Source organism: Ferrimonas marina (assembly GCF_900129905.1).
Lineage (GTDB): Bacteria > Pseudomonadota > Gammaproteobacteria > Enterobacterales > Shewanellaceae > Ferrimonas > Ferrimonas marina.
Window position 1 is genome coordinate 1 of the sequence record NZ_FQXG01000002.1, and the last position, 461,373, is coordinate 461,373.

A 461,373-nucleotide genomic window follows, 5' to 3' on the forward strand; every position below is an offset into this window, starting at 1 on the left:
TGGTGGGTCGTGAAGGATTCGAACCTTCGACCAATTGGTTAAAAGCCAACTGCTCTACCAACTGAGCTAACGACCCACTCTGTACGCCTCCAGTGTCAGCCTTGACGGCCTCCCCTGTCGACGGGCGGCTATAATACCAAGTTCGTTTTGCCTTGCAACCGGAAATTGAAATATTAAGACCGCCTGCGCACAAAAGCGCCTAAACGGTCAAAAAACGCAATTTCCCTCGAACAAATAAGCCCTTAGCCCCAATTAATTCAGGTGCTTCTGGGCCATCTTGGCAGCACTGCTACCGGCATATTGATCAACAACCTCGGTAAAAAACCGCTTTGCCGCGGTCTTGTCACCCTGGCGGTCGGCGATCAAGCCCTGCTTGAGGATGGAATCGGCCCGTTTGCCCGACTTGGGATAGTCGTTGCTGACGGTGGCAAACATCTGAGCAGCCTCGCCCAGTTCCCCTTTGTTGTAGAGCAGCTGGCCCAGCCAGTAATACGCATTTGGAGTATAGCTGGACTGCGGATACTGCTCGATGAAGGAGCGGAAGGCGGGAATGGCGTCGTCAAAACGGCGCTCTTTGGTGGCCAGGTTGAGGGCCATCTGATAGCTGTCGGCTTCAGACAGGGAGCCCACGCTGCGACTGGCAGTTGCCGGGGCCGCCGCTGCCGGTGCCCGAGCGCTGCTTTGCAGCTTGTTGATCTCCTGGTACAGCTGACGCTGGCGCTGCAGCATCTGCTCCAACTGGTAGCTCTGGCTTTCGCTTTGACCACGCAGTTGACCGATCTCGCGCTGCATCTGGTCGACGATCTGTTCCAGGCGCAACTGCGATTGACTGTTGGCGCGCAGCAACTGCTCAAGACGATCAACCCGGGAGTTGATGTCCCCACTGTTGCTGGCAGTGGCGCGTGTCACCTCTACAACGGGAGCGGGCGCAGCCATAGACTGCGCCCCCCAGCTGAGAAGTGCCGCAACAATAACGGCTCTTTTCATGGTGCGTTTTTCCGATTAGTAAACCAGAACCGCGCGACGGTTTTTGGCGTGGGCGGCTTCATTGGCTGCGGTGTCCAGCAGCTTCTCTTCGCCGTAGGGTACCACTTCCATCTGGCTGGACAGAACACCCAGGCTCTGCAGGTAACGCTGTACCGCTTTGCCACGACGCTCGCTCAGGGCGATGTTGTATTCCGGGGTACCACGCTCGTCGGCGTGACCTTCGATCACCACCTGGGTGCGCGGGTTTTCTACCAGGAAGGCCGCGTGGGCTTCCAGCATCTCACCAAACTCAGGACGGATGTCGCTGCGGTCAAAGTCGAAGTACAGGATGTGCTCTTTACGCAGCTCAGCGTACTTCTGGCGCTGCATCTCTTCAGGAGATTGCACCTGCTCCAGGCCGCCCACCTGCGGGCCACCCTGCTGCTCTTGAGCAGTTTGGTTGTTCAGGGCTTCCGCGTCCGCATCCACGCTGGAGGTAGAGGAACAGGCGGTCAGGGCCAGGGCCGGAATGGCGAACATCAATCCTTTAGCAAGTTGCTTCAGTTTCATTGGGAAACATCCTTTATTGTTGGTTTAAATCGTTCGGTTAAAGAAAAGGTGACCAGGCCGGGGCTTTCACATTGCCCACGTCCATCGGCAGTCGGGCCTTAAAGCGCCCGTCCACCGACACGGCTGCCAACACTTGGCTGCCGTTGTGGCTGGTACCGTAAATGATCATTGTGCCGTTGGGAGCGACGCTGGGAGACTCGTCCAGGTAGGTTTCGGTCAACACGTCGATGTGGCCGGTGCTCAGCTCCATCCGGGCGATGTTGTAGCGCCCGTTGGTGCGGTTCACCATCACCAGGTAGCGTCCATCCGGTGTGATGGAGCCACCCAGGTTCCACTCTCCCTGGAAGGTCAGGCGCTGAATGCGCTTGCTGTCCAGGTAGACACGGTAGATCTGTGGGCGTCCACCCCGCTCCGAGGTGAACACCAGTGATTTGCCATCCGGGGCCCAGCTCGGTTCGGTATCGATGGCGTAGTGATTGGTGACGCGCTCCAGATTACGGGTCGCCAAGTCCATCACGTACACCTCGGTACTGCCATCCTTACTCAGGGTCATTGCCAGCTTGGTGCCGTCCGGTGACCACTTCGGCGAGCCGTTGATGCCGGGGAAGTCAGTGACGCGTTCACGCTGCTGGGTATAGAGATCCTGAATGTAGATTTCCGAGCGTCGATTCTCGAACGAGACATAGGCCAGCTTGCGACCGTCCGGTGACCAGGAAGGGGACATCAGCGGTTCGCGGGAGCGCAGCAGGACTGTCTCGTTGTACCCGTCATAGTCGGCAACACGCAGCTGGAACTTAAACGGCGCGTCCTTCTCATCCACGGTGACGTAGGCGATCTTGGTCAAAAAGGCGCCTTTGGTGCCGGTCAGCGCCTCGTACACCAGATCGGAGATACGGTGGCCAAAGCGACGGAACTGGGATGCGGGGATCACCGAGGTACGCCCCTCAATGATGTAGTCCTTGTTGATGAACGGGCCATCGGCGTCTTCGCTGGAGGCCTGAGCCCGCAGCAGATCCACCAGTTCAAAGCTGACCTCGTAGCGATCGTTGGGGGCCGGCTTGATGCTGCCCACCACCACCGCTTCAACGCCGGTGGCGATCCAGGCCTCCAGGTCCATCTCGGTTTCGTTGCTCAGGGCTCGCTGGGGCAAGTCTGACAAGGCCAGCGGGTTGAAGGCACCGGAGCGACGCAGGTCGGAAGTGACCACGTCAGCGATCTGGCTGGGTAATGCACCGGGGCCTTCCCAGCCAAAGGGCACCACCGCCACCGGACGGGCGGCATTGATCCCTTCGGTAATGACGATCTCCAAGGTCGCTCGAGCTGGCATGGACGCCAACAGCACGAGGGCCAGAGCACCCTGAAGGGTTCTGCGAATCCAGTTGTTTCTCATGTCCTTACACATCCGGTATAAAAGTGATGGTCAAATCTTTCATCTGTTGATACACGTCCGGCTCCTGGGAGACCGGCAGATTGCCGGCGGCGTTGATGGCCGCCTCGGTAGCCCGGCACACCTGGGGATCGCCACTCACCACCCGCTGGTTGATAACGAAACCGTCCGGGGCCAGGGTGAGCCGTATCCGGCACTCCTTGCCGCGCATGTTGGGATCGGTGCGCAGGTTGCGTCGGATGGCCTGTTGGATCAGTACCGAGTAGCGATCCACCTCAGACAGCACCTGTTGCTGACGGGCCTGGCTCAGCTCCGCCTGCTCCGCCGCCATCAGTGCCGCAAGCTCTTCCTCAGCCTGCTTGCGCGCGGCCTCCTCCGCCTCACGACGTTTGCGCTCTTCCTCCTTGCGCTTGCGCTCGGCTTCCGCCTTGCGGGCCGCTTCCTCTTCGGCCCGGCGCTTCTCTTCTGCCGCCTGGCGCGCCGCCTCTTCCTGGCGACGCTGCTCAGCGGCGGCCTTGGCCTGGGCTTCTTCCTGTTGCTGCTTGAGTCGCGCTGCCTTGGCGGCCTCCTCGGCACGCAGGGCTTCGGCCTGGCGGGCCTTACGCTGCTCTTCCAGCTTGCGGATCTGCTCCTGCTCCTGCTGACGCTTGCGCTCAGCCTCACGGGCCTGACGCTCACGCTCGGCCTGGCGCTGACGCTCCTGCTCCTGCTTGGCCGCTTCGGCCGCGCGGATCCGCTCGACGTGCTGCTGCACCTCGGCCTGGTCCACCATGGAGGCTTGCACCACCGGGGCACTGGCCTGGGGCTGCGGCGGCTTCTGGGCACTGAAGTCCACCGACACTGCCAGCAGGCCCAGCAGGCCGGCGTGCAGCACGATGGATACCGTCAGTGGCACCGCTAAGGGTTGCTTCATCCGTTACTCCCCCGGCTCCGTCATCAGACCCACCGAGGGGGCACCGGCCCGCTGCAGGCTGACCATCAGCTGAATGATGGTGTCGTAGGGCACCAGGCGATCGCCGTTGACCACCACCGGGCGGTCCGGGTTCACCGTCAGCTCCGCCGCCACCAGGGCCTGGATCTCATCCAGCTGTAGCGGGCTGTTCTCATCCACCGAACCGTTATCCAGGAAGTACTGGCCCTCGACGTTGACCGAGGCCACCAGCGGCGGCTTGGATTCGGCATCGAGCGGCTCGGAGGCAGCCTGGGGCAGGTCGACCTTGACCCCCTGGGTAACCAGGGGAGCGGTGGCCATAAAGATGATCAGCAGCACCAGCATCACGTCGATGTAGGGTACGACGTTGATCTCCGCGACCTTGCGGCGCCGCTTGCGCTGATAGGTTTGCATCACTGACCGTTCTCCTGGCTATGGGCCTGGCGGTGCAGGATGGAGGAGAACTCATCCATAAAGTTGGCGTAGCTGTTCTCCAGCTTCTCTACCCGGGTGGAGAAGCGGTTGTAGAAGATCACCGCGGGGATGGCGGCAAACAGGCCCATGGCGGTGGCGATCAACGCCTCTGCGATACCGGGGGCCACCATGTTCAAGGTGGCGTGCTGCACGCTGCCCAGGGCGATAAAGGAGTTCATGATCCCCCACACGGTGCCGAACAGGCCGATGTAGGGGCTGGTGGAACCGATGGAGGCCAGCATCGGCAGGTGTTGCTCCAGCTTGTCCACCTCGCGGGACAGGGCCACGCGCATGGCGCGGTAGCTGCCGTCCATCACCGCATCGGCGCTGCGGGAAGACTTGCTGAGGCGAACGTACTCACGGAAACCATTGGTGAACATCAGCTCCAGGCCGGTATTACGATCGCCGCGGGCGGACAGCTCCTGATACAGGCGATTAAGGTCAACGCCGGACCAGAACTTGTCTTCAAAGCGCTGGGCTTGCTGTTGGGCCTGCTTCAACGCCTTTTGACGCTGGAAGATCACCGTCCAGGCGGCCACCGACAGCACCATCAAGAAAATCATCACCAGCTTGACCAATAAGCTGGCTTCCAAAAACAGTCCAATAAAAGAGATCTCAGCCGACACGCGCTAACTCCTGCTTGATGGCTTGTGGGATCCGGGTGGGTTGGAAGTGCTGAGCACTGATGCAACCGATCTTCACATCGGCCTGGCAGTAGATGTCGCCATCAGCGTCCTGCAATCGCTGCTGAAACAGCAGGGTCGCTGCACCGGCTTTCACCAGCTCAGTGACCACCACCAACGATTGGTTGAATCGGGCCGGACGGACAAAATCCAGGCTCATGTGGCGCACCACAAAAACCAGGTCCTGGGCTAACAGGGTGTCCTGCTCGAAACCCGCTTTTCGCAACATTTCAGTACGTGCATGTTCGAAAAAGTTCAAATAATTGGCGTGGTAGACCACACCGCCGGCATCCGTGTCGGAGTAATAGACACGCACTGGCCACTGAAACGTCGGAGTTCCCACAAGCAGTAAACTTGGTAAATTCGTTGTTTAGCTACTATACCGGAGGGTTTCCCGTCTGGGGAGGGGCTTTCTCTTACGTTTTTGGCCAATTAATCGCCACCCGGAACGCCCTCGGGCAGGCAACTGCTCACTTGACCATCAAATGTTAAAAAAGCGGCCCGTTGGCCGCTTTCTTCATTTCGGGTCAAAGCTGCTTTGGCAGCGGCTCATCAAAGCTCGCCATCAGGAAAGCAAAGATGTCCCGGTACTCGGCAATCCGCATCGCCGTCGGTTTTCCGGCGCCATGACCGGCCTTGGATTCGATCCGTGCGATCACCGGTTTGTCACCCTGCTGCACCGCCTGCATTGCGGCGGTAAATTTGAAGCTGTGGGAGGGCACCACCCGGTCATCGTGATCGGCGGTCATCACCATGGTGGCGGGGAAGGCCCGCTCAGTCAGGTTATGGTAAGGCGAGTAGGCCAGCAGGTAGGGGAACTGCTCCGGGTTATCGGCACTGCCGTACTCCGGTACCCAGGCCCAGCCAATGGTGAACTTCTGGTAGCGCAACATGTCCAGTACCCCTACCGCCGGCAGCACCGCGGCGAACAGCTCCGGGCGCTGAGTCAGCGCCGCGCCCATCAGCAAACCACCGTTGGAGCGGCCATAGGCGCCCATCTTCTCCGGCCGGGTGTAGTTGTTGTCGATCAGGTACTCCGCCGCCGCGTAGTAATCGTCAAACACGTTCTGCTTCTGCTCCAGGCGCCCGCCATAGTGCCAGGCCTGGCCGTACTCACCGCCGCCACGCAGGTTGGGCACGGCGTAGATCCCGCCCAGATCCATCCAGGCGATGTTGGCCGGCGAGAAGCGCGGGGTCAGGGAGATGTTGAAGCCACCGTAGGCGTACAGGAGAGTCGGATTGTTGCCGTCCAGCTTCAGCCCCTTTTTGTAGGAGATCATCATCGGAACCCGGGTACCGTCCTTACTGGTGTAGAACACCTGCTCGGAGACGTAGTCCGCCGGGTTGAACGCCACCTCGGGCAAACGATGAGGGGTAACCTGGTTGCGGTCGAAGTCGTAGCGATAGACCGCGGTAGGCTGGATGTAAGAGTTGAAATCGAAGAACAGGGTGCTGTCGGTGCGTCGGCCCTGAAGGCCAATCACCCGCCCTGCCCCGGGCAACACCAGGTTGTGTTCCAGTTGGCCTTGCAGTGAGTAGACGCTTACATCCGCCAGGACGTCTTTGAGCTTCACCATCACCAGGCGGTTATTGACGATCTTGACCTGGTCGATGGGCTCCGCCTGCTGCGGAATGATCTCACGCCATTGGCTCGGCTCCGGCTTGTCTTTGTGGATCGCCACGATGCGGCCGCGGGGGGCATCGGCGTCGGTTTCAAACAGCAGCCAGTCCCCCTCGCTGCCCAGGTAATTGAAGGAGGCGTAGAGATCCGCAATCAGCATGCGGGTGTCGCCGCTGGTCAGATCCTTCATCGCTACCCGGTTGCGTCGGTCGGTGCCCTGGGAGATGGTGATCAACAGCAGCTTACCGTCGTCGGCCAGCTTGGCGCCAAAGCCCCACTCTTTCTGATCGGGACGTTCGTACACCAGGGTATCTTTGCTTTGCGGTGTATCCAGTTGATGGAAGTAAAGCTTGTGGTAGTAGTTCACCGCTTCCATCTTGTTCTCACCAGTGGGCTCATCGTAGCGGGCGTACCAGACGCCGCTGCTGTCTTCGGCCCACTCGGCGCGGGAGAACTTGACCCACTCGAGCCGCTCCGGCAGCAGTGCGCCATTGGCCACGTTCAGAAACTGCCACTGCTGCCAATCAGAGCCGGATTGTGAGGTGCCGTAGGCCAGCCAGTTGCCATCCGGGCTGACCACCGCCCCGCTCAGCGCCACGGTGCCGTCCTCGGACAGGGTGTTGGGATCCAGCAGTACCCGGGCAGCCTGCCCCTCCTCTTCCACGTAAAGCACCGACTGGCTCTGCAGACCGTCGTTGGCATAGTAGAAGGTGCGATCGCCGCGCTGGAACGGCGCACTGACCCGCTCGTAGTTCCACAGTTCGGTGATCCGCTCGGTCACCACCTCACGGTTGGGGATCTGGGCCAGGTAGTTGTCGCCATAGGCCTGTTGGGCTGCCACCCAGGCTTGGGTTTCGCTGCTGTCGAGCTGTTCCAGGTAACGGTAGGGATCGGACACCGCCTCACCGTGGATCTGCTCCACCAAGGGCACCACCTTGCTGGCCGGCGGCGGGGGTGGGGTCGATATTGAGGTGCTTTGACAGCCGATAAGAGCAATTGAAGCAGCGCCGAACAGCGCGAGGGTACTGCGTTTCATCCACGTCTCCCTATGGATGTTGAATAGGTTGACAGCACTTTACCCAGCGGGCCACCGCAGACGCAAGCGAAGGGACCGGATGGGACAAGACACTCCGTACAGCATTTCTCAATACAAAAAAAGATTACTTATTGTGCAAACGGAATGTAACAATGGCGCAAAATCACCATGACTGCCCTACACCCCGCGCCAGCGAACAACCTAGAGCTATTATTCGCCAGCAAGCCAGAATAGCCACAACGCCGTGCAAGGATAAGTTTTTCTAATCCTACTTCAGAATTTTTCTCGGTTGAGACAAGCCGGGCAGGTTCCTAGAATAGCACCTGTTTTCGGAGCAACGGATGCCCAGCATCAGTGAATTCCGACGCGGCGGGTCATGAGCAATCCCGACGCGTTCCCTGGTTCTTTTGCTTAACTTCCTTCTTAGATTGTTGATTAGATTCAATCTGACCCGCTGAATTTCGGCGGGTTTTTTTTTGCCTTTTTGAAACTGACCCAGCTCAAGACGCAGGCCCCCAGGCAACAAAAAACGCCTCCCGAGGGAGGCGTTGTTAAGCCGTTAGCCGTGGCTAGCGAAAAAAGACCTGGAAGCCAAACAGCACACCGGCCATGACACAGGCAAAGGTGACTGGATAAAGCAGGTAACCATCGGAGGCCCGGCGGGCTCGGAAAAAGCAGAGCTTTACCAGCAGCGCGTTGTAAAGCAGCAGCATGACGCATACCACTATGCCGTAGCTGAAGCTTAATCGCTCCAGAAAATACCATCCCAGGGCCAGCAACACCCAATCGATGACGATAAGGTAGAGAAAGTACTTCTGCAGCCGGTCGGGTCCGTGTCGAGTAAAGTCGGTCATAGTGCGTCCTGCTAAGCTCCTTTCAGGCGACTGATCTCGGCAAACAGCGCCACCAGTTGGGCGGTGTCTTCGTAACGCCAGCGTACCCCGTAAAAGCGCAGTGCCCCTTGGATGGGCTGTTCGCGCAGTACCTCGCAATCGATACGAAAGCCATTCAGCTCAAGAATTAAGGTTTCATTCAATGGCAACTGGGATGCGGTGATAAAGCCCGCGCCCCCCTTGCTGACGTCCTTAAGGGAAGCCAGGGCGATCTCCTTATCGCGCCAGAATCCTCGCTTGGAGATCCGCACTGATACCCCGTCACACGCCAGGGTCAGTGGGGTTTCCGGGTCATCCCTCAAGGTGAAGCGGGTGTGTTCCCGCCGGTTGTCGTCTTGTTGTTCTTCAAACATCATTACTCGTCGCCCAGGTAACGTCCTCTGGGTTGATTGCGCTGAGCGGCCTCTGCCGCTTCCGGCACCGCCTGCCCGGTTTGGCTGCCGAACAGGTTACGCAGCTCCTGCTGGGCCGCTTCGGTCAGCACCATCAACTCGATGCGTCGGTTAGCGGAGGAGCGCGGATCATCGGTCACCAGCGGGACCTGATCCGCCATTCCAACTACTTGAATAAACTGGCCTAAACCGACGCCACCATACTGTAGCGCCCGTCGTGCTTCCAGCGCACGTTGGCTGGAAAGCTCCCAGTTGGTGGTGTTTTGACTGCGGAAGGTGGTGGAGTCGGTGTGGCCGGAGACCATCAGCGGGTTTTCCACCCGCGACAGTACCGGGGCCAGGGCCAGCAGCAGATCCTCAAAGTAGGGGGTCATGCGCGCACTGCCACGGGCAAACATGAACTGCTTGAGGTTGTCGCGGATCAGGATCTTCAGCCCCTGGGGCACCACCTCGATGGTGACGTTGTCCGCCAGATCGGCGCCGGCGATGGCGTCTTCCACCAGCTCACCGAGCACCGCCAATTGGGCCTGGCTCTGGAACGAGCCGGGCACCAGGCTATCGAGGTAATCCCCCTGCCCTGCCGCCGCGCCACGCTCACCTCGTGGGATGTGGTTAACGGTGGCCGGGCCGGCATGGCCACTGCCGGTGCCGCGGGAGGGTGAAACCGAGTCGACCAGCACGGTGGAGCCTTCCAGATCGATGATGTGGGGCCGGCTGCTGTCATGGATGGAGCCATCCTTGCCTTCCAGGATGTTCTCACCGTGCAGGGCGTTGACGATGGCCGCCCGCTCCTGCTGATCCGCCACCTGGACCAACCACAACACCAGAAACAGCGCCATCATCGCCAAGGCGAAGTCGGCGAAGGCTACCTTCCAGGCGCCCCCCGCCTTGGGCTGTACCTTGGCCCCGCGCTTGATCTGGATGATAACGGGTTCGCCAGCCATTAGCGCTGCTCCTCACTGACGAAACGCTCAAGCTCAAAGAAGGAGGGACGGTTCTCTTCCTGGATCATGCGGCGACCGCCATCCAGCGCCAGCAACGGCGTTTTGCCGGCCAACTGAGCGGCGATGATCGCCTTGGCACAGTGCAGCTGGGCCATCTTCTGGTCTACCTGGTGATGCAAGGCGGAGCTGAGCGGCTCCAGGATGCAGTAACAGGAGAACACCCCCATAAAGGTCCCCACCAGGGCCGCCGCCACGTGGTAACCGATCATGGTCAGCGGGCCGTCAATGGCACCCATGGTGATGATGATCCCCAGTACCGCCGCCAGGATGCCGAAGCCAGGCAGGGCCTCACCGGTGCGGTGCAGGGAGTTGGCGGGACGCATCCGGTCCTCCTGCAGACGGTGGATCTCCTCCTCCATCAGGTGCTGCAGCTCGTGAGGGGTCATCTTGCCCATCGACTGCAGGCGCAGGTTGTCCACCAGGAAGCCCAGCAGCAGCGGCTGACGCAGCACCGCCGGGTAGGTCAAGAACAGCGAGCTCTCGAACGGCTTCTCGATGTGATCATCCAGAACCTTGAGTCCGTGGGTCTGCACCTGCAGCATCAGGCTGTTCATCAGGCCAAACAGCTGCGGATACAGCTCCGGGTCCTCTTTTTCGCGGGCGATCAGCTCACGGGTCTGAGACAGGGTGTCGCGCAACACGCTGCCCGGGTTGCCCAGTACGTGGGCACCCAGGGCTGCACCGATAACGATGACCACTTCTGCCGGTTGCCACAGGGTCGCCAGGTTGCCGTCCGCCAGGACATAGCCACCAAACACGGACGCGATGGCCACCACTAGGCCGAGTATTTTGATCATGATGCTTCCTTAATGCTCAAGGCCCCAGTCCTGGTATACCGCCTTGAGCTGCTTCACCGCCTGCTTGTGCAGCTGGCAGATGCGCGACTCGGTCAGGCCCAGGGTGAGAGCGATCTCTTTGAGATTCAGTTCGTGTTGGTAATAGAGGGAGAGGACGATCTGCTCACGCTTGTTGAGCTGAGCCAGGGCAGACTCCAGGGTTTTCTTCTGGGTGAACTTGGCCACATCACTGCCTTCGTGTTCGAAGTTGTGGCCTGCCCCCAGCATGTCGTCGAGGCTTTGCAGGCTCTCCGCCTGGGAGGCGTAGAGACGCTCGCGGTATTGCTCCAGGCTCAGCGACAGGGCGTCGGCGGTCTCCTGGTCGGTGGGGACCCGCCCCAGCTCCCGGGTCAAACGACGAACGGTGTCATTAAGCTCATGGGTTTGCTGGCGCAGCTGACGGGGGCGCCAGTCCTGCCGGCGCAGCTCATCCAGGATAGCCCCGCGGATCCGCAAGCTGGAGAAAGCGATAAAACCGTTGTCCGGCTCGCCGGGGTAACGGCGCAGCGAGTCCAGCAGCGCCATCAGCCCGATCTGCTCCATGTCCTCCAGTGCCATCACAGCACCGCAGTGACTGCGCAGCTGATTGACGGCCCGCTTGACCAGGGGCAGATACTGGTTCAGATAGTGCGACTCGTCGTGGGCCCTGGCGGCTTTGCTCGAGTCGGATGTCTGGTAGGCCTGCTCTGATTGCAACATAGCGTGCTCCTACTGCACCACCAGACGGGTGAACAGCACCTCGTCCAGCTCTGCGGTATAGCGGTTGGCCGCCAGGGTTTGGCTCAGCGCCTGCTTCACCTCGTTCTGCAGCCCACCCAAGTCACGCAGTTGGGACAGCTCTTCATAGGTCTTATTCGAGAACAGATGCATCAGGGCGTTGCGCACCAGCGGTTCGGCCTCCTCCAGCACCACATCAAAATTGGAGGTGCGGCTCTTCAGCGCCAGTTCCAGCTGAACATAGTGCTGGAACTTGTCGCCGGGTACGCTGATAACGAAGCGCTCCAGGGTATGGAACTTGGCCTGATCCATGAGGTGGCCCTGGGTCGGTTGCTCCTGCCAGTAATCGGCGGTTTGGGTACCGCCCCAGTAGCTGATGAGGCAGGCCAGGATCAGGACCAGGCTATTGCGAAGGAAAGTGGGTCGAAGGTTGCCATTGGCGTTCATGCTGTTCTCCTGGCTTAAACCCGTGCATCAATGGCAAAGGGTTGTTCTTGTTGTTCTGGTGTCTGGGCAACGTCCATCGCGGCAGCGACCTGTTGGCCTTGGGCCTCGGCTTGCTCACGCTGGTCGCTGTGCTCACCCACGTCCACATCGATGCTGCCACCGTGCTGTTGGGCCAAGTCTTCCCGCAGGCGCTCGGCGTTGTGCTGCAGGGCCTCGCGTACGCTGGGGTTGGCGGCATTGAGCTGCACCTGCATTCGGTCCCCATCCATCCGAACGTTAAGCTCGATCTTGCCCAGGTCTGGCGGATCCAGGCGCAGCTCGGCGGTCTTTATCTGCTGGAAGGATTGAAAGCGCAGGTGGTCACTCAGCGGCGCCATCAGTTCACGGGCCCAGTGCTGATTGTTGGCCGGTAGGGCCACCGGGGCCCACTGCATGGTGGGGCGAGCATTGCTGGCTTGATTGGCCGGGTTGGCGGCATTGGGAGCCAGCTCTGCGACGGCCACATCCAGTGGTGCAGCGCTGGTCAGACTGGTGGGCAGGGTCAGCGGGGCCTGGCCGGCTTTGGGCAGTGTCGTCATCAGCGCCCGATCCAGGTTCAGCGGTCGCTCAACCCGAGCACTGCGCTCCTCCATCATCGGATGGGCTTCCAGCTTCCGGGCGTCCATCGAAGTGGGCAGACGTTCGGTCAGGGCCTGACTGCCGTCGACCGGGCGTCCCTCTCGCACTTGCTCGGCTTTGGCCAGGCGGCTCAGTGCGCCGGCTTCTGTCGCCGGCACCACAGCTTCACCGCGGCCGCGCACCGGCTGTTCCGGGTCCGCCAGGCGCTGCAGCTCGGCCAGTCGGCCCGCGGTGGGCTTGGCCTCGCCCTCTTCCGCCTCTTCGGCACCCTGCTCCAACCGGGCCAGGGCCTGCATCTCTTCCTCGCTCAGCGGCGGCTGGAACACCTGGCCGAAGCCACGGGCCCCCTCAGCCCCTTCAGCACTTTGACGATGACCGCCAAAGCCTTCAGGGCTGCTCGGCTGAGCAAGCAGGTTTGCTATCATCATCCACGTTCTCCGCTGGCTACGGTCAGCTCGTAGGCACTCAGGCCCTCTTTGGTTTCCCGCATCTCCACCAGTTTCCTTTCCAGTTTCACTCGTTCGGCTTCCACCACCTTGCGCAGGCGGTTGTGGACACGTTCCAGTTGTTGCCTTGCTTGTCGTTCGCTGTCGTCCAGGGGACGACCGGATTGTTCCAATGCCTTGCGCATCGCCAGGTCCAGCTGTGCCAATCGAGGCCAGTCTTTACCCTGGGCCGCGTCGGTCATCGCCTTAGCCAGCTTTTGCCACTGGTGTGCCCGGGCTTGCGCCCCGGCCTCAGGCAAGGTTTTGCCAGCCTTCACGGACATCGGTGATCACCTTAACCACAGGGCCCAGCAGCTGGGCATCGTTCTTCAGGCTGGCTTGAAACAGCTGGCCGGAGCAGTACTCGTACAGACGGTGCAGGTTATTGGCTACCTCGCCGCCCTGCTCCAGATCCAGCGCACTGTCCAGGCCATGGATGATGTCGATGCACTTACCGATGCTGGCCCCTTTTTCCTCGAGCCGTTTGGCATTGAGGTGGCCCTCGGCCCGGGCGAGCTCCTCCAGCAAACCGTCGAGCAGCATCCGCACCAACTCGTGCTGGTTGGCGGCCGCCGCTCGGGCATTCACATTGGTGTGCTTGTAAGCGTCAAAAGGGTTGTTATCGGTAAGCATGTTGGTCTCTTTGCTGCTTCGGAGTTAGTAGAAGAACATGCTGGACTGCTGCATCTGCAGGGTCAGCTGTTCAACTCGAACAAATTGGGCCAGGTAACGGTTGTAGGCCTGCTCCATGCGCATATCGTGCTGCTCCACCCGGTCTTCCACCCGGCGGATGTTGCTGTCCATGGAGTCCTGGCGGTTTTTCAGGTAGCCATCGTTGTCGATGAGTGACGCCATGGTGTTGTCGAGGCGATCGAACAGGCCGTTCTCTTCGGTGAAGAAGTCCTGCACCTTGGAGCCGTGGGTATCCAGGGCGGAGTGCAGTTTGTCTTCATCCAGGGTCAACTTGCCGTTGCGATCCACCTCGATGCCCAGGTCATACAGGCGCAGGCTGTCGGAGGACTCGCCGTAGAGTTCGTTGCGCATCTTCTGGGAAAGGGCACGCAGGGCCGGGTCGCCGTTGAGGACACCCACCTCGTCTTCACCGGGCTTGGGAACCGAGTTGTCTTTGTCCTCGTCGTCATCGTCGTCATCGTCACCGCCGGTGTCGATCGCCTTGCCAAAGGTGTAGTGACCCAGCTCGTCGATCAGGCGGTTGTACTCGTCGATGAAGGACTGCACCGACTCGGTGATCCCCTCTTTGTCCTGGCCGACGGTAACCCGCAGCGGCTCATTGGCCGGGGTGGTCTGCTTCAGCTCGATGGTGAGGCCATCGATGACGTTGTCCAGGGTGTTGGAGGCGGATTCGATCACCAGCGGGTTGGCACCATCCCCCATGTGAACGATGGCGTTCTTTGCTTCCGACAGCACCTGGCCGGTCAGCGGGTCACCAGGACGGTCGATCACCATCTGGTTTTCCTCACCGGTTTCATCGGAGGTCAAGACCAGCTTGACGTCGCCGTCGGTGCGCACCAGGGTTGCCTGTACACCGGGGTTCTCATCGGAGTCATTGATGTAATCGCGCAGCTCTTCCATGCTGCCGATCTCATCCATCTTGATGACCATGGTCTCGCCACCGACGTCGATGGTGAAATCGGAGCCGTTACCGGTGAAATCAAACTCACTGGCGGAGAAGGCCATCTGGTGGGCCTGGGCCAGCTGTTTAACGTGGAAGGTGTAATCCCCGGCCGCGGCGCTGGAGTCGGCGGTGATGTTGGCGATGTCCTCGTTGGAGATGGTTACCCCCATCTTGGCGAAGTCATCATCGGCAATCCGGCCCATGCTGGAGCTGAAGCTGTTCAGACGGCTTTCGACCGCCTTGTAGGCGGCCAACTGGGCCTCATACTGGGCCTTCTGAATGCTGTACAGCTGATCTTTGGACGCACGCTCGGCCTGAACCAACATGGACGCCATCTGGGCAGGATTAATACCTGAACTCATCATCGCTAAAATCTCCTCACTACTGCGCCAAGAATGCAATTGGTGTGCCAGCGAAAAAACCACTTTTATATCTTATGGTTAAGCTCTACTGGGCGATAAATTTGCCCTGTGAGCTTCCGCTGTGCCGTACCGGGGGAAGCAAAATTTCCCGTGCTTTCCTGGCCTGATAATTCACAACAACTGCCAGATTAGGGCGGCGTGGAAGAGGGGAAACTTAAGCGGAATGAATTGCTTGCTCAGCAATCCACCGCCTCGGTCAATGCGCTTAAGGTGGGTGTGGTCTGGGTCAGCAGAAATTCGGCAAACTGGAAGTCCAGCAGGGTATCAATGTCCACCGAAGCTCGATTGTCCATCACCAGGGCATGGCTGCCGGGACCGTAGAGGCTGGACAGGGGCAAGGTGCGCTCAAACAGGTATATCGCCCCGTTCAGGCGAAACCAAGGACCCAGGTCCTGGCTGCGCTGCTGGGCGTTTCGGCTGAGAAAGCCATCCAGGCTGGCATCCGGCCCCAACTGGTTGCTCCACTGGGGCGGGTGCTCACAGGGGGTCACCGACACCACCGCTCGGGCCTGATGACGTTGCATCTGCTCCCAGGCTGCGTCGATATGCTCGGCACCTCGCAACGGCGAGGTGGGTTGCAACAGGGCAACATGGCTGATGCCCGGCGTCGCCCAATGGCTCAGGGCATGGGCCACCACCTCGGCGCTGCCCGCCTCATCGCTGGCCAGCTTCGCCGGACGCAGTCCCGGCACCTCGGCGCCGTATTGGCGTGCCACCTGGGCTATCTGCGGGCAGTCGGTGGAGACCACCACCTGATCGATACAGGCGGCAGCCCGCGCCGCTTCAATGGTGTGGGCAATCATCGGCTTGCCTGCCAAAGGCCGCAGGTTCTTGCCGGGTAACCGTTTACTGCCACCGCGAGCAGGGATCAGCGCCATCACGCCACCCATGCAAACAACCCCTTGATGTCCCGTTGAGCCCGCTCGAAGTCCGCCATCTGGCCGATGTCGAGCCAATAGTCATGCAGGGTGTAGGTGCTCACCTCTTCGCCCTGCTCCAGTCGCTGCTCCAGCAAGGTCGGCATATCGACCCTTTGCCCCTTCACCACGCTGCGCACCAGCGCGTCACTGAGCACGTAGATCCCGGCGTTGACCTGGTAGCGTTCCACCGGCTTCTCCTGCATCTCCACCACGTTGCCCTTGCGGCTGTTGATCACGCCGTAGGGGATCTGGTACTCGAACTCCCGGACGCACAGGGTGGCATCCGCCCCCACCGCGTTGTGATGCTCCACCAGCTTGTCGAACTTGAGATTGGTGAGGATGTCGCCATTGATCATCACCACCGGTAGAGCGGGTCGCTCCTCCGGCAGCAGAGCCAGGGCACCGCCAGTGCCCAGTGGTGCCTGCTCATGGACGTAGGTGATGGATACCCCCCACTGGCTGCCATCGCCAAAGTGCGACTGGATCACCTCCGGTAGGTAATGGGTGGAGATATAGAAGTTGGTAAAACCCCGCTCGATAAAGCTGCGCAGCAAGGTCTCCAACAAGGGGCGGTCCCCCACCTTGAGCATGGGCTTGGGGCAGTGTTCGGTCAGTGGTCGCAGCCGTGTGCCAAAGCCACCGGCCATGATAAACACCGGATTGCCATAGTGGGGCTGCTCCAGCAGCTCATGCAGGGCGTGTACGCCCAACAGGATCCCCTCCTCGACGATGGGCAGGGCAAGTAACCACTTCTGTTCCATCAATCGCACCGCCTGCTCACGGCTGCAATCGGCACTGACGGTGACCGGCTGGCGGTGGACTACCTCGTCAATGGCGCACTCCAGGGTCATGCCAGCCAGCAGGCCCCGCCGTATATCGCCATCGGAAACCGTGCCAATCAAGCGCCCCTGGGTGGCCACCAGGGCCATGCGGATGGCTCCCTGGTCGATCACCTTGAGGGCCTGGCGCAATGTTGCACCCGGTGCCAGCACCAGGTTTTGCCAGGTTCTAACCATGGCCACCTCCGGTCATGTTCAAGCTCCATCTTGTTTGAGCGGCCAGGTCCTGTTTCAGCAAACTGGCAGCGCCAACGATCGCCTCCGAACCGATAGTGAGGCCCTGGATCACCGTGGCATTGGCACCGACAAAGGCGCCCTCACCGATCTGCACCTGGCCACACAGGCGGGCCCCTGGTGCGATATGCACATGGGCCGCCAGACGGCAGTCGTGATCGACACTGGCGGCGGTGTTGATCAGGCTGTTGGCTCCGATCTCAGCGCCGGCCTGGACAATGGCGCCACTGAGCACCTGGCTGCCCGGTGCCAGGCGAGCAAAGCGGGAGACCCGCGCACTGTCACACACCAGGGTGGCAAAGCCATATCCCAGTGCGCTGAAGCGCTCGAACACCCGCTGGCGCAGACTGTCCCCGGGTAGCATGCCGATGCCGTTGACCAGCTCAACCTGTTGCGGCGTCCACTGCTGTTGCAGCTGCGCTTCGCTGAGCAGCGGCAGGGCTGCCAGCGCTTCACGCCCGGCGGGACGCTCCGGTGCCACCAGCGCCAGCGGGGCGCGCCCCTGCTCCGTCAGCAGGTCCACCAGCACCGCGGCATGGCCGCCGGCTCCAAGCACAACGACGGGCTTACTCATCGATCAGCTCCCCCACCCGGTAAGCACGGCGGGCCGGCTGCCCCAGCAGTGCCCAGTAATGGCTCGGTGACATGCCGGTGCCGGGGCGCTTGCAGCAGAGATCCGCCGTAGTGAAGCGCTGACCAACCTCCATAGCCCGGGCTGCCACCAGGCTCTTGCGGGCGATGGGGCGATTGGGCAGCTCCGACGCTGTCGGCGCCTTAACCCGGCTACCCAGCGCCAGTGAGACCGCCCGCACCGCAGTGACCATCTCAGTCAGGGCATCCGGTTCCAGCGAGGCTTTGTGATCCGGCCCCTCCATCTGACAATCCAGGGTAAAGTGCTTCTCGATCACCACGGCGCCACGGGCAGCGGCGGCCACCGGAACGGTGATGCCGGCGCTGTGATCCGAGTACCCCACCGGCAGGTCAAAGGCGCAGGCCAAGGTGTCCATGGCGCGCAGGTTGATCTCCGCCATCGGCGCTGGATATTCGGTGGTGCAGTGCAGCAGCGTCACCTTCTGCTGCAGGGCGCGCTGCCCCTCGGTGCTGACAAAGGCCTGTTGAAAGGCCTCCAAGCTCGGCTCGCTGTCGGCGGAGGTGACCAAACCAAAGGCGATCACCGACAGCGCCGCCTCCACCTCTGCCAGGGTGGCCATGCCGGTGGAGACGATCAGATCGCAACCGGTGCGTGCGTGCTCCAGCACAAAAGGCAGGTTGGTCAACTCGCCGGAGGGCAACTTGAGGGTTTTCAGGCCGAGATCGCCCACCAGAAAGCGCAGGCTGTCGCTGTCAAAGGCGGTACTGAGAAACTCGATACCCCGTTTTTCGCAGTGGGCCACCAGCGCCTTATGGGTGGGGAAGTCCAGCTCAAGCCGGCTGAGCATCGCCAGCTGCGACTCGCTTACGCCGGTATTGCGGCTCTGGTACTGCGCTTGCTGAGCCTCAGCGGTGACCAGTTCACTGGCCTTAAAGGTTTGAAACTTCACCACGTCGGCACCCGCTGCATGGGCGGCATCCACCAAGGCAAAGGCCAGCTCTGCACTGCCGTTGTGGTTCACGCCGGCCTCGGCGATGATCCGGGTCATGCGCTCTCCTTCTGGGGCAAGTCGTAGAATTCGGAGGCCGGCTTGGCCGGCATGGATTTGAGCAGTTCGACCACCTGTCCACTGGCGTCACCGCCGCCGTAGGGCAGATAGCGAGCCCGTTGCCCCGACTCACGCCAGGCCAGGGCTTGTGCCATCGCTTGGGCAATGGCGGTGCGATTGGCGGCGCAATGAAACACACTGTCGGCGGCCAGGCGCCCAAGCTGGCGCTGGCCAATGTTGACGGTGGGGCGCGCCAACGCGGGCACTTCGATCAGGCCACTGGAGGAGTTGCCGATCACCATCTCCGCCTCGGCGACGGCGCTGAGGTAGCGCTTCTGACCCAGCGAAGGGATCGCCAGCACCCGCTCTGGCCTTTGTTGGGCATAGGCCTCCAGGGCGGGGATCAGGCTGCGCCCCTGCTCGTCGGCATTGGGGTAGGTCAGGATCACCTTAAGCTCGGGGTAATCATCCAGTGCCGCCAGCATGGCCTCAAAGCTGGCCTTGGCGGGCTCATCCGCCAGTGTCACGGGATGGTAGGTAGCCACCACAAAGGGGCCGGAGAGATCCCAGTTGAGCGAGCGGGACAACGCGTGGCGGTCCATCCGGCTGGACCGGGTCAGGTGATCCAAGCCGATGGCACCGACATTGAACACCCGTTGGGGCGACTCCCCCATCTGGATCACCCGCTGCCGATAGGGCTCAGCAGCGGTGCAGTGCAGGGTACTGAGCTTGGTGATGGCGTGCCGCATGGCGTCATCGTTGGCGCCCTCACTGATCTCGCCGCCATGCAGATGCAGCACCGGCACCGACAGCAGCAAAGCAGCTTGAGCGGCGGCCAATGCCTCATACCGATCCCCCAGGATCACCAGGACATCGGGCTGCAGCTTTGCCAACGCCTCGGCCACCCCGGTCACCGCGCGGCCCATGCTTGCGGCAATGGCCACCGGAGTGTCCAGCTCGGAAAGGATCGGTACCTGGGCATCAACACCAAAGCCATCGTCCAGGATCCCTTGCAGGGTGTAGCCCAGCTCTTCACTCAGGTGAGAGCCACTGACCACTAGTTGCAATCGCAACGCTGGGTCGGCCTCTATGTCTTTGAGCAACCAGTAGAGCAGGCCGTAATCGGCCCGGGTACCGGTGAAGACCGCCACGGTTTTAGTCATGCTCGCCCCCGGTCCGGGTTGCTTGCACCAGCGCTGAGCTGGGCAGGTTGACCACCCGCGCCTCGGCCCATTCGGCGTTGGGCAGCGGGCCACGCTGGGCACTTTGGTACATCGGCAGTCGATGCATCAGCTGCCACACCGGTCGGGTCATCACCCCTGCGGCGTTGGTCTGCTCCAACAGCTGATCCCGCGCAGCGCGATCCGGGCAGATCACCCCATTGAGCCAGAAATTTGAGTGGGCGTAGTCCGGCTCATCGATGAAGCGGTAATCGGAACCGGCAAAGAACTGGCGATACTGCTCCGCCACCTGCCGCTTGCTGTGCAGCAGTCGGTCAAGCTGCTCCATCTGGCCGCAGCCCAGGGCCGCGTTGAGGTTGGGCATACGGTAGTTGAAGCCCGCTTCGTCATGCAGATACTCGAAGGCGTGGGGCAGCTTGGCGGTGGTGGTGAGGTGTTTGGCACGGGCCCCCAGGGTCGAGCTCTGGCACAGCACCATGCCGCCCCCGCCGGTGGTGATCACCTTGTTGCCATTGAAGCTCAGCGCGGCGGTCAGGCCGATGCTGCCGGCGGGCCGCCCCCGGTAGAGTGAACCCAGGGCTTCTGCCGCATCCTCCACCAACGCCAGGTTCCAGCGCTTGGCCACGGCGCTAAGTTCGGTCAGCTGCACCGGATGGCCAAAGGAGTGCATCGGCAGGATGGCGCGGATCGGCGCCTTGCTGGCCCGGTGACGGCACTGCCCTTCCCCGTCCAACTCCGCTTGTTCGCACAGCCAGGCCTCGGTCGCCTCGGGGCAAAGACCTAAGCTGACCGGGCTGACATCCAGCAACACCGGTTCCGCGCCCATATGCTTCAACGCATTGCAGGTGGCCACGAAGGTCAGTGCCTGGGTCAACACCAGGTCACCGGCCTGGACGCCAGCCAGGTGCAGCGCGGTATGCAGCGCCGCGGTACCATTAACCGTGGCCACCGCGGCCCCGGCACCGGTGGCCTTGATGATCTGCTGCTCAAACCGATCGACGTAAGCGCCAACGCTGGAGACAAAGGTGCTGTCCAAGGTGTCGTTGACGTAGGCGCGTTCGGCTCCGTCAAAGCGGGGGGCATGCAGGGGGATAAATTCGTCGGTGCGGTAGATCTCCCGCACCTTGTGGATCAGTCGCTGCTCCATCGACTACATCTTCCCATCCAGGTACTTGCCATTGTCCTCATGACCAAACTCCGGCAACAGCTGGCGGAACAGGCTGACCATCTGGGGCTTGTCCCACTGGCGTCGGTGCTGCATCAACAGGACTTGCGCCTCGAAACTGTCCAGCTGTCGACCATCAAACTGAGGTTCATTCTGGATCACCCCAAGTTGGGCAAAGCGTTCCATGTCCAGGGTTTCGGTGCCGGTATAAAACTCCTCGAACGGCTTCTCCCCTGTGGTGTCGCTGCCGGTGAACAGGCAGGGCCAGCAGAGGTTGCCCGGCGCCATCCCTGCGGCACGTTCACGCGCCTGCTGCTCCGAGTCACACAGCCAGGGGGTGTAACCCCGTTGTGTCAGGTAGCGCTGAGCGATATCGGCAAAGGAGACCAGGTGCTGTTCGCTGTCGAGCTTGGGAAAGAAGATGTCACGGTTCTCCCCCAGCAGGCAGGACATCAGGCAAAGCTCTCCCGCTTCCTGGGGGGTGACGAAGTAGCGGGTGATGTCATTAGGGGCGACGATGGGCTGGCGCTTCTCCAGACGCTGGTTAAATCCATGCAGCAGGGAACCGTCGGAGAAGGCGACGTTAGCAAAGCGCGCAGTGGAGATCTCGATCTCCAGGCTTCGTCGCATCAGGAACATCTCCATGATCCGCTTGGAAGCCCCCATCATGTTGACCGGGTTGGCCGCCTTATCGGTGGAAACGCAGAAGTACTTCTTCACCCCCGCCTTGATGGATTGGGCCAGGGTCTTATCGGTGTTGAGGATGTTGACCTCAACCATCCGCATCAGGGTGTAGGGGTCTTTCTCACTGCGGACATGCTTCAGCGCCGACAGATTGAGGACGTAATCGTACTGGCCATCGGCCTCGATAAAGGCGTCGTACTGCCAACTGCCGATATCAAGCGCAAAGGTCTGGAAGTCGCCATCGATGTAACCAAAGCCGCTGCGGATATCCCGCACCAGCTCCACCAGGTTGTTCTCGCTGATATCCACCACGTGCAGCTTTTGCGGCTGGCGCTTGAAGATCTCCTTGGTCACCGCCTGGCCGATGGACCCGGCACCGCCAAGTACCAGGAAGCGGCTGCCGCGGACCTTGTCCTGCAGCTGCGCATCCCAGTGTTGAATGTCCTGGTCAAGCAGAGGGGTCGAGCGACCGATAAGGTCGAGCATGGCGTGCATCTGTGTCTCGCAAAGGGCCCCGACGGGCCCGTTCTGTCTATGTCTGTTTGGGGCAACCGCTCAGATGGCGGGGGTTAGCTGAACAGCTCCACCAACTCGTACTCGAAGTAATCCGCCAGGCCGAGGTAGTCACTGCGCTCCATACAGGCGCTCAGCTCTGGAAACAGCAGCTTGGCCTGCTCCAGCCTCTCCACTTCCAGCTTGGGAAACTGCTTAACGATGTGGGGCATCAGCTCCTTGATCTCAGCGTTGGCCGCCAGGGTCTGGCCAGTGCGCAGTTGGCCTGCCACCCGCTTGAGCTCTTTCAATAACTGGTGGCGTTTCATGCGACCTCCTCCAGGGACACGGTGCCCTTAATCAGGGCACCAATGGTGCCGGTGTTGATAAAGCGCACCTGGGGACGGTTAGCGATGTAGCTCTCCATAAAGTAGAGCGCCCGGGCAAAGGGCCCTTCGGTGGGCAGACGCTCACCGTTTTGACCCAGTACGGTAAAGGTGGCGTTCTTGTGGTATGCGTTCAGCTCGCCCTCTTCATAGCCGGTATGGGTTCGACCATCGACGTAAGCAAAGTCACAGCCGTACAGCTCCACCTCCTCGGCCCCCATCTGCACCGCCAGATCCAGCGCTGAGTGGGTCACTACCCCGCCGTTAACCAGCACGCCGCAATCCGCTTTGCGGGCAAACTTCTTGTACAGCTCGCTGTTGCCGGCCGCCAGGTAGCGCGGGCCGTTCCAGCTCTCCAGCACCTTGGTGTCCAGACGCGGCAAATGCACCAGCGGCACCCCTTGGATACGGTCAGTCTGCAGGTGATGTTCGTTGATGGTGGGGTCAATGGTGACCACGTAATCCGGGGTGATACCGGCATCAAGCAGTGCCTTCAGGCCTGTATCTACGCTGATCAAGGTGGTGCTGGCGCGCTGCTGCTTGATCCGCTCCAGTCCGTACTGCAACGATGGGCCGGCAGCCACCACCATCGCCCGTTTATTGCGACCCGCCAGTTGATGCGCTTCGCTGTCAAACAGGTTGAACAGAGACTTCACCTCGCCCTGCTTCGCTTTCAGATGCTCGCGGAAACGTGCCTCAATGGCCGCATCGCCGACCTTGTGCAGCTGGTTGATGTAATCGATGTTGAGATGACCGTGCAGCTGGTTGCAGGCATCTTCAAAGCGCTCATCCGCCAGCATCAGCTCCGAGGTGATCGCCGCTAGGGGCTTAGCCAGGCGCACGTTATCGCCGTAGCGCAGCTGGGTGCGCTCATCCGCCAACCAGGGCAGCTGATCGGAGTTGGCCAGCACGTAGTTAAACAGGCCGGGGTTGAGGATCAGCACATCCAGGGTTTCAAGTCCATCACGGCGCAATAGCAGCTGCTGCAGATCCCCCAGGCCGGTACCACACACCATGGCGTAAGGCGCGCCTTTAGGCACACTATGGGCCTGCTTGGTGGCCTCGGCGATGCGGTTATGACGGCTGGTCAACTGTACGCCACGTTGGGCTACGGTCACCTGCAGCCCCTGTACCAGGGTGATCTCGGCACTGATATCCGGTTCGGAGGCCAAACGCTCGGCCACCTCGGGCCAACGGCGGCGGATAACCGTCAGGTTGGCATCAAGAAATTGGGTCATCGCTATTCACTTCTTCGTTAGTGGGCCGGGCGGATGCAGCCGTCCGTGCCATCTCTGAAACCAGGCGCAATCAGCAGGATCGCCTTATTGCTTTGCCGCCAGCTCTGCAAACAGCGTGCCACTGGCTTAATCGTCCGGTTTTTCCGCGCTGTGAGGGTAAAACCGCAGCGCCGTACGCGACACTCTTGCCAGCAGGCGTCATTGTGGGGAAACGCTACTTCCGCCCCTTTTCCGCCTCAGTGAAACAGCCATAAAAAAAGGGAGCCGATGGCTCCCCTTCTCCTTTTCCAGGTCTGGCTTACAGCAGGCCCATCACCAGGCCGCCCATCTGGTTGGACTGGGCCAGGATGTTGGTGCCGGCCTGAACCAGCAGTTGATTCTTGGTCATGTTGGCGGTTTCAATGGCAAAGTCCGCGTCCATAATGCGACCCTTGGCCGCCTCGGTGTTTTCTACGATGTTGGTCAGGTTGTTGATGGTGTGATCAACCCGGTTGATGTTGGCACCGAAGGTGGCGCGAGCACCGTTGACGGTATCCAGCATCGCCATGGCGTCGCTGATCGCCTGATCGATATCGGCACCGGCGGAGCTGCCGATATCACCCCCCAGAGACAGGCTGGAGATCCCATCCACGCCCACGGTCAGTTTGTCGTTCGGATCGGTAGAAGCACCGATCTGGAAGGTGACACCGGTGGCGGCGCCGGAGCTTTCAAACGCATCGAACACGTTGCGGCCAGCGAATTCGGTGGTGGAGATGATGCGATCGATCTCGGTAGACAGTTCCTGGAACTCGGCGTTCAGGGCATCCAGTTCGGCAGAGCCGTTGGTGCCGTTGGCGGCCTGGGTAGCCAGGTCTTTCATGCGGTAGGAGATGTTGGTGATCTCATCCAGGGCACCCTCAGCCACCTGCATCATACCGATGGCGTCTTGACCGTTGCGCATCGCAACCTGCATGCCACGGGAGTTGGCCTCCATACGGTTGGCGATCTGCAGGCCAGCGGCGTCGTCTTTGGCGGAGTTAATGCGCAAGCCGGTGGACAGACGCTCCATGGCGACGCCCATGGCGGAGTTGGAACGGCCCAGGGAGTTTTGCGCAACCAGGGAGTTGTAGTTGGTTTGGATAGACAGCATGGTGTTCTCCACTTATCCAGTGTGTTTATGTACCAACCCCACAGACGACAAGGTTTTGCTCGGCCTTAAACATAAAGCGTCAATTTCACCGCGAATGCCGTTTTCCTGACCATTACCTCCACCCCGGAATCCTTTGCTTGGGTGTTTACTGTTCAAGCTGGCTGTATTTTCTGCTGCAGCGTTTTTATAGCCAAAAACAAAAAAGGGAGCCCGAAGGCTCCCTTTACGGTCAGCTTCAACCGACTTACAGCAAACCCATTACCAGGCCGCCCATCTGGTTGGACTGGGCCAGGATGTTGGTGCCGGCCTGAACCAGCAGCTGGTTCTTGGTCATGTTGGCGGTTTCGATAGCGAAATCGGTATCCATGATACGACCCTTGGCCGCTTCGGTGTTCTCAACGATGTTGGACAGGTTGTTGATGGTGTGTTCAACACGGTTGATGTTGGCACCGAAGGTGGCGCGGTGGCCGTTAACTTCGTCCAGCAGACCCATGGCTGCATCGATAGCGTTATCGATTGCAGTGGCGTCGGAGGTCAGGTTGTGACCGCTCATGCTGATGCCGGAAATGCCGTTCATACCCACGGTCAGCTTGTCGCCGGCGTTGGTGGAGGCACCAATCTGGAAGGTCACACCGCTGCCACCACCAGAAGTTTCGAACGCCTGGAACACGTTACGGCCAGCGAACTCGGTAGTATCAATGATACGGTCGATTTCAGAGGACAGCTCCTGGAACTCGGCGTCCAGAGCGGCCAGCTCAGCGGTACCGTTGGTGCCGTTAGCAGCCTGGGTAGCCAGGTCCTTCATGCGGTAGGCGATGTTGGTGATCTCATCCAGGGCACCTTCAGCAACCTGCATCATGCCGATAGCATCTTGACCGTTACGCTGAGCCACCTGCATGCCGCGGGAGTTGGCTTCCATACGGTTGGCGATCTGCAGGCCAGCAGCATCATCCTTGGCGGAGTTGATGCGGAAGCCAGTGGACAGACGCTCCATGGCAACGCCCATGGCGGAGTTGGAACGACCCAGGGAGTTTTGAGCAACCAGGGAGTTGTAGTTAGTTTGGATAGACAGCATGGAAGACTCCATTTATTCCGTTGTTTAGGTTCAATAGCTAGAAACGACCCTGTTGGCCAAAGACCTAAAACCCTCTGTCCACTTTTACCAGGCAGCAACACCCCAAAACCACAACCACAACACTTGCAACACCACACAAACAAAAAAGGGAGCCCGAAGGCTCCCATCGCATTGCGTGACAGATAACGTCTTACAGCAGACCCATTACCAGGCCGCCCATCTGGTTGGACTGGGCCAGGATGTTGGTACCGGCCTGAACCAGCAGCTGGTTCTTGGTCATGTTGGCCGTTTCCACTGCAAAGTCGGTGTCCATGATACGACCCTTGGCCGCTTCGGTGTTCTCAACGATGTTGGACAGGTTGTTGATGGTGTGTTCAACGCGGTTGATGTTGGCACCGAAGTTGGCACGGAAGCCGTTAACGGTATCCAGCAGTGCCATGGAGTCACTGATGGCGTTGTCGATGGCACCGGAGGTGCTGATGTCGCCGGTCAGGGACAGAGTGGAGATGCCAGTGGCGCTCACGTTCAGCTTGTCGCCTGCGGCGGTGGTAGCACCAATCTGGAAGGTTACGCCACCTTCGAACGCGGTAAACACGTTGCGGCCGGCGAACTCGGTGGTGCCGATGATACGGTCGATCTCAGAGGACAGCTCCTGGAATTCGGCGTCCAGTGCAGACAGCTCAGCAGAACCGTTGGTGCCGTTAGCAGCCTGGGTCGCCAGGTCCTTCATGCGGTAGGCGATGTTGGTGATCTCATCCAGGGCACCTTCAGCAACCTGCATCATACCGATGGCATCTTGACCGTTGCGCTGGGCTACCTGCATGCCGCGGGAGTTGGCTTCCATGCGGTTAGCAATCTGCAGGCCAGCAGCATCGTCCTTGGCGGAGTTGATGCGGAAACCGGTGGACAGACGCTCCATGGCAACACCCATGGAAGAGTTGGAACGACCCAGGGAGTTTTGCGCTACCAGGGAGTTGTAGTTGGTTTGAATCGACAGCATGGAAATTCCTCCGTTGACGTGCTGTGTTGTCTCTCAATTACCTAAGACGCCCAGAGCGCAACGTCTCTTTAACCACCACACAATCAAACGCAGCAAAAAACACAAACCACCAACAACCAGAACCAAAAGCAGCAAAATGGGCCAAACAAATCAACAAAGGCAATAGAAGAGACCGGGGTTAATCCAGATAACAGTGGTGAGATTAGGCTCCCCCTCATTCCAATAGAGATGACCTGCCACTCAAACCGGTGTTTTGACGGCGTAACAGCTCAGATCACGAGATGAAACTGCTATCTACTCGCCCTACTGTTATTGCTCTAAACCACAATGCCCGAACCACAATGCCCAAAACGACAACGCCCCGCTCAAGGCGGGGCGGTTTAAATCAAGGCCAAAACATCAGACCTTGCGCTGCTGCGCTCCAGTGGGCCGCGCCGGCAGCAACCCCATCCCTGTCACCCCTGTTTTAAGCCAACGAGTGAGCAGGCGTTCTCCATAACGGGCAATAAGGTAGGCCACCAACACCTGTAGCGCGATTACTGGCAATGGCAGGAACCAGGCGGGCAACGGCAGTCCCAGGCTCCCCAGTTTCACCAAGGAGGCGATCAGAGTGCTCTCATGGAAGAGATAAAGGGGGTAGCTGACAAACCCGAGCAGTAGCAACACCGGATTTTGCAGCCATTGCTGTACCCGGGGCAGGATCAAGGAGGCCGCAAACAGCGCACTGACCAACACGGCCGCCAAGGCCGGCCCGGCTGACAGGTGCCGGACCATCACCGCACACACTGCGGCAAACAGAACGCCTACGCCGTACCAACGCCAATCCCAGTTTTTGAAAAACAGGTAAAAGGCAGCGCCAGCAGCAAACCAACCAAAGTGCTTAAAGGAGAGCGCCGTGACGATATCCGCCAGGCCTTGCCATACCGGCGTCGGGTAGTTGTACTCCAGTGACAGCACCACAGTGCCAAACACGTAGGCCAGGGCACAGCCAAACACCACCGCCTTGGCCCCGCGCCAGAAAAACAGCAGCCCGGCAATAACGTAGAACTTGAACTCTACATAGAGTGACCAATACGTCCCCTCGATCTCTCCGACCGGACGGTCCAGGATCGATTGCCACCAACCCGGCTCGATAAAGGTCAGGCCTGGCAACAGATCCACCGCCTGCGGCAGGCCGTTAGGGCGCTCTGCAAACCACTCAGCGGTGAAAAACACCAGCAAAGAGCAGATCAGCATACCGGGAAACAGACGAAGCCAGCGGCGAGAGAAGTATTCAGAGAAGCTTTGGCAGCGTTCCAGGGTCATCAAAATGACAAAACCCGAGATCAAAAAAAACAGCTGGACGCCAACCCAACCGTACTTGAACATGGCCACGTCGGCCAACGACTCGCCGGTCGGCACCATCTCGGCCCACCGGGTGAAGGCGTGGTAAAAAACCACCAGCAGTATGGCCAAACCACGCAATCCATCGAGGTACCCAATCCTGCTACTCATTGCACCCGCCTTGGACGGCATACCATTGCCATCGAAAAAGGTGGAGAAACGTTTGGCCCATTCCCTGTTTCCTGTGTGCAGCGTGCCCTCCTGACCCGCCGAACTGAACCTAGGCAAACCCCGTTACCGCATTGGCTAAGGGTAGACCTCCCCCGCCGCTTCGTGTCAAAAAATCCCCACCCCAAGGTGGAAATCACCAAGCGTCAGCATCTTGCCCACACAATCAACCATTTGCCACTTGCTTTTCGAGAACCTGCTTCAGGCTCTGGCAGTAACCCAGGCGATCTCGGATATCCGTTTCTAGAACAAAGAGAATCTTTTCTCTCCCACTGAGCGAAACCAGAGCAGCTTGACTATATTTGTCCCCAATAGAGCGACCGCCGACCGTATGGCGAGCCGAGAAAGGATGAGGAAGCCGTAACTCCTCTTATGGGAACAGGCTGAATACCTAAGGATGGATCCCCATGGCCACTGCCTATCCAGTGAGTAGTAATGCGAGCCCGCAGCCGGAACGGGACGAAACGCCAATCCCTCTGTGCGTTGACCTCGACGGCACACTGGTCAAATCCGACTTGCTGTTTGAGCAGCTGGTTCGATTGATCCGAAAATCCCCTCTGAGCGTCTTCACACTGCTGTTTATTGTCCTGCGCCGTGGCATCGCCAACGGCAAACGCTGGCTGGCCGAGCACGTTCAGGTGGACATCAGTACCCTGCCCTACCACGCCCCCTTACTGGCCTACCTTGAGCACGAGGCGCAAAAACGCCCCATCTGGCTCTGTACCGGCAGCGATCAGGTGATCGCCCGCCAGATTGCGGACCATATTGGCCTGTTTACCGGGGTACTGGCCTCAGATGGCACCACCAACCGCACCGGCAAACGCAAATCCGATCTGCTTTGTCAGCGTTTTGGTGACGGTGGCTTCGACTATGTGGGCAACGAGGCCCAGGATTTTGAGGTGTGGCCGCAGGCACGCCATGCCCTGGTGGTAAGCCGCTCTGCTCCCTTCCTCGAGCGAGTCAGGGCCCGCTTCGATGTGGTTAAGACCTTTCCGCTACCGCCGCTGCGTCTGGCCGACCTGGTCAAGTCGATCCGGGCCCATCAGTGGACCAAAAATGCGCTGATCCTGCTGCCAATCCTGCTGGCCCATGGCGCGCCCAACCCAACCCTGATCAGCCAATGCTTGCTGGCGTTCTTCAGCTTCAGCCTGATGGCGTCGGCGACTTACATCCTCAACGACCTGGTGGACCTGGAATCAGACCGGCAGAATCACAACAAACGCCACCGCCCCTATGCCTCAGGCCAGATCGCCATCGCCCTGGGGCTGATCCTGATCCCGCTGCTGGGCCTGTCCAGCATCGCCCTGGCGTCCCAGCTGCCGCTGAGCTTCGCCCTGCTGCTGCTGGCCTATACCGTCACCACCCTGCTCTACACCTTCAAGTTCAAAGGCGTCCCTATGCTGGACGTCACCCTGCTCTCTTTGCTCTACACCCTGCGGGTGGTGGTGGGCATGGTATTGGTGGGTGAAGCCTGGTCTTTCTGGCTGCTGGCCTTCTCCCTGTTCTTCTTCTTCAGCCTGGCCCTGGCCAAACGGGTTACCGAGATCACCAACAAGCTCAAACGCCAACCGGAGGTGCAATCCATCCGTGGCTACCATCCGCGGGATCTGAGCCTGTTGATCAACCTGGGGGGCTGCTCCGGCCTGCTATCAGTGCTGGTGATCGCCATGTACGTCAATGGTGAGAAGGTGCAGGAACTCTATCAGTATCCCCAACTGCTCTGGCTTATCTGCCCCATCATGCTGTTCTGGGTGGCCCGTTTCTGGCTCATCACCATTCGTGGTGGGCTGCATGAGGACCCGATCCTGTTTGCCGTGCGCGACAAGATGAGCCTGGTGATGATGTGCATCTGTATCAGCATTGTGCTGTCCGCTGCTTACGGGGGGAGCCTCTATGCCGTCCTGTTCTGACTATCGCGCCTGGGGCCTGATCCCTGACCGGGATCAGCGGGCTCTGCGCAACCTGGATCCAAAGCAGCTGGAGCAGCATCGCGGTAAGGTACTGCCCTTTGGCCGCGGTCGCAGCTATGGCGACAGCTGTCTGAACTCCGACGGTGCCCTGCTGGACACCCGGGACTGCGACCACCTGATGGCCTTTGATGCTGAGCGGGGTCTGCTGCGCTGCGAAAGCGGCGTCACCTTCGAGGAGCTGGTGCGGCTGTTCCTGCCCAAAGGCTGGTTCCTGCCGGTTACCCCGGGCACCATGGAGATCACCTTAGGTGGCGCTATTGCCAACGATATCCATGGCAAGAACCACCACGGCGGCGGCACCTTCGGCTGCTACCTGACCCAGATTGCCCTTTGGCGCAGTGATGAAGGGGTAGTGATCTGCTCGCCGGACAACCGCACCGAGCTGTTCAATGCCACCATCGGTGGCCTGGGGTTAACCGGCCTCATTCTGTGGGCGGAGTTCCAGATGAAGGCGGTACCCGGTAATGCCATCGAGGTGGAGACCCACCCCTTCCAGACGCTGCAGGAGTTTGTTGAGTTATCCGAACAGGCCAACGACAAGTTTGAATACACCGTGGCCTGGCTGGACTGTTTCTCAGCCCAGAATGGGCAATGCAAAGGTCTGTTCTACCAAGGTAACCACAGCGAAAAGCCGCTGAAGGACATAGCCTCGGGCTGGCGTCCGTCGATTCCCTTTAACCTGCCCGGCTGGCTGCTCAATCGCTGGAGCATCAGCGCCTTTAACGCCCTCTATTACTGGCAGGGACAGCGTAAGCGCCACCAGCTACAGCACTGCATCCCCTTTTTCTACCCACTGGATGGGATCCGCAACTGGAACCGACTTTACGGTAAGCGGGGCTTCTACCAATACCAGTGCGTACTGCCCCTGACGGAACTGGACAAGATGCAATCCCTGCTGGAGCAGCTGGCAGCGGCTGGCACCGGCTCCTTCCTCGGAGTGCTGAAGCTGTTCTCCGATCATCCTTCACCCGGCCAGCTCTCCTTCCCACAACCGGGGATCTGCCTGGCCCTGGATATCCCCAACCGGGGAGAAAAGACCCGCACATTGCTGGACCGACTGGATCAGCAACTGCTCGCCGCCGGTGGCCGGCTCTACCCTGCCAAGGACGCGCGCATGTCCGCCAGCGCCTTCCACCACTTCTACCCCCAGGCCAAGGATTTTGCCAAGCATTGCGACCCCAAGTTCCAGTCTGACTTCTGGGCCCGCGTCAACAGGGAGCCGACGCCATGAACATCGTGATCTTTGGAGCCACCTCGGCGGTGGCCAAGCACCTGGCCAGGCAGCATGCCGAACGGGGTGACCACCTGACCTTGATAGGGCGCAATAGCCAGAAGTTGGGGGTGTTGGCCGCCGACCTGGCGGTACGCGGCGCCGAGGATGTTCGGGTTAGGGTCCAGGACCTGGCCGAGCTGGACGGCTGTGAGCCTTTGATCAACGACCTTTGGCAACAGGGCCCGGAACCGGATGTGGCCTATTTTTTCCAAGGGGTGCTGCCCGACCAGCAAGCGTGCCAGCAGAGCATGGAGACCACCCTGTCCGCGCTGCAGATCAATACCCTGGGGATCATGGCTCTGCTCACCCCCCTGGCTAACCGCTTTGAACAGCGCGGAGCCGGCGCCCTGGTTGTGGTGAGCTCAGTGGCAGGTGATCGCGGCCGGCAAAGCAATTACGTCTACGGCACCTCCAAGGCCGCCCTCAACACCTTCCTGCAAGGCCTGCGCAACCGCTTAAGCAAAAGTGGCGTTCGGGTGCTCACCATTAAACCGGGCTTCATCGATACTCCGATGACCGCCGAGATGAAAAAGGGGCCGCTATGGGCAGAACCACAAACGATCGCCAGCGGGATCCTGAAGAGCCTGGAGCACAACCGCAACGAGGTGTACCTGCCCTGGTTCTGGCAGGGGATCATGACGGTAATCAAGCTGATCCCCGAGCCCCTGTTCAAGCGCATGAGTCTTTAGGGAGAGTCTTAGTGTCTGCATACATTCCGGTGATCCTGTTCACCATCTTTACCAACTTTCTGTCGCAGATCATGCTGAAGAAAGGGATGACCAGTATCGCGCCGGTGGTGCTCTCGCCCGGTGGCGTGCGCTCTTCCGGGGTGGACATCCTGACCAATGGCTACGTCATCGGCGGCCTGATGGTGATGGTGATCAGCATGGCCTCCCACCTCTATGTTCTGTCTAAAGTGGAGTTAAGTTACGCCTACCCCTTCCTCGGCCTATCCTTTGTGCTAACCACCGCCTACGGCTACTGGGTGCTGTCGGAGAGCGTCAACGGCTGGCGGGTGCTGGGGGTGTTGTTGATCTGCAGCGGTGTCGCCATCGTGGCAAAAAGCTAGGGAGAAAGCATTATGAGACACGTGATTCTCGGCGGGGATGGATTCCTCGGCACCGAACTCTGTAAGAAGTTGATCGCCCGCAACCAGACCGTAGTGATCGCCGATCTGAAGCAAACCCCGGAGTCGGAGATCTACCTCAGTCCCCAGGTCAGCTACCAGCCCATCGACGTCACCCGGGCCGAGACCCTGGAGTCGCTGGAGGTGACGCCGGAAGACGTGGTCTACCACTTTGCCGCCCGCTTGCTGGTGCCTATCCTGCCCCGGGCGGAGCGCAAGGATTACTTCTGGCAGGCACTGTACGTCGGCACCAATAACGTACTGGAGTACCTGACCCGTCAGGGCAACCATCGCCTGGTCTACTTCACCACCGACATGGTGTACGGTCACACCAAAGAGAACCCCCGCACCGAAAGCCATCCCCGCGAGCCACTGGGCCCCTACGGCGACGCCAAATACCAGACCGAGCTGCTGTGCGAAGAGTATCGTCGCCGCGGTTTTAACATCACGGTGTTCCGACCTCGCCTGATCATTGGTCCCGGCCGTCTGGGGATCCTGGAGAAACTGTTCAAGCTGATCGACGCCAATCTGCCGGTGCCTACCATCGGCAGTGGCCGCAACCACTACCAGTTCATTTCGGTCAGCGACTGCGCCGAGGCCTGCCTGGCGGCGGTCGATGCAGGCTTCCCCAATGCCTTCTACAATTTAGGTTCCTGTAATCCGCCAACCGTGAACGCACTGTTGAAGGGGCTGATAGATGCTGCAGGAAGTCGGTCGGTGTTGATCCCGACCCCGGCCTTTGCAGTTAAAGGCACTTTGGCACTGATGGATTGGGTGGGCGCGCCGTTGATGGATCCGGAGCAATACCTGATTGCCGATGAGACCTGTGTACTGGACGTCTCCGCGGCCGAGCGAGACTTAGGCTGGGTGCCAAAAGATAACGATGCCGATATGCTTTGGTCCGCTTACCACAGCTACCGCCAGAGCCGGCAACAGGATGTGCCAGTGGAGCAGGCCTGAACAGGCGATCAAGAGACGGGACAATGGAAAAAGGGATCCAGGCGGAAAAGGTCAAGGAGGGGCTGCAGGCTATCGAGCCTGCCCCAACCGTGGCCCGCGGCAGCCAGGCCCGGGCGCAAAGCTGGGGCAGCCTGGGTTTCTGGCTGTGCCTGCCCCTGTTTGCCATCGCCTACACCCAGGCCCCGTTTTTCTCCTCAAATCAGCACCACTACTTCCTTCGCGGCATCGCCCAAAGCGGTGAGGGCTACCTGACCCAGGATTGGCTGGCCAACACCGTTGATACCTCGCCACTGTTTACCGCGCTTATCCAAGTCACCGAGTCGGCCTTTGCTGGCTACTCGGTGCTGGCCTACGCCTTCTACTACATCGTACTCAGCATGGTGTTTCTTTACGCCAGTGTGGGCATCGCCGTACGCACCTGGAAGATGGAGCAGCAAAGCAGTGCCATTTGGGCCCTGGCGCTGGCCCTCACCATTTTGCTGTCTTACCCCTTCGAGATGCTCAGTAAGACGGTGATTGGGATGGACATCGGCTACCACCTTGAAGAGGGGGTCGCCAAACAGTACCTGCTGGATGGGCTGCTTCAGCCCTCCACCTTCGGGGTGTTCCTGCTGCTGTCGGTGTACTTCACCCTGAGCCACAAGTGGGCGGGGGCCGTATTGGCCGGCGCCTTTGCTGCCATCGTTCACCCCAGCTACCTGCTGCCGGCGGCTGTACTCACCCTGTTTTCGATGATCCAGGCCCTGCGCCATACCCGCTCACTGAGCTTCACCTTCTGGCTCGGCACCCTCAGCCTGGTGCTGGTGCTACCCGTGGTGCTCTATAACCTCAGCACCTTCTCCGCCACCTCGGAATCGATAAAAAGCGAAGCCTACCGCATCCTGGTCACCGACCGACTGGCTCACCATGCGATGATCACCACCTGGCTCAACAAGACCGTGGTGATCAAGGTTGGCCTGGTGTGCCTGGCGCTGTACCTGACCCGCCACCGCCCGGTTTGCCTGGTGCTGGCGCTGGGGTTCGGCTGGGCCGTGGTAGGCACCGCCGCCCAGTATGTGACAGGCAGCCACTTCCTCGCCCTGCTGTTCCCCTGGCGTATCTCGGTGGCGCTGGTTCCGCTGGCATCGGTATTGATCATTGGTGCCGCCATCGCCTGGCTGGAACGCAGCCGGGTCTGGGTGCCCCAAGCCGGTCAGGTACTGAAGACCACCGCCATGGTGGCCATGGTCACCCTGCTTTTCAGTGGCACCTATTTCCAGCTGGCCAGGCTCACCGCCCACGAGATGGACGACGTTCAGGGCATCATCAAACACGCTAAATCGATTCGCTCGCCAGGCCAGCTCTACGTGGTGCCAAGACAGGTGGAGGGGCTGCGACTGGGGGCCGGGGTACCGGTGTGGGCAGATTACAAATCCCTGCCCTACAAGGACATCGACGTCATCACCTGGAACACCCGGTTAAAGCAGAGTGAGGCCTTGTATCGCTCCACCCCGGAAAACGCCTGTGACAACCTCAAGCAGGTGTTGGCCACCACCCCGGTGACCCACGTCATCCTGCCTGCGGCGGACAGCTGGCAACAATGCCCGGGCACTGAGCTGTTGTACCAGGACAGCTACTACATGCTGGTGCAGGACAGCAGCAAATCGCTGGGACTGGTGACCGCCAACTGACGCCCTCTCTCAAATCCCGCCTCGAGCGCCTCGCGTTAACACCCGATAGTCTAGGCCCTTCAGCCCCGTCCAATCACCTTTGTCCAATCACCCTTGCCCGTTCAACCCTGCTTAGAGGTCAGCAATGCCTTGCGCTCTGACGAACTAAGGAACGCTGCCTCAACGCCATTGCGCTGCAACTGGCGGATCTGCTCAGCGCTGAGGCCCGCCTTGGGTGCCTGCACCTGGTACTCGTAGCCCAGTTCAATCCCCTCCACCGCAGGATCATCGGTGTTCAGGGTCGCCAGCACACCCGCCTCCAGGAACGCCTTAACCGGATGCTGATCAAGCGAGGCCACGGTACTGGTTTGCAGATTGGAAGTCAGGCAGCTCTCCACCACGATGCGGTGCTTGGCCATGTACTCCAGCAGAGACGGGTCTTCAATGGCCTTCACGCCATGGCCAATACGCTGGGCGCCCAATGCCTCGATGGCATGCCAGACGTTTTGCGCGCCACCGGCCTCGCCGGCGTGCACGGTGATCTGCAGGCCCGCATCCCGGGCCTGGGCAAAGTGAGACTCAAACAGATGGCCCGGTTGACCCAACTCATCGCCGGCCAGGTCCAGCGCCACCAGTCGCTGGCGAAACGCCAGGCAGGCCTCCAGCTCCCGTTGGCAGGCCTCAACCCCAAAGGTGCGGCTGAGGATCCCGATCAGGTTGGCCTTGACCGGCAGGTTGCGCTGGCCACGCTCCACCCCGTCGATCACCGCCTCAATCACCCCTTCCATCGGCAGGCCATGGCTCATTGCCATGTAGTGCGGCGAGAAGCGCAACTCGGCGTAATCGATGCCGGCACGGGCCAAATCTTCCATGTTTTCATAGGCCACCCGGTTCACCGCATCCAGATCCCCCAGCACCTTGATGCCCCAATCCAGCTTGGCCAGGAACTGCATCAGGTCCGGCTCATTGCCGGTGATCTGAACATGGGGGGTTAACCCAACCAGGTCTGCGGCGGGTAGCGCAACATTATGGCGTCGTGCCAGCTCCAGGATCGTTTGTGCCCGAACGTTACCATCGAGATGACGATGGAGGTCCACCAGGGGCAAAGTGGCGTCGATCATGTCTCGCTCCTTGTCGCTGTTGTTGCTCTGATTTGGGGCCGCAAGCATACGCCTAAGTTTCTCAGAGTAAAGGGCTAATAAGTCATTTCACCGACTCATTGGCGGTTCGTTGCTCAGTTGTCCCCTCGGCGATCAGCTGCAGCTCCGCCAGTTCACGATAGAGGGGGTCTTGTTGCAGCAACTGCTGGTGGTTGCCGATGGCACGGATCTGCCCTCGCTCCATCATCACCAGCCGGTCGGCATTAGCCACCGTGGCCAGGCGATGGGCGATGATCAAACAGGTACGCCCCGCCATCAACTGCTCCAGCGCCTGCTGCACCTTAACCTCATTGGCGGCATCCAGCGCCGAGGTGGCCTCATCCAAAAGCAGTACAGGTCGGTCTGCCAGCAGTGCCCGGGCAATGGCGATGCGCTGCTTCTGCCCGCCGGAGAGGCGTACGCCCCGCTCCCCCAGCTCGCTGTCCCAGCCTTGGGGCAACTGATCGATAAACTCACTGACCTGGGCGGCATCGCAGGCGGCGGCTACCTCGGCATCACTGGCTCCGGGCCGGCCGCACCGCACGTTGTCTCGCAGGGTGCCGGCGAAGATCACCGGCTCCTGGGCAACCCAGGCAAACTGCTGACGCCAGACCTTGGGGTCACATAGCGCAGCATCGACGCCGTCCAGCCGCAACTGGCCCTGCTGTGGCAGGTAAAAACGCTTAAGCAGCTGAAACAGCGTGCTCTTTCCTGCACCACTGGGCCCCACCAGTGCCACCCGTTCACCGGGTTCAATCGCCAGGTTAAATTCGCTCAGCACCGGTCGCTTGGGCGCGCTGGGATAGGCAAAGGTGATGGCATCAAAGCTGAGGGCACCACGCAGTGGCTGGGGCAGCGGCACCGGCTGTGCCGGTACCGGGATCTCAGTGCGCTCCGCCATCAGCTCCCGCAGCCGTTCACTGGCCCCGGCGGCTTTCTGGATCTCGCCGATCACCTCGCTGATGGTGGCCACCGCACCGGCCACCAGCACCGCGTAAAACAGGAAGGCGGTCAGCTCGCCGGCGCTGATCCGGCCAGCCATCACATCCAGGGCGCCGGCCCAGCTGACCAGGGTGATGGCACTGACCGACAGGATCATCACCGCCGCAATCAGGCCCGAGCGATAGCGGATACGGCGCTGGGCAGCGCTCATCACCGCCTCAACCCGATCGCCGAAGCGGTCGTTATTCTGGCCTTCCAGGCCATAGGCCTGAACAGTCTGGATCTCGTGCAGGGTCTCGTCGATGTCGGCGCCCATGTCCGCCACCCGGTCCTGGCTGGTGCGGGCCAGCCGACGCACCCGGCGGCCAAAGAAGAAAATGGGGCCCAGCACCACCGGCACCGCCAGCAGTACCCAGGCGGTCAGCTTAACGCTGGTAAAGGCCATCATCAGGATCCCGCCTATCAGGGTCAGGCCGGAGCGCAGTGCCATGGACAGGCTCATCCCCACCACGGTCTGCAACACCGTGGTATCGGCGGTGAAGCGGGAGATCACCTCGCCGGTGCGGCTGGTGTCGTAGAAGGTGGGCGACAGGGTAAGCAAATGTTCGAACACCTGGGTGCGGATATCGGCGCTGACCCGCTCACCCAGCCAGGTCATCAGGTAGAAGCGGAAGAACACCGCGACGCCGCCGACCAGATTGATCCACAAAACCAGGATCATGGCCCGGTTCAGCGCCGCCACCTCACCGCTGAGAAAACCCTGGTCCACCAGCAGGCGTACCCCCTGCCCTAGCAAAAGCCAGGCACCAGAGCCCACCGCCAGGGCGGTTAGGGCGGCCAATACCCGCCAACGATAGGGCCTGAGAAACCCCCACAACCAGGGGATAACCCCTTTTTCCCGTCCCTGCATTCCTCGCCTTTACTGGGCTTCGCGTTTCCCTCCAAGCTGGCGTAAAGACCGGGCAAATGCAAGGCAGAAAAAAGGCGGCCCTAAGGCCGCCTCAGTCTCTACTGGAGGGCTTTAGAAGTTGTAACGCAGCCCCAGCTTGATCTGCCAGGCAGACTCGCTGACGTTGTAGGTGTTCCAGTTATCCGTCTCCAGTCCATCCTGGCCAAAGGGCACGGCGTAGGTGTACTGCTCAGTCTCCACGTCGTAGTCGTAATCCACCAGGATCTTGGAGTTGAAGCTCTGGGTGCGTACCTGACCCCAGTCCTCGTTCAGCAGGTTAAGCACGTTCTTGATGTCCAGATAGGCCAGGAAGCGATGCTCCTTGGCAAAGCCCGGCAGCTCCTGGGTAAAGCGGAAGTCCAGCTGGGAAACCCAGGGCTGGGTACCTGTCCCCTTGGCACCGTAGCCACCGGCATAGCCGGCCAGACCCGCGGCGTTAACCGCCTCCATCAGCGCGTCATAGGTCAGACCGTCGGCGTAAGCCACGGCCGGGTCATCGGCGCCGGTGGGGATGTAGGGCAGGTAGTAGTCGGAATCATCCAGGTCCGGTTGGTCGCCCAGATCGCCATCCCGGAACGCCCCCAGGGTGTAGGTGATAGGCTGACCACTGCGACGCTCCCAGAACAGGTTGAAGGTGGAGGCGTAGCCGTCAACAAACTCGGTCTCGTAGCCCAGGGTCAGCACCCAGCGGTGCTCCACCTCGTAGTGGCCACGGCCGAGGGTATCGGCGTTGCGATCCAGCCCCACTGGGGTGAACTGGTAGTTGGAGATCGCCCGGCTGGAGGTGGCCTGGTTGCCCTCTTCGATGTCGGTGTTGGTGTAGGAGGTGCTGAAACGGAATCCGCTCTCCCATTCCTTGGACATAGTGAAGGACCACACTTTGTTACTGCCGGTGTCGTCGGCGTTGGTCATCAACAGATCGTAGCGATCGGTGCCCACCTCACCGGTGAGGTAGTCCACGGTCTGGTAGACGGTACGGCCACCGGGGGTGGTGCCGATGGGCTCCCGTGCCAGCTCGCGCCAGGCAACGGCATTCTCCTGGTCGATGTAGAGGTACTCGGTACCGAAGTACCAGTCTTCACCCAGGTAGGGCAGATCGGTGATGTAATCCAACGCCAGGTTGTAACGCCAGTCCGAGGGCAGCTCGAAGTTGGGGTCCAGCGCATCCACGTTGCCATCGCCGGGCACCAGGCTGTCCATCACCTCTTGCGGTACCACGGTGGGGTTGGCACCGGAGAGGAACTCATCGGTGTTACGAGCCGAGACCAGGGTCACGCCATCGTTGGTGAAGCTGTTACCCAGCCAGACGTTGGGCTTGCCACCGGAGAAGCGCCCTACCCCACCACGCAGCTGCAGGCTGGGGGTCAGTTGCCACTTAAAGCCCACCCGGGGCAGCCAGATATCCAGGCCGTCCAGGGTGGCGTCGTTGCCAAAGCCGTAGCGCTGAACAAAGTTGTCGTTCAGGGTGGGCTTGTCGCTGCTGTCGAAGCGTTCATAGCGTACCCCGGCCATCAGTTCGATATCGGGGGTGACAGTCCAGACATCTTCCAGGAAAAACGCGTTGGTCTGGGTGTTGTAATCCGCTGCCGCGTCCGCCGGAACATTGGTGTAGGCGTTGCGGTAGTTGAAGCGGGCCGCTTCGCCATTGGCGAAATCGTCAATGGAATCGAACTCCCAGGTGCCCAGGGAGCTTTCCACAAACAGGTTAAACACATCCAGGTCGTTGTACTGCCAACCAAAGCCGATCTGGTGATCCCCAAGCAGGTAGGTCCCCGCCAGGCGCACCTCCAGATTCTGGTTCTCCAGCTCGTTGGCATGGCGGAACTGCTCGGTACCCAAACGAACCTCACCACCGTCGGTGCGCACGTACACCTGGCCCATGCCGGACGGTGTGGTGGGAGCCACGGTGGAGGTCACGTCCTTGTAGGAGATCCGCGCCTCGGTGGAGAAGTCGTCGTTCCAGTCACTGAAGAACTGCAGGGAGTAGCCCTTGAGGGTCTCCTTTTTGTCGTACCAGTAGCTGGACAGCGGCAGACGGTCATCGCGGCCGTTCTCGTTGCGGGTGTCGTTGGACTCGGCGAACTGGTAGGTAAAGGCCGCCCGGTGGGCGTCGCTGATGTTCCAATCCAGCTTGGCCAGCACCTTCTCATCCTTCTCCTCCAGCCCCGTGCCCCAGGTGCCGGCGTTGGCGCCGTACACCTCGTTAGCAATGCGGATGATCTCGTTGGCATCGTCCAGGGTGACGTTAGACTCGTTGGCCAGGCCCGAGCCCGCGGGGCCCCAGGTGGCATTACGGGGTGACTCGAAGTTCTCGTAGGAGCCGAAGAAGAACAGCTTGTCCTTCACCAGCGGGAAGCCGATGCTACCGCCGTAGCTGGTCTCCTCGAAATCCTGCTCAATCTTGCTGCCATCGATGGGGTCTTTGCCATCGCCGGCCAGGTTGTCACCGGTGTACTCGTAGAATACCGAGCCGGTGAGATCGTTGGTGCCGGACTTGGTCACCGCGTTGATCTGGGCGCCGGAGAAGCCGCCGTAGCGGGGCGAGAACGGGGTGGTGTTCAGCGCCACCTGCTCAATCGCCTCCAGCGAAATGGGGCTGCGCTGGGTGGGGTAGCCGTTGCCGTTGAGGCCAAAGTCATCGTTCTGGCCAATGCCGTCCACCAGCAGAGTGTTGAACTTGGGATTGAGGCCGGCCACCGTAAAGGAGCCGACGTCGTCGTTGAGCAGCACCGCAAAGGGGTTTTGCCGCACGATCTCCTTGATGTCGCGATTGATGGCGGCAGTCTGGGCGATGTCGCGCTCGCCGTACTCGCTGTTGGAGCCGGCCTGACGGAAGGCGGAGCGGCTGCCGTACACGGTGATCCGCTCCAGTGCCTGCTGGCTTTGCAGCTGGGAGCTGAAGCGCAGGGTTTCACCCAGGTTGAGGTAGATCCCCTCGCGGTAGTCATCAGCGTACTGGTCGGAATCCACCACCACGGTGTAGGGACCGCCGACGCGCAGACCACGGGCAACGAAGGCGCCCTTATCGTTGACGTTCAGCTCGGTCACGGTACCGGAGGGCTGGTGAATGATGGTGATGCTGGCGTCGGTGACCGGCTGGCCATCCGGACCAACAATGCTGCCGCGCAGGCTCGAGGTGGTTTCGTTGGCGATGGCTGACCCGGCCATCCCCAGCGACAAAGCCAGTGCCACGGCAACGCGGCTCGGCTTCAGGTTGTTAACGTTCATTAGGATTTCCCTTTCAAAAGCGAACTTTTTGTTCTGTGTGCGCTCATACGTCGCGCGCATAGAGTAGAAACCCCCGGTTACACCATTGTTTCACATATGATTTTTTATCCCTGCCGTGTAAAGTTGGCGACACGCCCGAAACCAGAGACACAAAAAAGCCGACCCCTCGGGGTCGGCTTTTTAATTAATGCTGTGCTTAGAAGCGGTAGCGAACACCCAACTTCATCTGCCAGCGTGAGGAGTTCACATCGATGGTATCGTAATCACGGGTATCCATGATTACCCCATCCGGGTTCGGGAAGGCCGGGCGGTAGGTCAACACGTCGTTTGCGGCATCGTAGGAGAAGTCCACCAGTTCCTTGGTACCGTAATTTACGTACTTATCCAGGCCCCAGTCGCTGTTGAGCAGGTTCAGCACGTTCACAATATCAAAGTACAGCTCACCACGGTGGCCCTTCATGAAGCCCGGGATCTGCTGAGTAAAGCGCAGGTCCAGGGTGTGTACCCAGGGGCTTTCAGCCGCACCTTTCTCAGCATAACCTCCGGCGTACTTGCCCAGCCCCAGTTCGTCGATCGCGTCGAAGAACTCATCCGCCGTCAAGCCACCGTCAAAGACCACACGACCGGCATCCACATCTTCCTGAGTCGGAATGTAGGCCAGGTAGGAGTTGGCGCTTTGGAAGCGAGACTGATCGCCGTACTCACCGTTTCGGTAGGAGCTATAGACATAGCTGTATGGGTTGCCGCTGCGACCTTCGTAGAACAGGTTCACACCGGTGTTGTAGCCGGAGAACAGTTCAACGTCATAACCGAAGTTGACCACGATACGGTGCGGAACGGAGTAGTGGCTCGGACCACGAACCGGGCTGTTACGATCTTCCGCTACCATGGGGTACATGTAGCTGGAGTGCGGGGTGCTGGAGGTACCGCTGTTGACGTTCTGCACATCAGAGTAGGTGTAGGAGGAGGAGAAGCGGATGCCGTTATCCCACTCTTTGCTCAGACCCAGGGTCACATTGTGGCTGTAACCATCGATATCGGAGTTGGTCAGCATGATATCGTAGTGATCGCCATAGGGCAGGTCGTAGATGATACGACCGGTGAAATCCCGCTTGCCGGTATCTTCACGGGCCAGGTCGACCCAGTGAACGCCATCCACGGTGCGGATGTAGATGTACTCCGCACCGAAGTACCAGTCATCACCCAGAGAACCGAAGTCCAAAGAGGTATCCACACCGATGCTGGCACGCCAGTCGGAGGGCAGATCGAAGTCCGGGTCCAGAGACGCGGTTACGCCGTTGGGCTCCTGGCCTTCAATCAGGTCACGGGCCTGATCCGGCACGGACATGTCAAAGTTCCAGCTGTCATCCCAGCTGTAGACGTTGCCGTTGGCCACACCGGAGTTCTGGTAGCTGTTGGCGATCCACACGTTGGGCTGACCACCGCTGTATCGGCCGATACCACCCTTTAGGGTCACATCATCAGTCAGGGTGTAAGTCGCACCGATACGCGGCAGCACAATAACGTTGCCGTCCAGAGTTTCGGTGTTGTAGTAACCGTAGCGCTGGTAGAAGTTGTCGTTGGGCGTAATTGCACCGTCGACGCTGATGTGCTCAACACGAACACCGGCGGTCAAGCGCAGGTCGGCGGTTACATCCCACATGTCTTCCACGAAGAAGGCGGTGGTGTTCAGGTCAAAGTCGGCGACGTTGTCGTACAGGTTGCCAGTTGGCGAAGCGGCGAAGGTGAAGGAACCGACATTGCCCTGCTCAAAGTCAGCCACACTGTCGAAGCTCCAGTGGCCCAGCACGTCCTGGAAGTAGGCGTTGAACACGCTCAGTTTGTTGTACTGGATACCGGCAGTGATGTTGTGATCGCCAATTAGGTAATCGGCAACGAAACGCACCTCGAGGTTATCGGTTTCCAGCTCGTTCAGCTGACGAGAGCGCTCGGTACCAAAGTTCAGGTAGTCACCACTGTCAGTGCGAACGGAGAAAGAGCCGATGTTCAACCGGTTGTAAGGGTTGGACCCTTTAAAAGTGTTCTTGTGAGACACCTTAAGATCGGTGGAGAACTCGTTGCTCCAGTCAGAGTACAGGCTCACAGCGTGGGCAGTCAGTTCCTGCACCTCATCGTAGGTGTAGGAAGAGAACGCAATGCCGCTGCTGTTGTTGGTGGCCTTGGTGACGTTACCCTTGGTTTGCTGGAAGGTATAGCTGGCACGGTGATCGTCGGAGATGTTCCAGTCCAGCTTGGCCAGGATCTTCTCATCCTCTTCTACCGGCGCCACACCGACACCACCAATGTCCAGGCCACTGTAGCCCATGGCCGCAGCGTGCACGCGGTCGATATCTTCCTGGGTTACTCCAATCTCAATCGGCGCACCGGAGCCCTGGTGACCGTAGTCTGAGCTGGTGTCTGCTTCCCACTTCTCGTAGGAGCCGAAGAAGAACAGCTTGTCCTTGATCAGCGGCATCCCCAGGGTGAAGCCGTAGGTGTCTTCGCTAAACGGAGGGTTGCTCTTTTCACCGCTTTCCGGGTCTTTGAAGTCACCGGACAGGGAGTCACTGGTGGTCTCAAAGAACAGGGAGCCGGTCACTTCATTGGTACCGGACTTGGTGACCGCATTGAGCTGAGCACCGGAGAAGCCACCGTAACGGGCGGAGAAGGGGTTGATATTGACCTGCAACTGCTCAACCGCATCAATGGAGATGGGGGAGCGCAGGGTCGGATAACCGTTATTGTTCAGACCAAAGTCATCGTTCTGCTGAATGCCGTCGACTACCAGGGAGTTGAACTTGGGGTTGGTACCAGCTACCACCATGGCGCCATCATTGCGGATGGTGACCAAAGGATTCTGACGAGCGACGTCCTTCAGGTCACGGTTGATGCCTGGAGCGTTGGCGATGTCCTGCTCGGAGAACTCGCTATTGGAGCCCACGGTGCGGTACGGCAGGGCAGAACCGGTCACCACGATGCGTTCCACATCGGAAGGGCTGCGCAGCTGCGAGCGCAGGTTGAAGGTCTCACCCAGGTTCAGCTGGATCCCTTCCTGGTAATCGTCCTGGTAGATCTCAGAATCGACGATCACGGTGTAAGGACCACCAACACGCAGACCACGAGCAACGAACGCGCCTGATTCGTTCACTGCTACCTCGGTTACGGTACCGGTAGGTTGGTGCAGGATGGTGATCTTGGCGTCGGTGACCGGCTGGCCATTGGGGCCCAGGATGGTACCGCGCATGGAGGAGGAGGTTTCGCTTGCTACCGCTTGTCCGGCCAGACCCATGGCCACAGTGAGAGCAAGTGCCAAGCGGTTAGGCTTGAACATGGTGTTAGGATTCATAGACTTCATTCCCTTATGAACGTCATCCGAAAAAGGTTGTAATATTTTTGTAATCACCCCTAGGTGGGCAGCGCCATATTATGCCGTCAATATTTCATTTTTGTTCCGAATGTTAGCGACGTTATTTGCTTTCACACTTCAATAATGTCGTTCAGCGGGGATTAACAAAACATTTACCAAGACTGGGTCAGCCCGGAAGGGAAATTCCACTATGTTTGAATCATTAAAACGAACCATAAGCCTATTTGTGATCCTGATCACATTGTCAGCATGTCACTCAAATATGAAGATTTATCAACCAGATACCCTGAAAATTGCGACATTTAACGTCAGTATGGAAGCAGGAAACTACCTGGCATCGCGACAGGATCCGCTGCAGCCTGACGCCCTGTTTACCCACCTGGCTTCCGGTAATAACGATCAAATTAAAAACGTTGCCGAGATTATCCAGCGCACCAGACCGGACATTATTCTGCTCAATGAATTTGATTACACCGATAACCCCGAGTTGGGGGTTGAAGCCTTTGTTAAAAACTACTTACAGGTGAGTCAAAATGGGGCTGATTCTATTAATTATCCCTATTACTATTTAGCTCCGGTCAACACCGGGGTCCCCAGCCCCTTCGACATTGACGGCGATGGCAAGGCCAGCGGCACCGGCGGCGATGCCTGGGGCTACGGCCAGTACCCGGGTCAGTACGGCATGGTGGTGCTATCGCGCTTTCCCATCGATAACGACAAGGTACGCAGCTTCCAGCTGTTCCCCTGGCATCAGATGCCCAATGCCCAGCCTATCCTCAATGCCGATGGCACCCCGTTCTACGACGAAACCACCTGGCAGGGGCTGCGACTCTCCTCCAAGTCTCACTGGGTAGTGCCGGTGACCGTGGGTCAACGCAGGGTTGAGATCCTGGCTGCCCACCCGACCCCGCCGGTGTTTGACGGCCCGGAGGATCGCAATGGCGCACGCAACTTCGATGAGATCCGCCTGTGGGCAGACTACCTGGACAATCGCGACTACCTGGTGGATGACCAGGGGCAACAAGGTGGGATGGATGAATCTCGGCGATTTGTGATCTTGGGGGATTACAACGCCTCACCGGTAGAGGGGGACAGCCGCCCAGGTGCCATCGATCAGTTGCTCAGCCATAGCAAGGTTAACGGCGACTATATCCCCACCAGTGAGGGCGGCGCCGCCCACAGCCCGGAGAATCCTCATGGCGCCAGCCACACCGCCGGTTGGCGCGCCCGGGTGGACTATGTGCTGCCCTCCCGTCAAGGCTTTGAGATTGTCGATGGCGGTGTGTTCTGGCCCGCCGCCGGCGAGCCTCTGCACCGCCTGGTGGCCAATCGCCAGGCCTCTTCCGATCACCGCATGGTGTGGCTGGAGCTGAAGCTCACCGACTAACGGGCGGTCCAGCCCAGATCCATGGTCAAACTGGCGCCGGTGATGCTGCGGGCATTATCGGTGGCCAGGTAAGCCACCATCTGGCCAATCTCCTCAGGCTCAATCAACCGCTTGATGGCGGCGGGGGCCAGCATGATCTCCGCCACTACCTGCTCCGGTTCCAGGTTATTGTGCGCCGCCTGATCCTGGATCTGTTTGTCCACCAAGGGGGTGCGCACGTACGCCGGACAGACCGCATTGACGGTGATGCCACACTCGCCCCCCTCCAATGCCGTGGTCTTGGTCAGGCCGATCAGACCATGCTTGGCGGCGATGTAGGCCGATTTAAAGGGCGAGGCCACCAGGCCATGCACCGAGGCCAGGTTGATCACCCTGCCCCATTGCTGCGCTTTCATATGGGGCCAGCAATGTTTAGTCAGCAAAAACGGCGCGGTCAGCATCACCGAGAGGATGCCATTCCAGGCGCTCTCATCGAAGGTTTCTATCGGCGAAACATGCTGGAAACCGGCGTTGTTGACCAGGATATCGATTCCCTGCCCCGATGCCGTGAACTCCGCTATCAACGCCCGACAGGCTTCGCCATCCGCCAGATCCACCTGGCGAGCCACGCCGCCCAGTTGCGCCGCCAGCGCGGTGATCCCGTCCGGGTCCCGATCCACCAGCACCACCTTGTGCCCCGCTTCGGCCAGCGCCTGCGCGACTGCCGCACCAATGCCGGAACCTGCCCCGGTGATCAGGGCCGTACGTTGTGTTGCCATCTGTTCTCTCCTTAGCCGATGTCCCCACATTGTTGGCCTAATAGGGCCGCACACACATAGTACTATGGTACGAGTTCACAAATGTTAAACCGCTGTTAGGTTTGGGAATGTCTTAACCAATAAGGATTTTGGCTATGCAACGGCAACCCCATACCCTCAGCGCCTGCACCCTGGCAGTGCTGGCCGCTCTGTCCCATCAGGCCCAGGCGGAAGAGGCCGCCAGCTCCGAGGCGCAATACGAAGGCCTGGAGCGGATCGAAGTGACCGCCCGTCGTCAGGTGGAAACCCTGCAGGAGGTGCCGGTTGCCGTCACCTCGGTGTCCGATACCGAGATTGAAGCCGCCGGCATCGAGGTGCTCACCGAGATCCAGAAGATCTCCCCCAACACCACGCTGCAGGTTAGCCGGGGCACCAACACCACTCTGACCGCCTTTATCCGCGGCATCGGCCAGCAGGACCCGCTGTGGGGCTTCGAGCCCGGGGTGGGGATCTACGTCGATGATGTCTACATCGCCCGGCCCCAGGGTGCCGTACTCAACGTGTTTGATGTCAGCCGGGTCGAGGTGCTGCGTGGCCCCCAGGGCACCCTGTATGGCAAGAACACCATCGGTGGTGCGGTGAAGTATGTCTCCCGCGAGATGCACGGTGACACCGCCTTTGACGTCAAGGCCAGCTACGGCTCTTACAACCAGATGGACCTTAAGTTCAACGGCCAGACCCCCATCGTCCAGGACCGCTTCTACCTGGGGCTGGGCCTGGCCCGTCTCACCCGGGACGGTTTTGGCGAGTTTCTCGGCCCGCTCAATGCCGGTGATGAGAACTACAACAAGGACATCTGGGCCGGACGTGTCTCCGCCGAGTGGTACGCCACCGATGACCTTAAGTTCCGCTTAAGCTACGACCAGACCCAGGATGACTCCAACGCCAAGGGCGGGCACCGCCTGCTGGAGGGCCCGGCCGGTGAGCCGGTACTGGATGACGTGTACGACTCCCGTGCCGGCGAACCCACCTTTAACGAGGTCAAGGCTAAAGGTGTGGCCTTCACCGCCAGTTGGGACGCCAGCGCCAACTGGACCGGCAAATACATCTACTCCTGGCGGGATAACGAAAGCGACACCAACATCGATTTCGACAGCCTTCAGCCCCAATACTTTGACGTACCGGCGGTGTACGACGACTCGCAGCAGACTCACGAACTGCAGGCCAGCTACGCCGGAGACCGTATCAAGGGCGTGATGGGGCTGTACTACTTTGACGGCGACGCGTGCGGGGCCTACCACGTGATCCTGTCGGATCTGCTGGGCGTGCCCTTCGATAAGCAGACCGCCGGCTGTACCGATACCCAAAGCTACGCGGCTTACGCCCAGGGTACCTACTACGTGACCGACGCCCTCTCCTTCACCCTGGGTGGACGCTACACCAAGGATGAGAAGACCGGCGGTACCACGGTGGATACCAACCAATTCATTGTCTCTGAGTGGGAAAACAGCGCCGACTGGACCCAGTTCTCGCCCCGGGCTGGCGTCGAGTACCGCTTCACCAGCGATCTGATGACCTACGCCAGCTACAGCCAGGGCTTCAAGAGCGGCGGCTTTGACCCCCGTGGCGATCTGTCGGTCAACCCCCAGGCGGACCGCCCCTTCGACCCGGAGATCGTCGATACCTACGAGATCGGGGTGAAGAGCGAGTGGCTGGATAACCGCCTGCGCACCAACCTGGCCTGGTTCTACAACGACTACCAGGATATGCAGATCATCGTGGCCTACAGCATCGACACCGATAGCGATGGCGTCGACGACACCCCGGTGAACGGGGTCGATAACGCCGGTAAGGCCAGCGCCTGGGGCCTGGAGCTGGAGTCCACCTTGTTGATCACCGAAGGGCTGACCGCGGATCTCATCATCGGCTACCTGGATGCGGAGATCGACGAGTGGATCGACGGTGGCGTGGATGTCTCTGACGACCGGGTGGTGTCCAACACCCCGGACTGGACCGGCCGTTTTGCCCTCAACTACACCCGTAATTTCAGCTTCGGCGACATGGTGTTCACCGGCAGTGCCAACTACCGCGGCGACACCACCATGTTCGAGGTACCGGCGCCGCTGCTGGACCAGGAAGCCTACACCCTGGTGGATGTGGGTATCACCTGGTACAGCAACAACGGTCACTGGTCGCTGGGGGCCTACGGTAAGAACCTGACCGACGAACAGGCCCGGGTGGCTGGCTACAACTTCGAGAACCTGGGCAACACCCTGACCTCCTTCCATATCGATCCCAGAACCTTTACCCTGACCTTGGGTTACAGCTTCTAATCCCGGTGTGAGGACCTTGGGCCGGTGCCTGGCACCGGCCTCTTTTAGTGACAAGGAGAGTCCGATGGATCCCATGCGCGTCGCCATCGCCGACGATCACCCGCTGTTTCGCAGCGCCCTGCTGCAGGCCCTCAAGCAATGCCTGCCCCACTCCCAACTGCACGAAAACGACTCCCTCGCCCAGCTGCTGGACTGCGCCGGTCAGTATGACGATCTGGAACTGGTGTTTCTGGATCTGCACATGCCCGGCAGTGAGGGGTTCAGTGGCCTGGTCCAGCTGCTCAACAGCTACCCGGACCTGGTGGTGATCATGGTTTCATCCGAGGATGACCCAGCCATCATGCGCCGGGCCCTGAGCTTTGGTGCCAGCGCCTTTGTGCCCAAGAGTGCCGACGTTAAAACCATGGCCAGCGCCATCGATACCGTGCTCAACGGCGACAGCTGGCTACCGGAGGGAGCAGCCCAGCAAGGCGAGCCGGACCAAAGCGACACCCTGGCCAGCCAACTGGCGCGACTGACGCCGCAACAGCTCAAGGTGCTGTCGATGATCGCCGACGGTCAGCTCAACAAGCAGATTGCCTACGATCTGAGTATCCAGGAGACCACGGTCAAGCAGCACGTTTCTGCCATCCTGGGTAAGCTTGGGGTCAACAACCGCACCCAGGCTGGCCTGCTCTATCAGCAGGTGCGCCAATACCAATCGCCTCAGCCCACCGGCTGAGGCTGCTCACTCAAGCGCCGGATCTGACGCTTCAGCGCCGGCGCCTTCACCGGCTTGCGCATAAACACCCCATCCAGCTCACTGGTAGCCTGACGTACCGACTCCGACGGATCCGCTGACAACACAATGGCCGGCACGGGCTGGCCAAAGGCCTGGCGCAGCTGGGCGATCAGATCCGTCCCTGTGCCCTGGTCCAGGTGGTAATCCACCACCAGCAAGTCCGGGCACCAGTGCGGTTGTGCCGCCAACTGCTCAAACAGGCTGTCGCCGTCCGATGCCAGCATAAGATCACAGCCCCAGCTGGACAGCAGCGCCTGCAGTGCCGATAGCACCAGGGGGTCGTTGTCCACCACCACCAGGCGACGGGTCACCGGCTCCTCGCTGCGGGGGGCCCGGCTCGGCTCCGGACTGTGTTGTGACTGCTGCTTGGGCACCGACAGCTCAAACAGGGTACCGCGACCGGGCTCGGACCAAAGCTGCAGCGGGCAGGCGATCAGCGCCGAGATGCGCTGGACAATGGCCAGGCCCAGGCCGAGCCCCTCACCGCCCTGGCCCAGCTGTTCAAACTCCTCGAATACCAGCTCCTGCTTGTCCTTGGGGATCCCCGGGCCGTTATCCCAGATCTGGATGCCTAGCCGCTCACCCCGGCGTCGTACCCCCAGCAGTACCTTGCCCCCTGCCGGGGTATAGCGCACCGCATTGGCCAGCAGGTTCTGCACCGCACGGCGCAGCATCGCCGCATCGCTGTAGGTCCAGGCCTGAGTCGGCACATAGTGGATCTGCACCTGCCGGGCTTGCCCCTGCAGGCGGAACTCCTCCACCAGGGGCGACAGCATGCTGTCCAGCGAGAATGCCTTGGGCTGGATCGCCTCTTTGCGCGCATCCAGACGGGAGATCGCCACCAGATCCGCCAGCAACGACTCCACCGCCTCCAGCGAACGCGACATCTGATCCGCCATCTTGGCCAGCTCCGTGCCCTTGGCCTGCTGGCGCATCAGCGAGGTGAGCAGGGTCAGGGCACTGAACGGCTGCATCAGATCATGACTGGCGGCGGCCAAAAACCGGGTCTTACTGCGGTTGGCAAGCTCCGCCTCGTGGCGGGCCAACTCCAGCTCCCGGGTGCGCGCCGCCACCCGCTGCTCCAGCTCCTCCTGCTGCTGCACCGCGTGGGTTACATCGGTGTAGGTGGTGACGTAGCCGCCGCCGGGCATCGGATTGCCCGACAGCTGTAGCACCCGGCCGCTGCGGGTGTGGTGGCGGTGCTGGTAGGGGTGGCCTTGGCGCATCTTGGCCATACGGCGGCGGATCAGCCCCTCAGGATCGGCCCCGGTCAGCACCCCACGCGCGACATTGAAGCGCAGCAGCGATTCCACTGGCAGGCCCGCCCGGATCAGTCCCTCGGGGTAATCCAGCAGCTTGAGGTACTGTCGGTTCCAGCACACCAGCTCCAGCTCGGCATTGACCACCGCCAGGCCCTGGTCGATGGTATCCACCGCACCGTGCAGTAACTCCCGGTTAAAGGAGAGCATCTGCTGGGCCTCATCCACCAGGTCAACCACCGATGCCAGCACCGACTCCTGCTGCCGTGCCGCCTCCATCACCATTCGGGTAGAGGCGGCGCCCAGCACACCGGACAGGCGGTGAACACTGGCTTGAACCAGTGCCTCAGGCGCCGTCTGCTCCGCTTTCAAACCGGCGTATTGCGGCAGCGCAAACAGCGCCTCGGCACTGGCGTCGCCAACAAATCGCGCCACCAGCGCCCGTAACTGGCCCACGGAAAAGCGCCGTTCACCGCCTGCCCCCTCCGGTCGGTTACCGACAAAGCGTTGGGCCTGCTGGCTTTGCGCTGGCGAGGGTGGGGATAACCAGGAGGCCAGCCAGAACCCCACCAGGTTGGCACTAAGAGAGAGCACAATAGCCCGGCTGACCGGGTCCCAATCCTGGCCCCAACCCCAAGGCCAGACCGACCAGGGGGTCAGTGCCGGCATCAGCAGCAGTGCCGTCAGACAACCGCAGATCAACGCGGTGATGGCGGCAACGGCGCTGCCACCGCGCCAATACAGCCCCAGCAGCACCAAGGGGCCGAGCTGAGCCAGCAGCACGAAGGCCAGCATCCCCAGTCCACCCAAGGTTTCCTGCTCACCGATACCGCGGTGAAACAGGTAGGCCAGCAACAGCAACAGCACAATGCCGCCCTGGCGCCAGCGCTGCAGCAGTGAGCGGAACCGGCCATCCTCCAGCCCCACCCGACGAAACAGCCAGGGCACCACCCATTCGTTGGTGAACATGGTGCTCAGTACGATGGAGCCCAGGATCAGCATCCCCGCCGCCGCCGCCAAGCCACCGAGGAAGGCCAACAGGGCCAGGCCCGGTGCATCCAGTGCCAGCGGCAGAGCCAGGGCGTAGAGATCGGCATTAACCGAGCCCTGGGCAAACAGGGTCTGGCCCCACAGGGCGATGGGCAGAACGAAGAGATTGATCAGGATGAGATACAGCGGCAGTTGCCAGCGGGCGGAGCACAACCCATTGGCCGGCTGTGGCCCCACCGCCAGGACATGAAACTGACGAGGCAGACAGAACAGGGTCAAGGCGCCGATCAGGATCTGGCTGAACACCACGGCCATGGGCACCGGCTGCGTCTGTTGCCACTGCTGCTGCAGCGCCTCCCAACCTACCGGCTGTTTCAGCATCAGGGTTAAGCCCACCCCCAACACCAGCATCGCCAACAGCTTAAAGCCGCTGCTGAACGCCACCGCCAGCAACAAGGCCGGGTTGTGCTCGGTGGCCGACAGCTTGCGGGTGCCGACCAGCACCGCAAAGCCACCCATCAGCAGGGCTACCCCCAGCACGGTATCCCAGGCGCCACTGCTGCCGGTGAGCACATCGAAGGTGTGGCCCACCGAGCGCAGCTGCAATGCCATGTAGGGGATCCCCCCCAGCAGACAGACACCGGTGACCACCCCCGCCAGCGGGGCCGAGCGGCCGTAGCGGCCCGCCAGGAAATCCGCCACCGAGGTGACGTTTTGCTGTCGACTGATGCGCGCCATCTTGACCAGCACCGGGTAGCCCAACACCATCATCAGCATGGTGCCCCAGTACAGCGGCGCGATGGGCCACCCGGTCTGGCTGGCCTGGCCAACGATGCCGTAGAAGGCCCAGCTGGTGCAGCACACCGCCAGGCACAGGCTGTAGATCCCCGGTCGCTCACTCCAGTTGGGGAAACGCTGCGCCAGGTAGGCCACTACGAAAAACAGGGCCAGGAAGGCGGCCACCGCCAGTGCCACCCATCCCGGTGACAGCTGCGCCTCAGTCAGCATCGAAAACCCCTCCTTGGGATTGCTGAAACGCCGCGGACGAATGCCCGATCTGCGGCGATAGCACTAAGGTACTAGGTCAATCCGCGGCGATGTGAATTAGCTTATTTCACTATGATTTGTCTTTAAAAGTTCAACCTAACACGCATGCGACTTGAGAATAAATACGCCATCGAAGCCGTGCTGTTTCTCAGCTACGTGCTGTTTGCCATGGCCTGGGTGGGCGGCACCTTCTACATGGAGCCGATCATGGCCCAGGCGGGCATCGACAGCTACGCCAACGCCAGCCTGCTGAGCGGCTCGGTCACCTTCGCCAAGATCGTCGGCACCTTTGCCGCAGCCGCCTTAGCCGCCAAGGTGGGGCTGAAATGGGCCTTCTTCGCCGCCGCGGTGATGGTGGTCGCCGGCTGGGCCACCCCCTACGCCCAACAGTTTGACTGGCTGCTCGCCAGCCGCTTCCTGATGGGGCTGGGTGGCGCCCTGATGGTGGTCTACTTCAACCCCTACGTGCTGCGCTACTTTCCCCCGAGCCAACGGCCGGTGGTCAACGGCCTCAACGCCGTTGCCTTCAATGTCGGCACCGCCCTGGTGTTGTGGCTGATGCCCACCCTGACCCAGTGGAGCGGCCACTGGCAGACCACCCTGAGCCTGCTGTCCGCCGCCAGTGCCTTGTTGGCGCTGCTGTGGTTGCTGGCACCGGAGCCGGAGCAAAGCGCCGGCGCGCAGCAGAAAGCCGCGCCCTACCCCTATCGCACCGGCCTGGCCGACCCGTTCAACTGGGCCTACGCCCTGACCTACTCCGGCTTGCTGGCCTTCTACATCTGCCTGTTCACCTTCTATCCCCAGGCCGGCTTCAGCGCCACCAAATGGGTCATCGGCTTTGGCATCCTCGGCACCATTGCCGGCACCTATTACAGCCAGCGCGTCAGCAAACGCCGGCCGGTGATCCGCTTCAGCGGTCTGGTGATTACCCTCAGCGCCGCCTGGATGACCTTTGCCGCACCCGAGGCCTGGCAACCTGTGGCCGCCGCCGTATTGGGCTTTGCCATCTTCTTCCCCATCAGTGCCCTGGTCACCCTGCCCCAGGAGCTGCCAGGCATGACGCCCAGCCGGATCACCGTGGTCTTCAGTCTGTTCTGGTCCATCAGCTATCTGGTGGCCACCGTGGTACTTTGGGTCTTCGGGCTGATGGTGGATGCCAACCAGGGTGACTTTACCTGGGCGCTGGTGATGATCACCGCGGTCAGCCTCACCTTCTTCCTCGGTAGTTTTGCGCTGCCGGAACCAAGCCAACAAGCCGTTGAGGCCAAGGAGTGTCCCGATGCTGCATCCTGAACTGCGTCCCCTGTTTGCCCAGTTCAATGAGTTGATCGCCCATGCTCGGGCCGAAGGACTCAGCTACACCCCCGAGGCCACCCGTGCCGCGCTGGATGGGCTGCGCCAGTTCTACAGCGATGGTCCGCAACTGGCCAAGGTAGAGGATGGGACGCTGGCAGGTGTGCCGGCACGACTGTATCACCCACAACCGGAGCAGGCGCTGCCGGTGGTGCTCTATCTGCACGGCGGCGGCCACATGTGCGGCTCGGTGGAACTGTACGATCCCATGTGTCGCAAGCTGGCCGAAGCCGCACAGTGTGCGGTGGTCTCGGTGGAGTATCGGCGGTCGCCGGAGGCGCCCTATCCTTTGGGCCTTGACGACTGCGATGCCGCTCTGCAGGCGCTGGATAACGGTTGGGATGGGGTCGCCCTGGGCTCAGAACGAATGGTGGCCGGCGACAGCGCCGGTGGGGCCTTGTGCGCTTCGCTGGTACAGCGGGACCGACAACGGGGTGATGGGCGGATCCGCCGTCAGATGTTGATCTACCCCAGCCTGGACTACACCCAGAGCCTGCCCTCGTGCCATCAGTTCGGACGCGGCTACCTGCTGGAGGCGGAGAAGATCGCCTGGTACTTCGACCAATATTTTCAGCAGCAGGAAGACCGTGTTGCCTGCTCCCCCCTGTTTGATACCTTCACCGCCACCTACCCGCAAACCCTGGTGATCACCGCCGGACTCGATCCCTTACAGGATGAGGGGATGCATTACCACCGTCAGCTGGTCCGGGCCGGGGCCCTCAGCGAGCATCATCACTTTGCCGATATGCCCCACGCCTTTATGAACCTGGAGCAGTTTATCCCGGAGCGTTGCGAGCAGCTCTATACCCTGCTCGCCCGCTTTATTCAGGGGGATTCGCCAAACCAGTGCGCCGCGATCAATCCGGTCAAATCCCACTGCGACGCCACCACGTAATCCCCGACCTGGCCACGCTTTTGCTGATCGATAGGCCAGGCGTGGCCCACCCCCTCCAACTCAATCAAGGTCACTGAGCCACCATCCTGCTGCCAGTGGGCCTGCCACCACTGGCTGTTACTGAACGCCACCAGGGGATCCGCCGGATCGTGGGCCAGCACCACGGGGATGTCCGCCCCGATCCGGTCACGCTCAGGTGCCGTGCGTTGTCCCTGCATGCAGGTCAGTGCCTGGGTCAGGTTGCTGGCGCAGCCGGCGGGGATCCCGGCCACCAACGCCAGGCCGGCAAAGCGCTGCGGCTCACTGAGGTAAAGTCGCTCCGCCATCGCCGCGCCGGCGGACAGGCCCGCCAGGTAGACCGGCTGGTCAGCTGGCAGCTGGTCGATGGCTTGGCGTAGCGAGGTGAGTTCGGCGTCGGAGGGCAGGAACCAGTTGAAACAGCGCTTGGCATTGTTCTCCGGCTCCTGCTGGGGCAGCAACAGCGCCAGCCCCTGGCTTTGGGCCAAATCACGCCAGCCGCTGTCGCGGGCAAAGGATTGAGCCTGTTGGCCACAGCCGTGCAGCACCACCACGGTGGCCTTGGCTTGGGTGGGCTGATAATGGTGAAAGGAGAGGTTACCGGGATTACTGGGTTCGGCACTGACGACGGCGCTGGTCGCCAGCCAGAGAAGGGGGATGCATCGCATCGGGTGGGACTCCTTGGCAGAGGGTAAAGGCTAAACCTCGCGCCTTTTTTTCCCTTTTGCCATAGTCCTTTCGCACCAAATGACTACTTTTTGTCTTTGTCCTGGGCACCAAAGAAGCTACTGAACACGTTGGCCGGGTTGAACTCCTGCATCCGCTTCAGCTCCTGCTGCCAGCGCTGCTGCTGGGACAGCAGGCTGACCATCGACTGCTCCAGCCACTGGCCGGCCATGCCGGTCATCTGGCTGTCGTACAGACGGATGATCTCCTCCAGGAACTTGTCGGTCAGCACCGACGCGTGCCCTTCGCTCTCCATCTCCGCCAACACCTGCAGCAGCACCGCCCGGGTGATCTCATCACCGGTCTTCGAGTCCACCACCGAGAAGGGTTCGTAGTTCTTAATGTAACCACGGACATCCATCAGGGTGATATAGCCTTTGAGCTCAGTGTCATACAGACGACGATTGGGATAGCGCTTGATCAGTTTCATCATGCAGTGCCGAAAAGTGTTTGGACCAGTGTAGAGGGTTTATCCCTTCACTCCCAGTGTTTTCGCTGGCTGGACAGGCCGATAAGGCCATTTATGAAACTTTTGTGCAGTGCACAAAAAAACTTGACCCCGGGACAAATTGGGCATAAATTAACCATCAAGTTGTGCGGTGCACAATGACTCTCAAACCTTCAAGGAGCCTTGCCATGTTGAACGATATGAAACAGCAGTTTGAAGACGGCCTGCAGCGCACCATCGATAACCAGGTGAAGCTGAGCGAAATGAACATCAAGTTCGCCACTGAAGCCGCCAGCCGTAACAGCGATTACCTGACTGACATCGTCAAGTCCAGCACCGAAGCCAGCAAATCCCTGGCCGAGTGCAAGACTCCGATGCAGTTGCTGGACAAGCAAACCGAGCTGGCCACCGAGCTGCGCACCAAAGCCGAAGCCTACGTTAAGGCTAACGTTGACGCCCTGACCAGCTTCACTCAGTCCCTGTCCGACCTGAGCACTGCAGCTTGGCAGGTTCCGGCTGCACCGGCTGCTCCCCGTCGCAAGACTAAAGGCGCCGAGTAACTCCCCGTCGTAACTATTGAGCCCACCTTAAGGTGGGCTTTTTTTATGCCTTTTGTTCGTTTGCCGAACTGAGCAGCTACATTCGCAATTGATACATTTGTAATCTCATTGCCGGGTTGCCGGCAGCAACCAATGGGGCGTTCCGCCCCCTTGGAACCCCCGTCAGCCTCCGGTCGTCGCTTACCCTCACTCTCATGGCCAAAGTCTGCGGCTCTTGCTCGAGTCTACTTCCCTGTCTCCGCGAGCAACTCAGGCCATCCTGGCCTTCAACCTTAACTTTTGCCACTTCGTTTGGGCGACTCCAAGTCGGCGAAGAGCTGGTGGGTCACAACAATCGGCTCAATATATTGGTACGTGCGGGTATCAATAGAAATCAATGCGGGGCTTCTTGAGACCTTATGGCGGTGCTTAGGCCGCCTGCTCTTTGCTGGCGCTGCGCTTGGCTGGCCGGGCGGCAGTGACCTTGGCTGCGCCGGCTTTAGCCTTCACCGGCTTCTTGCCCTTGAGCACGGTGTTCAGGCTGTCCTTGTTCTTGGCCAGGTAGAGCGACACCTCTTCCAGCTTCGCCTCCTCAAGCAGGCCGGACTCGGCCAGGAACTCCGACAGGTTTTCTGCCAGGTCGAGCATCTTGTCGTAGGCGTCTGCCTCGGACTTACTGGAGAAGGTCATCACTTCCTCACCCTTTCGTTCTACGACGTACTTGACGACAACCGCCATGTCCGTTTCTCCGTCAGCTATGGATTCTTGTCTGATGCTAACAAAGGTTACTGTATAAATAAACAGTCATGCGGATAGGTTCCACGGGTGGCGATTCAGCCCAGATACAGGCACTTGTCCTTGCGGGTGTGGCACAATAGGTTAACGTTGAAACCCATCATATCGAGGATGCTCTCCATGCAGATCCTGGTCATCGAAGACGATCCGCTCCTGTGTCACCACCTCAAGGTGCGCTTGACCGAACTGGGCAATCAGGTTCAAGCCAGCCAAACCGCCTCCGAAGGCGAGTACCTGGCCAACAACTATCCGCTGGACGTGGCGGTGATCGATCTGGGTCTGCCGGATGAGAGTGGCCTCAGCCTGATCAAGCGCCTGCGTGAGCAGGGCAAGTCCTTCCCCATCCTGATCCTGACCGCGCGAGACAGCTGGCAGGATAAGGTCGAGGGGCTCAACGCCGGTGCCGACGATTACCTGGTCAAGCCGTTCCGTATCGAGGAGCTGGAAGCCCGGATGAACGCCCTGGTGCGCCGCAGCGCCGGCTTTGTGAAGCCGGAGATCACCTGCGACAACCTGCGCCTCGACCTGTCCGGCCGCCGTGTCACCCTGGCGGATGAACTGCTGGAGCTGACCGCCTTTGAGTACCAGATCCTGGAGTACCTGATGCGCCACCATCAACAGGTGGTGTCCAAGCAGCGCCTGCTGGATGTGCTGTACGAGGATCGGGAAGGGGATCCGAACACCGTTGAGGTGATGATCTCGCGCCTGCGCAAGAAGCTGGTCAGTGGCGGCATGGACAACCCCATCGCCACCATCCGTGGACAGGGCTACCGGTTTAACCTGGCATGCGCCTGATCGACCGGCTCAACCCGCGGCGGCGCCCTACCCTGTTCCGCCGCATCATCGGCACCTCGATGCTGCTGATCACCCTGGCGCTACTGGCCCTGGGTGCCAGTCAGCGCTATGACAACGCCCGCGAGATGTACGGCCAGTATGGCCACAACTTCGTGCCCCAGCTCAGTGCCATCGGTGAGGAGCTGCGCCTTGAAGGGGTCAATCGCGACCTCGGTGACATCCCAACCCAGGAGCAGTTCAGCCCGGGGCTGAACCTGTTTGCCCTCTGTACCAACGACAGCACCGCGTATTTCGTTTCCCGCGCCCTGCGCAAGCTGGGTGTGGCCGAGCCCTGTAGCTACCTCAGTCAGTTTGAGACCGAATGGCTGACCGAGCCACTGGAGCTCAGACCAGGCCAACACTTCTACCTCTACCCGCTGGAGATCGAGGGTCCGCAAAATCAGCACACCTTGCTGATCCTGCGGGATGCCAACGAGGCCAAGAAGGCGCTGGATGAGAAAAACCATTGGGTCACCCTCAAGCTGGCGATGCTGCTGCCCACCATCATGTTGCTGCTGGTCAGTGGTGCGGTGTGGGGGATGAAGCCACTGCGTCAATTGCAGGCCCAGCTGGGGGAGATCACCGGCGGCGATCGACAGCGCCTGGATGAACCCCAGGCCAGCGAGCTGGTGGGGCTCACCGATGCCCTCAATGAACTGCTGGCCCAGAGCGAGCACCGCAACGAGATCTACCAGAACGCCATGAAGGATCTGGCCCACAGCCTCAAGACCCGATTGGCCGCGACCCAGGCGATCCTTGGTGACAACCCGGACACACCGGAGTCGCTGCGCACCGAGCTGTATGACCAACTAGGTCAGATGGACCAGATGGTGCAATACCAGCTGCGTAAAGCGGTGATGGGCCGACAGGGCCTGACCCAGGCCCAGGCCGAAGTCGAGCCGGTGGCGCAGTCGCTGAAACAGATGCTGGCCAAGGTCTACCGGGATAAAGAGGTGGATTTCAGCCTCGAGTTGCAACCAGGCCTGAAGTTTCCCGGCAGCGCCGATGACCTGATGGAGATGCTGGGCAACCTGCTGGACAACGCCCATCGCTTCGCCATCGACAAGGTGGTGTTAACCACGCGCCGGGAGCAGGACACCTTCGTCATGACGGTAGACGACGATGGCCCGGGTATCGAGCCGGAGCTGCGCCAGAGCGTCATTGGCCGCGGGGTTCGGGCGGATGAACGCCACCCGGGGCAAGGTATTGGCCTGGCGGTGTGCCATGAGCTGAGCCGGACCTACCAGGGCGATCTGACCATCACCGAATCGCCGTTGGGCGGTGCGCGCATCCTGGTGCAACTGCCACTGAAAAAAAACCTGCACTGACTTGAACAAAAATGCTCCTTGGGCCGTTCCTATTGAGAGAACCAAGAGTCCAAGGAGCATTTCCATGAAAGCACTTATCCCCCTGGCCCTGCTGTTTGCTGGATCTGCCTCGGCAGGTTCCCTGGCCCTCGACAACAACGTTCGCATCCTCACCCTCAACGGCGAGCCGGTGGAATCCTACTCCCGCCAGTTCAACCTGGGCGAAGGTACCCAGGTCATCTCGGTACGCTACGATGCCCTGTTTGAAACCTCCTCCGAGCATCACGATTTTGTTCGCTCAGGCATCCAGGTGATCAAGTTCGAGGCCGAGTCCGGCCAGCAGTACATGATCTCCGCGCCCAAGCTGCGCTGGGAGCAGGCACGGGACTACGCTGAGGATCCCAGCTTCAACCTGACCAACTCCCGTGGCGAAAACATCGATCACCGCATGTGGAGCCGTGACGAGCTGCTGGTAGAGTTGTTGGGCCGCCAGTAACCAATACCGCCAGCAGCAAAGCGCAACTACAAGCCAATCCATCGGGCCGGTCGGCAGTGTCGGCCGGCCTGACATCAAAGCGTTATATAGCCGTCAACCGGCTGTCATCGCCCTCCCCGAGGTTTAGAAAAAACCACGGAGAGACAAGCCCATGCACACTCCCCTCCTGCACTGTCGTACCCTGTTTCTGTCCGATCTTCATCTTGGTAGCAAAGCCTGTCAGGCGGAAAAGGTATTGGCTCTGCTACAACACAGCCAGTGCGAATCCCTCTATCTGATCGGCGACATCGTCGACTTCTGGGCCCAGAAAAAACAGCGCTTCTGGCCGGCCTCCCATCACCAGGTGATCCGGCAACTGGCCAAGATGGCCGCCAACGGGGTCAGCATCACCTACCTGCCCGGTAACCATGACGGCGTGCTGCGGGAGTTTTGCCACGGCGAGTTGCTGGGGATAAGGATGCGCCGACGCCACATCCACCGTACCGCCAACGGCAAACGCTATCTGCTGACCCACGGCGACGAGTTTGACCATGCGGTGTTACTGAGCCGCTTCCAGGCGGTGCTGGGGGATCATGGCTACGAATGGCTGTTGTGGCTTAACCGGGTCTACAACCGGGTGCGCAGCTGGCAGGGCAAGGGCTACTACTCACTGGCAACCCAGGTAAAAAGCCGCATCAAGGGCGCCAATGAGGCGGTGAAACGCTATCGTCAGGCCGCCCTGGACGAGGCTAAGCGTCAGGGGCTGGATGGCATCATCTGCGGTCACATCCACTGCCCGGAGCAGATGGAACAGGACCAGGTGGAATACCTCAATACCGGTGACTGGCTGGAGAGCTTCAGCGCCGTCGCCGAGGACCACCAGGGTCGTTTGCAACTGCTGACCCAGGCCCAGTGGCAGCCGGTACAGCAGGCGAAAGTCGCCTGATCTTCTTGCCAAAACCGTGATTTCCCACTTTGCTTAAGGGACGAACTCGCCGTCTCGAACGGCATCGTGGGGGAACCCTAATGGTACGTCTGCCCGACTTCGATACCCTGGCCAAACTGGCCAAGCAGGACCCACAGCGGCTGGCGAGGCTGCAGCGAGGCTGGGTCCGACGCAGCATCGCCGAGGCCCGCCCGGAGAATCGGGCGCGTTTGCGCGCGATGCAAAGCAACCTGGAGCTGCGCCTGAGCCGCTGTCACAACCCCTACCACCGGATGATCACCGCATCCGCCTTGATGCAGAGCCAGCTGCAGCGTCTGGCTGAGGCATTGAACGGGCCACCAGCGCCGCCGAGCCCCGCCAAGATCATCCCCTGGCGTCGCCCCGCCCCTGACGACCCGAGCGAGTAAAGGTCCAGCTGAGCAACGGCTGCTGTACCAGGATCTCAAACAGGATCACCCCCACCCCGATCGCCTGGATGGTCCACCACCCCTCCAGCTCCACCGGCAACGCCATGATCAATGCCAGGGTGACCGGCCCATGCACCGGCACCCAAGGCCACAGGTACCGTGAGCTGCGGGACCAGCGCCGCTGCACTGAGACCCAGGGCAGCAATAACAGGCTTCGTAACAGCACCGCAGCCGCGATCCCCCACAACATCGCCAGGTAGCGCTCGCTGAACATCTCCCAGACGATGGCGAAGCCAAACAGCAGCAACAGGGCGTCGGTCCAGAACGGCCAGGCCGCGTGGGCCGGTGGAGCCCTGTCCTCGTGCCTCAGCGCCGCCACGGTTAACAACAGCACCAACACCCCGGAGCCGCCCAATACCCCCTCGGTCAAGGCAAAGACCCAGAGACTCCAAAGCACCCAATCCATCTGCTGCCATTGCGGCTGCACCCGGCGCCAAAGCCAATGCAGACTCCAGGCCACCGCAACGCCCAGCAGGGTCCCCAGCGCCAGCCGCAACCAGGGAAACCAGCCCCCCTGGGCGCCCTCGGCGAAGCTGAACAGCATCAGCAGCGCCGTCACGCTAAGTGGGTCCATCAGCGCACTCTCCCCCTCCAGCCACTGGCGCAGGGTACGAAACCCCTCGGGAAACCGGGGCAGCCAACAGACATCGACGACCGCCAGCAACAGGGCACACACCAAAGCGGACTGCCAGGGGAAGCCAGGATGACCAATCACCAGGTAGAGCACGGTGGCAAACAACAGGGTAAAACCGACAAGACTCCAGAGCCCCTGGCCGAGCATGCGCACACCATATTGGCGAAACATCGAGGCCGGCAGGTTGGCCGCCACATTGAGCAGCAACGGTGGCAGCAGGATGTAGAGGATAATGTTACGAACCTGTGTCGCGTTGATGCCGGTCTGCCAGCCAAATTGCTCCACGGCCACCCCCAACACCACCCCGGTGAGCAACCAGATCAGGGTTCTGACGGTGTGTGCGGCCCGCGCTACAACCCGCTGTAAAGTCAGTATCAGCAACAAACCGACGACGATGGCCAAGGCGATTTTCCTCCCACGAGAGAGGGCAAAGGATAGCTATTACCAAAAGATATATCGCAATTGCGATCTTAACTAACTGATAACAACTGACATCTTAGCGCCCAATTTCGGCAACATTTTAGCAATATTCAAACCCTATCGTTTCCGCAACCAATAAAGCCGGGCATCGCCCAAAGTCCGATCGTCGGAGACAAAAAATGAAACTCAATCAGCTATTTCCTTTGAGCGTGATCGCTTCCGCTCTGATGCTTTCTGCCTGTGGTGGCGACATCAACATCAATGCCGGGGAGAGCAACGTAAACCCGCCTGAGACCTCCACCCCCACCACCCCGCCGCCGACCGAAGAAGAAGAGACCGATTTTGACGCCAAGTACCCCTTCTCCACCGACGCCGGTTACAGCGTGGGTGGCAAGAACGTGCGTCGCATCGTTGGGGTACAGACTGCCGACATCCGCCTGGAGAACGATGTGGTTTGGGAACTGGCCGGTGCGGTTCAGATTGGCGGTGACAACACCGACAGCGCCACCATCACCATCGATGCCGGCACCCTGGTGCTGGGCGACAGCGAAGGCTACCTGGTGATCAGCCGCGGCTCCATGATTGAAGCCGCCGGTACCGCGGAAGAGCCGATTGTCTTTACCTCCGTGGAAGCGGGCCTGGGCCAGGCAACCGCCCGAGGTCAGTGGGGCGGCCTGGTGCTGCTGGGCAACGCCAAGGTCAACACCTGTGCCGACCACACCGTCTGTGACGTACCGTTTGAGGTGGGCGATCACCCCTACGGCGGCGACAACGACGACGACAACTCCGGTACCCTGCGCTACGTTCGCGTCGAGAACGGTGGCTTCAAGGTGAATGACACCCAGGAGATGAACGGCATCAGCTTTGCTGCGGTCGGCCGCGGTACCACCGTGGAGTACATCCAGATCGACAACAACGATGATGATGGCATCGAATTCTGGGGCGGCACCGTCAACGTCAAGTACGTGGTTCTGACCAACAACAACGACGACTCGCTGGATTGGACCCACGGCTGGACTGGCCACGGCCAGTACTTCTACATCGCCACCGAAGACGATAACGCCAACCGCGGTATCGAAGCGGACAGCTCCAAGACCGATCCGCTGGGCACCCCGACCTCCATGCCCTACCTGGCCAACCTGACCCTTAACCTGGGCGGTGGCACCAACGGTGGCGGCGACGACGCCGAAGGCATCCTGTTCCGGGTCGACACCGGTGCTCACCTGTACAACGCCCTGGTCAAAGGTGGCCCCACCACCGGCGAATGCCTGGAGGTGAACGACGCCACCACCGTGGCCCGCGCCAACGCCAACGAACTGACCATGAGCTACAGCCTGATCGACTGTGTCGAGCCCTTCAAGAGCCCGAAGGACGACATGGACAACGTGCTGCTGGACGTGGAAGCCTGGTTTATGGCCCAGGATGGCAACCTGGCTGAGCCCTCCTACCTGGAAGGTTACCAGCCGATGGCCAACTCCCCGGCCCTGGGTGGCGGTCACCCCAACCTGGCCGGTGAAAGCGCCTTCTTTGAAGACAACAACTACATCGGTGCCTTTGACGGCAACCCGGACAACGACTGGACCCTGGGCTGGACCATCGGTATCCACGATGCCCCGGCCGCTCCGGCTGAGCTGGTCGCCCTGGAAGCCTGTCCGGAAGGCACCACCAACAGCGAGGCCGACGCAGGACTGATCGCCGGTACCGACCTGGTGTGCTCCGTTAACACCCCGCTGACCAGCAACACCGTACTGCAGGCCGGCACCAACGTCTGGTACAAGCTGGATGGCGCCGTGGTCGTCGGCGGCGACAAGGTCGACTCCGCCACCCTGGCCATCGAACCTGGCGTAAAGGTATTCGGTGAGGACAACGGTTACCTGGTGATCAGCCGCGGCTCCAAGATTGCCGCCGCCGGTACCGCTGAGATGCCCATCGTCTTCACCTCCCGCGACCACGCCCTGGGTGAGCCGACCTTCGCCGGCCAATGGGGCGGCCTGGTACTGCTGGGCAACGCCCAGGTCAACACCTGTGTCGACAAGAACGTCTGTGACATCCCGTTCGAGGTGGGCGCCCACAACTACGGCGGTAACAACGACGAAGACTCCAGCGGTGAGCTGAGCTACGTCCAGGTGCTGTTCGGTGGCTTCAAGGTCAACGACACCCAGGAGATGAACGGCGTCTCCTTCGCTGGCGTTGGTAGCGGCACCAAGGTCAACAACATCCACGTTCACATGAACGATGACGATGGCGTTGAGTTCTGGGGCGGCACCGTCAACATCCGCAACATCTACCTGACCGGCAACAACGATGACTCCCTGGACTGGACCCACGGCTGGCGTGGTAAGGGCCAGAACATCTACATCAGCCAGGTGGATAACGGCGCCAACCGTGGCATCGAAGCGGACAGCTCCAAGTCCGACCCGCTGGGCCTGCCCTACTCCGACCCCTGGCTGTCCAACGTCACCATCGAGGTGGCCGGTGGCACCAACGGTGGCGGTGACGACGCCGAAGGGATCCTGTTCCGCGTAGCCACCCGTGCCCGTCTGCACAACGCCATCGTCAAGGGCACCGACACTTCCGGTGAGTGCCTGGAGATCAACAACGACGGCACCGTCGACAACGCCGTGGACGGCACCCTGGTGATGACCCACTCGCTTATCGATTGCGTTGAGCCGGTCAAAGACACCCCGGCCACCGACAGCGACGGCAACCCGCAGAAGGCGCACGACACCAACGCCTGGTTCCTGGCCCAAGAAGGTAACCAGATCCTCGAGTTCGGCGCCCTGGCCCTGACCGCCGGTCAGCCCGCCGCCGACTCCGTGGCCCTGGGCGCCGGTCTGGACCTGAGCAGTGAAGACGCCTTCTTCGAGTCCACCAACTACATCGGTGCCTTCGACGGCACCAACGACTGGACTGCCGGCTGGAGCTACCAGAGCGAGCAATAAGTCCTGAGGGGGGCGAGTCTGCCGCCCCCCGACTTTCGATCTACCAGCACCAAGTTCCAAGGGTTGCCGGTTTTACAGGCAGCCCTTTTCCATAGGGAAACAGGATTAAAACAATGAAAACCACACGCCGCTTCAACATCAACAAGGTTGGCATCGCCATCACCCAGGCTCTCTCGCTGGCAGCCTTGATGCAGGGCGTTGCCGTTGCCGAAGAGCAAGCCGGCGCCAACGACAGCGTCGAGCGCATCGCCGTAGTGGGCCGCTTGCAACGGGTGGCCTCCGAGGTGATCGAAGAGCGTCGCGAACTGCCCTACGTGGCAGACCTGATGGGGGCCGATCAGATCGGTCGCACCGGCGACAGCGACGCGGCCGCAGCCCTGCGCCGGGTCACCGGCCTGACCTTGCGGGACGGCAAGTACATTTACGTTCGCGGCCTTGGCGAACGCTACTCCAGCACCTCACTCAACGGCGCCCAGGTACCCTCACCGGACCCGACCCGCAGTGTCATTCCGCTGGATCTCTTCCCCTCCTCCATCATCGAGTCCCTGTCGGTGCAGAAGGCCGCCTCCGCGGCCAAGCCCGCCTCCTTCGGTGGTGGTCACGTGGATATCCGCACCAAGACCATCCCTAACGAATTCTTCTTCAACCTCTCCGTTGGCGGCCAGTACAACAGCAACAACAGCGACGACAACCTGGTCTACAACGGTGGGGGTGAAGACTGGCTGGGCAAGGACGACGGCGCCCGCGCCCTGCCGATGGACCCCAGCAACGGCCTGGAGTTCAACCGCGACATGACGGTGTTTGGCGAAAGTGCCTCTCCAGGCTTTCGCGGCAGCCTCAGCACCGGTACCCAATTCAGCCTGAACGACGCTGGCGACTGGGCCCTGGGCTTTGTCCTGGGTGCCGCCTACAAGAACCAGACCGATAACTACGAGCAGGAGAAATACCGCCTGCAGACCACCGCCGGTGCGCTGGATACCAGCGACATCATTGTCGGCAGCGAGAAAGAGATTAAGGCCTCCGGCATGTTCAACGTCGGCCTGCAGATGACCGACGATCATAAGATAGAGACCTTCACCACCTACCTGGGTGACACCAGCGACGAGGTGGAACGCTCGATCCGCAACACCGAGAACACCATCGCCGATCCCAACCGGGACAACGAGCACTACAGCATCACCTACCAGGAGCGCAGCCTGATCGCCAACCAGATCCGCGGCGAACACTTCTTCTCCTACCTATGGGATCTGGAGCTCAACTGGCACTACACCGACGCCCGCGCCCGCCGCAAGGCACCCAATGAGCTGAGCTACGAGTACATCCGCCGCTTCGAAGACGATGGCAGCCTCAACCTGCGCCGGCTGGTCAGCGGCCAGGACTCGGCTCAGTACGCCTTCCGTGACCTGGTGGACGATACCGAGAACACCGGCTTTGACCTGGGCAGGGTTTGGGAGCTGGACAACATGGAGATCACCGTTCGAGGGGGCTACGACTACTTCGAGCGGATCCGGGACGCCAGTGGCGAGCGCTACAACTTTGACAACCGTGGCTTCCCCGCCGAGGTGCTAACCGGCGATTACGACGAGATCTTCAGCGACGCCAACGTCGCTAACCCGGACTACGGCTTCCGCACCGTTAAGCAATCGGTCGAAACCGACGACTACAACGCGGTGCAGACCATCGACGCCGGCTTCGGTGAGATAGACCTGCATTGGTATGAGCAGTTCCGTATCACTGCCGGGCTGCGTTACGAGGAGTTCCGCCAGACCGTGCTGGCCTTCAACGAGGACGGCTCCATCTACGACGGTGGCGGTCGCTACGGCCTGGAAGACTTCGTAGTGCTGGAGGACGACTGGTTCCCCTCCCTGTCCGCCACCTGGTTTATCAATGACGAGATGCAGCTTCGAGCCGCCGTCTCCCAGACCGTGGTTCGTCCGGACATGCGGGAGGTCGCCCCGGTGCGGTTCGAAGACCCGCTTACCGGCATCTCCATGATCGGTGATCCGGACCTGACCAGCTCCGATATCCTCAACCTGGACGTGCGCTGGGAGTGGTACATGGAGTCCGGCTCCAACCTCTCCGTCGGTGCCTTCTACAAGGATCTGGAGGCCCCCATCGAGGCGGTGGACAAGACCACCGAAACCGATCGGATCCTGACCTTCAAGAACGCCGAAGAGGGGGTGGTGTACGGGGTGGAGCTGGAGTTCCACCAGAACTTTGGCTTTATCGACCAGGGCTCTGACATCTGGAACGGCTTGTTTATCGCCGGTAACCTGACCCTGTCCGATTCCGAGATCACCATCGCCGACGCAGGTGACATCAACCTGACCAATCCGACCCGTCGGATGATGGGTCACTCCGAGTGGGTCGCCAACCTGCAGCTGAGCTACGACTCGCCGGACGATGTCCACAGCGCCACCCTGGTCTACAACGTGTTTGGCGACCGCATCGCCTACGCCGGTACCCAGGGCTTCGACGACGCCATCGAGCAGCCGTTCCACTCACTGGACTTCACCTACACCGTCTACCCGCTGGAGTGGATGAACGTGAAGTTCAAGGCCAAGAACATCCTCGATGAAGCCACCGAATACCTGCAAAACGACGAGCGGGTGTTCTGGAACAAACCGGGCACCGAATACACCCTGGAACTGGGCTTTAAGTTCTAAACCCACTGGCGGACCCATCAGGGTCCGCCACACTTACCCTATTCCCGTCACTGCTGGCGACGTGCAGGTAAGCCTTTCCTTGTTGGCAAACCTGCTCTTCAGTCGGGGTTCACTTTGGCGGGAATATTCTTTCTGTTAACGCTGTCCATGCCATCTGGCACATCGCTACGCTACCGGGCTGACGCCTTTTCCTTGTTTACGTCGGCTACGCAACGATGTCTGGGTTCACCGTGGCATGGATGGCCTCTTCTCCTCATCCAAATCAGAGATTCACCCACCAACCCTTTCAACTGCTAATGGAACGCAGCGCCCCGCCAGCGCTTCGCCGACTTTGAGTCGCCCGAATGAAATGACCAGAGGCCAGGTCGAAGGCCAGGTTGGCCTGAGTGGCTTGCGGAGATAGGGGGGAAAGTCGCCAGACTTGAACGCGTAGGCAGGGAGGCCGAAGCCGGGCTTTGACGCGAAGCAGGGACTGCGCAGCGACGAAGGCGACTCAAGCCAGAGCCGCAGACTTTGGTCATGAAAGTGAGGGATGGCGACGACTGGAGGCAAACGGGGGTTACAAGCGGGGCGCGCAGCCGGGGCGGAACGCCCCTTTGGTTGCGGCCGGCAACCCGGCAAATACCATTACCGTACTCGGCGACGCCGAGAAACACTGGCGTGCAGCGCCGTTCCCTCTACCACTTCACGGGGCTCGCAGCCGAAGTAATCGGCAAAGCCGTCCACCAAGGGCATCACCGACTCGCTGTCCTCTTCATTGAGCTGGGCATAAAGTGCCGCATCCAGCTCCAGCCCCTGCTGCTCCGACAGCGTCGCCAGGCAATGCAGTGCCGAATCCGCCAGGTTGCCCGGCAGCAGGCCAACGCCACCCAGATCATCATGGTTGCCGCTGAACCAAAGCTGCTCGGTCTCCACCTTGGAAGACCACAGGCAGGGGACAAAATCGCCACGCACCTCGTCCAGCGCCAGCGCCTGTACCGCACGATCAACACACTTGGGCAGGTGGCAATCCTGGAACAGCCCCCACTCCCGTACGCTGCTGAGGCTGCGCGCCGGCACCCCGTGTTGCCCCACGGTGTCCACCGCGGCCAACAAACGCACCCGGCACTCATCGGTCAGGGCATAGTGGGCGCGGAACTGACGGGATTCCATATCCTCCTCCCGCAGCCTGGGCTGGTAGAACAGGCGAAGTGCCTCCTCACTCTTGTCCAGGTGCAGACGCTGCATCACCCCACAGACATCCAGCATGGCGGCAAAGCGGCGCACCAGGTAGGCTCCATAGCTGAAGCCATAAAGAAACAGTTGGTCCCCCGCCTCGTAGTTCTGCGCCACAAAGCGGTAGCACTGCAACAGGTCCCGATCGATGGCCGCCTGATCCAGTGCCCCTTCCGGTTGCAGCAACAGCACCACCTGGGCCTGACCCTCCGCATCGCTGGGTAGGATCCCCCGGGCCAGTCGGGCCATGGCGCTGTGCTGACTGGGGGGCAAAGGTGCGCCCCACACCCCGTCAATGCAGATCACCAGCTTCTTCATCGGTCATACCTCTTAGCTAAAGACCGGAAAATTCTAATATAAAATTATGAATTTTCTATAGTTATCCTCGTGAACCCCGTTTCCTCCCAAAGCAAAAGATGGCAACTACACTCTGTGTGTCACTGAGGTTGGGGGACGCATAGATGCAATGGCGTGGGCGTAAACAGAGTCAAAACGTGCAGGATCGTCGCGGCAGTGGCCGTCGGGTGACGGCGGGGAAAGGGGGGCTGATCGGCATCCTCATCCTGCTGGCCGGGTGGTACTTCGGTATTGATCCCGCCGTGCTGTTTGGCGTCGCCAATCTCACCGGTGTCGGCGAGTCTGCACCAACCGCATCGGCCCCGCCGGCAGACGATGAAGCGGCCCAGTTCACCTCGGTGGTGCTGGCGGATACGGAAGTGTTCTGGGGTAACCAGTTTCGCCAATCCGGACGCCAGTACCAGGAGCCCAAGCTGGTGCTGTACCGGGGCCAGACCCAGACCTATTGCGGCACCGGCCAGTCCGCCATGGGTCCGTTCTACTGCCCGGCGGACGCCACCATCTACATCGACCTGAGTTTCTACGACGAGCTCAAACAAAAGTTGGGGGCGCCGGGGGATTTTGCCCAGGCCTACGTGGTGGCGCACGAGGTGGGACACCACGTGCAGAACCTGCTGGGGATCAGCAACGCCGTGCATCAACGTCAGCAGCAGATGAGCAAGACCGAGGGCAACCAGGAATCGGTCAAGCTGGAGCTGCAGGCGGATTGCTTTGCCGGCGTCTGGGCCAGCTACATCGAGTCGCAGCAGTGGCTGGAGCAGGGAGACCTGGCGGAGGCGATCCAGGCGGCGGAGGCGATTGGCGATGATCGCCTACAGCAGCAGTCACGGGGACGGGTGGTGCCCGACAGCTTTACCCACGGCACCTCCGCCCAGCGCATGTTCTGGTTCCAAACCGGTTTTGATTCCGGGGACCCGACCCAATGCGATACCTTCAGCCACCCCTCTTTGTGAATCCATTGAGCGCTTTATCCCATTGAGGCTGGCCATCCAGCGGGCTTCACAGTAGCATGCCCGCTATCGCCCAACACTGCCCTGCCCCATGTCCAAGCCCTGGTGGATCTACCTGATCCGAACCCGTCACAACCTGCTCTATACCGGCATTACCACCGACGTTGAACGGCGCTTCAAGGAGCACAGCGAGGGCAAGCGTGGCGCCCGCGCCCTCAAAGGTAAGGGCCCACTGACCCTGGAGTTCCAGGCTGAGTTGGCCAGTCGCAGCGAGGCGCTAAGGTTGGAGTACCAGGTTAAGCAGTGGCCTAAGAGCCGCAAAGAGCGACTGATCCAGGGCAAGGAGTCGCTGCCAGGTCTTGACTGAACATCAAGCTGGCACACCACTGCCCCTCTAACTTGAGGCTATCGGCAAAGCGCTCCAGGCAACGAAAGCCCGCCCGTTTGAGGCTGCGCTGACAGGCAAGGTTGGCCTCAGCGCACAGTGCCACCGCCCGCTCTATCCCCAGCGGCTGCCAATGACTCAGGCGGATCGCCGCCAAGCTGCGCTGCACCAGCCCCAACCCCTCGAATCCCGGAAGCAGCATAAAGCCCAGCTCCACCGTGGCCTCACTCATCGGCAACTGACGCCAGCCGATGATCCCCGCCGGCTCACCTTGATGCAGGATCACCTGGCTACACCAGTGGCTGTCCCCCCAGCACCAGGGCTGTAGCCGTTCCGCCAGCAGTTGCCGGATCTGCGCGTCGGTCATAACACGGTCGATGTGGCGCATCCGGTCCGGATCGCCGTAGAGGCGGGTTAACAGGGGGAGATCGTCGGATGACAGCGGGCGTAGCATGGTGGAGACTCCTGGGGTTTCCCTCAAGCTAAGCGACACAGCGGGGCCAGGGCTGAAGCCCTGGCCCCGCTGTGCAGGCCGTTTGATTACCAACTTACTGCCGGTTGGCGTGGCTCAATAATGCTGGGATCAACAGGGCTTGAGCTAACTCAGTACAGTTTGGGCTCGCCAAGCGGCCGGCTTTTCAGGATCTTCAAAAACCACATGTATTGATCCGGGTGACGGCCAATCAGTCGTTCCATCTGTTGATTGAGCAGGCGCGCCTCCTCGTCCTTATCCAGCTTGGCCAGCGGCAATGGCGCATCCAACTGGATCCGGGCACGGCCGTCGGTACCGACAAAACCAACACTGAGCGGCACCACCACGGCATCGGAGCAGCGGGCGATGCGGCTGATCACCGGCAATGTCGCCTTCTGACAGGAGAAGAAGGGGGCGAACACGCTGCAGTGCTCTCCGTGGTCCTGGTCCGGCAGGTAGAACAGGCTGTTGCCCTGTTTAAGCTGGCGCACAATAGTGGGCATGCCGGCGTCGCGGTGGAACAGCTCGCCACCAAAGCGCAGACGCTGGCGATAAGCGGCCCAGTTCAGCACCGGGCTGCGATGGTGCTTAATCATGCCGATCATTGGCAAACCGGTCATCGCTAAGCCTGCCGCGGCGTACTCCAGGGCAAACATATGAGGCACCAGGAACACCACCGCCTTGCCTTCAGCTCGGGCAGCCTCCAGGTGAGCCAGGCCATCAATCTCGATCCGTTTGCTGAGAAAGCTTTTGCGTCGCAACGCCAGCTCGCCCAATCCCAGGCCGGTGCAGACAAAGGTTACCAGCAGTTGGTTGATCAGGCGCTCGCGCTTGGCTGCGCTCCAGTGCGGATAGCAGCTGGCCAGGTTCTTGCGCGCCACCGCCACCGGCTTGCGGCAGAGAGGCTTGAGCAGGCGAGCCAGGGGGTAAGCCAGCAAACGACGCAGTGAGGGTGGAACAAAGGCAAACAGGGCAAGCAGGCCAACGGCCAGCCAGTCGAGCCAATACCTGGGGTGCAGCATGCGGGGGTGAAAGGGTACGCGGTAGGGTCCTTGCGCAGTGTGGGCGTCCATCTTATGCCTTCCTGGCCTTATTGTTGTTTTTCGCCACCTTAACCCAAGCTGAACCTACCAACAACAAGGATCACAAAAAAGCCCACGACAACGTGGGCTTTAATAAGGCAAATCAGGGTTTTTGATAAGGCTCAGGCGCCCCATCCGGGCGGCTTCTCAGCAGCTTGAGGATCCACATGTACTGTTCAGGGTGCGGCGCGATCATCTGCTCCAGCTCCTGGCTCAGGGCCAGGGCATCCTGGTGTGGGTCATTGGGGTCCAGACCGGTCATAGCCGGTCGGATGTGGCCCTCAAACACCCCCTGCTTGGGATCATAGGTGGCGTACATCGGGATCACCTTGGCTCCGGTGGCCTCCACCATCCGCCCCAGTGCCGGCAAGGTAGCTTTATCGGTGGCAAAGAAGGGCACAAACTCGCTGCGGCTGGGGCCGTGGTCCTGGTCCGGCAGGTAGTAGGCGATGTGCTCATGACGCACCGCATTGAGCAGCGCCTTGATGCCATGCTTGCGGGTAAACAGCTTGCCCTGGAAGCGATTGCGGCCCAGCAGCATCATCCAGTCCAGCATCGGGTTCTTGTTGGGGTTCATCATGGTGGTCCAGCGATGGCCCCGGGAGGCCAGCAGCACCCCGGGGAACTCGATGGCCCAGCTGTGGGGCACCATCAGGATCACCGGCTCGCCAGCATCCAGCACCGCCGACAGGTGCTCCTCGCCGCGCAGTTTGATCACCTTCTGCAGGTAGCGCGGGCTGCGTACCGCCAGGATCCCGGTGGCAAACATCACCTGGGAAGCCCGCTCGAACATCTCATCCAGCACCTGTTCAGTCTGTTCAGGCGACCATTGCGGAAAACACAGGTTCAGGTTGACCCGAGCGCGGTGGCGAGCGCCCTTGGCAACGCGGCCGACCGAGCGGCCCAGCGCCCCCGCCAGGGCATCACGCAGTTTACGAGGCCAGAATGCCATGAATAAGCCCAACAGCAGCGCCGCCCAAAGCCCCCAGTTCTTGGGGTGGAGGAAACGCCACTGAAAGTGGGGGCGATGATGATCATCAAACGCAGAAGACAATGCCTTCTCCCTATATTCTTTATAAGCCACACGCCTGTGGGTAAACCGCCGTATATTAGTAGTTCCCTGCCCCAGTGCAAGGACTCAGTGCAGAAAATCCAAACACGGTACAGTGTTCGTTAAAACAACAACTTGCCCATCGATAGCCTGGAATCACAGCATGTCACCAGCTAGCCCTTCAGCGTCATCAACTCCATCCTGCCACCCCAAGGTGGGGATTGGGGTCATCCTGGTTCGACAGGACGGTCACATTTTGGTGGGCAAACGCACCACCGCCCATGCCCCATTCTGGTCGATTCCCGGTGGCCACCTGGAGATGGGGGAGCAGTTCGAACAAACCGCGATGCGAGAGATGCAGGAGGAGACCGGACTGATCATCAGCGAACCCAAGGTGATTGCCGTCACCAACAACCTGCGCACCTACGCCCTGGAAGGGGTGCACACCATCTCGGTCTGTCTGGTGGCCCAACACCAAGGTGGCGAGCCCCAGCGGCTGGAGCCGGACAAATGCGCGGAGTGGCGCTGGGTCGACCCGACAGATCTGCCACAACCCCACTTCGACGCCAGCGAGCAATCCGTCGCCTGCTACCTGGAGCAACGCTTCTACCAGGCCCCTTAATGCGACAAACCGTGACTGACCACAGAGCATGACGCTGACGGGGTAACCAGGAATTGAGCGGCGAACAGCAGTAGACGCGGATGGGTCGATAGCAAGTCAGTGGCAGGTCAATGACCTTGGCGACGCTCGACGCGTCCCCTGCCCTTTAGCGGTCGATGACGTAGTCAAACTCGCTGTTGGGATAGGGCTCATCTTTGAGGGTGAAATGCCACCACTCCTCCGGATAGTGCTCAAACCCTACCTGCTCCATCAACAATCTCAACAGCAAGCGGTTGCGCCGGGCCTCGGCGGAAACCTGGGCCGCTTCACTGTGGGAGCGTGGGTCAAAGCAATCGTAACTGCTGCCCATGTTCAGGCTTGGGTAAGGGCCCACTTCGGCCAAAGGCAGGCGACAATCGGCATTGAAGGCGGAGACGATCTGGGTGGGCGGCATCACCTCCACCAGGGTGACGTCCACAGCACTGCCGCGAGTGTGGCTGGAGCGCTCGGCGATGTACCCCAGCTGGAACAGGTCTTTCTTGTCGAATTGCGGGTAAAACCTGGGCTGGGTGTCGTTGTCACCACGATCCTCGCTCCAACGGACAAAGTGCTGCACTGCCTGCTTGGGTCGGTAGCAATCGTATACCTTGAGGCTCATGCCATAACGGTTAGCCAACCGCTGTGCCCGCTCCAACGCCAGGGCTGCGGGTTCGCTCAACCAGCAGCGCCCCACCTCATAGCCATCCACTTCGCGTCCGATGAAATTATCGCCGCCGGCATAGCGCATCTCCTGCACGATGTCCGGCGCGTAGCGATCCAGCGGAACCAGGTAGGTTTGACTGGTAATGGAGGCGAGCAGCAGCCAGGGGGCCACAATCAGAGCCTCATGGCGTACCAGCGATCACAGCCGGTGTGACCACTGCTGCCCCAGGGGGCATCGAGTTCGCGAAACCCCAGGCTCTCATACAGCTGTTGGGCCTGGGTCATCGGCCCATAGGTTTCCAGGTAGCAATAGTTGTAGCCGGCCCGACGTGCGTACTGGATAAGACGGGCCACCAACGAGCGGCCGGCCCCCAACCCGCGGGCCCCCGGGGAGAGATACATCTTTTGCAGCTCACACACCCCCTTGAGATGGCATTGGTAGGGTGCCAATCCGGCCCCACCGAGTATCTCTCCGCGCTTTTCCACCACCAGGTAACGGCTTCCCTCACCACTGTAGACCTGGCATAGGGAGTCCAACTCTGGATCGGCCCAGGCAAACCCTGGCTGATTAGCGCCAAACTCCGTTAACGCTGCACGGATGATCTCAGCAATCCGTGCATTATCCCGAGGTTCTATTGGCCGTAGCTCAAAACTCATTCAGGCTCCCTACCGTTGATTTGGCCGCCTCGCGGCGCTCAGCTTTCAATCGCTTTCGAATACTTATTATCAAACACAGCTCACAAAGCCAACAACCCCGATCTTGCGTTTGGAGAAGTTTCGTTCACAATGCCACTCACATTTTTTCCGTCAAATGAAAGAAATACTGTCATTGGACGGCCAGTTAACCGAGTAGGAGGAAGTATGGACTACGACATCGAGTTTCTGACCTTCATCCTGGCCATGGTAGTGCCGGTAAAGGTATTGCCCTGGGTCTTCATTGCCGCCTTGGGCTACAAGGGTCTGTTGGCGCGCAAAGCGCAACGTGACGAACGGGAACGCCAACGCCGTATGGCCAGATTGGCGGAACTGCGCAAGCCTAAGCAGGAACCGGAGCCAACCCTTAGCCCCGGCAGCCGAGCTCCGATCAGCGCCGATCACCTGCAATCTATGCTGATCCGCCGCGGCTAACCGCGATCTACCCCAGGCCCACGCCCTGCCCTGCTGCAGGGCGTTTGTCCTACTGCCCCACCGACTAACCCGTGACCCCCTGCCACTGCTGTGTCTGAGCCAGACGCTGCAAACGCTGTGTCTGGGCCAGCGCATGCTCACCAATCCAGCGCTGCAGCGCCACCACCTCCTGGCGCGGCGAAAAAACGTAACTGTAGTAGCGCCAGGCACTGTGACTGATGGGCGTATGCCGGGGACAACACAGGTAGCCCTGCTCCAGTTCATCCAGTACCAGCAGCAGATCGGTTACCGTGGCGCCGTGGCCCGCCAGGCTGGCGCTCAGTGCCATATCCAGGGTGGTAAAGGTGGTCTGGCGCACACCCTTTCCCGGATCCTCCCCATACACGGCCAACCAGGCCTTCCAGTCGTGGTGGCCGAGGGTGGAATGTATCCGGGGCTGTCTCAGCAAACTGGCCAGATCGGCCGCATCACCGTCGGGACGGTTGGCACACACCGGCCCCATGTACTCTTCACGGACAAAGCGCAGCCGCTCGCTGTCGGGATAAAGCCCATGCTGACGGCTGTTGAAGATGTGCAGATCGCAATCCGTTGCCGCCCGGTCCAGCTCGGTTTCCTCCATGGTGGGCACCACCACGATCTCGTAGTCAGAGAAGTGCGCATTGAGCTCGGGGATCAGCGGCATCAGTGAGCGCATGGCGTAGCTGACGGCGGCCTTGATGACGATCCGCTGCGGCTGGACACCTCGCCAACTGCTGATCAGGCTCTCCAGCTCTCCATAGTGCTGACGCAGGCGTTCATACAGATCCTGGCCCTGAGGGGTCAGCCGGATGCGGCGATGCTCCCGAAGAATAAGTGATGCATTGAGATCATGCTCCAGCTGCTTCACCTGACGGCTCACTGCGCTCTGAGTGACGTGCAGCTCCTTCGCGGCCTGGGTAAAGCTAAGATGCCTGGCAACAGCCTCGTAGACTTTAAATGCGGTGTGGGAATGGGGTAGCGCCGGATAGGGCTTCATAAGCATTTGGCATGACTTGAGGGAATGCGTAAAGCCCATATTACTCAATTGAGCGGACGAGGGAAGCAACGTAAGGTGTCGCCATCTTTATTAGGTGGTAGCCATGAACGCATTAATCCGACTCTCTCTCCCCCTGGTCCTGTCCCAGCTCGTTACCATGGCGCTGGTGATGACCGACGTCTGGATGATGTCACTGCTGGGCACCACCGAACTGGCCGCCGGCGGCCTTGGCGCATCGGTGTACACCTTTGTCTTCCTGCTGGCCGGCAGCACGGTAGGCTGCGCCGCCAACCTTATCGCCATCGCCTATGGTGAGCGTCAGCATTCTCCTGAGGCTGGCGATCGCAAGATCCGGGAAACCATCAAGGGCGGGCTGATGCTCTCGCTGCTGCTCTCGGTGCTACTGACCCTGAGCTTTTCTCTGGCCCCTGACGCACTGGCACTGGCGGCACAACCGCAAGCAGCAATTGAACTGGCGATGATCTACCTCGACCCGCTTAAGTGGGCCATGCTCCCGGCCCTGCTGTTGCTGGTCTTGCGTGGATTGACCAGTGCCTTCGGTGATACCCGTTCAGTGCTGCTGATGTCGCTGGCCACGGTCTTCCTTAACGTGCCGATAAGCTTCGTGCTCGCTTTTGGTCTGGACTGGGGTCTGGCCGGCCTGGGCGCCGGAACCGCCCTGTCCACCTGGCTGGTACTGACAGGCTATGCCCTGTGGGTGTTTGCCCGGCCCCGCTACCGCCTCTATGGCCCCTGGCGCCATTGGAACGAATATCGACCGGCTGCCATGCTGCCGTTGCTGGCCATGGGCCTACCAATTGCCCTGGCAGCGGCACTGGAGCTGAGCCTGATCTACGGTGGCACCCTGATGGCGGGCACCATCAGCATCGCCGCCCTGGCTCTGCACCAGATCCTGCTGCAGTGCCTTTCCTTTACCTGGAATATCAGCTTTGGTATCAGCCAGGCGGCAGCCATCCTGGTGGGCCGCGACCACGGGGCCGGACACCGGCCGGGGATCCTCGCCTGGTCTCGCCACAGCCTGGTGCTGATCAGCGCCGTCAGTGCCCTATTAGCACTGTTGTTCGTGGCCTGGCCCGAAGGGATTGCGGCGCTGTTCAACCTGGACGATGGCCAGGGTGGCTCGCTGACCCCACTATTGGCCTCGGTCATTTGGGTGGCCGCCCTCTGCTTCGTGGTGGATGCCTGGCAGCTGCTGGCCATCAACCTGTTGCGGGGCATGAAGATCGTCAACAGCCCAACGGTGCTGACCGCCATCGGTTACTGGTGCGTTGGCCTGCCCGTTGCCTGGCTGCTGTTGCCCAGCCTTGAGCTGGTGGGGATCTGGTTGGGGATCGCCGCAGGCCTGGGGGCCACGGCTCTACTGCTGTTGATGCAACTGCTTTGGGTGCTATCTCGCCGGCACCCCTCAAGCCCAGTCACACCGGCCCTGGCCTAAGTGATCCCTTCGACCCTCATCGGGGTACAAATGGCAGTTGGACATCGAGTCCTTCCGCCATCTTACTGGCCATTGAGTAGACGAGGGGGTTGCCGTGGATATTGATATGGAGCTGATTCTGGTACTGGCAATGGTGGTACCCGCCAAGGCTCTGCCTTGGATCCTCATCGCCTATGTAGCCTACAAGGGCCTGCAGATGCAGCCTCGAGTTGCCAGGGTCCGCGCGACACCAAAGTACTGATGCAATGCGGTGGCATCATAGTGGCGGCTAAAGTGGCTTTGCTTCACTTAGGCCAGTGGGTTACCAGAAACTCCCCCACCACTACGAACAAGAACATCAGAATTGCTGCCGACACTGCCCCATACAGCATGACCAGTGCCGTAACCAAAGCTCTGCGGCACCTTCTTTTCAGGTTTTGCCAATTGGCCTGGTAGTCTGTTGGGCTCGGGGCATTTTGTTTCCTTCGCAACGGGCGCTGCAAATCGCAATTTTCCGGTCTTACTACAGCAGCGCGACGATGCCCTCGCCACTGCTCTTGCTGACGAACAACACCCTCCGTCACCCTTCTATCGTATGCCGCTCTCCTCCCGGCATCTGACAGCGTCGCATAGGCCTCATTTACTGCCTGCATAACTCGATTTGCCTCAGCCTTGTTACCGGTGAATCGATCTGGGTGGTACTTCTTGCAGAGCGTTCGATATGCAGCCTTGATTACTGCGGCATCAGCATTAGGGCTAAGGCCCAGAACGGAGTAGTAATTCGTCTGCACCCTTCACCTCACTAAATTCCTCGCCATCAATGAAATATAGAAGTGGCCCCATTAATCAGGTCGCTCAAGAGCTATCGGAGTGATAGCAAAGCAAAGATAGTACGGCGGCTACGCAACGGCAGGTTGGGACAATGCTGAGGCAAAATGAAGCTGTATTAAGGCTTACTTCGCTGGAGCCTCAATGCTTGAGGCTTGATGCAAGGAGGGTAGGCATTAAGCGAGGCAATGCTCTGCCAAGAGATAGGTACTCAAACTCCAGATACAAAAAAACCAGCTCGATGGCTGGCTTGTTGTCACTACTACTGAATTGGCTTAGTAGTAATGGTACCCGAGGCCGGACTTGAACCGGCACGCTCTAAGAGCGAGGGATTTTAAATCCCTTGTGTCTACCAATTCCACCACTCGGGCAGGGTAAGAATGGAGGCGCGTCCCGGAGTCGAACCGAGGTCCACGGATTTGCAATCCGCTGCATAGCCACTCTGCCAACGCGCCATATTCTGTGTTCAATCCCGCTATCGCGCGATTGAAAATTTGGAGCGGCACACGAGGTTCCCGATCTTCATCGAGAGTGTGACCTCAACCTTTGTTCAAGGTTGGGCTCTACCAACTGAGCCACTCTGTGCCCCGGCCTGAGCCGAAGCGGATAATTTGGAGCGGCACACGAGGTTCGAACTCGTGACCTCAACCTTGGCAAGGTTGCGCTCTACCAACTGAGCTAGTGCCGCTTATTGTTGCCGCATCCAATCCTGTGGGCCTTTAAGGCAGCGGTTCCGCTACTCTCTCCAACCGCACTGAACAAGTGCCGCTTAGTCTCTTTGGGGCTGTCCCCTGAAGACGAGACGTATTCTACGTAATTCCGAAGACAGGTCAACGCCGAGTTGGCCCTTACTGAACCGTTTGCCGCCTTTTCAACCAGGGTGGTCAATGGGGCGGCGAAACGGGTCCACTCCTTAACCGTGCCGGGTCAAATCTCCCCAGGCGGCGCGGATGTAAGAGAACATCGACCAGATGGTGAGGAAGGTTGCCACGTACAACAGGTAGAAAGAGATCTCGATAGCCAGCGGATTAAACTGGGCAATCAGGCCGGTGATGGCAATCATCTGGGCAGCCGTTTTGAACTTACCCAGCCAGGACACCGCGACGATACCGCGCTTACCCATCTCTGCCATCCACTCTCGCAGCGCAGAGATCACGATCTCACGGCCAATCATCACGATGGCAGCAAAGGTCAGCAGGCCATCGTCATAGTCCGCTACCAGCACCACCAGAGCAGTAGCCACCATCAGCTTATCCACCACCGGGTCCAGGAAGGCGCCAAAGGGAGTGGACTGGTTCAGGCGACGGGCCAGGTATCCATCCAGGGCGTCGGTCAGGGAGGCGATCACAAACAGGGTGGCCGCCGCCAGGAAGGACCACTTCCAGGGCAGATAGTAGAGACCAACAAACACCGGGATCATGACCAGACGCAAGAGGGTGAGAATATTGGGGATATTAAGCTTCATAAAGGTCCCGGTGACGCATTGTGGCGCCAATCATGCCGTATCTTGCCCTAGTGACGCAATGCGTCATGGATCTTTTGCGCCAGCTGTTGGCTGATCCCAGGCACTTTCGCGATCTCCGCCACACTGGCGCGCTTGAGCTCCTGCATTCCGCCCATGAACTTGAGCAATTGTTGACGCCGCTTGGCGCCGATACCGGGGATCCCTTCCAGCACTGATTCCCGCCGGGCCTTGCCCCGGGCGGCACGGTGGCCGCTGATGGCAAAGCGGTGGGCCTCATCCCGAATATGCTGGATAAGATGCAGCGCCGGGGCATCGGCAGGCAGATCGATCACCTCCCGACTGAAGCCCAGGATCAGGGTCTCCAAGCCGGGCTTGCGGCTCTCGCCTTTGGCCACCCCCACCAGCAGCGGCGCTTCCAGGCCGGTGTCCGCCAGGGCCTGTTCCATCACCTCTTCGGCCTGGGTCAGCTGGCCTTTACCGCCATCAATAAACAGGATTTCCGGCAAATTCTCCTGCTCCTGACTGCCCTGGTAGCGCCGGGTCAGGGCCTGGCCCATCGCCGCGTAGTCATCCCCGGGGGTAATACCGGCGATGTTGTAGCGGCGATACTCCTGCTTGGCCGGGCCTTCGCCATTGAACACCACGCAGGAGGCCACGGTCTTCTCCCCCATGGTGTGGCTGATATCGAAACACTCCATCCGGGTGATCGGCCGCTCCATCTCCAGCGTTTCCGACAGCTGACGGAAGCGCTCGGCCACCGTGGTCTTGTGGGCCAGCTTGGACACCAGGGCACTGCGCGCATTGGTTTGGGCCAGACGCTGGAACTGGGCCCGCTCGGCACGCACCCGGGTCTTGATCTGCACCTTACTCTGGTTGCGCACGCTGAGCGCCTCGGCGATGGCGGTCAGCTCCTCGCTCTCCTCTTCGGTCTGCTGCGACAGCACGATCTCTTTGGGGATCTGACGGTCTTCCCCGCCCCCCAGGTAGAACTGCAGCAGGAAGGACTCCAGCACCTCCTGCGGCTCGGTATTGCTAGGCAGCTTAGGGAAGTAGGAGCGGCTGCCGACGATCTTGCCCTTGCGCACGAACAGCAGGTGACAACAGGCCATGCCCCCCTCCAGCGCCACACCAATGACATCCAGTTCGCCCTGCTCGCGTCCCTGAACCCCCTGTTGCTCCTGCACCTTGCGCAGGGCCTGCAGTTGGTCACGGATGCGGGCGGCTTTTTCAAACTCCAGCGCCATGCTGGCCTGTTCCATCTGCTTAACCAGGGTTCCCAGCACCTGCTGGCTCTGCCCCTGCAGGAACAGCTTGAGCAGGCCCACCTGCTCACGGTAGGCATCGTCCTCAATCATGCCGGCACAGGGGCCAGAGCAGCGATTGAGCTGGTATTGCAAGCAGGGACGGCTGCGATTGCGGTAGAAGGCATCTTCGCATTGGCGCACCGGGAACAGCTTCTGCATCAGGTGCAGGCTTTCGCGCACCGCACCGCCATTGGGATAGGGGCCGAAATAGTGGCCCTTGGCTCGCCGGGGCCCACGGTGAAACGCCAGCCGGGGGTGCTTGTGATCGGACAGAAACAGGTAGGGGTAGGACTTATCATCCCGCAGCAGCACGTTGTAGCGTGGCATGTACTGCTTGATGTAGTCGTGCTCCAGGATCAGCGCATCGGTTTCGGTGTGGGTCACCGTCACTTCTATGTGCTGAATTTGCGCCACCAGGGCGCGGGTCTTCACACTGGGAACGTTGGTGCGGAAGTAGGAGCTGAGACGCTTCTTGAGGTCTTTGGCCTTGCCCACGTAGAGGACAGTGCCCCCCGGCGCGTCGTACATACGGTACACACCGGGTTGATTGGTCACCGAGCGCAGGAAGGCCCGGTGGTCAAAGCTGGAGGTCATGGATTCACGCAGTTTAGATCTTGGCTGCGTCTAACATACCATAGCGGATGGCCAATCGAGTGAGTTCCACGTCACCGCTGATCTTGAGCTTTTCAAACAGGCGGTAGCGATAAGCATTGACCGTTTTCGGGCTGATGTTCAGCTGCTCGGCGATGTCGGACACCTTCTGGCCGTTGGTCACCATCATGGTGATCTGCAGCTCGCGGTCGGACAGGTCGTCAAACGGATTCTTTTCCGGGTTGAAGGGGCGCAGCGCCATCTGCTGGGCAATCACCGGATCAATGTAACGCTGGCCTGAGGCCACTGCACGGATCGCCTGCACCATGTTGGCCGGCGGCGCATTCTTGGTGAGGAAACCGGCGGCACCGGCGGACATCACCCGGGAAGGGATCGGCTCCTCGGTGTGCACCGTCAGGATGATCACCTTGGCGTCCGGATTGAAGTGCAGGATCTTTCGGGTGGCCTCGAGCCCACCGATCCCCGGCATGCTCATGTCCATCACCACCACGTCCACCAAGTTCTTGCGACACCAACTAACCGCTTGATCGCCATCCTCAGCTTCACCGACAACCTTAATCCCTCGCTCATCCTCCAGGATCCGACGGATCCCGGTGCGAACCAGCGCATGGTCATCGACCAAAAACACATTGATCACTCTTTGCACTCTCCAAAACTAGAGGTTAACCCAAACCTCTTTTTTGTCAGGTCGATAATACCCTGCCTGAACAGGGGATCAATAAGACATGTGTCGTAATCCCGGTTATCGGCTAATACATGTGGCATAACGTGATCGCATTTGCAGCATAGGTGCCTGTTTCCATAACCAATCACAGCATTCTTGATGGCTTGAACCGGCTCACAAAACCGATTACGCCAATGCCCCATTTCACTCCGAAAGACGGCAAAAACTGAATAAATATGTCGGGAACAAATCAATGGCAGGGACGCGTATTTCCCTCACTGAAATTAGGAGTTTGCCAATTAAAGATAAAAAAAAGCGGCCCGAAGGCCGCATCTCAGTTGGGAGTTGGGTTAGCTAGCCACGCAGCAGGTCAGTGACCTGGGTGCGGGACAGGTTAGCCTGAGCCAGCAGGGAGCTGACCTGGGCTCGAAACGGCGCCTGGTTCATCGCCTGCTGCAGTTGCTGGCTGGCCTCAGCCACCTGTTGGGCACTGGCCTGGCTATTGCGATTGACCTTGGCCAGTCGACTGGCGACATTGTGTTGCACCGACTCCAGCTGGGCCAGCTGAGCATCCACCTTATCCAGGGTTTTGCGTAGCTTGGCCTGGCTTTGTCGTAGCTGGGCCTGGTTGTCGAACTGCCACTCACGGGGGTCCTGCCAGGGCATCGCCTCCTCGGTCTTGATGGCAATCGCCTGACCGGCCGGCAGTCGGGCCCCCTGCCCGCTCATCCACAAGCCACCATCGAGCAGCTGGGCTTGCTGCTCGTTGAGCATCAGCATCACCTGACCGTCCTGGCCAAGACGCGCGCCCAAACCGATGCCCGAAAGGCCATCGTTGAGGATCTGTGCCAGCTTGGCCCGGTCGACCCCGGCGGGTAGCTCCAGCTGGGTCTTTTCCTTACCCAGTTGCAGCGACACCTGCTCGGCCTGCTCTTTGGTGGCGGCCAGGTCAACCCCTTTGAGCTGGAACTGACGGGGTGCCTGAGCGTTGGGGCGGGTCACCAGGTTCATCTGCCGGTCCAGCAGCGGTTGGCCCCGGTAACTGGCGTTCTGCTCGACGACACGGTCACGCTTAGCGGCCATGCTCTGGGGGTTGCCGTTGCCACGGCGCAGGGCGGTGTTGACCTCCCGCTGCAGGCTCTCCAGTTGCCCCTTGGCCTGACGCAGCGCCTGGGCACCGGTCTGGGCAGCGGCGACCTGGTGCTGGCCCTGGCCTACCTGGGCCCAGCGACGGTAGCTTTCCAGCCGCCACTGGGGCAGTGCAACGCCCTTCCCTTTGCCCTTCTTGCTGGCGGCCAACGCCCCCTGGCCCTGGCTGGGCGCCGTGGGCTGGGAGGTGTTGCGTTGCTGTATCGATAAGGGATCGGAAACCGCGGCGACCATCAGGCTCTCCTCAGATGTGGTTAAACAGGCTCATCTGATTGATCTGAGCGTAGCTTTGCTGAGTGGCTTGGAGCGCCAGCAGATAGGTGGTGAGCTCCAAACTGGCCTCGGCGTAGTCCAGATCCTCTACCAAACCGATCAGCTCCTGGTTGAACAGGCCAACATCTTGGTGGGCTGTTTCCATCAGATCCATGGCGTTTTGACGGCCACCGATGTCGGTCATCAGCCCGCCGATGGAGGCCATGGTCTGATCGATGCTGTCCAGGGTCTCATCAAACAGGGCGTGGAAGGCCGGATCGTTCGGGTCCAGGGTCGGATCCTCCAGCATGGTGATCCACTCCTCCATCTTGTTAAAGATGTCGGCTGCGCCGCTGAAGAAGATCTGGTTGGCGGTGTCGTTGCCCTGAACGTAGTTGCCGTCCCCTACCGGGATATCACGGATGCCATCATCGCCCTGGTAGACGTAGTTTCCGTTGGCGTCGATGCCGATCGGCGGGGTGTCTACCTCGTGACCGGCGTAGATGTACTTACCCTGTTCGTCCTTGGCGTTGGCGTAATCCACCAGGGAGTCACGCAGCACCCGCAGCTCGGCGGCGATGCCGGCACGCTCTTCCGGGCCATTGCTGCCGTTGAACGCCTGCAGGGTCAGGTCGCGCATCCGGTACATGACGTTGTTCATGTTATCCAGGTTGGACTCTGAGCGGGCCAGGCTCATCCGCAGGCTGCTGATGTTGTCGATGTACTGGCTCAGGGAGGCCTGCTCGCGCTTCAGACTCAGGGTCTGTACCGCACCGAGCGGGTCATCCGAGGCGACGTTGATGCGCTTACCGGTGGACATCTGCTGCAGCACCTTGCCGTAGTTGGTGGCATTTTGCTGCATGCTGATCATGTTGGTTCGGTGCATCTGTTGACTGCTTACACGCATGATTTTTCTCCGATTACCACATGGTCAAGGCGGTGGTGAACAACTGGTCTGCCAGGGAGATCACCTTGGCATTGGCCTGGTACTGCTGCTGGTAAACGATCAGGCTAACCGCCTCTTCGTCCAGGTTAACGGCGCTGACGCTGTCACGCTCGTTGAGGGAGCGGATCAGCTCGCCGGTGGCGGTCTCCGCCTCCATCTGTGCCTGACGGCTCTCGATGCCCAGCTGACCCAGCTTACTGGCGTAGGCCTCGTTGAGGGTGGCGTCAGAACCCAGGCTGGCGAACGGCAGCTTCTTGTTCTGTAGTTCGATCAGCTCCAACAGGTTGGAGTTGTCGCCGGGGGCACCGTTCTTACCAAAGGCCAGCATGTCGGCGGTAAAGCCGTCGGTCACCTTGAGGGTGGCTGCCGGGTTATCCGGGTCATAGGTGAACAGGTCCAGCGCCGGAGCGTTACCGTTCAGATCGGTACCTCCAGCCAACACGGCGTTGAACTCGTCCGCCAGGTGCACGGCCAGCTCATCCAGGAAGTCCTTGCTGTCCTGCCAGCTGTTGTCGCGGTAGTCGAACAGTGCGCCCAGCTTACCGCCGGTGCTGGCACCGTCGAGCTGGTAGTCGGTGTTGCCAACGCTCAGGCTCAGGGTGGAGAACTGGGGGTTGTTCGGATCCGGGGTCAGCTTGAACTCACCGGCGCTGTTACCCAGTACCAGTGGTTGGCCCATCGGCAGGGTGACGTTGATGGTGCCATCGCTGTTCTCGGTAGTACGGATATCCACCATCTCGGCCAGTTCACCCACTGCCAGGTCACGGGCGTCCAGCAGCGCCGGCGGGATATCGCCGGTAGCGCTGTGACGCTGGATCTCAGCGTTGAGGTTGGCGATGTTCTCCATCCGCGTGTTGATCTCGGAAACCGAGGCATCCAGCTGGGATTCGATCTGCTTCAGCTGGCTGTCCAGGCCCTGGCTCAGGGTGGAGAAGCGGCTGGTCAGCGCCCGGGTCTCGTTCAGCACCGCCTGACGGGTGGCGATGTCATTGGGGCTCTCGGTGGCTGCGTTCAGCGCCGCGTAGAGGCTGTCCAGACCCGCAGAGATGTTGGCGCCTTCGCTGCCAAACAGCTCCTCGGTCTTACCCAGGTAGGTGGCCTTGGTGCTGGAGAAACCCGCCTGGGTGGTGCTGCTCCACACCGCCGCGGTCAGGTATTGGTCGGAAACCCGGCGAACGCCATCGACGTTAACCCCGGTACCGGCGCCGTAGAAGCCACCGGGGCGGGCGCTCAGCATGATCTGCTGGCGGCTGTAGCCCGGGGTGGCGGCGTTGGCGATGTTGTTGGAAGCCACATTCAGCGCCATCTGCGAGGCGTGGATCCCCGACAGGCCGGTATGTAGAAACGAACTCATTAGGACTCCTTAACGGGCAAAGGCACAACCAGTGCCGGCTGCATTGCCCGGCTGTTCGCCAGTGCATCTTGAGACTGGCGGATGTCGGTATCTGTAGCTTGAAGGGCGACCGCAGCGCTGTCGGGCTTTAACCCTTCACCGCCCAACTGGCGCACCATCACATCGGCCAGACCCACGCCCTGCTTGCGACTGAGGGCCTGGGCCAGCTCAGCGTCGTAGAAGTCGTGGAACACGCCACGCTTCTCGCTCAGAGCACCATCTTCATCTTTCAGCGCGTCGGTGGCGCTGCGCATCTGCTTTAGCACGGTCTGCAGGAACTGGGCCTCAAACTGTTGTGCCACTTCGCGCAGGGCACCCTCTTCGCCGTGTTGAGCGCGGATGTCCGCCGCGCTCTGGGTTTGACTGGCCAGGTAACCGGCCGCTTGGGTCTGTTTCATCGCATCCATCAGATCACCACCAGTTCCGCTTCCAGCGCGCCGGCTTCGTCCAGCGCCTGCAGGATTGCCATCAGATCGGTCGGGGCCGCGCCCAGGCTGTTCACCGCCCGGACGATCTCGTCCAGGGTGGTGCCTTCCGGCCAGATGAACATCCCGGCATCGCCCATGTCGATGTCCACCGCCGAGTCCTGGATCACCTGGGTGTTACCACCGGACAGGGCGCCTGGCTGGCTCACCATCTGTTGCTCGGTGATGGTCACCGTCAGGTTGCCGTGACTGACCGCCGCCTGCTGAACCCGCACCTCACGACCGATCACCACGGTGCCGGTGCGGCTGTTGAACACCACCCGGGGACGCTGACGCCCCAGTTCAATGGGCAGCTCCTCCAGCATCGACATAAAGGTCACCCGCTGACGGGGTTCGATAGGCGCCTGCACCATTACCTTGGCGTGGTCCTGGGCCCGGGCCACGTCGGGGCCGAAGATCTCATTGATGGTCAGCTCGATGTTACGGGCGGTCTGGAAGCTGGGCAGGCGCAGGTTGAGCACCACGTCCGGGGTGTCATTGAAGTTGGAGGGGATCTCCGCCTCCATGATCGCTCCAGAGGGGATCAGCCCCACCGTGGGTGTGTTAATGGTCACTGACGTGCCATTACGCCCCTCGGCGGAGATCCCGCCCACCACCAGGTTGCCCTGGGCCACGGCATAGACCTCGCCGTCGATGCCGTGCAACGGCGTCATCAGCAGGGTGCCGCCGCGCAGGCTTTTGGCATCGCCGATGGAGGAGACGGTGACATTGAGGGTCTGACCCGGGCTGGCCAGCGGCGAAACGGTGGCATGTACTGCCACCGCGGCAACGTTTTTCAGCTTGGGATCAGTCCGGTCATCCAGTTGGACACCAAACTGCTTGAGCATGTTGACCACCGACTGACTGGTGAAACGCACCTGAGTCTTGTCACCGGTGCCGTCCAGGCCAACCACCAGGCCGTAGCCCACCAGTTGGTTCTCCCGAACACCCTGGACATCAACGATGTCCATCAGTAGCCGCTCCGAGGCGGCTTGCGCGAATACCGGCAACAGGGCCAGTGCAATCAGAAACTTGCGCATGAATACCCCTTAGAACGGGAAGACTGGATCGTTGAAGAAGCGGGTACCCCAACCCGGCGCATTGACGTCGGCCAGGGTGCCCCGGCCGCCGTAGCTGATGCGCGCGTCGGCGATGCGCTGAGAGGAGATGCGGTTTTGCTGGTCGATATCCTCGGTGCGAACCAGACCCACCAGGCGGATGAACTCATCCCCCTGGTTCAGTCGCAGCCACTTCTCGCCGCGGATGATCAACACCCCATTGGGCAAGACATCCGCCACGGTCACGGTGATGGCACCGGAAAGCTGGTTCTGCTGAGACGAGGAACCGTTACCGGAAAAATCCCTTCCGCCCCCCAGACCAAAGGCACCGGAGCCGGAGCTGTTACCACCAAAGGAGTAGGAGCCGGAGGCGTCCATGTTGCTGTCCTTGGAGGTGGAGGTGCCCGCCTTCTTACTGGCCTGAGTCTTCTCGTCCAGCTCCACGGTGAGGATGTCACCGATACGGTAAGCTCGACGATCCTGGTACAGCGCCATGGTGTAGCCGCGGCGGTAGAGGCTGCCGGCCTTGGCGGTCGGCAGCACCATCTCCAGCGCTGGCGGCGCGTACTCCGGCGCGTTGGGCGCCTGCTGTTCCGGGATGTAGGGTGTGGCACAACCGGTAAGCAGCAGTGCCAGCAGCAAAGACCAGACTCTCAGCACGTTAGGCTCCTTACAACACCTGGTTGAGGTACTTGAGCATGTCGTCGGAGGAGGACACCACCTTGGCGTTCATCTCGTAGGCACGCTGGGTGGAGATCATCTCGACCATCTCCTCAACCACGTTGACGTTGGAGCCCTCCAGCACGCCCTGGCGGATGGTGCCCAGGGCTGCATCGCCCGGGATCCCCTCCAGCGCAGCGCCGGAGCCGGCGGTCTCGCGGTATAGGTTGTTGCCCATCGCTTCTAGACCCGCCGGGTTGGTGAAGTTCACCAGGGTGATCTGACCCAGCTCCTGCGGCTCGGCGTCACCGGCCATCTGGGCGCTGACGATACCGTCGGTACCGATGGTGACAGTCAGCGCTTCTTCCGGGATCTCGATGGCAGGCACCATCGGCATGCCCTCGGAGGTGACCATCAGGCCATCGGCATTGCGGTAGAACTGGCCGTCACGGGTGTAGGCAAAGTCGCCATTGGCCTGCTCCACCTGGAAGAAACCGTTACCCAGGATCGCCATATCCAGCGGCTGGTCGGTGGTCACCAGTTCGCCCACGGAGAACACCTTCTGGGTGCCGGCAACGTTCACACCGGTGCCCAGCTGCAGGCCGGAGGGCAGTTCGTTCTGCTGGTCCGCCATGGCACCGGGCTGACGGTGCGTCTGGTAGAACAGATCGTTGAAGTTTACCCGGTCGCGCTTGAAGCCGGTGGTGTTCACGTTCGCCAGGTTGTTGGCGATGGTGGTCATCTTGGTGTCCTGGGCGGACAGACCGGTTTTACTGATCCACAAAGCAGATTGCATCTTCTTATCCTTTTAATCGGGCCAGGGCCCTTAGCTACCGCGAACCAGGCGGTTACCCGCCTGGGCCAGGGTCTCGGCGTTCTTCATCAGCTTGACCTGAACCTCGAACTGGCGGCCCAGGTTCATGGAGGCCAGCAGCTCCTCGATGGCGTGCACGTTGCTGCCCTCAAGATGGCCATTGGTGACCTGGACCTCTTCGTCCTGGGGGGCCACCAGGCCATCGTCGAAGCGCATCAGGCCATCGGTGGCCTTGGTCATCAACGCCGCATCCGGGTTGACCAGTTTCAGCCGCCCTACCTCGTCAATCAGGCCGCCGTCCGCCGGCAGCACACTGACGGTGCCGTCGTTGCCGATATCCAGCTCACGGTATTCCGGCAGCTGGATGGGGCCATCGACCCCCACCACCGGACGACCGTCCAGTTGCAGCTCACCCTCGGCATTGAGGGTAAAGCCGCCGGCGCGGGTGTAGGCCTCGCCATCCTCGGTCTGAACCGCGAACCAGCCCTCGCCCTGGATGGCGATGTCCAGGTCACGACCGGTGGCCATCATGGCGCCGGCGCGCTGTAGGGTACCGGCGCTCTGGGTCTGGGCCAGCACTCGGGTACCATGGCCGGCGCCCTGCAGCTGGTGCTGTTGCACCCGCTCCAGATCGGCGCGGAAGCCGGCGGTGTTGGCGTTGGCCAGGTTGTTGGCACGGATCGCCTGGGCTTCCAGGGTCCGGGTAGCGCCACTGACGGCGGTGTAGAGCAGCTTATCCATGGGTCAACGCTCCGTTAGATCGCCTGGAACAACGCCTGGGTCAGCTGGTTCTGGGTGCTGATCACCTTGGAGTTGGACTGGTAGTTGCGCTGGGCGGTCATCAGGTTGACCAGCTCACCGGTCAGGTCGACGTTGGAGCCCTCAATGCCACCGGAGTAGAGGCTACCCAGGGTGCCGGTACCCGCCGCACCCATCACCGGCTGGCCGGAGCTGAAGGTAGCGGTCCAGGCGGTGTTGTTGGTCTGTTGCAGGCCGTTGGGGTTGGGGAAGTTGGCCATCACAACCTGGCCCTGCAGTTGGTCCTGACCGTTGGTGTAGACGCCGTAGACCATGCCGTTGTCATCAACGCGGATACCGGAAAGCTCACCGGCGGTGTAGCCATCCTGGGTCATGGAGGCGACAGCAAACTCGGAACCGAACTGGGTGGCGTTGCTCATGTCCAGGTCCATCGCCAGGTTGGCGGCGCCATTGAAGATGGAGTTGCCATCGGCATCGGTCAGGGTGTTGGGGATGTCGAAAGACGGGTTGCCGCCGGAGGTCATGCTGCCGTTGGAGTCAAAGGTGATGGTGTGGCCGGCACCGCCGTTGACGTAAGGAGAGATATCCACACCGTCCAGCTCGTACTTCACCTCCCAGGTGTTGTCGGCGGTCTTGATGTAGTACTGGGTCAGGTTGTGCTCGTTACCCAGGGAGTCGTACACCTTGGTGGAGTTCAGCGCGTGGTAGCTTTCCGGATCGGTCGGATCGAAGTCTGCTGCAATCAGGTCTTCGTTGCGGGAGTCCAGGTTCAGGCCCATGCGGATGTTCTCGGTGGCACTGGCCGGCAGCGCGCCGTTATCGATGCGCAGGCCGCCGGTGGAGCCGGTCAGCAGTTGGCCGTTGGCCCCCACCGGGTAGCCCTGCAGCACACCGCCGTAGGCATCAACGATGTAGCCGTCCTTGTCCATCTGGAACATGCCGGCACGGCTGTAGCTCATGGAGCCGCCATTTTCAGTCACGAAGAAACCGTTGCCGGAGATCGCCATGTCCAACTGACGACCGGTGTACATGATGTCACCCTCGGCGTCGAAGTTCTGGGACACGTTGGCCATGGTCACACCGCCCGGTTGGCCGCCGGCGTAAACCGCGGAGAACTCACTGCGCGCACCACGGAAACCCGGGGTGGAGACGTTGGCGATGTTGTGGGAGATGGTGTTCAGATCCTGGCTGGTAGTGCGCAGGCCGCTCAGAGCAATATTAAAAGACATTGTGATGGTTCCTTATCGGCCTTAAGCCATTTCTCGAATATCAAACAGGGACACTGCGCCGATGCCGTTATCAAGCTCCAGCATCATGTAGCCGGTGGTGGAGGCGATGTGGACGCGCTCAACCGTGGCGGCCACCAGCACGGTGGCATCGGTGGACTCACCTTCGGCGGTACTCTTGGCGTTGAGCTCATACTCGCCCGGGGGCAGGCCCAGCTCTTCCGGGTCCAGCTCCCAATCGATGGCGCCAGCGGATTGCTGACCCAGGTCGATGGTCGCCACCACGTCACCAGCTTCGTCGGTAACCTCCAGCAGCAGGGTCTCTACCGCATGGTCCAGCTCGATCTGACCGCTAACGGCGTCTTCACCAATGGTGATGCTGTCCGCCGGGGCCATCACGGTGCGGCCCAGCATGTTGGTGGTGCCCAGCACCTGCAGGTTCTCCGCCAGGATTGCCATGTTCTGTTGGCCCATGCGCAGGTGCTCCAGACTCTCCACCTGGGAGAACTGGGCCAACTGGGTCACGTACTCGGCGCCGTCCATCGGGTTGAGCGGATCCTGGTTCTGGATCTGCGCCACCATCAGGGTCAAAAACTCGTTACGCAAGCCAGCGGCACTGTTGGGGTCCTGCCAGCCACCACCGGGTTCACCGCTGCTGGTGGTTGCCGGATCCGCGCTGTTAGTGGCCGGGGTCGGCTGGGCTGCCGCGGCGGCGCTGGGCAACTCCTGGGAGTTGTACTGTCCAATCTGCATCATCACATGCCTCCCAGTTTCAGCAGGTTCTGTTGCATGGAGCTGACCCGCGCCATGACGTCGGTGGAGGTCTCGAAGGCACGGGTGGCGGCCATCATGTCCGCCATCTCCTGCACGCTGTTGACGTTTGAGTAGAAGACGTAGCCGGTGTCATCCGCCATCGGATGGTCCGGCTCGTAGCGCTTTTCCAGCGCCGCATCGGATTGCACCACACCCGCCATGTTGACGTTGGCACTGACACCGCCGGTCTGAGTCTGCTGGTAGATGGTCTGGAACACCGGTTTGAGCGCGCGGTAGGCGGTCTCTTCGCTGCTGGCCGCCGCGTCGACGTTGGCCAGGTTAGAAGCCACGGTGTTCAACCGCTGGCTCTGGGCGTTCATCGCCGAACCGGCGATGGTGTAGATCTCACTGAAAGACATGGTTAACGACCCTCAATGGCCTTTTGCAGGCCTTGGATTTTCATGTTCAGAAACGTCAGGCTGGTTTGGAAGTCCATGGCGTTCTGGGAGAACCGCGCCTGCTCCTGACCCAGCTCGACGGTGTTACCGTCGGCAGAGGGCTGGTGGGGCACCCGGTAGGCCAGCTGGTAATCGCGGTTGACGCCCATGGCCGGGTCCAACTGCTGCATCAACTGGGAGAAATCCAGATCACGGGCCTTATACCCTGGGGTTTCCGCGTTGGCTAAATTGCCGGACAATACCCGGGCACGCTCGACCCGGAAATCCAGCGTGTTAGCATGAACGCCCAGAGCGGCATCCAGATTGATCGCCATGTCGACTCCTTTTGATTCAGTTCTGTCTTAAGGCTGAACCCTATAAACAAGAGTCGTGCCACTTTTTTAAAATGAATAAAAACAAATACTTAGGTGACGTCCGTGGGCATTAAGGGAAGGGCCATTTCCGCTTTTTTCGCCGCCACCTTCCTGCTGCTTCCCCTGCAGGGACAAGCGGAAACCGAGGGCGCTAAAGCGCAGATTGAGCAGGCGATGATGGCCCAGCTCAAACAGGAACTGGCTACCTGGCAGCGCCGCAGTGGCGCCGAACTGATGGACGAAGGGATCAGCCTTCGATTACCCAGTTCGGTGGCGCAGTTGGCCCCCTGCCCTACCCCATTGGAGGTGGAGGCCGGTCGCAACGCACCGCTGGGCCACCAACAGCGCCAGATCCGCTGCGAGGCAGAGGGCTGGCGCCTGTTTGTCCGGGCCCGGGTGGAAGCCAAGGTAACGGTGCCGGTAACGGTACGCCGGCTCGGTCGGGGCCACCGCATTGAGCGGACTGATCTGGTGATGGAGCCCCGGGTGTTGGGGCTGTCGGATCAGGACCTGGTGTTTGCCCAGAGCGATCTGGTAGGCCAGAGCGTGCGGCGCTCGCTGCGGCCCGGCCAGCCGGTACGGCTCAGTCAGATCAGCCCCCCCTACCTGGTGGCCATGGGCGATGAGGTGGTGATCCAGGCCGGCACCGAGGGCTTTGCCGCCACCATGACCGGCACCGCGCTGGACAACGGCAGCGAAGGCCAGGCGGTACGGGTACGCAATAACAGCAGCGGCCAGGTGATCACCGCCTACCCGGTGCGCAAGGGCGTGGTGGCGACCCGTTATTGAAAATTATTTTTGACCTGCGTTTAAGAATTGACGGCGCACAGTCGCTTTTTTGACAGCGTAACCAAGAACGCTTTGAATTAATGGATGTAAACTATGGAAATCAACAAGTTATCATCAAACTTCCCGGTTGATTTGAAATCCGCAAGCCAACCGGCAAGCGCTAAGCCGGCCCCGGCCAGCCAAAAACCGGCCAATAAAGAAGCGATCAGCGAAGACTGGCAGCTGCTGGATCAGGCCAATCGTGAACTGGCGGAAATGGCCGATGTTGATCTGGAAAAGGTCAACGCCCTGCGCACTCAGCTGAAGAACGGCACCTTTGATCTGGACCTGTCCGATCTGGCCGGCAGCATGATGGAGCAACACGGCTAATATGGTCAGCAAACGGGAACGGCTGCAGATCCTGGTGCGTGAGATCCGCCAGGACATCGAGGACTACAAGCAACTGCGCAGCCTACTGCGTCATCAGCGTGAGTTGCTGCAGCGCCGCGACAGCCAGGCGCTGGAGCAACACAACCCGCGCCAAAACGCCTTGTGTCAAACCCTGGCTCGCCGCGCCAAGCGTCGTGGTGAGATCCTGGAGAGCCTGGGCGTGTCAGCCGACAACGGTGGTATGGATCGACTGATCAAGGCCCTGGCGGCACAAAGCCAGAAGCCGCTGCTGGCGCTGTGGCAGCAACTGGGCAGCCTGGTGAAGGAGTGTCAGTTGGAGAATGAGGTCAATGGTAAGCTGTTGGCCAACCAGAAGGCGTTATTGGACCGGGTCCTTAACGTCGAGCAAGCCAATCAACTGGACTACGGTCAGCCGGCGTAAGTCGGCGCCGTTGCTAAAGACGAGGCCGGGTTAGCGACTGCGAACCCGGCGCTGTGCAAACTCGTCCATCTGCTTCTGTTCCCGCCTCTGTGCCCGCTGCTGTTCGCTGCGGGCATTTTCTTGTTCCAGCCACACCAAGCCCTGACGACGGCCTAACTGCTTCTGCCACTGGCCATCGATCTGGCTGAGATCCTGCTGTGCTACTGCCTGCTGGCGCAGGCACTGCTCCACCATCGGCCGTAACTGCTGATTCATCTGGCTACGGTTGCTCATCAGCAGCGCACTGGCGTGATTGCCACTGCCGCTGTACTCCTCGATCAGCCCCTCCAACTGGGCCTGGCGCTGGGTCAGGTTGGCCAAGCGCTGTTGTCGCGCCTGGCGCTGTTTGCCCAAATCGAGCAGCCGCTTCTCCTGCTGCTCACGCAGCAGGACGATGGGATCAGCCATGGTTAAATCCTTCTACCAAATGGTGCAATTGCGCCAGGCTGTCCTGACGGGATTGGCCCTCATCCATGCCCTGGGACAGGAAGGCCTTGATCTGGGGCTGTACCTGAACCGCCAGGTCCAGCTGTTGGTCTTGCCCAGGCTGGTAACCGCCCAGAGGGATCAATGCCTTCACCTCGTTGTAGCGGGCATTGAGCTGGCGTACCTGCTGCATCGCCTGCAGCGTTTCCGGCTCGCTCAACTGGGCCGCCAGGCGGGAGGCCGAGGCATTAACATCGATGGCGGGGTACTGGCCCTGTTCGGCCAGCTCCCGGGTCAGCACGATATGACCATCGAGGATGGCCCGGGCGGCGTCCGCCACCGGGTCGTTCTGGTCGTCCCCCTCCACCAATACGGTATAGAGGGCGGTCAGGCTGCCGCGGGTAGACTCGCCGTTGCCGGCCAGCTCCACCAGGGAAGGCAATTGGGTAAAGGCGGAAGGCGGGTAGCCCTTGGTGGCGGGCGGTTCACCCAGACTCAGGGCAATCTCACGTTGGGCCTGGGCATAGCGGGTCAGGGAGTCGACCAGCAGCAGTACGTTGTGGCCCTGGTCGCGGTAGCCAGCGGCGATGCGGTGACACAGGCGCATCGCCCGCAACCGCATCAGCGCAGTGGCATCGGCCGGCGCCACTACCACTACGGCCCGTTGACGGCCCGCCTCACCGAGGGAGTGCTCGATGAACTCACGGACCTCACGGCCCCGCTCACCCACCAGCCCCACCACCACGATGTCAGCCTCGGTAAAGCGGGTCATCATCCCCAACAGCACCGATTTACCCACACCGGAGCCAGCAAACAGGCCCAGGCGTTGGCCCCGGCCGACGGGCAGCATGGAATTGATGGCACGCACGCCCACATCCAGGGGCTGGTCGATGGGCCGGCGCAGCAGCGGGTTAGGGGCTGTGATCCGCTCGCGGCACTGACGTACGCCGGTGAGCGGGCCCTTACCATCCAGCGGCTCGCCGCAACCATCCACGACCCGGCCCAGCAGGCCGGGGCCCACCGGTGCCGGAGAGACGCCGGAGAGGGGGCGCACCCGGGCACCAGGCACCAGGCCGTCGGTGGCGGTGATCGGCATCAGGCAGAGCAGATCCCGATCGAAGCCGACCACCTCCGCTTCCACCATGCTGCCATCCTGGCGCTCGACCAGGCAGCGTTCACCGGTGCCCAGTTCACAGCCAACCGCTTCCAGCAACAGACCATTGACTCGCACCAGGCGGCCGTAGATCTGGGCCACCGGCACAGAGAGCCAATCAGCGTTGCTCACCATCGGACTCCATGCTGTCGAGGCGCTTGCGCACCTGCTCCATGCAGGCATCGAGGCGGGACTCTACCGAGGCATCGGCGTCCAGGTTATCGGACACCACGCGGCAGCCACCGGGGCTGATGCTGGGATCCGGCACCAGGGTCCACTGCTTAGCACGCTCCGGCGCCAGCTCGCGGATCCGCTCACAGGCGCTGGGCTCCAGGTGGATCTTCAGGTCATCCTGGCCATCCGGCAGGGCCTGCAGGGTCTCCTCCACCAGGTTGAGCACCTGTTGCGGCTGCAAGGTCAGCTCACAGCGGATCACCTGCTGGGCGACCCGCTGGACCAACTCCAGGATCAGCTCCTGCTGCTGGCGAACCTGGCTCTGGTAGCCCTCCTCCAGCAGCTCTTTCATTGCGGCCAGCGGCACGATGGCGCTTTGCAGCTCCTCACGGGCCTGCCCCTGACCGGCTTCTAAACCTTCCTGGCGACCGTTGGCAAAGCCCTGTTGGTGGCCGGACTCTTCGCCCTGGCGCTGACCATCGGCAAAGCCCGCTTCGTGGCCCTGCTGCAGGCCTTCCTGGTAACCTTTGTCAAAGCCCTCCTGGTAGCCCTGCCAGTTGTCGCCTTCGCCACTTTCGGTTGCCAGCCCCTCCTGGGGCAGCGGGGTGAAACGGTATAGCCGGGCACGACTGCCATCCAGTCGCCAGCGTTTGTCTTGCGCCATCATTCCACCACTTGCTCTTCGTACAGTTGCAGCTCGAACTCACCCGCTTCCATCATCTGGCGGGCAATCTGCATCACCTCGGTTCGGGCCGACTCAGCGCGGGACAGGGGCACCTGCCCCAGGGCCATCACCTGGGTCTCCAGGGATTGCGCCATACGCTTGGGCAGCGCCTCCATCAGCTTGCGCTTAAGCTCCAGGTCAACACCTTTCAGTGCCAGTGCCAGGGTCTCTTGCGGCACTTCCTGCAGCAGCGACTGCAGCACCTCGTCGCTTTGACGACCGAGGATGATGAAGTCGAACATGTTCAGCTCCACCTCGGCCGCCAGGCGGTCGTCATGCAGCTTCAACATCTCCATCAGCTGACCACGGTCACCCTCGAAACGGTTGAGGATCCCGGCCACCTGGGACACCCCGGTCACCCGGGTGTGGGAGCGTTCGTTGGCCACCAGCAGGCAGCGATCCACCAGCTGTTTCAGCTCTTCGATCACGCCGCGGTCCAGCTCGCTGAGCTGGGCGATGCGCACCAGCAGTTCGTCGTGGCTGGCCACCGGCAGGCGCTGCAGTACCTGGGAGGCCGCTTCCGGCGGCAGCAGACCCAGCAGCACAGCCTGCAGCTGGGGATGCTCCGGCGCAATCTGACGAGCCAGCAGCTGCGGCTCGACCCACTCCAGGCGCTGCACCAGGGTCTTGACCTCGTCGCCGTAGATGGAGTCCAGCAGGCCCTTGGCCAGCTGGTCGCCCAGGGCACTGTCCAGGGTGCGCTGCAGGTAACTGCGGCTGGCGCGGGCGATGCCCGCCTGGCTGCGGTAGTCCTCAAACAGGCGCTGCAGCACCAGCTCGGCGTCCTCCTGCTTGACGTTGGACAGACGCGCCATCACCTGGCTGACGTGCTGCACGTGCTGGCTGTTCATATGGGCCAGCACCTTGGCCGCCCCTTCGGAGCCCATGCTGACCAGCAGCATGGCCGACTGCTCTAGGCCGCTGAGATCGGACATCTTGGCTAACTCATTCGCGCTCATTGTTGCTCATCCATTGGGTCAGTACCTCGGCGACACGCGCCGGTTCTTCGTTGGCCAGCAGGCTCAGGTGCTCAAGCTGGACAGACAGGGCGGAGCCCGGCGGCGGCAGCTCCGGCAGATCGCTCTTGATCGGCTCCATCATCGGCAGGTTGGCCGCTTGCTCGGCTTCCTCCAGCGCCTTCTCCGCCTCAACGGTGCGGGTCAGGTGTTTCACCAGCGGGCGCAGCACGAACAGCATCAGGCCCAGGGCCAGCAGGGTGCCAATGATGTAACGCAGGTAGACCTGGTACTCCTGGCTCTGCCACCACGGCAGCGGCTCCATCTCCGGCATCAACTGGGTAGCAAACGGGAACTGGGTCAGCGACAGGGTGTCACCTCGGGCCATATCCAGGCCGATGGCGTCGGTTACCATCTGCTCCAGCTGGGCGTTCTGGGCAGCATCAAAGGCCACCACTTCGCTGTTGAGCAGCACCGAGACCGACAGGCGCTCCAGTTGCGCTTGCTGGAAGCGGGTGTGGCGTACCGCGCGGCTGGTGTCGAACTGACGATCCGCCTGGTTGGAGATGTTGCGGCTGTTGCCCGGCTCGGCCTCTTCGTTGTCGGTGGCCGGCGGTTGGTTGGCCAGCGCACCGGGGATACCGATGGCCAGATCCGCGTTGCGATCCTCGGTGCGGGTGGACTCGCGCAGCACCACGGTGGACTCCGGATCCACCTGTTCGCGGGTCTCCTCCACCTGGTCAAAATTCATTCTTGCGGCGATCTGCACCCGGTAGTTGCCGTAGCCCAACACCGGCAGCAGCATCTCGTTGACCCGCTGGGTCAGGGTCTGCTCCAGCTGGCTGGTGTAACCCAGTTGACGATCGGAGGCGCGGCTCATGTCCTGGGCCAACTCCAGATCGGCCGTGAGCAGGCGACCGGACTGGTCCACCACCGACACACCGGTAGGGCTCATGCCGCTGACGGCACCGGACACCAGGTTAACAATGGACTCCACCTGGTCCGGCTTGAGGTTGGCGCCGGCGTAGAGCTCCAGCATCACGGACGCACTGGGCTTCTCCGGTTGCTGGCGGATAAACAGGGTCCGCTTGGGGATGGCCAGGTGCACCCGGGCACTGCGCACCGCCTTCATCGCCATGATGGTGCGCGACAGCTCACCCTCCAGGCCATGACGGTAACGGGCCTCTTCCAGGAACTGGCTGCTGCCCAGGGCACCGGCCTTGTCCAGCAGTTCCATCCCTTCCGGCATCTTGGCGCGGATGCCACGGCCGGCCAGGATCATCCGGGCACGGCCCAGCTGATCTTCCAGCACCAGGATCTGGCCGGTGTCGGCCTGCATCCGGTAGGCGATCTTCTCGGACTCCAGCACCTCGATCACCTCGGCGCTATCGAAGCCCTCCTGGATGCCATACAACGGGCGGTATCCGCGGCTGGCGGTCCACAGCATCAGCACAATCACGGTGGCCACCACGGTGGCCATCACCGCGATCAGCAGCACCTGGCGGTCACTGCGGCTGGCGCTTTGCCAGCGTCCGACCACGGCTTTCATTTGGTTGAGGATACCCCCCTGAGGGGCTATCGGCTCGGCGGTTGCGGTTGTCATGCTTTAACTGTCCTTACAACGGCATCTTCATCACGTCGTCAAACGCGGCGACAAGCTTGTTGCGCACCTGAACCAGGGCACTGAAACTGAGGCTGGCTTTCTGTGAGGCCACCATGGCCCCCACCAGATCCTCGCTACGACCCAGGTCCACGTCGGTCCGGATCTGGTCGGCGTGGATCTGGTCGGCATTGATGGCGTTCACCTTCTGATTCATCAGTTGGCTGAACTTGGGCGCGGAGACCCCGGCAAAGGGTTGATCCAGCCCATTGGGGCGAATGGTGATGGCCCCTTGGGCCAACTCTTTATTGAGCTGGAGCTTCTCCAGCATGCTGTGTTGACTCAAGGCGATAGAGGAAGACATCAAGTTCTCCGGTTCAGCTTATGCGGCGTGCGTCGCGGCCAGCGCGGCATCGACATCGATACCGGCTTCACGCATCTGCGCCATCTTGTAACGTAGGGAGCGGGTGGTCATGCTCAGGGCTTCCGCGGTCTTGCTGCGGTTGCCGCCATGACGGCGCAGGGTATCCAGCACGTACTGGAACTCGGCTTGGCGCTTGGAGGCCTTCAGCCCGCTTTCACTCTCCACCGGCATCACGGCGACGCTGGCACAACTGGCCTGGGGCAGCCCCAGATCCGCCAGTTGCAGGGTTTGACCACGGCGCAGCACCAGGGCGCGCTGCACGGTGTTTTCCAGTTCACGCACGTTGCCGGGCCAATCGTGGGCCATCAGCGCCATGCGGGCGGGTTCACTGAAATGACAACCATCCGGGCCGGTCAGCTCTTTGAAGCGGGTGAGGAAGAACTCCGCCAGGGGCAGAATATCTTCACGCCGCTCGCGCAGCGGCAGCAGCTTCAGCGGCAGCACGTCCAGACGGTAAAACAGGTCTTCACGGAAGCGGCCCTCGGCGACGGCCTTGGCCAAATCCTGATTAGTGGCGGCGATCACCCGGATATCCAGGGGGATGGTCTTGTGGCTGCCCAGCCGCTCCACCGAACGCTCCTGCAGCACCCGCAGCAGCTTGGCCTGCAGCATCAGCGGCATCTCGGCGATCTCATCCAGCAGCAAAGTGCCGCCGTTGGCGGCCTCAAAGGTGCCGGCCTTATCGGCGTGGGCGCCGGTGAAGGCACCTTTGACGTGGCCAAACAGCAGAGACTCAAGCATGGATTCGGGGATGGCGGCGCAGTTAACGGCGATGAAGGGGCCACCACTGCGGGGGGATTGGCGATGGATAAAGCGGGAGACCTGCTCCTTGCCGGTACCGGACTCACCGGTGAGCAGCACCGAGGCATCGGTCTGGGCGGCGCGCTGGGCCAGCATCAGGGTCTGGCGAGATTTGGCGGACACCGCCACCATGGCGTTCTGATCCTGCTCAAGGCTCACCAGCCGCTTCAGCAGGTTGACCAGCTGGTCACCGTCCAGCGGCAGCAGCAGGTAGTCCTGGGCGCCGAGCTCCATCGCGGCGCTGGCGATCTCGGACTGCTCCGGCTCGACCAGGGCGATGCGGTGGCGGCACTGGCACGCGGCCAGACGCTGGGCAATCTCACTGGCGCTGCAGTGGCTCAGGTCCACCAGACCTACCCAACCTTGGGCACTGTCGGTCAGTTGGTAGCCCTGCAGCTCCAGTTGCGACACCAACAGGGTGGGCAGCTGGCAGCATGCCAGCGAGATGGGGTTAGTGGTCGGCATGGGCACTCTCCTTGGCCAGCACCAGCCGCACTTCCACGCGGCGATTCTTGTTGCGGCCAGAGGCAGTGGCGTTGCTTACCAGCGGGTAACGCTGGCCATGGCCGCGGACCTCGATCATCGACTCCGGCACGCCCTGCTCCACCAGCATGGCGGACAGCTCATCGGCCCGCTGACGTGACAGCACCAGGTTGGCCAGGTGATCGCCAACGTTGTCGCTGTGGCCATCAATCAACACCTCCGCCACCCGGCGATCGGCATCCACGTAGGCAGCAATGGCATTGACCAGCTGCGCCTTGGTCGCCGCCGGCAGCATCTGCCCCGGGGCGTATTGGAAGGTGACATGGCGTACCACCGAATAGGGCTGCGGTACCACCTGGCCGGCACAGGCACGAAACTCCCGCAACGGGCGCTTCACCGAGACCGGCTCAATCTCCAGCTGGTAATCACGACCATCCGCCAGACTCAGGGTCATGCCGATCCCCCAGCCCTGCTCCAGGGCATCGAGGTAGCCGGTGCTACCGGCCTCCAGGCGACCGTGCTGCCCTTGCCACTGCCAGTCCCGGCTCAAGCTCTGGCCCGGCTGCTGATGCAGCCACACCGGCGAGCGCAGGTTACTGCGAGTGGCCTTGGGCTGCTCAGCGAGCCAGTCGGCCTGCAGCGTCATCACCATCGGCTGGCCCGGCTGGCGACTCATCGCCAGGGTGCCAAAACCGTCCACGGCGTGGGTCAGCTGACAACCAAAGCGATCGCCTTGGAAATGCCAGTCGACGCCATCAATGGCGGTGGCGTATTGCGCGGGAGCCCGTTCCTTGGCTACGGCACCCAGCGCCATACATCCGCAAACAACTGCAATTAACCCTTTTCTCTTTTTATTCATGGTCCGCGTTGCCTAACCTTGGCGATTGCACCCTCAAAATACGAGGATCTTTAAATTCAGGGACATAAGTTAATATCTAACGGAATCAAAAAGCAATATTGAAATCCAGTTTTTATAACTGCTATGGTATCGCCTCAAACCCAGAGCCGATGCGGGTTTGCGGGATTTTTAAGCGCCATCAAAATGACACTGACAACATTTTGTTGACACGTCAGAATCCCGACGGAGCACAGAATTTTGACGGCATATTATTTGGATTAATTCCAAGTTGTATTTTGTCTAAATAGATAATAAAACGGTCATCTGTTGCCTATATATATGCGTTCAAAAACTCAGATCGATAATTGTTTTTGAGCACGCTCACATAAAGCGACAAATAGCCAATACCCGACACATTTAGGGATGTAGATGATGAAGACCACCGCCAAAGCGATGGTGTTGCCCGCGGCCAGCAATACCGCCTACCGACCTGTTGCCCTGGTGCAAGAGCGGTTGGCCCGAAGCCGGCTGCTGATGGAGTTGGAAAAACGTCATCGTGCCGTATTGGACGCGGTGACCCAGGTGCTTGCCCCCGGTGCCGCCCTGGCCCAGTCTCCCATCCGCGATGCCCAGGTACAGCGGGACGCAGAGTCCGCCGTCCTGGACCCGGCCCTGGCCTGGTTCCAGTTGAGCCTGGAGCGTCAGCCGATGGCTTGGTGGGGGATCGATCGCTGCAGCCTGGATCAGCTGGCCAGCAGCTACTACGGTGGCAGCAGCCCGAGTCTGGTGACCCCGCTGCGCGCCCCCAGCCAGTCGGAGCTGCGCCTGATTAAGCGACTGATGATCGGCGCCCTGGACAGCCTGCGTGCCGAAGGTCTGGAGCTGGACCCCAACCAGCTGGAGCTGGAACCCATTGGCCATGATCAGCCGGTGCCGGCCCCATTGAGCTGGCAGTTCGACTGGCAGCGGGAAGAGCCGCTGCCGCCGATGCGCTGGCTGCTCAGCGACGCCGCCCTGGCCCGACTGACCATTGCCCCCAGCCGCCCTGAAGTGGCCAAGGACCTGTCTGCCCAACTCAAGCGCAAGCTGCATCAACTGCCGCTGCGCCTGTCGCTGGACCTGGCACGCCAGTCACTGCCGGCGATGGCGATCGACTCGCTGCAGCCCGGCGAGATCCTGCCGGTTAACCTGCTGCATCGCACCCCGGTGTCCGTCGGTGGACGCCCCATTTTCCACGCCAGCGTGCACACCCAACAGGGTCAGCTGGTGGCCAAGCTTACCCAAGAATTACATCAACACGAGGATTCATGATGTCCGAGGATACCCTGCTGCTCGACGACGATCTGTTGTTGGACGACGACCTGTTTGGTGGCGAAACCGAGACCGTTGCCAGCCCCGCCGAGACGCAAGCCAAGCCGGTTCGCGACATGCAGTTCTTTTCTCACCTGCCGGTGCAGGTGTCGCTGGAACTGGCCAGTGCTGAGCTGAGCCTGGGCGAGCTGATGGCCATGGGCGAAGGGGACATCGTTGCCCTGGACCGCATGGTGGGCGAACCGCTGGACCTGCGCGTCAACGGCACCCTGCTGGGCCGCGGTGAAGTGGTGGAAGTGAACGGCCGCTATGGCGTGCGTTTGCTGGAAGTGGAAGCCTCCAAGCTGAGCACCGCAGGTAACTGACGTAATGAAACACTGGTGGTGGGGGTTGTTGCTGCTCAGCCCGAGCGTGTTCGCCAACACAGATCTGACCCTGTTTACCCTGAGTGACGGTGAGGCCAGCCAGGACTTGAGCGTGAAGCTGGAGATCCTGGCGCTGATGACGGCGCTCTCCCTGCTGCCGGCCATGCTGCTGATGATGACCAGCTTTACCCGCATCATCATCGTCTTGGCGGTGCTGCGACAGGCACTGGGTCTGCAGCAAAGTCCCCCCAACAAGTTGTTGGTGGGGATAGCCCTGACCCTCACCCTGTTCATCATGCGCCCGGTGTGGCAAGAGATCACCACCAGTGCCTATATCCCCTACGACGCCGGCGAGATCGATCTGCGTGAAGCGGTCGCCATCGCCGAGGTGCCGCTGCGGGAGTTTATGCTGGGACAGACCCGGGAGACCGATCTGGAGAAGATGCTCAAGATCGCCGGCGAGCCCATCGACACCCCGCTGGCGGAGATCGACTTCACCATCCTGATGCCCGCCTTTGTGCTCAGTGAGCTCAAGACCGCGTTCCAGATAGGCTTCTTGCTGTTCCTGCCCTTCCTGGTGATCGATCTGGTGGTGGCTTCAGTGCTGATGTCCATGGGTATGATGATGCTCTCCCCCTTGATCATCTCCCTGCCCTTTAAGCTGATGGTGTTTGTCCTGGTGGACGGCTGGGCCATGACCGTCGGTACCCTCTCCAACAGTTTCGGGATGGGCTAGCGATGGAACCCAGTCAAATTACCACCATCTTTGCCGATGCCATCTTCCTGGTGGTGTCTGCGGTGGGCGTGCTGATCCTGCCGGGCATGGCCATCGGCCTGGTGATCGCCGTATTCCAGGCCGCCACCTCGGTCAATGAACAGACCCTTTCTTTTCTGCCCAAGCTGATCATCACCCTGCTGATGGTGGTGTTTGCCGGCAACTGGTTGCTGATCAAGCTGGGTGATCTGTTCGCCCGGCTGTTTCACGACATCCCCCTGCTCATCGGTTAAGCCATGCTGGAGCTGACCGCACTGCAGATCCATAGCCTGATCGGCCAGTTCTGGTGGCCGTTCTGTCGCATCATGGGCGCCTTTACCCTGATGCCGATGTTCTCCAACGGCCATGTGCCGGTGCAGGTACGGGTGCTGCTGGCGCTGTGCATCGCCATCCTGGCCGGGCCGCTGCTGCCGGCTCCGCCGCCGGTGGATCCCCTCTCTGTCGCCGCCGCCCTGCTCAGTGCCGAGCAGCTGGCCATCGGTGCGCTGATGGGGCTGATCCTCTCCATCCTGATCCATGTGCTCAGCCTGCTAGGTCAGATGCTGTCGATGCAGATGGGTCTGGCGATGTCGGTGATGAACGATCCCGCCAACGGGGTGAACCACGCTCTGCTCGGCCAGTTGATGGTGATGTACGGCACCTTGCTGTTCCTCGCCCTGGATGGCCACCTGGTCTCCCTGGCGATCCTGATCGACAGCTTCTACCTGTGGCCAGTGGGCAATGGGGTACTCGATCTGCCGCTGATGATGGTGGTGATGAAGTTCGGCTGGACCTTTGCCATGGCCTTGATGATGGCCATTCCGGCGGTGATGGCGATGCTGATGGTGAACATCACCTTCGGTGTGCTCAACAAGGCCGCCCCCAGCCTTAACGTTTACTCCCTTGGCTTCCCATTGGCGATGCTGCTGGGCCTGTTCAGTATCCTGATCTCCTTCTCCGGTTTGCCGGATCGCTACAGTGAGATCTGCATCGACGCGCTGTCGGCGATGCACCAGTTTGTCGGAGGGCAGCCATGAGCCAGCAGCCCGCCGGAGATAAGACAGAAAAGGCGACACCCCAGCAACTTAAAAAGGCCCGCGAAAAGGGCCAGGTACCCCGATCGAAAGACCTGGCCACCGCCGCCCTGTTCATCGGCGCCAGCCTGATGATGCTGGCCAGTGCCGACTGGTTCGCCCGCCACGCCGCCGAGGTGATGCGCTTCAACATGGAGGTCAGCTACGACGACCTGATGCGCGACGACGTGATGATGTCGCACCTGGGCGCAAGCCTGCTCCATCTGATGAGCATGGTGGGCCCGCTGTTCCTGCTGCTGGCGGTACTGGCGATGGTGTCCGGCTCTATGCCCGGCGGCTTCAACTTTGCGGTCGACAGCATCAAGTTTAAGGGCAGCCGCATCAGTCCATTGCAGGGCTTCAAGCGGATGTTCTCTTTGAAGTCGCTGGTGGAGCTGGTCAAATCCATTCTCAAGATCTCGCTGCTGCTGGGCACCCTGTACTGGCTGCTGCGCGGTCGCCTGGCCGGCTTGCTTGGCCTCTACCAGCTGCCGATGGACCAGGCCATCGCCGAAGGGGTGAGCTTCCTCGCCTCCGGCGTGCTGGCACTGGGGGTGATGCTGCTGTTCATCGCCCTGATTGACGTGCCCTGGCAGATGTTCGACCACCAGAAGCAGCTGAAGATGACCCGCCAGCAGGTCAAGGACGAGCACAAGCAGATGGAGGGTAAGCCCGAAGTCAAAGCGCGCATCCGCCAGATCCAGCAAAAGATGGCACGCTCCCGGGCCGACACCGCGGTGCCCAAGGCCGACGTGGTGCTGATCAACCCCAGTCACTTTTCCGTCGCGCTGCAGTACGACCCGCAGCGGGCCGACGCCCCCTTTGTCATCGCCAAGGGCGAAGATGAGCTGGCGCTGCACATCCGCCAGCTGGCCAAGACCCACGGGGTCGAGGTGGTCTCCTCGCCGCCGCTGGCCCGGGCGGTGTACTACTCCACCCAGGTGGAGCAACAGATCCCCCAGGCGCTGTTTGTCGCTGTGGCACAGGTGCTGTCCTACGTGCTGCAGCTGAAGGCCTACCGCCAGGGCAAACAGGCCAAGCCTGACGCCCTGCCCAGTTTCCATATTCCCAAGTCGTTGCGACATTAACCCAAGGACTCAACCATGAAGTTCAACCTGCCCTCCGGCCTGAACATCTCCAACAGCTTTATCGGCGTGCCGATCCTGCTGCTGGCCGTTCTTGCCATGGTGATCCTGCCGCTGCCGCCCTGGCTGCTGGACATGCTGTTCACCTTCAACATTGTGCTGGCGATCCTGGTGATGCTGGTGGCGGTCTCTGCCCAGCGTCCGCTGGAGTTCTCGGTGTTCCCCACCGTGCTGCTGATCGCCACCCTGATGCGGCTGACCCTGAACGTTGCCTCTACCCGGGTGGTACTGCTTGAGGGCCACAACGGCGGGGATGCTGCCGGTAAGGTGATCCAGGCCTTCGGTGAGGTGGTGATCGGCGGCGATTACGTCGTCGGTATGGTGGTGTTCCTGATCCTGATGATCATCAACTTCGTGGTGATCACCAAAGGTGGCGAGCGGATCTCCGAGGTGAGCGCCCGCTTTACCCTGGACTCCCTACCCGGTAAACAGATGGCCATCGACGCCGATCTCAACGCCGGTGCCCTCAGTCAGGACCAGGCCAAGGCACGCCGGGCCGAGGTGGCCCGCGAGGCGGACTTCTACGGCTCGATGGACGGTGCCTCCAAGTTCGTCCGCGGTGACGCCATCGCCGGGATCCTGATCCTCTTTATCAACATCATCGGTGGTGTCGCCATCGGTGTATTCCAGCACGACATGGCCGCCGGGGATGCGTTCCGCACCTTCTCCCTGCTGACCATCGGTGACGGCCTGGTCGCCCAGATCCCGTCCCTGCTGCTGGCCACCGCCGCCGCCATCATCGTCACCCGGGTGTCCGACGCCCAGCAGATGCCGGACCAGATCAACAACCAGTTGCTGGCCAACCCCGCGGTGCTGGGCACCGCCGCCGGTGTCATGGCAATCATCGCGCTGGTACCGGGCATGCCCGCCCTGGCCTTCGGCACCTTCGCCTTTGTGCTCGGTTTTGCCGCCTGGCAGCAGTACCGCTTTACCCCGGCAACACCATTGGAGAAGGTAGAAGAGAAGGTCGAGCAGGTCCGCTCTGAAACCCAAGCACCGAGCTGGGAAGGGCTGCCCTACACCGACGTGTTCGAGGTGGGGCTGGGCTACCGCCTGGTGCACCTGGTGGATCGCAGCAAGGGCGCCGAGCTGCTCAACCGCCTGACCGGGATCCGTCGTACCCTGTCCGAACAAGCAGGCTTCCTGCTGCCGGAGGTGCGGGTGCGTGATAACCTGACCCTGCCGCCCACCGGCTACCAGGTACTGTTCATGGGGATCCCCGTCGCCGAAGGCGAGCTGCAGCCTGAGCAGCTGCTGGCGATCCGCAGCGGCGAGGTGTACGGCGAGATCGACGGCATCCTGACCAAGGATCCGGCCTACGGCATGGACGCGGTGTGGATTGACCAGGACAACAAGGCCCGCGCGCTGAACCTGGCCTACTCGGTGGTGGACAACGCCACCATCATCGCCACCCACGTCAGCAAGTTGATGCGGGAGAAGCTGTCGGATCTGATCCAGCACGACGACATCACCGCCATGACCGACCGCCTCAGTGCCCAGGCCCCGCGTCTGGCCGAGTCCCTCAACGCGGCCCTGACCCCGATCCAGCAGCTCAAGATCTACCGTCTGCTGCTGCGTGAGCAGGTCTCCCTCAAGGACATCCGCACCATCGCCACCACCCTGCTGGAGAGCGTCGACAACACCAAGGACCCGATCCTGCTGGCGGCGGACGTGCGTTGTGCCCTCAAGGAAACCATCCTGCACCAGGTCGCCGGCCAGCGCACCAAGCTGGAGGTGGCGACCCTGGCACCGGAGCTGGAACAAACCCTGATGAGCGCTATGAACCAGGCCCAGCAGGGTGGCAACGTACCGCTGGACAGCTTTGCCATCGAGCCGCAACTGCTGGCCCAGCTGCAAAGCAAGATGCCCAGTCTGCTCAGCCTGATGCAGCAGCAGGGCCATCCGCCGATCCTGCTGGTGGCACCGCAGCTGCGCCCCATCCTGGCCCGCTACGCCCGCGCCTTCGCCAAGGGCCTCAACGTGCTCTCCTACAACGAGATGCCCGAGGACCGCGAGCTCTCCGTTGGCGCCAACCTGGGCTGATACCCAGCCCACCAACGCGACAGATACAACAAAGCCCCGCATCTGCGGGGCTTTTTGTTTTCTGTGGTCAACCCAAGCGCTTACTGCTCGGCGATGGCGCCCACTTTCTTAACGAACTGGGACTTGAGGCCCATCGGGCCAAAACCCGGTACCTTGGCGTCGATGTCGTGGTCGCCGTCCACCAGGCGGATGTTCTGCACCTTGGTGCCAACCTTAACCACACTGTTGGAGCCTTTGATCTTCAGATCCTTGGCGATGGTCACGGTGTCGCCATCCTGCAGGATGTTACCCACCGCATCGCGTACGATCTTCACCTCTTCCTCTTCGCTGCTGTCAGCACCGTCTTTGGACCACTCGTGAGCGCACTCAGGGCACACCAGCAAAGTGCCATCTTCGTAGGTGTATTCAGAGTCACATTTGGGGCAGTTCGGCAAGCCGCTCATATCAATACCTTCAATTACATACACTACGCCGGGCATGAGCCCGGCGAAATAAAGGCGGGATCATGCCAGAGTCCCGCAAGTATTGTCTATTTTGCCACTTTGTGAGGGTCGATTCCCTGCGCAAGGGCGCAGAATCCGGCTCCGGGGCCTTGCCTCAGGCCCGGCTCCCCAAGCCGGTGTCAAACTCGATTGCGGCTCAGCGGTAGGTGATCACCCGTGCGACGTAGTGCACCGCGCCGGTCTGCTGCTCAAAGTTGCGGTGCAGGTCGACCGAGAAGTACTCCGGTTGCTGGGCATTTACCCGCTGTTCCAGCGCCTGGATCAGCTCTTCCAGGTCATCATCGGCGTACAGGTAAAACTTGTCGGTCTTCTCCAGCTTCAGCGCCTTGGCCTCTTTACGGGTCACGTAGATCTCGGACATCCGCTCACTGACGTACACCAGCCCATCCACCACCTGGTAGCCCGGGTGCAGCTCCACCAGGCCAAACGCATCCTCTGTGATCACCACGTCGCCACGGATCATCTGGCTCATCGCCTCGTTCACCTTGTGCTTATCGATATCCTGTTGGGATTCGGCCGAAGCCTGGGACACCATCAGCACCAACATGGCCGCACCGATCTGACTCTTCATTCCACTTCTCCATAGAGGCTGTTTTGGGTTCTGTTCCGCCCCCGGCGTCGACAGAAAGCAAAATCTTCCAGCCTGCCCGGGGCTTGCACAGAGTAGGGAGCCACTACCCTCGGCACCACTCGCGTTTGAATGACCCAAACCGTCAAGCGACTTCCGGCGGAAGCCGGACGGACGGCATCCATCAAACACGATTCTTAGAGCGAACTGGGCTGACGTAATCTGCCCGGGCTGTCCCCAGGAGGTGCCACCTTGCGCTGATATCCGGCAAGGGACCGCGTTTATTAATCCGTGCTTTCCGATTACAGCGAGGAACCTTCATGTCAGCACTGACCGTGGCCGATTACCTGGTCCAACGCCTGGCCCAACTGGGCATCACCGACTTTTTTGGTCTGCCGGGCGATTTCAATCTCAACCTCTGTACCGCCATCGAGGCGAACGCGGAGGTACAGTGGGTGGGCTGCGCCAGTGAACTCAATGCCGGCTACGCCGCCGACGGCTATGCCCGGATAAAGGGCTTTGCTGCCCTGGTCACCAGCTTTGGTGTGGGCGAACTGGCCGCGGCCAATGCCATCGCCGGTTCCTACGCAGAGCATGTCCCGGTGTTTCATATCGTCGGCTCACCGGCCCGACCGGTACAGGACAGCCACGCCATCCTTCACCACAGCCTGGGTGACGGCGAGTTCGGTGTGTTCGAACGCATGGCGGTGCCGATCACCGCCGCCCAAACCCATCTGACCGCCGACAATGCCATGGCAGAGATCGAGCGGATGATCGATGCTGCCATAAACCAGCGTCGACCGGTGTACATCAACCTGCCGGCGGACGTGTGCCAGCAACCGATCCACCACACTCCGATTCAGTCGCAGCGGCAAACCAGCAGCACCGAGGCCCTGCTGGCGGCGAAACAGCGCATTGTCGAGCTGTACAACGCCGCCCAGTCGCCGGTGATCATCGGGGATGCCACCGTGATGCGCTACGGTTTGGCCCAGGCCTTTACCGAGCTGGTGGAGCAAAGCCACCTGCCCTGCACTACCCTGGCGATGGGCAAATCGCTGATCGATGAGAGCCACCCAAACTTCATCGGCACCCTGGCCGGTGACTTCTCACACCCCGAGGTGAAGCAGCAGGTAGAGGACGCCGATCTGGTGATCGCCATCGGCACCCTGATGGGCGATCAGAACAGCGATGGCTTTGCCTTCCAGCTGGATCACAGCAAGACCATCGAGATTCAGCCGCAGTTCACCCAGATCCTGACCCAGCATTATGCTGAGGTGACCATGGCCGATCTGCTCCAGGCACTGGTCCTGAGCCTGGAACCCAAGACCGCCGAGATCCGTAAGCCCAAGCCGCTGCTGCCGGTTGCCAAGCCAGCAGGCAAAAGCAAGCAGACCCTGACCAACGTCAACCTGCACGGCCCGCTGCAGGCCTTTATCCAACCCGGCGACATCCTGGTATGTGAGACCGGAACCCTGGCCGACGGCTTGCTGGGCTACCGCTTACCCAGCGACGTGCTGATGACCAGTCAGCTGCTGTGGATGTCCATCGGCTGGGCCACTCCCGCCGCCTTCGGTGCCGCCATTGCCGCTCCGGAGCGCCGGGTGGTGCTGCTGACCGGTGACGGTTCCCACCAGCTCACCGCTTTGGAGCTGGGTCAGATGGTGCGTTACAACTGTGACCCCATTGTCTGTGTACTCAACAGCGATGGCTTCGCGGTGGAGCGCTACCAGGGGGATGACCAGGCCAATCACCTCAATGAGATTACCGTCTGGGACTACACCCTGCTGCCCCAGGCACTGGGGGCCGAACGCGCCCTGGTGCGCCAGGTGGATACCATCGCCGATCTGACCAAGGCCCTGACCCAGGCGCGCAAGGCGCGGGGTCGTCTGAGCTACATCGAGGCGCTGATCTTTACCCCGCAAAGCCAGGTTGATCTCAAGGCCGTGCGCCCAGGCCGGGCGGCGATCATCAACGACCACTGTTGATGATGGATTTCCTGCCCCCCAAGGGGGCGGGGTTTCTTTAAGCCTTGCCGGGTTGCCGGCAACAACCAAAGGGGCTTCGCCCCGGCTGCGCGCCCCGCTTGTCCCCCCTTTGCCTCCCATCGGCGCTAATCTTCACTCTCATGCCCAAAGTCTGCGGCCCTGGCTTGAGTCGACTTTGTCGCTGCGCAGTCCCTGCTTCGCGCCAAAGCCCGGCTTCGGCATCCTTGCCTACGCGTTCAAACCTGCGGTTTTCACCCATGTCTCCGCTGGTCACTCGAGCCTTTGCCGTTGCGCAGTCCCTGCTTCACGTCAAAGTCCGGCTACGTCATCCCTGACTTCGCGTTCAAACCTGCGGTTTTCACCCTGGCCCTCTGCCTTGCCGATGACGCCTTTACTCGGGCACCTCAGAGTCGGCACCGGAGCGGTGGGTCACCACGCCTAAGAGGACAAATCTTATCGAGCTGTTGAGACTTCACCTCGTGGTGCCTTGGCAATTGGTCAAACCAGCTGCCCAACAATGACGCTCCCCCCTCCCCATCGCAGTGCACAATGGTTGATCAGCCCCACACCAAAACCATTAAGCCAATGTTATTTAATGACTTTTCAAAACTGGCATGGTTTGAGCTTTTACCTGCTTGCTTCTCACCCTGAAGTACTTTGCAGGCCGGTCTGAGTATGCGGTCCAGACCGGCATTTTTTTCTGCCCAGACAACAAGAGGAGATCCTCATGATCCCCCGTCTCAACCGCATTTCGTTGCGCCATTGGATGGCCACTGCCCTGCTCAGCCTACTGCCTACCCTGTCCCTGGCCGCCGACAAACTCGGCTATCCGGAGAAGGAGGAGCTCACCTTTGGCTTCATCAAGCTGACCGACATGGCGCCCCTGGCCGTTGCTTACGAGAAGGGGTTCTTCGAGGATGAGGGTCTCTACGTCACCCTGGAAGCCCAGGCCAACTGGAAGGTGCTGCTGGACGGGGTAATCGACGGTCAGCTCGACGGTGCCCATATGCTGGCAGGTCAGCCCCTGGCCGCCACCATGGGGCTGGGTACCCAGGCCCACATCATCACCCCCTTCTCGATGGATCTGAATGGCAACGGCATCACCGTCTCCAACGCCATCTGGGACAAGATGAAACCGCACCTGGCGATGCAGCCGGACGGCAAACCGGTCCACCCCATCAAGGCGGATGCATTGAAGCCGGTGGTGGACGAGTACCGTGCCGAGGGTAAGCCCTTCAACATGGGCATGGTGTTCCCGGTGTCCACCCACAACTACGAGCTGCGCTACTGGCTCGCCGCCGGCGGCATCCACCCGGGCTTTTACGCCCCGCACAAGGGCGACAGTTCCGGCCAGATCGATGCCGAGGCCCTGCTCTCGGTCACCCCGCCACCACAGATGCCCGCCACCATGGAAGCCGGCACCATCTATGGCTACTGCGTCGGCGAGCCCTGGAACCAGCAGGCGGTGTTCAAGGGCATTGGCGTACCGGTGGTCACCGACTACGAGATCTGGAAGAACAACCCGGAGAAGGTGTTTGGACTTACCGCCGAGTTTGCTGAGAAATACCCCAACACCACCGTCCGCCTGACCCGGGCACTGATCCGAGCGGCCCAGTGGCTGGATGCCAACGACAACGCCAATCGACCGGAAGCGGTGAAGATCCTGGCTAAGTCCCAATACGTTGGCGCCGATTACGAGGTGATCGCCAACTCCATGACCGGCACTTTCGAGTACGAGAAGGGCGACAAGCGGTCGGTTCCGGATTTCAACGTGTTCTTCCGCTACTACGCCACCTACCCCTACTACTCCGACGCCATCTGGTACCTGACCCAGATGCGTCGCTGGGGCCAGATCAGCGACGATAAGCCGGACCAGTGGTACTTCGACCTGGCCAAGCAGGTCTACCGCCCGGACATCTACGCCCAGGCAGCGCAATCGCTGATCGCCGAAGGCACGGTCCAGGCCGCGGACTTCCCCGATTTCGCCAACGAAAAGGGCTTCCGCGCCCCGCAGACCCACTTCATCGACGACAAGGTGTACGACGGTACCCAGCCCAACGCCTACATCAACCAGTTTGCTATCGGCTTAAAGCAGGGCGATAAGCTCTAAGGAGAGGCCATGATCGCCACATTGAAACGGGTTACCCCCTCACCGGCTCTGGCGGGAAAACGCCTAACCGCCTTGCTATTGCCGATGGTCGGCTGCCTGCTGTTCCTGATGTTCTGGCACCTGGGCGCGGCCCAGGTCCAGACCTCGCTGGGCCAGCTGCCGGGCCCGGTCCAGGTGGGCCAGCAGATGTCGACCCTGGTACAAGAGCATCAAGAGGAGCGGGACAAGGAAACCGCCTTCTATGAACGCCAGGAAGCCCGCAATGAGGCCCGGTTGGCAGAGGATCCCGACTACGTCGCCAAGATCCGTCCCTACACCGGCAAGCCCACCTTCTTTGACCAGATCGGCACCAGCTTAGTCACCGTGATGAGCGGCTTCGCCCTGGCGGCCATGGTGGCGATCCCCCTGGGCATTGCCCTGGGTCTGAACCAGGCCCTGAACCAGGCGATCAATCCGCTTATCCAGCTGTTCAAGCCGGTCTCCCCACTGGCCTGGTTGCCACTGGTCACCATGGTGGTCAGTGCGCTCTACACCAGCTCCGAGCCTGTGGTGGCCAAGTCCTTCATCAACTCCATGGTCACCGTCACCCTGTGCTGCCTCTGGCCCATGGTGATCAACACCGCGGTGGGGGTAGCGGCCATCGATAAGGACCTGGTCAACGTCAGTCAGGTGCTGCGCCTGTCGCCGCTGTCCCATGTTCGCCAGATTGTGCTGCCGGCCTCGGTGCCGGCGATCTTCACCGGCATGCGGCTGTCGCTGGCAGTGGCCTGGATGGTGCTGATCGCCGCCGAGATGCTGTCGCAGAATCCGGGCCTGGGCAAGTTTGTCTGGGACGAGTTCCAAAACGGCAGCAGCCAGTCGCTGTCCCGCATCATGGTGGCGGTGCTGGTGATCGGCTTTATCGGCTTTCTGCTCGACCGCACCATGCTGCAGCTGCAGCGTTTTGTCAGCTGGGACAAATCCCAGATCCTGCGATAGGAGATCCCAACATGACTCATCAACTGGAGATCAGCGGTGTCGACATGGTGTTCGACACCCCCCAGGGCCCCTTCACCGCCCTCAAAGGGGTGGATCTGAAGATCAGCAAGGGAGAGTTTGTCTCCCTGATCGGCCATTCCGGCTGCGGCAAGTCCACCGTGCTCAACATCGTTGCCGGGCTGTACCAGGCCAGCAAAGGTGGCGTGATCCTCTCCGGAAAGGAGGTGCGTGAGCCCGGCCCGGAGCGGGCCGTGGTGTTCCAGAACCATTCACTGTTGCCCTGGCTGACCGCCTACAAGAACGTGGAGCTGGCGGTGAAACAGGTGTTTGGCAAACGGATGACCAAAGAGGAGATCGCCGAGTGGGTGGAGCACAACCTGGCACTGGTGCAGATGACCCACGCCATGCACAAACGGCCGGATGAAATCTCCGGCGGCATGAAGCAGCGGGTTGGGATTGCCCGGGCCCTGGCGATGCAGCCCCAGGTGTTGCTGATGGACGAGCCTTTCGGTGCGCTGGACGCCCTGACCCGCGCCCATATGCAGGACTCACTGATGGCGATCCAGCAGGAGCTGGGCAACACCGTCATCATGATCACCCACGACGTCGACGAAGCAGTGCTGCTGTCCGATCGCATCGTAATGATGACCAACGGACCGGAAGCGACCGTCGGTGAGATCCTGCCGGTCGCCCTGGAACGGCCCCGAAGCCGGCTGGAGCTGGCCCAGGATCCCGAGTACAACCGCCTGCGCTCCGCCGTGCTCACCTTCCTCTACGACAAGCAGCGCAAGGTGGAACCCATTAGAACGCCAATAAAAAGTCCAAGACCTGCTCAAAAAACCGCCTAAAGGCGGCCCGTCGAATCAACACCCGTCGCATTCATTGATCTGAACCATTAAAGGGGCATTTATTTTACCCCTTTAATGGTTATCAGATTGTTACTATCAGCACGCCTTCTGAGGCGGTGCCGACTTGGTTACACCTGTTGGCGTCGCAGCAAACCGGTTCACCCGTGTTTATTTATCGTTTCAAGGAAAAGAAGCATGAGACCTACCCTTGTCGCTCTGAGCCTGCTAGCTGGCCTGGCTCCCGTTGCCCACGCTGAGGTTTCCACCCTGTCCGACGCCTTTACCCAAGGCAGTACCAAACTCGACTTTAACCTGCGCTACGAGTACGTAGAGCAAGACAACATCCTCAAAGACGCCGACGCCTTTACCCTGCGCACCCGCCTCACCTATAGTACCGCCCCGCTGCACGGCCTCTCTGGCCTGGTGGAGTTCGAGGATTCCCGTAACGTGTTTGGCGTCGACGACTACAACGATGGCAATGGCAGCCGACCGGGATACTCGGTGATCGCCGATCCCAACACCACCGAGCTTGACCAGTTCCTGCTGCGCTACCAACGTGACACCGGACCGGTCAAACTGGATATCAAAGGCGGCCGCCAGGTCATCGTGTTCGACAATCAGCGCTTTGTTGGCCATGTGGGCTGGCGTCAGGACCGCCAGACCTTTGATGGCGTCACCCTGATGGTGTCGCCGTTGGATGGCCTGGATCTGAATTACGGCTACATCAGTCAGCGCAACCGGATCTTTGCCGAGGCCAAGGACGTCAATGCCAACGATCACCTGATCAACGCCGGCTACAAGCTGCCTTTTGGCAAACTGAGCGGCTATGGCTATCTGCTGGACGACGAAGATATGGATGACCAGATCGACACCTGGGGTCTGCGCTTCGCCGGTGACACCGCTTTGGGCGAGAGCAAGCTCTCCTATCAGCTGGAGTGGGCCACCCAGGAGAAAGACACCGCCGCCGGCATGAGCTTCGATGCCGACTACTACCTGCTCGAGGCGGGCTACTCCATCTTCGGCCTGACCGCCAAACTGGGCTATGAAGTGCTGGGTTCCGACAGCGGCCAATACGGCTTCAGCACGCCGCTGGCGACCCTGCACAAGTTCAACGGCTGGGCCGATCAGTTCCTGACCACCCCCAATGAGGGCCTGGCGGATCTCTACCTGTCCGTGGGCGGCAAACTGCTCAGCGGCAGCTGGGCGGTGATCTACCACGACTTCGAGGCGGATGAGTCCAGCGACGGCATCTCGGATCTGGGCAGCGAGTGGGATCTCTCCTATAGCACCAAGCTGGCCAAGCACTACACCCTGGGAGCCAAGTACGCCGCCTACGACGCCGGTGACACCAAGGTGGATACCGACAAGTTCTGGCTCTGGGCCAGCGCCGCGTTCTAGCCCCAACGCACTGCCAACAACAATCCACGAAAAATCCACGCAAAATCCACGCAAGGGGCCAGTCTTTCGACTGGCCCTTTTTTTGCGCTCACACTGCGCTCCGGCGCAGCTTTACTCCGCTTTACCCTGGGGCCGTTGCCCCCAGGCCCCTCAATCATTAGCGTGGCAGACAGATAACCTCACCCTTCGGAGTGCCGATGTTTCGCCTCGTTATTCGCCCCCTGGCTGCCTTGCTGCTCACTGTTGCCGCTCTATCGGCTCAGGCCAGCACCCTGACCGTCTACACCTCGCGTCAGCCGCACCTGGTGGCGCCGATACTGGACCAGTTCAGTGAGCAAACTGGCATCAAGACCGAGCTGCGCTTCATTGCCCCCGCCAAGCTGGATGATCAGCTGCAGGCTGAAGGAGCGGGATCTGCGGCGGACCTGGTGTTGGTCAATAACCTGGCAAGACTGGCCAGCCTGGTCGACAGAAACCTGACCCAACCGGTGGACGAGCCGGCCCTACAGCAGCGGATCCCCGAGGGGTTCCGCGACCCTGACCAGCACTGGTTTGCCCTGACCTGGCGTACCCGCAACATCTTCACCTCAGCGCCGCACCCGGCCGACTCGGCACCCAGCCACGAAGCCCTGAGCTACGAGGCACTGGCTCAGCCGCAATACCGTGGCAGGGTGTGCATGCGCTCCATCGACAGCCCCTTCAACCAGGGCCTGGTGGCCTGGATGATCGCCCGGCACGGTGAGGCAGAGACACGGCAATGGCTAGAGGGGCTCAAGGCCAACCTGGCGCGCCAGCCGGAAGGCACAGACCGAATGCAGATCCGTGCGGTCGCCCGGGGTGAGTGCGACTACGCCGTGGCCAACAGCTACTACCTGGGGGACATGCTGCAGGACCCACGCTTTGCCGAAGACGCAGCCGGTGCTCAGATCCACTTCCCCAACCAGGACAGCGGTGGCACCCACCTGAACGTCTCCGGCATGGTGATGGCCCGTCACGCCTCCAACCCACAAGCCGCCCGCCAATTGATGGCCTTCCTGGCCTCTAAGCCAGTACAACAGGCCTATGCCGCTGCCAACTGGGAGTACCCGGTTAACCCGGAGGCGAGTCCCTCCGAGACACTGGCGCAATGGGACAGCTTCAAGGCCGACAACGGCGCGCTGCACCTGCTACTGCCGTTTTATCCTGCGGCACAGCGGCTTAGCGACGAAGTGGCGTTCGACCAGTAAGCTCTGGCCGGTTAACGGAAGCGATACAGCAGGGTCGCGTTGGCGGCAAACACCCGGGTGTCGTAGAAATCGATGTCCGAGTCGGACTCATACCAGGCCAGGCCCAGCAGCACGTCCCAACGCTTCCAACCAGCCACATCGTGCAGGATCACCGTGCCCGACACACCGTACTCATCGGCATCGGCCTTGCGGTCGTACACCGGATTATCGCTGTCGTAGTTGCGCACGGCATACGCCGCGGTCGCCACCAGGGTATGACCCTGGCCACGGCGCGAGTAGGTCAGCTGCGCCCCATAGCCATCACCGGCATTGGCCTCGCCGTCCAGATCCCGCTCGACATAGAACAGCTGGGGTGCCAGCAACTGCCGCTCCCCCGCTTCGAACAGCGCCAGTAACTCGTAGCGATGCTGAGTGCCACTGCGTCGAAGCGCGGACTGCTCAGATTGATCCAACCGTCCTTGTGCTAACAGCGACTGACCCGCTCGCTCATCATCGATGTCGATGTCACGCTGGGTGTAGGTAAACCCCAGCGGACTGTCACCGATGTTGTCCCAACCGAGGCGAAAGCCATTGGAGTCGCGGTCAGTGGTGGCGCGGGGCTCACCGGTGAGGAAGGGATCGGCATACACCTCGGTGGGGACGCTGGAGAACACGTAGCTCAATGAGGGTGTGCCCCAGCCATCAAGCTTGTGGCGAAAGCCGATCTGCTGGGTCAGATCCAGGCGCACCAAATCCTGCAGGGCGTTACCGATGAACCACTGGCTGCGTTGGTTACTCAGGGTGTAGCGAAGGTCGATCTGAAAAGTAGGCGACCAGGCGGATTCGCTGCCCGGCGCCGCTTGGAGATCATCGACGGTTTCGTTGTCCAGTGACACCAAACGGTTGCCGGTAATGAAGTTGGACTCCACCGAGAAGTAAGTCACCCCCAACCCCAGGTTACCGCTGAGCCCAGGCTCCTCAGGAATCGGATTGAGCTCCGCTGACCAGGCGTTGCCGGTCGTTACCAGGGCCAAAGCCCACGCTACCCTTCTCATCCTGCCCCCTTGCTGCACGCCAACCGCAGGCCTGACATCGGCAAACTGCGAAACTCTTTACCAGCCAAACTCTTTCTCATCCAAAAAAGGCTCATGGGCTTGAGCATAGGCTGGCTCAAGGTGTATCGCTGCTTTTGCGGCTACGGGGCTCTTCAGGCACTAAAAAGCCGAGCACACCGGTGCTCGGCTTTTAGGATTCAGAACCTGACGCAGGTTATTGCGGCATGATGACGGTATCGATCACGTGGATCACGCCATTGCTGGCCGCCACGTCGGTGGCAATCACCTGGGCGTTATCCACCTTCACCGCGCCATTTTGCACCATGATGTCGATGCTATCGCCCTGCACCGTCTTGGCTTCGCTGAGCGTCACCACGTCATTGGCGGTCACCTTACCGGGCACCACATGATAGGTGAGGATTGCCACCAGCTGGTCCTTGTTCTCGGGCAGCAGCAGGCTCTCCACCGTACCTTCCGGCAGCTTGGCAAAGGCCTCGTTGGTGGGGGCAAACACGGTGAACGGGCCGCTGCCTTGCAGCGTCTCCACCAGGCCCGCCGCCTGCACTGCCGCTACCAGGGTGGAGAAGTCGTCATTACCGGCGACCACGGCCACGATATCCTGCTGTTTTTTGTATCCACCCGCTATAGCGGAGGCAACCAGGAACACGGAGGCGAGGACAGCAATCATCAGGGTGGGAAGGGGCTTAGCGGTAGGCTGAGACATGGTTTCATCCTTAGGTTAAGAGCGACGGCGTCGCAGGTGTTGCTGATTACGCCCCCTGTTTCAGAGAGGATCGCCCCTATTGGGTGCAAACCCAGCTGCAACAGGTTAGTGCACTGTCTTCTCAGTGCTTTTTCCCCTCAAATTTTTACTGCTAAGGCAAAAACCCAGGTTACGCCCCGCCATTTCGCTTGACCTGTCTAAGGCTTTACACTTTATCCTGCTGCCGCACGCTACCCCAGGAGGCTCACATGTACCGTATCTCCGAGCTGGCCCAACTAACCGGTTTAGCCCGATCCACCCTGCTCTACTACGAAAAGCTCGGGCTGCTGAAAGGACGTCGGCTGGACAACGGCTACCGCCAGTACGACGACGGCGATCTGCAGCGGCTTCGACTGCTGCAGGCATTGCATCGCGGCGGCCTCAGCCTCAAAGAGTGCCTGCAGGTGCTCAACGAGGGGATCGACCGGCCTTTGCTGCAGCAGCGCCTGGCCGAACTGACCGAGGCGATCAGCGAAAAGCAGCAGGCCCAACGTCTGCTCCAGGCCCTGCTGGGACAGGCACCCGACGCACTACGAGAGTTTCACATTGAGATGGCCCAGCAGGCACCCGAAGCCCAGACCCAATGGCTGATGGCCCAGGGCCTGGATGAGACCGGTGCACTGCAGCTTCGCTGGCTATCCAAAGACCTTCATCAACACGAGCAATACATGAACGACTTTCTCCACATCTTTGCCCCGCTGGACCACCACGGACCAGGCACCGAACAGGACAGCCTGTGGGCGCTGTCCCAGCTCCCCCAAGCCCCTCGCCGAGTCCTCGACATCGGCTGTGGCCCGGGTAACGCCACTTTGTTGTTAGCCAATCACAGCCCGGCTGAGGTCATCGGGTTGGATAACGTTGCGCAGAGCCTGGAGCGCCTTGAACAGCGCGCTCAGCAACAGGGGCTGGCAGATCGAGTCCAGAGCTGCAACGCCAGCATGACCGACATCCCCTTTGCCCCCGCCAGCTTTGACCTGCTGTGGTGTGAAAACAGCGCCTATGTGATGGGGTTTGAGGCAACACTGCGCCAGTGGCGATCGCTGCTGGCCGAGGACGGCTACCTGGTGATCAGCGATCTGGTGTGGCTGACTCCGGATCCAGAGCCAGATCTGAGTGCATTTTGGCAGCGGGAATACCCGGACATGCAGCAAGAGCAGCATCGTTTTGCCCAGTGCCAGGCCGAAGGCTATCAACTGGTGGCCAGTCGGCGCCTGGGCCGGGCCGCTTGGCAGGCCTACACCCAGCCGCTGGCCGAGCGACTGGAGCAGGTCGAGGCCGAACTGCCACACTCCCGTGCCGTGGCGGAGCTAAAACAGGAACTGCCCGTGCTGGAGCGTTTCGAGGGTCAGTTCAGCTACGTCATCATGGTACTCAAGCCCATCTGAATCTCCCTTCTCTACTTCTCTTCCTGACTTCCCTCCCTGACTTTCCTTCCTGAGGCGCTCAAGGAGAGAGCCGATCTGGCTTGCTGGAGCGAAGCGCCATCAAGATACCGACCGGTCGTTCAAAAATATATTGAACGACCGGTCGGTATGCCCTATAGTTAGCCTGTCCAAAACCTCAGGTGACTCAAATGAACCTCAAAACTCAGGCTGCTGAGCAGACCCGACAAAAGATCATCGATACCGCCACCGAGATCCTCGGCACCGAGGGCTACCAGGCCCTGACCGTAGGCAAACTCAGCAAGCAGGCGGAGATCAGCAAGGGCGCGCTTTATCACCACTTTGCCAGCCTGCAGGAGGTGCACCTGGCGGTGCTGCAACACGTCATCGATACCTACTGCTCCTCCCTGCACTTTGAGGGCTGCCAGAGCCTGGAAGAGTTCTTCGCCCGCTCCGGCGAGATGCTGTTCCATCGCCTGGAAAACAACCCTGTGCAGATCCGCGCCATGCACACCTTCATCAATCAGTCGATGTATGAACCCGAAGCCCAGGCGCCGCTGTTGGCGATGTGGGAAGACAACCTGTGCAAGTACTGGGACATCGCCACCGCGGTCGCACCGGAGGTGAGCAAGGAGGACATGGACCAGGCCTTTATGATGCTGGATACCTATTTCATCGGCCTGGTGAACCAGTGGTTCCTGATCCAAGACCCGGACGCCACCAAGAAAAACTGGCAGAACTTCTCGTGCATGCTGCTGCATGCCCTGCGCAAAAACAGTGACAAGGCATAAGGAGATCCCCATGTCACGCAACTGGTTCTATGCCGCACAGCCCTACCTGGAGATCCTGCTGTGCTGTTACCTGCTGCTATTTGCCGGCCAGAAGGCCGCCACTGCAGTACACCACTTCAAGCTGCAACACAGCCCAACCTCTGTTTCGGCACAAGAGGATGTCGCCACCCTGGTGACTGGCTGGCTCGACCCACGCCTGACTGCGCTATTCAACTCGCTCAGCCAGGCGGACGACAAAGCCGTCCCCTGACGACCTTTAATCCCTAATTTTTATCGGTTTCATCGAAGCAGTGTGCTCATCCCACTGCTTTGGCCCCCTATGACCTGAAGACATCTAATCGCTCATGACTACTTCCGCACTCACCCAATTGATCCGGCCCGCCGCCACTGCGGCCGTGGCACTGACCCTGCTGGCCGGCTGCGCCGAGCCGCCGGCCGACACCACCACAGTGGTACGCCCGGTGCCGCTGTTCACCATCACCGACCAGGCCACCCACCAGCTGCGTACCTTCCCGGCCCGCATCGAGGCCCGGGAGGAGACCCAGCTCTCCTTCCGCGTTCCCGGCGAGCTGGAACAGCTCAACGTGCTGGCCGGTCAGGCCGTGGCCGCCGGCGCCCTGCTGGCCCTGCTGGATGACCGCGACTACCGCAGCGAGCTGGCCGCCCGCCAGGCCGACTTCGATCTGGCGGACGCGGACTTTCGCCGCCTCAAGACCCTGCGGGAGCGCCAGGTGGTGTCCCAGGCGGATTTCGACAACGCCCAGGCCCGCCTGAGTGCCGCCCAGGTGGCGCTGCAGATGGCCAAGGATCGCCTGGCAGATACCCGCCTTGAGGCGCCGTACGATGGCCGTATCGCTCAGCGTCTGGTGCAGAACCACCAGTCGGTACAAGCGATGCAGCCGGTGCTGGTAATGCAAGACAACGTCAACCTGGATGTGATTATCCAGGTGCCGGAGGCGCTGCTCAGTCGCATCCAGGAGGAGCAGGTCAGCACCGAGTACCAGCCGGAAGTGCGCTTTGCCGCTGCCCCGAGCCAGAGCTACCCGGTCAGCTTCAAGGAGCTGTCCACCCAGATCACCCCCGGCTCCCAGTCCTTCGAGGTGCGCTTTGCCCTGACCAACCCGGCCCAGCTGACCGTGCTGCCGGGCATGGCCGCCACCCTGGAGCTGGACCTGGCGCAACTGCAGCCCAGCACCTTTGGTGCCGGTGAGATCACCGTCCCTGTGACCGCCGTCATTGCCGACAACACCACCGGCCAGGACCAGGTCTGGGTCTACCAGCCGGACAACGGCACCGTCCGTCCTGTCGCCGTCACCCTCGGCGCCATCAGCCAGGATGGGGTAACCGTGCAAGGTCCGCTGACCCCGGGCGATCAGATCGTCTCCGCCGGCGTCGCCAGCCTGCGTGATGGCATGGCAGTGAAGCCGCTGGTGCGTGAGCGAGGGATCTGAGCATGCGCATTACCGATTACAGCCTGCGCAACAAGGTGATCAGCTGGACCGTGGTCCTGCTGTTACTGGTGGGCGGTTCCTTGTCGTTCACCAACCTGGGGCAGCTGGAGTTCCCGGAATTCCCCATCCCCCAGGCCCTGGTCAATACCCCCTACCCCGGCGCCTCGCCGGAACAGGTGGAGGAGGAGGTGACCCTGCCGTTGGAGCGGGCGCTGCAACGGTTGGAGTACATCAAGCACGTCACCAGCATCTCCAGTGCCGGTTTGTCGCAAATCATGGTGGAGCTGAAGGACGATTACAGTGCCGATCAGCAGCCGCAGATCTGGGATGAGCTGCGCCGCAAGGTGAATGATGCCCAGGCCAGCTTGCCGCCGGGGGTCTACCCCTCGGAGGTCAACGACGACTTCTCCGATGTGTACGGCATCCTGTTCAACGTCAGTGGCGCCGACTACAGCTACCGCGAACTGGAGGACTACGCCAAGATCCTTCACCGGGAGCTGAGCCTGGTGGAGGGGGTGAAGAACGTCAATATTGCCGGCACCGTGCAGCAGCAGGTGGTACTGGAGATCGCCCAGGATAAGCTCACCGCGCTGGGTCTGGACCCGTCCTGGATCTACGGCCTGATCCAGACCCAGAACCAGGTCTCCAACGCCGGTAACATGCTGATCCAGGGTCAGTCCGTGCGTATCCACCCCACCGGCGAGTTCGCCTCTGTGGAGGAGCTGGCACAGCTGATCGTGAGCCCGCCGGGCAGCAGCGAACTGGTCTACCTGGGGGACATCGCCGAGATCTCCACCGCCTTTGAGGAGACCCCGTTCAACCTCTACCGCAGCAACGGCGTACCAGCCATCTCCCTGGGAGTTTCCTTCGCCAAGGGGGTTAACGTGGTGGACGTAGGTGCCGCCATCGACGCCCGCCTGGCCGAGCTGGAGAACCAGCGCCCACTAGGGATGGACCTGACCAAGGTCAACGATCAGGCCAAGGTGGTTAGCAAGGCGGTATCGGAGTTCCTGGTGAGTCTCGCTATGGCCATCGCCATCGTCATCCTGGTGCTGCTGGTAACCATGGGGCTGCGCTCCGGCATCCTGATGGGCGCCATCTTGCTGCTCACCATCCTCGGCACCTTTATCGGCATGAACATGCTCAACATCGAGCTGGAGCTGATCTCCCTCGGTGCCCTGATCATTGCCCTGGGGATGCTGGTGGATAACGCCATCGTGGTTACCGAAGGGGTGCTGGTAGGTCTTCAGCGCGGCCAAAGCCGACTGACCGCCATCAAGAACGTGGTCAACCAGCAGGCGATGCCGCTGCTGGGCGCTACGGTGATCGCCATCCTGGCGTTTGCCCCCATCGGTCTGTCCAGCGACGCCACCGGTGACTTTATGCGCTCGCTGTTCCTGGTGCTGCTGATCTCCTTGTCACTGAGCTGGTTCTTGGCCATCACCCTGACCCCGTTCTTCTGCAACCTGATGTTCAAGGAGCAGGCAGTAACAGAGGGCGAACAACAGGACCCGTACAAAGGGGTGCTGTTCCGACTCTACCGGGCCAGCCTGATGCTGGCACTGCGCCACCGGATGATCTCCCTGGTGCTGATCATCGCCACCCTGTTCGGTGCCCTGGCGGCGTTTGGCCAGGTGAAGCAGCAGTTCTTCCCGCCCTCGACCACGCCGGTGTTCTTCGTCGACGTGTGGATGCGCGAAGGCACCGACATGCGCCAGAACGAGCAGAACATGATCAAGCTGGAGCAGGAGCTGCTGGCCTTCGAGGAGGTGAAGAACGTCACCACGGTGATGGGCATGGGTGCCCAGCGCTTCGTGCTGACCTACGCCCCGGAGATGGCCTACAGCAGCTACGCCCAGCTGATCGTGGAAACCGACAGCCTCGCCACCATCGAGCGGATGCTGCCGGAGGTGCGCAGCCGATTGAGCGAGAACCATCCTGAGTTTGAGTACAAGTTCAAACTGATGGAGAACGGCCCAGCCCCGGCGGCTCGCATCGAGGCGCGTTTCTACGGTGCCGATCCGGACGTGCTGCGTCAGCTCGCAGCCCAGGCCATCGCTGCGATGGAGCAGGTCCCCGGTGCGGTGGACATCCGCAACAACTGGCGTGAGCCCGCCCCCATTGTCCGGCCCCAACTGGATGAGGCCGCGGCCCGTCGCAGCGGGATCTCCAAGCAGGCGCTGGACCAGGCCCTGCTGGTGAACTTCACCGGCCTGACCGTCGGCCTCTACCGTGACGGCAGCTACCTGATGCCCATCGTCGCCCGGGCACCGGAGTCGGAGCGCTTCAACGCCGACCGGGTGCAGGATCTGCAGGTCTGGAGCCAGGAGCGCAACGCCTTTGTGCCCATCAGCCAGGCGGTGAGCGGCTTCACCACCGAGATGGAAGATCCCATCATCATGCGCCGCAACAACAAGCGGGTGCTGACGGTGCTGGCCGACGTGGCGCCCTTCGCTGACGACACTCCGGAGTCGATGCGACAGAAACTGCGTGCTGGCGTCGAAGCCATCGAGCTGCCGCCGGGTTACACCTTCGAGTGGGGTGGCGAGTTCGAGATGGCCAACGAAGCCAACGAGGCGGTGTTTGCCAGTGTGCCCATGGGCTACCTGGCGATGTTCCTGATCACCATGCTGCTGTTCGGCACCCTGCGTCAGCCGCTGGCGATCTGGACCACGGTACCGCTGTCGCTGATCGGCATCGCCACCGGTCTGCTGCTGCTGGATGTGCCCTTCTCCTTCACCGCCCTGCTGGGGATGCTGAGCCTGTCCGGCATGGTGGTAAAAAACGGCATCGTGCTGGTGGAGCAGATCAACATCGAGGCGAGCAAGGAGGGCAACCCGATCCAGACCGCCATCGTCGACGCCTCGGTCAGCCGGGTCCGCCCGGTGTGCATGGCGGCGCTGACCACCATGCTGGGGATGATCCCTCTGCTGGCGGACGCCTTCTTCCAGTCCATGGCGGTGACCATCATCTTCGGTCTGGGCTTTGCCACCGTGCTGACCCTGGTGGTACTGCCGGTGATCTACTCACTGCTGCACCGCATCCGCTTCGACCAGCCCCTGGCCGCGTAAGCCTTCTGCAGCGGGTGTTGATGGCATAAGCCAAACGAGTATGGCCTCCGCCCAAAACAAAAGCGCCCGCATATAGCGGGCGCTTTTTTGTTGCTCAGGGCAGCTGCTCAGCCCACAAGGTGTTTTGCACCGCCTTGTTGTAGCCGTAGTCGTACAGTGCCTGCATGTAGTCCTGATCGAACATCGCCTTGGTGGTCTTCTTGCCATCAAAGTCGTCGTCGATGAAGGTGAAGGACAGCGACAGGTCAGACACCTCACTGAAGTACATCATCCGGTACAGATCGCCACGGGATTGCTGGATGGTCAGGCTCTTCAGGCTGCGGTTGAGCAGCGCCATCCCTTTGTCCTTGGTGGGGCTGTAAGGCATTTTCAGCATGCCGTTACGGATCACGTGCACCTGGGGCGTCTCGGTCAGGCCCTGGGCTTCGCTGATCTTGCGGTAATCGACGTTGGCCGGCTGGAAGAACATCTGCTCAGACAAGCCCCCGTCCACGTGCAGCTCCTCCATCACCGCGCCATTGGCCATAACGTTGATGAACTGCGGCGGAAACACACCGGGAATGGAGGAACTGGCCGCCAGCACCTGGTGGATAAGGGCATCACGGTTGGCAAGGTCACTGTTGGCGATCTGCCCCAGGTTCCACACCACCAGCTGACCGGAATCAAACTGGGTGGTGCCGATCAGCAGACGACGGCCAGCACGATGCTGTTCAGCGATCTGCTCGATCATCTTCGGGCTGTATACCTCGGCGATGAACTCGTACATGTTCTTGCCGTTGGTGAAGGCATCCTTAAGCAGCGCATTAAAGAAGTTGCGCTTGCCCAGCACCATCTTGTCGTCGATGCCCAGCATCACCTCCTGCAGCTGGTGGATCTGCTCTCCCCCGACAAACACAAAGGGGGCAATCAGGGAACCGGCGCTGATCCCGGTAACCACTGAGTAATCGGCCAACTGGCCGCTGTCATACAGGCCATTGATCACACCAGCACCAAAGGCACCGTTGGCACCCCCACCGGACAGGGCGAGGATGCTCATGCGGTCGCCGTCGACGCGCACCGGTGTGGTACCGCTTTCGGCGTCGTAAAACAGCTCAACGTCGTCGTCCGCCCAGACTCGCAGCGGCTCCTGCTTAGCGATGGGAGAGGTGTGCGCGACCTTAGCGTCGCGGTAATTATCCTGGTCGACGCGAACGTCCAGGCCATGGGTAGAACTACAGCCACTGACCGCTATAACGACCGCGACCAGGGCAAACAGGGATCGGGATTGTTTCATGCTCGTACTCAACTCTTCTGCTTCACCCCCTTGGTGAAGGTGAGTGAACTGGCAGGGGGCTACCGGGATGGCAGCTCGGAACGCGGCAGAGTCTAGGGGGTTCACAGGATCGCAACCAATCGCATTTGAAGGATGCAATCCGTCCAGCAAAGGAGGAGCACTCGGCAGCCAAAACAGGCCAGGAAACCGTACGTTGGACGGATGAGATCCGGCAAACACGAGGCGGAATTGAGGCCCTTCAGCGCTAAGCTGGCGCTCCAGATTTTAGCAACCCAGGAACCCTGCTCATGCACCATCAACTGCGATCCTTGCGCCCACTGACCTTTCTCTCCCTGGCCTCACTGGCTCTGCTCTCCCTCTCAGCCCAGGCCAACGTCATTGTCGACACTCAAGGGGTGGATATGGAGCGCTATCACGCCGACCGCTATGAGTGCGAGCAGCTCAGCCAACAGGTCGAGCACCAGCAAACCGACTCGCTCGGCCACGACGCCCTGCGCTCCACCGGCAAAGGGGCACTGCTGGGAGCCGCCGGCGGGGCCATCGCCGGTGGCAGCGGCAGCAAGGGCGCCAAGATTGGCGCCGGAGTGGGCCTGGTCAGCGGTGCCCTGCACCACAGTGCCGAAAAGCGAGAGGCGCAGCAGGAGTACTCTTTCGAGCAGCAACAGGTGGTGCGTAACTGCCTGATCAACCGCGGCTACCAGGTACTGAACTAACACGGAGCGTTACGACAAGGCGCAGAGAAAGGCTCACTGGATCACAAAGTTGGTGACCGAACCCGGTTTTGGCACATCCAGGGGCAAATGTCTCACCCGCAATCATCGCAAAGGGATTAATCTCGGCACATCCAAGCCTCTGACTGTAACGAGCATGCCGGTGTAATATACGACGCCGACCCAAGCCCAAACTGAGTCAAGCTGAGTCACCCGACATGTTGAGTCTGCCGAAATGATGCCATCCCGTGCCCTGCCCTTTTCCCTACCGCGCGCCGCTGTGCTGAGTGCCGCTGTGCTGGCCCTGTCCGCTTGTAGTGGCGAGCGTCCCGGTACCGTCAGTGAAAACTGGCAACCGGCCTTTCCTGACCAGTACGACAGCTGGGCCAGCAGCATCGAGACCGACCAGAAGATTGACCTGCTGGCCAAACGGCCGGCAATGGTGGTGCTCTGGGCCGGCTACCCCTTTGCCCGGGACTACAAGAGCGCTCGCGGCCACCAGTTTGCCGTCACCGACGTCACCAACACCCTGCGTACCGGCGGCCCCATGGGCGTGGAGGGCGAGCATGACCTGCCCGCCAGTTGCTGGAGCTGCAAAACCCCGGATGCGCCCCGGCTGATGGAGGAGTACGGCGAACTGGGCTTTGCCGCCAAGAAATTCAGCGAAGTGGGCCATGAGATCACCTCTGGCTCCATTGGCTGCAGCGACTGCCACGAGGATGGCAAGGCCGATCTGCGCCTGAGTCGTCCCCACGCCCAGCATGCCATGGAGAAGATCAAGCAGCCGTTTGAGCAGCAAAGTGCTTCCCTCCAGGCAGCCCAGACCTGCGGCCAGTGCCACGTGGAGTACTACTTCCAGCCAGAGCAGGAGAACCGGGTCAACATCCCCTGGATCTTCGGCAACACCGCCGACGAGATTGAGCGCTACTACGACACCCGCCGCTTCCACGACTGGGTTCACCCCCTGTCCGGCGCTCCCATGCTCAAGGCCCAGCACCCGGAGTACGAAACCTGGGGCCGCAGCGTCCATGCCGAACACGACGTTACCTGCGTCAGCTGCCATATGCCCAGCAAGCAGAACGCGCAGGGCCAGCACTACACCGAGCACAACGTCACCGGAGCGATGGACAACTACGAGTTAGCCTGCGCCCAGTGCCACGACAGCGAAGCCGAGCTGCGCCAAAGCCTGGCCAGCAGTAAGGCCGCCATCGATGAAGCCCGCACCAAGCTGGAAGCCACCCTGGTTAAGGCCCACATCGAGGCCCGTGCGGCCTGGGACAGTGGCGCCAAGTGGCACCAGATGGAATCGCCACTGATGGACATCCGTCACGGCCAGTGGCGCTGGGACTTCGCCATCGCCTCCCACGGCATCCATGCCCACAACCCGGAAGAGGCCCTGACCCTGTTGGCAGTAGGACAGCGCCAGGCCAACATGGCCCGGGCCAAGCTGGCCGCGGTACTGGAGGAGCTGGGCGCTGAGCAAGTGCGCTACCCAGAGCTGGCTGACAAGGCCAGCGCCCAGGCCTTCGTCGGCCTGGACATGGCAGCACTGGAAGCTGAAAAGCAGCGCTTCCTCGAGCAGGTCACCCAGCATTGGTCTGACGCCACCCGCCGATAACCTGCCCCCTCGATAACCGGCAAAAGGCCGCGGTGCGCATAGCACCGCGGCCTTTTTAATGCACTGGTATTAATGACACTGGTAATAACGGCTCTGACACAAAGGGCGCTAACACAGAAGGCACTGACAGGCACAAGCGGCTCTGGCACGCCTCTGACCCAATCATGCCTTTGCTCCAGTCATGCCTTTGCTCCAAACAGGGCTTCAGCGCGTAGTAATGGCACACCAATTGATTCAAGCCGTTGCATGCCCTTTTCCCGTTCCGCCAATCGCCCACCGCCACGCCCCCGGCCGCCCAATGACGCCGAAACACGGTTCTATAGTGCGGTGTTCGCCAAGCTTCGTGCCCAGCCCGAGCTGCAACAGCAGCTTCGCACTAACCTGGCGCAGTTCCAGGCCCGGCAGTTCCTTAGCAAAAGTCAGCGCCGCGCCCTGGTGGACTTTGGTTGGATCCTGGCGGCCAATCTCAGTCTGGATGAGCTTGAGCAACGGTTGATGGCGGACGATCGCAACGGCCAGCGTCTTCGTCGCTTCCCCCAGCTGTTTCATGGCGTGCTCAGCCCAGAGGAGCTGGAACGACTGCACCACTCGGGCTGAGAGTGCCCTTTGAGGTCCGAGCGAGTTTCAATCCACTCTGACCCCATTGGTCTACACATTGTTATCCAGGCCCATTATCTCCATGGCCCTCAGATATTTAATGTGTTTCTCAGAGCCATGAACAATCCGTTCGTTGTAGGTAGACATTAATTCTTTGAAAGAAAGCCCTGCGCATGATGTAACTTCAACCGATGCTCCATTCTCATATAAATAAACTACAGCATCAAAACGACCCACCTGGGCAGCCATATACATTACTGTAACACAACCTCTATTGACATGTTCTATATTGGCACCAGCGTCAACCAAGAAAATCATCGCACTTGGAACTTCTTCATTAAATGGATCTATGGTGCTGAATATAGGTGTGGCACGAAAGTCGTCCTCTATCTCAATGTTGCCAGAGAAAATGATTAATTCACTAAGCAAAGATACAAATTCATTCTCTGCTGTCAGATGCAACAAAGTAGTTCCATTGAATTTGACATTAGGGTCCGCTCCTAACCTAAGAAGTTCTCTGAACATTTCTACATCATCAAGAGCACAGAGTAATAGCGGTGAACCGTCCCCCACCTTAAAATTTATATCACTCCCTTGGGCCACCAATTCATTGAGAAGTAAAAAGTCACGTTCCCTGACAGCGCTGAATACTTGCAGATTATTTTCTGAAACCTCATCAAATTTACACGAGTAAGAAACAAAATAGCTAGGACTAGGTTTCGCGGAAAGAAAGTCTGCGGAAGTAAAGATCGCGGAACATGCCTGCATTAACAATGTTGAAATCAATACTAAGACTTTTAACCTAAGCTCTTGCATACGCCTCCAACGGTTAAATAAATGGCTAGTGATAACAGAGCCCATCGACTTGCTGGCAAACTCAAGCTCTCGTTAAGAGCTCTGTTCCTCCACAAATATTCCAGATATTTTTTGGCCTCGGTTTCGATTGCACCACCATTTATAAAATGGATAACCAAATAAAGCATTCAACAATCCATAAAACCCACCAGTCAACGGAAGAATAACTGAACCTAGAAATACGTCTGCGCCTGATTCATAAGGCTGAAAAAACATACCTGCAAACAAAGAAATAATCATTAGAATCACTCCTGTTCCAAAACCACACACTCCAAGGACCTTCATAAGGCTCTTAATGTCGAGTTCAGAACGAAACTCCTTATTCATTATTACTCCCCTCCACTGGGATTCCTTACAGCCAATTATCTTGAATTATCATTTCTGAAGGATCATGTTGACACTACATCATGCCTGTCAATGGTAACCACGCTACCAAGTGAAACGTTTTCAATCAATGGGTTAGGTTACGGAGTAGCTCTGTTACCTGGTGAAACGGAGAAGACGCCATTGAAAACCTCCAACGCGACAGCTCGGCCTTTTCTACCTACTCTGTTGGCTCACGGGAAGGAACCGCAGTACTTGTCGTTCGTTTCAATCCACTCTGACCCTATTGGTTGGCTGACCCCCTTAGTTCCTGCGTTATTGTCTTTGCTTTTGCATTTACGAGAGAACGGCGTCATGGTCATAGAATCCTTACCATCCTCGGAGCCGTCTCGTTGAAATACCAAGAGGTGTACCCCAGCGCCCCTGCCGTCGACAGCAACGAGCTCGACTCGGAGCGGGCCGCCGAACTGCTCACCCTGGAGTACTTCGAGGCGGAACCGAACCGTATGCCCACCGAGGCATTCAGCCAGCACCACATCCTGCTTAACCTCAACCCCGATCCTCACCGGGTGGAGAACTGGCGCCAGGGGGTGCATCGGGACTTTACCTTCCACCAGGGCGATGTGGTGATCACCCCGGCCGAGACCGAAAGCGGCTGGCGCTGGCACGCCCGCTCCCAGGTGATCGTGATAACCCTGGCACCGGAGAAGCTGCAACGCTTCGCCGCCCAGGAGCTGCAACTGGTGCTCGCCCCGGGCCAGTTAAAGGACGTTCCTTGCCAGCCAGATCCCGAGTTGGTGGCCTGCGGCCAGCAGCTCATTACTGCCATGGGCCAACGCCTCGGCAGTGAGCTGATGTTTGAGAGCCTGGCGCGGGTGTTTCTCACCCAACTGCTCGACCGCTATGGTCGGGTGCTGCAGCGCGGCGAACAGCGCCACTTCAGCCAGGCCCAGCTGCAGCGAGTACTGAACTTCCTGCAGCAGCACTATGCCGACAAGATCACCGTGGAGCAAATGGCCCAACAAGCCGCCTTCAGCACCTACCACTTTGCCCGGGCCTTCAAGCGGGTAATGGGCCTCTCCCCCTACCTCTACCTGCAGCAGCTGCGCATCGAACAGGCCAAGCAGAAGCTGCTAACCCAATCCGACAGCCTGCTGGTGATCGCCCAGGCCTGCGGCTTCGCCAACCAGGCTCACTTCTCCCGGGTGTTCAAACAGCTCACCGGAGAGAGCCCCTCCCGCTGGCAACAGCAGCAAAGAGCAAGATCAGACAAAAACTGAGCAGCATCCCTCAATCCCTTTCATCGCTGTCCCGATAGGCTTAATTCAACCGCTGGCCACTGCGCTGTACACACTGCTTACGGTGGCCCGGCTCAAGTCATAACGGAGAGGACAAAGGATGAAAACGTCAGTGGAATTTTGGAGTCACGGTGACCGCCTGGTGGGCACCCTGTACCTGCCGGAGCAAGGCACCGGCCCCTTCCCCGGCCTGGTGATCACCGGCGCCTGGACCACGGTCAAGGAGCAGATGCCCAGCCTGTACGCCCAGCAGATGGCCGAGCGCGGCTTTGCTGCCCTGGTGTTTGATTTTCGCGGCTGGGGCGCCTCCGACGGCGAGCCTCGCTACCTGGAGCACCCCGAACGCAAAAGCCGCGACATCGAGGCGGCGGTTGCCTTCCTGGCCGAGCGGCCGGAGGTGGACAGCAATCGCCTTGGAGGGCTGGGGATCTGCGCCTCCTCCGGTTACATGAGCGATGCCGCCACCCATAGTCCCCTCATTCGCAGCTACGCACTGGTGGCCCCCTGGCTGCACACCCCGGAGATCGCCGAAGCGGTGTACGGCGGTGCCGAGGCGGTACAAGGGCTGATCGCCCAAGGCCGCAGCGCCGAGCAAGCGGACACACCGCAATACATCGAGGCGGCCAGCACCACTAATGAACAGGCCCTGATGTACCAGGCTCCCTACTACACCGAACCGGAGCGCGGCCTGATCGCAGAATACGACAACCTGTTTAACCTGGCGTCCTGGGAGCCCTGGCTGCGCTACGACAGCCACCGCAACGCCAACAACGGCAAGCCTGCCCTGCTGGTGCACTCTGAGGCGGCGGTGATCCCGAACGGAGCTCGGCAGTACCTTGAGCGCAAGGGCAGCGACGGCAAGATGCTGTGGCTGGACAACGTCACCCAGTTCGACTTCTACGACCAGCCCGAGCCGGTGCGTCTGGCCTGCGACGCGGTTGCCGCGCATTTTCGTTCGACCCTCAACTGAAGGAGCCGACCGCAATGAAGAGCCGACTTACCACCCTGTTGATAAGGACCATGGCGCTTGCGGCCATCCCCTTTGAGTTAACAGCAGAGAGCCAAGAGACCATGAACAGCACCCAATACACTCAAGAGCACGCCGCGGTCCGCGCCGTTATCCAAGCGGTGGGCAACCTGGCGGACAGACACCAGTTTGAGGATCTGCAGCAGCTCTATGCCGATCAGGTACTGCTGGACTACCAGTCCCTCAGTGGCGAAGCCCCACAACGCATTGAGGCGCAGACGCTGATGACCCAGTGGGCCTCGGTACTGCCCGGGTTCGACCAGACCTACCACGACCTTGGCACTATCCAGATAGAGCTTGATGGCCAATCCGCCATCGCCACCGCCCCAGTACGGGCCCAGCATCACCTGGATGGCGAGCTTTGGCAGGTGAGCGGTCACTACCGCTACGCCCTGGCCCAGCAGCAAGGCCGCTGGCGTATCACCGAGCATCAGTTTGTGCTGGAGCAGGAACAGGGGGATCGGGCACTGCTGTCCGAGGCCGTGACTCGAGCCGCTCAGCAGCCGGTCGCCTACCTGCAGCGCCAGCAAACCGTGGCGGCGGTGCGCGACTTCCTGTCAGCACTGGAGCGCAAGGCGATGGACGACTTTGCCGAGGTATGGAACGAGGATGCAGTCCAGCACATGCCCTATGCCCCGGAGGGCTTCCCCAAGCGGGTGGAGGGTAAAGAAGCGCTGATCGCCCACTACGCGGGCTGGCCGGATAACGCCGGCAAGGCGGACTTCCTGTCCCAGTTCAGGGTGTACCCCATGGTGGACCCGCAGTGGGTGTTCGTGGAGTTTGTTGGCGAGGCGGAGATCCGACCCACCGGTCGCACCTACCACCAAAACTATGGCGGTCTGTTCCACGTGGTTGGCGGCAAGATCTCGCTGTTTCGAGAGTACTTCGACCCAGCCCCGTTCAAGTACGCCTTTGGCCTGGAGGAAGGCGGCAGCTTTCACCCCGAGTAGGGCTTATCTTCAGGGACGCCCATACTCAATATCACTGGGCGCTGGATACTAGGCGCTAGGCACTGGGCACTTGGCACTTGGCACTTGGCACTTGGCATTAAGCATTAGGCACCGAGGAGCGATTGCCCGGTGCCCTGTGCTTCTAAAAGAAAAACAGTCCGGCAAAGCCATTAATGTCAAACCAACGGGGGCTCATCGATGAACCTGTTCAACCCTGCACCACGTTCGCTCTGGATTCTTCCCGTACTGGCCATCGGGCTCTTCACTTCCAGCGTTATGGCCAATGAGGGAGTCACAAGCGGGGAGGTTGAGAGTTCAGCGCAGGCGCAGGCGCAGGCCCAGCCCCAGACCACGTCCCAAATCCCTGCGTTGGACACGTTAAGCCCCAACTACGATGCCAAGGCTCGCGCCGAGTTCAGCCACAATGACGTGGCGGCCTTCGTCTACCAGTGGTTTGCCGGCTTCGACCACCAACGTGAAGCGCGCTTCTTCTTAGAGCGCATCGCAGAACCGGTCGCTCTTCACTACCCCGACGCGCCACTGCGCTCCGTGGACGACTTCCTCGGCTGGTACCAGGGCGTCATCGACAACATCGCCTGGAATGCTCACGAGCTGAGCGAACTTTCAATTCAAGGCAATCAACAACAGGGTTGGCAGGTCAGCTACCTGGTGCGCTGGCAGGCGAGGGATTACAGCGGACAAAACCTGGAGATGGACGTAGCCCAGCAGCTGGTGATTGTGCGAGAAGGGGAAGCACTGAAAATCGCGCAACTGAGGGCGAAGCTTCATGGGTAACTAATTTAAAAGGACCGAGTTTGGCTAGGTCCCGCCCACACTGAATAGATTTTTATAGCCTGTCATAGTTCTTTGCCACGGTCTCATTAATCTCGTCGGCAAGTACCTGAGCCTCTCGCATGGTTTCTTGAACAAGTTCCCAGTTTCTCCAGTGCTGCTCCCATTTATCCTTCCCGACCACGAACTCGAAATCTACTTTGGTAGGGGCTTCAGCACTTTCATAGCGCTCAAGACTTTCCATTCTTTGCTTGATATCTTGCACACCTTTAGTTTTGGGCGACAACGCAGCATCACTCAACATCCAGGCACGCCAATCCTTATTCCCTTTCGACTGATTACATTTCCCACACGCTGGAACTAAATTTTTTATTTCAGATACATACCCTGTGGGCCTCTTGTTCATTACTAGTGGGCGAAGATGATCCCATTCGGTTGCTTCGGAACCACAATATGAACACTGAAACGAATTTAGGTCCATGCCAAGCATATGAAGTGCATGCTTCACTTCATCTTCTGTAGGCTCAATCACTGGAATAATTGAGTTAATGAATGAATTCGTGATACTTGACGACCTGCCCGTTATTTTCATCGGCCTTGGCATTTTAAAAAGCGACAAATAGATCATAACAACCTTGATTTAGATCTGTTTCAACCCATAGAAATCATTTAACTTTTAGCAGCATACTTTTAATGGATATAATGGCCATATAGAAACTGCATGCATTGATTAAAATAACCAACGTTGATATAAGAAACAGCCAGGCGAGCTTAAATTGTTCCAACCCATCAATTAGCCATACGTAGATGCAAACAATGGAAAAAACAACTGCAATTAAGATCCCGATATTAAAGTGACACTTTAGCTTCCAGTAATCTGGCCATTCATGAAGAAACTTATCAAGCTTTTCATTCGGGAAAATAACAACCTTTCCTTCTTTAAAGGTCCACCCGACAATGCCAAGAGGTAACATCAATAGCCATTTGCGTGCATCCTCATTAATGCTCAAAGACTCGAAAGCCTCTTTCAATTCTGGCTCAAAAGAAAAATACAAAAAAACACCACTCAAAAAGACAAGCATCTCAAAACTTATAAAAATGATTCGGAGATAGTAAATTGACTTCATCAATGCTTCATATCTCTTTCTTTTGTAACTCGACTAAAATGTGTATTAGAAACCTTAGCTAGGTCATAAGGAGCTGGTTCCTTTGGAAATAGGAAGCTTTTTTGTGTATCGCTAGTTTTAACCACAACCTCCTCTCCACCTTCTAGTCCAACAACCTTACCTCTGCCATAACCATCTGCTGCCATTAGTATTGCAGCATCGCCAATATCCGGGATTTTTTCAGGCTCAAACTCAGAATCTTCTAGGATTCTGTCCATCAATTCAACAATATTAGACTTTAAACCATCAGTCTTAGATGTTTGCTCCTTTACTGTAATCTCTGAAGCATTTCTCTCAGAAATATAAGTATTTAGACTAGACCAAAGCCTTCCAAATAAAGGGTTAGGCGGGAATACAGTCGCTGAGAATTCAGTATAATGGCTTAACTTTTTCAACCTGGATGTGAATTTTCTATAGTCAGATACTGGATCTATATCGCAGGAAATAAAGAAATTATCATATGCCTTCTCGATAATTGACTTGAAGCGCCTAGGGAAAACTTCCTCTTGAATGCCATTCCAAACATGTAAGTAAGCTATTCCAGAGCACTCAGGAAGGTATACGAACGGTGAACTTGCTTCCACGAGATTTGGTACGTCAGTATTTACTTGATTTCGTTTTCCTTCATCAATTACGGTAGCATGACCGTTTTTCGCATATTTAGACAGCTTACCGAACACAAATGGCAATTCAGAATCTCTATTGTCTACAATATCAGTAATTGTCCAGTCGAACTTTCCGACTGTAACAATTGGAGGGTTAGAAATTGCATCCATAATTTGCTCTTGACTTAAGTTTATTTTTACAACTCGCCCTAGGAAATATCGGCCTCTTTTCATCACATCCTCAATTATTTACGAAGTCCAATCGCATATTTCATTCAAATTAATTTTGTGCCGGATAATATTACCGCAACATTATCTCTCGCAGCGGTGTCAAGAAACTATCAAGTGAATGGGAGTCAAGCAATGCGTTAGATGCAGCAATTTCGCCGTGCAGGTGGCAAGACAAAGAAGATGTCACATGCAGACCTAAACGCGACAGGCCGCCCCGTCATGCAATGACGGGGCGGCCTGTACGATTCTCTACCTGCTGGTTTCTAAGAGCTTGCCAGTTGGGCCTACTGAAAGGGGTCGCTGTACTTCTCGTCGGCGAGCATCGTTTCATCGGTGAGGGTGTGGAGAAAGGCCACTAGGGCATCTTTTTCTTCTTGAGTGAAGTCAAAGCGGGCGGGTTCGCCGTCGGAGGTTATCAGTGGTGCCATCAGGTTGGGGTGAGGCTGGATACCACTGCTGTAGTGTTCAATCACCTCCTCCAGCGTCGCGAAGCGGCCATCGTGCATATAGGGCGGTCGCGCGCCGATGTTGCGCAGTGAGGGAACCTTGAACTTACCGATGTCATTTGGATTGCCAGTGGTTTCGTAGACGCCGAGATCGTCGGTGGAGTCCGCATCCAGTCCATTGTTGGTGGCGGTGGTGGAGCCACGCACGGCGTTGGGCACCGGACCGATAAAGGCCTCACTGACGTGGCAGCCGGCGCAGTTGGCCCGGTCACCATTGGCCAGTGTGATGGGCTGCAGGAACAGCCGCTTGCCCTGGTTCTCCTGGTCGGTAAAGCCAGGGAAGTTGTCGGTGGCGGACTCCACCTCGGCCCGGGCGATATCGTACTTGGCCGTGGTGCTCACCATGCTGCGAACGAACTGGGCCAGGGCACGGGCGATGCGATCGCTATTGATCGTCTCATCGCCAAAGGCGTTGGCGAACAGTGCCGGGTAGTAGGTTTGCTCCGCGACAATCTGCTCCAGTTCATCTAGCGTCAGTCCCATTTCCACAGGATCCTGGAACGGCATCAACACCTGCTCCTCCAGGGTGTCTGCCCGCTCGTCCCAGAAGAACTTGCCGCTGTCGTAGAAGCGGGCGTTGGTCAGCCCCATCGAGTGGCGCCGGGTCAGCTCGTCGTCAAAGCCACGGCTGAGCACCTCGGGATCGGAGAAGCCATGCTCCGCCTGATGGCAAGACGCACAGGAGATGGTGCCATTAGCGCTGAGCTTGATGTCGTAGAACAGCACCCGTCCCAGGGTGGCGCCATGGTCGGTGATGGGGTTGTCGTCCGGGGTGTTGTCCTGATCAATCGCGGCATGCTGAAACAGCGCCTGATCGTTAAAGCTGTTGCTGGTGTAGTGCTCCGGCAGTTCAATGTTGGCGTAGTTGTAGGGCTGTTCTGGCAGTGTTGGCACCTGCCCTTGCGGGCTTTCAGGATCGGTATCGTCACCGGGCGTAGTGTCATCGCCAGGAGCAGCTTCCTCCTCCGGTGGGGTTTCGTCCTCACCAGGTTCAGTACCGGAGTCATCACCCGGCGTGCTTTCTTCAGGATCAGCACCCGATTCCTCGCCGTCGCTGCCTTGTGCCGGTTGCTCTTCACTGGGGGGTTCAAGGGTGGCCGGTGCGCTGTCATCGCCGCCGGAGCAGCCGCTTAGTGCCAGAAGGCTGGCGATCATCAGGCTGTGTTTGAGGGTGTGAGGGATGTCCATATCGTTCGGCTCCTTGCCCGGACGCCTGGCCTTTACCTCCTTGGACTATGCCCCAAGGCCAGGTGCGGTGAATTGCTCTTATTGGCCAGCCCGTCGACACAGCGACGGGGCAGCAAACGCGACATCCTCATAGTGCGTCAGGCCACGCCCCCTTTCTGTAATGCTTTGTATCAAAGTTGTTAAATGCGCCGGATTGCCGGAAGCAAAAAGGCTGGCGATTGCCAGCCTTGTCGCTTTAGTGCGTCATGTCGTCGAGGTAATTTAACGGGTGCCGTACTTCTCCATCAGCTGTTGGCGCAGCTGCAAACGCTCTTCCATCTCCTCATCCCACTGGCCCCGGGCGGCGCCTTCCCAGACCCGCTGGAATACCCGCATCTTGTTGCCGCCGTAGATCTTGGCCAATTGAGCGTCGGTATAGCCGCGCTGCCAGAGATCATCAGTAATAGCCGGCAGGATCCGCGCCAGCATCGCCGCATCATCCGCCCCTTGGTTAAAGGCGTTGATCATGTAGCCGCCATCGTTGTACATCGCGGCGTTCTTCTTGGCGAAGGCCACCACCAGCGAGACATCGTACATGTCGTCGGTGGCCAGTCCGACGTGGTCCTCCCCCAACAGCTTGACGTAATAGTCAATCATATCCGCCGCCTGCTTGGGGGTAATGTCATCCGGCCAGATCCCATCCAGCATCCACTCGGTAAAGGTGGGCGAGACGTAGCCGCCGGACTTCACCACCCGCAGCGCCTCCTCGTCGGTAATGTTGCGATAGCAGCCCTTGGGCGTGGCCATGGGCTCGTCCTTGTACAGCCCCGCCGGGATAGAATGGGTAAAGACGTAGGGCACGTCGGGGTAGTGCTCATCCATGTGGTCCATGGCGTCCATCGCCGTTTGCTTGCCGGTGTGGCTGAGATCCAGCAGGATGCCCCAGCGCACCATCTCATCAATCACCGCCCTGCCCCAGGTCGTCAGGCCATCGTCCATGCCGTTGTAGGCGGTCAGTGAGCCTGAGCCGGTGCGGAAGCGATCGTTGTAGGCCAGGATCATCGAGTTGATGCCCATCTCCTTGAGCATCGGCATGCGGGAGAGATCTTCCTCGAGGATGGTGGCGGTTTGAGAGTTCCAGATCACCGCGGTCTGGCCCTTAAGGTGGGCGGATTCAATATCCCGGATGGAGCGGACAAAGACGTAGTTTTCCGGCTCTTTGGCCATGGCGGCGCGAAAGGCCCGATGCTGGCGCATCAGCTCATCCCAGTTGTGGGAGGCGGCGGTGAGGGTGAGTTCGTGGCCGGTGATCCCCGCCTCGCGGGACTCCCGGTAGTAGCTGAGCAGTTGCTCATCCTCGGTCCAGCCGGTGCCATGGGGGCTGGCCATCATACCGATGACGATGTTGTCTTTGACGAACTGCTTGGCTTTGTCGGAGGCGGGCCAGGTCTTGGCCTTGAGGCTGGCATGGGCGCTGACGGGCATCAGCAGCAGGGCCGCCGACATAACTAAGGTCACAACTTTAGCCATGCCCGTTGCCCATCGCCTGGCAGTGAGTTCGGTGGCCGATTGATTGCAGCTGATCCTTCCCTGGTCCATTGTTGCGCTCCCATCTCAGTCATGGCGGCCCCCAGAGTCTTTTCCGAGGGCCGAGGATACTGAAAATGTAGACCTTAAATGACAGATGGCAGTTGTAATGTCAGCTGAGGTGCAAGGTGCGATACCCGGTGCGATTGCAGGGATGACGCGGCCTCAGCCCTGGGGACACTGGCCCTGCAGGGCAATGCCCTTGGCGGTGGGGCGCTGCTCCAGGATCTCATAGCCCTCCAGGCAGAGACCCCGCTGGTCCAGCTCCGACTCCAGCAGGGGGATCAGCTTGGCACTGCTGCGTTCGGCGGCCATCTCGGCATGCTGTTCGGGATCCATTGCATCGCGATCCCCTCGGCTTCCGCCTGGGCCACCTCTCTCACCACCGCGGCCGCCACGACCACCGCCTTTGCCACGCCCCTCTCTCGACTTGGCGTCACCACCGCGGCGCTCATCGTCGTTGCCGAAGTAGCTCAGGGTAAACAGCACGGTGCCCTCATCGGTGAGTTGATGACGAAAGGCATGGTCAGCGGGTTCCGGTTTGCTGCTGCAACCGGCAATAAACAGAAGGGGAAGGAGGCGGTATAGCTTCATGGCAACAGGGCTCTCATGGCAGCATGGAATCAAGGCTTATGCCGCTGACCTCCCTCCAATCGGGGAGGCCAACGAACCGATGCCATTACACCACCCTGGCGGTCACCAGGTTTCCCCAGCCTGCCGCAAGCTGTCGCAGTGTGTAACAAGGCCAACGTCCCTTTGCCGCTAGGGCTGCTTTTGCTCCCGGCGCTGCCGTCTCAGGCAGTGCGCCCGGCTCAGGCGGTGGCCGGCACCGCCTTGGGTGCCACAGGCTCCATCAACTTGACGAAGAAGTTGACGATGAACAACAGCAGCCAGACAAACAGCACCATCATCAAAGGCTGCACCACGCCGATGCTGGGGCTTAGCTGCATCACACCTGTAGTCATGATCACCAGCATCTGCGCCCCCATCATCCGCAGCAGCACCTGCTCCGGCTTGGGGAACACACGCCAGATGAAGAACACGTTGGCAAAGTAGAACAGTCCCAGCTGCCAACCCTCGGTCAGGTGCGGCAGGATCAATACCATCTGCAGCACCGCCGGAACCGAGAACAGGGTTACCCCCCAGAACGCCAGCTTCAGTGCCTGGCGAGGGAAACCCACCAGCACGCTGCTCAGCGACACCAGCACCACCGGGAACAGCACCCCGCCAGGGATCGGCAGGTAAACCCAAATCGCCATCGCAGACGCAACAATGAGCATCAGGGTCAATGCCTGATGCAGCCGCTCTGAGCCATTGAGGGCCCATTGATACTTCACCCAGGGGACTCGCTTGGGTGGATTGAGACTGGGGTCCAGCCCCAGGGCAATGCGAAACTCCGAGGCACTCTGCAGCAGCTGCTGTTGCAGCTTTGCCACCGCCCCCTCCCCTTGCTGGGTCAGGGTTACCGGCTCAAGGTGGCTGCGACGATGGGGCTGACGCGCCATGGCTTCCAGCTGGGCCAGTACGCTATCCAGCTCCGCCAGGGCAATACTCTGGCCGGCGGTCAGGTCAGAGGGGGCTTTTGCCAGTTCAGCAAAGCTATCGACACTGGACTCCAGCGCCACCAACAGCTGCTGCCAATGGGCGGTGCGGTAGCGCAGGGTAAAACTGCTGCCCAGGGGCATCCGCAACTGCAGGTGCAATGGCTTGAGTCGCGCCTGAATTGACTGCGCTAAATCCGGCTCCACGCTCTCACCCTGGGCCAAACGGCGGATGGCACTGCGCAGCTGAGCCACCGAGCCTTGGGTCTCCTGGAAGAACTGGTCCTGGGCGGTTTCCGGCCACAGGCAATGCCAAACCAGGGAGAACACCACCAGGCCCAGCACGTTTTCCTGTACCCGGGTGATGGCCATATGGAAGGTGTTGGCCCCGTCCAGCGCCCCCATGCCTCCTACCACGGCACAAATAGTCAGTGCCATCTGGAAGGTGTAGCCGTAGTAAGGGCAGCCGGTCATGTAGCGCAACAGCCCCGCCAGCAGGGTCAATGCGGTAATAAACAGCAGCGGCTGCTGGGCAAAGTTGGCCACCAGCAGAAAGGCCAGAATGATGCCCAGCACGGTGCCGGCCATGCGGTTAATCCCCTTGTGGTGGGACTCGCTCAGTGACTCCGAGGTGGCCAGAACCAGGATAACGATGGCGGCCCAGTAGGGCTTTTCCCAACCCAGGCTCAGGGCAATCAGGATGCTGATGGCGATGGAGAGCGCCACCTTGATCGCGGTCTTTGTGGCGGTTGCCAACATGGTTACACCCCGCCCGGTACCGATTTGCTCAACTGGACACTGGCGGTGGTGCCCACACGAAGCTGGATCTCCTGCGGCAGGCTATCCAGGGTCACCTTCACCGGCACCCGCTGGGCCAGACGGATCCACTGGAAGTTGGGGTTCACATTGGGCAGCAGGAAGGCACCGGTGCTGCCGTCGCTCTGGGCGATACCGTAGCCGATGCTGGTCACCTCACCGGTCAGGGTGTGGTCGCTGTACCCCATCAGAGTGACTTCAGCGCGGTCGCCTACTGCCACGCCGTTGAGATCGGTCTCCTTAAAGAAGCCATCCACCCAGAAGCTGTTCTGATCAATAAGCGCCACCATCGGCTGGTTGGCCACCACCTGGGTGCCCTCGTGCAGGTTCAGGTTGGTGATAAAGCCATCCGCCGCAGCGTAGATCTTGGTGTACTCCAGGTTCAGCTGGGCCTCACGAACGCCGGCCTCGGCGGCCTTAACGTTGGCTTCGGCCACGTCCACCGCGTTCTGGTAGTTGTTCAGCTGCAAGGTGGAGATGGAGTTAGGCTCGCGCTGTTCCAGCCGCTTGGAGCGGTTGTTCTCGTTCACCGCCTTCTCCAGCGCCGCCTTAGCCTGCAGCAGGCCGGCCTCGGCCTTGGCCAGGGCGGTCTCGTAGGGTACCGGGTCCACCTCAAACAGCAGCTGACCTTCGGCCACCTGGCTGTTGTCCTCGATGTGGACGCGCTTGAGCGGACCGGTAACCCGCGGGGTCACCTGGATGATGTGGGCACGCACCAGGCCATCCCGGGTCCAGGGGTTATCAAGGTGATGGTGATAACGTTGGCCCACCAGGGCGACCGCCAGGGCGATGATGCAGCCGGTTACGAGAAAGCGGATCATGATGAGACTCCCAGGGTTAAGAAGGAATGACGTAGGTAGCCAACAGGACGGCGTAGATGGCAGTGAGGCTCAGCTCAAACAGCGCGGGCATCGCCACAAAGCGTTGCAGGCCGCTTTTCACCAGGCCGTAGGAGGTCGCCAGCGTCGCCAGGTAGGCGATCACCATCACCAGCAACAGCGGTGGGAAAAACACGTCGGCCAGGGCCAGCTCTTTGGGGGCTGCAATCATCGTCTTGTTGTCCTGATGGGGTCATCCGAAACGGCGCCGGGGTTAAGCCCGGCAAACGGTGCCAAGTGTGTGGCAGCGCTGCCAAGTCTCGGCTCTCAATCCAGCCAACCCGGTAGCGCAACGGCGGTACCGAAGTGTTCGTCTCGGTACCAATGGAGCGGCATTGTAGGGGGTTGGGACAGACTGCCCGACTCCTATTTGAAGGATTCAACCCATCAAAGGAAAACCTCAGTTCAGCCAGACACTTTGCCCAGTGCTAAAGCCACAAAGCAGAACGACAAAAAGATGGCCGGGGCCATCTTTTCTGTCTGCTTGCTGCTGTCTTGGTTCAGCGCGCGGTCTGCGGCCTCGGAGCGTGAGGCGGCGGGCACTCCGGCCCGCGCGGCTTAGAGGTGTTGCTGCAGGTGAGCCTGGAAGCGAACCAGGTCCTGCTCGATCTGGGGGTTCTTCATCACGTCGTAGGCGGCAAAGGTGGGCAGCCCGGTCAAACCGAAGAAGCGGAAGTTCATGTGCTGCGGGTAGAGCAGATCGTCCACGCCCTTACCCTCGAACAGCCACTGCTTAGGATCGTCGAACGCCTCCTGCGGCGCGTTGAAGGTCAGCGACATCAGGTACTGCTTGCCCTCCAGTTTGCCACCGGTGCCGTACTGCTTGCTGGGGTCCTGGCGGGTACGACCGTCACCATCACACAGCTCGCCCATCATGCCGGCGGTGTAAACGTCATCCATGTACTTCTTGAACGACCAAGGCACCCCCATCCAGTTCACCGGGATCTGCAGTACCACGCGGTCGGCCCACAGGTGCTTTTCGATCTCCTCGGCCACCTCGTAGCCTTCCGCGACCTGGGTGATACGCACCTTGTGGCCCTTGGCTTGCGCCACCTCGGCGGCCAAGTCCACCATTGCCTGGCTGAGCTTGCCTTCAGAGAAGGGGTAAGGCTGGTGGGTGTTGATGATCAGAATGTTCATTGCTTGGCCTCCATCGGGCACGCTGTTTGTGTCTGTGGGGCCGAGTTTGCTACCATCAGTTACCACAATCAACCAGTATACTTTTTGTAACCACCAAAAAGTGTCGCCTCGGGCACGCAGCCCAATAAAGTGAAAGGAGCCCCATGACCCCGTCAGAACGAATTCAACAAAATGCCCAGGGGCAGAAGAGCGTGATCGCCCCCTGCCTGGAGCCCTGCCCGATTGAGCGCGGCATGCGCATCATCGGTGGCAAGTGGAAAGGCTCCATCCTGTGGCACCTCAAGGATGGCCCGGTGCGCTTCAACGACCTGGCACGGATGCTCGGCGGTGCCAGCAAGAAGATGGTGAATCAGCGGCTCAAGGAGATGGAGGAGCAGGGCCTGCTGACCCGTACCGTGATCAACGACCGCCCCATCGCAGTCTGCTACGAGATCACCGAGTTTGGTTGCTCCTCGCTGTCGATTCTGGAGCAACTGAAAGACTGGGCCGAATTGCACGAGATCTAGCAATCCCTGCGTCAGCCCGGACCACGGCCTCAGTTAGCCAGGGCCTGCTGTAACCGCTCACGCAGCCAGACCAGGCCGGCCTGTTCACTGCTGCTGCGGCGCCAGTAAAGGCCAATAGGCAAGGGCGAGCAATCAAATGGCAGCGGCCTGACCTCCAGCCCCAGCAGCGATGCCAAATGGGTTCCGTAGGTGGCGGGCATGGTCAGCAGCAGCTGGGTGTGGGCCACCACCTGGGCCGCGGCAAAGTAGGTTTCACAATGTAGCCGTACCCGGCGCTCGCCCTGCAGGCCGGTCATGCGCTGATCAACAAAGGCGCGCTCCTCCGCCTGCAGGGTCACCAGCACATGGTGGCTGGCCTGGTAATCCGCCTGGCTAAAGCTCTCTTGGCCAAAGGCCGGATGCTTGGGCCCCAGCAGCAAGACCAGCGGCTCGTCCCGCAGGTGGCAGCTTTCGATCCCCGCCGCCACCGGCCGCTCCAGATCCACCGCCACATCCAGCTCTCCCGCCAATAATCGCTGTGCCATCTGATTGCCCCGTACCCGGCTGCTGGTAAAGCTCAGCGGCGAACCCATCTGCTCCAGCTCCTGCATCCAGCGGGGCAACACCATAGCCTCCAGGATGTCGCGAAACCCCAACCTAAAGGTGAGATCGCTGTGGCGGGGGTCAAACCCCTCCCCCTGGCCCATGCAGCCCTGCAGCTGGGTCAGTGCCTGTTGCACCTTGGGCAGGATGGCCCGGCCATGGGGGGTCAACACCAGGTGTCGCCCCTGCCGTACCAGCACCGGTTCGCCCAGCTGCTGACGCAACCGGCCCAGGGCGTGGGATACCGCCGACTGGGTCAGGTGCAGCTCCTCCGCCGCCGCACCGGTGGAGCCGCGCTGCGCCACGGTGACGAAGATGCGGAACAGGTTCAGATCCACCCGGGCCAAACTATGAGATTCATTCATAGATAAGACTGAAAAACCGTCATTGGATTATTAGGTCAGGCTGACTTAGGGTGTGATCTGTGTCAAGTTTTTTGCAGCGGAGACCCTATGTTGCACAAGAACATCCAACAATGGCTCGATGCCTACGGTGTCAGCCACCAGAACCCCACCAACAAGCTGATCCACTGGATCTGCGTGCCGGTGATCATGTGGACGGTACTGGCCCTGCTGTGGCCATTGGCCCTGCCCGGCCAACCCTACCTCAACGGTGCGACCCTGCTGATGGTGGTTAGTCTGGCGTTCTACTTCAAGCTGTCGCCCAAACTGGCGCTGGGCATGATCGGCGTGACGGCGGTGAATATCGCCCTGATCCTATGGCACCAAGCCAATGTCGCTCACCCACTGTGGATAACCGCGCTGACCCTGTTCGTAGTGGCGTGGATCTTCCAGTTCGTCGGCCACAAGATTGAGGGTGCCAAGCCCAGCTTCTTTGAGGATGTGCAGTTTCTGCTGATCGGCCCCATCTGGCTGCTCAGCTTCCTCTACCGCAAGTGGGGCATCGACTACCAGCCCAGCCGCAACCAGCCGGCCTGATCCCGGCCCCCTGAAAGGGGGAGGCAAGTCAAAAATGGGGCGGAGATTCCGCCCTTTGCTTTACCTCGTTGCTTTTTCACAAACTGCCTTCTAAGGTCGGTCCAATCCGTTTGTGAAAAGGACCCTTCTCCATGCAGTTCACCTACCACAACCCCACCCGCCTGCACTTTGGTCGCAACCAGTTTGGCCAGATCGGCCGTGAGATCCCCAAGGACGCCAAGGTATTGGTGCTGTTTGGCGGCGGCTCCATTCAGCGCAATGGCGTCTACGACCAGGTCAGCCAGGCCCTCAGTGCTCATCAATGGCTGGATTTTGGTGGTATCGAGCCCAACCCCTCCATCGAGACCCTGGATGGCGCGGTTAAAAAGGTACAGGAGGAGCAGATCGACTATCTGCTGGCGGTAGGCGGTGGCTCGGTGATAGACGGCGCCAAGTACATTGCCGCGGCGGCCTGCTATTCAGGCTACGGCTGGGATATCCTCGATGGCAGTCATAAGGTGCGTAAAGCACTGCCTGTCGGCGCGGTATTGACCCTGCCGGCCACCGGCTCCGAGTCCAACGGCGCTGCGGTGATCACCCGCACCGCCACCCATGAGAAGCGCTCCTTCCTGTCGCCGCTGGTGCAACCGGCCTTTGCCATCCTTGATCCCACCGTGATGCGCTCGCTGCCGGATCGCCAGCTCTCCAATGGCATCATCGATGCCTTCGTTCACATCTGCGAGCAATACCTGACCGAGCCCACCGAGGCGGTGGTGCAGGAAGGGTACGCCGAGGTGCTGCTGCGCAACCTGGTGGCTCTGGCGCGAAGCTATGATCACCGCGCCGAGGATGGCTGGCAGGAGAACCTGATGTGGACTGCCAACCAGTCGCTCAATGGCCTGATTGGGGCTGGGGTGCCGCAGGATTGGTCCACCCACGCCATCGGCCATGAGCTGACCGCGGTGTTCGGCATGGACCACGCCCAGACCCTGGCGGTGGTGTTGCCGGCGCTGCTGGAGGAGATGATCATCAACAAGCGAGCCAAGCTGACTCAGATGGGGGAGCGGGTATTCGGTTTGAGCGGCGAGGCGGTGGCAGAGCAAACCATTGTGGCGATCGAGGACCTGTTCCGCAGCATCGGGGCCGCCACCCGGCTGAATCAACACCACATCAGTCGCAATGATGTGGCCACCGAGCTGCTGCCGGCGCTGCAGGCCCACGCCCGTTGGCCGCTGGGAGAGAAGCGGGACATCGATTTGGCCCGCTGCGAGGCGATCCTGATGCGGGCGGTGGGGTAATCCGCCCACGAATCGCCCCGCTTCAAACGCAAACAGGCGCGACCTTAGGTCGCGCCTGACGGTTACCCGGCCTTAGGCCGCGGTGCTCAGCTTGGCTTTCTCAAAGGCCACACCGGCCATGGCGGCCAGCACGTGGCGCTTGTGCACCACACCCGCCAGCACTTCCCCTTCCATCACCAGCACCAGGCCGTTGCTGTTGGGGGCCGCCAGTTGGGCCCGACGGGCCAGGCTCAAGTCTGAGTAGCGGGTCAGGTAGCCGGCGTCGGAGATCGGGTAGAGTTTCTCCCGGTCCACCGCCAGACGATCCGCCAGCTTCACCAGGGGCTCATCCACGGTCGCTACGAACGGTAGCGGCTGCATCAGCTCAGCGATGGCCATCTCGCCCTCTTGATCTGCCAGGTAGTAGCCACGCAGCAGGTCCTGCTCGTCGAGCTGGCCTACCGGCTTGCCCTGGTCAACCACCAGCACGGCGTTGGCGCCGCTGCCCAGCAGGGCGATGGCCGCCTCGCGGGTGCCGGTTTCCGGGCTCAGGGTCAGAGGTTGACGGTCAATGAGATCGCCTGCAGTCAGTTTGGTTGCATCGTGAGACATGATGGAGTTCCCCTTGGGTAACAATGCGTTTGAATGTGGTTGTCGGTCATGTTGACGACCGTGAATCCACCAGTGGCTAAGGCCGACAAACAGGGCGCCCCCCAGAATGTTGCCCAAGGTCACCGGCAGCAGATTGGCCTGCAGGAAGTGGCTCCAGGTCAGATCGGCGTATTGCGCCGGTGACGTGCCCACTGCCTGCCAGAAACTGGCGTCGGCGAACTGATGGATTGCGATCCCCATGGGAATCAAGAACAAGTTGGCGATGCTGTGCTCAAACCCGGCGCTGACAAACATCGCCACCGGCAGAACCAGCAGGGCGGCTTTGCCCATCGGATCCTTGGCGCTGAAGCTCATCCAGATACCGAGACACACCAGCAGGTTACACAGTGCCCCCAGGACAACTGCCTGGCCGAAGTCGTAGTGCAGCTTGGCCTTGGCCACGCTCATCAGCTTCAATCCCCACTGGCCTCCGGCCTGACCATGTTGGCCAGCCAGCCAGAGCAACCCCACCAACAGCAACGCACCGAGGGCATTGCCGCAGAACACCAAAGTCCAGTGCCGCAGCATCGGTCCGGTTCGCACCAGGCCCTTGGCCCAGGGGATCACCGTCAGCACCGTACTGGTAAACAGTTCGGCACCGCACACCACCACCAGGATCAGACCAAGGCTGAACACCAGGCCTCCCATCAGGCGGGACAGGCCCCAAGGCAGTGCATCAGCACCGGTCAGTACCGTGACGTAGAAGGTGAAGGCCAGGCCGATGTAGATGCCCGCCAGTACCGACAGCGCCAACCGGCGCCCAGTGCTGCGGGACAGCTTGGCCAAACCGCTCTTCAGCGCCGCGGTCAGGATGGGATCTTGAGAGGGTTTATTCGAAACCAAGGTCAGCACCCGAAACTCCCCCGCTCTCTCTTCCCGTAGTTCGTCATACACACCTCCATAGCGTGGATCGCCACGACCCCATGCCGTGACAAAAAACAGATTAAGAGCCATTTTCACACATTAAAAATTGAATATTTTTACTCACCGCATCAGAATTACTGATAATGTGAAAAGGCTCCAAAATCGGAACCGATTTCGAGTGATAATTTCGTTTTATGCTGAGTTTTAACCAATCGAATTAGAGTCTGTGGGAGTTCTCCATGCGCTATACCCTCAAGCAACTCGCGGTATTCGACGCCATCGCCAGCCGTGGCAGCGTCAGCCTGGCGGCAGAGCAGTTGTCCCTGACCCAGTCCGCCACCAGCATGTCCCTGTCTCAGCTTGAGAAAATGCTGGGAAAACCGTTATTTGAGCGTGTTGGTAAACGCATGGTGCTGACCCATTGGGGGCAGTGGCTGCGGCCCAAGGCGAAGGGCCTGTTGGGCCAGGCGGAGCAGATCCAGTTGGGCTTCAGTGGCCAGCACCTGGTCAGTGGCAACATCAGTGTCGGGGCCAGTCAGACCTCAGCCCACCACCTGGTACCGGACCTAATCAGCAAGACTGATAAAGACTTCCCAGAGGTGCGGATCCAGCTTGAGGTGGAGAACACCGAGCACGTGATTGAGGGGGTGCTGGATCACCGTTACCAGCTGGGGATCATCGAGGGACGTTGCGACGACAGTCGCCTGCTGCAGCAAACCTGGTGTAACGACCAACTGGCGGTGGTGGCGGGGCCTCACCACCCCTATGCACGGCTAAAGAGCGTCAGTCTGGGCCAGCTGGAACAGGCGGAATGGGTGCTGCGGGAACAGGGCGCCGGCACCCGTGCCATCTTCGATGCCGCCATCCATGGCCACATCGACAACCTCAATGTCCGCCATGAATATGAGCAGATCAGTATCCTAAAAACCCTTGTACAACAAGGGCCTTATCTTAGCTGCTTGCCGGTATTGGATGTTGAACGCGCGATCGAGCGGGACGAACTGGTGGCATTGAAGGTACCGGAGCTGAACATGACCCGACGCCTCTCCTTCATCTGGCGACGGGAGAGCGCCGACAACCCGGTACGTAACTGCTTGCTGACCGAGGGTAAGCGGCTCGAGCGGGTTCGGGCACTGCAGTAGTCACCAAGGACTGGCAGGCTTGCCAACGCCATGGCCAGGTCATTGTCGCCTTGTTGTGGCCCTGGAATTAATCAGTCAGTTTTACTGATGGAAGATATCAGGTGCATTCTTCGAACCTGATTTATGCACCAAGCTCACACTCCTCGCCCTTATCGCCAGATTACAGGGCGTTACCCATACACTCGTGAATGGGTAACGCCGTTAGATCGGCATTCGAACCGGCAATCGCACCTGAAAATTCATCAGTTTCTCTGATTTACCGTATCAGGCGGTTTTTGCAGGCTTTTCACTGAGCCACAACCGGATGGTACCGGTCACCACCTCGGTATTGTCCTTGTCGTAGGCCACCACCGGGACGTTCATGTCGCCGGGCTGCCAATCCTCCGGAGCCACCTTGGCCACGCAGCGAATATCACTGCCCGCCTTGGCGGTGTAATCAACGCTCATCCCCTTGGGGATCCAGCGCAGGTGTTTGGGGATGGAGGCCTCTGCCATCACGCCCATCGCCAGTTCCAGGCCATTGCACACCGCAATCACGTGCACAGTGCCGATGTGGTTTTGCACCGCCTTACGCTTGGGCACCAGGCACTCGCAGTGGTGCGGCTCCAGGTGCAGCAGGCGGGCCTTGAGGGTACGGAAATAGGGGGCGCGGGCGGCTATGATCGCCACCAGCAGGCGATCGCCCCAGGGCCATTTTTTTAATTTTTCTTGCAGATTCAGTACGTAGTTCCCTGACATATGACTTCCTTGGTCAACTGGTCTGACTTCTGGGCAGGATACTGCAAGACGTGATCTAAATCACCCTTTGCGCTGATTCAGAAACGCCGCCCAACCGAGAAGAACAGCGATTCCCGTTCGCCAAAGCCGCCCTCGAGGATGAACTCCCACTGCTGATCCAGCACGTACATCATCCCCACCATGGTGTTCCAGGGGTCTGACAGGTGCTGGGTGACCTCGAACTTGCCGTCAGGGACCAGGGCCACCAGTTGGTCGCTCAGGCCGATGTCACTGATGTTGCCGCGAAACACCTGGTCGATGTCCTGGTACATGGCCCCGGCCCAAACCCGCACCTCATGTCGTCCCATCGGCCAGCGATAGCCCACTCGAGGGGTTGCGGTCATGGCGCGGATGTCACCGTCCAGCACGTTCAGATCGGTATAGGTGTAGTTGATGTCCACCAGGGCAAAGACGTTGCCTATGCCGCCGGCCAGGGTGGCACCGGCGCCGTAACTGGGGCCCTGGAAGTCCAGCGCGAAGTCGGTCTCAACGGAAGGAATAAAGGGCAGGTTGATGTTGGCGACGATGGGGGCGACCGAGTCCCCCTTGGTGTAACCGAGGATGCCGTAGACATTCAGGAAGGGGAACAGCCAGAGATCGCCGCGCAGGGTATAGGTGGTGGAGTCCTGGGAGGCGATGTTGGCGTCGATGCTCACCAACTGGTCCAGTGGCAGGTTAGGGTTGCCGCTGTCCAGCACAATGCTGTCGATCACCAGCGGCTGCTCCATGGTCATCACGCTTAGGGTCAGACCATAGGGTCGGGGCAGCTCGTAGCCTCGGGCCCGGGCTTCCTCCCCCCAGATGGGGAACATCGACTGGGCCATCGCTGGGGCCAATGCCCACAGCCACAGCCCGAAACCACCGACAAAGAACCGCTTTTGATACCGCATCGCTCTCCCCTCCTGGTGCACCTGTAACCTTAGTGCCATTCGCACTTTCAGCGAATCGGATGCCGCGCTTGGGCTGCCCGGATCCTGGGGGATTTTCAAAAGTCGCTGCTTTTGCTTAACAAAATGTCACATTCGTGCACAGGCTCACAATTATCCTGGGGCACCCTGCCTACAATCCATATCGAGCTTGTCCTTCCCAATCTGACCTTGTTGGTTAACCGCGGCGTCCCCTAGTGTGACGCCGCTTTTTTGCCTTTAATCTGAGCAGTCGCCGTCCTTGGCATCGCATTCCCCGCGGGATCTGGGTATAACAACGCCCTTTACCTGGCCAAGACGATGAATCGCACTCAACTCATTCGCCAGATGGCGCAGCGCAGTGAACTGACCCAAGCGGATTGCAAACGCATCCTGGCGGTGCTGGAAGCCAAGATCACCCAGGCACTGTACGAGGGTGAAACCCTCTACCTTCCCCCCCTGGGCGTCTTCGAGATCCGCTATCACCTGCCCCGCAGCGGTCAGAACCCGCAGACCGGTGCCGCGATGGAGATCCCGCTGAAGACCGTGGTGGCATTTAAGCCGTCATCAGCACTGAAACAAGCCGTCAACCAATCGTAACCCTGCTTTCCCCTGACTCTCGGGTATACTTGCCCGACCACTGACCGCAACACATGACCTTGATGAAAAACACCGCTTTGAAGCTACTGCTTCTCTCCTCCACCCTGCTCGCCGGCTGTAGCGGCGCCCCCGAGGCTCCGCAAGTGGAGGTCCGTCTGCTGCAGACTACGGATCTGCACGCCAACATGATGGGCTTCGATTACTACCGTAACGCCCCTACCGAGAAATACGGTCTCAGCTACGTCGCACCGCTGATCCATCAGGCACGGGAAGAGCATCAAAACGTGATGCTGTTCGACAACGGTGACCTGATCCAGGGCAGCCCAGTGGGCGACTACGTGTTTCACCGCCAGCAGCAGGACGATTACCTGGCCGGTGAGGCGCACCCGGTATTCAAGGCGATGAACCTGTTGGATTACGATGCCGCCAACATCGGCAATCACGAGTTCAACTACGGCCTGCCGTTCCTGCAGAAGACCCTGGCGACCGCGAACTTCCCCTATGTGAACGCCAACGTGCTGTACAAAGCCGCCCAGGACGAGCGCCCCTACGGTGAGTACGAGCAACAGGCCCATGTGTTTAACCCTTACCTGCTGCTGGAGCGCGAGTTTGCCGACAGCCAGGGCAAGACCCACGCCCTCACCATCGGCGTGCTGGGCCTGACCCCGCCGCAGATCATGAACTGGGACAAGCGCCACCTCTACGGTCGGGTCGAGACCCTGGACATGCTGGAGATGGCGGAGCACTACGTGCCGCTGATGCGTGAGAAGGGCGCCGACCTGGTTGTGGTGATCGCCCACTCCGGCATCACCACCACCGAGCCGGAGCCGCTGATGGAGAACGCCGGCTACCATCTGGCCGGTGTTGAAGGGGTCGATGTGCTGATGCTGGGCCATTCCCATCGTCGCTTCCCCGGCGACTACGCCGGCATCGAAGGGATCGACAACGACCAGGGCCTGATCCAGGGCACTCCCACGGTGATGCCCGGTGTTTGGGGCAACCACCTAGGCCTGATCGATCTGACCCTGGAGCAGCACGATAGCCAGTGGCAGGTGGTGGAGCAGCAGGCCTTCCTGCGCGCCATCAAGCCGGAAGAGGGTGAAGACAAGGAGATCCTGGCGGTGATCAAGCCGGACCACCAGGGCACCAACACCTGGCTGGACCAGGCCCTGGTGCCGATCAGTGCCCCGATCCACAGCTTCTTCGCCCTGATGCAGGATGACCCGTCCGTGCAGCTGGTGACCGATGCCCAGCAGTGGCATGCCGAAGCGCTTATCGCCCAGGGCGACCTGCCGGATCTGCCGGTGCTCTCTGCGGCAGCCCCCTTCCGTGGTGGCCGCAACGGTGTGCACGACTACACCTTTATCGAACAGGGCAACCTGGCACTGCGCAGCATCTCCGATCTCTACGTTTACCCCAACACCCTGCAGGTGGTGAAGGTGGACGGTGCCGGAGTGAAGGAGTGGCTGGAGATGGCCGCGGGCCAGTTCCACCACATCCAGGCCGACAGTGCCGAGGTACAGGCGCTGATCAACCCTGCCTTCGCCAGCTACAACTTCGATGTTATCGATGGGGTTGAGTACCGCATCGACCTGAGCCAGGCCCCCAAGTACGATCCCCAGGGTGAGCTGGCCAACCCGGACAGCAGCCGCATCATCGACCTGACCTACCAGGGCAAGCCGCTGGATCCGAACCAGACCTTCCTGGTGGTGACCAACAACTACCGCGGCAGCGGCGGTGGCAACTTCCCCAACCTGGGCCCGGATGCGGTGGTGTGGGATGACCCGGAAGAGACCCGCAACATCCTCTCCGCCTACCTGCAGCAGCTGGCCTCCGATGGCAAAGCGCTGGACCCGAGCGCCGACGGTAACTGGTCTCTGTACCTGCCCGGCGGCAACGTGGAGTTCACCTCCTCGCCCAACGAGCACGCCCAGGCGGTGGCCGCCCAGTCCCCCGCGTTCGAGTTCGTCACCATCGTTGAGGACCCGGAAGACAGCCGCAACGGCTTCGCCCGTTACCGCCTGACTCCCCAGTAATCTTCAGTGATTAAAAAGCCGCCTTCGGGCGGCTTTTTTTGTGCCAAATCCAAAAAAGGACTAGTCCGATTAATCTGTTTATTTTGCAATCACTTGCGATAGTATATATTGAGTTCTACACTCTGATTCCCCGCAGGGCTGCGCCAAAGATGTGAAATGGACTAGGCCATTGCGCCCAAGGACAATGCAAAGGAAAGCGACATGATCATATTGGTCGGCGGTGAGAAAGGCGGCAGCGGCAAGAGCTGCCTGGCACAAAACCTGGCGGTCTACCTGGCATCGGAGTGCCAGTTGACAGTGATGCTGGTGGATTGCGATCCGCAACGCACCACGGCCAACTGGGTCCAGGCTCGCAATGAGCGCCCGGAGCTCACCAAGCTCCACTGCGTGCAGATGTTCGGCAAGATCCGCGACGATCTCAGCAGCCTGGCCAACCACTACGAGGCGGTGGTGGTGGACTGTGGCGGTCAGGATACCCTGGCCCAGCGCGCCGCCATGTCGGTGGCCAACTTCGCCTTGCTGCCGCTGCGCCCCAAGCGCCGCGACCTGCAAACCGTTCCCCACATCGACGAACTGCTCAACACCAGCCTGATGTTCAATCCGGACCTCAACGCTGCCTTTGTCATGACCCAGTGCCCCAGCCTGCCTAACCAGGCCAAGCGGATCCTCGAGGCCAAGTCGGTGTGCCAGTCCTGGGAGATCCGGGTGCTCGATGCCTTAACCTATCAACGCAACATCTACGACGATTCGGAGGAGGCCGGCAGCTCGGTGATGGAGATGGAGCCCAATGGCAAGGCCGCCTCCGAGCTGCGGGCAATCTTCAATGAGTTGCTGGGTGAAGCCAATGCCCGCACCCTTGAGCTGCGCTACGCCCGCAGTGTGCAGCTGGTTGAGCGTGAGGAGATGCAATATGGCATTGGCTGATCTTAAACGGGGCCAGGGCCACTCCGGTCAGCACTGCCTCAACCTGACGGTGGACCAGTTCATCAGCCGCGCCGAGCATTACGCCGCGGGTGAGCCCACCATCAAGGCCAAGAGCGCACCGCTGCGGCTGGTTTCAACCAAACCCAAGCCGCTGCGCAAGGCCAGCTACACCATCAGTGAGCAGACCCGCGCCAGCTTGAACCAGTTGGCTGAGAGGACCGGCTACTCCCGCTCCCGCATCATCCGCATCCTGGTGCATCATATCGCCACCCTGCCCCGCCAGGAGCAGTTGCGGCTACTGGCCCGCTTCCAGGTCCGCTAGCTGGAGGTCACCGGGGTGCGGCGCCAGCGGCGCAGCTGGGCCTGCCACCAGGGTTTTCTTAGCAGCAACAGGGCCAGGAAGCCGGCAAAGTAGAGCGCCGGCTCCCAGTTGCCGGATTTGACCGACCACCAGAAATGGATGGGCCCGAGCAGCGCCACCAGGTAGACCCAGCGGTGCAGCGACTGCCAGCGACGCCCCAGGCGCCGCTGCATTGCCATCGGCGAAGTCAGCGCCAACGCCAACAACACCACAAAGGCCACCATCCCCACCAGGATGTAGGGCCGCTTCACTATCTCTGACAGCAGCAATTGCCAGTCAAACAGCAGGTCAAAGGCGGCGAAGGCCGCCAGGTGCAGTGCCGCATAGGTGAAGCACCATAACCCCAGAAGCCGACGCACCCGCATCAGCCAGCCCCAACGAAAACGACGCGCCACCGGCGACACCAGCAATGTCAGTGCCAGGGTGTGGAGGATCCCCATGCCGAGGAAGTGGATGATGTACTGCACCGGATCGCCACCGGCGGCACCGGACTGTACCGCCAGGAACAGCCAGACCAGCGGCAGGCCACAGGCCAGGTGCAATCCCGCCTTGGTCAGCCACACCCGGTCCATCAGTAATCCCTCCGCAGGTCCTGCCCCTGGTAGAGATCCGCCACGAACTCGCCATAACCGTTGAACGGCTCGGTGGCGATCCGCTTGGCCGACAGCAGACCCCCTTCACCGATGCGCCGCTCACTGGCCTGAGACCAGCGCGGGTGATGCACAGCGGGGTTCACATTGGCGTAGAAGCCGTATTCGTGGGGCGCCAACTGATTCCAGGTGGTGGGCGGCTGCTGTTCGGTCAGATGGATGCGGACAATGGACTTAATCCCCTTGAAGCCGTACTTCCAGGGCACCACCAGGCGCACCGGGGCGCCATTTTGCGGTGGCAGTGTCTTGCCGTAGAGGCCCAGGCTCAGAATGGTCAGTGGGTGCATCGCCTCGTCCATCCGCAGCCCTTCGACATAGGGAAAGTTGATGCCGCCACCGACGCGACCGGAGCGCTGGCCGCGCATTTGCTCTGGGTCGTACAGGGTCTCGAAGGCGACGTAGCGGGCCTTGCTATTAGGCTGCGCCTTCTCCAGCAGCTGCGACAGCGGGAAGCCCAGCCAGGGGATCACCATCGACCAGGCCTCGACGCAGCGCATTCGGTAGATGCGCTCCTCCAGCGGATACTGGTTAATCAGTTCGGCGATGGAGTAGCTACCGGGCTTGTCCACCTCGCCGTCCACCACCAGCTGCCAGGGCTCGGTTTTGAACTCCTGGGCATAGTGCAGCGGGTCGGTCTTGCCGGTGCCAAACTCGTAGAAGTTGTTGTGGGAGATCACCTTGTCTTCCGGGGTCAGCGCATCCTCGATGCCGTAGCGCTGGCTGCCCTGGTAGTGCAACGGTGCCCGGGGTGCCGTCTCCGGTGCCTTGCCCAGCCAGTCCAGCAGGCCCGCCTGCACCCCCAAGGGCACACTTGCGCCGATGGCGGACAGGCCCAGGGCCTGAACAATCTGGCGGCGCTGACGAAACACCGCCTCCGGGGTCACGCTGTCCTGGCGTCGCTGCCAATATGAGCCCTTCTTCATCCCGCTTTCCTCCCAATCTGCTTTGCCGGTTCGAGTGGCGGTGGTGATAGCGTCCCAAACGGGTCGGTTGCCGTCTGGGGTCGGGCACCGGGTCCAGCCTACCCTCCCCTTACAGGACAGGGTCAGAACGCTATCGCTTTCACCGCTCAGGCTTTATTCGAACGACACCCCGCCCCTTGCCCCCATCCTGCAGGGATGACAAGCTCAGGGATAAGCTCTTCATTGAAATCAATACTATGACCGACCCCGTTTGGATCGCCGCCGGCTGCGCGGCCCTGCTTGGCAGCCTCTGCCTGGCGCTGTTGTTTGCCCTGGCACGGGCGCGTCAGCACATCGCCTACCTGAGCCAACAGCAAGAGCAGGAGACACAGCAGCGGGATGAGCTGCTGGGCAAGCTGTCCGCCAAAGAGGTGGAGCTCAACCGGTTGCACGCCGGGCTGGGTCAGCTGCGCAGCCAGGAGCAGCAGCTGCGCGCCCAGCTAAGCCAGCAGCAGGACCAGGAGCAGCGCCTCAGTGAGCGCTTCGAGAACCTGGCCAACCGCATCTTTGAGCAGAAACAGCAGAGCTTTCTCAGCCGCAGCCACAAGGACATGGACGCCGTTCTGGCCCCGCTGAAACAGCAGATGGAGCAGTTTCGTCAGCAGGTGGCTCACAGCCACACCGAGGAGGCCAAGCAGCGCCACGCGCTGGAGCAGCAACTGCGGGATCTGAAGCAGCTCAACGTGCAGATGAGCGAAGACGCCCTCAACCTGACCCGGGCGCTGAAGGGCGATAACAAGATCCAGGGCAACTGGGGTGAGGTGGTGCTAACCCGGCTGCTGGAGCAAAGCGGCCTGAAGGCGGGGCGGGAGTATGAGATCCAGGCCAGCTTGCAGCAGGAGGACGGCAAGCGCTACCAGCCGGATGTGATCATCCACCTGCCGGACGGCAAGGACGTGGTGGTGGATGCCAAGATGTCGCTCAACGCCTACGAGCGCTATTACAGCAGCGACGATCCGGCAGAGCGTGAGCGGGCACTGGATGAGCATGTCGCCTCGGTCCGCGGCCACATCAAGGGGCTGGGCCAGAAGGATTACCACAAGCTCAAGGGGCTGCGCAGCCTCGACTACGTGCTGATGTTCATCCCGGTGGAACCCGCCTTCCTGGCCGCCATCGACCGGGATCCCAGCCTGATCAGCGACGCGCTGTCCGCCAACATCCTGTTGATCAGCCCCACCAACCTCTTGGTGGCGCTGCGCACCATCCAGAACCTGTGGCGGTTTGAGCACCAGAATCAGAACGCCGTGACCATCGCCCAGCAAGCCGGCAAGCTGTACGACAAGCTGGTGGGTTTCTCCGAGGACCTGCAAAAGCTGGGACGGGCCCTGGATACCGCCCAGGGCAGCTACCAGAACGCCATGAACAAATTTTCCGAAGGGCGCGGAAATCTGCTTCGCCAGGGTGAACAATTGCGCCAGCTTGGGGTCGAAAGCAGCAAGCAGCCTGACGCGGCGCTGCTCAAGCAGGCACTGGAAGCTGAGGAATAGCTCACTGAAAACCGGCTTTTATTTGCCGGTTTTTTCTGCCACAAACTACGCTTAGCAGCAGCCGTATCGGACAGGGCATAACGACACATCCGGGTGTCGTTTCCTGTTCTCAGACGTACCAAAACCGCACACTCGGCAACCCAGTCCGTTTAAGGGCACCAGTATAAAGGCGCCTGCGAGGCCACCGCCTCGCCCCCACGGACTAAGGAGCGATCATTTTGGCTTGGGGAAGAACCGTATCTCGACTGCTCGCGGCCATCGCCGCCTTAACCACTGTCCAGCTCGCTGCCAGCGAGGTGGATGGCCAGCTTAAGGCCCAGCGCGAGCAGTACCAACAGGCGCGCACCGCCTTGAAGCAGGGCAAGCTGCCCAGCTATCGAACCCTGCGACAACAACTCGACGACTACCCGCTCGCGCCCTACTTGGACTACCACTACGAGCGGGCCAAGCTTCCGCACGTCTCACCGGAGCACGCCCAGCAGGTGCTGGATGCCCTGGCCCAGACGCCACTGCAAACCCAGTACAAGCACTACTACCTGCTGGCCCGGGGCCAGCGCCGCGACTGGCCTGAGTTTCTCGCCATCAGCCCGGAGCCACCGCGCTCCGAAGCGCTGCGCTGTTACTACTATCGGGCCCAGTTGAGCCAGGGCCAAGACAGCCTGGCCTGGCAAGGTGCCGAGGAGCTGTGGCTGACCGGCAAGAGCCGCGATAAGGCCTGTGACCCCTTGTTCAAGGCGTGGCACAAGGCCGGTGGTCGCGATGATGAGATGATCTGGCAGCGCATGATCCTGGCCCACGAAGCCCGCCAGGGTAAACTGCTGCGCTACCTCAACAGCCTGCTCAGTGAGCGCTATCGCGCCCAGGGCGACCTGCTGCTGCGCCTCTACAGCCACCCCCATGAGCTGCGCCACCGTGCCCCCTACACCCGCAGTGATGCCGGCCGCCAGATTGCCGCCCTCACCATCGGCCGTCAGGCCCGCAAGTCGCCCCGCAAGGCCTGGAAGCAATGGCAGGCCTGGGATGAGGATCTGGGGCCTTACCAGACCGACGCCGCGCATAGCCTGATCTACTACAGCCTGCTGGATAACGAATGGAATCCCGGCCTGGAGAAACTGCTGGCGCAGTTCCCCCGGGACGACCTGCTGGTGCTGCGGATCCGCCGCGCCATCTTCCAGGCCGACTGGCACGGCAGCCAGCGCTGGCTGCAGGACCTGACCCAGACCACCCAAAGCAAGAGCGAGTGGCAGTTCTGGCTGGGCTACAGCGCACAGAAGCTGGGCGACGAACAACAGGCCAAGGGCTACTGGCAGCCGCTGGCCCAGAATCGCAACTTCTATGGCTTCCTGGCGGCGCAGCAATTGGGCATGCCCTACAGCCTGCAAAACCAGTTGCCGGAGTTCACCAGCCAGGACCGCAGCACCGTCAGTCAGCTGCCGGCCACCGCCCGACTGGCGGAGCTGATGTGGCTGGAGAAGACCCGCGACGCCCGGGCCGAGATCCGCTGGCAGATGCCGCAGCTGAGTCGGCCCCAACAGGCGGCGCTGCTGGAGTACACCCATCAGCAGCAGTGGGCCTTCCTGACGGTGGAGGGCACCATCCAGGCCAAGATGTGGGATGCCCTGCCCTGGCGCTTCCCGCCGGCCTACCAGGAGCATTTCGCCCAGTACGCCGAGATGCGCGAGCTGGATGAGGCGCTGTTGCAGGCGGTGGCCCGTCGCGAGAGCGCGCTCTACCCCCGTGCCCGCTCCAGCGCCAATGCCTATGGCTTGATGCAGCTGCTGCCCAGCACCGCCAAGGGCACCGCCCGCAAGATCGGCGCCGCCTACCGGGGCCAGCAGGACCTCTACCAGCCCCGCCGCAATATCCAGTTGGGCTCCGCTTACCTGCAGCAGCTTTACACCCAGTACGAGGGCAACCGTCTGCTGGCCAGTGCTGCCTACAATGCCGGACCTCACCGGGTTTCCCGCTGGCTCAAGCGCTCCGATGGCGAGCTGGACGCCCCGCGCTTTATCGCCACCATCCCGTTCCGCGAGACCCGGGAATACGTCGAGGCGATCCTCAGTTACCAGCTGATCTACGCCAGCCTGGACGACCGTGCCCTGCCGCTGATGACCGAATCGGAACAGCAGCGCCGCTACTGAGCCAGGCAACATTAAGGTAATCCCAACAGAGGCCGAGTTCGGAAGAACTCGGCCTCTTTCGTTGCTGTTCCACGCCACTGACTCGGCCAGTGAACAATCTTTGTCCGCAGCTGGTATACAGTTAAGAGAACGGGGTCCATCAGGAGGACCAATGCGCTACCTGCTGCTTTGCCTAATGTTATGGATGCCACTGGGTTGGGCCCAGGTGTGGGTGGTGCCGATCAAAGGGGTGATCGGTCCCGCCAGCTCCGAGCTGCTGATCAAGGAGCTGAGCCTGGCCCAGCAACAATCCGTCTCCCTGTTCGTCATTAAACTCGACACCCCCGGCGGGCTGGACACCGCCATGCGCGACATGATCCAGGCCATCACTCAAAGTTCGGTGCCCGTGGTCACCTACGTCACCCCCACCGGCGCTCGCGCCGCCAGCGCCGGCACCTACCTGCTATTGGCCAGCCACGTGGCAGCGATGGCACCGGGTACCAACCTCGGCGCCGCCTCGCCGGTAGCGGTGGGTATGCCCAGTCAACCCGGCCCGGGCTCGCGTCCCAGTGACGACGACCCCGAGGGGGATGAAGAGGGAGCCAATGAGGAAGAGGATAAGGCGGACAACAAGGTCAAGGCCGGCACCACCATGGAGAAGAAGGTGCTGAACGATGCCATCGCCTACATCCGCGCCCTGGCGGAGCTGCATGGCCGTAACGCCGACTGGGCCGAGACCGCGGTCAGTGAAGCCGCCAGCCTGGCCGCCAACGACGCGCTGGAGCAGGGGGTGATCGATATCGTCGCCCCCAACCTTAATGAGCTGCTGCAGCAGATCCAGGGCCGCGAGGTGCTGATCAACGGTCAACCCTTCGCCCTCAGCTTCAGCGGCGAGCCACAACTGCGTGAACCGGGCTGGCGTCACCGCTTCCTGTCGGTCATTACCAATCCCAATGTCGCCTACATCCTGATGCTGGTGGGGATCTACGGCCTGATCCTGGAGTTTTATAACCCCGGTGTTGGCCTGCCCGGCGTGCTCGGCGGGATCAGCCTGCTGGTGGCGATGTATGCCCTGCAGATGCTGCCCATCAACTACGCAGGCCTGGGGCTGATGCTGCTGGGAATACTGCTGATGATCGCCGAGGCGTTCAGTCCCACCTTTGGCCTGTTTGGCATTGGCGGGGTGATCGCCTTTGCCCTGGGCTCCACCATGTTGATGGACTCGGACTTGCCCGGCTACCAGATCGCCCTGCCGCTGATCCTCGGCCTGTCGGTCACCTCGCTGGCGGTGTTCAGCCTGATCCTCTCCATGGTGCTGCGGATCCGGCGACGACCAGCCACCACCGGCGATCCCCAGATGATCGGCGCCACCGCCACCGTGGTGGATGGCTTCCCCGGCGAGGGCCGGGTGCGCTACGCCGGCGAGATCTGGCAAGCCTACAGCGAACAGATCCTCACCCCCCATCAACCCGTGGCCATCACCGGGCGGCAAGGCATGACGCTGCTGGTTGGCCAGGACAAGGAGGCCTCATGATCCCCCAATACACCGCCCTGACCGTCCTGATTCTGCTGGTCGCCCTGCTGGTGACCATGTTCCGGATCCTGCGGGAATACGAGCGTGCCGTGGTGTTCTTTCTCGGTCGTTTTCAGACCGTGAAGGGCCCGGGCCTGATCATCATCATCCCCATCGTGCAACAGATGGTGCGGGTCGATCTGCGTACCATCGTGCTGGATGTGCCGACCCAGGATTTGATCACCCGGGATAACGTCTCGGTGCGGGTCAATGCCGTGGTCTACTTCCGGGTGCTGGACCCGGAGATGGCGATCAACAACGTGGAAAACTACCTTGAGGCCACCAGCCAACTGGCCCAGACCACCCTGCGTTCGGTGCTGGGGCAACACGAGCTGGACGAGTTGCTGGCGGACCGGGAAACCCTCAATCAGGACCTGCAAGGCATCCTCGATCAGCACACCGACAACTGGGGCATCAAGATCGCCAACGTGGAGATCAAGCACGTCGACATCTCCGAGTCGATGGTCCGTGCCATGGCCCGCCAGGCGGAAGCCGAGCGGATGCGTCGGGCCAAGGTGATCCACGCCACCGGTGAGATGGAAGCCTCGAAGAAGCTATCAGAGGCCGCCGCGGTGCTGGCCGATCAACCCAATTCGCTGCAGCTGCGCTACCTGCAGACCCTGACCGAGGTGGCCACCGACCGCACCAACACCCTGATATTCCCGGTACCCATGGATCTTATTGACCGATTCCGTGCAGCCACGGAACAAACTGGCGAATCCAAGGAACCTGACCAATAGTTGGGCCTGTATCTGAAGGAAAAACTAGGGTTAAAGAATGGAATCCGAACTTCGGCTGGCGCTGAGTCAGCTGGAACAAGTGTTACTGGACAAGCCTAAGGCGGTGCGGCTGTCGATGGCGTGCCTGTTGGCCGGGGGCCACCTGCTTATCGAGGACCTGCCCGGGATGGGCAAGACCACCCTTAGCACCGCCCTGGCCAGCACCCTGGGGCTGTCCTATCGACGGGTCCAGTTTACCGCGGACATGTTGCCAGCGGATCTGTTGGGGGTGAACATCTTCAACCAGGCCACCGCGCAGTTCGAGTTTCACCAGGGGCCGCTGTTCTGCCAGGTGCTGCTGGCGGATGAGATCAACCGGGCCAGCCCGAAAACTCAGAGTGCCCTGCTAGAAGCGATGGCAGAGAAGCAGATCAGCCTCGATGGCACCACCCACCCGCTGCCCGCCCCCTTTTTCGTTATCGCCACCCAGAATCCCACTGAGCAAAGTGGCACCTTCCCCCTGCCCGAATCCCAGGTCGACCGCTTCATGATGCGCCTGAGCCTGGGCTACCCCGGTGAAGCGGCAGAGCGCCGCCTGCTCAAAGGGGACCACCGTGCCGATGACCCGGCGGGACTCAGCCCGGTACTGACCCCGGAGCGTCTGCATCAGCTGGGCCAGGCGGTGTCCGCTATACGGGTCAGCGATGCGGTGCTGGACTACCTGCTGGCGCTGGTGAACTACTCCAGGCAGTGCGAGCGGGCGCTGCACCCGCTCTCGCCCCGGGCCAGCCAGGCCCTGTTGGCCGCTGCCAAGGCCTGGGCCCTGCTGGCGGGCCGGGCCTTCCTGGTACCGGAGGACATCATGGCGGTCTTTGCGCCGGTGACCCAACACCGCTTATGCCCGCAAAGCGCCGATCAGGGCCAGCTGCACGCCGAACATATCCTCAGTCAGGTTGCCCCGGCATGAAGCCAGGCACGCTGGGCCAACGGTGGTGGCTTGGCTGGCTGCGGCGACGCTGCCCGGCGCAGTCAAGTCAAGGGCTGTCACATCGCAGCGTGTTTGTGCTGCCCACCGGCAATGGCGTCTATTTCCTGGCGATGTGCCTGGTGCTGTTCCTGCTAGGCACCAACTACCAGAACAACCTGGTGCTGGTCCTCTCCTTTTTGCTGTTCAGCCTGTTCATCTCCGCCCTATTTATCGGCTTTCGTAACCTGGCGGGGCTGCAGATCGCCGCCACCGAGGTCAGCCCCTGCCATGCCGGTGCCCTGGCCCGGTTTGAGCTGAGCCTGAGCAGCCAGGTTAAGCGCTACGACCTGCACCTGGCCTACCCCTTGGGCCAACCGCGCCACATAGCGGTTTTGGATCAGGCCATGCTGCGCTGTGCCATGACCGTCCCTACCGCACAACGTGGCCACTTTCAGCCCGGCCGCCTCAAACTGCAAAGCCTCTATCCCCTCGGCCTGTGCCGATTCTGGTCGCAGCTGGATCTGGACCAGCATTGCTGGATCTGGCCCCAGCCCATTCCAGGGCCGGTTAAGCGGCTAAGCACTGGCAGCGGTGGCCTCGCCGCCCAGGGCGAGCTGGACGGTACTCTGGAGCGTTGGCAACCGGGCCATGGCCTGGGCCGGGTCGCCTGGAAGCAGCTGGCCCAATCAGGCCGCTGGCACGCCAAAACCCTGGCCCAGCCCAGCGATGGCGGCCAGCTCACTTTGGAACCCACATTGCCTTTGGAATCGGCCCTCAGTCACCTGTGCCATGCCCTACTAGCCCACCACCAGCGGGGGGAGTCGTTGCAATTGGTGCTGGGTCAACGCAGCTGGCCAGGCAGCGAACCGCACCAGCTGCAAGACTGCCTCAACCGACTGGCCCACTACCCTGCAGAGCCCGGGCCATGACCCTGACCCGCTCCGCCCAGTGGTGGCAACTGGTCAGCCAGGTAGGCCTGCTGCTGCCGCTGGCCGCCCAGGCGACGCCGGCGGTGATTGCCCTCTACCTGCTGGGCCTGCTTTGGCGCCTGGGCCTGCTGCTGGGCCGGGTCAGCAGCCCGCCTCGCTGGCTGGTGGGAACCCTGGGACTGGCTGCCACCCTGACCCTGGCCCTGCTATCGGACCAGCTGGGCGTGATGTCGGCACTGACCAACCTGCTGCTGCTGGCCTATGCCCTCAAGTCGCTGGAGTGTAAAAACGTCAGCGATCTCACCGTAGTGGTGCTGACCGGCTACTTCCTTATCGGCCTGCACCTGCTGGAGCGCTTCTCACCGATGGTGGCTGCCCACCTGTTGCTGCTGGCAGCCCTTAACACCGTACCCCTGCTGGCCTGCTACCGACCGGGTAGCGTGCTGAGCCAGCTGGGCCACACCAGTCGCCTGTTGGCACTGAGCCTGCCCCTGGCCCTGTTGCTGTTTGTGCTGGTCCCCCGCCTGCCGCCAATCTGGCACATGAACCAGCCGGGCCTGGCACGCACCGGCTTGAGCGACTCCATGGCGCTGGGGCAGATCGCCCAACTGACCCGTTCCGATGAACTGGTGATGCGAGCGGCGTTCGAGCACGGCCTGCCGACGCCACCGCAACGCTATTGGCGCGCGCTGATCCTGGATCAGTTCGACGGTCAGCGCTGGCACGGTAGCAGCGCCCGGATCAGCGAGCCGCCCCATTGGCCCGGCCCCAGTCAGGACTATCAGCTGCTGGTGGAGGCCACAGGTCAGCCCTGGTTGGCGGCGCTGCAATACAGCCGCAGCTCCGATCCCCAGGTCCAGCCGCTGGACCAGAACCGGCTTCGCTGGGCCCGACCGCTGACCCAGCGTCGGGTCATCACCATGGAACGGCCCCTGCTGTCACCACCGCCGGTGCCCTTGTCTGAAGCAGAGCGGCGACGCAACCTTGCCCTGCCCCACCATGGCAACCCCCGCAGTCGCGATTGGGCCTGGTCGTTGATGCGACGCTACCCCGAACCGCGGGACCGGCTGCAGGCGATCCTGACCGAGTTTCGCCAATCCCCCTTCCACTACACCCTGAAGCCACCCGCGCTGGGCCGGGATCAGATCGACAGCTTCCTGTTTGATACCCAGGCAGGATTCTGCGGCCACTACGCCTCCGCCTTTGTCTTCGTGGCGCGCGCCGCACAGCTGCCGGCACGGATGGTCACCGGCTACCAGGGCGGCGAGGCCAGCCCAGATGGCAAGCTGCTGTCGGTGTACCAGTACAACGCCCACGCTTGGGCGGAGGTGTGGCTCCCCGGCAGCGGCTGGACCCGATACGACCCCACGTCGGCCGTCGCCCCCGAGCGCATTGAGCAGGGCCCAACCGCCAGCCTGGGCCATGAGCCCTCCTTTCTGGCGGATGCCAACTCTCCCTGGCTTCGCTTTGGCCAGCACAGCCTGCTGTGGCCGATAAAGGGGTGGTGGAACCAGGTGGATTACCAGTGGAGTCGGTGGGTGATGGGATTTGACCGCCAGCAGCAGCGCCAGTTTTGGCAGACCGGGTGGCAGCCGCTGCTGCAGGGGCCCCTGCTGGGCATCATGTTGGGATTGCTGATGTTGCTGCTGTGGCGCGTACGCAGCACCCTGAGCGCGCTCACCGAGCCCGCCGGCGTGGCCCGACGGCTCTATCTGCGTGGCCAGCGCCTGCTTTCTCCCGGTCAGTTACAGGCGAGGGACAACGAGCCCCCGCTGGAGCACCTGCAGCGGCTGCAGAAGCAACAGCCAGCACTGGCGCACCTCTTCGCCCCGGTGTGCCACAGCTACCTGCGGCTGCGTTACGATCCTGACTGTCCGCCCGAGGAACTGGCACAGCTGAAACAGGCTCTGCAACGGCTACGCCAGCAGGTCAGGAGCGATCCTGCACGCTATGGGCGTCCTGCCAACGCTGACGGATCGTCGACCTAGCCTCCTGCTCCGCCAACACCCGCTTGTAGGACACAAAGTAGCGATACACGTTGGCCACGTAGTTCACGGTTTCGCCGCCGATCTGCGCCGCCACCAGATCCTCCACGTTGTTAAACCAGACATTGGGATCCAATCCCCGGGCCTCGGCTTCCCGCCGCAGTCGATTGATCCGGTTCGGTCCGGCGTTGTAGGCCGCCATGGCAAAGATCATCCGGTTGAATTCTGACAGCTCGCCGTCATCAAAGTAGCTGCGCCGCAGCAGGTCCAGGTACTTGGTGCCGGCGTGGATGTTGTTCTCGGTCAGGTGGATATCGGCGATATCGATGCGTCGATCCTTGGCGGTGGACGGCATCACCTGCATCACCCCAACCGCGCCCACCGGGCTCTTGGCGCCGGGATTGAAGCGGGACTCCTGGTAGGCAAACGCCATCAGCAGCACCCAGTCAAAGTCGTAGATCTGACCGTACTTCTCAAACAGGGGGATCAGCTCCTGGGCACCGGCAAAGGGCTGCTGCTGCCGCGCCTCCTGCAGCCAGGCATCCCCCCGCAGGTAGCGGCCGGTCACTATGTTGTAGAGCTTACTGCCCATCGGATGGGTCTGGACGTAGCTGTCCACCAACGCCTGCATCTTGGGGCTGTCCGGTCGCATCGCCCAGGCCACCTGGCCACCATCGCGCACCACCAGTTGCCCCTGCACCACCAGCTCCGGTAAGGCCCGCTGCCAAGGTGGCAGCTTATGATCGCCAATCACCGTGGCCGCCAGCTGGCCCAGCGCCACCATCTCCAGCAGGTCTTCATCCTCGAGGCGGGGATCGGCGAACTGCACCGTCAATTCCGGCAAACCGCGCTGAAACCGCAGTTGGTTCTGCTGCTGCAGGCTGTCATGGTAACTGCTGTCACGGCGGACGGTGATGGGACGGTCGTCCCAGTGATCCAGGCTGGACAGGGGCTGACTGTCAGGGCCGCTGACCACCAGCTCCCGCACCGGCTCAATCACCGGGATGGAGAAGCGTACCTGCTCGGACAGATCCGGGGTGATGGTAAGGTTGGCGAAGATGACGTCGCCCAGTCCCTGCAGCAGGTAGGGCACCAGCTGGTCGGTACGCACCGGGATCACCGTCACCTTAAGCCCCTCGGCCTCGGGACCGAGGTACTCCTCTAGGTGTTGCTCAAACAGACGGGTCAGCTCAAAGATCAGGCCGCTGGGCTGACCCTGCTCGATGTAGTACCAGCCCAGGGTAAAGCTGGTCAGCACCCGGATCTCACCACGCTGCAGCATGGCGTCCAGATCCCCCTGCCCCGGTTGCGCCAGTACCGGCCAGACGTCACTCAACTGGGCGGGACGGGTCCTTACCGGTGCCACCGCGCTGTCCGCAGGGGCAAACAGCTGCTCAAACTGAAGCCATTGGGGTGAACAGACCAACAGGCCTGCCACCAGCACAAGAATGCCAATCCGCATCGTTGCTCCGGTTCCAGCCCCATCTCGCCCATCCCTGGTCACTGCGGGGTCAATGATTGCAAGGGGTCCCCAGAGGATTGATCACATCGAATCCGGGCCTAGCCGCTGCCAGCGCACATCGCCTCGTACTCCTGTTGCCAAAAGAACTGCGCCTCGCCAAAGGCGGGCTTGAGATCGTCCAGCCAATAGGCCTGGGTATCGTACCGGGCAAAGAAGGGCCGGTAGGTCCAGGCCGGGTTGCGCGCCTGCAAAAAGCGCAGCACAAACACCTTCTCCCCGGCCACCTCGCAGATCCCCTGGATCTCGACCTTGCCCGGGCCGGCGCTCATGCTCGGCCCCCGCGCGGTGCGGGCCAGGCCGGAGACCTGACTGATGGCATCCCGGTAGATCTCATAGGCCCGATGCAGCGGCACCTCAAAGTAGTGCTTCGGCCCGGTATCCCGTTCGATGAAGAAATAGTAGGGTACGATCCCCAATTGAACCTGGCGACGCCACATCTGGGCCCAATCCTCGGCACTGTCGTTGATGTTGGCCAGCAGCGGGCCTTGCGAGCGGATGTTGGCGCCAGTGGCGCGGATCCGCCGCACCGCCTCCTCAAAGATCGGGGTCTCCATCTCGCGCCAGTGATTCAGATGGGCCATCACGGTGACGTGCTTGCCCGCTCGCACCAGCCGCTCGAAAAGGCGCAACAACTCATCGGCATCCTCATCGGTGACAAAGCGGTAGGGCCAGTAGGTCAGCGCCTTGGTACCGAAACGGACACTGCGCACATGGGCCAGCGATGGGGAGTCCAACAAGGGCGTCAGGTACTGGGCCAGCTTCTCGGTGCGCATCACCATGGGGTCGCCACCGGTCATCAGCAGATCGGTGATCTCCGGATGAGACGAAAGATACCCATGCAGCGCCGCCACATCATTGGAGTTAAAGCGCAGGGAGCGGCCGACAAACTGGGCCCAACGGAAGCAAAAGGTGCAGTAGCTATGGCAATACTGTCCCTGGGAGGGGAAGAACAGCAGGGTTTCCTTGTACTTGTGCTGCATCCCATCCAGCGACTCCCCCTGCTGCTTGGGCACGTTCAGGCTCATCTGGCCGGCGGGGTGGGGATTCATCTGCGCCCGGATCTGGGCGGCCAGTTGCTGGACCTGCTCGTTGCTGGGCCCGGAACGCAGCAGCTGCGCCATCCGTTCAAAGGCCGCGGGCCGCAGCATCTTGGCTTGGGGAAAGGTCAATCGAAAGATGGGGTCCTCTGGCACCCGCTGCCAATCGATCAGGTCATTGATCACATACTCATTAACCCGAAACGGCAGCACGCTGGCGACCACCCTCATGGCGAATCGCAGCGACTCGGGCAGCCCCTGCACCGGGGCGATCTTGTCCAGTTGACGATGTTGGTACACCTTGAAGCGGCGCTGCGGGTAGATCTGCAACGTCTCCAAATCCGTGGATTGATTCATTGGGTGACCTCAGTTAGTTAGCTTTGATTTGAATCTCACGTCATCCAGGCAGTGCAAAATGTTAACAAGTCTAGTCAGTGCAAACCGGGCGTGCCGGGCCAAAGCGCCGGTTTTACCAGCGTATAAGCCGGCTCTGGGTGCCTGAGTGCCTGAACCAACGGCGTTTTCTGATACACTGACATTTTTGCTCAGACCCGGATGCCGATGCGCCAAGACCAAACCCTGCTGTGGCACGATTACGAGACCTGGGGTGCCGAACCCAGCGTCGACCGGCCCGCTCAATTCGCCGCCATTCGTACCGATCTCGACCTCAACCCTATTGAGGATCCGGTGGAGATCTTCTGCCGCCTGCCCACCGACTACCTGCCCCAGCCTGAGGCACTGTTTGTCACCGGCATCACCCCGCAAAAGGCCAACCGGGTCGGTTTGGTGGAGGCGGAGTTCATCCGTAAGGTGCACGAGCAGATGGCCCGCCCCGGCACTTGTACCCTGGGTTACAACTCCATCCGCTTTGACGATGAGGTCACCCGCTACACCCTCTACCGCAACTTCTTTGACCCCTACGGCCGCGAGTGGCAAAACGGCAACAGCCGCTGGGATCTGATCGATCTGGTTCGCGCTTGCTATGCCCTGCGTCCCGAGGGGATCGAGTGGCCGGAGCGGAAGCCCGGCGTCCCCAGCTTCAAGCTGGAGCACCTGACCGCCGCCAATGGCCTCGACCATGGCAACGCCCACGATGCGGTCTCCGATGTGAAGGCCACCATTGCCCTGGCCAAGCTGATCAAGGAGAAGCAGCCCAAGCTGTACCAATGGGCCTTCTCGCTGCGGCGTAAGCAGGCGGTGGCGCAGCAGATCGACATCCTCAACCTCAAACCGCTGCTGCACGTCAGCTCCCGCTTCCCGGCGGCCCAAGGCTGTGCCGCCCTGGTGCTGCCGATGGCCTGGCATCCGGACAACAAGAATGCGGTGGCCTGCGTCGACCTGACCCAGGACCCGACGCCGCTGCTGGAGTGGGACATCGAGACCCTGCGGGAGAAGCTCTACCTTAAAGCGGAGCAGCGCCCGGAGGGGGAGCCGCGGGTACCGGTCAAGCTGGTTCACCTCAATCGCAGCCCCTTCATTGCCCCGGCTTCCACCCTGGACGATGGCAATGCCGAGCGGCTGGGACTGGACAAGGCCCGCTGCCGCGAGCACTACCGTAAGCTGCGGGAGCAGCACAAGCTGGTGCGGGAAAAGCTGCATGGCCTGTTCCTGGACTCGGCGCCGCCGCAAAGCGACGACAAGCCGGCGGAACAGAAGCTCTATGAGGGCTTTTTCAGCGACAGCGACCGGGCCCAGATGGAGCTGGTGCGGGATACCGCGCCACAGAACCTGTCCGCGCTGGAGCCGCAGTTCAGCGACCCGCGTCTGGCGCCACTGTTCTTCCGCTACCGCGCCCGCAACTACCCGGAAACCCTGTCGGAGCAGGAACTGCAGCGCTGGCATGAGCATTGTCACCAGGCACTGAACAATCCCGAGTACCTGTACCGGCTAGAACGTCTGTTCGAGCAGCACGGCAGTGACGAGGAGAAAACCCGGCTGCTGACCGCGTTGGGCCACTACCTGCGCAGCCTCTGATTGAGTTGCCCTCGTGAGCTGGCGCACACTAATGTGAGGCGCTTCACACTACACTATCGTCAGGTTCTGTTAGGAAGTTGACGATGACCCAACCCTTTTCTGAGGCGTTAGCCAGCCTGCCCGCCCCCCTCGCCCAGGCACTGGTCGAGGTGGTGGAGCAGCCCTTCACTGGTTACCTCAATCACACACAGCGCCAGGCGCTGGAGCAGCGCAGTGGCCTCAGCGGTAATGAGCTGCTGCTGGCGTTGCTGCCCTTGGCGGCAGACCTGGCCCAGGCACCGGTTTCCCACTTCAAGGTGGGGGCCATCGCCGTTGGCCACTCGGATGATCTCTACTTTGGCGCCAACCTGGAGCTGCAGGGACAAACCCTGTTCCACTCGGTCCACGCCGAGCAGGCCGCCATCAGCCACGCCTGGCTGGCCGGTGAGCCTGAGCTGAAGGCGATCGTGATCAACGCCTCCCCCTGTGGCCACTGCCGTCAGTTTATGAACGAGCTGCAGCACGCCAGCGCCTTGCAGGTGGTATTGCCTGAACAGGGCAGCCAGGATCTGCACCACTACCTGCCCTACGCATTTGGTCCTGCGGATCTGGGGGTGGAAACCGGACTGATGGCAGACCGGGTCAAGCCGCTGCAGATCCAGGGCGGCGACGCCGTGGTTCAGCTCGCCTGTGAACAGGCCGCTGCCAGTTACGCCCCCTACTCCCTCAGCCCCGCCGCTGTAGTGCTGCAGACCCGGGATGGACGCCAGTTTGCCGGCCGTTACGCCGAGAACGCCGCCTTCAACCCCAGCCTGCCGCCGATGCAGATGGCCCTCAGTGCCATGGCTCTGGCCAAGGTGCCGTTCAGCGAGATCCAGCGTGCGGTGCTGCTGCAGCTGGAAGGAGCACAGATCGATCAGAGCCACGCCGCCACCGCGGCCCTTTCAGCAGTCAGCGAGGTTGCCCTGGAGGTGGCCCTGGCCCGACCGGCCTGATGCCAGATCAACAACACCGCCCTCGGGCGGCGTTTTTATTGCTCTAGTAGCTACCGAGTCGGATGCTTACCGGCTCAGGCTTTATCCGAGCGGGTCAGGCGTGCCATCAGTGACGAGGTATCCCAGCGCTGGCCACCCATGTTCTGCACCTCGGCGTAGAACTGATCCACCAGGGCGGTCAGCGGCAGCTGAGAGCCGTTGCGCCGCGCCTCGGACAGGGCGATATCCAGATCCTTGCGCATCCAGTCCACCGCGAAGCCAAAGTCGTACTCGCCCTTGAGCATGGTGTGGGAGCGGTTCTCCATCTGCCAGGATTGGGCCGCGCCCTTGCTGATGACATCCACCACCGCCTCGCCATCCAGTCCCGCCTGCTGGGCAAAGTGCAGCCCCTCGGCCAGGCCCTGGACCACCCCGGCAATGCAGATCTGGTTAACCATCTTGCACAGTTGACCGCTGCCCACCGGGCCTAAACGCACCGCACTGCGGGCATAGGCATCCATCACCGGGGCTGACCGGTCAAAGGCGGCTTGCTCGCCGCCGACCATGATGGTCAACACGCCGTTTTCTGCCCCGGCCTGACCGCCGGAGACCGGCGCATCCAGGAAGGCCACCTGCTGCTTATCAGCCACCGCAGCCAGCTCGCGGGCCACGTCCGCCGACGCGGTGGTGTGATCCACCAGCACGCTGCCCGCCGCCATGCCCGCCAGGGCGCCGTCCGGCCCCAGCACCACCGAGCGCAGGTCGTCATCGTTGCCCACGCAGAGCATTACCAACTCGGCATCCCCCGCCGCTTCCGCCGGGGTCAGTCCCAGCTCACCACCGTGCTCAGAGACCCACTGCTGGGCCTTGCTCTGGGTTCGGTTATACACCCGCACCTGGTGCCCCGCGGCCACCAGATGCCCGGCCATGGGGTACCCCATCACGCCCAATCCAATGAAGGCTACCTTCGCCATCTTGCTTCCTCGCTGTCCTGATTTGGCTGCCGCGCACAATGACTTAGCGCTCGTGCTGGCGCGGCGACAGGCCATTGTTGGCCATTGCCCGACAATATACAAACCTCAACCAGCCTAACGAGCCTTGGCGGCCTGTCCGTGACCCGCGCCGTGAGCGGGATTTCTGCCGTGCCATAAGCCAAAAAAAACGGCTCCCCTTGGGGAGCCGTTTTCATCAAGCCTGAGACCTTAAGCGCGCTTAAACAGCAGCGAGCCGTTGGTGCCACCAAAGCCGAAGGAGTTACACAGGGCGTACTCCAGCTCAACCTTACGGGCCCCTTGCGGGTTGAAGTCCAGATCACAACCTTCGCTGGGGTTTTCCAGGTTGATGGTCGGCGGGACTTCCTGGTTGTGCAGCGCCAGGATGGTGAAGATCGACTCCACCGCACCGGCGGCACCCAGCAGGTGACCGGTCATGGACTTGGTGGAGCCCATGATCAGCTGGTAAGCGTGCTCGCCAAACAGCTGCTTCACGCCGTTCACCTCGGCGATGTCGCCGGCCGGGGTGGAGGTGCCGTGGGCATTGATGTAACCCACCGCGTCCGGGGCCACATCGGCGTCGTTAAGGGCATTGCGCATGGCCGCCGCACCGCCGCGACCGTCTTCCGGCGGCGACGTCATGTGGTGGGCGTCGCCGCTCATGCCAAAGCCGCTCAGCTCGGCGTAGATCTTGGCGCCACGGGCCTTGGCGTGCTCGTACTCTTCCAGTACCACCATGCCGGCACCGTCGCCGATAACGAAGCCGTCGCGGTCCTTATCCCAGGGACGAGAAGCCTTCTGCGGGTCGTCGTTGCGGGTAGACAGCGCCTTGGCGGAGGCGAAACCGCCCACACCCAGTTCAGTGGTGGCCATCTCGGCACCGCCGGCAATCATCACGTCGGCATCGCCGTAGGCGATCATCCGCGCCGCGTGGCCGATGTTGTGCACACCGGTGGTACAGGCGGTGGTGATGGCGATGTTCGGGCCGGTAAAGCCATACATGATCGACAGGTGACCGGCGATCATGTTGATGATGGTGGACGGCACGAAGAAGGGGGAGATCCGGCGCGGGCCGGACTTGCGCAGCTGGTCGTGGTTGTTCTCGATCAGCTCCAGGCCACCCATGCCGGCACCGATGGCGGCACCAATGCGATGGGCGTTGCTCTCATCGATGGTCAGGCCAGAGTCTTTCAGTGCCTGGATGGACGCCGCCATGCCGTACTGGATGAACAGGTCCATCTTTCGGGCGTCTTTCTTGCTCAGGTAGGCCTCAACGTCAAAATCTTTGACGGAAGCGGAGAAGCGGACGGCAAAATCGGTGGCATCAAACTGGCGGATGGGGGCAACACCACTTTGACCAGCCAGCAGGTTTTTCCAGGTAGTTTCTACATCGTTACCAACGGGCGTCACCGCCCCAAGGCCAGTAACGACAATACGACGTTTGGTCACAGGAACCTCCAAAACGCAAACAGGCGGCCGTAGCCGCCTGTTTCAAAAATTCGTTAGGCTTACTGGTTAGCCTGAACGTAGTCGATCGCAGCCTGAACGGTAGTGATCTTCTCAGCTTCTTCGTCCGGGATCTCGGTGTCGAACTCTTCTTCCAGAGCCATTACCAGCTCAACGGTGTCCAGGGAATCGGCACCCAGATCATCTACAAAAGAAGCCTCAGCTTTAACGTCTTCTTCCTTTACGCCCAGCTGTTCAACGATGATCTTCTTTACGCGTTCTTCGATGTTGCTCATGATTATTACTTTCCTGTTCAAGTACGCAGATGCGTCGATTTGCGGTTAGTGTATTCGATTCCAGAGACATTGCAAGCATTTAGCAGCGTGGTCAAACCACGAAAATGCAACCAATATCACGACTTATCGAACCCATTTCACCGCCTTTAGCCACACTGGCCGTTAGGCCATCACCATGCCGCCGTTGACGTGCAAAGTTTCACCAGTAATGTACCCTGCCCGATCGGATGCCAGGAACAGAACCGCGTCCGCGATCTCCTGCGCCTGACCCAATCGCCCTGCCGGTACCTGGCCCATAATAGCGGCTTTCTGGTCTTCGGTCAGTTCGTCGGTCATGTCGGTTTGAATGAAGCCCGGGGCCACAGCGTTCACCGTGATACCACGGCTGGCCACTTCCTTTGCCAGGGACTTAGTAAAGCCCAGCAGGCCGGCCTTGGCCGCCGCGTAGTTGGCCTGACCCGGGTTACCCATGGTACCGACCACGGAGCCGATGTTGATGATACGACCATGACGTTTTTTCATCATCGCCCGCAGTACCGCCTTGGAGGTACGGAATACCGAGGTCAGGTTGGTGTCGAGAATGTCGCACCACTCGTCCTCTTTCATCCGCATCATCAGGTTGTCGCGGGTGATCCCGGCGTTGTTCACCAGGATGTCGATGTCGCCATACTCGGCCTTGATACGCTCAAACAGGCCGTCGATGGACGCCTGTTCGGTCACGTTCAACACCATGCCGTTGCCGTGTTCGCCCAGGTATTCAGCGATGGCGGCGGCGCCGCGCTCACTGGTGGCGGTGCCAATCACCTTGGCGCCGGCGGCCACCAGCTGCAAGGCGATCGCCTTGCCGATACCACGGCTGGCACCGGTGACCAGCGCCACCTTGCCAGACAGGTCCAGGGTTAAACCCATAACGTCTCTCTCCCTTTTGTTGTTCTTAGGCTGACGGCAGATCCGCGGGGCCGTTAAGCGCCGCAGCCGTCAGGGATTTATCAATACGCTTAGTCAGTCCGGCCAACACCTTGCCCGGACCACATTCGAACAGTTGGCTCACCCCTTGCTCTGCCATCTTCTGAACCGTCTCGGTCCAGCGTACCGGGCAGTAGAGCTGGCGTACCAGGGCGTCCTTAATCGCCGCCACGTCGCTGGCCTCGGCCACGTCAACGTTGTTGATCACCGGGATGCTCGGTGCGGAGAACTCGATAGACTCCAGCGCCACCGCCAGTTTCTCCGCCGCCGGCTTCATCAGCTCGCAGTGGGAAGGCACGCTGACCGGTAGCGGCAGCGCGCGCTTGGCACCGGCGGCCTTACAGGCAGCACCGGCACGCTCAACCGCGGCCTTATGACCGGCGATCACCACCTGACCCGGGCTGTTGTAGTTGACCGGAGCCACCACCTCGCCCTCGGCGCTGTCGGCGCAGGCCTTGGCGATGGATTCGTCGCCCAGACCAATGATGGCGGACATGGCACCAACACCGGCCGGCACCGCCTGCTGCATCAGATCACCGCGCAACGCCACCAGTTTGACCGCTTCGGCGAAAGGGATCACCCCAGCACACACCAAAGCGGAGTACTCACCCAGGCTGTGGCCAGCCAACAGAGCCGGCGCCTCGCCACCGGCAGCCTGGTAGGCGCGCCAGGTGGCCACCGACGCGGTCAGCAGCGCCGGCTGGGTGTTCTGGGTCTGGTTCAGCTGTTCGGCCGGGCCGTCCTGCACCAGTTGCCACAGGTCAAAACCCAGGGCTTCAGACGCTTCAGCGAAGGTCTCGGTGACCACCGGGTGGGCTTCGGCCAGCTCGGCCAGCATGCCAACGCTTTGGCTGCCCTGACCGGGAAAGACAAATGCGGTTTTACTCATTGGGAATATCCTTAGTACTTAATCACGGCGGCGCCCCAGGCAAAGCCGGCACCGAACGCTTCCAATAACAGGGTCTGACCACGCTGAATGCGGCCGTCACGCACCGCCATATCCAGGGCGATGGGCACCGAAGCCGCAGAGGTGTTGCCATGGTGCTCCAGAGTCAATACCACCTGGTCCATCGACAGGCTCAGCTTCTTGGCGGTGGCCTTGAGGATGCGGTAGTTGGCGTTATGGGGCACCAACCAGTCGATGTCACTCTTGACCATCTGGTTGGCATCCAGCGCCTCTTCCACCACCTGCGCCAAACGGGTCACCGCATGGCGGAACACCTCGTTACCCTTCATCACCAGGTAATCGTCCTGGCGCTGCTGGGCTGCCTTGCTGCGGCTGGGGTTGGCGGTCTTGAGCAGCTCGGCCTGGCTGCCGTCGCTGTGGATGTGGGTTGAGAGGATGCCGGGAGCTTCGCTGGCCCCGACAACCGCAGCACCGGCACCGTCACCGAACAGGATGATGGTGGTGCGATCGTCCGGATCACACTGGCTGGACAGGGCATCGGCACCGATCACCAGCACCTTGCGGCACTGGCCGCTTTTAACAAACTGGTCAGCCACCGACAGGGCAAACAGGAAGCCACTGCAGGCTGCGGAGACATCAAAGGCCGGGCAGCCGGTTAGCCCTAAGCTGGCCTGGATCTCACAGGCGGCAGCGGGGAACGCGTTTTCAGCGCTGGTGGTGCCACAGACGATCATATCGATCTCGCTGGCATCGATGCCGGCGGCCTCGATCGCCTTGAGGCTGGCCTGGTAGCCCATGGTCGCCACGGTTTCACCGTTGGCGGCAATGCGGCGCTCCCGGATCCCGGTGCGTTCCAGGATCCACTCGTCGCTGGTGTCCACCATGCGCTCGAGATCGGCGTTAGTGCGCACCTGTGCGGGCAGGTAACTGCCGGTGCCCAAAATTTTTGTATGCATAAGGAGGCTTAAGATTTATCCAGTAGAACCGACTCGAGCCGGTCTTTGATCCGTCCCGGAACCTGCCGCTCGACCTCCACCATCGCTTCTTCGATGGCGCGCAGGAAGGCGGTTTGATCAGCGTTTCCGTGACTCTTGACCACGATACCGCGCAATCCTAACAGACTGGCACCGTTATACTGGTCGGGGTTCATTTGTTGATTCAGCTTGCGCAGCCGGCCTTTGAGTAACCAGGCCAAACATTGCGCTAATACGCTGCCTTTCACGCTCTGCCGCAGCTGGTCAAGCAGCAGGCGGGCGATCCCTTCCGTGGTCTTCAGGGTGACGTTGCCGACGAAGCCGTCGCAGACGATCACATCCACCTCACCGGTGAAGATGCCGTCACCCTCGATAAATCCTGTGTAGTTCAATTGCGGTGTCGCCTGCAGCAACTGGGCTGCCTGCTGCACCTGGTCGTTGCCCTTGATCTCTTCCGAGCCGACATTGAGCAGCGCCAGCTTGGGACGCTTGCGCCGGCCCACCCGCTCTGCCAGAACCGAGCCCATCACCGCAAACTGGAACAGGGTTTCGGAGTCACACACCACGTTGGCGCCCAGGTCCAGCAGGTAGACAGGTCGATTATTGGTGGTGGGCAGGGTGGCCACCAGGGCGGGACGATCAATGCCCGGCAGGGTGCGCAGCACCACTTTGGCCATGGCCATCAGCGCCCCGGTGTTGCCGGCGGAGACACAGGCATCGGCCTGGCCATCCCGAACCAGATCGAGGGCTAAACGCATGGAGCTTTGTCGCCGGGTACGCAGAGCCTGGACCGGACGCTCGGTCATGGGCACCACTTGTTCGGCGTGGAGAAGTTGCAGACGGGGAGATTCGGTGGCGTTGTGGCGTCGCAGTTGCTCGCCAACGGCGATGCGATCGCCCACTAGAACAATATTTAGGTGGGGATAATGCGACAGTGCCTGCAAAGCTGCAGGCACTGTGACATGGGGGCCGAAATCGCCCCCCATTGCATCTAACGCTAGGGTTAGATTGGACAAGCTGGTATCACCTTACAGGTTGATAACCTTCTTGCCACGGTAGAAACCGTCAGCAGTTACGTGGTGACGCAGGTGCTTCTCACCGGAAGTCGCGTCAACAGACAGCTGAGCAGTGGTCAGTGCATCGTGGGAACGACGCATGCCACGACGGGAACGGGTTACCTTGCTTTTTTGTACGGCCATAGCCCCAATCTCCTAGATTAATTTCGCTTAAGAGTTTCTAACACCGCGAACGGGTTCTTCGGTTGCTTATCAGCAGGCTTCGGTTCATTAACTCTGCCGACAACCACATCTCTGGACGCCATCTTGCAGCCCTCGCCATCGTGGCTGGCCACGATGGGGAAGCCCAACAGGACCTCATCCTCAATCAGTTGTTGCAGATGCACCTCGCCATTTTCGTCGAGTTCGACTGGCTCATAAGCATCCGGGAGCTCATCAATCTGTGATTCATCAGTCACAGGGCTGAATGCGAATTCAACCGCGACAGGATGTTTCATCGGTTCCATGCAGCGTTGACAGATCAGAGTGAGCTCCGTCACAGCCTTCCCCTTGAGGTAGACTATCCCCTGAACATCGACACCACATTCCACGGAAACGTCAACATCCGTGCAGTCGCCGGCGCTGGCCCCGTTAACACGCTTAAGCACCTTCGCCGGAAGGAGACCTTCGTAGCGTAGTTGCCGCTGAGCGCATCGGGCCGGATTCAGCGTTACCGGTATTCGTACTTTCTGCATAGGCCGCGGAGTTTATAGATAGAGCCCATCTGAGTCAAAACTATTTTAGCGGTTTTAGCCCCAGCTGGCGTAGCTTTATCCAGACCTGGAGCCTAGCAAAAAGACGTCATCGCAGGGCGGGGTTTTTACGTCTTTGCCTTGGTGCTGTCAATCCGCTTTGATAACCTTTGTTGACCGCTTCAACCGATTCTTTTTCTTCATGATGAACAAACAACTGGTGCTCGGCTCCACCTCCCCCTTCCGCCGCGAAATCCTCGACAAGCTGGGGCTGCCCTTTCTGTGTGACAAGCCGGAGGTGGATGAGACCCCACTGGCCGGGGAGAGCGCCCAACAGCTGGTGGGCCGCCTGGCCCAGGCCAAAGCAGAGGCGGTGGCGGCGCGCCACGCCAATGCGCTGGTGATCGGCTCCGACCAGGTGGCAGTGATCGACGGCCAGATCCTCGGCAAGCCGCACACCCACGACAAGGCGGTGGCCCAGCTCAGTGCGGCCAGTGGCAAAACCGTCACCTTTTATACTGGCCTGGCACTGGTGGACAGCGACAACGGCCGTGCCCAGATGGCGGTCGAGCCCTTCCACGTCCATTTCCGCAAGCTCAGTGCCGCCCAGATTGAAGGCTATCTGCAGGCGGAGCAGCCTTATAACTGCGCCGGCAGCTTCAAGAGCGAAGGGCTGGGGATCCTGCTGTTTGATAAACTGGAGGGACGCGACCCCAACACCCTGATCGGCTTGCCTCTGATCGCGCTCAGTGAGATGTTGGCAAACGAAGGGGTGGATGTGCTGACGCAACAGCGCTGAGGGACCGCCCGCTCAACTCAAGCTAAGGAGCGCAGCGTGGCCAAGCCGTTTAACCGATACAGCGAGTTCTACCTTTATTACCTCAGTGAACACCAGGACCCCCGATGTCGAGCCCTGCACTACATCGGCTCGTTCCTGGTGCTTGGGGAGTTGGCCTGGCTGACAGTCAGCGGCCTATGGGGTTACTGGTGGATACTGCCGCTGACCGGCTACGGCTTCGCCTGGCTTGGCCATTTCCGTTTCGAGCACAACAAGCCCGCCACCTTTAAATACCCGGTGTACAGCCTGATCAGCGATTGGGTGATGCTCAAGGACTGGCTCACCGGCCAGCTGCCCGCCAAGCTTGAGCGGGCAGCGAGCCTCAGCTCAGCCGGCCAGCAAGGCTAGCCTGCTCAGGATTCTTGTCTTAGAGGTGGTCTAGCAGTGCCAGCGGGCGATCAATGATGGCCAGTGGCTCGGCCTTGAGCAGGCTGGCCACCTCCCCTGCCCCGTAACTGACGCCTACCCGCTCGGCCCCCGCCCGGCGGGCCATCTCCATATCAAACCAGGCATCTCCCACCACCACACTGCGTTGCGGCGATACGCCCGCTTCCTGACACAGCTCCAGCACCATCTGCGGATGGGGCTTGGAGGCGGTATCAGAGGCGCTGCGGGTGTGGGAAAAGAAGTGGCGCAACTGGCTGCTGTCCAGCACCCGCTCCAAGCCATGGCGAGCCTTACCGGTGGCCACCGCCAGCGTTTGCCCACGGCCGGCCAGGGTTTCCAGCAACTCCGGTATGCCCTCAAACAGCGGTGACGGGGTCTGCTCCGCGTCCAGGTATTGCGCCCGGTAGTGATCGCGAAAGGCGGTGCGCTGGGTGTTATCCAGCTGCGGCGCCACCTGTTCGATGCAGGCCTCCATCGACAGGCCTATCATCCCCTTAATGGCGGAGGGAGCCGGCACCGGCAGCCCCATTGCCTGACTGGCCCCCTGCCAGCAGTGAACGATGCGATCGACGGTATCCATCACGGTCCCGTCCCAATCAAAGATCACCAGATCGAATCGGTTCATCGGCGCAGATTCTCCAGCAGGCGCTCCAGTTTGGGCTCCAACGGTGCTTCCACCACCAGTTCGTTCTCCTCCACCGGATGGCGGAAGGTCAGTCGGAAGGCGTGCAGGAACAAGCGGTTCAGCCCTTTGTTAGCCATCTGCTGGTCAAACTGGGCATCACCATAGCGCTCATCGCAGGCAATAGGGTGGCCGGCGTGCTGGGTATGCACCCGGATCTGGTGGGTACGGCCGGTGATCGGGCTGGCCTCCACCAGTGTGGCGCGCTCAAACGCCTCGGCGATACGAAAACGGGTTTCCGACGGCTTGCCCTTGTCGGAGACGATCACCGCCCGGATGCCGGTGGTCTGGGGCAGCTTCAGCAACGGCGCCTGCACCGCGCGGCGCTTGGGCGACCAACGCCCCTTCACCAAGGCCAGGTACTGCTTGCGCATGGTCTTGGCCCGCAGCTGGTCCTGCAGATGACGCAGGGCGGAGCGCCGCTTGGCCACCATCAGCAAGCCGGAGGTAGCGCGGTCGAGCCGGTGCACCAGTTCCAGATTGCGCTCCTTGGGGCGCAGCGCCCGCAGCGCCTCGATCACCCCGAAATTGACCCCACTGCCGCCGTGCACCGCAATGCCGGAGGGCTTGTTGATCACCAGCATCACCTTATCTTCGTAGACAATGTGCTGCTCCAGCGACGCCACCTTCTCCAGCTTGGCGGAAGGCAGGGCATCGGGCTTGGGCTCGGCCATACGGATGGGGGCGATACGGATCTGATCGCCATAGGCCAATTTGTATTCGGGTTTAATGCGCTTTTTATTCACCCGCACCTCCCCTTTGCGCAAAAGTCGATAAATCAGACTCTTTGGCACGCCTTTTAGGAAGGTAATCAGGAAGTTATCGATTCTTTGACCGGCATGGTCTTCGTCAATATCCAGCCATTGCACGGCGCTGGACTTGGGGGCATTAGTCTCTGTCATGGAAGATATTGTACCCGTTTCGTCGCAACGCCCCAAATGAGCGATGTTCTTCATTGCCCGTAAATTACAGAATTGCTATTCTTGTCGCACCGATGGTTGTTGCTGACTCAAACATAGTCGCCCAATCTCGGCCGGAACTGGAAGCGCATCGGGTGTCACGCAGTAATACGACCCCGTCAATTCGCCAGGTTGATAAGCCCGCATCAATACCCTTTTGCGGCCCAATCCAGGCCCATTTGCCATTGGCGACGCCCCACTCCACCGAATGAATTATTAAAGGTAAATCGTTACCGCTTCAGGTTTAGCCGGCCAACTCCGGCAATAGAGAATTTTTCCCAGGCGCTGGCAAGATTGGCGACTGGTGAGTGCTTCGGCACTGGACAACGGGGCCTAACAGGCGATTCGAACATCCGTGGCTGGCCCACGGCCGCCTGCTCTTGGTTACGGCGTGACTGCCGTCTGCCCCCTCCCCCAACCAGCCGTGAGGCTGCAACATCTTTGCCATTGGGGTGCCGGATGCGCCCGATGCTTAACCTGAACGGTGACTCTAAATGGACTCAGTCACCTAATGAAAAGAATGCTGATCAATGCAACTCAATCTGAAGAGTTGCGTGTGGCACTGGTCGATGGCCAGCGCCTGTACGATCTGGACATCGAAAGTCCCGGTCATGAGCAGAAAAAAGCTAACATCTACAAAGGTAAAATCACCCGCGTAGAACCCTCCCTGGAAGCTGCCTTCGTCGATTATGGCGCTGAGCGTCACGGTTTCCTGCCCCTCAAAGAGATTGCCCGCGAGTACTTCTCCGAATCCGCCTCCAAGGGTCGCCCCAGCATTAAGGAAGCGATCAAGGAAGGTCAGGAAGTGATCGTCCAGGTGGACAAAGAGGAGCGTGGTACCAAGGGCGCCGCCCTGACCACCTTCATCAGCCTGGCCGGTTCCTACTTGGTTCTGATGCCCAACAACCCCCGTGCCGGTGGTATCTCCCGCCGCATCGAGGGCGATGAGCGCTCCGAGCTGAAAGAGGCGCTGTCCAAGCTGACCGTGCCGGAAGGGATGGGCCTGATTGTTCGCACTGCCGGTGTGGGCAAAGCCGCTGAAGAGCTGGGCGAGGATCTCAACGTGCTGCTGCACCACTGGGATGCCATCACCCAGGCTGCCGGTGCCCGTCCGGCGCCGTTCCTGATCCACCAGGAAAGCAACGTCATCGTTCGCGCTATTCGTGATTACCTGCGCAGCGACATCGGCGAGATCCTGATTGACCATCAGCGCATCTTCGAGCAAGCCAAGGAGCACATCTCCCTGGTGCGCCCCGACGCCGTCAGCAAGCTCAAGCTGTACCAGAGCGAAGTGCCGCTGTTCACCCACTACCAGATCGAAAGTCAGATCGAATCCGCCTTCCAGCGTGAGGTTCGCCTGCCTTCCGGTGGTTCCATCGTTATCGATCCCACCGAAGCTCTGACCGCCATCGACATCAACTCCGCTCGCGCCACCAAAGGCGGCGACATTGAAGAGACCGCGCTACAGACCAACCTGGAAGCCGCCGATGAGATCGCTCGCCAGTTACGCCTGCGTGACCTGGGCGGCCTGGTGGTCATCGATTACATCGATATGGGCCCGGTTCGTCACCAGCGTGAAGTGGAAAACCGTCTGCGTGACGCGGTACGCCAAGACCGTGCCCGCGTACAGATCGGCCGTATCTCCCGCTTCGGTCTGCTGGAGATGTCCCGTCAGCGTCTGCGTCCTTCCCTGGGCGAATCCGCTGCACACCTGTGCCCGCGCTGTAACGGTCAGGGTAGCATCCGTGGCACCGAGTCCCTGGCGCTGTCCATCCTGCGCCTGATGGAAGAGGAAGCGATCAAGGAGAACACCTCCCAGATCGAAGCCCAGGTGCCCACCGATGTGGCCGCCTACCTGCTCAACGAGAAGCGCAAAGCGATCCGCATCATCGAGCAACGCCACAAGGTGGAGGTGTACGTCATCCCCCACCCGCACATGGAGACCCCGGCCTACAAGGTGGTACGTCACCGTAAGGACGACACCATCGCCGAAGCCAGCTACACCCTGGTGGAGCGTCCGGAGGCAAAACTGTACGAGCCGCGTAAGCTGGAGCGTCAGCAAGGCGACAAGCCGGCCCTGAGCGGTCTGGCCACCCCGGCGGCCCCGGCCGCAGCAGCCGCTGCCGCACAGCCGAAGGCCAAAGAGGAGCAGCCCAAGCGCGAAGAGCGCAAGCCGAAGAAAGCCAAGCCCCAGCCGAAGGCCAAGAAGGAAGAGGCCAAGCCCTCCTTGTTCGGTCGTCTGGCAGCGGCAGTCAAAGGCCTGTTCGGTGCCGAAGAGGAAGAGGCCAAGCCGGAGCCTAAGGGCCGTCGCGGTAACCAGCAGCGTCGTCGTGGCGAGCGCCAGGAGCGCGGTGAGCGTGGCGATCGCAACCGTCGCAACCGTCAGCGCAGCGGCGAGAAGCGTGAAGACAAAGAGCAGAGCCTGGAGGCCAACAAGGAGCGCCGTCGCAACCGTCGTGACCGTCGCGAGCGCACCGATGAGCCGCGTCAGGAGCAGCGTGCTGACAACCGTCGCAAAGACCGTGACGATCGTCGCCGCAGCGAGCGACCGGAGCAGCAGAACGAAGAGCGTAAAGCCAGCCGTGAGCGCCGCCGTAAGGAGGAGAAGCCGCAGGTTGAGCAGGTTGAGAAGGTAGAAGCCGCTCAGGTCGAGAAGAGCGAAGCGCCGGCGCAGAAGCGCGAGCGTCGCCAGCGTCGCAAGATGGACCGCTCCGTCCGCTTGGACAGCCGCAACACTGCCGCCCAGCCGGTCCAGGAAGTGGCCCAGCAAGCGGAAGTGGTTGCCGAGCGCGCCCCGACCAAGCCGGTTGACGCCGTTGAGCCTATCGCACCGGTACAAACCGGTGAGGCGATTGAAGCCGGCCAGGTTGAAGGCGGTGAAACCGAACTGACCCTGACCGATAACGAGCGCCAGGCACACCGTCGCTCCCGTCGCAGCCCGCGTCACCTGCGTGCCGCCGGTCAACGTCGTCGTCGCAGCCATCGCGACGAGGAGAAGGGCACTGATGCGGTAGCGGATGCCGAAAGCCTGCAGCAGGATCCGGTAGATGCACGCTACCCGGAAGAGCAACCGGCCGAGCAACAGCTGCAGATGCCGCTGGAGCAAGCCGAAGCCCCGGTAGAAGTCAAACCTGAAGCCCCCGCAGAGACCAAGGTTGAAGCCCCGGTAGAAGCCAAAGCCGAAGCCCCGGTAGAAACCAAAGCCGAAGCCCCGGTAGAAACCAAAGCGGAAGCCCCGGTAGAAGCCAAGACCGAAGCCCCGGTAGAAGCCAAAGCGAAAGCCCCGGTAGAAGCCAAAGCGGAAGCCCCGGTCGAAGCCAAAGCGGAAGCCCCGGTCGAAGCCAAGGCGGAAGCCCCGGTAGAAGCCAAGGCGGAAGCCCCGGTAGAGGCCAAAGTGGAAGCCCCGGTACAAGCCAAGGCGGAAGCCCCGGTAGAAGTCAAAGCGGAAGCCCCGGTTGAAGCCAAGGTTGAAGCCCCGGTAGAAGCCAAGGCAGAAGCTCCGGTTGAAGCTAAAGCCGAAGCGCCGGTAGAAACCAAGGCTGAAGCCCCGGTTGAAGCCAAAGCGGAAGCGCCGGTCGAAGCTAAAGCAGAAGCGCCGGTAGAAGCCAAAGCGGAAGCGCCGGTTGAAGCCAAGCCGGTCAAGCTGGACCTGAGCCGCGGCACTCAAGCTGAGATGGCCCGTCCTAGCAAAGAAGCGCCAGAGATGCCGCTGGTGGACGTTGCCGTTCCGGAGTTTGAGGCAAAGCCCAATGACTTCGCCAAGAACCGCTACGGCAAGATGGTCAACTCCAACATGACCCGCCCGGAGTAAATCCCGGACAAACAAAAAGCCACCCAAATGGGTGGCTTTTTTGTGCCTGTTTGAAACCCCTCGGAGTCAGCGCTGGCGGCGTATCGCCTCCATCAGCGGCTCCGCTGCGTCCTCCAGCAGGTCCAGCACCAACTCAAAGCCCCGCTCACCGCCGTAATAGGGGTCCGGCACCTCGCGCTCGGCCCCCGTGCCCCAATCCAGGATCAGGGCGACCTTATCCTGCTGATGGGGCTGAGCCAGGGCGCGGATGTCCCTCAGGTTTTGCTGATCCGCCGCCAGGATAAGGTCAAAGCGCTCCAGGTCCACCGTGGTGATGGCCCGGGCCCGCATACCAGAGAAGTCGTAGCCACGACGCTCTCCGGCCTCCTGAGAGCGGGGATCCGGTTTCTCGCCGGCGTGGTAGGCGATGGTGCCGGCGGAGTCGATCTCCAACTCCAATCCATATTGCTCGGCCTTGGCCCGGAACACCGCCTCGGCAGTGGGTGAACGGCAGATGTTGCCCATACAGACCAGGAGCACAGATGTGACCGGGTGGGTAAGCTTTGCCATGCAATAACTCCCTGATTGCTGTTGCTAAAAACTCATCCTAACAAGCCCAACCAACAGCAACCAGCACCCTACTCCGGTTGGATCCTGTCCGCGTATTTGGCAGCCAGCTTGGCCAGCTTAGGGCCTATGTTCCAGGCGCAATAGGGCTGGGCTGGGTTGCGGTTGAAGTAGTTGTGATGCTCCGGCTCCGCCGGATAGAACGGCGCCGCCTCTCGCAGCTCGGTGACAATGGGCGAGGAGAAGTATCGCGCCTGGGTCAACCGCTCAATGTGCTGCTCGGCGGCCTCACGCTGCGCTGCATCCTGGCAGAAGATCACGCCACGGTATTGGCTGCCCTTATCCGCTCCCTGCTGATCCCAACTGGTGGGATCGTGGCAGTCAAAGAACAGCTCCAGCAGTTGGTCATAGCTGACCTCTGCCGGGTCAAACTGCAACGAGATCACCTCGATATGGCCACTGTTGCCACTGCAGACCTGACGATAGTGGGCGCTGTCCGCGTCGCCGCCGCTGTAGCCGCTGGTGACCTGGGTGACACCAATGATCCGCTGAAACAGCGCCTCCAGGCACCAGAAACAGCCTCCGCCAAACACCGCGGTCTGGCTACCCGATGTGCTTTGCTGCGGGGTAAAGCTCAGCGCCAGGGCATTCACGCAGTGGCGCAGGTTCTTGTCGGTCAGTCGCTCTCCGCTGAACACATGCCCCAGGTGGCCACCACACTGGGCGCAGAGGATCTCGGTACGGCGACCGTCGGCATCCACCTCCCGGCGCACCGCGCCGGGCAACTCGTCGTCAAACGAGGGCCAACCGCAGCCTGCGTCGAACTTGCTGTCCGACTGGTAGAGGGGCGCCTGACAGCGGCGACAGCAATAGACACCGGGGCTGTCCAGGTAGAGAAAGCGGCCACTGAAGGGATGCTCCGTGCCCTTCTCTTCCAATACACGGCGTTCTTGTTCAGTCAGGGGCAACTCGGGCATGGCAGACCTCTCAGGTTGGCTTTATCGGCATGGGACAGGTTGCCCCAAGATAGCAAAGTGGACCGGCAGAGTGTGTGGTTGCTTTCGGTTACGGCTTTGCTGGCCTGAATGGACCACTGCAATAGTTGATCCACGTTGAGAGACTCGCCAGGGTTAGCTTCCTGGCTGGAGCACAATAGAAAAAGGGGGCCAGTGGCCCCCTTTTCAAAATTCTGCAGCAACGCTTACTTAGCCTGCTGACTCCAGCCAAACTGGCCCATGCACTCTTCGAAGCGCCCTTGGAAGTTGGCTTGAGCCGGATCGATACGACGGGTGCAAAACTCCCGGTCCGCCAGGAAGCCTTGATTGTCTTTGCTGGGGTGGGTCCAGACCGCTTCCGGTCCACCACATCCGACTAAGGTCAAAGCGGCCAAGGCCAGTAGGGTTTTCTTCACTCTTTTTCTCCTGTGATTGCACGGCGCCATAGACAGTGCATTTCTACCGGATCCCTCGGTAGGGAACCAGTCGATAATGAACGTTGCTTTTCGAAAGTATAACCGAGCAAAACAGCGATTTACCAACTAAGATGCCGAGTTCCCAGTTCGCCTGTGGTCCAGCTCCCGTTTCTACGTTGAGCTGCGCCCTCGCGACCACCGATATCGACGTTACAGCGTCCATTGCGCCTACCGGTTGCCGCCACTTCTCAGGCAGCCGGCGACAACCACAGATCAAATTTTGTGAACTCAGTCGATCTGCAGGTACTTGTGGACCTGGGCGGAGAGGCGCCAGTTGTTGGCGATGCACTGCTCGATGCAAAGCTTGGTGGCGCGGGGGCGCTGGCTGATGGGCTGCAGTGCCACCACCGGGGTCGCCCCATCAGGCAGGGTAGCCAACAGGGCTTTGAGGTTATCGATGTGCTGCTCGGTGGCCACCGGGTACTTGATCTCGTTGGCTCGGGTCAGCGCTTGCGGCTGGATCGCCAAGCCGCCCTTCATCCCCTCTTTGGGGGAGACGGTCACCCAGGTGTTGGCATCACAACGCACCTGGAAGCAGCCGGAGGTCTCGATCTGGCACTGCCAGCCCGCCTCGCTCATCGCCTCGGTCAACGGCGTCAGGTCGTAGAGGCAGGGCTCACCACCGGTGATCACCAATTGGCGTGCCGTGTATTGTCCCGACGTCAGGTGGGCTACCAAGGCTGACAACGGCCACTGGCTCCAGTGTCCCTTGTCGCCGGACACGCCGATCACCTGCTCGGCATCCACCTTCAGCTCGGGATCACAGTGCCAGGTGTGCTTGGTATCGCACCAGGCACAACCAACAGGGCACCCCTGCAAGCGCAAAAACACCGCGGGAACGCCAGTGTAGAACCCCTCCCCCTGGAGGGTTTCGAAGATTTCATTAACCGGGTATTGCATCGCCCCTCCTCAATCGAGGCGCTATGGTATCACTTCCGGGCCGCAGCGCGTTGCTCAGACCGGGTTCCTTTGCCACTTCGTTGCACGGTACTTGGGCGCACAAACAAAAAACGCCGGCAGATGCCGGCGTTTTGAACTGTAAGTCGATGCCCGATTAGTGGCAGGACTCGCAGGTCGCGTTCGCGTCAGCGGCGCTTTCGTGGTCGTGGGTCACGTGGCAGTCGCTGCAGTTCAGCATGCCATCGTGCTCCTCGTGCGGGCTACCCAGGTCAGCCATGTCGCCGTGACAAGCAACACACTGCTCCATCTCGTGGGCCATGTCAGCGGACGGAGCACCGTCAGCGTGGCAGGACTCACAACCACCCATGTCAGCGTGGTTGTCAGCGATGGAAGCGGCAGCGCCAAACGCCATACCGATGCCGAATACGGCAACCAGCAACTTCTTAAACATAATCTCATCCTCACAAAGTGTTGGCCAAGGCAAAGGGCCACTCACCAGCCCTGACGTCACCGTCGAGCCTTGGCTCGGGGCAAACTCTACCAAGTTGAGACTGGCTAAACCGTTGATCGGATCGCAAAAATTGCCAATAACCTCGGAAAAGGAATGGCTTTATCGCCGGTGTCCAGGCAGCGCAATAGCGGTTTTGAGGATAAAAAAAGCGCCGGCCATTGCCGACGCTCAGTTCAAGTGGAGAACCCGACTACTTGTCGTCGTGACAATCCGCACAAGCTCCGCTGGCGTCTGCGGCAGCGGTGTGCTCATGCACCGCGTGACAGTCAGAGCAGACCAGCATGCCATCGTGGGCCGCGTGCTGATCACCTTCAATCTCAGTCATGCCACCGTGGCATCCCACGCAGGTCTCGTTCTCATAGGCACCGTCGCTGGAGGGTTCACCATCGGCATGGCAGGACTCACAACCTGCCATGTCGGCGTGAATATCGGCCAGCACATCCGCCGCTTGCGCGCCCGCCGCCATACCCAGGCCCAGTAACAACACCATCAGCCATCGCTTCATCATCGCATTCTCCTTGGGGGCCGCAGCCCATTTGCTCACAATTAATCAAAACTAGCGCAACATGCTAGCTATAACAAATTGAACTGTCGAGTATAAGGCGCTGATGAATCTACCATTTGATTCAAAACAAAAAAAAGCGGCCGAAGCCGCTTTTGTTTTTTTCACCGAGATTCAGGCGCCGCGACGCAGGGCATCGATGCGCTGTTCCAGCGGCGGGTGGGTCATCAGCAGCTCAGACATGGTCTTCTTACCGCTGATACCGAAGGCCGCCATGTTGGCGGGCATGGTGCTTTCATGACCGTGGCGCAGACGCTCCAGCGCTGCAATCATCTTCTCTCGGCCGGCCAGGGCGGCACCGCCGCTGTCGGCGCGGAACTCACGCTGACGGGAGAAGTACATCACGATCAGCGAGGCCAGCATGCCGAACACGATCTGCAGGATCAGGTCGACCACGAAGAAGGTCATGCCGCCACCCTGCTCGCCCTCTTCATCGTTGCTCAGGGCACCGCTCACCACACCGGCGATCATCTTGGCGATGAAGATAACAAAGGTGTTTACCACGCCCTGCACCAGCGCCATGGTCACCATGTCGCCATTGGCTACGTGGCTGACCTCGTGGGCCAGTACCGCCTCCACCTCATCGCGGTTCATGCCGTACATGAGGCCAGTGGACACCGCCACCAGGGAGTTGTTCTTGCTCGGGCCGGTGGCGAAGGCGTTCATCTCCGGGGCGGAGTAGACCGCCACTTCCGGCATCTTGATGCCCGCTTGCTGGGCTTGACGGGCTACGGTGTCCATCAGCCAGGCTTCGTTCTCGTCACGGGGCTGGTCGATAACCTGCAGGCCCATGGTTTTCTTGGCCATCATCTTGGACATCTGCAGCGAGATCAGGGATCCGCTCATGCCGAAGACCACCGCCACCATGGCGTAGCCGGCGACGCTGTGGTAGTCGATGCCCAGCACCGAGAACAGAATGGAAAGTACCACCGAGAACACCAGCATAACCGCCAGGTTGGTCAGCAGAAACAATACGATACGCTTCATTATTACTCCTAGTTAAGCCGCGGCGCCGCAACGCCGCCATGACAGAGATAATTGGGTCAGGGCGCGGCAAATTCAAGGCAGGAATCGTAAAGATTTGGTTTCCGTTCAGGGACGAAAAGCCGCCCTGGGGAGGCGGCTTTGATGGGCTTGGTACTGGGAATACCAAACAACGCGTAAATCCAGTATATGCAGCTAAAGTTTTGCTTCAACCACCATATCTAGTATTTAGGGATCTTTTATTTATATACAAATGACTAAAAGTCATAAGTTTTTTGACTTCGCTTGCTTGAACGAAAGTGCAATCTTTGTCCATGGCAATTGCCGACACCACCGTCTCAGCTGACTTAACCGCCGTGAAAATGTGTCGTTCCACATACACAGTTACACTTATCAACCCACTGTAAACAGTCGCGCTTTGCCCTATTCACTGGCCGGTATCGTCAGGCACACCTTGTCTGCCAACGAGAACGCGTTGTGAGTGTTGTAGTAGGCGGCTTCATTGATAAAGTGCGGATAGCCGCTCTCAGTCCCATCAAAGAGCACCTCTTCCCCGCTAAACAGCTGATAAACAGGCTGACCCGGTTTGAGTTCAGTAAAGTCTTTGCCATCGATATTGGCATGTACCATGCCCAGCGGCTGACCCTGTTGATCCAAAGGCAGACGCAGGGTGTCGCGATAGCGAAAGGCCTCCACCTCCGCCGGCAGCTCGGGCAGATCGCCAAGGTGTGCCAGGCTAGCGTAATCCAGCACCAGCTCGGTCAGGGTGGCCATCTGCTCCAGGATCTCCGGACGCAACACCGACTGGGGCTGCGGACCAACCTCAACCATGACGCCCCGCTTGCCCAGGGTGCAGAGGTAACCCCACTGCTGCGCCGGTTTGATGTCCTCCAGCAGGATGACCGCTTCCGGCATCCGAGCCTTAACGAACCCGGCCAGGCGACGATGCCAGGGATCGCTCTCCAGCAAAATCAGAGTGGGACCCATGTTGGAGGTCGTGTTATGCAAGTCGATCACCAGATCGGTCTTGCTGGCGCCCTTGGGGCCTATTTGGGCGTTGAGAGACTTGGCCAGCAGTGGCTCGTAGTCCCGTGCTTCGCCGTCGGCCAGCTTATCGAGCTCAAACTGGCGATTGAGATCCTGCTCCAGATAGCGTCGATTCTGCTGATGCGCTTTGGGGTTTGACCAAAGGGTCTGGATCGACAGCCCCTCGCGCTGCAGCGGTTGGCGGCGCCAGCGCTTAACCAGTTCAATACCGGAAAACTCGTTGCCGTGGGTTCCCCCCACCACAACCACAGAAAGCGGTTCCATATTTACCCCTGTCTCTATCTATTCAGTCACGAAGAATGACTTTTTAAGCACCCAAAGCACAAGAGCCAGGGGTTGCAAGTGACGAATATTAAATCAATCTTTGCGTTTTTTCGATTTTATGCTTACCCACAAAATCTGGGATTAAGTCTGTGGATAACTAGGAAAGGTCCGATCCCGCGGGCCTTTGGGCGCTGTCGCTTTTTTCACCAGCCTGGAAAGAAAGCCCAGGCTAGACCCCTGCGCCACCATGCGTCAGGATAATCCCTACGCAATTCGCACTGGGGCTACAGGGTGTATACCGCACGCTTTGAAAATGGGATCGACGCCATCCCGCCTGACCACTGGAATGGGCTGTTCAACACGGACTACCCCTTTATCCAACACCGCTTTCTGCAGGCGTTGGAAACCCACCAGTGCGTGGGCAAAGAGAGTGGCTGGCTGCCTCAGCACCTGATCATTGAGCAGGACGGTTCGCTGGTGGCTGCCCTGCCCTGCTACGTAAAGCTGCACTCCTACGGTGAATACCTGTTCGATTGGAGTTGGGCCGACGCCTACCACCGTCATGGCCTGGCCTACTACCCCAAGCTGGTCAGCGCCATCCCCTTTACCCCCAGCTATGGCCCCCGTATTGGCCTGGCAACGAACAGCGACCCCACCACCCTGTACGCGGTGATCGGCGAGGCCCTGTCGCGGCGGGCCGAGCAACTGGACGCTTCCGGCTATCAGCTGCTGTTTGCTGATGAGCACACCAGCCAGGCCCTGACCGAGCAGGGCTGGTTGCAGCGGCAGGACCTGCAATACCACTGGCTTAACCCCGGCGACCAGGACTTCGAGCAGTACCTGACCCGGTTTACCGCCCGCAAGCGCAAGAATATCCGTAAGGAGCGTCAGGGGGTTGCGGCCAGTGCATTGGCGCTGAATCAGCACTACGGCCACGAGATGAGTGAAACCCAGTGGCAGCAGTTCTACCGCTGCTATCAGGCCACCTACCTGAAGCGCTCCGGCCATGGTGGCTACCTGAGCCTGGCTCTGTTTCAAGCGCTGGGGCGGGAGATGGGGGAGCAGATGGTGTTGTTCACGGCGGAGCAGCAGGGGCAGATCCAGGCCGCGGCGCTGTGCTTCTTTGACTCAGGCTGCCTCTACGGTCGCTACTGGGGCAGCCTGATTGACCTGCCGGGACTACACTTTGAGCTTTGCTACTATCAGGGCATTGAGTTTTGCCTGCGCCAGGGGCTGCAACGGTTCGACCCGGGTGCCCAGGGGCAACACAAGATCAGTCGTGGCTTTGAACCGGTGACGGTGTGGGGCAACTGCGTGTTGATGCAACCGGCGTTTCAGCAGGCCATCGAGGCATTTTGCCAGGAGGAGGAGGAGGCGGTCAGGGAGTTGCGTCAGGCGCTGCGTGAACAGCTGCCCTTTCGCCAGGGCTAGCCCCGTTGCCAGCAGAGGATCTGGTTGTTGGCTGGCATGGGGTGGCGCGCCTGCATAGACAGCCCCGCCTGCTGCGCCAGTCGGTCCACGGCTTGCCAGTCGCGTATGCCCATACTCGGGTCGCGCTGCTTTAGCCAGAGATCGAACTGGGCATTGGATTCCGCGGTGAAGCGGCCATCGTCGTTAAAGGGGCCATAGAGGCACAAGGTGGCCTGCTCAGACAGGTAACGCGGCAGGTGGGCAAACATCAACTCCACCACCGCCCAGGGCATGATGTGGCAGGTATTGGCGCTGAACACCCCATCCGCAGGCATCAGCGACCACTCGGGTTGCGCCACGTCCACGGCCTGAGGCGGCGCCAGATTGGCGCTGGGGTGGGCCTGATGCCACAGGCTGATGTCGCTCAAACGCTCGGGCAGGTCCGTGGCCTGCCAGGTCAGCCACGGCATCTTCGGTGCCAGGTAGACACTATGCTGACCGGTACCCGCCCCCAACTCCAGCACCCGGCTGCAATCGGCAAAGGCTGGCACCAGCACCTCGGCGATGGCGGCCCGGTTGTTCTCGCAGGCCTGGGAGAATGGCAGGGTCAAGATTGGGCCTGCTGTGGGTCAGCGTCCTGGGTCTGGCCGGCATAACGCTCCAGCCCCCACACCAGCAGAACGCCCAAGGCCATCGCCGCAATCGCCAGCAACAGCTGTGGATCCTGGCCGGTTACCGACTCATAGCCCCAGGGGGTCAATGCCCGCTCGGTCACCGCCACCTCTTCGCCACTGGAGTTGATTCGAGTGCTCAGTGCCACCTTCCAGGGCCAGACCTTATTGAGAGTGCCCAGCATCAAGCCACATAGGAAAGAGAGGGTGTGGCTGCGAAAGCGTTTTAACAGGTAGGAGAGCAGGTGGGAGAAAGTGAGTAGTCCCAACACACAGCCACAGGCAAACAGCGCCAGGGTGCCGATCTCCAACCCTTTGATGGCGCCGATCACCGGGGTATAGAGCCCCAGCAATAACAGGATGAAGCTGCCGGAGATCCCCGGCAGTATCATGGCGCAGATGGCCAGCATGCCACCCAGTACCAGGTTCCAGCCGCTGGCATCCAGGGTCAGGGGGTGACTGACGGTGAGCAACCAGGCCAGCAGGAACCCCACCAGCGCTGAACTGGCACTGGCCAGGTTGTGCTGCGGCACCTGCTTGGCGATGTGTACCAGCGAGATGGTGATCAAGCCGAAGAAGAAGCTCCACAGAGGCACCGGGTGGGCCACCAGCAGGTAGGAGATCAGCTTGGCCAAGGAGAGAATGCTGACGGCGATGCCGCCAAACAGCGTAAGCAGAAAGGCGCCATCGATGTGTTGCCAGGCGGCGCGCGCTCCCTGCTTGCGGGCCAGACCAATCAGGCTGGGATTGATACGACGGATACTTTCCAGCAGCCGGTCGTAGATGCCACTGATAAAGGCGATGGTGCCACCGGAGACACCAGGCACCACGTCCGCAGCGCCCATGGCCATGCCTTTGAAAAAGGTCGAAAGCTCAATTTTCATCTTTCGAATTCAAATCCCTAAGTAGTATTGCCGGCAGTATAACGGGTTTGATGGGGGTTCACACGGACGAGCAGGGCCCCGGTTGTGACCCTCATCACGCTGGCGCGGACGAACGGTGAGAGACTGCACAGTTTCACCTGTGCGTCTAACAAATCACAGGACAGCGACCCGGGCAATGAGTAATCTATAGCCATTCGCCATCGAGCCGACTCTTTTAGGGGAAGGGGGCGGTAAAACGACAACAAGGGCGAAATCCTACTCGGCCGCTGAACTTCAGTTTAGCGGCCTTTTTGTTGCCTGGCCGCCGGGTCTGTGATCGCCACGATGTTCCTGGCCAGCTTGTTGGCAGGCTCACACCCCGCCCCAGCCACAGTGAAGTCGACCACAAAAGCACCATCATGAAAAAGAATCATCGGACTTTTGCCGCCAAATTGGATAGTCTGTTCCCATTCGCCCCACCGGCTTCTTTTAGGGGAAAGAGACGGTACAACCCATAACTAAGGCGAAAGCACACTTGGCCGCTGACCATTAGGTACAGCGGCCGTTTTGTTTTTACACTTTGGGTTTCCGCTCTTGTTGAGGCGACATCATGGCCTACCTGGTGTTGATTGCCCTGGCATTGATCCCCTACCTATTGGCGGGCCTGGGGGGCTGGTACAAGCTTCGCCACCTGGGCAACATCGATACCCGCCACCCCCGTCAGCAGGATGCGCAACTCAGTGGTACCGCGCATCGAATCACATCGGCCCAACGCAATGCCTGGGAAGCCTTGGGCTTCTTCTCCGCCGGCCTGCTGGCCAGTCAACTGCGTGGTGCCCCACTAGAAGCCCTGGCGCTGCCGTCGCTGCTGTTCCTGCTGACCCGACTGGCACATCCGCTGTTTTACATCGGCGACCGGCCGACGCTGCGCTCTGCCACCGTGGTGTTTGGCCTCTTTGTTGGCCTCTACCTGGCCCTACTGGCTGGTTGAGTTGGTCTTGAGCTGAGCCCGGATCGCCGTTTCCCCCTGGGCCAGCCAGTCGAGGGCATCGACTTTGCGATCAAACAACTGAACCTTCTTGTCGGGGTAGCGCATCAGGTTAAGCGCCACCGCCGAGTCATGGGCGAAACGACTGGCGGCGTTGGGGGTATAGATGGCAACGCGTTCCTGCAAGGCGGGATCGCCAATCTCCATGCTGGCCTCGAAACTGTAGGAGAAGGGCTGCTCGCAGTTGACCAGCAACACGTAGGGCTGCTCCCTCAGCGCCGGCCAGAAGGCGTTGACCTCCCGGCACTGCTCGGCGCTGATCTCCAGCCCCTCGTCCACCAAAAGCTCAAAGCGGAAATCGCTCCACTGCAGGATGTTGCAAAACGACAGCCGAAACTGACGCAGGGGGAATTCAGCGTCCATGCCTACTCTCACTTCACCTTTCAACTCATCCAATGTAGCGCAACGTTCTGAGAAGAAACAGCTTTTAACTCAATCCCAGGCGTTGGGTCAGACCACTGGTCCTGTGGGTCTGTCGGCTAACCGCCTCCGCCAGCAGGCTGGGCTGGGGCGCCACCAGGGTAAACCAGTCCCGGGCCCGGGTGATGCCGGTATACACCAGTTCCCGGGTCAGCACCGGACTGCCGTGCTCCGGCAACACCATCACGGTGTGGGCAAACTCACTGCCCTGGGATTTGTGCACTGTCATGGCGTAGACGGTCTCCACCGCGGTCAGGCGGGAAGGCAGCACCCGCTTCAGACTGCCATCGGCCAGCGGGAACACCACCCTCAGCAGTGATTGCCCCTCCACCTCGAACGGCAGACAGAGGCCGATATCGCCGTTCATCAGGCCCAGGCTGTAATCGTTGCGCATCATCATCACCGGGCGGCCGGCATACCATCCCTCGGTGCTGTCGATCAGCCCCGCCTGGGCCAGCCACTGGGCCACCTGAGTGTTAAGGCCAGACACGCCCCAGTCACCGTCACGCAGGGCACAGAGCAACTGAAAGCGGCCAAAGGCATCAAGCACCTTGCGGCACCAGGCGTCGCTGTCCTGACCGGCCCCGGCCTTAACCAGCTCAAGATAGCCCCGATAGCCCCAGGGTTGAGTCTGCGCCTCCCCTTTGGCCTGCAGGTGGCACTGCTGGCCATCCAGCACCAGCGCCTTAAGCGCTTGGTCGCTGCGCTGCTTGGGTTGCAGCCAGCCGATGTCACCAAAGCCCTGTCGCCATACCTGACGTACCCGGCCCATGTCGCCGGCATTGACCGCGAAGGCCAGCTGGCCGATACCGGACTGGGCATCAAAGCGATGGCTCTTGGCCAGCATCACGATCTGTTGCTCCAGGTCGCTGCCAGGGCCCTGGTACGCCTCCGGGTCGAAGCCGGTGGCACGATAGATAAAACCACGAGTATCCGCCTGGTAACGGGGCTGGCCCGCGTGCAGGCAGAGATCCCCCAGCACCGCCCCCGCCTCGACCGAGGCCAGCTGGTCCTTGTCTCCCAGCAGGATCAAGCGGGCATGGGCCGGCACCGCCTCCAGCAGGGCGGTCATCATCTCGAGATCGACCATGGAGGCTTCATCCACCACCAGCAGATCCAGGTGTAGCGGGTTGCCAGCGTGATGGCGGAAATGGCGGGTATCGGGCCGGGCGCCGAGCAACCTGTGCAGGGTGCCCGCTTCGGCGGGGATCAGCGCCCCCACCTCCGCCGGGATCTCCGCTACGGTACCGGCACGAATGCCCGCCAGGGTGCCGGCCAAAGACTCCGACAACCGCGCCGCGGCCTTACCCGTGGGGGCGGCCAGTTCAATGCGCAGGCCCCGTTCGTTACCGGACTCCAGCGCCAGTGACTGCAGCAGCGCCAGCAGGCGCACCACGGTGGTGGTTTTGCCGGTGCCGGGCCCACCGGAGATCACGGTCACGCCACTGCGGGCCGCCAGGGCCGCAGCGATGCTCTGCCAATGCGGGGTTCTGCCGGCGCGCTCCTCCGCATCCTTGAGTGGATCAAACAGGGTGGCCAAGCGCTGAGGCAGATCTTCCGGCAGCGTGAACTCCTGCGCCACCTTGAGGGCGAGGATATCGGCAATGCGTCCCTCGTACTGGTAATAGCGTCGCAGGTAGAGGCGCTCGCCGGACAGCACCAGTGGCGCGCTGCCCTCGCCGTCGGCATCCACCACGGCGCTCGCCGCCAGCTGTGCCTTCAGCTCTTCCAGGTGCCAGGCTGACAGCCACTGGCCCGGCCGGCTTGGTGCCTCCCACTCCCGGCCCGGGGGTGGCAGCGCCAGCAGCGGCTCAGGCTCGGCCAGCAGGCCAGCCAGATCCAGACAGATATGGCCACGGCCCAGTTGATGACTAGCCAGGGCCGCGCACAGCAGCACCGGCTGCGGGGTGTCCGGCGCCTCGGTTTGCAGCAACTGGGCGAAGGCCAGATCCAGCGCCCGCAGCCAGCGAAGCTCAACGTATTGTTCCAGTTGCGCCAGTGGCGAGGTCATCTCAGCCTGCATCCTTTACCTCTCGAAACAGTGTGTCCAGCGCCTCAATCAAGGCTCTGTCCGGCGCCAGGGCAAGTACGCCATTGCCTGGGCGCGCCGGGCTCATGCCGCGCAGGAACAGGTAGAGTGCGCCACCGACGTGGCGGTCAAAATCGTAGTCCGGCAAACGGGCGCTGAGCAGCCGATGCAGCGCCAGGGCGTAGAGGGCGGCCTGCAGGTCATAGCGGTGGCTCAACATAGCTGCCTTCATCGCCTGCGGGGTGTAGGCCTGCTCATCCGGGCCGAGGAAGTTGGACTTGTAATCGGCCACGTAGTAGCGCTCTCCCAGCCGGAAGGTCAAATCGATAAAGCCCTTGAGCATGCCGTTGAGTTGCGCGCTTTGCAGCGCCGGGCGCGGCTCACCGGGCCAGAGGGCCTCGGTCACCAGCTTGTCCACCTGCTGGGTATCCACCCGGTGGCTGGCCAGCCAGAACTCCATCTCCGCCTGTACCTGGTCCAGCTGGGTCAGGCTTGGCTGTGTCGAAACGGCGGGGTCCGCACCCGGCAGGGGCAAGGATACGGTCAGCGCCTGTTCAAACCAGGGCAGCAGCATCTGGGCCTGATCGCCGTAGCCATAGCGGTCGCAGCGCTCGTTGATCTCCTGGGCCATCAGACCAGGCTCGATGTCGGCAAAGCCGGCGCCCCAGCGGGCCCGGCCCTGCTCCGCCGCCCACTCAAACAGGTCGTGGAGGAAGGTACCGGGGGCCGCCCCCTTGGGAAAGGCGTGGATGGTGCCCGCCAGCGGCTCGCTCTGCCCCTCGGCCAGCGGCGCTGCCACCGCCATCTCCGCCAGCTGATCGCCGTGGGGATCGGCGGCAGGGTCGCTGCCATGGCCCATGCCCCTCAACATCGCCGAATAGGAGGCGATCCACCAATGGGGAGGCTGGCTGGCCGGTGGCGGTAACGCCGGCAACAGGGGCTGCTCGCTGTGACCGGGTTGGTAACGCGCATCCCGCGGCGTCGGCAGGGTCTCCAGGCTGATCCCGGACTGCTGTGCCAGCCCCTGCAGCGCCGTTAGTAGCGCGTCGCTATCCTGTGCCGCGCCGCCGCCCAGCAGGCAGCCCAACGCCCCCAGGTGGGTGTTGGGCTGGTCGCGCTTGCCACGCTGACCCAGCTTGACCGGAGCCAGCCCCAGGTAACAGGCGAAACTGGGGCGGGTCATGGCGACGTAGAGCAGGCGGATGTCCTCCGCCAAACGCTCGTAATCCGCCAGCTCCAATGCCTCGTCATCGGCGTCAAAGGTGAGGGTGTTGTGGCCCTGGGCATCGCGATAGAACAGCACCTTGTCCTGGGCGCTGGCCTGACGGTAGCCGAGGATAAAGGGCAGGAACACCACCGGGTATTCCAGCCCCTTGGATTTGTGGATGGTCACTACCTTGACCAGCTCCGAGTCACTCTCCAGTCGCAGGATCTGATCATCCCCCAGCTCGCCGCCGGACTGGCACTGCTCAGCCAGATAGCGGATCAGCGCCAGCTCGCCATCGAAGCGGCTGGAGACCGATTGCAGCAGCTCCGCCAGGTGCAGCAAATTGGTGAGGCTACGCTCGTCACCGCTGTCCTGCTCTGCACCGGGCGCTGCCAAGGCCCGCCCCGCCACGTCAAACTGCTCCAGCACTGCCCGGATCATCGGCAACACGCCCTGCTGCTGCCAGCACAGCCGCAGTTGACGAAACTGCTCCAGCAAGGCCTCCCAGGCCAGCTCATCGTTGTTGAGGGCATCGATACGGGCCCAGTCCCAGCCAAGGCTGCGGGTGGCCAGGGCGGCCTTGACCGCGCTCTCCCGCTCAGGCTGAGCCACCGCCTCCAGCAGGAACACCAGATCCTGGGCCTGTTCGCTGGCAAACACCGAGTCCTTGTCCGACAGGTAGACCGAGCGCACGCCGCAGCCGGCCAGGGCCTGGCGCACCGCCCGGGCTTCGGTAAAGTCCCGTACCAGGATGGCGATGTCCGAGGGCTGCAACGCCTGGCACTGCCCCTCCCCATCAACAAAGCCGGTGGTGCCCGCCTCGGCGCCATTGAGCAGTTCGGTGATGCGATCGGCACAGCCCTTGGCCTGACGCGCCAGGTAGCTTTGCTTGTTCCACACCCCCTCCTCACAAGGGTCCCACCATAGGGTCAGCGCCGGATGCGATTCGCCCTGGTGGCTCAGCTGACGCCCCTTACCGTTGGCCTTCACAGGCTCAAAGGGGATCGACTCACCATAGAGAAAGGTGTTGCGGGGATGGTGGTGGCCCAGGGTAAACAGGGCGTTCGCCGCTGAGACCATCGCCTGGGTCGAACGGTAGTTGGTGTCCAGGGTGTAGTGACGCCCGGCGGTGTCCTCCCGAGCCTGCAGGTAGGTGTGGATATCAGCGCCACGGAAGGCGTAGATCGCCTGCTTGGGATCGCCAATCATCAGCAACGCGGTGCCAGGCTGATTGAGGTAGAGCTTCTGGAAGATGCCGTATTGGGTGGGGTCAGTGTCCTGGAACTCGTCAATCAGGGCCACCGGAAACTGGGTGCGGATCAACGCTGCCAGCCGGTCACCCTGCTCCGGCCGCTTCAGTGCTGCACCCAGGTGTTGGATCAGATCATCAAAATCCAGCTGCGCCAGGCGCTGCTTTGCCTGGGCCACCCGCTGTTGCACCCAGACGGCGGCGTCGGTGAGCAGCGCCGGCTTAAGATCCAGTTTCTCCAGTTCGCGAATGAGGGATTCCAGTGCCGACAGCAGCGGAGAATCGGCGACGGTGCCCTCGTGCTTCTTGCCCGCGGCAGTGAGCGCCGCCTGCATCTTCTCCGGGGTAAAGCGGTCCAGCAGCTTGTTGCGACCATCCAGCGGCAGTGGCTGTTCCCCCTCCAGCCACTGTTGCAGCCGGTTTAACTGCTCCGGCTTGACCAGGTTTTTCTTGACCCAGCCCTGGGCCAGGGCCTGTTCGAACTGTTCGCAAAACTGAGGCCACTCCCGCTGCCAGAGCGATTTGCAGCGGGCTACCGCCTGTTGGCGCTGAGCCACCAGCGCGAAGGGATCGCCCTGGGCTGGCAGCGCCCCCTGGCTGGCCAAGCCCAGCAGCGGCCTGACCGCCTTTTGCAGCGCCTCGGGGCTGCCATACAGCTGACGCACCGCCTGCAGGGTGTCGCGGTCGCGGGGGTAAAACTGGGTGCGCCAGTAATCGCGTACCGCTTCGTCCAGCAAGGCGCTGCTGTCGGTTTCCATTTCTGTTTCGAACAGCGCGCCGGAATCGAAGGCGTGTTCCCGCAGCATCCGCTGGCACCAGCCGTGGATGGTGTGGATGGCGGCGTTGTCCATCAGCTGCGCCGCCAGATCCAGCTGCAGGGCGCAGCGGGCATGCTCGGCGGGGTCAAAATCAGCCTTGAGCGCCTTCAGATAGGGATCGCCATCCACCAGCCCGCGGAAACAGGCTGCCCCCTCCACCAGACGGTGGCGGATGCGGTCTTTCAGCTCTTCGGTGGCGGCCTTGGTGAAGGTCACCACCAGGATCTCCTCCGGGCTGAGCGGACGGGGCGTTTGCTGGTCATGGCCCAGCACCAGCCGCAGGTAGAGCGCGGCGATGGTGTAGGTCTTGCCCGTGCCGGCGCTGGCTTCGATCAGCCGGGTACCCGCCAGGGGAAAGGTCAATGGCTCAAGCTTCTGAGCGGGCGGCTGCCCGGAAGGTGCGGATGTCACCGTTGTCTCCGTCATGCATCGGCCCTCTGCAGTGCGCTGAGCAAGGGGCCATAGAGTTGGTCGGCCAGTTCGATAAAGCGAGCCTCATCTAGTTGAGAGAAATCACTGAACTGGCGGGCGATGTAGGGACTGCGGTCGCGATCTCCAAAGCTGAATCCGCCGCCTTCGAAGGCACCACGGGGGTCTTGCTGAGCCAGCTGAGCCAGGGCCGCGCGGGGGCCGATGGGCAGCGGCTCGCTCATCGCCTGACGGTACAAGTCCAGGAAGCGATCCAGCAGCGCACCGGCCTCGCTAGCCGAGATGGGCTCGATCTGCCACAGGCTGTCACTGCCGGCGTAATAGCTGGTCAGACTCAGGCCCTGGTTACAGGCGGCCAGGTGCGCCAGGTAGAGCCCCACCAGCGCCAGCGGATTCTTGAGCTGGCCCCGGCTGTCGAGCAGCGCCTTGGGTTCGCACTCCAGACGCAAGACCCCGTTGAGCTGGGCCGACTGGCGCAGATCCGTCAGCCAGGCCTCCAGCTCCAGCGCACCGGTTTTGTGGTAGCACTCCAGCGCGTCCATCATCTCGCTGTCCGCCAGCAGGCTTTGCGCCCGCTCGAAGGCCGCCAGGGCTGGCTGAGCCAGGTGGTCGCTGGCCAGCTCGGCAAAGGCCCCCATGGGCAACTGACCCCGGCCGCGCAGCCGGGCTACCCGCTGGGCCAGCACCGCTTCTCGCTGTTCCGGCTCGCTGTCGTTGAGTACCGCCATCAACTCGGTGCGGATCTGATAGGCCTCCAGACCATCCAGGGCAAAGGGCTCCAGATCATCCGCCGCCTCCGACTCGCTGTGCAGCCATACCCCCAATCGGCGGGTGATCAGCAGCCGTACCGGATCGCGAAACAGCGCCGCCAATTCTGCCAAACCGATGGGGGCCTCCGGTTGCCACAGCGACAGCGGCTCGGCTGCACTCCCCTCTCGGGCCTGGTGCACCGCACGCCACTCCTGGGAGTGGGTGCGCAGGCGCGGATCGCTGCCATCGAAGTAACGACGGCTAAAGGGTTGCAGCGGGTGGTCCAGGGTCAGGTGTGCCAGCAGGGCGCGCTCATCGGCGTCGGGGCCGTCCAATCGGTAGCCCTGGCGCAGGTGATCCTGCAACTGCCCCACCAGCACTGACGGCGGCCGTTCACTGTTATCCCGGGCATTGCGGCCCAGGTAGCTGATGTAGAGGTGGTCGCGGGCCGCCAGCAGGGCCTCGAGAAACAGGTAGCGGTCGTCCTCGCGGCGGGAGCGATCACCCGGACGGTACTGGCTGCCCAGGCTGCGATCCGCCATCAGGTCGAAGTCCATCGGTGGTCGACTTCTGGGGTAATCCTCGTCGTTCATCCCCAGCAGGCAGACCTGGCGGAAGGGGATCGCCCGCATCGGCATCAGGGTGCCGAAGTTAATGCGGCCAGCCAGGAATTTCTGGCTGACGCCGCCCTCGCTGAAGGGGGCCATGCAGATGGGTTTCACCACGGTGAGCGGCAACGGCTGCGCCAGCGCCGACTGCTCACAGCTTTGTTGCCACTGCACCAGAGCCTCATCCAGGCGCAGCAGCAGCTGTTGTTCATGTTCATCCTGGGGCGCAAACAGGCTCTGGTAGGCGCTGCGGATCTGCTCCACCCACTGGGCCGGGGTGCGGGGCTGCTGCAGCGCTCGCCACAAGCCGCCCAAGTGAGTCAGCAGGCGTGACAGACTGCCCACCAGCGCTGCATCCAGGCCGCCAATCTCATCAAAAGGCTCGATGCCGGCCCAGGGCTCGCCTCGGCCGACGGCGTAGCCCAGCAGCATCCGCTGCAGGCCAAAGTGCCAGGTGTTCTGTTCCAGGTCTTCCGGCAACGCCAGGCTGCGACGCTGCTGGGCATCCAGGCCCCAGCGTACCCCGGCCTGCTCGACCCAGCGCTGCAGCAGCGGCAACTGGGCTTCCTCAATCGCAAACCTAGCCCTCAGCGCCGGCACCGCCAGCAAGTCCAGCAGTTCGGATACCGCAAAGCGGGACTCGGTCAGACTCAGCAGGCTTTCCAGCGCCAACACCAGTGGCTCGAAGCCACGCTCCGGCCGGTCGGCAATGGCAAAGGGGAGGTAGCGGGGATCGCGCCGGTCCAGTTGGCCAAACACCGCCTCGATATGCGGGGCATAGGCAGTGACGTCCGGCATCATCACGATGACGTCGGTGGGGCGCAGGCTGGGATCGGCGGCAAAGCGACGCAGCAGTTCATCCTGCAGCGCCTCCACCTCGCGCTGACGGCTATGGGCCAGGGCAAAGCGTATCGAGTCATCCTCCGGTGATACCGGGGCTGGCGGTTGCGGTACCGGATCGAGCTCGAAGATCCCCGCCTGCAGCTGACTCAACAGGCTCGGTTCGCCCTCCAGCAGCGGCGAGCTGAACAGGTCGATACGTTCAAACGCGCCCTGGTACTGCTCCGGCTGATCGTACTCATAGAGCATGCCGATGTAGTCCCGGCCCTGTTTGCCCCAGGCGGCGAGCAGCGGGTTCACCAGGGGATGCTGGCTGGCCTCGTCCATCACCTCCGGTAGCCCGGGCTTGCGCTGATGGCGGGGCGCGAGCAACTGACGCTTGAGCAGCTCCTTGTGCTCGATGATGTCACCCCAATAGTGCTGGCAGGGGTTCTGCACGCACAGCAGGATCTGGCAGTAGGGTGCCAGCGCCGCCAGCACCTCGATGCTTTGCTGCGGCAAGGCGCTGAGGCCAAACACGATAACCCGACGCGGCAGCGCATGGGCCCAGCGTTCCGGATCCATTTCGTCGGCGATGCGTTGCAGGAAGCGTTGGTGCAAGGTGGCGCGGCTGTTGACCCGCTCCTGCGGGCCCAGATCGGCCAGAATGGCGCGCCATAGCTTGGGCTGCCAAGCCTGCTCATTGGGCACCGGGGTCTCAAACCCGGTGGCGCTGATAACCACATCGCGCCCCTCGCCCCAGGCCGCCAGCCAATCGGCGCGGTACACCTGGTATTGGTCAAACAGGTCCGCCAGCTGCTCAGACAGTTGGTCGCGCTTGCGCAGATCGGTGTCGTCCGCCAAGAAGCGTTTGAGCGGAGCAAAGTGGGGATCGGCCAACAACTCGGGCAGCAGGCGCAGCAAGCGCCAACGCAACTGGGGCTTATCAAAGGGCGAGTCCTTGGGGACCGCCGCTTCGCCCAGCACGGTTCGATAGATCTGCCAGATAAAGCGTGACGGCATCTGCAGCGACATGGCGGCGGCAATGCCCAGGCCATCGTCGGCGGCCATCGCCAGCTTGAGCCACTGGGCCATGCCGTTGGACTGAACCAGGAAGGTCTCCGGTTCCAGCGGTGCCAGCGGGTGGCCCTTGAGCCATTGCACCACCAGCTCGCGCAGATCCTCCATGCGGTTGCTGTGCAGCATCATCAAGCCCGGCGTCAGGGCCGGCCCCTGGTTAAACGCGTTATCTGGCTGCCTATCTTCCGGCTTATCTGCCTGTTTGGTCATCACTTTTGCCCAGTATTGCTGTCCCGCCATCATACCCAATTTAGGCCCGGCTCGATTGTCTTTTCACGCTGTCGCTGTCAGCATGAGGGTATCTTGAGCGCCACGGAAAGGAATGGGTATGAAGGCACTGCTGATCATCGACATGCAACAGGATTTTGTCTCGCCGGATGGGGCGGCCTGCGTCGCGGGTGCCCTGCCTTCGGTGCCCACCCTGGCGCTGGCGCTGCAGCAAGCGCGGCTCAATGGCGTGCCGGTGATCCATATCCAGCGTCATCATAAGGCGGACGGCTCAGACTCTGAACCCTTTCGCCGCCACGCCCCCGTGTGCATCGAGCAGACCTGGGGCGCCGAGCCCATTGCCGAGCTGGCCCCCACCGAGGGGGAGACCATCGTGGTTAAAACCCGGTTCAGTGCTTTCTACCGAACCGAGCTGGACAGTGTCTTGTCTGAGCTGGATTGCCGCGAGCTGGTGGTGTGTGGCACCCAATGGCCCAACTGCATCCGCGGTACCGTGATGGATGCGCTCTATCGTGACCACCAGGTGACCGTACTCACCGACGCCTGCTCCGGCCAAAGCGATGCAGTGGCACAGGCGAACCAGGAGGATCTGCACAACATGGGTGTGATCTGCCAGACTACCGAACAGTGGGTCGCTCAATTGGCAGAGAGGTAATCATGGAGAAGTGGGAACTTTGGTTGCTGATCGCCCTGGTGCTTGGGGTGGTGGTCAGCAACCTGATGGTGTTGAAGTACACCGCCAAGGTGAAACTGCCCCCCTTTATCGGCGGTAAGCCGTTAAGCCCGGAACAGAAAGCCACCGCCGAGCGACGCCGCAAAGAAGCCGAGCAGTGGGATGATGACAGTTGGGACAAAGACGACTGGGGCCAGGACGCCAAGCCCACCCAGTCCAGCAAGCCAGACACCAACACCTCAACGGACGAGAAATCGAAAGACTGACCCTGGCGCCGGCACCCGCGGTCGGCGCACCGCAACAGGCTCTTTGTGATTAGCTTTCAGCTCTTTGCTCTTAGTACCTAGCACCCAGCACCTAGAGCCCTGCTCTTAACTCCTAGCACCCAGCACCGAGAGCCTTGCTCTTAACGCCTAGCTCCTAAAAGACCCGCCCTAACCCCCTGCTGCTCCGACCTTTCCGCGATCCATACATTTATTACAACTTTGTGTCGCTTTAATTAAATGTGCGTCCGCCCGGTTGCGGCCTCTAGCAGGCTTTTGTTACAGTTAAATGGCAATCATAACCAATGAGGCAACTTTTATCGCATATCTTCAGAACAAGGAGTACTTATGACTTGCATGCACCGCGTAAAAATCTCTTCAAAGATCATCGAGGCCCCTACTGGCCGTTCCATGTTCACCCCTAACATCCGTCCTGAAGCCGATCCGCTACACGATACCCACGGGATGAAAGACCACGGCCGCACCCACCTGTTGTGTGAACTGCTGCACTGTCCCTACGACCACGCTACGCTGATCCCCTCGAAATAATCCAAACCCTGAAACGACAAAGCCCCGTTTCATCACGGGGCTTTGTGCTTTCTGTCCCTCAGAACCCCAGGCCATAACATCAGGATGGCTCCGCCCCCCCTTCCCTGCTCAGAGCTGCCACATCCTTTGCTCTGCATGATGACCTAGAAAAACTAATCTGAAGAACCAGTATATGTCATTGTTTTTTGGTGACTCTTCAAGGCTATTATTTGTACGCACCCAACGTAACAAACTGATGAGTGGAGGAGATATGGCACAGTCAGTGGGGCTCAACAGCCTGGAAATTGCGGTTTCTGAACCCAAGCGCACTTACTCAGTCAGCCTCAAAGGGCTGATGGCACACCTGATGGATGTGTTGACCGCCAAGCCTCAGGCCCGCTCCGTTACCCTGGATGCCCACAGCTTGCCGGCGCACCTGCAGCGCGATATCGGCCTGCTTCGCTAAGGTTTCGCGCACACCGGCTCATCCCCTGCCGGTGCCGCAAAAAAGCCCTGTCTGATGACAGGGCTTTTGTCTTTCTTTGCCTTGGGTTAGCTGCCGCTGGGGCTATCCGCGGACTGGCACTGCACCGTCGCTGTTTTCGGCGTCCAGAGCAAACCAAGGTAAGGGATCACTGCCGTTGGCAGCCCATTGAGGAAAGTGGTTTCGGTGGTGACGCTGTCCCAACCGTTGTTGCCACAGGCCTGCTCCAGGTTGACAGGCTGGCTAACCTCCACCAGTGACAGCGCCATGTTGTGATGCCACTGGGACTGGCTTACTGCCTGGTTGGTCGCTACGGGCTGATCATGGTCGAAGTGAATGGTGTGACAACCGGACAGCAGAACCAGCGCCGCCACCGCTACAAGACTCTTTTTCATACCGCCTCCTGGTTCAGAGCTTTATCTGAACACCACACCTTCACCGAATGGGGAGAGTAGATCCCCAGGGTCAAGGTGCTGAGCAGGCCGTTAAGAAAGGTTGCCTGGCTTTGCATCTGGGCAGCGCCCTGTTCGCCACACACCTCTTTGACGTTAACCCGCTCTTCGCCGGCGAGTCCCCACATGAAGAAATGGCGGGTTTCTTCGTAGCTAGGCAGGTTCGATACCGTGACGTTCGGGTCCGGCTTGATGGTCACCGTCGAACAGGCCGACAGGCAAAGCGTCAACGACGCCGCCAGAAAGAGTTGCTTCATTACCACATTCCTTTTGGTGATTAATGTTGAGCCCATGCTCGCTCAACACACTAGCAAAGCGGTAAGAAGCGAACTATGACGCCAATCACGGCGCCATAGTTTTTAACCCCTTGAGTTACCCGTGTTTTTTGAACAGTACCGTGTTCTCTTCGGCCAGCTGGGCATCCAGCTTGCGGCTGACAAACTCCGGGCTCTGGGTGTGACGGGCCAGCATGTGGTAAACCGACGGGATCACCAGCAGGGTGAACAGGGTCGCCACGGTAATGCCGGTGAGCACCACCACACCAATCACCAGGCGGGTCTCCGCCCCGGCACCTGTGGCCAGCACCAAAGGAATGGCCCCGGCCGCGGTGGTGATGCCGGTCATCAGGATCGGGCGAAGACGTGCCAGCGACGCCTCGATGATGGCGTCATCAAACTCTTTGCCCTGGTCCCTCAGCTGGTTGGCAAACTCCACAATCAGGATGCCGTTCTTGGCCGCCAATCCCACCAGCATGATCATGCCGATCTGCGAGTAGATATTGAGACTCTGACCAGTGAAGTAGAGCCCCAACAGCGCACCAAAGGTGGCCAAAGGCACCGTCAGCATGATCACCATGGGGTGGACGTAGCTTTCAAACTGAGCCGCCAGCACCAGGAACACCACCACCAATGCCAGGGCAAAGATGAAGGTCACGGCACTGCCAGACTCCTGGAAGTCCCGAGAGGCCCCCTTGTAGCTGACAGACGCCTCCTCCGGCAGGTAGGTCTCTACCAAGCCATTGAGGTAGGTCAGTGCCTCACCCAGGGTGTAGCCGCCGGCCAGGTTGGCCTCGATGGTGATGGCCCGCAACCGGTTGAAGCGGTTCAGGCTCTTGGCATCGGCGTACTCCTCCACCCGGACCAAGTTGGAGAGCGGGATAAGCTCGCCGCTGCGCTCGGCCTTCACATAAAGGGCGGACATATCGGCGGCGGTGTTCTGCCGGTCACGCTCCCCTTCGATGATCACGTCGTACTCTTCCCCTCGCTGGGCAAAGGTGGTGACCAGGCGGGAACCCAGCATCGATTCCAGGGTACGGCTGATGGCCCGCACCGACACGCCCAGATCGCCGGCCCGGTCGAGATCGATCACCACCCGCAGCTGCGGCTTGGTTTCCTTGTAGTCGTGGTCCAGCCCCGCCAGGCCCGGATTCTCTGCGGCCTTCTCCATGATGGTGTCACGCCACTGGGCCAGCTCCTCGAAGCTGCCACCGCCGATGACGAACTGCACCGGCTTCCCTACCCCGCGGCCAAAGGCCTGGCGCATGATGGGGAAGGCCTGAACCCCGGACAGGTCGCTCAAGCGGCCACGGATGTCGTTGACGATCTCAAAGGCGCTGCGACGGACTGCCCAGTCCTCCAGCACGATGATGGCCATGCCACCGGAGTAGTCCTCAGTGCGGCCAAAGGCGCGGGGCGCCCGGATCAGCAGTCGCTTCACCTCGCCAGCCTCCACCAAGGGCATCAGCCGGTCTTCGATCTCCAGCATGTAGCGCTGCATAAACTCGTAGGTGCTGCCCTCCGGGCCATTGACGATCAGGAACATGGAGCCGCGGTCCTCCTTGGGGGAGAACTCCGAGGGCAGCTTGGTCAGCAGCCAGCCGCTGCCCACCAGGGCCACAACAATCACCGAGATCACCAGGTAGGGCTTGTGTACCCAGCGCCCCAGGGCATTGCGGTAGTGGCCCTTGAGCCAGTCGACGCCGTTGTCGATGCGACGCACCAGCGCCGGGGTCTGCTCCACCGGCTGCAGGATCTTGGAGCCCATCATCGGGCTCAGGGTCAGGGCCACCAAAGAGGAGAGGATCACCGCCGCACTGATGGCGATGGAGAACTCACGGAACAGCTTGCCCAGATCCCCTTCAAGGAAGCCGATGGGCAGGAACACCGCGATCAATACCAGGGTGGTGGCGACGATGGCAAAGCCCACCTGGCGCGCCCCCAGGAAGGCGGCCTTCAGTGGCGGCTCACCCTCCTCGATGCGACGGTGGATGTTCTCCAGCATCACGATGGCATCGTCCACCACCATGCCGATGGCCAAAATCAGCGCCAGCAGGGTCAGCAGGTTCAGGGAGAAGCCCAGTGCATAGAGAATAATAAACGTACCGATCAGCGATACCGGCACGGTCACCGCCGGGATCAGCATCGCCCGCACGCTGCCAAGGAACAGATAGATCACCAAAATCACCAGCCCCATGGCAATAAACAGGGTGCGGTACACCTCATCCACCGAGGATTGAATAAATACCGAGGAGTCGTAGGAGCGCTTGATCTCCATCCCCTCCGGCAGAGTGGGATTGAGCCGGTCTACCAGGGCGTTGACCTCCCGCGCCACCTCCAGGGTGTTGGCGGTGGACTGGCGGGTGATGCCGATCCCCAGCATGTCCATGGTGTTGCCGCGGAACATCAACCGCTCTTCGTCGGAGCCCAGCTCGACCTTGGCCACGTCCGCCAGGCGAATTAGGTAACCATCCTGGCCGGCGCCGAGCACCAGCTTGGCGAAATCCTCCGGTTCCCGGAAGCTGCGCTGCACCCGCACCGAGAACAGGCGGGTGTCGGACTCGATGTAACCGGCGGGCAGTTCCACGTTGTCAGAGCGCAGGGCGTTCTCCACGTCCTCCACCGACAGGCCACGGGCCGCCAGCTTCTGCCGGTCGAGCCAGATCCTTACGGCATAGGTCTGGGCACCGCCCAGGTACACGTTGGCCACGCCATCGAGCACCGAGAACTGGTCTTGCAGGTAGCGCTTGGCGTAATCGCTCAGCTCCATGGTGTTGAGGCGGTCCGACACCAGGTTGAGCCACATGATCACCTCGCTGCTGCCGGACGCCTTGGCGATACGCGGCGCCTCAGCCTCGTCGGGCAGTTCGCGGATCAGCTGAGACAAACGATCACGCACGTCATTAGCGGCGGCATCGATATCGCGGCTGATCTCAAACTCCATGGTGACCTGGGAGCGGCCATCCTGGCTGCTGGAGATGATGTCGCGGATCCCCTCCACCCCGGAGACCCGGTCCTCGATCAGGCGGGTGATGCGATTCTCCACCACCGCTGCGGAGGCGCCGCGATACTCGGTCTGGATGTCGATCACCGGCGGGTCGATGCTGGGATACTCTCGCAGTGGCAGCTTCTCAAACGCCACCAGGCCAAAGGCCAGCAGCAACAAACTGATGACCGAGGCAAAGACTGGCCTGCGGACGGAGACATCGGTTAACAACATCAGACCGCCCTCTCACCGGTGAAGCTCTCTTCCTTTTCGGTCTGCACCTGTTGGCCGGGGCGGACCCGGTTGGTGCCCAAGGTGATCACTTTCTCGCCGGTTTGCAGCCCTTCGACAATCTCGACGCTACCGCGCTTACGCATCCCCAGCACCACCTGGCGTTGCACCACCTTGTTGTCGGCGTCCACCACGAAAACGTATTGGTTCTGCTGACGCGGCACCAAAGCTGCCTCCGGCACCACCACACCCTGACGCTGCTCCACAATCAGTTGCAGCGACATCAGCATACCCGGGCGCAGTTGCAGCTCGGCGTTATTGATCTCCGCCCGTACCACCACGGCGCGGGTGGTGGGGTCGACGCGACTGTCGATGCCGGTAACCCGGCCTTCGAAGGTTTGATTAGGGTAGGCGGCGGCGCGGGCCAGTACCTGTTTGCCCGGGCGGATCTCCGCCAGGAAGCGTTCGGGCACGGGGAAATCCAGCTTGACCACGGAGAGGTCATCCAGGGTGGTGAGCTCACGCTCCGGGGTCACCAAAGCACCAGGACTGACCGCACGAAAGCCGAGTAAGCCGCTGAATGGGGCACGAATATAACGGGCATCGAGCTCGGCTTGGTACTGGGCCAGGGTGGCCTTGGCCACGTCGATGTCGGTGAGGATCTTATCCAGTTCGTTGCTGGCAATGGTCTTGGCTTTAACCAGCCCTTCGATGCGACGGTACTCCCGCTCCTGCTCGGTCAGGTTCGCCTGGGCCGCTTGCAGCTTGGCTTGCTGTTCGCCATCGCGCAGGGTCACCAACAGCTGTCCCTGCTCCACCACGTCGCCGTCCTCAAAGTGAACCTGCTCCACCTTCTCGGTGATCTTGGCAGAGAGCACCACGGACTCCCGGGCGCGCACAGTGCCCAGCGCTTCTACCTCCCGCGCCATCGGCTCCATGCGAGCCTCCGCCACCACCACTCTGGGCGCTGGTCGCTCACCCACCTGGGCCTGGGTCTGGGTGGCTTGCCACTCTTTGTAGGCTACTGCCCCGGCCAATAATGCCAGCCCAACAATGGCTGCCGTCCCGCTCGTCCGCATGGTCACACCTTCTTCTCCTTGAGGGTTTGGTTCAGTCTAGCGCCCAACCTTTTTGAAACAATGCATATCACATTCCGTTACAAAAGGTTGTTCAGCGCCCTCTGGTCAAGGTGCGGTGGTTACGGGCAGGGCTTACGGGTCGATCACCCGGTTGAGTGAAATGACAAAAGGTAGGGTGTAAAAAGAAACCCCGACGCGATGGCCGGGGTTTCTGTTTATGCAGCCTTGCGGTGCTCTGGGTCCGCCAGCTGCTGCTCCAAAATCCGGGTAACGAACTCCGGGCTGTTGGTCCGCTTGGCCAGCATGTGGTAGACCACAGGGATCACCAGCAGGGTGAACAAGGTGGCGATCACCACCCCAAACAGCACTACCACGCCAATCACGAAGCGGGTCTCGGCACCGGCGCCACTGGCCATCACCAGCGGGATGGCGCCGGCGGCGGTGGTGATGCCGGTCATGATGATGGGGCGCAGTCGGGCCAGCGCCGCTTCGACAATGGCATCGTCAAAGGCCACGCCCTGGTCCCGCAGCTGGTTGGCAAACTCCACAATCAAGATACCGTTTTTGGCCGCCAAACCAATGAGCATGATCATGCCAATCTGCGAATAGAGGTTGATGCTCTGATCGGTAAAGTAGAGCCCCACCAACGCGCCAAAGGCCGCCAGCGGCACCGTCAGCATGATCACAAAGGGGTGAACGTAGCTCTCAAACTGCCCCGCCAGCACCAGGAACACCACCAGCAGCGCCAGGGCGAAGACAAACACCACCGACGAGCCGGACTCGAAGTGGTCCTGCGATGGGCCCTTGTAGCTGATCATGGCATCGGAGGGCAGCAGGTCTTTTACCAGGCCGTTGAGGTAATCCAGCGCCTCCCCCAGGCTGTAGCCGTCGTTGAGATTGGCGGTAATGGTCACCGCCCGCATCCGCTTGTGGCGGTTGAGGCGGTTGGCGTCGGCAAACTCCTCCACCTGTACCAGGTTAGACAGCGGGATCAGCGCCCGGGTGCGGTTGGAGCGCACGTAGATGCTGGCCAGATCCTCGGCGGTATTCTGTCGCTCCCGCAGCCCTTCGAGGATGATGTCGTAGTCTTCACCCCGCTGCTCCATGGTGGTCACCACCCGGGAGCCGAGCATGGTTTCCAGGGTTCGGCCGATGTCCCGCACCGACACGCCCAGGTCATTGGCCCGCTCTTGGTCAATCACCACCCGCAGCTGGGCCTTGGTCTCGTGGTAGTCGTGGTCGAGGTTGCGCAGGCCCGGGTTGTTCTCCGCCTCCTCCAGGATCAGATCCCGCCACTGGGCCAGCTCCTCGTAGCTGCCGCCACCAATGACAAACTGCACCGGTGAACCGACGCCACGACCAAAGGGCTGCGGCGTCCCGGCGCCAACGCGCACCCCGGCCAGATCGCGGAACTCTTCGCGCAGCTCATCGACGATGTCGAAGGCGTTGCGTCGCTCGCTCCAGTCCGCCAGGCGCATGATGGCCACGCCGTTGTTGAAGTCCTGCACCCGGCCCCAACCGCGGGGTGAGCGCATCGACAGGCTGATCGCCTCACCGCTTTCGATGTAAGGCATCAAGCGATGCTCAATCTCATCGACGTAGGGGCGCATGTATTCGTAGGTGGCACCCTGGGGCCCGTGGAAGCCCACGTGGATGGAGCCACGGTCCTCGCGGGGGGCAAACTCGCTGGGCAGCTTGTTGGCAAAGTAGGCGCTGCCGACAATGGCAAAGCCCACCAATCCCATCACCAGGCCCGGGTGCTTGCTCCACACCTTCAACAGAGCGCGGTAACGCACCTTCAATTTATCCAAAGCGCCATCCACCTTGACGACGATCCAGGGGGTGTGGCTGTTGGCTTTGAGCACCTTGGAGGCCATCATCGGGCTGAGGGTCAGGGCGATCAGGCTGGAGAAGATCACCGCCGCACACATCGCCACCGAGAACTCCCGGAACAGGCGGCCCAGATCGCCGTCCATAAAGCCGATGGGCAGGAACACCGCCACCAGCACCAAGGTGGTGGCAACAATGGCAAAGCCCACCTGGCGGGCGCCGAGGAAGGCGGCCTTCAACGGCGGCTCGCCCTCTTCGACCCGGCGCTGGATGTTCTCCAGCATCACGATGGCGTCATCCACTACCATGCCGATGGCGAGGATCATCGCCAGCAGGGTAATCAGGTTGATGGTGTAGCCCAGGGCATAGAGCACCATAAAGCTGGCGATCAGCGACACCGGCACCGTGATGGCGGGAATGAGTACCGCCCGCACGCTGCCCAAAAACAGGTAGATCACCAGCACCACCAGTGCCATGGTCACCAGCAAAGTGGAATACACCTCATCGATGGAGGCCTGGATGAACACCGAGGTGTCGTAATCCGGGCTCAGCGCCATGCCGTCCGGCAGGGTGCGATTGATCTGCTCAATGGTGTGGTGCACATCAGTGGCCACATCCAGGGTACTGGCGGTGGACTGGCGGGTGATCCCCAAACCAATCATATCCTGGCCATTGGTGCGGAAGGTGCGGCGGTCCTCATCGGCGGTGAGCTCCACCCGGGCGACGTCCGACAGCCGCACCAGGTAGCCATCGCGACCGTTGCCGATCACCATCCGGCCGAAATCCTCCGCCGAGCGGTAGCTGCGCTGTACCCGCAGCGAGTACTGCATGCTCTTGGACTCCAGCGAGCCGGCGGGCAGCTCAACGTTCTCGCTGCGCAGGGCGTTCTCGATGTCGGTGACCGTCAGGCCCCGGGCCGCCAGCTTCTCGTTGTCGATCCAGACCCGTACCGCGTAGGAGCGCGCGCCGGCGATGTGCACCTCGGCCACGCCGTCGACCACGGCAAAGCGATCCAGCAGGTAGCGGTTGGCGTAGTCGGTGAGTTCCAGGTTGCCCATGCGATCCGAGGTCAGGTTGACCCACATGATCACCTCGGAGTTGCCCTCGGCCTTGGTCACCCGGGGCTGGTCTGCCTCCTGGGGCAGGCCGATGCGGGAGACCTTGTCGCGCACGTCGTTGGCCGCCACATCAATGTCGCGGCTGGAGCTGAATTCGATGTTGACCGAGGCTCGACCATCGCGGCTGAAGGCGGTGATGTTGCGGATCCCTTCGATGCCGGAGACCCGGCTCTCGATCAACTGGGTAATGCGGCTGTCCACCACCGCCGCCGAGGCGCCCCGGTAGCCGACGCTGATGTTGATCACCGGCGAGTCGATGTTGGGGTATTCCCGCAGCGGCAGCTTGCCAAAGGCCACCAGGCCAAAGGCGATCAGCAGCAGGCTCAGAACCGAGGCAAAAACCGGGCGCTTAACCGAGACGTCTGTCAGCAGCATCAGCGGGCTCCCAGGTGGGTAAAGCGTTCCGCCCGCTGCGGGTCAACGGTATAGCCGGCGCGGATGCGGTCACGGCCGCGGATCACCACCGACTCACCCTCGTCCAGACCCGCCAGTACCTCCACCTTACCGCGGGTGCGCCAGCCCAGGCGGACACGGCGGCGCTCAACGGTGTTGTCCTCGCCAACGATGTAGACGTAGTGGTCCTGCCGCTGGGCCAGGATCGCCTCCTCCGGGATGACGATGCCTTCGCGTTCGTCGGTGATCATCCGCAGGGTCATCAGCATGCCGGGGCGCAGCTTGAGATCACGGTTGTTGATCTCAGCGCGGATCATCACCGAACGGGTGGTAGGATCCACCCGGCTGTCCACGTGCAGCACGGTGCCAAAGAAGCGCTCCTCCGGGAAGGCCGCCACCTGTCCCACCACCGGCTTACCGGCGCGGATGCTGGCCATATGGCGCTCCGGCACATTGAAATCCAGGTGGACAGTTTCCAGGTCATCCAGGGTAGTGATAGGGGTGCTGGGGGTCACCAGTGCGCCGACACTCACCTCGCGCAGGCCCAGCACGCCGTCGAAGGGGGCGAAGATCTTGCGGGTCTTCAGCTCAGCGTTGTAGCGGGCCACCTCCGCCTGGGCCACCTCAATCTTGGTGGCCAGTTGGTCCAATTGGCTCTGGGCGATGGTGTGCTGCTTTACCAGCTCCTCGATGCGGCCATATTCACGCTGGTGCTCCTCCAGCCGAGCCTGGGCCTCCCGCACCCTGGCCTGCTGCACTCCGGCTTCCAGCGTCACCAGCAGATCACCCTCGCTGACCCGCTGGCCGCTGTCGAAGTGGATTCCGTCGATCACCTCGTTGACCTTGGAGCCGATCTCCACCGACTCCCGGGCACGGATGTCGCCCAGCGCCTCGACCTGTCGGGTCACCGAGGAGTACTTCGCGTCTTCCACCACCACACGCACAGTGCGGTCGCGATTCTGACGTTCAATGCGCTGTTGATCCCAGTGATCTTTGAGCCAGACGCCCGAAGCCAGGAAAAGGACCATGATAAAACCGGTAATGAGGGAGTTTTTCATCGTTTTTATGTGCTGCTACAACCGCCAGACTGCAGTTTAGCCAAGGCCTAAGGCGAGACAATGGCATTTACGTTGCATTACCCAGAAATTCGTTACCAAACTTGTATTTTTACAAGCTTGCAACCTGAGGCATTGGCCAAGGATGGACTCGCTAAGGGAAGTCGCTTCCCCTAGACTGTCGCGGTCAAATCCTTCAACAAGAGCCCTGTATGAGCATTGAACGTATGGAAACCGGCGCCCGCATGAGCCGGATCGTGAAACACAACGACACCGTCTACCTCTGTGGCCAGGTCTGCAAAGACGCCGACGCCGACATCACCGAGCAAACCCAGACCATGCTGGACAAGGTCGACGCCCTGCTGGAACAGGCTGGCAGCGATCGCGAGCACATGCTCTCCGCCACCATCTACTTGAGCACCATGGATGACTTTGCCGCCATGAATGCCGTCTGGGATGCTTGGGTGCCCGCCGGCCATGCCCCGGCCCGCGCCTGCGTCGAAGCGGCCATGGCTCGCCCTGCGCTTAAAGTCGAGATCTCCGTGGTGGCCGCGGTAAAACGCTGAGCCTCTGCCTGAGCTTGAAACGAAAAAGCGCGATGACCGTTCGACGACCATCGCGCTTTTTAGATGCTTTTAACTGCATCTTTGCTTCCGTTATCAGCCCTTATCCATTCGAGAGCTGGGCACGCCTCCCATGGCGACAACGTACTCTTTGATCTCCTCCACCAAGAGCTTTTTGATGCCGGACACCTGCTCAGAAAAAGGCGACCACACCGCCAATGGGAAAGCGACCTCCCGCAACACCTCATCCGCCTGCACCGCCACCAATCGCTCCTTCACGTACTCGGTCTCGATCAGCGCCCGCGGCAGCAAACTCCAGCCCACCCCCTGTTCCACCAGCTTTATTGCCAAGGACAATTGATCAACCCGCTCATAGTTGGCGGAGAGGATCACCTTCTCAGACAGCTCATCCTCAATCATCGAGCTGAGCACCAACTGGCGTTCGGTCTTTAATGCCGTGAAGACCTGATCGGAGGGCATCTTGGCCAATGGGCTGTCTTTGGCAACGTAAGCGCCAAAGGTGAGATAACCCAGGAAGGTGGCATCCATGCTGTGGATGACGCTGCGCTGCTCGATATTGACAATGCCGATGTGAACCCGGCCCTCGTTGAGCGCACTTTTGGTCTCATTCTTGGTGAGGGCGATAAAGTTCACCGCCATGCTGGGGTACTTCTCCGCCAAACGCAGCCGGATTGCAGCCAACAGGCCGTGGGGCAGGATGGTGGTATAGCCCAGGTTGAGGGTTTCGAGCTGGTTGAAAGAGAGACTCAGGGCAAACTTATCAAAGGCGCGAGCCTGCTCAATCACCTGCTTGCCGTAGTGGTAAAGCTTCTCCCCTTCGATGGTGGGATTGACCGACCGGCCCACCCGCTCAAACAGCTCCACCCCCACCAGGTCTTCCAGGTTGCCGATCACCTGGGCCACCGTGGTACGGTGCTTCTCCAACTTGGCGGCGGCCTTACTGAAGCTGCCGTACTCGTACACGGTGACAAAGGCACTGAGCTGTTCAAGGCTGAAAAGCATCTGGATTCCCTCACTATTTTGCCATAATCCTGGGCGACTCATTCTCACGGGCGCAAAAGTCTAACCATTCTCACCTTGCCCGTTTCTGAACAGATGATCGAGTTCAATTGTAGGATTTCGTCCGTCAAGTGCGATTGTTCCGTTGCAATCCTCGTCGCTAGTATGCGCCCCCACAGCCGATGGGAGCCAATACAGCGGGTAACCCCTGCATCAACAACAGTGCCTCTCTCATCGCCTGATGCGCCCTCCTCGGGCAACTCGATACGATCTGAACAAGGGAGTTCGGATCCGACGATGATCCGACCCCTTCCATAGCTTTGGCGGGTCGCTATCTGGAATGCACATCATGAGTTACCAAGAACAGTTCTCGCCCTACCAAGTTGCTCTGTCGTCCGCCAAGTGGATGACCCTGTTTGTTGGCCTGTCCATTGGCGCTGATGCCATGGCGGAGCAAACCGAAGAGGAGTTCGTCGCCTCTGCCGGTAAGCCCAATGTGTTTGAACAGCACGGCCTGCCCGCCAACCTGCCGAAGCTGGGCCTAAGCTCCCTGAGCCAGAGCGAGCACCTGCTGGAGCTGGCCACCCGTCGCTACGAGACCGAGGATGGCGTTGAAGAATCCCAGGCCTTTTTGGTGCAGACCACTGACACCAAGGGCAACATCGACTTGCGCATTAAGTACAACCCCTCTGAGCTGGACGAGCATGAAGACCTGGTGGATCGCATCGAGACCCTGACCCGCTCCCAGTACCGCCTGAAGAAGTACGCCCAGAGCTACGACCGCTCCTCAGTGCAGGTGGATGAGCAGGACAACGGTCAGCTGGTGATCAGCTTTAACTACTCCAAGTTTGGCCTGCCCCAGGACATCGCCTACTTCCGCCACATGCAGGTGGAAGTGGTGGCACAAGACGGCGAGGTCGAGACCATGACCGTCACCAACCGCGAGCCCTTTGATCTGGATGGCTACCGCATCAATGAGTACCGCCAAACCCTGAACTTCCGCACCCTGGAGAATGGCCGGGTGCTGATGGCGCAAAAGGTGCTGGACGCCAAGGGCACCCGCAAGGGCAAGCCGGTATCCCTGCACCTGGAAGTCACCCCGGTTGCGGTGTACGACGACGAGCTGGGCACCGTGGTGCTGGATGATCCGCTGCTGCAGAAGGCCTCTGATCCGCGTCTGCGTGAGCAAACCGTTAAGCTGCATCGCGTGTTCCCGCTGATGGGCGATATGGTGCGCCGACAGGGCATCGACCTGCCCCTGCCCTTTGGTGTGTCCGTCTCCTACCGCAACCAGAACATGGACGTCGGCTTTAACGACTTCGACATCATGGGCGCCATCCTCAACGACGTTATCGATCCTGAGGCCACCTTCGGCGATGTAAATGCGGAGATCCTGACCGTCCGTGGCGACGTGAACATCCTGCCTTTCTGGAACGTGTTCGGTCATGTTGGCAAGCTCAACGTCACCGCCGACGTAGACGCCCAATACACCGGTCTGCTGGGTGACGTGCTGGAAGACAACCTGGGTACCATCGGTGGGCCGATGGCCTGTAACTACCTGGAAGGACAACTGGGGGCCAACCTCTGTGACCCGACCCGCTTTAACGTGCCGCTGGATCTGAACTACACCATCGCCGGTGTGGGTACCACCCTGTCAGTCGGCTACAAGCAGTTCTTCGCCTCGGTGACCGCCAGCTTCACCAAGACCCTGTTTGAGAACAGCGATCACTGGGGTGATGGCGTACTGACCGTACAGCCAATGCTGGGTTACCAGTTTGCTGACGCCCGCGCCCAGGTGTTTATCGGTGCTGAATACCAGGACCTGGACCCGCGCATGACCGGCAACCTGGGCTACATCGACGCCCTGGGCCGCGACTTCACCTACGACGTGGGGGTAGAGCTGAACAAGTGGGCTGGCCTGATTGGCTTCAACAAGCAGATTGGCAAGAACTTCAACCTCACCGCACTGTACAACCTGGGTGAGACCCGTGACTCCTTCACCCTGAACCTGGGCTACCGGTTCTGATTTGACCCTCGGCCACCAGCCGGACTGGAAACAGCGCTGGTGGCCCGACTATTGTGATACCTAAGATGAAGAAAAACAGAACCCTAGCAGCGGCAGCCATGGCACTGGCCGCGCCCCAGGCACTGGCCGCCATCGACTTTAGCGATCCAGTCGATGGCCGCTTCGACATGGGCAACTACCTGGCGGAGAACGCCTACGGCTTCTTGCCGGTGCCGATCATCGTCACTGAGCCCGCCGTGGGCTACGGTTTTGGTGTTGCTGGCCTGTTCCTGCACGAGTCCGAGGCGGACAAGCAGGCCCGCAAAGAGCAGGCACTCACCAGCTTTGACGGCGGCGCTTCCCTGCTGCCGCCGGCGGCGACCGTGGTCGGTGCCCTAGGCACCGAGAACGGTTCCTGGTTTGCCCTGGCAGGCCACCGCCACACCTGGGGTGAAGATAAGATCCGCTACCTCGGTGGCGTGGGGATGGGTCAGATCACCCTGGATCTCTACTCAGACCTCGGCGGCCTGCTACCCAACGATCAGCGCATGAGCTTCAACACTGAGACCGAGGCCGTAGCGGTACTGCAGGAAGTGCAGGCTAGAGTGGGCGACACCCCGTTGCTGCTCGGGGTGAAACAGTTCTATGCCAAGACCACCCTCTCCTCCTCCAGCGACATCGTCGATGGCATCTTCCGCCTGACCGGATTGGACGACAGCACCATCTCAGGCCTGGGTTTGGTGGCGGAGTACGACACCCGCAACAACCTGTTCTACCCGACCGAAGGCTACGAGGTGAGAGTCGATTACATGGTGTACGACGACGCCATCGGCTCTGACTACGACTACCAGAACCTCACCGTCACCGGTGAAGCCTACTTCCCATTGGCAGAGAAATGGGCCGTGGCTGTAGCTGGTCGCTACGAGGCGCAGTACAGCGATGAGTCCGTGTTGCCGCCCACCATGCAGCCCTACATTCAGCTGCGCGGTATTTCGGCCTTCCGCTACCAGGGCGATGAAGTCGGCGCGGTACAGGCCCAGCTGAGCTACAAGATCGACAACCGCTGGACCCTGCTGGGCTTCTACGGCGTCGGTCAGACCCGTCAGGACAGCCTGACCAGTGGTCAGGAGAGCCGCACCGCCGACGCCTACGGTACCGGCTTCCGTTACAAGATCGCCCGACGCTACGGCATCCACATGGGGGTGGACGTCGCCTTCAGTGACGAAGACCAGGCGTTCTACATCACCATGGGCACCGGCTTCTAACCCAAGCCCATCCCAGACCCTCAAACAAAAAGTACCGGACGGCCCCACGAGGCCGTCCGGGTATGGCTGTGCTCCATCGACGGATCACGCCCATCAAAAGCGATTGGAGACGATGGCGCTCAATTTTTATCCTGTGCGCCATCGTTCATACCAGCTCCTATAAAGGTGGAAAACAACATGACCCGACGTTTTGCCCTGCCCCTGCTCACCCTGGCCCTGGCCGCCTGCAGCAGCGATGACAGCACCCGCACCCCGGCCTACCCGGAAACCCAGATCCCGGACGCCGAGCACGTAGCCCCGCTTCGCCCCGGCCTCTACATGAGCGCCCAAGGCTTTGCCAACTGCGGCATCGAGGGCGTTCGTTACGCCTTTCAGGATGCCGAAGGCACCGTGGTGGGCGAGGTGATGACCAGCGACGCCCAGGGCTTCATTGACCTGGCCGCGGCACCCGAAGGTGCCAAGTACGTCAGCTACGCCTACACCCCGGACCCGCAGCTGATCCGCTGGGACAGCAGCACCTTCGAGCTGGCGATGTTCGACGGCGATGAGCAGTCCTACCGTGTTGAGATCGCCAACGTCGAGCCGCAGCATGTGACGCCGTGCAGCGCCATCCAGGGCAAGAGCAAGGTGATCTACCTGCAGGACCAAAGCGAGTGGGCCGATGCCGAGATCCAGGCCGTGGGTGATGGGGTACTGGACTACAACGGTGGCACCCTGGTATTGGCCAACGACACCGAGGTACAGTTGCTGGCGTACCAGAACGGCCAGCTGGTGGGCAGCGAGCAGATCAACAGCGCAGACTACGACGACGGTGACGAACTGCCGGTGACCCTGGCGGATGCCCCCGCGTCTCTGCTGGTGGAAGATCTGATGGAGCAGGAGTGGAGCGAGCAATACCTGGGCTTGCGCAGCTCTCGTGCGCCGATGACTCAGTCTATCCTGGGCCAACTGCAGGATGGCGTGGTCGCCCTGCTGGGCCAGAGCGATGAAGAGTTCAGCCACAGCGCTAGCTTTGAATATAAGCAGGACGATGTACTGAGCCTTCAACGCATCGACGCCCAGGACAACCTGTTGGCCGCTCAGCCGATGGCCTTTGGCCTGGCGACCGACGTGCCCTTTGTCTCCAGCAGCATCGACTTTCCCTTTATGCTCAGCGACACCCTGTGTGATTCCCTGGGCGGCTTGAGCTACAGCGATCTGGTGGCCTTTTTTGACGATTTGCGGGAGAAGTACCCGGCCATCGGCATTCCGGAGTTGCCCAACCTGCCCATCGACCCGGAGTTTATCCCCAACTGTGAACTGAACCAGTTGGCCTATCGCCTGGGCAATGAGAAGGACCTGGAAACCGGCCGCTTCGCCGCCCGCTACAGCGCCACCTACTTTACCGGTGCCAGCACCGAGGACGGCCTGTGCAGCAGCACCGAAAGCGACTGCCGCCTGATCAACCGCAACGTCTACGCCATGGCGGAGCACGAACAGAAAGAGAGCCAAATCTGGCCGCCGGTCATCGGCTACAGCCGCGGCAACTTCTTTGTGCCGGATCTGCCGGTGGAGCTGACCTTCCAGACCATCGGCGGCATGATTGCCCGTCAGGCCTTCGTGGTTAGCGACCAGCAGGGCCCGCAGTTCCTCCACGCCCTGGCCAACGGCGAAGCCGGCCAGCTGGTGGACAACAGTGGCGACCACGAAACGCCGATCCGTAAGGCCCGCCTCAAGCGCATCGGCCAGGCCGACCTGCCGCTGGAGCAGGACCAGTTCGACGCCCGCTACCGCAGCAGCTACCAGGCCGTCGGTAAGGTGAACTAAGGTTCCACCCACGAAAAAGCCCCGCTCTCTAGCAATAGAGGCGGGGCTTTTTGCTGGCCGCTTTATCTTTCCACTACCCGTCAGCCTGTCCAACCTCACCCTGCGATCTCGCAATAGAAGTCAAAGCGAAAAGCTCTGACATTTAAGCTCCCTTAAGCCAGTCGCTACTGCTAAGTGGCTGGCTTATCTGTTTCATCTAGAGGTTACTAAAGTTCCGTATCCAGCCCATTGATTGAGCTGAATTCGCTTGGTAGCTTGGAGTCACTTTCGCTAGGAGAATGAAGTAGACCAATGTGTCGATGACAGCGGGATTCCGCTTAATACCACTGTTATGTGTTCAACTCGAATCAAGGAGGATTCGATGGATAAAGACCAATACGAAGCATGGACGGCTACTCGCTCAAAAGGATGCCTCCGATACTGCGTGATAGATGGACTCTTAACCTGGGGAGTTCCAATGTTCATTGCTATGGCGTTTATGAGCCGACCGTTTTCTGAAGGCTTTCTGTCTAAAGCCGCGATAGTTCATTACATAGTGTGGCCAGTCGCTGGGCTTTTATATGGTTTAATAATGTGGCTCGTAAATGATCGTAAGTACAAAAAGTATTCCGTGGCCAACGAAACAAACACATAGCAATCCCAATCAGAATTGCGCACTCCGTGCAGGGGAGCTCGCTACGATCCGCCCCTTTTAGTGGCATAAAGGCGACTAGTTAGATGAAGGAACCCGGTTGCATCATCATTGCTATAACGACCCTCTTTGGTAGTTTGCATTTCCATGGGGAACATTTTTTTGGTGGATAAAATACAATTATTCCATTATGACGATTTTGTTTTTCTCACTTTTCCTGTAGTGACCGTACTAAAGATATAAGGAAATTAATAAGTATGAAGCTAATTGGCTATGTCTTTCTCACAGCACTTGTTCTCGCAGGTTGTGGAGGTGGCAGCGACTCAGAAAGAACAGATACTCCAACGCCGGATATCCCGGAAGTACCCGAATCTCCGGATGAGGAAAATCCTGAGGAGGATGACTCCGAGGAAGAAACGGATGGAGGTGAAACTCCTGGGGAAGATACCCCTCCAGAGCCAGCAGAGCCTGTTGTGACACTGGATGTTGAGACTCCGACAGTGCAATTGCTAGGCAGTGTGGGCGATGCTTTACCAATTTCTGTTGAGGGGGCATGGTCTGCGACCGATTTGGGGGACCATAGCTTGTATGTTCGTCTAGTCGATGAGGACGGACGCCTTGTTAAAACCGCCATTGCAGAGGTTTCAGAAGTCGACCGATTTACCCTCGAAACCGAGTTGCAGCCGACCTTGGCTGTCGGCACACACACGGGAATGATGACGGTGGACGCATGTAAGGATGAGGCCTGTGAGGGTATCTACTCAGATTCATCGGTTTCCTTGACTCTTCAAGTTGAACTTCAACCTGTTCCTGAATGGCAGACTCACCAAGCAAATGCATCCCACAACGGTTACGTTCCTATTTGGATTAATCACTCGGAGTTCACAAAGTTGTGGGAATGGCAACGCTCTGAGTCTTCTGAGCCTATTGGCGGTATCAATGCACCAGTCGCCGGGAGTGGCCAGGTATACATCTCAACTGACGTCTATAACGGTGATGCTGCTGCCATTGCATTGGATGAATTAACCGGTGAAGAGACTTGGCGGCTGTCATTTGGTAGTATGCCTGCACTTAATCCACCAGCCATCAATAACAGCACGTTATTTGTTTCCACATCGGGACATCAGGATACCAAGGTTTGGGCAATTAGCCGGACCGATGGAAGATTGCAATTTCAGACAAAATTCTCTTCTCAATGGGGCAATTACCTAGCCCCCACAGTCTATGAAGAGCTCGTTTATCAGACTGGAGGCTATTACGGTGGACAGACCTATGCCTTCGATATCAATAATGGTGCAGAACTATGGAGTCAAGGCCCGGGTACTTCCTGGGGAATGGATTCGGCGGCTGTGGATAGCAGGCATGTATACGTTCATAGTGGAAATAAGCTAACCATCTTTGGCAAAGATAATGGTGAATTGATTGGGACCATTGATGATCCGTTCGGGAATAACAATTACGATTACCACGGTTCTCCAGTAATTGGTTCAAACAACAATGTTATTGCCTTCAGCGGCGGGGCCTTTAGCGGTCTAGCAAGCAGTAATGCTGAGCATTTCGATAACCGTGTGATCTCAAATTTTGATATTGAGGAGCAGGCGTACCTTTGGACCAGCCGCTTTACTTACAGGACCTTTTTTGCAGCAGCGAAAGGGGTTATTTATGCAGGAAAGGAAAGTCCAGTAGCTCTGGATGCTATTGATGAGTTGACCGGTGAGGTTCTTTGGAGCTGGGTTTCGCCTTCGACGGAAGACACGTCGTTTCACAGAAATGTTGTTTTGACTGACAACCTCTTGTTTGTCAGCACAAACAAGAATATCTATGCCATTGACTTAGAGACTCAGGAGTCGGTTTGGTCCTATGGTGAGCCCGGTATGATGTCCATTTCAGACAATCGGATCTTGTTCCTGGCGCCAGGGGCGAGGCGAAGCGATGGCAGGCTGGTGGCTTTTGATCTTCGCTCTAAGTAGTGCATGCAGGGCAACCAAGAGCTACCAAGCCGTCGGTAAAGTGAACTAAGGTTTCAGCCACGAAAAAGCCCCGTTCTCTAGCAATAGAGGCGGGGCTTTTTGCTGGCCGCAAAACCGTCTGCCCCCGTCGTCTAGCCTCGCCTACCCTGGCCTACCCAGCCGCAGCTCAGTCCTCTCGAAGCGTTAGCTACAACGAGCCTCAGCGGCTCTCCAACCTCGTAAAAGCCGGTTATTCTCCCTTCAACCCTTGGGTCGACTGTCTCCCTCAACGAACAGTGTCCCATCGTATCCAACTCATTGATTGAGCATGATTCGCTTGTTAGCGTGATGCCACTTTCACCAGGGTTATGAAGTCGCTCTATGTGCCGCTGGAAGCGGACATTCCGCTTAATAACACTGTTTTATTGTTTGAGGGAACATGTCAGCTTTCTTGCTTTCTCAAGTTTTAGTATCAATAGCGATAGTCTTCGATTTACTGTCATTTCAATTGAAAGACAGACGTAAGATTGTTGGCTGCTTGTGTATGGCAGGAGTGCTAATTTCAAGCCACTTCGCTTTGCTTGAGCAGTGGACCGCCGCAGGTTTAATGGCTATCGCGACTGTAAGGTACTTCATCAGCATATTCTCTACGAAAGGGATACTTAAATGGGGGTTTGTTTGTACCTCAATTGGTTTGTCTTTGGTCACTTATTCTGGAATAGCTAGTGTGCTGAGCTGCTTTGGTTCCTGCCTTCAGACTATCGGGGCCTTTCAGGCCAACGATAGGAGGCTAAGAGAGTTTATGCAAGTCGGCACAAGCTTTTGGCTAGTGCACAATTACATAGTCGGCTCACCAACCGCCGTGGTCATGGAGCTCCTGTTTATCCTAAGCAATCTGATTGGATACTTTAGGTATTACGTAAAGTCCAGGGCGACCATCGGATAAAGAACTATGGACCAATCAAGGGTGCTCCCAATGGTCACGGGGCTCACTCTGCTTGCCGCTTGTTGGGGCCCAAAGAGATCTCAAGGAGGAGAGGTTGTTGAGGAAGGTTGTTTCATCGATGCTGAAGCTACTTGAGCTTCACCTCTATGGATTGGGTTATTTGATGGTGGCCCTGCTGTACCTACAGATTGTCGTTGCGCCAGCAGGGATCCTGGTGCTGCTGAGCGCAGTCAGCTTTGCCTTCTTCTCTGTGGAAGTGGCAATCTACATAGTTGGTGCATCCGGTCTCATTGGATTGGGGCTCGGTGTTGTTTGGGCTGAGAGAGTCCGAAGAACACACGGCATTCTGACTTTTCACGCCTATCTGCTCTCCACACCAGAGATTGATGGCTGGCGAGATAGAAACGGAATAGTTGTAAAAAGGTGACTTGAGCCAGTGTTTTATTTCATCGAAAAAGGAGTATTGATGAAGCCTTACAAAAACATAAAATCTGAAAACCTCGGCTTGCTACTATTGCTCGCCAGAGTGACCGCAGTTTTTGGCATCTTCCTCAGTTTTCTAACGCTGATATTATTCATCGTTAATGCGCTGTCTTCCGGCCCCTTGGCCATCACCACGAGCGTTGTTTATATCCCTGTATGCATTACAACGTTGTTTCTTTCAGGCTTGATGGCGGCAACCGTTGCGATTGAAGAGAACTATCGAGTCAGAACCGTGCACCTTGTCAGCCAAGGCAAAACCTAACAAGATGCAGTAGCTAGTAGCTGGGCCATCTGGCCACAATGCGCTGTGACTCAATGGATTATGAGCCAGTAGCAAAGGAACAACTTGGAGGAAAAGACCTTGGTAAAGGATTACGGACCTGAGGAAATCAAAGCCTTCTGCAGTCACTGCAAGAAGATTACCCTGCACCGGTATCAAAGCTTCTCTCAGGCAGGGGCAGAGGAAGCGCCCACCTCCGGGATAAAGGCGCTGTTCACTGGATTGCTTGAGGCGATCACCACGGTCGCGATGGAAGGAGAACCCAACCGGGATTACCAATGTCAGGTGTGTGGGACGAACCTGACGACACCGGATCATTTGGACTGCGCTCCAATTGGCCAAGTGCACCATTCAGATGACACTTCAGGGCATGGGGTTTAACGGATTCAAGCAATGGCAAAGCTACTGGTATACCTAACGGCACTCTTCTTCGTTGTCTACGGCGCGCTGTTTATCGTGCTCCCTGCTGACATGGCGCTATGGGTAACAGGTTCAGCACCTGCGGCCTCCTCCGCCAGCATCGATTTTAGGGCCACCTATGGTGGGGCTCAGTTGGCCATAGGCGTGGTGTTTCTTTTGGTGGTGAAGCTTAGAAACGATGTGGACCTGGCTCTGCTTATTGTCGGCTTGGTCTTGTTGCTGATGGCGCTGGGCCGCACGGTCGGTATCCTGATGGACGGTCAACCCAACGCCCTGATGTGGGTATACCTGATTGCAGAACTGGTCTTCGGGACCTTGGCGCTGTACCTAAGGCCGGCAACTGCCTCAAAGTAAGCAGCGCCGCGAAAAAGAGCCAAGAAACAGAACCCCTAAGCAGAAGTAAAGACAGAAGTACAAAAACAGAGAGAAAGGGTTGGAAGGCAGAGTGAATATCGAAGTATCAGACCAGGACAATCCCGACGTGTTCGAGGCATTGGCAACCGGTGTCCGGGCGTTTAATGCGAAGCACCTGGGCAACGAAAAGTCCCGCCCCCTGTTGGCCTTTGCCAAGGACGAAGCGGGCAAAGTGATTGCCGGGGTAGCTGGACGCACCATCTACAACCAGTTCCTGATTGAGGTGCTGTGGGTCGACGAGAGCACCCGAGGTGAAGGGCTGGGTCGCAAGGTGATGATGCAGGCCGAGAACGAAGCCAAGGCTCGGGGCTGTGTGGCGGCCCAAGTGGACACCTTGGGTTTTCAGGCGCCGGACTTTTACCAGAAGCTGGGCTTTGAGGTGGTTGGCAAGGTAACCGGTATCCCCAACAGTCCAGAGCGTGTTTTCCTGGTAAAGCGCTACGACTCGGTTTAACCAACAGCCCCCAGTTCCTGTCACGGATAGCAACGAGAGTCAGTCGGTGTAGAGAAACGGATTTCAGATGAAGATAAGAAAGGCCAGCAAGGCCGATATCGATGCGCTGTTTGCGCTAAACACGCAGATCAACGATCTGCACCATGAGCGCGCCCCCAACGTGTTTGCCGAATCCTCTGATGCTGGCAGAGACTTTCTTCTCAATGCGCTGGACGACACCGAGCGCCTTTTCCTGGTTGCTACCTTAAGCGACAAGGTGGTCGGCTTCTTGACCGCCAACGTCAGCCAAAACGACACCATCCCTTTCTTTGTCACGGTGCCCATCTGCCGAGTTGGCACCATCGTCATCGACCAAGCGCACCAGTCCTCCGGGATAGGCCAGGCGCTGATGCAGGCATGTCGAGAATGGGCAGAGAGCGCAGGCGCCGCCGAGATGCGGCTGGAGGTGATGGAGTTCAACGCAAAAGCCCAAGCGTTCTACACCAAGCTCGGCTTCACCACCCAGTCACGCACCCTGTCGCAAACGCTCAATGGCTGAGGGTGCCGTCCAATATGGTTCAACCAACGCACGACAGTGCCCCTGCCCCTGCCCCAGCCCCAGCCCCAGCCCCTATCCCTGCAAGAAAGGCCATGACGGTTGAGATTAATCCGGTCTCTGGCGCAGATCTCGACGCCATCCTCGAACTGGGTGAGCGAACCAATGAAGCTCAGGTCATCCCTCATCTGAACGCGGAAGGACAAGACACCATGCGGGCGGCAAGACGCAGTGACATCACATCGATTGCCGATACGCAGACCTACCGCGCCCTGAAAGCCACACTGGGTTCAAAGCTGGTGGGTTACATCGCCTGGCGAGAGGGTAACTACGTGGCGCAGCTCTACGTCTGCCCGCAGCATCAGAGGCTGGGCATTGGCCGACGCTTGATAGAGGCGGTCAAGGCTCAGACAAGCAGCCAAAGCCTCGAATTGAAAGCCTCTGTCAATGCCATTGGGTTTTACCGGCGTTGTGGCTTTATCAAGACCGACGGTGAGCAGGTGGTGAAAGGGATCCGTTACGTACCCATGGTGCTCAAGCTGGAGCCTTGAGCTCCGCCAATAGGACCAAGACAGGGTGCCAAGCCGAATCTACGCCGCACACACGGGAATGTAACAGGGAGATAGGAAAAGAGAGATGGAGATCCGACTGGCCAAACATGGCGACATTGAAGCGATCGTGCCCTTGATGAATCAACTGGGTTACTCCGTTACGGTCGCCTTGATTCAGGAGAAGCTGAGAAGTCTGAGTGACTCCCCCTTCGACCGGGTTTTCGTGGCGGTGTATGACGGTCAGATTGTTGGTGTCGTCTCCTGCCATCTCACCAACCTGCTCCATCAAGCAGGCTACTGTGGCCGAATCACCAGCCTGGTGATTGATGAGAACCACCGAGGGCTGGGCACCGGCAAGGCGCTGCTGCAGGCGGCGGAGTCGTACTTTGTCGAGTCGGGCTGTTATAAGGTGGAAGTCACCAGCAGCGAGCACCGCAATGCAGCCCACGAATTTTACCGTGCCTGTGGCTATCAAGTTCACGGGCTTCGATTTTTAAAGGTCTGGGACACACAGGCCGAGTCTATGCAGGGCATACGATGAAGTTTTGGAAGATTCTGTTCTGGTTCTTGGCTCTATCCACCTTTTTGGAGGTGACTCGGGTCCCTTTCTCGAACTCAGTCAGTCCAGGCGATCTCATCGGCCTGGCACTCAGTGCCCTCATGCTGATCCCTTACTATGGGTTTGCTTACGAGGTAAACATCGGTTGGAAAAGATTGTGGCAAGGGTTCTTTATCTTGTACGCCCCCACAAGCATTGTCCTTAGCGGCATTGCCACTTACCAGGCAGTTCCTTTTCTAATGCGCCAGGCCGACATGCTCAGCTGGCTGTTCTTAGCCTTCAGGATAGTACTGACCTTTGTGCTTCTTTACCCGCCATACCGCTACGCCTTTCATTCAGAGGGCATTTGGTCCAACAACTCCAATAACAGGGATAACCATGTCGATAGAACAAGAACTGTATAACCGCGCTGTTGAGCTGATTAAGCAGCGCTACCCCACCGGCTTTGGTGGTGCCGCCGCCGTACGCACCGAGTCGGGGCGGATCCTCACCAGTGTCGGGCCGGACGTGAAGAATGATGCGCTGTCGCTGTGCATGGAGGTAGGAGCCTACCTGGAGGCCCACAAGCTGGACGAGGCGGTAACCCATTCGCTCTGTCTGTGCCGCGAGGATGAACACGGCAAGTTTCTGATCCTGTCCCCCTGCGGCATCTGCCAGGAGCGGCTGGTGCATTGGGGTGGCGACGTGCAAGCCGCTATCTCTACCCCGGACAACACGCTGGTGTTCAAATCGTTGCGCGAGCTTATGCCGCACCACTGGTCTTTGGTCAACGGCGAAAAGCTCTAGCCTGCTGTAACTAGGCTAAGTCAGATACTCCCTACCCAAGGCCGGAATCACCTTAAGCAGATGTTGGATAACCGGGTTGCCCTCAACCCCGAGATCATAAAACAGCGCCACACTGGCCTGGTATGATCCCGACATCTGCTCCAGCTTTATCTCTTTCAATCGTTCCTGTGCCAAATAGGGCTGTGCATCCTTGCAGTTCAACAGGCTCCATCCTCGCTGCGCCAGCATATCCACCAGCAGATCGATATTGCTGACGATATGCTGGGTACTCGACACATTCAGCGTCTTCAGGCTGGACTGCAACGAGTTCTCCACCACCCACTGCAACTCGCTGGTCAGCTCATTGAGGGAGATGGGCTTGGGTCGGCATAAGTTGGAGCTGGGGTGGGCATAGGGACGAAACTCGGCACTGCCCAAATTGAGCATACCCACCTGCTCCGGGGCGTAGGTGCCACCGGCGGTCATCACAAAAGCCAGTTGGGCCTGGCTTTGCTCCAAAGCCCGGGTGCTCTCATCACGATTCCGGTGCAGAAAATGGGTTCTCAGATAAGGGAATGTCTCGGCGATGGTGCTACCCATTGACGCGATCAGGCCCCGAGGCACCTGGGCGTCGTAACAGATGGTCAATTCTGCCAATTCGCTTTGCTGGATCGACAGCGCCGAATGCATGAACTCAAAGGCGTGTTTGTGCAACAGGCTGGCACGGGGGAAAAGGTAGTGGCCCAGCTCGGTAGGCACGGCCTTCTTTCCCTCAATCTCAAAGACGGAGGCGTTGAGCGTGTCCTCCAACGCCAGTATGTGCTCCCGGACCGTGGTCCGGTCTTTGTTGAGCTGACGTGCGGCGGCGCTGTAGCTGCCCTGTTGATAGACAGCTTGGAAGCAGGTGATTTGTTCGAGGGTAATCATGGGGCCGGGAATAGATGAACGTGATACCCCAGCATAATGCGTGTGAACGATAATTTGTATCCCGTTAGTCTCGCCGGGAACTCTTTTCGTAACCGAGAGATATAACAATGAAACGTTCTTTGATTGCAGCGCTGGTGCTGATGGGTATTGGCTCAGGTTCTGCCTTGGCGGCGATGGACACCATTCCCGCGGCTGCTGAAGCACAGGCCACTAAAGCCAACTGGACCTTGCAGCCGTTCAACAAATGGACCTTCCGCAACGTGGGGATGCACCCAAGCGTGATGGTTCCCCGTGACGGTGACATCGTGGCCATCCCCGAAGCGCTGAACCCAAAGATCGCCGAGCTGGAGTTTGATTACCAAGGTAAGACTTACACCGTAAATGACGCCATGATCGGCGATGACACCGACGGCTACATCGTTATTCACAACGGTAAGATCCTGCACGAAGAGTACTTCGGTGACTTCACTGCAAAAGACCACCACCTATGGGCCTCCAGCACCAAATCTCTGACCGGTCAGGCCCTGGGCCTGCTGGTTGACCAGGGTAAGGTGGACGTGAACGCCAAGGTAGAGAGCTACATCGAAGAGCTCAAGGGCACGCACTTCGGTCAGCGCACGGTGCGCGAAGTGTTGAACATGGTCACCGCTTTGAACTACTCCGAAGACTACGTCAACATGACACCGGGCGAGGTCAGCACCGAGTACTTCCGTCGTCTGGGCTTTATCCCGGCGTTCGATCTGAACGCCATTGACCCGACCAAAGACGACACCCCCCGTGGTCTGTTGGAATTTGCCCCGATGTTCACTCAGAACCCGGACCTGGAGCCGTCCTACAAGTACGAGTACCACTCCCCCAATGTTGACGTGATCGGCTGGATCATCAGCCGTGTTTCCGGCCAGCCGCTGCAGACCTTCATCGCGGAGAACATCTGGAGCAAGCTGGGCACCGAGCACGATGCCTTCATGATGGCGGACATGACCTTTGTCGCCATCGCCACCGGTGGCATGAACACCACCCTGCGTGACTTTGCCCGTGTCGGCATGGCGATGGCCAACAACGGCAAATACAACGGCGAGCAGGTGTTCTCCGAAGCCTGGGTTAAGGACACCTTTGCCCTGACCGAAGAGGAGAAACTGCATACCGCACGCAGTATCTACCGTGACGAGAACGGCCCGGTGTACGACCAGTGGCTGCAAGGCTACAAGAACTACCTCTGGGTACATGACAGCGAAAAAGGCATCGGTACCTTCCGCGGTGTGTTCGGTCAGAACCTCTACATCAATCAGGAGAAGAACCTGGTGATCGCTACCTTTGCTTCGACAGCCAGCGCCTCCAACTCTGCGCGAGTGACCAACCGCCCTCGCATGGCGTCGTTTGAAGCGATTGCTGACAGCCTGAAGTAAACGCCACTCTCATCAGCCAAAGCCGGAGGCCTGCCGCCTCCGGCCCCCTCCTTGAGCCAACAATAAGACATTCACTATGAAAAAAGTGTGTATACCGGCCCTGCTGGCCGCCTTTGCTGTGCCTGCGATTGCTGAAGAGGCGGTGATCGACCCGTCCGATCTGACCCGGGTCTATACCCAAGCCGCGGTGTTCATCACCTCGGATGCCGACATTCGAACCTCCGCCATGTTCACCGGTGCGTGGAGCGAAGAGATACAGTTTGCCGGCTTTGTCGAGGCCAACTGGGGCGATCGTGGTGCTGAGGATGGCGACAGCTTCGGCATCGATTACCGAAGTGCCCGTGCTCAGTACTTTCAGGTCCATGCCATTGGCGAAGGGGACGGGATCTTCCCTCGAGTCGGTGCCAGTGTGGATCTCATCCACCAGGACGTGGTCGGTGGCGATGATGCCTACCTGTTCTCAGTCGGCACCATCGGCCTTCTCAACCCCAAGTACACTAGGGGCAAGGCGATGCTGTTCCCCAACGTGGCCTACGCCACCGGCGAGATTGCCGGTGAGAGCGTGGATGGCTTCATGCTGAACCTGTTTGCCACCATCCCCTTCGGTGACAGCGGTGCCTTTATCCAGGCCTGGCCGGAGTACTTCAGTGTCTCCGGTGACACCATTGAACTGAACTCCACCACCTGGAACTTTATGGTCAACGCCCCGCTGCGCTCCGATCGCACCCACTGGCTGATGACCAAGCTGGAGTACAACAGCACCGATGGGGTGGTCGACGGCATTGCTTTCAAGGGCGATGGCGACCTGAAAGCCGAGATCGGCATGAAGTGGTTCTTCTAGGCTAAACCCACAAAACAAAGGCGCCCCGTTTTAGGGGCGCTTCTTTTTCATTGATTTGCGCTATGCCAAAGCAGCGACTCGCCTAGCTCAGGCGGTGCCCGACGCCGCGCCAGCCGGATGCTTGGCCTGACTCCACTGCTTGGGCGATTGGCCATAGAGGCGCTTAAATTCGCGGCTGAATTGCGACGAGCTGACATAGCCCACCTCCAACGCCGCCAGGTTGACGTTCATGCCACCGGCTATCTTCATCGCCGCGCTGTTCAGCCGCATCGATTTCACAAACTGGATCGGTGACAAGGTGGTGGCCTGCTTGAACTTTCGATGGAACACCGCACGGCTCATCCCCACTTGGGAGGCCAGTTCATCGATGGTGACGGCCTGGTCCAGCCGGGTCGACAGGAAGTTAATTGCCCGGGCAATCTCATTACCCAGCCCATAGGCACGCCGGGCCGACTCCCCGGCAGCGCCCTTAAGCACGGCGTAATAGAACTCGCGCAAGCGCCCCTCACCCAGAACGGCAATATCGGTCGGGTTCTCCCCCACCTTCAGCAGCCGCTCCAGTGCCTCGGTGAAGTCGTTATCCCAGCGGGCCAGGGTCAGCCCCTGGGGCACCGTGCCACTTCTGGGTTTGCGCACGGCCCCCATGGCGTTATCCATCTCGATGGCCAGTTCGGTCATCACCTTGGTATCCAGTGAGATATAAACCCCCAGCAGCGGGTTCTCCGGCGACGCGGCGGGCGTGCCCGCCTCTACCGGCATCGATAGAGTGCAACACAGGTACTGGCTGCTGTCATAGACATAGGAGCGACCATCCAGGATCGCCTCCTTGGTGCCACTGACGATGGCCACCACCGTGGGTTCGTAGATGGCAGGGGCGCAGCGGTGCGGCTCGGTCACCCGGAAGAGTTTGACCCCGCTTATCCCGGTTTCGATTAGGCCGTCTTCGCTGACTCGGCCTTCAATCAGCTGTTTTAAGTACTCTCTGTTCATAGGCTCACGCTAGCACTGCACCTCGCCCCTCTCAACGCAGTGAGACAAATAGGCAAGTAATAGCGATTAACGCGCCTATTTTTTAACCCGCCCGATAGTTATCGTAGTTCCCGTCCGAAACGGCGTTCGGCCAACAGACACCCGCCACGGAGCAATCGAAGGTCAACACCTTCAACCAGGCATTTCCATTTCGCACCTAAAGATGAGGCATTCATATCATGGCGACTCACTCTCAATTTGGCCCTAAGGGCTGGACTCCGGCGCAACTGGGCTCCCTGGCTGGCAAAACCTACCTGATCACCGGCGCCAACGCCGGGGCCGGCTTTGAAGCCACCCGGTTGCTGCTCTCCAAAGGGGCCAAGGTGGTGATGCTCAATCGCAATGCCGATAAGTCTGCCGCTGCCATCGCCACCTTGCAGCAGGAGTTTGGTGTGAATGCCGCGGTGACCTTCATCCAGATGGATCTGGCGGTGCTGGATTCGGTGCGCAATGCCGCTGCTAAGGTGCTGGACAAGGTGCCGCAAATCGATGCGCTGATCTGCAACGCCGCCATCGCCCAGGTGGCCAAGCAGGAGATCACCGTCGATGGCTTTGAGAGTCAGCTGGGGGTGAATCACATGGGCCATTTCCTGCTCTGTGGCCTGCTGTTTGACCGCATCGATGCCTCCAAGGGCCGCATCGTGGTGGTGGGCAGCAACGCCTACAAGATGGGCCTGAAGCGGATCCAGTTTGACGATCTGAACTTCGATAACAAGTACACCGCCTGGAACTCCTACGCCCAGAGCAAGCTGGCGCAGATGATGTTTGCCTACGAACTGCAACGCCGGGTTCAGACCGCAGGGAAGTCGGTGCAGGTGCAGGTTTGCCACCCCGGCGCTTCCCGCACCAACCTGCTGCAGGATACCGCCAGTCCCTTTAACAAGGCGCTGTGGGCGGTGATGTCCCGCATCATTGCCCAACCCGCCGAGCGCGGTGCCTGGCCGGAGGTGATGTGTGCCACCCAGGAGGAGCTGGAAGTGGAACGAAACTACGGCCCGACCAAGCGCGCACAAACCGTCGGCCCGGTGGGGGAGTGTCCGCTGGATGAGGTGGCGCTGAACAGGGAGATGGCAGATCGCCTCTGGGCCCTGTCAGAGCAGAAAACCGGGCTGAGCTGGTCTGTCTAAATCAGCACAACGGTTTTGATGACCGGGGCTCGTCAAGGCAACTCCCGACCAGCCTTCCTAAAGTAAAAAGGCGGGAGCTTGTGCTCCCGCCTTTGTCATTTCAAAAGAGCGTTAGACTCCATCAGCTGTTTTGTAATCCCCACTCTTTGACTAGCGCGATAAATCGCAGCTCAATCCCTTTGCATCACACGTGACAAGCATCACGCTGGCAATCAACCGGGTACCTATCACTTCGCCGCCAATCTACAATTCCGGGCTAGATCAGGCGCTAAGCTAGCTCCTGATGCCGACGGTAAACCTCGCAAGCTTTTACCCTTGGCTGAGACCACCATTTCATTGAGACCCCTTGTCGTGCGCAACCTAACCCTGTTCTTGGCCATCCTGATATTTAACACGGCATTTTATCTGCTAATGCACCAGGGAAGCGCACAAACGCTGGAGAATGCCCGGGCTGAATTTGGCCAGCTGCACGGCAAGGCCGATGCGACTGGCACATTCTGGCTGAAGCACGATGAGTCGGACCCCGACAAAAACATACGGATGTTCCACGACTTCCTAGAACAAAAGGAAAAGGAGCAGCTCAAGAGCAAGGCCGCCACTGGCGTTACCATGCTCATCGCCTCCATCGTTTTTGCTGTTTTCTTCAGGCTTGATGGACTGCTGGCGCTGGGCCTTTACCTGCAACCCCTACTGACCTTTTTGTACTCGGAGTCATGGCTTGCCTTGTTAATCAGTGCCTCCGCCTTGGCGCTCTACTACAGATTCAAACAAGCGCACTGACTACAGCTCTGATTTGAAGTTCAGGGTACGGAAGAACCAGTCCGGCAACGCGTGGAAGGCATTGGTATTGGGGTTGTGCTTCACCCGCTGCTCCCCTTTCTGCCAACGCACCTTGCCCTTGTCGTTGAGGGTGGCGTGCCAGTAGTTGTGGCGCTGGCTCTCCAGCAGATAATCCTCCAGCACCTGGGCAAACTCCGGGCTGTCGATCATCAAGCCCAGCTCCAGATTGAGGTGGTCTGAGCGCGGATCGAAGTTGGACGATCCGACGTAACTCATCTGGCCATCCAGCACCATCGCCTTGTTGTGATAGAAGGTGTTGCTGCTGACGGCATAGTCCGAATGTTCCGCCTGGTTGTCGTACTCGTAGATCTCCAGTCCCATCTCCAGCAGCGGCTTGCGGTACTTGTTGTAGTAGGCACCCACAAAGGCCGAATCGTTGGACGCCAACGAATTGGTCAGCAGGGTGACGCTGGCATCGCGCTCGATAAAGTTCACCACGCCCTCGAACTCATCGTGGGTGGGCAACATGTAGGGGGTCGACACCAAAGCATGCTTGGCCGGCCGGTCCTGCAGGATCAGGAAGCGCTCCACTCGATCACGGAAATAGGGCTGTGCGTCCTCCACCTTGCGCAGGTCATCGAAGATCGGGGTCACTGACGCCTCGACAAACTCCGGTGCCGCCAGGTCTGTCACACTGGCTTCAATGGTGGCCGCCAGCTCTGGCTTGGCCTGCTTTAATGCCTCGAACTCGGTGCGGAACTGGTCATCCTTCGGCTCTACCGACATCACTTCCGCCACTGGGCGGGAGTGAGGGTGATGCCACACCTGGGTGAAGTTGGCGTCAAACTGGGCCTGGGCTGGCCCCTTCACCATGGTATCCAGGTCAAAGAAGTTGGCGGCCTCGCTGTAACCGAAGTAATCGTCACCGATGTTGCGGCCACCGACCATAAAGCCGTTGTCGTCTACCCGGAAATACTTCTGGTGCAGGCGATGGTTCAGGGTCTTCTTGTTGCGCTGAAAATCGAAGGCGCGGGCCATCCAGCCCCCCTTGCGGGCATGGAAAGGGTTAAAGATGCGGATCTCGATGTTGGCATGGCGATCCAGTTCCACCAGCCAGGGGTCCTCGAACTCCAGCAGGTCATCCAGCAGCACCCGCACCGAGACGCCCCGCTCCGCCGCCAGCAACAGCTCGTGGTAGAGGTAGGCGCCGGTCAGGTCCTTGTTCCAGGTGAAATAGATAAGGTCGACGTGCTGCTCAGCCTCACGCACCGCCTGGATGCGATGGGCCAGGGCCTCACCAGCGGTGGGCACCAGGTACACCTCACCGGCCACCGTCTGTGGCTGCCACAGCGGGTCCAGATCGGCCACTCGGTCTGGCAGCATGGAGCCACAGCCTGAGAGTACGCCCAGCAGCAACATCACCAGGCCAAGTCGTCGCGTTTTCCCGCTCATCTTTCCACTCCGGTTACGAAAAAAACGCGATTCTAGCAGCCTCTCGAAGGCAACGCGGCGCGCTTATGATGGACGTAATCCGTCAGATAAAGGGGGGCTCGGCAGCGGGCAGGTTTGATGGCGTCTCACCATGTTGAAGCGGGAAGGTGATGGATAGCCGCAGCATTGGCTGGGAAGAGGCTCGAGCAGTGCCATCGTAGGATAGCGTCCGTCAAAAGGGATTAACGGATCCTCCCCTGCCCCGGTATCGTTTGCGGCGTTGACCGGCGGCAACGACACCCTTTGGGAGTGCATTGTCTTTAGGGTGCGCCGATCAATTCAATGGCTTTGGAGTTAAACGCCATTGGCATCATAGACCTAATCACTTCGGGGCAAAGGATACGAAGTGGGCCTCTGGCCTCTTCTATGCCCTACTTTTTCTTTCTGTCGACTCCGACACCTTCCTTTCTGCTTTAGTTCTCTTATTTAATTACTTTCGCTCTTTGCTTCGTCTCTCTGCTTTACCTATTTACTTTCCCCCTTTGCCTTGCTTATTTGTTCTACCCTTTTGCTTCATCTCTTTGAACCTGACCTCTTAGAGGGTCCCGTTCCTTCTGCACTAATCTCAGCTTCTAATCTTAGCTACCAATCTCAGGTGCTAATGCCAAGTGCTAGCCGCCTATTCCTTCTTCTCTCACTGAGCCATCAAATAGCGCCTCGATCAGCCTGATTTCGTCAGAGTTGTATTAGCAACACACAGAAAACGTCTTTTTTCATTTTTTTGCTATCCCATCCTCCACCAGCGGCCGACGAACCACCACTGAGAAAACACACAATTTAAGTTACAAAACAGCCAGATAGGTGCAAGACATCTCCATAGCCCATGGTGAGGTGAGGACAAACCGACCAGATGTGAGGGTTTGGTCCGTCATCTTGAATTATTGCTTGCTCAGCTGCGGCCGTAGAGTACGCACTCAGAAAGCGACGGGGCGCCGAATACCGGTAGTCAATTTGTCCACCTTATTGGTGATAAGTCCCAGCTGTTCTGACTCGGCATGGATGAATGAGCCTGGCGGCTCAATCTAACGCCACAGAGTTTCTCATTGACTGGACGCAGATAACGCAAACTCCAACGGCGTACAGAGAGCGCCATGCAGAGTTATTACCGAATCACCTACAACAAGTCATTGCCATGAGTCTTTTAGAAAGCATATTTACCTCGTCACCCTTCGTGGCGCTCTTTATTACCCTTGCCCTGGGTTACCTGGTGGGCAAGATCACCATCGGGCGATTCGTCCTGGGTGGTGTCGCCGGTACCCTGCTGGTGGGCGTGATGATTGGTCAGTTCGGCGTTGAGATCGACGCCGGTGTGAAGAGCATCTTCTTCGCCCTGTTCATCTACGCGGTCGGTTTTGCCGGGGGCCCCCAGTTCTTCTCCGCCCTCAACCGCCGCACCATCAACGTGCTGCTGTCCGCCGTGGCCGTTACCGTGTTTGGCCTGCTGACCGTACTGGCCTTTGCCTACTGGTTCGAGCTGGATCGGGGTACCGCCGCGGGCCTGGCCGCCGGTGGTCTGACCCAGTCCGCCATCATCGGTACCGCCGGCGACGCCATTGGCAAGCTGGGTGGCGTGACCGAGGAAGCCAAGCACCTGATGCAGACCAACGTGGCTGTGGGCTACGCGGTGACCTACATCTTCGGCTCCCTGGGCCCGATCCTGATGGTTTCCATCATCCCCGCCATGATGGGCTGGGATCTGCGCAAAGAAGCGCTGAAGTTGGCCGAAGCCAACAGCGACGGCAAGCCGGAGCTGAACGAAGGTGAGTTCAATGCCCTGACTCAGCTGGCTGCCCGTGCCTACCAGGTCAATGCTGACAGCGCCGTGCTGGGCCACAGCCTGGCCGAGGTAAACCAGGCCCTGATCGACCTCTCCATCCAGCTGATTGAGCGCGATGGCCAGGCATTGGAGCGCGATGACGAAGCCAAGATCACCATCCAGGCTGGCGACATCCTGGTGGTCACCGGTCGCCGCAAAGCGGTTCAGCGCTACCAGGTCTACCTGGGCGAGGAAGTGGAAGTGGCTGATGACATGGTGCTGGTGGAGGAGAGCCGCAAGGTGATCGCCAACCAACCGCACCTGATCGGTAAGACCCTGGCGCAGATCTCTGCCCAGACCAACCGTGACATGACCCGCGGTGTCTACCTGACCGACTTTATCCGCGGCGGTAAGTCCATCGAGATCACCCCGGATCTGGTGGTACGCAAGAACGACATGATGCAGTTCGCCGGTTCGCCGAAGGACATCAACCGCATCGAAAACAATGTCGGTCGCCGTCTGGGCAGCAGCACCGCCACCGATTTCATCTTCTTCGGTGCCGGTATGGCCCTGGGCCTGGTGTTTGGCCTGATCAACTTCAAGATCGCCGGTATCCCGGTGACCATCGGCTCCGGTGCCGGCTGTCTGGCCTCCGGTCTTCTGATGGGCTGGCTGCGCAGCCGTAACCCGAACGTGGCGGCCTTCCCGGTGGGTGCCTCCAACTTTATCCGTGACCTGGGTCTGGCAGTGTTCGTCGGCATCGTTGGCCTGCAGGCCGGTCCTGGCGCCATCGCCGCCATCCAGGAGCATGGCCTGAGCCTGCTGCTGATGGGTGTTGGGGTCACCATGATCCCGCAGTTCCTAGGCTTCTTCTTCTCCTACTACGTGCTGAGAATCAAGAACCCGGTGGAAGCGATGGGCTGTCTGATTGGTGCTCGCAGTGCCAACCCGGGTTTCGCTGCCCTGCTGGAGAAAACCGGGAACTCCACCCCGACCTTCAGCTTCACCGTGACCTATGCCGTTGCCAACGTGCTGCTGACCCTCTGGGGCCCGATCATCGTCGGCATCATCACCCTGAACGTGGCCATCTAACGCGGCCAGCGACAACCTGAAACGAATTTACCTAACCGGGTCGTGCCCCCAACGCCGCTGTCAGCGCAGCGAGCGCCGGGCCGGCACGACCCGAGCACACTGAATTTTATTGAGATCCAAAGGAAACTATCATGCAAAACATCGACTTCGCCCAGCTCGCCGATCTGAGCCCGTTTGAACTGAAAGACACCCTGATTGAGCTGGCCCAGGCCAAACCGGACCGCCCGCTGCTGGACGCCGGCCGTGGTAACCCCAACTTCCTGGCCGTGAACCCCCGCCGCGCCTTCCTGCGCCTGGGTGACTTCTCCATGCAGGAAGCCGAGCGTGCCTACGCCTACCTGGATGCCGGCTTCGGTGGCATTCCGGATACCGACGGCATCGTTGGCCGCTTCGACACCTTCGTTCAGGAGTCTGGCCAGCAGCCGGGCGTGCAGTTCCTGCAAAAAGCAGTGAGCTACGCCAAGGATCGTCTGGGCATCGAGAAAGCCGATTTCCTCAGCGAACTGGTTAACGCCTTCCTGGGCTGTAACTACCCGGTACCGCCGCGCATGCTGACTCACATGGAATCCGTAGTGAAGGCCTACCTGGCGGAAGAGATGTACGGCGACATGCCGATCGCTCATGACTTTGACGTGTTCGCCACCGAAGGCGGCACCGCGTCCATGACCTACTCCTTCCAGACCATGTTTAAGAACGGCCTGCTGAAAAAAGGTGACAAGATCGCGCTGATCACCCCGATCTTCACCCCATACCTGGAGATCCCCGGCCTGTCCGAGTTCGAACTGGAGATCGTAGAGCTGCGCCTGGACGAAGAGACCTGGCAGCTGCCCCAGTCCGAGATCAACAAGCTGGCTGACACCGACATCAAGCTGCTGTGCGTCGTGAACCCGGCCAACCCGGCTTCCGTGAAGATGTCTGACGAGTGCCTTGATGCCCTGGCAGAGCTGGTAAACACCCAGCGTCAGGACCTGTTCATCATCACCGACGATGTGTACGGCACCTTTGCGGACAACTTCGTGTCTCTGTTCGCCAAACTGCCCTACAACACCCTGTGTGTGTACTCCTTCTCCAAGTACTTTGGTGCCACCGGCTGGCGTCTGGGCAGCATCGCCATCCAGCACAACAACGTGTTCGATGATGCCATCCAAGCGATGAACGAGGAGCAACAGCAGCGTCTGGACGAGCGTTACAAGACCCTGACCGAGAACCCGCGTGAGATCCGCTTCATCGATCGCATCGTGGCAGAGAGCCGCAGCGTGGCCCTGAACCACACCGCTGGCCTGTCCCTGCCGCAGCAGGTACAGATGGGCCTGTTCGCCCTGTCCTGCCTGATGGACACCCAAGGTGAGTACAAGGCGGCCTGTAAGCGCATCATCCGTGAGCGCCACAACACCCTGTACAAGAACCTGGGTGTGGCCCTGGAGCACGACGCCAACCGCGTTGACTACTACACCCTGCTGGAGCTGGATGTACTGGGTCGCAAGCTGTACGGTCAGGCCTTCGTTGACTGGTTCAAAGACGCCAACAAGGGCAAGGACTTCCTGTTCCGCCTGGCCGCCAACACCGGTGTAGTACTGCTGCCGGGCAAAGGCTTTGACGTGGTTCACGGCTCCGTGCGCGTCTCCCTGGCCAACCTGACTCACTACGAGTACGCCCTGATCGGCCGCGAAACCCGCAAGATGCTGGATGGCTACTTCGCCGAGTTCCAAGCCGCTCAGTAAGCCAGACTGACGCCCCAAAAAAGGCCCCGAACATTGGTTCGGGGCCTTTTTGTATCTATGGAGCTATCAGGGGCCGTACTGGATCTCGACGAAGGTGATGGGCCCGGTCACCTTGGCATCCGACACACTGCGCACCTCGAAGCGATTAGCGCCCTCGGCCAGGTGCCACAGGTACTCCTGCCCCTCCACCGTGCGCCAGCGCTGGCCGTTCTCCCGCACCTGGTAATGGCTGAAGCTGTCCATGCTGCTTAAGAACCGCATCGACACCTGGCCGATGGCGGCAAAGTGGCTCATGTTTTCGAGGTACTGCTCATTGGTGGTGATTTTAAGCTTCTCAATCAGCCCCATAAAGTTCCCCTCCGCCTCCGCATTGGGCAGCGCCGTCATCGCCACCTGAGTGCGATTGATCTGGGGATAGGCGACCTCCGATGAGCGGGTGAACAGGCGCTTGTGCTCCGTGCCCATCCCCTGGAAGGTGATAGCCGGCAGCTGCGCCTCCATCATCAACACCACAGACTGCTCCTCACCATGCAGGTAGCGGCGGGAGATGTGGTAACCCAGGTAGCGTCCCAGGAAGTCCCGGTACTCCTCCAACTGCTCCGGCTGGAAGTTGTTGGCCGCGGCAAAGCGTGGGGTCACCACCAGCTCAATATCCTCAAACTGGCCCGCCTGTTTCAGCAGGAAGATCTCGTGGATGTTGAGCAGTTCGCCATCATGCTGAGCGTAGATGCTGAACTGGGGGTCAAAGAACACCCATTTGCCCAAGCTGTTGGACCAGGCCTCGGTGGCCACATGGCCCAAGCCAACGCCGCCGTAGGCCACGTCCACGGTTTGCAGGCCAATCGAGCGGGTATGGTGGCCCATGGCCGCCAAGATATCGGCCATTACCTGGCCATACTCAACACAACGGTATTGCTCGCCATCCTGGTGCACCTTTTTGAGGATCTCCAGCGAACTCATGCCCGCCGGCGGTTGATTCATACCATCGTGCTGCCACTGGCTGGCTACCCAGTCCATCACCTCGATGAACAGCTCGGGGTCCTGCTTGCCCTGAAACTGCACCCGCTCAAACACGTAGCCCACCAGGGCATCGTCATCCTGGGTCTTCAACTCATCCGGGTGAGACACGTAACCGCTTTGATAGTTGTTGGTGTCGGTGATCTGCACCTTCATCAGCGGCTCGGCGGCCCCTTGGGCAGGCCCTGCTAGAACACCCATCAGGCCTGCCAAACACACCAGGCCCACCGGGGCCATTGCACTAATCCGTTTCGGCTTCATCGCTACCTCCTTGTTGCTTGTCAGCATCCGCGGCGACTCCTTCGCCTGCTTAATCGTTGCCCATAGTTAAACTAAATTCCTGCAAATGCAATCACTTAGCCTTTATTAGGCCCTCGGCAATGGCATGGGCGTGCAAACTGGCCACGTCACCGCGCACCAGGATGGGGATCACCTCCTGCACCTGCTCCGGCGACCAGTCCCACCAGGCCAGCTCCGCCAGCAGCAACTGCTCCTCCTCGCTGAAGCGCAGCTTCACCACCTTGGCCGGATTGCCCACAGCGATGCTGTAGGGGGGGATATCCCGGTCTACCACCGACTGGCTGCCGATGATGGCGCCATCACCGATGGTGACTCCGGGCTTCACCGTGACGCCGTAGCCCAGCCAGACATCGTTACCCACCACGATGTCCCGGTACTGCTTGAACGGGTACTTCTCCAGCGGCAGCGCCTGGGCCCATTCACCACCGAATACCGCAAAGGGGAAGGTGCTGACACCCCGGGTGGCGTGATTAGCATCCGCCATGATGAAGCGGGTGCCATGGGCGATGGCGCAGTACTTGCCGATACGCAGCTTCGTGCCAGAGAAGCCGTAGTTGTAGAGGACGTTATCGCTGAGAAAGCGGGTGGGGTCGTCGAAGTCGCTGTAGTAGCTGAACTCCCCTACCTCGACGTTGCTCATCTCACTGGCTGCCACCAGGGGCTTGAGCAGCACGGTGTTGGTGAACCCTTCGATGGGGTACAGCGTGTTGGCATCCATCCGAAACCTCTTTGATAATGAAAACAGAGGGATAGTACCAGTCTCACACTAAATAGTGTGGCTTAGGCCGGAACGGTGCGACAGAGGTATCGCCCCTGGCCGCATTCAGCCTCAATGGGTTAACGTACTATAGCCAGCATCAGCACAGGGAGCGCATCCAGGGCCATGAACATCGACCACCTCCGGCTGTTTGTCCGCGTCGCCAGCACTTGCAACATCAGCCAAGCCGGTCAAGAGCTGGGCCTCTCACCGGCGGTGGCCAGTGCCCACATAAACAAGCTGGAGGCACAACTGGGCACCCGGCTGGTGCACCGAACCACCCGCAAGGTCTCACTCACCGAAGAGGGTCACGCCTTCCTGCCCCACGCCAATGCGGTGCTGGCCAGCATCGAGGTGGCCCGTGCCTCGGTGGGACGGGAGAAGGGCTCCCCCAGCGGCACCTTGCGCCTCACCGCCCCCGCCTCCTTTGGTCGCTTGCACCTGGTACCGGCGTTAGAAGGCTTCCTCTCCCGCTACCCAGATCTCAGTGTCGATCTGCGCTTCAGCGATGCCATCGTCGATCTGGTGGAGGGCGGCTTCGATATCGCCATTCGCGACGCCCACCTGAAAGAATCCAGCCTGATCGCCCGCAAGCTGGCAACTGATCGCCGCCTGGTTTGTGCCGCGCCCAGCTACCTTGAGCGCCATGGCGAGCCGACCTCCCCGGAGCAGCTGCAGCAGCACCAGTGCATCGATTTGGTGGGGTTGGAGAACTGGAGCTTTGATACGCCGGAGGGACCACTCACCGTCCGTACCGGCGGACGGATCCGCACCGACAACGGCGATGCCATGCGCGATGCCTGCGTGGCGGGCCTGGGCATCGCCATCAACTCCAGCTGGAGCGTCTACGAACACCTCAAACGCGGCCAGCTGGTGCCCATCCTCAGCGACTACCCGCTGATCTCTGACAGCGCCATCTGGGCGGTGTACCCCAGCTCCCAGTTAGTGGCCCCGCGGGTGCGCGCCTTCATCGACTACTACAGCGACTACCTGGGTGCCCCACCCTATTGGGAGCAAACCGAATAACCGGCAACGCCCCTTGCTCCTACAAAGGTGACCCAACGACAGCGTTGATAAGGTGCGGCACGGTTGTTAGCGTGGACAGTAAATGACCGGCAGGTTTTATCAGGCCCCCCAAGCGATGAGCTTGCGCTCAAGCAGGGATGAGGTCGCGCTCAAACAGTGGGGAACGAAGGGATGTCCGCCTGTGGCTTGCGCTATCACCCAGGCTGACGACGTCACCAGGGATCAAACAAGGGAGACATGGACGACGATGGACTTTACCGAAGCGACCGTTAAGGTGAACGGGGTCGAGATTGCTTACCAACTTCATGGTGAATCGAACCGGCCAACCCTGCTGTTGATCCATGGCCTGAGCGTGCCGCTAACCGGTTGGCCAACAGAGATGGTGCAATCCTTTATTGCGCTGGGCTATCAGGTGTTGTTGCTGGATAACCGCGATATCGGCCGCTCTGGCCCACTCAACATCAAGACACCAAACCTTGCCTGGGCACTGCTAAAGCGCAAGCTGGGCTTCAAGTCGAGGGCACCATATCGTCTTGAAGATATGATGGCCGACACCGTGGCACTGCTGGATGCGCTGCGCTTGGACAAGGTCCATGTTGTGGGTGCTTCCATGGGCGGTATGATCGCCCAGCTTATGGCCATTCATCACCCTGAACGGTTGCTCACATTAACGTCCATCATGTCGACCACTGGCTACCGCGCCCTGCCGCCCATCAATACAGAGGTCAAAAGGGCCATTTTCACCAAACCCGCCAGCCCCACCTATGAAGGCCGGTTCGCCTACCACATCAACCTATGGCGAACGATTGGAAGTCCGGCCTACCCGGTGGACACGGCAGAGCTGGAAAACCGAGTCGCGGCGATGATGGCACGGGGCATGACATCGAAGGGCACCCTGCGACAGATGTTTGCCGTGATCTTTGCTGCCGATCGCACCGAACAGCTGGAACAGGTCACCACCCCCACCCTGGTGCTTCACGGCGAAAGCGACGGCCTGGTGAACTGTGATGGCGGGCGAGAGACGGCGAAGGCAATACCCAATGCCAAGTTAAAAACCTATCCCGGCATGGGGCACGATTTTCCGCCCCAGTTACTGCCGGCTATCGTGGGTGACATCGCCGCTCACTGCCAGCTAAACCAACACCTTAGCTAAGTGCAGTCAGCCTTATAAGACGGATTCAAAGCGACGTCAGACCCAGGGACTGTCGATTTCACTCAGGCCAGCTATCTTGGCTCTTTCGTCCTGGGCGCCGATGGTACAATCAGTGCTCGTCGGTACGCCACTTGATGAGAGCCCCATGCCGAACACGCCAAAAACCTTCTACGAGCTCGAACTCGATCGGCTGAATGCTGACAGCCCCTTTCGGCCCCAACAGTATGTACAGATCCGGCAGTCCAAGGCCTTCATGGAGAAGTACCATGCGGACAGGGTTGAGCTGAACGACCTGGCAGCGGCGGCCTTCATGTCGCGATTCCATTACGTTCGGACCTTTCAGCGGATGTACGGTGTAACCCCAAGGCAGTATCTGCGCGACCTGCGCATCGCCAAGGCCAAACGGCTGCTGAGCGAGGGGATGGCCGTCACCCAGGTCTGTCTGGAGGTGGGCTACGAGAGCCTGCCCACCTTCTCCTCCGTCTTTAAGAAGTGCACCGGCAGTACGCCCAAAGCCTACCAGCTGATCCACAAAGGCAATCGGGAATAAGTCTCTGGGTCGAGCCGCGGCTAACCTTACAGCGTTGTTAAACCCATAGAGACTTTTAAAGCGATGATCAGAATCTCCGTAGCCAGTGTGCCGGTTGACGACCAAGAGAAGGCGCTGGATTTCTACACTCAAAAACTGGGCTTTATTAAGAAAGCGGATGTGCCCCTGGGCGAGCACCGCTGGCTCACCCTGGTCTCCCCCCAGGAACAATCCGGGGTCGAGCTGCTGCTGGAGCCGATGGCGTTTGAGCCGGCCCGGCTGTACCAACAATCACTCAAGGAAGCCGGGATCCCCTGGACCTCCTTTGCGGTGGATGACCTTGAGGGCGAGTACCAACGATTAACTGAGCTGGGCGTGGCATTCTCCATTGCGCCCCGGGAGGCCGGCACCGTCAAGATTGCGGTACTGGACGACACCTGCGGTAATCACATCCAGCTGATGCAGCCGTTATAGAGCGCTTGCCGTTTTGGACAGAGAGCCGGACACAACGCCGCTCTCACCTATCAGAAAGGGGCCGGAAGGCCCCTCTTGTTTGCTCCTAAGACAAGCCCAGTCAATCTACGCACCCAGGCTTCAGCTCTGCGCCGCCTTGATTGAGAACACCTTGGCGTAAAACTCGATGATCAGCAGCGATAAACACAACACCACCAGCAGGTTTAGCGGGCTGAGTATGTTGTAGCTCGGCACCGGTTCCACCGCGCTGGAGGGCACGTTCACCAGCACGTTGCCCGCCAGCGCCTTAAGCGCCCCAACCTTAAGAAAGTCGCACATGCCAAACAGGAACACGGCGTTGACGAAGTAGAGTGCCAATATCTGCCAGGCCTCGGTCATGGCCGGCATGATAAAGACAAACTGAAGTATCAACACTGCCGCGATGCCCACGTAGATCAGCATGATGTACTTCACCGCCTTACCTGGGATCGCCATCACGTTGGCCGCAAAGATCCCCGCGAAGGTTGGAAACAGCACCCCCATAGGCACCGGCATAATGATCCACAACACAAAGGTGGTCAGCATCACGCAGGCGGCAAGGTTGGCAAAGTAGAGCCGCTTCTCCTTGGGCAACAGCATCGCCGGCAGGGCCGCAAGCTTGGCGTCCTTCGACTTGGTGATATCCGTTTCACCCCGGCTTTCAACAAAGCGGGCCAACTCCTCCAGCAGTTCATCCAGCACGCCCAGGTAAAAGCTATTCACCATGCTGCCATGTCGGCTGGCTTCCTGATCGGCGATCTTAATGGCGTCATCAATCAGCGCCGTTAACGAGTGCAGCTTCTTCCTATGTTGAAACAGGTACTCATTGGGCTCCACCGGCAGTGACAGCAACTCCTTGAGGCTGTCCGCGCTCTTTTTCACGCGGCTCAGTAGCTTGGCTATCTCATCGCTGTCGTGTTCCCCTTTTTTCAGCAAGGCCGACAGCGATTGCAGATCATTGAGCTCAGACTGAAGCTTGGAAAAATAGGCCTCGTCGGTGAGGCTTGGCCACACCAGTCGATACACCACGGAAAACACCACCACACCCAAAACGGTTTCCTCCATCCTGATGATGGCAGTGGAGATCACCGACACACTGTCTGCCGAAATAGAGCTGCCGATAATCACACACACCGTAATGGCAAGGTTAGAGGTGTAGGCCCATCGACGGTGGGACTGGAAATAAACACAGACCCACATAAAGGCCGTCATCGATGCGATAAACAGCGCCCTTTGCTGGACAAACAGGCCAATCATCAAGAAGGCCACGGCAGTGCCAATTACGGTGCCAAGGAGGCGGTCATGCCCCTTCTTTGCCGAGTAGCCGTAAGTATCCAACACGGCCAGGACGGTGACGGTCAGCATCGACCAGGAGGTCTTTGACCAGCCCAGCCACATGGAGAGCATCATGGTGATGATCAGGGCCAGGCCGTACTTTATCGCCCCCTTCATAGAGTGATTCAACATGATTCATTCCACCGTCATCAGTCCGCCAGGATCTGCACCGAGGCGGTGGTACCGACCCGCAGTTGCAGGTTATCCGGGGCGCTATCCAGCTTGATCTTCACCGGTAGACGCTGGGCCAGGCGGATCCACTGGAAGTTCGGGTTCACGTTGGGCAACAGGGCGTTGCCGGTGCTGCCGTCGGTCTTGGAGATGCCAAAACCGATGCTCTCAATGGTGCCGTCGAAGGGCTGAGTGCTGTTGGAAAGCAGGGTCACGCGGGCACGCTGATTGAGCTGCACGCCGTCGAGATCGGTCTCTTTAAAGAAGCCTTCCACCCAGAAGCTGTGCTCGTCGATCAGGGCGACCACCGGCGAGTTAGCCACCACCTGCGACCCGACCCGATGGTTAAGGTTGGTGATAAAGCCATCCACCGGAGACTTGACGTCGGTGTACTCCAGCAACAGCTCGGCTTCGTGGGTCTGGGCCCGGGCGGCCTCGAGGTTGGCCTCGGCGGTTTCCACCGCAATCTGGTAGTTGTCCAGGGTCAACACCGGCACTGAACCCGGTGCGCGCTGCTCCAACTGCACCGCTCGGTTCTGCTCGTTCTTGGCTTTCTTCACCAAGGCCTCAAACTGCAGCTCCGCCGCTTTGGCACTGGCCAGCTCAGCCTTGTACTGGCTGTCGTCCACCTTAAACAGAAGGTCGCCTGCTTCCACATGTTGGTTATCGCGAATATTGAGCTGAACGATCTGGCCGGTGACGCGCGGCGTCACCTCAACGATATGAGCACGTACCTGCCCATCCCGCGTCCACGGGTTTTGCACGCTGTGGTGGTAGTAGGAATAGGAGCCACCGGCGGCTGCCAATACCAGGACGGCAGTCGTAATAAATTTGCGAAACATAAAAGGCCTCATACAAAGGGAATAAATAAGCCAATGATTAAAGTGACGAGCACGAACAGGCTCATCTCTGCAATCTCGGGATAAGCCACGTACTTGTAGCCATCGAGCTTCGCAATCAGCGCTGTCATAAGGTGAGTGGCGATATAGGCAAGCGAGATCACCAGTAGGAAAGGGGGAATGTATATCTCCCCAATCGTTATTTCATACGGCATAGCGAATCCTCATCAAAGTTGCGGCTATTTAACCTGAGATTGAAAAATGCACACACTCATGATGTGAGGGTTTCGTCATTCAAGTGTCGACAGACCTGTCTGGTTCCATGCTGGCCGGGCTGTCATCAAGCCACAAAAAAGGGGCCTTTCGGCCCCTTTCGCATTGCTTGTTAACTGTTTACCGACTGCCCCGCGGCTTACCAGGCGAAGGTTTTGATCACCTCTTGCTTAGTTACCGGGTTGGTGGCTATCTCATGCTCGATGCGGTCGAGAAAGGCCGAGCGGCCCCGTGGCAGCATGCCGCGCATCGGTGCAATGTTGTTGCCATGGTCACCCCAGTAGTAGCAATCAAACTCTTCCAGGTTCTCCAGCAGGTACTGCTCCTCCTCCAACACCTGCAGCGGTGTTGGCAGCAGGAAGGTGCCCTGCTGAACCTCCTGTTCCATCTCGGTCCCGGGCTGGATAGCCAACGCCATCGGCGCGATCTCCTCCGGCTGCATCTGGTTAAGCAGCGCGGTGGTGGCCTCGATGTGTTCCTTAGAGCGCAGCTTGCCGCCCAGGCCAAAGATGAAGGACGCCAGCACCCGGATCCCCGCCTTCTTGGCCTTGGCCATGCCCTCGAGGGCATGCTCGGCGGTCATCCCCTTCTTAATGCGCTCCAGCACCACGGGGTCGCCGGACTCCAGCCCGGTGTAGACCATATCCAGGCCCGCCTGCTTCAATGCCAGCAGGTCTGCATCGCTCTTACGACGCAGATCGTTAAAGCCGGCGTACATCGAGATGTTCTGGATCTCCGGGAAGGTCTCGGTGATCTTGTTGAGGATCTTCAGCAGCAGCTCAGTGCGGATGGCCATTACGTTGCCGTCGATGAGAAACAGCGATCTGACCTCGGGGTAGACCCGACGCGCCTGCTCAATATCTGCGAAGATGCCCTCCAGGTCCCGCACTTTAAACCGCTTATCGCGGAACATATTGCAGAAGGTACAGGTGTTGATGGTGCAACCCAGGGTCACCTGGATCAGGATGCTCTCAGCCTCGGGCCAAGGGCGATAAACTTTGCCTTCATAACGCATGGGAGTCAGCTCCTTATCGGGATCTCGCGATCCGTAAACACGGTTAACCCGGGGACGAGCCGGGCGATGGCAGCGTCAACAGGACGCAGTCGGCTATCCCAGCGCCCGCAGGCACTGGGGATTCAATTTGGCTATGGATTTGGTGAGTGGGGCTTAGCTCGGCAGCTCAGTCCAGCAATTGGGCCAGCTTGCTCTCCAGCACCTCGACCAACTGGCGGCAACGCTCGGGGTCGCGACCGGCGGAATGCGGCTCGGCAAAGCGGCCATTGTCGTTGTCGAAGTAGCGCCCGCCGGCATCAGCAAACTCATCCGACAGCGCGGCACGGACCAGGATGTCGGCACCGATGCTGAGATCGCCCCCACTGACACCGTAGGCCTCCTTCACCATCTTGCTGCCCAGCATAGAGGCGGGATTCACCGCCACCACCATGGGGCCGGAGGCACCGAGCCGAGCGGCCATATCCCGGGTCCACATGGTGATCGCCAGCTTGCTCTGGGCATAGGCGATGCCGGAACCCATCGGCCCTGGCGCGGTCAGCGCATCCAGGTCCACCGGTGCCTGGGCTGCTGAGGAGAGGTTCACCACCCGGCCGCCAGCAAGCTGGGGTAGCAGCCGCTGGGTGAGCAGGTAAGGGGCGTAGGTGTTTACCGCAAAACGCAGCTCCAGGCCATCCTCAGTGGTGGTGCCGGAAGCGGCAAAAACACCGGCGTTGTTGATCAACACATCCAGCTTGTCGACCTTGGCCGCCACCTCATCAGCGAGACGAGCGACCTCTTTCATCCGCGACAGATCGGCGGTAACGCCCTCAACCTGGGCCCGCGGGTTAAGCGGTTCGATCGCCGCGATCACCTTGGCCAGTTTGTCCGGGTTACGGCCGTGAACCAGCAGGTGGTGCCCTTGCATCGCCAGTTGCTTGGCGGTCTCCAAGCCGATGCCGTCGGTGGCGCCGGTGATCAAGATGGTTTTCTGCATGATGTTCTCTCGTCGCTGGAATAAGTCGACGCCGCCAAGACTAATGCCTTGGCAGCGCGGCAATCTTTACAACTTTAGCTTGGCTTCAGGCCAGGTCGTCCTTGCCTTCAATCAAGGAGTGGTGGCTGATGGAGCCGGCGGTGCGCGCTTTCAAATGCGGCACATACTCAGGATCGCTCATAAACCCCTTGGCCGCTTCCGCCGAGGGCCACTGGATCACAATGCGCAGCGCCGGCTCCTCACCGCTCCCCTCCAGCCGTTCATGGCTAGTGGTTCGAGCCAGGTACTGGCCGCCATATTTGGCCACCAGCGCATTAGCCGGGCCGATGTAGTCGGGTACCCAATCCTGGTTGGTGGGGGTGACCTCAAGTACCGAGTAATACGCCATGGATAGCTCCTATTAACCTATGTGAACCCAGCGAGCCACAGGTGTGCGACTCAAAGTCAGTGCCACCCTATCCACATCGCCAGAGAGTCACCGCCTCATTCGTTGGCACAAAGATTAGCCGCTGCCCTGAGAGTTGATAATCCCCCGCCCACTGGAAACAGTATTTAGTTTTTATTGAAACTGGCCTTGGGATTATCAACCTAATAAGTTGAATGGCCAGCCAGAAGCTTTCCCTCCCGCCTTTCCAGCCCCTGCCCCCCGCTGGAAAGCAAAAAGCCACCGCGTGTGCGGTGGCTTTGGTTTGCTGGCGGTTAGCCCGCTGACGACTGCGCGTGCTCAGGCAACGGTTCAGTCGCCCGGCTGCCAGGTCACAACCCCATCGGCCTTGGTGGTTTCAAACAGCTCAGTGGGCTGGAACAGGCCGGAGATCTCGCCGGAGGCCTCGAAGTTGTTGGCCAGGTCGAACATCATCGGCTGACCGTTCTCGCTCAGGTCGAAGTTGTCCAGATCCATCCATACCACGTTGGGCATGTCGGCAAACTCAAAATAGTAGCGCTTGTTGGTGGCGTCGCTGATGGTGCGCCAGATAGTGGCTGAGATGTTCGGGCGCACCGGGTCGTTGGCACCCAGCGGAGTTGCGGCGTTACGCATAATGCTCATCACCGCCGCCACTGCGGCCTGGTAGGTTTCCGGCTGCTCCGGCAGCTTGGTCAGGTAAAACGCCGCACGGGCGAAGCGGTCTTCCGCTTCCATGGTGCCGGGGATCGGCAGGCGACCACCCAGACCTTCGTATTGCTTGAGCAGAACCAGCTGCTCCTCGAACGGCGGAGAGTTGGTCATGGTGGTGTACTGCGGGCCGTGGTGGATACGGGTCTCTCCATCGAGGATCTCGATGATGGCGGAGTCACCGGAAGGGTCGGAAACCGACATGTGCACCGGGGCATCCACCGCCACACCCTTGTGCACCAGCTTAACCGGGCGTACATCGAGGTTTTGGCAGGCCTTAACCACCTCGGCCACGGTGGCGCAGGTATCGAGGAAGTACTGGGCCCACAGGGCGATGGTCAGGCCCTGCTTGTCGTTGTCACGAGCCTTAAAGGTGGTTTCCGCCAGGTAGAGCACATTGGAAACCAGACCGGCCTCGTTAATGCCATCGGAACTGACACCGCCCCAGATGATGGTGCCTACGCTGCCGTACTTGGAGGTCCAGGTCAGCGGGTTCTGATCGGTCAGTCCGCTGCGCTCGATGCCCTTGGGCAGAACCCAAAGCTTGGCGCCCTGACGCTCGGTCCAGTCCATGTTGCGGCCGACGAGGACCGGCTGACCTTCTGCGGTCCATTGTGCTCTTGTACACATAGTCTCTTCTCCTGGTAATGATGAAATCGAGGGTTAGAAATTCAGTCGAGTGGATTAACTCGGTGAGGAGAATTTACCCCCGTTGCGGGGTTTCCAATAATCATCATGCGAGGGTTTGATCCATCAATGGACGGGTGTGGTGTCAACCATTGACGGTCATGAAGAGCCATTAGGGGGCACTGTCTGTACAACCAATAAAAAAGCCAGCTACCTGGGTAGCTGGCTTGATTCATTAGGTCCGGAAAGGCCTCGGATGAGGCCAGGCAGGCTTAGCCCTGTCGGGCGGCCAGCTCGCTGTCCAACTGCTGGGCCCGGAACTCCGGCGAGTGAGTGGCCTTGGCCATCAGTCGATACATCGCCGGGATAACGAACAGGGTCACCGCGGTGGAGATCGCCATGCCGTAGAAGATCACCACACCGATGGCGTAGCGACTCTCGGCCCCGGCGCCCTCGGCCAGCAGCAGCGGTACTGCGCCGAACAGGGTGGTGAAGGCGGTCATCAGGATCGGGCGCAGACGGGAGGCCGAACCAGAGATGATCGCCTCCTCGAAGGCCACGCCCTTATCCCGCAGCTGGTTGGCGAACTCGACAATCAGGATGCCGTTCTTGGTCACCATGCCGATAAGCATCACCATGCCGATCTGGGAGTAGATGTTGAGGCTCTCGCCGGTGAGCAACAGGCCAAGCAGTGCTCCGGCGATCCCCAGGGGCACCGTCAACATGATCACCAGCGGGTTGATGAAGCTCTCGAACTGGGCCGCCAACACCAGGTAGGCCACCAGCAGTGCCAGGCCAAACACCAGGAAAGTGTCCGCCTGGTTGTCCATGTAGTCCTTCGACTCACCGGAGTAATCGATGGTGATGGTGGGCGGCAGCATCTCCCGGGCCTCGCTTTGCAGCGTGGCCAGGGCGTCGCCTAGGGTGTAGCCCTCGCCCACCTGACCGCTGATGGTCACCGCCTTGTTGCGCTGGTAGCGGCGCAGCACGTTGGCACTGCCCACCTCATCAAACTGGGCCAGTGAGGCCAGACTGATGCGCTCACCGTCGGCGGTGTTCATGTAGATGCCGGACAGGTCCGAGGCGTCATCGAAGCGGTCGATGTTACCGCGCAGGTAAACATCATACTCCTCACCGCGCTCGACGAAGGTGGTGCGGCTGACGCCACCGAGCACCGCTTCCAGGGTCTGGGCGATCTCGCGGGGGCTGATCCCCGCCTTGGCAGACGCATCCAGGTCGACCCGAACCAGCAGCTCCGGGGTGTCCTCGGAGTAGTTGGTGTCCAGATCGCCCAGCTCAGGGCGCTCATTCACCGCATCAATCAGCTTGTGCGCCCACATATCCAGCTCATCGTAGTCAGCACCACCGAGCACGAACTGCACCGGATCACTGGAGCCACCGCCAAAGCCGGGGCCCATGATGAACAGACGCACATCGGAGAAGCCACGCAGATCGCGGCGCAGGCCGGCCAGGATCTCCTCGGAGTGCTGCGGGCGGGCAGCCCAGTCTTTCAGCAGCAGCACGAAGAAGCCGGTGGAATCGCCACGGTTACCAAAGGCCGGGGTGGAGAAGTTCATCGCCTCCAGCGGGCCATCCTCGGCCATCAGCGGCAGCAGTCTCGCTTCTACCGCTTCCATGTTCTTGACCATGCGATCGTAGGCGGTGCCCTCCTGGCCTTTCACCCAGATAAAGAGCACGCCCCGGTCCTCTTTCGGGCTCAGCTCGGTCTTCACGTTGGGGAACATCAACGCTGCGGCCACCAGGGTCAGCAGGATCACCACCGGGCCCAACCAGGGGAAGCGGATCATCCGCGCCAGGGCCCGGCGATACACACTCTCCAAACTGGAGAACTGACGGTTCACCCAGCCGTTGAAGCGACTGGGCTTAACGTTGCTCTTGAGCATGAAGGAGCCCAGTACCGGGGTCAGGGTCAGGGCGACGATGGAGGAGAAGATCACCGCCATCGCCAGGGTCACGGCAAACTCGGTGAAGAACTTGCCCACCATACCGCCGGCAAAGGCGATGGGCAGGAAAATCATCACCAGTACCGCGGTGGTGGCGATCACCGCAAAGCCCACCTCACGGGTGCCCTCGTAGGCCGCCACCAGCGGGCTGGCGCCACGCTCCAGGTGCTTAAAGATGTTCTCCACCACCACGATGGCGTCATCCACCACCAGGCCGATGGCCAGGATCAGTGCCATCAGGGTCAACAGGTTGAGGGAGAAGCCGGCAAAACTGGCCACCATCAGCGCCGAGATCAGCGACACCGGCACGGTCACCGCGGGGATCAGCGTCGCCCGAGCCTGACCCAGGAAGATAAACAGCACCAGGATCACCAGGCCGGCGGTGACGAACAGCGTCTCGTACACCTCCTGGATGGAGCGGTCGATGAAGATGGTGCTGTCAAAGGCCACGGTCAGCTCCATCCCCTTGGGCAGGGTGGGCTGGATCTGTTCAACCAGGTCACGCACCCCTTTGGCCACGGAGACCGGGTTGGCGTCAGACTGGGCGGCAATGGCAAAGCCCAGGGCGTTGAGGCCATTACTCTTAAAGGAGGAGGTTTCGGACTTGGCGCCGTCGTAGATGCGGGCGATGTCCGCCAGGTAAACCGGGCTGGCGTCGTTGTTGTAGCGCACCACGATGCGCTCGAAATCGACCACGTCGTTCATGGCCCGCTCGAGACGCACCGGCATCACCTGGTCGCGGTTACGCATCTGGCCGGCAGGCAGCTCCATGTTCTGGTTGGCCAGGGCCTGCTCAACCATGGCGACCGAGATCCCCTGCCCCGCCATGGCGCTGGGGTCCAGCTCCAGGTACACCACCCGCTCCAGATCGCCATAGAGGTCAACCTGGGACACGCCATTGACCAGGGAGAAGCGATCCACCAGTACCCGCTCGGCGAAGTCGGTCAAGTCGATGCGGTCCATCTCGGAGCTGCGCAGGGAGAGACGAATAATGGCGTCGCCGGAGACGTTGGCCTTGACCACGATGGGCTCGTCGGCATCGTCCGGCAGGCGACCCTGGACCCGGGACACCGCATCACGAACATCGGAGAGGCCCTCCATGATGTCCCAGTCCAGCTCGAACTTCACCGTGATGTTGGACACCCCGGTACGGCTGGCAGATTCAATTTCATCGATGCCGGATATCCCGGACAGCTGATCTTCAATCAGCTTGGTGACCTGGGTCTCCATCACCGCCGGCGAGGCGCCGGTATAGGAGACACTGACAGAAACAATGGGCAGATCCACATCGGGCAGTTCACGCACCGACAGCTTGCTGAACGCCACCAGACCAAACAGGGTCAGCAGCAGCGACAGCACGATGGCCATCACTGGCCGTTTTACAGCAACATCCGACAGCAGCATTAGCGCGCAACCTCGCTGCCGCCGCCCATCACTTCATTCACCTCGGCGCCGTCACGAACCGCCACCAGGCCCTGCACCACGATGCGGGTGCCGGTCTCCAGGCCTTCACTGATGGTCACCTCATTGCCGAGGCGATCCCCCACCAGGACCTGGACACGGTGGGCCACGTTGTCGCCATCCACCACGTAAACGAATCGGTCGGAGCCGGAGTACTCCAGTGCCTGTACCGGCACGATGGGCAGCTGTTCCGAGGGCATGGTCAGGTCAACCCGTGTCAGCATGCCCGGCTTGAGCAGGCCATCGCTGTTGTCGAAGGCAAAGCGGCTGGCCACCGCCATGTTGCGGCTGTCGACCCGGGAGTCGATCGCCACCAGTTGGCCAGCAAATTGTTGGTTGGGATAGGTATCCACCTTGCCGTTAACCCACTGGCCACTCTGGATCTGGGCCAGGTAGCGCTGCGGAACGGACAGGTCGAGACGGAGGGTATCCAGTTGGTCCAGGCTCATCAGCTCCTCACCGGCGCTGATCTGGGCACCGGGGGCATGGCTAATCAGGCCGACACTGCCGGCAAAGGGCGCACGCAGGGTGCGCTTGTCCAGCTCCGCTTCGGCGCTGTCCAGGCGGGCCTGGGCCATGGCCACTTCCGCCTCGGCGTTGGCCAGCTCAGAGGCACTGATGGCACCGCGCTTGGCCAGACGGCTACGCTCAGACAGCAGACGCTGCGCTTCCTGCAGCGAGGCCTTGGCTTCGTCCCGCTGGGCCAGTTGCTGACGGTTATCCAGCTTCACCAGTACCTGGCCCTGCTCAACCCGATCACCGCTTTGTACCGAGATCTGTTGCAGACGACCGCTCACCTCAGAGGCGATGGTAACCGCCTGCCAGGCCTCAAGGTTGGCCACCAGCGCCAGCTTACGCGGCAGCTCACGGCCTTCGACGTGGGCGGTGGTCACCTCGATGGCACGGTTGGGACCGCGGCCAGCGTTCTCTTCTTCAGCGGGGGACAGAGACAGATAAAGCCCAACGGCGGCGACAGCCGGCAGGGCAAGAGCCAAGACTTTTTTCAACATGGGATACAGCACTCCAGATTCGTGGCAGGGAGTTTACCCAAAGCCTTATGCGAATGTTGTATAGAAGTGTGTCAACTGAGACAAATGTCGAAAAAGTGAACAAAGAAGGGCCGGTAGCAATGTTTGGTTACATTTCTACTGAAGAGTAAAGCAAGGTAAAGAGAAAAAAAGCAGCCGTTTATGGCTGCTTTTTTGATTTTTACAGGTCGCGAAGCTCTTTTTGCAACAGCTCGGCGAATCGGTTATAGAGCCCGGTGACGGTCTCGTTATCCAGCGGGTCACCGTTGTTGTCCATCAGGGTGATGGAGGTACGCTCGCCGATGCTGTCCAGCAGGATCTGGTAGGAACCCTCATCCAGCGGCAGCTGATCGTTGTCGCCCCAAAGCTTGGACCAGAAGCCCAGGTCGGAGTCGTACTCAACGAAGTAGGTGGCCAGGCCCTTGTCGAGGTCACGCACCTCGAAGCCCAATGCCGGCAGCACCTTGCTCATCCGACCCCAGACGGTGTCGAAATCGGCTTCCGCCAGGAAGGCGGCGTTCTCGTCACGGTCGAAGCCCAGCTCGGTGTTGAAGCCACGACCATCTTCCAGATCACGCAGCATCTGGCGCTGGCCGCGCTCGAAGTTCATGTAGGAGATGGCGCTGTTGAGCATGTCGATGGCGTAGCGACGACGGTCGGCGTCGGTCAACACGATGGAATCATCGATGCCGTCCAGGCCCTCTTCGTGGTCAACCAGCTCAATAGTGATGGAACCGGTACGGCCGTGATCCTTCACCTGAGTGTCAAACTGGTAACGCTGACGGATCTCGTAGACCTGCTCACGCCACCACTTCTTGCCGATCACCTCCTGGTTCTCGATCCAGTCGGTGGTGATGGTGCCGCCCTGGTGCTGGGCCAGGTTGACGCCCTTCTCATTGAGGAAACCCACCAGGGCCTCGTCAATCTCGCTGGCCAGGTTCAGATCGTCGTCGTTGCTTTCGATCAGCACGGTGACGCTGTCGACGCCATCCTGCAGTCGGGTTCCGGGAGCCAGCGGCAGAACCTGCAGCGGTGGGCGAACATCCAGACGCGGGCCAACCACGTCGGCGTCGGCGCGCTCACCCAGATCCGGCAAGGCAAATTCGTTGCTGAAGCGTGGTTGCTCCAGGGTTTCCGGGATAACCAGGGGCACACCAGGCTTTTCTTCCAGGTAGTCAAAGCCACCACTGGCTTGACGGCGCTCCAGGGGGGTGGAGCAACCGACCATGGCCAACACGGCCACAGCCACAATACTGCGTTTCATTCTGTTCCCTCAAACTGGCTGCGACGCCGCCAGCGCCGCACGCACACACTCTTTGGTTGCCTCTGACGGTGCGGTCAGGGGCAGGCGGAAGTGGGTGGCCTGGGTTTGGCCCAGGGCTTCCATGGCCCACTTCACCGGAATCGGATTCGCTTCCACGAACAAGGCACTGTACAACGGGTGCAGCTGGGTATCCAGTGCCCGGGCGGTAGCCAGGTCGCCAGACAGGGCGGCATAGCACAATCCCTTGAACTGGGCCGGGCGAACGTTGTTGGTGACGGAGATAACACCGTTACCGCCGGCCAGCATAAAGGCCATGGCGGTCGGATCGTCACCGGACAGCAGCAGGAAGTCGTCGCCGCAGGCCTTGCGCAGAGGGGTCACACGGGACAGATCGCCGGTGGCGTCCTTGATACCCACGATGTTCTCTACCTTGCTCAGCTCGGCCACGGTCTCCAGGCTCATGTCGCAGCAGGTGCGGCCCGGTACGTTGTAGAGGATCTGCGGGGTCTTGGTGACAGCAGCGATGGCGCGGAAATGGGCAACCAGGCCCGCCTGGGTCGGCTTGTTGTAATAAGGAGTGACAGACAGCATGCCGTCCACACCGATCTTATCCACTGCCTGGGTCAGGGCGATCGCCTCAGCGGTGGCGTTGGCACCGGTCCCGGCGATCACCGGGACGCGGCCGGCCACCTGTTTCACTACGGCTTCCACCACCGACAGATGCTCCGGCACCGCCAGGGTGGCGGACTCGCCGGTGGTCCCGACCGCAACAATGGCGTCGGTGCCCTGCTCAATGTGAAATTCCACCAGGTTCGCCAGCGCGTTAAAATCCACTGAACCGTCTTGGTGCATCGGCGTCACAAGCGCCACAATACTTCCGCGAAACATGCTTATTTTCCTTACCGATTAAGCCAGCTATGGTACTGATGGGGGCCAGTTAAGACAAGGGAGCATACTTCGAAATCAGATGTGCTAGCATAGCCGCCACCGATGACCCACAACGGGTGTCTACCAAGCCCCTTCCTTGGTCCTGCCCCGATACAGAAAGAGCACGTTATGACCCAGTTTCTGGCCGTCACCGCGATGGGCACCGATCGCCCCGGCATCGTTAACGAATTGGCGAAGCTGACCGCCGGCTGCGACTGCGACATTATCGACAGTCGGGTCGCCATCTTTGGCAACGAATTCTCCCTGATCATGCTGGTGGGCGGCGACTACGCTGCTGTCACCCGACTGGAGAGCGAGCTGCCGGTGGCCGCTGCCACCCTTGATCTGATGACCATCTGCAAGCGTACCTCCCGCCACCACTCTCCCGACTACACCGGCCGCCTGGCGGTGGAGTTCGAAGGGGAGGACAAACGCGGCACCATGCGTCAGATCACCCAGTTCGTGGCCGACCGCAACCTGGACCTGGCCGGTTTCAGCTCCCACGCCGAGAAAGGCGAAGGCAGCGACGGACAGCAGAAGGTGGAGGTGCGCATCAATGTCACCGACCGCATCGACCGGGAAGCGCTGGAGCAAAGCCTGACCGAGCTGGCCCAGAGCATGGGCCTGAGCTGCCGCATCCGCCGAATGGAACACAGTGAAACCGAGTAAGGAGAAGCGATGAATACCCTACAAGCTGGCGACAAAGCACCGGCATTTTCCCTGCAGAATCAAAATGACGAGACCATCAACCTGGCGGATTTCGCCGGCAAGCGCGTGCTGGTCTACTTCTACCCCAAGGCGATGACCCCGGGCTGTACCGTTCAGGCACAAAAGCTGCGCGACATCAAAGCCGAGTTAGATCAGCACGATGTGGTGGTGATGGGGATCAGCCCCGATCCGGTGAAGCGCCTGACCAAGTTCGCCGAGCGTGATGAGCTGAATTTCCACCTGCTTTCGGACGAAGATCACGCGGTCGCCGACGCATTTGGCGTGTGGGGACTGAAAAAGTTCATGGGCAGAGAGTATGATGGCATTCACCGCCTCAGCTTCTTAATCGGTCCCGATGGCAACATTGAGCACTTTATCAATAAGTTCAAGACCAAAGACCACCACGAAGTGGTACTGGGCCTGCTGTAAATGAGCCCTGCCCCGTGGTCGCGCCCCATTGCGCTGGCGCTGCTGCTCTGGTCCATCTTCCTCTCCATGCTGGCCGCACCGGCCCTGGCGGAGGAGTTCCACGATCACGACCACGGGGTCCCCTGCGCCCAGGCGCTGCTGATTGAACACTGGTACCAGGCCACCGGCCTGACCCCCTTTATCCTGCCCACCAGCCCAAGCCAGGCGGTGCGCAGTGAGGCCCCAAGCTATGGGGCCCCCTCCCTGGCCCTGAGCATTCGCGGCGGCCGAGGCCCTCCAGCCTGAACTGAACTGACGCTAACTGTTTATCCCAATTCACTTCAGGAGTTTTAACGTGAAAACCCAAATTGCTCTGGCCCTGGCTGCCGCTTTCGCCCTGTCCGCCTGTCACCCCCATGACCACGATCATGACCATGATGGTCACGACCATGATCACGCCGGTCACGAGCACGCCGAGCACGAGCATACCAAGGCCAGCGGCGCCAGCGATCACGCCCATGATGACCACGCTGGTCACGGCCATGACCACGATCATAGCCATGACCACGGCGATGAGGCCCACGCCCATCACCACGATCACGACCACGGCGACGATCACAACCACGACCACCATGACCATGACCATGACCATGACCACGAGCATGGTGGCCACGGTGCCCACGTCCACGGTATCGGTGATCTGACCCTTATCCAGGATGGCGATGCGGTACAGATCAGCCTCAACATCGACACCGACGCCCTGTGGGGCTTCGAGCGTGCCCCCGCCAACGATGAAGAGAAAGAGCAGGTACGCCGGGTGCTCAATCAAATGACCGCCGGCCACCGCTTCTTCGTGCTTAACGGCGCGGCCGACTGCAACCCCACCGACGTGGAGATCACCCCGCCGGCGGATCTGGATACCCCTGGCTACGTCGGCCACATGGAGCTGGATGCCCACTGGCGCTGGCAGTGCAACCAGGTCGAGGAGCTCAACCGGGTACAGGTGGACTTCTTCAAGCATTACCCCAGCACCCATAAGATGAACGTTCAACGCCTCACTGAGAAAGGCAGCGGCGGCGCTGTGCTGGATAAAAGCAACGCCACCATGAGCTGGTAAGGAAGCCCTTCAATCACGATGAAGCCACAACTGGAAATCAATCAACTTCAGTACCGTTGGCCGGGCGGTGAGCGCACGCTCACCGTACCGAAGCTGACCCTGGCCGCCGGCGAACGGGCGATGCTCCGTGGTGCCTCCGGCAGCGGCAAGTCCACCCTGCTCAACCTGGTCAGTGGCGTTCTCGCTCCCGACCAGGGCCAACTGAGCCTGCTGGGCAAGGAACTCAGCCAACTCAGCGCTGGCCAGCGCGACCGATTGCGGGCCGATGCCATGGGCATCGTGTTCCAGCAGTTCAACCTGCTGCCGTTTCTCAGCGTGCGGGAGAACATCCTGTTGCCGCTGAAGTTCGCCCCCGAGCGACGCAAACGGGTGAAGGACGGCCATGCCGAGGTTCACCGCTTGCTCGCGGCGATGGAGCTGGACGCCAAGCTGTGCGATCGCAAGGTCACCGAGCTGTCAGTCGGTCAGCAGCAGCGGGTCGCGGTGGCCCGGGCGCTGATCGGCAGCCCGGCGCTGATCCTGGCGGATGAGCCCACCTCGGCGCTGGACCCGGTCGCCCGAGATCGCTTTATGGACCTGCTGGCTGCCCAATGTCGTGAAGCGGGCTCCGCTTTACTGCTGGTCAGCCACGATCCGGACCTGGCTCGGGTGGTGGACAGTGAGTACCTGCTCAGTGTGCATGACCAGGGGACGGAGGTGCTGCCATGCTGAGTCTGATGCTGAAAAGCCTGCGCAACCGCCTTACCAGCGTTTGCCTGACCCTGACGGTGATCGCCATCGCCGTGGCGCTGTTTATCGGCGTGGAGGTGGTGCGCAACCAGGCCAAGCAGAGCTTTGCCAACACCATCTCCGGCACCGATCTGGTGGTGGGTGCCCGCAGTGGCAACATCAACCTGCTGCTCTACTCGGTATTCCGACTGGGCAACGCTACCAACAACATCGGCTACGACACCTACGAACGCCTGGCCCAGACCCGCGGTGTGGCCTGGACTATCCCGCTGTCACTGGGGGACTCCCACCGGGGCTACCGCGTAGTGGGCACCAACCAGGACTACTTCACCCACTACCAGTTTGGTCAGCGCCAGTCGCTGAGTCTGGCCCAGGGTGAGCAGTTCGATAGCCTGTTTGACGTGGTACTTGGGGCCGAGGTTGCTCGCAAGCTCGGCTATGACCTGGGCGAGGAGATCGTGCTTTCCCACGGTGCCGGCGCGTCGGTCAGCTTCTCCGAGCACGACGACATGCCCTTCACCGTGGTGGGGATCCTGGCGGCCACCGGCACCCCGGTGGATCGAAGCCTGCACGTCTCGCTAGAAGCCATTGAGGCGATCCATGTTGGCTGGCAAGGCGGCACCCAGACCCACGCGGTCAACCTCGATCAGCTGGAGCAGTTTGATCTGACCCCTAAGACCATCACCGCTTTCCTGGTGGGGCTGGAGTCCAAGTTCCAACTGCTCAACGTACAGCGGGCCATCAACACCAACCGTTCAGAGCCGCTCTCCGCGGTATTGCCCGGGATGGCGCTGGCGGAGCTGTGGACACTGCTGGATCAGGCCGAGAAGGCCCTGGCGATCGTTGCAGGCTTCGTGGTGGCGGTGGGTCTAACCGGCATGCTCACCACCTTGCTGGCCAGCCTCAGCGAGCGTCGTCGCGAGATGGCGATCCTGCGGGCGATGGGCGCCGGCCCACGCCATGTGTTCCTGCTGTTGTGGGTTGAGGCTGCGGCCCTGGCCCTGGTGGGTACCATACTGGGTTACCTGCTGGCGCAGCTTTGTCTGCTGGCATTGGCCCCCTATGCACTGGCACAATACGGACTGGTTCTCAGCCTGGCGGCCCCGACGGGGTCGGTGGCCTGGATGATGCTGTCGGTTCAAGTGGCTGGTTCCCTGGCCGGGATCATTCCCGCTTGGCGCGCCTACCGACACACCCTGGCCGATGGCCTGACACAACGCTTGTAAGGACGAAACATGAAGACCGTGAAAGCCCTGATGCTGTCCGCACTGCTGCTGCCCGCCCTGGCCCTGGCCGAGGTGAAGGTACTGCAGTGGGACGACCTGCGCCCGCAATCGGAGCGAGACCAGGTTCTGGCGCCCATCAACCCGCACATGGGCGACCCCTTCGCCGATGAGAGCGGCCCGGCGGATTGGGTTCAGCCCATCGGCCAGGTAGTGCCTGAACTGGACGGTCAAACCATCAAGCTGCCGGGCTTCATCGTGCCGCTGGAAGGGGATGAAACCAAGGTGACCGAGTTCCTGCTGGTGCCGTACTTCGGTGCTTGTGTTCACGTACCGCCGCCGCCGACCAACCAGTTGGTGTACGTGAAATACGATGAGGGGATCCCGCTAGACATCATCTGGGATGCGGTATGGGTGACCGGTAAGGTTTCAACCACCACCTTCACCATCGAAGATTTCGCTGCGGGTTACTCCATGGAAGCCACGCTGGCTAATCCCTACGACGAAGGCTAAGTCCTCTGTAAGCGTATTGATTGAGCCCCTTCCCAGTGAGGGGCTTTTTTGTTGCCACCAGTCTACTGGTGCCCCCTGTTGCTTCAGCGCTTGTGTGCACGTACCGCCCACCATTGGTGAATGAAACCAAAGGGGCTAGCGCCCCCTTGGAACCCCCATTGCCTCCAATCGTCGCTACTCCTCTCTTTCATGGCAAAATCCTGCGGCACTGACTCGAGTCGACATCCCTGTCTCCGCGAGCCATTCAGGCCATCCTGGCCCTCAGCCTTGTCTATTACCATGTCGCTCGGGCGACCTGCCATGCAGGAAGCATCAATGCCGTAGGTGCATGGATGCACAGGAACGGCCAAGTCGGCGAAGAGCTTGCGGGCCATCCAGTATTTGCGCAGCGACAAATAAGACAAAAGATCAGGCGCCGATAAGTGAACGTGAATGTCGACCCAGCAGGCGCTGCAGCAGCCAGGCCACCGCAACAGAGGCGGTGAGGGCCACCACCAGGCTGATGAGATTGGCCAGCAGGTTGATCGGGCCGGACAACAACGGGGGGAAGCGCGTTAGCAGCGCAAAAGTGAAGGGGCCAATAAAGAACATGTGCAGGAAAAAGATGGGAAAGGCGTAGCTACCCAGCATCATCAAAGCCCGTGGCAGCCGCGATTCATAGCGGTTAAGCAGCAACAACACCAAGGCGGCCAGCGCCAGTTTCTGCAGGTAGAACAGCGACTCCATTAGCAGCCCCAGCGAGGTCAGAGGCTCCGATTTACGCACCAGCATGAACAACACCAGGGTAGTCAGTAGGGCCACCGCCCCCAAGGGCGCTTGCCAGCGGCGCAACCAGTTCAGCCCGGCTTGATAGTCCATGCCCAGTGCCAGCCCCAGGCTGTAAGCCCCAAGAAAATACCCCACCGTCTGCGGCGAGAGTTCGATGGCGGTGCGCGGCAGCAACAGAGGAAGCAGCCCAAGGGCAAACAGCCATACGCGACTGTACTGGGCCAGGCGCCAAAGCAGCGGCGTCAGCAGGTAGAGCACCGCCAGCGTGGGCAGGTACCAGAACTGAGCAGACGCCGATCCCGCCATCAGGTGGCTTGCCAGGGTGTGGAGAAATTCGGTCCCTGAAGCGTAGGGAAACACCACCACCCGGCCCTGCTCAAAGTCGAAGAACACCAGGGTAAACAGCAGACTCATCGCCAGGTAGGGCAGCAGCACGTAACGCAGCTTGCTGCTGACAAAGCGGCCCCAACCCTTCTTCGCCAGCACCGCGGAAAATAGTAGGCCAGAGATCAGCGCAAAATAGAGTGTGCTGCCATGAAACAGGGTCTCGCTTAAGCCAAAGGCGTTCTCCCAGCCCGGCGTACGGGTTCGTCCCACCATAAAGTACTGCACGATCAGCAACACGCCGCCGGTATGCGCCAGTACGATGTTAACGATGGCAAAGCCTCGGAAGGCGTGCAGATCCTTCAGGTACATGAGTGAACCTCGGTACGGTTGCCCAGGTGGAGGTTAGCGTGCCATTACGCCAATGTGCTCCAACGCCGAGGCTGTGCCTATAACCCTAGTCGTCTGCACAGGGGCCGACCGGGAATGTAGTGAGCCGGTCACCTCAGGGTGTCGGGATTATGGCTACACTCAAACGGTTTTTGACTCGCCATGGAGGCCCTATGCGCCCTGCCCTGCTTGCCATCCTACTGATTGCCCAACCGGCCCTGGCCGGATTTGATGGGGTCTGGCTGGATCTGACCCACTCATTCAACCGGGCCGCCATCTACTGGCCCACCGCCGACAGCTTCGAGAAGACGGTGGTGGCAGAAGGAGAAACCGATAAAGGGTTCTACTACAGCGCCTACAACTTCCGCGCTGCGGAGCACGGCGGTACCCACGTCGATGCCCCCATTCACTTTGCCAGGGGCATGCGCAGCGTGGGGCAGATCCCGCTGGAGCAGCTGATAGGCCCCGGGGTGGTGATCGACATCCGGCCCCAGGCCGAGGAGAACCGCAACTACCAGGCCACGGTAGAGGACATTAAGGCCTGGGAAAGCGAGCATGGTCCCCTGCCAGAGGGCGCCATCGTGCTGTTTAACACCGGCTCCAGCGATCTTTGGCCGGACAAGGAGCGCTACATGGGCACCGCTGAGCGTGGCGCCGATGCCGTCGCCAAGCTGCGCTTTCCCGGCATCCACCCGAACGCCGCCCGCTTCCTCGCCAATGAGCGCAACATCAAGGCGGTGGGGCTGGACACCCCCAGTATCGACTATGGCGGCTCGACCCTGTTTGAGACGCATCAGATCCTGTTTAAGAACAACATCCCGGGCATCGAAAACGTGGCCAACCTTAACGCCCTGCCCGCCAAAGGGTTCGAGGTGATTGGCCTGCCGATGAAGATCCAGGGTGGCAGTGGCGCCCCGCTGCGCATCGTCGCCTTCCTGCCCAACGTACGCTAGAGGCCAGTGGCAACAAAAAAGCGCGCCACAAGGCGCGCTTTATTTGGACTCAAAGGCCTGCTGGCAGGCTGAGTAATTAAGCTTGGCTGGCAGCCGACTCTTCCGCGTGCTGCATCCGCTCTCGAGCCGAAGGCCAGGCGTTGATCACCGCCTTGACCAGGGTCGCCAGCGGGATGGCGAAGAATACCCCCCAGAAGCCCCACAGGCCTCCGAAGATCAGCACCGAGACGATGATCGCCACAGGATGCAGGTTGACCGCCTCGGAGAACAGCAGGGGCACCAGCACGTTACCATCGATGGCCTGGATAATGCCGTAGGCCAGCAGCAGGTAACCGAACTGCGGCGAGATCCCCCACTGAAAGAAGCCCACCAGGGCCACCGGGATGGTCACCACGGTGGCACCGATGTAGGGGATCACCACCGACAGCCCCACCAGCACCGACAGCAGCGCGGCGTAGCGCAGATCCATGAACATAAACACCAGGAAGCTGCTGATCCCAACAATGGCGATCTCAATCACCTTGCCGCGGATGTAGTTACCGATTTGAACGTTCATCTCGGTGGCGACCTGGTTGGCCAGCTCGCGGTTGTCCGGCACAAAGCGGGACACATCGCGCATCAGCTCCTGCTTGTCCTTAAGGAAGAAGAACAGCAGCAACGGCACCAGGATGGCGTACACCATCAGTGCCACCAGGTCGACCAGCGACGCCAGCGACATGGACACCAGCCCCTGCCCCCAGCGCAGCAACGAGTTGTTGAAGCTCTGCACCAGGGCGCGCAGCTGCTCCTCCTCGATCAGGGTTGGGTACTCCTCCGGTAGCGTCATCAGCAGGCTCTGCCACTGGCTGAACATCGCCGGCATCTCCGCCACCAGGGTCACCCCCTGCTGCCACAGCGCCGGCAGCAGCACCAGCACTGCCACCAGCATCAGTATGATGAACAGCACCAGCACCAGGCTGGCGGCCACGCTGCGTGGCACGCCCAAACGTTCCAACCGGGCCACCGGCCACTCCAGCATGTACGCCAGTACGATGGCCACCAGCAGCGGCATCAGCAGCTTGCCGGAGAAATAGATGGTGGCGAAGCCCACCAGTAGGATGACGGCCAGGGTCACCGCCTGTGGATCGGAAAACTTATCTCGATACCAGTCGCGGACCAGGTTCCACATGATTCCGGCTCATTCCTCTTACTGTGCGTACAGGATAACAACCCAATGTTTGTCATCCTGTTGTGTTAATTCGTATTCTATCCCGACTTTCTGCAACCAGCGCGGAACATCCCGGCGGGTCCCAGGGTCAGAGATCAAGATAGCCAAGGCTTGCCCCGGGTCTCTGTCCCGGATCGCCAGCTTGGCTTTGACAAAGGCCAGGGGACAACGCTCCTGGCGCAAATCCACTGTCTGAATCGCTGGGCCCATACAAAGTGCCCCAATGCCGAAAGCATTTGGTAAAGTGACGGTTGGCGCCTATTATTGCTTGCCGCTTCGAAAACCACAAACCTCTGGCACGTAGCAGTTTTTGCGCGATTCTAAGAGAAGTAACGAGAAAAGAACCGCCCCAGTGAAAAAATACGTCAACCGCTTATCTGCCCTTTGGATGCTGACCCTCTCTCTGCTGGTCAGTGTGGGGATCGCCAAAGCCGCCAACGAGCTGCCGGAACTGGGCACCGTGGCCGCGACCACCCTCACCATCGACAAAGAGAACGAGATCGGTGACGTCTACATGCGGGTGCTGCGCAGCCAACTGCCCATCGTTACCGATCCGGTGATGAACGAATACCTCAACGATGTGGGCCACCGCATCGTCGCCCACGCCGGCAACGTCAAGACGCCGTTCGAGTTCTTCCTGGTCAACAACTCCGAGATCAACGCCTTCGCCTTCTTCGGCGGCCACGTCGGGGTACACACCGCCCTGTTCCACCATGCCGACAGCGAAAGCGAGCTGGCCTCGGTACTGGCGCACGAAGTCGCCCACGTCACCCAGCGCCACCTGGCCCGCTCCATCGAGGCCCAGCAGAAGACCGGTCCGGCAACCCTGGCCGGGGTACTGGGCTCCATCCTGCTGGCGATGGCGGCCCCGGAGGCGGGGATCGCGGCGTTGCAGTCCACCCTGGCCATCGGTCAGCAGATGCAGATCAACTACACCCGCTCCAACGAACTGGAGGCGGATCGCATCGGCATGCAGACCATGGTGGCGGCGGGCTTTGACCCCTATGCCGCGCCCAGCTTCTTCGGCAAGCTGGCAGCCCAGTACCGCTTCGCCAGCAAGCCGCCGGCGATGCTGATGACTCACCCCCTGCCCGAATCCCGGATCGCCGATACCCGCAACCGCGCCAACCGCTACCCCAAGCGCACCGTGCCGGATAACCTGATGTTCCAGCTGGCCAAGGCCCGCGCCCAGGTACGCTTCTCCAACTACAGCGCCGAACGGGCCCGTGATATCTTCGAGCGCCAGCTGGCCAGCAGTACCTACCCGTTCAAGGATGCGGCCAGCTACGGCATGGCCCTGACCCATTTCCGCATGGACCAGTTCGACGAGGCCCAGGCGTTGATCGAGCAGCTGCTGGAGAAAGACGGGAAGAACCTGTTCTACCTCGACACCTATACCGACGTGATGCTGGCGCAAAAGCAGTATGACAAGGCGATCGACAAGCTGCTGGAAGCCCGTAAGACCCGACCGAACAACTCGGTACTGGAGCTCAACCTGGCCCACGCCTACATCGAGGCCAAGCAGCCGGAGAAGGCCCGCCCCATCCTCGAGCGTCACCTGATCCTGACCAAGGAGAAGTCGGTGGTCTACGACCTGCTGGCGCAGACCTACCAGCAGCTGGACATGCCCGCACAACGCTACCAGGTACAGGCGGAGATCCTGGCCCTGCGCGCCGATTACCCCCGCGCCATCGACCAGCTTCAGCACGCCTACCGGCTGTCTCGGAGCAACGCCCTGCAACTGGCCCGCATCGACGCTCGCATCAAGCAGCTGCGTCAGGCCGAGCAGCAGATGCGCAACCTTTAATCTGTTCGACACGGAGGTCCCATGACCCAAGCCGCCATTCAGATCTGGCACAATCCACGCTGCTCCAAGAGCCGCCAAACCCTGGCTCTACTGGAGGAAAAGGGCCTGACCCCTGAGGTGGTCAAGTACCTGGAGACGCCGCCGAGCGAACAGCAGCTCAAACAGGTGCTGAGCCTGCTGGGGCTGTCGCCTCGCCAACTGATGCGCACCAAGGAAGCGGAGTACAAGGCGCAGAACCTGGCCGAGGCCAACGACGAGGTGCTGATCGCCGCCATGCTGACCACGCCAAAACTGATTGAGCGCCCGGTGGTGCTGGCCAACGGCAAGGCCGCCCTGGGCCGTCCGCCGGAAGCGGTGCTGGAGATCCTCTGATGCAGCCGATGGCTCCCAATACCCAACGCTGCCTGACCCTGGCCCGCATCGGTTACCTGCTGACCCTGGTGTTGGTGCCACTGTGGCAGCTAGGCTCCGGACGCAGTGACGATTACTCGCTGACCTTTCAGCTGCTGCTGATGCTGCCGCTGCTGTTTCCCGCCAAGGGCGTGCTGACTGGCCGCCCCTATACCCACGCCTGGTCCGGTTTTATCGCCTGTCTATACCTGCTCTGGGCCCTGACCGGCTGGTGGGTCTACCCGGCAGAGCGGTTGCTTGCATCGGCCGTGGTAGGTAGCTTAATGCTATGGCTGATCGCCAGTACCTACTTCGCCCGTTTAAGAGGGCGCGAGTTGGGGCTGGGGCTGAAAAGGAAGCAGCCGGCCGACTGAACACCGGCATCGACGCCAAGGAGAGCGCGTCGACGCAAGCACAAGGAGTTGTAGAATGCACAAACACAGGCTTCGCCGTGGCGGTCACCCCTTGGCCGTCCTGCTACTCTCTACTGCCCTGCTGGCCTGCGGCGGAGGCGGTGGTGACGACAGCACTCCCTCCCCCGGCAATGGCAACGTCGGCACCCCCGATAGCGGCGATTACGCCATCATCGGCAACACCAGCGTGCTGGCCGGTGAAGCCGTGGCCTTCTACGGCAGACCGCCCAGCGGCAGCAGCCTGGACTGGCGCTACCAATGGCGCCAGACCGCCGGCCCCAGCCTCGATATTGCCAACCCCACCAGCCCTCTCGCCGCCTTTACCGTCCCCGGTACCGGCAGCTACCAACTGGAGCTGACCGTCTCCAATGAACAGGGCAGCGTCGTCGGCACCTTCGATTTTAATGCCAACAGCGCAGGTTCCGGCCTGCGCGTGCTGCGGGACCATGAAGTAGCCCAGGGTAACCGGGTCAGCCTGCGGGCCGAGAACCTCTACGACGTGGTGGGCGGAGAAGCCCAAACCCGGCTGAGTAACCTGCAGTGGAGCCTGCTGGAGGGCCCGACCATCAACGATTGGGTCAACGAAGACCCCTTGATCGTCACCTTCACCGCGCCCCAGGTTGGCGAAGACACCCTGATGCGGTTTGAGCTGTCCGCCGAGGTGGATGGCCAGGCGGTGACTGATGAGGCCTGGGTGCTGGTGACCCCGACTCCGGCGCCGGTCAATGACGCATACTTCGAACAGCCGGTGGCTCGAGTCCAGGCCTACCGGCCCGATTCGCCCTGGGCCGACGCGCTGGAGCGCTGTGTCTACTCCACCCAGTTCAATTCGCCCTGCTCGGTGGATTCGCTGCCGCTGATCGGCCAAACCAATCCCAACCCCACCATCGACCAGGTGATGGATCGGGTGGTGGTATCCCATCCCTGGATGGGTGACCAGTTCCGCGCCTTCCTCGAGCATCCGGATCAGGCCCACGGCGACTTCCTCGCCCTGCTCAGCTCGGTCTCCGCGGTGGTACTGAGCTACGATGTGCGCCCTAGCTTCTACTGGGTGGTCAGCGGCGCCATCTACCTGGATCCGGAGAACCTGTGGCAATACGCCTGGCAGCGCGACACCATCAACGAAGATCCGGACTACCGCAGTGGCTTTGGCTCCGCCTTGCAGTTCCTGATGCCCTGGCGCTACGTCAAAGACAACGACTACGCCAGCCTGTTCTACCCGGTGGAGTTCCACCTGGACCGGGATTGGAGCCAGATCAATCCGGATCTGGCCAGCCTGCTCTATCACGAGCTGGCTCACGCCAACGATTACTTCCCCCGCAGCACCCACAACGACATCACCCGCGATTCGTTGCTGGATGAGTGGTGGGCCCGTACCCGAGCCGGCGGTTTGCCCTCGGATGACCTGACCAACGGCTACCCGCTGGCCAGCGAGGAGATGTTTGGCCTGGCCCAGGTCAGCTTCCAGGGAGAGACGGCCACGACTGCGCAGCGCAACTACACGCCGGACGACGTGGCCAGCTACTTCTTCCCGGACCGGGCTGGGGATTACTACAACTACTCCAGCCCGCGGGAAGATCTGGCGATGCTGTTCGAGGAAGCGATGATGCAGCACCGTTACGGCATCTTCCGGGATGTGGCGGTCTCCTCCCAGCGCTCCACCGATCCGGCTGAGGATCTGATCATCAGCCAGGGGCAGCGCGGTCGCATCGGCGAGAATGCCCTGGCGCCCCGGCTGGAGATGATCCTGGACGACATCATGCCGGAGCTCAGCGGCCTCAGCAGCCAGCTGGCCACGCCGCAGCCGATGGTTCGAGGGCTGAACTGGTGGGATAACCTGGTACTGCAAGGTACCGTGCTGCCCGCCGCCGTGCCGCAGATGAGCCGACCGGATGCCTTGGCACAGCCACTGGGACTGCCCGGCCGCAATCACTTCGAGCCCCGCCATTCCGGCCATCGCCACTAAGCGGGCTTACAGCAACAAAAAACGGGCCTGTTGGCCCGTTTTTATTTGCCCATCAATCCTTCACGACTCCGGCTTAGTCGCCACCAGGTGGTACAGCAGCGGCTTGGGATGGCCCTGGTGCAGCTGTACATAGCCGCCTTCCACCGCGGTCATCCCGTCGAAGCAGGGATAGGGGCTTACCGCATGCTCTCCCAGGCTCTCCAGGGTAAGCCCGGCCGAACGCAGCGCTTGGGCCACCTCACCGATATTGTGCACCCAGCAGGCCATGGGGTGAGTTTCACCGGGGCAGTTCTCGGTGTAGGTGCCCTCCTCCTCCCAGTCCGGCTCCGGCCGATGGAAGTAGCCGTAGCCTGCCATCAGGTCGATCAGCGGATGAAACTCCACCAGCACCAGGCGGCCACCGGGTTTCAGCGCCCGGGCAATGCCCTCGGCCCAGGGCGCCAGACTGGGCAGCCAGCACAAGGCGCCGTAGGAGACCAGCACCCGGTCAAAGGTCGGTTCCACCTGGGCCAGGTAGTCAAACACATCGGCACAAACAAACTCGGCCTCCAGTTTGGCCTGCTGCGCCAGCTGACGTGCCTGATGTACCCCCTCGGGCGACAGGTCGACCCCGGTGACCTCGGCGCCCAGCCGGGCGCAGCTAAGGCTATCCAGGCCGAAATGGCACTGCAGGTGCAACAATCGCTGGCCCTGAAGCGGCCCTAACAGCTCCAGTTCGATGGGATTAAGGCTGCTGGCTCCGGCCAGGAAGCCGGGCACATCGTAGAACTGGGAATCCAGGTGCACCTTGACCCGGTGATCCCAGGCGGTGCGGTTAGATTCGAGGTGATCGGTCACAACTGACTCTCCAATACAAAGATCGACATCAGACGCGCCTTAAAGCGCATCCACCAACTGGTCTCCGGCTCCTTGTCCAGCACCACCCCCTCGCCGTCATGCTCGGTGATCCAGACCAGTTTCTCCTGCTCATCCAACTCCACCCGGTAGGCCTTGAGCAGGGCATTGCGGTCAAAGTTGTCGGAGAAACGCTGGCCCTCGGCGTCACTGGCGAACAGCACGCCGATCTCGGTGTTGAGGATGGTGGACCGGGCATCCACGTTGAAGGAGCCGACAAAAAGGTAGCGCTGATCAAAGCCAAACACCTTGGCATGCAAACTGGAGCGGGACGCACCACTCCAGCGGGATTTCTTCGGCTTCTTTGGAGCGTCATCCGGCTCCTTGATCGCCTTGAACTCATACAGCTCTATGCCGTTGCGGATCAGGTCTTTTCGATAGCGCATGTAGCCAGCGTGAACCAACGGCACGTCGTTGGCACTGAGGGCATTGGTGAGGATCCGCACCCGAATGCCCCGCTCCACCATGGTGCCGAAGTACTCGGTGAGCTTGTCACCGGGGACGAAATAGGGGGAGATAACAATCAGGTCCTGCTCAGTCTGGGCGAACATCTGCAGCAGCGCCGGCGCCATGTGGGTATCGGCATCCAGCTTACTGGTGCCCACCTTGGCCGGATCGTCGTACACCAGCCGCCAGGGGGACCAGTCAAACGGCAACTGGTTGATGGCACCGGTGGCGACGACCTCACTGTCCTCCAGCGCCTGAGCGTAGGCACTGCCCTCCGCCGCCTGATGGTGCTCGTCCGACATCCTGATGAACGCCGCCAGTTCGCCTTCGCTGGGTGGCTCTCCCTCGCGGAAAGCGCTTAACGGGTAGCTGTGCTCGCTGTTCCAATAGAGATCAAAAGATTGGGAAACCTCGGAGACCACAGGACCGATGGCCAGCACATCCACATCGCCAAAAGCCACGTCCTTGGTGGCATCGAAGTATTCGTCACCAATGTTGCGCCCACCCAGGATGGTGGCCTGGTTGTCCGCGGTCAGCGACTTGTTGTGCATGCGATGGTTTACCCGCCCCAGGTCGGTGACAAACTCGGTCATGCGGCTGTTGCGGCTGGCAAAGGGATTGAACAGCCGAACCTCCAGGTTGGGGTGGGCATCCAGCAGGGCAAGGATCGACTCCTTGCCGGCGGTGTCGAGATCATCCAACAGCAATCGAACCCGAACACCGCGCTCAGCGGCGTGCAGCAGCCGGTTGTGCAGCAGTCGCCCGGTGAGGTCGTCGTGCCAGATGTAGTACTGCAGATCCAGGCTCTTGTCCGCCTGGTTGATCAGGGCATAGCGGGCAATAAAGGCATCCAGGCCATCATTGAGCACGAAGAAACCAGACTCACTGGGATGGGCCAGCGCCAACGCCTGGGTCTGCCGGCCCAGCCGGGTGTCTTCCACCTCGATGAGCGCATGGGAGGGGGTCTTTTCAAAGTCGGTGGGCAGGCTGGCGCAGCCCCCAAGCACAACCAGGGCCAAGCCCAGAGCCCAGCGGCGCAATCCATGGCGCTTTTGCAGCATCTAAGGCCTCTAATTAGAAGGGATTCAATACTCTAACAAGATAGCTCAGATAGCAGTGAGAAAGAACCGGAGGCGAGAAGAGCGGTTCAGAGGTGCAGGGTTTGCTTGATAAAGGGGATGGTCAGCTTGCGTTGTGCCCGCATCGAGGCCTTATCCAGTCGATCCAGCACCTCAAACAGGGTACGCAGATCCCGGGCCAGACGGGTCAGCAGGAACCGCCCTACCTCTTCGGAGAGCTCCAGGCCCCGAACCTTGGCACGCTGTTGCAGTGCTGCCAGTTTGGCGTCGTCACTCAGCGGGTGCAGCTGATACTGGATCCCCCAGTTCAGTCGTGACACCAGGTCCGGCAGCAGGAAGCCCACCCCGTTGGCCGGAGCCCGGGCAGACACCACCAGGCAGCAGTTGTCTTGCTCCAGTACCCGGTTGTAGAGATCAAACAGTGCCTCTTCCCAGATCGGGTGGCGACTGACCTCGTCGATGTCATCCAGGCAGATGAGGGACAGGGATTCCAAGCCCTCCAGGATCGCCGGCGACATGCTGGCATGGATCCCCAAGGGCAGGTAGAACGCCTGGCGTCCCTGTTCGTTGGCCAGGGCGCAGGCGGCATGCAAAAGATGGGTGCGACCCGACTTGGCGTTACCCCAGAGGTAGGTGATCCGCTCCCCTTGGCCACTGGCGGCCAGGCGCAAGCTCTCGATCAACTGCTGATTGCCAGCCGGATGATAACTTTGAAAAGTCTCATCGTCCGGCAGGTGGACAGGCAGCGAGAGTTGGATCGGCGCGCTCTTGCTCACGTTAGCAGGGCTTCCTTCAATCAAATAGACAAATCAAAGTGTAACACGCCAATAAGGCGGATCAGCGCCCCTGCCAGCGGTAGCGCGCTTGAGTGCTCAACTCCTCACCATCCTCGGGCAGTGGGCGGGCAAAGGGTGATTGAAACTCGTTCTGTGGCGGCGCAATCTCCTCCACCCGGGCATCCAGCGTGAGCAACTGCTCCACCTCTGCCAGGCCGCCGACCAGCGCCAACGCCAGGGTCACGGTGCGGCCCTGGATCTCGGTCACCTGCACATCACCGATAGGCGCCAAGCTCTCCAGGTAGCGCTCCAGGGACACCAGGGATTCGATGCCGCCCTGGATCTCAAACACCAGCTGGGTCGCGCCTTCACTCTCTCCGGCTACCGAGGCGTAGCGGGAAGCGTAGTATCGGGCCAGATCGGCCAACATCAGCGACACCGCCTGCTCCGCATCTGCAGCCTGACCACTTTGCCGCACCAGGGGCATCGGGGCACTGCTACTGCGGGTGTTACCCAGTGGGCTGTACAGCGCAAACTGGTACTGCCATTGATTTCCCACCGGCATCAGGCGGCCCGACAACAGGAAATCCGGCTGGTAGCGGCCGCTGGCTTCCAGTACCGGCTCCGGGAAATCGCCCCACACGTCGTTGACCGACACCAGCAGGTTGTCTTCCAGGTCCATCAGCGGCATCAACACCGGCACCCCTCGCTCGGAAGACGCCAGCGCCAGGCTGTCGCTCACCTCACTGGTGTCAGTGACCAGCTCCGGGGCCCCTTCCGGTGCCTGCTCGGCTAACCAGATCAGGGTTTGCGGGCGCTGAGCCCCCCACACCGGCAATTGAGCCTGCTGCAGCTGGGATTGGATCCGCTGTGCATCGAAGCGCACCTGCAGCTTGAGGTCGTCGCCGCTGCGGTAGCCGTAGCTGAGCAGGTAGCTTTCGGCCTGCCGGATCATGGCACGGGCCGCATCCTGCTCCAGGATCCGGCTATCACCGGTGTTGCGCACCAGCACCTGGGCCAGGGCGTCGCGCACCCCGAGCTGTCGGTCCTGGTTACTGCGGGAACCCACCGCCACTTCGCCGATGAACAGATCAGCAACCGTCACCGCTCGGGCCGGCAGCATCAGACACAAAGCCAATAAAAACAGAAGCGAACGCAAAGTGATTCTCTAATGGTTAATGAGGTCGTATAGGTCCAGAGTGTACCACAGCCGATCCCCCATCACAGTGACCCTAAATCCAGGATTAGGGCGCCGGTGAAGCGCAACCAAGCCTGATTAAACCAAGGACTCAGTGGATGCCGCGACCACTCTGTCCACAATCAGCCTGGTTGGCCACATTCCGGCAGGCGTGAGGAGTGGTGCTCGATGATCATCCAGCGAGAGCCGTTCCAGCGGTAGACGAAGCTGAAGCGGGCCTGGACGGAGGAGCCGTCATTGAACTGGAAGGTGTAGATCCCGGAATTGATCGCAAGCCCGTCAAAACGACGAATGTTGGCCTCATCGATCCGCCCCCACGGCCCAAGCGCCAAAAAGTCTGAGAAGTAATCCGAGATCTCGGCGTGGTTGTGGCGCACTTGGTTGGAGATGGTGGGAAGCAGGATGGCGTCGCGCTCGTACAGCGCAGTGACGTGTGCGGGATCGCCGCTTTGCAATGCACCGTTCCATTCATCAAACAAGGCTTCGATGTCGTTTTTCGTCATGTACTCCAGTCCAAGCAGTGGATTAGAAAAGTAAGATTGGGTTCAGCAGCCGGCAGGCCTTGTCAGCCAGACAACCGGTCTGCGGCCGTGAGTAAAACCGCGGCAATCGCTTTATCCAGGACCGCAGGTTGGCTACCGGGTCCCACTGCCAGCAACTTGGCACCGGCAACCGGCTCACCGTAGAAATCGCGAGTACTCACCTGGCCATCGGGGCCACGTTCAAAGTAGCGGTAGCCACTGCCATCGCCTATCTGGGTGCACCCCTTCACCCGCAGCAAGCTATTGGGAAGCCGCTGACACAGTTCATGGATGCAGTGCTCGTCCGGTAGGCTGGGAAGCTCGGTGGAGCAGGAAGCCCAGTGGGCCTTTTGATGCTCAATGGCGGCGGCGTTGTTGCTCGACGGCGCCAGTTGAGGCAGCGCCATAAGATCAACACCATCGAACTCAAGGATCTGCGCCTGAGGGTTGAGCTCATTGAGTGCACCGATCACCTCAGCCTTGCGTTGTGCTAAGGCCTGGTCCAGATGAGTCAGCAGGATCAGTGAGGAGACCTGAACCTGGCTGGCTTCCAGCTCGTTGTGTGCGCCCCGTTGCTGCCAGTTTTTAACATCCACCACGGAGATCTGAACCGGGGGCAGGAAGCGATCGTCGATGCCCACACCAAGAAAGCCCATCAGCCTGCAGGCGTCCGAGGTGCCATTGGCCTCGATCAGGGTGATGCCCTTGGGGCGCTCCGGGATGCCATTGACGAACTCCCTCAACTCGTTAATGCCGCTGCAGCAGATGCAGCTACCGTTCAATGCCTGAACCCATTGGGGAGCAAGGTGCTCGGTGAGCTGTTGGGCATCCAAAGACGCATTCTCGTAGTCATTGAGGATGACAAAAGGCTGCCAACCGGCGTCGATATAGCCCTTGGTCAGGTGTTGCAACAGGGTTGTTTTCCCGGCCCCCAAAAATCCGACAATGGCCACAATGGCTTCCATGGTCTTTGTACTCACTCCCTTAAACGGCACTTTTGCGGCGCAGACCAGACCCTGCCATTGTCTCAACCCGCTCAGGCATCATGGGCACAAGCGCGAGCCCGACAAAGACTAAAGTTGCGCCAGTGCGCAGAGGCCAAAACCAGAGCAGCGATCACGGTCGCTACCTTCTCGCCCATCTCCCCAAGCAGGTCATGACCGAACAGTGCGGTCAGCACCAGTGCCAGCAGGCCAACAACGCCGCCGAGCAGCACCCAGCGGTCCTTGTGGCGCCGACAGCCCAGCAACAGGGCGATGATGCTGGATGGGATAACGAAGAGTACCAGCAATTTATGGAATGTCTCATCCTCCATCGGCAATATCGCTAAGGCAGGAAAAGTCGCCAAAACAATGGGCATCACTGCACAATGCAGTGCGCACACCACCGAAACGCCGATGGCCATCTTATCCAGTAACGCTTGCCCGACTTGATTCATCTGTCGCTCCCTTTCGCCATTGCCGTTGCCAGTGCCAGTGCCAGTGCCATCCATTGGCTCACTTGATAACCGTTCAGTCTTTGCTAAATGTTACAACATAACATTAAACGGCATCCGCCTTGGGGGCAACCGTGGCACCAACGCAAGAGACCGGCACCAACTCATCCCGCCTTCCCGTGACCGTCCTGTCGGGCTTCCTGGGTGCGGGCAAGACCACGCTGCTCAACCAGGTATTGAACAATCGTGAAGGACGGCGGGTTGCGGTGATCGTCAATGACATGAGTGAGGTCAACATCGACGCTGCCCTGGTAGAGCGTGGTGGGGCTGAGCTGTCGCGCACGGAAGAGAAACTGGTGGAGATGTCCAACGGCTGCATCTGCTGTACCCTGCGCGACGACCTACTGGCCGAGGTGTCCCGGTTGGCACGGGAGCATCGCTTCGATTACCTGTTGATCGAATCCACCGGCATCTCAGAACCTATTCCCGTGGCTCAAACCTTTACCTTTGAGGATGAACAGGGGGTAAGCCTGAGCCAGGTCTCCCGTCTCGATACCATGGTAACCGTAGTGGATACCGCCAGCTTTCTGCAGGATTACCAGGCCGCCGATGCCCTGCGGGACCGGGGAGAATCCCTGGGTGAGGACGACCATCGCACCGTCACCGATCTGCTCATCGACCAGATCGAGTTTGCCAATGTCATCGTGCTGAACAAGTTGGACCTGGTCACGCCGGACCAGGCCCTGGAGGTGGAGGCGATCGTCAAGGCGCTCAACCCCGGTGCCAAGCTGCTGCTAACCAGCCAGGGGGAGGTCCGGTTGAATGACGTGCTCGACACCGGCCTCTTTGACTACAACGAAGCCGCCAGCTCCGCTGGTTGGCTGCGTGAACTGCAGGGCCAGCACACCCCGGAGACCGAGGAGTACGGCATCTCCAGCTTCATCTATCGCACCCACCAGCCGTTCGATGCCCAAAAGCTCTGGGCCTTTATCCAGCGGGACGAGAACTGGCGTGGCGTGCTGCGCTCCAAGGGGTTTTTCTGGGTGGCAGCGGATCATCGCATCGCCTACGAATGGGCACAAGCCGGCGGGATCACCAACGTGGTGCCCAGCGGCATGTGGTGGGCTGCGGTGCCGCGGGAGAGATGGGCACATCCAGAGGGGCAGCGGCCGGATCAACGCCCGGGCTGGCATCCCCGATTTGGTGATCGGGCACAGCAGATCGTGTTTATCGGGCAAGCGATGGATGAGGCGCTGATCCGATCTCGCCTGGACGAGTGCCTGCTGGATGAACGACTCGCAGCGGCCGACAGTGAGGCTTGGGCGCGACTGGATAATCCGTTTCCTGCCATCCAGATGGTAGAGGGTCAGGCGTAGCGGCGGTCATCCCCATTGGGTTAGTCTTTCTGCATGGACATCTTACAGACAAGGGCTTGGTGACAACCTATGGACATCGACAAGGTGCTTGAGAGATCAGCAGCGAAGTGCCAAGGCATGGGCGGCAAACTCACCGCTAAGCGCCGGGATCTGCTGTCCGTCCTGCTCCGGGCCGACCATCCGCTATCGGCCTATGAGCTGACCGAGCACTACAACCGGCGCTTCGACGGCAAGCTCCAACCCATGTCCACCTACCGGATGCTGGACTTCCTGGTACAGATGCAGCTGGTACACAAGCTCTCCTCGGTCAACAAGTACCTGGCCTGCGCCCACATCGCCTGCCAGCACCAACACGCCGATCAGCACTTTGTGGTCTGCCACCGCTGTGGGGCCGCCAAGGAGATCAACATCGACAACCAGCAACTTGCCACTCTGCTGAGCAGCGTCACCGAGATTGGCTATCAACTGAGACAACCTCAGCTGGAGCTGGATGGAGTGTGTGAAAAGTGCGCCGACGTTAGCCGTGAGACAACCGCCGCCCTTCGCTGACCCACCCATCGCAAGCGCCCTTCAGGCGAAATGAACAGGCCGGTCACCTGGCGATGACCGGCCTTGATCTGTACTGCCAGCTCAGCGCTTGGGCAGCAGCAGGTTCAGCATAATGGCGGTCACTGCACAAAGCGCGATGCCCTGCAGCTGGAAGTTACCCAGCGGGAACACCATGCCACCGATACCAAACACCAGGGTAATGGCCACGATCACCAGGTTGCGGGCCTCGGTCAGGTCCACCTGGTTCTTGATCAGGGTGTTCATCCCCACCGCCGCGATGGAGCCGAACAGCAGGATCATGATCCCGCCCATCACCACCGTCGGCACCGTCATCAGCAGCGCACCAAACTTGCCCACCATCGCCAGCACGATGGCAAACAGCGCACCGTAGGTCATCACCTTGGGATCGAAGTTCTTAGTCAGCATCACCGCCCCAGTCACCTCGGAGTAGGTGGTGTTCGGCGGCCCCCCTAAGGTGGCCGCGGCACTGGTGGCCAAGCCATCTCCCAGCAGGGTGCGATGCAGGCCGGGCTTCTCCACGTAGTTTTTACCGGTGACATTGGAGATCGCCACCATGTCGCCGATGTGCTCCACGGCCGGGGCAATGGCCACCGGGATCATGAACAGGATCACCTGCCAGTTAAAGCTGGGGCTGGTGAACTCGGGCAGGGCAAACCAGGGGGCATCACGCACTGGGCTGAAGTCCACCAGGCCGAGCATCAGCGACAGGCTGTAGCCCACCACGATGGCACAGAGGATCGGCAGCAGGCGCAGCAACCCCCGACCCAGCACCGACACCAGCAGGGCGGTCAGCAGGGTGGGCAGTGCCACCAGCAACGCTGTGCCGGTGGCCACCGCCTGTTCATCGCCCTGGAAGCCCAGCGCCATGCTCACCGCCACCGGGGCCAGGGACAGCCCGATCACCATGATCACCGGTCCCACCACCACCGGTGGCAGGATGCGGTTGATGGCGGCGACACCGCCGACCCGGGCGACCTGGGACAACAGCACGTAGACCAGGCCCGCCGCCAGCAGGCCGCCCATGGTATCCGCCACGCCCCACTGCGCCACGGAGGCGGCGATAGGGGCGATAAAGGCAAAGGAGGACGCGAGGAAAACCGGCACCTGTCCGCGGGTGACCAACTGAAATACCAGGGTACCGATACCGGCGGTGAACAGCGCCACCCGCACATCCAGGCCGGTGAGGATCGGCACCAGCACCAGGGCGCCAAAGGCCACGAACAGCATCTGACCGCCGGCCAGCACCTGCTTGGCAGGAGAAAGGGTTACCCCATCCATAGTCTGTGTTACTCCATAAAAAAGGCGCCCCTGGGGGCGCCTGGTCAATCAATCTTATTTGGTGCCGAAGATCTTATCGCCGGCGTCGCCCAGACCGGGCAGGATGTAGCCCTTGTCGTTCAGGCACTCATCGATGGAAGCGGTGTAGAAGTCCACATCCGGATGGGTTTGCTCCAGGGCCTTGATCCCCTCCGGCGCCGCCACCAGCACCAGCACCTTGATGTGGGTGCAACCGCGCTGCTTAAGCAGGTCCAGGGTGGCGATCATCGAACCACCGGTGGCCAGCATCGGGTCAACCACCAGGGCGATACGCTCATCGATGTTGGAAACCAGCTTCTCAAAGTAGGGTACCGGCTCCAGGGTTTCCTCGTCGCGGTAGATCCCCACCACGGAAACCTTGGCGGACGGGATGTGCTCCAGCACGCCATCCATCATACCCAGGCCAGCACGCAGGATCGGCACCACGGTCACCTTCTTGCCCTTGATCTTTTCCACCGGGATCGGGCCGTTCCAGCCATCGATGGTAACGGTCTCGGTCTCAAAATCGGCGGTGGCTTCATAGGTCAGCAGGGCCGCGACTTCACTGGCCAGTTCGCGGAATCGCTTGGTGCTGATCTCCGCTTCACGCATCAGGCCCAGTTTGTGTTGGATCAGGGGGTGCTTCACTTCGGTGACGTTCATCGTCCTCTCCAGGAATTGCAAGTCGCAGACAAATTTATGGAATTTTACCCTGTGCCCAGTCAACCCGGTCAGGATTTTTCAGCAAAATGTGATCCTGAAAGGATAGATGAGAACAACACGGCGGTGAAAGCGCCCTGTTCCAGCAAACACTTGGGCCGAGGCCCTATGCCTGCTAGAATACCGCGCAAAAAATTATACCCCCCTACCCTTGCTTAGAATCATAACGAGGCCTCTGTGACTAACTCCAGCCAATTGAGCTACAAAGACGCCGGTGTCGACATCGACGCGGGTAACGCCCTGGTAGACAACATCAAATCTGCGGTAAAGCGTACCCGTCGCCCGGAAGTAATGGGTGGCATCGGTGGCTTTGGTGCCCTGTGCCGCCTGCCGGCGAACTACAAGAAGCCGCTGCTGGTCTCCGGCACCGACGGGGTAGGCACCAAGCTGCGCCTGGCCATCGACCACAACCGCCACGACACCGTGGGCATCGACCTGGTGGCGATGTGCGTGAACGACCTGATTGTTCAGGGCGCTGAGCCGCTGTTCTTCCTGGATTACTACGCCACCGGTAAGCTGGATGTGGACGTTGCCACCGCCGTGGTCTCCGGCATCGCCGATGGCTGTGAGCTGTCCGGTTGTGCCCTGATTGGCGGCGAGACCGCGGAGATGCCCGGCATGTACGAAGGGGCCGACTACGATATGGCCGGCTTCTGCGTCGGTGTAGTGGAAGAGGATGAGGTGCTGGATGGCAGCAAGGTCGCCGCCGGTGACGCCATCATCGCACTGGGCTCCTCCGGCCCGCACTCCAACGGCTACTCCCTGATCCGCAAGGTGCTGGAGCGGGTTGAGAACCCGGCAGAGACCACCGTTGGCGACAAAAACCTGGTGGACGCCCTGATGGCGCCCACCAAGATCTACGTCAAGCCAGTACTCAAGCTGCTGGGCGAGCACGACGTCCACGCCATCTCCCACATCACCGGTGGTGGCTTCTGGGAAAACATCCCCCGCGTACTGCCGGACAACCTGAAGGCCGTCATCGATGGCAACAGCTGGCAGTGGCCCGAGGTATTCAACTGGCTGCAAACCACCGGCAACATCAGCGAGCACGAGATGTACCGCACCTTCAACTGTGGTGTGGGCCTGGTGATCGCCCTGCCGGCTGCTCAGGCCGAGCAAGCGGTTGAGCTGCTCAAGGCGGAAGGCGAGAACGCCTGGCTGATCGGCACCATCGCCGATCGCGCCGATGAGCAGGGCCAGGTTGAGATCCGCTAAGAGTTAAGGAAACCCAATGAGCAAAGCCCGTATTGCCGTTCTGATCTCCGGAAACGGCAGCAACCTGCAAGCCATCCTCGACGCCTGCCAAGAAGGCGAGATCCAGGGCGACGTGGTCGCGGTGATCAGCAACAAGGCAGAGGTGTACGGTCTGACCCGTGCCAGCGACGCCGGCGTAGCCAGCGCCGTTGTAGCGGCCCAGCCCGGTGAGGCGCGGGAAGCCTATGACCAGCGTCTGCTGGCCGAGCTGCAGCAGCACCAGGTCGACCTGGTGGTGTTGGCGGGCTTCATGCGGATCCTGTCCGAGCCCTTCGTCGAGGCCTTCGAGGGCCGGATGTTCAACATCCACCCCTCCCTGCTACCCAAGTACACCGGGCTTCACACCCACCAGCGTGCCCTTGACGCTGGCGACAGCGAACACGGCTGCTCCGTGCACTTTGTCACCGCCGAGCTGGACGGTGGCCCAGTGGTCCTGCAGGCCAAGGTGCCGGTGTTCGAAGAGGACAGCGCCGAGGACCTGGCGGAGCGGGTACACACCCAGGAGCACCGCATCTACCCGCTGGTGGTCAAGTGGTTCTGTGAGGGTCGCCTGGCGATGCAGCAGGGTCAGGCAGTGATGGACGGCAGCGTCCTGCCGACCGCAGGCTACGCCTCCGACTGAGGCTGCTAAACAGCAGTCGCCATCAAAAAGCACCGCATAGGCGGTGCTTTTTTTGTGTCTGATTTCGGCCAGACCTTAATCAAACACCATCAGCAGGTAAGCGAAGAACAGCACCAGGTGCACCACACCGTGGACCACGGTGGTGCGATTGCTGGCAAAGGTATTGAGCGAAGCCAGGATGGTAGCGAACAGCATCACCGTCTCCACCGGCTCCAGCCCCAGCACCACCGGCGTACCGGTACTGAGACCGATGATCAGGATCGCCGGGATGGTCATGCCGATGGTGGCCAGGGCCGAGCCCAGGCAGATGTTGATGGAGCGCTGCAGCTGGTTGCTCAGCGCCGCGTTTACTGCCGCCATCCCCTCCGGGGCCAGCACCAGGATGGCGATCACCACCCCGCCCAGGGCCACTGGGGCGGCAAAGGCATCGATGCCGTAATCGATCACCTTGGCCATGCTCTTGGACAGCAGCACGATGGGCAGCATATTGGCCAGCAGCATCACCGCGTGAAACCCGGTGGAGTGCACCTCCAGATCGCCATGGTCATGGCCCGAATCCGCATCCTCCCCCGGCGCAACAAAGTGGCCTCGATGACGCAGGGTTTGTGCCGCCAGGAAGGCGCCATACAGGCTGATGGAGGCCAGGATGGCGAACAGCATCTGGATATTGGAGTAGGTCCCAGCCTCGGTGGACTGGGTCACATTGGGCAGCACCAACCCCAGCACCGCCAACGGCAGCAGCACCGCCAGGAAGATGTTGGCCCCTTGCAGGTTGTGGGCCTGCTCCAGGTGGCGCAGGCTGCCACACAATAAGGACAGGCCTACCAAGCCATTGAGCACGATCATCAGCACCGCAAACATCATGTCGCGGCCCACCCCGGGGCTTTCCGAGCCGGTCAGCATGATGGCGGAGATCATCACCACCTCGATGCTGATCACCGACAGGGTTAGGATCAGTGTCCCATAGGGCTCACCCAGCTTGATCGCCAGGCAATCGGCGTGGTGAACCACCGAGAAGGAGAGCCACAGCATGGCGGCGAACAGCCACAGGAACAGGCCCAAGGGTGCCCATAAGCCGCTCATGCCCGTCAGCCAGCCCTGACCCAGCAGCAGAAATGCCAGCAAAGTGAGCACGCCGGCCAGCAGGCTCATCTCCTGACGCGCCCTGGACCAGATCGAATTGCCGCTCTGCCCAACTGCCATTATCACCCCGCTGCGTTGCCCCGGTAGCCTGCTTTACAGTGACAAGGCAGCCGGTTAAGGTCAACAAGCATGGTTCACGGGGCTTTTGGCTGCCAGCCAAACAGCCGTGGCGATGGACCCGCCGCTGTCATCTTTCTCACCTAAAGTAGAAAGGGTCGAGACCGGAGAAGGAAAAACAATGAAGAGTGTGATTTGCGATATCGACGGGGTGCTGCTGCACGACAACAAGCTCATTCCCGGTTCTGAGGCCTTTATTCACCGCCTGCTGGAACAGGGCAACCCGCTGGTGTGCCTGACCAACTACCCGGCCCAGACCGCCAAGGACCTGGCCAACCGCCTCAATGCCGCCGGCATCAACCTCAGCGAAGAGCACTTCTACACCTCCGCCATGGCCACCGCCGATTTTCTCCGCCACCAGGATGGCAAGAAGGCCTATGTGATCGGTGAGGGGGCCCTGACCCACGAGCTCTACAAGCAGGGCTTTACCATCACCGACATCAACCCGGACTTCGTCATCGTCGGTGAAACCCGCAGCTACAACTGGGACATGATCCATCGCGGTGCCCGCTTTATCGCCGAGGGCGCCCGCTTTATCGCCACCAACCCGGATACCCACGGCCCGAACCATAGCCCGGCCTGTGGCGCCCTGTGCGCCCCCATCGAGCGCATCACCGGCAAGAAGCCCTTCTACGTCGGCAAGCCCAGTGCCTGGATCGTACGCTCCGCCCTCAACCACTTGGGCAGCCACGCCAGCGAGACGGTGATCGTCGGCGACAACCTCAAGACGGATATCCTCGCCGGCTTCCAGGCCGGACTGGAAACCGTGATGGTGCTGTCCGGCGTCAGCCGTATGGACGATCTGGATAAACACCCGTTCCGGCCCAACCACATCTTCCCCTGTGCCGCCGAGATCGACGTGGTGTAACAGAGCCGGTACAAACGCAAATACAGACACAAAAACCATGCCCCCATACACCCAAGGAATAAGTACCAGAATGGTATGAGAAATGGGGGCTGGCGCGCCGTTTTTTCTTTTTTTTTGGTACTTTAGGGCGATCCCTTCCGACCTTAATTCCCATACATTAATTGTGGTTATGTCGCATATGGCGGCATCCGCTCGGTTGGCCTTAGCCGCCGATCGAGGCCCAATGCTTTGACGTTTAGAAGAAAGGATTCGTGATGAAGAAGTGTATCTTGGCCCTAACTACCGCTGCCCTGCTCTCCGCCCCGGCCCTGGCTGCCCCGGATGTGAACATGAGCATCAAATCCGGTAACTTCCAGTTTGGTGTCAACGCGGTCACCCACCTGGGTAAGGTGAAGAACGGCGTACAAAAAAGCGAGAACACCCCCTATCGCCTGTTTGATTGCGAGGCCTACTTCACCAAGTCGTTCCGGGTGAAGAACAGCGGTAGCCAGTGGCGCTCCTACCGGTTGGACATCATTGACCAGTTCCCCAGCTTTGCCCTGGCGGCGGAGTACCTGCCGCACATGAACAACGGCAACAGCACAGGCCAGAAGATCATCTACAGCAACAACAACGGCCACATCAACTACGGCACATTGCAGAACGTTATCGTTGACGCCCTCGATGCGGCCTATGACGCTGCCGACGAGGACTTCCCCACCAGCACTGAGGGTTACTTCGGCAGTGAGCAGCCGGCCGACGGCATCAAGCTGAACCTGCGCTGCAAGTGGGAGAATTTCCTGGAACAGGATTACAGCTCAAACAAGAAGAAGACCTGGTCTGTCTCCATCTTCGACATCAAGGGCACTCCCATCGACTACCGTCAGCCGATGGAAGAGTAATCTGAAAGACACCTATCCAGCGGCCCCCCGGGGCCGCTTTTTACTGCCCCTCTTTGAGATAGAGCACGCAGCCGGAGGCACTGGCCGGGCTGTGCAGATGGCCCGCCGGGAAGCGAACAAAGGTCTCCGGGCCGTACTGGCGCTCACCGTCCTGTACCTCCCCCTCCACCACGAACATCTCTGCCCCCAACGGATGATGGAAGTCGGTCACCACGGTACCTGGCTTGAGCTGGACCAGGCTGATCCGCTCTGGAAAGCCGGTTTGACGGTAAAGCAGCTTGCGGGACACACCGGGCATATTGAGGCTTTGCCAGGCTAAAGTGCCGGTATCGATCGCCACCTGCTGACGGCGGGCTCCGGCGTATTGGCGCAGCTTCACCAGTAACAGGCAGCCCGGCTCAGAGAAGGGCCGATGGCCACTGCCATCAGGATTGAGCAGGTAGCTGCCGGCGGGATAATCTCCATGCTCATCGGAGAACACCCCTTCGAGCACCAGGATCTCCTCCCCTTCCGGATGGTAGTGCCGGGCAAAGTGGGAACCGGGACGATAGCGCACCAGCGAGGTCACCATACCGGACTCCGCCGGCCCCAAGTGACGCAGGCGCTTGCGCAGAACCCCCTCGGCGGGACTGTTCTGCCACTCCATCAGGGCCGCTTCGACTACCTCAACGCCCAGTGAATTCAGTTGCTCATTCATCGCTACCCCCAGGATTGCCCGCTAAGGAGAGGACCGGCTATCCCTGCTTCCGATTGCGTCATCATCCCGCCTTTTAACCATAGTCCGAGCCGGCCTGCCTTTGCCCTGGCCAACCCCATCTTGCGGTGTTTTTACAGCCGGAAACAGCTTACCCGATTTCACAACTGTAAATTATTTGTAACTTACGGCATCCTGTACGGCCAAACGAACAACAAGAGCCACACCATGATACGGAACATCCTGCTGGTCGTGCTGCCACTGTTGGCAGCCTGCGCATCGGACAGCGCGCACGCTCCCCTGGAGCCCAGCGAGCAGCGCCTGCGCGCCGACATCGCCGAGCTGTCCTCGGATCGCTTCCAGGGCCGCCTGCCCACCACCGAGGGCGAAACCCTGACCCTGGCCTACCTGGAGCAGGCCTTCCGCCAGGCCGGACTGCAACCGGGCAATGGCAGCAGTTTCCTGCAGCCGGTGGCGATGAGTCGATTCCAGACCGAATCCGCCAGGCTGACCCTGGGCGGCACATCCTACCGCTACCTGTTCGATATGGTGATCGGCAGCTTTAAGCCGCAGACCGACATCGCAATCAGCGACTCCGAGCTGGTGTTCGTCGGCTACGGCATCAATGCCCCGGAGTATGGCTGGAACGACTACGAAGGCCTTGATGTGCGCGGCAAGACCGTGGTGATGCTGGTGAACGACCCCGGCTTTGCCAGCGCCGATCCGGCCAAGTTCCGTGGCACCACCATGACCTACTACGGTCGCTGGGACTACAAGTTTGCCGAAGCGGGCCGCCAGGGCGCCGCCGCGGCCTTGATCATCCACGATACCAAGCCCGCCTCCTACCCCTGGGCGGTGGTGCAAAACAGCTGGACCGGCCCGCAACTGGACCTGGCCAACAGCACCGATCCCCACCCGCAGCTAGAGGGCTGGCTGAGCCTGGAGGCGGCCCGCGGCCTGTTTGCCCAGGCCAACCTGGACTTGAACCATCTGATGCAGCAGGCCACCTTGGCACCCACCGCACAGCCGCTGGGACTGACCGCCCAGGCAACACTCAAACAAAGCATCGAGCACGCCACCAGCTACAACGTGCTGGCGGTCCTGCCCGGCAACGAACGCAGTGACGAAGAGGTGCTCTACACCGCCCACTGGGACCACATCGGTGCCCACAATGGCGAGATCTATAACGGCGCGCTGGACAACGCCAGTGGCACCGCCGCCATGCTGGAGATCGCCCGGGTGATGGCCAGTCGCGGCCCCATGGCCCGCACCGTGCGCTTCCTTGCAGTGACCGGTGAGGAGCAGGGCCTGCTGGGCAGCCGCTACTACGCCGCCAACCCTGTGGTGCCGCTGAGCCAGGTGGCGGGGGTGTTCAACATCGACAGCACCAACGTGTTTGGCAAGACCCGGGATTACACCATCGTCGGCCAGGGCCAATCTGAGCTGGAGCAGTACCTGATCAACGTCAGCGAGGCGCAGCAGCGCACCATCGGCCCGGAACGCAACCCCGGTGCCGGCGGCTACTACCGCTCTGATCACTTCAGCTTCGTTAAACACGGCGTCCCCGCGGTGTATGCCCGTGGCGGCGCCAAGCCCTGGGACGAAGCCACGGCGGCGTACAAGACCCAGATGAGCGTGATGATGCAGGGCTGCTACCACAACACCTGCGACATCTACCGCCCCGAGTGGGACCTGTCCGGTACCCTGCAGGACATCGAGGTCTACCTTGAGGCCGGCCAGGCCCTGGCCCAGTCTGAACACTGGCCTGGTTTCCTCCCCAACAGCGAGTTTCATGCCCTGCGCCCCGCCGCCGGTGATAGTGCGGTCGGCCTGCAGTAATTCCTGTAAATATCGATAAAACGGGGCTTTTTTCGCCCCGTTTTTCTTGGTTGAATAAACAACAGAGGTGGAACCATAAGCGATCCCCTGTCCGAGCCTCCGGTTGGCTTGGTTTCCCCCCACCACCATGGCAGTCTGACCCTCACCCCCTAGAAAAAATCAGGTCCAAGGAGTAACCCCTATGTGTGGGATCTTTGCCATCATGGATCTTAAGTCGGACGTCTCCGAACTGAGGCAGTCTGCGCTTAAGCTCGCCAAAACCCTGCGCCATCGCGGCCCGGACTGGTCCGGGATCTACGCCGATGAGCAGGCCATTCTTGCCCACGAGCGTCTGGCCATTGTTGATATCGATAATGGTGCCCAGCCCCTGTACAGCCCGGACGGCAACCTGGTGTTGGCGGTCAATGGCGAGATCTACAATCACCGGGAGCTGCGCGAGGAGCTCAGCGTCGGCTACGAGTTCCAGACCGGCTCTGACTGCGAGGTGATCCTGGCCCTCTACCGCAAGTTCGGCGTGGATATCCTCGACAAACTCAACGGGATCTTCGCCTTCGTGCTGTGGGACAAGGAGAAGCAGCGCTACCTGGTCGGCCGCGACCACATGGGGATCATCCCCCTGTACGAGGGCTACGACGAGCAGGGCAACCGCTACTTTGCCTCAGAGATGAAGGCGCTGGTGCCGGTCTGTACCCAGATCCAGGAGTTCCTGCCGGGCCAGTACTACGACTCCAGCAAAGACAAGACGGTTACCTACTACGTCCGTGACTGGCAGCACTATGAGGAGGTCAAGGACAACCCGGCTCACCTCAACGACCTGCGGGCCGGGCTCGAGGGTGCTGTTAAGCGCCAGCTGATGTCCGATGTCCCCTACGGCGTGCTGCTGTCCGGTGGACTGGACTCCTCCATCACCTCGGCGCTGGCCAAGAAGTTTTCCGCCCGCCGCATCGAAGAGGATGAGAGCAGTGAGGCCTGGTGGCCCCAGCTGCACAGCTTCGCCATCGGCCTGGAAGGCGCGCCGGATCTCAAGGCCGCCGCCGAGGTGGCCTCGCACCTGGGCACCATCCACCATGAGCTGCACTTCACCGTGCAGGAGGGCCTCGATGCCCTGCGCGACGTGATCTACCACATCGAAACCTACGATGTGACCACCATCCGCGCCTCCACCCCGATGTACCTGATGGCCCGGATGATCAAGGCGATGGGGATCAAGATGGTGCTCTCCGGTGAAGGGGCCGACGAGATCTTCGGCGGCTACCTGTACTTCCACAAGGCACCGGATGCCCAGGCGTTCCACGAGGAAACGGTGCGTAAGCTGGCTAAGCTGCACCTGTTTGACTGTCTGCGTGCCAACAAGTCCATGGCGGCCTGGGGCGTGGAGGCCCGCGTGCCCTTTCTGGACAAGGAGTTCATGGACGTGGCGATGCGCCTGAACCCGGACGCCAAGCTGATCAAGGACGGTCGCATCGAGAAGCAGATCCTGCGGGAGGCCTTTGCCCACTACCTGCCGGAATCCGTGGCCTGGCGCCAGAAGGAGCAGTTCGGCGACGGTGTCGGCTACTCCTGGATTGACCAGCTCAAGGCCTTCGCCGAGGGCCAGGTGAGCGACCAGGAGCTGGCCAACGCCCATTTCAAGTTCCCGCACAACACCCCGGACACCAAAGAGGCCTACCTCTACCGCAGCCTGTTTGCCGAACAGTTCCCGCTGCCGGCCTGCGCCGAGTGTGTCCCCGGTGGCAAATCGGTGGCCTGCTCCACCCCCGAGGCGCTGGCCTGGGATGAGAGCCTCTCCGCCATTACCGATCCCTCCGGACGGGCGGTGCAGTCGGTACACCAGGACAGCTACTGATCCCTGCTGACGCTAAACGCCGTGCCCAACTCGGGCGCGGCGTTTTTGCTCTCTCCCTCCAGCCAATCTGCCCCGCTCTGCTAGAGTTCATCCATCCCAGATGGAGGCTGCCATGCGCATCTTTTTATTACTGTTTGGCCTGTTCACCCTGGTGGCCTGCCAATCCAAGCCCACCGAGGTGCCCACCGACGCTCTGCCCAGCGGCCCGGAGATCCAGCGCCTGGAAGGCACCGTGAGCAACATCCGCGAGGTGAAGCAGGACGCCTCCCTGGGCAAGCAGTTCGGTGGCTCTTTCATCGGCGCATTGGTGGGGGGCCAGATCGGCGGCGGCACCACCTCCGCCATCCTGGGCACCAGCGGTGCCTTCATCGGTCAGGACGTGGCAAACCAGGTCAGCGGGAAGATGCTCGATCGGCTGATCCTCACCGCAGAGGATGGCAAGGAGTACGAATGCCCGGTGCATGGCCACGATTTTAAGCTGGGGGACAAGGTGGTGTTTACCCTGGTGGCGGGTCACGTCAGTGCCATCATCCAGGCTACCCCGGAGTGATCACCGCAATTGCTGTAGGTGATCGCCCTGTGGTGAGCACCAGCAGCTGGCCAGAAGGCCTTTACCCAGCCCTCTGACCACGACACTAAGGCGCTGAAAATAGAGCCATTACACTAGATTATTCAAGCAGTGTAATGGTAATAAGTGACTGAGATTAAATAATGTTTTGCTCACATTGTGAGATCCGTGCCTTGTCTGACCACAGCAGAGCTTTTAGACTGCGCCCTTCAATGACCGCCACCTGCCATCTGCCTTGCTGCGTTTTTTCCACGACATCCGCCAATGCCGAGCCGACATACTCCGCCTGCTGTTGATCAGCATGCTGGTGACGGCGTTGCTGACCCTGGGCGATCTTTACCATCGCGTGGACTCCGAGCTGGAAGCGAACCTGCTGCAGATCCGGGAGTTTGCCCAACGGATCCAGGGAACCGCCCAACGTTGGCCGGAACGGTTTGAACGCTGCGATGAAGCGTTGAAAGGGCTGCTGTATGACCGGGCCAAGCTCTCCTCACTGGCCAGCAGCTACGCCTATCACAGTCGCCGCTTTGGCTGGTGTTACCCCCAGCAGGAGCTGCCCTTCAGCGATGCCACCCTGGCTACCCTGATCCGCAGCCCACTGACCCCAAACATCAACCTCACCTCCGACAGCACGCTGCTGGGTCGCCGCTATATCTACTCGGTCGATTTAGGCCAGGGTGACTTCCTGGTGGGGCAGAGCTTCGAGAAGACCCTGAAAGACCAGATGAGCATGCGCATCGGCTCCAACCTGGTGGGCACCCGAAGGCTGTTCCTGGGGGATGAACCGCCGCTGGTGTTCCAAAGTCAGGTGGAGCTGATGCCCTATCTGCAGCGCCAGCAGGGCGAGATGCTGGTGCAACTCGCCCTGGCCAAGCCGGTGCTGTATGGCTACCTGTTTCACTGGAGTCTGTGGCCCATGCTGGTGATGGGCTCGGTGAGCGTCGGCTTGCCCATCTGGTGGCGACGCCGGCAGAGCCAACAGGGGATCCATCCCTCGGACATCGAGCAAAGCTATGCCCGCCGCGAGATCTTCCCGGTCTACCAACCCATCGTCGACGGTCGCAATGGCCTGATCCACGGCTATGAGCAGTTGGCCCGCTGGCGCCACCCCAAGGAGGGGATGATCCCGCCCAACCTGTTTATCCCGCTGCTAATGCGCCACAACCGGCTGGACCAGCTGCTGGATTACCTGGTTGGCCATAGCCGGCCCAAGCTGAAGGGGGGCCAATACCTCAGCATCAACATCACCGGCAGCCAGCTGCGGCGCGACCCCAGCCTGGCCTGGCTGGCCAAGTGCCTGCTCAAACAGGGGCTGCTGCCCCATCAGATCCTGCTGGAGATCAGCGAGCAGCAACCGCTCAACGACTGCGCCCTGCTGGATTCACTGCGAAACCTGCAGCGCCAGGGCTACCGCATCGCCTTGGACGATTTTGGTACCGGTCACAACGATCTGGGAGTACTGGGGCTGTTTCGCCCGGACATCATCAAGATTGACCGCAGCTACGTCGAAGCGATTGGCGGCGATTCGATGCGGGTGGTGGTGTTGGAGCAGATGCTGAACCTGGCCCGCACCAGCGGTATTCCCCACATCGCAGAAGGGGTAGAGACCGAGGCGCAGCGCCAGTACCTGTTGAGTAAGGGGATCACCCGAATGCAGGGCTTCCTGTTTGCCCGCCCAAGCACGGTGGCCGAGCTGGAGTCCGAATACCAGTTGGCCCTGGAGCCCTTGGGGTTAGCCCCGGCCGATGGCGGCCAATCGGCCCTGGGTTAGCTTTAACAAGTCCGCCGGTGCCAGCTCTATCTCCAGGCCACGGCGCCCGGCGGACACAAACAAAGTATCAAACTGCTCGGCACTGGCATCCAGTACCAGTGGCAGTCGCTTCTTCTGGCCCAATGGGCTTATTCCCCCAACCACATAGCCGGTAGCCCGCTCGGCCGCCACGGCATCCGCCATCGACAGCTTCTTGGCCCCGCAGGCCTTAGCCAGGGCCTTAAGATCCAGCTTGCCGGCCACAGGTACCACCGCCACCACCAGCTTGCCGGCTTCGTCTGCCGCCAGCAGGGTCTTGAACACCCGTTGCGGGTCCTGGCCCAGCACCGTTGCGGCCTCCTCACCAAAGGAGTCCGCGGCGGGATCATGCTGGTACTGATGCAGTTGAAAGGGGATCTTGGCGCGCTTGGCAGCGGCAACGGCGGGCGTCATGGCTTAGGGCTTCACCCGAACCACGTCGATGTCGTGCTGAGCCAGCTGCTCCGAGTAGGCAGCAGGCAGGCCATCGTCGGTGATCATCCGGTCGAAGGACTCGTTGGACAGGGCCAGGAAGGTGCCGGTCTTGCCGAATTTGCTGGAGTCACACACCAGGATCACCTCGCGGGAGACCTCCGCCACCTTCTGCTTCACCATCACCTTGTCTTCGCTGGGAGAGGAGATCCCACGGTTGTCCCAGCAGGCACTGGCGATAAAGGAGACATCGATATTGAGTTGCTTGAGGAAGGACTTGGCCTGCTGACCGACGCAGGAGTTGTTGCGGCGATCCACCTTGCCGCCGGTATGGTAGATCTCGCAGCGACCGTGCTCCGCCATATAGGAGGTGATAAAGAAATCGTTGGTCACCAGCAGGATATCGTCGCGATCCACCAGGTGCTTGGCCACCTCCATCATGGTGGAGCCGGCATCCAGGTAAACGGTAGCCCGCTCCGGCACGTAGCGCTTGGCCGCCAGACCCAGCAGTTTCTTGATCTCGATATTCTGGGTGCTTTTGGTGCGGTGAGTCAGCTCTTCACGTACCGTCTCGGTGCGCTGAACCCCGCCGGCCACGGAGAACACCCGCCCCTTGGCTTCCAGCTTGGCGATGTCGCGACGTACCGTCATGTGCGATACGTTCAGCTTTTCCGTGAGCTCGCCGATGGTACAGATCTCACGGGTCTCAAGCATCTTTAAAATGATTCGTTGTCGTTCTGCGGGGATCATGGAGCAACCCTATCGTGGCGATTCGCGCAACTGCGCAGTAAAGGCGACAATTGTACCCAGCGTCAATGGCTTGGCTCAACCAGTGCAACCGATTGATTTCCACTATCGACCACTATTTATCCGCCGTCCAGCCCATTGCAGTCTAACAGTTCTGCCTGATGTCGAGCGGCAGCCAGTGGATCCCGCCAATCTCCCTGCCCCGGCTTTTGCCCAACCGCCGCATTCGGTATCCTTGGCCGCCAGCCTTGCATTCAACAGGACGTTTCCATGAGCTTTACCCTCTGGCTATCCTTGGCCGCCATCTGCACCCTGGGTGCTGTCAGCCCCGGCCCCTCGCTGGCCCTGGTGATCCGTAACACCGTACAGGGCGGCATGAACCAGGGGGTCGCCACGGCCTTGGGCCATGGCCTGGGGATCGCGCTCTACGCCCTGCTGGTGGCGATGGGGCTGGGATTGGTGATCACCAAGACGCCCTGGCTGTTTGAGCTTATCCGCTACGCCGGTGCCGCCTTCCTGCTCTACCTGGCCTGGCAGGCCCTGCGCAGCAAGCCACAAGGGGGCGATGCCAGCGAGCCGGAGAGCTACGGCCGCTACCAGGGCTTTGTCGGCGGTTTCCTGGTGGCCTTTCTCAACCCCAAGATCGCGGTGTTCTTTCTCGCCCTGTTCAGCCAGTTTGTTCGCGAGGGCGCTGGCTGGAGCGAGAAGCTGATCATGATGGCTACCGCCGGGGGCATTGATGCCCTGTGGTACATGGTGGTGGCTCTGGGTGTGGCGCGCACCCCACTGATGGGCTGGCTGAAGAACAACATCGTCTGGCTTGACCGGGCTACCGGCACCATCCTGACCCTGCTGGCGATCCGGGTCATCTGGGTGTGAGCCTAGCTGGCGATGAGTCCATGGCAGCGACGGGCCAGGCGGTAAAATCCGGCCCCAAGTCGCCGCCCTCGCCCAACCTGGCGCTGTTCGACTTCGACGGCACCCTCTGCCGCGGCGATAACTTTTCCCGCTTCTACTACCGCAATGTCCCCCGTTGGCGGCTCTGGCCCGGTTTGCTGTTGTGCTGGCCGCTGCTGCTGTTCAACAAGCTGGGATTGCTGCCCAACCATAGGCTGCGCCCGCTGGTCGCCTGGCTGGGCTTTGCCGGCTGCCGCCAGCACACCCTTAAACGTCAGGGCGAGCGCTTCGCCCAGCAGCAGTTGCCCAAGCATCTGTGCCCTGAGCACATGGCTAGGCTGCAGTGGCATCGTGACCGCGGCGATCGCATCCTGCTGGTTTCCGCCTCACTAAATCTCTACCTGCGTCCCTGGTGTCAGCAGCAGGGCATCGAGCTGTTGTGCTCAGAGCTGTCGATGCGCCGGGGCCGCTGTACCGGGCGTTACCAGCACGGCGACTGCAGCAGGGAGCGCAAGCGACAACGGATTGAGCAGCACCTCGATCTGTCTCACTACGCCCGGATCTACGCCTATGGCGATACCGCCGAGGACCTGGCCATGCTGGGACTGGCGGATGAGGCGTTTTATTGCGGCCAGCCCTGGTCCAATCCCAAGGGCCAGTGATCCACTCCCTGCCCACCGCCGTTGTAAGCGCAGAACAACGAAGAGCCGACCCATAGTAAGGTCGATGCAGCAAGACGCAACGCGCCCGTGCCACGGGCCTTGGACTTCGGTCCCGGGATTTGTCGGAGAGGTACCAACTTCAGTTTCGAGCTGCCTGCCTCTCCGTCCCGTACGGGCAGCTTGCTTTTTATTCCGGGCACACGCACGCCTTCCCGCGTGTGCCCAAGACCCGCCCCCTCCCACGCAAACACTGGTATACTCCCGCCACACTTTTTCTTGGAGCGGCCCTATGAACACCGAACAGCTCAACGATTTCTACAGCCAAAACAGCCAACAGCGCTACGACACCACCATTGCCGCCATCAAAGAGCAACAGCAACTCTGGACCCTGGCCGACGATCAGGGCTGCGTGGTCCTGGATACCGGCAAGGAGCAGTGCCTGGTGATGTGGCACGACGAGGCCCTGGCCAAGAACTGGGCCTCCGGCGAGTTCGAGCGCTGTGAAGCCCTGGCCATCAGCCTGGAAGACTTTATGGCCAAGTGGGTACCGGGCATGAGCGAAGATGGCTTCGACGTGGCCATCGCCCCCTCCCTGGCCGGCGAAGGCATCGTCCTGAGCCCGCAGGAACTGGCGACCGATCTGAGCTAAGCCTCCGCAGCTCAGGCAGCAAAACAGAAACCCGGCCAGGGCAACCTGGCCGGGTTTCGCTTTATCTGTGGGCATGCTATCTGTAATACCAGATTGGTCAAAAGGACGCCCACCATGCCGCAATCGCTAATGCCAGAGCTGCAAACCTGGTATCAACAGGGACACTTTCGCACCTGCCGCAGTCACCAGATCTTTTACGGCATGCAGGGGGCCGGCCCCAACCTGGTGCTGATCCATGGCTTCCCCACCTCCGCCTGGGACTGGCACAAGGTGATCCCCGCCCTGGCGGAGGAACATCGGGTCATCTACCTCGATCTGCCGGGCTTTGGCCTGTCGGACAAGCCCCGCGAGGACTACCCCATCATTGAACAGGCGGATCGCGTCATCGATCTGCTACAACACCTGGGGGTATTTGATGCCCATATTCTGGCCCACGACTACGGCGCCACCGTGGCCCAGGAGCTGCTGGCCCGGCGCGAAGAGGACACCAGCCCCATCCGCTGGCACTCCTGCACCATCCTCAATGCCGGCCTGTTTCCCGAGGCCCACCGGCCACTGCGGATCCAGACCCTGCTGGCCAGCCCACTGGGGCCCTTTATTGCGCCGATGATCGGCAAGGACACCTTCCAGCGCAGCATGGCCAGCATCTGGGGGGAGGCGCCGGTGGCGATCGAGGAGTTGGAAGCGATGTGGCAGCTGCTGCAGTGGGATGACGGTAAGAGCACCATCCCCTACCTCATCAAGTACATGGAGCAGCGGGTAACAAACCGGGAGCGCTGGGTGGGGGCCCTGATGCAGACCGAGGTACCGCTGCTGCTGATCGACGGCCTGGCGGATCCCATCTCAGGCCAGAGCCTGGTCGACCGCTTCACCGAGCTGTGCCCGCAGGGGAAGATCGTCGCCCTGGAGGGGGTCGGTCACTACCCGCAGCTGGAAGCACCGGAAGCGGTGATCGACGCCTGGCGTGCCTTTGAAGCCGAACTGCCGGCCCTGATCCCGGGCGAGCCGGTCCCCTAGGGCCTGATCTTTCCTGTGTGCCAGCACGTTTGCAGCAACAATTCCGTTTCGACACGCCGTCGGACTCCACGCATCGATAGGGGAAGACTTATGACACGTTTAACCATTCTGCTCAGTGCCTTACTGCTCGTCACCAGCGCTCACGCCGGCCACCATAAAAACGAAGGGGTACCGGCCGGAAACGAAGCCCATCCCGCCCACGCCGGGCATGCCCAGGGCCATCACAAGATGCTGTCCGACTACCTGGAGTTGGATGAGCAGCAGCAAGCGGCTTTCGCAGCCGAGCATGAGCGCTATCGCACGCAGCGCCAGGAGATCAAATCCAGCGGCGACAACCCGGACGCCAAGGTCGCCGAGATGGAAGCCGCCGATGCGCGCCATCAAAAGGAAATGAAAGCGATATTAAGCGATGAGCAGTACGCGAAGTACCAGGAGTTTCGCAAGGCCCACCATGGCAAAGGTAAGGGCCATGGAAAAGGGCATGGCAAAAAGAGCGAGGGCAGCAGCTACTAACACGTAAGCCGAAAACAGGGCCTCCTGCTGAGGCCCTTCCTTTTGCCACCACCGCTCTCAGCGGATTAAACAGCCCGGCGGTCGAGCAGCAACCAGAGGCGTTTGAACACGGGTACGTTGCAAACCAGGGTTAGGCATCGGGCTTAAGCAGGGGACAGGCCTGAGGTAGCACCATCTTTAGCGCGCCGGGGCGCACCTCAAGGCGCACCCGGGCCTGCTCAATGGGTTCGCCGTCCAGGTTGATCGGCATCACCTGCTCACAATGCCACTCGGCCCAGGGCGCCCGCAGACGCTTGACGTACTCTCCCCCCTCTTCTGCCAGGATCTCCTGCATCACCTGAGCCATCGCTTCCGGCGGGAAGTGCAGCAGCGCCACCAGATCCATCAGGCCATCGTTGATGTAGGCGGCAGGCGCCAGCTTCTGCCCCCCACCGGCCTGACGGCCATTGCAGGCGGCCCCCACCACCACCTCACCGGCCAGATCGCCATCGGGCAATCGCAAGGCGCCCTGGTAGGGGGTAAAACCCACCGCCTGCACCAGCCCGGTCAGGGTATAGGCCCCGCCGCCGAGGAAGTTCTTCAGCGCCACCGGGGTAGTGGCGGTGATCTGAGCACCAAAGCCGCCGCTGGCCACATTGATAAAATGGTGCTCGTTGGCCGCCACCACATCCACTGCTACCGCTCGGCCCTGCTGGGCCAGCACCAGTGCTGCATAGGTATCCAGCGGCACCTCGGCAGCACTGGCAAAATCGTTGGCGGTGCCCAGCGGCAGGATCGCCAACTCCGGCCGGTGCAGCGGGTCTATCTGCATCAGCGCATCCACCGCCTCGTTGACGGTGCCGTCACCGCCCCCCGCCACCAACCGGGTACAACCATCCTTTACCGCCTCGCGCACCTGGCGGGCGACGTCGCCCCCCTCAAAGCTGGTGCGCACCTCCACCGCGCCGTGGCGCCGCGCCGCGGTGATGCCCTCTCGCACGCTGGCCAGTCCCGCTTTCTTACCGTTCAACAGCACTCGGATGGTTGTCATAAGCCCCTCATTTAAAGGCATAAAAGGTCACACTAGCACAGCGAGCTTGACCGCACCTTGCGCACAACCTGGACAAGGGGTAACTAAAGACCAGCACCGACAGCGGCGCCAGCCAGGGCGCAAAAACGCCCTGTGAGTCGGCACCAGGGCAGACAGGGCGGGTCCGAACCGGTATTATCCCCGCCCTGATCCCAGCAACCCGGCGCAGTAACATGATCCAGATTGGCCTGACCAACCCCAAAAGCCCCAGCAACATTGGCGCAGTAATGCGTGCCGCCGGGTGTTACCAGGCGGATGCCGTGTTCTACACCGGTGAGCGAGCTCAGCGCGGCATGAAATACCACACCGACACCAAGAACGTCGCCAGCCAGATCCCGCTGCAGGCGGTAGATTGCCTGCTGGAGCAGGTACCGGCGGACGCCAAGCTGGTCTGTATTGAGCTGGTGGAGGGCGCCACCCCACTGCCCCAGTTTGTGCATCCGGACAACGCCTTCTATATCCTCGGGCCGGAGGATGGCAGCCTCAGTCAGGCGGTGGTCGACCGTGCCGATGCGGTGGTTTATGTCCCCACCGTCGGCTGCATGAACCTGGCCGCCACCGTCAACGTGGTGCTCTATGACCGGCTGGCCAAGGGCCAAGGCAAGGTGGAAGCCAGTGACGCACTGATCCGGCAAAGCCGCGATACCAACAACAGCGTTTCCATCGCCGCGCGCAGCAGCGACTAACGTTCGCTAGCGGATAAAAACTCAGCAAACGCCTTGCGCCGCTGCCCTGCTCTGGGTACCCTGCGGCGTTTTTCCTCATTCCTTCACTTAATCTCGGGTAGCTCACTGTGATCCAAGCAGCCAACATTACTATGCAGTTCGGTGCCAAGCCGCTGTTTGAAAATATCTCCGTCAAGTTCGGCGGCGGCAACAGCTATGGCCTGATCGGCGCCAACGGCTGTGGAAAGTCCACCTTTATGAAGATCCTCTCCGGCGAGCTGGAACCCTCCACTGGCAACGTCAGCGTCGAGCCCAACACCCGCGTGGCCAAGCTGGGCCAGGACCAGTGGGCGTTTGAGGAATACAGCGTAATCGACACCGTGATCATGGGTCACAAAGAGCTGTGGGAAGTAAAGGCCGAGCGCGATCGCATCTACTCCCTGCCGGAGATGTCGGAAGAGGAAGGCATGCAGGTGGCGGATCTGGAGGTGCAGTTTGCCGAGATGGACGGCTACAGCGCCGAAGCCCGCGCTGGCGAACTGCTGCTGGGCCTGGGTATTCCGGAGGAGCAGCACTTTGGCCTGATGAGTGCCGTTGCCCCCGGCCTGAAGGTGCGGGTATTGCTGGCCCAGGTGCTGTTTGCCGATCCGGACATCATGCTGCTGGACGAACCCACCAACAACCTGGATATCCACACCATCCACTGGTTGGAAGAGATCCTCAATGATCGCAGCTGCACCATGATCATCATCTCGCACGACCGTCACTTCCTGAACTCCGTGTGCACCCACATGGCGGACATCGATTACGGTGAGCTGCGTGTCTACCCGGGTAACTACGACGAGTACATGACCGCCGCCTCCCAGGCACGCGAACGCCTGCTGGCCGACAACGCCAAGAAGAAGGCGCAGATCGCTGAGCTGCAGGGCTTCGTTGCCCGATTCTCCGCTAACGCCTCCAAGGCTCGTCAGGCTACCTCTCGTGCCAAGCGGATGGAGAAGATCCAGTTGGAAGAGGTCAAGGCCTCAAGCCGTCAGACTCCTTTCATCCGCTTCGAACAGGAGAAGAAGCTGTTCCGTCAGGCGCTGGAGGTGACCAACCTGTCCCAGGGCTACGACGGTGAACTGCTGTTCAAGGGCCTGGATCTGAAGGTGGACGTGGGTGAGCGCATCGCCATCATCGGTGAGAATGGCGTGGGTAAATCCACCCTGCTCAACACCCTGGTGGGCGCGATGGAAGCCAAGTCCGGTGAGATCAAGTGGTCTGAAAACCACAACATCGGCTACTACGCCCAGGATCACGCCGCCGACTTCGAGAAGGACATCAACCTGTTCGACTGGATGGCCCAGTGGTCCACCGAGGGTGCCGATGAGCAAACCATCCGCTCCTTCCTCGGTCGCATGCTGTTCGGTCAGAACGACATCAAGAAGTCCGCCAAGGTGATCTCCGGCGGTGAGCAAGGCCGCATGCTGTTTGGCAAGCTGATGATGCAAAAGCCCAACATCCTGCTGATGGACGAGCCCACCAACCACATGGACATGGAGTCCATCGAGGCGCTCAACACCTCGCTGGAGAACTACGACGGTACTCTGCTGTTCGTCTCCCACGACCGGGTGTTTGTCTCCTCCGTGGCTACTCGCATCATCGAGCTGAAGCCTGATGGCATCACCGACTTCCACGGCACCTACGAAGAGTACCTGGCCAGCCAGGGCAAAGAGGGCTAACCGCCGCGGCCACGATGGCTCGCCGTAATGTAAAAACGCCCAGACCTCGGTCTGGGCGTTTTTTGTTGCCGGATGCGCCGACACCCAGCGCAAATCTGTGATCCAGAACGCATTAGCGTCCTGGCGTACTGTCACACTGTTACGTTAGTATCTTGCTGCCCTGGCGCCCAACAGCGCCAGTGCCTGGCATTGCCAAGCCACTGCACCACCGCCTTCGGGCCTTCGATTCCGCGATACAAGACAACGATAACAATGACCGACACCACCACCAAAGCCCCTAATACTGCCTGGGTTTCCCGCATCGAACGATTGGGCCATAAGATCCCCGATCCCATCGTCATCTTCATGTCCTTCCTGCTGCTGGGCCTGGGCCTGACCGCGCTGCTGGGCAACGTCCAGTTTGAAGCGATGAATCGAGACGGTGGCACCACCGTCTACGGCATGAAGAACATGCTGGCCACGGAGAACGTCCGCTGGCTGTTTGATAACGCCATCCTGGCCAACTGGCTGGCCTACGGCCAAGGGGTACTGGGGGTGATCCTGGTGGTGATGCTGGGGGTTGGCATCGCCGAACACTCTGGCCTGCTGACTGCCGTGATCAAGGGCCTGGGGGCCCGCATCAACGATCGCTACCTGCTGCCCACCGTTATCCTGCTGGGTGTGCTTAGCTCTCTGGCCACCGATGCCGGTTACCTGGTGCTGATCCCGCTGGCCGGCCTGCTCTATGCTGGCATGGGCAAGAACCCGCTGATCGGCATGGCCGCCGCCTTTGCCGGTGTTTCCGCCGGCTTCAGCGCCAACCTGCTGCCGGCCACCCCGGTGGATGTGTTCATCGGCATGAACACCCAGGCCTTCGCCCAGGCCCAGGACGTGCCCTTCGTCAATGCCAATGGCGCGGCACTGATCCCCGCCACCATGCACTACTTCTTCATCCTGGCCTCCACCTTCATGCTGGTGGCCATCGGCACCTGGGTAACCAACCGCTATGTCGCCCCACGACTGGAGCGCCAGAAGTACCAGCTGCCAGAGGAGATCGACCTGTCCGAGTTCGCCCTCAGCGACACTGAGCGCAAGGGCCTGAAGGCGGCAGGCATCGCCCTGCTGGCCGGTATCGTCGGCGTGGTATTGCTGGCCATGGGCCCGCTGGCGGCCTACGAGGTCGATGGCCGCACCATTACCCCCTACCTGGATAACGTGATCCTGCTGATCGCTCTGCTGTTTGCCGTGGTAGGCGCTGCCTTCGGCTACGCCACCGGTCGCTTCAAGCGGGTCACTGACGTGGCCAACGCCATGACCAAGCAGATGAACACCATGGGCTACGTCATGGTGCTGACCTTCTTCTGCTTCAACTTCCTGGCGGTACTCAACTACTCTGGCCTGGGCACCTACCTGACCTACCTGGGCGCGGCCCTGCTTACCGGCATGGGCCTGGAGCAGTTCCCGGTGCTGCTGCTGATCGGCTTTATGCTGATCACCGCGCTGCTTAACCTGGTGGTGGGCAGCATGTCCGCCAAATGGATGCTGCTGGGCCCGATCTTCGTGCCGATGCTGTACGCGGTAAACCCGGCCATGACCCCGGACCTGGTGGCGGCGGCCTACCGCATCGCCGACTCCAGCACCAACATCATCACCCCGATGATGACCTACGCCGGGGTGATCCTGGCGATGATGCGTCGCTACCGTCCGCAGATGGGGATTGGTGACATGATGGTGATGATGCTGCCCTACTCCATCGCCTTCTTCATCGCCTGGTCTGTGCTGCTGGTGATCTTCTTCAGCTTCGGCCTGCCGTTGGGCTTCTAAGTGCCCACCTGAATGAAAACACCCGGCCTTGTGCCGGGTGTTTTTGATGTTCCAAACGGATAGCGAAATCCGTTGATATGCAGCACAAAAGCAGAGCCGTTCAACCGGGTGTACAACTCTTTGGCTGAATACGGTTTCAAATTGATGCTGAGGCGGGTAGAGTTTGTGCCCCCGCATTAGACCGGCCCATCGTTGTCCTAGCCTCGCGCTGGGTTGCACCGCCGTGTTGGTCGCGGGAGAATTCACCCCTGGGGCCTGACCCCGTTGGATTTTGGAAACTGAGCAAACGGCAATGAAACTCTTTGTAAACGACTTAACGGTGATCGACTCCTCCTTTGTCGACACCACCCGGGGGATCGTCGGCGAAAGCTGGATCGTCGATCTCCAGCTCACCGGCGGCCTCAACGAGGAGTCCATGGTGCTGGACTTCGGGGTCGTCAAAAAGCAGATCAAGGCATTGATCGACGACCTGGCGGATCACCGCCTGATCGTCCCGACCCAGGCCCCGGAGCTGGCACTGCACCGCGATGTGGATGCCACCTGGGTGAGCAACAGCGCCACCCGCCAGGGCAGTTTCTTTGTCCAGGGTCCGGAGCAGGCGTTCTGCTTTATCGAAGCGCCCCGCATCGACGAGCAGAGCGTGGCCCAGTACCTGGAGCGGATGATCCTGCCGCAGCTGCCCAGCAACGTGAAGGCGATGAGCCTGTCGCTGCGCAGCGAGGCGATCGACGAGCCTTACTACCACTACAGCCATGGCCTGAAGAAGCACTCCGGCAACTGCCAGCGCATCGCCCACGGCCACCGCTCCCGTATCCGCATCTACAAAGACGGTCAGCTCGACCCGCAGCTGCAGGCCCTCTGGGCTGAGCGCTGGGAAGACATCTACCTCATCACCGAAGAGGACATTGTCGAGCTGGACACCCTGTCCGAGGGCGTACAGGGCCTGCCGGCTGAAGACCTCATCTGCGCCAGCTACCAAAGCCCCCAGGGCCACTTCGAGATTGCCCTGCCCCGGGAGCGCAGCGAAGTCATGACCACCGACTCCACCGTCGAGCGTATCGCCGAGTACATCGCCGAGCAGGTGGCCCAGATGCAGCCGGGTCATGCCATCGAGGTGTACGCCTACGAGGGTGTCAGCAAGGGCGCGATCGCCGAGAGCCGGGTTTAATCTCGAGTAACGAGAACGTCGCCCTCAGAACACAAAAACCGAAGCCCAGGCTTCGGTTTTTTTAGATTAATGATGCCTGCTTCATCCAAAGCCTAATCTGCGCTGTCATCGTCCCCCCACATTAGCAAGCATGCCCATAAACAACTGAATGACTTACATTGAGTGTGCTGCTAACTTAGAGCAACTCAGTTGGCAGGAAGCCTTAGCTGAGACTTAACGAAAGGGAATGGTTTTATTATGGATAAGGAAATCGATTTTTCACATTACTCTTTAGATGACCTTTACTCATCTGCAGAGTCTATTGACCGCACTGCTTTTCCAGAAAGAGCAAAGCGCATTGATATGCTTATTGCGGAGAAAGAACAGTCTCTACCATCATTAGAAAGTAAAAGTAGCCTCATAGGTGAGAGAGCGACTAGGCTCGATAGATTTTTTGCAGCTTTAGTCGATTTCATTATTGCGATGATTATCACAATGATTATCCTATTCGGTGAATTCCTGTTGCTCGGCATACCCGCTATTGAGTCCAGCACAAAGGTAATTTTGATTGAAACGATCTATACATTAATCCTTGGCTTGGCTATTCAGCTTACAGTTCATGGGTATTTCCTGCACCAATACGGACAGACCATTGGTAAAAGACTTCTATCGATAAGGATAGAAAATTTAGATGGCACTCAGGCCAGCTTTAGAAAGATTGTCTTTGTTAGAATGCTACCCATGCACTTGTTAACCATCATTCAGCCCATAGGTCAGCTAATAGCTGGGATTATTAATCCCCTCATGATTTTCGGTAAACAGCGACGCTGTCTACACGATTACATAGCGAAAACCAAAGTCTGTTATACGAGCACTAAGAATTGATTTAGAAACCGTCGCGGTCACACCTCGGCCAGGATCCTCTCTCGCATCCACTGCAGCAGACTGTCATCCTGACCATGCTCATGCCAGTACAGGTGAGTTTGCACCTCAGGTACAGCAAAGGGCAGCGGCAGCATAACGAGATCGTCGTCCATCAGCCCTTGTGCCAGGGAGCGAGGCAGGGTCAGCAGCAGCGGCTGGCTGACAATGATCGCCCGGGCGCTATGGTAGCTTTGACAGCGAATGGCGATGTTTCGCTCGAAGCCCTGCTGAGCAAAGGCCAGGTCCTCCAACACCTTGCCGGTGGGCCGGTTGGATACCGTGATATGCCGGGCGGCGCCATATTGCTCAGCGCTAAGCTCAGGTTGTGGCCAATGGGCCTTGCCAGCCAGCACGCAGTAGGGTGAAGACGCCAGTGGGCTGTGGCACACCGGCCGCGACAGCGCCCGGGCCACGTCGATGGCAAAGTCCACCTCGCCGCGGTCCAGTTTCTTAGTCAGTTGCTCCCTTTCCAGTGCCACGCTGTGCAGCTGCAGGCCCGGCGCCTGCGCTTGAAACCGCGCCACCAGTCGAGGCAGAAACAGCGGCTCAAGGGCATCGTGGATGGCGAGGCGGATCACCTGCTGGGCCTGGGTCGGGTCGAAGCTACCCAGCCTTTGCAGAGCCTGGCGAAGCTGGGTAAGGCTGCGAAGCAGCTCCGGAAGCATGCGGCGGCACACCGGGGTGGGCACCATGCGTTGGCCCTGGCGGACAAACAGCGGGTCCCCCAAGACCTGGCGCAGCCGCTTCATGGCGTGGCTGACCGCCGAGGGGGTGAGGTTCAGCTGCTGCGCTGCCCCGGTCATACTCTGATGCTGGTAGAGGGCTTCGACGACCTTAAGCAGGTTGAGATCCAGCTGGGCTAGGGCTTTAACCGTGGGCAATTGTGAAATCCATTCAAAGCTTGCGCTGATTACCTTTCATTTCATTCACACTAATGGGTTGGATACACTGACGTCAAACTGCTAGAACAGCCGCTTGGCTAAGGAAGGATATGGACTTCACCCACAGCCCACGTTGTCAGGAGACGCTGGACAGGCTCAACGCCTTTATGGACGAGCATGTCTACCCGGCCGAGCAGGCGATCTTGCAGGATCTGGCCCAGCGTAACCCCAGCGGCGACTGGCACAACTGGACGGTCAGCCCAGCCATTGAGGCGCTCAAGCAAAAAGCCCGGGACGCGGGGCTATGGAACCTGTTCTTGCCGGACGCGGAACTGGGCCAGGGGCTGAGCGTGGTGGATTACGCCCCGCTGGCCGAGCAAACCGGCCGGGTGATCTTCGCCCCGGAAATCTTCAACTGCAATGCGCCGGATACCGGCAACATGGAGGTGCTCTATCACTTCGGCAACGAGGCACAAAAGCGCACCTGGCTGACCCCGCTGCTGGCCGGAGAGATCCGCTCGGTGTTCTGCATGACCGAGCCCCAGGTTGCCTCCAGCGACGCCACCAATATGGAGGCCACCATCACCGAGGATGGCGATGAGCTGGTGCTCAATGGCCGCAAGTGGTGGACCACCGGGCTGGGCCATCCCAATGCCAAGGTGGCAATCTTCATGGGGCTGTCCAACCCCGAAGCGCCTAAACATCAACAACACTCGATGGTACTGGTGCCGCTGGACAGCGAGGGCGTTACCATCGAGCGCATGCTCACCGCCAGCGGCGAATACGACGCCCCCTACGGCCACGGCGAGGTCACCTTCGACCAGGTGCGGGTGCCGCGGCAGAACCTGCTTTGGGATCTGGGTAAGGGCTTTGCTATCGCCCAGGGGCGACTGGGACCGGGTCGCATTCATCACTGCATGCGCGCCATCGGCATGGCCGAACGGGCACTGGAGCTGGCCGTCGAGCGCGGCCTGTCCCGGGTGGCCTTTGGCAAGCCGCTGTTAAAACTCGGCGGCAATGGCGAGCGGATCGCCCAGGCCCGGCTGATGATTGATCAGGCCCGACTGTTAACCCTCAACGCCGCCTGGAAGATCGACACCCTCGGCGTCAAACAAGCGATGACCGAGATCTCCGCCATCAAGGTGGTGGTGCCCAACATGCTGCAACAGGTGGCGGACATGGCCATCCAGATCCATGGCGGTGCCGGGGTGTGTCACGACTTCCCCCTGGCCACCTTCGCCGCCGCCGCACGCATGCTGCGCCTGGCCGATGGGCCCGACGAGGTGCACCTGGCGATGGTGGCGCGACTGGAGATCGCCAAGCACAGCCAAGGGGGAGCGCGATGAAGGTGCTGATCACCGGCGGCGCCTCCGGGCTGGGGCTGGCCATGGCCAAACGCTGGGCCCAGGCCGGGGCTACTGTCTGCGTGGCCGATCGCAACGCCAGTGCCCAAGCGGCCACGCTGCAGGCGATCGCCGAGGCCGGCGGCATAGGTCACTTTATCGAGACCGATGTGAGCAGTGACGACAGCGTCGCCCGGCTCAAGGCCTTTACCGATCAGACCCTGGGCGGGGTAGACCTGCTGATCAACAGCGCCGGTGTGCCCACCGCCGGGACCGTCAGCGATGAAAGCCTGACAGCCTGGCAGTGGGTGCTGGACATCAACCTGCTGGGCTCGGTACGCCTGGTGAAGGCCTATGCCGAGTCGATGCGCCGTGCCGGCCAAGGCTACATCGTCAATGTCGCCTCCCAGGCCGCCCTCACCCCAACCCCCTTGATGGGCTCCTACAACGCCACCAAGGCGGCCATCGTCGCCTTCAGCGAAACCCTGAGACTGGAGCTGGCGCCCTTTGGCGTTGGCGTCAGCGTGCTCTGCCCCGCCTTTGTCAGTACCGCGCTGCACACCGCACTGCCCAAAGAGCAACACGCCATGCAGGCGCTGGTCACCAAGCTGGTAGAGGGGGGCAGCGTCAGTGCCGAGCAGGTGGCCGAACAGACCTTCCAGGCGGTGCAGGACAGGCAATTCCTTATCCTCACCCACAAGGAGGGCAAGAAAGCCTGGCGCATCAAGCGTTGGCTGCCTAATGCCTATCTTAAGATGATGGCCAAACGCACCCGTAAGTTCTCACTGAAAGGATACCGTGATGAACCCAGCCACTCTGCTTGATAAACCCAAGGCGGTCCGGGCCGGCGAGGAGCTCGACATCGACAAGGTGGACGCCTGGCTCAAGGGACAACGGCCAGAGCTCACCGGCACGCCAGAGGTGAGCCAATACTCTGGCGGCGCCTCCAACTGGACCTACTGCCTCAGCTACCCCGATATCGACTACATCCTGCGCCGTGCCCCTAAGGGCACCAAGGCCAAGGGGGCCCACAACATGGCCCGGGAGTTTCACCTGCAGGCGGCGCTGGCCAAGGCCTACCCGCTGGTGCCGGAGATGATCGCCCTGTGCCAGGACAGTGAGGTGCTGGGCACCGATTTCTACGTGATGGAGAAGCTGACCGGGCTGATCCCCCGCAAGGATCTGCCCCGGGCACTCAACCTCAGCGAGGCCCAGGCGGCTAAGCTGTGCACCGCCATGGTGGATGCACTGATTGACCTGCACTCGGTGGATATCAAAGAAGCCAAACTGACCGAGCTGGCCAAGGGCGAGGGCTACATCGACCGTCAGCTCAACGGCTGGTCGAAGCGCTACAGCGATGCACGCACCTGGAACGTGCCTTCGGCCAAGGGGGTGATGCGCTGGCTCCAGCAGAACAAGCCCAGCAAAGAAACCATCTGCCTGACCCACAACGACTTTCGCTTCGACAACCTGGTGCTGTCACCGGAGGACCCCAGCCAGATCCTCAGCGTGCTGGATTGGGAGCTGGCCACTCTGGGGGATCCGCTGATGGACCTGGGCAACACCCTGGCCTACTGGGTGGAAGCCGACGACGATTTCCTGGCCCAGTCCACCCGGCGACAGCCCACCCACCTGCCAGGGATGATGACCCGCCAGCAGGTGGTGGATTACTACCTGGAAAAGCGCGGCCTCAGCGGCGTGGATTTTCGCTTCTACGAGGTGTTCGGCCTGTTCCGTCTGGCCGGTATCGCCCAGCAGATCTATTACCGCTATCATCACAAGCAAACCCGCAATCCAGCCTTTAAACACTTCTGGATATTCGTGCACTACCTGCTCTGGCGTAGCCGCAAGGCGATGAAAGCCAGCAGCGCAAGGCGATGAAAGCAACATGAAGGTGATCTATCTGGTCCGCCACGGCCAGGCCAGCTTTGGCGCCGATAACTACGACAAACTCAGCCCCCTGGGCCACCAGCAAAGCGCCCATGTCGGTCAGTGGCTAACGGAGAAGACCAGTGTGCCGGATGCGCTGTTCTCCGGCTCCCTGGTGCGCCAGCGGGAAACCCTGCAGGCATCGTTGACGGCGTTGGAGCAGCAGGTCAAAGACTCACGGGGGGCCCCGTCCCCGATCCAGCACGACGGCTGGAACGAGTTTGATCATACCGCGGTGGTGCGCGCGGCGATGGCACAACGTGGCCTCTCCCGGGACGAGCTGTATGGCCTCAACGACGATGCGCTGATGGCCCTGTTCGCCGAGGGGATGGCGCTGTGGCTCACTGAAGGTCAAAGCGAGCGGTTTGCCGAAAGCTGGCCCGCCTTTACCGAGCGGGTCTGGCAGGCGTTTAGCCACTGCCTGGAGCAAACCGAGGAGGTGGGTGTGGTGTTCAGCTCCGGCGGCCCCATCGCCACCGTGTTAGGCCGGATCTGGCAGTTGCCAACGGAGCGGGTACAAAGACTCAGCTGGACCCTGGTCAACGCCAGTGTGTCGAAGATCCTGATCGGCCGCCAAGGTCCCACCGTCGCCAGCTTCAACGAGCAGCACCACCTGGAACGAGCGGGTAAGCACTTCATCACCTACAAATAGCGCCAGTCTGGCCGTGCCAGTGAGCGCCGCGCCATGGGCTCCCCACCAGCAAGGCACAAAAAAACCGAAGCCTGGGCTTCGGTTTTTTCGTTTGCACACTCCGACTTATTTGTCGGCGCGGCTCATGTACTTACGCTCTTCCACGTTGACCTTGATCTTGTCGCCGGTGGAGATGTACTCCGGCACCTGCACGATGACACCAGTCGACAGGGTGGCAGGCTTGGTGCGGGAGGTGGCAGAGGCACCCTTGATGGAGGGATCGGTCTCCACCACTTCCAGATCAACGCTGGTGGGCATATCCAGTGCCACCGGGGCGTCGTCAACGATCACCACCTGCATCCCCTCGATGGACTCATTCAGGAAGGGGATCTGGTCTTCGATGGCCGCAGTGTTCAGGTGATAGCTGGAGTAATCCTCGGAGTCCATGAACACATATTCATCGCCATCGATGTAGGAGAGAGTGGCAGGACGGCGGCGCAGATCGCCCAGATCGAGCATGTCGCTGTCCTTGAAGGTTTCATCCACCTTCTGACCGGTCACCACTTCGTACATACGCATCCGGTACAGACTGCCACCGGCGCGCCCCTGGGGGACAGAGCGCTCGATGTCCCGAACGATGTAGGTTTTATCATTGAAGACAATGGCCGTGTTCTTTTTAATCTCACTCGCTTTTGGCATGGTTGGCACCCGTTATTGGACGATGACAGCAAAGTACCATCGATAGCGCGCTTGGCAAGTCCCTTCACGCCTGCAAGGGGTTTTTGCTCGCGATATCACCACCGACTCTGCTATCGATAAGGGCTTTCCCCCTCGGGTGACTGAAACAAAAACCGAGGTTTGCACTCAGTTTTACCCCTACCCAATTGCCTTTTTCAGGCGCAAGCGATAAGGTCTAGGCCCTGTTTTTCTCCATCAAGTGAAAGGTCTGGATGTTAGGACTTCGGATACTGCTGCTGTCGCTGGTGATTGGCCTGTCTGGGCTGGTCGGCGTCGCCGTGTCTGAACCACAGCAATCCGTCACGACTTTGAACCTGGTGGTGGTGGAAAGTCCGGTCCAGGACGAGATCAGCGAGCCGCTTGGCTTTGCCAGCCCCTCCTCCAGCTCCGACTGGCTGCGGGCCAGCTGCGATCGCCTCTCCACCGCCTTCTTAGGCTCCAACCGGCAACAGCGCCCGGAGTACGCGGTGGCGTACGAGCTGCCTGTCCCGGTGCCGCAGCAATACCTGCCCGGCTACATCGAGCCGCTGCCCATCAGCCAGCAATGGCCGCTGGAAACCCACTCCAATCCCGCTCGCCTGGGCGGCTGGAAGGAGAGTAACCAGCTCTATCGCCTGTTGGCACTGCAACACCCCACCCTCGCCTGATCCCAGGCGGCTTTGTGCCGCCCTCACGCTGCTTGCGTCGCAAACTGACCTGTTGCTGCTCCCTGTCTTGAGGCAGGCTGCGCGCTCTCGTTGACGACCGCTTGCAGCATTGCGCTATTGCCCCCTGGGCGATGGCCAATCCGGCTGTGTTCACAGCACAGCCCCGATCAGGTTTATCCCATGGAAAACAGATCCCAAGCGGTCTCGAACCGCTATGCCCTTTGGCAATACCTGGTGCTTGGTTGCACCATCATTATCCTGGCCCTGAGCGCCCTGCCCAGCGGCTTTGGCGAAGACCCCGCCATCGACGTTCGCTGGTCTCAGGCCGAACAGGCCGACCCGCAAGCGCTGCAGCGCCACCTGGAAAGTCAGGGGATCACCCCCAAATCGGTCCAGCACGACGGTCAAACCACCCGCGTGGTGCTGACCCAGCTGGACGACCAGTTCAGCGCCCAGGCCAGCCTGCAGCAGTGGCTCGAACACCAGGCTACCCTGGCCCTGGCTCAACAGCCTGCGGCGCCCACCTGGCTGCAGCAGCTGGGCTTCAAGCCCATCACCCTGGGGCTCGACCTGCGCGGCGGTGTCCAGTTCCTGCTGGATGTGGACATGGACCCCATCTTTGCACTGCAGCAGGAGAGCCTGGTGCAGGAGCTGCGGCCGCTGGTGCGCGGCGCCACCCTGGCGCGTCAGAGCGACCACAGCGTGCAGCTGAACCAACTCAATCCGGAGCAAGCCGACGCAGTGCAGGAGCTGGTGCGCCAGCGCTTTAGCCAGTGGCAGCTGCGCCTGCGCGGCGACCAGGCCCAACTGCAGTTGAGCGAGGAGGAGGTGCAGCAGCTCACCAGCCTGACGGTGATCCAGAACCTGCAGATCATGCGCAGCCGCATCGAGGAGCTGGGTGTTACCGAGGCCGTGGTGCAGCGCCAGGGCAGCCACCGTATCCGTATCGAGCTGCCGGGGGTGCAGGACCCCACCGCCGCCAAGGCGGTGATCGGCGCCACCACCAGCCTGGCCTTCTACGAGGTGAACCAGGGCGTTGCAGCCCGGGGCAAATGGCTGCCCCAGCAGGATGGCGAGCCGGTCTCGGTGATGCGCCGCCCGGTGCTGACCGGCGAGCACATCGTCGATGCCCGAGCCAACCTGGATGAGATGTCCCGCCCCCAGGTGGCCATCACCCTGGACTCCGAGGGCGGCAGCATCATGTCGCGCTTCAGCCGGGACCGCATCGGCCAACCGATGGCCACCGCCTTTACCGAGTACGGCCAGACCGCCGAAGGCACCACCACCACCGACACCCAGGTGATCAGTGTTGCCACCATCCAGGCCCAGCTGGGCAGCCGTTTTGTCATCACCGGTGCCGGCGACATGGCCGATGCCCGCCAGCTGGCGCTGCTGCTGCGGGCCGGCTCGCTGACCGCGCCGGTGGTGATCGTCGAAGAGCGCACCATCGGCCCCAGCCTGGGGGCGGAGAACATCGAGAAGGGCTTCACCGCCTTGGCGGTGGGCATGGGCCTGACGCTGCTGTTTATGGGGCTGTGGTACCGCCGCTTAGGCTGGGTCGCCAACATCGCCCTGGTCACCAACCTGGTGATCCTGATGGGCCTGATGGCGCTGCTGCCTGGTGCGGTATTGACCCTGCCGGGCATTGCTGGCCTGGTGCTGACCGTGGGCATGGCGGTGGACACCAACGTGCTTATCTTCGAGCGGATCCGCGACATGCTCAAACAGGGCTACTCGCTGGCCCGAGCCATTGACCTGGGCTTTAACCGGGCCACCACCACCATCATGGATGCCAACCTGACCACCCTGATCACCGCACTGATCCTCTATGCCATCGGCAATGGGCCGATCCAGGGCTTCGCCCTGACCCTGGGGCTGGGACTGCTGACCAGCATGTTTACCGGCATCTTCCTCTCCCGCGCGATCATCAATCTCGCCTGGGGCCAAGACCGTCGTCGTGGAGTCAAGGTATGAATATCAACATCAAACAACTGGCGTTCTGGCGCTACCTGGCCAGCGCCTTCTCTGGCCTCACCCTGGTGGCAGCCCTGCTGGCACTGACCCTGAACGGACTGAACTGGGGCATGGACTTCACCGGCGGTGTCGTCACCGAGGTGGAGATCGCCCCCAGCCATAGCAGTCAGGAGCTGACCCAGCGACTCAATGCCGGGCTGGAGCAGGAAGTGGGCGTGGTCCAGGCCGGTCAGCCCGGCCGCTGGAGCATCCGTCACGGTGAGGCCCAGCCCGGTGCCCTGACTGTCATGGAGGTGCTCAAGCAGGTTGACCCCGAGGTGACGCTGCTCAACAGCAGCACCGTTGGCTCCCAGGTTGGCCAGGAGATGGCGGAGATGGGCGGCCTGGCGGTGCTGGCGGCACTGATCTGCATCCTGCTCTACCTGTCGGTGCGGTTCGAGTGGCGCCTGGCCTGCGGTGCCCTGCTGGCGCTGTTTTATGACGTGCTGGTGGTGCTGGGGCTGTTCGCTGCCACCGGGCTGGAGTTCAACCTCACCATCCTGGCCGCAGTGATGGCGGTGGTGGGCTACTCCCTCAACGACTCCATCGTCATCGCCGACCGGATCCGCGAGCTGTTGGTAGCCCGCCCCAACGAGGCGCTGGCCAAGATCAACGACGACGCGGTGGCCCAGACCTTCGCCCGCACCCTGGTCACCACCGGCACCACCCTGACCACCGTCGGTGCCCTGTGGCTGTTTGGCGGCGCCTCCCTGACCGGCTTCGCCCTGGCGCTGTTTGTCGGGATCCTCAGTGGTACCTGGTCGTCCATCTCCATCGGCACCGTGCTGCCCCAGTGGCTCGGACTCAAGCCGGAGCACTATCAAACCCAACCCATCCCTGAAACCCCATAAGGAAGCCTGAATGCGATTTCGCTTTTTAAGGCGCGAGTGGCCGATGATTGTCGGCCTGTTCGCCCTGCTCTACTTCCACCTGCTGGCCACCCCCCTGGCCCAGGTCTCTTCGCCCCTGTTCTACTGGGGCCAAGCCGCCGCGTTGCTGGCGGTGGTGATGCTACTGGTGTTCGCCGTGGTACGTCACTCCGATGCCCTGGCAATTAAGTTGGGGGAGCCCTACGGCACCCTGATCCTGACCCTGTCGGTGATCCTGCTGGAGGTGGCGATGATCACCTCGGTGATGCTCACCGGTGAGCCCAACCCCACCATGGCCCGTGACACCATGTTTGCGGTCACCATGATGGTGCTCAATGGCCTGCTGGGGGTCACCCTGATCCTGGGTGGGCTGAAGTTCCACTCCCAGACCTTCAACCTGGATGGCGCCCGCTCCTACCTGTCGGGGATCCTGCCGCTATCGCTGCTGGTGCTGGTGCTGCCCAACTTCACCTTGGGCGGCATCACTGGCGGCCTCTCCTTTGCCATGACGGCGCTGCTGATCGTCATCGCGGTGATGATCTACGGCGTGTTCCTGCTGGTGCAAACCCACAGCCACAGCCACTTCTTCGTCGATGGTGACCACGGCGATGCGCCCCACGACACCAGCCTGATGTGCTCCAACGGCTACCACGCCATGATGCTGGTGGGTTACCTGTTGCTGGTGATCCTGCTGGCCAAGATCCTGGCCCAGCCCATCGATTATGGTCTCAGCGAGCTGGGTGCCCCGGCAGCCCTGGGGGGGCTTATCGTTGCCGCCATCGTGTTGGCACCGGAGGGGGTTGGCGGCATCAAGGCGGCCATGGGCAACCAGCTGCAGCGCGCCGTTAACCTGTTCTTCGGCTCGGTACTGGCCACCATCGCCCTGACCGTACCCTGTGTACTGCTGGTGGCCTTCTTCCTCGACACCCAGGTGATCCTGGGGTTGGCGCCGGCGGAGATGGTATTACTGGGCCTCACACTGCTGCTGTGCAAGGTCAGCTTCAGCGGCAACAGCACCAATGTACTGCACGGGGTCTCCCACCTATCGCTGTTCCTGGTCTATCTCCTGATGATGTTCGAATAAAAGCGCAGACAAGAACCACGTGACCCATCACGCTCCTCAGGAGAATGTTCAGTTCGTCGGGGGATGGTGACCGATAGGCTCTTACGCCGACTTAGAGGTGCCTGAGCATAGGCGTCATCGGCAAGGCTTAGGGCCAGGATGGCCCGAATGACCAACGGAGACATGGAGGTCGACTTTGGTCTCTGCCGCCAGTCGATGCCGCCGGAGCGAAGATTCAGCACCGATGGGAGGCAACGGGGGTTCCAAGGGGGCGCGTAGCCCCTTTGGTTGGCCGCTCTTCAGCATCCATGCTGCCGCGGCATTAATGCATCCTGCACGTCACGTCGCCAACGCGACAAATCCAAATATGGGGGCTTTCGCTGATAAGCGTAAAAGCCGCCAAAACAAAAAGCCCGAGTCCTTCGACTCGGGCTTTCTTATTGCCGACAGGCAATAAAAACAATCAACGGTCCCAGTAGCCCTCTTCCAGGCTCTCTTCCCGCTCTGGCAGGCCGCGGGAGAGACGGGGGCTGTGTTGCACCAGCACCTCGTAGCTGACCCGGTTGGCGTACTTACAGATCTGGGAAAAGCTGGAGTAGCTCAGGCTGGACACCGCATGCTTGGCGGAGTTGGGCACATTGATGCGGTGATAGCGATTCGCCGCCATGTCATGCAACAGCGCCGCCAGGGCACCGTCACCGGCACCGTTGGTGTTGAGGATCTCCACCGGCCCACCCAGGTAGGGGGCGATGTAGGAGTAGACCTTCACCGGGGTATCACAGGCATCGCGACGCATCGGTCGGGAGAACTCGTAGCGGTTGAACTCACCGATGGCGCCACTGCGCAGCTCGTGCTCGGTCTCCCGCAGCTGGCTCTCTTCACAGTAACCCGCCATGTAGAGGCCCTCGGGGCCGGCGGTGCACAGCACCAGATCGCACCACTGCAAGGCGATCTCCGCAGCCTTGAGCGGATCGGACTCGCCGGTCAGCGCCTCCGCCTCCTCCTCGTTCATCGCCAACACGGTAACGTGCTGCTGGATGAAGTCCTGCCAGAAGGCCGGGTCCTGCTCAATCAAAAAGCGGGTTCCCAGGGTCAGTACCACCGGTACCTGGGCTTCGTGGGCCACCGCCATGGCACGCAATGCGGCTTGGTCGATGTTGTCGCCGTCGCCACTGCGCATCAGGTAGGAAGCGAATACCAGCGCCCCGGCGGAAGCCACCAGCTCCGGCTTGATCGCTTCCGGCTCCAGCTTGTCCATCGCGCCCTTGGAGATGGCAAAGCTACGCTCGCCACAGGGGGTGATCAGGGTAAAGCAGCGACCGATGGGGCCATCCACCGGCTGCAGCTGGTTGACGTCCACCTTGGAGGAGGTGTTGCTCAGGTACTTGTAGGCGTAGCTGCCGATCTCGATCTGCCGCTCCATCACGGCAAACAGCACGGCCCGCTCATCGGACAGGGTGGCGAAGTTATGCAGGGTGTTGCCGATGGTACCACCGGCGTGCTCTTCGACGATCTTGCCCTGCTGCTTCAGCTCCGCGTAGAGGGCATTGGCAGCGGCATCGTCGATCAGCAGGGAGTTGCCCTTCACCAGTTGGTGACGGGCCAGCAGGTCATCATCAACGTGGGCCTCGATGTCCACCAGGGTTTGGGCGATGCCGCAGATGTGGGAGCGCACAGGCCGGCTGGGGAGTCCCACCTCCTTGCTGCGCAGGTCCCGGGCATCCACCGGGAAGTAATGCTTGTGTTTGCGTTGGCCAGGAAATTTCATCACAGGATCCGTTACGCCGCAGCTCCTTGCCGCTGACCCCGCCAGTCCGGGCGAGTGAGTGACCGCTAACCGGCTAGGCCGGGGCGAAAAACAAAGGCGGCGAGTCTAACACGACGAAGCAGCAGCAAACCTAGTGCTTACTCACATTTATGCGCCAGTGACTAGAAGTCAGGTGCTAGGTGCTAGGTGCTAGGTGCTAGGTGCTAGGTGCTAGGTGCTAGGTGCTAGGTGCTAGGCAGGGAGCCCATCTCTACGCTCCCCTAGATCCTAGGCTTTTACCTAGCCCCTGCTTCTACCTAGAAGGGCAAATCCCGCCCTAAAACCTGCTCTTCCCTAGAGCCTACCGTCTCACCGCTCCCAGTAGGCCTCTTCCAGGCTGTCTTCCCGCTCCGGCAAGCCCCGGCTCAGTCGCGGGCTGTGCTGGGCCAGCACCTCGTAGCTTACCCGGTTGGCGTACTTGCACAGCTGGGCAAAGGAGGAGTAGCACAAGCCCGGGTAGCGGTGCTTGCTGGAGTTGGGCAGATTGAGCTTGTGGTAATCGTTGGCGGACATATCGTGCAGCAACGCCGCCAGCGCCCCATCACCGGCGCCGTTGGTGTTGCTGATCTTCTCCGGGCCGCCCATGAATGGGGCGATATGGGAGTAAACCTTAAACGGCTGATCGCATTCGCTGCGGCGCATCGGACGGGAGAATTCGTAGCGGTTGAACTCGCCGATGGCACCGGGCAGCAGCGGGTGACCGGTCTCCCGTCGGAACTGCTCGTCACTCCAGCCGGCGGTGTAGAGGCCCGCCGCGCCAGCGGTGCAGAGAATCAGGTCACACCACTCCAGCGCCCGCTCACAGGCCAGCAGCGGATCCGATTGACCGGTCAGCGCCTCCGCCTCCTCCTCGTTCATCGCCAGCACCGAGACGTGCTCCTGGATGAAGTTCTGCCACCACTCCGGGTCCTGCTCAATCAGGAAACGGGTGCCAAGGGTCAGCACCACCGGCACCCCGGCGGCCTTGGCGTAGCCAATGGCGGTCATCGCGGCCTCGCCGATGGGGTCGTCACCAGCGCGCATCAGGTAGGCGGTCAGCACCAGCGCCGAGCCGGTCTGCACCAGCTTCTGATCGATAAACTCCGGCTCGAGCTTGTCCATGGAGCCCTTGGAGATGGCAAAAGTGCGCTCGCCACACTCGGTGATCAGGGTAAAGCAGCGGCCAATGGGGCCGTCCACCGGCTGCAGCTGGTTCAAATCGACCCGGGAGGAGGTGTTGCATAGGTAGCGGTATGCGTAGCTGCCGATCTGGATGTTGCGGCTCATCACCCCAAACATCACCGAGCGATCGTCCGCCAGGGTGGCGTAGTTGTGCAGGGTGTTGCCGATGGTGCCGCCGGCAAACTCCTCGGTGATCAGCTTCTGCTCCTGCAGCTCGGTGTAGAGCGCGTGCGCCGCGGCATCGTCAATCAGCATGGAGTTGCCCTTGCGCAGGCCGTGGCGCTGGATAAAGGCATCGTCCACGTGGGCCTCGATGTCCACCAGGGTCTGATCGATCCCGGTGACATGGGTGTGGCGGGGACGGATCACCGGGTTGAGCTCGTTGGTGAGCGGATCCCGGGACTCAACCGGGAAATAGTGTTTGGACTTACGTTGACCGGGGAATTTCATGCTCGGCTCGCTCGCGCTGCTGTGCTGGGCTTCCATGCAGTGTAGTTAGCCTGGATCCAGTTCCGTGATCAGGCCCGGGCTGCGGGCCCGAAGAATGGCGCGAAAGTCTACCATAGCAACGGCTAAAATCCAGCGGCGCCAAGCACCTTGCTGCCACAGTCTGTTTCGGCGTAGTCTACTATTCAGCCACGAGATCTGGCGCATTTGTCGTCAAGTCGAAGCGACAACCGCCATCGACCAAGAGCCGACGCCTTAATGAGCAGTTTGCCCTTTGCCATCGAACCCATGTCCGAGTCAGCGCTGCTGCTGCGCTGGCCGGAGCAGATCGATCCCCTCACTGAGGCGCAGATCCGTCAGATCATGGCCCTGCTCGATACCCTGCCCTGGGTCCAGGACCTGATCCCCAGCTACCACTGCCTGGCTCTAATCCACACCGACGACGCACCGCCTCGCCTCGGTTATTGGCTGTCGGCTTTCCTGCGAAGCCAGGCCAGTGTGTGGCAGTTGAGTGAACTGCCCAAGGCGCGCACCCTGACGGTGCCGGTTTGCTATCAGTCTGAGCTGGCCCCGGACCTGGCCAGCGTCGCCCGCCACAGTGGCCTGAGTGAACAGGAGGTGGTAGCGCGCCACAGCCAGGGCCATTACCGGGTCTGTTTCCTCGGCTTTACCCCGGGCTTCGCCTACCTGGCGGGTCTCGACCCTCAGCTGGCCACGCCACGCAAACGCGAGCCGCGGCTGGCGATCCCCGCCGGAGCGGTGGCCATCGGCGGCGACCAAACCGGGATCTACCCCAGTGCCACCCCGGGAGGCTGGCGCATCATAGGTCAAACACCGCTGCCGCTGCTGGACCTGGCCCAGCAGCCGCCCAGTGTGCTGCAACCCGGCGACCAGGTTCGTTTCGACCCCATCGACCAGGGCCAGTTCGAGCAACTCCAGCGGGAGGGCCAGGGATGACCGTCAAGGTGATCAAACCCGGCCTGCTGACCACGGTGCAGGATCTCGGCCGTACCGGCGCCATGCGCTTTGGCTTTGCCCGCTCAGGTGCCATGGATCCCCTGGCCGCGGCTGCCGCTAACGCCCTGCTGGGCCAGGATATCGATTCCCCGTTGCTGGAATGCACCCTGATTGGGCCGGTGCTGGAGTTCGACTGCGACAGCATCATCGCCATCAGCGGCGCCCAGACCCACGCCACCCTGGACGGTGCGCCCATTGCCTTGGGCGCACCGGTATCGGTGGCGGCGGGACAGCGACTGGACCTGGGCCGCACCCACATCGGCGCCCGCAGCTACCTGGCGTTCAAGGGCGGACTGCAGCTGTCGCCCCTACTGGGCAGCTGCGCCACCCAACTCAATGTGGGCCTGGGAGGCCACCAGGGGCGGGCGCTGCGCAAAGAGGACAGCCTCTCGATCCGTCCCTGCCGCCTGGCGGAGGAATTTCGCCAATCCAGCTGGCTGGGACTGGCCAGTCCCGGGGTCAACACCATCGCGGTGTTTGCCGGCCCCGTTAGCGCCGGCTTTAATGGCGAGGCGATGGAGGCCCTGTTGGCCCAACCCTGGCGGGTCAGCAGCGCCTCGGACCGCATGGGTTACCGACTGCAGGGTGCCAAGGTCCCAAGCCCCAGCGGTAAGCGGCTGGGACTGACCGAGCCTGTGATCCCCGGCACCATCCAGCTGCCGGGCAATGGCGAGCCCATCGTGCTGATGAGCGACAGCCAACCCACCGGCGGCTACCCCAAGCTGGCCCAGGTGGCGGCGGTGGATCTGCCACTGCTGGCCCAACTGGCACCGGGGGATTATTGCCAATTCATCACCTGCACACTGGAGCAGGCCAATCACATGCGCTGGCAACAGCAACGTCAACTCAACCGAATGCGGGCGGCTGCCCAACGACGCTGGCAGGAGATCTCATGGTCATACTCGACTTGAATTGCGATCTGGGGGAAGGCTGTGGCCAGGACGAGGCGCTGATGCCACTGATCAGCTCCGCCAACATCGCCTGTGGTGGCCATGCCGGCGACCATGCCAGCATGGTGGAGACGGTGGCGCTGGCGTTGCACCATGGCGTCGCCATCGGTGCGCACCCAGGCTATCGGGACCCGGCCCACTTCGGCCGGCGGGAACTGAGAATGGACAGCCCGACCCTGAAGCGGGAGATCCAACAACAGATCGAGGCGCTGCGCGAGGTGGCTGAAGCGCAAGGAGCCCAACTGCACCATGTCAAAGCCCATGGCGCGCTGTACAACCAGTCAGCGCGAGAGCCGGAGTATGCCCAGGCCCTGATAGAGGCGGTGCTGGCGGTGGAACCCAGGCTCAAGCTGTACGCCCTGGCGGGCAGCCCATTGGTGGCACACGCGCGTCAGGCGGACTTAGAGGTAGTGGAGGAGGTGTTTGCGGACCGGCGCTATCGGCCCGATGGTGCGCTGGTGCCCAGGGTCTGTGCTGATGCCCTGATTGAACAGGCGGACCAGGCCATCGCCCAGGTGCGGCAGATGGTGTTGCGACGTCAGGTGGTGGCCAGCGACGGCAGCCTGGTGCCGATCCAGGCCGATACCCTGTGTCTGCATGGCGATGGGGCCCAGGCGCTGCCCTTTGCCCAGAACATCCGGGAATGGATGCAGCATCAACGGGTCGAGCTTCGCGCCCCGTGATGCTGCTTTTCAGCCGTTACGCGGCGCCCTGCTCCGCCTTGTCGGCAACTTGCTGACCCCAATTGCCGGCGTGGTGTTCCACCAGATCCGCCATCATGGCGATGTGATCCGGACGGTCATTGAGGCAGGGCACAAAGCGGTACTCCTCGCCCCCGGCTTCCAGGAACTCGGACTTGCCCTCGATGGCCAGTTCTTCCAGGGTCTCCAGGCAATCCACCGAGAACGCCGGCGATATCACATCTACTGACTTCACCCCCTGGCCCGGCAGCGCCTCCAGGGTCTCATCGAAGTAAGGCTGCAGCCAGGGCTCTTTGCCAAAGCGAGACTGGAAGCACACCAGGTACTCGTCCGGCGCCAGACCCAGCTCGTCAGCCAGCCCTTTGGCGGTGGCCTCGCAGTGATCGCGATAGAGATCCCCCTCATCAACGTAGCGCTGCGGCACGCCGTGGAAGGAGATCAGCAGCTTCTGGCTGCGCCCCTGTTCCGCCCAGCTCTCGCGCACCGTCGCCGCCAGCGCTTTGATGTAGCTGGCGTCGTTATGGTAATCGCGGATCAGGCGATACTCCGGCATGGAGCGCTTCTGTTTCAGGGTCGCCGCCAGGGCATCCACCACGGCACCGGTGGTGGAGCAGGAGTACTGGGGAAACAGTGGCAGTACCACCACCTTATCGACGCCAGCGGCCTCGAGCTTCTCCAGCCCTTCGCTCATGCCCGGCTTGCAGTAGGTCATGCCCAGCTCCACCGGGATGCGCTCACCCAGGCGCTGTTCCAGCAGCTCGGCCAGAGCCTTCTGCTGTTTCAGGCTGTAGTACTTCAGCGGTGATCCCTCTTCCCGCCAGATAGACTGGTAGGCCTTGGCCACACGCTTAGGGCGGGTGTTGAGGATGATGCCATGGAGGATCGGCATCCACTGCCAGCGGGGCAGATCGACCACCCGCTCGTCGGCGAGAAACTGGCTGAGAAAACACTTAACGCAGTGCGGGGTTGGCTTGCAGGGGGTGCCGAGGTTAACCAGGAGCACGCCGTAACGGGGCTGAGTCATATCCATTAACTGTCTGTTGGAAATTGGTAATTACGCCGCAAGGTTAGCACCGGATCAAGGCCGGGGATAGGACCAAGATCACGGTGAGGCTACCCATGACGTCGGTTCGCGTCGTAGAATGGCGCGCCCCGACTATCGGGGCAGTAACCATCAATGAATTTCGTATAACCCTGCGGATAGGGCGCGGGGGTCTCTACCAGGTTCCGCAAAATCCTGATTACGAAAACAGACCGGCCGCATACCAAGCGTGGGGCCGGGTCCACCCGGATTTTGAGGAATACCATGAGACAAGGTAAGAGCATCAACACCCTAACCGCAGGCCGGTTCTGGCCGCTGGATCCCCGCCAAGAGGAGATCCAGGCCCAGGACATTGCCCACAGCCTGTCGATGCTGTGTCGCGCCAACGGCCACTACCGGCACTTCTTCAGTGTGGCGCAGCACTCGCTCTATTGTGCCGATGAGGCCCGCGCCCGGGGCCTGTCCAGGAGGGTACAGCTGGCCTGCCTGCTGCACGATGCCTCAGAGGCCTACACCGGAGACCTGACTCGCCCAATCAAGGCCTCGATGCCGGCCTTCGAGCAGATGGAGGCACCGCTGCAGCAATGCATCTACGCCACCTACGGCCTGGCCGACCTGACGGCCGAGGAGCTTGCCCAGGTTGGGGCGATCGATGATGCCATGCTGGGCTACGAGATGGCCCAGCTGCTGAACCATCACGAGCTGATCACCGAACCGCTGCAACAGGACTACGACCTCTCCTTCCGGATGATGGACCAGGTCCGAGACGCCTTCCTGGCCCGACTGCAGCAGCTGCTGCCAAGCCCATAAACAGCAAGCCCCAACCGGATACCGGTTGGGGCTTCGCATAGGTCGATTGGGCCATCCCTTCGCGTGAGCGTTCGGCGCAGAGCTTAACCCTCGGTTAGCGCCAGTCAGTTAGCGGCAATCAGCAGCAACTAGCCCATCCGACGGCAATGCCTACTTGGGCAGGTACAGGGCATCAAACGGCTGCCCTTCGGGGTTTTGCCCATGGTACATGGTCCGAAGCACCCGTTCGGCGTTGGCGTCAAACGCCGGGCCAACACCAAAGCCCGGGAAGTGATTGAGCATCCCCAGGGCATGCCCCAGCTCGTGCAGGGTGACATCGTCGCTGGCGATAACGGTGCAGCCCTCGCCCGCTTTCTGCTCGTCGCCATCGATGTTGATCCAGGTAAAGATCCCCGGCTCGTTACGCACCAGCCCCTGGTTGCGATTGGCCAGGTAGCTGGTCACGCTGATGGAGTTGGGGTAGCGGGAGACGGTGCCCGAGGAACAGTCTGGCGGCGTGGTACCCTGGCTCCAGATAAAGCCCCAGTCGCTGGGCAGGCCGGAGTAATCGATCTCAAACACGTTACCGATCTCCAGCTCGATCACCCCGTGGCGCTCAAACATGGGATAGCCGACGATCGCTTCGGCCCGGTCCATGGCACGGACGAATCTCGGGTCCACCTCTTTATGCATGTAGACCGGGATCAGATGACCTTCAGGAAAGCGGGTCAGGCCCGGCGATTGTGGGGCGGGCGAATGGTCCTCGAAGCAGTAGGCGCCGTAACACACCTGGTTCTCATCCAGATGGCCCCAAGCCACACCCCTGTTGGTGCTGCAGATCTTGTCAGCCTGATCAATGCTGACGTTGCTGCAACGAATGGTCGCCACCAGCTGCTCATCCGGCAAAGGCTCGGTCGGCTTGTCCGAGTCGTCGTCACTGCTACCGCAACCCATCAATACGGCGCTACCTAGCAGCGCAACTGAAAAAGCTCTCATTGATATCCGTCTCTAACATCCATTTAGGGCCGGCAATGGTAGCAGTCAGACTTCGCCCAGCGGGGCTGCAGGCGCTGATGACTTAGCCTGCGGCAGCGACTGTGTCGCCAACCCAGGTTCGCTCAGTCCCCAAAGCGACAGGCACAAGAAGGAGCTCTGTCCTGGTTAGGCTTTGCACTCACCTTACTCATTAAGTGCAACAGAACTGTGTGCCCCGCCAGTACTTCGCCGACTTGGAGTCGCCCGAACGAAGTGGCAAAAGACCAGGCTGAAGGCCAGGGTGAAAACCGAAGGTTTGAACGCGAAGTCAGGGATGACGTAGCCGGACTTTGACGTGAAGCAGGGACTGCGCAATGGCAAAGGCCTAAATGGCTCGCGGAGACAGGGACGTCGACTCGAGCCAGAGCCGCAGTCTTTGGTCACGATAGAGAGGGTTAGCGACGACCGGAGGCAAACGGGGGTTCAAGCGGGGCGCGCAGCCGGGGCGGAACGCCCCTTTGGTTGCTGCCGGCAACCCGGCCCCCGGCAAAGCATTTGCCATAGAAACTACGCTGACGCAGCCAAGCTGAAGCCAACGACAATAGAAAAAATCATAAAAAAGCCCCGCCAGGCTTACCCGGCGGGGCTTTCTCAATCACGCTGTCGGGAATTAACCCAGCAGGATGGCAATCTCAGCGGAAACCGCGTCAACCGCCTTGGTGCCGTCCATCTTGTGGTAGGCGTTGGCACCACGCTCAGCAGCGGCGGTGTAGAAATCCACCAGCGGCTTGGTTTGATCGTGGTAAACCGCCAGGCGCTTGCGCACGGTGGCTTCTTCGTCGTCGGCACGGATCACCAGCTCTTCGCCGGTAACGTCATCCTTGCCTTCCGCCTTCGGCGGGTTGAACACCACGTGGTACACCCGACCGGAGCCCGGGTGTACACGACGGCCGCTCATGCGCTTAACGATCTCTTCGTCCGGCACATCAAACTCGATCACGTGGTCAACGGCGATGCCGTTGTCCACCATGGCTTCCGCCTGCGGGATGGTGCGCGGGAAGCCGTCCAGCAGGAAGCCGTTCTCGCAGTCGTCCTGGGCGATACGCTCTTTCACCAGGCCGATGATGATCTCATCGGAAACCAATTGACCGGCGTCCATCACCTTCTTGGCTTCCATGCCCAGCGGAGTGCCTGCCTTGATGGCGGCGCGCAACATGTCACCAGTGGAGATCTGGGGAATCCCGTATTTCTCCATGATGAACTGTGCTTGGGTGCCCTTACCGGCACCGGGGGCGCCCAGCAGAATAATGCGCATGCGTCTCTCTCCCGACTCAAATAAATGAAAACCAGCGGATCTTGGCATAGCCTAACGGGCATGTGAAGGGCATTGCCATTGGTCTTTGGTGGAATTCACAGCATTTGCGACATTTTTTCCGCAACGGGATCAATACAGCAGTCCGTAGAACTGGCGACGGTACTTCGCGGCCACCGGATCGGCACCGCCCAACGCCTTCACGATGTCCAAAAAGGTCTTACGTGCCTCACCGTCGGCGGCGTCCATCTGGCGACGCAATATCGCCAGCAGCGACTCCAACGCTTCCTCGTTGCGACCGGCCTGGTGCAGCTGTACCGCCAGCTCGACCACCAGCTCGGCGTTGTCCGGCTGCTCGGCCAGTTGCGCCTGCAGGGTACGGATCGCCGGGGTATCGGCGGACTCCTTGAGCAGCTCCAGCTGAGATACCAGGCTCTGGTAGCGGCTGTCCTGATCCGCCAGGCCCACCTGGGCCAGAACGGCCTCGGCCTCTTCGGCACGCTTAAGCCCCAGCAGACACTGGGCCAACGCCAGCTGAGTCTCACCGTTGCTCTGCTCTGCCAGCGCCTCCCGCAGCAGCGGCAAGGCGGCGTCGAAGTCGCCCTGCTCCAGCAGCGGCTGGGCTTCGCCCAGTTTCAGTTGCCAGGCCTGGGGCAGGTGCTTCTCCAGGATCTGGGCGATCATTTCCGGCGGCTGCGGGCCGGCGAAGCCGTCCACCGGCTGGCCCTGGGACAACACCATCACGGTGGGCAGTGCCTGGATACGGAAGTACTGGGCCAGCTCCATCTCGCTGTCGCAGTTAACGTTGGCCAGAACAAACTGGCCAGCCCGGCGGGTGGCCTGATCGGTCAGGGCGGCGGTGACGCCCTGGCACTCGGGCACCTGGCTGGAGTAGAAGTTGAGCACCACCGGAACCTGCATGGAGGCTTCCACCACCTGCTGTACGTTCTGGGCGTTCACTTCGAGGATGGTTTGCGGTGTCGCTTGCATAGGGGATTGCTGCATAGGGAACTCGTGATAAAAGTCAGCCCCACGATAGCACGCGGGGCTGCAAAGGCCATTACTTGCTCAGTTCCAGCCACAGGCTGTTAAGCTGGGCAACAAACTCGGACGGGTCGTTCAGGCTGCCGCGCTCGGCCAGGGTCGCCTGGGACAGCAACAGACCGGCCCACTGGGCGAAGCGCTGGTTGTCCTGCTCCTGTTCCAGTTTAGCGACCAGCGGGTGATTCAGGTTAAGCTCGAAGATCGGCTTCACTTCCGGCACTTCCTGGCCGGCGGCCTGCATCAGCTTGATCATCTGGCTGGACATGTCCTGCTCGTCGGTAACGATACAGGCCGGAGAGTCGGTCAGACGCTGGGACACCTTCACCTCCTTGATCTTGTCCCCCAGCACCTCTTGTACGCGCTCCAGCAGCGGCTTGTGCTCCTCAGCCTGCTTCTCCTGCTCCGCCATCTCCTCGTCGGACAGGTCATCCAGGCCCAGATCGCCACGGGTCACGGAGACCAGGGACTTGCCGTCGAACTCGGTCAGGTGGTTCATCAGCCACTCATCGATGCGCTCAGACAGCAGCAGCACCTCGATGCCCTTCTTCTTGAGCAGCTCCAGGTGCGGGCTGTTCTTGGCCGCCGCGTAGCTGTCCGCCACGATGTAGTAGATCTTGTCCTGGCCCTCTTTCATCCGCTCGATGTAGGCGGCCAGGGAGACGTTCTCCACGTTGCTGTCGTTGTGGGTAGAGGCGAAGCGCAACAGCTTGGCGATCGCTTCCTTGTTGGCGAAGTCCTCCGCCGGGCCCTCTTTGAGCACGTTGCCAAACTGGCTCCAAAACTGCTGGTACTTCTCTTCGTTGTTGCGGCCCATCTTGTCGAGCATGCCCAGCACCCGCTTGGTCAGGGCGGTGCGCAGCGACTGGGTCACCTTGCTGTCCTGCAGGATCTCACGGGAGACGTTGAGCGGCAGATCGTTGGAGTCCACCAGGCCCTTCACAAAGCGCAGGTACTGGGGCAGGAACTGCTCCGCCTCGTCCATGATGAACACCCGCTGCACGTACAGCTTCAGGCCGTGCTTGTTGTCGCGGTTCCACATGTCGAACGGCGCCTTGGCCGGGATGTAGAGCAGACTGGTGTACTCCTGCTTGCCCTCCACCTTGTTGTGGCTCCACAACAGCGGATCTTCCCAGTCGTGGGCGACGTGCTTGTAGAACTCCTTGTACTCCTCCTCGGAGATCTCCGACTTGGACAGGGTCCACAGCGCGGTGGCCTTGTTGGCGGCCTGCCACTGACCTTCGGTGGCCGGGATGGTCTCGCCATCCTGCTCACGCTCCGGCTCGCCCTCTTGCCACATCTCCACCGGGATGGAGATGTGATCGGAGTACTTGGACACGATCTGCTTAAGGCGCCACTCGTCGAGGAACTCCTTTTCGTCGTCGCGCAGGTGCAGGATGATCTCGGTACCGCGGCCAGCCTTATCGATGTTGGCGACGGTGTAATCCCCCTCACCGGCAGACTCCCACTGCACCCCGGCATCGGCGCCCTGGCCAGCGGCCCGGGAGCGTACGGTGACCTTGTCGGCCACGATGAAGGCGGAGTAGAAACCCACACCGAACTGGCCAATCAGCTGGCTGTCCTTGGCGGCATCGCCGGACAGGTTGGCAAAGAATTCGGCGGTGCCGGATTTGGCGATGGTGCCCAGGTGTTCAATCACCTCATCCCGGGTCATGCCGATGCCGTTATCGGCGATGGTGAGGGTGCCCGCGTCCTTATCGAAGGAGAGGCGCACGCGCAGCTCGCCGTCACCCTCGTACAGGTCGGCGTCAGAGAGCGCTTTGTAGCGCAGCTTATCGGCGGCGTCAGCGGCGTTGGACACCAGTTCACGCAGGAAGATCTCTTTGTTGGAGTACAGAGAGTGGGTGACCAGTTTCAGTAACTGGGCAACTTCGGTCTGGAAGCCATGAGTCTCTTGCTGGGTGGACATGCTTGTCTCCTGAAAACACATACAAAAAAAATCGTCCCCAGTTAGATGGGGACGACAATCGGGTTTTCAACCGCTTTTTTTATTGTATCTGCCACAGGGCCGCGTCCGGCAGCACCTGTTCTGGAAGGGGGGTCACCGACAGATGGCGCTGTCCCAGGGGAACCTTAACGCTGGCATGGCGCTGGCAGGCCTGGCGTTGGGCCTGTTCCACCAGGCGACGCAGCAACGGCTGGCGCGGAGCCAGGCGGCCCTGGTGATAGCTAAAGGGCTGTTCGCTGGAAGCGAGGAAATCGTCCATCGCCTCGTTGATAAAGGCAGGGATGCCGTTGGCGCGCACCACCGCCTGGGGGCAATGGGGATCGCTCAGCTGGGTCTGGTTGAGTCGGGCTTCGACCCGCTCAAACAGGAAGGGGGTCAGGGCCAGGGCCTGGCGCAGATGACGGGTGATCTGCCCCAGTGCCTCAAGCTGCTCCGGACTGAAATCGTTCTGACAGGGGCCGCGGTGCAGGGTCAGCAGGAAGTGGCCATTGTCACTGGAGAGCACCACACCGGTGTGGAAATGGCACTCCAGCTGCTCATACAGGGTGGCGATCTCGGAGCGGGCCCGTTGGCGACGCAGCTTGGCATCGAGGGCGATGACGTTGTTGGTGCACTGCTGGGCGGTTTGGTACCAGGGGTCTTGCCCGCGGTGGGCCACATAGGTGCGGATCAGATCGCTGCACAGATCCGAGCCGCAGGCGATGGGCAAGCTGGCACTGCCCTCCCCCTCCTGGGTCAGCCGGGCCAGGAAGCCCCCGGAGGCGCCCATGGAGCGACGCAGCCACTCCATCCATTCGTACCAGTTGCCGTCTACGGCGGCATCGTACGCCCCTTCAATCAACTGCCCAAGCCAATGCTCGTTCATGCCAATTTCCTTGTGTGCTGATGCTGACCCACCCTGGTCAACGAATGTACACACTACCGAGCGACTATTTTGTAGACAATGGACAACTCTGGGGATCTTCTGTGGATAAAATGGGGAAATCTCCGAATAAAATTTTTCCTTTATCATTCATTGACTTGAACAAAGAAAAATCAGCAGCGTCGGAATTATCCAGTAAGAAAGTGTTGTAATAATCACACGAAAACAGGCTGTAGCACGGCTTATAGCCGAGATACAGAAAGAAAAAACCTCATCGTGGCTCTCCTGGAACAAAGTTTCATTGAAGCTTCGATACTACACAAGGTGCTGGCGACTTAGTTTGATTCGCCTTCCCGGGCTTGGTGAACCAATGGCTCTTGCGCCGACTTTGCCGCTCCAGTGCATCCCTGCACTCGCGGCATTGATACCTCCCTGTATGGCAGAGTGCCCGAGCAGAGTCGCCATCGGCAAGGCTGAGGGCCAGGACGGCCCGAATGGCCAGCGGAGGCATGGAGGCCGACTCTGGCCTTTGCCGCTAGTCGATGACGTCGATGTGAGGATTCAGCACCGATTGGAGGCGGTGGGGGTTCCAAGGGGGCGGAACGCCCCTTTGGTTGGCCGCTCTTCAGCATCCCTGCTGCCGCGGCATTGGTGCATCCTGCACGGCCTGTCGCCAACGCGACAAAGCTACATTGCGAGCAGCAGTGAATCTCAATTGTGGGAGATAACCCTGCAAACCCGGATAAAACAAGAAAAAACCCCCGCGAGGCGGGGGTTGTGTTCAGATCTTTCGGCGTCCGCTGAAGGAGAGGGCCAACGTGGTGCCATCCACGTACTCCAGTTCGCCCCCCACCGGTACCCCGTGGGCGATCCGGCTGATCTCGATGCCCCGGTCCCGGGCCATCTCGGCGATGTACTGGGCGGTGGCGTCCCCCTCCACCGTGGGGTTGGTGGCCAGGATCACCTCCTGCCACTGGCCATCGGCCATCATCCCATCCAGGGTGTCCAGACCGATGTCATCGGGGCCGATGCCATCCAGCGGTGACAGGTGGCCCATCAGGACGAAGTAGCGACCGCCGTACTGGCCGGCGGATTCGATCGCCAGCAGGTCCGCCGGCGACTCCACCACACAAAGCTGACCGCTCTCCGCCCGCTTAGGGTTGGCGCAGATCTGACACAGCTCCTGTTCGGTGAAGGTGCGGCAGCTGCGGCAGTGACCCACCTCGCTCATCGCCTGGGTCATCGCCTGACCCAACGCAGAACCGCCCTGACGATCCCGTTCCAACAACTGAAACGCCATCCGTTGGGCCGAACGTGGACCCACCCCGGGCAAACACTGCAACGCCTTGATCAGGTCATCGACCAGCGGACTGAACTTCATCAGAACGGCAGTTTCATGCCCGGCGGCAGCTGCATGCCACCAGTCACTTCGGCCATCTTGGCCTTCTGGTTCTCTTCGACACGGCGTGCGGCGTCGTTGATCGCAGCAGCGATCAGGTCTTCCAGCATCTCTTTGTCGTCTTCCATCAGGCTCTCGTCGATCTCAACACGACGGACGTTGTGGGCGCCGTTCATGGTGATCTTCACCAGGCCCGCACCGGATTCACCGGTGGCTTCCATCTGAGCGATCTCTTCCTGGGCTTTCTGCATGCGCTCTTGCATCTGCTGCGCCTGCTTCATCAGGTTACCCATTCCGCCTTTACCAAACATACTGTTGCTCTCTTATGCTGATTCACATGTCAAATTCCGAGCCACATCTTACCGAATGCGGCGGCTCGGACAAGGGATTCTGTTAGCGGCCTTCGCCGCCCTCCGGGGCCTGGTAGTTGACCGACTCCTCGATCAGGCTGGCCCCCATCTCGTTTTGCAGCCAAATCATCGCCGGATCCGCCAGCAGGTCCTCACGGGCCTGAACCAGCTTCTCCTTATGGCGTCGACGGCGGATCTCCAGCGGTGTCTCCCGCCCTGGCTGATCCGCCACCTCGATGCGCAGTTGCACACTTTGCTGCCACAGCGTCTCCAGGCTCTGCTGCAGCGGTGCCACCACCGACTCGTTGTTGAGGTGACGCTGGTCCGGACGCAGGTAGAGCACCACCTGCTCACCCTCGCGCTCCAGCACCGAGTTGATCGCCAACTGACGCGGTCGGGCACCAATCCCAAGCTTAGCCATCGCCTGGTACCACTGGCGGTCCAGCTCAACGGCTTCACTGGCTTCGGGCATCGCCACCGGGGCGACCTCGGCGACCGGTTCAGGCTCGACAGGGCTTACAGGTTCAGCGACCGGTGCCGTTGGGCTGGCTGGCTGCGCTACCGGTTCCGCTGCTGTCTCAATGGCTGGCTTGGCTTGCGACTCGCTCGCTGGGTGGTCTTCGGTGTGCCATGGGGGGCGGTCCAACTCGGCCGCCACCGCATCAGCGACGGCCTCAGGCTTTCCCCCCGGCGGTGCCGTGGCTTGCTCGGTGGCACGCTTGGCCGGCTCCGGCTCAGTGGCTTGTGGCTCACCAGCTGGCTCCGCGGCCGGGCGTTTGCTCACTGCCGGAGTGGGCGCAGGCTTCGGCGTTGCTGCCGCGGCGGCCTCCTCGGTCGGCTCCTCGCTACCGAAGCGCTTGCGCAGGTTGCTCTGGTTGGCCAACACCTGGCTGACCAGATCGGTCACCGGTACCGTCGGCTGGGCCGGGGCCTCTGGCGCCATCGCCGGGGCGCTTGACGGCGGTGCACTTTCCATCTGAGGCGAGGACATCATCTCCTCGGCCTGGGCCATCAGCATCGCCTGCTCAGCGGCCATCGCTTCCGGGTCCTGCTCCAGCGGCGGTGGCTCATAGCCCAGGCTGGGATCCAGTATCTGGTCCGGACGCGGCGCTGCGGATTGTGAAGAGGCAGCTTGTGTTGACGGTGCGCTCTGGGAAGGCGCACTCTGCGTTGGTGTTTGGGCCTGGGCCTCAATGTGGGCCTGCTCGGCCACTAGTGCCTGGGCCTCGACCCCCTCCTCGGCAACAGAGTCGGGTTCTGAAGAAGGTGTAGGGCTGCTCTTGGCCGGTTGAGCGGCGACCTCCTGTGCCGGCGCAGGCTCCGGCTCGGCTGCAACGGCTACAGCCTGCTCAGGCTTGGTAACCGCTGGCTTACTCTCAGGCTGCACGGGCTTTTGCTGCTCGGGCTCTGGTTCCTCGGGCTCTGGTTGCACGGGCTCTGGTTGCACGGGCTCCGATTGCGCAGCGTCGGGTTGAGTCGCAGCCGGTCGTACTGCTTCAGTGTGCTGGGGCGCCGCCACGTGCGTGGGCGCTTCGGTGGGCCGGGCCAGCATCGGGCTGACCGGCTCGGCCGGGGCAAAGGCCAGGGCTCGCAACAGGGTCATCTCCACGCCGCTGCGTGGGTCCGGCGCCAGCGGCAGGTCTTTTCGGCCCTGGGTCAGGATCTGGTACCACAGCTGCAGCTGCTCTCGATCCAGTTGTGCTGCCAGGGCGGTGAGGCCCGCCTCATCCAGCTGATGGCTTTGGGTCTTGAGGTTGAACTGACGCAGTGCGGCCTGGTGCAGCACCGCCGCCATCTGACGCAGCAGATCGTCGTGATCCGGCGCAAAGGCTTCGATCTCATCCAGCAGGTCCAACATCTGCTGCGGCTCCCCCTGGCACAGGCTGTCCAGCAGACGCACCGCGTAGCCGCTGTCCAGGGTACCCAGCATCCCCTGCACCTGGGCCAGGTCCAGACGACCGCTGCCGTGGGCAATGGCCTGATCGGTCAGGCTCATGCCATCACGGACACTGCCATCGGCGGCCTGGGCCAGCAGCTCAAGGGCCGCCGGCTCATAGGGGATCGCCTCGGCATCCAACACCTTGGCCAGGTGGGCGCTGATCCGTTTGGGGGTCACGCTCTTCAGGTTGAACTGCAGGCAGCGGGACAACACGGTGACCGGCAGCTTCTGCGGATCGGTGGTGGCCAGCAGGAACTTCACGTGCTCCGGCGGCTCCTCCAGGGTCTTAAGCAGGGCATTGAAGCTGTGACGGGACAGCATGTGCACTTCGTCGATCAGGTAGACCTTGTAGCGACCGCGCACCGGTTGGTACTGGACGTTATCGAGGATCTCCCGGGTGTCATCCACCTTGGTACGGGAGGCCGCATCGATCTCCAGCAGGTCGACGAAGCGGCCCTGGCTGATCTCCACGCAGTTGTTGCACTGACCGCAGGGGGTGGCGGTCACGCCCTGCTCGCAGTTGAGGCCCTTGGCCAGCAGACGGGCGATGGAGGTCTTGCCCACGCCGCGGGTGCCGGTGAACAGATAGGCGTGGTGGAGGCGATTGTTTTCCAGGGCGTGGGTCAGGGCCTTGAGCACGTGCTCCTGACCGACCACCTGGTCAAACGCGGCTGGCCGCCATTTTCGGGCCAGAACCTGATAGGACATGAGACTCCCAAAGGGCCGTAGAAAAACGATAAAAAAGTAGGGTAACACATGGCCGCAAAGAGCAAAAAGCCGAGCAGGTGCCCGGCTTTTTCTTCGCGCTTTTTTTGCTCGAAAGCGGTGCGGTTGAGGCTCAGTCGCCCTCGAACTCACACAGGGACAGCACGTCCAGGCCCAGGTCCAGCAGGCGCTGCTCGCCACCCAGGTCCGGCAGGTTGATGATGAAGGCGGCGTCGGTCACCTCACCACCCAGGTCGCGGATCAGCTTAACGGTGGCATCGATGGTGCCGCCGGTGGCCAGCAGGTCATCCACCACCAGCACCTTGTCGCCGGCCTGGATCGCGTCCTGGTGGATCTCCAGGGTATCCATGCCGTACTCCAGCTCGTAGGACTGGGCGTTGGTGGCACGCGGCAGCTTGCCCGGCTTACGTACCGGAACGAAACCCAGACCCAGGGCCACCGCCAGCGGGGCACCAAACAGGAAGCCACGGGCTTCGGTGCCGACGATCTTGGTGAAGCCACGATCCTTGTAGTGGGCTACCAGCAGGTCGATGCTCATCTTGAACGCCTCGCCGTCCTCCATCAGGGAGGTGACGTCACGGAACATGATGCCGGGCTTGGGGTAATCGGGAATGGTCTTGATGCTGTTTTTGATCAGCGCCAGGGAAGCTTGGTTCATGGTGATGTCTTTTCGTCTTTGGTGGCCTTAGCCACAAAAAAACCCAGTCTGCAGATGCAACTGGGCCGGTCAACCTTATTGCTGGCTAAGCTTAAGCACCTCGAAGATCAGATGCAAACTTAAACTCGCTACCGCATTGGCCTTTGTCGACATGGACAGGGTGGGAACTGGGATTCATGCCATTGCCCTCGTTCAGCGCGACGACCCGGGGGTATGTTGACAGGACAATGGTGAAAAAACGCGCAATGGAGGAGATCATGACCACCCGCTTGTCGACGATGTTAGCCCTGTCCCTGGTCTTGACCCTGGTGGGCTGTAATCAGCAAAACTTCCAGTACGACGCCCGTTACCAACTGACCGAGGTGGACGGCGTCCTGTATCGGCTAAATCAGAAAACCGGCCAGGTGGACCGGCTGGAGCAGGATCGCTTCGTACCGATGAAAGAGCCGCTGCCTGACACCATGGCCGACGCCGTACAGGGTCAGGCCGAGCAAGAAAGCGACGGGGAATAAACAGAGAGGCCACGCGTTAGCGTGGCCTCGTATTTTGGATACCCGGTCAGCAGAGGGCGGATTACGCCAGCAGCTTCAGCCAGGTCAGGGTGGCCGGCAGGGTGGGGATCAACAACACCGCCAGCAGGCCCAGCAGATGAAACAGGTTAAAGGGTTCTTTGAATTCTTTGTCGGCCATGACTGCGCACTCCCATGTGAAAAGTGAGCGCAGTGTAACGTGAGCCAGCTCACACTAAAACCCAGCTTTTGTAGGGCTTATTTTTTCGCCAGTCCGGCCTAACCATGCCGACGGACGATCCCCAGTTGCGCCATCTGCAGCAGGATCTGCCCTGCCCCCTGCGCCACCACCTCCGGCGCCAGCTCCGGCAGCGCCTCGGTCATGGTTTCCGCCAGGGCCTGGGCGCTGCTACCCGGCGCCTCCCGCAGCAACTCCAGCAGCCGCGCCGTCATGCCATTGAGCTCGGTGAAGGCCACCTCGTCCTCCACATCCCGGTAGACCAGCAGGAAGGTGGGGTGGGGCTCAACCTCGGGGCAGTCACTGCCCAGCCGATGCACCGGGTAACCGTACTGGCCCAATGCCGAGGCACGGTAGAGCGCCAACGGCTCGGTCAGCACCTGCTCCGCTTCGGTCAACAGGGGCTGATCGGTGATCTCCTCGCCGGTGTCCACCTGCAGCTCCAGGTACTCGTAGTGGGCCAGGGCCAGCTCCCAGGGTCGCAGCTGCGGCTCATTGGCGAGGAAGGCCAGAAACTCTTTGGCGATGTCGACAAACAGCGGCGAGTGGCAATCGTGCTCGGCAAAGAAGCGACGCAGTCGCTGCTGCCAACGCTCAGGCTCGGTCAGGCTGCGCAGTACCGGGAAGCCGCTATCGACAAAGCCGCTGACGTTGTTGAACATCAGGTCCCGGTAGATCTGCATCCGCCGTGCCTCCAGGCCCGCCGGTGGCTCACCCGCTTCGGGGGCGCGGATATGGGCCATAAAGTCGGCCTGCAGCTGGGTAAAGTCGCTCATGCCAGCGCCCTCCCCGCCCGGGCTGGCGCAGCCTGCTGGATCTGAACAATCTGCTCCACCTCGGCCATCAGTACCGGCATCGACGGCAGGTTGAAATCCCGCTCCAGCAAGGTGGGGTGCACACCATGATGGGCATAGGTTTGGCCCAGCAGTTGCCAGACCGGATCGATCACATCGGCACCGTGGGTGTCGACGATAAGATCCTCCGCCTCCTGGTAATGCCCGGCGATGTGCATGTAGCGGATCCGCTCCGTCGGCAGGCCCTGCATAAAGGCCACCGGATCGTAGCGGTGATTGACGCTGTTGACGTAGATGTTGTTGACGTCCAGCAGCAGTTCGCAATCCGCCCGGCTCAGTACCTCATTGATAAAGGTCAGCTCATCCATCTCGGCACCGGGCATGGCGTAGTAGGAGACATTTTCCAGTACCAGCCGCCGACCGAGGATCTCCTGCACCCGCTGCACCCGCTCGACCACATGGCCGACCGCCGCTTCGGTAAAGGGGATCGGCATCAGGTCATACATGTGTGCATTGCCGGAGCAGTAGGAGAGGTGCTCGGAGTAGATGGGGATCTGGTGCTCATCGAGGAAGCGCTTGAGTTGACGCACAAAGGCTTCATCCAACGGCGCCGGTGCGCCGATGGAGAGCGACAGACCGTGGCAGACAAAGGGGACCCGCTCGGTCAGGGCACGAAATTGGCGCTTCAACCTGGGGTTGACCCGCAGCCAGTTCTCCGGCGCCACCTCCATAAAGCCCACCGATGCCGGGATCAGCCCTGAAGCCAACTCCGCCACCATCTCACGCCGCAGGCCAACGCCTGCTCCCGTTACTGCCGCCATGCCCACTCTCCATGCTTACAACAAAAAGGCTGGCCGAAGCCAGCCTGTTTCACGCCTGCTCAGGGGTGATTAGCTTGCGCCACCACATTTGCCTTCGCCGCACTTGCCTTCTTTACCCTTGGCTTCGCCGCCACATTTGCCTTCGCCGCACTTGCCTTCTTTACCCTTGGCTTCGCCGCCGCATTTGCCTTCGCCGCACTTGCCTTCTTTACCCTTGGCTTCGCCGCCGCATTTGCCTTCGCCGCACTTACCTTCTTTACCCTTGGCTTCGCCGCCGCATTTGCCTTCACCACACTTACCTTCACCGGCTTTGTCGCCCATGGTGGTGGAAACCTGATAGCCAGTGGCCATCTCGCTCATGGCAAAGGGGTTGGCTTGTGCAGTGGCCAGTGTACCACCAACAACCAGGGCGCCCAGGGCAACGGCAACAGAGGTTTTCTTTGCAGTTTTCATCGTCAAGATCCTTAAATGTCAGTTAGCCATTTCTTCCCAGCGGCCTGCGTCGCTGGCTCAACCAAGAAGACCTGTGTACCCGTCCTCCACTTTCACAACATAACAACAATTTTTATTTGCGCCATTAATTGCACAAAAATTCATCGATGGGAGTGGCGCTTTATCATCGAGCTGGTACACTGCCGCCCCCACGAAAAGCCGAGAGACGATGCCACCATGCGACTGGTTCTTGCGCCGATGGAGGGGGTGATGGATCCCCTCATGCGGCAACTGCTCAGCGAGCTCAACCCCTACGACCTGTGCGTGACAGAATTTGTCCGGGTGGTTGATGTGCTGCTGCCCAACAAGGTGTTCTACCGGCTGTCGCCGGAGCTGCACAATGGCGGCAAGACCCTCAGTGGCACACCGGTTCGGGTTCAGTTGCTGGGTCAGGAACCCAAATGGTTGGCGGCCAATGCCGCCCGGGCCATCGAGCTGGGCTCCCCCGGAGTGGACATGAACTTCGGCTGCCCGGCCAAGACGGTGAACAGGTCCAAGGGCGGTGCGGTACTGCTACAGGAGCCGGAGCGGATCTACCAGATCCTGTCGGCGATGCGCCAGGCGGTGCCCCAGGACCAGGTGCTCAGTGCCAAGATCCGTCTGGGCTGGGACGACCCGGCCCACGTCACTGAGATCGCCGATGCGGTAGTACAAGCCGGGGCTGACGAGCTGGCGATCCACGCCCGCACCAAGACCGACGGCTACAAGGCAGAGGCGATCAAGTGGGACCACATCAAGCCGGTGGTGGAGAAGCTCGATATCCCGGTGATCGCCAATGGCGAGATCTTCAGTCACCAGGACGCCCTGGCCTGCCAGCAGGCCTCCGGCTGTACCGATCTGATGGTGGGCCGCGGCAGCCTGCGGATCCCCAACCTGGGTCATGTGGTTAAGCACGGCAAGGCGCCGCTAAGTTGGGCCGAAATGCAGCCGATCCTCTATCGCTACACCCAGATGGAGGTCAGGGGCGACAAGGAGATCTACCTGCCCAACCGCATCAAGCAATGGTTTGGCTACCTGCGTAAGGCCTACCCTGAGGCTACCGAGCAGTTTGAGCAGCTGCGTACCCTGCGCAAGAGTGCCGAGATCGTCGCCCTGTTTGAGCACGCCGCCGACCACGCTGCTTAAGCTCCGGTAACCACCCTGGCCTGAGATCAACAACGCCCCGCACTGCCTTGGTGACAGTGCGGGGCGTTGTGCATTTCACAGCGATCAGAAGTGGTACTTCACCAGCCAGGAGAAGGTGTCCTGATCCGCCCCATTGATGCCGTACTTGTCGCTCCAGTAGTCGTACTCGATGCCGACAAACAGCCGGTCCGGCTTGTTCAGCACAATGGCACCCAGGTCGTACTTGAGCTGGGGGTTAAAGTGGAAGTTCTCCTGGTAGCGACCGTCGTCCGAGGCAAACACCCAGTCAAAGAAGCCATCCAGCACCACCTGCGACTGGCCCAGGGCCCAGTCAATGCGATAGACGCCGGTGAGCTGCCAGCCATCGGAGAAGTTGAAGTCACCACCCAGGGCGTCACGCCGGTAGACGTTGGCCTGAAAGTAGCGAAAGCCCGGGATCTGCCAGTCGGAGCCGAGGCCGTACAGCAGGCTCTCACCGGCGTCCTTGCCCTGCTCCAGGGTCAGCGCCAGGGAGAGATCGGTGAGCGGACCCACTGCCACGTTGCGGCCGCTGATCTTGGAGAAGCTGAAGCGCGGTGAGATCTCACCGTAGTTGGTGTCACCACCGCCGCCGAACCAGATAAAGTCCTGAAACACAAACCAGTCGCCGTATTTCCAGCCACCAGCAAACTCTAAGGTCACGGTGCTTTGGCGTTGCGGGTCCACCTCGTAGTTTTCACCGTACAGCCCGGTGACACTGGCGTCCCACCACTGCACCCACTCCTCGGCCACCGCGGCCGGTGCCATCATCAGCGCCGCCAGCGCTATCCCTGTCTTGTGCATTACAACTCCGTTCTTCACTGCTTGGGGGCTTAAGCGGCGCCAATGCTATCGCCCCCGCATCCTTGCCACAAGCCCGTCACAACAGTGCAGTGGCGGCAACATCCAGGCCGAAGCGAGCATTCGCAGTCGATAGCACTGGCAGCAGCCGGAGCATCATTTCAATTCGCCAAAGCTAGCTTGAGCAAAGGCGCATTCCCCTGAATTCACTGCCTCTTGTTTCGCATCAAGGGAGTAGGAGAAACAGGGTAGCCATAGTTAGCATTAAAAAAAGCCCCCAGAGCCTTTGGCATCTGGGGGCGTTTTATCAGTACCGATTGAACGGCCTCAAGTTGCGGCTATCAAAGCCCCTGCTGCACGTTGAAGCTGCGGATGTAGAACACCTGGGGCTTGGTGCCCGCCTCCGGCTTCAGCGGCGCGCCCTTGTGGGCCTTAACCAGCTGCGAGACGGAGCTGTTAGGATCGTCCAGATCCCCCACCACCCGGGCACCGGACGGACAGGCATCAACGCAGGCGGGGTTGAGCCCCACCGCCTGGCGATGGTCACACAGGGTGCACTTCTCCACGGTGCGACGGGGACGGGTCACCAGGTAGGTGTCACCCCGCTCCGGGTTCTCGTGGGGCGAGGCTTTGGCCCCGGAGCGCTTAAGCATGGTGTAGGGCGAGGCGGTCCCGCCCTCCACAATGGCAGCATCGTCCTTCCACTCCCGGTGTGGCACCGTCCGGTTGGCCTGAATTGCGCCATAGGGGCAGGCCCGCACACATCGTTGGCACCCGATGCAATCCTCCACCTTGTGCAGGGTCAGGCCATTGTCGGCCTTATACAGCGCTTGCTTGGGGCAGACCTCGGCACAGGCCGGCTTTTCGCAGTGATTGCACAGGGTCGGCAGGTAGCGATAGGTCACCTTGGGGAAGGTCCCTTCGGTGCTGATTTTGTGGTGCGACCAATGGATCCCGGCCGCGGTGTTGTTCTCGGTCTTGCACGCCAGATCGCAGCCGCCACAGCCGATGCATTTTTGCAGGTCAATGACCATTCCAAGTTTCATCCCGGTGCTCCTTAGGCTTTTTCAACGCGAATGCGGGTGTGGGAGTAAAAGGCCGACGAGCCACTGAGACGATCGTACTGATCGGTGATGATCTCGTTGTTGTTGCCGCCGCGAGCCACCTTGCCAAACTCGGTCGAGGCATGGCGGCCAAAGGCCCAGTGGCCCTGTCCGAAGCACTTGGCCACGGTACCGGGGCGCACCCCTTCCCACAGCTTGGCGGTACAGGTGATGCTGCCCGCCGGGCTGCTGATGCGAATGCGATCGCCGTTGGCCAGGTTGAGTTTTTTGGCATCGACGGGGTTGAACTTGGCCACATCTTCGTTGGCCTCATCACCGGGGTCAACATCCTTGAGCTCGTAATACCAGGAGGAGTTTTGCGAACGCCCCTCCAGGTTGAGGCGGGATTTCTGGTCCACCAGCAGCAGCGGATACTTGGCCTTGTCGCCATCGCGCTTGGGCTCTTCGTAATGGGGCATAAAGGCCAGCTCACCACGGGCATCGTAGTCGCAAGCCTCCAGCACCTGGTCGACGCTGACGCCGTGCTTCTGGGCATGGCCCACCAACGCCTTTTTCAGCGTCTCGCTGTAGAACTCGAACTTGCCGGTCACCGTCTTGTACTTACCCCAGCGGGACTGGTACTCGTAGGGGTTGGAGTTCCAAACCCCTTTGCTGACGAAGTCCTGCCAGCCGTTGAGACGCTCGCCCTTGCCATGATTGGTCCCGTCCCACAGCGGCGCGGTAACGTACTTGACGGTGATCTCGGCAAACTGCTGCTCATCCTTGGCCGCCTTGCCGGTTTCCGGATCGCGGATCTGCTCGTTGATGTAGCGCCAGGGGGCATCAAAGCCTTTCTGCGCCAGGCGTTTGGCCAGCAGGTAGGGCAACTCGGACTCGTCCTGCTTGGTGTTCCAGCCGGGTTTCACCACCGGTTGCTGAATGGAGACCTGGCGATAGCCGTTGCCGATGGCGTTGGCGCCGCCCCACTTTTCAAACATATGGTGACTGGCTGGCAGCAGCAGATCGGCAAACCAGCTGAACTCGGCGATGTTGGTGGTGACATGGGCAACGAAGTCGGTCTGCGCCAACGCTTTCTCCCAACGGGCGGTGTCCGGGCCGGAGAAGGCGAAGTTGGAGAAGTACGCAATGATCAGCTCCAGCTGATACGGGTCTTGTGCCAGCATGGCGTTGGCCACGTTGTTGGTCACCACCCCACCACCGGACTTACCGCTTTTCAGCGCCGGGAAGGTCAATCGACCGCGCTGATCGATCTTCTCCTGCTTGAGGCCGGCTTTGGCCACGTCATCCAGGTAGCCGTCCAGACTGGGGAACTTGCTGTTCAGCGGGGCACTCTGCGCCGGGAACAAGCCGCCTTTGCTGTCGATGCCACCAAACAAACCGTTAAGGGCGTGGCAGGCCAGCGAGGTGTAGGTGCCCTGGATCTGCATGGTCGGGCCGCGGGAGGTCCATACCTGCACCGCCGGTGCCGACTTGCCCATGCCGCGGGCGATGGCACGGATCTCTTCCGGATCCAGCCCCGCATGCTGCTGCGCCCACTCCGGGGTGTAGTCTTTGAGCGCCTCGTTCCACCAGTGCACCAGGCCATGGCTGTGCTTGTCGGCAAAGTGCTTGGCATCCACAACCTGGCCGGCAACAAAGCGGTTTTGGCTATCCTTGAAGTCGCCGACAAAGGGTTTGTACCAAAGCCCCTCCACCAGCGCCACGTGGGCGATGGCCAGGGCCAGGGCTGGGTCCTTGCCCGGCTCGATGGGGATCCACTTATGCGCCTTGGCCGCCGAGGCAGTCAGGCGAGGATCCACCACCACCACGGTGGCGCGATCCAGCGCGTTGCCCCATTCACTGGCGTAGAAGGAGGTCTGTCGGTTGGAGGCGATGGGATCGGCGCCGAAGGCCAACACGTACTTGGCGTGGTTGAGATCGTACTGGTTGTAGCCCCAGTTGCCGTCCATGTAGTAGGGCCCCATCTTGTGGGCCTCGGCGCAGATGGCACTGTGGGAGATGTTATTGGGGGAGCCCACCAGTTTGGTGAACTTGTCGTAGAACAGATCGTTGGTGAAGGAGTAGCGGCCGCGGAACAGGGCGTATTTGTGGCTCTCATTGCGCTGACGCAGGGCGATAATCTTGTCCGCCAGCAGGTCCAGCGCCTGGTCCCAGCTGATGGGTTTGAACTGAGGATCCTGGTCCCGCCCCTTATTTGGGTTGGTGCGGATCATCGGCTCCACGACTCGATCGGTATCGTACAGTTGCTGCAGATTCAAATGCTGACGAGGACAACTGGCGATGCCATGGACCTTGGAATGCGGGTTGCCCCGCACCTTGATCGCTCTGCCATCCATCACGTACACCTGCTTAGCGCACCAGGAGGTGCAACCCTGGCAGGTGGTGGCAATCCATTCGCCGGTGCCGGTACGCAGATCGATTCTGGGCAGGTCCTCTGCCATCGCCTGGAAGGTCGGGGTAAAGAGCAGGCTGCCCTTGATGCCGGACAGTGCTGCCCCGGCCAGGGTGCCTTTGAGTATTCGTCGCCGCTGTATATCCACTTGTGCCTCTCATCGAGCTGGTCGTTGGCAGTGCACCTGCCTAAATCCGTTATCGCGCATATGCCTGCAATTGCATATATGAAATTATGCATATGCGGCAAAGGCGATAATCATCCGAGCCTAGGCACAAGGCAACCGCCGATGAAGGATCCGTGAAGCCGGTCACGAACCCCTGACACCTGGTCATCTACCCGTCATAACCCTGTCATATTTGTCAATACTCCAAATGCTTAGTGCTCAAACCCGGGACTCAACGGGCCTCGCCGGTCAACGCTTCGGCCGCCGCTTTCGGCCTATTAATGACACCATCAGGCACAAAAAAAGCGATGCCCGAAGGCATCGCTCTGGTTGCTTGGTGAGCCCTTTACTGGGCTTTGACGAACTCCAGCAGCAGTTCGTCGCCACGCCACCACTGCAGCTTGTTCTCGACCTCGACGGTGCGATTGGCCTCGGAGAAGTGTTTCATCATCAGCTGCTCCTGGTTCATCAGGTTGTCCGGGCAGGCCACCAGGGTCATACCGGCGTGGCTCAGCTGCAGTGCCTCCCCTGCCACTCTCGGGGTGGCAAAGAACTGGTTACAGCCGCTGTTGCCGCTGGCCCGGTCCTGGGCCAGGTTCAGCGTCAGGTAGGGGGCGCGACCATCCGCCAGCCCCTGGATGGCGTCGGCCCCGGTCAGCTGGGTCAGGTTCCACTGGCCATCCCAGCCCTGCCACTGCAGCACATCCGCCGGGCGCCAGGCCTCCAGCACCACGCTGTCACCGGCCAGCAGCTGCAATCGGCTGTACTCGATGCGGTAGTTGTTGGCCTGGGCCAGGGCATCACCGTAGGCCTGTTCCCACTGCATCAGGCTCTGGGGACAGCCCATCCGGGTGCTGGCCTGGGGGCCAAAGGCCTCGCCCTGCTTGGGCCAGTTACCGTTGAAGGAGTTACAGCCCAGATCAGCGCTGATGCGGCCATCGATGATGGTCAGGGTGGGAGCGGTTTGGCGTGGCTGCGGCATCACCGATTCACCACCGAGCTGGCCAATCTGCCATTGACCCTCGTAGGGCGACGGCCCCTCCGGCTCAGTGCTGATACAGGCGCTCAACAGGGGCAGAACCGCCGCGGCGGCAACAATACGTTTCATAGCAAGCTCTCGTCCTAATGGGAGTTTTTAGGCTCTGTTCACCTTAGGCTATACCTTAGCAGGCCCGACCGGAAGAAGCAGCTGATGGCCCCGGGATAACGTGATTAGCTCGTTGTTTTGATAGTAAAAAGCCCCGTCATAGGACGGGGCTTTTGGCTGCGCTGGTGCGATTAGAAGCGCAGTGTGGTGCCGACGTAGAAGAAGCGGCCCAGGGTGTCATAGGTGTAGGGATCGGTGTTGGAGTCGGTGTTGCCGGTGTAGTACGGCGGCTCCTCGTCCAGCAGGTTGTTGATCCCCGCCCGCAGGGTGATGGACTCACTCAGGTGATACTTACCGGAGAGGTCGTGGTATACCACGCTCGGGGTGGTCGGCGCGTAACACGCGGTCGGGTCCTGGATACAGGCGAAGCTGTCCATGCCGCTGATGTAGCGTGCCATGTAGGCCACACCCCAGTCGTCTGCGCCCACATCCACGGTGAAGTTGGACTTCCACTCGGCGTAGGAGCCGCTGCCCCCGGTGATGATCCCGGCGTAGTCGGTGGTGTCATCCAGTACCGTCACCTCGTACTCCAGCAGGTGGGTGGTATCCAGCCCCAGGCGCCAGTCCAGACCCAGCCCCTCGAAGGCGTAGGCCAGGTTCAGGTCCACCCCGGAGGTGGTCTCGGCACCGATGTTCTGCAGGCCGGAATCGAAGGTCACCCGGTTGGAGGGAGACAGGTAGATGTTGGAGGACTGACACACCGCGTTGCCGGTGTTGATCAGATCCCCGGAACCGTCCGGTGCCAGGCAGAGATCAACGATGTACTGGGAGTTCACCGCGGCGATGGCGTCGGTGATGTCGATGTCGTAGTAGTCCACGGTGGCGGAGAAGCCCGGTAACCACTGCGGCTCGTACACCAGGCCCAGGGTGAGGATGTCCGCCTCTTCCGGGGTCAGCATCTCGTTACCGCCGCGGGTAACCAGTGCCTGGTCCTGGGCACCGGGGTAGGTGATGAAGTCAAAGTCCGGCGACTTACCGGCGTAGAGTTCGTTCACCGTCGGCGCACGGAAGGCGGTGGAGGCCACACCACGGAGCATCAGCTCATCATAGACGCGCCAGGTCAGGCCGACCTTCCAGGTCATGTCGTCACCGAAGGTGGAGTAGTCGAAGTAGCGACCGGCCAGGCTCAGGTCTACCTGCTGGGCCAGGAAGGTATCCGCCAGCAGCGGCACCGCGAACTCGACATAGGCCTCGTTGACATCAAACTCGCCCCCGGTGGGCTCCACCGGCGGATCGTTGGCCAGGCCCTGACTGGTGAGGGAGTCGGGGATGTACCAGGCCTTCTCCTTGCGGTGCTCGATGCCGGCGGCAACGCCAACGTAACCAGCGGGCAGCTCGAACGCTTCACCGGAGATCGCGGCACTGATCACCTGCAGCTGAGAGCCGCCGCTGTTTTGTTCGGTGTAGACGTACTGGCTCATGTTGTCGGCGTGCCAGTAGGCCTGATCCAGCGGGTTGAACAGGATGTTGTCCGGGGTGGAGTCCTCGATGGCAGAGGCGATGGAGCCCATGTTGACCAGGTTGGCCAGGCGGTCGACCGAGTCGTTGCGGCCGAAGTTGTAGGCCACCTCCCAGGTCCAGCCGTTATCCAATACCCCCTCCAGGCCGACCACGGCGCGGAAGGTGTCCACCACCTGGGAGAAATCGCGGCTGCCGATGTCGGTCATGCGGCGGCCGTAGGAGATCGCTTCCCCGGTTTCAAAGGGGTTGTCCCCCACCGCCATCCAGTCCTGGTACTCAAAGTCGAACCAGACCGGCTGCGGTGCCATCTGCTGCTCGGACCAACGCTTGGAGTAGGTGGACTCGGCAAACAGGCTCATGCTGTCACTCAGCTCATAGTTGGCCAGGCCGGTGAGGTTGACCCGCTCCATCGGCGTGGTGAGGAAGCTGGCGCTGGAGTAGTTGTAGAAGTCGTCGTCGTTAAACGCAGTCCAACTGTTGTCCTGCTGGCCCTTGTACTTGCCGTCTTCGGTCCAGATGGTGCCACCCGGGGTGTAGGAGCTGCCGCCACAGAACAGGCCGTCATCGCCCTCGGTCAGCGGACACTCGGAGAAGCCCCGGTCGGCCTGGCTGGCGTCACCCCGGTTGAGGTACTGCAGCCCCACCACCACGTTACCGCGATCGGAGCTGGTGCCTACGGTCAGGTCAAAGCCGAGCTCCTCGGCATCCCCTTCGCCGGAGATCCCGCCCTGGGCGCTGAATTCGACCCCTTCGAACTCGTCCTTGAGGATGATGTTAACCACCCCGGAGACGGCATCGGTGCCGTACACGGCGGAGGCGCCATCCTTGAGTACCTCAACCCGCTTCACCATGGCCACCGGTATGGTGTTGAGATCCACGGTGGAGGCGGCACCGGTACCGGAGCCGACCGCACGACGGCCGTTGATCAGCACCAGGGTACGGTTGGCACCCAGGCCACGCAGATCGATTCGGGCGTTACCGCCGGAGCCGTTGTTAATCCCTGGGTTGGTCATGGCGCCGGAGGCGGCGGTGATGCGTTGCAGAACCTCATCGATGCTGGTGGCACCGACGTTCTGGATAGCAGAGGCGTCGATCACGGTGACCGGGCTGGCGGTCTCCATATCGGCACGGGCGATCCGTGAACCGGTGACTTCGATACGTTCAACATTGGTTTCCTGGGCGATGGCAGTGCCGGTGGTGGCACAACCCAGGGTGGTGGCGAGCAAGCCCAGACGGACCGCACGGGAAACAGAATTTTCCTTAGCCATTTCACTACTCCCTTATTGAGAACCCGGGCTGGAACCGGACTCAAACAGTGATGGTCTATTTATATTTATGGTGATCCGTTAACAACCGGTCACAACTGCATCCTGCTGATGTAAGTATTTTGTGTCAACAAAAGAAACCTGAACAACATATCGCTCAATTTAACAAGGTAAAAACAAGTCAGAGCGGTTTTTGAGCAATACTCAAACCCAGACAAACCAGCCACCAAAGGATTCAATCACTTAAATCAATCCACCCTGTTAACAATCCAATTACTTTTCATCTCAATTTTATTGAAACAAAAACCTCGATGGCGCAAAGATTCGCCAGTAAATGCCATTACCCAGACCTGCCAGGAGAAACTTTAAAGCAACATCTTTATACAAACCTTGCTTTTACTGCTGCCCTACCCTGGCTGTCATTTCATGCTGTAACTGTGTTAGCCAGTCTCCAATCCCAGGCTTTATCCTGGTTCGAGCTTATGGCTGTTGCCGAAGACAGGCACAAAAAAACCCCGCCTTGCGGCGGGGTTTAACTTGGCTTTCAAGGGAGACTTAGAAGCGTTGCTCCAGCTTCACGAACACGGTGCGGCCCAGTACGTCGTACAGATCGACGCTGGCGTCACGGTAGTCGACAAAGCCGTCGTACCAGGTCGGGGCTTCCTTATCGAACACGTTGTTCACACCCAGGGTAACCTTACCGTTCCAGGGGTGGCTGTAGGAAACCTGTACGTTGTGCTTGATGTAGCTCGGCACATCAGCCAGGTAACCCAGGTCACCGTCGGAGCCGTCCTGGGCATCGCTCCAGGCCAGGCCGTCCTGTGCACCGATGTAGTAGGCAGCCCATGCAGCGGTGAAGTCCTTGTAGAACCAGCTCAGGGTCGCATTGGCACGCCACTGCGGGTAATCCTGGGCACCGGCATAATCTACCCAACCGCTCTCAGAGTCACGGGTGAACACATACTCGTCGACGTAGGTCGCTTCAGCACGCAGGTTGAAGTCACCAAACCCGGTCTCGATGTTGTAGGCGGTCTGGAAGTCAAAACCACTGGTTTCCAGGCTGGCCATGTTCTGGTCGAAGGAGTAGATCTGGTCGATCTTGCCATTGGGCAGACGGATGATGGCGTCGGAGCCGCCGTTGTCTTTCTCTTCCTGCAACAGACGGGCCACGGTGGTCGCCGCAATCTTGTTATCCAGGGTGATGTCGTAGTAACCGAACTCCATGGACCAGTTGTCCATCACGTTCCAGACCAGACCGGCGGTGAAGGACTCGCCCTCTTCCGGCTGCAGATCCGGGTTACCACCGAACCAGGTCTTGTGCTGGTTCTGCGGACGACAGTAGGTCTCATCCACGCCCGGGTTGGCATCACACCACAGGGAGTCCAGTGCCTGCTCGAAGCTCAGCGCCTGGGTAGAGAACATCTCACCCATGTTCGGAGCACGGAAGGACTGGCCCCAGTTGGCACGCAGCAACAGCGGGTCTACCGGACGCCAGGCCACGCCGATCTGCGGGGAGACGTTGTCGAACTTGCCGCTCACGTAGCGGTCGCCCACGTCGCCTTCCTGATCGTACTCGTCGTAACGTACCGCAGCGTTGATGTCGAGGTTAAACGGCAGGGTGGCCTGCAGCTCGATGTAGGCAGAGGTGCGGTCACGGGTCGCGTCCACATCGTCACCGCCGGAACCACCGGATACACGGCCAGAAGCGGATTGCGGGTCACTGGCTTGAGTGAACTCCACCATCTCGTATTCAAAGCCCACCAGGCCCGCCAGGGTAAAGCCATCGGTCTCCACCAGGGTGGTGCTCACCAGGCCGTCGATCTGGGTGCTAACAAACTGCGCCTGGTACACACCGGTATGCGCCGCGGTACGGTACAGGTCCAGCATCATCTTGTCCCAATCGGCAAAGTCCATGCCGGTGGTGTTGAAGATGTCGTAGTTGCCGGTATCCAGCTCAGACTGGATCACGTCATCGTTGATCAGGTTGGTGTTGAAGGCGTTGGTGGTAGAGCGGCTGTGCTGGACATTCACTTCCCAGTCCAGGCCGTTGGCCACGTCGACAAAGCCCAACAGACCACCGAGGAAGTCGATGTTGTTGATCTCGGTCAGGGTGTCACGATCACCCAGGTTAGCGGAGCGCATGTACAGAGTCAGGTCTTCGCCGGCCGGGTTCATCGGGTTGTCCGCACCCAGTACCGGGTAGTTGGTGGAGACCGGGGTACCGGCATAGCGGGTCTCGGTTTCCGCCAAAGAGGCGCTGGCACGACCACGGAACTGCAGGTTATCTGCCAGCTCGTAGTTAAAGTTGGACAGGATAGAGTTCTGGGTCACGTCACCGAACAGCTTGGTCACTTCACCGTAGCTGTACAGACAGCGACCATCGTCGTTCAGGTAGGTGTTGTCCGCTTCACCACACAGGGCAGATTGGTCAATCCAGCCGCTCTCACCCACACCGTTGGGCACGGAGCTGAAGGAGGAGTAACCGAAGTAGGTCGGATCGTCCATCTTCCAGACGTCACGGTCGAATACTGCCTTGGTATCGTAGTATTCGTACGCCAGGGTGATGTTGCCCTTGTCGTTGGTGTAACCGGCGGTCACGGTAAAGCGGTTCAGATCACCACCGTCCACGTCCGGCTTCTCATAGTCATAGGTGAACCCCAGACCTTCGTAATCTTTCTTGGTGATGATGTTGATTACACCAGCAACGGCGTCAGAGCCGTATACCGCGGAAGCACCGTCACGCAGGATCTCGATACGCTCTACGATGGCCATGGGGATACGAGAGGTATCCGCAGAGGCACCGGAGCTGGAGCTGGTACCCGGCATACGACGGCCGTCCAGCAGCACCAGGGTGTATTGGGAACCCAGACCACGCAGGTTCACGCTGGAGGTGGCGGAGGCGCCAGAGCCATAACCGGAGGTACCACGCCAGGAGCCGAAACTGTTGACGGAGGTGTTGTTCAATACGTCGGCCACGGTGGCCTCACCGGACAGCTGGATATCTGCAGCGGTGATCACGGTTACCGGAGAGGCAGTCTCGATATCAACCTGTTTGATACGAGAGCCGGTAACCTCAATGCGTTCTACATTTTCTTCTTCTGCGATGGCGACACCGGCAAAAGCAACCGATCCCAAGGTGGTGGCAAGCAAGCCCTGACGGACCGCTTTGGATACAGAGGATTCCATAGCCATTATCACTACTCCCTTATTGTCCCTTTCGACGCGAGTCCGGCCGGGACAGTGATACTTATGTTTATTTTTTATTGCGAACCGTCATATTCAGTTCACAACAAGATACTCCCCTCCAACCATTTTTTAGTCAACCAAACCACTGTTTTACATAGGTTAATTATGTTGCAGCAAGGTTAATTCAAGTCCTGGCAATAAGCCGGTTACGGTTTGGCAACATCGCTGAATGCAGCCTGAATGGCGAGAATTTCACCAGTGACTCAAATAACATTTGCGCAACAAAATAATTTAAAAAAAATGACGTCATAACCGTCTGTTAATTATGATTTTTCCGAGTCGGCACTGAAATAAATTCGCACCAATGCATAGATTCTCGGTCCATCCACATGCGCCTGCTCTTGACGCACCAAAAATGGTCAAGGGTGTGCTTAAAGGGTGCATAGCGTCGCAGTGGCGCTGACCAGTGAAATCCACTGGCCAGCGCCAGATGGCCAGTTTCAGGCACAAAAAAACACCGCCGAAGCGGTGTTTTTTCAAAGGCCTTCACTTAGAAGCGGTAGCTTACCTTGGTGAAGATGTAGCGACCCATCACGTCGTATACCTCAGGGGTGGTGTACACGTCGCTGTAGCTCGGGTGGTACTTGGGAGTCTCATCAAACAGGTTGTTGATACCCAAGGTCCAGTCCAGACCGATGTTGAAGTTCTTGGTGTAGGACACGTTGTGGTAGAACGCGGCCGGAACTTCGAACTCCGGAGAGTTCAGGTCAACCATCTCACCAATGTGGCGCATCTGGTAGTTTACGCTCCAGTCGTCAGCGCGAACCATCAGGTTCAGGTTCTGACGCCAGTCAGCGTAGGCACCGTTCATGCCGCTGATGGTACCGGTGTAGTCGATGCCATCCTCTTCAAAGGTCAGCAGACGGGTGATGTCCCAGTTCAGACGCCAGTCGTGGCCACCATACACCCAGTCGTACTGGAAGTTGATGTCGATACCGTCGGTTTCCTGGTAACCGGCGTTCACCAGCGGTGCGTAGAACTCCATGATCTCACCGGTGATGTGGTTACGGGTGATGTTCAGGGTGTCACAAGCACCAGCGTCGCCACCCATGTAACAGGCGTTCAGGTAGGCCTGACGGTCGATACGGGTGATGGCGTTTTCAACCTCGAAGCGCCAGTAGTCCACGGTCATGGAGAAGCCATCAGCGTAGGCCGGGCTGTAAACGAAGCCAGCGGTGTAGGTGTTGGCTTCCTCCGGCTGCAGATCACCGTCGGTGTTCCAGATAACCTCGATCTGAGAGTCTACCTGCTCGTACTCAACCGGTGCGTGGTCGCCCCAGCCGATGCTGGCACACTGCTGCGCCAATACGCTGCCATCGTTGTGGCTCACACCAGAACAGGGATCAACCAGGTAGTCGAAGGAGCCCACGTTACCGGCGTACAGCTCGGAGATGCTCGGTGCACGGAAGGCGGTAGAGGCTACACCACGCAGCATCACCTCTTCGTTCACCCGCCAGGTCAAACCGGCTTTCCAGGTGAAGTCGGAGCCGAAGGTGCTGTAATCAAACCAGCGCATCGCCACTTCCGCGGTCACCTCTTCGGCGAACGGAGCGTCGGCCAGAAGCGGGATAGCAATCTCAGCGTACACCGCGGTGGTGTCGTAGCTGCCCGCAGTCGGATCCTGCTTGGACTGGGAGGACTCACCGGATTGGGTTACCTCGTCCGGAGTGAACCAGCCCTTCTCCTTGCGGTACTCGGCACCGGCGGCGAAGGCCACGGTTCCGGCCGGCAGGTCAAACAGCTCACCGGACAGGTTGGCCGCAATCACCTGCATCTCGTTACCGCCCTCAGAGCGGTCGTCGTACATGACGTCGGAGATGATGGCATCGCTCAGCGGGTCACCGGAGAACCAGGCGTTCGGATCAGCGTAGATGGAATCGATGACCTTGCTCTTGATGGCCAGGTTGTTGGCCCAGGACTCCGCTTCGTTACGACCGTAGGTGTAGGACACGTCCCAGTCGAAGCCGCGGCCGATGTCCAGCCAGCCTTCGAAGCCGGCAACCACACGGTAGGTGTCGACGGTCTGCTCAAAGCCACGGGGACCAGCGTCGGTCATACGACGGCGGTATACCACGGCCTCTACGTCGTCATCCCAGGGGCCATCGTAGCCCGCAGCAGCCAGCTTGTCGGTGTCCAGGAACAGGCCGGTGACCGGCGCCGGAGCCATCTGCTGGGTGGAGTCACGACGAGTGTAGAGACCTTCGGCGAAGAAAGTGGTATCGCGGCTAACGTCGTAGCTCAAGCTACCGTTGAGGCCGAAACGCTCCTGCGGGGTGCTCAGGTAGGAGTCCGGTACGTAGTTGTACAGCTCGTCCTGCTCTTTCCAGCCACCCTGGCCGTTGGGGATCATGGAGCCGTCGCCCCAGTCGATCACACCGCTGCCGATGGTGGAGCTCCAGCCGCCACACTGACCCAGCGGGCCACAGTTGGACCAGAAACGATCGTCCTGGAACACATCACCACGGTTGACGTAGGACGCACCCAGGGTGACGTTACCACGGTCAAAGTTGGTGCCCCACAGCGCGCTGATCTCGTAGGTCTCACCGTCACCCTTGTCGGAGATCCCCGCTTGGGCGTCCAGCTGCACGCCGTCAAAGTCGCGCTTGGTGATGATGTTCACTACGCCGGCGATGGCGTCGGAACCGTAAACGGCAGAGGCACCGTCTTTCAATACTTCGATACGGTCAATGATAGAGACCGGGATGGTGTTGAGATCCACGGAGGCATCCGCACCGGTACCGGAAACCACCATACGGCGGCCGTTTACCAGCACCAGGGTACGGGCTGCACCCATACCACGCAGGTCAACGCGAGCGGCACCACGGCCACCGTTGTTGGTGGCCGCACCGGTGGCGGCACCAGCGGAGGCGGTGGTTTCCTGCAGGATCTGCTCAACAGAGGTATAAGAGCCAGCGGCGATCTGATCGGCACCGATCACGTTCACCGGGCTGGCGGTTTCCATATCACTTCGTTTAATGCGGGAGCCGGTAACACTGATCCGCTCGACGTTCTCTGCAGCCACTTCGTTGGCCATGGCAGGGGCCACGGCGGTGGTGCCTGCAACAGCACCTGCTGCTAACGCCCACTTCACGGCACGGGCAATGTTACTTGGGTACTTCATCCTAACTCCCTCCAGTTATTGTTCTTTTTCCTTCGCTGGCTTTGCGGCCTTGCAACCGTCTTGTTGTCGCAGCGATACGCCATGGATACTGAGTTAGCGGCTATATATGGTCAATAGCTATTTCTTTATGCCTTTGTTGCATAGATGAAAACCCTTTCACCAGCGAATGCCTTTACTGAAGCTGAACAGTGGGTTAATCCACAACATCACCGGTTGACAGACAGTTATCCTCTACAGGCGCCACCAAATAGGCGCAGATTCCACTGGAACGGCCTGTTAACAAAAAAAGGAGCACAGAGGCTCCTTTTTGTGATCTGGATCACACTTAAAATCTCAAAGTGTGAAGAACCCCTATTGTCTGTTTACGCAGAGGTTATCCCTGCTGTTGCTGGATCCATAAATGGATCTTATTCTGCAACACGGCCATGGGCAGTGATCCTGAGTTAAGTACCTGATTGTGGAAGGCCTTAATATCGAAGTCCTCACCCAGTGCCTGCTCCGCCTCTTCACGCAGTGACAGGATGGTTAACTGGCCAATCTTGTAAGACAGGGCCTGGCCAGGGATCGCCATATAGCGCTCCACCTCGGCCACCACATCCGAATGGGCCATCGGACTGTTATCCAGCATGTACTGGATCGCCATCTCCCGGCTCCACCCCTTGGCGTGCAATCCGGTGTCCACCACCAGGCGCATTGCCCGCAGCATCTCATCCGACAGCTTGCCAAAATACTGGTAAGGATCGCTGAACAAGCCCATCTCTATGCCCAGGTGCTCGGCATACAGTGCCCAGCCCTCGGCAAAGGCGGTGTAGCCGCCAAAGCGTTGGAACCTTGGCACCCCTTCCAGCTCCTGCTTGATGGCAATCTGGAAATGGTGGCCCGGTGAGGCCTCATGCAGCGAGAGTGTGGTCATGCCCCACTTAGGCTGCGCCTTGAGGTTGTAGGTATTGATGTAGAAGATCCCCGGACGAGAACCATCCGGTGCCGGTGCCTGGTAGCTGGCCCCAGCTGCCGATTGCTGGCGGAACGCCTCCACCGGCCGCACCACGTAATCCGCCTGGGGCTGGATATCGAAGTACTCCGGCAGCACCGCGTTGATGGTTTCCCGCAGATCGTTATAGCCGTCAATCAAGCCCTGCTCATCGGTGAAGAAGAACTGGGGATCGCTGCCCAGGTACTCGAAGAAGGCGGTCAGGTCACCCTCAAAGCCCACCTGCTCACGCACCCCGTCCATCTCTTCCAGGATCCGCGCCACCTCGGCCAGGCCCAGTTGGTGGATCTCGTCCACCGGCATGGTGGTGGTGGTGTTCTTGTTGGCCAGGTGCTGATACCAGGCTTTGCCATTGGGCAAAGCACCCCAACCCGCACGGCCTCGGCTCTTGTCCAGGTAGGTATTGGCAAAGTAGTCATAGAGCTTACGGATGGAGGGCATCAGCTCCAGGGTGAGGGCACGGGTGTAACGGGCCACCAGCTCCTCGGCATCCTCGTCACTGAGCCCTTCCGGCAGATCGTTCAGTGGCTGGTAGAAGGGGGACTGCTCCAGCGGCAGATCGATCTGGTCCTGCAACTGGGGCAAGATGCGCTGTACCAGCACCCGGGGCAGCACCACGTTGGACTCGGCCCCCTCCTCCATCCGCTCCAGAGCGCTGTCGACCCACTCGGAGAAGCCGCCGATGCGGCTGATGAAGTTGTCATAGTCCAGCACCGTCTCAAACGGCTGGGCACTTTCGCCGCTGCCCAGCTGAACGAAGGTGATCACCCGGCTGTAAAACTGGTTCATCGGCAGGAAGCGGCTGGGGTAGGTTTCATCCACCAGTGCCATCTCCAGCTCGTACTTGAGCACATCCCGGCTCAGGCGTTGCTGCTCATCCAGGCTGGCGGGGTCCATCGCATTGACCTGCTGCAGGTAGCGACTGTTGAGCTCGTGTCGGGCCTTGAGATAATCATCCGACAGGTTGTTGGCCATCTTGTTGTTGTATTCGAAGCGGCCGACAAAGGTGGCACGTACCGGGTTGAGGGCCAGGTAGTCGTCAAAGTAGGCCTCGGCCAGGGCATTGAAATCGGTGGGCTCAACCTCGGGGGCCGGCGAGCAGGCTGACAACGCCGCAACCGCGGCCAAAGTCAGCAGTGAACGTATCCTTTTCATCTCACTCTTCCTATAAAAAAGCCCCGCAGTGCGGGGCTTCTACTATCACCAATCCGATTTAGATGGCGACGTCTTTGCGATCCGCGGTCTCCTTGATGTAGGAGATCCAGCCGGATGCGGACTTCTTGGTCTTGCTGTCTTTGGAGGCGGCAACCGCAGCCTGATGTGCAGACTTGTACTCACCCAGGTAGAAGTGAGCCTGTGCCAACAGCATCTGGGCTTCGCCGGTGCTCTTGAGGCCTTTGCCGTTCATCGCGTTGCGAATCGCGGTTTTGGCTTCCTTGTAGCGCTCCTTCTCCATCAGCAGGCCCGCCTGGCGCATGAAGTAGCGAGAGTTGTTCTCGATCTCAGCCGCCTGACCGTAGTAGGTGATCGCCTTGTCGATCTCCTTGGCCTGGTGATAGGTGTTAGCCAGCATCGCCAGTGAAGACTCGTCCTTCTCCACCAGACCGCTCTTCAGGTATTCCTCCTGCAGGGCGGCGGACTTGAACGGGATCTCGTTCTGGGCGTACAGCTGGGCCAGCATCTTGTACTCGCTGGCGGTTTCCAGGTAGCCACGACGGTGAGCCACGTCCATGGTGTAGAGGGCTTTCTTGTAGTCTTCACCCAGCATGTACATCTGACCGAGCTGGATCCAGTTACGGCGCTCGTTCGGGAAGAAGCGAACGATGTCTTCCGACACATCCGCAGCCTTCTTGTACTGCTTGGTTTCGTAGTAAGAGGCCATCTTCAGGCTGTATGGGCCTTTGTTGGGCTCTTTCTGCAGGGCGATGGACTTGTCAGCGTACTTCAGCGTGTCGCTGTACTGCTTCTGCTCGTACTTGGCGGAGGCCATCCGCAGGTAGACGTTGGTGTCTTCCTTACAGGTAAAGGCCATCCAGTCGTTGTAGTACTTCAGGGCAGCATCGAAGTTGCGCTCAGCGATGTTCAGGTCACCCAGCAGACGCAGCGTTTGGGCCTGGTCGGACCCGCCCAGCTGGTTGATGTCTGCGGCGATCTTCAAATGCTTCATCGCGGTATCGATGTGACCCTCTTTGCCAGCGTACAACGAGCCGATCATGCGAGACACATAGGCCTTGTCGAACTCACCGGAGGGATTGATCTCCAGCAGGATCTCCAGGGCACCGTCGACGTTGTCCTCGGCGTACAGCTCGTACGCCTTCTGAACCCGACGACCCACCCGCTCAGACACCACACGGGTCTTACGGGTATCGATCTCACATTGTTCCGCCGCGACGGCAACGGGCGCCGTAAAGGTGGCCCCCACCGCAGCCAGGATCAGAGCCGAGAGTATCGTAGTTTTGGTTTTCATACTTACCTCCCACCCTTATCCGTTAGCTTTGTCCAAAGTAAAGTCCAGACGGACGGTCTGACCCGGCTGCTTCACCGGCTTGCCATCCACAATCTTGGGCTTGTACTTCCATTTACGCAGGGCCCGGCGTGCTTCCTGGTCGAACAGGCGACGGGGTTCCGCTTCGATAACCTTCACGTCTTCCACCGCACCCAGCTCGTTGATGGTGAAGCTGAGGATTACGTAACCCTCTTTACCATCACGGGCGGCTTTGATGGGGTAACGCGGCTCGATACGAACGATCGGGGTCGCGTCGCCGTCACGGGCCATCGCGTTGCTCGGGTCACCCAGACCTCCGCTGAGGCCCCCCAGGTCCACACTGGGTACGTTGACAGAAACGGAGTCGGACATGTCGTTGGTGTCCGGCTGCATCTCCACCGGCTTGGGCGGTTGTTGCGGCGGCTTCGGCGGCTTCGGCTTGGGACGGTCGCGGTTTTGCGCTTGCGCGTCTTGCCGCTCCATCACAATCTCAATCGGCGGGGTTTTGAAGCCAGTGTCGGCGCGCTTTGCGCCGCCACTGATCAAGAACGCCATGAATGAGAACAAAGCGAAGGTCACCGCAGCACCGACTAACAGGGCTAACAGTGCTCTCAACATATTAATCGTTCTCCGCTGAGACCGAGATCGTGTCGATACCGGCCGCTTTCACCTGATCCATTACCTTAACCACGATACCGTGCTTGGAACCTTGGTCGGCCTGGATCATCACCTGAGCCTCGGGAGACTCTGCCAGCATACGTTCTACGTTAGCGCGAACCCGCTGAATATCAACTTCACGCTTCTCCATGTAGACGATGCCCGCTTCGTTGATGGCGATAAAAATGTTGGCGGACGGCTTCTTCGACGCTTGTTGTGCCTTAGGACGGTTAACCTCGATGCCGGACTCCTTCACAAAGGACGTAGTCACAATGAAGAAGATCAGCATGATGAAAACGATGTCCAGCATAGGGGTCATATCGACCTGGGCTTCTTCTGCGCCGCTGGAATGCTTCTTACGTGCCATAAAAAACTCTCTTTAGTGATGGGGCAGGTTATCGGTCAATTGCTCTGCGGACATCTGCAGACGAGCCTTCAGACGGGTGCTGAAGAACACGCCGGACAGCGCCGCTACCATTCCTGACATAGTCGGGATGGTGGCCATTGAGATCCCGCCTGCCATCAGGCGCGGGTTCCCTGTCCCTTGCACGGCCATCACCTCGAACACTGCAATCATGCCGGTAACAGTACCGAGCAGACCCAGCATCGGGCAGATGGCAACCAGGGTATTAATCAACCCCATACGTGCGTTCAATTGTTCTTTTGCCTGGGAGATCCATGCTTCACGAATGCGATGGGCGTACCAGGACGTTGTGTCCTCGCGGGCTTCCCACTTGGCGATGATCTCTTTGCGCAGCTTCGGGAAAACGAAGCTGACAAAGAAGTAGCGCTCAAGCATCAGCACCCACATGAGGAACAGCGCCCCCGCCACCAACCAGAGGACGTCGCCCCCGGTGGCCATGAAGTCCCTGACAGACTCCCAGAGTTCTACCAGGTAAAGCATAATCACTTGCCTCGCTGTTCAGCGTGGGCCGCGATGATGCCAGCACTTTGCTCTTCGATAACGTCAACCACGGACTTGGCGCGGCCAGCTACGAAGGCGTGCATCAGCAACAGCGGCAGAGCAGCAACCAGACCCAATACGGTGGTTACCAATGCCATGGAGATACCGCCAGCCATGATCTTCGGATCGCCGGTACCGAACAGGGTGATGTCCTGGAAGGTCGCGATCATACCGGTTACGGTACCCAACAGACCCAGCATCGGGGCGATGGCAGCCAGTACCTTGATGATGTTGACGCCGGATTCGATCTTCGGAGTCTCTTTCAGGATGGCTTCGTCCAGCTTCAGCTCCAGGGTCTCGACGTCGACATCTTTGGCGCCGTGGTAGGTGCCCAGGATGCGGCCCAGCGGGTTGTTGCCCGGGTTGTCGATGTTCTTGATCTGAGAACGGATCTTGCCGGAAACCAGGGTCAGGCTAACGATCTTCCAAACGGAGATCAGCAGACCGAATACCAGCAGACCAGCGATGATCTTACCAACCACACCACCGGCTTCGAACTGCTCCTGCAGGGTCGCCTTCTGGGTGTATACCGCCAGCAGGGCACCGCGGGACGGGTCAACGAACAGCTCAGAGGATTGGCCAGCGGCCAGGTTCTGGAACTCACCCACGGTCTTGACCTTGTAACCTTCCGGCTGCTTAGGCAGCTGAACGATGGTACCGGTCTGCGGGTTGTAGTTCAGGTACTCGCCGTCAGCCAGCAGGGTGAAGTTACCGATACGGGTAACGGCCTTCTCGCTCACGTCACCTTGCGGGGTGGTCACGTCGGTGTTGAAGGTCACAACCTTGCCGGATTGAGTCATCTCGGTCTGCAGGGCAAACCACAGCTCTTCCAGCTCTTTGATGGTCGGCAGCTCTTTAGCGGCACCCAGTTCGGCCATGAACTCGGCACGACCCGGCAGCTGAGCGCTGATCAGAGAAGCGTGCAGCTGACCGGACATGTCGCCGGACACCTGACGTACCACACCGAACATCTCACCCAGGTCACCGGTGGCAGAAGCCAGGTCGTGGCTCAGGCGGTCGATCTCCTGATCGTTGCTGGTGAACTTGTTGGACAGGTCTTCACCACGCTGCTTTTCGGCAGCCAGCTGGGCCTTGGCCTTCTTCAGCAAAGCTTGCTTGTCGGCACGGTCAGAGGTGAACTCCGATTCACGCTGCTTGTTGATGCGTGCTTCGGATTGACGGTCAGATTGGATCTGCTTAAGCAGCTGATCCAGGGATTGAGCATTTTGCTCCGCGGCCATCGGGGCAGCGGAAAGGGTCATTGCCGCTGCAACAACGGCAGTAGTGATGATCTTTTTCATTATTCTGCACTCTCCGCGGCTTGTACTGGCAGTTTGATCAGGTCCGGAGCGGCCTGACGACGAGCCATCTTGATGGCGTTGGACACGGCACGCATGGAGCCGTCACCCAGCGCGTTCCAGCTGCGGCTTTCGTTGTCCCAAACCCAGGCGTTCTGCTGGTCCAGAGACTGAGCCAGGAACACCACGCGGCCCAGGTGGAAGAAATCCACGGTGAGCTCTTTGCCGTCGATGCTCAGCTTACCTTCGTAAGCGTCCATCTTGTTGCCGTACTCGTTCTCGATCTGGTACGCGTCCAGAACCAGGCGGTACTTCTCGGAGGTGGAGATGTTGGAATCGCCCATCACCTCTTTGAGGCGATTTACACGAGCAGTACGCTCATCGGCCTTGAACGGTACGTCCATGGCAACAAACTGCTCCAAGGAGCTGATCATACGGGTCATCAGCGGAACAACACCCTGCTTGGTGCGTTCGATGCCGTTGATCTGCTCTTGCAGGGAGGCGATACGCAGGTCCTGGTCATCGACCAGGGTCTGCACGTAATCGTTGTAGTGTGCGAGGGTCTCGGTTTCGTCCACAACCTGACGGTACTCGTAGAGCATGTCTTGAGTTTGGTCGTAGAGCTTGTTGATCTTCTGCTGAGAATTAACAGCGTCCTGCTGGATCTGCTTATCAGCGTTCTGGATATTGGTCAGCGCATCAGCGGCTGAAGCCATGCCAGTTACAGTCAGTGCTACTGCACCGATCACTGCAGAGGCGAGCTTGGTCTTTTTCATCACGGACATAGTTCCCAACCAGTCTTGTAGTGAGTCCACGGCCCCAAACAGCATCTTGTGTGTGCTACTCAGCGTAATGTTGGAGCCAGTCCCGTCTTTTACTATTTGTTATTCCCTTCATGCGCACTTGGTCTACGGTGCACATGCCCACGAATCTTTTCATAGCGCCGTAAGTTGTGTCAACTATGTTACCCACCACAAATATCCGCTCATGAATCCATACAAACGACCAACATCAGTAAGCTACTGTCAAACAAGGTTCACCAGACCAAAACCTCATAAGAGAAAAAAACTGGATCTAGGTCACATTGAGTCGCAGATCGGGAGCTGGGTGCGCACTTGCAGTGAAATCATTCACCCCGACAGGCATGAGCGAGAGAAATCACTACCACCAACCACTGTTCAAACATCAACCAAACTGGATTCGAACCAGAAAAAAAATTTTTATGACAATCTGATTTCGAACCCGGCTCATCAGCACATTGAGGGCCGTTTTGGCCTGCGGGATTGATGCGAAACTGAACGACAGGGTGAATCTTGGTCGATTGCGCGGTGAAATGGAGATAATTGACAATCTTGTCAATTTCAAAGAACTAGCTGCCGATTGCGCCCAACAAGACACAATCGACAGTTATGCGAAGATCAGGGAAGCCGCACCAGGTCCATGGCGATGGTCATCCGTTCGGCCTTTTGGGCCAGTGGCACCGTGCCGTGCCACATGCAGGAAGGGAACAGGGCAAGATGCCCCTCCTTGGGTTGGATCAGGGTATCCGGCGGCAGCTCAATATGGCGACTGAGCGCCGGTTGACCCAGCTTCAGCCACCCTGCCTCGCTCTGCTTCACCTCCTCCGGCACGCTGACGTAGAAGCAAGCACTGAAGGTGCCCTCGTTGTGGAAGTGATCGCGGTGGTAACCCTCCTGCTGCAGCCGCACCGACCAGGCACCGCTGAAGCGGGTACGTCCGCCGCTTACCCGCAGACTGGGGTGGTCCGCCCGGGTCGGCAAGCCAGCAAGAAACTCACCGACACGCTGCTCAATCACCGACGCCACCTGGCCAATCCTGGCACTGCGGCGCTGGTACAGGTGCCCTTCGGTTTGAGTACCACCGCGAAGAGACTGCTCCATCGGGTAGCGCAAGGATTGGTGCAGTTGGATCAACTCCTGACGCAGTGCCTCCATCTCAGAGCCAAGCTGATCGTTGAGGTCAAACACCCGCACCAAGCCATCAACGTCATAGAGCGCCCGGTAGCCGGCATCGTCACCGGACAGTCGTAGCGCGGTGGCCTTGAGTGCCCACCAACCCTGGTTATCCGGCTGGCGCACAAGCATGCTGTCCAATAGAGCCAATGCCCGCTCGGACTGACCCAAACAGAGCAGGGTCAGGGCCCGCTCGTAATCCACCTGGTCATGGCCGTCCTGGCTGTAGCGATCCAGGGTCTGCAGGGCCTGGCGCAGATCGCCCTGTTCCCGCTGCAGGTGGGCCAACATCGCCAGGCCATCGCCATGGTTGGGCTGACGGGACAGGTAGCGATCCAGCACCGCCGCCGCCTCGTCCTGCCGCTCTGCTTTAAGTAAGCGCTTGGCAAAATCCAGTTGCAGCGCGTCCTGCTCGGCCCCCTGCCCCGCCTGGCGGTAATCGACAAAGCTGTCGCTCTCGTCACTGAGCCAGCGCAGTCGGAACAGCCGGTCTAACAGGTCCCTGTCCCTTGGGGCAGATTGCAGCAAGGCCTGGTAGTGTTGCTTGGCCTGCTCGGTTTCCCCCAACAGAAACAAGGACTCAGCCAGTGCCTTGCGGTACAGCGGTGGCCCCCCGGCCAGCTGAGTGGCTTGCTCTAACTGGCCAAGGGCCTGGGCAAACTCGCCGCGCTTGAGCAGCAGTTGCCCCAGCTGGTAGAGGATGCGGTGATCCTGGGGCTGCTTACTCAGCCACTGTTGATAGCCTGATTCCGCCTGGTCCAACTGCCCCTCGGCCACCAGGGTTTGCCCCAGCCCCAGCTGGGCACCGCCGTGGTTGGGCTGCAGTGACAGCGCACGTTGGTAGTGGCCCTGGGCCTTTGCGTTGTGCCCCTGCTGTTGCAGCAGTCGCGCCTTGTTGTAGTGGGCATCGGCAAATCCGCTGTCCAGCGCCAGCGCCTTGTCGAACTGGGCCAGGGCTTGTTGCGGCTGGTTCACACTGGCCAGCAGGCCGGCGTAACCGCAGTGAAACGCCGGGTGCTTGTGCCAGCGGATCAGCTTCTGGAACACTCGCTCACTCTGTTCAGCCTTGCCCAGATGGCGCAGGCATTGGGCTTGCAAATAAAGCAGGTTGGGGTGTTTGGGTTGCAGGGCCAATAGGCCCTCTAGCAGCGGGGAAGCGGCTTGATACTGACGCTGCTGAAACAGCTGCATCGCTCGCTGCATCTGTTGATTGGGATCCATCCGGTACCTCCTAACTCCTTTGCTCCATCATTCCCTGTCAGACACAAAAAGGCCAGCCCGAGGGCTGGCCTTTGTCAGAACTAAGTTGGACTTAGAACTTCACGGTGATACGACCGTACCAGTACTGACCAGCGGTGTCGTAAGACGCCGGGATGGTGTTCATGTCCTGGTTGTTGGAGATGTACGGGGCTTCCTCGTCGAACAGGTTCTTCACACCCAGGGTCAGGGCAGTGTTCTCCAGTACGAAGTAGGTACCCTGTACGTCGTGGTAGAAGATGGAGTCGGCGTAGTTATCCAGGTTGTCTTCGGAAGCGAACAGATCCTCAGACTCAGACTGGTAACGGGTCTGCCAGCTCACAGCCCAGTTGTCCATCGCGTAGTTCAGGGTCAGGTTGGTACGCCACTCGGCGAAGGCCGCCAGGGTGGTTTCCCACTGGTCCGCACCTACTTTACCAGCCAGCTCAACCTTCTCGGCGCCTTCGAACGGTACATAGTTGTACTTGTCCAGGTAGGTGCCGTTCAGTACCGCGGAGAAATCACCGCCGCCCAGCTCAGTGGCGTAGGAGATGTCAAAGTCGATACCGGAGGTTTCGAAGGTAGACAGGTTAGCGTTGGTCAACAGGATACCGGAAACGTTACCCAGCGCGTTACGGTAGTCACCGGCACGCCAAGCGGCTTCGCCCAGGGCTTCAGGGCCCAGAATGAAGTCACACAGGCCGCTGGAGAAGTTGGCGCTGTTGTAACAACCGTTGATCACGTTGTCGGTACCAGCAGTACCGATACCGTTGGTGATCTCGATGTCGTAGTAGTCCATGCCGAAGCTCAGACCGAAGTCGGTGCTGTAAACGAAACCAGCAGTGAAGCTCTCAGACTCTTCCGGCTTCAGATCCGGGTTACCACCGACGATGGTGGAGGACTGGTCAGAAGACAGCTCGAAGTCAGCCGGGATCTCTTCAGATTGACAGTTGGCAGCGACAGTGGCGTTGGCAGTGGTACCCCAGTTTTCACAGGGATCGTTGTAGGCCAGGTTGGTTTCCGCCTGCGGGGCAAACAGCTCGGTGATGCCCGGGGCACGGAAGCCTTCAGCGAAGGTGGTACGCAGCAACAGACCGTCGATCGGCGCCCACTCCAGACCAAACTTGGTGTTGGTGGAGCTGTCGTCGAGGAAGTCGAAGTCGGAGTAACGTACCGCTGCAGTGAAGCGCAGGGACTCGGCCAGGAACATGCCGCTCAGGATCGGGAAGTCGAATTCTGCGTAGACTTCGTCGATGGAGTAGGCACCCTCTGTCGGGTCACCGGCAACGGAGTAGATCTGGCCGATGGAAGCGGCACCGTCCGGTACGGACTGGTACTCTTCCCAACGCTTCTCGTAGCCCGCGGCCCACATGATCTCACCGCCAGGCAGTTCAACACCGAACAGGCCACCGGAGATGTTGGCCATCAACTGACGGGTCTCACCACGAATTACCGGGGAGTTCGGAACGAAGGCGTAGTCGATCATGTCCTGAGTCAGGGTACCTGCGGTCAGGATATCCCAAGACCCATCAGGAGCAGCGGCCAGACAGGCCGGGTCTTCGGCACACAGGGCCGGATCCAGCAGGTTCTCGATGCGGGTCGGGTTTACACGACCCAGGTCCAGACGGGAGTCAACGAAACGGGCGAAGTTGTAGGCGATGTCCCAGTCGAACTCACCCACGGTGCCTTCCAGGCCGAACACCATGCGGTAGTCGGAGAAATCCTGGGTAAAGGCACGACCGGCGGTTTCGCGCAGACGACGGTAAACAACCAGGTCTTCACCGGTCGGGTTACCCGGGTTGGTGGCCGGCATGACCGGACCCCAGAAGGTGCCTTCCGGCGCCATCAGCTGGTCGGATTGACGGTTGGTGAAGCCACCTTCCAGGAAGGCGCCCAGGTTGTCGGTGATCTCGTAGCGACCGGCACCGTTGATGGAGAACACCTCTTGCGGGGTCACCATGTAGGAGGTGGTGGCGTAGTTAAAGCCGTCGATGGCCTGGTCGAACGGGCGTTCCATGCCAGTACCCGGATCTTTTACGTAACCACCGGCAGGCTCGCCATCCAGGTAGAAGTACTGACCGTAGGGGATGGTACCGGAACCACCACACACCTTAGCACCGTCACGCTCGAAGATCGGGCACTCGGAGAAGGAGCGGTCACCCTGGTAGATCTCTTCACGATTGGTGTATTGCAGAGACAGAACCACGTTGCCCTTGTCGTTGGAGGCACCAGTGGTTACGGAGAACAGGGTCTTCTCACCGTCGCCTTCGGAGGTCACGTCGTACTGAGCGTTAACTTCCAGGCCTTCGAAGTCTTTCTTGGTGATGAAGTTGATAACACCCGCGATGGCGTCGGAACCGTAGATGGTGGAAGCACCATCACGCAGAACTTCCACACGCTCAACGTAGGAGGTGGGGATGGAGTTCAGGTCGCCAGAAGCGAAGCGGCGGCCGTTGATCAGCACCAGGGTACGACCGGAGCCCAGACCACGCAGGGACGCAGTCGCGTAACCACGGGAGCCGTTGTTGATGGAGGAACCTTCAGCACCACCGTTGATGGCGGGGATGGTCTGAACGAAGTCTTCCAGTGTGGCCACACCGGTGTTGGCGATGTCTTCGGAGGAGAAGACGGTGATGGGGCTGGCGGTTTCGAGGTCGGTACGCTTAATGCGAGAACCGGTTACTTCAATGCGTTCTACACCTTCCTCTTCGGCGAAAACGGCCGGTGCAGTGAAAGCCGCAGACGTAGCGCCTGCTACCAACGCAAAGCGAACAGCTTTTGATACGAGGCTGCTGTTATGCATGTTTATCTCCCTGGACACATCAGTGTGTTTTTTTGTTTTCCTTTCCTCACCGACCGCTCCCTGGCGAGGTTTTGTTGGGCAGAAACCCAATCTGTCAACGCCGATGTAACCAGAACCCTTTAATACAATCAACCTTGTTGCAACATTTTGTTATCAGTGCGTATACCAATATGTACAAATCAAAATGGGCTAGTCCAAGACGAAGCACTAAAAAAAAACCCCGAGGCAGCGATGCCTCGGGGTGTTTTAGGTCTTACCAGTGGAAAAGCGTTAAAAATAGAATCGTGCGCCAAGGCCTATAACATCATCATCCGAACCTTGCTCAACGCCAAACTCGCTGTCGTCCAGCTTGCCTTCTATGTAAAACTTGGTGAGCGGACCCCAGCGATAATGGGCGCCGAGGATGTACAAGGCACGTTTAAAGGTGCCATTGGCCGCTTCGTACTCCGGATCGTCCGATTCCAACCAGTTTAGTCCGGAGACAATGGTGAGGCCGTTTTCGAAGGTCCAGTTCACCATCAGCTCGTAGCCATCGCCGTTAAATACCCGGTTCTGGTTGTCCAGTTCGTGGTTCTCGGTGTCGGCGTAGTTGGCCCCCACGTACAAGCCCGGCTGGAAGATCCGGCCGTAGCGGATGCCGTAGATGATCGCCTCGTCCCGGGCGCTGCCGAGGTTGGCGGACTTAAAGTCCCCGCGGTTATAACCGACGCCAAAGGTGAAACCGGCAAACTCGTAACGGACCGAGGCGCCCCAGCTATCGTCGTGGCTGATCTCAAAGTCTTCCAGTTGCTGACAGAACTCCGGTGGGCTCTCCTCTTCACACTCTTCAGGCGGAATAAAGCCCACCGTGCCTTCGGCACTGGCCTGGTACTGCAGCCCCAGGTGAAAGTTGTTGATGTCGTAACGGTACTGGATGGCGCTGTCGGCCCGGCCGGTGCCGGACAGGCCGCCGTCGGTACCGAAGTTATAGGTGCCAGACGCCAGGCCACCGGTGGTGATGAATTCATCGGTAAAGGCGGCGATGTCGTAATAGACAGACCACTGTTTACCGATGGACAGGCGGCCCCAGCCGTCGTGTTGCAGGGCCAGAAAGCCCAAGCGATTGAACAGGAACTGTCCTTCACGCTGGCTCTGCAGGGCGTCACCGTTGAGCAGCAGATCGGTGCCGGAGTCCACCAGGTTAAAGCCCCACTCCATCAGTGCTTCGGTCTGCCAGCCCTGGCTGAGTTGGCGGGTAAAGTGGAAGCGCATCCGTGACGAGCTGTCCACCACCGCGGTGTCGCCCCCCTGCTGAACGATGCTTAGACCGGCATGGCCGCCAAGGGCAAGATGGTTGATGTTGTCGTCGTACAGCCCCAAAGCCGAAGCAGGCAATGAAACCGTCAGTAAAACCAATGACACAGGGCGCAGCATAGTACGATCCTTCGTAAGACTCCGGGGTGTATTGGCTTGAGTCTAGTCAAAGATCTGGCTGCGTGAATGAAAGTACGCCAGCAAGTGAGGCTTTAGGGCAAATAGGCATGGCAAACCACTCGATAGAAACAAAAAAGCCACCGCATTGCGGTGGCTTTTCTTATCCGTTGGGGTGCTTACAGGTAGATACGCACACCCACGGCGAAGGCGTCGTCGGTGTCACGGATGTCGTTACCGTGATCTACCTTGTAGGCGCCGTAGACAACGGTGTTCGGGCTCAGGTTGTACTCCACACCGAAGTTGGTGTACTCCTGGATGGTCAGACCGTTGGTGTCATCTTCCACACCCTGGTACAGGGCGTAAACGTTGATGCCGTTCTGCAGGCCGTAAGCAGCCAGAACTTCGCGGCCGTTGGCCTCTTCAGTCACGGCGCTGCCCGCTTCGTTGTTCAGGGTCTGCAGGTTCTCAGACCAGGCGTAGGCGGCAGCAATGTTCAGGCCATCACCGTAGGTACCGTAAGCAACAGACACCGCTTGAGAGGTGGCGTTGAGGACACCTTGACCTACGTTGCTGTAATCCACGTCACCGCCGCTGTAGGCGTAGCCCAGCTTCACCGCACCCACGTTGTAGGTGGCGGAGGCGCCGATACGGTCGTCAAACTCGCCGTTGACACCCTGCCATTGAACACCCACGTTCAGGTCACCGGCGTTGCCGAAGGAGACGCCGTTGCGGTACTGCATGGCGTTGTTGGCACGACCCAGACCCAGGTCACCACCGTCGGTGCCGTTGGCGTAGGTGAACAGGGAGTCGGAACCCCAGGCGATCGGCTGGTCAGTTACGCCAGTGACGTCAACATAGGTAGACCACTGCTTACCGGCAGAGATACGACCGTAGGTGTCGTGGCCCACACCGATGTAGCCCAGACGGTTGGACAGAACGTCGTCTTTGCTATCTACAAAGGCGCTCAGACCCCACTCGATGCGGCTGTCCAGTGCCCAGCCGTTGCCCAGATCGCGGTCGAAGGAGAAATTAATCCGCGGGGAGTTGCTGGTTACTTTGGTATCACCGCTGTTGTCGTTCAGTTCGACAGTCAGGTGGCCACCAACGGAGAAAGAGTTCTTACCGTCGTTGTAGAGTTCAACGGCGGAAACGTTGGCCACCATCAAGGTGGATACGGCAGTAGCGAGCAGGGTCTTCTTCATCATTTGAAACCTATCTATCTCTGGTAGGGGGTGCCCGATCGTCAGGCTCCTAGTCGCCTGTGCATCGGTGCGTCGTTCGATGCGGAGACACTACCGAATCCAATTCGACCCAGATGTGAGCGGGATCTCAGGTTGTGCTAGGCAAGGGGAAAGCGGCGCAAAGAGCCGCGCATGATCACAGTTCACGCATTAAATCGCTTGCGAATTTAACTGCGCTTTAACACCGACAACACAAGCTGACCACCTAGGTAAATCTGCGTATAGAAGTGGCAGGAAAGTTTGCGCTGACGCGGTTGAATCCAGGCTGTACCGGGGCGCTGATCAGCGTCGACAAACACAGGGGAAAGGCGCTTTGGCACGGCAGAACAGGGAAAGGAACCGCCCTCGCAATGCACTCACGGTGAACGACAGGGTTGCCGGCAACTAATGCCAGGACCGAGGCCAGGACTGCGGTCAGGTTAGGAAAGGGGCAAACAAAAAGGCCACCGCATTGCGGTGGCCTTTGGCTAAGTCAGCAGGACTTAGAAGTAGACACGAGCACCAATGGCAAAGTTGTTGTCGTTGGTGATCAGGTTGCCTTGGGCATCGGTGATGTCCAGGTCGTGCTCCACGGTGTAGCCCACGAAGGGTACGAAGTTCGGAGCTACCTGCCACTCAACGGTAGCAAAGGTGTGGTTGAAGGCTGCGCCATCAATGATCTGGGCATCGGTGCCTTGAGCGAACTGGTTGTCCTGCTCCAGGTACTGGTGCTTAACCGCGAAGGTCAGGTTGTTGATGCCGTAAGCGATTACAGCTTCGTAACCGTCGGAATCGATGCCGTAGCCCTGTACGTTCTCAGCCCAGGAGTAAGCAGCTGCCAGGGACAGGCCGTCACCGTAGGTGCCGTAGTTGAAAGAGGCCACCTGGGTGTTCACGTCAACAGTGCCGTGCTCGAAGCTTACGTCACCGCCGCTGTAGGCGTAGCCCACTTGGAAGTCGCCGAAGCCGTAGGACAGACCGAAGGAAGCACGATCGTCGAACTCACCGTTTACGCCCTGGTATTGCAGAACGAAGGCCAGGTTGCCGCCGGCGATGTCGAAGTCGTTGGCGTACTGGATGGAATCGTTAGCACGACCCAGACCCAGGTTACCGTGGGAGCCGCCAGCGCCACCGTAGGTGTGCAGAGCGTCGGAGCTGATGTAGATCGGCTGATCAGTCGCGTGAGCGGCCATCAGGAAGTAGGCAGACCACTGCTTACCGAAGGACACACGACCGTAGTCGTCGTGGCCAACGCCGATGTAGCCCAGACGGTGGAACAGTACGTCGGAGTTTTCGCCGGTGATGTCGGAGAAACCGTACTCGATGCGGGAATCCAGCGCCCAGCCGTTACCCAGATCGGAGTTCCAGGAGAAGTTCATACGCGGGGAGTTACCGCCCACTTCAACATCACCGTCGGATACGTTGGCCTGGATGGTCATGTGACCACCGATGCCGAAGGAGTTCTTGCCGTCGTTGTAGAGTTCAACAGCGGAAGCGTTTGCGACCATCAAAGCCGGGATCGCAGCAGCGAGCAAAGTCTTTTTCATTGGGAGTGCCTAACCATTCGAGCGAGATTTTTTTGATTTGCTGTTCCCTGTTTATTCCGTGGGAACTTTTTGTTTCATCCGCTGATGGCGAGGGACAGTAGCAGAGGCGAAGGAAGGCCAAAAGAGAGCAAGATCACACTTTTTGACGAGTGGGCGACATTACCAATTGAATGACAGGTTATTTTACGACTTGTTCCACTTCATTTTGTTTTACATGCAGTTTTTACAACTGTTTATTAACATTCAGAAGAGGCCGATCTGGCCGCCGTCCAGCTGCTCGAAGTCGCTGTTGATCGCCGCCAACACCGGCTCGGCCACCGGCCGGATCTGCTTCTCCACATAGTGCTCGTAATCCAGCTTGCCGCGGGCGCTCTCCAACGGCTCCGCCCCCAGAGCGGTGATCACGTAGGCGATGCGGCTGCCCCGGCGGTAGCGGGTACGACCGGCATGCTCATTGGCCAGCCGAGCGGCCTGCACATGGGGGGGATTGGCGGCGTAGTCGGTCAGATCGCGACGCAGGCGCTTGCGATAGACCAACAGCTCATCGCACTCGCCGTCCCGCACCCGGGCTATCCACTGTTTCAGCAGCGGGGTAACCGGCTTGCCCTCGAACCAGTGCTGGTACAGGCTCTGCTGAAGCTGACGAGCCAGTGGGGTCCAGTCGCTGCGTACCGTCTCCATCCCTTTGAACACCAGACGCAGTTTGCCCTGCTGTTCTATGGCACCGACATAGCGTTTTTTCGAGCCTTGCTCCGAGCCACGAATGGTAGGCATGAAAAAGTGATCAAACTGGGTTTCAAACTCCAGCTCCAGGGCACTTTCCAATCCCTGCTTTTGCAAGGATTGCTGCCAATAGGCGTTCGCTCCCGCCACCAGGGCCTGGCCCTGTTGCTGACACCACTGCGGCGTCTTGTCATCGCCTAGATGCACAAACAGCGAATCTGTATCGCCGTAGATCACCTGGGCCCCCTGCCCCTCTACCCACTCCCGGGTGGCCTTCATGATGTCGTGGCCGCGCAGGGTGATGGAGCTGGCCAGACGGGGGTCATGAAAGCGACACCCTGCGGCGCCGAGCACCCCGTAGAAGGAGTTCATCAGGATCTTGATCGCCTGGGACAGCGGCTGGTCCTTGGCCTGCTTGGCCTGCTCCCGCTGTTGCGCCAGTTCGGCAATCAGGGCAGGCAGGCGATGATGCTGGCGATGGAACCGGGCGCCCCGGTAGCCCTCCACCAGCAGGCTGGGATCCGCCTCTGCCTCGGCCGCCACCATCCCCATGGGATCGATCAGGAAGCTGCGAATGATGGAGGGATAGAGGCTCTTAAAGTCCAGCACCAGCACGTTGCGGTACAGCCCCGGTCGGGAGTCCATCACGTAACCGCCGGGGCTGGGCGGAATGTTGGTGTCGGTCAGGTCCGGGGCAACGAAGCCGCTGCGGTGCAGCAGCGGCAGGTAGCGGAAGGTGAAGGCCGCCACCGAGCCGCCGGTGCGGTCCAGCTCCAACCCGGTCATCTGGCCCCGGGCCAGGACAAACTCCAGCAGGCGGGTGTGCTCGAAGATCCGCCACACCAGTTCGCAATCCTTGAGGTTGTAATGCCCCAGCGCCCACTTATCGTGGTGAAAGTTGTGTTCGATCTCCGCCATACGGTGGGCGCTGTCGTCGCAGGCCTTGCCCTCGCCCAGCAGCTCGGTGGCCACCGCATCCAGGGCATAGCTGTCAAACTGGTAGAACGCCGCCTTAAGCCATTCAATGCCATCCAGCACCAGGCGCCCGGCGATAACACAATCCCGGCCCGGCCCGGCACGCTGCTCGAACCTTGGCTCACTGCCGTCCCGCCCCAATGCCAGGCGCAAACCATGGTGGGCGGCGCGCTTGTGCAGCAGGGCCAGGTCAAAGCCCGCCACCGCCCAGCCGATGATGCCGTCCGGGTCATGTTGCTCGAACCAATCCAGCAGGCCGCGCAGCAGCGCCGCCTCGTCGGCAACAAACTCCATGCTCAGTGAGAAGCGGCCGTCCGAGGGGCTGGGCTCGCCCACCATCAACACCCGCTGATCGGTGGCACTGTAAAAACCGATGGAATAGAGCTCGCCATGACGACTGCACTCGATGTCCAGCGATACCAGGCTGGGCAGGTGGGTGGGGTTGGCCGGTCGAGCCGCCAGCAATCGATGGTCCTGGTGCTTTACCGCCACCCCGGCGCGGATAAACCGCTCCATCAGGTAGCGCTCCTGGGGGCGGATATCCGCCTCCAGCAATGCCCAACCCTGCTGCTCGGCCTGCTGCCGGGCAGTTTGCCACAGTGAGTGATCACTCAGCTCCAGCGACAACACCGGCTGGCGGGCAAAGCTTTGGGCCGGCACCGGCGTGAGTTGCCAACCGGAGCGCGCGCCCAGCCACTGGCGCCAGGCGGCCTGCTCACTTTCGAGGATAAAACCACGGTAGGGCTGTCCCGGCAGGGAGACACACAGGGGGCCTGATTCGGTGCTGAGCCAGTAGATCAGTTCGGCGCCATCGGGGCCCGGACGCTGCTCGCGACCGAGGATCCACCCCTGGCTAAAAGAGGGCGATTGCATCCAAGCATTGTCCTTCAGCTACTGGTATTATGTACAGCCAAAATCCCCCCATTCGAAGGTGTTATGCTCAGCGACAAGGTAAAAAAGGCGACCCGGACCGCCTACAACAACATCGCCGAGGCGATCCCCAATTTTGTCCGTCGCAAGGAGCAAAACTACCTGATCGCCGAGATCGCCAAGACCCTCTCCGGTGCCTATGACAAGCAGCGCCGCATCGTGGTGGTGCAAGCGGGCACCGGCACCGGTAAATCCCTGGCCTACGCCCTCGGCGCCCTGCCCCTGGCCCTGGCCCAGGGCAAGAAGATCTGCATCTCCACCGCTACCGTGGCCCTGCAGGAGCAGCTGGTGAATAAAGACCTGCCGCTGCTGCAGCGCCACAGCGGCCTGCAGTTCCGCTACGGCCTGGCCAAGGGCCGACAGCGCTACGTCTGCCTGTCCAAGCTGGAGCTGCTAGCCGGCGAGGTGCCGGACAACCAGCAGGCGCTGTGGGAAAGTAAACCCGCCGACGCCGACGTGGCCCTGCTCAAGCGGTTGCACACTGCCTATCACGAGGGCAAATGGGACGGCGAGGTGGACTCGGTGCCGGAGCCGGTGCCGGATCATCTTTGGATGCAGATCGCCTCGGACAAACACAGCTGCAACCGCCAGCTGCCGGCCCACCGCGAGTGCCCCTTCCACAAGAGCCGGGAGAAGATGGACAGCTGGGATGTGTTGATCATCAACCACAGCCTGCTGATGGCGGATCTGGAGCTGGGCGGCGGTAAGATCCTGCCGGACCCGGACAGCATGTACTACGTGCTGGATGAGGCCCACCACCTGCCCCAGGTAGCCCGGGATTTCTCTGCTGCCAACGCCACGGTGAAGGGCTCGATGGAGGCCCTCAACAAGCTGGAGAAGCTGGCCCATAAGCTGGCTCGTGAGCTGGCCTCGGACAAACCGGCCATTGTCGCCCAGGAGCTGTCGGAGGACATCGACGCCCAGCTCGAGGGGCTCAAGCAGCTGCAGTCCTTTTGCGACAATAATGCCTTCCTGTTCGACAACGAGGACCGCCGTCATCGCTTTGCCGGAGGGGTGTTACCGGGCCCGCTGGTGACCCTTGTGGACAACCTGCAAAGCAGCAGCAAGAACGCGCTTAAGCGGCTCAATAAGCTGCAGCAGATGCTGATGGAAGCGGTTAAGGACGGTGAGCTCAAGAGCCACAAGGCGGAGCCGCTGGTGGCGGATCTGGGCTTTGCCCTGCAGCGCCAGGAGTCTCAGAACGCCACCTGGCAGATGCTGGCCCGGCCGGTGCCGGAGAAGGGCGCGCCCCAGGCCCGCTGGATCGAAAAGCTCGACGGTAAGCGTGACGACCATATGTTCAGCGCCTCGCCCATCGAGATCGGCTACCTGCTGGAGGAGCTGTTGTGGAGCAAAGCCGCTGGGGTGGCCCTGCTCTCCGCCACCCTGATGGCGCTGGGCAACTTCGACCACTACCGCCACCAGGTGGGGCTGAAGGCCAACGACGGCACCCGCTTCATCAACCTGCCCTCGCCCTTCAACTACAAGGACAACGCCACCCTGTTCCTGCCGAAGGTCAAGGTAGAGCCCAACAACGATGCCTTCTCCGACGAGCTCAACCGCCTCATCCCGGAGCTGCTGGAGGAGCAGAACGCCAGCCTGATCCTATTCACCTCCTACCGGCAGATGGAATCGGTGGCGGAGTCCCTGCGCCGCTTCAAGCGCCTGCCCGTGCTGGTGCAGGGGGAATCGCCCCGACAGGAGCTGATCCGCGAACACAAGGCGCGCATCGACGCCGGCAAGCCCTCGATCCTGATGGGAACCGGAAGCTTCTCCGAGGGACTCGATCTGCCCGGCGATTACCTCACCAACCTGGTGATCACCCGGCTGCCCTTCTCGGTCCCCACCTCGCCGGTGGACCAGGCCCACGCTGAGTACATCAAGGCCAAGGGGGGCAACCCCTTTGTCCAGCTAGCGGTGCCGGATGCGGCGAAAAAACTGGTGCAGGCCTGCGGTCGCCTGCTGCGCAACGAGCAGGATTATGGCAGGATCACCATCCTGGATAGACGCCTGGTGACCAAACAGTACGGCACCTCGCTGCTCAACTCCCTGCCCCCCTATCGTCGGCATATTGAATACTGAGCCTGACCCTTTCGCTGTAGGAGTGACACATTGGAACTGGCTCTTTCGCTGGACATACTTTTGGCCCTGGCCGCGGTGGCCTTCCTGGCCGGTTTTGTCGATGCCATCGCCGGTGGCGGCGGTCTGCTGACCATCCCGGCCCTGCTCACCGCCGGGCTGCCACCGCACCTGACCCTGGGCACCAACAAGCTGGCGGCCACCTTTGGCTCCGGCACCGCCAGCTGGGCGTTCTACCGCAAGAAGCTGTTTGACCCCACCTTCTGGAAGCGCTCCTTTGTCGGCACCTTTGTCGGCGCCATGGTCGGCACCCTGGCGGTCAGCGCCATCAGTGTCGACTGGCTGGAGCGGGTGTTGCCGCTGCTGATCCTGGCCATCGCCGTCCACACCCTGTTCAGCCGTTCGCCCAAAGAGGAGCAGCACCAGCTGCCTAAGCCGACCCGCACCATCCATCGCCGCCAGTGGGGCCAGGGTCTGGCCATCGGCTTCTACGACGGCTTTGCCGGGCCCGGCACCGGCGCCTTCTGGACCGCCTCCTCGATGGCGCTGTACCGGATGAACATCCTGCTCAGCTCCGGCCTGGCCCGCAGCATGAACTTTGTCAGCAATGCCACCTCGCTGGGCTTCTTTATCGGCCTGGGCTATGTCCACTTTGGCATCGGCATCAGCATGGGCCTGTCGCTGATGGCCGGCGCCTGGCTCGGTGCCCACTCCGCCATCCGTTTTGGCGGCCGCTTTATCCGCCCGGTGTTTATCACCGTGGTGATGGTGATGGCGCTGAAGCTGGCCTGGGATGCCTGGTTGTGAGGGCCCATCAGTTAGAGCAGCTCAAGGCCCAGCTGGCCGCACTGGAAGCCAAGGTGCATCAGCACGATGCCCAGCTCAGCGACGCCGACAAGAGATGGCTCCATCATAAATCCCGCTTCCACGAGCAGCTGTTTGAGCAGCAGGGGGCCAGCCTGGCCGGCTGCCTGGAGGTGCTGCGTCGCGACCTGAAACAGATTGAACAGATGGTGCAGGTAGGCGCCACCGGCGATACCCTGGGGCTGGCGTGCCAGCGCTTTGGCGAGCGCTTCGAGGCATTGATGCAGGCGCTGGCCAACACCGACACCGCCCGACGGGGCAACCAGCTCAGTGCCCGCGGCCGCAGCAGCAAGAACAGCGATTACCAGTGGATCGACCAATCGGTGATGAACTCCAGCCACAAGCTGCACCAGGAGCTGGCCAAGCACAAAAGCTGGGAAGACAAGATGGTGCAGAAGATCCAGCAGATGGAACAGGCGCTTGACATCACACCTGCGAACGACAAAATCACACTACAGAATGAAATCCTGGCCCTGCATAAGCGGCTGGGAAAATGCCGCCAGGCAATGACCTACATTGAGCAGCGCATCGCCTGGTTGGAAAAGCCCCGTTACTGAATCCCGTTGCAAGGAGCTCCCATGCACAAGGCCTTAGCCGTTGCCGCCGCCCTGATCCTGTCGCCCGCCGCCTGGGCCGATACCCTGCGCATCCCGATGGAGCTGACCTACGTTGGCCTCAATGGCGAGAAGGTCAGCACCAGCCTGTTCAGCCATAAGTCCAAGGTGGAGCTGCAGGATGGCGTCAACCGGGTTGCCCTCAAGTACAACGATCTGGTGCCCGAGTCCATCGGCGACGGCCATGAAAAGGTGGAGTCCAACCCCTTTGTGATTGAGCTGCAAGCCAGCGGTGGCCAGGAGTACACCGTGGCCCTGGCCAGCCGGATCCGCAATATCCGTGATGCCAAGGCCTTCGCCGAAGCCCCCAAGGTGGTGATCACCGACCGCCAGGGTAACGAGGTGGCCTTCAACCAGAACCTGACCGAAGGGGACGATCCTAACCTGTTTGACCGCATGCTGGGCGAGCCGGCACCGGGCCAGACCGTCGAGCAGGTCGCCATTGCCGCTACCGCAGTGGGCACCGCTGCCGTGGCCACCAGCAGCGCCGCCAGTGCGCCCGCTGCAGTCGCCACCACCGCCCCTGCAGCCGCCGCCCCGGTGGCAGCAGCGCCCGTCGCCACTGAGGCTGCGGCCCAGGCTCCCGCTGCTGCCAACCCCCAGGCCGAAGCGATGCTGAAGTACTGGTGGGAGCAGGCCGATGAGCAGACCCGCAAAGCCTTTATGAGCTGGGCCATCACCCAGATGTAAGCTCCGTGCACTGCGTCTACCACCCCATCTATTCGCAGTTGGTGCTGCCGGCCCGACACCGCTACCCCATCAGCAAGTACGGCCGGCTGCACCAGGCCCTGCATCAGCAGGGCTGGCTCCCCCCGGAGCTTGAGCACCAACCCAGCCCCGTCACCCTCGAACAGCTCAGTCAGGTGCATTGCCCTGATTACATTGAAGCGTTCTGTAGCGACCAGCTGCCCAGCCGGGCGATGCGTCGTATCGGCTTTCCCTGGAGCGACACCCTGGTTCAGCGCACCCTGCTCTCCTGTGGCGGCAGCTACCTGACCGCCCAGCTGGCGCTTGAGCACGGCAGAGCCTGCCACCTCTCCGGAGGCTATCACCACGCCCACCGGGATTTCGGCTCCGGCTTTTGCGTGTTCAATGACCTGGTGCTGGCTGCCCGGCTGATGCAGCAGCACCATGGGGTGGAACGGGTGCTGATCTTCGATTGCGACGTGCACCAGGGCGATGGCAGCGCGGCGCTGGCCCTGGGCGACGACAGCCTGATCACCGTATCGCTGCACTGCCAGAACAACTTCCCTGCGCGCAAGCAACCGTCGGATGTGGACATCCCCCTTGACCCGGGCATCGATGACGCGCACTATCTCGCCACCCTGGACCAGGTCTTGCCCTGGGTGCTGGATCTCTATCGTCCGGACCTGGTGATCTACGACGCCGGAGTGGACATCCACGGCGACGATGCCCTGGGCCACCTGGCGGTGACCACCGAAGGCCTGCGCCGTCGCGACCGCCGGGTGTTTCATGCCTGCCAGCAACGGCAGATCCCACTGGCCGCCGTGATTGGAGGCGGGTATGCTGACAGGCATCAGGATTTGACTGAGCGCCACCTGCAACTGTTTGCCGCCGGGCGCGAGGTGGATTAACACGGAGGCTGTACCACCATGGATTGGGATATTCGAAACTACTATGAATTTCTGGTTCGACAGGCGATCCAAGATCGGCGCCTGTCGGAGAAGCTGGCAGAGGATCCACTGACGGATCTGGTCTGCCTGACCCTGAACAAGCTGCCCGCCCGCTATATCCGCTACCACGTGGACATGGCCAACTACGTACTGGGTGAGGAGCGTATCCGGATGGAGCAACAGGTCGCGCAGGCACTGGATGAAGCCCTGCTGTTCCTGCATCAACATCCGCGAACCGAATGAGGTAAGCCTTGCAGACGCTGTTCCTGCGCCCCGTTATCGGGGCGCTGTTGACTCTGGCCCTGGCCTTTCCGGCCCTGGCGGAGACCCTTCGACCTTTTACCGCCACCTACCAGGCCAGCAGCAGCGGCCTGCCCTGTGGTAAGGGCAAGCTGACCCTGACCCAGCTGGGCCCGGATCACTACCGCTACGACGCCAGCGGCAAGATCTGCGTACTGGGCCGCGGCCTGTCTCACAGCAGTGAGTTCCTCTACCGTGACGGTAAGATCCAGCCGCTGCACTACCAGAGCAAGCTCAAGGGGTTGTTCAGCACCCGTAACCTGGCCGGCAGCTTCGACGACAGCCAGCGCTTTACCGTCAGCCTCAACGACGAGGAGTTGCCGGACAGCGACGAATTCCCCCGTGCCCAATGGGAGCCGACCCTGCTGGTGTACCTGCTCGGTCAGGCCCGGCAATCGGAGCAGCTGTCCTACACCTGGGGCGAAGAGACCCGCGACTACCTGTTTGAGCACAAGGGCACCGACATCCTGGAGACGGACCTGGGAGAGCTTCCCGCCCACCTGATGGTGCAGGATCATCTGCACAAGGATCGGGTGGCCCGCTTCTGGTTCTCACCGGAGCTCAACGGCCTGCTGGTCAAGGCCAAGATCAGCCGGCTGGGGGTGCCCTGGCTGCATATCGAGATCAATGAAGTGTTCTGGCACGATGAAGAGACCACGCCGTGATCCCCTTTCACCGTCTCAATGACCAGGGCTGGGCCCGCCCCAGCCTGTGGCTCTACATCGCTATGGCCTTTCTGGCCCGCACCTGGCTACTGTTTGTCGCTGCGGCGGCCAGTCGCCAACATGGCAGCGAGCTGCTGGCGCTGTTCTACCCCCAAACCGAAACCTTTTACCTGGGTCTGGCCCTGGGGTTGCCGGCGCTGACCCTGCTGGCGCTCCAGGCCTTTCGGGCCCGCCATAGCTGGGTCGGCGGCCTGTGGCGTCACGGCTACCCCCTGCTGCTGCTGACCTGGGTACTGGATCTGTTGCTGCAGCTCTACACCCTCTACCTGCACCATGGCCTGTTTCAATGGGGCTCGGCGGCGATGCTGATGCTGACTTTGTGGATCGGCTGGTACCTGTTGGCCAGCCGCGACAGCCGCTGGGTGTTCGCCACCCAGGGCGACCTGGCCTAGCCGGGGCGGATCCGCCTCGGGATCCCGGCGAAACTGGTCATGCCAGTTTCATGTTGTTGACCGAAAGTCAGCGTGATATTTATTGGCGCGAATTTCGATAACAGCAGTAGATTACAATGAAAAATCTTATCTTTGCCCTGGTTGCCCTGTTGGCGACCACCGCCCCGGCCAAGGCCGAAACCCTCTCCGGCGTGACCCTTCAGCCCAGCATCGAGGTTCAGGACACCAACCTGAACTACTACGGTGCCGGCGTGCGCTCCAAGTTCTTTATGAAGCTCTACGTGGGCTCCCTCTACGCCGAACAAAGCGGCCTGGACGCTAACGCCATCCTCGACACCGATGGCATCAGCGCCGTTCGCCTGAACATCATCTCCGGCATGATCACCTCCGACCGGATGATCGACACCATCGAAGAGGGCTTCGACACCGCCAGCGGTGGCAACGTCGCCCCGCTGCGGGATCGCCTGGATCGCTTCCTGGCAGTATTCGACGAAGCGGTGGAGATCGATGACCAGTTCACCATGGTGTCCATCCCGGGTGTTGGCCTGGAAGCCTACAAGAACGGCCAGCTGCTGACCCTGATCGAGGGCGACGACTTCCGCCGCACCCTGTTCGCCATCTGGCTGGGGGATAAGCCCGCGGACAAGAAACTGAAATCCCAGATGCTGGGTAAGTAACAAAAAGGGCGCCGAGAGGCGCCTTTTTTGTCGCGTTGGCGACGAGCCGTGCAGGATGCACAAATGCCGCGGCAGCATGGATGCTGAAGAGCGGCCAACCAAGGGGGCGTCGCGCCCCGGCTGCGCGCCCCGCTTGTAACCCCCGCATGCCTCCGGTCGCCGCTACTCCTCTCTTTCGTGTCGAAAGTTTGCGGCACTGGCTCGAGTCGACGTCCTGTCTCCGCGAGCCACTCAGGCCTTTGTCGTTGCGCAGTCCCTGCTACACGTCAAAGTCCGGCTACGTCATCCCTGACTTCGCGTTCAAACCTTCGGTTTTCACCCTGGCCTTCTGCCTAAACTTTAGCCACTACGCTCGGGCGGCCTGCCATGCAGGAAGCATCAATGCCGTGAGTGCAGGGATGCACTGGAACGGCCAAGTCGGCCAAGAGCACAGGGTTTCCCATACCCTCAGCTATGATTGAGCCGGTTCCCAGCATCTAAGTCAGATAAGACAAAATAAGCTCAGAAGCGGAAGGCGAAGCTGACGCCGACGCCGAGGCGACCGTCCAGCTCCTGCTCCTGCTTGGCGCCGTTGTCCGGCTGCCATTCAAAGTCACCATCAAAGCGGTAGCCCGCCAGAAGCGACAGGTCCCAGCTGGCCTTGGGAAAGTAGGAAACACGAAGGAAGGCCAGGGGATTTTGCAGCTCCACCGAACCGTCGCTGACGGCAAAGCGGTCGCCACGATAGGCACCGCCAAACGCCAGTTCATAGTGCGGATTCCATCGGTAGCTCAGCTCCAGGCCGGCACCACCGGCAAAGCCCGGCTCAAAGGGGTTATCCAGTTTCAGCTTGTCGGTGATCTGCCAACGCACCAGGATGATGGGGATCACCTTGGTCTCGTCGACGTCATTGAGGTAGGACACACCCAAACCCAGCTGCAGATCGTCGCCAAACTTGCGCATCCCCCCGGCCAGGATGCCGTAGCTGAAGCCGTCTCCTAGGCTGGCATCGTCACTGGCTGCCCACTGGAACCGGGGCGCCGCGATGACGCTCCACTCCTTGTTGAGCAGATGGATGACGTTGAAACCCAGCCCCACCTGTTGACGGTGATCCCAGGCCGGTAAGCGATCATCAAACAGCAGCGGGTTGTCGAAATCGAAACGACGCTGGCCGAAGCTGACGTTGCTGCCCAGCATCCATTGCGGCCCAAGCCGCATCCGATAGCCCAGCTTGGCCTGCAGGCTACCGTCACTAAACTCCCCATCCTCACTGGCACTGCCGTCTTCAAACTGCACCGCAGTCACATCCAGCTCCCAGGGGGAAACGTTCTGGGGTCTTGCCATCGTCCCGGGTACCAAAAGCGCGGCACCCAATAAACCGTACAACCACTTCATTCTGTTCTTCCTTGTCACAACCAACGCTATCCCTACTCCGAACGCCCCGGTCCGGATCACTGCTGGAATTGATAGCCTCTTAAAAACAAATCTATGCAACTGCTTAGCCGGGCATGGCGCTGGCTATCACTCTCCTCGCAGGGCAACCCCAGCTCGCAGCTCAGGTGCTCCATCCCCCGCGCCATCAGCAGCAGCTGCTCTGCGGCCAGACGGGCATCGGGGACTACCAGCTTGCCCGCTGCTGCTACCCGTGCCAGGTACTCCGACAGGATCCCGCGTACCCGGTCCGGCCCCGCTTCGAAGTAACGCCGCGACAGCTCAGGGTGGGTCTCCGCCTGACTGACGCACAGACGGTAGACGTACACCGCCTCCTCGCTGTGAACCATCTGGGTAAAGCGATCGGCAAAGGCCATCAGCTCTGCCCGGATATCCTCCCCCAACATCGCCTCAGGCACCAGCTCGGCACCGACACACTTGCTCTGGATGCAATAGGTGAATAACTCATCCTTACTGCCAAAGTGAGCGTATACAGTCTGCTTCGAGACCCCGGCGTGCTGGGCGATCTCATCCATGCTGGTGGTGACGTAGCCCTGCTGCATAAAAAGTGCACTGGCTGACGCCACAATCTGCTGGCGTTTTTGCTCAGAGCGCGGGGTCAAAGTATCCACCATGTCCATTACCTTTTTAATACCTGATGGTTACATTCAAACTGGACAGTCTAGTTTTGTCAAACTAGACTGGACAGTACAGTTCACATTAAGGACATCAGCCGTGATCCGTGCAAGCCTAGTCCCCCTGGCCCTTATCGCTGTGTTGGCAGGATGCCAGCCCCAGGCCACAGCCACCGACCAACCCGAGGCCAGCGCCCGGGAGGTGGTCACCCAGCCCCTCACCCGCCAGCCCTACTACCCGGTAGAACACCGCTTTGTCGGTCGCATCGCCTCCTCCGCCACCAGTGGTGTCGGCTTCGAGCTGGCCGGTGTCGTGGAGCAGATCCAGGTGGATACCGGTCAGCGGGTGCAGCGGGGCGAGGTGATGGCCCGTTTGGATGACGCGCTGTTGCGCAGTGAAGAAACCCAGCTGGAGGCCAACCTGCGCCAGGTGGCGGCCCAGCGCGAACTGGTGGATGCCACCATCGCACGGCAACAAACCCTGCAGGACCAGGGCTACCAATCCCAGCAGCAGCTGGATGAGCTCAACAGCCAACAGCTGGAGCTGGACGCGCTGCGCCAGCAACTGGAGGCCGGCCTCAACGCCAACCGCATCCGTCAGCAAAAAAGCCGGCTGCTTGCGCCCTTTGACGGCGTGGTGTCACAGCGCCAACTGGCTCCGGGCCAGGTGGTTTCCCCCGGTCAACCGGTGCTGACCCTGGTGCCCGACCAACAGGGCGAAGCCCGGGTCGGCGTGCCGGTGCGGCTGTTGTCCCGGCTGTCACCGGAGCAGCAATACCAGGTCCGGCTGTATCAACAGCGCTACCCGGCTCAGCTGCTGGGCCGCAGCGCCGAGGTGGACGCCACCACCCGCACCGTCGAGCTGCGCTTTGCCCTGCCGGAGGGAACCCCGGTGGTGAACGGCGATCTGGTTTACCTGGAGCTCGAAGAGCAGGTACCCCAGAGTGCCGCCCGAGTTCCGCTGGAGGCGCTGGTCAGTGGCCTGCGGGGTCGCTGGAACCTGATGGTGGCGGCTCAGTCCGAACAGGGCTACCAGGTGGAGCGTCGCGATATCACCCTGCTGCACGCCGACGACCATTACGCCTACGTCGAAGGAGCCTTTGATGAGCAGGAGCCGGTGATCATCACCGGCCTGCAGGCGCTAAGCAGTGGTCAACGCATCCGTCCGCGCAGTGGCAAGGAGTAAGTGATGATCCAGGCCCTGGTTCGTAACCCCCGGCTTATCCTGTTGATGGTGGCGCTGATCCTGGTGATGGGCAGCGGCGCCCTCAACCAGCTGCCCCGCACCGAGGATCCCCACATCACCAACCGCTTTGCCGCGGTGATCACCCCCTACCCTGGCGCCTCCGCGGAGCGGGTAGAGATGCTGGTCACCGAGGTGCTGGAATCCCAGCTGCGCCAGCTCGATGAGCTCTCGCTGATCACCTCCAACTCCCGCCCGGGGATCTCCGCCATTACCCTGGAGCTCAAGGACGACGTATTCGACACCGACACCGTCTGGTCGCGAGCCCGGGATCTGCTTAACGATGCCCAGGCGATGCTGCCGCAAGGCGTCGCTGCCCCCAGCCTGGATGATCAGCTGGGTTACGCCTTCACCCGCATCTTCTCGCTGCGCTGGTCCGGCCCGGGCGAGCCGGACATCACCGCGCTGGGGCGCTATGGCGAGGCTTTGGCCAACCGGCTGCGGGTGCTCGGCGGTACCGATTTCGTCAAGGTCCAGGGCCGGCCCCAGGAGGAGATCCAGGTGCTGGTGGATGACGCCGAACTGCCAGCGCTGGGCCTGACACTGGACAGCCTGGCAGCGCTGATCGCCCAGGCCGACGCCAAGGGCTCCGCCGGTACTTTGGAGAACAGCCGGGTCCGGGCCCAGGTGGAGGTGGCCGGTGAGCTTGACTCCCTGGCCCGGATAGAACAGATCCCGTTGCGGCTGGACAACCGCTTGCAGGGCCTGCGGGTTGGCGACGTCGCCCAGGTACAGCGGGGCGTGCAGCAGCCGGGGGAAGACCTGGCATTGGTCAATGGCGATCCTGCCATCCTGGTGGCGGTACGGATGCTGCCGGACGTGCGGGTAGACATATGGGATGAGCAGGTGGAGCGCCAGCTGGCCAGCTTGCAGCAGCAACTGCCCAGCAACGTGCAGCTGGATACCCTGTTCACCCAACGGGAGTACACCGAGAACCGGTTGCAGGAGCTGCTGGTCAACCTGGGTCAGGGCTTTGTGCTGATCCTGCTGGTGCTGCTGATCACCCTGGGGCTGCGCAGTGCCCTGCTGGTGGCCGCCGCATTGCCACTGACCGCCCTGATCACCCTCACCTGCATGCAGTTCTACGGTCTGCCGATCCACCAGATGTCGGTCACCGGCCTGGTGGTGGCGCTGGGGATCATGGTGGACAACGCCATCGTCATCGTTGACGCCATCGGCCAGCGCCGCAGCGAGGGGCACTCGCCGGTGGAGGCGGTACGGCGCACCCTCAAGCACTTCTGGCTGCCGCTGCTGGCCAGTACTCTCACCACCGTGCTGGCCTTTGCCCCCATCTGGCTGATGCCGGGCCCCGCCGGTGAGTTCGTCGGCGGCATCGCCCTGTCGGTCAGCTTTGCCCTGCTCGCGTCCTACCTGGTGTCCCACACCCTGATCGCCGGCCTCGGTGGCCGCTTCGTTAAGCCCCGTAATGGTGGCCACTGGTGGCAGCAGGGGCTGAGCCTGCCCTGGCTGGCCCAGGCACTGCGACGCTCCCTGACCCTGGCCCTGGCCCACCCCTGGCTTGCTCTGGTGCTGATGCTGGGCCTGCCGATGACCGGCTTCTGGGCCGCCGGCCAGATGACCGAGCAGTTCTTCCCCACCTCGGACAGGGACATGTTCCAGATCGAGGTGCACATGAGCGAGTCCAGTAGCCTGCCCGCCACCTACCGCCGGGTCGAGGCGCTGGATGCCTACCTGCGCCAGGTGCCTGGCATCACCCAGACCGCCTGGAGCGTCGGCCGCAACGTCCCCTCCTTCTACTACAACCTGCTGCAGCGCCAGCAGGGGGTGCCCAAGTACGCCCAGGGGATGATCACCGCGGTCGACTTCCAGCGGGCCAACGCCCTGATCGAATCGCTGCAGGAGGAACTGCCCAGTCAGTTCCCGGACATGCAGCTGATGGTGCGCAAGCTGGAGCAGGGCCCGCCCTTTAATGCGCCGGTGGAGCTGCGGGTGCTGGGGCCGGACCTGGCGCAACTGGATACCATCGCCGAACAACTGCGACTGGTGCTGCTGCAACAGCCTGAGGTCACCCAGACCCGGGCCAGCCTCAGCAGCGGTCTGCCGCGGGTCAAGCTGGAGCTGGATGAACAGGCGGTCAGCGCCGCTGGCCTGACCCTGTCCCAGGTCACCAGCCAGATCCGTGCGGCACTGGATGGCAGCACCGGTGGCACTTTGCAGGAGGGGCCGGAGGCTCTGCCGGTGCGGGTTCGACTGAGTTCACAGCAACGGGCCGCCAGTGGCGATCTGGGCAACCTGCAGCTGGCCCTGGCCGATGGCAAGCTGCTGCCGGTGTCTGCCTTGGGTCAGCGGGTGATCGAGTCCAGCCGTAGCCAGATCCCCCGCCGTAACGGTGAACGGGTGGTGGACATCGAGGCCTACCTGCAAGCGGGGATCCTGCCCTCCCAGGTGCTCAACCAGGTGTTGGCTCAGCTCGACCAACAGGGTTTTGTCCTGCCCCAGGGCTACCGGCTGGAGCTGGGCGGCGAGAGCGCCGAGCGAAATGAAGCGGTGGGCAAGCTGCTCTCCAGCGTCGCCATCATCATGGTGCTACTGATCACCATCGTGGTGCTGACCTTTAACTCCTTCCGCCTCACCACGGTAATCCTGGCCAGCGCAGGGCAGTCCATTGGTATGGGACTGCTGTCGGTGTACCTGGCTGGTTACGCCTTTGGCTTCAACGTCATCATCGCCCTGCTGGGCCTGATGGGGCTGGCGATCAACGCCGCCATCGTGATCCTGGTGGAGCTGGAGGACAGTCCCCAGGCCCAGGCGGGCCATACCGGGGCCATCGTCGAGGCGGTGCTCAGCTGTGGCCGCCATATCGGCTCCACCACCATCACCACCATCGGCGGCTTCCTGCCATTGATCCTGGCCGGTGGTGGCTTTTGGCCCCCCTTCGCCATCGCCATCGCCGGCGGTACCCTGCTGACCACCCTGCTCTCCTTTATCTTCGTGCCGGTAGCCTACCGGCTTGCCCGGCGCCTGCCCGGGCGCGGGGTTCAGCCCAAGCCGGTGGCCATCGCCGCCTAAACGGTGATTCAACTGGTCTGAAACGCAAAGAGCGAGCCATCCGGCTCGCTCTTGTTTTCCCGAGATCAAGACTACCCCTTGCCATTTACCAGGCGGGCGTGCAGCTGATCCTTCAGGTGCACACGACGGGCTTTGAGCTCAACAAAGCGACTGTCAGTGGTCGGTACCCCGTTGACCTCCAGGCCCCGGATCTCGTGGTCCAGGTCATGATACTCCTTGGCCATCTGGGCAAATGCCTCGTCCGACAGCTTCAGTTGGTGGATCTTCTCCTTAAGCTCAGGATACTCGTACATCAGCGCATGGTTCTCGCCCAGCATGGCGTGCCCTCTTCTCGTTGCTACAGGTAACATCTAAATTTAGTCCATAGCGACGAGGCGTGACTTGCTGCCGTTTATGCGGCCCCAAGCCAACAGCGGGGCGAGAGCCGGCCAGCTGCGGCTAGCGCGGCGGCTCAACCGGCGCCTTGTCCGCCAACTGGGTTTGCAGCTGCTCTATCTGCTCTTCAGTCAAATCACTGTGCTCTATAAGCTGGGCAATCGTCTGGCTCTGGTGCTCGGCGGCAGAGAGTGCGTGCCACTCGCCCTGCTGGGTCACCGCCTCGGCAATGGCGATGGCATGCTGCTGGATCCGCACCCCCTCCTCCGCCAGCCGGGCCTGCAGCGCCTCCATCTCCACCTCAAACTCCGGCCCCAGCGCCGGCAGGGTCACAATCTCCACCCGGTGGCTGCCCTGACTGTGCAGCGACAGGCTCAGGTTGCCCTCGCCCTCACTGACCGACTGCATCAGGCTGAGCCAGTCGTCCCGCTCGACCATCCCCTCCATCGCGCTCTCCACCGCGTTCCAATCCGGCTGGGCCGGGTCCAGCTCCAGCCGGGTCACGGCACCGGCCCGCTCCAGGGTCACCAGCAGGGGGCCGGCGTCGGTCCGAACCAGTTTGAGGCTGTCGGCCCAGCTCGGGGCCACCATGGCCAGGGTCAAAACCAGGCTAAGGCTGCTAATAAGGTGTTTCATCGTTCGCTCCTTGAGGTTGGGTTGGGCTCACTCAACGGCATGAGCCCCACGGCGTACCGGTTACGGCACGGGATTCAGGCCTTGCGTTGAAAAAGCCGTGCCAACCCGGCAAAGCCCCGGGACATGACCCTCAACGGCACCGGCCAGTCAGCAACCTCCCGATATGGGCAGGCCAGGTTACCCAGATGGGCACCCTGTCCTGGCTTCTCGGTATGAGAAATCAACAACATGGCGATGCTCTGCCCTTGTTTTTCCCCATCGGCTCTGCGAGCTTGAGCTGGCATGAGATCTGTATACCTGGATCCAATCCCTGCTCGCGTTGGAGAGTGCATTCCATGTCCCTGAAGCGTTACCTGTTCTTCGCCTTTGGCTCGCTGTTGCTGCTGTTTACCGCGATGCAGCTGATCCTGGTCCAGTTGCTGGGCCGGGACCTGCACGCCACCCTGGCAGACCAGTCCTCACTGGTGGCACGCCATGTCGCCGAGGTGACCGTAGAGCACCTGTTCGAGGATGAGCAGCGACGACTGGTGCTGATGGCTCCCTCTCCGGAGCAGGTCGAGCGATTGCAGCAACAGGCGGAGCGACTCCAACAGCAGGCCCTGCCGAAGGAAGCCCAGGCCGAGCTGCAAGCCCAGGCGGAGGCGATTGCCGAGGAGGCGCTGCGGTGGCAACAGCACTGGGGCAGCGATACCTGGCTGCCTCATCTGAGCGACGAGGAGCGCGAGCAGGTTCAGCGCGAGCTGGAAGCGGCACGCACCGAAGCCTTAGCCCAGGCCCGGGCCATCCAGATCGAGTTTGGCGAAGGCAGCGTCGCTATCCAGGGCTTTGACACCAAGCAACACCAACTGGCCCTGCCCCAGAGCCCGGAGCAGCAGCTGCTGCAGCAGTTCAACCACACCCTACTGTGGAGCCTGCTGGCCCTGGGGCTGGTGGGCTTGGGTCTGATCTACCTGTTGGCGCAACGGCTATCGCAGCCGCTGGAGGCGCTGGACCGGGGCTGCCAGCAGCTGGCCGCCGGTGACCTCGGCCACACCCTCAATCCCCGGGGCAGCCGTGAGGTGCGCAACACCATGGAGGCCTTCAACCAGATGAGCCGGGCGCTGGCGCAGATGACCGAGCAGCAGCGACAGATGCAAAGCCGCGCCCACCTGGCGGAGATCGGCGAGATCGCTCGCGGCCTGGCCCATGCCCTGCGCAATCCGCTGCACACCATCGGCCTGACCCTGGACCAGGTGGCCAAAGCCGAGGGCGACTCCCCCTGGCAGGAGCAAATCCGCCGCAAGCTGCAGCACATGGACAAGAGCCTCACTGCCCTGCTGACCCTCTCCACCCAGGGGATCGACCGCAACGAAACCCACAAAGCCCGTGCCCTGGTGGATGACATCATACTGGAGCTGTCGATGACCAACCCACGCCGGATCCGCTTTGCTAATCAACTGTCGCAGCAACTCAGCCTGACCGGTGCCCACACTGAGCTGCGCACCCTGCTGCATGTTCTGATAGTCAACGCCCTGGAGGCCAGCCCGGATGGCGGCGAGGTGCGGATCCACAGCCAGCCTCATCCACAGGGTACCCGGCTGGTGGTGGACGACGATGGCCCGGGTCTGGATCCCAGCCTGGCGGAGCGGCTGTTTCAGCCCCACCAGACCAGCAAAGCCGAGGGTTCCGGCATGGGGCTCTACCTGGCCCGTCGCCTAGCCCGGCTCTGGTACCAGGGTGAGGTGACCCTGGAGAATCGTCCCGGCAACGAGGGCATAGAAGGCGCCCGTGCCAGCCTGATCCTCGGCCAAGGAGAGCAATGATGTCCCAATGTCGTATCGTCCTGCTGGAGGACGACCCTGCCCAGCGCGAGCTACTGAGCCAGATCCTCACCGAGGCGGGCCACAAGGTTCACGCCGTGGCGACCCAGACCGAGGCAGAGCAAGCCCTGGCGGCGCAGACGCCGGACCTGCTGTTCTCCGACTGGAAGCTGGCCCAGGGCGACGCCGGGGCGCTGATTGAGCAGGCCCGCCGGCGCTGGCCCACCCTGGCTATTGTGGTCGCTACCGCCTACGGCTCCATTGAGCACGCGGTCCATGCCATCAAGCTGGGCGCCGATGACTACCTGGCCAAGCCTTTCACCGGCCAGGCAATGCTTTTGACCGTGGATAAGCTGGCCCGGGCCCGGGCACTGCGCCAGGACAATCTACAGCTGAAACAGCAGTTGTCCCAGCAGGAACGGTTGGTCGACCTCATTGGTCACTCCGCGCCGATGCAGGCGCTGTATCAACGGATTGAGCGGGTCAGCCAGGCCAGCGCCACGGTACTGATCCAGGGGGAAAGTGGCACCGGCAAGGAGTTGGCAGCCCGGGCACTGCACAAGCTGTCCCAGCGCAGCGGCCCCTTCATTGCCGTCAACTGCGGTGCCATCCCCGCCAGCCTGGCGGAATCGGAGCTGTTCGGCGCCGAGAAGGGCGCCTACACCGGTGCCCATCAGACCCGCATCGGCAAGCTGGAGGCGGCCCATGGCGGCACCCTGTTCCTGGATGAGATCGGCGAACTGCCGTTGGAGCTGCAGACCCGGTTGCTGAGGGCGCTGCAGGAGGGCAGCATCACCCGGCTGGGCAGCAGCAAGGAGCGACCGGTGGATCTGCGGGTGATCGCCGCCACCCACCGGGACCTGGCCGAGGCGATCCAGCAGGGGCAGTTTCGCGAGGATCTCTACTACCGGCTCAATGTCATCCCCCTGACCATGCCGCCGCTGCGTCAGCGACCCGAAGACATCCCCGCCCTGGTCCACCACTTTGTCGACCAGGCCAGCCGCCGTTACGGCTGTCCGCCTCCCACCCTGGCACCTGAGCGGATGAAGACCCTGATGAGCCACCCCTGGCCGGGCAATGTTCGCCAGCTGGGCAACGTGGTGGAGCGACTGGTGCTGCTGGATGAACTGGTGCTGGAATCAGCCCCCAGCGAGGAGGGGATCGCCCTGCCGGAGCAGGGGGTGGACTGGGACAGTGTTGAGCGTGGCTACCTGGAAGCGGCGCTGCAACGGGCAGGCGGCAACCGCAGCGAGGCCGCCCGGCTGCTTAACCTGGGCTACAAGGCGTTCCTCTACCGCCTCGACAAACACGGCTTGTAGCCAGCCCTTTAAATCAGAGCAGCACTAGGGCAAAACCTCAAACTGGCTGGGGCAGCGCTGGCTCAGTGATGCTGGCAGCAGCGAGGTGGGTCCCGGCGTTGCCGGCAGTTGCGCCACCAGGTTCAGTCGCACCTCCTGCAGCACCCCATCACGGCAATGCAGGCTGACCGCGTCCTTAGCTCCCCACTGCTCAAACCAGCCCAGCACCCGGGCCCGGCTGACCCGGGTTCCCGCCACCGAGCGCAGCTGGCGCGCCGGCTCGGAGCTGCGCAGCCAGTGGGAATAGCCGATGGCCAGTTCAAAGTAGTCCCCTTTCGCCAACCCACTGCAGCTGCCGTGCTTGTGCCACTGGTAGCGACCCAGGCAGACCTGGGTACCCGGCATCACCTGCTGCAGCGCCTGCCACTGCCCCTGGGGCAGGCCCAGGCTGTCGTACTGACAAAAGCGCTGGCGCTGGCTGCCGTCGCAATACTCCGGGTGACGCCCCGGCTGACCTGAGGGCCACAAGCCATGAAGCACCAGGTTGGCCTGGGGTGAGCGGCAATCCGGCCGTTGCCCCTGGCTGGCGCAGAAGCCACTGTGCCAGCTCATCGCCAGGGTGTAATGGCTAAAACCTGCCGGGGTCGGTGCTTGAGCTAGCGCCGTGGTGGCTGTCTGGGCTGGCTCTGTGGCCGCACCATCGCGCTCACCGCACGCCTTACTGACCCAGCGCCGCTGATCCCCCACCCGCACCAGCCACCACTCTCCCTGGGGACGGTTCTCCGCCAGGATGGGGTAGGCCTGACCTGGGATCAGGGTCACATTTCCAGGATTTGTCTGCTGCCGAATGGAGTGCCAGGCCGGGCAGCTTTCCGAGGCCAGAAACTGGCCATCCGCGGCCACCTGTGCAGCCAGCGGAGAGGTAAAAAAGGCTAGTAAAATCAGTAATCGAAACATGGATCCGGGGTCATCAGCAGGCAGTCGGCGCAAGCCTAGCACAAGCCGGCAATCTTCACCGAGCCCAATTCATCCGTTGTGTGCCCCGCAGTTAGCGGTTGCTCACCGCCTTAACAGGCCAGTAAAGTTCCGGTCAGAACTACAAAAAGTCTATTAAATACTGACACTTGGATACATCTATGAGCTTTAATCATTGGCGACTGGGGCGTCAGATCGGGGTCTTGGCCATGGCGGGCACCCTGTTGATCATGGCCCTGGCAGGGGCACTGGCGTTTCGGATGACCGCCGACACGCTGCGACAAACCAACCTCGACGCCGGTCAGGATCAGCTGACCGCCATGGCCAGCCTGCTGGACAGCCAGTACCAGACCCAGATCAGCCTGGCTCACCATAATGCGCGGCTGTTCGCCGAGATGTTCCACCACCAGTTTGACCTCAGCGGTCGCACCGTCACCATGCAGGGCGCCACCGCACCTGAGCTGCGCCAGGGCAACCGGGCCGTCAACGGCATCGTCGCCCAGGTGGATCGTTTCGCCAACATCACCGGCGGCACCGCGACGGTGTTCGTCCGCGATGGCGACGACTTCACCCGCATCACCACCTCCCTGCGCAAGCAGGATGGCAGCCGTGCCACCGGCACTCAGCTGGGTGCCGCCCACCCGGCCCTGGACGGCCTGCTCAGCGGCGAGCGCTACGAGGGCCACGCAACCCTGTTTGGCCGTCGCTACATCACCATCTACGACCCCATCGTCGATGCCAACCAGCAGGTGATTGGGGCGCTCTACATCGGTCAGGATGTCTCCGACTCCTTCGATCAGATAGGCCAGACCCTGGCCAACCTGACCATTGTCGAATCCGGCTACTTCACCCTGCTGCGCAGCGACGGCAGCATGCTGTTCCACCCTGGCGGACTGAGCCACAGCGATGAGCTTCGCAACGACAATGGCCAACCGGTGCTCGGCGGCTGGCTAGGCAACCAGGCCACACAAACTGAGCAAGAGATCCAGCAGCAGGATTGGAGCATCGACGCGGTTCGCATCGCCGGGCCCGACTGGTTGCTGGCTGCCCTGGTGCCGACCGATGAACTGGATCAGGCGCTGGATGGGGTGCGCAACGGCATGGCCCTGCTGGTGCTGGTGGCCTCCATCGCCCTGTCGGTGATGGTGGGCGCGGTACTGACCGTGCGCCTGCGTCCGCTGCAGGAGCTCAACGAGCAATTGGCGGCCATCGGCCAGGGTGATCTCACCGCTGAGCTGGCCGACGACAACAGCAACAGCGATAACGAGACCCACCGTATCCGCGCCAACGTGGCGATCATGGTGCAGCAACTGCGCAGCCTGCTCAGCGAGCTGCAGCGCTCTGCCCTGCAGCTGGAAAGCGCCTCTGCCGGTCTGAAGCAATCCGCCCAGGTCAATGGCGAGGGGGCTGCGGATCTGATGCGTCAAACCGACCAGATCGCCACGGCGATGGAGGAGATGAGCAGCTCCGTTCGTGAGGTGGCCCGTCACGCCGTCACCTCCGCCGAGCAATCCCAGCATGTCAGCGACGCCACCGCCGAGGGCGATCAGCAGGTCGATAAGGTGATCCTGGAGATGGACAGCCTGGCGGAATCCCTCAACCAGGGCTCCCAGGCCATCGATAAGGTGGAGCGCGAGAGTGAGGCGATCAACCAGGTGGTGAAGGTGATCAACGAGATCGCCGATCAGACCAACCTGCTGGCGCTCAACGCCGCCATCGAGGCCGCCCGGGCCGGGGATCAGGGCCGTGGCTTTGCCGTGGTCGCGGAGGAGGTTCGCGCCCTGGCGCAGCGGACCCAGGTCTCCACCACCGAGATCGGCACCACCATCGAGCAGCTGCAAAGCCGCACCCAGCACGCGGTGGAGCAGATGGCCAGCAGCCTGGCGGTGAGCCAGCACTCCTCCAGCCTGTCCCGTCAGGCCGGTGAGGCCCTCTCCACCATCAACCAGGGGGTGTCCCAGGTTGCCTCCAACGCCGGCTCCATCGCCAGCGCCGCCGAGCAGCAGGGAGCGGTGGCGGATGAGATCGCCAGCAACCTCAGCGACATTACCGATCTTGCCCGCCAGGGCGAGCAAGCCGCCGGCCAGACGGTGGATGCCGCCGATGATCTCAACAGCCTGGCTGCCAGCCTAAAAGCCCAGCTGCAGCGTTTCCGGCTCTGAGCCAAGTGATGCAAAAAGGCCCGCACTGCGGGCCTTTTTTGATCCTCGATGACGCTGCCGTCAGCCAGGTGGTGAATGCCCACGGCAGCCTGGTGTTGCCTCAGTTTTCGTAGGCCTTCTCAACCTCAAGGATGGGCGAACGGAACCCTTCCGGCTTGAGGGTCAGCACCGAGCAGTGCACCTCATCGATCACCCGCTCGGCGGTGTTGCCCATCAAGAAGCCGGCAATGCCGCTGCGGGCCAAGGTCCCCATCACCAACAGATCAGACTCCACCCGGTTCACAAAGGCCGAGATCTCGGTCTTGGCGTCCCCCTCCAACATCACCAGGGGCACCTTCTCCGTCGACAAGCCCAGTCTCGCCAACAGCGCCTCCAGCCGCATCATCCGCTGATGCTCCTCCTGCTGCGCCACGGTGGCGATCTCAGTCTCGCTGTAGCGCCCCCAGGTACGCAGATACCCCTCCGCATCCAACCGCCAGACGTGGCACACCTGCAGCTGTGCCCCCTGCTGCTGTGCTATGGCGTGGGCCCGCTGCACGATCTGCTCGTTCATATGCTGGGTTTCCGGATCGCAGGTGACGATGTCCACCGCCGCCACCACCTTCTTGAAATCGACCCGCTCGGAGGGACTGAGCACCCACAGCGGCACCTGCGACTTGCGCATCAGGTGACGGGTGGTGCTGCCATACTGACAGGCCGACTCCTTGTGACGGCGGCTGACGTCGATGGCGATCAGGCTGGCGTTGATCTTGTCAGCGTATTTAACGATCTCAATAAAGGGCTTGCCGCTGATCACCTCGGTATCGATCTTCAGGCTCGGATACTGCAACCGCAGCTCGTAAGCCTGGGCGTCCAGTACCTCACGCTGCGCCTGCATCGCAAGCTTGAGCATATCCAGCAGGGAGCGCCCGCTGGAGCCCACCATCTGGATGTTCTCCACCACGGTGAGCAGGGTTAGCTGCGCCCCGGAGATCTCCGCAAAGGTCAGCAATGGCGCACTGCGTTCACTCAGTGTTTGTCCCTGCGCCAACGGGACCAGAATGCTTTCCTGTTGCATATCGACCTCCAAATGCCGGTTTGACAGCGACCAATCTGCCCCATTGCTATCATTTGCGATACTAAATGTTTTTAATGCCCTCTATTGGCAGAATACTATGAGGTAGTGCCATGACCCTGCCCCTTCGCAGCGTCAGCCTGCGCCAGCTGCAGGTGTTTCTCGAGGTATATCAGCGCGGTTCCATCACTGCCGCGGCCCAGCAGCTGCACCTGACCCAACCCACGGTGTCACTGCAGCTCAAGCGCCTCAGTGAGCAGCTCAGCGAGCCGCTCTACCATCTGCACCATCGCCGCCTGATCTTCACCGAGAGTGCCCGCCTGCTGGCCGAGTACACCCGCGAGGTACTTCGCAGCACTGAGCGGCTGGAGATGAGCCTGGCGGATCTGCACCAGCTCAAGGCCGGTACCCTGCGTATCGCCCTGGTCTCTACCGCCAAGTACTTTATCCCCACCATCATCGGCCCCTTCGCCCGGGAGTACCCACTGGTGGATCTGCAGCTGAAGATCGTCAACCGGGCCGAGTTGCTGCAACGTCTGGAGCAGCACCGGGACGACGTCTATGTACTCAGCCAACTGCCGGAGCAACCGGCGCTCAACGTGCACCCCCTGGTGGCCAATCCGTTGCACCTCATCGCCCCGGATCCCCACCCCCTGGGAGGGCACCCCAGCCTCAGCCTGCACGATCTCAGCCAGGAGGCCTTCCTGTTTCGCGAGGCGGGTTCCGGTACCCGCCTGGCGGTGGAGCAGTGCCTGGCCCGGCTCGATCTGCGCCTCACCCCCAGGATGGTGATCGAAAGCAATGAGGCGATCAAACAGTGCGTTGCCGCTGGTCTGGGTTTGGCTTTCCTGTCAGAGCACGCCATCCGCTACGGCGGCATGGCGGGAATCCAGCGGCTGGCGGTCAAGGAGCTGCCGATCCAGACCCACTGGCAATTCGTCTGGCCCAAGGACCAATCCCCCTCGGTGTTGGCCGAAGCCTTCCTGCGCTACCTGACCGCCTCCCCGCTGGCCACTGACCAGGGTTAGACCAAAGCAGAATGTAAACGCTTACATTTTTACTGGATAGCGGCGAAAAGCTTAGGTAGGTTACGGATAACCCATAAACAGTGATCGGGCTTATCGGCCCACGGAAATCACTGACACCAGGAAGGAACCTCTGCATGGATCAGCCCCTCTCACCGGCCCTCCCCGTGGCCCTTGTCACCCTTGCCCTGCTCTCCGGCTGTGGCAGCGCCAGCCCGGATAGCAGCGATGCCCGCTCACCGGAACAGATCGAGGCCAGCATCGAGGCGCTGCTGGCGCAGATGACCCTGGAGGAGAAGATCTCGCTGACCCACGCCAACTCCAAGTTCACCGTGGCGGGGATCCCGCGATTGGGGATCCCGGAGATGTGGATGTCCGATGGCCCCCACGGCGTGCGTTACGAGATCGACCGCCACAGCTGGGCCTCCGCCGAGCGAGAGGACGACTTCTCCACCTACCTGCCGCCGCTGACCGCGGTAGCGGCCACCTGGAACCCCAAGATGGCGGCGCTGCACGGAGATGTGCTGGGTAGTGAGGCCCGTCACCGAGGTAAGGACGTGATCCTCGGCCCCGGGGTCAACCTGGCCCGCCTGCCGCTGTACGGTCGCAACTTTGAATACCTCGGCGAAGACCCCTACCTGGCCTCGCGCCTGGTGGTGCCCTCGGTCAAAGCGATCCAGGCCCACGACGTCGCCGCCTCGGTCAAGCACTACGCCCTCAATAGCCAGGAGCTCAACCGCATCGGTGTCGATGCCCGACCGGACGAGCGTACCCTGCGGGAGGTCTACCTGCCCGCCTTTGAGGCGGCGGTGAAAGAGGCCAACACCCAAACCATCATGGGCGCCTACAACCGGGTCTATGGCACCAACGCCAACCAGAACCACAAGCTGGTGATGGAGATCCTCAAGGGCGAATGGGGCTACCCTGGGGTGCTGCTGACCGACTGGAACGTTGACATCAACACCTATGACGCCGCCATGAACGGCCTGGACATCGAGATGGGTACCGACGTCGACAGCTACGACGACTACTTCCTGGCCAAGCCACTGCAGGCGATGATCGAGAACGGCCGGGTGCCGGAGTCGGTACTGGATGACAAGGTGCGGCGGGTGCTGCGGGTGCAACACAGCATCGGCATGATGGACCCCAACCGTCGCAGCGGCGAGCGCAACACCGAAGCCCACCAGCAGGCGGCCCGCACCATCATCAGCGAAGGGATCGTGCTGCTGAAGAACCAGCAGGTGCTGCCGCTGGACGCCGACAGCGTTAAGTCCGTACTGGTGATGGGCCCCAACGCGGACAAACGCCACGCCCTGGGGGGCGGCTCCTCCGAGGTGAAGGCGCTGTACGAGGTCACCCCGCTGGAGGGGCTGCAAAACCGCCTGGGGGATGAGGTCGAGATCACCGTACTGCGTGGCCTCAGTGGCTCGGGCCTGGGGCCGATCCCCGGTGACTTCGTCGCCTCCCGCCACTGGACCGGCACCCCCGCCTGGCAGCTGGCCAAGTTCGAGCCGGGCCAGAGTGAGCCCTACTTCGACGACTGGCAGGTGGATTCCCACTACCAGGTGGCGACACCAGGCCAAACCGAGCAGATCCGTCTGCGTGGCACCCTGCGTCCCCGCACCAGCGGTGAGCATCGCTTGCTGGTGGAAACCGATGGCGCCCTCAGCCTGACCCTGGATGGCCAGCCGCTGCTGAGCACCGAGGGTAGCGATGCCGGCCAGAGCATCACACTGCAGGCCGGCCAGGATTACCAGCTCGAACTGAACTACCAGGGCAGCGACCAGTTCACCCTGGGCTGGCAGGCACCGGGCGACCTGTTTGTCGATGCCGAGCAGTACATGGCCGCGGCAGCCGGGGCGGATGCGGTGATCTACTTCGGTGGCCTCAGCCACGCCGACGACCGCGAGTCCATCGACCGCAGCGATCTGGTGATGCCCGGCGGCCAGGATGAGATCATCGCCAACCTGATCAAGGCCAACCCCAACACCGTGGTGATGATTGGTGGTGGCTCACCGGTGGAGATGCCGTGGCAGCCAGAGGCCAACGCCCTCCTTTGGGGCTGGTACGGCGGCATGGAAGCGGGCAACGCCTACGCTGACGTGCTGTTTGGCGATGTGAACCCCAGCGGTAAGCTGCCCATCACCCTGCCCAAGCGACTGGAGGACGTGGCCGCCATCGCCCTGGATGACTACAACGCCACCGACTCGCTCTACAAGGAGGGGGTCTTTATCGGCTACCGCTGGTTTGAGCAGCAAGAGATCGCGCCGCTGTTCCCGTTCGGACACGGCCTCTCCTACACCCAGTTCCGCTACGACAACCTGGCCCTGTCCAGCGACACTGTTCAGGGCGAGGAGACTCTCACCGTGACGGTCACCATCACCAACACAGGTGAGCGCGCCGGCAGCGAGGTGGTGCAGCTCTACCTGGAAGACCAGGCCGCCAAAGTCGAGCGCCCGGCCAAGGAGCTCAAGGGCTTTGGCAAGATTGCCCTGGCCCCTGGCGAGAGCGGTGAGGTCACCATGACCCTGGGCTACCGCGACCTGGCCTACTGGGACGTGACCCAGGATGACTGGGCGGTGGACCCGGGCCGATTCCAGCTCCACATCGGCGCCTCGGTGGCGGACGTTCGCCTCAGCAAGGGCTTTAACTACCAGTAACGACAAAGGGGCCAATCGGCCACCTTTTTGTTGTCACTGTCTGCCCGGCTCAATCCGCGCTGGGCACCTCAATCACCCCACCGGCGTCGGTCCAGCGATAGCGCTTGCCCTGGTTAAAGGCGTCAAGATCGCGCTTGCACGGCCCCTGGTAGGGCTGGTGCTCGCCAATCACCCGCTGCGCCGGGATCCCCACCGCGGTCTCGGCCCGCCAGTTCAGCGCCGCCTCGGACATCGCTTTAAGCCGTGCCTGCTGCCCAGGCTCGCCGGCCCGGTCGTGCCGCTCCAGGGGATCCGACGCCAGGTGATACAGCTCCGGCTGCGGGCGGTGATAGACCAGCTTCCAGTCCCCCTCGCGCATCGCCAGCTTGTGGGTGTGCTGCCAGTACAGGGGGCGTTCGGCCAAGGCCTTACCGTGCAGCAGCAGGTCGGTCAGGTCTACCCCATCCAGTGCAGCCTCCATCGGCGCGCCGGAGAGGTTGGCGATGGTGGGGGTTAGGTCGTGGGTGATCATCGGCGTGTCCACCACCTGGCCTGGCTCGATCCGGCCCTTCCAGTAGGCTAACGCCGGCACCTTAAGGCCACCCTCGTAGAAGGTGTTCTTGTGACCCCGGTGCTCACCGTTGACCCGACCATGGCGCACCCCGGTGCGCTCGCCGCCATTGTCGGAGGTAAAGATGATCAGGGTGTCTTGCTCCAGCCCCAACTCCCGCAGCTTGGCCATCATCATCCCCACGCCATCATCCATGGAGCCGACGATCTCACGGTAGCGGCGCATGTACTCCGCCTTGGGGAACTGGCCCTGCACCGTGTAGACGTAGAAGTCGTCGGTGCGCAGCGGCTTGTCGCCGGGGCCCTGCAACGGCACATGGGGGGCGGCGTGGGGCAGGTAGATGAAGAACGGCTTGTCCTGCTCCCGCTCGATAAAGTCCACCACCGCCTGGTTGAGCAGATCGGTGACGTAGCCCTCTTGGAAGCCGTGCTCGTGGTGTACGTACCAGTCCACCTCGCTCTCGGTATTGAGCTTGCTGATGTAGTCGATGTTGCCATCGAGAAAGCCGACGAAATCGTCAAAGCCCTGGGCCTTGGGCTGGTACTCCGGCGCCGAGCCGAGGTGCCATTTACCAAACACCCCGGTGCGGTAGCCCTGGGCCTTCATGTGCAGGGACAGCGAGGGATACTCGGTTGGGCTGAGCCCCTCCGGCGCACAGTGGTGATAGAGGTGATCCAGCCCGGTTCGCTGCGGGTACAGCCCGGTCATCAGGCCCACCCGGGTGGGGGTGCACACGGTGCTGGTGGCGTAGAAGTTGGTGAGTTTGGCGCCCTGCTCCACCAAGGCATCCAGATGGGGGGTGGCAATCCCTTCGCCGCCAAAACTGGACAGGCCGGCATAGCCCAGGTCGTCCGCCAGGATGAGGATGATGTTGGGTTGGCGTTGGGACTCACCCAACGCTTGAGGTGCCGAGTTTTCGGCCATCGCCGGGGCGGTGACTCCGGAGGATAGGGCAAGGCTAAGCAGGGACAGAGTGCGCATCAATAGACTCAGGGCAAAAGGCGTTGTCGGCACCTTAAACCGCCACCCAGGCCCCCTCAAGCCAGCACGATGTAAAGTCTGGTAAAGCCAGGCCAGCAAAGGAATTGGCCACAAAAAAACGCCGCCCCAAAGGGCGGCGTTTCGCTTAGGTTCGGCCCGCTCGGGAGCAGGCCAGGACGTTAACTGAGAGGAGTATCAGTCTTCATCCTTGTCCAGGGCTTCCTGGGCTTCCAGCCAGAGGCCGTTGATGATGCCGAAGGCACAAGCCAGCAGCACGCCCAGGATCCAAGTGAAATACCACATAGTGTTTTGCTCCTTTAATCCCAGGCCTTAGTACAGGGAGGCCGAGTTCTTCTCAATGTGCTCTTCGTTCAGACGACCAAACATCTTGATGTAACACCAGATGGTGTACGCCAGGATGAGGGGTACGAAGATCACCGCCGCCACCAGCATCACCTTCAGGGTCAGCTCAGAGCTGGTCGCATCCCACATGGTCAGCGACTGGTTCGGGTTCTTGGAGGACGGCATGATGAACGGGAACAGCGCCACAACCGCGGTGGTGATAACACCGACGATGTTCAGTGAAGACGCCAGGAACGCCAGCCAGTGCTTGTGCGCCTTGGTGGCGATAATCACCAGCAGCGGCATGGTCACGGCCAGCAGCGGCAGAACAAACAGCACCGGGTAGGCGTAGAAGTTGTTCCACCAGGCACCGGACACCATCTCAACGGTCTTGTTCAGCGGGTTGGAGGCGGCAGCGCCGTCAATGGCGGAGGTCACTACGTAACCGTCGATGAAGCCGTACTGGAAGATACCAGCCAGCACGAACAGGGCTGCGGAAGCGATAGCCAGAACCACGGAGGCGGTACGGGCACGGTTCAGCAAAGCACCTTCGGTCTTCATCTGCAGCCAGGTTGCGCCTTGCAGGAACAGCATGGCACCGGACAGCAGACCCACCAGCAGGCCGTAGGGGTTCAGCAGGCCGAAGAAGCCACCGTCGTAGTAGACGCGCATCCAGTCGTCGAAGTGGAACGGCACACCCAGGAACAGGTTACCGAAGGCCACACCGAACACTACCGGCGGTACGAAGCCACCAATGAACAGACCCCAGTCCCAGGCTTTACGCCAGCGCGGATCTTCAATCTTGGAGCGGTAGTCAAAACCGATCGGACGGAAGAACAGGGCGAACAGGGTCAGCACCATGGCGATGTAGAAGCCGGAGAAAGACGCGGCGTACACCATCGGCCAGGCGGCGAACAGGGCACCACCGGCGGTCAGCAGCCATACCTGGTTGCCGTCCCAGTGCGGGGCGATGGAGTTGATCATCACCCGACGCTCGTTGTCGGTCTTACCGATGATCGGCAGCAGTGCGCCGACCCCCATGTCGAAACCGTCGGTGACGGCGAAGCCGATCAGCAGGACAACAACCAGGGCCCACCAGATCAGTCGTAGAGTTTCGTAATCAAGCATTGCTCGGGCTCTCCTTGGCGGAAGTGGTCAAAGCGCTGTCGAAGCTGTCGTTGGCAGAGGTCTTGTCGCCCTGCTCAAAGTGGTAGCGGCCGGTCTTCAGGCTGCTCGGACCCAGGCGGGCAAAGCGGAACATCAGGAACATCTCAATCACCAGGGCCACGGTGTAGAAACCGCAGATCAGGATGATGGAGAACCACAGCTCACCCACGCTCAGGCTGGAGGCAGACATGTAGGTCGGCAGCACTTCCGCAATGGTCCAGGGCTGACGGCCGTACTCGGCTACGAACCAACCACACAGGATGGCAATCCAGGGTGCCGGCAGCATGAACAGCAGGGTCTTCAGCAGCCACGGCTTCTCGTCCACCTTCTGCTTACAGCTCTGGACAAACGCCAGGGCAATCACAATCAGCATCAGGAAGCCCAGGCCGACCATGATGCGGAAGGTCCAGAACATCGGGCCGACAGCCGGGATGGAGTCGTCAACCGCCATCATGATCTGCTCTTCAGTCGCATTAGCGATCTGGGTCAGGTCAGACGGGTCGGTGCTGTAGCGGGCCAGCAGGAAGGCGTAACCCAGGTCGTCTTTGTGTTGTTCGAACTGCTCACGCTCGGCCGGGGTTTCGGTGCCATTGCGCACCGCTTCCAGCACAGCCGCGGCCTTCATACCGCTGCGGATCCGCACTTCGTGGTCCAGTTTCAGGTCAACGATGCCCTTCACTTCCTCATCCAGGGAGCGAGTGGCAATGATGCCCATCACGTACGGGATCTGGATGGCGAAGTTGGTTTCCATGTTTTCGCTGTCCGGGAAACCGAACGCGGTGAACGCTGCCGGAGCCGGGTGGGTCTCCCACTCGGCCTCAACCGCAGCCAGCTTCACCTTCTGCACATCACCCATCTCGTAACCGGACTCATCACCCAGCACGATAACGGACAGGATGGAGGCCATACCGAAGGCGGCGGCAACGGAGAAGGAACGACGGGCGAACGGCAGGTCGCGCTTCTTCAACAGGTAGTAGGAGCTGATGGCCATGACGAACACGGCACCGGTGACGTAGCCCGCGGCCACGGTGTGAACGAATTTCACCTGGGCAACCGGGTTGAACAGCACCTCGGCGAAGGAGACCATCTCCATTCGCATGGTTTCGTAGTTGAACTCAGAGCCAATCGGGTTCTGCATCCAGCCGTTGGCCACCAAGATCCACAGTGCGGACATGTTGGAGCCCAGGGCAACCAACCAGGTCACGGCCAAGTGCTTACGCTTGGACAGACGGTCCCAACCGAAGAACATCAGACCCACCAGGGTGGATTCCAGGAAGAACGCCATCAGGCCTTCGATCGCCAGCGGCGCACCGAAGATGTCACCCACGTAGTGGGAGTAGTAGGCCCAGTTGGTTCCGAACTGGAACTCCATGGTGATGCCCGTGGTTACACCCAGGGCAAAGTTAATGGCGAACAGCTTGCCCCAGAACTTACACATGTCCTTGTAGACCTGCTTGTTGGTCATCACGTACAGAGATTCCATGATGGCCAGCAGGAATGCCAGACCCAAGGTAAGCGGGACAAACAAGAAGTGGTACATCGCGGTCAGCGCAAACTGCAACCGCGATAGATCGACGACTTCATCGATAATCATTGCGTTCTCCTCAACACCGCCGGTCACTTCAACCGGAGGCAACGCCAAGTATCAGGTTAATAAACTCTAAATGATCGGCTAACAGGCCAATCCCTAAAGCGACTTCCAGGTCGTTTGGTTGGGCGCCGGGACGGTTTGCGGTTTGGGGGGAGAGAACAACGCTAGAAGGAAGTCTCGAAAACCGGCCGCGGCAGCCAACCTCACATTTTTTTTACATCCGCTCTGAAAGGCAAAACGGAGTTTTTTGCTGAAAAGGGCTGTGGCACACTTTGAGCCAGCTAACACTTTTCAGCGTTTTTATATCACCGCCAGGACAACCCCCTCAATCCCTGCCAGAGCGCGCGATCTCATTTTGTGAACCGGTCCACAATTACAAATTTTCAGCTAAAACATTTTTTTATGTTTCACTCAGGTTAAATCCACAAGCGAGTCCTTGTGAGGTGGGTCACGGTTTTTAAATGAGTGTCAAGAAATCCGGCACGGTAAGAATTTTCGAGATACATATTCGCAGGTCATAGTTTAACCTAACAGTTGGCATCCCAATTCAAGCTATTGAATTTAATGAACTTTATGTTTTTTCGCTCGTCAAGCATGGTTTCATTCGATAAATTTTACTAATGCTGAATTCAAAACTTTCTAGTTTGTTAACAAACCAGCCCGCCGCTATCCTTTGCGCCAACTTGAGACGGCGGATTTTTGTTCGCCTAAATGCGGAGAAACCCTGATGAAAAAGATGATGAAGCAGTTGGCAGCCCGTTATCAGCGCAGCTTCGCTGAGCTCTACCAGATGCACGCCAAGTAAAACGAAAGAAGCACCCGATTGGGTGCTTCTTTCGTTTTACAGCCGGTTGTCCCCTCTCTGCCTGCTCTGGCTTGATCCCAGCGCCGTCTCGCCCCACCCTGTTGTCACTGCATCAACAAGGAAGACGGTATGAACATCACCTCCGCATTCGACAGCGGTAACATCCAAGTGGTTGAGGCCCGGGACCCGCAACAGATCCGCCTGCGTATGGTGGACGACGCCCACACCGAGAAGCACCAGTGGTTCCACTTCGCCCTCCATGGCGCCGCGGGCCAAGCCTGTCGCCTGCTGCTGGAGAACGCCGGCAGCGCCGCCTACGTCGATGGCTGGCAGGACTACCAGGCGGTGGCCAGCTACGACCGGGAATCCTGGTTCCGTGTCCCTACCCGGTTCGATGACTCAGGGCTTATCATTGAGCACACCCCGGAAGCGGACCTGGTTTACTACGCCTACTTCGCCCCCTACCCCAGTGAACGTCATCGTGATCTGATCGCCCAGGCTCAATGTGATGATCGGGTGCAATACCACTGCCTGGGTCAAAGCCCGGATGGCCAGAGCCTGGACCTGCTGCAAATTGGTGAGCTCGAGGACGGCAAGAAGGTGTGCTGGATCATCGCCCGTCAACACCCGGGCGAGACCATGGCCCAGTGGTGGATGGAGGGTTGCCTGGACACCCTGCTGGACGACACCAACGCCATCAGCCTGGCACTGCGTCAGCGCTGCGTGTTCTTGCTGGTGCCCAACATGAACCCGGACGGCAGCCGCCGTGGCCACCTGCGCCACAACGCCCTGGGAGTGGATCTCAATCGTGCCTGGCGCCAGCCCAGCGCCGAGACCAGCCCGGAGGTGTTCCATGTGCTGGAGAGGATGAGCCAGACCGGTGTCGACTTCTTCCTGGACGTGCACGGCGACGAGGCCCTGCCCTATAACTTCATCGCCGGCTCCGAAGGGATCCCGGGCTGGGATGCGCGCCAGCAGGCCCAACTGGATGGCTACAAGCAGGCCCTGAAGGCGGCCACGCCAGAGTTTCAGACCGAGCATGGCTACCCGGTGGATCCCCCGGGCGAGGCCAACCTGGATATCGGCAGCAACTTCATCGGCCACCGCTTTGGCTGCCTCTCCATGACCCTGGAGATGCCGTTCAAGGACAACGCTGATCTGCCCAACCCGCTGGTGGGCTGGAGCCCGGAGCGCGCCGCGGCGCTGGCAGGCCCCTGCCTGCAGGCCCTGTGGGAGGGCCTGGAGCAGAACCGGATCTAACGCCACTGGACAGGGCCGGCCTGGATACTGTACAAATATACACTGTATAGATAAACAGTTACCCATCGCATCCTGGACGGCCCATGTCATGACCACTTACCAGTTACGCCCGCACCCGCCGGTTGATTGGCTAGAGCAGCTTGGCAAACACACCGCAGATCTGCTGATCACCTCACTGGTACAGCCCGGCCGTTGCCGTCCGCTGATGAAGGTGCGCCATCACAACCCCGCCTCCCGCATCAACCCCTGGTATGAGCTGTGCCCGGAACAGGGGATCGCCGGGGTGTTTGAGCCACTGTACCGGGTACTCAAACCCCAGTCCCAGGGTTTCGTGTTGTGTGAGCAAAGCCAGATGGCGGCACTGCTGCCAATGGCCCAGGCGGCGGGTTTCCGCATCGGCCCGGCCCGGATATGGCAACGCACCGGCCGTCAGAGCCAGCTCTATTTCCTGCTGCACCTGTGCAAAGGCCGGCCGGTCCCCCGCTGGCAGGAGCAGGCGCAGATCCTCAGCCACCCCAGTGAACCCGGACGCATCCTGCCCCATGCCCTGCTGGAGACCCTGCTGCTCCAGGCCAGCGACGAGGGCGACCTGGTGATCGATCCCTTTATGCCGGACCATGCGGTCGCCCACAGCGCCCTGAGCCTGGGCCGACGCTTTGCCGGGGCCCACCCGGATAATGATCACCTCGATACACTGCGGGCTAAGCTCAACGAGCTGCCCAGTACTGAGCTGATGCGCCCGGTACCCCCGCTGCCCGTGGTCGAGCCTGGGCAGATGGCGCTGCTATAGCGCATGCTTTGGGGATGACCCTGGCCCCGCTCTACTTCGCTTTTGGCTCCAATCTCTCGGCACCTCGGCTGCGGGCGCGCCTGCCGGCGGCCAAGCCACTGGGCCGTGCTGCCCTGCCCGGCTATCGGCTGACCTTCGCCAAGCCCGGCCGGGATGGCTCTGGCAAGGGCGATCTCCGCGCCGACCCGCGCGGCCAGGTGTGGGGTCGGCTGTATCGACTTAATCCGCGGGATCTCAGTCTGCTGGATGCGGTGGAGGGGCCGGGCTACCAGCGGGTCGCCCTGTGGGTTCACTGCCATGGCCGCCGCCAGCGCGCCTGGCTCTATCGGGCCAAGGCCCCGATCAGCCAGCTGCTGCCGTTCGACTGGTACCTGCATCATCTGCGTTGGGGAGCCATGGAAGCCCGGTTGCCGGCACGGTACCAACGCCACCTTGCCCAGCAGCCCTGCTGCATCGACCCCGATCCGCAGCGGGCAGCGCGGGAGTGGCGGCTTTACCCCGCCAGCTCTGGGCCCAGTGCCGGGCCAGGTTTCGACTCGGCCATCGATCCTTTGCGCTGATTAAGTTGAGCCACACAAGCTAGTACCTGCTCAGCACGCTGCTGCCAGCTTTGCGCCTGCAGACTATCTTGCAGCTCTTGCCCCTTGGGTTGAGGTAGCTGCGCCAGGTTGGTCAGGGCTTCCGCCAACTGGGCGCCATCCCGCACCCGGGTCAACCAGGGCATAAACGGCTTCAGGGCGGGGAAGTCTGTGCTGATCACCGGTGTTCCTGCGGCAAGGTACTCCCGCAGCTTAAGCGGGTTGCAGGCACGGATCTGGGCATTGTCCCGAAACGGCAGTAGCGATGCCTGCCAGTGCTGTACCAGCGACGGTAGGGCCGAGTGGGGCACCGGCGGCATCAACTCGATGTTGGTCTGGGCCTGCAACCGGCTGACGTCGGTTTCCACCCGCCCTACCAGGACAAAACGCCAATGGGGTAGACGCCGGGCCGCCTCCAGCAGCATCTCCTGGTCAAGCCATTCGGCGACGCTGCCGTAGAAACCTGCCACCGGCGAAGCCCCCTGCAGACAGGGATCCACCTCGGCGGGCGTCTGGAAGTGGGCCAGCGCCACCCCGTGGGGCAACAGCTGGGTTTTGTGCTGCCAATGGGATGCGAACTTGGCCGCCAAAGCCTCACTGGCCACCAGGATACGGTCCGCCTTGCTCGCCAGCTCCTGTTCCCGCCGGGCCACCACCTGATGATCGACCCCGGCTAGCGCAGAAAAATCGTCACCGCAGTAGTACAGCGTTCCTGCCTCACCCAGCTGGCCCACCAGATCCACCGCTGTTGGCAACGCCAGCCAAAGCCAGGGGCGATGCAGCCCCATGGCGCGGGCTTTGCGTCGCACCTGCCAGCGAAGCAAGGCCCGGTTCAGTGCCCGGGCCCAGCGGCTGCGGGGCACCGGGATCGCCAGCGGCGCCAGCACCTGCACCGGCCCACTCTGATCAGGCTGACGCTGCTCACGCTTCAGCACCGCCGTGAGTTTGTGCCACAGCCGACCCAGATCAGCCCAGCCCGGGCGGCGCAAACCGATGGAGTTGACCCACAGCACCCGGTGCTGCTGGCCTAACTGTTCAAACAGATGTTGGCTGGAGCTGGGATGACGCTGCCAATCCTCGGCAAAGACAATGAAATCAGGCTTGCTCATGGTCAACCTCCGTGTCCTGCAACGGCTTGATCACCCGGGCGGGTACCCCGCCGGCCAGCACGCCGGCGGGCAGGTCCCTGGTGACCACGCTGCCCGCGGCCACCACGGTGCCCGCGCCAATGGTCACCCCCGCCAGTACCGTCACCCCGGTGGCCAACCAGACATCCTTTTTGAGCACAATCTCGCCCACCTGGTGCGGATCCTCTCCTTCACCCAGGGCGCGACGGCGGGGATCCATCGGGTGACCCGGGTAGCCCAGCAGGGTGCAGCGGGACGCCAGCCGGACGTTGTCCTCCAGCACCACCCGGTTGCCCACCGCGATACTACACTGCCAGCCCACATCGATGTTGTCGCCAAGCCAGAGCTGGGCGGTCTGGGCCGCACTGCGGCCACTGAAGGTGGTGTGACCGGACAGCCGGCAATCCCGGCCCAGCCTCAGCTGCAGCGGTCCCAGCAGTTGCGGCATGCCACCGTAGAGGTAAAGCGCCTGGGCTGGCCCGGTGACCTGGCTGCGAAACAGCGGCGTCCACCACAGCCCTCGGGCCAGATCGGACAGCAATCCGGAGGCCAGGATGACCAGGCGATACAGCATGCCGTGCAGCGGCCGCCAACTGGGCAGCTGCCAGCTGCGCAGTCGCTTCAGCCGCGCGACCAGGTAGCGGGCGGCCGGATGGGGGCTGTGTTTCAACTGTCGTTTCAATGCCAGGATCATGCTTCACCTCCCAGGGTGGATTGACGCTGGCCGCCGAGCAGCACAGCGAGGATGAGGCCGGACAACAGCGCCAGCAACACACCGGGCTGCCACAGCAACAGACCAACCGCGAACGTTGAGAACAGCGCCGTCCGGCGCCAGGGATAGGGCAAGGGGCAAAGCCGCTGGCTCAGCCAGACACAGAGTGCCAGGCGCAGCCCATACACCAGGTTGAGGGTGACAAACAGCCCCAGTATCCCCAACGCCGGGATCAGCACCAGGTACAGCGTGAGCGCCAGCAGCGCACTGGCGCCATTGATCCAGGCCAGGCCGGTAGGCCGGGCGGGCAGATAGCAACCCAGATCCAGCACCGAGGTGGCCAGCTTGAGCAGCAGCGCGGTCATCAGCAGCGGCAGCCACCCCAGGCCATCGAGGTACTCAGCTGGCAGCACATAAGGCAGCACCCAGGGGGCGCTCAGCAGTGCCATTGCCGCCAAAGCCAACAACCCCACCAGCATCCACAGGTGCACCTGCACCACCTGATGCGGGCCTTGCGCCTGCTTCAGAACCTGGAACCGCTTGGGCTGCCACCACAGCTCCGCACCGGCGAACAACAGCGCCACCGCCTCCGCCACCTTGAACAGGATCGCCAATTGCGCCAGTGACTGGGGACCCAGCCACTGACCCAGCAGCAGCCGGTCCAGGCCATGCAGGGCAAACACCCCCAAAGAAGCCAAGACCAGGCAGGCTTGGTAACAGAGAATGCGGCCATGCCAGTGACTTGGGGTGGGCGTTTTAACTGCTGATCGCGGTGACCGTCCGGGCCAGTGCCACTGGCCCCAGCAGCCATGCAGTGCCAGCACCAGGGCAATACCATGGCCCAGCACGCTGGCCCACAGTACCCCATCTAACCCCCAGCCCAGCTGAAGCAGGGTCAGCGTGGTGCCTGCCTGGGCCAGGCACTGGCTCAGTACCACCCGGGCAAAGGCACCCATCCGCTCGCGGATCCGCAGCCAGATCAACAGCGGCTGCAGCAACACATTGAGCGCGACTACCAACGCCACCAGCGTGGCCTGCAGCGGCGTCACAGAGCCATAAAGCGGTAGTCCCAGCCCCTGCAGTACCCACCAGGCTGCCAGCGCCAGCAGTATCGCGGCCAGGGTCGACAACTGCAGCGCCGCTCCCAGCAGGACGCCGGTTTGCCCCCGGGCTTCGACAAACAGTCGAGGCAAGGCACCGGCGCTGGCTTCCAGCAGGCACAACAGCACCATCAGCAGCACCAACCCCTCCAGCACACCGAAGGTTGCCAGGCTCAGATGTGACGCCGTCACCGGCAACACCAACAGGCCAATCCCCTTCTGCAGCACCGTCAGCAGGGTGTAGCCACCAATCTGGCCAAGCGACGCGCTCATCCCCAGCTCTCCTGGGCCTGGCCCGGCCGGGTCCACCACCACAGGCGAGCGCGGGCGATCAATGCCACCAGGTGCAGCTGCCACAGCGAGCGGCGAAAACGAAGGAAACGGCTAATGCGGTAATCGCTCAGATCCGGTCGTTCCAGCAAGCGGTACTCGGCGGCCAAGCGATCAAGGAAGGCAAAGTAGTCTCGCAGCTGGGCCAGGCTCAGGCGATGGTAGAGCGCACTGAGGCCATGGTGGGCCAGGCATTGCAGCAACAGTGGGCGGTGGTCATCCAGCACCTGACGCCGCTGCAGATCCTTGAGAAGTCGCGCCAGCATCGCCTGCTTGTTGCGCTGGTTGGCCTCGACCCGGGCCGGATTTCGACACAACCCCTCCGGATTGAGGCGATAGTGGTACAGCTCAGCCTCCAGGCTGGCCAGACGGGCGCCGAGACAACGGCACAGGGTGACCAGCGCTTCATCCTCCCAGATCAGGCCCTGGTAAAAGCTCAGGCCCCGCTCCAACAGGTAAGCCCGGCGGAACAGTTTGTTGGTGACAAAGGTGTCCTGGTAGGGCTGTGACACGGGCAATGACTGTTCAGCCACCGCCCCCTCCGGGGTCAGACGGAACCGACGCATGCCGCAGCGGGCCACGTCCGCCTCGGCCGCCAGGGCACAGCGGTAGAGCCGCTCAAACATCTGCGGCTCGACCCAGTCATCGCTGTCGACGAAGCCGATGTAGTGGCCCCGGGCCCGCCCCATCCCCAGGTTGCGAGCGCGGGAGACCCCTTGATTGGTCGGCAGGTGCATCAACACGAAGCGCTCAGGGCTGCGTTGGGCGTAGCCCTGGGCAATGGTGAGGCTGGCATCGCTGCCGCCGTCCACCACCAGGATCACCTCCATCTCGGTCAGGGTCTGGGCCGCCAGGGAGTCGAGGCACTGGGCCAGGTGGGCTTCGCTGTTGTGGATGGGTACCACCACGGAAACGGTGTGCATCATGGTCGGCTCCTTCGCTCTGCTGATCGGTTGGTTTGAGTCGTCAATCAACACAAAGCAAAGGGCCTGCCAACCTGTAAAGCCATTAAAAACAACAGCTTATTAAGAGGATAAAAGCGCCTTAGCGGTCATTCGCATTTTGCGAATCCAATGGCTGCAGGGCCTGAGCCTGGGCCACAATCAAGGCGGTGAGGATGTACAGCGGCCAGGTGAAGCCGTGGGTCAGGAAGGTGCCGGATACCAGCACTCCCACCAGCGCTGCCTGGCTGGCACCGGCGGAGGCGAACCACACCGGGGCCTGCCCATGGGCCAGGGCAACGTTGCGTTTAGCCTGGCGCAGCAGACGGATCACCAATGCCAGGAATACACTGAAGCCCAGCCAGCCCGCCTCCGCCAGCACCCCGAACCAGGTGCTGTGCACGGCGTGGTTACGCCCGTCCCAGTGATCGCTAAAGAAGTAATAGTTGGCGTAGAAGTTATCCAGCCCCACCCCGGTCAGCGGATTGGCCCAGGCCATGCGCCAGGCAGCCTGCCAGGCATAGAGACGGCCCATGGCCGATTCGTCGATCCCCGCTTCGGCCGCACCGCCGGAGACCCGATCGGTAATCCCCGCCAGCAGAAACAACGCCGGTGCCAACAGCAGCATTGCCGCTACCAGCAACCCTTTGCGCCGGGTGCGTTGCCAGGCCGTCACCAACACCACCGCGACCACCCCCATCAGGCCACCACGACTCTGTGTCGCCAGCAGTGCCGACACCAGCGCCAGCGCCGACAGCAATGCCACAACGCGCACCAACCAGCGAGCGTCAGGTTGACGCCACAGCGCCAGGGCAAAGGCCAGGGGAAACAGCAGCACCAGGGCCAGATCGTTGGGATCCCCCAGAGTGGAGCCAAAGCTGCGCCCTATGGTGACCCGGCTGCCCTCCACCAGCTCCAGCCCCAGCTTGGCGTTATGCAGGGCGACCGCTGCCACCGCCAGCCCTGCCAACACAAAGGCCCAGTTGGCCCGGGCGAAGTCCTGCTGACGCTGCATCAGCCAGGCGATGGCCAGGGTCATCAGCCAGATCTTGATGAACACCCCGTTGAGGTAGCCCAGGGCCAGGCCGCGGTTGCTGGCCAGCAGCGCCCCCAGTGCCACCAGCACCATAAACAGGGTCAGAATCGTCAGCTCCGGTCGCCAGTAGGGTTGCAATCGTCGGCTCAGCTGCCACTGCCAGAACAGGGTAAAGAGCGATGCCAATGCCAGTGCCTGGGGCAGGCGCAATGGATAGAGCCAGGGAAAGGCCTCATGCAGGCGAAAGAAGGAGAGCAACACGAAGCCCAGCACCACCAAGAAGGGCCAACGACACACCGCGACGCCCAGCAGGGGCAGCAGCGCCAGCGCCGGTCCCAGTGCCCAATTGGGCTTGAACCACCAGAGCCCGGCGACCAGTGCACAGGCCAGCAGCGCCCCCAGCCACTGGCCGGAATGGGCAAACTCGCTGCGCTGGGCATTCGCATTTTGCATGGCATGGCTCCTGCTTATCCTCTGTCGAACAGACAGGCAAGGGCGATGCCAAGTGCAGAAGCCAAACGCCTGCTCCATCCGCGAAGGAGGTCCCATGAGCGCAACCAAACCCATCGCCACTGACACCATCTCTCCCATTTGCAGCGTGGTGATCCCAACCCATAACTGCCTGGGCTACCTGCGCCAGGCGCTGGAGAGTGTGCGCCTACAACCGGTGTCCGCCATGGAGATCCTGGTGGTGGACGACAACTCCAGCGACGGTACCTGGCCCTGGCTGCTGGAGCAGCACCTGGCGGATCCCCGGATTCGACCGCTGCGCTGCCAAATGGGCCATCCGGGCGCGGCACGCAATCTCGCCCTGCAGGCCGCCCGAGGCCGCTTCGTCGCCTTCCTTGATGCCGACGATGGCTGGGCACCGGACAAACTGGCGCCGCAGCTGGCTTACCATCAGCACCATGCCGAGGTGGTGATGAGCTTCACCGACTATCGCCACCTCGGCCCCCAGGGCGAGGACAGGGGCACCTGTTTTGAGTTTTGGCAATCTTGCGGGTTAGCTACCGGGCAGGGCTATCGGCAGCTGCCGGAACCGCAGGCCACCCTGCTTGGACGCAACCTGGTGGGCACTTCCACCGTGATGGCCCGACGCGACGCGCTGCTCGCCTGTGGTGGCTTTGATGACAGCCTGCCCTCCGCCGAGGACTGGGATCTGTGGCTCAAGCTCAGCCGCTACGGTCGCGTCGCAGTGACAAGCCGGTGTCAAAGCTGGTACCTGATGCGACCTGGCTCAGAAACCAGCCAGGCCGGTCGGCGGATCCGCGCCATGCGCCAGGTGATGCAGCGCCATCAGCAAGGCTGTGGCTGGCAGGCCAAGCGCTGGGCCCGGGCCCGCATCGCCACCGCCCAGGCGGAGCTGGCGCTGGCACAACAGCAGCCCTGGCACGCCTGGTGGCAGCACTTGCAGGCCTGCACCCTGGTGCCCAGCCGGCGTCACCTGCGCGCCCTGCTTGAGCCGGTGCTGGCGCGTTTTTAACGCTTAAGCGATCGCCCCTGCAACCGTCCAAAGAGATTGCGGCACCCCAATCCCGAGGTGCCGCGCGTTGTCCTGCCCTATCCTTGTGCTGAGTTGTTTCCCCCTCGAGGCAAGGAGCCTGCGATGCGATTGGACACCCCATTGTGCAATTTCGGCTGGCCGGCGCCGGATTTCAGTTTGAAAGATCCGACCGGTCAGAGCTTCCGCTTCTCTGAGCAGTTGGGCGAGCACGGGCTGCTGCTGATGTTCATCTGCAACCACTGCCCCTATGTAAAGGCGATCATTGAGAGACTGGCGCAGGATTGTCGAACCCTGATGGCGGAGGGGATAAGGGTACTGGCGGTGATGCCCAACGATTACCAACGTTATCCGGCGGATGCGCCGGCAAAGATGGAAGAGTTCGCCCGCGAGCATGACCTGCCCTTCCCCTACCTGGTCGACCAGGACCAGTCGGTGGCTCGAGCCTTTGAGGCGGTGTGTACCCCGGATTTCTTTGGCTTTAATGGTGAGGGGCGACTGCAGTACCGCGGGCGGCTGGACGATGCGCGTTTGGGCGATCCTGCCGGCCGAACGCCGGAGCTGGTCAATGCCATGCGTCAGATAGCCCAAACGGGCCAAGGACCCCTGCAGCAGCACCCCAGCCTGGGCTGCTCCATCAAGTGGCGCTGAGCCCCTTGTCGGTTAAGCGGTATATCAGCTCCCACTGGGGTAATACCGCACTGTCACTGTAATCGCTGACGATGCGGGCCCGGGCCTGGGCCTGGATTGTTCGCCGCGCCGCCGGGGTCATACAACGCCAACGGGTCAGGCAAGCCACCCACTGCCCCAGGGCATCCCCCTCCAGCAGCCAGCCGTTGCGGCCAGGCTGGATCAATCGCGGCAGCTCCCCCACTGGGGTAGCCAACACCGGGATCCCCCGGGCCATCGCCTCCAGCGCCACCATCGGCAGCCCCTCCTGGTAGGAGGGAATGCAGAGCAGCCCCACCTTATGCCAATGATCCGCCATGTCCGTCACCTGGCCATAGCAGTGCAGGTTGGTCGGCCCCAGCGCCCGTATCTGCGCTCGCACCTCATCCAGCTGCGGGCCGTCACCGTAGAGGGCAAAGCGCTGGGCTGGCTGTGCTTGAGCAAGCCGCAGGAAGCGTTCAATCCCCTTAACCGGGCAGACTCGTCCAACTAACGCCACCTCCTGGGCCGGCGTCGCCAGCGTGCTCAGTTGCGAGGGCCCGGCCGGCAAGGGTACAAAGTTGTTGATCACCCGGCAGCAGGGCCCCAGGCGAGCGGCAATCGGCCGGCTCACCGCCAGGGTGTCCCGGGCCAGGGCGGCGGTGAATCGGTCCAGTCGGTCGTACCACAGCATCCTGCCGTCGGTGACGTCGGCGGCGTGGAAGCTGCTGATCACCGGCACCCGGGCCAGGTGGCCCAGTAAGCGGGCCAGGATCCCCGCCTTGTAGCCATGGGTGTGCACCAGTCGGGGCCGCTGCCGGCGCAGTTGTCGCCAAAGATCCCAGGGTGTGCCTTGCAGGATACGCATTGGGATCCCCGCCGATGTCAGCTTGTCCGCCAGTGGGTGCACCTCGTCGTACTGGCGGTACAGCACCACCTCCACCGGATGACCGCGACGATGCAGGCCGCTGGCCAGGTTCAGAACATAGCTTTCGATACCGCCAAAGCCTCGACTGTCGAGCAAGAGCCAGTGCGTCCCCATCCTCGCCTCCTAGAACACCAGGTTAACAGTGGCGGATTGCACCGCCAGTGGCTGCAGTCTTGGCGCCTGGTCCAGTTGGGCTAAGTCCCACAACTGGGCGGCCAATTGGGCATGCTGTGGCCCCACCTGGAGGCGCAACTGTAGCGCTGAATCACTCAGTTCCCCCTGCCACAAGCAGCGGCTTTGCAGCACCTCACCGTTACTATCCAGCTGGCAGATCCTCAGGTAGGGGCGTTGCACCGCCTCCGGCAGGCTGACCGACAGCGCCAGGTGGCGCTGGCTGTCGAGGGTGAAATCCGCATCGATGGCCAGATCTGCGGTGGTCTGAGCCGTTGGGGCCTCGTCGCCATCGCTTTGCGGATCCGGGCTGGGGCTGCTGGCCTGGTTTTGTGCTGTCGGGGGTGTCTCGGTCTGAGGCGCCGCCGCACTATCATCATCACTGCCACCACCGCAGGCGGTGAGCAGCGCCATCAGTGATGCATAAAACGTCCCGCGCAGCCATTGCTGTTGAGTTGTCATAGCGCCTCCCTATTCCGGGTAAAGGTGTTGAACTTGAGCGTTGCGGTTGAGGAACCAGTCGCTGCCTTGCTGACCCAGGCTCTGGGCAAAGTCGGCGAAGCCGGGATAGGCCTGACCGATGTCCACCCGCTCCTTGGGATAGCGCCAGCGATCCGGCACCAGGATCACCCAGGGCTGGCCCTTGGCCGCCTGGTAATACCGGCCCGTACCTGGTTGCGAGGCGTCCTGGTGCTGGCCCCACAGGCTACTGTCCGCCAGCGCCGTTGGCGCCTGGTTTTTCAGGTGGATCTCCAGGCCGCGACCGGGGTTGTCACTGAACCAGGGGCTGCGGCTGCCTGGCCCGGCGAACAGGAAGGGATCAAATGGCGCATCCGGAAGCTTGGTCGAAGCGATCCCCGCGGCAAAGGGCAGGTAGAGGCGGAAATGGAACTCACCGCTGCCGGCACAGTCGCTGACGGTGCGGTAGAAGTCACAGCCACTGGCTGGATGCAGCCAGGGTTTGAGGTCATCGCTGAGTCTGGCCACCACCTCATCGTGGCCTGACTCCAGCACGACACCGGGTTGCAGCTCGCCATTGATCTCCAACCAGACGCCATGGGTTTGCAGGTAGGAGACCGGCACCCCGGGAAGGCGCCAGGCCAGGCCGTTATGGAAGCCCGCGCCACTGGCCACCACCTGACCGGTCAGCATCAAGGACAATGCCTGGCCCTGTTCGTTGCTCTCCAACCGGGTCTGGAAGCGCACGACGACGTCATTGAAGTCGTAATCTCCCTCCGCCGGCCAGTTATCCTCAAAGGCCACCGTGGCCTGACCGCTGCTGCTGGGGTAGTGATGGATCTGGATCGGCACCCGGCTGATCCGCAGCGGATGATCTTCCACCTCGCCGTCCGGCGCGCCGCCAGTGGGGCCCAGCCCCGCGACGCTGCTAAGCCGAAAGCGGCTCCAGACCCACTGATCGGCCGCCTGCTCAGGAACGGTTACCAGCAGGTTTTCACTGCCATCGGCGCTGGCCCGGTCGCTGATCACCTGCTCATCAGCCTGGAACTGACCATCGCCATCAAAGTCGATCCAGCCATTGAGGTAGGCCCCGGGCGTGGTGGTGACGCTCAGCAGCAGCGGCTCGCCATTGCGGGCGGCGGTGATAAAGGCAACGCCATCCTCGTCGGTGCCGGGATCGGCGTCATCGTCACTGGCGGGAAATGCGTGGGCCTCCGCCTCGCCATCCACCCATTGGCCCAGCCGTGGCCCACCGGCCACCAGTTGATGACGGGCGCCATTGCTGGCCAGGGTGGTGCCATGACTGTCCGGGGCGTCGCCGAAATCGATGGTCTGGCTGGCCGGGTCCACCACCGGGGCCAGGGCACAGCGGGCACCGTCGTTGTTGCTGGAGGAGGGCCCCTGGGCGAAGAACTCGGCGGTGGGCTCGACGGCCTTAGGGTCGAGCCGGAAGATCTGGCCGTCGTTATTGCGGCTGATGTAGAGGGTACCGGTCACATCAAAGTAGACCGCGCCGAAGGTGCCGCTTTGGCCCACCTGCCCCAGCGCGGTGGCGCCGAGGGTTTGCGGCGAAATGCGCCACAAGGTGCCCTGGCGATCCACGCTGTAGAGGTCCCCGTCGTCCGGGTGAAAGGCGAAATCGAAGATAGCGATACTGAGGCTGCCCGCCGCCAGCAGGGTCTGTGGCTGCAGGTAGTCGGCCTGCGCCGGGTCCAGCGGCACCCGATACAGCCCGCCATTGGGATGATATAGGTAGTGGGCATTGTCACTGAGGCTGATATCACCCACGTAGAAGCTGCCACCGTAATCGATGTCACCCATCGGCAACGGCTCGACCTGGTAATCACTGCCAATGCGCGCCAGGGTGCCATGGCTATGACTCCAGGCGTAGAGGTAGCCATCCTGAAAGTTAAAGGCAATGGCATTGACCTTGCCCGAGGTGCCCATGTCGGTAGCCAGGTCCTGGTTAAAGCCGGTGGCCAGGTTAACCCCGTACAACTGGGCCGGATTGCTCTGCACCAGGAACGCCTCCGCCGGGCAACGGGCGAACGGCTCTGCCGCTTCGGCCCGACCAAGCCCATTGCCCCATCCAACACTGCCCAGCATCGCAGCCAGCAGCACTCCACACCGCATTGTGTTCATAAGACCTCCCTATCCGCCGCCAAGGCGATTCCACCTCTGAGTGGTAGCAAGGAGGGTGCCACTTAAATATTATTTTGATTTACATGCACTTAAATAGAAACGGGGCCCCAAAGGGCCCCGCTGTTGCAGAATGCGACGGGCCTCAGCCCTCCCAGCTTTGCTTCTTGCGATACAAGGTGGAGGGGCTCACCTCCAGCAGTTCGGCTGCCTGGGGGATGTTGCCATCGCAGTGTTCAATGGCCAGCTCAATCGCCTCTTTCTCGGTCTTCCACAGCGGCTGGATCTTGACCCGGGGGGCCTCAGCAACCGTCGGAACGGCCTCCTCCTCCCACTCCATCTCCGCCAGGTTCTCCGGCACCAGGGCCTGCAACATCGGTGGCAGCTGCGCCGGCTGGACCTCCTCGCCCTCGTGCAACACGCACAGGGTACGCACTACGTTTTGCAGCTCCCGTACATTGCCGGGCCAGTCGTGCTGCATCATGGCCGCGGCAGCGGCGGGGGCAAAACGGACAAAGCCTTTGCCCTCCTCCTTGGCGAAACGCTGCAGCAGGCTGGTGGCGATGGCCAGCACGTCCTGGCCGCGCTCGCGCAGTGGCGGCAGGTGGATGGGCACCACGTAGAGGCGGTAGTAGAGATCCTCGCGGAACCGGCCAGCCTTGACCTCTTCCAGCGGGTCGCGGTTGGTGGCGCAGAGGAAGCGAACATCCACCTGCTCCTCACCGCTGCCGCCCACCTTCTGGAAGCGGCCGGTCTGGACAAAGCGCAGCAACTTGGTTTGCAGCTCCAGGTCCAGCTCGCCGATCTCATCCAGAAACAGGGTACCGCCATTGGCCCGGGCCGCGGCGCCCTGGCGTTCACTCACCGCCCCGGTAAACGCCCCCTTGGAGTGACCGAAGATCTCACTCTCCATCAGATCCTTAGGAATGGCACCGCAGTTCAGGGCAACGAAAGCCCCCTTGGCTCGCGGCCCCTGACGATGGATCGCCTCGGCGCACACCTCCTTGCCGGTGCCGCTTTCGCCGGTGATGAACACCGTGGCCTTGCTGGCTGCCACCGTCTCCACCATGCGGTAGATCTTCTGCATCGAGCTGTGTTTGCCGATAAAGCCGTGGAAGCGGTAACGATCAGATTGCAGCGCTCTTACCGTGCTGCCCAGCCGCGACAGCTGCAGCGCATTGGCCACCGTCACCTGCAGGCGCTGGGCATCGAAGGGTTTCTCAAGAAAATCGCAGGCACCCAGGCGCAGGGCATCCAGCGCGGCGTCAACGCTGCCGTGGGCGGTGATGATCACCACCGAGATGGCCAGGTTCTGCGGTGCCAGCCACTGCAGGATCTCAAGCCCACCGATGTCCGGCAGGTTAAGATCCAGCAGCATCACCTCCGGGGTGCGCTCCTGCAGATAGGCCTGGGCCGCCTCGCCGGAGGCCACCCAGTGCACCTCGCACTCGCTCTGGGCCAGGTAGGCCTGGTAGAGCGAGGCCAGGGTTTCGCTGTCTTCCACCAGCAACACGCTGGGCTTGTGGGATTCCGTAGTCATGATGCGTCCTGCGACCGGTACTCCTCGATGGCGGTCTGGGTCTGGGCCAGGCCGTCGCTCAGCTGCGCCACCAACGGCGGCAGCGGATCAAACTGTTGGGCCTTGCAGTGGCCATCAATCTCCTTGGCCAGGGCCTGCAACCGCAGCGCACCGAAGGTGGCCAGGCTGCTTTTCAGGGTGTGCGCCTCCAGCTTGACCCGTTCATAGTCCCCCGCCTGATGGGCCTGTTGCAAGTACCCTACCCGCTCACGGGCCTCCTTGAGCATCATGGTCACCAGGCTATCCAGTGACTGAGGAGGCAGGTCCGCCGCCAGCTTATCCAGTACGCTGGCGTCCAGCCAGGGTAGGCTGGCGCCCCCATCCTGGCTCGATACCATTGGCGCTGGTGGCGTTTCGCCTCTGCCCTGTTTACCCCACAGCCGCACCATCTGACGCAGGCGCTTTATGGAGATGGGCTTGGGCAGGAAGGCATCCATCCCTGCCTCCATGCAGGCATCCCGATCCTCGGCAAAGGCGTTGGCGGTCATGGCGATGATCGGCACCTTTTGGTTGGGACCGCTCTGGGCCCGGATCCGCCGGGTCGCCTCCAGCCCGTCCATCACCGGCATCGCCATGTCCATCAACACCAGATCAAAGGGGCGCTGGGCCGCCATCGATACCGCCTCGGCGCCGTTAACCGCCATCGCCAGCTCGGAGACATCCTGTTTCAGCACCTCCGCCACCACCTCTCGGTTGGTGGCACTGTCCTCCACCACCAGGATCCGCAGCGGCCGGGTGCCGTCGTCCAGCAGATCAGGCTGCGGTGCCTCTTCGCCACCGATGCGGCTGCGCAGCGGCAGCTGCACCCGAAACTCGCTGCCCTGGCCCAGTGCACTGTCCAGCTCGATCTGCCCCTCCATCCGCTCTACCAGTTGGTGGGTGATGGCCAGGCCGAGACCGGAGCCGGAGTGGTGGCGCGTAGTGGAGCTGTCCACCTGGTAGAACTCCTCGAACAACTGGGCCTGTTGAGCGGCGTCGATGCCTATGCCCTCATCCTTGACCGACAGCTGCCATAACCGCTCGCCCAGAGGCTCCAGACGGATGTCGATCTGGCCCTGCTCGGTGAATTTCACCGCATTGCTGACCAGGTTGAACAGGATCTGGCGAAACCGCAGCGGGTCGCCATACAGCTCCAGTTGCGGCTCAGTCAGGGGTTGGCAGGTCAGGATCAGTCCCTTCTCCTTGGCAGTCTGGCTGTAGAGTTCGACAATCCCCTCTAGCACCGGCGCGACCGGGAACCAGTCCGGTTTGAGCTCGATCTTACCGGCCTCGATCTTGGAGAAATCCAACACGTTGTTGACCAGTGCCAGCAGGGTGAAGCCAGCGCGATTGGCAGCATCGAGGAAGCGCCGTTGCCGCGCCTCCAGTTCCGTCTCCAGCACCAGTTGGTTCATGCTGATGATGGCGTTGAGCGGGGTGCGGATCTCGTGGCTCATATTGGCCAGGAAGCGGCTCTTGGCCTCACTGGCAGCCTCCGCCTCCACCCGCGCCTGGCGCAGCGAGGCCTCCACCGCTTTCTGCTCGGTCAGGTCAATAAAGTGCGCCACGTAGTGGCTGGTGTTACCGGCCTCATCCCGCACCGCCGAGATGTTCAGCCACTCGGGGAAAAGCTCACCGCCCTTCTTACGGTTGATCACCTCACCACTCCAACGCCCCTGCTCCGCCAGGGCCTGCCACATCTGCTGGTAGAACGCCTGGTCATGCTCACCGGAGGCCATCAGCCGTGGGTTTTGACCCAGCACCTCCTCCCGCGGGTAACCGGTGATGCGACTGAACGCCTGGTTGACCCGGACAATGTTGGCCTCGGCGTCGGTGATGAAGATCGCCTCGTTGGTGTCGAAGGCGTGGGCCGCCAGCAGCAGCTCCTGCTCGGCGCGTTTACGGTCGCTGATGTCACGCATAAAAGCGGTAAACAGGGTCTCGCCCCCCACCTCCACCTTCTTGATAGCCAGTTCGCAATCGAACTGGTGCCCTGCGGCATGCTGGGCCACCAGCTCCAGTCGCTGGCCCAGTACCGGGGCTTCGCCGGTCTTGAGGAAGCGGGCCATGCCACCGCGGTGGGCCTCGCGAAACTGCGGTGGGATGATCAGCTCCGCCATGTCCTCGCCCAGGATCGCCTCGCGCTTGAGGCCGAAGATCGACTCGGCGCTTGCATTGAACTCGCGGATCCGCCCCTCGGCATCGATAGTGATGATGGCATCCAGGGCGGCGTCGATCATCGCGCCCATCAGCCCCTGCTGCTGCTCCACCTCCAGCGCCAGTGTGCGCTGGGCGTCGATGGACTGCTCGAATTCACGGTGACTGGAAGCGAGTCGGGACGACATCTCGTTGAAGGCGCGGGTCAGCTCCGCCAGCTCGTCGTGACGGGCCACCGCCAGCTGCAAACCGGGGCCGGATTGGGCGATGGTGCGAGCGGCGTCGCTTAGGATCTTGAGCTGACGCAGCAGGTAGCCGCCCAGCAGAAAGGAGAACAGCGCCACCAAAACCATCCCCAGCAGGGCCAGCTGGGTGGCCTTGCGTCGGGCATCCTGCATCAGGGTCTGCTGCCGGCGCACATCGATGCCCAGTGCCACCTCGCCCCATACCTCACCCGCCAGCTCGATGGGCGCCTGGACGTGGTAGATGCCATCGTCGGCGGCCAGGGGCGTTGGGTCCGGCTCCGCCTCGGCAGCTTGCTGGGGCAGACGCACCAGCTCGCGGCCATCCCGGTCCTGCACCCGCATCGACACCACCTCGCCCTGCCCCACCACCGAGCGGGCAAAGCTCTGCAAACTGGCCAGATCCGTGGCCACCACCGCATCGGCATTGCTCGCCGCAAAGGTGTTGGCCAGCATCTCGCCGTAGCGCACCAGCTGCTCCTCATTGGAGCTTTTCAGCCAGGACAAGCCGCCCAGGATCAGGATCGCCAATATCACCGCCTCGATGGCGGCCACCCCCAGGATGGTCTTGGCCCGCAAACTCATGGCCTTCATCGCCGCTCCTTAAGCTCCATGCTTGGATTACTCCATTAATTCGGTTTGTTCGGTCAACCGGCGTACCGGATCCCAGTCGCTGTCTTGCGCCTGCTCAAAGCCTGACATCGCCAGCGGGGCCAGAATGGCACGACCGCTTGGGTCCTGCCCCATCGCCAACAACGCCTGGCCCAGAACCTCTCGCAGCTCCGGTGCCAAGTCGCTGTGGGTGGCGATGGCGTGGGGGGGATAGCCCGCGGAACGCCACAGGATCTTCAGCTGCGGCGCCACCTCGCTGGTGTTGAAGGTGCGGATGATGCCACCGCCGGCGGGATAGAGGCCCGCCGCCACGCTTTGATACACCGAATCGTGCGAGGCGACGTAGTGGGCGGTGAAGGGGATCCCCTGCTGGCTCAGCTCACCACGTACCACCATGCTGGCGGCAAAGGCACCGGGCGAGGGGAAGGCCAGCGGTTGGCCCTGTAACTGGGACAGATCCGCCAGTTCGCTGTCGCGGCGCACCACCAGGATCCCCTGCAGCTGCTTGCCTTCGCTGCGGGCCAGCGCCTGGTAGCCGGGCTGCCCGGCAAACTGGGTATAGTGGTAGGGGTTCATGTACGCCAGCTGATAGCGCCCCTCGGCCAGGCGCTGCTCGAACTCAGGGATGTTGGGGGCGGTCTCAAAGCGTACCGTCAGTCCGGTCTGTTCGCTGAGCCAGCGGCACAGCGGTGCCCAGTTCTTGGCCAGGGTCGAAGCCGACTGCTGTGGCACCACCCCAAAGCGGATCACCTCCGCCGACAGTGATCCTGCCCATACCAATCCCATCACTAACAGGCCCCAGCGGATCATGCCAACCATCTCGTTCTCCCTTTGTTCCTAACATGAAAAAAAAGCGCCACAAATTCAAACGCTTTGTGGCGTATTCTCTTGGTGCGATGCACAAGCGGCCTCAGGGCCGCATCCGCAGCAGCTGCGATTGGCGCACCCCCTGGCGCAGCCAGTGGGCCAGGCCGGGCCAGCGCGGCGTCAGCGCCTCAATAGCCTCAAGCAGTGACTGCTGCAGCGACGGGTTGTAGTGGTCATTGGCCACCAGGCCAAGCAGTCGCCCGCCTTCCTGCTCGAGCTGGTGCTGACACTGGCGCACCATGGCCGCACCGATGTGCCCCGCCTCCAGCGCCAGTACCGTGTGTTCACAGGCCATCAGCCAGGGGCTGCGGCGGGCGCTGGCCACCTCGCCTTGGGACACCGGTGGTAGATGCAGCACCACCTTCTGGTATTGTCCAGACCACGCCGCCAGCCTTGCGGAGGCACAGCTGGCCTCCCCAGGGCTGGCTTGCGCGGCCGGTTCGTTGCCCAGGGCCAGGCGGTCAAACCCCGCCCCGGGTTGCGGCGTCGGGTTGGCACCATCGGCCCCCGCTGCCACGTCATTCCACTCCACCAGCAACACCCTCTGATCGGCTTGACCGGCTCGCTTCGCCAGGGCCTCGGCCAAGCCGGACTCGGCGCCCAGGCAGCCCACCAGGGCCAGGGTCTGTCCCCCCTGCTGTTGCCAGCGTTGATACAGTGCTTCCAACATGGTGTTGCTCCTTTGCAATGCGGGTCGGTGTTCAGATAAAGCCCAGCAGGGCACTGATGGTGAGCACCCGAAACACGTCCTCCATGCCCTGGCGGGTCTTCTCCCAGGTGCTCTCCTTCTCATCCGGGACATAGACGGTATCGCCGGCCCGCAGCACCGGCAGCTGGTCAAAGTCACCGCTTTGCGAGAAGGCCACCAGGTCAAAGGTGCGGGCCTGGTCGCGGCAGCAGGAGAGGTTCACCACGGTGATCTTGCGGGCGTGACCGCGGTCATCCACCCCACCGGCCTCTGCCAGCAGATCCAGCAGGGTCATGTTGTCATTGAAGCGATAGCGCCCTGGCTTGTTCACCGCCCCCAGCACCCGCACGGTGCGCTCCTTGGGCTCAGTCAGCCAGGGCCGCTGCTTCTCCGGGATGTAGATGGAGTCACCGGGTTGAATCGCCGGCAGCAGGTGCTCGTCGCCGGTCTCGAAGTACATCGCCAGGTCCAGCCTGGTGACCCGGGCATGGCTGCCATCGCGATGGTTGATCCGCACCTGGCTCAGGTCCGCCTCGCCGGTGGGGCCATCGGCGGCGGCCAGGATGTCGAGGAAGTGCATCTTCTGGTTGAAGCGGTAGCGCCCCGGCGCCCCGACCTGGCCAAAGATGTAGATGGAGTCTTCGGAGGCCTGGCGGATCCACTGGGATTTGTTGTCCGACGGGTCATCCGGCAGCTGCGGCACCATGATCACCGTACCGGCGGTGATGGTGGGCAGCGGCTCGTTGCTGCCATTGAGGTAGGCCTGCAGATCAAACAGCACGGTACGGCGCTGGCCCTGGGTATCGCCGTACACCACCTTGACCTTGGCGGTGTCCGCCTTGGGCTTGGGGCCGCCGGCGTGGGCCAGCAGATCCAGCATCGACATCTCATCGCTCCACTCGAAGCGACCCGGACGGTTGACCTCGCCCATCACCTTCACCGCCCGCTGCGGCGCCACCTTGGTCCAGGACTTCTCGTTCAGATCCGTCTTCTCCGGTACAAAGATGGCATCGCCGGCAAACAGCTGGGGCGGAGCCACGCCCTGACCTTCGGTGAAGGCCAGCATATCGAATGCCTCCACCTCACCACTTTGGCGGATGATGCGCATCTGCCGGGTCTCGGCAAAACGGGTGGGACCGCCGGCGTTGGCCAGCACATCGAGAAAACCGGCGTCGGCGTTGCCTTCATAAGCGCCAGGCTTGAACACCTCACCCATCACGTAGACGGTATTGGCCCCGGCTTTGACCTCCTCCTCCTGCTTGGGCACAAACACCGTGGTGCCGGCGGAGAGGACCAGCAGCTCCGCTTGGTCGCCGCTGTCGAGGTAACGCTCCAGGTTGAACAGGCGCGGCTCGCCATCGAGGATCACCCGGATCTGCTCGACGCTGGCGTAGCGGGTAACGCCACCGGCGCGCATCAGCATATCGACGATGGTGACGCCGGAGCGGTAGGAGAAGCTGCCGGGGCTGTTGACCTCGCCAAACACCTTCACCGCGTCCCGGTCCTCCGCCGCATCACCCTTGTCGGTGAGCTGATTAGGATCGAACTCCACCGCCACGTTGCCGATCTTGGGGGAGGCCGGCACAAACAGCACATCCAGCGAATTCAGTTGCGGCAACAGCTGGCGATCACCGCTATCGAGGTAGGCCTTGTAGTCAAACAGCGACTGCTCATTGCCACGGCGCAGCTGCAAACGGTCAAGCTGAGCACCGGCACGGATACCACCCGCGGCCCGCAGCGCCATCTGCACCCCGGCCTCGGCGGGCAGCACCACCTCCCCCGGGGTCTCTACGTAACCCAGTACCGACACCCGGATGCGACGCTCTGCCACGAACACCGACAACCCGCTGAGATCGCGAAAGGCGGTTTTCAGCCGCACTGCCACCGCGCTTTGCATCGCGGTTTCATCCAGCCCGGCCACTTCGATGGCGCCCACCTCAGGCAGCACCAAGCGGCCCTGACGGTCCACCTCGAAGCGCTTATCCAGTGAGGGCTCGCCGGGCAGCAGGATCCGAACCAGATCGCCGGGCTGAACCGGAGTCTGAGGCTGGGCTTGAACCAGCGCCGGGCTAAACAACATCACCGGCAGCAACAGGGCCAGCAAGGCGGCCCACACAACTTGGCGTTTCATCATTGACCTCCTTGGGTCTGGGCGGCCACCAGCTCGATGGTGACGCGGCGATTGGAGTGGTCGGCCTCACGGCCCACCTGACTGGAATAGGGTCGGCTGGCCTCCCAGGCCTGCAGGCGAATACGGCGGGCATCGATGCCACCATCCACCAGGAATCGGGCCACACTCTCTGCCCGCTGTTGCGCCAGGGTCTGATTGCGTTGGTCGCTGCCCTGCACGTCGGTGTGACCGTGGATCACCAGGGTGTGCTGAGTGGCCTTGAGCAGCGGCAACACTCTTTTCAGCTGGTCTTGATAAGCCGGGGTCAGCACGCTGGAGTCGGTGGCAAACTGGTTACTGACGTTGAGCTGCTGGGCCAGGCTGCTGGCCAGGGGATCGGTCTTGGTAACCGGTTTGGGCTTGGCCCCGCTCGATGCCATCGGAGCCATACCGTCACGGCAGTGGCCGCTTTGTCGGTTAACGCTGTCCAGGCGCTGCTCCAGGGCATGAAGGAAGCCCTGCTGGGCCTCGATGTCGGTGGCGGCATCCATCACCAGGCCACCCTCCAACTGGCGCAGGATACGGTGCTCGCGCATCCGCGCCTGGGCCACTGAAGCGGGGAAACACAGCTCCGCCCCCTCCAGCACCAGCAGATCAAGGTGGTGCTTCAGCAAAGTGGCTTCGAACAGCACGCCGTGCTCCGGCCCCATCGCTTCGTCGGTGCTGGCATCCAGCCAGGCCAACATCGCATCCTGATGCTCGGCCATGCCGCCGCGACCCGCCGGGGCCCAGCTGACACAGCCGCACAAGCAGCCAGTCAGCAGCGCCAGGGTGAGGAGTCGAGTGTGCCGTGCCGTTGCCATGGGGAGCTCCTTAGCTGGCCAGCGCGGTGGGGCCCTGCCAGGCCACCGGCAGGGTTTCATGCATCGGGATCACCTGACCGACCCGCAGCAGGCTGAGCAGCTGGCGAGGCTGACCCTGGGCACCGCACAGCGCCATCTGACCGCCTCGATTGGCAAGGCGCTTGAACAGGAACACCAGCGCTCCCAGACCGGAGACATCCAACTCAGACACCTCTCGCAGGTCCACCATCAACTGGGCACTGGGGTGTTGCTCCGCCAAGCGCTGCAGCCGGTCTTCCAGCGGCGCGCAGTGCTCCGCATCCAGGGCGCCGCTCAGGCGCAGGGTCAGTTGCTGGGGCTTGGTTTGAAAGGTGCTGAATTCCATGGTCGCCTCGCTTATCTCTGTGAGAGTCAAAGCCAGTGCCGGTTGGCCGTGGCGTTTGATATCGAGATAGCGAGATACGTGCCATATTTTAATTTGTTAAATATCAATGGTTTATTTATATACCTTTGCGACTTGTGGCTTTTTTCGCATTTTGCAAAAGCCCCGCACACCCAAACCCTGGCAGTTCGCCCACATTGCTCTCAGCCCCTTCTGTTCCTGGCTTTTCCGCCCTTGGCCCTGTTTTTGCTCAGCCAGGGTCAGGACTATCCGAGGGGAGAAAGACCTATGGCCATCCTGGTAACGGGCGGAGCCGGCTACATCGGCTCTCATGCGGTGGTGGAGCTGCTCAACGAGGGGCACTCCGTGGTGGTGTTGGACAACCTGTGTAACAGCAGCAAGGAGGCGCTGCGGCGGGTAGAGTGGATCACCGGCAAGCGGGTGCGCTTCTATCAAGGGGATGTCACCGATATCGCGGTGCTGCGTGACCTGTTCGGTGCCGAACCCATCGACGCTGTGATGCACTTTGCCGGACTGAAGTCGGTTAACGAGTCGCTGGCCTGCCCGCTGGAGTATTACCGGGTCAACGTCGGTGGCACCCAGACCCTGTGCCAGGCGATGGAGGAGGCCGGGGTGCACACCCTGGTGTTCTCCTCCTCCGCCACGGTATACGGCGTGCCCCAGTCTCTGCCGCTGGATGAGAGCGCCCCGGTAGGTGCCACCACCAACCCTTACGGCACCTCCAAGTTCCTGGCCGAGCGGATCCTCACCGATTTGAACCATTGGCACGTGGCCATCCTGCGCTACTTCAACCCGGTCGGGGCCCACCCTAGCGGCCTAATTGGCGAAGACCCGCTGGACGCCCCCAACAACCTGATGCCCTACATCAGCCAGGTAGCCTGTGGCCGCCGCCCCTGCCTGTCGATCTACGGTGACGACTACGACACCCAGGATGGCACCGGCGTGCGGGACTACATCCATGTGGTAGACCTGGTGCAGGGCCATCTGCGGGCACTGCAACATCTGCAGCAGCACCAAGGAGTACACTGCTACAACCTGGGCACCGGCCAGGGCCACAGCGTGATGGAGATGGTGCAGGCCTTTGAGCAAGGGAGTCATCGCCCGGTGCCTTACAAGGTGTGCCCCCGCCGACCGGGGGACGTAGCCAGCTGCTACGCCAACCCCAGCAAGGCCGCCCGCGAACTGGGCTGGCGTGCCCTACGCGGCCTCAATGAGATGGTGTTCGACAGCTGGCGCTGGCAGCAACAAAACCCGCAGGGCTATGCCCGCTGAGGCTTTCTCACTGGCACAAAAAAGCCGGCTACTCAGGGCCGGCTTTTGATTTGAAACAGGAAGGTCGACTAAGTACCCACAGCCATTTCTACGCTAGCTGGTTCAGCCCTTCCTGGACTGAAGGTTGGCTAGGATCTGGCTGATAATCTCTGAGTACTGATCAAAGTCTTCGACTTGAGGCATGTGCCCCAAGCCTTCCATTTCGTACAGCTTGGCGTTCGGGATCCGCGCCGCCGTCAATTTACCCAACTGATCATAACGGCCCATCTCGATATCTACCCCCTCTCGCTTCCAGCCCCGTCCGGGCGCGGTGCGATCTCGTGTTCCAATGACAAGAGAAGTCGGGACACTCAGCGCCGGGAATTCTGCGAAAACCGGCTGGGTAAAGATAATGTCCGTGGTTTGAGCGTTCACCCGGGCAACCCTTTCCCAGTCAGGGCCATTGATTTGCCCAACGGCGAACTCGGTCAGCTTGGCGTAGGCCTCAGACCACTGGCCGTCGTAATAGAAAGTTTGTTGATATTTTTGGATCCCAGCAGCGGTTTTGCGCATCTCGTTGGCAAAATGGAAATCGACGTCTTTGTACTCAGATAACAGGTGATAGGGCTCCAGGCCGATGGGATTGATCAATACCAGTTCATCGACGACCTGAGGGTATTGAAGTGCGAATCGAGTCGCTAGCATGCCCCCCATAGAGTGACCAAATACAATACTGGATTCGATGCCAAGCACCTTCATCAGGGCGCGTGTGTTGCCAGCGAGGACGGAGAAACTGAACTGGTATCCCAATGGCTTCGAGGATTTTCCAAAGCCGATCTGATCCGGAACCAAGACCCCATACCCTCTCTTTTCGAGGAATCTGGCGGTGGGGGCCCAGTAATCCCCATTAAAGTTCTTGCCATGCAGCAGAGTTACCACCGGCATCCCCTCACTCGGCTCGATGAATGAGTAGGCCATGGACAACGTCTGTCCTTGGCTTTCAAGCTGGTAGTGAGAAACGGGCAGTTGATAGGTAAGCCCAGTCAACTCTGCGTCATATTTAACCTCTGAGCCTGCCAATGCAGAGCCCGTAACCAAGGTGCAAAACAGGGTTGCAACAGCCATCAAACGTACTTTCACCACAACGAAGCCTCTTGTTCCTTCAAGTAGAGCCCAACGATAGCACTGATATCTGAACAATCAGAGACTTAACAATGACACCTTCCGTGAAACCGTTGGACCTACTGCCCCCTTCCCATTACCATCACCCAGACGGTGCGGAAGATCACCTGCAGCTCCATCCATAGCCAGCTGCGCAGGCTGAACAATGAAAGCGCGTAGCGGTGATCAAAGCCGACCTTGCGACGCACATCCTCAATGCAGGTGTCGTAGCCCTGGTTGACCTGGGCCAGGCCGGTGATGCCCGGGCGCAGGCCAAAGGTGCGCTCCCGGTAGAAGGGGATCGCCTGCTCCAGCTTGGCGTAGAACTCCGGCCGCTCTGGCCGCGGACCCACCAGCGACATATCCCCTTTTAGAACATTGAGCAGCTGCGGCAGCTCATCCAGCCGGGTTTTGCGCAGGAAGTTGCCAATAGGAGTGATGCGCGGGTCGCGCTTGCCGGCCCAGACGGCGCCATGGCGCTCTGCATCCACCACCATGGTGCGAAGCTTCACCATCTCGAACAGCTCGGTGTGGCTGTCGGTCATCCGCCCTACCCGGCGCTGACGATAGAGAATAGGGCCGGGCGAGCTCAGGCCAATGGCCAGGGCGATCAGCGGCCACAACGGCAGGGTTAGCACTAGCAGCAACGCCGACAGCAGCAGATCCATCCCTCGCTTTAGCTTGAGCACCAGGGCAAAGCGCCAGTGGCCCCTGGGCAGGGACGGCAACCCCAGGTACTGGGCCATGCCTGCCAGGTTGGCCAGGTGCCCTTCCACCAGGTAGTTAAGGCTGTTAACGCTGTTGGGCCAGGCCACCAGTGGCGCCAGACGTGGCAGCAGAGCCAGACTATAGGCCATCAGCTGGCCGAGCCAGAGTACCAACCACAACGGTCCCTGTGAGGCCATCAGGGTACTGAGCAGCAAAGTAGCCATCATCAACAGCGGCATCATCACCCGCAGTGCCTTACCAGAGAAAAAGGCCAGCGCGATGCCACCAAAGCGAGGGTGCATCAGGGGGTAGAGCCGCAGCAGTTGTTGCAGGTTGCCGGCGCCAATGCGGCGGCGGCGCTGACGATCCTGGCCGTCACTGGCCTGCTCCAGCTCCAGAGCATTGATGCGGCTTTCATAGCAGCTGCTATGGCCTGCCTGCACCAGTGCCATCGGCAACAGAAAATCGTCATTGATACTGTCCGCGGGCAGGGGGTTTACCCAACGGCGGCGCATAAGGTAAAAAGCGCCATGGGCCCCCATCGGCGCCCCCAAAGCGGCTTCGCCCTGCTTAACCCGGCGCTGGTACTGCCAGTAGCGCTGCTCGCCTTCGGAACCGGGATTCAACAGATGGTAGTGACCACACACCACGCCTAGCTCTGCGTCTTCAAAGCGCCGAGCCGCTACCTTGAGCGCGTCCAGAGAAACCAGCGCTGAGACGTCGGTCAGGGCCAGGATCTCGGCCTGACTTTGAGCCAGTGCCTGATTCAGCACCGCCACCTTGCCCTGGTTCTCAGCCATCACCTGCAGGCGGATATGACCTGCCTGCTCACCCAGCCTGGCCAGACGGCGCTGGGCCCGCAGGGGGGTATCGTCGCTGCAGCCATCGCAGATCACCGTGATGGTGAGCCTCTCTTGCGGGTAATCCAGCAGCGCCAGGTTGATGAGTTTGGCCTCGATCTGTTCCGCCTCGTTATAGGCGGGCATCACCAGCTCGATGCTGGGCCACTGCTCGGGCTCCGGCGGCAGTGGCTCAACACTGTGACGACGCTGCCAGCGCTGCAGCAGCCAGGGAAAGCCCAGGTGCTGATAGACCACCAGACTCAGGCAGATAACACAGGCAATGGCGGTCAGCATACCGGTACCTCCTGGGTATTGCGGCGCAGCGCCGCGTAGGCCGCCCGGGTTTGGCGCAGATTGCCCTGCAGTTCCACAAACTGGCGGGGCTGCTGATCCAGCCCAAAGTTGAGCTGACGGTTCAGCGCCATCGCCAGGGCAGAGACATCCTCACTGGGGACTAGAGCACCGCTGCGTCGGCACAGCGCCTCGGCTGAGGCGCCCACATCGGTCACCACGGCGGCAATACCACAGGCCTGGGCCTCAAGAATGGACAGCGACAGCCCCTCCCGGCGCGACGGTGCGCAGTAGAGATCCAGTGCCTTATAGAACTGCGGCATCTGCGCCAGATTTCCCATCAGGTGCACCCGCTGTGCCACACCCAGCTGGGCGCACTGACGGGCCAGGGCCGCTTGCTGACTGCCGCTGCCTGCCAGGGCCAAATGCACGTCCGGTGGCAGCATTACCAGCGCGGCGACCAGCTGGTCTTGCCCCTTCTCCCACTCCAGCCGACCGGCGCAGCCAATCAGCGGTACCTGCTGCGGCAGACCCAAGGCCTCGCGGGCGACTCGGCTGCTGCCGGGACAGAAGCGGTCGGTATCCACGCCGTTTTTGATCACGTACAGCGGCGAAGCCTGGCGCCCCAAAGCCTGACGCAGCCCTTGGGCCACGGCATCGGCATCCGCCACCAAGGTGGGTTGGGCCAGGGCCACCGCCAGTTGCTCAAGGCGACGGCGGCGCGGCTGCTGCAGGTGCCAAGCATCGTGCTCGGTATGCAGGCGCTTTGGAACACCGGCTAACCGAGCGGCGACACCAGCGTAGAGCAGCGGGCCGATGTGATGGGTGTGTACCGCCTCAATCTGCAGATCGCGCATCAGCTGCATCAAGCGCGGCACCAGCCCTGGCTGCCAGCCCGGCGCTTTGTCGAGAAACAGCAAACGGGAGGCGAGCGGCGCCAGTTGCGGCCAGTGGGCGATGGCGCTGTCGCGATCGCCCTCCAACGCCAGGATCCAGCCCTGCTCAGGGTCGTCCGCCAGCAGATCCAGCGCCATCAGCTCGATGCCGCCGGGCTTAAGGTGTTGTACTACCTGTATCCAATTGGCCATCACTCACTCCTCCAGTTGTAATTGCAGGGGCAGGTCTACCCGTCCCAGCACCGGCAGGCCAGTGGCCTGCTCCATCTCAGCGGCGGTGCGCAGAGCCGGGTCCAGCGCCTCCGCCAATACCGCCAGTCCTGCACCCAACGCCGCACCGGCCACCACTCCCGCCAGCAGGTAGAGCCACCAGGGGGCGTTTTGCGGCTTGCTGGGGGTATAAGGCCGGTCAATCACCTTGATCCGCTCCGATTGTTCGAACACACCCAGGGCACCGGTTACCTGGGCCATCTCATAGCGGGTCAGCAGGTCTTCGTAGAGGGCCCGTTTCACCTTGAGGTCCCGCTGCAGTGAGCGCAGCTGGCGCTCCTGCTCACCGACACCGCGGATCTGCTGCTCCAGGGTTTGCGCCATCTGCTCGAGTTGGCGCACCTCCTCTTCCAGCGCACGCACCTTGGCGCTGGAGCGCTGCAGCACCACCCGTTGCCCCTGGGTGACATTACTGGCGCGGTAGCTGCCATCGGCATTGGCACCGTCGTCAGACTCGCCCCGGGCACCCAGCGCCTGTTCCCGTTCCCACTCCAACCGGCGCAGCACCCGCTGCACTGCCTGCACCTTGGAGTGCTGCTCGGTGTAGCGCGACAGCAAGGTGGCCAGCTCGGCGCTTTTCTGCGCCCACTCCTGCTCCAGCCGCGCCAGCACCGGATCGGCCCCGGCCAGCTGCAGATCCAGGCTGCCAAAGCTTTCCCGCGCACCGGCCAGGGCCGCCTTGCGCTCCACCAAGCGCTGCTGAATTTGCGACAGGCGATCGAAGTTGGCACCGTGCAGCTCCGGCAGGCCCACCGCGTTGTCGCTGCGATAGGTCGCCAGGCGTTCTTCGGCCAGCTCCAGCGCTTCACGGCTACGTTCAAGATGGGTGCGCAGGAAGGTCTCCGAGTCCGCCAGCGAAGAGCGCTCCGGAGCCAGCAGTTGGTCAATAAAGCGTTCGCTCACCACCGTCAGCAGCTGCGCCATCGCTTTGGGGTCATTGGCTCGATACTCGATGCGGATGAGGTCTCGCCCGGCCAGGCGCAGGGACAGAGCCTGGGACAGCTCGGCGATCACCGCATCCCGGTGCGCCGGAGGGTCTTGCGGCGTCATCAGCCCCATTTCATTTGCCACTCGGGAGAGGATGTGACGACTTTTCAGCAGAGTCTTGAGCCCCTCTAGTCGCCCTTCCAGGTTGGAAGAGACCGCCAGGTCCTGAAGGAAGGGATTCAGCTTGGCGGTTTCCTGCACCAGCATGCTGGTGTGGGACAGGTACTGCTTGGGGGCTAATGCGAAGATCAGCAGGGCCAACAGCGGCATCACCGCGATGGGCAGCAGGATCAGGCGGCGGCGACGCCACGCAGCGCTGAGCCATTGATGCAAGACCGTCTGCCACTCCCCCATATCGCTGCTCCTCACCGTTAGAATGCTTTGAGCAGAGCGAAAACAGTGCCAAAACGGTAAAGGTTAACTATTTCAATCATCTAGCTAACAACATGGGCGAGATAAATAACCCATTCGCATTTTGCAAAGCGCGCTGCAGCCGACCTTCACCTGCTCTTACTAACTGGATACCCCTGAGCCCCTTAGGGCGCTTGGTACGACGGTTGCTTCACCGGTCATTGCTAACTTCGAGGTTCAACAAAAGTGGAGGCGGTGATGACAGCTTGGTTTGCGGCAAAGAGGGGCATGATAGGCCCAGTTTTATTGCTGACCGGTGCAGCCCAGGCCGCGCTGTTGGAGGTGGGAGAGGGTTACGCTTACACGCAGCTGGAGCAGGCGCTGGCCCAAGCGGTAGACGGTGACACCGTCCGCCTGATGGACTCAGGCCCTCACATTGGCGCCTTTCAGATAGGCCAAACCGCACTGGTGCTTGAGGCTTCGCCAACGGCCGCTCCGGTACTGGCCGCGGAACCGGGCAGCAGTGAACCTATCCTGACTCTCACGGGCAACAACATCACGGTGCGGGGTATGACCCTGCACTGCGACAGCCAGCAGGGGGATGGGATCCGGGTGCTGACGGCCGGCCCAGCGGTCAGTCTCAGTCAAAACACCCTGTCTCACTGCGGCTATGGCATTCATCTGATGGCACTGGCCGCAGAGGGGCGCAGCGCAGTAGTGCACGACAATTTGCTGGAGCACAACCGCGATGATATCCGCCTGCACAACGTCACCGGGGTATGGGTACACCACAACCAGGCCCGCTCTGTATCCGGCTCAGGCATCGCCATCGGTATCGATAGCCAGCACAACCTGATCGAGGCAAACCGGGTGTCCGGCTCCGGGCTGGAAGCGGACAAACGCCATGGCATCCAGATCTCAGGCCAGCACAATCGGGTGGTGAATAACCAGGTGCACGACACTACTTGGGGGATCAGTCTGCTGCAGGGCAAACACAATCAAATCCTGGCGAACCGGGTGTGGGACAACCTGCACGAGAACTTCTACCTATCCGACGGCTCGGACTACAACGCGCTGGAGGGCAACATCGAGTCCTTCCGCACCGCCTTTCCCGGCTACGCCATCGGCATCCTGCTGTATGCCTCCAGCGGCAACAATATTCGCAACCACACCAGCGTCGGCGCCCGCCAAGCCCTGGTGCTGGACATCAAACAGGGGCCCAGCCAACACAACCGGGTGGTGGACTCGCTGTTTGTCACCGACACGCTGGAGAGCACCGCGGTGGTGGTGAAAGACAGCGCCAGTCACAACCAGGTACACCATTCAGTGTTCCACGGCTTTGCCCAGTGGCAGCAAGCCGAGGAGGCCTGGCAGGGGCTCAACCTCTATCAAGAAGACCCGCAGTTACTGGCACCGCAAAGCGGTGACTATCACCTCAGTGAAGACAGCTGGGCGCTGTTTGCCGGCGAGGCCGGAGGCCATCTGGGGGCACTGGGCCCCACGGCAAGCCCATCACCGGGAGACTGCCCCGGCCGGCGCAGCGCCCCCACTCCGCCGTAGCGAGAAGCCATTGGGGCCAGCTTAGAGTGATAGGAGAAAAGCCACCACTGCTTGGCGCTGCTCGCGACTCAATTCGACAAAGCCATCCCGACTGGTCTGGGCCTCACCGCCATGCCAGAGAATCGCTTCCTCCAGCGTACAGGCTCGCCCATCATGCAAGAAGCAGGCGGAGGGGTTGACGGTTTTGGTCAGCCCGATCCCCCATAGCGGCCGGGTTTTCCACTCTTGCCCGCTGGCCTGAAAGTCCTGTCGCCCATCGGACAGCCCCTCCCCCATGTCGTGCAATAGCATGTCGGTAAAGGGGTAGATGGTTTGACCCAGCAATCCCTGCGGGGCTGCACGCCCCCCCAGTTCACCCTGGCTGACCGTGGTAAAGCTGGGTTGATGGCAGCCGGTGCAGCCAATCTCATCAAAGTACTGGGCCCCTGAACGCACCTCCTCACTTTGCACATTGCGCCGCCCCGGCACGCCTAGGGTATTGGTGTAGAACACCACATCGTCTGCAAAGATCGCGTCGGCCTCAGGCTGACCATCGAATCCCATCCCGGTGTCCTGATAGTTGGTTCGGGCCAGGTAATCGTCGTGCAGCGGCGTGCCTGCGATGCTTTCCTCAGGGAACAACGGGTTGGTGATGCCGATGTCCCCCCGCAGCGCCCCCAATGATTGAACGCGCACGCTAGGGGTATTGGCCTTCCAGCCAAAGCGGCCCAACGACACCGGTTCCTCTCCCGCCTGCGCCTTAACCGCATCAAACACCCAGTTGGGGCGCCCACTGATGCCGTCGTTGTTGCTGTCCTCCGGATCGGCCAGGGCCAGAATGGCCGACTCGGGGATCAGCTCCAACAGCCCCAGACCAAACACGGGCATGCCGTTGCGCAATCCCGCCTCGACATCGGGCTGTCCAAGCGCACTGGCGGCGATATCGTCGGGCGAATCGTAGGCGTTATCAAACGTGAATTCGGGCCAGTACAACCGCACCTCGGTACCATCTGGGTAGGTGAACAGCTCGCTTTGCCAAGCCAGCCAAAGATCGGCCTGGCCAATAAAATTGTTCTCCTGCCAGTCCGGCCTGGCACGAAGTACACCGCGATGAAACATCTGGGTACCAAAGCCGGGAACCGGTTGTGGCGCACAATACCCGTTATCCTGGCTCGGAGTCTCACAGGGCGGCGCCGAGATGCTGATGCGGGCGAAGATCCCCGCATCTGAGCCCAGCCGTACCGGCTGCTCGCTACGTTGGGTAGACGGGCGGCCATCTCGCTGATGACAGGCATTGCAGTTGGTGTTGTTGAACACCGGGCCGACCCCATCGAGCTCGGGGTGCGCGGTATTAGGGGCCGTGGTGAAGCTGGTTTCAAAGGCCAAATCACCGGCGAGGTGCTGGGCCAATTCGGTCTCGGTAAGGTTAGGGGCTGGGGTCGAGAAGCCGTGGCCCGAGTGACTGGCGTCCGACACCGTGGTGTCGCCGCCTAGGGCGACGACATCGATGTAATCCTGATAAAAACCGCCCGGAGGCGTCACTCTGCTGTCTTCGTCGCCGCTGCCACATCCTGAGGCCAGCAACAAGCCAGCCACCATTGCGCCATAAGGGCTCACTCTCGTCATTGCTCACTCCTTGCAATCTCAGCGTCGCCACTGGCTCGGCCCCTGATGGGGCCGAGCGTCCGGTCTTCAACCATTCCATTCGCTTAGTAGCGGCAAGAGATCGGATTCCAGAGAAGATTGCAGGGTAGTCAAGGCGTCCACGGCGCTCTGCACCCGGGCGCGACCGGCCTCGTCGAGGATGGCTTGGCGGAACGGCATGTCGTTCTCACCGGCGATGGCCAGAATGGCGTCAACGGCAGCCTGGATCTCGCCATCGATTCGATCGGCCAGATCAGCGTCGGCGGCTCGAACCCAATCATCCAGCCCCGGCTGATCACTCTGGCCCACACCTTCGCCCCGGTAGACGGTCTGCACCCCAATGATGTTATCGGAAAAGTCCAGCAAGGAGTTCCAGCTGTACTGGGACTCGACCAATGAGGTATCCGCCAGCTCCAGGCTGGCACCGAAGGGATCAGCAATCTTGCCGTTGCCCACCTCATCGACAATCCCGATCAGGCCATTCACCAGCTCCTCCACCACGGCCAGGTTGGCGCTGTAAAAGTTGTTGCCCGGCTCCTTCAGGGCCTCAGCATAGCTTTCACCTCCGTCATAGGAGAGGGTCCACGCCTGCACCAACTGGGAGCTGTAGTCCATCGCCACCAGGGCTAAGGAGACCAGGTATTCCCTCTCTTGGGAGGTCATCGCCTCAATCGATTTTTGATTGTTGTCGACACCGTCCCCAAACAGCAGGTACTCCATGGTGTGAAAGCCCTGCACGTCATCGTTCCAGGTCTTGATCATCTCTGGATCAAAGCCCGAGTTGTTGGCCAATTGGGCCTGCAGATCAACGGTGTTCAGAGGCCAGGTATCCAGGTGTGGATCGATGCTCAAGGCGTCGATGGGGCCAAAGATGTGGGCTTCACCCCGCTCCCAAGGCTGTCGTGCCGCCTTCCAGGCGTTTTGCGCCGCTAGCAGGTTCTCCGCCGTGGGGTCGTTGCGCAGGTTGTCCGCTGCCAGATGCAGATCGGTCATGCCCTGCTCCAAATTGGCGTAACCCGCGACAATGACCGTGTCGGTCAGACTGGCGATCATCTCAGTGGCATCATAATCAAACCCGGTGTTCGCAGGCGGGGTGACTGGGGCTGGCGTATCACTATCGTCATCACTGGAGCCGCCACAGGCCCCCAGCGTCATAGCAAGGAGGATGGCAGCGGTGAGGGGTCTTACTGAGGTCATAAGGAGCTCCTTGGGGTTAGAGTTCAAATTGGTAACCGAGGCTCAGGGCCACGAAATTGCTGTCGGGGATGTTGTCCTGAGCCACCTGTTCTCGGCCAAACTCGGACTTGAAGATAAGTTGGGGAAGTGGTTGGTAGTTGAGACCCAGGCTCAGCCAATCTCGGTCGAATCGGGCCGTACCGGTACCGCTTTGTGTGGCTTTGACTGGATTGCTATGTTCGTAGTTGGCGTGCAACACCCAGCTCGACTGCCAGCCAAACCACTTGCCCAGATCTGTGCCCGCTTCGACAAACCAAGCTTCAGATTCGCTGCCGACCTGGGCAAAGTTGCCTGGAGTCAGGCCCGGAGTAGTTTTGTTTGCCAGGGTGATGGCATCGGCATCTTCCAACTCGCCATAGAGGTATTGTGCACGCAGGATCCAGGGGCCCTGTACGTAGGCCGCGTGCAGATCGAGGATCATCAAGGCCCCGTCAACATCGAGCTTGTTCGCCTTGTGCCGGTTTCCGCTGGTGTTGCCGAAATACACGGATGCCCCCACCGCACTGCCTGACTTCAGGTCGCCCCAATCCAGATTTAGGACAATCGCAGGGTCATCGGCGTTGACGGTTTCAAATCGTCGCTGGTGGCCAGTACTGACCCAACCGTAGCTGCGGAAATACTCAGAGTTGAGGCCGGTGATCAGCTGGGCCTGGTAGTGAAGTTGGTCCCAAGCACCGAATACCCCGACGCCGGTTTCGTGCCATACAGCCGGGATCATGCTCTCAACCGAGCGATGTCGGCTCGCTGTCAGGTAATCGGTAGGCTTATGCAGGGCGGTGGTCATACCCACTGGCACATGGATACGCCCAAGCTTGAAATTGACCAGGGCAGACGGCGTGTATTCAACTTGCGCCTTTTCGATGATGATCTCGCCGCCGGCCTCAACCTCGGACTCAAACTCACCAAACTCCTCAAAGCCGTCGTACTCCAGGGTGGCTCCCGTGCCCCCGTGCTCGTACTCGATCTCCACTTCCACTTTCCAATGCTCGTTGAAGCGGTAACCAAACTCCGTCACCACACGTTCCAGATCGGCCAAGGTGCGACGGTTGCCTTCGGTATCCTGGGTATTTTGGTAGATCACCGCGTTGCGCAAAGCGACACTGCCGTAGGAAGAGAACTCGAAGCCAGCCAGGCTTGACTCCCGCTCATTGACCGACTCCGCTTTAAGCGCTTCGATCGTCTTTTGCTGTTGACTAAGCAGGCGTTCAAGGGCCTCTAGCCGAGCGTCTGAACCACTGGCGGAGGCTGCCAACGCCCACGCCACCGAACCGATCAGCAATCTCATCATCCATTCCTTTGTAAAGTTTCGGATCGGATGTTAATGAGAATGATTAGTCTTTGCAATACTGTTCGCACTAATATTGAGACAGATCAAACCGCGCCGCCGGAAGCCCGGTTGCCATTGCTTTTCCAGCGGCAAGCCGCACGGCCCTTGGCTCGCAGGCGAAAGACGCATGAGTGGCAAGCTTGCGATGGGCTGTGGTTATCAGCCTGGGTTCGCCGCGCCCAACCGTTTCAAACTGTCAAATGCTGGCGTGTGCCACCGCTGGGTGGCCCTCAATTTTGGATAGGAGCGTAAGATTCATCGGTAACCGCGGTAGCCAAAAGATAGGCGAGCGGGTAAATAGGCATAAAGCGGCTTGCCCGGTTCCTGTTAGAGACTTCCCAGACCTACTACGGTGCTTATACGCAGGTAATGCCGGTTCAAATCTGCGCGGGTGATTGCCACATTCATGCCCTAAATCAACCGCACACCGATCGGCAAGGCGCTGCTAACTGCTGAAAAAAAGCAGCAAACAGGGCAGAAACCTGACCCTTGCCCAGTGTCGAGCCGACCTCGGGTGATCAACACCATGTCCCTGACCCACTTTCAGAATTACAATAAGGGCTGACTTCCCATGATGGCCGATGAAATGACGGACAAGATAAACTACCAAAACAATCCATTACACGGCCTCAGCCTGAAGGATTTGGTGACGCAACTGGTTGAACAGTATGGCTTTGAGTTGCTGTATGCCTATCTCAACCTCAACTGTTTTCGAAAGCTCCCCACCGTGGATTCCAGTGTCAAGTTTCTTAAGAAAACCGAATGGGCCCGGCACAAGATCGAGAACTTCTACCTCTACACCTATAAGAACCTGCCCCGCCCCTCTTCTGAGCAATATGCCCTCCCGCCACGGGATCGCATCGTGCCGGATCACCACCAGCCTGGCGAGCCCAAAGAGCTGAGCTTTGCGGACGCGAAACTTCAGCGCCAGAAGCGTGAGGAGAAAGCCGCTGAGCATCGAAAGCATGGCGGTCAGCAACGCGGTTCAGGCAATCGCTCTAATGCGTCACGCAACACCTATTCCCACGGCAAGTCCTCCAATGACAGACGCGAGAAAGCCAAGCCCTCCTCTTCGGATGATCCCTGGGCTGCCTGGCGCTAAACCAGACCAAAGCGCATCCAGCCGGTGCGTCACTTGACCTGCAACCACAAAAAAACGCGCTTCCCTCATACGAGAGAAGCGCGTTTTCTATAGTGGAGCAAGTGCTTGCAGCCCTTGCTCCTGCTAGTCCCTAGGCTCTTTGCTAGAACCTAGAACCTGCTATCAACCCAGCTTCACGCGGGCGGCGCGGAACATCCGCATCCACGGGGAGTCCTCGCCCCAGGCATCCGGGTGCCAGGAGTTGGACACGGTGCGGAACACCCGCTCCGGGTGCGGCATCATGATGGTGGCGCGACCGTCGGTGGTGGTCAGGCCGGTGATGCCCGCCGGGGAGCCGTTCGGGTTGGCCGGGTAGGCGGTGGCGATCTGACCGCGGTGGTTCAGGTAGCGCAGCGCCACGGTGCCGGAGGCATCGGCGGCCTTGAAGGCGTCCAGGTTGGCGAACTCGGCACGACCTTCACCGTGGGATACGGCGATGGGCATGATGGAGCCGGCCATCTCACCCAGGAAGGCAGACGGTGATGCCTGAACCTCGACCAGGGAGAAGCGCGCCTCGAAGCGCTCGGAGCGGTTGCGCACAAAGTGCGGCCAGTGCTCGGTGCCCGGGATGATCTCCTTGAGGTTGGAGAGCATCTGACAGCCGTTACACACACCCAGGGACAGGGTGTTGTCACGCTCGAAGAAGGCCTGGAACTGGTCACGGGCACGGGGGTTGAACAGGATGGACTTGGCCCAGCCCTCACCGGCACCCAGTACGTCACCGTAGGAGAAGCCACCACAGGCCACCAGGGTCTGGAACTGCTCCAGGGTCAGGCGACCCTCGAGGATGTCAGACATGTGCACGTCCACCGCCTCGAAGCCGGCACGGTCGAACGCCGCCGCCATCTCCACGTGGGAGTTGACGCCCTGCTCACGCAGAATGGCCACCTTGGGCGCGCTGCCCTTGGCGATGTACGGCGCAGCGATGTCTTCGCTCGGGTCGAAGGTCAGCTGGGTGAACAGGCCCGGGTCTTCCGCGTCCTGCTTGGCGGCGTGCTCCTCTTGGGCGCACTCCGGGTTGTCACGCAGCGACTGCATCTGGAAGGTGGTCTCACCCCAGATGGTGCGCAGCTCGGTGCGGGATTCCTGAACCAGCACGGCATCACCCTGACGGATGGTGACGGTGTCTTCGTTGCTCAAGCCGCCGATGGCGTGGCAGTGGTCGGTCAGACCGTTGGCCGCCAGGATGGCGTCCACCTCAGCGCGGTCGTCCTTGCGGATCTGCACCACGGCACCCAGCTCTTCGTTGAACAGCAGGGCCAGGGCGTCATCACCCAGACCGGCCAGGTCAACATCGATGCCCTGCTTACCGGCAAAGGCCATCTCCGCCAGGGTCACCAGCAGACCGCCGTCGCCCTTGTCGTGGTAAGCAATCAGCTTTTGCTCAGCAGACAGCTGCTGGATGGCATGCCAGAAGCCCTTGAGCAGCTGGGCGTTGTCTACGTCCGGCGCTTGGTTACCCAGCTGGTTGTACACCTGGGCCAAGGCGGAGCCACCCAGACGCTGCTGGCCAGCACCCAGGTCGATGAACAGCAGTTCGGAGTCGCCCAGGTCGTTGCGCAGCTGCGGGGTGACGGTGTTGCGTACGTCCTCGACCCGGCCAAAGGCGGTGATCACCAGCGACATCGGCGCGGTCACAGCCTTCTGCTCGCCGTCCTGCTCCCAGGCGGTCTTCATGGACATGGAGTCCTTGCCCACCGGGATGGTAATACCCAGGGTCGGACACAGCTCCTCACCCACCGCTTTCACCGCCTCGTACAGACCGGCGTCTTCACCGGGGTGACCGGCGGCAGACATCCAGTTGGCGGACAGCTTAACGTGCTTGAGGGCACCGACGTGGGCAGAGGCCAGGTTGGTCAGGGCTTCACCCACCGCCATGCGGGCGGAGGCACCAAAGTTGATCAGCGCCAGCGGGGTACGCTCACCCATCGCCATCGCTTCACCGTGGTAGGAATCCAGGGTGGCGGTGGTCACAGCGGCGTTGGCCACCGGTACCTGCCAGGGGCCGACCATCTGGTCGCGGGCCACCATGCCGGTTACCGAGCGGTCACCGATGGTGATCAGGAAGGTCTTCTCGGCCACGGCCGGCAGACGCAAGACACGACGGATGGCGTCTTGAACGCTGACACCGCTCATGTCCAGCGCAGGCGCCGCACACTCGGTGGACTTGACGTCACGGTGCATCTTCGGCGCTTTGCCCAGCAGCACGTCCATCGGCATGTCGATGGGGGTGTTGTCGAAGTGGCTATCTTCCAGGGTCAGGTGACGCTCTTCGGTGGCTTCACCGATCACCGCGTAGGGGGCGCGCTCACGCTGACAGATGGCATCGAAGGTAGCCAGGTTTTCCGGGGCCACCGCCATCACGTAACGCTCCTGCGATTCGTTACACCACAGCTCCAGCGGGCTCATGCCCGGCTCGTCGGACAGCACGTCGCGCAGCTGGAAACGGCCGCCACGGCCACCGTCATCCACCAGCTCCGGCATGGCGTTGGACAGACCGCCGGCACCCACGTCGTGGATAAAGGCGATGGGGTTGTCATCGCCCATCTGCCAGCAGCGATCGATCACCTCCTGACAGCGACGCTCGATCTCCGGGTTGTCCCGCTGTACCGAGGCGAAGTCCAGATCCTCAGAGGATTGACCGGAGGCCACGGAGGAGGCTGCGCCGCCACCCAGGCCGATGTTCATCGCCGGGCCGCCCAGTACGATCAGCTTGGCGCCGACCGGGATTTCACCTTTCTGCACGTGGTCTTCGCGGATGTTACCGAAGCCACCGGCCAGCATGATCGGCTTGTGGTAGCCACGCACCTCAGAGCCGTTAAAGCTTTGTACTTCCTGCTCGTAGGTACGGAAGTAGCCGTTCAGAGCCGGACGACCGAACTCGTTGTTGAACGCGGCGCCGCCCAGAGGGCCTTCCACCATGATATCCAGCGGGGTAACGATGCGATCCGGCTTGCCGTACTCCTTCTCCCAGGGCTGCTCGAAGCCAGGGATCTTCAGGTTGGAGACGGTGAAACCGGTCAGGCCGGCCTTGGGCTTGGAGCCACGGCCGGTGGCACCCTCATCGCGGATCTCACCGCCGGAGCCGGTGGCGGCACCCGGGTAGGGGGAGATGGCGGTGGGGTGGTTGTGGGTTTCCACCTTCATCAGGATGTGTACCGGCTCCTGGTGGTAGCGGTAGGTGCCATCCTGATCGGGGAAGAAGCGGCCGCCTTCGGAGCCAGTCATCACTGCCGCGTTGTCTTTGTACGCGGACAGGGTCTCTTCCGGGGTCACCTCAAAGGTGTTCTTGATCATCTTGAACAGCGACTTGGGCTGCTGCTCGCCGTCGATGGTCCAATCAGCGTTGAAGATCTTGTGACGACAGTGCTCGGAGTTCGCCTGGGCGAACATGTACAGCTCGATGTCGTTCGGGTTGCGACCCAACTTGGTGAAGTTCTCCACCAGGTAATCGATCTCGTCTTCCGCCAGGGCCAGGCCCAGCTTAACGTTGGCCTGGGCCAGGGCGTCACGACCGCCACCGAGGATGTCCACACTGGTGAACGGCTTGGGCTCGGAGGCCTCAAACAGCACCTTGGCATCGTCGAAGGTGGGCAGAACCGCCTCCACCATGCGATCGTGGATCAGACCCAGCAGCACCTTCTGCTGCTCCTCGCTCAGCTCGCCATCCAGCTTGATGTACCAAGCCAGGCCGCGCTCCAGCCGGATCACCTCGTTCAGACCACAGTTGTGGGCGATGTCGGTGGCCTTGGAGGCCCAGGGGGAGATGGTGCCAGGACGCGGAACCACCAGCAGCAGCTTGCCTTCCGGTGCGTGCTCTTCCATACGCGGACCGTAGGTCAGGATCTTGGCCAGTTGATCAGCGTGTTGCTCGGAAAGGGGCGCGGAGAGGTGGGCGAAATGGTAGTGTTCAGCGTAGAGGTCGGAGACGGGCAGGTTGGCGTCACGGCAAGCTTCTAGTAGCTTAGTAACCCGAAACGCGGACAATGCCGGCGCGCCGCGAAGGATCTCAATCACGTCGATTCACCTTGTTCAGTTGGATGCAGGGTTTTTGTATTCAGCCGTTGCCACGCCCAAGCCGTTTCGGCCCGGTCCGGCACGACCGTTTTTTAAGGTGGCGGTATTATAGGGAAAAGCAGGATGCAACGCACCCTTGTTAAAGGGGGAGTTGAGGGAGGATCAGGATGATCTTGGCCACAACACGAAGAATATTCCGTCGTCTGTGCCGCAGCATGCGCGCACCGCTGCTGCTGTGCCTGCCCCTGACCGGCTGCCTTGAGTTTGTTGAGCCGCCCCAAGCCACCACCCCGAGCCTGCCAAACCCACTGCTGATCGGCACCCTCACCGGCCCTACTACCTACCAAAGCCGAGGCCAGGGCCCGGAAGGGTTCGACTACGAGGTGGCGATGCAGTTTGGCCAGTATCTCGGGGTGGAAACCGCGGTAGTGCCCTACTCCGACCTGGCCGCCCTGTTTGAGGCGATGGAGAGCGGTGAGATCCACCTGATGGCCGCGGGATTGAACCGCACCCCGGAGCGGGCCCAGCGCTGGCACTTTGGCCCGCCGCTCTACCAGGTGGAGACCCAGCTGATCTACCGGGTGGGCCAGCGTCGCCCCAAGGATCTGGCCAGCCTCGATGGCACCTTGCGGGTAGTGAAGGGCTCCAGTCGCACCGAACTGCTGCGTCGGGCCCAGCAAACCCTGCCCAACCTGCAGTGGCAGGAGACCGACGAGTTCGACGACGCCGAGCTGCTGGCCCAGGTGGCCGAGGGCAGCCTGGATTACACCCTGGTGGATAACCGGGTGCTGGCGCTGTACCAGCGACGTCATCCGGAGCTGCGTACTGCCTTCAACCTGGGTCAGCCCTTGCCGGTGGCCTGGGCCCTGCCCCATCGCAACGACGGTTTGCTGCTCAGTGCCCTGCTGGAGTTCTGGGACAGCGAGCTGACCGGCGGTCGGCTGGCGCGGCTGGAGGAGAAATACTTTGGCCACGTCGAGCGGTTTGATTACGTCGATACCCGGGCCTTCATTCGTGCGGTAGAGAAAACCCTGCCGCGCTACCAGCAGCTGTTCCAGCGCCACGCCGGGGAGCTGGACTGGCGCAAACTGGCGGCGGTGAGCTACCAGGAGTCTCACTGGGATCCGCTGGCCCGCTCCCCCACCGGGGTACGGGGGATGATGATGCTGACCGAGTCCACTGCCCGGCGGATGGGGATCCGCAACCGGCTGGATGCCGAGCAGAGCATCCAGGGCGGCAGCGGCTACCTGCAGCAGCTGATCACCCGCCTGCCCCCTAATATCCCGGAGGATGAAGCGATCTGGTTTGCCCTGGCGGCCTACAACATCGGTTTAGGCCACCTGGAGGACGCCCGGGTGATCACCCAGCGCCATGGCTTCGACCCCAACAGCTGGCGCGACGTGAAGAAACATCTGCCGCTGCTGCGCCAACGTAAGCACTACGAGCGGACCAAGTACGGCTTCGCCCGGGGGGATGAGGCGGCACACTACGTCGAGAACATTCGCCGTTACTACGACACCCTGTTGTGGATCGACAGCCAGACGGTGGCGGAGCACAGTGAGGGCGATCCCGAACAGGACAATCGGTTTTAGTCCAACCTCGCACAAGTCGCCTTGTATGCTGGCAGGATCACCTTTTCTTTATCGTTTAATCAGGGGGTTGCGCTTGACAGTGTGATGCCCAGTGGCAAGGATAAGGGAACGATAAGGAGGCGGGGGTCATCTTGTTGTCACATCGAGGACACGAGACCGTCATCCAAGATCCGCACTCTCGTTTGAGAGCACTTTTAACAACCAACCAAGGAGGTTAGCCATGGCACGAGCCAATCGACGCCGCAAAGCGCTGCATAGCCTCAGCGAACGCCGCCGGATGTGCCGTAAGCGCACCCATATGCGTGTCGTTCACCGCAGCAAGATGTTCACTCAGCTGATTCAGGCTGAGGAACTGGTGTCTTCCGACGCCGCCCTCTGAGCCTGTTTCAAGGCTTTCTTCTCAGCCCTGCGACGACGGAAAAAGGCACTTAGCTGTTCCGCGCAGGGCTCAGACAACACCCCTCCCACCACCTCAGGCTGATGATTCAAGGCCGGATGATCCAGCAGGTTCATCACGCTGCCGGCTGCGCCGGTTTTCGGGTCGTAGGCCCCAAACACCACGGTGCCGATGCGGGCATGCACCAGTGCCCCGGCGCACATGGGGCAAGGCTCCAGGGTGACGTACAGGGTGGTATCCAGCATCCGGTAGTTAGCCAGCTTAGGGCCAGCCTGACGCAGACACTGCATCTCTGCATGGGCTGAAGGGTCGTGATCGCAGATAGAGCGGTTATAGCCCTCCGCCAGCACCTCATCACCGCGCACCAACACCGCGCCCACCGGAACCTCGCCCAGTGCTTCGGCCTTGGCCGCCAGGGTCATGGCGTGCCGCATCCACTTCTCATGCTGTTCCAACTGTCACCCCGTGGTCATCGTTGCTGTTGCTAATGACAAAACCGCGCCATTGTAGCGGCCTGTGAGCCAATTGCCAGCCCACTACTGGGCCAGCCACTCCCGGTGCAGCTGGTCGCTGTCGCCCAGGTAATCCAGCAACCAGTTGAGCAGGGCATTGTCGCCATCCTCCTTGCGCCAGGCCAGGCAGCAGGGGCTGGGCCGCAGGCCCTGGTCAAAACGACGCTCCACCAGCCGGCCCCCAGCCAGCAGCGGACGGGCCAGGTGGCGGGGCATGTAGCCGATCCCCAGTCCATCCAGCAGACAGGCGCTGGCATTCTTCCAGTCTGGCACCAGGATCCGCCGCTGGTTATCCAGCAGCCAGCTGGTGCGCTTGGGCAGGGTGCGGGCGGTATCCTCCAGGCCAATCACCGGGTAGCGGGCCAACTCAGCCTCGGTCAGTTCAGTCAACGCCGTTACCGGATGCGCCGGCGCCATCACCAAGGCCCAATCCAGACTGCCCATCTCCCGCAGGCCAAAGTCGCCCCCCACCGGGATAGCGGTGGTGGCGCCAATGGCGATGTCGGCCCGGCCATCCGACAGGGCATCCCAGACGCCGTTAAACACCTCCATGGAGATCACCAATTCGGCATCATCGAAGGCGGTGTAGAAGTCGTGCACCAGGGCAGTGACCCGGTCCGCCTTAACGATATTGTCCAGCGCCAGGTTGAGGCTGCGCTGCCAGCCATTGGCCACCCGTTGGGTATGGCGGCGCACCTGCTCCAGCTCCCGCAGCCACTGCCGTACCTGGGTTAGGAAGTGCTCACCGGCGGGGGTCAGCACCACCTGGCGGGCCTGACGCTCGAACAGCACCACCCCCAGCTCCTGCTCCACCTGGCGCACGCCGTAACTGATGGCAGAGGGAACCTTATGCAGCTGCGCTGCCGCCGCGCTGAAGCTGCCCAGGCGGGCAACGGTGTCGAGCATCACCAGGGTTGATTGAGCAAACATGTTAGCTTTCAAATTTTTTGATAGGTTGAGCCAAAATATAGCGTTTAACAGCCAGCTTTTCAGCCTTTAGACTCTGCCAGCGTTTTGAAATCAGCCCAATGGGCCTGACAAAAGAGTTCACACCATGAAAGTATCCAAACTGGAGCTGGTCTACCTGGCTGGCCTGTCCATGCTCGGCTTTATCGCCACCGACATGTACCTGCCGGTATTCAAAGAGATGGAAGCCTTCTACCAGACCGGGCCGGAATCCATCGCCCTGTCACTGTCGCTGTTCCTGGCGGGCCTGGCCGGTGGTCAGCTGCTGTGGGGCATGGCTTCCGACCGCTTCGGCCGCCGCAACACCCTGCTGGCCGGCCTGGTGATCTACACCCTGGCCTCCGCCGCCCTGGCCTTCAGCACCGAGATCTGGCAGCTGCTGACCCTGCGCTTTGTTCAGGCCATCGGCGTCTGTGCCCCGGCAGTGATCTGGCAGGCGATGGTGATCGATCGCTACCCCGGTGAAAAGGGCCAGCAGATCTTTGCCACCATCATGCCGCTGGTAGCACTGTCTCCGGCGCTGGCACCCCAGCTGGGCGTTGGCCTGTCGCTGATGCTGGGCTGGCAAAGTATCTTTGTTGCCCTGACCGTACTGGGCCTGGCCCTGGTGGCCATGACCCTGCGTTTCCCCAACCAGGTACCGGCCCGCTCCGGCCGCTCAGTGTGGGGCGATGTCCGTGCCCTGCTGGGCTCCCGGGTGTTCATCGGCAATGTCACCATCTTTGGTGCCGCCTCCGCCGCCTTCTTCGCCTACCTCACCGGCATGCCGGAGATCATGGCGAGCATGGGCTACGACGCCAAGGCGATCGGCCTCTCCTTCGTGCCCCAGACCATCGCCTTCATGCTGGGCGGCTACCTGGGCAAACGCAGTGTCGCCCGCTGGGGTGACAGCAAGGTACTCAAGGGCCTGCTGGCGCTGTTCGCCGTAACCGCCGCCACCCTGACCCTGGTGGCTCAACTGCCGCTGACCCAGATCTGGGCGCTGCTGCTGCCATTCTGCTTCCTGGCCGTGGCCAACGGTGCGATCTACCCCATCGTGGTCAACCGTGCCCTGTCCAGCGCACCGGAGTGTGCCGCTACCGCGGCGGGCCTGCAGAACAGCCTGCAGATCGCCATCAGCTTTGGCGCCAGCGCCATCGTTGCCGCCCAGGCCAGTCGTGCCCTGCCGATCACCGGCCTGGTGATTGGCGCCGCCGCCGCCCTGGTGCTGGCCGGCTACGCCCTGTCCCGCTCCGGCAACGGCTCAATGGCCGCGGCCAGCCAAAGCGCGGCCTAAGCGCGTCCGCTCAACCCACAGCAAAACGCCATCGGCTCTCACCGATGGCGTTTTTGTTGGCCTGGGGAAAATCGTTATCAGAAACGGTAATCCAGGGCGATGCCCACCCGCTGGCTGTCTTCCACGGTCAGGCCACGCTCTTCGTAGTCCATATCCAGGTATTGGTAGCGCAACTCGGCACTCCAGTTGTCGGTAAAGCGGTACTGCATCCCCGCCTGGCCACCCCAGGTGAAGTCGTTGCTGTTCTTACCCTGCAGCTTGTTGCCAACGCCGCCCATGGACACCCCAGCAAACGCCTGCAGACGGCCATCGTGGGTCAGCGGGATCAGGTAGTCATAAGAGGCCAGGAACAGGTGCTGCTCGTGCTTGTAGCGACTATCGTCCCGATCAAACTTGTCCTCTTTGTAGGAGTAGCTGCCCATCAGGCGGTGATGGTCATTGAGTACCGCGCCCAGACGCAACTCGTAATAGAGATCGTCGCTGTCTTTGCGGATGTCCCCTTTGATGGTGTCCTGCTGATAGCCGATGCCACCACCGACAAAGTAATCCACGTCCATGGCAGCGGCGGGCAGGCTAATCAGGCCGGTTACGAGCACAGCAGTTAGGGTCTTTTTCATCATCATCTCCTATACATCAGTAAGTTACAGCTTCACCTTACGACGCACTTGCTGAACGTTTTCTGTACTAATCCGGCCGGTTTAGAGTGCTGACTCCAGGGTTCAGACTCGGTTGAGATTGGGTTTGGAACGAATTCAGTTATCCAGAAAGGCCGGCCTTTTAGGCAGAGATTTCCGAGCTATCCACCGCTTTATGCCCCTGCCCTGCTGTTGGTGATCGAAGGATTGACCGAGGTAGAGCGATTGATCTACCATCCACGTAGAACGAACACTCTACCACCCCCAGATGCAGCAGGAATCCCTATGACCGAGTCACCGGTACCCTCCACCAAAGTGGCGATCGCCGCCCGGTTGGAGCAGGCCTTCAGTGAGCAGGGCTTTGCCGAGCCCGGTGTGGCCCAGCTGAAAACCATCAGCCAGGTCAGCCTGCGTACCCTCTATAAGCACTACCCTTCCAAGGAAGCGATGGTGATTGGTGCGCTGGAGCACCGCCATCAACGCTACAGCACCCTGTTGCAGGGCACCGAGTCGATGACACCCAGTGAGGCGGTGAATGCGCTGTTTGATCGGCTGGCGGATTGGATGCGTGATGAGGCGCCCCACGGCTGCCTCTCGGTCAACGCCCTGGCAGCCTTTCCCGACAGCGCAGCAATACGAGACGCCGTCAATGGCCACAAGCAGGCGGTTCGTCAGCAGTTGGGACGATTGAGCGGACGACCCGATCTGGCCACCGCCTTGTTCTTGTTGCACGAAGGGGCCTCCAGCAGTTGGCCCCTATTGGCCGATGCCGCCATTGACGCCGCTCGCCAATCCGCACTCACCCTGATTTTGGAAACCCAAGCATGAGCCAAGACAAAACCCAAGCGACCCCTACCCTGCCAGCGCGAATGAGCGGGGTGGTGCTCACCGGTCACGGCGGCCCCGAGGTGCTGGTGCACCGCAACGACCTGCCCACCCCCCAGGCCGGCCCCGGCGAGGTGGTGATCAAGGTGGCAGCGGCGGCGGTGAACAACACCGACATCAACACCCGCCTGGCCTGGTACTCCAAGTCCGACGGCGACAGTGCCGATGCCAGTTGGAGTGGTGAGGCACTGACCTTTCCCCGTATCCAGGGGGCCGACGTTTGCGGCACCATCGTCGCAGTGGGTGATGGAGTCGACCCGGCCCGCCTGGGCCAACGGGTACTGGTGGAGCCCTGCCTGCAAGAGGTGGCCGGCCAGGCCCTGGCCACCCCCTGGTACTTCGGCTCCGAGTGCGATGGCGGCTTTGCCGAATACACCAAGGTCGCGGCCCGTCACGCCCACGGCATTGACAGCGCCCTCACTGACGTGGAGCTGGCCTCCTTCCCCTGCTCCTACTCCACCGCAGAGAACATGCTGACCAAGGCTCAGGTTGGTGCCGAAGATATCGTGCTGGTCACCGGTGCCTCCGGCGGGGTGGGTTCTGCCGCCGTGCAGCTGGCCAAGGCCCGGGGAGCACAAGTGATCGCCGTCACCAGCCCCAGTAAAGCGGCCGAGCTCAAGGCCCTGGGCGCCAGCCAGACCTTGGGACGAGACGACGACCTGGTGGCCACCCTGGGCCATAACAGCGTCACCGTGGTGATCGATCTGGTGGCGGGACCGGCCTGGCCGAAACTGCTGGAGGTGCTCAAGCCCCAGGGCCGCTACGCAGTCGCTGGCGCCATCGCCGGCCCGATAGTGGAGCTGGACGTGCGTACCCTCTACCTGAAGGACTTAAGCTTCTTCGGCTGCACCGTGCTGCAGCCCGAGGTGTTTGCCAACCTGGTGGGTCGCATTGAGCGCGGCGAGATCCGCCCGTTGGTGGCGGACACCCTGCCGCTGACGCAGATCGCCGAGGCACAGGAGCGGTTCCAGCAGAAACGCCACACCGGCAAGATCGTGCTCGAGGTCGCGCGCTAAGCTGGCCTGTCACGACCAGTTGCAGGGCTCAGCGGCCAATCACCGCTGAGCCTTTTTCTACGCCCGCCATTATTCCAGGTCACAAAACAGCGGTGTTGCCACAGGGTGTCGCAAAATGACCGCCCAATCCCCCTTAGCTCCTACCTATACTGCCGCCGCACCAAGGTAGGAGATGAGAGTGAAACTGACCAGCATGTTTTTCGCAGCTGCCATGCTGCCCGCCACTTTGTGGGCAGCCCCTGCACCCAGCCAGCAATGTCCAGACAAGGGAGCCTATGTTCAGGTGCTGGGGGCCGGGGGACCGGAGCTGACCACCGGCCTGGCTTCCACCAGCTACCTGATTTGGCAGGATGGTAAGGCTCGAGTGCTGATCGACGCCGGCGCCGGTACCGCGATGAACTTCAAGCAAGCAGGGGCGCAGATGGCCGATCTGGACGCCATCCTGATCTCCCACATGCACGTTGACCACGTCGCCGATCTCATCAGCCTGCTCAAGGCCAGTTACTTTGACGGCCGTGAGGTGCCATTGCCCATCTATGGACCAACCGGCAACCAGCTCACCCCAGGGATGACGGACTACATGCAGCGCCTGCTGGGTTTGGAAGGACTTTATCCCTATCTCAACAACTTCCTCGCCGAGGCACCGGATCCCAGCTTTAGCAAGGCCAGCTATCGCTGGGTGCCACGGGACATTCAGCCCAGTGAAACCCCGACAAGCTTTGCCTTGGGCGATCTGAGGTTTGCCAGCGCTGACGCCAAGCACGGTGGCGTCCCGGCCCTGGCCTGGTCCGTTACCCTGGAAGACAAAACCCTGTTTGTCACCGGCGACAGCAGCGGCCCGGGTTACCTCAAGGCGATGGCGGATGAGGCGGATATCATCATCGCCCACAATGCCCTACCGCAAAGCTACAGTGGCCCGGTGGAGCGCCTGCACATGAAGCCCGATGCCATCGCTACGATCGTCGGCCAATCTAAAGCCAGCACCCTGGTGCTCAGTCACTTTCTGGATCGCACCGCCACCTCGAGCGTTCAACAAGAGACTCAAGTCGTACTAGCGGCAAGCTTCAAAGACGAGATTGCCTTTGCCCAAGACTTCGATTGTTACCCGCTCTGACAACGAGGCAAAAGCAAGAAACGCCACCCCTTTGGGTGGCGTTTCTGTTCGCTGTCTTTCGTTGGCTCAGGGGCGCTTCTCCGCTACCACATCCCCCTCAACCACATAGGCTTCAGAGCCAAACAGGAACGGAATGTAGAAGGTTTCCCGCTTGATGGTGGCGTTCTCCAGCGCT

418 protein-coding genes, 5 tRNA genes and 1 riboswitch (1 of these 424 only partly in view) are annotated in these 461,373 nt (G+C 60.9%); of the genes, 181 read left to right on the forward strand and 242 right to left on the reverse strand.

Annotated elements, in window-relative coordinates; genetic code table 11:
* The 32 genes from BUC04_RS03645 to BUC04_RS03800 all read right to left on the reverse strand — a co-directional run bounded on the left by BUC04_RS03645 (position 1) and on the right by BUC04_RS03800 (position 28,595).
* A tRNA-Lys gene (locus BUC04_RS03645) sits at positions 1–76 on the reverse strand.
* Positions 77–252: 176 nt separating this feature from the next.
* The gene (gene ybgF, locus BUC04_RS03650) at positions 253–936 is read right to left on the reverse strand and encodes a tol-pal system protein YbgF (protein ID WP_234977327.1); all 684 of its coding nucleotides are present in this window, start codon (positions 934–936) and stop codon (positions 253–255) included.
* A 66-nt stretch (positions 937–1,002) separates the two neighbouring features.
* A complete protein-coding gene (pal, locus tag BUC04_RS03655) occupies positions 1,003–1,536 on the reverse strand; it encodes a peptidoglycan-associated lipoprotein Pal (RefSeq protein ID WP_067658176.1) in 534 nt (177 codons plus the stop codon).
* A gap of 37 nt (positions 1,537–1,573) precedes the next feature.
* Entirely contained in the window at positions 1,574–2,926 is a 1,353-nt protein-coding gene (gene tolB / locus BUC04_RS03660; RefSeq protein ID WP_067658173.1) for a Tol-Pal system beta propeller repeat protein TolB, read from the reverse strand.
* Positions 2,927–2,930: 4 nt separating this feature from the next.
* Positions 2,931–3,836: a cell envelope integrity protein TolA gene (tolA, locus tag BUC04_RS03665; protein WP_067658170.1), complete on the reverse strand. Its 906-nt coding sequence runs from the start codon at positions 3,834–3,836 to the stop codon at positions 2,931–2,933.
* 3 nt (positions 3,837–3,839) lie between these two features.
* Positions 3,840–4,268 (reverse strand): protein TolR, encoded by a 429-nt coding sequence (tolR, locus tag BUC04_RS03670; RefSeq protein ID WP_067658167.1) that lies wholly within the window; start codon positions 4,266–4,268, stop codon positions 3,840–3,842.
* Positions 4,268–4,954: a protein TolQ gene (gene tolQ, locus BUC04_RS03675; protein WP_067658164.1), complete on the reverse strand. Its 687-nt coding sequence runs from the start codon at positions 4,952–4,954 to the stop codon at positions 4,268–4,270. The genes tolR and tolQ overlap by 1 nt, the downstream gene beginning before the upstream one ends.
* On the reverse strand, positions 4,944–5,354 hold the full coding sequence (gene ybgC, locus BUC04_RS03680) for a tol-pal system-associated acyl-CoA thioesterase (protein WP_067658161.1): 411 nt from the start codon (positions 5,352–5,354) through the stop codon (positions 4,944–4,946). The genes tolQ and ybgC overlap by 11 nt, the downstream gene beginning before the upstream one ends.
* Positions 5,355–5,538: 184 nt before the next feature.
* Positions 5,539–7,668 (reverse strand): prolyl oligopeptidase family serine peptidase, encoded by a 2,130-nt coding sequence (locus BUC04_RS03685; protein WP_067658158.1) that lies wholly within the window; start codon positions 7,666–7,668, stop codon positions 5,539–5,541.
* A 569-nt stretch (positions 7,669–8,237) separates the two neighbouring features.
* Positions 8,238–8,522: a hypothetical protein gene (locus BUC04_RS03690; protein WP_067658155.1), complete on the reverse strand. Its 285-nt coding sequence runs from the start codon at positions 8,520–8,522 to the stop codon at positions 8,238–8,240.
* Positions 8,523–8,533: 11 nt separating this feature from the next.
* The gene (locus BUC04_RS03695) at positions 8,534–8,917 is read right to left on the reverse strand and encodes a PilZ domain-containing protein (RefSeq protein ID WP_067658152.1); all 384 of its coding nucleotides are present in this window, start codon (positions 8,915–8,917) and stop codon (positions 8,534–8,536) included.
* Positions 8,917–9,897, reverse strand: coding sequence for a flagellar motor protein MotB (locus BUC04_RS03700; protein ID WP_067658149.1), 981 nt, complete (start codon positions 9,895–9,897; stop codon positions 8,917–8,919). Before BUC04_RS03700 ends, BUC04_RS03695 begins: the two co-directional genes overlap by 1 nt.
* On the reverse strand, positions 9,897–10,754 hold the full coding sequence (gene motA / locus BUC04_RS03705) for a flagellar motor stator protein MotA (protein ID WP_067658146.1): 858 nt from the start codon (positions 10,752–10,754) through the stop codon (positions 9,897–9,899). Before motA ends, BUC04_RS03700 begins: the two co-directional genes overlap by 1 nt.
* A gap of 9 nt (positions 10,755–10,763) precedes the next feature.
* Positions 10,764–11,492 (reverse strand): RNA polymerase sigma factor FliA, encoded by a 729-nt coding sequence (locus BUC04_RS03710; protein ID WP_067658143.1) that lies wholly within the window; start codon positions 11,490–11,492, stop codon positions 10,764–10,766.
* Between the two features lie 9 nt (positions 11,493–11,501).
* Complete coding sequence (locus BUC04_RS03715; RefSeq protein ID WP_067658140.1) at positions 11,502–11,957, reverse strand: flagellar basal body-associated FliL family protein; 456 nt, start codon at positions 11,955–11,957, stop codon at positions 11,502–11,504.
* A gap of 14 nt (positions 11,958–11,971) precedes the next feature.
* A complete protein-coding gene (locus BUC04_RS03720; protein WP_067658137.1) occupies positions 11,972–13,003 on the reverse strand; it encodes a flagellar hook-length control protein FliK in 1,032 nt (343 codons plus the stop codon).
* A complete protein-coding gene (locus BUC04_RS03725; protein ID WP_067658134.1) occupies positions 13,000–13,344 on the reverse strand; it encodes a hypothetical protein in 345 nt (114 codons plus the stop codon). The genes BUC04_RS03720 and BUC04_RS03725 overlap by 4 nt, the downstream gene beginning before the upstream one ends.
* On the reverse strand, positions 13,313–13,693 hold the full coding sequence (fliS, locus tag BUC04_RS03730; protein ID WP_067658131.1) for a flagellar export chaperone FliS: 381 nt from the start codon (positions 13,691–13,693) through the stop codon (positions 13,313–13,315). The genes BUC04_RS03725 and fliS overlap by 32 nt, the downstream gene beginning before the upstream one ends.
* A gap of 24 nt (positions 13,694–13,717) precedes the next feature.
* Complete coding sequence (gene fliD / locus BUC04_RS03735; RefSeq protein WP_067658128.1) at positions 13,718–15,061, reverse strand: flagellar filament capping protein FliD; 1,344 nt, start codon at positions 15,059–15,061, stop codon at positions 13,718–13,720.
* Between the two features lie 233 nt (positions 15,062–15,294).
* Entirely contained in the window at positions 15,295–16,008 is a 714-nt protein-coding gene (locus BUC04_RS03740; RefSeq protein ID WP_067658125.1) for an acylneuraminate cytidylyltransferase family protein, read from the reverse strand.
* The gene (locus tag BUC04_RS03745) at positions 15,996–17,054 is read right to left on the reverse strand and encodes a nucleotidyltransferase family protein (RefSeq protein ID WP_067658121.1); all 1,059 of its coding nucleotides are present in this window, start codon (positions 17,052–17,054) and stop codon (positions 15,996–15,998) included. The genes BUC04_RS03740 and BUC04_RS03745 overlap by 13 nt, the downstream gene beginning before the upstream one ends.
* Positions 17,047–17,685, reverse strand: coding sequence for an acetyltransferase (locus tag BUC04_RS03750; protein ID WP_067658118.1), 639 nt, complete (start codon positions 17,683–17,685; stop codon positions 17,047–17,049). Before BUC04_RS03750 ends, BUC04_RS03745 begins: the two co-directional genes overlap by 8 nt.
* Positions 17,678–18,751 (reverse strand): N-acetylneuraminate synthase, encoded by a 1,074-nt coding sequence (gene neuB / locus BUC04_RS03755; RefSeq protein WP_067658115.1) that lies wholly within the window; start codon positions 18,749–18,751, stop codon positions 17,678–17,680. Before neuB ends, BUC04_RS03750 begins: the two co-directional genes overlap by 8 nt.
* Complete coding sequence (neuC, locus tag BUC04_RS03760; protein WP_067658112.1) at positions 18,748–19,914, reverse strand: UDP-N-acetylglucosamine 2-epimerase; 1,167 nt, start codon at positions 19,912–19,914, stop codon at positions 18,748–18,750. The genes neuB and neuC overlap by 4 nt, the downstream gene beginning before the upstream one ends.
* Positions 19,907–21,079 (reverse strand): LegC family aminotransferase, encoded by a 1,173-nt coding sequence (locus tag BUC04_RS03765; protein WP_067658109.1) that lies wholly within the window; start codon positions 21,077–21,079, stop codon positions 19,907–19,909. Before BUC04_RS03765 ends, neuC begins: the two co-directional genes overlap by 8 nt.
* Before the next feature lie 3 nt (positions 21,080–21,082).
* A complete protein-coding gene (locus BUC04_RS03770) occupies positions 21,083–22,276 on the reverse strand; it encodes a UDP-N-acetylglucosamine 4,6-dehydratase (protein ID WP_067658106.1) in 1,194 nt (397 codons plus the stop codon).
* A gap of 74 nt (positions 22,277–22,350) precedes the next feature.
* The gene (locus BUC04_RS03775; protein ID WP_067658103.1) at positions 22,351–22,602 is read right to left on the reverse strand and encodes a hypothetical protein; all 252 of its coding nucleotides are present in this window, start codon (positions 22,600–22,602) and stop codon (positions 22,351–22,353) included.
* Positions 22,599–23,897, reverse strand: a complete 1,299-nt coding sequence (locus BUC04_RS03780) for a motility associated factor glycosyltransferase family protein (RefSeq protein ID WP_067658100.1) — start codon at positions 23,895–23,897, stop codon at positions 22,599–22,601. Before BUC04_RS03780 ends, BUC04_RS03775 begins: the two co-directional genes overlap by 4 nt.
* 298 nt (positions 23,898–24,195) lie before the next feature.
* Positions 24,196–25,026: a flagellin N-terminal helical domain-containing protein gene (locus tag BUC04_RS03785; protein ID WP_067658096.1), complete on the reverse strand. Its 831-nt coding sequence runs from the start codon at positions 25,024–25,026 to the stop codon at positions 24,196–24,198.
* Positions 25,027–25,270: 244 nt separating this feature from the next.
* On the reverse strand, positions 25,271–26,101 hold the full coding sequence (locus tag BUC04_RS03790; protein WP_067658093.1) for a flagellin N-terminal helical domain-containing protein: 831 nt from the start codon (positions 26,099–26,101) through the stop codon (positions 25,271–25,273).
* Positions 26,102–26,291: 190 nt separating this feature from the next.
* Entirely contained in the window at positions 26,292–27,101 is an 810-nt protein-coding gene (locus BUC04_RS03795) for a flagellin N-terminal helical domain-containing protein (RefSeq protein WP_067658088.1), read from the reverse strand.
* A 399-nt stretch (positions 27,102–27,500) separates the two neighbouring features.
* Complete coding sequence (locus BUC04_RS03800) at positions 27,501–28,595, reverse strand: acyltransferase family protein (protein WP_073325604.1); 1,095 nt, start codon at positions 28,593–28,595, stop codon at positions 27,501–27,503.
* Positions 28,596–29,059: 464 nt separating this feature from the next.
* Here BUC04_RS03800 and BUC04_RS03805 point away from each other — a divergent pair, with 464 nt between their 5' ends.
* The 6 genes from BUC04_RS03805 to BUC04_RS03830 are packed head-to-tail and all read left to right on the forward strand — an operon-like array spanning position 29,060 to position 35,651.
* Positions 29,060–30,562 (forward strand): UbiA family prenyltransferase, encoded by a 1,503-nt coding sequence (locus BUC04_RS03805; RefSeq protein WP_067658082.1) that lies wholly within the window; start codon positions 29,060–29,062, stop codon positions 30,560–30,562.
* On the forward strand, positions 30,546–31,853 hold the full coding sequence (locus BUC04_RS03810) for an FAD-binding oxidoreductase (RefSeq protein ID WP_067658077.1): 1,308 nt from the start codon (positions 30,546–30,548) through the stop codon (positions 31,851–31,853). The genes BUC04_RS03805 and BUC04_RS03810 overlap by 17 nt, the downstream gene beginning before the upstream one ends.
* Positions 31,850–32,584 (forward strand): SDR family oxidoreductase, encoded by a 735-nt coding sequence (locus tag BUC04_RS03815; RefSeq protein WP_067658074.1) that lies wholly within the window; start codon positions 31,850–31,852, stop codon positions 32,582–32,584. The genes BUC04_RS03810 and BUC04_RS03815 overlap by 4 nt, the downstream gene beginning before the upstream one ends.
* Positions 32,585–32,595: 11 nt before the next feature.
* The gene (locus BUC04_RS03820) at positions 32,596–32,964 is read left to right on the forward strand and encodes a DMT family transporter (RefSeq protein WP_067658071.1); all 369 of its coding nucleotides are present in this window, start codon (positions 32,596–32,598) and stop codon (positions 32,962–32,964) included.
* Between the two features lie 12 nt (positions 32,965–32,976).
* Positions 32,977–33,981, forward strand: a complete 1,005-nt coding sequence (locus BUC04_RS03825) for an NAD-dependent epimerase/dehydratase family protein (RefSeq protein ID WP_067658069.1) — start codon at positions 32,977–32,979, stop codon at positions 33,979–33,981.
* Between the two features lie 23 nt (positions 33,982–34,004).
* Complete coding sequence (locus BUC04_RS03830) at positions 34,005–35,651, forward strand: DUF6798 domain-containing protein (protein ID WP_067658066.1); 1,647 nt, start codon at positions 34,005–34,007, stop codon at positions 35,649–35,651.
* A 101-nt stretch (positions 35,652–35,752) separates the two neighbouring features.
* Here BUC04_RS03830 and add read toward each other — a convergent pair whose 3' ends face one another.
* From add to BUC04_RS03850, 4 genes are all read right to left on the reverse strand, one after another.
* Positions 35,753–36,751, reverse strand: coding sequence for an adenosine deaminase (add, locus tag BUC04_RS03835; RefSeq protein ID WP_067658063.1), 999 nt, complete (start codon positions 36,749–36,751; stop codon positions 35,753–35,755).
* Positions 36,752–36,833: 82 nt separating this feature from the next.
* Positions 36,834–38,621 carry an ABC transporter transmembrane domain-containing protein gene (locus BUC04_RS03840; RefSeq protein WP_067658059.1) on the reverse strand — a complete coding sequence of 596 codons (1,788 nt, stop codon included), beginning with the start codon at positions 38,619–38,621 and terminating at the stop codon, positions 36,834–36,836.
* Between the two features lie 111 nt (positions 38,622–38,732).
* Positions 38,733–41,888, reverse strand: coding sequence for a TonB-dependent receptor (locus tag BUC04_RS03845; protein WP_067658057.1), 3,156 nt, complete (start codon positions 41,886–41,888; stop codon positions 38,733–38,735).
* A gap of 196 nt (positions 41,889–42,084) precedes the next feature.
* Positions 42,085–45,234 carry a TonB-dependent receptor gene (locus BUC04_RS03850; RefSeq protein WP_067658055.1) on the reverse strand — a complete coding sequence of 1,050 codons (3,150 nt, stop codon included), beginning with the start codon at positions 45,232–45,234 and terminating at the stop codon, positions 42,085–42,087.
* 211 nt (positions 45,235–45,445) lie between these two features.
* Here BUC04_RS03850 and BUC04_RS03855 point away from each other — a divergent pair, with 211 nt between their 5' ends.
* Positions 45,446–46,642: an endonuclease/exonuclease/phosphatase family protein gene (locus BUC04_RS03855; protein WP_067658052.1), complete on the forward strand. Its 1,197-nt coding sequence runs from the start codon at positions 45,446–45,448 to the stop codon at positions 46,640–46,642.
* On the opposite strand, the gene BUC04_RS03860 is transcribed toward BUC04_RS03855, so the two are convergent.
* Complete coding sequence (locus BUC04_RS03860) at positions 46,639–47,400, reverse strand: 3-hydroxybutyrate dehydrogenase (protein WP_200804659.1); 762 nt, start codon at positions 47,398–47,400, stop codon at positions 46,639–46,641. The two genes, BUC04_RS03855 and BUC04_RS03860, sit on opposite strands and share 4 nt — an antisense overlap.
* Before the next feature lie 134 nt (positions 47,401–47,534).
* Between BUC04_RS03860 and BUC04_RS03865 the strand changes: the two genes are divergently transcribed.
* A complete protein-coding gene (locus BUC04_RS03865; protein WP_067658044.1) occupies positions 47,535–49,712 on the forward strand; it encodes a TonB-dependent receptor in 2,178 nt (725 codons plus the stop codon).
* A gap of 64 nt (positions 49,713–49,776) precedes the next feature.
* A complete protein-coding gene (locus BUC04_RS03870; protein WP_067658041.1) occupies positions 49,777–50,433 on the forward strand; it encodes a response regulator transcription factor in 657 nt (218 codons plus the stop codon).
* On the opposite strand, the gene BUC04_RS03875 is transcribed toward BUC04_RS03870, so the two are convergent.
* The gene (locus BUC04_RS03875) at positions 50,418–53,750 is read right to left on the reverse strand and encodes a hybrid sensor histidine kinase/response regulator (protein ID WP_067658039.1); all 3,333 of its coding nucleotides are present in this window, start codon (positions 53,748–53,750) and stop codon (positions 50,418–50,420) included. The genes BUC04_RS03870 and BUC04_RS03875 overlap by 16 nt on opposite strands.
* 144 nt (positions 53,751–53,894) lie before the next feature.
* Here BUC04_RS03875 and BUC04_RS03880 point away from each other — a divergent pair, with 144 nt between their 5' ends.
* On the forward strand, positions 53,895–55,082 hold the full coding sequence (locus BUC04_RS03880; RefSeq protein ID WP_067658037.1) for an MFS transporter: 1,188 nt from the start codon (positions 53,895–53,897) through the stop codon (positions 55,080–55,082).
* Positions 55,069–56,037, forward strand: a complete 969-nt coding sequence (locus BUC04_RS03885; protein ID WP_067658035.1) for an alpha/beta hydrolase — start codon at positions 55,069–55,071, stop codon at positions 56,035–56,037. Before BUC04_RS03880 ends, BUC04_RS03885 begins: the two co-directional genes overlap by 14 nt.
* Here BUC04_RS03885 and BUC04_RS03890 read toward each other — a convergent pair.
* Positions 55,968–56,723: an extracellular catalytic domain type 1 short-chain-length polyhydroxyalkanoate depolymerase gene (locus BUC04_RS03890; protein WP_067658033.1), complete on the reverse strand. Its 756-nt coding sequence runs from the start codon at positions 56,721–56,723 to the stop codon at positions 55,968–55,970. The genes BUC04_RS03885 and BUC04_RS03890 overlap by 70 nt on opposite strands.
* A gap of 83 nt (positions 56,724–56,806) precedes the next feature.
* On the reverse strand, positions 56,807–57,211 hold the full coding sequence (gene phaR, locus BUC04_RS03895) for a polyhydroxyalkanoate synthesis repressor PhaR (protein WP_067658024.1): 405 nt from the start codon (positions 57,209–57,211) through the stop codon (positions 56,807–56,809).
* A gap of 206 nt (positions 57,212–57,417) precedes the next feature.
* Between phaR and BUC04_RS03900 the strand changes: the two genes are divergently transcribed.
* Positions 57,418–57,789, forward strand: coding sequence for a phasin family protein (locus BUC04_RS03900; RefSeq protein ID WP_067658021.1), 372 nt, complete (start codon positions 57,418–57,420; stop codon positions 57,787–57,789).
* Positions 57,790–58,197: 408 nt separating this feature from the next.
* On the opposite strand, the gene BUC04_RS03905 is transcribed toward BUC04_RS03900, so the two are convergent.
* Positions 58,198–58,506, reverse strand: a complete 309-nt coding sequence (locus BUC04_RS03905) for a YebG family protein (RefSeq protein WP_067658018.1) — start codon at positions 58,504–58,506, stop codon at positions 58,198–58,200.
* Between the two features lie 177 nt (positions 58,507–58,683).
* On the opposite strand from BUC04_RS03905, the gene BUC04_RS03910 reads away from it, so the two are divergent.
* From BUC04_RS03910 to BUC04_RS03930, 5 genes are all read left to right on the forward strand, one after another.
* Positions 58,684–59,358 (forward strand): response regulator, encoded by a 675-nt coding sequence (locus tag BUC04_RS03910; RefSeq protein ID WP_067657996.1) that lies wholly within the window; start codon positions 58,684–58,686, stop codon positions 59,356–59,358.
* Positions 59,349–60,725 carry an ATP-binding protein gene (locus BUC04_RS03915; RefSeq protein ID WP_067657993.1) on the forward strand — a complete coding sequence of 459 codons (1,377 nt, stop codon included), beginning with the start codon at positions 59,349–59,351 and terminating at the stop codon, positions 60,723–60,725. The genes BUC04_RS03910 and BUC04_RS03915 overlap by 10 nt, the downstream gene beginning before the upstream one ends.
* Before the next feature lie 64 nt (positions 60,726–60,789).
* Positions 60,790–61,200, forward strand: coding sequence for a DUF2057 family protein (locus tag BUC04_RS03920; protein WP_067657988.1), 411 nt, complete (start codon positions 60,790–60,792; stop codon positions 61,198–61,200).
* Positions 61,201–61,351: 151 nt separating this feature from the next.
* Entirely contained in the window at positions 61,352–62,125 is a 774-nt protein-coding gene (locus BUC04_RS03925; protein ID WP_067657986.1) for a UDP-2,3-diacylglucosamine diphosphatase, read from the forward strand.
* An 80-nt stretch (positions 62,126–62,205) separates the two neighbouring features.
* The gene (locus BUC04_RS03930) at positions 62,206–62,532 is read left to right on the forward strand and encodes a DUF3135 domain-containing protein (RefSeq protein ID WP_067657984.1); all 327 of its coding nucleotides are present in this window, start codon (positions 62,206–62,208) and stop codon (positions 62,530–62,532) included.
* Here the strand turns inward: BUC04_RS03930 and BUC04_RS03935 are convergent.
* Positions 62,489–63,628: a cation:proton antiporter domain-containing protein gene (locus tag BUC04_RS03935; protein ID WP_067657981.1), complete on the reverse strand. Its 1,140-nt coding sequence runs from the start codon at positions 63,626–63,628 to the stop codon at positions 62,489–62,491. The genes BUC04_RS03930 and BUC04_RS03935 overlap by 44 nt on opposite strands.
* Positions 63,629–63,825: 197 nt before the next feature.
* On the opposite strand from BUC04_RS03935, the gene BUC04_RS03940 reads away from it, so the two are divergent.
* Together BUC04_RS03940 and BUC04_RS03945 are read left to right on the forward strand one after the other, a co-directional pair.
* Positions 63,826–66,588: a hypothetical protein gene (locus tag BUC04_RS03940; RefSeq protein WP_067657975.1), complete on the forward strand. Its 2,763-nt coding sequence runs from the start codon at positions 63,826–63,828 to the stop codon at positions 66,586–66,588.
* A gap of 113 nt (positions 66,589–66,701) precedes the next feature.
* Positions 66,702–69,254, forward strand: coding sequence for a TonB-dependent receptor domain-containing protein (locus tag BUC04_RS03945; protein ID WP_067657973.1), 2,553 nt, complete (start codon positions 66,702–66,704; stop codon positions 69,252–69,254).
* A 627-nt stretch (positions 69,255–69,881) separates the two neighbouring features.
* Here the strand turns inward: BUC04_RS03945 and BUC04_RS03950 are convergent.
* Entirely contained in the window at positions 69,882–70,787 is a 906-nt protein-coding gene (locus BUC04_RS03950) for a phospholipase effector Tle1 domain-containing protein (RefSeq protein ID WP_067657971.1), read from the reverse strand.
* A gap of 143 nt (positions 70,788–70,930) precedes the next feature.
* On the opposite strand from BUC04_RS03950, the gene ypfJ reads away from it, so the two are divergent.
* Both ypfJ and BUC04_RS03960 read left to right on the forward strand, forming a co-directional pair.
* On the forward strand, positions 70,931–71,779 hold the full coding sequence (gene ypfJ / locus BUC04_RS03955) for a KPN_02809 family neutral zinc metallopeptidase (RefSeq protein ID WP_067657970.1): 849 nt from the start codon (positions 70,931–70,933) through the stop codon (positions 71,777–71,779).
* A gap of 88 nt (positions 71,780–71,867) precedes the next feature.
* A complete protein-coding gene (locus BUC04_RS03960) occupies positions 71,868–72,143 on the forward strand; it encodes a GIY-YIG nuclease family protein (protein WP_073325606.1) in 276 nt (91 codons plus the stop codon).
* Here BUC04_RS03960 and BUC04_RS03965 read toward each other — a convergent pair.
* The 3 genes from BUC04_RS03965 to lpxM form a co-directional block, all read right to left on the reverse strand.
* On the reverse strand, positions 72,085–72,615 hold the full coding sequence (locus BUC04_RS03965) for a GNAT family N-acetyltransferase (RefSeq protein WP_067657967.1): 531 nt from the start codon (positions 72,613–72,615) through the stop codon (positions 72,085–72,087). The two genes, BUC04_RS03960 and BUC04_RS03965, sit on opposite strands and share 59 nt — an antisense overlap.
* 149 nt (positions 72,616–72,764) lie before the next feature.
* Entirely contained in the window at positions 72,765–73,706 is a 942-nt protein-coding gene (locus BUC04_RS03970) for an LpxL/LpxP family acyltransferase (RefSeq protein ID WP_082766605.1), read from the reverse strand.
* 112 nt (positions 73,707–73,818) lie between these two features.
* The gene (lpxM, locus tag BUC04_RS03975) at positions 73,819–74,769 is read right to left on the reverse strand and encodes a lauroyl-Kdo(2)-lipid IV(A) myristoyltransferase (protein ID WP_067657961.1); all 951 of its coding nucleotides are present in this window, start codon (positions 74,767–74,769) and stop codon (positions 73,819–73,821) included.
* A gap of 160 nt (positions 74,770–74,929) precedes the next feature.
* Here lpxM and BUC04_RS03980 point away from each other — a divergent pair, with 160 nt between their 5' ends.
* Positions 74,930–75,388, forward strand: coding sequence for a nucleotide triphosphate diphosphatase NUDT15 (locus BUC04_RS03980; protein ID WP_067657958.1), 459 nt, complete (start codon positions 74,930–74,932; stop codon positions 75,386–75,388).
* A 145-nt stretch (positions 75,389–75,533) separates the two neighbouring features.
* Here the strand turns inward: BUC04_RS03980 and BUC04_RS03985 are convergent, their stop codons facing one another.
* Positions 75,534–76,241 carry a M15 family metallopeptidase gene (locus BUC04_RS03985; protein WP_234977333.1) on the reverse strand — a complete coding sequence of 236 codons (708 nt, stop codon included), beginning with the start codon at positions 76,239–76,241 and terminating at the stop codon, positions 75,534–75,536.
* A gap of 2 nt (positions 76,242–76,243) precedes the next feature.
* On the reverse strand, positions 76,244–76,726 hold the full coding sequence (locus BUC04_RS03990) for a GNAT family N-acetyltransferase (protein WP_067657949.1): 483 nt from the start codon (positions 76,724–76,726) through the stop codon (positions 76,244–76,246).
* A 204-nt stretch (positions 76,727–76,930) separates the two neighbouring features.
* Here BUC04_RS03990 and BUC04_RS03995 point away from each other — a divergent pair, with 204 nt between their 5' ends.
* A complete protein-coding gene (locus tag BUC04_RS03995; RefSeq protein WP_067657945.1) occupies positions 76,931–77,197 on the forward strand; it encodes a hypothetical protein in 267 nt (88 codons plus the stop codon).
* 64 nt (positions 77,198–77,261) lie between these two features.
* Here the strand turns inward: BUC04_RS03995 and BUC04_RS04000 are convergent, their stop codons facing one another.
* A complete protein-coding gene (locus tag BUC04_RS04000; RefSeq protein ID WP_200804660.1) occupies positions 77,262–78,218 on the reverse strand; it encodes a LysR family transcriptional regulator in 957 nt (318 codons plus the stop codon).
* 97 nt (positions 78,219–78,315) lie between these two features.
* On the opposite strand from BUC04_RS04000, the gene BUC04_RS04005 reads away from it, so the two are divergent.
* Together BUC04_RS04005 and BUC04_RS24200 are read left to right on the forward strand one after the other, a co-directional pair.
* Positions 78,316–79,668, forward strand: a complete 1,353-nt coding sequence (locus BUC04_RS04005; protein ID WP_067657939.1) for an MATE family efflux transporter — start codon at positions 78,316–78,318, stop codon at positions 79,666–79,668.
* Positions 79,669–79,774: 106 nt separating this feature from the next.
* The gene (locus tag BUC04_RS24200; RefSeq protein ID WP_268762513.1) at positions 79,775–79,909 is read left to right on the forward strand and encodes a hypothetical protein; all 135 of its coding nucleotides are present in this window, start codon (positions 79,775–79,777) and stop codon (positions 79,907–79,909) included.
* A 43-nt stretch (positions 79,910–79,952) separates the two neighbouring features.
* Here the strand turns inward: BUC04_RS24200 and BUC04_RS24265 are convergent, their stop codons facing one another.
* The 20 genes from BUC04_RS24265 to BUC04_RS04100 form a co-directional block, all read right to left on the reverse strand.
* Complete coding sequence (locus tag BUC04_RS24265; RefSeq protein ID WP_073325608.1) at positions 79,953–80,438, reverse strand: J domain-containing protein; 486 nt, start codon at positions 80,436–80,438, stop codon at positions 79,953–79,955.
* A gap of 322 nt (positions 80,439–80,760) precedes the next feature.
* Positions 80,761–80,846 (reverse strand) — tRNA-Leu (locus BUC04_RS04015).
* 10 nt (positions 80,847–80,856) lie between these two features.
* Positions 80,857–80,930 (reverse strand) — tRNA-Cys (locus BUC04_RS04020).
* A 40-nt stretch (positions 80,931–80,970) separates the two neighbouring features.
* A tRNA-Phe gene (locus tag BUC04_RS23840) sits at positions 80,971–81,064 on the reverse strand.
* Between the two features lie 23 nt (positions 81,065–81,087).
* Positions 81,088–81,163, reverse strand: a tRNA-Gly gene (locus BUC04_RS04025).
* Between the two features lie 225 nt (positions 81,164–81,388).
* Positions 81,389–81,940, reverse strand: a complete 552-nt coding sequence (gene pgsA / locus BUC04_RS04030; protein ID WP_067657904.1) for a CDP-diacylglycerol--glycerol-3-phosphate 3-phosphatidyltransferase — start codon at positions 81,938–81,940, stop codon at positions 81,389–81,391.
* Between the two features lie 47 nt (positions 81,941–81,987).
* Positions 81,988–83,838 carry an excinuclease ABC subunit UvrC gene (gene uvrC, locus BUC04_RS04035; protein WP_067657902.1) on the reverse strand — a complete coding sequence of 617 codons (1,851 nt, stop codon included), beginning with the start codon at positions 83,836–83,838 and terminating at the stop codon, positions 81,988–81,990.
* A gap of 13 nt (positions 83,839–83,851) precedes the next feature.
* Complete coding sequence (gene uvrY, locus BUC04_RS04040; protein ID WP_067657899.1) at positions 83,852–84,493, reverse strand: UvrY/SirA/GacA family response regulator transcription factor; 642 nt, start codon at positions 84,491–84,493, stop codon at positions 83,852–83,854.
* 381 nt (positions 84,494–84,874) lie between these two features.
* Positions 84,875–85,903 (reverse strand): hypothetical protein, encoded by a 1,029-nt coding sequence (locus tag BUC04_RS04045; protein WP_067657897.1) that lies wholly within the window; start codon positions 85,901–85,903, stop codon positions 84,875–84,877.
* 10 nt (positions 85,904–85,913) lie between these two features.
* Positions 85,914–86,828: a flagellar hook-associated protein FlgL gene (gene flgL / locus BUC04_RS04050; protein WP_067657895.1), complete on the reverse strand. Its 915-nt coding sequence runs from the start codon at positions 86,826–86,828 to the stop codon at positions 85,914–85,916.
* A 13-nt stretch (positions 86,829–86,841) separates the two neighbouring features.
* The gene (gene flgK, locus BUC04_RS04055) at positions 86,842–88,221 is read right to left on the reverse strand and encodes a flagellar hook-associated protein FlgK (RefSeq protein WP_067657892.1); all 1,380 of its coding nucleotides are present in this window, start codon (positions 88,219–88,221) and stop codon (positions 86,842–86,844) included.
* The gene (locus BUC04_RS04060; RefSeq protein WP_234977335.1) at positions 88,221–88,667 is read right to left on the reverse strand and encodes a rod-binding protein; all 447 of its coding nucleotides are present in this window, start codon (positions 88,665–88,667) and stop codon (positions 88,221–88,223) included. Before BUC04_RS04060 ends, flgK begins: the two co-directional genes overlap by 1 nt.
* Positions 88,667–89,764 carry a flagellar basal body P-ring protein FlgI gene (locus BUC04_RS04065; RefSeq protein ID WP_067657889.1) on the reverse strand — a complete coding sequence of 366 codons (1,098 nt, stop codon included), beginning with the start codon at positions 89,762–89,764 and terminating at the stop codon, positions 88,667–88,669. The genes BUC04_RS04060 and BUC04_RS04065 overlap by 1 nt, the downstream gene beginning before the upstream one ends.
* Positions 89,765–89,773: 9 nt before the next feature.
* Positions 89,774–90,442: a flagellar basal body L-ring protein FlgH gene (gene flgH / locus BUC04_RS04070; RefSeq protein ID WP_067657887.1), complete on the reverse strand. Its 669-nt coding sequence runs from the start codon at positions 90,440–90,442 to the stop codon at positions 89,774–89,776.
* 10 nt (positions 90,443–90,452) lie between these two features.
* Positions 90,453–91,238, reverse strand: a complete 786-nt coding sequence (flgG, locus tag BUC04_RS04075) for a flagellar basal-body rod protein FlgG (RefSeq protein ID WP_067657884.1) — start codon at positions 91,236–91,238, stop codon at positions 90,453–90,455.
* Positions 91,239–91,268: 30 nt separating this feature from the next.
* Entirely contained in the window at positions 91,269–91,997 is a 729-nt protein-coding gene (flgF, locus tag BUC04_RS04080) for a flagellar basal-body rod protein FlgF (RefSeq protein ID WP_067657881.1), read from the reverse strand.
* Between the two features lie 14 nt (positions 91,998–92,011).
* The gene (flgE, locus tag BUC04_RS04085) at positions 92,012–93,244 is read right to left on the reverse strand and encodes a flagellar hook protein FlgE (protein WP_067657878.1); all 1,233 of its coding nucleotides are present in this window, start codon (positions 93,242–93,244) and stop codon (positions 92,012–92,014) included.
* Positions 93,245–93,265: 21 nt separating this feature from the next.
* On the reverse strand, positions 93,266–93,997 hold the full coding sequence (locus tag BUC04_RS04090; RefSeq protein WP_234977337.1) for a flagellar hook capping FlgD N-terminal domain-containing protein: 732 nt from the start codon (positions 93,995–93,997) through the stop codon (positions 93,266–93,268).
* Entirely contained in the window at positions 93,997–94,413 is a 417-nt protein-coding gene (flgC, locus tag BUC04_RS04095; protein ID WP_067657875.1) for a flagellar basal body rod protein FlgC, read from the reverse strand. The genes BUC04_RS04090 and flgC overlap by 1 nt, the downstream gene beginning before the upstream one ends.
* Positions 94,414–94,415: 2 nt before the next feature.
* Entirely contained in the window at positions 94,416–94,766 is a 351-nt protein-coding gene (locus BUC04_RS04100; protein WP_067657872.1) for a flagellar basal body rod protein FlgB, read from the reverse strand.
* A gap of 102 nt (positions 94,767–94,868) precedes the next feature.
* Between BUC04_RS04100 and flgA the strand changes: the two genes are divergently transcribed.
* The 3 genes from flgA (at position 94,869) to BUC04_RS04115 (ending at position 96,405) form a co-directional block, all read left to right on the forward strand.
* Positions 94,869–95,594: a flagellar basal body P-ring formation chaperone FlgA gene (flgA, locus tag BUC04_RS04105; RefSeq protein WP_067657870.1), complete on the forward strand. Its 726-nt coding sequence runs from the start codon at positions 94,869–94,871 to the stop codon at positions 95,592–95,594.
* Positions 95,595–95,687: 93 nt separating this feature from the next.
* Positions 95,688–95,963 carry a flagellar biosynthesis anti-sigma factor FlgM gene (gene flgM / locus BUC04_RS04110; protein ID WP_067657867.1) on the forward strand — a complete coding sequence of 92 codons (276 nt, stop codon included), beginning with the start codon at positions 95,688–95,690 and terminating at the stop codon, positions 95,961–95,963.
* A gap of 1 nt (position 95,964) precedes the next feature.
* The gene (locus tag BUC04_RS04115) at positions 95,965–96,405 is read left to right on the forward strand and encodes a flagellar protein FlgN (protein ID WP_067657864.1); all 441 of its coding nucleotides are present in this window, start codon (positions 95,965–95,967) and stop codon (positions 96,403–96,405) included.
* Between the two features lie 30 nt (positions 96,406–96,435).
* Here the strand turns inward: BUC04_RS04115 and BUC04_RS04120 are convergent, their stop codons facing one another.
* From BUC04_RS04120 to BUC04_RS04155, 8 genes are read right to left on the reverse strand one after another with little or no spacing between them, the layout of a single operon-like run.
* Positions 96,436–96,852 carry a flagellar export protein FliJ gene (locus BUC04_RS04120; protein ID WP_067657861.1) on the reverse strand — a complete coding sequence of 139 codons (417 nt, stop codon included), beginning with the start codon at positions 96,850–96,852 and terminating at the stop codon, positions 96,436–96,438.
* The gene (locus tag BUC04_RS04125; protein WP_067657858.1) at positions 96,845–98,158 is read right to left on the reverse strand and encodes a FliI/YscN family ATPase; all 1,314 of its coding nucleotides are present in this window, start codon (positions 98,156–98,158) and stop codon (positions 96,845–96,847) included. The genes BUC04_RS04120 and BUC04_RS04125 overlap by 8 nt, the downstream gene beginning before the upstream one ends.
* Positions 98,142–98,861 carry a flagellar assembly protein FliH gene (gene fliH, locus BUC04_RS04130; protein WP_234977339.1) on the reverse strand — a complete coding sequence of 240 codons (720 nt, stop codon included), beginning with the start codon at positions 98,859–98,861 and terminating at the stop codon, positions 98,142–98,144. The genes BUC04_RS04125 and fliH overlap by 17 nt, the downstream gene beginning before the upstream one ends.
* Positions 98,861–99,880: a FliG C-terminal domain-containing protein gene (locus BUC04_RS04135; RefSeq protein WP_067657852.1), complete on the reverse strand. Its 1,020-nt coding sequence runs from the start codon at positions 99,878–99,880 to the stop codon at positions 98,861–98,863. The genes fliH and BUC04_RS04135 overlap by 1 nt, the downstream gene beginning before the upstream one ends.
* On the reverse strand, positions 99,867–101,480 hold the full coding sequence (gene fliF / locus BUC04_RS04140; RefSeq protein ID WP_067657849.1) for a flagellar basal-body MS-ring/collar protein FliF: 1,614 nt from the start codon (positions 101,478–101,480) through the stop codon (positions 99,867–99,869). Before fliF ends, BUC04_RS04135 begins: the two co-directional genes overlap by 14 nt.
* A 13-nt stretch (positions 101,481–101,493) precedes the next feature.
* A complete protein-coding gene (gene fliE, locus BUC04_RS04145) occupies positions 101,494–101,841 on the reverse strand; it encodes a flagellar hook-basal body complex protein FliE (RefSeq protein WP_067657846.1) in 348 nt (115 codons plus the stop codon).
* 18 nt (positions 101,842–101,859) lie between these two features.
* The gene (locus tag BUC04_RS04150; protein ID WP_067657843.1) at positions 101,860–103,167 is read right to left on the reverse strand and encodes a sigma-54 dependent transcriptional regulator; all 1,308 of its coding nucleotides are present in this window, start codon (positions 103,165–103,167) and stop codon (positions 101,860–101,862) included.
* Positions 103,154–103,999, reverse strand: a complete 846-nt coding sequence (locus tag BUC04_RS04155; RefSeq protein WP_067657838.1) for a MotY family protein — start codon at positions 103,997–103,999, stop codon at positions 103,154–103,156. The genes BUC04_RS04150 and BUC04_RS04155 overlap by 14 nt, the downstream gene beginning before the upstream one ends.
* 453 nt (positions 104,000–104,452) lie before the next feature.
* On the opposite strand from BUC04_RS04155, the gene BUC04_RS04160 reads away from it, so the two are divergent.
* From BUC04_RS04160 to flhA, 7 genes are read left to right on the forward strand one after another with little or no spacing between them, the layout of a single operon-like run.
* Positions 104,453–105,334, forward strand: a complete 882-nt coding sequence (locus BUC04_RS04160; RefSeq protein WP_082766600.1) for a FliM/FliN family flagellar motor switch protein — start codon at positions 104,453–104,455, stop codon at positions 105,332–105,334.
* Positions 105,334–105,699 carry a flagellar motor switch protein FliN gene (locus BUC04_RS04165; protein ID WP_067657835.1) on the forward strand — a complete coding sequence of 122 codons (366 nt, stop codon included), beginning with the start codon at positions 105,334–105,336 and terminating at the stop codon, positions 105,697–105,699. The genes BUC04_RS04160 and BUC04_RS04165 overlap by 1 nt, the downstream gene beginning before the upstream one ends.
* Positions 105,700–105,703: 4 nt before the next feature.
* On the forward strand, positions 105,704–106,435 hold the full coding sequence (gene fliP / locus BUC04_RS04170) for a flagellar type III secretion system pore protein FliP (RefSeq protein ID WP_067657833.1): 732 nt from the start codon (positions 105,704–105,706) through the stop codon (positions 106,433–106,435).
* Positions 106,436–106,437: 2 nt separating this feature from the next.
* A complete protein-coding gene (locus BUC04_RS04175; protein WP_067657831.1) occupies positions 106,438–106,707 on the forward strand; it encodes a flagellar biosynthetic protein FliQ in 270 nt (89 codons plus the stop codon).
* A gap of 3 nt (positions 106,708–106,710) precedes the next feature.
* Entirely contained in the window at positions 106,711–107,490 is a 780-nt protein-coding gene (gene fliR / locus BUC04_RS04180; RefSeq protein ID WP_067657828.1) for a flagellar biosynthetic protein FliR, read from the forward strand.
* Positions 107,487–108,614, forward strand: coding sequence for a flagellar biosynthesis protein FlhB (flhB, locus tag BUC04_RS04185; RefSeq protein ID WP_067657825.1), 1,128 nt, complete (start codon positions 107,487–107,489; stop codon positions 108,612–108,614). Before fliR ends, flhB begins: the two co-directional genes overlap by 4 nt.
* A gap of 15 nt (positions 108,615–108,629) precedes the next feature.
* Positions 108,630–110,714, forward strand: coding sequence for a flagellar biosynthesis protein FlhA (flhA, locus tag BUC04_RS04190; RefSeq protein ID WP_067657823.1), 2,085 nt, complete (start codon positions 108,630–108,632; stop codon positions 110,712–110,714).
* 80 nt (positions 110,715–110,794) lie between these two features.
* Here the strand turns inward: flhA and BUC04_RS04195 are convergent, their stop codons facing one another.
* Positions 110,795–111,157, reverse strand: coding sequence for a zinc ribbon domain-containing protein YjdM (locus tag BUC04_RS04195; protein ID WP_067657820.1), 363 nt, complete (start codon positions 111,155–111,157; stop codon positions 110,795–110,797).
* Between the two features lie 196 nt (positions 111,158–111,353).
* Positions 111,354–111,788, reverse strand: a complete 435-nt coding sequence (locus tag BUC04_RS04200) for a hypothetical protein (protein ID WP_067657817.1) — start codon at positions 111,786–111,788, stop codon at positions 111,354–111,356.
* 317 nt (positions 111,789–112,105) lie between these two features.
* Here BUC04_RS04200 and BUC04_RS04205 point away from each other — a divergent pair, with 317 nt between their 5' ends.
* From BUC04_RS04205 to BUC04_RS04230, 6 genes are all read left to right on the forward strand, one after another.
* Positions 112,106–113,770, forward strand: coding sequence for an alpha-keto acid decarboxylase family protein (locus tag BUC04_RS04205; protein ID WP_067657816.1), 1,665 nt, complete (start codon positions 112,106–112,108; stop codon positions 113,768–113,770).
* A 766-nt stretch (positions 113,771–114,536) separates the two neighbouring features.
* The gene (locus BUC04_RS04210; protein WP_234977367.1) at positions 114,537–115,880 is read left to right on the forward strand and encodes a CmpA/NrtA family ABC transporter substrate-binding protein; all 1,344 of its coding nucleotides are present in this window, start codon (positions 114,537–114,539) and stop codon (positions 115,878–115,880) included.
* A gap of 9 nt (positions 115,881–115,889) precedes the next feature.
* On the forward strand, positions 115,890–116,858 hold the full coding sequence (locus tag BUC04_RS04215) for an ABC transporter permease (RefSeq protein ID WP_067657813.1): 969 nt from the start codon (positions 115,890–115,892) through the stop codon (positions 116,856–116,858).
* Positions 116,859–116,869: 11 nt separating this feature from the next.
* Complete coding sequence (locus tag BUC04_RS04220; RefSeq protein ID WP_067657812.1) at positions 116,870–117,706, forward strand: ABC transporter ATP-binding protein; 837 nt, start codon at positions 116,870–116,872, stop codon at positions 117,704–117,706.
* 195 nt (positions 117,707–117,901) lie between these two features.
* Entirely contained in the window at positions 117,902–119,104 is a 1,203-nt protein-coding gene (locus BUC04_RS04225; RefSeq protein WP_067657810.1) for an alginate export family protein, read from the forward strand.
* Positions 119,105–119,301: 197 nt separating this feature from the next.
* Positions 119,302–120,330 carry an extracellular solute-binding protein gene (locus tag BUC04_RS04230; RefSeq protein ID WP_067657808.1) on the forward strand — a complete coding sequence of 343 codons (1,029 nt, stop codon included), beginning with the start codon at positions 119,302–119,304 and terminating at the stop codon, positions 120,328–120,330.
* A gap of 11 nt (positions 120,331–120,341) precedes the next feature.
* Here BUC04_RS04230 and BUC04_RS04235 read toward each other — a convergent pair whose 3' ends face one another.
* Together BUC04_RS04235 and BUC04_RS04240 are read right to left on the reverse strand one after the other, a co-directional pair.
* The gene (locus BUC04_RS04235) at positions 120,342–121,364 is read right to left on the reverse strand and encodes a DUF2860 family protein (protein WP_073325612.1); all 1,023 of its coding nucleotides are present in this window, start codon (positions 121,362–121,364) and stop codon (positions 120,342–120,344) included.
* A 214-nt stretch (positions 121,365–121,578) separates the two neighbouring features.
* A complete protein-coding gene (locus BUC04_RS04240) occupies positions 121,579–122,088 on the reverse strand; it encodes a fasciclin domain-containing protein (protein ID WP_067657798.1) in 510 nt (169 codons plus the stop codon).
* 248 nt (positions 122,089–122,336) lie between these two features.
* Here BUC04_RS04240 and BUC04_RS04245 point away from each other — a divergent pair, with 248 nt between their 5' ends.
* The 5 genes from BUC04_RS04245 (at position 122,337) to BUC04_RS04265 (ending at position 128,822) form a co-directional block, all read left to right on the forward strand.
* Positions 122,337–123,512, forward strand: a complete 1,176-nt coding sequence (locus tag BUC04_RS04245; RefSeq protein WP_067657795.1) for a MerR family transcriptional regulator — start codon at positions 122,337–122,339, stop codon at positions 123,510–123,512.
* Between the two features lie 188 nt (positions 123,513–123,700).
* Positions 123,701–124,300, forward strand: a complete 600-nt coding sequence (locus tag BUC04_RS04250; RefSeq protein WP_067657793.1) for a TetR/AcrR family transcriptional regulator — start codon at positions 123,701–123,703, stop codon at positions 124,298–124,300.
* Positions 124,301–124,310: 10 nt separating this feature from the next.
* Entirely contained in the window at positions 124,311–124,550 is a 240-nt protein-coding gene (locus BUC04_RS04255) for a hypothetical protein (protein WP_067657791.1), read from the forward strand.
* Positions 124,551–124,644: 94 nt separating this feature from the next.
* Positions 124,645–125,751 carry an efflux RND transporter periplasmic adaptor subunit gene (locus tag BUC04_RS04260; RefSeq protein WP_067657790.1) on the forward strand — a complete coding sequence of 369 codons (1,107 nt, stop codon included), beginning with the start codon at positions 124,645–124,647 and terminating at the stop codon, positions 125,749–125,751.
* A gap of 2 nt (positions 125,752–125,753) precedes the next feature.
* Positions 125,754–128,822, forward strand: coding sequence for an efflux RND transporter permease subunit (locus BUC04_RS04265; RefSeq protein WP_067657788.1), 3,069 nt, complete (start codon positions 125,754–125,756; stop codon positions 128,820–128,822).
* 94 nt (positions 128,823–128,916) lie between these two features.
* On the opposite strand, the gene BUC04_RS04270 is transcribed toward BUC04_RS04265, so the two are convergent.
* The gene (locus BUC04_RS04270; RefSeq protein WP_067657787.1) at positions 128,917–130,095 is read right to left on the reverse strand and encodes a patatin-like phospholipase family protein; all 1,179 of its coding nucleotides are present in this window, start codon (positions 130,093–130,095) and stop codon (positions 128,917–128,919) included.
* Positions 130,096–130,382: 287 nt separating this feature from the next.
* Between BUC04_RS04270 and BUC04_RS04275 the strand changes: the two genes are divergently transcribed.
* The 3 genes from BUC04_RS04275 (at position 130,383) to BUC04_RS04285 (ending at position 133,020) form a co-directional block, all read left to right on the forward strand.
* The gene (locus tag BUC04_RS04275; protein WP_067657784.1) at positions 130,383–130,808 is read left to right on the forward strand and encodes a glycine zipper family protein; all 426 of its coding nucleotides are present in this window, start codon (positions 130,383–130,385) and stop codon (positions 130,806–130,808) included.
* Between the two features lie 232 nt (positions 130,809–131,040).
* Positions 131,041–132,423: an ammonia-forming cytochrome c nitrite reductase subunit c552 gene (locus BUC04_RS04280; RefSeq protein ID WP_067657782.1), complete on the forward strand. Its 1,383-nt coding sequence runs from the start codon at positions 131,041–131,043 to the stop codon at positions 132,421–132,423.
* Positions 132,424–132,669: 246 nt separating this feature from the next.
* A complete protein-coding gene (locus BUC04_RS04285; protein WP_143165533.1) occupies positions 132,670–133,020 on the forward strand; it encodes a hypothetical protein in 351 nt (116 codons plus the stop codon).
* Positions 133,021–133,071: 51 nt separating this feature from the next.
* Here BUC04_RS04285 and BUC04_RS04290 read toward each other — a convergent pair whose 3' ends face one another.
* The gene (locus BUC04_RS04290; protein WP_067657779.1) at positions 133,072–133,836 is read right to left on the reverse strand and encodes an ankyrin repeat domain-containing protein; all 765 of its coding nucleotides are present in this window, start codon (positions 133,834–133,836) and stop codon (positions 133,072–133,074) included.
* A gap of 72 nt (positions 133,837–133,908) precedes the next feature.
* On the reverse strand, positions 133,909–134,202 hold the full coding sequence (locus BUC04_RS23535; RefSeq protein ID WP_143165534.1) for a hypothetical protein: 294 nt from the start codon (positions 134,200–134,202) through the stop codon (positions 133,909–133,911).
* A gap of 389 nt (positions 134,203–134,591) precedes the next feature.
* On the opposite strand from BUC04_RS23535, the gene BUC04_RS04295 reads away from it, so the two are divergent.
* The 4 genes from BUC04_RS04295 to BUC04_RS04310 all read left to right on the forward strand — a co-directional run bounded on the left by BUC04_RS04295 (position 134,592) and on the right by BUC04_RS04310 (position 138,269).
* Complete coding sequence (locus BUC04_RS04295; protein ID WP_067657776.1) at positions 134,592–135,479, forward strand: helix-turn-helix domain-containing protein; 888 nt, start codon at positions 134,592–134,594, stop codon at positions 135,477–135,479.
* Between the two features lie 118 nt (positions 135,480–135,597).
* Entirely contained in the window at positions 135,598–136,467 is an 870-nt protein-coding gene (locus BUC04_RS04300) for an alpha/beta hydrolase (protein WP_067657774.1), read from the forward strand.
* 14 nt (positions 136,468–136,481) lie between these two features.
* The gene (locus BUC04_RS04305; RefSeq protein ID WP_067657772.1) at positions 136,482–137,474 is read left to right on the forward strand and encodes a nuclear transport factor 2 family protein; all 993 of its coding nucleotides are present in this window, start codon (positions 136,482–136,484) and stop codon (positions 137,472–137,474) included.
* A 198-nt stretch (positions 137,475–137,672) separates the two neighbouring features.
* Positions 137,673–138,269 (forward strand): hypothetical protein, encoded by a 597-nt coding sequence (locus BUC04_RS04310; protein ID WP_067657770.1) that lies wholly within the window; start codon positions 137,673–137,675, stop codon positions 138,267–138,269.
* 52 nt (positions 138,270–138,321) lie between these two features.
* Here the strand turns inward: BUC04_RS04310 and BUC04_RS04315 are convergent, their stop codons facing one another.
* The 10 genes from BUC04_RS04315 to BUC04_RS04355 form a co-directional block, all read right to left on the reverse strand.
* Positions 138,322–138,894, reverse strand: coding sequence for an HNH endonuclease (locus BUC04_RS04315; RefSeq protein WP_067657767.1), 573 nt, complete (start codon positions 138,892–138,894; stop codon positions 138,322–138,324).
* A 37-nt stretch (positions 138,895–138,931) separates the two neighbouring features.
* The gene (locus BUC04_RS04320; protein ID WP_067657764.1) at positions 138,932–139,393 is read right to left on the reverse strand and encodes a hypothetical protein; all 462 of its coding nucleotides are present in this window, start codon (positions 139,391–139,393) and stop codon (positions 138,932–138,934) included.
* Positions 139,393–140,208 (reverse strand): hypothetical protein, encoded by an 816-nt coding sequence (locus tag BUC04_RS23540; protein WP_143165535.1) that lies wholly within the window; start codon positions 140,206–140,208, stop codon positions 139,393–139,395. Before BUC04_RS23540 ends, BUC04_RS04320 begins: the two co-directional genes overlap by 1 nt.
* Before the next feature lie 344 nt (positions 140,209–140,552).
* On the reverse strand, positions 140,553–141,962 hold the full coding sequence (locus BUC04_RS04325) for a cytochrome-c peroxidase (protein WP_234977340.1): 1,410 nt from the start codon (positions 141,960–141,962) through the stop codon (positions 140,553–140,555).
* Between the two features lie 261 nt (positions 141,963–142,223).
* The gene (locus BUC04_RS04330) at positions 142,224–143,471 is read right to left on the reverse strand and encodes a dipeptidase (protein ID WP_067657761.1); all 1,248 of its coding nucleotides are present in this window, start codon (positions 143,469–143,471) and stop codon (positions 142,224–142,226) included.
* Positions 143,472–143,693: 222 nt separating this feature from the next.
* Positions 143,694–144,122 carry a hypothetical protein gene (locus BUC04_RS04335; RefSeq protein ID WP_067657758.1) on the reverse strand — a complete coding sequence of 143 codons (429 nt, stop codon included), beginning with the start codon at positions 144,120–144,122 and terminating at the stop codon, positions 143,694–143,696.
* 218 nt (positions 144,123–144,340) lie between these two features.
* On the reverse strand, positions 144,341–145,828 hold the full coding sequence (locus tag BUC04_RS04340) for an FUSC family protein (RefSeq protein ID WP_067657754.1): 1,488 nt from the start codon (positions 145,826–145,828) through the stop codon (positions 144,341–144,343).
* A 2-nt stretch (positions 145,829–145,830) separates the two neighbouring features.
* Complete coding sequence (locus BUC04_RS04345) at positions 145,831–146,706, reverse strand: HlyD family secretion protein (RefSeq protein ID WP_200804661.1); 876 nt, start codon at positions 146,704–146,706, stop codon at positions 145,831–145,833.
* Positions 146,707–146,722: 16 nt separating this feature from the next.
* Entirely contained in the window at positions 146,723–146,935 is a 213-nt protein-coding gene (locus BUC04_RS04350) for a DUF1656 domain-containing protein (RefSeq protein ID WP_067657748.1), read from the reverse strand.
* A 386-nt stretch (positions 146,936–147,321) separates the two neighbouring features.
* On the reverse strand, positions 147,322–147,903 hold the full coding sequence (locus BUC04_RS04355) for an NAD(P)H-dependent oxidoreductase (protein ID WP_067657745.1): 582 nt from the start codon (positions 147,901–147,903) through the stop codon (positions 147,322–147,324).
* A 143-nt stretch (positions 147,904–148,046) separates the two neighbouring features.
* Between BUC04_RS04355 and BUC04_RS04360 the strand changes: the two genes are divergently transcribed.
* A complete protein-coding gene (locus BUC04_RS04360; protein ID WP_067657742.1) occupies positions 148,047–148,409 on the forward strand; it encodes a winged helix-turn-helix transcriptional regulator in 363 nt (120 codons plus the stop codon).
* A 29-nt stretch (positions 148,410–148,438) separates the two neighbouring features.
* Here the strand turns inward: BUC04_RS04360 and BUC04_RS04365 are convergent, their stop codons facing one another.
* Positions 148,439–149,356: a LysR family transcriptional regulator gene (locus BUC04_RS04365; protein ID WP_073325614.1), complete on the reverse strand. Its 918-nt coding sequence runs from the start codon at positions 149,354–149,356 to the stop codon at positions 148,439–148,441.
* 87 nt (positions 149,357–149,443) lie between these two features.
* Here BUC04_RS04365 and BUC04_RS04370 point away from each other — a divergent pair, with 87 nt between their 5' ends.
* Both BUC04_RS04370 and BUC04_RS04375 read left to right on the forward strand, forming a co-directional pair.
* Entirely contained in the window at positions 149,444–149,929 is a 486-nt protein-coding gene (locus BUC04_RS04370; protein ID WP_067657736.1) for an Mpo1 family 2-hydroxy fatty acid dioxygenase, read from the forward strand.
* A gap of 131 nt (positions 149,930–150,060) precedes the next feature.
* Positions 150,061–151,206 (forward strand): iron-containing alcohol dehydrogenase, encoded by a 1,146-nt coding sequence (locus BUC04_RS04375; RefSeq protein WP_067657733.1) that lies wholly within the window; start codon positions 150,061–150,063, stop codon positions 151,204–151,206.
* Between the two features lie 72 nt (positions 151,207–151,278).
* On the opposite strand, the gene focA is transcribed toward BUC04_RS04375, so the two are convergent.
* Entirely contained in the window at positions 151,279–152,688 is a 1,410-nt protein-coding gene (gene focA / locus BUC04_RS04380; RefSeq protein WP_067657730.1) for a formate transporter FocA, read from the reverse strand.
* Between the two features lie 251 nt (positions 152,689–152,939).
* Between focA and BUC04_RS04385 the strand changes: the two genes are divergently transcribed.
* A complete protein-coding gene (locus tag BUC04_RS04385) occupies positions 152,940–153,842 on the forward strand; it encodes a LysR substrate-binding domain-containing protein (RefSeq protein ID WP_067657727.1) in 903 nt (300 codons plus the stop codon).
* 264 nt (positions 153,843–154,106) lie between these two features.
* On the opposite strand, the gene BUC04_RS04390 is transcribed toward BUC04_RS04385, so the two are convergent.
* Both BUC04_RS04390 and BUC04_RS04395 read right to left on the reverse strand, forming a co-directional pair.
* Positions 154,107–154,580: a hotdog fold domain-containing protein gene (locus BUC04_RS04390; protein WP_067657725.1), complete on the reverse strand. Its 474-nt coding sequence runs from the start codon at positions 154,578–154,580 to the stop codon at positions 154,107–154,109.
* Between the two features lie 77 nt (positions 154,581–154,657).
* Positions 154,658–155,509, reverse strand: coding sequence for a porin family protein (locus BUC04_RS04395; RefSeq protein WP_067657722.1), 852 nt, complete (start codon positions 155,507–155,509; stop codon positions 154,658–154,660).
* Positions 155,510–155,833: 324 nt separating this feature from the next.
* Here BUC04_RS04395 and BUC04_RS04400 point away from each other — a divergent pair, with 324 nt between their 5' ends.
* From BUC04_RS04400 to BUC04_RS04415, 4 genes are all read left to right on the forward strand, one after another.
* On the forward strand, positions 155,834–156,124 hold the full coding sequence (locus BUC04_RS04400) for an HU family DNA-binding protein (RefSeq protein WP_268762517.1): 291 nt from the start codon (positions 155,834–155,836) through the stop codon (positions 156,122–156,124).
* A 53-nt stretch (positions 156,125–156,177) separates the two neighbouring features.
* On the forward strand, positions 156,178–158,160 hold the full coding sequence (locus BUC04_RS04405; RefSeq protein WP_143165536.1) for a bifunctional 2',3'-cyclic-nucleotide 2'-phosphodiesterase/3'-nucleotidase: 1,983 nt from the start codon (positions 156,178–156,180) through the stop codon (positions 158,158–158,160).
* A 201-nt stretch (positions 158,161–158,361) separates the two neighbouring features.
* Positions 158,362–159,084, forward strand: a complete 723-nt coding sequence (locus tag BUC04_RS04410) for an AAA family ATPase (RefSeq protein ID WP_067657716.1) — start codon at positions 158,362–158,364, stop codon at positions 159,082–159,084.
* Positions 159,071–159,406: a hypothetical protein gene (locus BUC04_RS04415; RefSeq protein ID WP_067657714.1), complete on the forward strand. Its 336-nt coding sequence runs from the start codon at positions 159,071–159,073 to the stop codon at positions 159,404–159,406. The genes BUC04_RS04410 and BUC04_RS04415 overlap by 14 nt, the downstream gene beginning before the upstream one ends.
* Here BUC04_RS04415 and msrQ read toward each other — a convergent pair.
* Entirely contained in the window at positions 159,403–160,017 is a 615-nt protein-coding gene (gene msrQ, locus BUC04_RS04420) for a protein-methionine-sulfoxide reductase heme-binding subunit MsrQ (RefSeq protein ID WP_067657711.1), read from the reverse strand. The genes BUC04_RS04415 and msrQ overlap by 4 nt on opposite strands.
* On the reverse strand, positions 160,017–161,018 hold the full coding sequence (msrP, locus tag BUC04_RS04425; RefSeq protein WP_067657708.1) for a protein-methionine-sulfoxide reductase catalytic subunit MsrP: 1,002 nt from the start codon (positions 161,016–161,018) through the stop codon (positions 160,017–160,019). The genes msrQ and msrP overlap by 1 nt, the downstream gene beginning before the upstream one ends.
* Positions 161,019–161,254: 236 nt before the next feature.
* Between msrP and rmuC the strand changes: the two genes are divergently transcribed.
* The 7 genes from rmuC to BUC04_RS04460 all read left to right on the forward strand — a co-directional run bounded on the left by rmuC (position 161,255) and on the right by BUC04_RS04460 (position 170,840).
* Complete coding sequence (gene rmuC, locus BUC04_RS04430; RefSeq protein WP_067657705.1) at positions 161,255–162,544, forward strand: DNA recombination protein RmuC; 1,290 nt, start codon at positions 161,255–161,257, stop codon at positions 162,542–162,544.
* Positions 162,545–162,762: 218 nt separating this feature from the next.
* Positions 162,763–164,685, forward strand: coding sequence for a transglycosylase SLT domain-containing protein (locus BUC04_RS04435; RefSeq protein ID WP_067657702.1), 1,923 nt, complete (start codon positions 162,763–162,765; stop codon positions 164,683–164,685).
* Between the two features lie 151 nt (positions 164,686–164,836).
* Entirely contained in the window at positions 164,837–166,198 is a 1,362-nt protein-coding gene (locus BUC04_RS04440; RefSeq protein ID WP_067657699.1) for an NfeD family protein, read from the forward strand.
* Positions 166,195–166,977, forward strand: coding sequence for a slipin family protein (locus BUC04_RS04445; RefSeq protein WP_067657696.1), 783 nt, complete (start codon positions 166,195–166,197; stop codon positions 166,975–166,977). The genes BUC04_RS04440 and BUC04_RS04445 overlap by 4 nt, the downstream gene beginning before the upstream one ends.
* A 37-nt stretch (positions 166,978–167,014) precedes the next feature.
* Complete coding sequence (locus BUC04_RS04450) at positions 167,015–167,923, forward strand: AAA family ATPase (protein ID WP_067657693.1); 909 nt, start codon at positions 167,015–167,017, stop codon at positions 167,921–167,923.
* Positions 167,920–168,852, forward strand: coding sequence for a DUF58 domain-containing protein (locus BUC04_RS04455; RefSeq protein ID WP_067657690.1), 933 nt, complete (start codon positions 167,920–167,922; stop codon positions 168,850–168,852). Before BUC04_RS04450 ends, BUC04_RS04455 begins: the two co-directional genes overlap by 4 nt.
* Positions 168,849–170,840 carry a transglutaminase TgpA family protein gene (locus tag BUC04_RS04460; protein WP_067657687.1) on the forward strand — a complete coding sequence of 664 codons (1,992 nt, stop codon included), beginning with the start codon at positions 168,849–168,851 and terminating at the stop codon, positions 170,838–170,840. Before BUC04_RS04455 ends, BUC04_RS04460 begins: the two co-directional genes overlap by 4 nt.
* On the opposite strand, the gene BUC04_RS04465 is transcribed toward BUC04_RS04460, so the two are convergent.
* Positions 170,782–172,299, reverse strand: a complete 1,518-nt coding sequence (locus BUC04_RS04465; protein ID WP_067657684.1) for an MltF family protein — start codon at positions 172,297–172,299, stop codon at positions 170,782–170,784. The genes BUC04_RS04460 and BUC04_RS04465 overlap by 59 nt on opposite strands.
* A gap of 98 nt (positions 172,300–172,397) precedes the next feature.
* Positions 172,398–173,753 (reverse strand): KamA family radical SAM protein, encoded by a 1,356-nt coding sequence (locus BUC04_RS04470; protein ID WP_067657681.1) that lies wholly within the window; start codon positions 173,751–173,753, stop codon positions 172,398–172,400.
* A 198-nt stretch (positions 173,754–173,951) separates the two neighbouring features.
* Between BUC04_RS04470 and sbcB the strand changes: the two genes are divergently transcribed.
* Both sbcB and cdd read left to right on the forward strand, forming a co-directional pair.
* Positions 173,952–175,370, forward strand: coding sequence for an exodeoxyribonuclease I (gene sbcB, locus BUC04_RS04475; protein ID WP_067657678.1), 1,419 nt, complete (start codon positions 173,952–173,954; stop codon positions 175,368–175,370).
* Between the two features lie 83 nt (positions 175,371–175,453).
* Positions 175,454–176,344, forward strand: coding sequence for a cytidine deaminase (gene cdd / locus BUC04_RS04480; protein WP_067657675.1), 891 nt, complete (start codon positions 175,454–175,456; stop codon positions 176,342–176,344).
* 74 nt (positions 176,345–176,418) lie between these two features.
* Here the strand turns inward: cdd and BUC04_RS04485 are convergent, their stop codons facing one another.
* The 9 genes from BUC04_RS04485 to yceD form a co-directional block, all read right to left on the reverse strand.
* Entirely contained in the window at positions 176,419–177,372 is a 954-nt protein-coding gene (locus BUC04_RS04485; protein WP_268762515.1) for an NAD(P)-dependent oxidoreductase, read from the reverse strand.
* Positions 177,373–177,525: 153 nt separating this feature from the next.
* A complete protein-coding gene (gene fabF, locus BUC04_RS04490) occupies positions 177,526–178,764 on the reverse strand; it encodes a beta-ketoacyl-ACP synthase II (RefSeq protein ID WP_067657668.1) in 1,239 nt (412 codons plus the stop codon).
* Positions 178,765–178,823: 59 nt separating this feature from the next.
* Complete coding sequence (gene acpP / locus BUC04_RS04495) at positions 178,824–179,057, reverse strand: acyl carrier protein (protein WP_067657665.1); 234 nt, start codon at positions 179,055–179,057, stop codon at positions 178,824–178,826.
* Between the two features lie 162 nt (positions 179,058–179,219).
* Positions 179,220–179,966 carry a 3-oxoacyl-ACP reductase FabG gene (gene fabG / locus BUC04_RS04500; protein ID WP_067657663.1) on the reverse strand — a complete coding sequence of 249 codons (747 nt, stop codon included), beginning with the start codon at positions 179,964–179,966 and terminating at the stop codon, positions 179,220–179,222.
* Between the two features lie 25 nt (positions 179,967–179,991).
* Positions 179,992–180,912, reverse strand: a complete 921-nt coding sequence (fabD, locus tag BUC04_RS04505) for an ACP S-malonyltransferase (protein WP_067657661.1) — start codon at positions 180,910–180,912, stop codon at positions 179,992–179,994.
* Between the two features lie 11 nt (positions 180,913–180,923).
* Complete coding sequence (locus tag BUC04_RS04510) at positions 180,924–181,886, reverse strand: beta-ketoacyl-ACP synthase III (protein ID WP_067657659.1); 963 nt, start codon at positions 181,884–181,886, stop codon at positions 180,924–180,926.
* Between the two features lie 8 nt (positions 181,887–181,894).
* Positions 181,895–182,920, reverse strand: a complete 1,026-nt coding sequence (gene plsX / locus BUC04_RS04515) for a phosphate acyltransferase PlsX (RefSeq protein WP_067657656.1) — start codon at positions 182,918–182,920, stop codon at positions 181,895–181,897.
* Positions 182,921–182,932: 12 nt separating this feature from the next.
* On the reverse strand, positions 182,933–183,103 hold the full coding sequence (rpmF, locus tag BUC04_RS04520) for a 50S ribosomal protein L32 (RefSeq protein WP_067657653.1): 171 nt from the start codon (positions 183,101–183,103) through the stop codon (positions 182,933–182,935).
* Between the two features lie 17 nt (positions 183,104–183,120).
* Positions 183,121–183,654: a 23S rRNA accumulation protein YceD gene (yceD, locus tag BUC04_RS04525; protein ID WP_067657650.1), complete on the reverse strand. Its 534-nt coding sequence runs from the start codon at positions 183,652–183,654 to the stop codon at positions 183,121–183,123.
* A gap of 202 nt (positions 183,655–183,856) precedes the next feature.
* Here yceD and BUC04_RS04530 point away from each other — a divergent pair, with 202 nt between their 5' ends.
* The gene (locus tag BUC04_RS04530) at positions 183,857–184,450 is read left to right on the forward strand and encodes a Maf family protein (RefSeq protein WP_067657929.1); all 594 of its coding nucleotides are present in this window, start codon (positions 183,857–183,859) and stop codon (positions 184,448–184,450) included.
* Between the two features lie 36 nt (positions 184,451–184,486).
* Positions 184,487–184,837 carry an Mpo1-like protein gene (locus BUC04_RS04535; protein ID WP_067657647.1) on the forward strand — a complete coding sequence of 117 codons (351 nt, stop codon included), beginning with the start codon at positions 184,487–184,489 and terminating at the stop codon, positions 184,835–184,837.
* Positions 184,838–184,856: 19 nt separating this feature from the next.
* Here BUC04_RS04535 and BUC04_RS04540 read toward each other — a convergent pair whose 3' ends face one another.
* Both BUC04_RS04540 and rluC read right to left on the reverse strand, forming a co-directional pair.
* Positions 184,857–185,501: an HAD family hydrolase gene (locus tag BUC04_RS04540; RefSeq protein WP_067657644.1), complete on the reverse strand. Its 645-nt coding sequence runs from the start codon at positions 185,499–185,501 to the stop codon at positions 184,857–184,859.
* On the reverse strand, positions 185,498–186,460 hold the full coding sequence (gene rluC, locus BUC04_RS04545; protein ID WP_067657641.1) for a 23S rRNA pseudouridine(955/2504/2580) synthase RluC: 963 nt from the start codon (positions 186,458–186,460) through the stop codon (positions 185,498–185,500). Before rluC ends, BUC04_RS04540 begins: the two co-directional genes overlap by 4 nt.
* Positions 186,461–187,028: 568 nt before the next feature.
* Here rluC and rne point away from each other — a divergent pair.
* Complete coding sequence (rne, locus tag BUC04_RS04550; RefSeq protein WP_067657638.1) at positions 187,029–190,328, forward strand: ribonuclease E; 3,300 nt, start codon at positions 187,029–187,031, stop codon at positions 190,326–190,328.
* A 66-nt stretch (positions 190,329–190,394) separates the two neighbouring features.
* Here the strand turns inward: rne and BUC04_RS04555 are convergent, their stop codons facing one another.
* From BUC04_RS04555 to BUC04_RS04590, 8 genes are all read right to left on the reverse strand, one after another.
* Positions 190,395–190,877, reverse strand: a complete 483-nt coding sequence (locus BUC04_RS04555) for a low molecular weight protein-tyrosine-phosphatase (RefSeq protein ID WP_067657635.1) — start codon at positions 190,875–190,877, stop codon at positions 190,395–190,397.
* 68 nt (positions 190,878–190,945) lie between these two features.
* Positions 190,946–191,851 carry a bifunctional methionine sulfoxide reductase B/A protein gene (locus BUC04_RS04560; protein ID WP_067657632.1) on the reverse strand — a complete coding sequence of 302 codons (906 nt, stop codon included), beginning with the start codon at positions 191,849–191,851 and terminating at the stop codon, positions 190,946–190,948.
* Between the two features lie 224 nt (positions 191,852–192,075).
* Positions 192,076–192,285 carry a hypothetical protein gene (locus BUC04_RS04565; protein WP_067657629.1) on the reverse strand — a complete coding sequence of 70 codons (210 nt, stop codon included), beginning with the start codon at positions 192,283–192,285 and terminating at the stop codon, positions 192,076–192,078.
* A 288-nt stretch (positions 192,286–192,573) separates the two neighbouring features.
* A complete protein-coding gene (queE, locus tag BUC04_RS04570) occupies positions 192,574–193,245 on the reverse strand; it encodes a 7-carboxy-7-deazaguanine synthase QueE (RefSeq protein WP_067657626.1) in 672 nt (223 codons plus the stop codon).
* Between the two features lie 154 nt (positions 193,246–193,399).
* On the reverse strand, positions 193,400–193,696 hold the full coding sequence (locus BUC04_RS04575) for a cytochrome c3 family protein (protein ID WP_067657623.1): 297 nt from the start codon (positions 193,694–193,696) through the stop codon (positions 193,400–193,402).
* Positions 193,697–193,946: 250 nt separating this feature from the next.
* The gene (locus BUC04_RS04580; RefSeq protein WP_306305288.1) at positions 193,947–194,264 is read right to left on the reverse strand and encodes a cytochrome c3 family protein; all 318 of its coding nucleotides are present in this window, start codon (positions 194,262–194,264) and stop codon (positions 193,947–193,949) included.
* A gap of 168 nt (positions 194,265–194,432) precedes the next feature.
* Positions 194,433–195,305 carry a protease HtpX gene (htpX, locus tag BUC04_RS04585; protein ID WP_067657620.1) on the reverse strand — a complete coding sequence of 291 codons (873 nt, stop codon included), beginning with the start codon at positions 195,303–195,305 and terminating at the stop codon, positions 194,433–194,435.
* Positions 195,306–195,725: 420 nt separating this feature from the next.
* On the reverse strand, positions 195,726–196,613 hold the full coding sequence (locus tag BUC04_RS04590) for an aspartoacylase (protein ID WP_067657618.1): 888 nt from the start codon (positions 196,611–196,613) through the stop codon (positions 195,726–195,728).
* Positions 196,614–196,904: 291 nt separating this feature from the next.
* Here BUC04_RS04590 and BUC04_RS04595 point away from each other — a divergent pair, with 291 nt between their 5' ends.
* On the forward strand, positions 196,905–198,044 hold the full coding sequence (locus BUC04_RS04595) for a GNAT family N-acetyltransferase (protein WP_067657615.1): 1,140 nt from the start codon (positions 196,905–196,907) through the stop codon (positions 198,042–198,044).
* Here BUC04_RS04595 and BUC04_RS04600 read toward each other — a convergent pair.
* Both BUC04_RS04600 and BUC04_RS04605 read right to left on the reverse strand, forming a co-directional pair.
* Positions 198,041–198,634, reverse strand: a complete 594-nt coding sequence (locus BUC04_RS04600; RefSeq protein ID WP_067657612.1) for a DUF938 domain-containing protein — start codon at positions 198,632–198,634, stop codon at positions 198,041–198,043. The two genes, BUC04_RS04595 and BUC04_RS04600, sit on opposite strands and share 4 nt — an antisense overlap.
* A complete protein-coding gene (locus BUC04_RS04605; protein ID WP_067657609.1) occupies positions 198,631–199,578 on the reverse strand; it encodes a polyprenyl-phosphate transporter in 948 nt (315 codons plus the stop codon). Before BUC04_RS04605 ends, BUC04_RS04600 begins: the two co-directional genes overlap by 4 nt.
* A 589-nt stretch (positions 199,579–200,167) precedes the next feature.
* Between BUC04_RS04605 and BUC04_RS04610 the strand changes: the two genes are divergently transcribed.
* A complete protein-coding gene (locus tag BUC04_RS04610; protein WP_067657606.1) occupies positions 200,168–200,548 on the forward strand; it encodes an MAPEG family protein in 381 nt (126 codons plus the stop codon).
* Here the strand turns inward: BUC04_RS04610 and BUC04_RS04615 are convergent.
* The 4 genes from BUC04_RS04615 to recC all read right to left on the reverse strand — a co-directional run bounded on the left by BUC04_RS04615 (position 200,534) and on the right by recC (position 210,224).
* A complete protein-coding gene (locus BUC04_RS04615) occupies positions 200,534–200,968 on the reverse strand; it encodes a hypothetical protein (protein ID WP_067657603.1) in 435 nt (144 codons plus the stop codon). The genes BUC04_RS04610 and BUC04_RS04615 overlap by 15 nt on opposite strands.
* Positions 200,969–201,032: 64 nt before the next feature.
* The gene (gene recD, locus BUC04_RS04620; RefSeq protein WP_067657600.1) at positions 201,033–203,048 is read right to left on the reverse strand and encodes an exodeoxyribonuclease V subunit alpha; all 2,016 of its coding nucleotides are present in this window, start codon (positions 203,046–203,048) and stop codon (positions 201,033–201,035) included.
* The gene (recB, locus tag BUC04_RS04625; RefSeq protein WP_200804662.1) at positions 203,038–206,739 is read right to left on the reverse strand and encodes an exodeoxyribonuclease V subunit beta; all 3,702 of its coding nucleotides are present in this window, start codon (positions 206,737–206,739) and stop codon (positions 203,038–203,040) included. Before recB ends, recD begins: the two co-directional genes overlap by 11 nt.
* Positions 206,740–206,750: 11 nt before the next feature.
* The gene (gene recC, locus BUC04_RS04630) at positions 206,751–210,224 is read right to left on the reverse strand and encodes an exodeoxyribonuclease V subunit gamma (protein WP_067657594.1); all 3,474 of its coding nucleotides are present in this window, start codon (positions 210,222–210,224) and stop codon (positions 206,751–206,753) included.
* Positions 210,225–210,342: 118 nt separating this feature from the next.
* On the opposite strand from recC, the gene BUC04_RS04635 reads away from it, so the two are divergent.
* The 4 genes from BUC04_RS04635 (at position 210,343) to BUC04_RS04650 (ending at position 212,172) form a co-directional block, all read left to right on the forward strand.
* A complete protein-coding gene (locus tag BUC04_RS04635; protein WP_067657591.1) occupies positions 210,343–210,897 on the forward strand; it encodes a cysteine hydrolase family protein in 555 nt (184 codons plus the stop codon).
* Between the two features lie 2 nt (positions 210,898–210,899).
* Positions 210,900–211,181, forward strand: coding sequence for a DUF2897 family protein (locus tag BUC04_RS04640; protein WP_067657588.1), 282 nt, complete (start codon positions 210,900–210,902; stop codon positions 211,179–211,181).
* 354 nt (positions 211,182–211,535) lie between these two features.
* Positions 211,536–211,727: a hypothetical protein gene (locus BUC04_RS04645; protein WP_143165538.1), complete on the forward strand. Its 192-nt coding sequence runs from the start codon at positions 211,536–211,538 to the stop codon at positions 211,725–211,727.
* 250 nt (positions 211,728–211,977) lie between these two features.
* Positions 211,978–212,172, forward strand: a complete 195-nt coding sequence (locus BUC04_RS04650; protein WP_067657582.1) for a hypothetical protein — start codon at positions 211,978–211,980, stop codon at positions 212,170–212,172.
* Positions 212,173–212,258: 86 nt separating this feature from the next.
* Here the strand turns inward: BUC04_RS04650 and BUC04_RS04655 are convergent, their stop codons facing one another.
* From BUC04_RS04655 to BUC04_RS04680, 6 genes are all read right to left on the reverse strand, one after another.
* Positions 212,259–212,585, reverse strand: a complete 327-nt coding sequence (locus BUC04_RS04655; RefSeq protein ID WP_067657579.1) for a Bor/Iss family lipoprotein — start codon at positions 212,583–212,585, stop codon at positions 212,259–212,261.
* The gene (locus BUC04_RS04660; protein WP_067657576.1) at positions 212,582–212,899 is read right to left on the reverse strand and encodes a Bor family protein; all 318 of its coding nucleotides are present in this window, start codon (positions 212,897–212,899) and stop codon (positions 212,582–212,584) included. The genes BUC04_RS04655 and BUC04_RS04660 overlap by 4 nt, the downstream gene beginning before the upstream one ends.
* Positions 212,900–213,014: 115 nt before the next feature.
* Positions 213,015–216,137, reverse strand: coding sequence for an efflux RND transporter permease subunit (locus BUC04_RS04665; RefSeq protein ID WP_067657573.1), 3,123 nt, complete (start codon positions 216,135–216,137; stop codon positions 213,015–213,017).
* Entirely contained in the window at positions 216,137–217,213 is a 1,077-nt protein-coding gene (locus BUC04_RS04670; protein ID WP_067657924.1) for an efflux RND transporter periplasmic adaptor subunit, read from the reverse strand. Before BUC04_RS04670 ends, BUC04_RS04665 begins: the two co-directional genes overlap by 1 nt.
* Before the next feature lie 215 nt (positions 217,214–217,428).
* Positions 217,429–220,536, reverse strand: coding sequence for an efflux RND transporter permease subunit (locus BUC04_RS04675; protein ID WP_067657570.1), 3,108 nt, complete (start codon positions 220,534–220,536; stop codon positions 217,429–217,431).
* Positions 220,536–221,612, reverse strand: a complete 1,077-nt coding sequence (locus tag BUC04_RS04680) for an efflux RND transporter periplasmic adaptor subunit (protein ID WP_067657567.1) — start codon at positions 221,610–221,612, stop codon at positions 220,536–220,538. The genes BUC04_RS04675 and BUC04_RS04680 overlap by 1 nt, the downstream gene beginning before the upstream one ends.
* A gap of 209 nt (positions 221,613–221,821) precedes the next feature.
* Here BUC04_RS04680 and BUC04_RS04685 point away from each other — a divergent pair, with 209 nt between their 5' ends.
* Positions 221,822–222,175 carry a RidA family protein gene (locus BUC04_RS04685; RefSeq protein ID WP_067657564.1) on the forward strand — a complete coding sequence of 118 codons (354 nt, stop codon included), beginning with the start codon at positions 221,822–221,824 and terminating at the stop codon, positions 222,173–222,175.
* A gap of 93 nt (positions 222,176–222,268) precedes the next feature.
* On the opposite strand, the gene BUC04_RS04690 is transcribed toward BUC04_RS04685, so the two are convergent.
* Positions 222,269–223,195, reverse strand: a complete 927-nt coding sequence (locus BUC04_RS04690; RefSeq protein WP_067657561.1) for a LysR family transcriptional regulator — start codon at positions 223,193–223,195, stop codon at positions 222,269–222,271.
* A gap of 346 nt (positions 223,196–223,541) precedes the next feature.
* On the opposite strand from BUC04_RS04690, the gene BUC04_RS04695 reads away from it, so the two are divergent.
* From BUC04_RS04695 to BUC04_RS04775, 15 genes are all read left to right on the forward strand, one after another.
* A complete protein-coding gene (locus BUC04_RS04695) occupies positions 223,542–225,218 on the forward strand; it encodes a porin family protein (RefSeq protein WP_143165539.1) in 1,677 nt (558 codons plus the stop codon).
* 65 nt (positions 225,219–225,283) lie between these two features.
* Positions 225,284–226,462 (forward strand): BamA/TamA family outer membrane protein, encoded by a 1,179-nt coding sequence (locus BUC04_RS04700; protein ID WP_082766597.1) that lies wholly within the window; start codon positions 225,284–225,286, stop codon positions 226,460–226,462.
* A 177-nt stretch (positions 226,463–226,639) separates the two neighbouring features.
* Positions 226,640–228,268, forward strand: coding sequence for a PX domain-containing protein (locus BUC04_RS04705; RefSeq protein WP_067657558.1), 1,629 nt, complete (start codon positions 226,640–226,642; stop codon positions 228,266–228,268).
* Between the two features lie 888 nt (positions 228,269–229,156).
* A complete protein-coding gene (locus BUC04_RS04720) occupies positions 229,157–230,869 on the forward strand; it encodes a PQQ-binding-like beta-propeller repeat protein (protein ID WP_082766596.1) in 1,713 nt (570 codons plus the stop codon).
* A gap of 418 nt (positions 230,870–231,287) precedes the next feature.
* A complete protein-coding gene (locus BUC04_RS04725) occupies positions 231,288–231,794 on the forward strand; it encodes a YgjV family protein (RefSeq protein WP_067657548.1) in 507 nt (168 codons plus the stop codon).
* 94 nt (positions 231,795–231,888) lie between these two features.
* Positions 231,889–232,221: a hypothetical protein gene (locus BUC04_RS04730; protein ID WP_143165540.1), complete on the forward strand. Its 333-nt coding sequence runs from the start codon at positions 231,889–231,891 to the stop codon at positions 232,219–232,221.
* Positions 232,222–232,260: 39 nt separating this feature from the next.
* Positions 232,261–232,539, forward strand: coding sequence for a hypothetical protein (locus BUC04_RS04735; protein WP_067657542.1), 279 nt, complete (start codon positions 232,261–232,263; stop codon positions 232,537–232,539).
* 84 nt (positions 232,540–232,623) lie between these two features.
* Entirely contained in the window at positions 232,624–232,938 is a 315-nt protein-coding gene (locus BUC04_RS04740) for a hypothetical protein (RefSeq protein ID WP_200804663.1), read from the forward strand.
* A gap of 12 nt (positions 232,939–232,950) precedes the next feature.
* Positions 232,951–233,331 (forward strand): DUF4345 family protein, encoded by a 381-nt coding sequence (locus tag BUC04_RS04745; RefSeq protein ID WP_067657539.1) that lies wholly within the window; start codon positions 232,951–232,953, stop codon positions 233,329–233,331.
* Between the two features lie 91 nt (positions 233,332–233,422).
* Positions 233,423–233,845, forward strand: a complete 423-nt coding sequence (locus BUC04_RS04750) for a GNAT family N-acetyltransferase (protein WP_067657536.1) — start codon at positions 233,423–233,425, stop codon at positions 233,843–233,845.
* Between the two features lie 67 nt (positions 233,846–233,912).
* Positions 233,913–234,383, forward strand: coding sequence for a GNAT family N-acetyltransferase (locus tag BUC04_RS04755; protein WP_067657533.1), 471 nt, complete (start codon positions 233,913–233,915; stop codon positions 234,381–234,383).
* 92 nt (positions 234,384–234,475) lie between these two features.
* The gene (locus BUC04_RS04760; protein ID WP_067657530.1) at positions 234,476–234,931 is read left to right on the forward strand and encodes a GNAT family N-acetyltransferase; all 456 of its coding nucleotides are present in this window, start codon (positions 234,476–234,478) and stop codon (positions 234,929–234,931) included.
* Positions 234,932–235,016: 85 nt separating this feature from the next.
* The gene (locus BUC04_RS04765) at positions 235,017–235,472 is read left to right on the forward strand and encodes a GNAT family N-acetyltransferase (protein WP_067657527.1); all 456 of its coding nucleotides are present in this window, start codon (positions 235,017–235,019) and stop codon (positions 235,470–235,472) included.
* Complete coding sequence (locus tag BUC04_RS04770) at positions 235,469–235,894, forward strand: hypothetical protein (RefSeq protein WP_067657525.1); 426 nt, start codon at positions 235,469–235,471, stop codon at positions 235,892–235,894. The genes BUC04_RS04765 and BUC04_RS04770 overlap by 4 nt, the downstream gene beginning before the upstream one ends.
* Complete coding sequence (locus BUC04_RS04775; protein WP_067657522.1) at positions 235,869–236,276, forward strand: cytidine deaminase; 408 nt, start codon at positions 235,869–235,871, stop codon at positions 236,274–236,276. The genes BUC04_RS04770 and BUC04_RS04775 overlap by 26 nt, the downstream gene beginning before the upstream one ends.
* 15 nt (positions 236,277–236,291) lie before the next feature.
* On the opposite strand, the gene BUC04_RS04780 is transcribed toward BUC04_RS04775, so the two are convergent.
* Positions 236,292–237,182 carry a LysR family transcriptional regulator gene (locus tag BUC04_RS04780; RefSeq protein WP_067657519.1) on the reverse strand — a complete coding sequence of 297 codons (891 nt, stop codon included), beginning with the start codon at positions 237,180–237,182 and terminating at the stop codon, positions 236,292–236,294.
* A gap of 107 nt (positions 237,183–237,289) precedes the next feature.
* Here BUC04_RS04780 and BUC04_RS04785 point away from each other — a divergent pair, with 107 nt between their 5' ends.
* Positions 237,290–238,588 carry a serine hydrolase domain-containing protein gene (locus BUC04_RS04785; protein ID WP_067657516.1) on the forward strand — a complete coding sequence of 433 codons (1,299 nt, stop codon included), beginning with the start codon at positions 237,290–237,292 and terminating at the stop codon, positions 238,586–238,588.
* Positions 238,589–238,664: 76 nt separating this feature from the next.
* On the forward strand, positions 238,665–239,429 hold the full coding sequence (locus BUC04_RS04790; protein ID WP_067657514.1) for a hypothetical protein: 765 nt from the start codon (positions 238,665–238,667) through the stop codon (positions 239,427–239,429).
* A gap of 87 nt (positions 239,430–239,516) precedes the next feature.
* Here BUC04_RS04790 and BUC04_RS04795 read toward each other — a convergent pair whose 3' ends face one another.
* Positions 239,517–240,419, reverse strand: a complete 903-nt coding sequence (locus BUC04_RS04795; protein ID WP_067657511.1) for an AraC family transcriptional regulator — start codon at positions 240,417–240,419, stop codon at positions 239,517–239,519.
* Between the two features lie 218 nt (positions 240,420–240,637).
* Here BUC04_RS04795 and BUC04_RS04800 point away from each other — a divergent pair, with 218 nt between their 5' ends.
* Positions 240,638–241,585, forward strand: a complete 948-nt coding sequence (locus tag BUC04_RS04800) for an SDR family oxidoreductase (RefSeq protein ID WP_067657508.1) — start codon at positions 240,638–240,640, stop codon at positions 241,583–241,585.
* Between the two features lie 315 nt (positions 241,586–241,900).
* Positions 241,901–242,365 (forward strand): hypothetical protein, encoded by a 465-nt coding sequence (locus tag BUC04_RS04805; protein ID WP_143165541.1) that lies wholly within the window; start codon positions 241,901–241,903, stop codon positions 242,363–242,365.
* Here the strand turns inward: BUC04_RS04805 and BUC04_RS04810 are convergent, their stop codons facing one another.
* Positions 242,366–243,817: a phospholipase D-like domain-containing protein gene (locus BUC04_RS04810; protein WP_073325625.1), complete on the reverse strand. Its 1,452-nt coding sequence runs from the start codon at positions 243,815–243,817 to the stop codon at positions 242,366–242,368. It lies immediately after the preceding gene.
* A 1,171-nt stretch (positions 243,818–244,988) separates the two neighbouring features.
* Between BUC04_RS04810 and aspT the strand changes: the two genes are divergently transcribed.
* Positions 244,989–246,704, forward strand: a complete 1,716-nt coding sequence (gene aspT / locus BUC04_RS04815) for an aspartate-alanine antiporter (protein ID WP_067657499.1) — start codon at positions 244,989–244,991, stop codon at positions 246,702–246,704.
* A gap of 131 nt (positions 246,705–246,835) precedes the next feature.
* A complete protein-coding gene (locus BUC04_RS04820) occupies positions 246,836–248,425 on the forward strand; it encodes a bifunctional aspartate transaminase/aspartate 4-decarboxylase (RefSeq protein WP_067657496.1) in 1,590 nt (529 codons plus the stop codon).
* A gap of 66 nt (positions 248,426–248,491) precedes the next feature.
* Here the strand turns inward: BUC04_RS04820 and BUC04_RS04825 are convergent, their stop codons facing one another.
* Entirely contained in the window at positions 248,492–249,730 is a 1,239-nt protein-coding gene (locus BUC04_RS04825; RefSeq protein ID WP_143165542.1) for a transglutaminase-like domain-containing protein, read from the reverse strand.
* 64 nt (positions 249,731–249,794) lie between these two features.
* A complete protein-coding gene (locus BUC04_RS04830) occupies positions 249,795–250,460 on the reverse strand; it encodes a CatB-related O-acetyltransferase (protein ID WP_067657490.1) in 666 nt (221 codons plus the stop codon).
* 165 nt (positions 250,461–250,625) lie between these two features.
* Here BUC04_RS04830 and BUC04_RS04835 point away from each other — a divergent pair, with 165 nt between their 5' ends.
* The 4 genes from BUC04_RS04835 (at position 250,626) to BUC04_RS04850 (ending at position 253,681) form a co-directional block, all read left to right on the forward strand.
* Positions 250,626–251,525, forward strand: coding sequence for a LysR family transcriptional regulator (locus BUC04_RS04835; protein ID WP_067657487.1), 900 nt, complete (start codon positions 250,626–250,628; stop codon positions 251,523–251,525).
* Positions 251,526–251,772: 247 nt separating this feature from the next.
* Positions 251,773–252,678, forward strand: a complete 906-nt coding sequence (locus BUC04_RS04840) for an alpha/beta fold hydrolase (protein WP_067657484.1) — start codon at positions 251,773–251,775, stop codon at positions 252,676–252,678.
* 145 nt (positions 252,679–252,823) lie between these two features.
* A complete protein-coding gene (locus BUC04_RS04845) occupies positions 252,824–253,228 on the forward strand; it encodes a helix-turn-helix transcriptional regulator (RefSeq protein WP_067657481.1) in 405 nt (134 codons plus the stop codon).
* 63 nt (positions 253,229–253,291) lie between these two features.
* Complete coding sequence (locus tag BUC04_RS04850; RefSeq protein WP_067657478.1) at positions 253,292–253,681, forward strand: VOC family protein; 390 nt, start codon at positions 253,292–253,294, stop codon at positions 253,679–253,681.
* A gap of 120 nt (positions 253,682–253,801) precedes the next feature.
* Here the strand turns inward: BUC04_RS04850 and BUC04_RS04855 are convergent, their stop codons facing one another.
* The 11 genes from BUC04_RS04855 to dapA form a co-directional block, all read right to left on the reverse strand.
* On the reverse strand, positions 253,802–255,166 hold the full coding sequence (locus BUC04_RS04855; RefSeq protein ID WP_082766595.1) for an FUSC family protein: 1,365 nt from the start codon (positions 255,164–255,166) through the stop codon (positions 253,802–253,804).
* 17 nt (positions 255,167–255,183) lie between these two features.
* Complete coding sequence (locus BUC04_RS04860) at positions 255,184–256,047, reverse strand: HlyD family secretion protein (RefSeq protein ID WP_067657472.1); 864 nt, start codon at positions 256,045–256,047, stop codon at positions 255,184–255,186.
* An 8-nt stretch (positions 256,048–256,055) separates the two neighbouring features.
* Positions 256,056–256,259 carry a DUF1656 domain-containing protein gene (locus BUC04_RS04865; RefSeq protein ID WP_067657469.1) on the reverse strand — a complete coding sequence of 68 codons (204 nt, stop codon included), beginning with the start codon at positions 256,257–256,259 and terminating at the stop codon, positions 256,056–256,058.
* 197 nt (positions 256,260–256,456) lie between these two features.
* Complete coding sequence (locus BUC04_RS04870) at positions 256,457–257,332, reverse strand: radical SAM protein (protein ID WP_067657466.1); 876 nt, start codon at positions 257,330–257,332, stop codon at positions 256,457–256,459.
* A 166-nt stretch (positions 257,333–257,498) separates the two neighbouring features.
* Complete coding sequence (locus BUC04_RS04875) at positions 257,499–258,305, reverse strand: SDR family NAD(P)-dependent oxidoreductase (RefSeq protein WP_067657463.1); 807 nt, start codon at positions 258,303–258,305, stop codon at positions 257,499–257,501.
* A gap of 85 nt (positions 258,306–258,390) precedes the next feature.
* Positions 258,391–258,693 (reverse strand): DUF1330 domain-containing protein, encoded by a 303-nt coding sequence (locus BUC04_RS04880; RefSeq protein WP_067657460.1) that lies wholly within the window; start codon positions 258,691–258,693, stop codon positions 258,391–258,393.
* 348 nt (positions 258,694–259,041) lie between these two features.
* A complete protein-coding gene (locus BUC04_RS04885) occupies positions 259,042–260,049 on the reverse strand; it encodes a linear amide C-N hydrolase (RefSeq protein WP_073325627.1) in 1,008 nt (335 codons plus the stop codon).
* Between the two features lie 269 nt (positions 260,050–260,318).
* A complete protein-coding gene (locus BUC04_RS04890) occupies positions 260,319–263,414 on the reverse strand; it encodes an efflux RND transporter permease subunit (protein WP_067657454.1) in 3,096 nt (1,031 codons plus the stop codon).
* The gene (locus BUC04_RS04895) at positions 263,414–264,481 is read right to left on the reverse strand and encodes an efflux RND transporter periplasmic adaptor subunit (protein WP_067657452.1); all 1,068 of its coding nucleotides are present in this window, start codon (positions 264,479–264,481) and stop codon (positions 263,414–263,416) included. Before BUC04_RS04895 ends, BUC04_RS04890 begins: the two co-directional genes overlap by 1 nt.
* 199 nt (positions 264,482–264,680) lie before the next feature.
* A complete protein-coding gene (gene bamC / locus BUC04_RS04900; protein ID WP_067657449.1) occupies positions 264,681–265,763 on the reverse strand; it encodes an outer membrane protein assembly factor BamC in 1,083 nt (360 codons plus the stop codon).
* A 9-nt stretch (positions 265,764–265,772) separates the two neighbouring features.
* The gene (dapA, locus tag BUC04_RS04905; protein WP_067657446.1) at positions 265,773–266,651 is read right to left on the reverse strand and encodes a 4-hydroxy-tetrahydrodipicolinate synthase; all 879 of its coding nucleotides are present in this window, start codon (positions 266,649–266,651) and stop codon (positions 265,773–265,775) included.
* Positions 266,652–266,819: 168 nt separating this feature from the next.
* Here dapA and BUC04_RS04910 point away from each other — a divergent pair, with 168 nt between their 5' ends.
* The 7 genes from BUC04_RS04910 to BUC04_RS04940 are packed head-to-tail and all read left to right on the forward strand — an operon-like array spanning position 266,820 to position 271,388.
* Positions 266,820–267,359: a glycine cleavage system transcriptional repressor gene (locus BUC04_RS04910; RefSeq protein WP_067657443.1), complete on the forward strand. Its 540-nt coding sequence runs from the start codon at positions 266,820–266,822 to the stop codon at positions 267,357–267,359.
* Positions 267,360–267,368: 9 nt separating this feature from the next.
* Positions 267,369–267,827, forward strand: a complete 459-nt coding sequence (gene bcp, locus BUC04_RS04915) for a thioredoxin-dependent thiol peroxidase (RefSeq protein WP_067657440.1) — start codon at positions 267,369–267,371, stop codon at positions 267,825–267,827.
* Positions 267,828–268,112 (forward strand): hypothetical protein, encoded by a 285-nt coding sequence (locus BUC04_RS04920; RefSeq protein WP_067657437.1) that lies wholly within the window; start codon positions 267,828–267,830, stop codon positions 268,110–268,112. It abuts the gene before it with no gap.
* Between the two features lie 49 nt (positions 268,113–268,161).
* Positions 268,162–268,923 (forward strand): ZrgA family zinc uptake protein, encoded by a 762-nt coding sequence (locus tag BUC04_RS04925; RefSeq protein WP_067657434.1) that lies wholly within the window; start codon positions 268,162–268,164, stop codon positions 268,921–268,923.
* Between the two features lie 18 nt (positions 268,924–268,941).
* Complete coding sequence (locus BUC04_RS04930) at positions 268,942–269,634, forward strand: ABC transporter ATP-binding protein (protein WP_067657431.1); 693 nt, start codon at positions 268,942–268,944, stop codon at positions 269,632–269,634.
* The gene (locus BUC04_RS04935) at positions 269,628–270,878 is read left to right on the forward strand and encodes an ABC transporter permease (protein WP_067657428.1); all 1,251 of its coding nucleotides are present in this window, start codon (positions 269,628–269,630) and stop codon (positions 270,876–270,878) included. The genes BUC04_RS04930 and BUC04_RS04935 overlap by 7 nt, the downstream gene beginning before the upstream one ends.
* Before the next feature lie 9 nt (positions 270,879–270,887).
* Positions 270,888–271,388, forward strand: coding sequence for a DUF3299 domain-containing protein (locus BUC04_RS04940; RefSeq protein WP_067657425.1), 501 nt, complete (start codon positions 270,888–270,890; stop codon positions 271,386–271,388).
* A gap of 408 nt (positions 271,389–271,796) precedes the next feature.
* Here BUC04_RS04940 and BUC04_RS04950 read toward each other — a convergent pair whose 3' ends face one another.
* On the reverse strand, positions 271,797–272,852 hold the full coding sequence (locus BUC04_RS04950; RefSeq protein ID WP_067657419.1) for an acyltransferase family protein: 1,056 nt from the start codon (positions 272,850–272,852) through the stop codon (positions 271,797–271,799).
* Between the two features lie 191 nt (positions 272,853–273,043).
* On the opposite strand from BUC04_RS04950, the gene BUC04_RS04955 reads away from it, so the two are divergent.
* Complete coding sequence (locus BUC04_RS04955) at positions 273,044–273,823, forward strand: cyclase family protein (protein WP_082766594.1); 780 nt, start codon at positions 273,044–273,046, stop codon at positions 273,821–273,823.
* A 76-nt stretch (positions 273,824–273,899) separates the two neighbouring features.
* Here the strand turns inward: BUC04_RS04955 and BUC04_RS04960 are convergent, their stop codons facing one another.
* Together BUC04_RS04960 and BUC04_RS04965 are read right to left on the reverse strand one after the other, a co-directional pair.
* The gene (locus tag BUC04_RS04960; RefSeq protein ID WP_067657416.1) at positions 273,900–274,991 is read right to left on the reverse strand and encodes an AI-2E family transporter; all 1,092 of its coding nucleotides are present in this window, start codon (positions 274,989–274,991) and stop codon (positions 273,900–273,902) included.
* Between the two features lie 18 nt (positions 274,992–275,009).
* Positions 275,010–275,240, reverse strand: a complete 231-nt coding sequence (locus BUC04_RS04965) for a sulfurtransferase TusA family protein (protein ID WP_067657413.1) — start codon at positions 275,238–275,240, stop codon at positions 275,010–275,012.
* Positions 275,241–275,418: 178 nt separating this feature from the next.
* Here BUC04_RS04965 and bepA point away from each other — a divergent pair, with 178 nt between their 5' ends.
* From bepA to BUC04_RS04985, 4 genes are read left to right on the forward strand one after another with little or no spacing between them, the layout of a single operon-like run.
* Positions 275,419–276,837, forward strand: a complete 1,419-nt coding sequence (gene bepA, locus BUC04_RS04970; protein WP_067657410.1) for a beta-barrel assembly-enhancing protease — start codon at positions 275,419–275,421, stop codon at positions 276,835–276,837.
* A 21-nt stretch (positions 276,838–276,858) separates the two neighbouring features.
* A complete protein-coding gene (arsC, locus tag BUC04_RS04975) occupies positions 276,859–277,209 on the forward strand; it encodes an arsenate reductase (glutaredoxin) (RefSeq protein ID WP_067657407.1) in 351 nt (116 codons plus the stop codon).
* The gene (locus BUC04_RS04980; RefSeq protein ID WP_067657400.1) at positions 277,209–277,601 is read left to right on the forward strand and encodes a DUF2069 domain-containing protein; all 393 of its coding nucleotides are present in this window, start codon (positions 277,209–277,211) and stop codon (positions 277,599–277,601) included. The genes arsC and BUC04_RS04980 overlap by 1 nt, the downstream gene beginning before the upstream one ends.
* A gap of 55 nt (positions 277,602–277,656) precedes the next feature.
* Complete coding sequence (locus tag BUC04_RS04985; RefSeq protein WP_067657396.1) at positions 277,657–279,606, forward strand: PKD domain-containing protein; 1,950 nt, start codon at positions 277,657–277,659, stop codon at positions 279,604–279,606.
* Between the two features lie 60 nt (positions 279,607–279,666).
* On the opposite strand, the gene BUC04_RS04990 is transcribed toward BUC04_RS04985, so the two are convergent.
* The 7 genes from BUC04_RS04990 to BUC04_RS05020 form a co-directional block, all read right to left on the reverse strand.
* Positions 279,667–280,443 carry a class I SAM-dependent methyltransferase gene (locus tag BUC04_RS04990; protein WP_067657393.1) on the reverse strand — a complete coding sequence of 259 codons (777 nt, stop codon included), beginning with the start codon at positions 280,441–280,443 and terminating at the stop codon, positions 279,667–279,669.
* Complete coding sequence (locus BUC04_RS04995) at positions 280,440–282,008, reverse strand: phospholipase D family protein (protein WP_067657390.1); 1,569 nt, start codon at positions 282,006–282,008, stop codon at positions 280,440–280,442. Before BUC04_RS04995 ends, BUC04_RS04990 begins: the two co-directional genes overlap by 4 nt.
* Before the next feature lie 86 nt (positions 282,009–282,094).
* Positions 282,095–282,802, reverse strand: a complete 708-nt coding sequence (gene hda / locus BUC04_RS05000; protein WP_067657387.1) for a DnaA inactivator Hda — start codon at positions 282,800–282,802, stop codon at positions 282,095–282,097.
* Between the two features lie 61 nt (positions 282,803–282,863).
* The gene (locus BUC04_RS05005; protein WP_067657380.1) at positions 282,864–283,925 is read right to left on the reverse strand and encodes a DUF2066 domain-containing protein; all 1,062 of its coding nucleotides are present in this window, start codon (positions 283,923–283,925) and stop codon (positions 282,864–282,866) included.
* Between the two features lie 197 nt (positions 283,926–284,122).
* A complete protein-coding gene (locus tag BUC04_RS05010; RefSeq protein WP_067657377.1) occupies positions 284,123–284,503 on the reverse strand; it encodes an SgcJ/EcaC family oxidoreductase in 381 nt (126 codons plus the stop codon).
* A gap of 62 nt (positions 284,504–284,565) precedes the next feature.
* Positions 284,566–285,486: a GTP-binding protein gene (locus BUC04_RS05015; RefSeq protein WP_067657374.1), complete on the reverse strand. Its 921-nt coding sequence runs from the start codon at positions 285,484–285,486 to the stop codon at positions 284,566–284,568.
* A gap of 71 nt (positions 285,487–285,557) precedes the next feature.
* Positions 285,558–285,959 carry a MerC domain-containing protein gene (locus BUC04_RS05020; RefSeq protein WP_073325629.1) on the reverse strand — a complete coding sequence of 134 codons (402 nt, stop codon included), beginning with the start codon at positions 285,957–285,959 and terminating at the stop codon, positions 285,558–285,560.
* A 131-nt stretch (positions 285,960–286,090) separates the two neighbouring features.
* On the opposite strand from BUC04_RS05020, the gene zigA reads away from it, so the two are divergent.
* Complete coding sequence (gene zigA, locus BUC04_RS05025) at positions 286,091–287,332, forward strand: zinc metallochaperone GTPase ZigA (protein ID WP_067657907.1); 1,242 nt, start codon at positions 286,091–286,093, stop codon at positions 287,330–287,332.
* Positions 287,333–287,401: 69 nt separating this feature from the next.
* On the forward strand, positions 287,402–287,881 hold the full coding sequence (locus BUC04_RS05030; RefSeq protein ID WP_067657371.1) for a Fur family transcriptional regulator: 480 nt from the start codon (positions 287,402–287,404) through the stop codon (positions 287,879–287,881).
* Positions 287,882–287,962: 81 nt separating this feature from the next.
* On the opposite strand, the gene BUC04_RS05035 is transcribed toward BUC04_RS05030, so the two are convergent.
* Complete coding sequence (locus BUC04_RS05035; protein WP_067657368.1) at positions 287,963–289,180, reverse strand: uracil-xanthine permease family protein; 1,218 nt, start codon at positions 289,178–289,180, stop codon at positions 287,963–287,965.
* Between the two features lie 54 nt (positions 289,181–289,234).
* A complete protein-coding gene (gene upp / locus BUC04_RS05040; protein ID WP_067657365.1) occupies positions 289,235–289,861 on the reverse strand; it encodes a uracil phosphoribosyltransferase in 627 nt (208 codons plus the stop codon).
* Between the two features lie 234 nt (positions 289,862–290,095).
* Here upp and purM point away from each other — a divergent pair, with 234 nt between their 5' ends.
* Positions 290,096–291,133 carry a phosphoribosylformylglycinamidine cyclo-ligase gene (gene purM, locus BUC04_RS05045; protein ID WP_067657362.1) on the forward strand — a complete coding sequence of 346 codons (1,038 nt, stop codon included), beginning with the start codon at positions 290,096–290,098 and terminating at the stop codon, positions 291,131–291,133.
* A 16-nt stretch (positions 291,134–291,149) separates the two neighbouring features.
* The gene (gene purN, locus BUC04_RS05050; RefSeq protein ID WP_067657359.1) at positions 291,150–291,794 is read left to right on the forward strand and encodes a phosphoribosylglycinamide formyltransferase; all 645 of its coding nucleotides are present in this window, start codon (positions 291,150–291,152) and stop codon (positions 291,792–291,794) included.
* 75 nt (positions 291,795–291,869) lie between these two features.
* Here the strand turns inward: purN and BUC04_RS05055 are convergent, their stop codons facing one another.
* Positions 291,870–292,946, reverse strand: a complete 1,077-nt coding sequence (locus BUC04_RS05055; protein ID WP_067657356.1) for a calcium:cation antiporter — start codon at positions 292,944–292,946, stop codon at positions 291,870–291,872.
* A gap of 229 nt (positions 292,947–293,175) precedes the next feature.
* On the opposite strand from BUC04_RS05055, the gene BUC04_RS05060 reads away from it, so the two are divergent.
* Entirely contained in the window at positions 293,176–293,922 is a 747-nt protein-coding gene (locus tag BUC04_RS05060) for an HAD-IIA family hydrolase (RefSeq protein ID WP_067657353.1), read from the forward strand.
* A gap of 254 nt (positions 293,923–294,176) precedes the next feature.
* A complete protein-coding gene (locus BUC04_RS05065; RefSeq protein WP_067657350.1) occupies positions 294,177–294,803 on the forward strand; it encodes a hypothetical protein in 627 nt (208 codons plus the stop codon).
* 40 nt (positions 294,804–294,843) lie between these two features.
* On the opposite strand, the gene BUC04_RS05070 is transcribed toward BUC04_RS05065, so the two are convergent.
* Complete coding sequence (locus BUC04_RS05070; protein WP_067657347.1) at positions 294,844–295,500, reverse strand: cupin domain-containing protein; 657 nt, start codon at positions 295,498–295,500, stop codon at positions 294,844–294,846.
* A gap of 225 nt (positions 295,501–295,725) precedes the next feature.
* Between BUC04_RS05070 and BUC04_RS05075 the strand changes: the two genes are divergently transcribed.
* The 3 genes from BUC04_RS05075 to BUC04_RS05085 all read left to right on the forward strand — a co-directional run bounded on the left by BUC04_RS05075 (position 295,726) and on the right by BUC04_RS05085 (position 299,732).
* Positions 295,726–297,336, forward strand: coding sequence for a M28 family metallopeptidase (locus BUC04_RS05075; RefSeq protein ID WP_067657344.1), 1,611 nt, complete (start codon positions 295,726–295,728; stop codon positions 297,334–297,336).
* Positions 297,337–297,517: 181 nt separating this feature from the next.
* Complete coding sequence (gene asnB, locus BUC04_RS05080; RefSeq protein ID WP_067657341.1) at positions 297,518–299,182, forward strand: asparagine synthase B; 1,665 nt, start codon at positions 297,518–297,520, stop codon at positions 299,180–299,182.
* 112 nt (positions 299,183–299,294) lie between these two features.
* On the forward strand, positions 299,295–299,732 hold the full coding sequence (locus BUC04_RS05085) for a glycine zipper 2TM domain-containing protein (RefSeq protein WP_067657338.1): 438 nt from the start codon (positions 299,295–299,297) through the stop codon (positions 299,730–299,732).
* 154 nt (positions 299,733–299,886) lie between these two features.
* On the opposite strand, the gene BUC04_RS23845 is transcribed toward BUC04_RS05085, so the two are convergent.
* Positions 299,887–300,093 (reverse strand): hypothetical protein, encoded by a 207-nt coding sequence (locus BUC04_RS23845; protein WP_159437652.1) that lies wholly within the window; start codon positions 300,091–300,093, stop codon positions 299,887–299,889.
* Between BUC04_RS23845 and BUC04_RS05090 the strand changes: the two genes are divergently transcribed.
* The gene (locus tag BUC04_RS05090; RefSeq protein ID WP_159437653.1) at positions 300,058–301,521 is read left to right on the forward strand and encodes an EAL domain-containing protein; all 1,464 of its coding nucleotides are present in this window, start codon (positions 300,058–300,060) and stop codon (positions 301,519–301,521) included. The two genes, BUC04_RS23845 and BUC04_RS05090, sit on opposite strands and share 36 nt — an antisense overlap.
* Here the strand turns inward: BUC04_RS05090 and ybaK are convergent.
* Positions 301,483–301,953, reverse strand: coding sequence for a Cys-tRNA(Pro) deacylase (ybaK, locus tag BUC04_RS05095; protein WP_067657332.1), 471 nt, complete (start codon positions 301,951–301,953; stop codon positions 301,483–301,485). The genes BUC04_RS05090 and ybaK overlap by 39 nt on opposite strands.
* A gap of 3 nt (positions 301,954–301,956) precedes the next feature.
* A complete protein-coding gene (locus BUC04_RS05100; RefSeq protein ID WP_067657329.1) occupies positions 301,957–302,721 on the reverse strand; it encodes a DeoR/GlpR family DNA-binding transcription regulator in 765 nt (254 codons plus the stop codon).
* A gap of 267 nt (positions 302,722–302,988) precedes the next feature.
* Here BUC04_RS05100 and BUC04_RS05105 point away from each other — a divergent pair, with 267 nt between their 5' ends.
* The 5 genes from BUC04_RS05105 to BUC04_RS05125 all read left to right on the forward strand — a co-directional run bounded on the left by BUC04_RS05105 (position 302,989) and on the right by BUC04_RS05125 (position 306,456).
* Positions 302,989–303,597: a LysE family translocator gene (locus BUC04_RS05105; RefSeq protein WP_067657326.1), complete on the forward strand. Its 609-nt coding sequence runs from the start codon at positions 302,989–302,991 to the stop codon at positions 303,595–303,597.
* Positions 303,598–303,617: 20 nt separating this feature from the next.
* Positions 303,618–304,277 (forward strand): HAD-IB family hydrolase, encoded by a 660-nt coding sequence (locus BUC04_RS05110; RefSeq protein WP_067657323.1) that lies wholly within the window; start codon positions 303,618–303,620, stop codon positions 304,275–304,277.
* A gap of 289 nt (positions 304,278–304,566) precedes the next feature.
* Positions 304,567–304,926 (forward strand): DUF2750 domain-containing protein, encoded by a 360-nt coding sequence (locus BUC04_RS23850; RefSeq protein ID WP_067657320.1) that lies wholly within the window; start codon positions 304,567–304,569, stop codon positions 304,924–304,926.
* A 114-nt stretch (positions 304,927–305,040) separates the two neighbouring features.
* The gene (locus BUC04_RS05120) at positions 305,041–305,943 is read left to right on the forward strand and encodes an alpha/beta fold hydrolase (RefSeq protein ID WP_082766591.1); all 903 of its coding nucleotides are present in this window, start codon (positions 305,041–305,043) and stop codon (positions 305,941–305,943) included.
* 90 nt (positions 305,944–306,033) lie between these two features.
* Complete coding sequence (locus BUC04_RS05125) at positions 306,034–306,456, forward strand: hypothetical protein (RefSeq protein WP_067657314.1); 423 nt, start codon at positions 306,034–306,036, stop codon at positions 306,454–306,456.
* A 130-nt stretch (positions 306,457–306,586) separates the two neighbouring features.
* Here BUC04_RS05125 and yegS read toward each other — a convergent pair whose 3' ends face one another.
* Positions 306,587–307,486, reverse strand: coding sequence for a lipid kinase YegS (gene yegS / locus BUC04_RS05130; RefSeq protein WP_067657311.1), 900 nt, complete (start codon positions 307,484–307,486; stop codon positions 306,587–306,589).
* A gap of 212 nt (positions 307,487–307,698) precedes the next feature.
* Between yegS and BUC04_RS05135 the strand changes: the two genes are divergently transcribed.
* The 5 genes from BUC04_RS05135 to BUC04_RS05155 all read left to right on the forward strand — a co-directional run bounded on the left by BUC04_RS05135 (position 307,699) and on the right by BUC04_RS05155 (position 313,749).
* Entirely contained in the window at positions 307,699–308,211 is a 513-nt protein-coding gene (locus tag BUC04_RS05135) for an RNA methyltransferase (RefSeq protein WP_067657307.1), read from the forward strand.
* 107 nt (positions 308,212–308,318) lie between these two features.
* Entirely contained in the window at positions 308,319–309,914 is a 1,596-nt protein-coding gene (locus tag BUC04_RS05140) for an ABC-F family ATPase (RefSeq protein WP_067657304.1), read from the forward strand.
* A gap of 252 nt (positions 309,915–310,166) precedes the next feature.
* On the forward strand, positions 310,167–311,717 hold the full coding sequence (locus BUC04_RS05145; protein ID WP_067657301.1) for an AbgT family transporter: 1,551 nt from the start codon (positions 310,167–310,169) through the stop codon (positions 311,715–311,717).
* A gap of 292 nt (positions 311,718–312,009) precedes the next feature.
* A complete protein-coding gene (locus tag BUC04_RS05150) occupies positions 312,010–312,885 on the forward strand; it encodes a 6-carboxytetrahydropterin synthase (protein WP_067657299.1) in 876 nt (291 codons plus the stop codon).
* 237 nt (positions 312,886–313,122) lie between these two features.
* Positions 313,123–313,749, forward strand: coding sequence for an RDD family protein (locus BUC04_RS05155; RefSeq protein WP_067657296.1), 627 nt, complete (start codon positions 313,123–313,125; stop codon positions 313,747–313,749).
* 17 nt (positions 313,750–313,766) lie between these two features.
* Here the strand turns inward: BUC04_RS05155 and BUC04_RS05160 are convergent, their stop codons facing one another.
* Positions 313,767–314,669: a LysR family transcriptional regulator gene (locus BUC04_RS05160; protein WP_067657293.1), complete on the reverse strand. Its 903-nt coding sequence runs from the start codon at positions 314,667–314,669 to the stop codon at positions 313,767–313,769.
* Between the two features lie 110 nt (positions 314,670–314,779).
* Between BUC04_RS05160 and BUC04_RS05165 the strand changes: the two genes are divergently transcribed.
* The 4 genes from BUC04_RS05165 to BUC04_RS05180 are packed head-to-tail and all read left to right on the forward strand — an operon-like array spanning position 314,780 to position 318,593.
* Complete coding sequence (locus tag BUC04_RS05165) at positions 314,780–316,015, forward strand: acyl-CoA dehydrogenase family protein (protein WP_067657290.1); 1,236 nt, start codon at positions 314,780–314,782, stop codon at positions 316,013–316,015.
* The gene (locus BUC04_RS05170; protein ID WP_067657287.1) at positions 316,012–316,836 is read left to right on the forward strand and encodes an SDR family oxidoreductase; all 825 of its coding nucleotides are present in this window, start codon (positions 316,012–316,014) and stop codon (positions 316,834–316,836) included. The genes BUC04_RS05165 and BUC04_RS05170 overlap by 4 nt, the downstream gene beginning before the upstream one ends.
* Positions 316,814–317,893 (forward strand): phosphotransferase family protein, encoded by a 1,080-nt coding sequence (locus tag BUC04_RS05175; RefSeq protein ID WP_067657284.1) that lies wholly within the window; start codon positions 316,814–316,816, stop codon positions 317,891–317,893. Before BUC04_RS05170 ends, BUC04_RS05175 begins: the two co-directional genes overlap by 23 nt.
* Positions 317,894–317,900: 7 nt before the next feature.
* The gene (locus BUC04_RS05180; protein WP_067657280.1) at positions 317,901–318,593 is read left to right on the forward strand and encodes a histidine phosphatase family protein; all 693 of its coding nucleotides are present in this window, start codon (positions 317,901–317,903) and stop codon (positions 318,591–318,593) included.
* Positions 318,594–318,698: 105 nt separating this feature from the next.
* Here BUC04_RS05180 and efpL read toward each other — a convergent pair whose 3' ends face one another.
* Complete coding sequence (gene efpL, locus BUC04_RS05185; RefSeq protein ID WP_067657277.1) at positions 318,699–319,271, reverse strand: elongation factor P-like protein EfpL; 573 nt, start codon at positions 319,269–319,271, stop codon at positions 318,699–318,701.
* Positions 319,272–319,522: 251 nt separating this feature from the next.
* Here efpL and BUC04_RS05190 point away from each other — a divergent pair, with 251 nt between their 5' ends.
* The 4 genes from BUC04_RS05190 to BUC04_RS05205 all read left to right on the forward strand — a co-directional run bounded on the left by BUC04_RS05190 (position 319,523) and on the right by BUC04_RS05205 (position 323,923).
* Positions 319,523–319,957 (forward strand): hypothetical protein, encoded by a 435-nt coding sequence (locus BUC04_RS05190; RefSeq protein WP_067657274.1) that lies wholly within the window; start codon positions 319,523–319,525, stop codon positions 319,955–319,957.
* 180 nt (positions 319,958–320,137) lie between these two features.
* A complete protein-coding gene (gene secD / locus BUC04_RS05195) occupies positions 320,138–321,931 on the forward strand; it encodes a protein translocase subunit SecD (RefSeq protein WP_067657271.1) in 1,794 nt (597 codons plus the stop codon).
* Positions 321,928–322,821, forward strand: coding sequence for a protein translocase subunit SecF (gene secF, locus BUC04_RS05200; RefSeq protein WP_067657269.1), 894 nt, complete (start codon positions 321,928–321,930; stop codon positions 322,819–322,821). Before secD ends, secF begins: the two co-directional genes overlap by 4 nt.
* Positions 322,822–322,831: 10 nt before the next feature.
* Positions 322,832–323,923, forward strand: a complete 1,092-nt coding sequence (locus BUC04_RS05205) for a calcium:cation antiporter (protein WP_067657266.1) — start codon at positions 322,832–322,834, stop codon at positions 323,921–323,923.
* Between the two features lie 442 nt (positions 323,924–324,365).
* Here the strand turns inward: BUC04_RS05205 and BUC04_RS05210 are convergent, their stop codons facing one another.
* Complete coding sequence (locus BUC04_RS05210; protein WP_067657263.1) at positions 324,366–325,670, reverse strand: inosine/guanosine kinase; 1,305 nt, start codon at positions 325,668–325,670, stop codon at positions 324,366–324,368.
* 348 nt (positions 325,671–326,018) lie between these two features.
* Positions 326,019–327,320, reverse strand: a complete 1,302-nt coding sequence (locus BUC04_RS05215) for an inosine/guanosine kinase (protein WP_067658899.1) — start codon at positions 327,318–327,320, stop codon at positions 326,019–326,021.
* A 255-nt stretch (positions 327,321–327,575) separates the two neighbouring features.
* Here BUC04_RS05215 and pxpB point away from each other — a divergent pair, with 255 nt between their 5' ends.
* From pxpB to BUC04_RS05230, 3 genes are read left to right on the forward strand one after another with little or no spacing between them, the layout of a single operon-like run.
* Positions 327,576–328,274, forward strand: coding sequence for a 5-oxoprolinase subunit PxpB (gene pxpB, locus BUC04_RS05220; RefSeq protein ID WP_067658850.1), 699 nt, complete (start codon positions 327,576–327,578; stop codon positions 328,272–328,274).
* Positions 328,271–329,245 (forward strand): 5-oxoprolinase subunit C family protein, encoded by a 975-nt coding sequence (locus tag BUC04_RS05225; protein ID WP_067658853.1) that lies wholly within the window; start codon positions 328,271–328,273, stop codon positions 329,243–329,245. The genes pxpB and BUC04_RS05225 overlap by 4 nt, the downstream gene beginning before the upstream one ends.
* Complete coding sequence (locus BUC04_RS05230; protein ID WP_067658856.1) at positions 329,227–329,967, forward strand: 5-oxoprolinase subunit PxpA; 741 nt, start codon at positions 329,227–329,229, stop codon at positions 329,965–329,967. Before BUC04_RS05225 ends, BUC04_RS05230 begins: the two co-directional genes overlap by 19 nt.
* Positions 329,968–329,983: 16 nt before the next feature.
* Here the strand turns inward: BUC04_RS05230 and hemH are convergent, their stop codons facing one another.
* Positions 329,984–331,015: a ferrochelatase gene (gene hemH, locus BUC04_RS05235; protein WP_234977345.1), complete on the reverse strand. Its 1,032-nt coding sequence runs from the start codon at positions 331,013–331,015 to the stop codon at positions 329,984–329,986.
* 134 nt (positions 331,016–331,149) lie between these two features.
* Positions 331,150–331,249, forward strand: a riboswitch (purine riboswitch).
* 42 nt (positions 331,250–331,291) lie between these two features.
* Here hemH and BUC04_RS05240 point away from each other — a divergent pair.
* Entirely contained in the window at positions 331,292–331,837 is a 546-nt protein-coding gene (locus BUC04_RS05240; RefSeq protein WP_067658862.1) for an HD domain-containing protein, read from the forward strand.
* 150 nt (positions 331,838–331,987) lie between these two features.
* Here the strand turns inward: BUC04_RS05240 and BUC04_RS05245 are convergent, their stop codons facing one another.
* From BUC04_RS05245 to apt, 9 genes are all read right to left on the reverse strand, one after another.
* Positions 331,988–332,812: a hypothetical protein gene (locus BUC04_RS05245; RefSeq protein ID WP_143165543.1), complete on the reverse strand. Its 825-nt coding sequence runs from the start codon at positions 332,810–332,812 to the stop codon at positions 331,988–331,990.
* A 649-nt stretch (positions 332,813–333,461) separates the two neighbouring features.
* Positions 333,462–334,106 (reverse strand): adenylate kinase, encoded by a 645-nt coding sequence (gene adk, locus BUC04_RS05250; RefSeq protein WP_067658868.1) that lies wholly within the window; start codon positions 334,104–334,106, stop codon positions 333,462–333,464.
* 129 nt (positions 334,107–334,235) lie between these two features.
* Positions 334,236–335,108, reverse strand: a complete 873-nt coding sequence (locus BUC04_RS05255; protein ID WP_234977347.1) for a co-chaperone YbbN — start codon at positions 335,106–335,108, stop codon at positions 334,236–334,238.
* A 55-nt stretch (positions 335,109–335,163) separates the two neighbouring features.
* On the reverse strand, positions 335,164–337,074 hold the full coding sequence (htpG, locus tag BUC04_RS05260; protein ID WP_067658871.1) for a molecular chaperone HtpG: 1,911 nt from the start codon (positions 337,072–337,074) through the stop codon (positions 335,164–335,166).
* 79 nt (positions 337,075–337,153) lie between these two features.
* Positions 337,154–337,978 carry a hypothetical protein gene (locus tag BUC04_RS05265; protein ID WP_067658874.1) on the reverse strand — a complete coding sequence of 275 codons (825 nt, stop codon included), beginning with the start codon at positions 337,976–337,978 and terminating at the stop codon, positions 337,154–337,156.
* A gap of 778 nt (positions 337,979–338,756) precedes the next feature.
* Entirely contained in the window at positions 338,757–339,356 is a 600-nt protein-coding gene (recR, locus tag BUC04_RS05270) for a recombination mediator RecR (protein WP_067658877.1), read from the reverse strand.
* On the reverse strand, positions 339,356–339,685 hold the full coding sequence (locus tag BUC04_RS05275) for a YbaB/EbfC family nucleoid-associated protein (RefSeq protein WP_067658880.1): 330 nt from the start codon (positions 339,683–339,685) through the stop codon (positions 339,356–339,358). The genes recR and BUC04_RS05275 overlap by 1 nt, the downstream gene beginning before the upstream one ends.
* Before the next feature lie 82 nt (positions 339,686–339,767).
* Positions 339,768–342,371 carry a DNA polymerase III subunit gamma/tau gene (dnaX, locus tag BUC04_RS05280; RefSeq protein WP_067658883.1) on the reverse strand — a complete coding sequence of 868 codons (2,604 nt, stop codon included), beginning with the start codon at positions 342,369–342,371 and terminating at the stop codon, positions 339,768–339,770.
* 130 nt (positions 342,372–342,501) lie between these two features.
* On the reverse strand, positions 342,502–343,053 hold the full coding sequence (gene apt, locus BUC04_RS05285) for an adenine phosphoribosyltransferase (protein ID WP_143165544.1): 552 nt from the start codon (positions 343,051–343,053) through the stop codon (positions 342,502–342,504).
* Positions 343,054–343,304: 251 nt separating this feature from the next.
* Here apt and BUC04_RS05290 point away from each other — a divergent pair, with 251 nt between their 5' ends.
* Positions 343,305–343,559: a hypothetical protein gene (locus BUC04_RS05290; protein ID WP_159437654.1), complete on the forward strand. Its 255-nt coding sequence runs from the start codon at positions 343,305–343,307 to the stop codon at positions 343,557–343,559.
* A 276-nt stretch (positions 343,560–343,835) separates the two neighbouring features.
* Here BUC04_RS05290 and BUC04_RS05295 read toward each other — a convergent pair whose 3' ends face one another.
* From BUC04_RS05295 to BUC04_RS05305, 3 genes are all read right to left on the reverse strand, one after another.
* A complete protein-coding gene (locus BUC04_RS05295) occupies positions 343,836–344,570 on the reverse strand; it encodes an HvfC family RiPP maturation protein (protein ID WP_067658893.1) in 735 nt (244 codons plus the stop codon).
* Complete coding sequence (locus tag BUC04_RS05300) at positions 344,567–345,409, reverse strand: HvfB family MNIO-type RiPP peptide maturase (protein WP_067658896.1); 843 nt, start codon at positions 345,407–345,409, stop codon at positions 344,567–344,569. Before BUC04_RS05300 ends, BUC04_RS05295 begins: the two co-directional genes overlap by 4 nt.
* A gap of 69 nt (positions 345,410–345,478) precedes the next feature.
* On the reverse strand, positions 345,479–345,862 hold the full coding sequence (locus BUC04_RS05305; protein WP_073325632.1) for an HvfA family oxazolone/thioamide-modified RiPP metallophore: 384 nt from the start codon (positions 345,860–345,862) through the stop codon (positions 345,479–345,481).
* A 216-nt stretch (positions 345,863–346,078) separates the two neighbouring features.
* On the opposite strand from BUC04_RS05305, the gene dusC reads away from it, so the two are divergent.
* The gene (gene dusC / locus BUC04_RS05310) at positions 346,079–347,026 is read left to right on the forward strand and encodes a tRNA dihydrouridine(16) synthase DusC (RefSeq protein WP_067658905.1); all 948 of its coding nucleotides are present in this window, start codon (positions 346,079–346,081) and stop codon (positions 347,024–347,026) included.
* 84 nt (positions 347,027–347,110) lie between these two features.
* Here dusC and BUC04_RS05315 read toward each other — a convergent pair whose 3' ends face one another.
* The 20 genes from BUC04_RS05315 to BUC04_RS05410 form a co-directional block, all read right to left on the reverse strand.
* A complete protein-coding gene (locus BUC04_RS05315; protein WP_067658908.1) occupies positions 347,111–347,848 on the reverse strand; it encodes an outer membrane protein OmpK in 738 nt (245 codons plus the stop codon).
* 338 nt (positions 347,849–348,186) lie between these two features.
* A complete protein-coding gene (gene arrB / locus BUC04_RS05320; protein WP_067658911.1) occupies positions 348,187–348,891 on the reverse strand; it encodes an arsenate respiratory reductase iron-sulfur subunit ArrB in 705 nt (234 codons plus the stop codon).
* A gap of 11 nt (positions 348,892–348,902) precedes the next feature.
* Positions 348,903–351,449, reverse strand: coding sequence for an arsenate respiratory reductase molybdopterin-containing subunit ArrA (gene arrA / locus BUC04_RS05325; RefSeq protein ID WP_067658914.1), 2,547 nt, complete (start codon positions 351,447–351,449; stop codon positions 348,903–348,905).
* A gap of 364 nt (positions 351,450–351,813) precedes the next feature.
* Positions 351,814–352,575 carry an META domain-containing protein gene (locus tag BUC04_RS05330; RefSeq protein WP_067658917.1) on the reverse strand — a complete coding sequence of 254 codons (762 nt, stop codon included), beginning with the start codon at positions 352,573–352,575 and terminating at the stop codon, positions 351,814–351,816.
* Between the two features lie 170 nt (positions 352,576–352,745).
* The gene (locus tag BUC04_RS05335) at positions 352,746–355,343 is read right to left on the reverse strand and encodes a TonB-dependent receptor (protein ID WP_067658920.1); all 2,598 of its coding nucleotides are present in this window, start codon (positions 355,341–355,343) and stop codon (positions 352,746–352,748) included.
* Between the two features lie 552 nt (positions 355,344–355,895).
* Positions 355,896–358,532, reverse strand: coding sequence for a TonB-dependent receptor (locus tag BUC04_RS05340; protein WP_067658923.1), 2,637 nt, complete (start codon positions 358,530–358,532; stop codon positions 355,896–355,898).
* A 544-nt stretch (positions 358,533–359,076) separates the two neighbouring features.
* Entirely contained in the window at positions 359,077–361,707 is a 2,631-nt protein-coding gene (locus tag BUC04_RS05345; RefSeq protein WP_067658926.1) for a TonB-dependent receptor, read from the reverse strand.
* A gap of 373 nt (positions 361,708–362,080) precedes the next feature.
* Positions 362,081–363,853: a DUF885 domain-containing protein gene (locus tag BUC04_RS05350; protein ID WP_067658929.1), complete on the reverse strand. Its 1,773-nt coding sequence runs from the start codon at positions 363,851–363,853 to the stop codon at positions 362,081–362,083.
* Between the two features lie 58 nt (positions 363,854–363,911).
* Positions 363,912–365,165 (reverse strand): tetratricopeptide repeat protein, encoded by a 1,254-nt coding sequence (locus tag BUC04_RS05355; RefSeq protein WP_067658932.1) that lies wholly within the window; start codon positions 365,163–365,165, stop codon positions 363,912–363,914.
* A 15-nt stretch (positions 365,166–365,180) separates the two neighbouring features.
* On the reverse strand, positions 365,181–365,801 hold the full coding sequence (locus tag BUC04_RS05360; RefSeq protein WP_067658935.1) for an energy transducer TonB: 621 nt from the start codon (positions 365,799–365,801) through the stop codon (positions 365,181–365,183).
* A 1-nt stretch (position 365,802) separates the two neighbouring features.
* Positions 365,803–366,207, reverse strand: a complete 405-nt coding sequence (locus BUC04_RS05365) for an ExbD/TolR family protein (protein ID WP_067658937.1) — start codon at positions 366,205–366,207, stop codon at positions 365,803–365,805.
* 12 nt (positions 366,208–366,219) lie between these two features.
* Complete coding sequence (locus tag BUC04_RS05370) at positions 366,220–366,744, reverse strand: MotA/TolQ/ExbB proton channel family protein (RefSeq protein ID WP_067658940.1); 525 nt, start codon at positions 366,742–366,744, stop codon at positions 366,220–366,222.
* Between the two features lie 2 nt (positions 366,745–366,746).
* Positions 366,747–368,105, reverse strand: coding sequence for a MotA/TolQ/ExbB proton channel family protein (locus tag BUC04_RS05375; RefSeq protein ID WP_067658943.1), 1,359 nt, complete (start codon positions 368,103–368,105; stop codon positions 366,747–366,749).
* Positions 368,105–368,878 carry a DUF3450 domain-containing protein gene (locus tag BUC04_RS05380; RefSeq protein ID WP_174522310.1) on the reverse strand — a complete coding sequence of 258 codons (774 nt, stop codon included), beginning with the start codon at positions 368,876–368,878 and terminating at the stop codon, positions 368,105–368,107. Before BUC04_RS05380 ends, BUC04_RS05375 begins: the two co-directional genes overlap by 1 nt.
* Before the next feature lie 642 nt (positions 368,879–369,520).
* Positions 369,521–371,296, reverse strand: coding sequence for a tetratricopeptide repeat protein (locus BUC04_RS05385; protein ID WP_067658947.1), 1,776 nt, complete (start codon positions 371,294–371,296; stop codon positions 369,521–369,523).
* A gap of 91 nt (positions 371,297–371,387) precedes the next feature.
* On the reverse strand, positions 371,388–374,114 hold the full coding sequence (locus tag BUC04_RS05390) for a TonB-dependent receptor plug domain-containing protein (protein WP_067658950.1): 2,727 nt from the start codon (positions 374,112–374,114) through the stop codon (positions 371,388–371,390).
* Positions 374,115–374,384: 270 nt separating this feature from the next.
* Complete coding sequence (locus BUC04_RS05395; protein WP_073325637.1) at positions 374,385–375,527, reverse strand: porin; 1,143 nt, start codon at positions 375,525–375,527, stop codon at positions 374,385–374,387.
* A 176-nt stretch (positions 375,528–375,703) separates the two neighbouring features.
* Complete coding sequence (locus tag BUC04_RS05400; RefSeq protein ID WP_073325687.1) at positions 375,704–376,729, reverse strand: porin; 1,026 nt, start codon at positions 376,727–376,729, stop codon at positions 375,704–375,706.
* 521 nt (positions 376,730–377,250) lie between these two features.
* On the reverse strand, positions 377,251–378,294 hold the full coding sequence (locus BUC04_RS05405; RefSeq protein ID WP_143165546.1) for a porin: 1,044 nt from the start codon (positions 378,292–378,294) through the stop codon (positions 377,251–377,253).
* A gap of 243 nt (positions 378,295–378,537) precedes the next feature.
* Positions 378,538–380,865, reverse strand: a complete 2,328-nt coding sequence (locus BUC04_RS05410; protein ID WP_067658960.1) for a DNA polymerase II — start codon at positions 380,863–380,865, stop codon at positions 378,538–378,540.
* Positions 380,866–380,928: 63 nt separating this feature from the next.
* On the opposite strand from BUC04_RS05410, the gene dinG reads away from it, so the two are divergent.
* The 9 genes from dinG (at position 380,929) to BUC04_RS05455 (ending at position 388,207) form a co-directional block, all read left to right on the forward strand.
* Positions 380,929–383,004, forward strand: coding sequence for an ATP-dependent DNA helicase DinG (gene dinG, locus BUC04_RS05415; protein WP_067658963.1), 2,076 nt, complete (start codon positions 380,929–380,931; stop codon positions 383,002–383,004).
* Between the two features lie 30 nt (positions 383,005–383,034).
* A complete protein-coding gene (locus BUC04_RS05420; protein WP_067658966.1) occupies positions 383,035–383,808 on the forward strand; it encodes a sulfite exporter TauE/SafE family protein in 774 nt (257 codons plus the stop codon).
* Positions 383,805–384,422, forward strand: a complete 618-nt coding sequence (locus BUC04_RS23855; RefSeq protein WP_067658970.1) for a primosomal replication protein — start codon at positions 383,805–383,807, stop codon at positions 384,420–384,422. The genes BUC04_RS05420 and BUC04_RS23855 overlap by 4 nt, the downstream gene beginning before the upstream one ends.
* Before the next feature lie 21 nt (positions 384,423–384,443).
* Positions 384,444–385,169, forward strand: a complete 726-nt coding sequence (locus BUC04_RS05430) for a DUF2057 domain-containing protein (RefSeq protein WP_067658972.1) — start codon at positions 384,444–384,446, stop codon at positions 385,167–385,169.
* 5 nt (positions 385,170–385,174) lie between these two features.
* The gene (locus BUC04_RS05435) at positions 385,175–386,074 is read left to right on the forward strand and encodes a histone deacetylase family protein (protein WP_067658974.1); all 900 of its coding nucleotides are present in this window, start codon (positions 385,175–385,177) and stop codon (positions 386,072–386,074) included.
* Between the two features lie 18 nt (positions 386,075–386,092).
* The gene (locus BUC04_RS05440; RefSeq protein WP_067658978.1) at positions 386,093–386,356 is read left to right on the forward strand and encodes a late competence development ComFB family protein; all 264 of its coding nucleotides are present in this window, start codon (positions 386,093–386,095) and stop codon (positions 386,354–386,356) included.
* An 8-nt stretch (positions 386,357–386,364) separates the two neighbouring features.
* Positions 386,365–387,078 (forward strand): DUF3108 domain-containing protein, encoded by a 714-nt coding sequence (locus BUC04_RS05445; RefSeq protein ID WP_067658981.1) that lies wholly within the window; start codon positions 386,365–386,367, stop codon positions 387,076–387,078.
* Positions 387,075–387,530, forward strand: a complete 456-nt coding sequence (locus BUC04_RS05450) for a DUF2919 family protein (protein WP_067658985.1) — start codon at positions 387,075–387,077, stop codon at positions 387,528–387,530. Before BUC04_RS05445 ends, BUC04_RS05450 begins: the two co-directional genes overlap by 4 nt.
* Before the next feature lie 116 nt (positions 387,531–387,646).
* Positions 387,647–388,207 carry a chalcone isomerase family protein gene (locus BUC04_RS05455; protein ID WP_067658987.1) on the forward strand — a complete coding sequence of 187 codons (561 nt, stop codon included), beginning with the start codon at positions 387,647–387,649 and terminating at the stop codon, positions 388,205–388,207.
* A 501-nt stretch (positions 388,208–388,708) separates the two neighbouring features.
* Here BUC04_RS05455 and BUC04_RS05460 read toward each other — a convergent pair.
* Both BUC04_RS05460 and BUC04_RS05465 read right to left on the reverse strand, forming a co-directional pair.
* Positions 388,709–389,581, reverse strand: a complete 873-nt coding sequence (locus BUC04_RS05460; RefSeq protein ID WP_067658990.1) for a DUF6268 family outer membrane beta-barrel protein — start codon at positions 389,579–389,581, stop codon at positions 388,709–388,711.
* Between the two features lie 56 nt (positions 389,582–389,637).
* Complete coding sequence (locus tag BUC04_RS05465) at positions 389,638–390,252, reverse strand: TetR/AcrR family transcriptional regulator (protein ID WP_234977349.1); 615 nt, start codon at positions 390,250–390,252, stop codon at positions 389,638–389,640.
* Between the two features lie 100 nt (positions 390,253–390,352).
* Here BUC04_RS05465 and BUC04_RS05470 point away from each other — a divergent pair, with 100 nt between their 5' ends.
* Both BUC04_RS05470 and BUC04_RS05475 read left to right on the forward strand, forming a co-directional pair.
* The gene (locus tag BUC04_RS05470; protein ID WP_067658995.1) at positions 390,353–391,438 is read left to right on the forward strand and encodes an efflux RND transporter periplasmic adaptor subunit; all 1,086 of its coding nucleotides are present in this window, start codon (positions 390,353–390,355) and stop codon (positions 391,436–391,438) included.
* A gap of 3 nt (positions 391,439–391,441) precedes the next feature.
* Entirely contained in the window at positions 391,442–394,525 is a 3,084-nt protein-coding gene (locus tag BUC04_RS05475) for an efflux RND transporter permease subunit (protein WP_067658997.1), read from the forward strand.
* 71 nt (positions 394,526–394,596) lie between these two features.
* On the opposite strand, the gene BUC04_RS05480 is transcribed toward BUC04_RS05475, so the two are convergent.
* Positions 394,597–394,842 carry an HP1242/YdcH family protein gene (locus tag BUC04_RS05480; protein WP_067659000.1) on the reverse strand — a complete coding sequence of 82 codons (246 nt, stop codon included), beginning with the start codon at positions 394,840–394,842 and terminating at the stop codon, positions 394,597–394,599.
* 121 nt (positions 394,843–394,963) lie between these two features.
* The gene (locus BUC04_RS05485) at positions 394,964–395,536 is read right to left on the reverse strand and encodes a hypothetical protein (protein WP_067659003.1); all 573 of its coding nucleotides are present in this window, start codon (positions 395,534–395,536) and stop codon (positions 394,964–394,966) included.
* A gap of 335 nt (positions 395,537–395,871) precedes the next feature.
* Between BUC04_RS05485 and BUC04_RS05490 the strand changes: the two genes are divergently transcribed.
* Entirely contained in the window at positions 395,872–397,338 is a 1,467-nt protein-coding gene (locus BUC04_RS05490; protein ID WP_067659007.1) for a sensor histidine kinase, read from the forward strand.
* Complete coding sequence (locus BUC04_RS05495; protein WP_326937931.1) at positions 397,335–398,654, forward strand: sigma-54-dependent transcriptional regulator; 1,320 nt, start codon at positions 397,335–397,337, stop codon at positions 398,652–398,654. The genes BUC04_RS05490 and BUC04_RS05495 overlap by 4 nt, the downstream gene beginning before the upstream one ends.
* A gap of 24 nt (positions 398,655–398,678) precedes the next feature.
* Here the strand turns inward: BUC04_RS05495 and BUC04_RS05500 are convergent, their stop codons facing one another.
* Positions 398,679–399,455, reverse strand: a complete 777-nt coding sequence (locus BUC04_RS05500) for a ribonuclease T2 family protein (RefSeq protein WP_159437655.1) — start codon at positions 399,453–399,455, stop codon at positions 398,679–398,681.
* Positions 399,456–399,769: 314 nt separating this feature from the next.
* Between BUC04_RS05500 and BUC04_RS05505 the strand changes: the two genes are divergently transcribed.
* A complete protein-coding gene (locus BUC04_RS05505; RefSeq protein ID WP_067659021.1) occupies positions 399,770–401,770 on the forward strand; it encodes a methyl-accepting chemotaxis protein in 2,001 nt (666 codons plus the stop codon).
* 100 nt (positions 401,771–401,870) lie between these two features.
* Here the strand turns inward: BUC04_RS05505 and BUC04_RS05510 are convergent, their stop codons facing one another.
* Positions 401,871–402,827: a universal stress protein gene (locus BUC04_RS05510; protein WP_067659023.1), complete on the reverse strand. Its 957-nt coding sequence runs from the start codon at positions 402,825–402,827 to the stop codon at positions 401,871–401,873.
* Positions 402,828–402,937: 110 nt separating this feature from the next.
* On the opposite strand from BUC04_RS05510, the gene BUC04_RS05515 reads away from it, so the two are divergent.
* Positions 402,938–403,852: a LysR family transcriptional regulator gene (locus BUC04_RS05515; protein WP_067659029.1), complete on the forward strand. Its 915-nt coding sequence runs from the start codon at positions 402,938–402,940 to the stop codon at positions 403,850–403,852.
* Positions 403,853–403,986: 134 nt separating this feature from the next.
* A complete protein-coding gene (locus BUC04_RS05520) occupies positions 403,987–406,509 on the forward strand; it encodes a glycoside hydrolase family 3 C-terminal domain-containing protein (RefSeq protein ID WP_082766635.1) in 2,523 nt (840 codons plus the stop codon).
* A 49-nt stretch (positions 406,510–406,558) separates the two neighbouring features.
* Here the strand turns inward: BUC04_RS05520 and BUC04_RS05525 are convergent, their stop codons facing one another.
* The 4 genes from BUC04_RS05525 to BUC04_RS05540 form a co-directional block, all read right to left on the reverse strand.
* A complete protein-coding gene (locus BUC04_RS05525) occupies positions 406,559–408,040 on the reverse strand; it encodes a sulfatase-like hydrolase/transferase (protein ID WP_082766636.1) in 1,482 nt (493 codons plus the stop codon).
* 195 nt (positions 408,041–408,235) lie between these two features.
* Positions 408,236–408,343 carry a cytochrome bd-I oxidase subunit CydX gene (gene cydX, locus BUC04_RS05530; protein ID WP_067659034.1) on the reverse strand — a complete coding sequence of 36 codons (108 nt, stop codon included), beginning with the start codon at positions 408,341–408,343 and terminating at the stop codon, positions 408,236–408,238.
* A gap of 27 nt (positions 408,344–408,370) precedes the next feature.
* Positions 408,371–409,510, reverse strand: coding sequence for a cytochrome d ubiquinol oxidase subunit II (gene cydB, locus BUC04_RS05535; RefSeq protein ID WP_067659037.1), 1,140 nt, complete (start codon positions 409,508–409,510; stop codon positions 408,371–408,373).
* On the reverse strand, positions 409,503–411,143 hold the full coding sequence (locus BUC04_RS05540) for a cytochrome ubiquinol oxidase subunit I (RefSeq protein ID WP_067659039.1): 1,641 nt from the start codon (positions 411,141–411,143) through the stop codon (positions 409,503–409,505). The genes cydB and BUC04_RS05540 overlap by 8 nt, the downstream gene beginning before the upstream one ends.
* A 931-nt stretch (positions 411,144–412,074) precedes the next feature.
* On the opposite strand from BUC04_RS05540, the gene BUC04_RS05545 reads away from it, so the two are divergent.
* From BUC04_RS05545 to BUC04_RS05555, 3 genes are all read left to right on the forward strand, one after another.
* Positions 412,075–413,205 carry a M14 family metallopeptidase gene (locus tag BUC04_RS05545; protein WP_067659042.1) on the forward strand — a complete coding sequence of 377 codons (1,131 nt, stop codon included), beginning with the start codon at positions 412,075–412,077 and terminating at the stop codon, positions 413,203–413,205.
* Between the two features lie 88 nt (positions 413,206–413,293).
* Positions 413,294–413,995: a DNA methyltransferase gene (locus BUC04_RS05550; protein WP_067659045.1), complete on the forward strand. Its 702-nt coding sequence runs from the start codon at positions 413,294–413,296 to the stop codon at positions 413,993–413,995.
* A 14-nt stretch (positions 413,996–414,009) separates the two neighbouring features.
* On the forward strand, positions 414,010–414,555 hold the full coding sequence (locus tag BUC04_RS05555; RefSeq protein WP_067659048.1) for a gamma-glutamylcyclotransferase family protein: 546 nt from the start codon (positions 414,010–414,012) through the stop codon (positions 414,553–414,555).
* On the opposite strand, the gene BUC04_RS05560 is transcribed toward BUC04_RS05555, so the two are convergent.
* The 5 genes from BUC04_RS05560 to BUC04_RS05580 all read right to left on the reverse strand — a co-directional run bounded on the left by BUC04_RS05560 (position 414,489) and on the right by BUC04_RS05580 (position 420,272).
* Positions 414,489–415,682 carry a glycosyltransferase gene (locus BUC04_RS05560; protein WP_067659050.1) on the reverse strand — a complete coding sequence of 398 codons (1,194 nt, stop codon included), beginning with the start codon at positions 415,680–415,682 and terminating at the stop codon, positions 414,489–414,491. The two genes, BUC04_RS05555 and BUC04_RS05560, sit on opposite strands and share 67 nt — an antisense overlap.
* Positions 415,669–416,394 carry an acyltransferase gene (locus BUC04_RS05565; protein WP_067659054.1) on the reverse strand — a complete coding sequence of 242 codons (726 nt, stop codon included), beginning with the start codon at positions 416,392–416,394 and terminating at the stop codon, positions 415,669–415,671. The genes BUC04_RS05560 and BUC04_RS05565 overlap by 14 nt, the downstream gene beginning before the upstream one ends.
* Complete coding sequence (locus tag BUC04_RS05570; protein ID WP_067659057.1) at positions 416,391–417,785, reverse strand: lipopolysaccharide biosynthesis protein; 1,395 nt, start codon at positions 417,783–417,785, stop codon at positions 416,391–416,393. The genes BUC04_RS05565 and BUC04_RS05570 overlap by 4 nt, the downstream gene beginning before the upstream one ends.
* Complete coding sequence (locus BUC04_RS05575; protein ID WP_067659059.1) at positions 417,782–418,768, reverse strand: glycosyltransferase; 987 nt, start codon at positions 418,766–418,768, stop codon at positions 417,782–417,784. Before BUC04_RS05575 ends, BUC04_RS05570 begins: the two co-directional genes overlap by 4 nt.
* Positions 418,769–418,886: 118 nt before the next feature.
* On the reverse strand, positions 418,887–420,272 hold the full coding sequence (locus tag BUC04_RS05580) for an O-antigen ligase family protein (protein WP_067659064.1): 1,386 nt from the start codon (positions 420,270–420,272) through the stop codon (positions 418,887–418,889).
* A 94-nt stretch (positions 420,273–420,366) separates the two neighbouring features.
* Here BUC04_RS05580 and BUC04_RS05585 point away from each other — a divergent pair, with 94 nt between their 5' ends.
* Positions 420,367–421,302: a glycosyltransferase family 2 protein gene (locus tag BUC04_RS05585; protein WP_067659068.1), complete on the forward strand. Its 936-nt coding sequence runs from the start codon at positions 420,367–420,369 to the stop codon at positions 421,300–421,302.
* Between the two features lie 123 nt (positions 421,303–421,425).
* Entirely contained in the window at positions 421,426–421,971 is a 546-nt protein-coding gene (locus BUC04_RS05590) for a thioredoxin family protein (RefSeq protein ID WP_067659071.1), read from the forward strand.
* Here BUC04_RS05590 and BUC04_RS05595 read toward each other — a convergent pair.
* The 10 genes from BUC04_RS05595 to BUC04_RS05640 all read right to left on the reverse strand — a co-directional run bounded on the left by BUC04_RS05595 (position 421,958) and on the right by BUC04_RS05640 (position 435,126).
* Positions 421,958–423,010 (reverse strand): glycosyltransferase family 4 protein, encoded by a 1,053-nt coding sequence (locus tag BUC04_RS05595; RefSeq protein ID WP_067659074.1) that lies wholly within the window; start codon positions 423,008–423,010, stop codon positions 421,958–421,960. The two genes, BUC04_RS05590 and BUC04_RS05595, sit on opposite strands and share 14 nt — an antisense overlap.
* A gap of 9 nt (positions 423,011–423,019) precedes the next feature.
* Positions 423,020–423,529, reverse strand: a complete 510-nt coding sequence (locus BUC04_RS05600; RefSeq protein ID WP_143165548.1) for a hypothetical protein — start codon at positions 423,527–423,529, stop codon at positions 423,020–423,022.
* A 9-nt stretch (positions 423,530–423,538) separates the two neighbouring features.
* Entirely contained in the window at positions 423,539–425,668 is a 2,130-nt protein-coding gene (locus tag BUC04_RS05605; protein WP_082766638.1) for an LruC domain-containing protein, read from the reverse strand.
* A 142-nt stretch (positions 425,669–425,810) separates the two neighbouring features.
* Positions 425,811–427,205: a sigma-54-dependent transcriptional regulator gene (locus BUC04_RS05610; protein ID WP_067659081.1), complete on the reverse strand. Its 1,395-nt coding sequence runs from the start codon at positions 427,203–427,205 to the stop codon at positions 425,811–425,813.
* Positions 427,202–430,216: a PAS domain S-box protein gene (locus BUC04_RS05615; protein ID WP_067659084.1), complete on the reverse strand. Its 3,015-nt coding sequence runs from the start codon at positions 430,214–430,216 to the stop codon at positions 427,202–427,204. Before BUC04_RS05615 ends, BUC04_RS05610 begins: the two co-directional genes overlap by 4 nt.
* A gap of 27 nt (positions 430,217–430,243) precedes the next feature.
* Positions 430,244–431,053: a phosphate/phosphite/phosphonate ABC transporter substrate-binding protein gene (locus BUC04_RS05620; protein WP_234977350.1), complete on the reverse strand. Its 810-nt coding sequence runs from the start codon at positions 431,051–431,053 to the stop codon at positions 430,244–430,246.
* Between the two features lie 91 nt (positions 431,054–431,144).
* Positions 431,145–431,771, reverse strand: coding sequence for a P-loop NTPase family protein (locus tag BUC04_RS23545; RefSeq protein ID WP_067659087.1), 627 nt, complete (start codon positions 431,769–431,771; stop codon positions 431,145–431,147).
* A 31-nt stretch (positions 431,772–431,802) separates the two neighbouring features.
* Positions 431,803–433,920, reverse strand: coding sequence for an SLBB domain-containing protein (locus tag BUC04_RS05630; RefSeq protein ID WP_067659091.1), 2,118 nt, complete (start codon positions 433,918–433,920; stop codon positions 431,803–431,805).
* Positions 433,920–434,762, reverse strand: coding sequence for an OmpA family protein (locus tag BUC04_RS05635; protein WP_067659093.1), 843 nt, complete (start codon positions 434,760–434,762; stop codon positions 433,920–433,922). The genes BUC04_RS05630 and BUC04_RS05635 overlap by 1 nt, the downstream gene beginning before the upstream one ends.
* 10 nt (positions 434,763–434,772) lie before the next feature.
* Complete coding sequence (locus tag BUC04_RS05640) at positions 434,773–435,126, reverse strand: STAS domain-containing protein (RefSeq protein ID WP_067659096.1); 354 nt, start codon at positions 435,124–435,126, stop codon at positions 434,773–434,775.
* 285 nt (positions 435,127–435,411) lie between these two features.
* Between BUC04_RS05640 and galE the strand changes: the two genes are divergently transcribed.
* Positions 435,412–436,416 (forward strand): UDP-glucose 4-epimerase GalE, encoded by a 1,005-nt coding sequence (gene galE / locus BUC04_RS05645; protein ID WP_067659098.1) that lies wholly within the window; start codon positions 435,412–435,414, stop codon positions 436,414–436,416.
* Positions 436,417–436,518: 102 nt separating this feature from the next.
* Here galE and BUC04_RS05650 read toward each other — a convergent pair whose 3' ends face one another.
* The 4 genes from BUC04_RS05650 to BUC04_RS05665 all read right to left on the reverse strand — a co-directional run bounded on the left by BUC04_RS05650 (position 436,519) and on the right by BUC04_RS05665 (position 441,904).
* The gene (locus BUC04_RS05650) at positions 436,519–437,538 is read right to left on the reverse strand and encodes an alpha/beta fold hydrolase (RefSeq protein ID WP_143165549.1); all 1,020 of its coding nucleotides are present in this window, start codon (positions 437,536–437,538) and stop codon (positions 436,519–436,521) included.
* 98 nt (positions 437,539–437,636) lie between these two features.
* A complete protein-coding gene (locus tag BUC04_RS05655; protein WP_067659103.1) occupies positions 437,637–439,400 on the reverse strand; it encodes a sugar transferase in 1,764 nt (587 codons plus the stop codon).
* Complete coding sequence (locus BUC04_RS05660) at positions 439,394–440,485, reverse strand: glycosyltransferase (protein WP_067659106.1); 1,092 nt, start codon at positions 440,483–440,485, stop codon at positions 439,394–439,396. The genes BUC04_RS05655 and BUC04_RS05660 overlap by 7 nt, the downstream gene beginning before the upstream one ends.
* Positions 440,486–440,488: 3 nt before the next feature.
* Positions 440,489–441,904, reverse strand: coding sequence for a hypothetical protein (locus tag BUC04_RS05665; protein WP_067659109.1), 1,416 nt, complete (start codon positions 441,902–441,904; stop codon positions 440,489–440,491).
* A gap of 285 nt (positions 441,905–442,189) precedes the next feature.
* Between BUC04_RS05665 and BUC04_RS05670 the strand changes: the two genes are divergently transcribed.
* Complete coding sequence (locus tag BUC04_RS05670; protein ID WP_159437656.1) at positions 442,190–443,461, forward strand: right-handed parallel beta-helix repeat-containing protein; 1,272 nt, start codon at positions 442,190–442,192, stop codon at positions 443,459–443,461.
* Between the two features lie 21 nt (positions 443,462–443,482).
* Here the strand turns inward: BUC04_RS05670 and BUC04_RS05675 are convergent, their stop codons facing one another.
* The 3 genes from BUC04_RS05675 to BUC04_RS05685 all read right to left on the reverse strand — a co-directional run bounded on the left by BUC04_RS05675 (position 443,483) and on the right by BUC04_RS05685 (position 447,605).
* Positions 443,483–445,066: a di-heme oxidoredictase family protein gene (locus BUC04_RS05675; RefSeq protein WP_067659115.1), complete on the reverse strand. Its 1,584-nt coding sequence runs from the start codon at positions 445,064–445,066 to the stop codon at positions 443,483–443,485.
* A gap of 66 nt (positions 445,067–445,132) precedes the next feature.
* Complete coding sequence (locus tag BUC04_RS05680) at positions 445,133–446,281, reverse strand: imelysin family protein (RefSeq protein ID WP_067659118.1); 1,149 nt, start codon at positions 446,279–446,281, stop codon at positions 445,133–445,135.
* A gap of 16 nt (positions 446,282–446,297) precedes the next feature.
* Positions 446,298–447,605: a hypothetical protein gene (locus tag BUC04_RS05685; protein ID WP_073325639.1), complete on the reverse strand. Its 1,308-nt coding sequence runs from the start codon at positions 447,603–447,605 to the stop codon at positions 446,298–446,300.
* 613 nt (positions 447,606–448,218) lie between these two features.
* Here BUC04_RS05685 and BUC04_RS05690 point away from each other — a divergent pair.
* Positions 448,219–448,749 (forward strand): VF530 family protein, encoded by a 531-nt coding sequence (locus BUC04_RS05690; RefSeq protein ID WP_234977351.1) that lies wholly within the window; start codon positions 448,219–448,221, stop codon positions 448,747–448,749.
* Between the two features lie 162 nt (positions 448,750–448,911).
* On the opposite strand, the gene purL is transcribed toward BUC04_RS05690, so the two are convergent.
* On the reverse strand, positions 448,912–452,802 hold the full coding sequence (gene purL, locus BUC04_RS05695; RefSeq protein WP_067659388.1) for a phosphoribosylformylglycinamidine synthase: 3,891 nt from the start codon (positions 452,800–452,802) through the stop codon (positions 448,912–448,914).
* Between the two features lie 170 nt (positions 452,803–452,972).
* On the opposite strand from purL, the gene mltF reads away from it, so the two are divergent.
* Together mltF and BUC04_RS23860 are read left to right on the forward strand one after the other, a co-directional pair.
* Positions 452,973–454,397, forward strand: a complete 1,425-nt coding sequence (gene mltF / locus BUC04_RS05700) for a membrane-bound lytic murein transglycosylase MltF (RefSeq protein ID WP_067659124.1) — start codon at positions 452,973–452,975, stop codon at positions 454,395–454,397.
* A 220-nt stretch (positions 454,398–454,617) separates the two neighbouring features.
* A complete protein-coding gene (locus BUC04_RS23860; protein ID WP_156479991.1) occupies positions 454,618–454,776 on the forward strand; it encodes a hypothetical protein in 159 nt (52 codons plus the stop codon).
* Here BUC04_RS23860 and tadA read toward each other — a convergent pair.
* On the reverse strand, positions 454,737–455,249 hold the full coding sequence (gene tadA / locus BUC04_RS05705; RefSeq protein WP_067659127.1) for a tRNA adenosine(34) deaminase TadA: 513 nt from the start codon (positions 455,247–455,249) through the stop codon (positions 454,737–454,739). The genes BUC04_RS23860 and tadA overlap by 40 nt on opposite strands.
* An 81-nt stretch (positions 455,250–455,330) precedes the next feature.
* A complete protein-coding gene (punR, locus tag BUC04_RS05710; RefSeq protein ID WP_067659130.1) occupies positions 455,331–456,236 on the reverse strand; it encodes a DNA-binding transcriptional activator PunR in 906 nt (301 codons plus the stop codon).
* Between the two features lie 124 nt (positions 456,237–456,360).
* Between punR and punC the strand changes: the two genes are divergently transcribed.
* On the forward strand, positions 456,361–457,548 hold the full coding sequence (punC, locus tag BUC04_RS05715) for a purine nucleoside transporter PunC (protein ID WP_067659133.1): 1,188 nt from the start codon (positions 456,361–456,363) through the stop codon (positions 457,546–457,548).
* A 77-nt stretch (positions 457,549–457,625) separates the two neighbouring features.
* Here the strand turns inward: punC and BUC04_RS05720 are convergent, their stop codons facing one another.
* Positions 457,626–458,165 (reverse strand): porin family protein, encoded by a 540-nt coding sequence (locus BUC04_RS05720; RefSeq protein ID WP_067659136.1) that lies wholly within the window; start codon positions 458,163–458,165, stop codon positions 457,626–457,628.
* 303 nt (positions 458,166–458,468) lie between these two features.
* Between BUC04_RS05720 and BUC04_RS05725 the strand changes: the two genes are divergently transcribed.
* From BUC04_RS05725 to BUC04_RS05735, 3 genes are all read left to right on the forward strand, one after another.
* The gene (locus tag BUC04_RS05725) at positions 458,469–459,011 is read left to right on the forward strand and encodes a TetR/AcrR family transcriptional regulator (RefSeq protein WP_067659139.1); all 543 of its coding nucleotides are present in this window, start codon (positions 458,469–458,471) and stop codon (positions 459,009–459,011) included.
* Positions 459,008–460,084, forward strand: coding sequence for an alcohol dehydrogenase family protein (locus BUC04_RS05730; RefSeq protein WP_067659142.1), 1,077 nt, complete (start codon positions 459,008–459,010; stop codon positions 460,082–460,084). Before BUC04_RS05725 ends, BUC04_RS05730 begins: the two co-directional genes overlap by 4 nt.
* Positions 460,085–460,262: 178 nt before the next feature.
* A complete protein-coding gene (locus tag BUC04_RS05735) occupies positions 460,263–461,198 on the forward strand; it encodes an MBL fold metallo-hydrolase (RefSeq protein WP_067659144.1) in 936 nt (311 codons plus the stop codon).
* A gap of 66 nt (positions 461,199–461,264) precedes the next feature.
* On the opposite strand, the gene BUC04_RS05740 is transcribed toward BUC04_RS05735, so the two are convergent.
* Positions 461,265–461,373, reverse strand: the end of a protein-coding gene (locus tag BUC04_RS05740; protein ID WP_067659147.1) for a hypothetical protein. The gene runs 239 nt beyond the window's last position; the window shows 109 of its 348 coding nt (coding positions 240–348); the start codon falls outside the window, past its right edge; it ends in the stop codon at positions 461,265–461,267.

Coding starts and splice junctions, on each gene's coding strand:
- flgM (WP_067657867.1), top strand. CDS start 95,688: ATGGAAATCAACAAGTTATCATCAAACTTCCCGGTTGATTTGAAATCC.
- BUC04_RS04510 (WP_067657659.1), bottom strand. CDS start 181,886: ATGCATACAAAAATTTTGGGCACCGGCAGTTACCTGCCCGCACAGGTG.
- BUC04_RS04695 (WP_143165539.1), top strand. CDS start 223,542: ATGAGTTACCAAGAACAGTTCTCGCCCTACCAAGTTGCTCTGTCGTCC.
- BUC04_RS05150 (WP_067657299.1), top strand. CDS start 312,010: ATGAAACTCTTTGTAAACGACTTAACGGTGATCGACTCCTCCTTTGTC.
- BUC04_RS04800 (WP_067657508.1), top strand. CDS start 240,638: ATGGCGACTCACTCTCAATTTGGCCCTAAGGGCTGGACTCCGGCGCAA.
- BUC04_RS05550 (WP_067659045.1), top strand. CDS start 413,294: ATGACCACTTACCAGTTACGCCCGCACCCGCCGGTTGATTGGCTAGAG.
- BUC04_RS05230 (WP_067658856.1), top strand. CDS start 329,227: ATGGTCATACTCGACTTGAATTGCGATCTGGGGGAAGGCTGTGGCCAG.
- BUC04_RS04355 (WP_067657745.1), bottom strand. CDS start 147,903: ATGAACATTCTGATCATCAACACCCACCAGCCTTACCCCTTCTCTGAA.
- BUC04_RS03890 (WP_067658033.1), bottom strand. CDS start 56,723: ATGCGATGCATCCCCCTTCTCTGGCTGGCGACCAGCGCCGTCGTCAGT.
- BUC04_RS04065 (WP_067657889.1), bottom strand. CDS start 89,764: ATGCGCAAGTTTCTGATTGCACTGGCCCTGTTGCCGGTATTCGCGCAA.
- rmuC (WP_067657705.1), top strand. CDS start 161,255: ATGACCGACCCCGTTTGGATCGCCGCCGGCTGCGCGGCCCTGCTTGGC.
- BUC04_RS04310 (WP_067657770.1), top strand. CDS start 137,673: ATGAACCTGTTCAACCCTGCACCACGTTCGCTCTGGATTCTTCCCGTA.
- BUC04_RS04870 (WP_067657466.1), bottom strand. CDS start 257,332: ATGCGTTATGAAGGCAAAGTTTATCGCCCTTGGCCCGAGGCTGAGAGC.
- BUC04_RS05440 (WP_067658978.1), top strand. CDS start 386,093: ATGGATTGGGATATTCGAAACTACTATGAATTTCTGGTTCGACAGGCG.
- BUC04_RS03715 (WP_067658140.1), bottom strand. CDS start 11,957: ATGAACGCCAATGGCAACCTTCGACCCACTTTCCTTCGCAATAGCCTG.
- BUC04_RS05355 (WP_067658932.1), bottom strand. CDS start 365,165: ATGAAAACCAAAACTACGATACTCTCGGCTCTGATCCTGGCTGCGGTG.
- BUC04_RS05730 (WP_067659142.1), top strand. CDS start 459,008: ATGAGCCAAGACAAAACCCAAGCGACCCCTACCCTGCCAGCGCGAATG.
- BUC04_RS05675 (WP_067659115.1), bottom strand. CDS start 445,066: ATGACGAGAGTGAGCCCTTATGGCGCAATGGTGGCTGGCTTGTTGCTG.
- phaR (WP_067658024.1), bottom strand. CDS start 57,211: ATGAAACTGATCAAGCGCTATCCCAATCGTCGTCTGTATGACACTGAG.
- BUC04_RS04060 (WP_234977335.1), bottom strand. CDS start 88,667: ATGGATGCGATGAAACAGACCCAAGCGGCCGGTTACCTGGCCAGTCAA.
- BUC04_RS23845 (WP_159437652.1), bottom strand. CDS start 300,093: ATGGTAAAGATCGCCCAGGGTCAGCAACGCCGTCACCAGCATGCTGAT.
- BUC04_RS04780 (WP_067657519.1), bottom strand. CDS start 237,182: ATGATTACCCTCGAACAAATCACCTGCTTCCAAGCTGTCTATCAACAG.
- pgsA (WP_067657904.1), bottom strand. CDS start 81,940: ATGAAGCTTAATATCCCCAATATTCTCACCCTCTTGCGTCTGGTCATG.
- BUC04_RS05155 (WP_067657296.1), top strand. CDS start 313,123: ATGGATAAGGAAATCGATTTTTCACATTACTCTTTAGATGACCTTTAC.
- BUC04_RS05490 (WP_067659007.1), top strand. CDS start 395,872: ATGTCCCTGAAGCGTTACCTGTTCTTCGCCTTTGGCTCGCTGTTGCTG.
- fliR (WP_067657828.1), top strand. CDS start 106,711: ATGCTGGAGCTGACCGCACTGCAGATCCATAGCCTGATCGGCCAGTTC.
- BUC04_RS03995 (WP_067657945.1), top strand. CDS start 76,931: ATGGACTACGACATCGAGTTTCTGACCTTCATCCTGGCCATGGTAGTG.
- cydB (WP_067659037.1), bottom strand. CDS start 409,510: ATGCTTGATTACGAAACTCTACGACTGATCTGGTGGGCCCTGGTTGTT.
- asnB (WP_067657341.1), top strand. CDS start 297,518: ATGTGTGGGATCTTTGCCATCATGGATCTTAAGTCGGACGTCTCCGAA.
- BUC04_RS04335 (WP_067657758.1), bottom strand. CDS start 144,122: ATGAAGCTATACCGCCTCCTTCCCCTTCTGTTTATTGCCGGTTGCAGC.
- BUC04_RS04360 (WP_067657742.1), top strand. CDS start 148,047: ATGACCCCGTCAGAACGAATTCAACAAAATGCCCAGGGGCAGAAGAGC.
- BUC04_RS04465 (WP_067657684.1), bottom strand. CDS start 172,299: ATGCGGATTGGCATTCTTGTGCTGGTGGCAGGCCTGTTGGTCTGTTCA.
- BUC04_RS05350 (WP_067658929.1), bottom strand. CDS start 363,853: ATGAAAAGGATACGTTCACTGCTGACTTTGGCCGCGGTTGCGGCGTTG.
- BUC04_RS05655 (WP_067659103.1), bottom strand. CDS start 439,400: ATGCTGACCGCCATTGCCTGTGTTATCTGCCTGAGTCTGGTGGTCTAT.
- BUC04_RS05605 (WP_082766638.1), bottom strand. CDS start 425,668: ATGAACACAATGCGGTGTGGAGTGCTGCTGGCTGCGATGCTGGGCAGT.
- BUC04_RS05405 (WP_143165546.1), bottom strand. CDS start 378,294: ATGAAAAAGACTTTGCTCGCTGCTGCGATCCCGGCTTTGATGGTCGCA.
- recC (WP_067657594.1), bottom strand. CDS start 210,224: ATGACCAAACAGGCAGATAAGCCGGAAGATAGGCAGCCAGATAACGCG.
- BUC04_RS05110 (WP_067657323.1), top strand. CDS start 303,618: ATGGCAGCGACGGGCCAGGCGGTAAAATCCGGCCCCAAGTCGCCGCCC.
- BUC04_RS05525 (WP_082766636.1), bottom strand. CDS start 408,040: ATGCGCACTCTGTCCCTGCTTAGCCTTGCCCTATCCTCCGGAGTCACC.
- BUC04_RS04995 (WP_067657390.1), bottom strand. CDS start 282,008: ATGCTGCAAAAGCGCCATGGATTGCGCCGCTGGGCTCTGGGCTTGGCC.
- BUC04_RS04760 (WP_067657530.1), top strand. CDS start 234,476: ATGACGGTTGAGATTAATCCGGTCTCTGGCGCAGATCTCGACGCCATC.
- BUC04_RS04705 (WP_067657558.1), top strand. CDS start 226,640: ATGACCCGACGTTTTGCCCTGCCCCTGCTCACCCTGGCCCTGGCCGCC.
- flhB (WP_067657825.1), top strand. CDS start 107,487: ATGAGCCAGCAGCCCGCCGGAGATAAGACAGAAAAGGCGACACCCCAG.
- BUC04_RS05245 (WP_143165543.1), bottom strand. CDS start 332,812: ATGAGAGCTTTTTCAGTTGCGCTGCTAGGTAGCGCCGTATTGATGGGT.
- acpP (WP_067657665.1), bottom strand. CDS start 179,057: ATGAGCAACATCGAAGAACGCGTAAAGAAGATCATCGTTGAACAGCTG.
- BUC04_RS05345 (WP_067658926.1), bottom strand. CDS start 361,707: ATGAAGTACCCAAGTAACATTGCCCGTGCCGTGAAGTGGGCGTTAGCA.
- BUC04_RS05020 (WP_073325629.1), bottom strand. CDS start 285,959: ATGAATCAAGTCGGGCAAGCGTTACTGGATAAGATGGCCATCGGCGTT.
- BUC04_RS24200 (WP_268762513.1), top strand. CDS start 79,775: ATGGAGCTGATTCTGGTACTGGCAATGGTGGTACCCGCCAAGGCTCTG.
- flgK (WP_067657892.1), bottom strand. CDS start 88,221: ATGAGTTCGTTTCTACATACCGGCCTGTCGGGGATCCACGCCTCGCAG.
- BUC04_RS05075 (WP_067657344.1), top strand. CDS start 295,726: ATGATACGGAACATCCTGCTGGTCGTGCTGCCACTGTTGGCAGCCTGC.
- BUC04_RS04455 (WP_067657690.1), top strand. CDS start 167,920: ATGAAGCCAGGCACGCTGGGCCAACGGTGGTGGCTTGGCTGGCTGCGG.
- BUC04_RS05590 (WP_067659071.1), top strand. CDS start 421,426: ATGCGATTGGACACCCCATTGTGCAATTTCGGCTGGCCGGCGCCGGAT.
- BUC04_RS03870 (WP_067658041.1), top strand. CDS start 49,777: ATGGATCCCATGCGCGTCGCCATCGCCGACGATCACCCGCTGTTTCGC.
- BUC04_RS04960 (WP_067657416.1), bottom strand. CDS start 274,991: ATGTGGAACCTGGTCCGCGACTGGTATCGAGATAAGTTTTCCGATCCA.
- BUC04_RS04375 (WP_067657733.1), top strand. CDS start 150,061: ATGCAGTTCACCTACCACAACCCCACCCGCCTGCACTTTGGTCGCAAC.
- BUC04_RS04860 (WP_067657472.1), bottom strand. CDS start 256,047: ATGTTTCGCAAATTTATTACGACTGCCGTCCTGGTATTGGCAGCCGCC.
- ybgF (WP_234977327.1), bottom strand. CDS start 936: ATGGCTGCGCCCGCTCCCGTTGTAGAGGTGACACGCGCCACTGCCAGC.
- motA (WP_067658146.1), bottom strand. CDS start 10,754: ATGATCAAAATACTCGGCCTAGTGGTGGCCATCGCGTCCGTGTTTGGT.
- BUC04_RS04155 (WP_067657838.1), bottom strand. CDS start 103,999: ATGGCGCTGGGTGCCGTAGCCAAGGAACGGGCTCCCGCGCAATACGCC.
- BUC04_RS04655 (WP_067657579.1), bottom strand. CDS start 212,585: ATGAAAAAGAGTCTTGTAGCGGTGGCGGCGCTGGTTCTGCTGTCCGGT.
- BUC04_RS04790 (WP_067657514.1), top strand. CDS start 238,665: ATGAAAAAAGTGTGTATACCGGCCCTGCTGGCCGCCTTTGCTGTGCCT.
- BUC04_RS05070 (WP_067657347.1), bottom strand. CDS start 295,500: ATGAATGAGCAACTGAATTCACTGGGCGTTGAGGTAGTCGAAGCGGCC.
- BUC04_RS03940 (WP_067657975.1), top strand. CDS start 63,826: ATGAAACTCAATCAGCTATTTCCTTTGAGCGTGATCGCTTCCGCTCTG.
- dnaX (WP_067658883.1), bottom strand. CDS start 342,371: ATGTCCTATCAGGTTCTGGCCCGAAAATGGCGGCCAGCCGCGTTTGAC.
- BUC04_RS05030 (WP_067657371.1), top strand. CDS start 287,402: ATGGACATCGACAAGGTGCTTGAGAGATCAGCAGCGAAGTGCCAAGGC.
- BUC04_RS05340 (WP_067658923.1), bottom strand. CDS start 358,532: ATGGCTATGGAATCCTCTGTATCCAAAGCGGTCCGTCAGGGCTTGCTT.
- dusC (WP_067658905.1), top strand. CDS start 346,079: ATGCGACTGGTTCTTGCGCCGATGGAGGGGGTGATGGATCCCCTCATG.
- fabG (WP_067657663.1), bottom strand. CDS start 179,966: ATGGGTTTAACCCTGGACCTGTCTGGCAAGGTGGCGCTGGTCACCGGT.
- BUC04_RS03765 (WP_067658109.1), bottom strand. CDS start 21,079: ATGGAGCAGCGACTGATCCACAAGGTGCGGGAGATCTACCGCACCGAC.
- BUC04_RS03885 (WP_067658035.1), top strand. CDS start 55,069: ATGCTGCATCCTGAACTGCGTCCCCTGTTTGCCCAGTTCAATGAGTTG.
- BUC04_RS05125 (WP_067657314.1), top strand. CDS start 306,034: ATGACACGTTTAACCATTCTGCTCAGTGCCTTACTGCTCGTCACCAGC.
- BUC04_RS05290 (WP_159437654.1), top strand. CDS start 343,305: ATGACCACCCGCTTGTCGACGATGTTAGCCCTGTCCCTGGTCTTGACC.
- BUC04_RS03845 (WP_067658057.1), bottom strand. CDS start 41,888: ATGAACGTTAACAACCTGAAGCCGAGCCGCGTTGCCGTGGCACTGGCT.
- BUC04_RS03945 (WP_067657973.1), top strand. CDS start 66,702: ATGAAAACCACACGCCGCTTCAACATCAACAAGGTTGGCATCGCCATC.
- neuB (WP_067658115.1), bottom strand. CDS start 18,751: ATGACCCGGATCATCGCCGAGGCCGGCGTGAACCACAACGGCAGTGCA.
- BUC04_RS04640 (WP_067657588.1), top strand. CDS start 210,900: ATGGAGAAGTGGGAACTTTGGTTGCTGATCGCCCTGGTGCTTGGGGTG.
- flgG (WP_067657884.1), bottom strand. CDS start 91,238: ATGCAATCTGCTTTGTGGATCAGTAAAACCGGTCTGTCCGCCCAGGAC.
- BUC04_RS03920 (WP_067657988.1), top strand. CDS start 60,790: ATGAAAGCACTTATCCCCCTGGCCCTGCTGTTTGCTGGATCTGCCTCG.
- bamC (WP_067657449.1), bottom strand. CDS start 265,763: ATGAAACGCAGTATTGTGGCTGTGGCCGTGTTGGCCATGGTCGGTTGC.
- BUC04_RS04660 (WP_067657576.1), bottom strand. CDS start 212,899: ATGAAGCAACTCTTTCTGGCGGCGTCGTTGACGCTTTGCCTGTCGGCC.
- BUC04_RS04315 (WP_067657767.1), bottom strand. CDS start 138,894: ATGATCTATTTGTCGCTTTTTAAAATGCCAAGGCCGATGAAAATAACG.
- BUC04_RS05275 (WP_067658880.1), bottom strand. CDS start 339,685: ATGTTTGGTAAAGGCGGAATGGGTAACCTGATGAAGCAGGCGCAGCAG.
- BUC04_RS05545 (WP_067659042.1), top strand. CDS start 412,075: ATGAACATCACCTCCGCATTCGACAGCGGTAACATCCAAGTGGTTGAG.
- BUC04_RS05410 (WP_067658960.1), bottom strand. CDS start 380,865: ATGCAATCGCCCTCTTTTAGCCAGGGGTGGATCCTCGGTCGCGAGCAG.
- BUC04_RS04120 (WP_067657861.1), bottom strand. CDS start 96,852: ATGGCTGATCCCATCGTCCTGCTGCGTGAGCAGCAGGAGAAGCGGCTG.
- BUC04_RS03860 (WP_200804659.1), bottom strand. CDS start 47,400: ATGGCAACACAACGTACGGCCCTGATCACCGGGGCAGGTTCCGGCATT.
- BUC04_RS04845 (WP_067657481.1), top strand. CDS start 252,824: ATGCCGAACACGCCAAAAACCTTCTACGAGCTCGAACTCGATCGGCTG.
- BUC04_RS05315 (WP_067658908.1), bottom strand. CDS start 347,848: ATGCACAAGACAGGGATAGCGCTGGCGGCGCTGATGATGGCACCGGCC.
- BUC04_RS05725 (WP_067659139.1), top strand. CDS start 458,469: ATGACCGAGTCACCGGTACCCTCCACCAAAGTGGCGATCGCCGCCCGG.
- BUC04_RS23540 (WP_143165535.1), bottom strand. CDS start 140,208: ATGGATGCAATTTCTAACCCTCCAATTGTTACAGTCGGAAAGTTCGAC.
- BUC04_RS04235 (WP_073325612.1), bottom strand. CDS start 121,364: ATGAGAAGGGTAGCGTGGGCTTTGGCCCTGGTAACGACCGGCAACGCC.
- BUC04_RS04865 (WP_067657469.1), bottom strand. CDS start 256,259: ATGCCGTATGAAATAACGATTGGGGAGATATACATTCCCCCTTTCCTA.
- BUC04_RS04125 (WP_067657858.1), bottom strand. CDS start 98,158: ATGGTGAGCAACGCTGATTGGCTCTCTGTGCCGGTGGCCCAGATCTAC.
- BUC04_RS04265 (WP_067657788.1), top strand. CDS start 125,754: ATGCGCATTACCGATTACAGCCTGCGCAACAAGGTGATCAGCTGGACC.
- BUC04_RS04770 (WP_067657525.1), top strand. CDS start 235,469: ATGAAGTTTTGGAAGATTCTGTTCTGGTTCTTGGCTCTATCCACCTTT.
- BUC04_RS04850 (WP_067657478.1), top strand. CDS start 253,292: ATGATCAGAATCTCCGTAGCCAGTGTGCCGGTTGACGACCAAGAGAAG.
- BUC04_RS03775 (WP_067658103.1), bottom strand. CDS start 22,602: ATGAAACGCCACCAGTTATTGAAAGAGCTCAAGCGGGTGGCAGGCCAA.
- BUC04_RS03865 (WP_067658044.1), top strand. CDS start 47,535: ATGCAACGGCAACCCCATACCCTCAGCGCCTGCACCCTGGCAGTGCTG.
- BUC04_RS04445 (WP_067657696.1), top strand. CDS start 166,195: ATGATCCCCCAATACACCGCCCTGACCGTCCTGATTCTGCTGGTCGCC.
- BUC04_RS03810 (WP_067658077.1), top strand. CDS start 30,546: ATGCCGTCCTGTTCTGACTATCGCGCCTGGGGCCTGATCCCTGACCGG.
- BUC04_RS04230 (WP_067657808.1), top strand. CDS start 119,302: ATGTTTCGCCTCGTTATTCGCCCCCTGGCTGCCTTGCTGCTCACTGTT.
- BUC04_RS04580 (WP_306305288.1), bottom strand. CDS start 194,264: ATGATGAAGCGATGGCTGATGGTGTTGTTACTGGGCCTGGGTATGGCG.
- BUC04_RS05615 (WP_067659084.1), bottom strand. CDS start 430,216: ATGAAGGCCATGAGTTTGCGGGCCAAGACCATCCTGGGGGTGGCCGCC.
- BUC04_RS04275 (WP_067657784.1), top strand. CDS start 130,383: ATGCACCATCAACTGCGATCCTTGCGCCCACTGACCTTTCTCTCCCTG.
- BUC04_RS04450 (WP_067657693.1), top strand. CDS start 167,015: ATGGAATCCGAACTTCGGCTGGCGCTGAGTCAGCTGGAACAAGTGTTA.
- rne (WP_067657638.1), top strand. CDS start 187,029: ATGAAAAGAATGCTGATCAATGCAACTCAATCTGAAGAGTTGCGTGTG.
- BUC04_RS04305 (WP_067657772.1), top strand. CDS start 136,482: ATGAAGAGCCGACTTACCACCCTGTTGATAAGGACCATGGCGCTTGCG.
- BUC04_RS03980 (WP_067657958.1), top strand. CDS start 74,930: ATGTCACCAGCTAGCCCTTCAGCGTCATCAACTCCATCCTGCCACCCC.
- BUC04_RS04590 (WP_067657618.1), bottom strand. CDS start 196,613: ATGGAACCGCTTTCTGTGGTTGTGGTGGGGGGAACCCACGGCAACGAG.
- BUC04_RS04440 (WP_067657699.1), top strand. CDS start 164,837: ATGCGCTACCTGCTGCTTTGCCTAATGTTATGGATGCCACTGGGTTGG.
- neuC (WP_067658112.1), bottom strand. CDS start 19,914: ATGACTAAAACCGTGGCGGTCTTCACCGGTACCCGGGCCGATTACGGC.
- BUC04_RS05680 (WP_067659118.1), bottom strand. CDS start 446,281: ATGACCTCAGTAAGACCCCTCACCGCTGCCATCCTCCTTGCTATGACG.
- BUC04_RS05565 (WP_067659054.1), bottom strand. CDS start 416,394: ATGATCCTGGCATTGAAACGACAGTTGAAACACAGCCCCCATCCGGCC.
- BUC04_RS04985 (WP_067657396.1), top strand. CDS start 277,657: ATGCACAAACACAGGCTTCGCCGTGGCGGTCACCCCTTGGCCGTCCTG.
- BUC04_RS03830 (WP_067658066.1), top strand. CDS start 34,005: ATGGAAAAAGGGATCCAGGCGGAAAAGGTCAAGGAGGGGCTGCAGGCT.
- BUC04_RS23535 (WP_143165534.1), bottom strand. CDS start 134,202: ATGAATAAGGAGTTTCGTTCTGAACTCGACATTAAGAGCCTTATGAAG.
- BUC04_RS05300 (WP_067658896.1), bottom strand. CDS start 345,409: ATGGCGGCAGTAACGGGAGCAGGCGTTGGCCTGCGGCGTGAGATGGTG.
- BUC04_RS04115 (WP_067657864.1), top strand. CDS start 95,965: ATGGTCAGCAAACGGGAACGGCTGCAGATCCTGGTGCGTGAGATCCGC.
- BUC04_RS04160 (WP_082766600.1), top strand. CDS start 104,453: ATGATGAAGACCACCGCCAAAGCGATGGTGTTGCCCGCGGCCAGCAAT.
- BUC04_RS04795 (WP_067657511.1), bottom strand. CDS start 240,419: ATGAACAGAGAGTACTTAAAACAGCTGATTGAAGGCCGAGTCAGCGAA.
- BUC04_RS05085 (WP_067657338.1), top strand. CDS start 299,295: ATGCGCATCTTTTTATTACTGTTTGGCCTGTTCACCCTGGTGGCCTGC.
- yceD (WP_067657650.1), bottom strand. CDS start 183,654: ATGCAGAAAGTACGAATACCGGTAACGCTGAATCCGGCCCGATGCGCT.
- BUC04_RS03740 (WP_067658125.1), bottom strand. CDS start 16,008: ATGGGTGGCGTGATGGCGCTGATCCCTGCTCGCGGTGGCAGTAAACGG.
- BUC04_RS04340 (WP_067657754.1), bottom strand. CDS start 145,828: ATGTTGGCAACCGCCACAAAGACCGCGATCAAGGTGGCGCTCTCCATC.
- BUC04_RS04735 (WP_067657542.1), top strand. CDS start 232,261: ATGAAGCCTTACAAAAACATAAAATCTGAAAACCTCGGCTTGCTACTA.
- recD (WP_067657600.1), bottom strand. CDS start 203,048: ATGCAGGCTGAGATGACCTCGCCACTGGCGCAACTGGAACAATACGTT.
- recR (WP_067658877.1), bottom strand. CDS start 339,356: ATGAAGTTCAGTCCGCTGGTCGATGACCTGATCAAGGCGTTGCAGTGT.
- fliS (WP_067658131.1), bottom strand. CDS start 13,693: ATGCTTACCGATAACAACCCTTTTGACGCTTACAAGCACACCAATGTG.
- BUC04_RS05105 (WP_067657326.1), top strand. CDS start 302,989: ATGAGCTTTACCCTCTGGCTATCCTTGGCCGCCATCTGCACCCTGGGT.
- BUC04_RS05295 (WP_067658893.1), bottom strand. CDS start 344,570: ATGAGCGACTTTACCCAGCTGCAGGCCGACTTTATGGCCCATATCCGC.
- BUC04_RS04615 (WP_067657603.1), bottom strand. CDS start 200,968: ATGGACGCTGAATTCCCCCTGCGTCAGTTTCGGCTGTCGTTTTGCAAC.
- BUC04_RS05190 (WP_067657274.1), top strand. CDS start 319,523: ATGTTAGGACTTCGGATACTGCTGCTGTCGCTGGTGATTGGCCTGTCT.
- BUC04_RS04810 (WP_073325625.1), bottom strand. CDS start 243,817: ATGAGCGGGAAAACGCGACGACTTGGCCTGGTGATGTTGCTGCTGGGC.
- BUC04_RS05640 (WP_067659096.1), bottom strand. CDS start 435,126: ATGGAATTCAGCACCTTTCAAACCAAGCCCCAGCAACTGACCCTGCGC.
- BUC04_RS04910 (WP_067657443.1), top strand. CDS start 266,820: ATGACCCAGTTTCTGGCCGTCACCGCGATGGGCACCGATCGCCCCGGC.
- BUC04_RS03880 (WP_067658037.1), top strand. CDS start 53,895: ATGCGACTTGAGAATAAATACGCCATCGAAGCCGTGCTGTTTCTCAGC.
- BUC04_RS04385 (WP_067657727.1), top strand. CDS start 152,940: ATGCGCTATACCCTCAAGCAACTCGCGGTATTCGACGCCATCGCCAGC.
- ybaK (WP_067657332.1), bottom strand. CDS start 301,953: ATGACGCCCGCCGTTGCCGCTGCCAAGCGCGCCAAGATCCCCTTTCAA.
- BUC04_RS03815 (WP_067658074.1), top strand. CDS start 31,850: ATGAACATCGTGATCTTTGGAGCCACCTCGGCGGTGGCCAAGCACCTG.
- BUC04_RS04415 (WP_067657714.1), top strand. CDS start 159,071: ATGGCATTGGCTGATCTTAAACGGGGCCAGGGCCACTCCGGTCAGCAC.
- BUC04_RS04830 (WP_067657490.1), bottom strand. CDS start 250,460: ATGGATGCCAACACGCTGTACCCCATCGAAGGGTTCACCAACACCGTG.
- purN (WP_067657359.1), top strand. CDS start 291,150: ATGAGCAAAGCCCGTATTGCCGTTCTGATCTCCGGAAACGGCAGCAAC.
- BUC04_RS04350 (WP_067657748.1), bottom strand. CDS start 146,935: ATGATTGCAGCCCCCAAAGAGCTGGCCCTGGCCGACGTGTTTTTCCCA.
- BUC04_RS04645 (WP_143165538.1), top strand. CDS start 211,536: ATGCACCGCGTAAAAATCTCTTCAAAGATCATCGAGGCCCCTACTGGC.
- BUC04_RS04820 (WP_067657496.1), top strand. CDS start 246,836: ATGCAAAACATCGACTTCGCCCAGCTCGCCGATCTGAGCCCGTTTGAA.
- BUC04_RS05505 (WP_067659021.1), top strand. CDS start 399,770: ATGAGCTTTAATCATTGGCGACTGGGGCGTCAGATCGGGGTCTTGGCC.
- flgE (WP_067657878.1), bottom strand. CDS start 93,244: ATGTCTTTTAATATTGCTCTGAGCGGCCTGCGCACTACCAGCCAGGAT.
- queE (WP_067657626.1), bottom strand. CDS start 193,245: ATGCAATACCCGGTTAATGAAATCTTCGAAACCCTCCAGGGGGAGGGG.
- BUC04_RS05365 (WP_067658937.1), bottom strand. CDS start 366,207: ATGGCACGTAAGAAGCATTCCAGCGGCGCAGAAGAAGCCCAGGTCGAT.
- BUC04_RS05485 (WP_067659003.1), bottom strand. CDS start 395,536: ATGAAACACCTTATTAGCAGCCTTAGCCTGGTTTTGACCCTGGCCATG.
- rluC (WP_067657641.1), bottom strand. CDS start 186,460: ATGACAGAGACTAATGCCCCCAAGTCCAGCGCCGTGCAATGGCTGGAT.
- BUC04_RS04325 (WP_234977340.1), bottom strand. CDS start 141,962: ATGGACATCCCTCACACCCTCAAACACAGCCTGATGATCGCCAGCCTT.
- fliP (WP_067657833.1), top strand. CDS start 105,704: ATGAAACACTGGTGGTGGGGGTTGTTGCTGCTCAGCCCGAGCGTGTTC.
- BUC04_RS05100 (WP_067657329.1), bottom strand. CDS start 302,721: ATGATCCCCGCAGAACGACAACGAATCATTTTAAAGATGCTTGAGACC.
- BUC04_RS04560 (WP_067657632.1), bottom strand. CDS start 191,851: ATGCCCGAGTTGCCCCTGACTGAACAAGAACGCCGTGTATTGGAAGAG.
- BUC04_RS05455 (WP_067658987.1), top strand. CDS start 387,647: ATGAAAAATCTTATCTTTGCCCTGGTTGCCCTGTTGGCGACCACCGCC.
- dapA (WP_067657446.1), bottom strand. CDS start 266,651: ATGTTTCGCGGAAGTATTGTGGCGCTTGTGACGCCGATGCACCAAGAC.
- BUC04_RS05610 (WP_067659081.1), bottom strand. CDS start 427,205: ATGACTACGGAATCCCACAAGCCCAGCGTGTTGCTGGTGGAAGACAGC.
- BUC04_RS05120 (WP_082766591.1), top strand. CDS start 305,041: ATGCCGCAATCGCTAATGCCAGAGCTGCAAACCTGGTATCAACAGGGA.
- BUC04_RS03855 (WP_067658052.1), top strand. CDS start 45,446: ATGTTTGAATCATTAAAACGAACCATAAGCCTATTTGTGATCCTGATC.
- BUC04_RS05400 (WP_073325687.1), bottom strand. CDS start 376,729: ATGAAGAAGACCCTGCTCGCTACTGCCGTATCCACCTTGATGGTGGCC.
- BUC04_RS05520 (WP_082766635.1), top strand. CDS start 403,987: ATGGATCAGCCCCTCTCACCGGCCCTCCCCGTGGCCCTTGTCACCCTT.
- BUC04_RS04225 (WP_067657810.1), top strand. CDS start 117,902: ATGAGACCTACCCTTGTCGCTCTGAGCCTGCTAGCTGGCCTGGCTCCC.
- BUC04_RS03930 (WP_067657984.1), top strand. CDS start 62,206: ATGGTACGTCTGCCCGACTTCGATACCCTGGCCAAACTGGCCAAGCAG.
- BUC04_RS05335 (WP_067658920.1), bottom strand. CDS start 355,343: ATGGCTAAGGAAAATTCTGTTTCCCGTGCGGTCCGTCTGGGCTTGCTC.
- BUC04_RS04345 (WP_200804661.1), bottom strand. CDS start 146,706: ATGATCCGCTTTCTCGTAACCGGCTGCATCATCGCCCTGGCGGTCGCC.
- BUC04_RS23860 (WP_156479991.1), top strand. CDS start 454,618: ATGGCACGAGCCAATCGACGCCGCAAAGCGCTGCATAGCCTCAGCGAA.
- flgL (WP_067657895.1), bottom strand. CDS start 86,828: ATGCGTGTAAGCAGTCAACAGATGCACCGAACCAACATGATCAGCATG.
- BUC04_RS03910 (WP_067657996.1), top strand. CDS start 58,684: ATGCAGATCCTGGTCATCGAAGACGATCCGCTCCTGTGTCACCACCTC.
- BUC04_RS05390 (WP_067658950.1), bottom strand. CDS start 374,114: ATGCATAACAGCAGCCTCGTATCAAAAGCTGTTCGCTTTGCGTTGGTA.
- BUC04_RS04320 (WP_067657764.1), bottom strand. CDS start 139,393: ATGAAGTCAATTTACTATCTCCGAATCATTTTTATAAGTTTTGAGATG.
- BUC04_RS23545 (WP_067659087.1), bottom strand. CDS start 431,771: ATGTTGGAAGCACTGTATCAACGCTGGCAACAGCAGGGGGGACAGACC.
- BUC04_RS05060 (WP_067657353.1), top strand. CDS start 293,176: ATGAAGAGTGTGATTTGCGATATCGACGGGGTGCTGCTGCACGACAAC.
- BUC04_RS05135 (WP_067657307.1), top strand. CDS start 307,699: ATGATCCAGATTGGCCTGACCAACCCCAAAAGCCCCAGCAACATTGGC.
- BUC04_RS04240 (WP_067657798.1), bottom strand. CDS start 122,088: ATGTCTCAGCCTACCGCTAAGCCCCTTCCCACCCTGATGATTGCTGTC.
- BUC04_RS04530 (WP_067657929.1), top strand. CDS start 183,857: ATGAACAAACAACTGGTGCTCGGCTCCACCTCCCCCTTCCGCCGCGAA.
- BUC04_RS04955 (WP_082766594.1), top strand. CDS start 273,044: ATGCGCCCTGCCCTGCTTGCCATCCTACTGATTGCCCAACCGGCCCTG.
- BUC04_RS05265 (WP_067658874.1), bottom strand. CDS start 337,978: ATGAACGAGCATTGGCTTGGGCAGTTGATTGAAGGGGCGTACGATGCC.
- BUC04_RS04885 (WP_073325627.1), bottom strand. CDS start 260,049: ATGTGTACAAGAGCACAATGGACCGCAGAAGGTCAGCCGGTCCTCGTC.
- BUC04_RS03685 (WP_067658158.1), bottom strand. CDS start 7,668: ATGAAACGCAGTACCCTCGCGCTGTTCGGCGCTGCTTCAATTGCTCTT.
- uvrC (WP_067657902.1), bottom strand. CDS start 83,838: ATGACCTCCAGCTTTGACCACCGGGCCTTCCTGCGCTCGGTGACCAAT.
- BUC04_RS04215 (WP_067657813.1), top strand. CDS start 115,890: ATGATCGCCACATTGAAACGGGTTACCCCCTCACCGGCTCTGGCGGGA.
- efpL (WP_067657277.1), bottom strand. CDS start 319,271: ATGCCAAAAGCGAGTGAGATTAAAAAGAACACGGCCATTGTCTTCAAT.
- BUC04_RS03700 (WP_067658149.1), bottom strand. CDS start 9,897: ATGGCTGGCGAACCCGTTATCATCCAGATCAAGCGCGGGGCCAAGGTA.
- BUC04_RS04460 (WP_067657687.1), top strand. CDS start 168,849: ATGACCCTGACCCGCTCCGCCCAGTGGTGGCAACTGGTCAGCCAGGTA.
- BUC04_RS04840 (WP_067657484.1), top strand. CDS start 251,773: ATGGACTTTACCGAAGCGACCGTTAAGGTGAACGGGGTCGAGATTGCT.
- BUC04_RS04680 (WP_067657567.1), bottom strand. CDS start 221,612: ATGAAAAACTCCCTCATTACCGGTTTTATCATGGTCCTTTTCCTGGCT.
- BUC04_RS04280 (WP_067657782.1), top strand. CDS start 131,041: ATGATGCCATCCCGTGCCCTGCCCTTTTCCCTACCGCGCGCCGCTGTG.
- BUC04_RS04290 (WP_067657779.1), bottom strand. CDS start 133,836: ATGCAAGAGCTTAGGTTAAAAGTCTTAGTATTGATTTCAACATTGTTA.
- BUC04_RS04470 (WP_067657681.1), bottom strand. CDS start 173,753: ATGAATCAATCCACGGATTTGGAGACGTTGCAGATCTACCCGCAGCGC.
- BUC04_RS03780 (WP_067658100.1), bottom strand. CDS start 23,897: ATGACCCAATTTCTTGATGCCAACCTGACGGTTATCCGCCGCCGTTGG.
- BUC04_RS04875 (WP_067657463.1), bottom strand. CDS start 258,305: ATGCAGAAAACCATCTTGATCACCGGCGCCACCGACGGCATCGGCTTG.
- BUC04_RS03725 (WP_067658134.1), bottom strand. CDS start 13,344: ATGTCCGTGAAGGCTGGCAAAACCTTGCCTGAGGCCGGGGCGCAAGCC.
- BUC04_RS04165 (WP_067657835.1), top strand. CDS start 105,334: ATGTCCGAGGATACCCTGCTGCTCGACGACGATCTGTTGTTGGACGAC.
- BUC04_RS04150 (WP_067657843.1), bottom strand. CDS start 103,167: ATGCCGACCACTAACCCCATCTCGCTGGCATGCTGCCAGCTGCCCACC.
- BUC04_RS04260 (WP_067657790.1), top strand. CDS start 124,645: ATGACTACTTCCGCACTCACCCAATTGATCCGGCCCGCCGCCACTGCG.
- cdd (WP_067657675.1), top strand. CDS start 175,454: ATGACCCAACCCTTTTCTGAGGCGTTAGCCAGCCTGCCCGCCCCCCTC.
- fliD (WP_067658128.1), bottom strand. CDS start 15,061: ATGATGAGTTCAGGTATTAATCCTGCCCAGATGGCGTCCATGTTGGTT.
- BUC04_RS04720 (WP_082766596.1), top strand. CDS start 229,157: ATGAAGCTAATTGGCTATGTCTTTCTCACAGCACTTGTTCTCGCAGGT.
- BUC04_RS05395 (WP_073325637.1), bottom strand. CDS start 375,527: ATGCTGCGCCCTGTGTCATTGGTTTTACTGACGGTTTCATTGCCTGCT.
- BUC04_RS05305 (WP_073325632.1), bottom strand. CDS start 345,862: ATGAAAACTGCAAAGAAAACCTCTGTTGCCGTTGCCCTGGGCGCCCTG.
- fliE (WP_067657846.1), bottom strand. CDS start 101,841: ATGTCTTCCTCTATCGCCTTGAGTCAACACAGCATGCTGGAGAAGCTC.
- BUC04_RS04685 (WP_067657564.1), top strand. CDS start 221,822: ATGAGCATTGAACGTATGGAAACCGGCGCCCGCATGAGCCGGATCGTG.
- BUC04_RS04980 (WP_067657400.1), top strand. CDS start 277,209: ATGCAGCCGATGGCTCCCAATACCCAACGCTGCCTGACCCTGGCCCGC.
- BUC04_RS04485 (WP_268762515.1), bottom strand. CDS start 177,372: ATGGCCTGTCGCCGCGCCAGCACGAGCGCTAAGTCATTGTGCGCGGCA.
- BUC04_RS05685 (WP_073325639.1), bottom strand. CDS start 447,605: ATGAGATTGCTGATCGGTTCGGTGGCGTGGGCGTTGGCAGCCTCCGCC.
- hemH (WP_234977345.1), bottom strand. CDS start 331,015: ATGGATATGACTCAGCCCCGTTACGGCGTGCTCCTGGTTAACCTCGGC.
- BUC04_RS04785 (WP_067657516.1), top strand. CDS start 237,290: ATGAAACGTTCTTTGATTGCAGCGCTGGTGCTGATGGGTATTGGCTCA.
- BUC04_RS05430 (WP_067658972.1), top strand. CDS start 384,444: ATGCACAAGGCCTTAGCCGTTGCCGCCGCCCTGATCCTGTCGCCCGCC.
- BUC04_RS05495 (WP_326937931.1), top strand. CDS start 397,335: ATGATGTCCCAATGTCGTATCGTCCTGCTGGAGGACGACCCTGCCCAG.
- BUC04_RS03950 (WP_067657971.1), bottom strand. CDS start 70,787: ATGAAGAAGCTGGTGATCTGCATTGACGGGGTGTGGGGCGCACCTTTG.
- BUC04_RS05370 (WP_067658940.1), bottom strand. CDS start 366,744: ATGCTTTACCTGGTAGAACTCTGGGAGTCTGTCAGGGACTTCATGGCC.
- BUC04_RS04670 (WP_067657924.1), bottom strand. CDS start 217,213: ATGCGGACGAGCGGGACGGCAGCCATTGTTGGGCTGGCATTATTGGCC.
- BUC04_RS04175 (WP_067657831.1), top strand. CDS start 106,438: ATGGAACCCAGTCAAATTACCACCATCTTTGCCGATGCCATCTTCCTG.
- BUC04_RS03850 (WP_067658055.1), bottom strand. CDS start 45,234: ATGAATCCTAACACCATGTTCAAGCCTAACCGCTTGGCACTTGCTCTC.
- BUC04_RS04965 (WP_067657413.1), bottom strand. CDS start 275,240: ATGGGCCCAGCGATTCAGACAGTGGATTTGCGCCAGGAGCGTTGTCCC.
- BUC04_RS04605 (WP_067657609.1), bottom strand. CDS start 199,578: ATGAAAATTGAGCTTTCGACCTTTTTCAAAGGCATGGCCATGGGCGCT.
- BUC04_RS05170 (WP_067657287.1), top strand. CDS start 316,012: ATGAAGGTGCTGATCACCGGCGGCGCCTCCGGGCTGGGGCTGGCCATG.
- BUC04_RS04635 (WP_067657591.1), top strand. CDS start 210,343: ATGAAGGCACTGCTGATCATCGACATGCAACAGGATTTTGTCTCGCCG.
- BUC04_RS03720 (WP_067658137.1), bottom strand. CDS start 13,003: ATGATGATAGCAAACCTGCTTGCTCAGCCGAGCAGCCCTGAAGGCTTT.
- BUC04_RS05475 (WP_067658997.1), top strand. CDS start 391,442: ATGATCCAGGCCCTGGTTCGTAACCCCCGGCTTATCCTGTTGATGGTG.
- BUC04_RS03785 (WP_067658096.1), bottom strand. CDS start 25,026: ATGCTGTCTATCCAAACCAACTACAACTCCCTGGTTGCGCAAAACTCC.
- BUC04_RS04755 (WP_067657533.1), top strand. CDS start 233,913: ATGAAGATAAGAAAGGCCAGCAAGGCCGATATCGATGCGCTGTTTGCG.
- BUC04_RS03875 (WP_067658039.1), bottom strand. CDS start 53,750: ATGCTGACTGAGGCGCAGCTGTCACCGGGATGGGTGGCACTGGCGGTG.
- pxpB (WP_067658850.1), top strand. CDS start 327,576: ATGAGCAGTTTGCCCTTTGCCATCGAACCCATGTCCGAGTCAGCGCTG.
- BUC04_RS05560 (WP_067659050.1), bottom strand. CDS start 415,682: ATGAGCAAGCCTGATTTCATTGTCTTTGCCGAGGATTGGCAGCGTCAT.
- BUC04_RS05670 (WP_159437656.1), top strand. CDS start 442,190: ATGATAGGCCCAGTTTTATTGCTGACCGGTGCAGCCCAGGCCGCGCTG.
- punC (WP_067659133.1), top strand. CDS start 456,361: ATGAAAGTATCCAAACTGGAGCTGGTCTACCTGGCTGGCCTGTCCATG.
- BUC04_RS05585 (WP_067659068.1), top strand. CDS start 420,367: ATGAGCGCAACCAAACCCATCGCCACTGACACCATCTCTCCCATTTGC.
- BUC04_RS04195 (WP_067657820.1), bottom strand. CDS start 111,157: ATGAGCGGCTTGCCGAACTGCCCCAAATGTGACTCTGAATACACCTAC.
- BUC04_RS03695 (WP_067658152.1), bottom strand. CDS start 8,917: ATGATGTTTGAAGAACAACAAGACGACAACCGGCGGGAACACACCCGC.
- BUC04_RS04650 (WP_067657582.1), top strand. CDS start 211,978: ATGGCACAGTCAGTGGGGCTCAACAGCCTGGAAATTGCGGTTTCTGAA.
- BUC04_RS04890 (WP_067657454.1), bottom strand. CDS start 263,414: ATGCTGCTGTCGGATGTTGCTGTAAAACGGCCAGTGATGGCCATCGTG.
- BUC04_RS05180 (WP_067657280.1), top strand. CDS start 317,901: ATGAAGGTGATCTATCTGGTCCGCCACGGCCAGGCCAGCTTTGGCGCC.
- BUC04_RS04745 (WP_067657539.1), top strand. CDS start 232,951: ATGGCAAAGCTACTGGTATACCTAACGGCACTCTTCTTCGTTGTCTAC.
- BUC04_RS04935 (WP_067657428.1), top strand. CDS start 269,628: ATGCTGAGTCTGATGCTGAAAAGCCTGCGCAACCGCCTTACCAGCGTT.
- BUC04_RS05055 (WP_067657356.1), bottom strand. CDS start 292,946: ATGAGCCTGCTGGCCGGCGTGCTCACTTTGCTGGCATTTCTGCTGCTG.
- arsC (WP_067657407.1), top strand. CDS start 276,859: ATGACCCAAGCCGCCATTCAGATCTGGCACAATCCACGCTGCTCCAAG.
- dinG (WP_067658963.1), top strand. CDS start 380,929: ATGCTCAGCGACAAGGTAAAAAAGGCGACCCGGACCGCCTACAACAAC.
- BUC04_RS05720 (WP_067659136.1), bottom strand. CDS start 458,165: ATGAAAAAGACCCTAACTGCTGTGCTCGTAACCGGCCTGATTAGCCTG.
- BUC04_RS04675 (WP_067657570.1), bottom strand. CDS start 220,536: ATGCTGCTGACAGACGTCTCGGTTAAGCGCCCGGTTTTTGCCTCGGTT.
- fabD (WP_067657661.1), bottom strand. CDS start 180,912: ATGAGTAAAACCGCATTTGTCTTTCCCGGTCAGGGCAGCCAAAGCGTT.
- BUC04_RS04690 (WP_067657561.1), bottom strand. CDS start 223,195: ATGCTTTTCAGCCTTGAACAGCTCAGTGCCTTTGTCACCGTGTACGAG.
- BUC04_RS03710 (WP_067658143.1), bottom strand. CDS start 11,492: ATGTTGCAATCAGAGCAGGCCTACCAGACATCCGACTCGAGCAAAGCC.
- BUC04_RS03900 (WP_067658021.1), top strand. CDS start 57,418: ATGTTGAACGATATGAAACAGCAGTTTGAAGACGGCCTGCAGCGCACC.
- BUC04_RS05255 (WP_234977347.1), bottom strand. CDS start 335,108: ATGCAGCAATCCCCTATGCAAGCGACACCGCAAACCATCCTCGAAGTG.
- BUC04_RS04100 (WP_067657872.1), bottom strand. CDS start 94,766: ATGGCGATCAATCTGGATGCCGCTCTGGGCGTTCATGCTAACACGCTG.
- BUC04_RS04370 (WP_067657736.1), top strand. CDS start 149,444: ATGTTGCACAAGAACATCCAACAATGGCTCGATGCCTACGGTGTCAGC.
- htpX (WP_067657620.1), bottom strand. CDS start 195,305: ATGAAGCGTATCGTATTGTTTCTGCTGACCAACCTGGCGGTTATGCTG.
- BUC04_RS04880 (WP_067657460.1), bottom strand. CDS start 258,693: ATGGCGTATTACTCGGTACTTGAGGTCACCCCCACCAACCAGGATTGG.
- BUC04_RS05010 (WP_067657377.1), bottom strand. CDS start 284,503: ATGACGAAAAACGACATCGAAGCCTTGTTTGATGAATGGAACGGTGCA.
- arrB (WP_067658911.1), bottom strand. CDS start 348,891: ATGAAACTTGGAATGGTCATTGACCTGCAAAAATGCATCGGCTGTGGC.
- BUC04_RS23850 (WP_067657320.1), top strand. CDS start 304,567: ATGAACACCGAACAGCTCAACGATTTCTACAGCCAAAACAGCCAACAG.
- cydX (WP_067659034.1), bottom strand. CDS start 408,343: ATGTGGTATTTCACTTGGATCCTGGGCGTGCTGCTGGCTTGTGCCTTC.
- BUC04_RS04270 (WP_067657787.1), bottom strand. CDS start 130,095: ATGAAACAATCCCGATCCCTGTTTGCCCTGGTCGCGGTCGTTATAGCG.
- BUC04_RS05510 (WP_067659023.1), bottom strand. CDS start 402,827: ATGCAACAGGAAAGCATTCTGGTCCCGTTGGCGCAGGGACAAACACTG.
- BUC04_RS05595 (WP_067659074.1), bottom strand. CDS start 423,010: ATGGGGACGCACTGGCTCTTGCTCGACAGTCGAGGCTTTGGCGGTATC.
- BUC04_RS05465 (WP_234977349.1), bottom strand. CDS start 390,252: ATGGTGGATACTTTGACCCCGCGCTCTGAGCAAAAACGCCAGCAGATT.
- BUC04_RS03905 (WP_067658018.1), bottom strand. CDS start 58,506: ATGGCGGTTGTCGTCAAGTACGTCGTAGAACGAAAGGGTGAGGAAGTG.
- BUC04_RS05210 (WP_067657263.1), bottom strand. CDS start 325,670: ATGAAATTTCCTGGCCAACGCAAACACAAGCATTACTTCCCGGTGGAT.
- BUC04_RS04575 (WP_067657623.1), bottom strand. CDS start 193,696: ATGTTTAAGAAGTTGCTGGTTGCCGTATTCGGCATCGGTATGGCGTTT.
- BUC04_RS04835 (WP_067657487.1), top strand. CDS start 250,626: ATGAACATCGACCACCTCCGGCTGTTTGTCCGCGTCGCCAGCACTTGC.
- BUC04_RS05225 (WP_067658853.1), top strand. CDS start 328,271: ATGACCGTCAAGGTGATCAAACCCGGCCTGCTGACCACGGTGCAGGAT.
- BUC04_RS04540 (WP_067657644.1), bottom strand. CDS start 185,501: ATGAACCGATTCGATCTGGTGATCTTTGATTGGGACGGGACCGTGATG.
- BUC04_RS05385 (WP_067658947.1), bottom strand. CDS start 371,296: ATGGATCCCAATCAACAGATGCAGCGAGCGATGCAGCTGTTTCAGCAG.
- BUC04_RS03690 (WP_067658155.1), bottom strand. CDS start 8,522: ATGACCGACTTTACTCGACACGGACCCGACCGGCTGCAGAAGTACTTT.
- BUC04_RS03825 (WP_067658069.1), top strand. CDS start 32,977: ATGAGACACGTGATTCTCGGCGGGGATGGATTCCTCGGCACCGAACTC.
- tolR (WP_067658167.1), bottom strand. CDS start 4,268: ATGCAAACCTATCAGCGCAAGCGGCGCCGCAAGGTCGCGGAGATCAAC.
- pal (WP_067658176.1), bottom strand. CDS start 1,536: ATGAAACTGAAGCAACTTGCTAAAGGATTGATGTTCGCCATTCCGGCC.
- bcp (WP_067657440.1), top strand. CDS start 267,369: ATGAATACCCTACAAGCTGGCGACAAAGCACCGGCATTTTCCCTGCAG.
- BUC04_RS05145 (WP_067657301.1), top strand. CDS start 310,167: ATGACCGACACCACCACCAAAGCCCCTAATACTGCCTGGGTTTCCCGC.
- BUC04_RS05240 (WP_067658862.1), top strand. CDS start 331,292: ATGAGACAAGGTAAGAGCATCAACACCCTAACCGCAGGCCGGTTCTGG.
- BUC04_RS04665 (WP_067657573.1), bottom strand. CDS start 216,137: ATGTTGTTAACCGATGTCTCCGTCCGCAGGCCAGTCTTTGCCTCGGTC.
- BUC04_RS04930 (WP_067657431.1), top strand. CDS start 268,942: ATGAAGCCACAACTGGAAATCAATCAACTTCAGTACCGTTGGCCGGGC.
- BUC04_RS03800 (WP_073325604.1), bottom strand. CDS start 28,595: ATGAGTAGCAGGATTGGGTACCTCGATGGATTGCGTGGTTTGGCCATA.
- BUC04_RS04395 (WP_067657722.1), bottom strand. CDS start 155,509: ATGCGGTATCAAAAGCGGTTCTTTGTCGGTGGTTTCGGGCTGTGGCTG.
- BUC04_RS04250 (WP_067657793.1), top strand. CDS start 123,701: ATGAACCTCAAAACTCAGGCTGCTGAGCAGACCCGACAAAAGATCATC.
- BUC04_RS05165 (WP_067657290.1), top strand. CDS start 314,780: ATGGACTTCACCCACAGCCCACGTTGTCAGGAGACGCTGGACAGGCTC.
- galE (WP_067659098.1), top strand. CDS start 435,412: ATGGCCATCCTGGTAACGGGCGGAGCCGGCTACATCGGCTCTCATGCG.
- BUC04_RS04365 (WP_073325614.1), bottom strand. CDS start 149,356: ATGAATGAATCTCATAGTTTGGCCCGGGTGGATCTGAACCTGTTCCGC.
- BUC04_RS04090 (WP_234977337.1), bottom strand. CDS start 93,997: ATGATGCAGATTGGACAGTACAACTCCCAGGAGTTGCCCAGCGCCGCC.
- BUC04_RS04285 (WP_143165533.1), top strand. CDS start 132,670: ATGCCCTTTTCCCGTTCCGCCAATCGCCCACCGCCACGCCCCCGGCCG.
- BUC04_RS05035 (WP_067657368.1), bottom strand. CDS start 289,180: ATGGATGGGGTAACCCTTTCTCCTGCCAAGCAGGTGCTGGCCGGCGGT.
- aspT (WP_067657499.1), top strand. CDS start 244,989: ATGAGTCTTTTAGAAAGCATATTTACCTCGTCACCCTTCGTGGCGCTC.
- BUC04_RS04210 (WP_234977367.1), top strand. CDS start 114,537: ATGGCCACTGCCCTGCTCAGCCTACTGCCTACCCTGTCCCTGGCCGCC.
- tolB (WP_067658173.1), bottom strand. CDS start 2,926: ATGAGAAACAACTGGATTCGCAGAACCCTTCAGGGTGCTCTGGCCCTC.
- BUC04_RS05690 (WP_234977351.1), top strand. CDS start 448,219: ATGATGGCCGATGAAATGACGGACAAGATAAACTACCAAAACAATCCA.
- BUC04_RS05380 (WP_174522310.1), bottom strand. CDS start 368,878: ATGAAAAAGACCAAGCTCGCCTCTGCAGTGATCGGTGCAGTAGCACTG.
- sbcB (WP_067657678.1), top strand. CDS start 173,952: ATGCCGATGCGCCAAGACCAAACCCTGCTGTGGCACGATTACGAGACC.
- BUC04_RS04405 (WP_143165536.1), top strand. CDS start 156,178: ATGACCTTGATGAAAAACACCGCTTTGAAGCTACTGCTTCTCTCCTCC.
- BUC04_RS03790 (WP_067658093.1), bottom strand. CDS start 26,101: ATGCTGTCTATCCAAACTAACTACAACTCCCTGGTTGCTCAAAACTCC.
- tolA (WP_067658170.1), bottom strand. CDS start 3,836: ATGAAGCAACCCTTAGCGGTGCCACTGACGGTATCCATCGTGCTGCAC.
- fliH (WP_234977339.1), bottom strand. CDS start 98,861: ATGGCGCAAGACAAACGCTGGCGACTGGATGGCAGTCGTGCCCGGCTA.
- flgC (WP_067657875.1), bottom strand. CDS start 94,413: ATGTCTTTCAGTGAGATCTACACCATCGCCGGTTCGGCGATGAACGCC.
- BUC04_RS04940 (WP_067657425.1), top strand. CDS start 270,888: ATGAAGACCGTGAAAGCCCTGATGCTGTCCGCACTGCTGCTGCCCGCC.
- BUC04_RS05600 (WP_143165548.1), bottom strand. CDS start 423,529: ATGACAACTCAACAGCAATGGCTGCGCGGGACGTTTTATGCATCACTG.
- BUC04_RS05015 (WP_067657374.1), bottom strand. CDS start 285,486: ATGGAAGCCATTGTGGCCATTGTCGGATTTTTGGGGGCCGGGAAAACA.
- htpG (WP_067658871.1), bottom strand. CDS start 337,074: ATGTCCACCCAGCAAGAGACTCATGGCTTCCAGACCGAAGTTGCCCAG.
- BUC04_RS05620 (WP_234977350.1), bottom strand. CDS start 431,053: ATGGTTGGCATGATCCGCTGGGGCCTGTTAGTGATGGGATTGGTATGG.
- BUC04_RS04775 (WP_067657522.1), top strand. CDS start 235,869: ATGTCGATAGAACAAGAACTGTATAACCGCGCTGTTGAGCTGATTAAG.
- BUC04_RS05660 (WP_067659106.1), bottom strand. CDS start 440,485: ATGGCCAATTGGATACAGGTAGTACAACACCTTAAGCCCGGCGGCATC.
- BUC04_RS03965 (WP_067657967.1), bottom strand. CDS start 72,615: ATGCTACGCCCGCTGTCATCCGACGATCTCCCCCTGTTAACCCGCCTC.
- BUC04_RS05330 (WP_067658917.1), bottom strand. CDS start 352,575: ATGAAACGTATTGTTGCCGCCGCGGCGGTTCTGCCCCTGTTGAGCGCC.
- punR (WP_067659130.1), bottom strand. CDS start 456,236: ATGTTTGCTCAATCAACCCTGGTGATGCTCGACACCGTTGCCCGCCTG.
- flhA (WP_067657823.1), top strand. CDS start 108,630: ATGAAGTTCAACCTGCCCTCCGGCCTGAACATCTCCAACAGCTTTATC.
- add (WP_067658063.1), bottom strand. CDS start 36,751: ATGATCGACGCCACTTTGCCCCTGGTGGACCTCCATCGTCATCTCGAT.
- BUC04_RS04255 (WP_067657791.1), top strand. CDS start 124,311: ATGTCACGCAACTGGTTCTATGCCGCACAGCCCTACCTGGAGATCCTG.
- BUC04_RS05005 (WP_067657380.1), bottom strand. CDS start 283,925: ATGCTGCCGGCCCGAGCGGTGACGGTTGCTGATCTGTTCATCGGCGAA.
- BUC04_RS04330 (WP_067657761.1), bottom strand. CDS start 143,471: ATGGCTAAAGTTGTGACCTTAGTTATGTCGGCGGCCCTGCTGCTGATG.
- BUC04_RS05665 (WP_067659109.1), bottom strand. CDS start 441,904: ATGGGGGAGTGGCAGACGGTCTTGCATCAATGGCTCAGCGCTGCGTGG.
- BUC04_RS05375 (WP_067658943.1), bottom strand. CDS start 368,105: ATGAAAAAGATCATCACTACTGCCGTTGTTGCAGCGGCAATGACCCTT.
- BUC04_RS03840 (WP_067658059.1), bottom strand. CDS start 38,621: ATGCAGGGACGGGAAAAAGGGGTTATCCCCTGGTTGTGGGGGTTTCTC.
- BUC04_RS04725 (WP_067657548.1), top strand. CDS start 231,288: ATGTCAGCTTTCTTGCTTTCTCAAGTTTTAGTATCAATAGCGATAGTC.
- BUC04_RS03970 (WP_082766605.1), bottom strand. CDS start 73,706: ATGGACGCCCACACTGCGCAAGGACCCTACCGCGTACCCTTTCACCCC.
- BUC04_RS03990 (WP_067657949.1), bottom strand. CDS start 76,726: ATGAGTTTTGAGCTACGGCCAATAGAACCTCGGGATAATGCACGGATT.
- upp (WP_067657365.1), bottom strand. CDS start 289,861: ATGAACGTCACCGAAGTGAAGCACCCCCTGATCCAACACAAACTGGGC.
- BUC04_RS05555 (WP_067659048.1), top strand. CDS start 414,010: ATGACCCTGGCCCCGCTCTACTTCGCTTTTGGCTCCAATCTCTCGGCA.
- BUC04_RS03915 (WP_067657993.1), top strand. CDS start 59,349: ATGCGCCTGATCGACCGGCTCAACCCGCGGCGGCGCCCTACCCTGTTC.
- BUC04_RS05515 (WP_067659029.1), top strand. CDS start 402,938: ATGACCCTGCCCCTTCGCAGCGTCAGCCTGCGCCAGCTGCAGGTGTTT.
- adk (WP_067658868.1), bottom strand. CDS start 334,106: ATGCGCATTATTCTGCTGGGCGCCCCCGGTGCCGGTAAGGGCACCCAA.
- BUC04_RS04825 (WP_143165542.1), bottom strand. CDS start 249,730: ATGCTGACAAGCAACAAGGAGGTAGCGATGAAGCCGAAACGGATTAGT.
- BUC04_RS04205 (WP_067657816.1), top strand. CDS start 112,106: ATGTCAGCACTGACCGTGGCCGATTACCTGGTCCAACGCCTGGCCCAA.
- rpmF (WP_067657653.1), bottom strand. CDS start 183,103: ATGGCCGTACAAAAAAGCAAGGTAACCCGTTCCCGTCGTGGCATGCGT.
- BUC04_RS03745 (WP_067658121.1), bottom strand. CDS start 17,054: ATGGTTAGAACCTGGCAAAACCTGGTGCTGGCACCGGGTGCAACATTG.
- BUC04_RS05630 (WP_067659091.1), bottom strand. CDS start 433,920: ATGAAACGCCAAGTTGTGTGGGCCGCCTTGCTGGCCCTGTTGCTGCCG.
- BUC04_RS03770 (WP_067658106.1), bottom strand. CDS start 22,276: ATGCACGCCATGCTCGACCTTATCGGTCGCTCGACCCCTCTGCTTGAC.
- msrQ (WP_067657711.1), bottom strand. CDS start 160,017: ATGGACCGGGTGTGGCTGACCAAGGCGGGATTGCACCTGGCCTGTGGC.
- BUC04_RS05580 (WP_067659064.1), bottom strand. CDS start 420,272: ATGCAAAATGCGAATGCCCAGCGCAGCGAGTTTGCCCATTCCGGCCAG.
- BUC04_RS03750 (WP_067658118.1), bottom strand. CDS start 17,685: ATGAGTAAGCCCGTCGTTGTGCTTGGAGCCGGCGGCCATGCCGCGGTG.
- fliF (WP_067657849.1), bottom strand. CDS start 101,480: ATGACAACCGCAACCGCCGAGCCGATAGCCCCTCAGGGGGGTATCCTC.
- BUC04_RS05575 (WP_067659059.1), bottom strand. CDS start 418,768: ATGATGCACACCGTTTCCGTGGTGGTACCCATCCACAACAGCGAAGCC.
- BUC04_RS03925 (WP_067657986.1), top strand. CDS start 61,352: ATGCACACTCCCCTCCTGCACTGTCGTACCCTGTTTCTGTCCGATCTT.
- BUC04_RS05635 (WP_067659093.1), bottom strand. CDS start 434,762: ATGGCAACGGCACGGCACACTCGACTCCTCACCCTGGCGCTGCTGACT.
- flgF (WP_067657881.1), bottom strand. CDS start 91,997: ATGGATAAGCTGCTCTACACCGCCGTCAGTGGCGCTACCCGGACCCTG.
- secD (WP_067657271.1), top strand. CDS start 320,138: ATGGAAAACAGATCCCAAGCGGTCTCGAACCGCTATGCCCTTTGGCAA.
- BUC04_RS05175 (WP_067657284.1), top strand. CDS start 316,814: ATGAACCCAGCCACTCTGCTTGATAAACCCAAGGCGGTCCGGGCCGGC.
- BUC04_RS05065 (WP_067657350.1), top strand. CDS start 294,177: ATGAAGAAGTGTATCTTGGCCCTAACTACCGCTGCCCTGCTCTCCGCC.
- yegS (WP_067657311.1), bottom strand. CDS start 307,486: ATGACAACCATCCGAGTGCTGTTGAACGGTAAGAAAGCGGGACTGGCC.
- BUC04_RS05205 (WP_067657266.1), top strand. CDS start 322,832: ATGCGATTTCGCTTTTTAAGGCGCGAGTGGCCGATGATTGTCGGCCTG.
- mltF (WP_067659124.1), top strand. CDS start 452,973: ATGATCTTGGCCACAACACGAAGAATATTCCGTCGTCTGTGCCGCAGC.
- BUC04_RS03795 (WP_067658088.1), bottom strand. CDS start 27,101: ATGCTGTCGATTCAAACCAACTACAACTCCCTGGTAGCGCAAAACTCC.
- BUC04_RS04950 (WP_067657419.1), bottom strand. CDS start 272,852: ATGTACCTGAAGGATCTGCACGCCTTCCGAGGCTTTGCCATCGTTAAC.
- BUC04_RS04245 (WP_067657795.1), top strand. CDS start 122,337: ATGTACCGTATCTCCGAGCTGGCCCAACTAACCGGTTTAGCCCGATCC.
- BUC04_RS04610 (WP_067657606.1), top strand. CDS start 200,168: ATGGCCTACCTGGTGTTGATTGCCCTGGCATTGATCCCCTACCTATTG.
- BUC04_RS04300 (WP_067657774.1), top strand. CDS start 135,598: ATGAAAACGTCAGTGGAATTTTGGAGTCACGGTGACCGCCTGGTGGGC.
- BUC04_RS04410 (WP_067657716.1), top strand. CDS start 158,362: ATGATCATATTGGTCGGCGGTGAGAAAGGCGGCAGCGGCAAGAGCTGC.
- BUC04_RS05570 (WP_067659057.1), bottom strand. CDS start 417,785: ATGAGCGCGTCGCTTGGCCAGATTGGTGGCTACACCCTGCTGACGGTG.
- BUC04_RS04700 (WP_082766597.1), top strand. CDS start 225,284: ATGAAGAAAAACAGAACCCTAGCAGCGGCAGCCATGGCACTGGCCGCG.
- bepA (WP_067657410.1), top strand. CDS start 275,419: ATGCTGACCCTCTCTCTGCTGGTCAGTGTGGGGATCGCCAAAGCCGCC.
- BUC04_RS04555 (WP_067657635.1), bottom strand. CDS start 190,877: ATGGCAAAGCTTACCCACCCGGTCACATCTGTGCTCCTGGTCTGTATG.
- BUC04_RS04005 (WP_067657939.1), top strand. CDS start 78,316: ATGAACGCATTAATCCGACTCTCTCTCCCCCTGGTCCTGTCCCAGCTC.
- BUC04_RS04220 (WP_067657812.1), top strand. CDS start 116,870: ATGACTCATCAACTGGAGATCAGCGGTGTCGACATGGTGTTCGACACC.
- BUC04_RS05460 (WP_067658990.1), bottom strand. CDS start 389,581: ATGAAGTGGTTGTACGGTTTATTGGGTGCCGCGCTTTTGGTACCCGGG.
- BUC04_RS04920 (WP_067657437.1), top strand. CDS start 267,828: ATGAGCCCTGCCCCGTGGTCGCGCCCCATTGCGCTGGCGCTGCTGCTC.
- BUC04_RS04855 (WP_082766595.1), bottom strand. CDS start 255,166: ATGTTGAATCACTCTATGAAGGGGGCGATAAAGTACGGCCTGGCCCTG.
- BUC04_RS04765 (WP_067657527.1), top strand. CDS start 235,017: ATGGAGATCCGACTGGCCAAACATGGCGACATTGAAGCGATCGTGCCC.
- BUC04_RS04000 (WP_200804660.1), bottom strand. CDS start 78,218: ATGCTTATGAAGCCCTATCCGGCGCTACCCCATTCCCACACCGCATTT.
- BUC04_RS05360 (WP_067658935.1), bottom strand. CDS start 365,801: ATGTTGAGAGCACTGTTAGCCCTGTTAGTCGGTGCTGCGGTGACCTTC.
- BUC04_RS05540 (WP_067659039.1), bottom strand. CDS start 411,143: ATGATTATCGATGAAGTCGTCGATCTATCGCGGTTGCAGTTTGCGCTG.
- BUC04_RS05215 (WP_067658899.1), bottom strand. CDS start 327,320: ATGAAATTCCCCGGTCAACGTAAGTCCAAACACTATTTCCCGGTTGAG.
- BUC04_RS04045 (WP_067657897.1), bottom strand. CDS start 85,903: ATGGTCGCCGCGGTTTCCGATCCCTTATCGATACAGCAACGCAACACC.
- BUC04_RS04390 (WP_067657725.1), bottom strand. CDS start 154,580: ATGTCAGGGAACTACGTACTGAATCTGCAAGAAAAATTAAAAAAATGG.
- ypfJ (WP_067657970.1), top strand. CDS start 70,931: ATGCAATGGCGTGGGCGTAAACAGAGTCAAAACGTGCAGGATCGTCGC.
- msrP (WP_067657708.1), bottom strand. CDS start 161,018: ATGAAGAAGGGCTCATATTGGCAGCGACGCCAGGACAGCGTGACCCCG.
- BUC04_RS04135 (WP_067657852.1), bottom strand. CDS start 99,880: ATGAGCGCGAATGAGTTAGCCAAGATGTCCGATCTCAGCGGCCTAGAG.
- BUC04_RS05480 (WP_067659000.1), bottom strand. CDS start 394,842: ATGCTGGGCGAGAACCATGCGCTGATGTACGAGTATCCTGAGCTTAAG.
- BUC04_RS04895 (WP_067657452.1), bottom strand. CDS start 264,481: ATGTTGAAAAAAGTCTTGGCTCTTGCCCTGCCGGCTGTCGCCGCCGTT.
- secF (WP_067657269.1), top strand. CDS start 321,928: ATGAATATCAACATCAAACAACTGGCGTTCTGGCGCTACCTGGCCAGC.
- BUC04_RS04200 (WP_067657817.1), bottom strand. CDS start 111,788: ATGAAGAGTCAGATCGGTGCGGCCATGTTGGTGCTGATGGTGTCCCAG.
- BUC04_RS03805 (WP_067658082.1), top strand. CDS start 29,060: ATGGCCACTGCCTATCCAGTGAGTAGTAATGCGAGCCCGCAGCCGGAA.
- BUC04_RS03960 (WP_073325606.1), top strand. CDS start 71,868: ATGTCCAAGCCCTGGTGGATCTACCTGATCCGAACCCGTCACAACCTG.